Source organism: Burkholderia stabilis, from assembly GCF_001742165.1.
In the GTDB taxonomy this organism is placed as follows: domain Bacteria; phylum Pseudomonadota; class Gammaproteobacteria; order Burkholderiales; family Burkholderiaceae; genus Burkholderia; species Burkholderia stabilis.
The window spans coordinates 675782-1131811 of the sequence record NZ_CP016442.1 but is presented as its reverse complement, the minus strand read 5'-3'; the positions used below and the strand labels follow the sequence as shown (position 1 = coordinate 1131811).

Below are 456030 nucleotides of genomic sequence, written 5' to 3'. Positions count from 1 at the left end.
TGTCGCCGCCCGTCAGCCCGAGATCGGCTTCCTCGTTGCGCACCAGCGCGGTGACGAGGCTCGCGACGCCGTCGCGGATCTCGAAGCCCGCGCGCGGCACGTCGCGCCGGAACGACTGGATCAGCTCCGGCAGCAGGCTCGACGCGAAAGTCGGCAGGCACGCGAGCCGCACCGTGCCGCTCGCGCCTTCGCCGAGCGCGCGCGCATCGCGCAGCACGCGCTCCATGTCGTCGAGCGAACGTTGCAGCAGCGGCAGCAGCTCGCGCCCGGTCTGCGTGAGCGCGACGCTGCGGCTGTTGCGGTCGAACAGCCGCGCGCCGACGATTTCCTCGAGCCGACGGATCTGCACGGTCAGCGCCGGCTGCGACAGGTGCAGCCGCGCGGCCGCACGCGTGAAGTTGCCGGCGTGCGCGACGGTGACGAAAGCGCGGATGTCGCGAAGATTCAGATCCATAATCGTTCGTGATTGTTGCGATCAAATCATTTCAATTGTGCTATTGCTGCGCCGACCTTACGCTCGTCTCCAACAAAAGACAAGGTAGGAGACACGGATGCTGCCGTTACTCGGGCTTGGCACGATCGTCGTGCTGCTGGCCGCGATTCTGTCGAAGCGGATGTCGCCGCTCGTCGCGCTGATCCTCGTGCCGATCGCCGCGTCGCTGATCGGCGGCTTCGGGCTGCACACCAGCAAGTTCGTCGTCGACGGGCTGAAGGGGCTTGCGCCCGTCGTCGGCATGTTCGTGTTCGCGATCCTGTATTTCGGGACGATCACCGACGCCGGCACGCTCGACCCGATCATCGACCGCATCCTGCGCGCGGTCGGCACGCGGCCGACACGCATCGTGATGGGCACGACGCTGCTCGCGCTGCTGATCCACCTCGACGGCTCGGGTGCCGTCTGCTTTCTCGTGACGATTCCCGCCGTGCTGCCGCTGTACGACCGGCTGAAGATGGATCGGCGCGTGCTGGCCGCGGCGGTGTCGATGGCCGCGGGCATCAACTTCCTGCCGTGGACGGGGCCGATGATTCGCGCGTCGGCGTCGCTGCACCTGCCGGTGTCGGCGCTGTTCAATCCGCTGATTCCGGTCCAGGCGATCGGGCTCCTGTTCGTGTTCGGCGTCGCGTACTGGCTCGGGCGGCGCGAGGAGAAGCGGCTCGGCCTGTCGCGCGACGATGCGTCGATCCCGCTGCCGACGCGCGAACTGACGCCCGACGAGCAGGCGCTGCGCCGGCCCCACCTGTTCTGGTTCAACCTCGTGCTGACGCTCGTCGTGCTCGGCACGATGGTCGTGATGGGCGAGAAGATCCCGCCCGCGATCATGTTCATGGTCGGGCTGTGCATCGCGCTGATGGTGAACTATCCGGACGTCGACATGCAGAGGAAGCGGATCGACGCGCATGCGCGCGCCGCGCTGATGATGGCCGGCATCCTGCTCGCGGCCGGCGTGTTCACGGGGATCATGCAGGGCAGCGGGATGCTGAAGGCGATGGCGCAGGCGGCGGTCGGCTTCGTGCCACCGTCGATGGCCGGCCATATCCCGGTGGTGCTCGGCTTCGCGTCGATGCCGCTCAGCATGCTGTTCGATCCCGATTCGTTCTACTTCGGCGTGCTGCCGGTGATCGCGGAAGTAGCCGGCCAGCTCGGCGTGCCGGCCGTGCAGGTCGGCCAGGCAGCATTGCTCGGCCAGATGACGACGGGGTTTCCGGTCAGCCCGCTGACGCCCGCGACGTTCCTCGTCGTCGGACTGTGCGGGATCGAGCTGGCCGAGCATCAGAAGTTCACGTTCCCGCTGCTGTTCGGCGCCTCGATCGTGATGACGATCGCGTGCGTCGTGCTGGGCATCTTTTGATTTTTTCCGGCGGCGACGCCCGCCGGATCACGGTACGAACATGACAGCAAAGCAACCTCGTCAAAGCGTGCGCATCGGCGCGGGCGCCGGCTACTCGGGCGACCGGATCGAGCCGGCGGTCGAACTCGCCGAACACGGGCAGCTCGACTATCTCGTCTTCGAATGCCTGGCCGAACGCACGATCGCGATCGCGCAGCAGGCGCGGCGCACCGACCCGGCGCTCGGCTACGATCCGCTGCTCGACGCGCGGATGCGCGCCGTGCTGCCGGTCGCGGTGCCGAAGGGCGTGCGGATCGTGTCGAACATGGGCGCGGCAAACCCGCGCGCGGCGGCGCGGCGCACCGCGCAGATCGCGCAATCGCTCGGCATCGCGCCGCTGAAGGTTGCGGCGGTCGAAGGCGACGACGTGCTCGACGTCGTGCTGCGCGGCGCGTTCCGCTTCGAGGAGTCGGGCGACGAAGTCGCCGCGTATCGCGAGCGCATCGTGTCGGCGAACGCCTATCTCGGCGCCGCGCCGATCGTCGACGCGCTCGCGGCCGGCGCGGACGTCGTGTTGACCGGGCGCGTCGCCGATCCTTCGCTGTTCGCCGCACCGCTGATCCACGCGTTCGGCTGGCGGATGGACGACTGGGACACACTCGGGCAGGCGACCGTCGTCGGCCATCTGCTCGAATGCGCGGGGCAGGTGACGGGCGGGTATTTCGCCGATCCCGGCTACAAGGACGTGCCGAATCTTGCGCGGCTCGGGTTCCCGATCGGCGAAGTCGCGGCCGACGGCTCGGTCGTGATCACGAAGGTGCCGCACGCGGGCGGCCGCGTGAGCGCGGCGACCTGCAAGGAACAATTGCTCTACGAGATCCACGATCCGGCGCGGTATCTGCAGCCCGACGTCGTCGCGGATTTCACGCGCGTGGCCGTCGCGGAAGAAGCGTCGGACCGCGTGCGCGTGACGGGCGGGCGCGGCACCGCGCGGCCCGACACGCTGAAGGTGTCGGTGGCGTACGTCGACGGCTATATCGGCGAGGGCCAGATTTCATACGGCGGCCCGGGCGCGCTGCAACGCGCGCGCCTTGCGCTCGACATCGTTCGCGAGCGGCTGGCGCTGACCGGCGTCGCCGCGACCGAGTTGCGCTTCGACCTGATCGGCGTCGATTCGCTGTACGGCGACGCGACGCCGGCCGTGCGCGGCGAGCCGGCCGAAGTGCGCGTGCGGGTGGCGGGGCGCGCGGCGAGCGCCGCCGAAGCGGCGCGGATCGGCAACGAAGTCGAGACGCTCTATACGAACGGGCCGGCCGGCGGCGGCGGCGCGTTCAAGTCGACGCGCGAGGTGATCGCCGTGCAGTCGGTGCTGCTGCCGCGCACGGCCGTGACGCCGTCGTTTTCATTCGTGGAGGCATGATGCAACTGCGTGAACTCGCGCATGCGCGCACCGGCGACAAGGGCAATACGCTGAACGTATCGGTCATCTGCCGCGATCCGCGTCATTACGACCATCTGCGCGCGCATCTCGATGCGGAGGCGGTGAAGGCGTGGCTCGCGGGCATCGTGCACGGCGACGTCGCGCGCTACGAATTGCCGGCGCTCGCGGCCTTCAATTTCGTGCTGCGCGATGCGCTCGGCGGCGGCGTGACGCGCTCGCTCGCGCTCGATGCGCACGGCAAGTCGGTCAGCTCGGCGCTGCTGGCGATCGACGTACCCGACCCGGCATGACGGCGCACGCCGCCGCCGGGCCGCGCGCACGCGCTCAGGGAATCAGCAGCTCGCGACGCCCGTCCGCGTGCTCGATGCGCTCGCCGGCGATCTGCAGGCGCTGATCCTTCCGATAGTCGTAGACCGCGCGCGATGCGGCGAGCTGGTCGAAATCGAGTTCGACCGTGTGGCGCGATTCGGTGTTGCCGGCTTCGAAGATCAGGTTGCCGAACGGATCGGCCGCGAGGCTGCCACCCGCGAACACGACGTCGTGCGTGCTGTCGCCGACGCGGTTGGCCACCACCGCGAACACCTGGTTTTCCATCGCGCGGGCCGATACCGACGTGCGGTGGACCGCGCGGTACGGCTCCATGTTGCCGTCGGTCACGAGAATCAATTGCGCGCCGAGCATGGCCAGCGCGCGGCCGGGTTCGGGGAATTCGCTGTCGTAGCAGATCAGCAGGCCGATCCGCACGCCGCGCCATTCGACGGTCGCATAGCGGTCGCCGGGCAGCACGACGCCGTGCTCGCTCACCCACAGATGCGTCTTGCGATAGCGCAGCGCGATGCCGTCCGGCGTCACGAACACGGTCGTGTTGTAGAAGCGGCCGCCGTCGTTCTCGATCAGCCCGACCACGACCCCGACGTCGCGCGCCCGCGCCGCCGCGATCACCGCGCCGACGCTCGGGCCGTCGAGCGGCTCGGCGACTTCGGCGAGATTGGACGGATCGAGGAAGCCGGTGAGCTGCGCTTCCGGGAACATCACGATGTCGGTGCCGGGCGCGCAGGTCGCGATCGCTTCGAGCGTGCGCTGCAGGTTGTAGTGCGTGTCGCCGTCGCGGCCGGCGAGCTGCACGATGTCGAGCTTCAGTTTCATGGGCGATTTCGGTGGCTGTGGCCCGTCGCGGCAGGCGACGGAACGGTTGAAAACAGGCCCCAGTATGCGCCGAAGCCCATGGTTTCCCATCCCGCCGACGCGTTAACCCGTCGGGGGTATTGATCTCTGCGCCCGCCACTGCGCCGGCCGCCGATTTGTGCCTGACAGGCACATAAATTGTGTCAAAACCGGCCGCGATTCGCGCCCGGGCCTTCCGTTAATCTAGCGTCCACCGGTCGCCCCGGCCGGCTTCGATGCCGTTCGCCGGTTCGGCCGGCGCACCGACTTGTTCCCGTCCGGAAAGAGACACGACCCGCAGCGTACGTGGCGCGTCCGGTGCGACAGATAGACAACAAAGGAAAAATCATGGGTGGAGACGATTCCCGACGGGCGTCCGCACGCGCGGCGTTCAGGACCTTTTGCGTATCCGGTCTGGGTACCGCGCTGGAGTTCTACGATTTCGTGATCTACGGGATGGCGGCCGCGCTGGTGTTCCCGCAGGTCTTCTTTCCGTCGCTGGATCGCCTGACCGCGACGCTCGTCGCGTTCGGCGCATTCGGCGCGGGTTTTCTCGCACGCCCGGTCGGCGGCGTGCTGTTCGGCCATTTCGGCGACCGCTTCGGGCGCGAGCGCGTGCTCGTCACGACACTGCTGCTGATGGGCGCGAGTTCGCTGCTGATCGGCTGCCTGCCAGGTTATGCGTCGATCGGCGTCGCCGCGCCGATCCTGCTGATCGCGCTGCGTCTCGTGCAGGGGCTCGCCGCCGGCGGCGAATGGGGCGGCGCCGCGCTGTTCGGGATCGAGGTCGCGCCGCCGGGCCAGCGCGGGCTGTGGGGCAGTTTCACGAGCATGGGGATCGGCGTCGGCGGAATCTTCGGCGACGTCGTGTTCGCGGGCGTGAGCACGGCGTTCAACGACGACCTGTCGGGCATCGCGTGGCGCATCCCGTTCTGGATCGGCGGGCTGCTGGTGCTGGTCGGGCTGTATGCGCGGCTGCAGGCCGGCGCGCACCGGCAGGCGGTGCCCGTCGCGCATGCGCGCATGCCGATCGTCGACGCGCTGCGCCGGCGCCCGCGCGAGCTGCTGCTGTGCGCGGGAATCGCGTTCGGCTACATCACGATCGCGTATATCGGCAGCACATTCTTTCTCGCGTATGCGACCGACATCGGCTACGGCAGCACACAGGCGCTGATGTTCGATCTCGCGCTGTCGGTGTCGATCGTGGTGTCCGCGCCGTTGTTTGCGCACCTGTCCGACCGCATCGGCCGCCGCACCGTGATGATCGCCGGCGCGGCGTTGATGACGGCCGGCCTGTTCGCGTTCTTTCCGCTCGTCGCGACGAAGAGCATGCCGCTCGCGGTGATCGCGTATGCGGTTGCCGGCGGCTGCATGGGCGCGACGCAAGGGCCGATCCCCGCGTTTCTCGGCGAGCAGTTCCCGCGCGAGATGCGTTATTCGGGCATCTCGGCCAGCTACCAGATCGGCGCGGCGCTCGGCGGCGGCACCGCATCGAGCGCGGCGACCGCGATCCTGATCGTGACGCATCACAACGCGTTCGCGGTCGGCCTGTACGGCGCGCTGGCGCTCGCGATCGTCGCGATCTGTTCTTACTTCCTGAAGGAAACGGCCGGGCTGAGCATGGCCGAAATCGATGCAGGGGAACCCGCGGCGACGGGCAGCGCGGTCGCAAAGCGCGCCGGTGCGCGCGGCTAGGTCGAAGCATTCGGCGACGACAAGCACATCAAATCAAATCAAATCGACAGGGGACGGAGATTGAACCGCAGTAAATCATGGGTATGGCTGGGCGTCTTGATGGCCTGGCACACGGCGGCGCATGCGCAGTCCAGCGTGAGCCTGTACGGCATCATCGACGCAGGCGTGACGGCGGTCAGCAATGCGGGCGGCTCGCGGCTCGTGAAGTTCGGCGACGGCGTGTCGTATGCGAACCGCTGGGGGCTGAAGGGCACGGAGGATCTCGGCGGCGGGCTGTCGACGGTGTTCGCGCTCGAAGGCGGGTTCCGCCTCGGCACGGGCGCGATGACGCTCGGCGGCGCCGAGTTCGGGCGGCAGGCGTACGTCGGGCTGAAGGGGCCGTGGGGCACGCTGTCGTTCGGCGACCAGCTCGACATGACCAACGAGATGGTGTCGAACTACAACATCTCCGGCTGGGCGAGCGGCTATGCGATCCACCAGGGCGACTTCGACCGCTTCAACGGCGATCGCCTGCCGAACGCGGTCAAGTTCCTGTCGAACGAGTTCGGCGGGTTCCGTTTCGGCGGGATGGTTTCGTTCGGCAACGTCGCCGGCGATTTCCATCGCAACAGCGCATACAGCGCTGGCGCGCACTTCGCGCGCGGCGCGTTCGAGATCGGCGCGGCGTATACGCAGCTCAACGATCCGTCGGGCATCTACGCGTTCGATCCGTACGCGATGATCGGCGCGCACACGTTCCTCGGCAAGCAGACCGTGAGCGTCGATCCGGCGACCGGCGCCGTGACCGATCCCTACGCGGGCACGCCGTTCGCGGTCGACAAGCAGGGCACGTTCGGCGTCGGCGCGAGCTATGTGATCGGCAAGGTCACGCTGATGGGCAACTACTCGACTACGACGATCAAGGGTTACGGCAACACGTCGCACATGCAGGTCGGCGAGGGCGGCGCGAACTGGCAGGTCACGCCCGCGCTGAGCGCGATCGGCGGCTACCAGTACACGACGTTCGAAGGTCATCACTGGAACCAGGCGTCGGCGGCGCTGCATTACCTGCTGTCGAAGCGCACCGACGTGTATGTATCGGGCGACTGGCTGAAGGCGTCGAGCGGCGTCGATCCGGTGATCGGCTACAGCTTCGCGCCGTCGACGCGGTCGGTGCAGGCCGACGTGCGCGTCGGGATGAAGCATTCGTTTTGACGCGTGGTGGGGAGGTCGCGCTGCCGCGAGACATGACGCAGTAAAAAACGCCGGCCTTTTCGCAAGGCCGGCGTGTGTCGTAAACGGCGCGAGCATGACTGCATTCGGCAGCGACTGCGCGACCGGCGCCGCGTGTGCCCGGACGACGCATCGGCCGCGAGACGGCTAACCGTCGATCAGCGCCCAGTCGAACAACTCGCTGCGCGTGCGCACGCCGAGCTTCGCGAATGCGCGCTTCACGTAGGTCTCGGCGGTCGAGTGACGGATGTCGAGCAGCGTCGCGGCGTCCGGCACCGAGCGGCCGCTCAGCAACAGCTTGCAGATCTCCTGCTCGCGGCGTGACAGCCGCACGCCCTGGCGCGCGATGCGCGCATCGAAGCCGTGGTGCGACGGCGCAGGGCCGGCTGCCGGCGCGATGCGGCGCGCGGCGCACGAGCGCGCATGCATTTCGAGCAGCGGAAACAGCAGGTCGGCCATCTGCCGCAGGTGGAACAGCTCACTGCGGCTGAACGCGGCCTGGTCGGTCGAGCGCGTGACCGACAGCGCGTACTGGATGTTCGCGTTGCCGTGCACGAGCATGCATTCCTGCGTGACGCGCTGTTCGTCGAAGAAGCGCCGGCGGAAATCGCCGTCGGGCAGGCCGCCGACGTGCCGCTGCAGCAGCACCGTGCCGGTCGTGCCGCGCACGGGTTCGACGAGCGGATCGGTCTGCCAGAAATCGCGGTAGTACGCATCCATCAGCGCGCACAGTTCCTGATAGCGGTCGCCCCAGCTTCCGAGCCATTCGATCAGGTAGCCCGACGCGGCGCCCGGGTCGGGCCGCCAGCGCTCGAGGTGGATCGCGTCGGTGACGAGGCTCTCGTTGACGAAGCGGGCGACAGCGTCGGCGAACCCGGTGGTGCCGGCCGCCCGGATCGCATTGCCGAGCGTCTGCGGCCGCACGCCGATGACGGGGCCGCCGTGGCCGGGTGGAGCGGGGGGAGCGAGGTGCATGGAAGGTGCCCGCGAAGCTGAACGATACGCGGACGTTACGCGAGCCGCGCGCGCACGTCAGCCGGGGATTGCCCGTGCCTCGACCGACGCGCGGCGATGGCGTGACGCGTTACGCATCGGTCTGCGCCTTCAGGAACAACGAGAACAGCTCCGACTGCGAATTGATCGCGAGCTTCGCGTAGATGTTGCGCCGGTGCACTTTCACCGTTTCCGCCGAGATCGCCAGCTTGTTCGCGACTTCCTTGTTCGAGCGGCCGCTCAGGATCAGGCGGATCACGTCGAGTTCGCGCGCGGTGAGCGGCGTGCCGAGCCGCGCCATCGCGTGCTCGAAGCCGTCCTGCGCACCGGCCCGGCGCGGCGGCGCGGGGTCGGCGCTCGTGTGCTCGAACGCGAGGCGCTGGCGCATCAGCCCGGCCACCCACGGGCGGATCACGTCGAGCAGCGCCACCTGTTCGGGGCCGAAGCGCCGCTTGCTGCCGAGCGACAGGCACAGCGTGCGCGTGTCGTCGAGCACGACGTTGAACTGCACTTCGTCCTCGACGACGTTGTGCGTGAAATAGAGCGTGTAGTACTCGGTGTCGCGAAAGCATTCGGGCGCGACGTCGGACAGCCGGAACAGGCCGCTTTTCGGCGCTTCGCGGTTCGCGATGTAGAACGGGTCCAGCAGGTACAGGCCCTGCACGTAGTCGCGGAACAGCGGGTCGGGGCCGCCGCCTTCGTACGCGCATTCGGCGAACACCTGCGGCCGGCCGTCGTCGAACATCAGCGCGACCCAGCTGTCGAGCGCGACGTATTCGTCGATCAGCCGCGTCAGCGACAGCCAGAAGCCCGGCTGGTCGAGCGACTCGATGAGCCGCCCGACCGAGCGGTGCCAGGCGACGTCCTGCAAGGTCAGGTTCATGCGTGTATCCGTGGCGAGGGCCGGCCGATGCGCGCTTGCGAGGCCGCGCCGTGCGTATACGCTACGGGCTCGCGGGCGCATTTCCGCATGCATCGAACGGATCCTGGAATGAAGAACGAGATCGTAACGCCGGCCGGCGCGAATGGCGAGGCCGTGTGCCGCCGCCGGTTCGCGGCAATCGCCGGGCGCATCGCGCTGGCGTGCATCGGCGCAGTGGCCGCACTGCCGGCCGCCGCCGCGCCGCCTGCGTCCTGCGACGACCAGTTGACGCAACTGATCGTGCCGGCGCTGCGGCAGACCGTGATGGACCGGCGCGCGATCCGCGCCGACGTGGACGAGCGCGAAGGCGACACCTATCGCATCCGCCTGTTCGTCACGCCGCCTCATTCGGGCACCCCGAATCGCGAAGCGACGATCGGCTGGGTGACGCTCGATACGCATGCGATGCGCGCGCTCGACGTCACGCGCGATCCCGATCGTCCGGACGTGCTGGCGATCGACCGGCGCGCATTGTCGCGTTTCGTGTCGACGTGTGCTGCGCCGGCCGCGTCCACCCGCGACGCCGTCGATTGCGATGCGCTGGACCGCCGCGCGCAGGCGCAGGGCGATTACGTGATGGGCAGTGACGCGGGCCGTGTCGTGACGGGCAAGGGGCGCTTGCCGTTCTATTCCGCGCCGGATGACGCATGCCGGATCGACGGGCTGTTCGTCGTCGAGCATGACCGGGTCGATGCGCGCGCCGAATACGGCCGCTTCACGTCGGTCGTCTATCTGAATCCGCGCACGAAAGGCACTGCCGAAGGGTGGGTGCAAACCGCGCGGCTGAAGCCGGACGGCACCGGCATCGCGCCGCGGCAGCCGTGATCGCGCGTACCCTGCACGGCATACTTCTTCAATCCGATCGAATCGAACCTTCACCATGACCGTCCAGCCCCGGAAAAAACGTCCCAGGCCGTCCGTCGCTTCGCTCGCCGCACTGACCGCGCTCGCGGTGCTCACGGCGCTCTCCGCGCTGTCGCCCGTGTACGCGGCCGATCCTGCGCATCCCGAGCGTCAGTTGAACACGTTCATCCACGACAACTACGGCAAGTGGCGCGCAGACCGCAAGGGCTGGCAGTCGGACGGCGACGATTTCATCTACGCGTCGTGCGGATCGCTGCGCGTCGCGACCGCCGACGGCCCGCGTGTCCTGCTCGCGATGTGCGGCGAGACCGAAGCGGCCGTGCAGAACGGGATGCCGGGCATGGATTCGGACGGCACGGGCGGCACGATCGATCTGTACGTGCTGAAGCCGACCGCGGACGGCAACGCGCTCGAACCGGTCGTGAAGAAGACGGAGATCGCGTCGGGCAAGCGCGGCGAACCGGGCACTGTGCATATCGAGCGGCTGGGGCCGCACCTGTTCGGGTTCGTCATCGGCGACGGAATCACGCTGCAGGGTTATACGCAGGCAAGCCGGTCGATCTGGTTGCCTTACGGCAATGCGATCGTCGAAGCGGCGCCGCGCATCAACGAAGCGCTCGACAACACGGGGTCGCTCGATTGCGGGAACGCGAAATCGCATTGCGAGAGCCGCACGTTCGCGATCGCGCCCGACACGACGGGCGCCGGCGACGTCTATCCACTGACGGTGACGGAAACGGGCACGCGCGGCGACAAGGAGATCCACGCGCGCTACACGGTGAAATTCGACGCGGCGCGTGGCCGCTACGTCGTGCCGAAGGTGCTGCGCGAAGGGTATTGAGCCCGCGCGCAACGGAAACGGGCGGCGTTGCGCCGCCCGCGCGTCATACGTACAGGTAGCGCACGAGGTGGAAGAACACCGGCGCGGCGAAGCAGATCGAATCGACGCGATCGAGCATCCCGCCGTGGCCCGCGATCATCGAGCCCCAGTCCTTCGTGCCGAGCGAGCGCTTGACCGCCGACAGCACGAGGCCACCGACGAAGCCCGCGATCACGATCGCGAGCGAGATCCCGAACGCCGCGCCGAAGCTGAACGGCGTCACGCGATACAGCGAGGCGCCGCACAGCGTCGCGAGCAGGCCGCCGCCGATGAAGCCCTCGACCGTCTTCGACGGCGACAGCTGCGGCGCGATCTTGCGGCGTCCGAACAGCTTGCCGACCACGTACTGCAGCACGTCGCTGATCTGCACGACGAACAGGAAGAAGAACAACAGCAGCGCGTTCTGCCCCGTGTAGTGCGGAATGTCGAGGATCAGCACGGCCGGCGCATGGCTCAGCCCGTACACGCACACCATCAGCGCCCAGTTGATCTTCGCGTTGCGGCTCAGGAACTCGCGCGTGTCCTGCGTGAGCGCCGACACGAGCGACATCGCGAAGAACAGGTGCACCGGCACGAAGATCGAATACATCCCGTACCAGTTGATCGCGAGCAGCAGGTACTGCACGGGAATCGCGATGAAGAACGCGATGAAGAGCGTCGTGTGGTCGCTCGCGGTGGTCGGCGTGAGCGTGATGAATTCGCGCAGCGTCAGGTACGACAGCACCGCGAATACGAGGTAGGTGACGTTGTTGCCGAGGCCGATCGCGATGGCCATGATCGCGATCATCGCCCACCACGCGCGGATGCGCTGGTTCAGGTTGACGATGGTCGCGCTCGTGCCGCCGCTGCGCGCGCCGAGGATCGCGCCGATCACGGTCGCGACGACGAGCACGCCCGTCACGCCCGCGACCAGTTCCCAGAAGAGAGTTCGCATGTGGTTATCCGGAAAAGGGAGAGGAGGGCGCCGCGTTCAGCCTGCGGGCCGCTGCGGCGCGAGCGCGACGACCGCGTCGCGCATGCGGGCGAGGAACGTCGGCTTGTCCTCCTGCGCGCCGAGCGCGTCGTTCGCGCCGAAGTGCACCTTGCAGATCAGCGGCACGGGCCAGATCGCGCCCTTCGGCATGATGCGCTGCAGGTTCTCGAGGTAGACGGGCGCGAGCGCGACGTTCGGAAACTCGGTCGCGAGATGGAACAGCCCGCTCTTGAACGGCTGCGGCAGCACGTCGGCGCCGCGCGTGCCTTCCGGAAAGATGATGATCGAATGGCCTTGCCGCAGCGCGTCGCGCACCGGTTCGAGCGGGTCGCCGCCGGATTCGCGGTGGCGGTCGATCAGCACGACGTTCAGCAGCTTCTGCGCGATGTGGCGCTTCATGTCGCTGCTGTCCCAGTAGTCGCGCGCGGCGACCGGCCGCACGACCGCGCGCACGTCGCGCGGCAGCGCGGCGAGGATCGCGAGCGTGTCGATGTGGCTCGTGTGGTTCGAGAAATAGATTTTCTGCGTCGGCGACGGCGGCGCCTGATGCCAGACCGGATACGCGCCGGCGACGAGCCGCACGATGGACAGCAGGAAATCGCGCTGCCAGACGTTGAAGATGTTCATCGGCGCGGCGCCCCCTGCTTGCATGCCCGGCCTGCCGCGCATGCGCGGCGGGCGGAATCCCGGAATGCCGGCGCGGCAGGACGCGCGCCGGACGGCTCTTGTTTAAATTTTTTCAAATTCGTGGCTGCCTGTCGCAGGTCCGCGATAATCGGACGATTCGCCGTCACACGCTGTGGCGTAGCGGCAAATGCGCCGGTCGGCGGCGTGATAATCGGCTGTTGCACGAGTGCCCGTTTGCAGTTCGAATGGATCTCGCTGCGCTCGGGCCAGCGGATTATCGCGAGTTTCCATGAAAAATGCCAGATTGGCGCCGCGCGCAGGCCGAGGCCGCGTGCTTGACGCATCGGGGCCGCTCGGCGACGATTAGGGCCGTCCATTGAAGGCCGACGAAGCTGTTTAGCCGCCCGGGGCAGTGCGGCGCAAACCGTGTCCGAATGAGCCGAACGAATAAAACGATGAGCCTCTACGCACTCAAACCCAAATTCCAGAATCGTCTGCGCCCGTTCGCGAATTCGCTCGCCGAACGTGGCGTCACTGCCAACCAGGTCACGCTGTTCGCGGCCGGCGGCTCGATCGTCGTCGGCGCGCTCGCCGGGCTCGGCGTGTTCGCCCGCGCGTTGTTCCTGCTGATTCCGCTGTGGCTGTTCGCGCGCATGGCGCTCAACGCGATCGACGGGATGCTCGCGCGCGAGCACGGGCAGAAGAGCACGCTCGGCGCCTACCTGAACGAGCTGGGCGACATCGTGTCCGACGTCGCGCTCGTACTGCCGTTCCTCGCCATTTCCGCGTTCGCTCCGGCGGACGTCTGGCTGTTCGCGCTGACGGCGGTCATCGTCGAATGCGCGGGGCTGATCGGGCCGCTCGTCGGCGCGAGCCGCCGTTACGACGGCCCGTTCGGCAAGAGCGACCGCGCGCTGGCCCTCGGCGCATTCGCGCTGTGGATCGGCCTCGGCCTGCCGGTCGGCAGCCTCGCCGCATGGTTGTGGCGCCTGCTGATCGTGCTGTCGATCGTGACGGTGGTGCGGCGCGTGCAGGCCGGCATCGCCGAAAAGGGCGGTTGACCCCCGCGGCGCCGGAGGGCGGCGCCACAAGATTCGAATAACGAAACGAGAGAGATCGCATGAGCGCACGCATGGCCCGCGAGGCCGACTTCATCACGCACGACGGCGAAACGCTGTTCTATCGTCACTGGCCCGCCACGAGCCCGCGCTGCCGCGGCGCGATCGTGCTGCTGCATCGCGGCCACGAACATTCGGCACGCGTCGCGCACCTCGTCGACGAGCTCGACCTGCCCGATTTCGCGTTCTTCGCATGGGATGCGCGCGGCCACGGCCGTTCGCCCGGCGCGCGCGGCTACAGCCCGAGCGCGGCCGCATCGGTGCGCGATCTGCAGACCTTCGTCGAACACATCCGCGATACGCACGGCATCGCGATCGAGGACATGGCCGTGGTCGGCCAGAGCGTCGGCGCGGTGCTCGCGGCCACCTGGGCGCACGACTACGCGCCGCCGATCCGCTGCCTCGTCGTCGCGTCGCCGGCATTCCACATCAAGCTCTACGTGCCGTTTGCGCGGCCGGGCCTGCGGCTGATGCACAAGCTGCGCGGGCTGTTCTACGTGAACAGCTACGTGAAGCCGAAATTCCTCACGCACGACCCCGAGCGGATCGCGAGTTATGCGTCCGACCCGCTGATCACGCGACCGATCGCGGTCAACATGCTGCTCGACCTGCACGACACCGCGAAGCGGATCGTCGCCGACGCGGCCGCGATCACCGTGCCGACCCAGCTGTTGATCTCGGGCGCCGACTGGGTCGTGCATCGCGGCCCGCAGGACCGCTTCTTCGAACGGCTCGGCTCCGCGCGCAAGGAGCGCATCGTGCTGCCGGGCTTCTATCACGACACGCTCGGCGAGCGCGACCGCGCCCAGGCGCTCGCGCCGCTGCGTGCGTTCGTGCTGCGCGAGTTCGATGCGCCGAGCCCGCGCGTGTCGCTCGCCGACGCCGACCGGCGCGGCGCGTTCCATGACGAATACGCGGCGCTCGGCCGGCCGCCCGCGAACGTGTTCGCGCGCGCGTACTGGGCACTCACGCGCGCCGGCCTGAAAGCCGGCGGTGCGCTGTCGGACGGCATCGCGCTCGGGCTGCGGCTCGGTTTCGATTCGGGCTCGACGCTCGATTACGTGTACCGCAATCGCGCGCAAGGGCGGCTCGGCGTCGGCGCGCTGATCGACCGCACGTATCTCGATTCGCCGGGCTGGATCGGCATCCGCCAGCGCAAGGTGCATCTGCAGGAACTGATCGGCACGGCGATCGGCCGGCTGCGCGGCCACGGCACACCGGTGCGGATCGTCGACATCGCGGCCGGGCACGGGCGCTACGTGCTCGATGCAATCGCGACGGCCGCCGAGCGCGACGGCGCGGCGCCCGACGACATCACGCTGCGCGACTACAGCCCGCCGAACGTCGAGGCCGGGCGCGTGCTGATCGCGCAGCGCGGCCTCGAGCCGATCGCGCGCTTCGAGCGCGGCGACGCGTTCGACGAAGCGTCGCTTGCGACGCTCGAGCCGCGTCCGACGCTCGCAATCGTGTCGGGCCTGTATGAACTGTTCGGCGAGAACGCGCTGATCGAGCGCTCGCTGCGCGGGCTCGCTCAGGCCGTGCCGCCGGGCGGCTATCTCGTCTATACGGGGCAGCCGTGGCATCCGCAGCTCGAATTCATCGCGCGCGCGCTGAACAACCATCGCGGCGAGGCGACCTGGGTGATGCGCCGCCGCTCGCAGGCCGAGATGGACGAGCTCGTCGCGCGCGCGGGTTTCCGCAAGCTCGACCAGCGGATCGACGAAATGGGCATCTTCACGGTCAGCCTCGCGCAGCGGGTCGACGCGTCATGAGCGCGTTCGGCGGCGGCGCGGGCGGTCTCGCCGAGCCGGTGGCCGGCGCGCGCGACGCGTCGTTCGCGCTGCGCTTCGGCTGGCTCGCGGCGATGGGCGCCGTGTTCTTCTCGACCTACGGTTTCGCGAACTGGCTCGCCGCGCGTCGCGCGGCGGTGCCGACGTTCGCGTTCGGCTGGGAGCACGCGATCCCGTTCGTGCCGTGGACGATCGTGCCGTACTGGTCGATCGACCTGCTGTATGCGCTGTCGTTCTTTTTCTGGACACGCCGCGCCGATCTGCTCGATCACGTGAAGCGGCTGCTGACGGTGCAACTGATATCGGTCGCGTGCTTCATCGCGTGGCCGCTGCGCTTCGGTTTCGAACGGCCCGACGCGGGCGGCGTGGCCGGCGCGCTGTTCACGCTGCTGATGGGTTTCGACAAGCCGTTCAACCAGGCGCCGTCGCTGCACATCGGGCTGCTCGTCGTGTTGTGGGCCGTGTATGCGAAGCACCTGCGCGGCACGCTCGCGCGCGCCGTGCTGCATGTGTGGTTCGCGGCGATCGGCATCTCGGTGCTGACGACCTACCAGCATCACGCGATCGACGTGCCGACCGGCGCGGCGGTCGGCTGTCTCGCGTTGTTCCTGTTTCCGCTGCGCGATGCCGCGGGCCGGCTGCCGGGCGCCGACGCATCGCCGGGCGCGGCTAGCCGCGCGCTCGCGCGCCGTTATGCGCTCGGCGCGGCGCTGGTTGCGCTCGTGGCGCTCTGGTGCGTGCCGCGCACGCCGGGCTGGGCGCTCGCGGCCGGGTGGGTCGCATTGGCGCTCGCGTGCGTCGCGTGGATCTATCGGCGCGGCGCGCCCGGTGCGTTCCAGAAGGATGCACACGGGCGATTCCCGGTGTTCATCCGCTGGCTGCTCGCACCGACGATCGCCGGCGCGTTCGTCAATTCACGGTGGTGGACGTTCCGGCAGCCGGCGCCGGTGCGGATCGACGAGCGCGTATCGATCGGCCGCACGCCGACGACGCGCGACGTGCGCCGCCACGGCTTTACCGCGCTGGTCGACCTGACCGCCGAAATGCCGCGCTGGGCGGCTGACGATGCGTCGCTCGCGTATGCGGCCGTGCCGCAGCTCGACCTCGTTGCGCCGACGGCGGTGCAGTTCGCGCAGGCCGTCGCGGCGCTCGAACGGCTGCATGGGGAAGGGCGCGACGTGCTGGTCTGCTGCGCGCTCGGCTACGGGCGCAGCGTGCTGTGCGCGGCCGCATGGCTCGCGGCGCGGCGCGGGTTCGCCGATGCGCGCGACGCGCTGGCCGCGGTGCGCGCGGTGCGGCCGCACGCGGTGTGGTCGGAGGACGGCGTAGCCGTGCTGCAGCACTGGATCGATCGCCGCCGCAGCGCGGGAGGCGCGTGATGCGCGATCCGTCCGCACCGTTCAGGATCGCCGCCGCGCGCGGCGCGCTCGATGCGGGTGCGTGGGCGATCGCGGCCGCGCTGGCCGCGGCCGGCGCAGGCTGGTGGATCGCGTCGGGCTGGGCGCCGGCGACGATCGCGCGTGTACTGCTGGCCGTCGTCAGCACGGGGTCGGGGATTGCGGCGCTGTGGTACGCGGTGCGCATCGAGATCGACCGCCGGCTGTTCGCCGCGCTTGCGCGGGCGGTTTCTGGCGACGCGCCGGTCGACGACGGGCTTGCGGCGCTCGATCGCGCGCTGACCGATCTCGGCTGGATCGACGCAAGCAAGGCCGGCCGCGCGCTCGATGCACGCGTGCGCGGCGCGGTCGGGCTGTGCCGCGCCGGCGTGCTGATCGCGATCGTGCAGTGGGTCGTGGTCGGGCTCGCGCTCGCCGTTCCGCAGATCGGCTAGCGGCCGGTCGGCCGGCGGCCCGGGTTACGCGCGGGCCATGCGCTGCGGGCGCGACCGCTTGGCTTCGTACATCGCCTGGTCCGCATGCTCGATCAGCGCGTTCATGTCGGTGCCGTCGTCGGGCAGCATCGCGATCCCGACGCTGACGCCGAGCTGCAGCGCACGCCCCTCGAATTCGAACGGTTCGCCGACCTGCCGCGCGAGTCGCGTGCTTTGCGCGTGCGCATCGTCGCGATTGCCGATGTTCGGCAGGATCACCGCGAATTCGTCGCCGCCGACGCGCGCGACCGTATCCGAGCGCCGCACCGCGCCCTGCATCCGCGCGGCGATCTCGCGCAGCGCGGCGTCGCCCGCGCGGTGGCCGAACCCGTCGTTGATCGGCTTCAGCCCGTCCATGTCGATGTTGAGAATGCCGAGCCGGCCGTTCGCGCGCAGCGCCGTGTGCATCGACTGACGCAGGCGGTCGTAGAACAGCGCGCGGTTCGGCAGGCCCGTGAGCGCGTCGTGCGTCGCGCGCAGGTACAGCTCGTTGGCCTCGTTGCGCGCCGCATGGAACATCGCGGCGGCGATCAGCTCGGCCGTCAGCCGCAGCGTGCCGGCGTCGGCTTTCGAGAAGCCGTCGACGTCCGGCGACATCACCTTCAGCACGCCGACCGTCGTCTCCGCATGCGTGAGCGGCATCACGAGCATCGAGCGCAGGCCGACCCGGCGGCACGCGTCGCGATCGACGCGCGGATCGGTTTCCGAATCGGTGCAGTGCAGCAACTCGCCGCGCTGCACGCACAGGCCCGAGAGGCTGCCCGAGCGGCGCAGCCGCAGGCCGAGCATCCCGGCGGCGGTGCCCGACGCGGCGCGGTACACCATGTCGTCGCCTTCGGCGAATTCGACTGCGGCGGCGCTCGCGCCGGTGAGCAGCGGCACCTGTTCGGCCACGTAGGCCATCACGCTGCCCAGGTCGAGGCCGAGCTTCGCGATTTCGGTCTGGACCGCGATGATGCGCAGCAGCGTGTCGGGGGATGGGGTCGCAGTGTCGACGATTTGATCCAAGTCAGTTTTCCATCAAGAAAAAGTGAGTCGCGTGTCGTGCGCTTGCGGTAGCATACGCGCCGCCTCCCGGCAGCGCGTCCCGGGCGGTCTGCAACGGACCGCCGCCAGCCGGCCGCACCGCGCCGGCAGTATGCCGTTCGGCAGGTCCGGCGACAACGGCGCAATTCTTACCATTCGTGCCTCTCGCGCAGCATTTCCGACCGGAATGAGGTTTTTTTCGCTTCACCGTCGCGAATCGACGTTAGTTTTGTCCTAATTTTAAGATAGTGTGACGAATGGGCGTGCGCCGGTGCCAGGGGCGCGCAACACGATGACAGGCGATTAAAGAATCCGCCGCGTCGTTTCGATAAATGAATCAGGCCAGTTTGTTTCATATGAGGGGAAGCAGTGGGGATGTTCACTCACGGGCATAGCTGCTTTACGCGCGCCGGTTGCGGCGCGACGGAGGACCGGATGATCCTGACGCAACGGGGTGGCGCATGAAGCCGGCCGCGTCGTTGTTCGTCCTGTCGATCGCCATGGTCGGCGCTTTCCACACGGCCGCGCTGTCGGCCGCACCGATGCCGGCGGTGGCGGTGGTTGCGGCGACGTCCGGTGCTGGTCCTGCGGCGTCGCCCGGCGATGCGCCGGTGGCGGCGGTCGCGCTCGCGGCCACGCCGGCGGCGGCCAGCGCGCCGTCCGCCGGGTTGCCGGCGACGACCGTGCGCCTGCCGTTCTCGTCGCTCGGCGCGTTCGATCCGCTGCGCCTGCGCGGCGCCGACGACGCGCGCACGATCAACGCAGGCGTGCGGCTCGACCGCGTGGTCACGGGCGCGCGGTTGCGCCTGACCTACGCGTATTCGCCGTCGCTCGTGTTCCCGATGTCGCACCTGAAGGTGTCGGTAAACGGCGAGGTCATCGCGACCGTCCCGTTCGACGCCGCACGCGCGGGCCGCACGGTCACGCAGGACATCCCGATCGATCCGCGCTACTTCTCCGATTTCAACCAGATCGGCCTGCGCCTGATCGCGCACTACACGCTCGACCATTGCGAGGACCCGTCGAACTCGGCGTTGTGGGCCGACGTGAGCCCGACGAGCGAGCTGATCCTCGACGAATCGCCGGTGCGCCTGCCGAACGATCTCGCGCTGCTGCCCGCGCCGTTCTTCGACCGGCGCGACAACGGCCGCGTGCGGCTGCCGTTCGTGCTGCCGGCGTCGCCCGATTCGGCGACGCTGCGCAGCGCGGGCGTGCTCGCATCGTGGTTCGGCGCGCTGGCCGATTACCGGCATGCGCGTTTCCCGGTGTCGACCGCGCTGCCGGCCGACGACCAGGCGGTGGTGATCGGCACAGCCGCGACGCTGCCGGCCGGCCTCGCGCTGCCGTCCATCGGCGGCCCGCTGCTCGCGGTCGCCGACAACCCGGCCGCACCCGGGCGCAAGCTGCTCGTCGTCACGGGCCGCACCGCGGCCGAGGTCGACGACGCGGTCGCGACGCTCGTGCTCGGCCGCGCGGCGCTGTCGGGGCCGGCCGCGACGGTCGCGCACGTCGATCTCGGCGCGCCGCGCAAGCCGTACGACGCGCCGCGCTGGCTGCCGGTGAACCGGCCGATCGCGTTCCGCGAGCTCGTGTCCGATCCGCGCGAGCTGGAAGTGCGCGGCACGATGCCGGATGCGATCCGCCTGAACCTGCGCGTGCCGGCCGATCTGCATTCATGGAACGGCGCAGGCGTGCCGATCACGCTGCGTTACCGCTACACGGCGCCGACCGTGCAGGACAACTCGACGCTCGCCGTCGAAATCAACGACCAGCTCGTGAAGTCGTACCGGCTCGGGCCGGCCCACGCCGAGGACGCGCGCGGCCGCATGCAGCTGCCGCTGCTGTCGGTGCCGGAAGGGCGCGTGACGAGCGACGTCGATATCCCGGCGTTCCGCGTCGGCAGCGGCAACCAGCTGCAGTTCCGCTTCACGCTCGACTCGCAGAAGACGGGCCTCTGTTCGAGCACGGCCAGCGAGCCGCAGCGCGCGGCGATCGATCCCGATTCGACGATCGACTTCTCGCACTTCGTCCATTACGCGCAATTGCCGAACCTCGCATATTTCGCGAACAGCGGCTTCCCGTTTACGCGCTTCGCCGACCTGTCGCAGACGGCGGTCGTGATGCCCGACCGGCCGTCGCCGCAGGAGATCGAGGCGTACCTGACGATGCTCGGCCACATGGGCCAGTGGACCGGGTTCCCGGCACTGCGCGTGCAGGTCGCGCGGCCCGGCGACGTTGCCGCGCTGTCGGGCAGCAAGGATCTGCTCGTGATCGACGGCTCGCCCGCTTCGCCGCTGCTTGCGCACTGGCGCTCGGCGCTGCCGCTCGTGCTCGGCCAGCAGGGCGGCACCGGCGGCGAGGGGGCGACGCGCGTCGCGTTCACGGTGAAGGAGCGCTGGCGCAACGGTGTCGGCCTGGCCGACGGGGGCGCGCACATCGAACAGACGGGCTCGCTCGCGGCGCTCGCCGGGTTCGAGCTGCCGGGCAGCCACGGCCGCAGCGTCGTCGCGCTGACGGCGACCGACCAGCCGCGCCTCGGTGATCTGCTGAACGTGTTCGAGAATTCCGGCCTCGTGTCGCAATTGCAGGGCGATCTCGCGCTGGTGCGGCCGGGGCAGGTCGACAGCCTGCGCGTGGGCGAGCCTTACGTGGTCGGGTTCGTACCGTGGTATGCGCGGGTGTGGACGCATGCGGCGCGGCATCCGGTCGTGCTCGGCGCGGTCGGCGTCGTCGCGGGGCTGTTGCTCGCGCTCGGCGTGTTCAGCGTGCTGCAGCGAATCGCCGCGCGTCGACGGGGGATGTAACGGATGGCGCGGGTTATGGCGAAGCGACGGGCAACGCAGCCGGCGCGGCGCGTCGGCGCGGCATTCGCGCTGACGATTGCGCTGGCGTGCGCGGCGGCCGGCATGGCCGCTCGCGCGCAGGCGGCGGGAGCCGACGCGGGCGACGCGGGATGCAGCGCGGCTTGGCCGCGCTGGGATGCGTTCAAGCGCGATTTCATCTCGGCTGACGGCCGCGTGATCGACGTCGGCTCGGCCGATTCACGCACGGTGTCGGAGGGGCAGGCGTATGGGCTTTTCTTCGCGCTGGTCGCGAACGACCGGCGCATGTTCGACACGATCCTCGCATGGACCGAGAACAACCTCGCGCAGGGCGACCTGAGCGCGCATTTGCCGGCATGGCTCTGGGGCCGCGCGCCGGACGGCGCGTGGCGCGTGCTCGACGCCAACGCGGCGTCGGATGCCGATCTATGGATCGCCTATGCACTCGTCGAAGCCGGGCGGCTGTGGCACGAGCGCAGCTATACGGCGCGCGGCGCGCTGCTCGCGAAGCGCGTGCTCGACGAGGAGACGGCGAGCGTGCCGGGCCTCGGCATCACGCTGTTGCCGGGGCCGACCGGATTCAGGCTGCCCGACGGCCAGTGGCGCGTGAACCCGAGCTATTCGCCGCCGCAGGTGATCCGTGCGCTCGGCGCGCGCCTGCCCGACGACCGGCGCTGGGCCGCGCTGGCCTCCAGCACCGGGCGCGTGCTGCTCGACACGGCGCCGAAGGGTTTTTCGCCCGACTGGGCGCTGTATCGCGCGGGCACCGGCTTCGGGCCGGACTTGGAGACGCACGCGGAGAGCGCGTACAACGCGATCCGCGTGTACCTGTGGGCCGGCATGCTCGATCGCGCCGATCCGCTCGCCGCGCCGCTGCTCGCGCGTTTCGCGCCGTTCGCCGAACACATCGCCGCGCATGGCGCGCCGCCGGAGAAGGTCGATACGACGACGGGCGTCGCGGGGCCGAACGACGGCAACGCCGGTTTCTCGGCGGCGGCCGTGCCGTTCCTCGACGCGCGCGGCCAGCGCGCGCTCGCGGATGCGCAAGCCGCCCGCGTCGATACGCTCGCGCGCCAGTCGGCGCCCGGTTATTACACGAGCGTGCTCACGCTGTTCGGTCTCGGCTGGCGCGACGGGCGCTACCGGTTCGGCGCGGACGGCTCGCTCGACGCACGCTGGGGAGGCCGCTCGTGCGCCGCCCGCTGAAGCGCGCCGCGCCGCATGTCGCGGGGTTCGCGTGGCTCGCGTCGTCGGTGTGCGCGGCGGCGCCGGGCGCGGCTTCCGATGCGACGCTGCCGAAAGCCGCCGCGCCGGCGACCTCCGTTTCCGCCGACGCGCAGCGCCAGCTCGACACCGCGCGGATGTGGGGCGTCAAGCATCGCGACGACCTTGCGCGCGATGCGCTGCGCAAGGGGCTGCTGATCGCGCCGGGCGACACCGAACTGCTCGCCGAGCAGGTGCGCGTGCTGCTGCGGCTCGGCGACGCGAAAGGCGCACAGGCCTCACTCGCTCGCCTGCAGGCGCAGTCGCCCGGCGCGCCCGCCACGCGGCAGGTGGCCGACGAATACCGCGTCGCGACGAGCGGTCGCGGCGACATGGCGCAGATCCGCCTGCTCGCGCGCAGCGGCCGTTCCGATGAGGCGGCCCGGCGCATCGTCGCGCTGTTTCCGAACGGCGCGCCGTCGGGCGCGCTCGGCGCCGAGTATTACGAGATCGTCGCGAATGCGCCGGGCGGACGCGAGTCGGCGGTTGCCGCACTGCGCCGCCGGATCGCGGCCGATCCGCAGGACACGAGTGCCGCGATGGCGCTCGCGCGGCTGCTGAACCAGCACAGCGACACGCGTGCGGAGGCGAACCGGATCGCATGGTCGCTCGCGAAACGGGACGACACCGACCATACGGAGGCGATGTCGCTATGGCGGCGCGTGCTGCAGGCGGCCGGCAGCGATCCCGCGTATCTCGATGCGCTGCACGCGTATCTCGCGCTCGTGCCGGACGACACCGAATTCCGCGGCCGCGCGGCCGAACTGGACAGTCAGCGCGATGCCCAGCGCCGGCTCGAACGCGATCCCGATTACATCGCGCAGCAACGCGGCCTGCAGGCGCTCGCGCGCGGCGACCTGGCCGCCGCCGATCCGCTGCTTGCCCGCGCCGCACGCGCGCGGGCCGACGACGCGGACGCGGTCGGCGGGCTCGGCCTGTTGCGCCTGCGCGAAGGCCGGCACGACGAAGCGCGCGCGTTGTTCGCGCGGGCCGCGACGCTCGCGACCGACCAGCGCGGCAAGTGGCAGAGTCTCGCGCGCACCGCGCAGTTCTGGGGCCTGCTCGCGCAAGGCCGCGCGGCCGCCGCAGCAGGCCGGCCGCAGGACGCCGAGCGCATGGCGCGCGCGGCACTCGCGATGCAGCCGAACAGCCCGGACGCGAAGCTGCAGCTCACCGACGCGTTGCTCGCGCAGCGCGACTGGGCACGCGCGGAGCCGTTGCTGCGCGAGTTGCTGGCCGCGCGTTCGCCGAACCTGTCGGCCGTGCGCGGCACGGCGCTGCTGTATGAAAACACCGGCCGCGCGGACCGGGTCGGCCCGCTGCTCGACGCGCTGCAAGGACGCGTGACGGGCCGCGACGATCGCCGCGCGCTCGACGGCCTGCGTGCCGACCTGCTCGCGAACCAGGCGCGCGCACTCGCCGACAAGGGCGAACGCGGGCCCGCCGCGCAACGCTACGAGGCGGCCGTGCGCGCGGCGCCCGACGCGCCGTGGACGCGCTTCGCGCTCGCGCGCCTGTATCGCGACATGGGGCTGCCGCAGCTCGGCCGCACGGTGATGGACGACGGGCTCGCGCAAAGCGACACGCCCGAGATGCGCTATGCGACCGCGCTGTACCGCAACTCGCTCGACGACGTCGCGGGCGCACAGGCCGCGCTCGCGCCGGTCGACGACGCGCACCGCTCGGACGGGATGCGCGCGCTCGCGCGCAAGCTCGACGCCGAAAGCACGCTGGCCGATGCGCGCGTGGCGCTCGGGCGCGGCGACCGCGCGGCATTCGCCGCCTCGCTCGCGCATGCGCAGGCGAGCGCGCCGGACGATCCCGACATGCTCGCCGCGGTCGGTGCGCAGTGGATCGACGCGGGCGAAGCCGAGCGCGGCCTCGCGCCGTTGCGCGACTGGATCGCCGCGCATCCGGGCGAAGCCGATGTCGACGTGCGGCTGCGTTACGGCGACCTGCTCGGCAGTGCGGGGCGCGACGACGCGCTTGCCGCGTGGCTCGACGCGCTGCGCCGCGAACCGTCGCTGACACCCGCGCAGATGGCGCGGCTCGAGGACCAGTCGCTGCGGCTCGTGCTGCGGCAGACGGACGACGCGATCGCGCGGCAGGACTACGCACAGGCGCGCACGCTGCTCGGTCGCGCGAGCCCGGCCGGCCGCGCGGACAAGCGCTACGCGCTCGAGCGGGCCGATCTCGAACGTGCGCAGGGGCATTACGATGCGGCGCGCGACGCGCTCGCACCGGTCGTCGCACGCATGCCGGACGATGCCGATACGCAGCTCGCGCTCGCGCGGATCGACGAGGACAGCGGCAATCGCGCGGCGGCGCTCGCGCGCGTGCAGGCCGTGCTCGCGCACACGCCGGACGACGACGTCGACACGCAACTGTCGGCCGTGCGCCGGTTGAACGCGTTGCGCCGCCCGGACGAGGCCGCGCAGGTGACCGACCGCTTGCACGCCGCGTATCCGGCGCGCGCGGACGTGACGGTCGCGGCCGGGCGCGTGGCCGAAACGCAGGGCCGCTACGACGACGCGGCGTCGCTGTACCGGCTGTCGCAGTCGCAGGAACGCGCGACGGGCGTGAGCCCGGGCCGCGACGGCCTGACGCCCGCGCAAGCCGCGTTCGCGGAGCTGGAGCAGCGGCGCAACCCCGAGATCGAGACCGGCTGGATGCCCGCGTACAAGTCGGGCGACGCGGGCCTGTCGTCGTATCGCGCGCAGCAAGTGCCCGTCTACATGCAGTTGCCGGTGCGCTACGACGGGCACGCGTTCCTGCAGATCGACACCGTGCATCTCGATGCCGGCACGCTCGACACGGCCGACAAGACGGCGTATCCGCTCAACACGTTCGGCTTCTACCCGGCGCTGAGCGCGCCGGCCGCGAACCCGCCGGGCTCGCTGCACCAGTCGGCCACGGGCGTCGCGGTCGGCGCCGGCTACAAGAACGACGCGTGGCGCTTCGACGTCGGCACGTCGCCGCTCGGCTTCCCGGTGCAGTACGTCGTCGGCGGCTTGCGCTACCGGTTCGACGCGGGCCCCGCGAGCTTCACGGTGAACGCGTCGCGGCGGCCGGAAACGAGCAGCGTGTTGTCGTATGCGGGTTTTCGCGATCCGTGGACGGGCGCGGTATGGGGCGGCGTGCGGCGCGACGGCGTGAACCTGCGCGCGTCGGTCGACGTCGGCCGCGCGAATCTGTTCGCGGAACTCGGCGCGGGCGTGCTGTCCGGCCGCAACGTCGAGCGCAACGCGGAAGTCACGCTGCGCACGGGGTTCACGATGCCCGTGTACGAGCGCGCGACGATGCGCGTGAGCACGGGCCTCGTCGGCAGCGCGTGGCATTACGCGCAGAACCTGCGCTACTACACGTACGGGCAGGGCGGCTACTACAGCCCGCAGCGCTACCTGTCGCTCGGCGTGCCGGTCGAGTGGGCCGGCCGCATCGATGCGCTGTCGTGGGACCTGACCGTGACGGGCGGCATTTCGAACAGCTACGAGCGCGATACGCCGTATTTCCCGATCGGCGTGCCGGGTTCGGGGCTGAAGTCGGCCGATGCGCTCGCGGGGCTCGTGTATGGCGGCAGCTCGACGCGCGGCGTGTCGTTCTCGTATGGCGTGAACGGCATCGTCGAGTACCGCGTGAACCCGCACCTGAGCGTCGGCGCACAGTTGCATATCGACCGGTCGCACGACTACGCGCCGAGTTCGGCGCTGGTGTATTTGCGCTATGCGTTCGACGCGCGGGCGCCGCGCAGCTGGCTCGTCACGCCGACGCCGGTGCGGCTTTATTCGGATTATTAGGGGAACGTCGTGAATACGGAAATCGATGCCACCCGCCCCGCGTTCGGCGCCGCCGGCCTGCTGGGCCGCCTGCGCGCGCTGCTGCGCATGGGGCCGGCCGGCGGCCGCATCGGCACGCTGAGCCGGCTCGCGATCGACGGCTTGCCCGATGCCTGGACGCAACTGGAAGCGGGCGGCTTGTACGCGATCTACGCGGCCGGCGGCACGCCGGCGTGCGACACGCTCGTGTGGGAGAGCGTGCGGCAGGCGCGCACGCGCGACGTGACGGTCGTGCTCGCGCGCGATGCCGCACGCATCGCCGAACAGATGCAGGCGCGCGGTTTCGCGGGCGGCGCGCAGCCGGCCGGCTGGCCGCGCAACCTGAACGTGCTGGCCATGCCGACGACGGCCGAGCCGGCGGGCGACGACGGTGCGCCCGGCGCGGTCGGCAATGCGCCGCGCCGCGCCGCGCGGCGCCGGGCCCGTTCGCGCGACTGACGGGCGGCTTGCGCGCGATGAAGCGCTACGGCTTTCGCGCGCGCTCGCTGTATTTCGTCGAAGGTGCGCAGCGCTGGTTCAGCTGGGACGACCCGGTCGCGCTCGCGGAGGAAGCGCACGCGCTTGCCGACTGGTGCCGCACGCGCCGGATCGCGCTCGTGCTGCTGCTCGATCCCGAAGCGGCCCGCGCGGGCGCCGACGCGCTCACCGACGATCCGCCGCTCGTGCGCGATGCGAATCGCACGCCGCGCAGCGGTTTTCATGGCATCTGTTCGGGCGTCGCGCAGTTGCAGCGCACGCACGGCGAACTGCTGTGGATCGTCGATTTCTGGCGCGCGGGCGATACGCTCACGGCCGGCGAGGTGCGTCCGCTGCGCTTTGCGCCGGGCGGCCGGCTGTCGGCGAGCGTCGACGGCGGCGCGACCGAGCCGGCGAACCGGATGAAGCTCGCGAGCGACGAGGATCGCGTCGTCGTCAGCCGCGCGGTGCTCGACGGCACGAACCGCGTACCCGGCGACTGGGAAATCGTCGACGACAACGCGGCCGTCGTCGCAGCCTGCGCGCACGCCCAGGCCGCGACCGCGGTGCTCGCATTCCGCTCGCATGCGCAACTCGAGGCGTTGTGCGCGGACGTACACGCGCTGCGCCGGCAGTGCGGCGGCGCGCTGAAGATCGCGATCGTCGAGCGCGGCGAGGTGCTGCGCCAGCAGTTCGAGATGCTCGTGCTGAGCGTCGGCGCGAACCGCGTGGTCGCGCGCGACCTGCCGGTGTCGCGGATGCAGGCGGCCGTGCATGCGCTGCGCGGCCAGCTCTATGCGCGGCCCGTCGCGCCCGACTATCGCGCGGCGCTCGCGGCCGCGCTCGGCGATTCGGTACTCGGTTATCTGCCGGTCGGCGCCTTCTGCCTGCGGATTCGCGCGGTGCTCGATCGCGGCGCCGTGCTCGCGCTGCCGCACACGCTCGCGAAAATCACGCTGCTGCCGGGCGTGTCGCACGTCGACGCGCTGCGGCATTGCCGGCCGCGCCGCGCGGGCGACGTCGTGACGGCCGATGCCGGGCACCTGTACGTGTTCCTGTTCGCGTGCGAGCCGGTCGACGCCGACGACGCGCTCGGGCGGATTTTCGACGTGCCGGTCGACACGCTGTCCGATCGCGTGGTGTGCCTCGGGCAGGGCAGTATCGACTCGGAGCTCGATGCGCTGAAGGCCGAGAACCGGCGCGCGCCGATCGCCGACTACAGCGACCTGTTCGCGGTCGCGCAGCCGGCCGGTGCGGCACGCACATCGGCTGCGCGCGCCGATTCCGGCGCGGCGCTGCCTGACGCGCGCGAGGTGAGCGACGCGATCGACGCGATCGATACCATCGTCTCGCTCGACGCGATCGGTGCGACGCCGGCGCTCGCGGATCTCGCCGCCGACGCACCGGCCCCGCATCCCGTCATTCCCGCCGCGCGTGCGCGCGGCGCCGTCCGCAGCGCGATGCCGCTGCGCAATCCGGAGGGCGCATGATCGCCGAACTCGTCATCGGTTTCATCGTCGGCATCGCGATCGCGGTGCCGGTGTGGATCGTCGCGCAGCACCTCGGCATCGGCCGCGGCTTCCATGCGCCGCGCGGGATCGACCGGCGCGACGCGGTGCCGTGCGAACTCGTGCCGGTCGCGCTGCGCGGGCGGCTGCTGCCCGGCGTGGAGCTCACCGGTCGCGACGATCGCGACAGTCGTGACGACAAGGCGGCGCGATGAAGACGATCGCCATTACGTCGACGACGGGCGGCGCGGGCCGCACGACGCTCGCCGCCGCGCTCGCGGTGCTGCTCGCGCGCCGCGGCCGGCCGGTCGTCGCCGTCGAATTCGATGCGCAGAACCTGATGGGCGCGACGCTCGGCCTCGACTCGCTGGCCGAACACGGCCTCGCGCAGAGCGTGCTCGGCGGCGCCGAGCCGTGGCACGCGCATACGTGGCGCAATGCCGACGGCGTGCTGTTCGTGCCGTATGGGCAGCTCGACGCGGCCGGCGCGTTCGCGTGCGACGCGCGGCTCGCGAGCGATTCCGCGTGGCTGTCGCGCGCGCTCGACGAGATCGCGCTGCCGGCCGACGGCGTCGTGCTGGTCGACACCGCGCGCTATCCGTCGCCGCAGGCCGAGCAGGCGATTCGCCGCGCGGACCTGACGCTCGTCGTCGTGCCGCCGGAGCCGGCCGCCTGCGCGACGGTGGCCGCGCGGCTCGGTGCGCTCCGGGCCGGCGGCGGCGAGTTGCAGATCGTCGTGAACCGGCTCAACCCGGCGCGCGACATGCAGCGCGACGCGCTCGCGATGCTGCGCGCGGTCGCGGGGCCCGCCTCGATGCTCGAGCAGCGGATTCACGTCGACGCGGCCGTGCCCGAAGCGCTCGCGCGCGGCAGCTGGATCTTCGACGACGCGCCGTATTCGCAGGCATCGCACGACCTGAACGGCATCGCGAACTGGGTCGATGCGTGGCTGGCGGCGGCCGCGGCGGGCCGCACGGGAGCCGCGCGATGAAGGCCGCCTTCGCGCCGCGACTGCGCGCGCTCGGCCGCCGAGCGACCGACTGGGTTGCGCGCGGCATCGGGCTGCCGGCGGAGCGCACGTTGCTCGACTGGCTCGTGCGGCTGTTCTTCCATGCACCGCCGCCCGGCCGGTCCGATCATGCGCGCCGCTGGGCACGCGTCGCGTTCGTGCGGCTCGCGCACGAGTGGGGCGTGCTGCAGCCGCTCAGCGTGCGCGAATGGTTGTGGCGCTCGATCGTGCGCGCGCCGCGCGCGGCCGATGGCCGGCCCGCGCGCGATCCGCTCGCGTGGTTCGACAAGTACGTCGTGCCGGTCTACGTGGCGGGGCGCGCGGTCGGCCGGCGCGTCAATGCGATGCTCGAACGCCTGCCGTGGGTGCGTTGGGGCGGCTGGCTCGACGCGCGCGCGAACGGCGTCGGCCGGCGCCGCTGGCTCGCGCCGCTGCTGCTCGTGGCCGGCGCGGTGCTGTGGGCCGCGGCCGGGATGTCGCCGCTGATGCCCGGCGCGCAGTTCGCGTTCTTCGCAATCGTGGCGGTGCTGGCGCTCGCGCTGCGCCGCTTGCCGGGCCACCTGCCGACGCTCGCGCTCGCATCGCTCGCGCTGCTCGCGACGGTGCGCTACGTGTGGTGGCGCACGACCCAGACGCTCGACTTCCGCGGCCCGGTCGAGGCGGTCGCCGGCTACCTGCTGTACGGCGCCGAAGCCTATACGTGGATGATCCTGCTGCTCGGCTTCGTGCAGACCGCGTGGCCGCTCGACCGGCCGATCGTGCCGCTGCCCGACGATCCCGACACCTGGCCGAGCGTCGACATCTACATCCCGACCTACAACGAGCCGCTGTCGGTCGTGAAGCCGACGGTGTTCGCCGCGCAGAGCATCGACTGGCCGAGCGCGAAGCTGCGCGTCTACCTGCTCGACGACGGCCGGCGCCCCGAGTTCGCGGCGTTCGCGGCCGAAGCGGGCATCGATTACCTGACACGCGACGACAACCGCCACGCGAAGGCCGGCAACATCAACCGCGCGCTGCCGAAGACGCACGGCGAATACATCGCGATCTTCGACTGCGATCACGTGCCGACCCGCTCGTTCCTGCAGACGACGATGGGCGTGTTCCTGCGCGACCCGAAGTGTGCGCTCGTGCAGACGCCGCACCATTTCTTCTCGCCCGATCCGTTCGAGCGCAACCTCGGCACGTTCCGCGAAATCCCGAACGAGGGCAACCTGTTCTACGGGCTCGTGCAGTCGGGCAACGACCTGTGGAACGCGACGTTCTTCTGCGGCTCGTGCGCGGTGCTCAGGCGCAGCGCGCTGGAGGAGGTCGGCGGCGTCGCGGTGGAAACCGTGACCGAGGATGCGCACACGGCGCTCAAGCTGCACCGGCGCGGCTATACGTCCGCGTACCTGCCGACCGTGCAGGCGGCCGGCCTCGCGACCGAAAGCCTCGCGGGCCACGTGAAGCAGCGCACGCGCTGGGCGCGGGGGATGGCGCAGATCTTCCGCATCGACAACCCGTTTCTCGGGCGCGGGCTCGGCCTCATCCAGCGGATCTGCTACGGCAACGCGATGCTGCACTTCTTCTACGGGATTCCGCGGCTGGTGTTCCTGACGATCCCGCTCGCGTACCTGTTCTTCCACCTGTACTTCATCAACGCGTCGGCGCTCGCGCTCGCGAGCTACGTGATTCCGTATCTCGTGCTCGCGAACGTCGCGAACTCGCGGATGCAGGGGCGCTACCGCCATTCGTTCTGGGCTGAGGTCTACGAATCGGTGCTCGCGTGGTACATCGCGTTGCCGACCACCGTCGCGTTCTTCAGCCCGAAGCACGGCAAGTTCAACGTGACCGACAAGGGCGGCAAGATCGACGAAGGCTACGTCGACTGGTCGACGTCGAAGCCGTATCTCGTGCTGTTCGGGCTGAACGTGCTCGCGATCGCGGCCGGCCTGTGGCGGCTCGTGGCCGACCAGGGCGACGAGGCGTCGACGATCCTGATCACGCTCGGCTGGACCGTCTACAACCTCGCGATGCTCGGCGCGGCGCTGGCGGTGGCGCGCGAGACCAAGCAGGTGCGCGTCACGCACCGGATCGCGATGCGCGTGCCGGCCACGCTGCTGCTCGCCGACGGCTCGACGGCCGCGTGCTTCACGAGCGACTACTCGACCGGCGGCCTCGGCCTCGAAGCCGTGCCGGGGCTGCCGCTCGCCGTCGGCGACACGCTGACGGTGTGCGTGACGCGCGGCGATCGGCCGTTCCCGTTCCCGGTGCGCGTGAGCCGCGTGACGCCGACGCACGTCGGCCTGAGTTTCGAGGCGCTGACGCTCGAACAGGAGCGCCAGCTCGTGCAGTGCACGTTCGGCCGTGCGGATGCGTGGCTCGACTGGCACGAAGGCGAGCGGGTCGACACGCCGCTCGGCGGGCTGAAGGAAGTGCTGCGCGTGGGCGTGGAAGGTTATGTGCGGATGTGGAAGGGTGCGGCGCGCGGCTTGCAGTCGATGCTGGCGCCGAAGCTCGATCGGGCGCGCGACTGACGCGGCGCTCATCATGGAGTGGGTTAGATGACGTTCTGGAATCTGTATTTCATCCTGAAGTTCGCGCTGTTCGCGACCGGGCACCTGCAGCCGCTGTGGCTCGCGAACCTCGCGTTCGCGGTGGCGCTCGCGGCGAGCGCGCCGATCCGGCGGCGCGCGTGGCGCATCGTGCGGCAGGTCGCGGCGATCGCGATCGCGGTGCCGCTGCTCGCGCGCGAGATGCATGCGCCGCCGCTCGCGCGCCTCGCCGAGGCCGCGCGCGAAATGAGCACGTTCCGTCTCGACTACTGGATGGAGCTGCTGCCGCGCCTGCTGCCGCCCGTGCTGCTGCTGACGGTGGCCGGCGCGCTGATCGTCTACTTCATCGTCAATCGCCGGCTGCGCGTCGCGACGTTCGTGCTGGCCGTGCTGGTCGTGATGCCGCTGTGGCAGGCCGGCAGCGGCCTGATGGCGCGCGTCGTCGCGCCGGCCACGCAACAGGCGAACGCGCCGGGCACGACGATGGGGCGCGCCGACCAGCCCGAGGACCACAACGCCGCGCTCGCGACGTTCCGCGCGCAGGAGTCGCAGCGGCAGGTTGCATTCGGCCATCTCGGCAACGATCCGGCCGCGCAGTTCGACGTGATCGTGCTGCACGTCTGCTCGCTGTCGTGGGACGATCTCGATGCCGCGAAGGTGCGCAATCACCCGATGCTGAGCCACTTCGACTACCTGTTCACGAACTTCAGCACGGCCGCGAGCTACAGCGGCCCGGCGGCGATCCGCGTGCTGCGCGCGAGCTGCGGACAGGAGGCGCACGCGGACCTGTACAAGCCCGCGCCGCAGCAGTGCCAGCTGTTCGCGCAACTCGCGGGCGCCGGCTACACGGTGCAGTCGCTGCTGAACCACGACGGCCACTTCGACAACTTCCTGCAGGTGATTCACGACAACATCGGCGCGGCCGGCGCGCCGATGATCTCGAACGCGGCCGCGCCCGTCGCGATGCATGCGTTCGACGGCTCCCCGATCAAGGACGACTACGGCACGCTCGCGAACTGGTATGCGCAGCGCGCTTCGGTGCAGGGGCCTGTCGCGCTGTACTACAACACGATCAGCCTGCACGACGGCAACCGCGTGGTCGGCAGTTCGCTGACGAGCATCGACTCGTATCCGCAGCGTGCGACGAAGCTGATGGGCGACTTCGACCGTCTCGCCGACCTGATCGCGCAATCGGGCCGGCGCGCGGTGATCGTGTTCGTGCCCGAGCACGGCGCCGCGCTGCGCGGCGACAAGAACCAGGTTGCGGGCCTGCGCGAGATCCCGACGCCGCGCGTCGTGCACGGGCCGGTCGGCGTGCGGCTCGTCGGCTTCACCGGCAACCACGGCGCGACGACCGTGATCGAGCAGCCGACCAGCTTCCTCGCGCTCGCGCAATTGCTGTCGAACCTCGTGTCGAACAGCCCGTTCAAGCCGGGCACGACGCTTGCGCAATACGCGGCCGACCTGCCGCGCACGCGGATGGTGGGCGAGAACGAGGGCACGGTGACGATGCAGACGGCCGCGGGTTACGCGGTGAAAACTCCGGACGGCGTATGGATCGACGAACAGTAATCCTTCCCGGCGAAAGCGACGACGATCGCCTGTCGCAACCGAACGACGTGCTCGGTCTCGCGCGGCATCTGCCCGCGCTCGACCCTGAACGGTACGTCGACGAGCAGGCGCGCCGCACGTTCATCGAGTCGCTCGACCGCTGGCCGACGCTCGCGAAGCTGATGGGGTTGAAGCGGTAAACGCACGACGGCCGGCATGCGTGCCGGCCGTCCTTTGCTTGTGCGCGAACCTGCTTACTGCGCCTTGCGTTCCGGCTGGCGCGTCCATTCGTTTTCTTCGCCCGGCACCTTGCCGAACGTCTGCGCGGCCCACGCCGCGCGCGCCGCGTCGATCTTCGCACGCTCGCTCGACACGAAATTCCATTCGATGAAACGCTCGCCCGGCAGATGCGCGCCGCCGAGCAGCATCACGCGCGCGCCGTTCGCGCTCGCGAGCGCCACGGTCGCACCGGGTTCGAGCACGGCCATCGTCGCCGCGGCGAGCGGCGTGCTGTCGAGGGTGAGGTCGCCGTCGACGAGATACACGCCGCGTTCGTCGTGCTCCGCATCGAGCGCGAGCGTGCCGCCCGCCGCAAATTCGGCATACGCATAGAGCGTCGGCGAGAATACGTCGACCGGCGACGTGAGCCCGAACGCGCTGCCCGCGATCACGCGCACGCTCGCGCCGTCGCGCGTGAACGACGGCAGCGTGTCGGCTGCATGATGGACGAACGCGGGCGCGGTGTCCTCGTGCTCGACCGGCAGCGCGACCCAGGTCTGGATGCCGTGCACGGGCTGCTCGCGCGGGCGGTCCTCGTCGGGCGAGCGTTCCGAATGCACGATGCCGCGCCCGGCCGTCATCCAGTTCACGTCGCCGGGCACGATCTTCTGCCGGAAGCCGAGGCTGTCGTGATGCATCAGCGAACCGTCGAACAGGTAGGTGACGGTGGCCAGGCCGATGTGCGGATGCGGCAGCACGTCGATGCCGCGGCCGGCCGGCAGCACGGCGGGGCCCATCTCGTCGAAGAAGATGAACGGGCCGACGAGCCGCGCGGCGCGCGCGGGCAACACGCGGCGCACGACGAGGTTGCCGATGTCGCTTTCGCGCGGCGTGAGCAGGGTCTTGATCGAGGCGGACATGGTGGGGATCTCTGGGTCGTGCGGGGTGCGTCAGGCGATTGCAGTATCGATCGTGATCGGGTGCGTGAGGATCTTGTGCACCGGGCACGCGTTCGCGATCTGCAGCAGGCGCTCGCGCTGTTCGCCGGACAGGTCGCCTTCGAGCGTGATGCGGCGCACGATCGTGCTGCCCGCGTTGCCCGATTCGTGCGCGAGCTTCACGTGCACTTCGGCGAGCGGCCAGCCCTTGCGCTGCGCATACATCTTCAGCGTGATCGCGGTGCAGGCGCCGAGGCTCGACAGCAGCAGCGCGACGGGCGTCGGTGCCGCGTCGCCGCCGCCGAGCGGCGCCGGTTCGTCGGCGCGCCATTGGTGGACGCCATCGCTGAAGTGGACGAGGTAATCGACCGAGCCGATGCTCGCTTCGACGGACAGTTCGCTCATTGCAGTTCCATAGGGAAAGGGGGAGGGCCGGCGGCGTGGCCGGACGTTACGGTTCGAGCAGCCGCTGCAGCCGCAGTTCCTCGAAATCGAGCTCCGATTCGATCCGGTGCAGCACGGTGTCGTCGACCTTGCCGTCGCGATGCAGGTCGAGCAGCGCCTGGCGCGACACGCCGACGAGTTCGAGTTCGACGCGCAGCATCCGCGTGCGCATGTCGGCCGGTTCGGCGCCCTGACGGTGCGCGCGTTCGTTGAACGTGACGCGGTTGCGGTATTCGGCGAGCAGGCGGTCGAGCGACGGGCGTTCGAGGGTCGACCCGCGCTGCTCGAGCGCGTCGAGTTCGGCGAGCGCCGCGCCGAACGTATGCGCGCGCACCGCATGCTCGGACATCGTGTGCCGCTCGGCCGGGCGCAGCTTCAGCACGCGGATCAGCGGCGCGAGCGTGCCGCCCTGCACGACGAGCGTCGCGATGATCAGCAGGAAGGTGCTGAACAGGATCAGGTCGCGGCCGGGGAAGTTGCCCGGCAGTGCGATCGCGGCCGCGAGGCTCACGACGCCGCGCATGCCCGACCAGCCGAGCACGATCGCCTCGCGCCACGACCACGGCGCGTGACCCGCGCGCGGCGCGCGCAGGCGGCCCGGCAACCACATCGCGACGAACACCCACACGATGCGCGCGCCGATCGCGGCGGCGGTCGCGGGCAGCGCAACGCGCAGGCCGGCCATCAGCACCGCGCCTTCGTGGTTCACGCGCGCGAGGATCGCGTGCAGCGCGAGGCCGATCAGGATGAACACGAGCGCGTCGAGCACGAACACGATCGCTTCCCACGTCGCCTTCGCCTTGATCCGCATGTCGGCGTCGAACACGCGATGCTGGCGCACGCCGAGCACGAGGCCGCAGGTCACGACCGACAGCACGCCCGAACCGTCGACGGCTTCGGCGATCCCGTAGCTGCCCCACGCCATCGCGAAGGTGACGACGATGCCGAGCATCGGGTCCCGCAGACGCGGCAGCACCCAGCACATCGCGTGACCGCACGCGAGGCCGACCGCGATGCCGATCAGCGTGAGCGAGAAGAACAGGCCGGTGGCGCTCGCGGCCGTGATCGACACGGCGAGTGCGGCTGACACCGCCATCTGGTACAGCAGCAGGCCCGATGCATCGTTGACGAGGCTTTCGCCTTCGAGCACCGCGACGAGCCGCGCGGGCAGCGGGTAGCGCTGCAGGATCGCCTTCGCGGCGACCGCGTCGGGCGGCGACACGATCGCGCCGAGCGTGAAGCACGCGGCCCACGGCAGCGCCGGGTTCGCCGCATGCACGGCGAGCGCGACCGCGACGGTCGTAAACACCACCGCGCCGAGCGCGAGCGATGCGATCGACGCGAGCTCCTGCCGGAACTCCTTCCACGCGGTGTAGAAGCCGCTCGACATCAGCAGCGGCGGCAGCACGGCCGCAAGCAGCAGCGCCGGGTCCATGTCGGGCACGCGCTTGCCGGCGACCGCGACCACGCAGCCGCCGAGCAGCAGCACGACGGCCGGCGGAATCGAGATGCGTTCGGCGAGCCACGTGAGCGCGCCCGCGCCGCAGATCAACAGCAGCAGGTAATGGAACAGCTCGACGTTGGTCATGCGCGGCCGGCGGCGATGATGTGCGTCATGACGGCTTGCGGTCGTTCGGCGCGCCGCCCGGCAGCGCGCCGAACATGTGCTGGCTGCACTGCGCGTCGCGCCACGCGGTGTTCAGCCGGTGGCCCGCGAGCATCCGCCGCGCGAGCGGCAGGATCTGTTCGCCGGCCAGCATGCCGAGCAGGCCGAGGAGCGCGATGATCGGCGGCGCCGGCGAATTCACGCCGATCGCGCCGTAGATGACGCCGGCCAGGATGCCGGCGAGCAGCGACAGGAAATACGGTTTCATGGTGAGCGTCCCGTTGTGGCGGATCGGCAGCCGCAGGCATGCCGTCAAGGTTCCGAAAGCGTATCGGGTTTGCGTGAAGAAAAAAAGGGCGGGTAGCCCCGAACGGGCATCGATTCCGGAATCGGATCGATTCCGTTTCTTGGGTGTTCGCGCCGCGCGTTTGCGGATTAAATATTTCGAGCCGGATGACGATCCGGCGCAACGCATCTCCGGCTCCTCCCGTTCCGACGGTCGAGGCAGGCCCCTCTTTTTTCGTTCAAAGGACGACCCGCGCCATGAGCAATCCGAAGCTTGAAGTACTCACTCCGCAGAACAGCCAGCTGATCTTCATCGACCAGCAGCCGCAGATGGCGTTCGGTGTGCAGTCGATCGATCGACAGGCGCTGAAGAACAACGTCGTCGGGCTCGCGAAGGCCGCGAAGGCGTTCAACGTGCCGACCACGATCACGACGGTCGAGACCGAGAGTTTCTCCGGTCATACCTTCCCCGAGCTGCTCGACGTGTTCCCGAACCAGCCGCTGCTCGAACGCACGTCGATGAACTCGTGGGACGACCAGAAGGTGCGCGACGCGCTTGCCGCGAACGGCCGCAAGAAGGTGATCGTCGCGGGCCTGTGGACCGAGGTCTGCAATACGACCTTCGCGCTGTGCGCGATGCTCGAAGGCAACTACGAGATCTACATGGTGGCCGACGCATCGGGCGGCACGTCGAAGGACGCGCACGACTTCGCGATGCAGCGGATGGTGCAGGCGGGCGTGGTGCCCGTCACGTGGCAGCAGGTCGTGCTCGAGTGGCAGCGCGACTGGGCGCGCCGCGAGACGTACGACGCGGTGATGGAGATCGTGAAGGCGCATTCGGGCGCATACGGGATGGGCGTCGATTACGCGTACACGATGGTCCACAAGGCCGCGCAGCGCACCGCGACGCCGCACGAATCGCTCGCGGCGGTGCCGGCGAAGTAAGGCGCCGGCCGTGATCGCCGCGGCCGGCGTGATGAGCGGCCGCGGCGATCGTCTGCCGCCGGCCGCCGCGCATTCAGGCCGCGGGCAACGCCCACGGCGCGTGCGAGAAGTGCTCGGCGAGAAAGTCGAGCAGCACCGTCACGCGCGCGGCACGCAGCATGCCGGGCGGCGTGACGAGGTTGACGTTGATGTCGGCGATCTTCCAGTCGCTCATCACTTCCTCGAGCTCGCCGCGCTGCATCGCTTCCCACACGAGGAACTCGGGCTGCAGGGCGAGGCCGTGGCCGGCGACGAGCGCGGGGAGGATCACGTCCGCGTTGTTGGTTCGAATGCGACCGTGCACGGACACGCCGAAATCCTCGCCCGATGCCGGGTGGCGGAAGCGCCAGTGTTCGGGCGTCGGCAGGTTCGTGTAGGTGAGGCACACGTGCTGCTCGATGTCGCGCGGATGCGTGGGGCGGCCGCGCCGGTCGAGATACGCGGGCGCGGCGACGAGCGGCCGGCGCACCGCGCACAGCCTGCGCGAGCGCAGCGACGAATCGTTGAGCTCGGCGATGCGGATCGCGACGTCGAAGCCGCCGGACACGATGTCGACGATGTGGTCGGTGAGCACGAGGTCGATGTCGACGCGCGGATAGCGTTCGAGAAACGCGGGCAGCACCGGCGACAGATGGCGCAGCCCGAACGACATCGGCGCGTTCACGCGCACGAGGCCGTGCGGTTCGAGCGCTTGCGCGGACGCTTCGTTCTCGATCAGCTCCGCATCGGCGAGCAGGCGGATCGCGCGGTCGCGCAGCAGTTCGCCGGTCGGCGTGAGCGACAGCTTGCGCGACGTGCGGTACAGCAGCATCGCGCCGAGGCGCTTTTCGAGGCGCGCGATGGCCTTCGATACGGTCGGTTGCGACACGCCGAGGAGATCGGCGGCTTTCGCGAACGAACCGGTCTCCGCGACGCGCGCAAAGATGGCCCAGGCTTCGAGATCAGGAAGGTGTTGCATGGTCGGAACGGGTGGCAGGCAAGCGAACGGATTCGGCGGCAGCGGATCGTGCCGCCGATGCGATGCACCGCGAAGGCGGTGCGTGCGGTACCGGTGATTCTAATCCGGCCGGGAGAAAAAACGTTATGGAATCGTATCTACTTTCATTGGGTGCCGGCGTGCTGATCGGCATCGTGTACAGCGTGATCAAGGTGCGCTCGCCGGCACCGCCGCTGATCGCACTGGTTGGCCTGGCCGGCATGCTGCTCGGCGCCGGGGCCATCGCTCCGGTCCGTCACTGGCTCGGCTTCTGACCGCATCGAGGACACTTCATGAGCGCAACCGATACTCAACCGGATCTCATCCTGCACAACGGACGCATCACGACGCTCGATCGTGCGAACCCCGTCGCCACCGCCGTGGCGATCAAGGACGGCCGCTTCGTCGCGGTGGGCGGCAACGCGGACGTGATGCCGCTCGCCGGCCATGCGACGAAGGTTGTCGACCTCGACGGCCGTACCGTGCTGCCGGGCCTGATCGACAACCATACGCACGTGATTCGCGGCGGCCTGAACTACAACCTCGAGCTGCGCTGGGACGGCGTGCGTTCGCTGGCCGTCGCCATGGAGATGCTCAAACGGCAGGTCGCGATCACGCCCGCGCCGCAATGGGTGCGCGTGGTCGGCGGGTTCACCGAGCACCAGTTCGCCGAGAAGCGCCTGCCGACGATCGAGGAGCTCAACGCGGCCGCGCCCGATACGCCCGTGTTCATCCTGCACCTGTACGACCGCGCGTTGCTGAACGCGGCGGCGCTGCGCGTGGTCGGCTATACGAAGGACACGCCCGAGCCGCCGGGCGGCACGATCCTGCGCGACGCCGCGGGTAACCCGACCGGCCTGCTGCTCGCGAACCCGAACGCGACGATCCTCTATGCGACGCTCGCGAAGGGACCGAAGCTGCCGTTCGAATACCAGTACAACTCGACGCGCCACTTCATGCGCGAGCTGAACCGGCTCGGCGTGACCGGCGTGATCGATGCAGGCGGCGGGTCGCAGAATTATCCCGACGATTACGAAGTGATCCGCAAGCTGCACGACGCGGGCGAGATGACGGTGCGGATCGCGTACAACCTGTTCACGCAGAAACCGAATGCCGAGAAGGAAGATTTCGTGAACTGGACGAAGAGCGTCAAGTATCACGACGGCACCGATTATTTCCGCCACAACGGCGCGGGCGAGATGCTGGTGTTCTCGGCCGCCGATTTCGAGGACTTCCGCGTTGCGCGCCCGGATCTGCCGGCGCAGATGGAGGACGATCTCGAAGGCGTCGTGCGCGTGCTGGCGCAGAACCGCTGGCCGTGGCGCATGCATGCGACCTACGACGAAACGATCAGCCGCGCGCTCGACGTGTTCGAGAAGGTCGACAAGGACATCCCGCTTGCGGGCCTGAACTGGTTCTTCGATCATGCGGAAACCATTTCGGAGCAATCGATGGACCGCATCGCGGCGCTCGGCGGCGGCATTGCGGTGCAGCACCGGATGGCGTACCAGGGCGAATACTTCGTCGAGCGTTACGGCGTGCAGGCGGCCGAGGCGACACCGCCCGTCGCGAAGATGCTCGAGAAGGGGCTCAAGGTGTCGGCCGGCACCGACGCGACGCGTGTTGCGTCGTACAACCCGTGGGTGTCGCTCGCGTGGCTCGTGACGGGCAAGACGATCGGCGGGCTGCGCATGTATCCGCAGCGCAACCTGCTCGATCGCGAAACCGCGCTGCGCATGTGGACCGAGTACGTGACCTGGTTCTCGAACGAGGAAGGCAGGAAAGGGCGGATCGCGGTCGGGCAGCTCGCCGACCTGATGGTCCCGGATCGCGATTTCTTCACCTGTGCGGAGGACGATATCGTCGATACGACCGCGTTGCTGACGGTGGTCGGCGGAAGGATCGTATGGGGCGCGGGACCGTTCGCGCCGCATGACGCGCCGATTCCGCCCGCGATGCCCGACTGGTCGCCGGTGCGCGAATACGGCGGCTACGGCGGCTGGGGCGCGACGCAACGCAACGGCGCACCGCTGCAGCGTGCGGCCGCCGCCGCGATGTGCGGCTGCGCGAGCGCCTGCAACGTGCACGGTCATGCGCATGCGGGCGCGTGGGGGCGCGCGTTGCCGACGTCGGATGCGAAAGGCTTCTGGGGCGCGTTCGGCTGTTCGTGCTGGGCGGTCTGACATGGCGGCCCCGACCCATTCCGGCGGCTTCGGCAATCCGGCATGGATCCGCGCGCTGCTGTCGCAGCCGTGGGTCCTGCCGCTCGTGCGTCTGGCGCTGGTGTCCGCCTATCTGATCGGCGGCGTCGCGAAGGCGCTGGACTTCGACGGCGCGGTTGCCGAGCAGGCGCATTTCGGCCTGCATCCGGCCGCGCTCTGGGCGGCGCTGGCGATCGTGGTCGAGATCGCCGGCTCGCTATGCGTGGTGTTGCGCCGCTTCACGTGGCTCGGCGCCGGCAGCCTCGGCATGCTGACGCTCGTCGCGATGATGGTGGCGAACGATTTCTGGAACCACACGGGCGCCGAACGTTTCATGGCGCTCAACAGCTTTTTCGAGCATCTCGGGCTGATCGCCGCACTCGTGCTCGCGACCGTGCTCGCCGATGCGAAGCATCCGGCCGGCGACAGCCGTGCGTGACCTGCCGCACCATTCGATGAAACAACAAGGAAACCCCGTCATGAAACCCATTCGTTCCGCCTTGCTCGCGCTTGCGCTCGCCACCGGTCTCGTCGCGGCGCCGGCCGCGTTCGCGAAGCCGCCGGTGCCGCTGGCGGCCACGCCGACGCTGGCCGTCGGCCCGCAGTACGACACGACGCACGTGTACGTCGCACCCGAGGATTTCGACCGCTTCACCGACAGCTTTGTCGCAACGTTCGGCGGCAGCAAGTCGAAGCAGGGCGTGTTCCAGGTCACGCCGACGCCGAGCCAGACGATGTCGCAGCTCGTGTTCACGCCGGCCGGCTCGATCTCCGTGTTCGGCTTCAAGACGCCGGTGCCCTGGCCGTTCGGCGCGGAGCGCACCGGTTATCTCGTGACCGACATGGATGCGGCGGTGAAGGCGGCGCGCGAGCACGGCGCGGACGTGATCGTCGACACGTTCCCCGACCCGATCGGCCGCGATGTGGTGATCGCGTGGACGGGCGGCGTGAAGATGCAGCTCTACTGGCACACGCAGGCGCCGAACTACGACGCGCTGCAGACGATTCCCGAGAACCGCGTGTACGTATCGCCGCAGAGCGTGCGCAAGTTCGTGCATGACTTCGTCAAGTTCTCGAACGGCAAGGTGGTGTCCGACAACCTGAAAGCGCCCGGCATCGAGATCGGCCGGCCGAACGACACCTATCGCCGCATTCGCATCACGTCGGGTTTCGGCAAGATGACGGTGCTCGTGACGGACGGCCATCTGCCTTACCCGTACGGGCACGAGATGACCGGCTACGAAGTGCCCGACCTCGCCGCGACGCTGAAGAAGGCGCAGGCCGCGGGCGTGACCGTGCTCGTGCCGCCGTACACGGCGGACGGGCGCGACGCGGCGGTGGTCCAGTTCCCGGGCGGCTATATCGCGGAGATCCACGCGGGCGCCGCGCGATGAAGCACGAAGACACGATCCTCGCCGCGGTGGCCGGCTTCGTCGATACGCTGAGCTTCGTCGCGCTGTTCGGGCTGTTCACCGCGCACGTGACCGGCAACTTCGTGCTGATCGGCGCGGGCGTCGCGGGCTTCGGGCAGGGCATCCTGCTGAAGCTCAGCGTGTTTCCCGCGTTCGTGTGCGGTGTCGTCGCGAGCAGCCTGATCGCGCGCGCGCTGGCCGGGCGGCCCGCATGGCAGGGCACGCGCGCGCTGCACGCGGTGCAGGCCGTGCTGCTGCTCGGCTTCTGCGCGGCCGGTGTGTGGGCGACGCCCGTCACGCAATCGGACAGCCTGCCGGTGCTGGTGGCCGGCATCGTCGGCACGTTCGCGATGGGCGTGCAGAATGCGCATCCGCGCGTGATCGCGCGCGCCGGCGTGCCGAACACGGTGATGACCGGCAACGTCACGCAGGCCATTCTCGACGTCGTTGACCTGCTGTCCGCCGGCACGGCCGACAGTGCGCGTGCGGCTGCGCGGGCACGCTTTAGCAAGATGTGGCCGGCGATCGTCGCGTTCGCGCTGGGCGCGGCGTGCGGCGCGCTGGGTTTTCGCCATGTCGGGTTCTGGGCGCTGCTCGTGCCGGCCGGTGCGCTCGCGGTGCTGGCGGCGTGTGCGGGGATGGCTGCTCGTACCGCTACGCAGGAGCATGCATGATCGTGCGGCATGGAAGGACGGGGCGCATGCGCGTGCGGCAAGCGGGCCGAGTTGACGCAGGCGGTCGCGAGCGGATCGCCGCGATGAGCGGGCAGGGTATCGCGATGACCGCAACAGCAAGGGTTCGCCGCTTCGATCGCGCTGCCCGCGCGTCGGTCGTTGCAGGGTTGTTGCTTGCGGGAAGCGATGCCGTGTTCGCGCAAGCGGCGACGACATCGACATCGACATCGACATCGACATCGGCCGCGGACGGCGCCGCGCCCACATGCACGGTGAAGCGCCCGACCGTGCTGTTCAACCGCTGGCAGGAAGACTGGTCGGTGCTCGCGAATCCGTGCGTGCCGCGTGCGCCGTTCGACGGCTTGAAATACATTCCGCTCGGCAACGATCCGGCATCCTATCTGTCGCTCGGCGTGAACCTGCGCGAGCGCCTGGAGACCAACGATGCGCCGCTGTTCGGGATCGGCTCCGCGCAATCGGATACGTACCTGATCCAGCGCGTCGAAGTGCATGCCGATGCGCATCTCGGCCAGCACTGGCAATTCTTCGTGCAGTTGCAGGACGATCGCGCGTACGGCAAGAACACGATTTCGCCGGTCGACAGGAACCCGCTCGATCTCGAGCAGGCGTTCGCGACCTACACGGGCGCGCTCGGCGGCGGCACGTTCAAGTTCCGCGTCGGTCGCCAGGAGATGGCGTTCGACTTGCAGCGTTTCATTGCGGCGCGCGACGGCCCGAACGTGCGGCAGGCGTTCGATGCGGTATGGGCCGACTATGAATATCAAAAGTGGCGCTTCATCGCTTACGCGACGCAGCCCGTGCAGAACCGCACCATGTCCACGTTCGACGACGTGTCGAACCGCGACCTCACGTTCAGCGGCGTGCGCTTCGAGCGGCAGTCGGTGGGGCCGGGCGACCTGTCCGGTTACTGGTCGCGCTACAACCGCAGCAACGCGCGGTTTCTCGATGCGAGCGGCGCCGAGCGCCGCGACGTGTGGGACCTGCGCTACACGGGTACGCACGGACGCTTCGACTGGGATCTCGAAACGATGCTGCAGACGGGGACGGTCGGCAGCAGCACGATTCGCGCATGGGCGGTCGGCTCGATCGCCGGCTACCGGCTCGACGCGCCGTGGTCGCCGCGTGTCGCGCTGCAGGTGGACGCGACATCGGGTGACCGGCATCCGCACGACGGCCGCGTCGGCACCTTCAACCCGCTGTTCCCGAACGGGTATTACTTCACGCTCGCCGGCTTTACCGGCTACTCGAACCTGATTCACGTGAAGCCGTCGGTGACGCTGAAGCCGGCGCCGAACCTGTCGCTGCTCGGTGCGCTCGGTTTCCAGTGGCGCGAGACGACCGGCGATGCCGTCTACCAGCAGGGCAACGCCGTGGTGCCGGGCACGGCCGGCAAGGGCGGATTGTGGACGGGGATGTACGTGCAGTTGCGGGCGGACTGGACGATCGCCGCGAACCTGATCGGCGCGATCGAGGCCGTGCATTTCCAGGTCGGCGACGCGATCCGGCAGGCGGGCGGGCACAACGCCGATTACGTCGGCGTCGAGTTGAAGTACGGCTGGTGACGAAGCGAGGCGGTCACGCGCAACCATGAAAAAGGGCGGCCGTGAGGCCGCCCTTCGTTCGTCGGAGCCGACAGCAGCCGGCCCCGACGCTGCGATGCCGTTACAGGTTCGGCGACAGTGCGAGCGCGTTCGTCAGGTCGCCCATCGGCTGCGCGCCGTTGGCCTTCAGCGCATCGTCGCGCTGCTGCAGGCCCGTGAGGCGCGGCAGCGAGAAGCGACGCGTGATGAAGCGCAGGATCGACGCCGTGTCGTATTGCGTGTGGTCGACGAAGCCCTTCTTCGAGAACGGCGACACGATGAGTGCCGGAATCCGCGTGCCCGGGCCCCAGCGATCGCCCTTCGGCGGCGACACGTGATCCCAGAAGCCGCCGTTTTCGTCGTACGTGACGACCACGACCATGTTCTTCCACTGCGGGCTGGCCTGCAGGTGCGCGATCAGGTTCGCGATGTGCTGGTCGCCGCTCGACACGTCCGTGTAACCCGCGTGTTCGTTCAGGTTGCCCTGCGGCTTGTAGAACGCGACTTGCGGCAGCGTGCCCGCGTCGATCGCCTTGAGGAACTCGCTGCCGTCGGTGCCGCCGTCGAGCAAGTGCTGCGCGCGGCTCGTGCTGCCCGGTGCCTGGTTCGCGTAGTAGTTGAACGGCTGGTGGTGCGGCTGGAAGTTCGGCGCCGTCATGTTCGGGCCGTAGATCACGTTCGCCGTGCCGCTTTGCGCAGCCTGCAGCGCCTGGTTCCACGCGCCGCCGTACCATGCCCACGACACGCCGGCGTTGGTCAGCAGGTCGCCGATGTTCTGTTGCGTCTGCGGCGGCAGCGTCGATGCGGCGTTCGGATCGGCGAGGTTCGGGTCGCCGCCCGAAGCCGCCTTGTTGCCGCTCGGCTGGTACGGCGGCTGCATCGTGTTGATCGCGTAGAAGTCGGGCGTCAGGTTGCCCGAGTTCACGAACTTCGGAATGCCGTCGAGCGCCGAAGCCGGCGAGTTGCTCGCGAGCTGCAGCGACTTGCCGTCGGCGCCGACGGCCGAGATCGAACCGGCGGCCGGGCTCTTGTCCGCGTTCGCGTAGAACGGCGCGCACGCGCAGATCAGGTACTGGTGGTTCAGGAACGAGCCGCCGAATGCGCCCATGAAGAAGTTGTCGGCCAGCGTGAACTGCTGCGCGATCTTCCACAGCGGCAGCTTCGTCGCGTCCGGCGTGTAGTGGCCCATCACCAGGCCGCCCGAATCGGCCCATGCGGCGAACATGTCGTTCTTGCCGCCGTTGATCTGCATCTGGTTCTCGTAGAAGCGGTGATACAGGTCGCGCGTCGTCACGCTCATCGGCGTGTTGAAGCCGCTCGGATCGTCGATCGCGAACGGCGCGTTCGGCAGGTTGGCCGTCATCGCCTCGGTCACGGCGGGCGTCACGCCCTTCGCGGTCAGGCCGCCCCAGACCTTCGGCAGCGTCGCGAGCGGCTGGCCGTTGCGGTCCTTCTGCTGCGCGCTCGCGGCCGTCACGTTCTGCAGGCCGTTCGCACCCGGGAAGTTGCCGTACAGGTTGTCGAAGCTGCGGTTTTCCGCATAGATCACGACGACGTTCTTCACCGTCGACAGGCCTTGCTGCTGCACGTCGTCGCCGCCGCAGGCGGTGAGGGCGGCGGCCGCGGCGATGGCGATCGGTGTAAAGCGAATCCAGGCGTGGTTTTTCATGCGTTGTACTCTCTATCTCTCTCTTGTCGCGTGGGGAACCGGAGCATCCGTGCGCCGCCGGTTCTCGGAGGTGACCGTGGCATGTCCGGCTGAAAGTATTTTGAGGGTGCGATTTGACAGGCGGGTGTAGGCGTCCTTTCGATTGCCTGTCGGTGGGCCGTCATGGAACGGTCATGCGGCTGACATAAACTCCGGCCGCTCCTGGACCCACTTTCCGACGAATCGATGAAGCCTCGCCAACCGACAGCCGGCGCGTTTGCGCGTTCGTGGCTGCATCTGACCGGCGCGCTCGCGCTGGCCACCACGCTTGCAACCCTTGCCGGCTGCGACGGACAGCCGGGTGCGGGCACGCCGTCCGCACCGGCCGCGAGCGCGGCGAGTGCGCCGCACGCTGCGAAGATGGATGCGTCCGCAACGGTTTCCGCAAGCGTGCCCGTGGTCGAAACGAACCAGCCGCAGACGCGTGCACAAGTTTACGAAGGCGTGCGCCGGATGACGGCGCTCGGCAAGCAACTTTTCTTTGACCCTACGCTGTCAGGTTCCGGCAAGCTGGCGTGCGCGTCGTGTCACAGTCCCGAGCACGCGTTCGGGCCACCCAATGCGCTGGCCGTGCAATTCGGCGGCGACGACATGAAGCGCGCGGGTTTTCGCGCGGTGCCGTCGCTGAAGTATCTGCAGGGCGTGCCGCAGTTCACCGAGCACTTCCACGACTCCGACGACGAAGGCGACGAGAGCGTCGACGCAGGCCCGACGGGCGGCCTCACATGGGACGGCCGCGTCGACACGGGCGCCGAGCAGGCGCGCATCCCGCTCACGTCGCCGTTCGAGATGAACAGCTCGCCCGCGAAGGTTGCGCAGGCGGTGAAGGCCGCGCCGTATGCGGACGAGTTCCTCGCGGTGTTCGGCGTGAAGGTGCTCGACGACGACGCGGCCACGTTCAAGGCCGTGCTGCGCGCGCTCGAGACGTTCGAGCAGACGCCCGAGCTGTTCTCGCCGTACACGAGCAAGTACGACGCGTATCTCGCCGGCCACGCGCAGCTCACGCCGACCGAATTGCGCGGGCTGCAGTTGTTCAACGACGAGAAGAAGGGCAATTGCGCGAGTTGCCACATCAGCCAGCGCGCGCTCGACGGCACGCCGCCGCAGTTCAGCGATTTCGGGCTGATCGCGATCGCGGTGCCGCGCAACCGCGCGCTGCCCGTCAATCGCGATCCGCGCTTTTACGATCTCGGCGCCTGCGGCCCCGAGCGCACCGACCTGAAGGGGCGCGACGAATTCTGCGGGCTGTTCCGCACGCCTTCGCTGCGCAACGTCGCGCTGCGCAAGACTTTCTTCCACAACGGCGTGTATCACTCGCTGGAAGACGTGATGCGCTTCTACGTCGAGCGCGACATTCATCCGGAGAAGTTCTATCCGGTCGTGCACGGCAAGGCGCAGATCTACGACGATTTGCCGAAGCGTTACTGGCCGAACATCAATCGCGAGCCGCCGTTCGACCGCAAGCGCGGCGAGCAGCCGGCGCTGAACGCGGCCGAGATCAAGGACGTGATCGCATTCCTGGGCACGCTGACTGACGGATATCAACCCGGGTCGACGCAGGCGGCCCGCTAAAAGCGCCACATCCGGCACGCATGCTATGCTCGCTCGCTGACGGGCGTGGCGCGTGCCGGTTCGCCGGCATGGGCCACGCCGTTCGACCGAACATCCAAGGAGAACAACATGTCGATGCGTGCATCCCTTTCCATCGTCACGCGTGTGCTGGCCGGCGCCGCGTGCGCAGCCGCGATGCTGCCCGCCCATGCGCAGAACAACCTGAACTTCCTGACCAACACGCCGCTCAGCTATTTCAGCAAGGCCGACACGGCGTCGCTGTCGAAGGCCGCCGAGAAGGTGCGCGACGAAGGCAAGGACGGCGAAACCACCACGTGGCAGAACAGCGGCAGCCGTACGCAGATCGAAGCGAAGCTCACGCCGACCACGACCGAGACGGACGGCAAGACCTGCCGTCAAATCACCACGGACATCACCGCGAAAGGCCAGACGATGACCCTCAAGCCGGTCTACTGCAAGACGGCCGCGGGCAAGTGGCAGCTGCAGAAGCACTGAGCACGCGTGTGATGAAGCGGGGCGGCGCGCCGCGCACGGTGTCGTGCGGCGTCGTGATTCTCGATGCGGCCGGCCGCGTGTTCCTCGCGCATGCGACGGACACCACGCACTGGGACATCCCGAAGGGGCAAGGCGAGCCCGGCGAGACGCCGGCCGACGCGGCGCTGCGGGAGCTGCTCGAGGAAACCGGCATCGAATTCGCGCCGGCCCGGCTGCTCGATCTCGGCCGCTTCGCTTACCGGCACGACAAGGACCTGCACCTGTTCGCGGTGCAGGTGGCGGACGGCGAGATCGATCCCGCGCACTGCACGTGCACGTCGCTGTTCCCGAGCCGTCGCGACGGCTCGATGATCCCCGAGATGGATGCGTACCGCTGGACCGTGCCGGGCGATATCGACGCGTATGCGAGCCGCAGCCTCGCGCGGCTGTTTCGCACGAAGCTGTCGCTGGCGGATCTGCATCGGCGGTTGTCGGGGGTGTGAATGTGAGCGACGGCGTTGCTGCCGCTTCGCATCGCTGCCCCAATCGGCGCACCCATGAAAAAACCGGCCCTCGAGCCGGTTTTTTTGTCGTTGCGCGATGCCGTGCACCGCGCGCGGAGCAGGCCGTCAGGCCGGCTTGCCCCAGCTGTCGCGCAGCCCGACGATCCGGTTGAACACCGGCTTGCCCGGCTTCGAATCGACACGGTCGGCAACGAAGTAACCATGCCGCTCGAACTGCAGACGCGTTTCCGGTGCGATGTCGTCGTTGCCCGGCTCGACGTACGCCTGCACGATCTTCTTCGAATCGGGGTTCAGCGCTTCGAGGAAGTTCGCGCCGCCCGCGTCCGGATGCGGCTCCTTGAACAGGCGGTCGTAGATTCGCACTTCGGCCGGCTGCGCATGCTTCGCGCTGACCCAGTGGATGTTGCCCTTGACCTTGTACGTGTTCGCGCCTTCGGTGCCCGACTTGCTGTCCGGGAAGTAGTTGCAGTGCACGGCCGTCACGTTGCCGTCGGCATCCTTGTCGAAGCCCGTGCACTCGATCACGTAGCCGTAGCGCAGGCGCACCTTGTTGCCCGGGAACAGGCGGAAATAGCCCTTCGGCGGGTTCTCGACGAAATCCTCGCGCTCGATCCACAGCTCGCGCGAGATCGGGAACGTGCGCACGCCGCGCTCCGGGTGATGCGGATGCACCGGCGCCGTACACGCTTCTTCCAGGTCTTCCGGATAGTTGTCGATCACGAGCTTCAGCGGGTCGAGCACCGCGACCGTGCGCGCTGCCTTGTCGTCGAGGTCGTCGCGCAGCGCGCCTTCGAAGATGCTCATGTCGATCCACGAATCGATCTTCGTCACGCCGATCCGCTCGCAGAACAGGTGAATGCTCTCCGGCGTGAAGCCGCGGCGGCGCACGCCGACGATCGTCGGCATCCGCGGGTCGTCCCAGCCGTCGACGTGGCCTTCGGTGACGAGCTGCAGCAGCTTGCGCTTGCTGGTGATCGCGTACGTGAGGTTCAGCCGCGAGAATTCGATCTGTTGCGGCAGCGGGCGCGTGAACATGCCGGCTTCCGCGAGTTCGTTCAGCACCCAGTCGTACAGCGGGCGGTGATCCTCGAATTCGAGCGTGCACAGCGAATGCGTGATGCCTTCGAGCGCATCCGAAATGCAGTGCGTGTAGTCGTACATCGGATACACGCACCATGCGTCGCCGGTGCGGTAGTGGTGCGCATAGCGGATCCGGTAGATCACCGGGTCGCGCATGTTCATGTTCGGCGAAGCCATGTCGATCTTCGCGCGCAGCACGTGCTCGCCTTCCTTGAACTCGCCTGCCTTCATCCGGCGGAACAGGTCGAGGTTCTCTTCGGGCGTGCGCTCGCGGAACGGCGACGGCTTGCCGCCTTCGGTCAGCGAGCCGCGGTTCGCGCGCATTTCATCGGCGCTCTGGCTGTCGACGTAGGCCTTGCCGCGCTTGATCAGCAGCTCGGCGAATTCGTACAGCTTGTCGTAGTAGTCGCTCGCGAAATACTGGTGGTCGACCGCGTCCTTGCGCCAGTCGAAACCGAGCCAGCGCACCGCGTCGACGATCGAGTCGACGTACTCGACGCTTTCCTTTTCCGGGTTCGTGTCGTCGAAGCGCAGGTGGCACACGCCGCCGTAGTCGCGCGCGACGCTGAAGTTCAGGCAGATGCTCTTGGCGTGGCCGATGTGCAGATAACCGTTCGGCTCGGGCGGGAAGCGCGTCTCGACGCGGCCGCCCCATTTGCCGGTGCGGTTGTCGTCGTCGATGATGTTGCGGATGAAATTGGAAGCCGCGGGGGCGTCGTTGCGTTCGGTGCTCATGCGGTTGGCGTCAGGTTGGGTCGGCGCGTCGCGCCGGTTTAATCCTGCAATTCTACCTGACGGAGGTCCGTCCCGCGCGGCTTGCGGGTTGGGGTCGGTACGTCGGAGACGGGGGGCGCAATATCTCGAACGTGTGTCGGCTGTAACACGACGTAAATCGGATTGCCCGAGCCGTTCGGGTTTTCCTATGATGGCTTCACCGATTCAATGCCGCCATTCGTACCGTCGCGTGGCGGGAGGAAGCCAATAATCATGATGAAGAAGACCACTTTTCTCGTTCGTACCGCCGTGATCGTCGCGGCCCTGTCGCAACTCGGCGCATGCGCAATGACGCATACGCAACGCAATGCCGGTATCGGCGCAGCCGCGGGCGGCGCGCTCGGCTACCTGATCACGGGCGGCCCGGTCGGCACCGTCGCCGGTGCGGCGGCAGGCGGCCTGGTCGGCGCCGGCGTGCGCTGATCGAAAGCCGGCGCAACCAGGCGCCGGCCGGTCGTGACGCCGACCCGAACGCGTCACGGCTCTTGCGCACACCCTTCCGGTTTTTGACAGGCAGCATCAGGGAGAGGAGGGTGTGCGACACTTCGTCGACACCACACAACGACTTCATTCGTCGACGAATCCTTTCATGAGCGACCCCCTCGTTTTCGTTCTGCCGGGCTACGCCAATTCGGGCCCGCTTCACTGGCAGAGCCGCTGGGAGCGCGCCGATGCGCGTTTTTCGCGCGTCGCGATGCCCGATTGGGACCGTGCGTTTCGCAACGGCTGGTGTCTCGCGCTCGACCGCGCGATCGAAGCCGCGCGCGGGCCGGTACTGATCGCCGGCCACAGCCTCGGCACGCTGACGACCGCGTGGTGGGCGACGCGCTATGCGCGTCCGGCCGCGCTTGCGAAGGTGCGCGGCGCGCTGCTCGTCGCGTTGCCCGATCCCGCCGGGCCCGTGTTTCCCATCGACGCGCACGGTTTCGGGCCGGTGCCGCGCGAGCGGCTGCCGTTTCCGACTTGCGTGGTCGCGAGCAGCGACGATCCGTACGGCTCGATCGCGTTCGCGCGCGGCTGCGCACGCGCGTGGGGCAGCGCATTTCACGACATCGGCCCGCGCGGCCACATCAACGCGGACAGCGGGCTCGGCGACTGGCCCGCCGCGCGCGGCTGGCTCGACGCGCTCGCGCGGCAGCAGCGATAAGCACCATCACCGCCACCGGCGCCGCCGAACCGGCCGCGCGTCAGATCGCCTGCTTCGCCTTCAGCGCGGCAATCCGTTCATCGTCGTAGCCGAGCATGTCGCGCAGCACGTCGTCGGTCTGCGCGCCGAGCAGCGGCGGGGCCGTGCGCGCGTCGGGCGGCGTCGCGCTCATCCGGATCGGGTTGCGCACGAGCTTCACGTCCGCGCCGCACGGGTGCGGCAGCGACACCTGCATCCCGCGCGCGACGACTTGCTCGTTGTCGAACACTTCGTCGAGATCGTTGATCGGCCCGCACGGCACGCCGGCCGCTTCGAGCGCACCGATCCAGTCGGCCTTGCCGCGCGCCTTCACCATTTCCGCGAGGATCGGCACCAGCGTGTCGCGGTGGCGCACGCGCGACGGATTCGTCGCGAAACGTTCGTCGTCGGCCAGTTCGGGCTGGCCGCCGGCCTCGACGAACTTGCGGAACTGCCCGTCGTTGCCGACGGCGACGATGATCCACCCATCGCTCGTCTGGAATGTCTGGTACGGCACGATGTTCGGATGCGCGTTGCCCCAGCGCACGGGCGGCTTGCCGCTCGCGAGGAAGTTGGTGTTCATGTTCGCGAGCAGCGCGACCTGCACGTCGAGCAGCGCCATGTCGACGTACTGGCCTTCGCCGGTTCGATCGCGGTGCGCGAGCGCCGCGAGCACGGCGATCGTCGAATAGAGGCCGGTCGCGAGATCGGCGATCGCGACGCCGGCCTTCTGCGGGCCGCCGCCCGGCTCGCCGTCGCGCTCGCCGGTGATGCTCATGAAGCCGCCGATCCCCTGGACGATGAAGTCGTAGCCCGCGCGGTGCGCGTACGGGCCCGTCTGGCCGAAGCCCGTGACCGAGCAATAGATCAGGTCGGGCTTCACCGCGCGCAGCGATTCGTAATCGAGCCCGTATTTTTTCAACTGGCCGACCTTGTAGTTCTCGAGCACGACGTCGCTTTGCGCGGCGAGCTCGCGCACGATCTGCTGGCCTTCGGGCGTCGCGATGTCGACCGTCACCGAGCGCTTGTTGCGGTTCGCCGCGAGGTAGTACGCGGCTTCGGCGGTATCGGCGCCGTCCGCGTCCTTCAGGTACGGCGGCCCCCAGTGGCGCGTGTCGTCGCCGGCGCCCGGGCGCTCGACCTTGATCACGTCCGCACCGAAATCGGCAAGCGTCTGCGCGCACCACGGGCCCGCGAGCACGCGGGTGAGGTCCAGCACGCGGATATGGCTCAGGGCACCCATCGTCGAATCGTCTCCTTTATGGCTGGCCTTGGCGGGCAAGGCGGATTGGCATGCCGAGCATCTTAAGGCGAATCGGCCGGACAGGTGGCCCGGCGCGGTCGTCCGCGAGGCCGGGCCGCTGCCGTCTGGGCCGGCAGTCTGTATCGTATAATCGAGCGTTTACGATACTTGCCCGCCGTGCGTCCGCCAGGACCGCCGGCGTTTGAAGCCGTCTTAGCCAGACATTCCCCGCACGCCATGAAAGCTGCCGAAATCCGCGAGAAATTCCTCAAATTCTTCGAATCGAAGGGCCACACGATCGTCCGCTCGTCGAGCCTCGTGCCCGGTAACGACCCCACGCTGATGTTCACGAACTCGGGCATGGTCCAGTTCAAGGACGTGTTCCTCGGCACGGATCCGCGCTCGTATTCGCGCGCCACGACGGCACAGCGCAGCGTGCGCGCGGGCGGCAAGCACAACGACCTCGAGAACGTCGGCTATACGGCGCGTCACCACACGTTCTTCGAGATGCTCGGCAACTTCTCGTTCGGCGACTACTTCAAGCACGACGCGATCAAGTTCGCGTGGGAGCTGCTGACTACGGTCTACCAGTTGCCGAAGGACAAGCTGTGGGTCACCGTCTACCAGGAAGACGACGAGGCGTACGACATCTGGGCGAAGGAAGTCGGCGTGCCGACCGAGCGCATCATCCGCATCGGCGACAACAAGGGTGCGCGCTACGCGTCGGACAACTTCTGGACGATGGGCGATACCGGCCCGTGTGGCCCGTGCACGGAAATCTTCTACGATCACGGCCCGGACGTGTGGGGTGGCCCGCCGGGGTCGCCGGAAGAAGACGGTGACCGCTACATCGAGATCTGGAACCTCGTGTTCATGCAGTTCAACCGTGACGCGCAGGGCAACATGACGCGCCTGCCGAAGCAGTCGGTCGATACCGGCATGGGCCTCGAGCGTCTCGCCGCGGTGCTGCAGCACGTGCACAGCAACTACGAGATCGACCTGTTCCAGAACCTGATCAAGGCCGCCGCGCGCGTGACCGAGATCAGCGATCTCACCAACAACTCGCTGAAGGTGATCGCCGATCACATCCGCGCATGCTCGTTCCTGATCGTCGACGGCGTGATCCCGGGCAACGAAGGCCGCGGCTACGTGCTGCGCCGGATCGTGCGCCGCGCGATCCGCCACGGCTACAAGCTCGGCCGCAAGGGTTCGTTCTTCCACAAGCTGGTGGCCGACCTCGTCGCCGAGATGGGCGTCGCGTATCCGGAGCTGAAGGAAGCCGAACAGCGCGTGACCGACGTGCTGCGCCAGGAAGAAGAGCGCTTCTTCGAAACGATCGAACACGGGATGTCGATCCTCGAAGGCGCGCTGGCCGATGTCGAAGCGAAGGGCGGGAAGGTGCTCGACGGCGAACTCGCGTTCAAGCTGCACGACACCTACGGCTTCCCGCTGGACCTCACGGCCGACGTGTGCCGCGAGCGCGGCATGACGGTCGACGAGCCGGCGTTCGACGACGCAATGGCGCGTCAGCGCGAGCAGGCGCGCGCGGCCGGCAAGTTCAAGGCCACGCAGGGCCTCGAATACACGGGCGCGAAGACCACCTTCCACGGCTACGAAGAAATCGCGTTCGACGATGCGAAGGTCGTCGCGCTGTACGTCGACGGCTCGTCGGTCAACGAAGTGAAGACCGGCCAGGATGCGGTCGTCGTGCTCGATCACACGCCGTTCTACGCGGAATCGGGCGGCCAGGTCGGCGACGAGGGCGTGCTCGCGAACGCCGCGACGCGCTTCGCGGTGGCCGACACGCTGAAGGTGCAGGCCGACGTGATCGGCCACCACGGCACGCTGGAGCAAGGCACGCTGAAGGTGGGCGACGTGCTGCGCGCGGAAATCGACGCGCATCGCCGCGCACGCACGCAGCGCAACCACTCGGCCACCCACCTGATGCACAAGGCGCTGCGCGAAGTGCTCGGCGCGCACGTGCAGCAGAAGGGTTCGCTGGTCGACGCGGAAAAAACCCGTTTCGACTTCGCGCACAACGCACCGATGACGGACGACGAAATCCGTCGTGTCGAGCAGATCGTCAACAACGAAATCCTCGCGAACGCGCCGGGTATCGTGCGCGTGATGCCGTACGACGAAGCGGTGAAGGGCGGCGCGATGGCGCTGTTCGGCGAGAAGTACGGCGATGAAGTGCGCGTGCTCGACCTCGGTTTCTCGCGCGAACTGTGCGGCGGCACGCACGTGCACCGCACCGGCGACATCGGCCTCTTCAAGATCGTCGTCGAAGGCGGCGTCGCGGCCGGCATCCGCCGTGTCGAGGCGATCACCGGCGACAACGCGGTGCGCTTCGTGCAGGATCTCGACGCCCGCATGAACGAAGCCGCGGCCGCGCTGAAGGCGCAGCCGTCGGAGCTCACGCAGCGCATCGCGCAGGTGCAGGAGCAGGTGAAGTCGCTCGAGAAGGAACTGGGCGCGCTGAAGTCGAAGCTCGCATCGAGCCAGGGCGACGAGCTCGCGCAGCAGGCCGTCGAAATCGGCGGCGTGTACGTGCTGGCTGCGACGCTCGACGGCGCCGACGCGAAGACGCTGCGCGAAACGGTCGACAAGCTGAAGGACAAGCTGAAGAGCGCGGCGATCGTGCTGGCGGCCGTCGAAGGCGGCAAGGTCAGCCTGATCGCGGGCGTCACGCCGGACGCGAGCAAGAAGGTCAAGGCCGGCGAGCTCGTGAACTTCGTCGCGCAGCAGGTCGGCGGCAAGGGCGGCGGCCGTCCGGACATGGCGCAGGCAGGCGGCACCGAGCCGGCGAACCTGCCGGGCGCGCTGGCAGGCGTCAAGGGCTGGGTCGAAGAGCGGCTCTGATCGCTGCGACCGATGCGATGCCGTTTCGCTGACGGCATCGCATGAAACGAACAACGACCCGATCGGCATGTGCCGGTCGGGTCGTTTCGTTTGTGCGCCGAAGAAACGCGTCGGCGCGCCGCGAACGCATCAGGCGGGCACCGCCGCCGGCCGCTTCGCTGCATCGTCCGGCTGCCGCGCGGCTTCCGTGAGCGCGTCGCGCAGCGCGGCGAGCGCCGCTGACGCATAGCCTTGCCGCCATGCGAGCAGCGTGTCGATGCCTTCGATTTCGGGAATCGCATGCGCGGCGATGTTGCCGGTCTCGGGCTGCAGGTCGAGCACCGAACGCGGCGCGACCGCGACGCCCGCACCGGCCGCGACGCACGCGACGATCGCGTGATACGAGCCGAGTTCGAGCACGCGCGCGGGTTTGACGCCGTGCGCCGCATACCACTGCTCGACGTACTTGCGATACGTACAGCCGCGCTCGAACGCGATCAGCGTCGGCAGGATCACGTCGCGCGGGGTGCGCACCGGCGGATGGCCGCGCGGCGTGAGCAGCACCAGTTCCTCGCGGAAGACCGGCACCGTCTCGAAGGTGTCGGGCAGCGTGTCCGGTGCGGGCGGGCGCGCGAACAGCGCGGCGTCGATCTCGAAGTCGCGGACCCTGTCGATCAGCCAGCCCGTCGTGCCGGTCAGGAGTTCGAGCGAGACGTCGGGCCACGCGTGGTGATAGCGCGCGAGCACGGTCGGCAGCCGGCTCGCGGCCGTGCTTTCCATCGTGCCGAGCCGCAGCCGCCCGCGCGGCGTGTCCTCGCGCACCGCGTCGCGCGCTTCGTCGGCGAGCGCGAGCAGGCGCTCCGCATACGGCAGCAGCGTGTGCCCGGCCGGCGTCAGCACGAGCCGGCGGCCGTCGCGCACGAACAGCGCCGCGCCGAGTTCCTCCTCGAGCTGCTTGATGCGCGTCGTGACGTTCGATTGCACACGATTGAGCTTCGCCGCCGCGCGCGTCACGCCGTTCTCGCGCACGACGGCCCGGAAAATCGCCAGCGCCGCCAGATCCATGATTCTCTCCGAGCGATGATTGGATTCTCAATTATTCATTTTTCGAGAACATTTGGTCAAGCTACGATCGCAGCATTCCGGTTTCCGATCCGCCGGCGCGCCGAGCGCCGGCCCATGCCGCCATGTCACGTTCCGATACCCCGTCCGCCGTCGCCGGCGTACTTTCGTCAGACCAGATCGATCAGGCCGACCGCCGTGCCCGCACGGCCGCGCTGGCCTGCATGGTCGGCCTTGCCGTCGTGCTCGGCGTCGGCCGTTTCGCGTTCACGCCGCTCTTGCCGTTGATGCTCGCCGACGGCTCGATCAGCCTGAAAGCCGGCGGCTGGCTCGCATCGGCGAACTACGCGGGCTACTTCGCCGGCGCGGTCAGTTGCGCGGCGCTGCGCGTTTCGCCCGCTCGGATGGTCCGCTTCGGGCTCGCGGCCACCGTGCTGCTGACCGCCGCGATGGGCGTCGGCCACCTGCTGCCCGTGTGGCTCGTGGTGCGCTTCGTTGCGGGTGTGGTCAGCGCGTGGACGTTCGTGTTCGTGTCGCAATGGGGGCTGCGGCGGCTGGCCGAGTTGTACGCGCCGGAGTGGAGCGGGGTGATCTACGCGGGGCCCGGCGTCGGCATCGTGCTGACGGGGCTGATCGGCAGTGCGCTGGCCGGCCAGCGCGCCGCGTCAGGCTGGCTCGGCTTCGCGGCGCTGTCGGCCGTGTTGTCGGTCGTAATCTGGCGCACGTTCGGCGGCGCGCCGGCGCAAGCCGCGCCATCGGCCGGTGCGGCGCCGCATACGGCGGCTGCCTCCACAGCGCCGGCCGGCGCGCGACGCCATCGCGCGGAAGCTGCGTGGCTCGTCGTGCTGTACGGGGCGCCGGGCTTCGGCTACATCATCACCGCGACGTTCCTGCCCGTGATCGCGCGCGCCGCACTGCCGGCCGGTTCGCCGTGGCCCGACCTGTTCTGGCCGATGTTCGGCGCGGCGCTGATCGTCGGCGCGATCACCGCTGCGCGCTTGCCCGGGCATTGGGACAACCGCCTGCTGCTGGCGGCCGGTTGCGCGACGCAGGCGCTCGGCATCGCGGCCGGGATCGTGTGGCCGAATGCGCTCGGCTTCTCGGTCGGCAGCATGCTGCTCGGCCTGCCGTTCACCGCGATCACGCTGTTCGCGATGCGCGAGGCACGACGCCTGCACGGCGAGCGTGCAGCTGGGCTGATGGGGTATGCGACCGCGTCGTACGGGGTCGGGCAGATTCTCGGCCCGCTCGTCGCGGCGCCGCTTGCCGCGCGTTTCGGGTCGTTTTCCCCGGCGCTGTGGCTCGCGGTGGGCGCACTGCTCGCGGGCACGGCCGGCTTCGCGGCGAGCGCCGCACACGCGCGCATGCAATCCTGATATCGGCGGGGCCGGATCGTCTGCGGCGCGGGCAAACTCGCTAGAATGAAGCCTTTCCCGCGCCGAGCGGGCGCGCGGGCGGCCGGCAGGCGGCCGCCGGGCGCCCGCCATCTCCCCATCGATGACCACCGCCGACTACCGCTTTTGCCCGCGCTGCGCGAGCCCGCTGACCGAGCGCGCCGATCCCGAACATGAAGGCGGCCGCGTTCGCCAGGCGTGCCCCGACGATACCTGCGGCTATGTCCACTGGAACAACCCGCTACCGGTCGTTGCCGCGATCGTCGAGCTCGACGGCAAGATCCTGCTCGCGCGCAACGCGGCCTGGCCGGAAGGGATGTTCGCGCTGATCACCGGTTTCCTCGAGAACGGCGAGACGCCCGAGGACGGCATCGCGCGCGAGGTGTTCGAGGAAACGGCGCTGAAGGCCGAACACGTGTCGCTCGTCGGCGTCTACGAATTCATCCGCAAGAACGAGCTGATCATCGCGTATCACGTGCGCGCGTCGGGCACGGTCGCGCTGTCGCCGGAACTGCTCGAATACAAACTCGTCGATCCGCCGCTGCTGCGCCCGTGGCGTGCCGGCACGGGCGTCGCGCTCGCCGACTGGATGCGCGCGCGCGGCCTCGATTTCGAGTTCGTCGACCGGCCGGGACAGTGACGGGCCGGCCCGCCAGCAAGGTTTCATCCGCCGCGCCGCGAGCGATCGCGCCGCGGCGCACCGCCGTTTGCCGATGTGCCGTGCCGCACGGCCGCCGCGCTTCCCCTCATCGTCCTGACCGCCATCGCCATGTCCGACAAGCCGCAGCCGCGTTCCCGCGACGCCTACCGCCACTTCCTGCCGATCACGACCCGCTGGATGGACAACGATGTCTACGGGCACGTGAACAACGTCGTCTACTACAGCTACTTCGATACCGTCGTGAACGAGTATCTGATCCGCGCGGGCGTGCTCGACGTCGAGCACGGACAGACGATCGGGCTGGTGGTCGAGACGCAGTGCAACTACTTCGCACCGCTCGTGTTTCCGCAGTCGGTCGACGCGGGGCTGCGCGTCGCGAAGCTCGGCACGTCGAGCGTGCGCTACGAGATCGGGCTGTTCGCGGCCGGCGACGCAGCGCCCGCCGCGCAAGGGCATTTCGTGCACGTGTACGTCGATCGCGGCACGCGCCGCCCGGTGCCGCTGCCCGACGCGCTGCGCGCCGCGCTCGAATCGATCGCCGCCTGACGGTTCGCGGTGCACCCGTTCGCGCTCCAGGCGTTCAACGGCCTCAGTTACGGCTTGCTGCTGTTCATGCTGTCGGCCGGCCTCACGCTGATCTTCAGCGTGCAGGGCGTGCTCAATTTCGCGCATGCGAGCTTCTACATGCTCGGCGCGTATGTCGGCTACAGCATTGCGGCGCGCGCGGGCTTCTGGCCCGCGCTCGTGCTCGCGCCGCTCGCGGTCGGGCTGCTCGGCGCCGGCTGCGAACGCACGCTGTTGCGCCGCGTGCAGGCGCGCGGCCATACGAGCGAGCTGCTGCTGACCTTCGGCCTCGCCTACCTGATCGGCGAGGGCGCGAAACTCCTGTGGGGCCTCGCGCCGCTGCCGGCGCCCGTGCCGCCGCTGTTCGAAGGCGCGCCGGTGAGCGTCTTCGGCCTCGCGCTGCCGCGCTACCGGCTGTTCATGATGGGCATGTCCGCCGCGATGCTGGTCGCGCTCGGCGCGTTGCTGCGCGCGTCGCGCATCGGGCTCGTCGTGCGTGCGGCGCTCACGCATCGTGCGGCCGTCGAAGCGCTCGGCTACGACGTGCCGCGCGTGATGACGGGCCTGTTCGGCGCGGGCACCGCGCTCGCGGCGCTGGCCGGCGTGATCGGCGCGCCGCTCGCGGTGATCGAGCCCGCGCTGGCCGAGACCGTCGGGTCGGTCGTGTTCGCGGTCGTCGTGATCGGCGGGCTCGGCTCGCTCGGCGGCGCGTTCGCCGCCTCGCTCGCGGTCGGGTTCGCGCAAACCTTCGCGGCCTCGAGCGACACGTCGCTGCGCGACCTCGCGCAATGGGCCGGGCTCACGCTGCCCGACAGCGTGGCCGCCGTGTCGATCGCGCAGCTTGCGCCGCTGGTGCCGTATCTGCTGCTCGTCGCCGTGCTGGTCGCGCGGCCGCGCGGGTTGTTCGGCGAGCGTGCCGATGCGTAGCCGCGCGCTCGCCGGCTTCGCGCGCTGGGCGCTGTTCGCCGCATGCGTCGTGCTGCCCGGGTGGCTGTGGCCGCACGGTGCGGTGCTCGGCTATCTCGCGCAGACGGCCGCGCTCGTCGTGCTGGCACTGTCGTACAACCTGCAGCTCGGCACGACCGGGCTGCTGTCGTTCGGGCACGCGGCGTTCGCGGGCCTCGGCGCATTCGCGGCCGCGCACTGGTTCAACCATTTCGGCGGGCCGCTGCCGCTGCTGCCGCTCGTCGGCGGCTTGGCCGGCGCGGGTTTCGGTTTCGTCGCCGGGCTGCTTGCGACGCGGCGCTCGGGCACCGCGTTCGCGATGATCACGCTCGGGCTCGGCGAGTGCGTCGCGGCCGCCGCGTGGAGCGTGCCCGCGTGGTTCGGCGGGCTAGGCGGCGTGCCGATCGACCGCGCGCGCGGCACGCCGTGGGGCAGCTGGCATTTCGGCGCGCCCGCGCAGGCGTACGCGGTGATCGCCGCGTGGTGCATCGCGTCGGCGCTGGCGATGCACGCGCTGACGCGCACGCCGCTCGCGCGGCTCGCGAACGCGGTGCGCGACAACCCCGCGCGAGTCGCCGCGCTCGGCACCGAGCCGCGCCGCGTGAGGCTCGCGATGGTGACGTGCGCGTCGTTTTTCGCCGGTGTCGCCGGCACGCTGACGCTGATCGACGTCGAGATCGCGACACCCGACAGCGTGTCGATGGCGCGCTCGGCCACCGTGCTGATCGCCGCGGTGATCGGCGGCACCGGCGCGTTCTTCGGGCCGGCGGCCGGCGCGGCCGTGCTGACGGCGCTGAGCATCGTCGTCGCGGGGGTGTCACGCGCGTGGGCGCTGTATCTCGGCGTGCTGTTCGTCGTGATCGTCGTGGCCGCGCCGCGCGGGATCGCCGGCATCGCGCAAGCGCTCGCGCATGCGTTGCGGCGCGGCGCGCCGGCGGCCGAGCGGTGGCGCATGCTGTGCGGCGTCGGCGCGTGCGTGTTTTGGGGCGTTGCGATCGTCTGCGCGGCCGAGCTCGGTTACGCGTGGCGCTTCGCGCAGGACGACGGCACGGGCTTCGCGTTCGGCGCATGGGGCATCGACGCCGATACGCCGGCCGGCTGGGCCGTCGCCTGCTCGGCGGCCGGCATCGGCACGCTGCTGTGGGGCTGGCGCGCGCGGCTCTTGCCGGGCGGGCAGGCCGGCGAGCGGGAGGACGGGCGATGAACGGCAATGCGATCGCGCTCCATGGCGTCGTGCAGCGCTTCGGCGCGCAGACGGTGCTCGACGGCGTCGATTTGAGCATCGCGGCCGGTGAGCGCCACGCGCTGATCGGGCCGAACGGCGCGGGCAAGTCGACGCTGTTCGGCGTGATCGCGGGCGCGACGCGGCCGACGCGCGGGCGCGTCGTGCTGCACGGCGTCGAGCTGCGCGGGCGCGGGCCGGTTGTCGCGAGCCGCCTCGGCATCGGCCGCAGTTTTCAGCAGACGAGCGCATTCGCGCGCCTCACCGTATTCGACAACCTGCGTTGCGCGGCGCTGCATGCGCCGGCCGAGCGGCGGCGCTGGTGGAACCGGCTGCGCGAATCGGCGTCGGTCGATCTCGCGGCTACGCGCGTGCTGCACGACGTCGGGCTCGATGCGCGGCGCGACACGCCGGCCGCCGAGCTGAGTTATGCGGAGCAGCGCGCGCTCGATCTCGGGATCGCGCTCGCGAGCGGCGCGCGCACGCTGCTGCTCGACGAACCGACGGCCGGCATGAGCCGCACACAGGCGGCGCGGATGATCGCGCTGATCCGCGCGACGACGCAGGGCCGTACGGTGCTGATGATCGAGCACGACATGGACGCGGTGTTCGGTTTCGCCGAACGCATCACGGTGCTCGTGCGCGGCACGGTGGTCGCGACCGGCGCGCCCGATGCGATCCGCGCCGATCCGGCCGTGCGCGCCGCGTATCTCGGGGAAGGCGGACCATGAACGCGCTGCTCGACATTCGCGACCTGCGCGCGTGGTACGGCCTGCAGCCCGTGCTCGACGGCGTCGATCTGTCGCTCGCGCCGGGCGAGACGCTCGCGCTGCTCGGCCGCAACGGCTCGGGGCGCTCGACGCTCGCGAAGGCCGTGATGGGGCTCGTGCGCACGGCCGGCTCGGTGCGCATCGCCGGCGCCGAATGCGCGGGCGCGCGCACGTTCGAGATCGCGCGGCATGGCGTGGCTTACGTTGCCGAAAGCCGCGACGTGTTCCCGCTGCTGAGCGTGCGCGACAACCTGCGGCTCGGGCTGCGCGGTGCGCGCGGCGCGGCCGAGCGCGCCGCGCTCGAACGCCTGTTCGACCGCTTTCCGCTGCTGGCCGCGCGCGCGGACGTGAAAGCCGGGCGGCTGTCGGGCGGCGAGCAGCAGGTGCTCGCGCTGGTGCGCGCGCTCGCCGGCAGCCCGCGCGTGCTGATCGTCGACGAACCGGCCGAAGGGCTCGCGCCGCTCGCGGTCGACGAAGTCGGCGCGTGCCTTGCCGCGCTGCAGGCCGACGGCGTCGCGATCGTGCTGATCGAGCAGCGGCTGCAGTTCGCGCCGCGGCTCGCGCGGCGCGTCGCGGTGATGGGGCGCGGACGGATCGTCTACGACGGCGCGCTCGACGGCCTGGGCGGCGACGTCGCCAATGCGTGGCTGAGCGCCGGCTGACGGCGCCTGGCCGATTGTTCGGCAAACCCCGCCAGTCAATTCGTGTCGAGCCGCTTTATCGCCGCCGCGCCGCACCTTAAATTGCCACTCATGCCGGGCCGCCGCATCGATGCGGCAAGCGGCGTCATCCATCGAACGTCTTCTGACTGAGGAATGAAATCATGAGCAAGCTGGCAGGCAAGGTAGCGATCGTCACGGGCGGATCGAAGGGCATCGGTGCCGCGATCGCGAAGGCGCTGGGCGCGCAGGGCGCGTCCGTGGTCGTCAACTACGCGAGCAGCAAGGCGGGCGCCGACGCGGTCGTGAGCGCGATCGTCGAAGCCGGCGGCCGGGCGGTCGCGGTCGGCGGCGACGTGTCGAAGGCAGCGGACGCGCAGCGCATCGTCGATACGGCGATCGACACGTACGGCCGGCTCGACGTGCTGGTCAACAATTCCGGCGTCTACGAATTCGGGGCGATCGAAGCGATCACCGAGGAGCATTACCGCCGGCAGTTCGATACGAACGTGTTCGGCGTGCTGCTCGTGACGCAGGCGGCCGTCAAGCATCTCGGCGAAGGCGCGAGCATCATCAACATCAGCTCGGTGGTGACCAGCATCACGCCGCCCGCCAGCGCCGTCTACAGCGGCACCAAGGGCGCGGTCGATGCGATCACCGGCGTGCTCGCGCTCGAACTCGGCCCGCGCAAGATCCGCGTGAACGCGATCAATCCGGGCATGATCGTGACCGAGGGCACGCACAGTGCAGGCGTCATCGGTTCCGGTCTCGACGAGCAGATGCGCAGCCAGACGCCGCTCGGGCGGCTCGGCGAGCCGGACGACATCGCGTCGGTCGCCGTGTTCCTCGCATCGGACGATGCGCGCTGGCTGACCGGCGAACGCCTCGTCGCGAGCGGTGGGTTGCGCTGATCCCGCGACGCGGGGCGTCGGCGCGCATGGACTGATCGCGCCGTTACGCGATCATCGCCAGCGCGTTCGCGCCGACGTGCCAGCGCAGGCTCTCGACGACGAGCGCGTGATTGCGCTCGGAGTCGAGCCCGGCGATCGTCATCGCGCCGACGATGCCGATTCCGGCGATGCGCAGCGGCACGCCGCCGCCGTCGAGCGCATAGTCGGCGCCGGACAATCCCTGCGATTCCAGTGACCAGCCGGCGCGGCGAAAGCACGCGCCGACTTCGAGCGAACTCACTCCGAAGCGCAGCACGGTGTTCTGCCGGCGGCGAATCGCATCGTTGTCGTGCGCGCCGCTGCCGTCGAGCGCGCAGTAAAAGAGCGGGGCCGCTTCGCCGACGATGCCGACCGCGATCGGCAGCCCGCGCCGCGATGCGATGTTGACCGCGATTTCCCCGAGCCGGCGCGCAACGTCGGCATTGAAATGCGGCAGCGCCGTGTCCGGCGCATCTTCGTCGAAGGGCGCGTGATCGATGCGCAGGAAGGTCGTCACCATGGCGGCTCCGTGTGTCGCAAGTGCGGGGGCGCGCGCCGGTGTCGCCGGGTGACGGGCCGCGCGCTCGCCCGTCGTTCGTTCAGCGTGTCGGCGCCGCGTCGAGCATCCACTCGTGCGCGGGATCGTTCTTGAACGCCCACGCGCGGCTCGGGCCGGCCATCACGTTCAGGTAATACAGGTTGTAGCCATGCGGCGCGACGACCGGGTGGTAGCCGCGCGGCACCATCACGACGTCGTGGTTCTCGACCGCGCACGCTTCGTCGAGGCTGCGATCGTCCGTGTACACGCGCTGGAACGCGAAACCCTGCGGCGGGTCGATCCGGTGGTAGTACGTTTCCTCGAGCGAGGTCTCGTCGGGCGCCGCGTCGCGGTCGTGCTTGTGCGGCGGATAGCTGCTCGAATGGCTGGCCGGTGTGACGACTTCGACGACGAGCAGGCGCTCGGCCGCCGGGTTGTCGCCCATCAGGATGTCGCACACGTAGCGCGTGTTGGTGCCTTGCCCGCGCACCGAGCGGCGCATCCGTTCGCCGTCGAGGCGCTGCACGGGCTTGTCGCCGTGCGCGTACGGCGCGGTGCACAGCGCGACTTCCGCGTCGCGCGTCGCGACCAGCGTGACCGTCTTGCCGCCCGGCACGTACAGCGCGTCCGGCGATACTTCTTCGAAGACGCTGTCGCGCTTGCCGAGCGCATCGTAGGTTGCGCCGTCGACGCTCGCGCGCACCGTGCCCGTGAGCACGACGACGCACAGCTCGCGCGCGCCGGTGTCGAGCGTTTCGGTGTCGCCGGCCTTCAGGCGCAGCGCGCGAAAACCGACGTGCTTCCAGCCGGCCGACTCGGGCGTGACGTTGCAGATTTCGCGGTCGGGCGATGCCTTGACCAGCAGGGGAGAAATCGTCATGGGGTGGGGCTCCTCAACAGGGGCTCAAGCGTTCATGCGTACACGCGTTCGATCGTTCAGGCGCTCAACCGGTCGACGATCGCGCGCAGCGAGTCGTAACCCTTCTTCGCATACTGATAGCTCGGCGCGACGGCCGGGTCCTGCTCGGCCTCGACGACGAGCCAGCCTTCGTAGCCGGCGTCCTTCAGCGTGCGCAGCGTCGCTTCGTAGTCGAGCGCGCCGTCGCCCGGCACCGTGAAGGTGCCGTTGATCACGCCGTTCAGGAAACTCCAGCCGCCGTTGCGCGCCTGCGTGACGACCTGCGGCCGCACGTCCTTGCAATGCACGTGGACCACGCGCGACACATGCTTCTTCAGCAGCGTGACCGGGTCGGCCGCGCCGCCGAAATACGCGTGGCCCGTGTCGAACAGCAGGAACACCTTGGCCGGATCGGTCAGCGCCATCAGCCGGTCGACGTCGTCGGGCGACTCGACGTACGCGCCCATGTGGTGATGGTAGGCGAGCTTGATCCCGTAGGTCGCGAGCAGGTGCGCGCCGAACGCGTCGAGGCGCGCAGCGTAGCGCTGCCACGCTGCGTCGTCGACGAAACGCGGCCGCTTCGCGACCGGCGTGTCGATGCTGCCCTGGATCGTGCCCGCGCATTCGCCGTATACGACCACCTTCACGTCGTTGTACTGCAGCTTCGTCATGTGCGCGCGGCAGCGTTCGATTTCCGCGGCCACCGCATCCGCGTCGCTCATGCCCGGCCCGACTTCCGCGAGGAAGCCCGAATACCAGCCCGACACGCACACGAGCCCGAACCCGGCGAGCTTCGCCTTCAGCTCGGGGCCGGTCTTCGGAAACTTGTTGCCGAGCTCGAAGCCCGCATAGCCGATTTCGGCGCCTTCCTTCAGCGCCGTTTCGAGCGGCGTCTCGCCGCCGAGCGACGGCAGGTCGTCGTTCATCCACGACAGGGGATTGATACCGATGCGGACGTTCCAGCTCATGACGTGCTTCCTTGGTTCGTATGGGGTTTTCACGGGGTGGGTGCGGGATCAGCGGCGCTGCCGCGCTTTCGCATCGAGATACGCGCGGTGCGCCGCTTCGACGCCGGCGCGCGCGGATACCTGCGGCACCGCGACTTCCCACCATGCGCCGCCGTCGTCGGTCGTGCGCTGGTGCGTGGTGTCGATCACGAGCACCTGGCTCGTCGTCGCCGCGCGGGCACGCCGCATTTCGCTGCGCAGTTCGCCGACGTCGCGCACGTGCACGGCTTCCGCGCCCATCGCACGCGCGTGCATCGCGAAGTCGATCGTCGAGCGTTCGCCGCCTTCCGGCACGCAGTCGTCGAGCATGTTGTTGAAGCTCGCACCGCCGCAATTCAGCTGCAGCCGCTCGATGCAGCCGTAGCCGCGGTTGTCGAGGATCACGACGATGATCTTGCGACCGAGCATCACGGAGGTCGCGAGTTCCGCGTTGAGCATCATGTACGAACCGTCGCCGACGATCACGATCACTTCGCGATCGGGCCGCGCGAGCTTTGCGCCGAGGCCGCCCGCGACCTCGTAGCCCATGCACGAGTACGCATAGTCCATGTGGTAGTTGCCCGGCACGCCGCTGCGCCACAGCTTGTGCAACTCGGCCGGCAACGTGCCGGCCGCGCAGACGACGAGATCGTCGCGCGCGCTGTCGCGTCCCGCGTCGGCGGCCGAATCGCGCACCGCGCCGATCACTTCCGCGTCGTACGGCAGCGTGTCCTGCGGCACGCGGGTCGTGAGTTCCGTGACGCGCGCGTTCCATGCGGCGGCCTGGTCGCGGTTCGCAGCCGTCCACACCGGATCGGCGCGCCAGCCGGCCAGCGCGGCCGACAGCTGGCCGAGGCCCGTGCGCGCATCGGCGACCAGTTGCCGGCCGCGCTTCTTGCCCGCGTCGAACGGCTGCACGTTCAGGCTCAGCAGCGTCGCGTTGCCGTACAGCGCGTGCGAGCCGGTCGTGAAGTCCTGCAGCCGCGTGCCGACCGCGAACACGACGTCGGCCTGCGCGGCCGCGCGGTTCGCGGCCGGCGAGCCGGTCACGCCGATCGACCCGAGGTTCAGCGGATGGTCCCACGCCAGGCTGCCCTTGCCGGCCTGCGATTCGGCGACCGGCACGCCGTGCGTGTCCGCGAACGTGCGCAGCGTGTCCCACGCCTGGCTGTACAGCACGCCGCCGCCCGCGACGATCAGCGGTTTCTTCGCGGCCTTCAGCACGTCGAGCGCATCGGCGAGTTCGAGCGCGTCGGCCGGCGGCCGGCGCATCCGGATCACCGGCGGCGCGAAGAAATCCTCGGGCCAGTCGTACGCGAAGGTCTGCACGTCCTGCGGCAGCGAGAGACACACGGGGCCGCACTGCGCGGGGTCGGTCATCACCTGGATCGCGCGCGGCAGCGCGACGAGCAGTTGCTCGGGCGACGTGATCCGGTCGAAGTAGCGCGTCACCGGCCGGAAGCAGTCGTTCGCGCTGACGTCGCCCTGTTCGAAGTCCTCGACCTGCTGCAGCACCGGGTCGGGCAGCCGCGACACGAACACGTCGCCGGGCAGCAGCAAGAGCGGCAGCCGGCCGACGTGCGCGAGCGCGGCCGAGGTCAGCATGTTGGTCGCACCGGGGCCGATGCTCGACGTCGCGGCCATCATCCGCTGGCGGAAATTCGCCTTCGCGAACGCGATGGCCGCGTTGGCCATCCCTTGCTCGTTGTGCGCGCGGAAGGTCGGCAGCCGGTCTTTTTCCGCATGCAGCGCTTCGCCGAGCCCGGCCACGTTGCCGTGGCCGAAGATCGCGAACACGCCGCCGCAGTACGGCAGGATCTCGGTGCGGCCGTCGGGCTGGACGACTTCGGCGCGCAGGGCGGCCAGATAGCGCACGAGCGCCTGGCTGACGGTCAGTCTCACGGTGGTGGTCATCGTCGGTCGGTGGTGAGGAATCGGGGCGGTCATGGCGGGAACGGGCATCAGGCCGCGGCTGCGCGCGCGGCGTCGCGGCGGCCGAGCCACGCGTCGACGAGCTGCGCGAAATTGCCGGCGACCTCGTCGACCAGCGCCTGGTCGTCGATCCGGCCGGCGAACCAGTGCGGCGCCGCGTCGGCCCACAGCGTGCGTCCGACCATGAAGCCCTTGACGATCGGGTTGGTCGCCGAGCGGAAGCTGTCGATCAGATATTGCAGCGGCTGGTTCAGCCCGAGGATCACCGCGCCGCGGCAATGAGGATCGCGTTCGGCGACGAGCGCTTCGAGCCGCGACCAGCCGTCGGCGCTCAGCGGCGTGAGCTTCCACCATTCGGGCATCACGCCGAGGTTGTAGAAACGCGCGACCGCGCGCAGCACCGCATCGTCCTCGGTGCCGGCCGGCGTGACCGCGCGCGGCGGAATGACTTCCAGCAGCAGCTCGTTGCCGCTGGCGCGGGTGGCTTCCCACAATTCCAGCACGCGCTGTTCCTGCTCGACGCGCAGGTCGACGTCGTCGTCCGGGTGATAGTGGATGAGGCACTTCACGACCTGTTCGGTCGGCCAGTGCGTGAGCGTCGAGCCGACCGAGCGCGTGTCGTCGAAGCGCAGCGGCCGCGAGCCGGGCAGCTCGACCGGGCGGCCGACCCACCAGCCGCGCCCGGTGGCCGACGCGAGCGCGTCGCTGCCGTATGCGCCGCCGTCGATCAGCACGCCGACGTGGCCTTCGATATGACGATCGCGCTCGACCTGTTCGGCCGCGCGCACGAGCAGGCGCTTGAGCGTCCTGATCCGCGCTTCGTCCGCGCCGGCCTGCACCGCGAGTTCGTAGAACTGGCTGCGATGGTCGAACGCCATCACGCACAGGTCGTCCCATTCGCGGCGCGGCACCGTGACGCGATGCAGGTGCGCGAGCGTGCGGTCGGCGTCGACCACCGGGTTGCGGCTGCCGTCGAACCAGTGCGCGAGCTCGGCCGGCGTCGGCATCGCGGCCGAACATGCGTGGCGCGACACGACGATCGCGCCGCACGCGTTCGCGATGCGCGTCGATTCGGCCCAGTCGAGGCCGCGCAGCAGCCCCGACAGCAGGCCCGACAGGAATGCGTCGCCCGCGCCGAGCACGTTCAGCACTTCGACGCGTTCGCCGAGGAAGGTCGGCGCATCGTCGACGCGCGCGGGGATGTCGCCGTCGATCACGCAGCAGCCGAGCGCGCCGCGCTTGACGACCAGCGTCGCGCCGGTGATGTCGCGCACCGCCTGCAACGACGCGATCAGGTCGTGCGGCACGCCGCCCGCGATCAGGAATTCCTCCTCGGTGCCGACCAGCAGGTCGAACTCGCCGAGCACCTGCTGCAACTGCCGCGTCACCTGCGCGTCCGGCACGTAGCGGTTCTCGCCCGCGCCGCGCGCGGTCAAGCCCCACAGCACGGGCCGGTAGTCGATGTCGAGGATCCGCACGACGCCGTGGCGGCGCGCGTAGCCGAGCGCGGTCAGCGACGCTTCGCGCGTGGCCGGCGTCGACAGATGCGTGCCGGTGATCGCGAGCGCGCGGCAGCCCGCGATGAAGTCCTCGCCGATCTCGTCGGCGCGCACGGCCATGTCCGCGCAGTTCTCGCGCACGAACAGCAGCGGGAAGGTGTCGCGGTCCTTCAGCCCGAGCAGCACCAGCGCGGTGAGGCGCTCGCGGTCGGTCTGCAGCTGGCTCGTGTCGCAGCCTTCGCGCTCGAGCGTCTCGCGCAGGAAGCGGCCCATCTGCTCGTCGCCGACGCGCGAGATCATCGCGGTCTTCAGGCCGAGCCGGGCCACGCCGAACGCGACGTTGCCCGACGAGCCGCCGAGATACATCTGGAAGCTGCGCGCGTCTTCCAGGCGGCTGCCGTACTGCTGCGCATAGAGATCCACGGCGACGCGGCCGAGGCAGGCGAGATCGATGGGGCGGTCACTCGGGAAGTTCAGCAGGCTCATATCACGTGTCACGCTCGCGGCCGGCGTTCGGCGATGCCGGCGGATTAGGGGGCCGGTCCTCGGGCGACTGTCCGCATCTGATGTGCTGCACGACGCGAGACTGCCTGCCACAAGGAATCGGGCTACGGACGCAGTCTAGAATTTTTGGAAATCCAATTCTCTAGGTGAAACCACGTAGAAATAAATTTCCAAATTTTCGAGGAAGTGATCTACAGTTTCATCCGGATGCTTCAGTCCGTATCGGACTCGGCCCGGCGGCGCGCAACGCGCCGTCTTCCGCCCCCGGAGATGAGGAGACAGATTGATCATGAAGACCAAGCTGATGGCCGTCGCGGCCGCCGCGATCCTGGCTGCGCCGCTCGCGCATGCCGAGAAGATCGGCGTGACGATGGCGTCGTTCGACGACACGTTCCTGACCATCCTGCGCAACAGCATCACCGACGCGGCGAAGAAGGACGGCGCGACGGTGCAGATCGAGGACGGCGGCAACGACGTCGGCAAGCAGTTGAGCCAGGTCCAGAACATGATTGCGCAGAAGGTCGACGCGATCATCGTGAACGCGGTCGATACCGACGCGACGCCGAAGATCACCAAGATGGCGACGGCGGCGAAGATCCCGCTCGTCTACGTGAACCGCAAGCCGGTCGATTTCGACAAGCTGCCGGCGGGCGTCGCGGTCGTCGCGTCCGACGAGAAGCAGTCGGGCACGCTGCAGGCGCGCCAGGTGTGCAAGCTGCTCGGCGGCAAGGGCGACCTCCTCGTGCTGATGGGCGAGCTGTCCAACGAATCGGCGCGCGCCCGCACCAAGGACATCGAGGACGTGATCGCGACGAAGGATTGCTCGGGCATGAAGATCGTCGACAAGCGCGAAGGCAAGTGGAGCCGCACGCAGGGCCAGGACATCACGATGAACTGGCTGAGTTCCGGGACGAAGTTCGACGCGATCGTGTCGAACAACGACGAAATGGCGATCGGCGCGATCAACGCGCTGAAAGCCGCGCGCAAGTGGACGCCGAAGACGGTCGTCGCTGGCATCGACGCGACGCCCGACGGCCTGGCTTCGATGAAGAGCGGCGAGCTGAAGGTGTCCGTGTACCAGAACGCGGTCGGACAGGGCGCGCAGTCGGTGGCGGCGGCGCTGAAGCTGGCGAAGAAGCAGCCCGTCGACCGCTACGTGAACGTGCCGTTCGAGCTCGTGACGCCTGAAAACATGAACCAATACGCGAAGCACTGACCGGCTTTTCCGTTGAACTGCGCGAGCCCGGCACGACCGGGTTCGCGCGCGACTGTCGAGGAACGTCCATGTTTACAGCCAGGATCGCGCGCCCGATGGCCGGCGGCGACGCGCCGGCCGCTTCGTCCGGGTCGACCGGATCGTCCGGCCGGGACGGCGCGCCGGCTTCCGCGGCCGACTGTGTGCTCGAGGTGCGCGGGGTCGGCAAGTCCTTTCCCGGCGTCGTCGCGCTCGACGGCGTGCAGTTCCGCGTGCGGCGCGGCACCGTTCATGCGCTGATGGGCGAGAACGGCGCGGGCAAGTCGACGCTGATGAAGATCATCGCGGGCGTCTACACGCCCGACCAGGGCGAAATCCTGATCAACGGCGAACCGGTCGTGCTGACCGGCCCGCTCGATGCGCTCGACCGCGGGATCGCGATGATCCATCAGGAGCTCAACCTGATGCCGTACATGACGGTCGCGGAGAACATCTGGATTCGCCGCGAACCGAAGAACCGCTTCGGCCTGATCGATCACGCGGAGCTGCGCCGCCGCACGGCCGCGCTGTTCGAGCGGCTGTCGATCGACATCGATCCCGAAACCGACGTGCGCACGCTGACGGTGGCGAGCCGGCAGATGGTCGAGATCGCGAAGGCCGTGTCGTTCGACTCGGACGTGCTGATCATGGACGAGCCGACGTCGGCGCTGACCGACAAGGAAGTCACGCACCTGTTCCGGATCATTCGCCAGCTGCGCGAGCAGGGCAAGGGCATCGTCTACATCACGCACAAGATGAACGAGCTGTTCGAGATCGCCGACGAGTTTTCGGTGTTCCGCGACGGCAAGTACATCGGCACGCATGCGTCGAGCGACGTCACGCGCGACGACATCATCCGCATGATGGTCGGGCGCGAGATCACGCAGATGTTCCCGAAAGAGGACGTGCCGATCGGCGAGGTCGTGCTGTCGGTGAAGGACCTCGGCGTCGCGGGCGTGTTTCGCGACGTGAGCTTCGAGCTGCGCGCGGGGGAGATCCTCGGCGTCGCGGGCCTCGTCGGCTCGGGGCGCTCGAACGTCGCGGAGGCGCTGTTCGGCGTCGTGCCGGCCACGTCGGGCGAGATCCGGATCGACGGCAAGCCGGTGCGGATCACGACGCCCGCGCAGGCGATGAAGCACGGGATGGCATTCCTGACCGAAGACCGCAAGGACACCGGCTGCTTCCTGAATCTCGACCTGCTCGCGAACATGGAAGCGGCCGTGCTCAGCAACCGCTACGTGAAGTTCAACTTCGTGCAGCACGCGCAGTTGAAACGCGACTGCGAGGAAATGAGCCGGATGCTGCGCGTGAAGACGCCCGGGCTGCACGAGGAGATCCAGAACCTGTCGGGCGGCAACCAGCAGAAGGTGCTGATCGGCCGCTGGCTGCTCACGCAGCCGCGCATCCTGATCCTCGACGAACCGACGCGCGGCATCGACGTCGGCGCGAAGGCCGAGATTCACCGGCTCGTCAGCGCGCTCGCCGGCAAGGGCGTCGCGGTGCTGATGATCTCGTCGGAGATGCCGGAGGTGCTGGGCATGAGCGACCGCGTGATGGTGATGCACGAAGGGCGCATGACCGGCATCGTCGATCGCAAGGACGCCGACCAGGTCCGCATCATGGATCTCGCGTCGCGCTGAGCCGCAACAAGCATGGAGACAACTGAAATGGGCAACCTGAATCCGGTCGCGGACGCGCAGACCATGACAATCAAGGCGCGGCACACGAAATGGCCGCCCGAGCTGAGCATCTTTCTCGTGCTGGTCGGCATCAGCCTGTTCTTCGAGATCGTCGGGTGGATCGTCGTCGGGCAGAGCTTCCTGTTCAACGCCGAGCGGCTCGAGATCATCGTGCTGCAGATGGCCGTGATCGGCATCATCGCGGTCGGCGTGAACCTCGTGATCATCACCAGCGGGATCGATTTGTCGTCGGGGTCGGTCGTGGCGGCGGCGGCCGTCGTGTCGGCGAGCCTCGCGCAGGTGTCCGATTTCCCGCGCGCGGTGTTTCCGCACCTGACCGATCTGCCGATCATCTGGCCGGTGCTGGCCGGCGTGTGCGTCGGGCTGCTGGTCGGCCTGCTGAACGGTTCGCTGATCGCGATGACGGGCATCCCGCCGTTCATCGCGACGCTCGGCACGATGGTGGCCGCGCGCGGCTTCGCGAAGTGGTTCACCAACGGGATGCCGGTGTCGATGCTGACCGACCAGTTCGCGGCCATCGGCGCAGGCGCCAATCCGGTGGTCATCTTTCTCGTGATCGCCGCGATCTTCCACGTCGTGCTGCGCTATACGCGCTTCGGCAAGTACACATACGCGATCGGCGCGAACCGTCACGCAGCCGTCGTGTCGGGCATCAACGTCACGCGCCACCTGATCTTCGTCTATGCGATCGCGGGCCTGCTGAGCGGGATCGCCGGCACCGTGACGGCCGCGCGCGCGATCTCCGGCCAGTCGGGCATGGGCGTGATGTACGAGCTCGATGCGATCGCGGCGGTCGTGATCGGCGGCACGTCGCTGTCGGGCGGCCTCGGCCGCGTGACGGGCACCGTGATCGGCGTGCTGATCCTCGGCGTGATGACGTCGGGCTTCACGTTCATCCGCATCGACGCGTATTACCAGGAGATGGTGAAGGGCGCGATCATCGTCGCGGCCGTGATCGCCGATCAGTATCGCAACAAGAAGACGCGCCGCTGAGCGCCCGCGTCCGACCGGAACCCGAATGCGTGAAGGAAGCCTGATGAAGATCGCGCTGGACCCCTACATGATTCGCCATCTGCCGCTCGACCGGCTGCCGCACGCGGTGGCCGAGCTCGGCTACGACCAGATCGAGCTGTCGCCGCGCAGCGACTTTCTCGACTGGTGGGTGATGCCGCGCGCGACGCGCGAGCGCATGGCCGCGTTCCGCCAGGCGATGCGCGCGAGCGGCGTCGGCCTCGCGTCGCTGCAGCCGATGTACCGCTGGGCGAGTCCGTTCGAGGACGAGCGGTTATGGGCCGTGCGCTGCTGGAAGAAGGCGATCGAGGTGGCGCTCGAGATGGAGTGCGCGCTGATGGTGTCGGAGTTCGGGCGCGGCGCGTCGCCGGAGCGCTCGGTCGGCGAGCGGCCGGGCGCGAACCCGAAGGAGCTGTGCGAAGCCGCGTGGTTTCGCTCGATGGATGAGCTGCTGCCGATCCTCGAGCGCGAGCGCATTGTGCTGTCGGTCGAGCCGCATCCGGAGGACTGGATCGAGCAGCTGCAGCCGGCGATCGACATCGTGACGAACCTCGGCTCGCCGTCGCTGAAGCTGTCGTATATCGCGCCGCACACGTTCTACTACGGCGACGACATGGCCGCGATGATCGCGCAGGCCGCGCTGATTCTCGCGCACGTGCGCGTGGCCGACACCTTCGACCACCGCAAGAGCAGCCAGCTGCGCTACATCGTGAACCCGCCGGGCTCGAACCAGATCCGCGTGCACCAGCATCTCGACATCGGGCAGGGCGAGATCGACTGGGACGTGTTTTTCCGCGCGCTCGGCACCGCGGGTTTCGACGGCGTGATGTCGTCGTGCGTGTTCGCGTGGGAGGACCGTGCGGAAGCGTCGTCGCGCTACATGCGCGACACGATCCGGCGCTACGTCGATCGCCATTTCGATCGCGCGGCGCGCTGACTGATTGCTGACCGGCGCGGCACGGGCCGCGCCGCTGATGAACGACTGGAGACTTTCAGATGACCTTGCAAATCGGCGTGATCGGCTGCGGCGCGATCGGCCAGGACCACATTCGCAGACTGACCCGCACGCTGTCCGGCGCGCGCGTCGTGGCCGTCAACGACATCGATCCGCAGCAGGCGCGCGACGCGGTGACGAAGGCTGGGCTCGACGCCGAGATTTACGGCGACGGCCACGAAGTGGTCGCGGCCGCCGACGTGCAGGCCGTGCTCGTCACGTCGTGGGGGCCGACACACGAAGCGTTCGTGCTCGACGCGATCGCGCACGGCAAGCCGGTGTTCTGCGAGAAGCCGCTCGCCGTCACGGCCGACGGCTGCATGCGGATCGTCGAGGCGGAAGTCGCGCATGGCCGCCGGCTCGTGCAGGTCGGCTTCATGCGGCCCTACGACGAAGGCTATCGCGCGCTGAAGCGCGTGATCGACAGCGGCGAGATCGGCGCGCCGCTGATGCTGCATTGCGCGCACCGCAACCAGTCGGTCGGCGAGCGCTACACGACCGACATGGCGATCACCGACACGCTGATCCACGAACTCGACGTGCTGCGCTGGCTGCTCGGCGAGGACTACACGAGTGCGCAGGTCGTCTATCCGAAGAAGACGCGCCATGCATCCGCGCATCTCGCCGATCCGCAGATCGTGCTGCTGGAAACCGCGAGCGGCGTGCGCATCGACGTCGAGATCTTCGTCAACTGCCAGTACGGCTACGACATCCAGTGCGAGGTGGTCGGCGAGCAGGGCATCGCGAAGCTGCCCGATCCGCCGGCCGTGGGGCTCAAGCACGCGGCGCGGCAGTCGGTCGAGATCATGACCGACTGGAAGGAGCGTTTCATCGCGTCGTACGACGTCGAGCTGCAGGCGTTCATCGACGGCGTGCGGCAGGGGGCGCTCACCGGGCCGTCCGCGTGGGACGGTTATGCGGCGGCGGTCGCGGCCGACGCGTGCGTGCACGCGCAAAAGAGCGGCGCGGTCGAGCCGATCGCGATGGCCGAGCGCCCCGCGTTCTATCGCGGCTGAACCGTGGCCGCCTTCCTGCCGGACTGACCGACATGACGATGAAGATGGGTTGCGCACCCTGCTGCTGGGGCGTCGACGACGTGAAGAACCCGCACCTGCCGCCGTGGCGGCAGGTGCTCGCCGAAGCGGCGCAGGCCGGGTACTCGGGCATCGAGCTCGGGCCGTACGGCTATATCCCGCTCGAACTCGACGTGGTGAGCGCCGAGCTCGAGCGGCAGCGCCTGAGCATCACCGCCGGCACGATCTTCGACGATCTCGTATCGCCGGAGAACCTGCCGAACCTGCTGCGCCAGACGCGCGAAATCTGCGCGCTGATCACGCGGCTGCCGAAGCTGCCGACGCAGCACGGGCAGCGCTACGCGGCGCCGTACCTGGTCGTGATGGACTGGGGGCACGACGAGCGCGACTATGCGGCCGGCCATGCCGATCGTGCGCCGCGCTTGTCGGACGAACGCTGGGTGCGCATGGTCGACCACATCCGTCAGATCGCGACGATCGCGCGCGACGAATTCGGCGTGCGCGCGGTGATCCATCCGCATGCGGGCGGCTACATCGAGTTTGCCGACGAGATCGACCGGATCGTCGCCGATATCACGGCCGACACGGTCGGCCTGTGCCTCGACACGGGCCACCTGCATTACTCGGGCATGGACCCGGAGACGTGGCTGCGCCGCCATGCGGCGCGTCTCGACTACGTGCATTTCAAGGACATCGACGCGGCCGTGTACGACGCGGTGATGGGCGAGCACATCGCGTTCTTCGCCGCGTGCGCGCGCGGCGTGATGTGCCCGATCGGCAAGGGGGTGCTCGACTACCCGTCGATCCGGCGCGCACTCGACGACATCGGCTACGCCGGCTATATCACGATCGAGCAGGAACGCGATCCGCGCCATGCGGGCACGAGCCTGCGCGATGTCGCCGCGAGCCGCGCGTTTCTCGCGTCGGCCGGCTTCGCTTGACGCTTTGACGACGAACCAGGACCACCACCATCATGATTGACGGACAGATTCTGCTTGGACACTCGATTCGCTGGGGCATGGTCGGCGGCGGGCTCGGCAGCCAGATCGGCTACAGCCACCGCTCGGCCGCATTGCGCGACGGCAGCTTCCAGCTGGTCGCCGGCGCGTTCGACATCGATCCCGAGCGCGGCCGCCAGTTCGGCGTGAAGCTCGGCGTCGCGGCGGATCGCTGCTATCCCGACTACGCGACGATGTTCGACGCCGAGGCGCGCCGCCCGGACGGCATTCGCGCGGTGTCGATCGCGACGCCGAACAACACGCACTTCGAGATCTGCCGCGCCGCGCTGAATGCGGGGCTGCACGTGGTCTGCGAGAAGCCGCTGTGCTTCACGACCGAGGAGGCCGAGGCGTTGCAGCGGCTGTCGGTCGAGAAGAACCGGATCGTCGGCGTCGCGTACGGCTACTCGGGGCACCAGATGATCGAACAGGCGCGCGAGATGATCGCGCGCGGCGATCTCGGCGAGATCCGCATCGTGCAGATGCAGTTCGCGCACGGGTTCCACAGCGAGGGCGTCGAGGCCGCGAGCGCGGCCGCGCGCTGGCGCGTCGATCCGAAGTTCGCGGGCCCGAGCTACGTGCTCGGCGATATCGGTACGCATCCGCTGTACATCTCCGAGGTGATGGCGCCCGAGCTGAAGATTCGCCGGCTGATGTGTTCGCGGCAGAGCTTCGTGAAGAGCCGCGCGCCGCTCGAGGACAACGCGTTCACGATCATGGAATACGACACGGGCGCGGTCGGTTACGTGTGGTCGAGCGCGGTGAACGCGGGCTCGATGCACAGCCAGAAGGTGAGGGTGATCGGCTCGAAGGCGAGCGTCGAATGGTGGGACGAGCATCCGAACCAGTTGCGCTACGAAGTGCAGGGGCAGCCCGCACAGGTGCTCGACCGCGGGATGGGCTATCTGCATCCGCATGCATTGCGCGAAGATCGCATCGGCGCAGGGCATCCGGAAGGGTTGTTCGAGGCGTGGTCGAATCTTTACGCGCGTTTCGCGCTTGCGATGGACGCGGCCGATCGCGGCGACACCGCGGCGCTGAAGAACATCCGCTATCCGGACGTCCACGCGGGCGTCGAGGGCGTTCGGTGGGTCGAGAACTGCGTGCGTTCCGCCGACGCGGGCGGCGTGTGGATCGACTATCGCTGAGTCGGGCGCGACAGGCCGGCTGCGCGCCCGCTGTGCATCGCTGCGCACCGGCCGCCGGCGTCGGCGCACTCGGTAGACACCCTAATCTTTACGACGCCCCGAGAGCGTTGGACAATCGCTTCCAGTCTTGCCGTGGAGCGTGTGCAAGTGATGATCGAGCGCGTGGGAGCGACACGTGCGGCACGGGCCGTGCCGCAAACGTGATTAAATTCGCCCTTCATGCATGTATCCAGGTGAGTCCCGGGCCGCGTCCGTCCGCATCGCGCGCGCATCGGGGCCGTCAACTTCGCGCTATCCGATGAGTTCATCCGAGAAACCTCCCGCCACCGTCGAGCAGTTCCTGCAGCATCTGACGCAGGAATACGAGGGCCTCAGCAATCGCCTGAAGGTCATTGCGCGCCACGTGGAAACGCATCGGGACCAGCTTGGGCTGGAAGGCATCCAGTCGCTCGCGGAGGCCTGCGGCGTGCAACCGTCGGCGGTGGTGCGCTTCGCGAAGCATTTCGGCTTCTCCGGTTTCTCCGAGATGCAGCGGTTGTTCCGCGAAGGGCTCGCGCAGCAGATCGCGCCCGGGCGCGCGTACAACCTGCGGCTGCGCGACGTGATCGAATCGGGCTCGTCGAGCCTGCAGCCCGAACAGATCGCCGACGAATTCATCAAGGGCAGCATTGCCGGGATGCAGCAGCTGCGGCAGACGCTCGACCCGCAGGCGCTCGCGCAGGCCGTGGACCTGCTCGCCCAGACGCAGGCGATCTGGATCGCGGGCTCGCGGCGCGCGTTTCCGATCGCGGTGTATCTCGACTATGCGCTGCAGCACACCGACAAGCGCATCGGGCTGTTCAGCGCGCTCGGCAGCATGCATCTCGGGCAGATCCGGTCGGTGCGCGAGGGCGACGTGATGATCGTCATCTCGTTCATGCCGTATGCGGAAGAAACGGTGCAGGTCGCGCAGCAGGCCGTGCAGCGCGGCGCGCGCCTGATCGCGATCACCGACAGCCGGATGAGCCCGCTCGCGCGGGAGGCCGAGGTGACGCTGATGGTGCAGGACAGCGAGACGTTCGGCTTCCGCGCGCTGACGGCCACGATGGGCCTCGCGCAGAGCCTGTTCGTCGCGCTCGCGTACCGGCTCGAGCTGTCGTACCTGCCGACCGCCGACGGCGCGCACGGTACGAAAGCCGGCTGACGCATTCTGCCGGCGTACCGCCCGCGATACTCGGCGGGCGGTGCGCCGGCCGGCTTACTTCGCGGTCGGCATCGCGAATTCGGCGCCCTTGCCGATGCTCGACGACCAGCGCTGCATCACCGACTTCTGGCGCGTGTAGAAGCGCACGCCTTCCTCGCCGTACGCGTGCATGTCGCCGAAAAGGCTCTTCTTCCAGCCGCCGAAGCCGTGCCATGCCATCGGCACCGGAATCGGCACGTTGATGCCGACCATCCCGACCTGGATGCGCCGCGCGAATTCGCGCGCGATGCCGCCGTCGCTCGTGAAGCACGACACGCCGTTGCCGAACTCGTGCGCGTTGATCAGGTCGACCGCTTCGCCGAAATCCTTCACGCGTACGCAGCCGAGCACGGGCCCGAAGATTTCTTCCTTGTAGATCCGCATCTCGGGCGTCACGTGGTCGAACAGCGTGCCGCCGGTGAAGAAGCCCGCCTCGCGGCCCGGCACGCGCAGGCCGCGGCCGTCGACCACCAGTTGCGCGCCTTCGCTCACGCCTTGCTCGATATAGCCTTCGATGCGCTTCAGCGCTTCGCCGGTGACGATCGGGCCCATCTCGACTTCCGGCGACATGCCGTCGCCGATCACCAGCTTGCGCGCGCGTTCGGCGACCGCCGGCACGATCTTGTCGGCGACGTCGCCGACCAGCACCGCGACGCTGATCGCCATGCAGCGTTCGCCGGCCGAGCCGTACGCCGCGCCGATCAGCGCGTCGACGGCCTGCTCGATGTTCGCATCGGGCATCACGACGAGATGGTTCTTCGCGCCGCCGAGCGCCTGCACGCGCTTGCCCGACTGCACCGCGCGTTGCTGCACGTAGGCCGCGATCGGCGTCGAGCCGACGAAGCTGACGGCCTGCACGTCGGGGTGGTCGAGCAGTGCGTCGACCGCGCCCTTGTCGCCCTGCACGACGTTGAACACACCGGCCGGCAGGCCGGCCTGCGTGAGCAGGTCGGCGATGAACAGCGCCGCCGACGGGTCACGCTCGCTCGGCTTCAGCACGAACGTGTTGCCCGTCGCGATCGCGACCGGGAACATCCAGCACGGCACCATGCACGGGAAGTTGAACGGCGTGATGCCCGCGACGACGCCGAGCGGCTGGCGCATCGTCCAGTTGTCGATGCCGGTGCTGACCTGGTCGGTGAAATCGCCCTTCAGCAGTTGCGGCACGCCGCAGGCGAATTCGATGATGTCGATGCCGCGCGCGACTTCACCTTGCGCATCGGAGAACACCTTGCCGTGCTCGGCCGTAATGATGGCCGCGAGCGTGTCGCGGTGCTCGTTCATCAGTTGCAGGAAGCGGTGCAGCACGCGCGCGCGGCGGATCGGCGGCGTCGCGGCCCAGGCCGGGAATGCGGCGTTGGCGGAGGCGACGGCCTGCTGCACTTCGTCGTGATCGGCGAGCGCGACGCGGCGCACCGCCCGCCCGAGCGCGGGATTGAGGACGTCCTGGAAGCGGCCGCTGCGGCCGGCGACGGGCGCGCCGTCGACATAGTGGCCGACGTCGGCGTCGGACGTGTAAGCGGGAACCGGATTCATCGTGTCTCCTGGGGATGGGGGATGGATGGAAGCTAGTCTAGGGAAACCGGCGGGGCGGGAGAAGGCCGCGAAACTTGATTCACTGTTCAGAATTCTGAATAATCGGTGGATGAATCAGCAAAATGTCCAGGCGCTCTGGCCGCATATCCATTCGCTGACGGTGCTGGCCGCGGCCGGCAGTTTCACGGCCGCCGCGCAGCGGCTCGGCATCAGCAAGGCCGCGATGAGCCAGCGCATCGCCGATCTCGAAAAGGCCGCCGGCGTGCCGCTCGTGCGCCGCACGACGCGCAGCGTGCGGCTCACCGATGCGGGCCAGACGCTCGTCGACAGCACGCGCGACGCGTTCGAGTCGATCGGGCAGCATTTCGCGCGCGTGAAGGATCTGGCCGGCGAGCCGCGCGGGCTGCTGCGCGTGACGGCGCCGGTCGCGCTCGGGCGCCAGCAGGTCGTGCCGCACCTGCCCGATTTCCTGCGGCAGCATCCGGGCGTGCACATCGAGCTCGACCTGTCGGACCGGCTGCACTCGCTGACGCAGGAGGGCTTCGACCTCGCGATCCGGCACACGACCACCGCGCCGCAGACCCACGTCGCGTGGAAGCTGTGCGATACACGCTCGCTGCTGGTTGCGAGCCGTGACTACCTCGACGCGCGCGGCGCGCCGCGGCACCCGAGCGAACTCGTCGATCACAGCTGCCTGTGCTACCTGCGCGACAACGAGCCGGCTGCCTGGAGCTTCGAGCCGGACGGCCGGCGGCGCCAGCGCGTGAGCGTGCCGGTGCGCGGCAGTTTCGCGGCGAACAACAGCGAGGCGATGCGCGAGGCCGCGCTCGGCGGGCTCGGCATCGCGCTGCTGCCCGATTTCAGCGCGCGGCGTGATCTCGACGCCGGCCGGCTCGTCGCGCTGCTCGACGGCTGGCGGCCGTCGGGCGCGTTCGGCGATCACATTTTCGCGATCCGCCCGTACAGCCCGGTCGTGCCGAGCGCGGTGCGCGCGCTGGTGCGGCACCTGCGCGAACGGCTCGCGGGCGGCTTCTCCGGCGCGTGAGGCCGGCGCCCGCGGGCGCCGGGCCGCGGGCCGCCCGGGCGGGGGCGGCGTCGCTGCGGTAAAATCGCGGCTTACCCCCGCGCCTCGTGTGGCGCGTCATTCGAAGGTCGACAGCCGATGCAGATTCACAAGGAAGTGGACGCGCGCGGGCTCAATTGCCCGTTGCCGATCCTGCGTGCCAAGAAAGCGCTTGCCGATATGGAAAGCGGGCAGATTCTCAAGGTGCTCGCGACCGATCCCGGCTCGCAGCGCGATTTCGCCGCGTTCGCGAAGCAAACGGGCAACGAGATCGTCGAATCGACGACGCAGGACAAGACCTTCGTGTTCCTGATGCGCCGCCGCTGACGGCCCGCATCGCGCGCCGGCCCGGGCCGGTTGCGCCTCTGACAATTCTTAAACCTCACTTCGTTACCGGCTGCGTATACTGACCCGGCCGGTCGTCCGCGCTCAGCGGAGGCGCCGGCCACGGTACGTCTACGGCGGGCACGGGGGCCATGCCTGACGCTACCGTCGTACAACGGGGAGAGGACATGTCCTTCAGACCAGGGACGATTCGAAGTCCGTCCGGAGCGGAATGCATTGCGCCGTCGCGCACGTCGGGATTGAGCCGGATCGAGCTCGACCCGCAACAGGACCGCCATGCGCGTGCCGCGCTGGAGGCCTACGCGGATTCTGCCGCGGCCGAGATGCCGTGGCTGGCGGAGTGGCTCGACGAACGGCTGCGCGATGCCGCGCAGGACGACGGCTCGGGCCTGACCTACTGCGGTGCGACGATCGAGCGCGTGTTCGATCTGGCGCAGGCGTGGGCGGCGGGCCAGCCCGACTACGCGGCGACCGCGTGGGAACGCGTGCGCGGCCAGTTGCAGCGGATGCTCGCGCAACCGGCGCTGTCGGCGCGCGTGCCTGCAGACGATTTCGCCGAGCCGGTGGCCGGCATTGCGGGTGCCGACTAGGCGTCCGATTGCGCGACAGGAAGGATTATTCGAAAAAGGACGGTAGTCCGCGCAATTTCTTGGCGAATTTCATACTACTATGATGAAATCGCCGGTTCGTCCGTGCCCCGTTTTTGAGATATTTTGCCGGGGTCGCCGGTTTGCGCAGATGGCGCGAGCGGCGAACGATGGCTCGCCGGCCGGTATCCGGAAGCCGCGTGCATGCTGCGCGGCGGGAGTGGCGCGGGGAGTTGAACTGGACGAATCGATTTCGATTTGCGGGGTGCTATGAGAATTGCTGTACTGGATGACGATCCGGCCCAGACGGATTTCGTCAGTCAAACGCTGACGGCCGTTGGCCATACGTGCTATGCGTTCAAGGAAGGCAAGGCCCTGAAGAAGCGTCTGCAGCGCGAGACGTTCGATCTGCTGGTGCTCGACTGGAACGTGCCCGACATGTCCGGCGAGGAAGTGCTGAAGTGGGTGCGCGCCAATCAGACCGAGCACAGCCTGCCGATCATCTTCATGACGAGCCGCGACGACGAGGCGGGGATCACGCAGATCCTCAACGCCGGCGCCGACGATTACGTGGTCAAGCCCGTGTCGGGCCCGATCCTGCGCGCGCGCATCGGTTCGCTGCTGCGCCGCGCGTATCCGGTCAACGCCGAGGCGAGCGTTCGCGAATTCGACCAGTTCCGTTTCGACGTGAACCTGAAGCAGGCGTACGTCGGCGACAAGGCCGTGAGCCTCACGCAGAAGGAATTCGAGCTCGCGCTGCTGCTGTTCCAGCACCTCGACCGGCCGCTGTCGCGCGCGCACATTCTCGATCTCGTGTGGAAGCAGGCGACCGACATCCCGTCGCGCACGATGGATACGCACATTTCGATGCTGCGTACCAAGCTCGGCCTGCGGCCCGAAAACGGCTATCGCCTCGCGCCGATCTACGGTTACGGCTACCGGCTCGAGCGGGTCGGCCAGGGGGAGCCGGAGTGACCGCGGCAATCACGCAGCGCACGGCGAACCTGCGTACGGCCGCGCTGCGCGCGGCGTGCGCAGTCGCATTTGCGTTCACCGCCCAGCACGCGGTGGCGCAGCCGCCCGCCGCGGCCGGCAAGATGGTCGTCTATCGCACGCAGGCCGGCGACACGCTGTACGACGTCGCCGCGCGCTACCTGCAGGGCGCGGACGACTGGCAACTGCTCCAGCAGATCAACGGCGTGCCCGCGCCGAAGCACCTGCAGCCCGGCGTCGCGCTGAAGCTGCCGGTCGCGCGCCTGCGCAAGGAAAAGCTGACCGCGCGTGTCGTTGCGGTGCAGGGCACGGCCGAACGCGCGTCCGGCGGCGCCTATGCGCCGCTCGCGGACGATGCGACGCTCGCCGAGGGCGACCGCGTGCGCACGGGCGCGAACGGCTTCGTGACGCTCGAGCTCGCCGATGGCACGCACATGAGCCTGCCGCCCGACAGCCAGCTCGACCTGAAGTCGATGCGCCGCACCGTGCTGACCGGCACGCTCGATCGCGAGTTCGAACTCACGCGCGGCTCGGTCGACAGCGAAGTCACCCATCTGAAAAAACGCGACGACCGCTTCCAGATTCGCTCGCCGTCGGTCGTGGCCGGCGTGCGCGGCACGCGCTTTCGCGTGAACTACGATGCGTCCGGCAATGCGTCGACGCGCGTCGAAGTGCTCGACGGCACGGTCGGTGTCGCGGGCGGCCGTCAGCAGGCCAGCCCGACGCTCGTGCATGCGAACTTCGGCAGCGTCTCGACGTCGTCGGGCGCGGTCGGCGCGCCGGTCGAGCTGCTGCCCGCACCGGCGCTCGCGCATCCCGACAAGGTGCAGGACGAGCCCGACGTCGCGTTCGACCTTGCCCCGCTCGCGCAGGCGCATGCGTACCACTTGCAACTCGCGCACGACGCGGGGCTGCTCGACCTGTTCCGCGAAACGCGTACCGATTCGCCGCGCGCGGTGTTCCGCGACGTACCGAACGGGAATTACTTCGTGCGGGTCGCCGCGATCGATGCCAACGGCCTCGAAGGGCTGCCGCGCACCTATGCGTTCGAGCGCCGCGTGATGGGGCTCGACGCGAGCGCGTCGCCGGGCGCGGGCGGTTACGAGTTCCGCTGGTCGCCGAACGGTTCGGGCAAGGGTGCGCGCTACCGGTTCGTGCTGTCGCGCTCGAAGGACCTGAGCGCGCCGGTCGTCGATCAGGTCGGCCTGCACGCGCGCAAGATCACCGTCGCGCATCTGCCGCCGGGCGACTATTTCTGGGCCGTGACCGTCGAGGAGTTCGAAGGCGGCAAGTTCTACGAGAAGACCAGTCCGGTCAGCGCGTTCACGTTGTCGCGCTGACCCGCGGCGCATGAAACCGGATTCCGTTTCCCCCCGGCGGCGCCTCGGCCGCCGCTTCCTGATCGAATGGATCGCGATCGGCTGCCTCGGGATCGCGGTGATCCTGTCGTGTGCGCTCGGCCGCCTGTCGTCGAGCGTCGACGGGCTGATCTACGACCGGCTGCTGATGCTGCGCAGCCTGCCGCTGTCTCCCGACGTGGTCGTCGTCGACATCGACAACCAGAGCGTGTCGGCGCTCGGCCGCTGGCCGTGGCCGCGCGACGTGCATGCGCGGCTGCTCGACACGCTGGCGCGCGCGCAGCCGGCCGCCGTCGTCTATGACGTGCTGTTCACCGAAGCGTCGCCGGAGGATCGCGCGTTCGCGGACGCGATGAGCCACGTACCGACCTTCCTGCCGGTGCTGCTGAGCCCCGAGCAGGCGGACGGCTCGCGTAGCGTCGATCCGCCGGTGGCCGCGTTGGCGGCGCGCGCGACGGGGCTCGGCCACATCAATCTCGAAGTCGATCGCGACGGCATCGTGCGCAGCGTCGCGCTGTTCGAAAGCGACGGACGTGTGCGCTGGCCGCAACTGATGGTGCCCGTCTACCGCGCGATCCAGGCCGGCCGGCTGCATCCGGTCGGCGGCGCGCCGGGCGCGAACGCGCACGACCTGTCGCGCGACGCGGCCGGCGAGGGCCGCTACCTGATCCCGTTCAGCCGCAACACGCCGGCCTATCCGACGCTGTCGTTCGTCGACGTGCTCGAAGGGCGTGTGAAGCCCGACGCGCTGCGCGGCAAGATCGTCGTGGTCGGCGTGACGGCGTCGGGGCTGTACGACCGGTTCGCGACGCCCGTGTCCGGCGAGTTCGGCCCGCTTGCCGGCGTGTATATCCATGCCAACGTGCTCGACATGCTGGCGACCGGCAGCGCGATCTCGCCCGCGTCGCGCGTGGGGCTGTTCGCCGCATCGCTGCTGCCGCTCGCCGCGCTGCTGGGCGGTTTCCTGATGCTGTCGCCGTGGCGCTCGCTGCTGCTGACGCTGAGCCTCGCCGCGCTCGCCGTCGTCGCGAGCCTGGCGCTGCTGTTCGAGGCGCGCATCTGGCTGTCGCCGGCGCCCGCGATCTTCGGGCTGGTCGCCGTCTACCCGATCTGGAACTGGCGGCGCCTGGAAATGACGATGTCGTACCTGCGCCGCGAGCTGCAGCGGCTCGCCGACGAGCCGCACCTGCTGCCCGAGGCGCCGCGCACGCGCAGCGTCGGCGGCGACGTGCTCGAGCGGCAGATGGCGCTGATGGCGCAAGCCGCGCAGCGCGTGCAGGACATGAAGCGCTTCGTGTGGGATAGCCTCGACAGCATGCCCGAGCCGATCTTCGTGACCGACCTGGCCGGCACCGTGCTGATCGCGAACCACGCGGCGAAGCGCTACGGGTCGCGGCTGTCGCTGCCGTTGCCGGAAGGGCGGCCGCTGCGCGCCGCGCTCGGCGAGCTGACGTTCATGAAGACCGTCGACGGCAACGCCGAACACGACGTGGCGATCCGCGAGCACTGGCCGGCCGTGCTGGACCCGACGCTCGAGGCCGAGCACGACGCGATGGCGCGCGGCATCGAGGTGCGCGATCGTGACGGGCTCGACCATCTGTTACGCTACGCGGCTTGTACGAACGCGCAGGGCCGCGTGACGGGCTGGATTGCCGGCCTCGTCGACGTGACCGAGCTGCACGCGGCCGAGCGGCATCGCGAGGAAGCGCTGCATCTGCTGTCGCACGACATGCGCTCGCCGCAGGCTTCGATTCTCGCGCTCGTCGAGATCGAGCGCGACCGCGTCGAGACCGACGCGACGCGCGGGCTGCTCGCGCGGATCGAGCGCTATGCGCATCGCGCGCTGTCGCTTGCCGACGAGTTCGTGCAGTTGGCGCGCGCGGAGTCGCAGGTGTACCAGCTCGAAGCGACGAGCCTCGTCGACGTGCTGATCGATGCGAGCGACGAAGTGTGGCCGCAGGCGCAGGCGAAGCACATCCGCATCGATACCGACGTCGGCACCGACATGTGCTGGGTGCGCGCGGATCGCTCGCTGATCACGCGCGCATTCGTGAACCTGTTGAACAACGCGGTCAAATACAGTCCGTCCGACACCGTGATCGCGTGTACGCTGACGGTCGAGCACGCGTCGAAACGGATGTTCTGTACGATTCGCGATCAGGGGTACGGCATTGCGCCGGAAGATCAGCGGCATCTGTTCGAGCGTTTCAAGCGATTCCATGCCGGCGAGCGGCCCGAGATCTCGGGTTCCGGGCTCGGCATGGCATTCGTGAAGACGGTCGTCACGCGCCATGGGGGCAGCGTGACGGTCGACAGCGAAGTGGGTGTCGGCACCGCGGTGACGGTGTCGCTGCCCGCGATCGACGAGCCGTCCGCCTGACAGGGCCGGGCGCGACGGCAGGCATTTGGGGAAAGCCATGAGAAAGGAATGGGCAGCGGCCGCGCTGGCGGCGTCGCTGTTGACGGGTTGCGCCGGCGTGACGAGCGGCGTGAGTGCGGTCGGGCAGCCGAATGCGTTTGCATCCGGCGCGCACGGCTACGATGTCGTCCGGACGGCCGCGCAGGCCAATGACGCAGACTACCGGCAGATCGAGACCCTCGTGCGCGACGAGCTCGCGCGCCGCGGCTTCGACGCGAAGCCGCTCGCGACCGCGCGTTACCGGCTGTCGATCGCGTATGCGACGCAGCCGGCTTCGGTTGCGGCGAGCGCCGACCAGTGCGGTGCCGCGAGCAGCGCCTGCGTGACGGTCGACGGGCCGGCGCCGTTCGCGCTGCCGTTCATGGGCAAGGTGTATCGCCACGTGCTGACGCTGCGTTTCGTCGATGCGAAATCGGGCGCCGACGTCTACCGCGTGTCGGCCGCGCTGCGCGACCGTGATCCCGGCGCGCAGCAGGCCGCGCCGGCGCTCGTGAAGAGCGCACTCGCGAAGGTGCCGTTCGGCGACGGTGGCGGCTGGCTCGTCAAGACGAAAAAAGACGACGCGGGCGCAATGCCGGGCGTCGTCTCGGTGAAGCCGGCCGCAGCGCGCTGAGCGGTGGCCGGTGAGGTGAGGGCGGGCCCGCCGGGGCGAGCCCTTGCCGCGCTCAGGCGGCCGGATGCGCGCCGTCGCGCGTGCGCAGGTAGGTGTCGAAATCCGCGCCGACTTCCGGGTGACGCAGCGCGAATTCGACCGTCGCCTTCAGGTAGCCGAGCTTGCTGCCGCAATCGTAGCGCGTGCCCTGATACTTGTAGGCCAGCACCTGCTCGTCGGCGAGCAGCGCCTGGATCGCGTCGGTGAGCTGCAGCTCGCCGCCCGCGCCGGGCTTCAGTGCACGCAGGTGCTCGAAGATCCGCGGCTTCAGGATGTAGCGGCCGACCACACCGAGGTTCGACGGCGCGACTTCCGGCGCCGGCTTCTCGACGATCGCCGACATCTTGACGATCGACTCTTCCCACTCCTTGCCGTCGACGATCCCGTACGACTTCGTTTCCGACGGCGGGATCTCTTCGACACCGATCACCGAGCTGTGATAGTGGTCGAACACGTTGACCATCTGCTTCATCACGGGCGGGTTGCCGTCGAGCAGGTCGTCGGCGAGGATCACCGCGAACGGGTTGTCGGCCACGAGCTTTTCCGCGCACAGCACCGCATGGCCGAGGCCGAGCGCTTCCGGCTGGCGCACGTAGAAGCAGTCGACATGGCTCGGCTTGATGCTGCGCACCAGCTCGAGCAGCTTTTCCTTGCCGCGCGCCTCGAGTTCCGCCTCGATCTCGTACGACTTGTCGAAGTGATCCTCGATCGCGCGCTTGCTGCGCCCGGTGACGAAGATCATTTCGGTGATGCCCGCGGCGATCGCTTCCTCGACCGCGTACTGGATCAGCGGCTTGTCGACGACCGGCAGCATTTCCTTCGGGCTCGCCTTCGTTGCCGGCAGGAACCGCGTGCCGAGGCCGGCAACGGGGAATACCGCCTTGGTGACTTTCAACATGATCGAACCTTTATTCCTGTAATCGACTTGTCAGACAGTCTATGTTCACGTCCCCATTATAGTGAACGCAAACGACCTTACCGTTTGTTACGCAGGCAACCGATCGAGCTGCGCGCGCAGTTTCTCGAGCGTGCTCTGGAACTCCACGACGCGTTTTTGCTCCTGTTCGACCACGGCCGGCGGCGCTTTCGCGACGAATGCCTCGTTGCCGAGCTTCGCGTTGCACTTCGCGATCTCGCCCGTCAGGCGCGCGATTTCCTTCGACAGGCGCTCGCGTTCGGCCGCGACGTCGATTTCCACCTTCAGCACCAGCTTGTTCGGGCCGACGATCGCGATCGGCGCGCCGTGCGCTTCCTTGTCGAGCGTGGCTTCGTCCGCGAGGATCTGCACTTCCGACAGGCGCGCGAGGGCCTGGACGTACGGCGCGAACGAGCGCAGGCGCTCGGCATCGCCGGCCGCGAGCAGCGGCACCTTCGTCGCCGGCGACAGGTTCATCTCGCCGCGCAGGTTGCGGCACGCGTCGACGATCGCCTTCAGGTCGGCCGCCCACTGCTCGGACGCCTCGTCGATCTTCTCCAGGTTCGCGACCGGATATGCCTGCGTCATCAGCGACGCTTCGCCTTCCGCCTTGCCTTGCGGATAGCGGCCGGCGAGCGGCGCGACCTTCTGCCAGAGCGCTTCGGTGATGAACGGGATGACCGGGTGCGCGAGGCGCAGCACCGTTTCGAGCACGCGCAGCAGCGTGCGGCGCGTGGCGCGCTGCTGTTCAGGCGTGCCGTTCTGGATCTGCACCTTCGCGAGCTCGAGATACCAGTCGCAGTACTCGTCCCACACGAACTTGTAGATGCTGGTCGCGACGTTGTCGAAGCGGTAATCGGCGAAACCCTTCGCCACGTCGGCCTCGGTGCGCTGCAGCAGCGACACGATCCAGCGGTCGGCCGCGGAGAAATCGAGGTAGCCGCCGGGGCCGCAGTCGCCCGCGCCGCAAACTTCCGGCTTGTCGGTGCCGCAATCGTGGCCTTCGCAGTTCATCAGCACGAAGCGCGTCGCGTTCCACAGCTTGTTGCAGAAGTTGCGATAGCCTTCGCAGCGCGCGAGGTCGAAGTTCACGTTGCGGCCGAGCGTCGCCATCGACGCCATCGTGAAGCGCAGCGCGTCGGTGCCGAACGCGGCGATGCCGTCCGGGAATTCCTTGCGCGTCTTCTTCTCGATCGTCGCGGCCTGCTTCGGATTCATCAGGCCCGTCGTGCGTTTCGCGACCAGCGTTTCGAGGTCGATGCCGTCGACGATGTCGATCGGGTCGAGCGTGTTGCCCTTGCTCTTCGACATCTTCTGGCCTTCCGCGTCGCGCACGAGGCCGTGTACGTAGACGGTATGGAACGGCACCTTGCCCGTGAAGTGCGTGGTCATCATCACCATCCGGGCGACCCAGAAGAAGATGATGTCGAAGCCCGTGACGAGCACCGACGACGGCAGGAAATGCTTCAGTTCAGGCGTTTCGTTCGGCCAGCCGAGCGACGAGAACGGCACGAGCGCCGACGAGAACCACGTGTCGAGCACGTCTTCGTCGCGCTTGAGCGCACCCGCGTAACCCTTCGCGGCGGCTTGCGCGCGCGCCTCTTCCTCGTTGCGCGCGACGAACACTTCGCCGTTCTCGCCGTACCACGCGGGAATCTGGTGGCCCCACCACAGCTGGCGAGAAATACACCAGTCCTGGATGTTCTCGAGCCACTGGTAGTAGGTGGTCGTCCAGTTTTCCGGGACGAACTTGATCTGGCCGTCGCGCACGACGTCGAGCGACACCTCGGTGATCGACTTGCCCGGATGGAACGTGCCTTCCGGTGCCGGCTTGGTCATCGCGACGAACCACTGGTCGGTCAGCATCGGCTCGATCACGACGCCCGTGCGGTCGCCGCGCGGCACCATCAGCTTGTGCGGCTTCACGGAGTCGAGGAACCCTTGCGCGTCGAGGTCGGCGACGATCGCCTTGCGCGCGTCGAAGCGGTCGAGGCCGCGATACTGCTCGGGGCCGTTGTCGTTGATCTTCGCGTCGAGCGTGAGGATCTCGATCGGGGCGAGCTTGTGGCGCAGGCCGACCTGGTAGTCGTTGAAGTCGTGCGCGGGCGTGACCTTCACGACGCCCGTGCCGAACTCGCGGTCGACGTAGTCGTCGGCGATCACCGGGATTTCGCGGCCGGTCAGCGGCAGCGTCACCAGTTTGCCGATCAGGTGCGCGTAGCGTTCGTCTTCCGGATGGACCATCAGCGCGACGTCGCCGAGCATCGTTTCCGGACGTGTCGTCGCGACGGTCAGCGAGCCCGAGCCGTCGACGAGCGGGTAGCGGATGTGCCACAGGTGGCCGTTTTCCTCTTCGCTCGCGACTTCGAGGTCCGACACGGCGGTGAGCAGCACCGGATCCCAGTTGACGAGGCGCTTGCCGCGGTAGATCAGGCCCTGTTCATAGAGGGCGACGAACACGTCGCGCACGGCGGCCGACATCTTGTCGTCCATCGTGAAGTATTCGCGCGACCAGTCGGTCGACGCGCCGAGACGGCGCACCTGGCCCGTGATCGTCGAACCGGACTGCTGCTTCCATTCCCATACGCGCTCGACGAACTTCTCGCGGCCGAGGTCGTGGCGCGACACGCCCTGCGCGTCGAGCTGGCGCTCGACGACGATCTGGGTGGCGATCCCTGCGTGGTCGGTGCCGGGCACCCACAGCGTGTTCTCGCCGAGCATCCGGTGGTAGCGGGCGAGGCCGTCCATGATCGTCTGGTTGAACGCGTGGCCCATGTGCAGCGTGCCCGTCACGTTCGGCGGCGGCAACTGGATCGCGAAATCGGGGCGCGACGGGTCGAACGCCGGGGCGGCATAGCCGCGTTTTTCCCACTCCGGCCCCCATTGGGCTTCGATGGTGTGGGGTTCGAAACTCTTCGCAAGCGTGCTGTCGCTCATGTTGGAAATCTGCCGAAAAATGCGTGAATTGGATGCCGAATCCGTCAATTATAAATGGATGCACATCGACCAGCCATCGCCTTGCCGGCGCGGGCCTGGCGCAAGGCGGCCGCGACGGGCTCGCGGCCTGCGACGGAACGGATCGGGAACGCCATCGCGCGGCCGACTTATAATGTCGGGTCCGCATTTTCCTCGCCCGTCCGCTGCCGCTCCATGCCCGATCTGCTCGCCAATCTGAACCCCGAACAATACGCCGCCGTCACGTTGCCGAACGAACCGGCGCTGATCCTCGCAGGGGCGGGCAGCGGCAAGACCCGCGTGCTGATCACGCGCATCGCGTGGCTGATCCAGCAGGGTTACGCGTCGCCGCCCACCGTGCTCGCCGTCACCTTCACGAACAAGGCCGCGCGCGAAATGATGGCGCGCCTGTCGGCGATGATGCCGATCGACACGCGCGGGATGTGGATCGGCACGTTCCACGGCCTCTGCAACCGGATGCTGCGCACGCACTGGCGCGACGCGGGCCTGCCGCAGACTTTCCAGATCCTCGACACGGCCGACCAGTTGTCCGCGATCAAGCGGCTGATGAAGGCCGCGAACGTCGACGACGAGAAATATCCGCCGAAGAACGTCCAGTACTTCATCAACAACGCGAAGGAGCAGGGGCTGCGCCCCGACAAGGTCGACGCGACCGACAGCTTCAACCGCAAGTTCGTCGAGCTGTACCAGGCGTACGACCAGCAGTGCCAGCGCGAAGGCGTCGTCGATTTCCCCGAGCTGCTGCTGCGCTGCTACGAGCTGCTCGCGTACAACGCGCCGCTGCGCGCGCACTATCAGGCGCGCTTCAAGCACATCCTCGTCGACGAGTTCCAGGACACCAACAAGCTGCAGTACGCGTGGCTCAAGATGCTCGCGGGCGGCCAGAACGCGATCTTCGCGGTCGGCGACGACGATCAGTCGATCTACGCGTTCCGCGGCGCGAACGTCGGCAACATGCGCGACTTCGAAGACGAATTCCGCGTGCGCAACCTGATCAAGCTCGAGCAGAACTACCGGTCGCACGGCAACATCCTCGACGCGGCGAACCAGTTGATCTCGAACAATGCGCACCGCCTCGGCAAGAACCTGCGCACCGACGCCGGCCACGGCGAGCCGGTACGCGTGTACGAGGCCAGCACCGATTCGCAGGAAGCCGGCTGGATCGTCGAGGAGATCCGCTCGCTGATCAACACCGGGATGGCGCGCAGCGAAGTGGCCGTCCTGTACCGCAGCAACGCGCAGTCGCGCTCGATCGAGCACACGCTGATGTCGTCGGGCATTCCGTACCGCGTGTATGGCGGCCTGCGCTTCTTCGAGCGCCAGGAAGTGAAGCACGCGCTCGCATACCTGCGCCTGATCGACAACCCGAGCGACGATACGGCGTTCGTGCGCGTCGTGAACTTCCCGACCCGCGGGATCGGCGCGCGCTCGATCGAACAGCTCGCCGACGCCGCGCGTCTCTACGACTGCTCGATGGCCGCCGCGATTCCGTACGTGACGGGCAAGGCCGGCACGAGCCTCGGCGCGTTCGCGAACCTGATCGCGAAGATGCGCGCCGAGACGCAGCAGATGAGCCTGCCCGAGACGGTCGAATACGTCGTGCGCGCGAGCGGCCTCGCCGATTTCTACCAGGGCGAGCGTGAAGGTCAGGACCGTCTCGAGAACTTGCAGGAACTCGTGAACGCGGCGACCGCGTTCGTCAGCGAGGAAGGGTACGGGCTCGACACGCCGGCCCGCTCGATCCCGCTGCGCGCGGGCGCGATCGCTGCGCCCGAGCTCGGCGCGGCGACGGACGACGCGTCGGTCGAGGTGCTCGATCCCGCGCCGCTCGCCGATCCCGCGCAGAACCCCGACACGATGACGCCGCTCGCCGGTTTCCTGTCGCATGCGTCGCTGGAGGCCGGCGACAACCAGGCGCAGGCCGGGCAGGACGCCGTGCAGCTGATGACGGTGCACGCGGCGAAGGGGCTCGAATTCTCGGCCGTGTTCATCACGGGCCTCGAAGAAGGGCTGTTCCCGCACGAGAACAGCGTGCTCGAATCGGACGGCCTCGAGGAAGAGCGCCGGCTGATGTACGTCGCGATCACGCGCGCGAAGGAGCGGCTCTACCTGTCGTTTGCGCAGAGCCGGATGCTGCATGGCCAGACGCGCTACAACGTGCGCTCGCGCTTCTTCGACGAACTGCCGGAGCACGTGCTGAAGTGGCTGACGCCGAAGGTCGAAGCCGGTTCGCGCTGGGGCGGGCGTTCGGACAATGCGGGCTACGGGCGCGACTGGTTCGCGCGGCCGGGCGGTGGCAGTCGCGAGCAGATCGTCGACGCGGCCGTGTCCGCGCCGCTGCCCGCATTTGCAGACAAGCAGCGCGCGGCCGACGCCGGCTTCCGGGTCGGCCAGCAGGTGTTCCATACGAAGTTCGGCGAAGGCACGGTGACCGCGCTCGAAGGCAACGGCGCCGATGCGAAGGCGCAGGTGAAGTTCAAGCGGCACGGCGAGAAGTGGCTCGCGCTCGCGGTCGCGAAACTGCAGGCGGTGGAATGACGAGTATCGACATGGTTTCCACGCCTTCGGCTCGCCCGCTCGGCATTCTTGCCGCGCTGCCCGAAGAACTCGGCGACCTGATCGCCGCGATGCGCGCCGAGGGCGCGATGAAGACGGTCACGCTTGGCCGCCGCGATTACCACGTCGGCACCGTGCACGGCGCGGCCTGCGTCGTCACGCTCGCGCGGGTCGGCAAGGTTGCGGCCGCCGCGACGGTCAGCGCGCTGATCCACGTGTTCGGCGTGGCGGGCGTCGTGTTTACCGGCGTGGCGGGCGGCGTGTCGCGCACGGTGCGCGTCGGCGATGTCGTCGTGGCCGATACGCTGCTGCAGCACGATCTCGACGCATCGCCGCTCTTTCCGCGCTACGAGGTGCCGCTGCTCGGCATCACGCGTTTTGCGACCGACGCGGCGCTGACCGCGCGCCTCCGGGAAGCGTGCACGCTGTTCGTCGCCGAAGAGGGCGCGCAGTTCGCCGAGCGCTTCGGGCTGGCCGGCGCGACGCTGCACGCGGGGCTCATCATCAGCGGCGACCGGTTCGTGTCGAGCGAGCGCGAGGTCGTCGCGTTGCGCGACGCGCTGCCGGACGCGCTCGCGGTCGAAATGGAAGGCGCCGCGATCGCGCAGGTGTGTGCGGAGCACGACGTGCCGTTCGCGCTGGTGCGCACGATTTCCGATACGGCCGATGACCACGCGACGCAGTCGTTCTCGCATTTCCTGTCGGCGATCGCGAGCAGCTATTCGTCCGGCATCCTCAAGCGTTTCCTGACGCTGCATGCGACGACGGCGGCCTGAAGCCGCCGTCTCGTCGAGCGAAAAACGGCCGCGGCGCCAGCAGGCGCGCCGCGGCCGTTTTTTCATGCCTTCTTGCGCCGGCTGCTTTCGAGGTTCGGCAGGAACACCGTCAGCACGCCGATCAGCGGCAGGAACGAACACACCTTGTAGACGAACGTGATGCTCGTCGCATCGGCGAGCTGGCCGAGCACGGCCGCGCCGACGCCGCCCAGGCCGAACGCGAAGCCGAAGAACAGGCCGGCGACCATCCCGACCTTGCCGGGCATCAGTTCCGTCGCATAGACGAGGATCGCGGCGAATGCCGACGCGAGCACGATGCCGATGATGACGGTCAGCACGCTCGTCCAGAACAGGTTCGCGTACGGCAGCAGCAGCGTGAACGGCGCGACGCCGAGGATCGACACCCAGATCACGTACTTGCGGCCGATCCGGTCGCCGACGGGCCCGCCGATCAGCGTGCCGGCCGCCACCGCCGCGAGAAACACGAACAGGTGGATCTGCGCGGCCTGCACCGACAGGTGGAACTTGTCGATCAGGTAGAACGTGAAATAGCTGTTGATGCTCGCGAGGTAGAAGTACTTCGAGAACACGAGCAGCACCAGCACGCCGATCGCGCCGATCACGCGGCCGCGCGACAGCGTCGGGTGGCCGGCCGATACGGCTTTCTTCTTCATCGAAGGATGCTTCTTGTACCAGTGGCCGATCTGCGTGAGCACGACCATCGCGACGAGCGCGGCCGCGGAGAACCACGCGATGCTGCGCTGGCCGTGCGGAATGATCACGAGCGCGGCGAGCAGCGGCCCGAGCGCGGAACCCGCGTTGCCGCCGACCTGGAACACCGACTGCGCGAGCCCGTGCTGGCCGCCCGACGCCATCCGCGCGACGCGCGACGATTCAGGATGGAACACCGACGAGCCGCAGCCGACCAGCGCGGCGGCCACCAGCAGCACGGGGAAGCTCGGCGCGACCGACATCAGCAGCAGCCCCGCGAGCGTGAAGCCCATGCCGACCGGCAGCGAATACGGTTTCGGCCGCTTGTCGGTATAGAGGCCGACGAGCGGCTGCAGCAGCGACGCGGTGATCTGGTAGGTGAGCGTGATGAGGCCGATCTGCGCGAACGACAGCGCGAACTGGCTCTTGAGCATCGGATAGATCGCGAGGATCAACGACTGGATCATGTCGTTGAGCATGTGCGAGAAGCTGATCGCGCCGAGCACCGGGTAGACGGTGCGCGGAGCGGGGGGCGCGGACGGCTGGGCGGCGGCTGCGCCGGCGGTACCCGTGTCGAGACTGGTTTCCATGTGAGCTGAGCGAGTTGAGGTGGCGGGCGCGCTCTGATGGGGATCGGCGCGTTTTCAATCGTTGTTGCGTCAAAGAAGTGTAATTTGGCGTATCGAGAATGTCCTGCCAAGTTTTATCGCGATTCGGACATTCCTGTGATGAATCGGCCGGTGCCCGTTTTTTTGACCGGGTATAACGCTGGCGGCGCGTTCGCCCGTCAGCGGGGCGCCCTCGGGCCCGATGCGTGTTTTATCGGACTCAAGAAACGGCGGTGGCAGCCGTAGAACGACGTAATGACAACAGGCGCGCCGCGCCCGGCACCGGCTATCCGCCGTGCGGGCGCAGGACGCGCGGCATGGCCAGCCATCGCGGGAATGCCGGGACCGACCTTTCCGGCCGCGTGATCAATACGGGGATATATCGATGAAAGCAGCATCATTGCATCCGCAGCCGGGTGCGGCCGCCGCCGCACCCGACGTTGCCGCCGGCCGCGCCGCACGGCGTGTGCGCGCGGCGCGTCGCGAGCGCCGGCCGTGGACCGTCAAGGCGACGTTGCGCGCCGCGTTCGCGATCCTGCTGGCCGGCACGCTGGCGATCGGCGTGTTTTCGCTGTGGCAGATCAGCCGACTGAACGCGTCGATCGCGTCGGTCTACGAGCAGGGCCACGTCGCGAGCCGCGCGGCGCAGGAGGTGCGGGCCGAGGTGCTGCGCGCGAGCCGTGCGCAGAAGATGCTGCTGACCGCGACCACCGCGAAGGAGCGCGACGAACTGGGCGCAGAGGTCGACGCGGGGCTCGCGTCGATCGGCCAGGCGCTCGGCACGCTGCAGCGCTACGCGGATCCGGTCGACGCCGACGATTCGGCGCGGTTGCACGCGTTCTCGACGGCCGTCGGCGCGTGGAGCGGACATCTGCGCGATTTCGTCTCGCTCGTGCGCGCGCAGCCGCTCGACCTGTCGCAGATGAACTGGCAGGTCGGCACGCAGGACGTGTCGCTGCTGGTCGAAACCGGCAAGCTCGAAAAACTCGTCGCCGAACTCGTTAAGACGCGCGGCGCGAAGTCGAAGGCGACGCTCGATGCGTCCGCCACCATCTTCTCGTCGTCGTTCGCGATGATCGCGGCGATGACGGCCGCGCTGATCGTGCTCGCGATCGTGATCGCCGAACGCGTCGTGCGCCGCCTCGCGTCGCAACTCGGCGGCGAGCCCGCGCATGCGAAGGCGATCGCCGCGGATATCGCGCGCGGTGACCTGACGCGCCCGATCGCGCTCGGCCGGCACGACCGCGACAGCATGGTGCGCGCGCTGGCCGAGATGCAGACGGGGCTCGCGGCGACCGTCGGCGAGATCGCCGTCAGCGCCGAGGCCATCGCGGCTGCATCGGGCGAGATCTCGACCGGCAATCTCGACCTGTCGCGGCGCACCGAGCAGCAGGCCGTCGCGCTCGAGCGCACCGCGGCTAGCATGGAGCAGCTCACGTCGACGGTGCGGCAGAACGCAGAGAATGCGCGGCAGGCGAGTTCGCTCGCGGCCAATGCGTCGTCCGTCGCGGAGGCGGGCGGGGAAGTCGTCGGGCGCGTGGTCGCGACGATGAGCGAGATCGACGATAGCGCGAAGAATATTCGCGACATCATCGGCACGATCGAGGGGATCGCGTTCCAGACCAACATTCTCGCGTTGAATGCGGCGGTCGAGGCTGCGCGCGCCGGCGAACAGGGGCGCGGTTTCTCGGTGGTCGCGGGCGAGGTGCGGCTGCTCGCGCAGCGCGCGGCGACCGCGGCGAAGGAGATCCGCACGCTGATCGGCGCGTCGGTCGAGCGCGTCGCGAACGGCGCGGCGCTCGCGCACGATGCGGGCCGTACGATGGGCGACGTCGTGCGCGCGGTGAAGCGCGTGACGGACATCATCGGCGAGATTTCCGCGGCGTCGGACGAACAGAGCGCGGGCATCGACGAGATCGGCCGCGCGGTCACGCAGATGGACGCCGGCACGCAGCAGAACGCGGCGCTCGTCGAACAGGCGGCCGCCGCGGCGAACGCGCTCGACGAGCAGGCTCAGGCGCTCAAGATGCTGGTCGGGCGTTTCCGCATCGCGGCCTGAGCGCCGCCCGAGCGTCGCGCGATTACGACTTCTTCTGCTTGTCCGGATCGATGATGACCGTGCAGGTCGTGCCCGCTGACAGCACCACGTCGGCCGGCACTTCGTCGATCCTGATGCGCACCGGCACGCGCTGTGCGAGGCGCACCCAGTTGAAGGTCGGGTTCACGTCCGCGACGAGGTCGCGGCTTTGCGGGTTGTCGCGATCGTAGATGCCGCGCGAGATGCTCTCGACGTGGCCCTTCATCACGCCGCCGCTCATCAGCCGCATCTCGGCCGGCGCGCCGATCTTCACGCGCGGCAGCTTGGTTTCCTCGAAGTAGCCGTAGACCCAGAACGAATGGCTGTCGACGATCGCGAGCTTCGCCTGGCCGGCCACCGCGTAGTTGCCCTTGAACGTCTGCAGGTTCGTGATGTAGCCGTCGACCGGCGCGACGACGCGCGTGCGCTCGAGATTGAGCTTCGCGGCGTCGAGCGCGGCGATCGCCTGCTGGTACTGCGCATCGGCGCTCGACGCGCTGTGCGCCGCGTTCTCGCGGTTTTCCTTCGACACGACGAGCGCGTCGAGATCCGCGCGGCGGGCCGCGTCGTCGCGGCGCATCTGCAGTTCCGCGCGGCGGGCGGCGACGGCCGCCTGCGCCTGCTCGACCGCGATCTGGTAGTGCGACGGGTCGATCTGCATGATCAGGTCGCCCTTTTTCACGAGCTGGTTGTCATGCACGGGCAGCTCGACGATCGCGCCCGACACGTCCGGCGCGACGTTGACGATCTCGGCGCGCACGCGCCCGTCGCGCGTCCACGGATCTTCCATGTAGTGCACCCACAGCGAGTGCCCGATCAGGATCGCGACGAGAAGGATGACGGCGGTCGCGACGAAGCCGAAGAGTTTTCTGAGAATCATGATGGTTCGGAATCAACGGTAAACGGCAAGACTCAGTCCGCCGCAAATGCAGACGAGAAGGCAGGCCCGGAACAGCGCCGGGTGCCAGACGAGACGGTAGAGGCCCGTGTAGGCGAGCAGGCGGTCGACGGCCCAGGTCGCGAGCGCGCCCAGGACGAACATCAGCACCACCGTGGGCATGTAGGCATCGAGAATGGCGATTTCACGCGGCATCATGACGAGGCTCCTGGTTGGGGACGCACGGGGCGGTTGCGGTTGAGCGGCTCGAGCGGCGATTCCGGATCGAGCAGCGCCGTGCGCACGAAATGCAGATGGCTGAGAATGCGCTGCAGCCGGTGGCGCTCGTCGCGCGACGGCTCGAACGCGTCGAGCGTCTGCCGGGTCGCGTCGATCGCCGCATTGGTCGCGGCAAGCGTCGCGTCGAAGCGCTCGGCGCTCGGCTTCGTGAACAGCGTCGACAGCGCGGCGCGCATCGTCTCGATCGCGCGACGCCACGGCATCGCCGGCGCATAGCGCGGGTCGGACGGCAGCGCCGCCAGCTCGTGGCGCAGGTCGATCGCGGCGTTGCCTGTTTCCAGCACCGCGAACATCCAGCGCAGCGCGTCGCGCTGTACGTCGGGCTGGTCGGCCGACAGCGTGTGCGCCTGGTACATCAGGTCGCGTGCGCCGCTCTCGAAGCGCGTGCGCAACCCGGCGAGCCGCGCATGGCAGGCCGCGACGGCCTGGTGACGCAGGTCGGCGAACAGCCGCTTCTTGAGCCACGGCGCGGTCGGCGGGAACAGCACCGCGAACGCGATCGCCGATACCAGCATCGACAGCACGAGCGCGAGCGCGTCGTTCATGAAGCTGGTCGGATCGTAGTGCGTGATGCTGTCCGGGCCGGCGAGGAAGCAGAAGAAGATCAGGTAACCCATCCCGTAGCCCGCGAGCTTCGGCTTCAGCGTCATGTAGATGCCGATCGCGAGCAGCGGCGCGAGCGCGACGCACAGCAGCGGGAAGCCGTCGATGTGCGGATAGATGCCGAACGTCAGCAGGAACCCGGTGCAGACGGCGAGCGCCGTTCCCATCCCCATTTGCGCGGACATCGCGGTCGGGCGCGGCGTCGACGACGCGAGCGCGCAGGTGGCCGCCGCCGTCAACGTGAGCGTCACGCCGCTCGGCCACGCGGTCTCGATCCAGAACCAGCCGAGCAGCAGGATCACGGTCGCGGTGCGGATCGCGGCGATCACCATGGCCGTCACGTTGGTGCGCGGCTCGTAGCGTTCGATCCAGCGTTCGCGTTCGTGCGTCGCGGTCGACAGCGACGCGTAGGTCGCCGCGTATTCGTGCAGGTCGGTGATGAAGCGGTACAGCAGTTCGGCGGCCGTATCGAAGTCGAGCAGTGGAAAGTCCGGCTGCGTTTCGAGCGCCGCGCGCGTCGCGCGGATGCGGCGCGGCAGCGCGTCGCGCCACGCGAGCAGTTGCTCGGCCGCCTGGCCCGCGTCGGTCGACGTGCGCACGGGTTCGCCGGCAGGCGTCAGCAGCAGCGGCGCGATCTCGCGGAAGTACGGCTCGATCGCATCGATCGCGGCCTGCGCGCCGGCTGCATGCAGCCGGTTCATCAACTGGTGCAGCGCATGGAAACGGCTCGATGCGCTCATGAACTCGCTGTTCAGCCGCGCGAGGCGGCCGCTGCGCATCCGCGTGTCCGGATCCTCGAACACGGCCATGCTGCGCGCGGCTTCGAACCCGACCACGTCGGCGACGAAGCGCGTATGGATGGATTCGATATGCGCACGATCCAGCTTGCCCGACAGCGCCGATGCGACGTAGTCGACGAAGCTGCCGAAGCGCTTGCGCACCGTCGTGCGCATCTGCTCGCCCGTGGTCTGCGGGAACACGAGCGCGCTGACCACGCCGGCCGACACGATCCCGACCATGATTTCGGCCACGCGCGTCATCGCGCTCATGAACGCGCCGTCCGGGTGTTGCGACGCGGGCAGGCCGATCAGCGCGGTCGTGTAGCCGGCCAGCAGGAAACCGTAGCTGCGGAAGTTGCGGTTGCGCGCGGCGCCGGCCGTGCACAGCGCGACCCACAGCGCGACCGCCAGCAGGAACAGTTGCGGCTGCTGCGGGAACAGCCCGACGAACGTGAGCGTCGCGATGAGCCCGAAGATCGTTCCGGCGACGCGGTAGAAGCTCTTCGCGAGCACCGCGCCGCTTTGCGGCTGCATCACGATGAACACCGTCGTCAGCGCCGTTTTCGGCGCGGGCAGGTCGAGCCGCATCGACACGCCGGTCGCGATGAACGCGGCGAGCAGCGCCTTGAACAGGTAGAGCCACGCGGCGCCGTCGGTGCGGGCCCAGTCGCCGAACGCGGCGTACCAGGCCGCGAGCGGGCCGCCGGCGTGCGTGGAAGCGGATGAGGAGGCTGACATGGCGGGCGCTCCGCGTTACCGTGCGGCCGGCGTGCCGGACGCGCCGGCCGTCGCGACCTGCGCGGGCCGGGCGACGGCCGCCGAGGGTTTGGCAGCCGATGCGCCGGCGGGCGCTTGCGCGCTGCCGGATTTCGGTGCGCTGCCGGTCGACGCTTCGTCGCGGGGCACGTCCTCGCCGGTCTCGACCCCGCCGCCCAGCGCGGCCATCAACTGCGCATGCGCGGCGAGACGTTCGGCATCGATGCGGGCCGCCGTTTCCTGCGCACGCAGCAGTTGCTGCTGCGCGATCAGCACGTTCACGTAATCGGTCAGCCCGCGGCGGAAGCCTTCGCGCGACAGCTGGTAGCTGCGGTCGTTGGCGGCCACCGAGCGTGCGGCGTCCTTCTTCTGCGTATCGAGCGAGCGGATCCGCACGACCTGATCGGCGATGTCCTTGAGTGCGCCGACGATCGTCTGGTTGTAGCGCTCGACCGCCTGGTCGTAACCAGCATTCGCGGCGCCGAGCTGCGCGCGCAGCCGGCCGCCTTCGAAGATCGGCAGCGACAGCGCGGGGCCGGCCGTCCAGCCGCCGTTCATCGCGCGCAGGAAGTCGGTGAACGGCGCGGTCACGCCGAAGCCGCCGACCGTCGCGAGCAGGTCGATGTTCGGGTAGAACGAAGCCTTCGCGACATCGATGCCGCGCGCCTGTGCGTCGACCGTCCAGCGCGCCGCGACGACGTCGGGGCGGCGGCCGAGCAGGTCGGCCGGCATCGCCGACGGCAGGCCGGCCGGCGCATCGAGCGCAAGCTGCGGCCGCTTGATCGCGTCGCCGGCGCCCGGGCCCTTGCCGGCCAGCGCGGCGAGCTGATGGCGCGCGAGCTGGACCGCTTCTTCATAGCTGTCGATCTGGCGCTCGTAGTCGGGCAGCGTCGATTCCGCCTGGCTCACTTCGAGCTGTGTGCCGAGGCCGGCCTGCAGCCGCTTGCGCGCGAGATCGGCGAGCGAGCGCTGGCGCTCGAACGTTTCGTGCGCGAGGTCGAGCAGCGCATAGTTCATCGACATGCCGACATACGCCCGCACGACGTTGACTTCGAGTTCGAGCTTTGCCGCACGCGCGTCGGCGGCTGTTGCATGCGCGGTGTCGAGCGCGCGTTCGGTCGCGTTCTTGTCCTTGCCCCACAGGTCGAGGTGGTACGACAGGCCGAGCGTGCCGGTGTTGTTCCAGGTATCGGCGTTCGCGAGCGGGCCCGGGCCGTAGTACACGTTGTCGGGCCAGTGCTCGCGCATCAACGACAGATTGCCGTTGATCTGCGGCAGTTCGGCCGAGCGGGCGACGCGCGCCATCGCTTGCGCTTCGCGCACGCGCGCCTCGGCGGCCGCGAGCGTCGGGTTGCCGGCCTGGGCCGCGGCAATCCACGTGTCGAGCTGCGGATCGCGGTAGGCGCGCCACCAGTCGGCCGCGGGCCAGCCCGCGTCACGGTCGGCCGCGCGGATCGCGGCACCGGCGTCGAGCGCGTTCGCCTCGATGCGAGCCGACTGCGGTTTGTTGTCGCCCATGCTCGCGCATCCGGCCATTATTAATGAGACTGCAAGAACCGCCAGTGCGAGCGTCCCTTTTGTCGCCGGAGACTGCACGATTTTCTCCCTTTCGGATATAGATGAGCCGGATGGGATTATATTTTTCAGTGATTCCTGAATAAATGGACAACGGTGCAAGTCATTTTTACGAATCCTGAGACAATATTTGTTCGCTCCTGTGCAACAATCCCTCCGGATTCAAACGGGTAATGGGATGGATACGTTACAAAACATGCGGGTATTCGTCCGCGTGGTCGACGCGGGAAGCTTTACCGCGGCCGCCCAGCAGATGAATTCGACTACCGCCTATGCATCGCGCGCGGTCTCGGATCTCGAGGCCCACCTGCGCACGCGCCTCTTGAACCGCACGACGCGGCGGATCGCGCTCACCGAAGCCGGCGAGCGCTACCTGCAGCGCTGCGAGCAGATCCTCGCGTATGTCGACCAGGCCGAAGCCGAGGCCGGCGACGCGCACGCGCGCCCGTCGGGCAAGCTGAAGGTTCATTGCTTCACGAGCCTCGGCCAGCACTATCTGGTGCCGGCCATCGCGCGCTATCGCGAGCGCTACCCGGACGTGCACGTCGAGCTGACGCTCGCGCAACGGATGCCCGACCTGCTCGATGAGGGGTACGACGTCGCGATCGTCGTCGGCCGTGACCTGCCCGATTCGGGGCTCGTGTCGCAGCGGCTCGGCGAGAGCTACAGCGTCGTGTGCGCATCGCCCGGCTACGTCGAGGCGCATGGCGTGCCGCAGCAGCCGGCGGATCTCACGCAGCACGTGTGTCTCGGGATGGTCACGCCGGGGTTTCACTTCGACGAATGGACACTGTCGGGGCCGGATGGCGACGAGGTGTTCCCGGTCACGGCGCCGCCGTTCCGCGTGAATGTCGCCGAAGCGCTCGCGGTGGCCGTACGGGAGGGGATGGGGGTCGGCGGATTGCCGCTCTATTCGGCGATCGGCTGGCTGCGCAGCGGGCACATCGTGCGCGTGATGCCCGAGTACAGGTCGCACGTGATGAACATTTACGCGCTGTATCCGTCGCGCCAGTACCTCGACGCGAAAATCCGCACATGGGTCGATTTCCTGCGCGACGAGTTGCCGGCCACGCTCGCGGCAGACGAAGCCGCGCTCCAGCAGTACACGCGTGCGACATGACCGCGCGGTTCGCCGCAATCTGACGAGATTTGTCCTTCACGCAACATTTTTTTACGAACGCGTGTCAGACAGTTTGATACTGTTGAAGTTATCGAGATACACCACCCCGGAGTAGCAATGGATACGCACCTGATGATCGGCCTTGGAGTCCTGCTTGGCGTGGCCGCCGCTGCTGCGGCGACGCGCGACCTGCTGCGCGCGATGAAGGCGAAGGCGCAGATGAAGCCGGTGCCGGTGCGCGTGACCCAGCACGGATCGCGCCGTACCGATCGCTGATCGGGGCCGTATCAGCCCGGGGCACGGAAGGCCGCGCAACGCGGCCGGTCAGTGTGGCCGCGCAGCGCGGCGTTCAGCCGAGCTCGACGACCTTGTCCCACGCGAACGCGGCATTTTCCAGCTCGCCGGTACGCCGGTGAATATAGCCGCGCGGGTTGCACACCACGCGTGTGCCGCCTTCCGCAACGTAGTCGAATGACGTATGTGTGTGGCCGTGGAGCCACAGATCCACCGGCGGCCGCACGAGTTCCGCCATGTCCGTGACGAATCCCGCTGACGCAAGGTCTTCCGCATAGCGCTCCGCCAGCGAGCGCCGGTGCGGCGCATGATGGGTGACGACGATCGTCTTGCCCGCGAACGGCGCCGCGAGCTGCGCTTCCAGCCACGCGCGGCTTTGCCGATGCAGCGCGATTGCGTCCGCCGGCGAGAAATCCCGTTCCGGCGCACCCGATGCCGGATGCAGCGCCGCGTCGTGCGGCCAGGTCACCTGAATCAGTCCCTTGAAATCGAGCATCACGCGCAGCCCGGCCTCGATTGCGCCGGCGACGCTGGCTTCGTCGTTGCCGAATAGCGAAAAATCGGCCCAGAGCGTCGTGCCGAGCACGCGAAAGCGCTGCTCCGGATCGACGTAGACGCCGTTGTTCAGGTAATGCACGTTGTCGAGCGCATGTGCTGCGTCGCGCATCGCCGTCTCCAGCGCGCCGAATTCCCCGTCGTAGTACTCGTGGTTGCCCGGCACGTAGACCACCGGCACGGCCGGATCGAACGTTTCGGCGGCCCAGCGCAGGCCTTCCGCGTGGTTGTGGATGTCGCCGGCCAGCACGACGAGATCCGCATCGGCATGCGCGATCGCGTCGGGCTGGTTGCTTTCGAGATGCAGGTCGGACAGGACGCGGATTTTCACGGGCTTCGCTCCGGAATGGGCGGCTTCAGCGCAGGACCTTGCCGGGATTCATCAGGCCGCGCGGGTCGAGCGCGGTCTTCAGCGTGCGCATCAGCGTCGTTTCGACCGGCGACTTGTAGCGCTGCGCGTCGTCGATCTTCAACTGGCCGATGCCGTGCTCCGCGCTGATCGTGCCGTGGTGGCGATGCACGTTGTCGTAGACGATCCGGTTGATCGGCGCCTGGAATTGCGCAAGGAACGCCTTCGGATCGCCGCCTTCGGGCATCTGCACGTTGTAGTGGAGATTGCCGTCGCCAAGGTGGCCGAACGTGACCATCCGCGCGCCCGGCGCGGCCTGCTGGATCGCCGCGTCGGTCTCGTCGATGAAGCGTGCGACCGACGAGATCGGCACCGCGATGTCGTGCTTGATGTTGAGCCCTTCGTCGGCTTGCGCGAGCGGGATGTGCTCGCGCAGATCCCAGAACGCGCGCGACTGCGCGAGATTCTCCGCGACCACCGCGTCGACCACGAGCCCGGCCTCGAACGCTTCTTCCATCAGCTTTTCGAACAGCGCACGCGCGTGCGCCTCGCTTTCGTTGTCGGACAGCTCGAGCAGCACGGTTTGCGAATGCGTCTGCGCGAACGGGTAGCGCAGCTGCGGATAGTGCTTGCCGACCAGCTGCATGCAGAAATCCGACATCAGCTCGAAGCCGGTCAGGAGCGGCCCGGCCGCGCGCTGCGCGAGCGCGAGGAAATCGAGCGCCGCGTGCGGCGATTCGAGCGCGGCCAGCGCCGTGACTTGCGCGGCCGGCAGCGGATGCAGTTTCATCACGGCGGCCGTGATGATGCCGAGCGTGCCTTCCGCGCCGATGAACAGGTCGCGCAGGTCGTAGCCCGTGTTGTCCTTGCGCAGCCCGCGCAGACCGTCCCAGATCTCGCCTTGCGGTGTCACGACCTCGAGCCCGAGGCATAGCTCGCGCGCGTTGCCGTAGCGCAGTACCGCGGTGCCGCCGGCATTGGTCGACAGGTTGCCGCCGATCGTGCAGCTGCCTTCCGCCGCGAGGCTCAGCGCGAACAGCCGGCCGCCTTCACGGGCGCGCGCCTGCACGTCGGCGAGGATCACGCCGGCTTCGACGGTGATCGTGTTGTTGTGCGGATCGAGCGCACGCACGCGATTCAGGCGCGCGACGCTCAGGACGGCCTGGCTGCCGCTCGCATCGGGCGTCGCACCGCCGGCGAGGCCGGTGTTGCCGCCCTGCGGCACGAGCGCGATGCCGTGCGCGTTGGCGAGCTTGACCAGCGCAGCGACTTCGGCCGTGTTCGCGGGCTTCAGCACCGCACACGCGGCACCTTTGTAGCGGCGGCGCCAGTCGGTCAGGAACGGTTCGGTATCGTGTGCGTCGGTCAGCACGTAGTCGGCGCCGATCGCGTCGCGGCACGCGGAAACGAAAGCTTCGGAGGACATCATCACCTTGTCGCGTAAGGGTCAGGACGCGGCGCGCGGTTTTTTCGCCGCGCGCTTGAACGGCGCGACGTACGCCAGCGCCGCCACGAAGAAACCGACGGCGAGCGCGGTCTCGCACCAGCCGAGCGTCGCGGACAGCCCGCGGTCGGACATGCCGCGCACGATGCCTTCGGCGAAATAGACCAGAATCAGCATGCTCGCCCACTGCATCGTATAGATGTTACGCCGCCAGACGCCGGGCAGCGCAAGCGCGAGTGGCACGGCCTTGAGCATCAGCGCGGAGCCGCCCGGGCGCAGCGGCGCGAGCCACAGTTCCCACGCGAGCGACAGTGCGATCAGCGCGACGAGGCACGCGGCGGCGGCCAGCGCATAGCGCGGCCGGGCCGCGACGGCGGGGCGGGCGGGGGCGTTCATGCGGCCTCGGCCGCGGCGAGGGCGGCCGCCGCGCGCGCGAGCCGCACGCCGAGCGCGGCCGCGAGCGCCTTTTCGTCTGCCGACAGCCCCGCGGGTGCGGTGCGATCGTGCTGCGAGACGTGCGATGCGCCATACGGCGTGCCGCCGGTGCGCGTCGTGCTGAGTGCGGATTCGGTGTACGGGATGCCGACGATCATCATCCCGTGATGCAGCAGCGGCAGCATCATCGACAGCAACGTCGATTCCTGGCCGCCGTGCAGGCTGCCCGTCGACGTGAAGACGCTCGCCGGCTTGCCGGTCAGTGCGCCCGACAGCCATTGCGGCGTCGTGCCGTCGAGGAAATACTTGAGCGAGGCGGCCATGTTGCCGAAGCGGGTCGGCGAGCCGAGCGCGAGGCCCGCGCATTCCTCGAGGTCGCGCAGCTCCGCATAGGGCGGGCCGTCGGCGGGGATGTCGGAGGCGGTGGCTTCGCAGACCGCCGACACGGGCGGCACGGTGCGGATGCGTGCCTGCATGCCCGGCACGCTGTCGATGCCGTTCGCGATCGCGAGCGCGAGATCGCGCGTGGCGCCGTGACGGCTGTAATAGAGAACGAGGATGTCTTTCATGGGCTACGGAGCCGCGTGCGGCCGCGCGCGTGCCCGGTGCAGTCGGCCCCTGCTGGATCGAGCGGCTATTATAGGGGCTGAAGCCGTCGCGCAGCGCGGCGGCGGCGCGCCGTCGGGCGCGCGGCATCAAGAAGGAGAAGCCGTTTGCCGAAGTTGAGCGTCGATCTCGACACCATCAAGCGCCTCGCGCAGTTCGCGGCCCGGCGCAGCGCCGAGGATCGCATCCCGCAAGTGGCGGGCAGCCTGACCTTCACGACGATGCTGGCGCTCGTGCCGCTCGTGACGGTCGCGTTCGCGCTGTTCACCGCGTTCCCGATGTTCGCGTCGTTCCAGATCTCGCTGCAGGGGTTCCTCGCGGATCACCTGATGCCCGCGCAGTTCAACACCCAGATCTTCAAGTACCTGAACCAGTTCGCGTCGAAGGCCAAGGGGCTGACGACCGCCGGCCTGATCGTGCTCGTCGTCACGTCGGTGATGACGATGATGACCATCGAATCGGCGTTCAACCTGATCTGGCGGGTGCGCAAGCCGCGGCCGTTCGCGCAGCGCGTGCTCGCGTACTGGGCGCTGATCACGCTGGGCCCGTTGCTGTTCGGCGTGAGCCTGTCGATCTCGTCGTACCTGTTCACGCAGTCGCTCGCGTTCACCGGCGCGGGGCCGTCCACGTCGATCGTCGAGTGGCTGCTCGCGCTCGCGTCGTTGCCGCTGACGGTGCTTGCGTTCACGCTGCTGTACGTCTACCTGCCGAACTGCACGGTTGCATGGCGCGACGCGGTGATCGGCGGGCTGTTCGCGGCCGTGGCGTTCGAGCTTGCGAAGCGCGGCTTCGGCTACTACGTGCGGCGGATTCCGACCTATACGGCCGTCTACGGCGCATTTGCGGCGCTACCCGTGTTCCTGCTGTGGGTGTACCTGAGCTGGTTCATCGCGCTGCTCGGCGCGATGGTGGCCTCGGCGCTGCCGGCGATCCGCGTCGGCCAGTTCCATCGCATCCACTATCCGGGCAGCGACCTGCTCGACGCGCTCGAGCTGCTCGCGCGGCTTGCCGAGGCGCGCGCGGCCGGCAAGCGCGGCTACACGGCGATGCGGCTCGCGACCATGTTGCGGTGCGACATGGAAACCGCGCAGCGGTTGCTGACGACGATGGAAGAGCGGGAATGGATCGCGCGGCTGGATGCCGGCAGCGGTGCTACGCCGCGCTATATCCTGCTGGCGAACCCGGAGCAACTGACGCTCGCGCAGCTGTTCGACGTGCTGGTGATCGATCGCACGGAGCTGACCTACCAGTTGCAGCGCCGCCGCAGCCATGTCGACGGTGCGGCGCTGCTCGCGGTGCTGTCGAGCGACCGCTTCGACGTGTCGCTCGCGTCGCTGATCGCCGCGCACCGGCTTGCAGGCGCACAGCCGGCGGGCAACCCCGGGCAGGCGCCGGACGCCGTGCCCGATCCGCACGCACGGCCGCCGCGGCCCGCGTGAAGCGGCGCGCGGTGCCTACAGCGGGATCTTGCCGGTACAGATGTCCTTGAACATCACCCAGTCGCCCATCAGGCTGTAGATCGGATGCCGGAACGTGGCGGGGCGGTTCTTCTCGAAGAAGAAGTGCCCGACCCACGCGAACCCGTAGCCGCAGACGACAGCCGCCGGCAGCCACAGCCAGTTGCCCGTCGCGATCGCCATCGCGACGCAGCCGATCACGCCGAGCGAGCCGACGAAATGCAGCCGCCGCGACGTCAGGTTCTGGTGTTCGTTCAGGTAATACGGGTAGAAATCAGCGAAGCTGGCGAATTGCTCCGAATGGGTATGCGCCATGGCGTTTCCTCGGGCCGCTGTTCATGGGGCCATTGTGCGGCGGGCGGCCGGCATTCGCAAGCGGGGCGCGGCCGCCCGCGCCGGGCCGCGCTTTCCTTTTGACAGGCTTTCCGATAGGATCGAAAGAGGTTTTGCATTCAAGCATTCAAGCATGAGGGGACTACGATGCGCGTCAGCGATATTCTGAAAGTGAAGGGCAACACGCTGTTTACGGTGACGCCCGATAAGCCGCTGCGCGAAGCGGTCGATACGATGGCCGAGCACGACATCGGCTCGCTCGTCGTGATGGAGTACGGCGATCTCGTCGGGATGCTGACGTTCCGCGAGATCATCCTGCGTCTGCACGTGAACGGCGGCGCGATCGGCGACGTGCAGGTGCGCAAGGTGATGGACGAGCCGCTCACGTGCACGCCGGAAACGGACGTCAACGAAGTGCGCCGGATGATGCTGGAGCGCCACGCGCGTTACATGCCGGTGCTCGACAAGAAGGTGTTGATGGGCGTCATCTCGTTCTACGACGTCGCGAAGACGGTCGTCGAGGCGCAGAGCTTCGAGAACCGGATGTTGAAGGCCTACATCCGCGACTGGCCGGAATCGGAAGCCGAAGCGCACAAGCCGTGAACCATGCCGCGCCCGGCGCCATCACGCGCGGGCGCCGCCACCCGGCACGCGGCGGCGCAGGTTTGTCCTGCGCCGCCGTTTTTTCAACGACAACTCAACAAGGCCCGCGCAGCTTCGCCGAGACGACGCGCGCGTATTCCGCATGAGCGATCAAACGCAAGCCACACCGGGGCAGCGCGACGAACGGCGCGCCCACGCGTCGCAGTTCGACCTGCTGCGCGAGCGCCGTTTCGCGCCGTTCTTCATGACCCAATTCCTGGGCGCGCTGAACGACAACGTCTTCAAGATCGGCTTCACGTCGCTCGTCACCTATCACACCGCGCGGTTCTCCGGCGTCGACGCGAAGACCGCCGCGTTCCTGATATCCGCGATCTTCATCCTGCCGTTCGTGCTGTTCTCGGCCACCTCCGGCCAGATTGCCGACAAGTACGACAAGGCGACCCTCACGCGCTTCGTGAAGACCTTCGAGATCGCGCTGATGCTGGTCGGCGCGGCCGGCTTCGTCACGCATAGCGCGACGCTGCTGTACCTGTGCACGTTCATGATGGGGATGCACTCGACGCTGTTCGGCCCCGTCAAGTATTCGTACCTGCCGCAGCATCTCGGCGAGCACGAACTGGTCGGTGGCAACGGTCTCGTCGAGATGGGCACGTTCATCGCGATCCTGATCGGCACGATCATCGGCGGTGCGGCCGCGGGCATCGAAGGCAGCGGCGAGCGCGTGCTCGCGGTGAGCGTCGTCGTCATCGCGCTCGCGGGGCGGCTCGTCGCGCAGCGCGTGCCGTCGACGCCGGCGCCGCAGCCCGATCTCGTGATCAACTGGAATCCGGTCAGCGAGACCTGGCGCAACCTCGGGCTCGCGCGACAGAACCGCACCGTGTTCCTGAGCCTGCTCGGCATCTCGTGGCTGTGGTTCGTCGGCGCGACGTTCCTCACGTCGTTCTTCAATTTCGCGAAGGACGTGCTGTCCGCGAGCCCCGACGTCGTCACGATCCTGCTCGCGACGTTCTCGGTCGGCATCGGTCTCGGCTCGCTGCTGTGCGAACGGCTGTCGCAGCGGCGCGTCGAGATCGGCCTCGTGCCGCTCGGCTCGATCGGCATCAGCGTGTTCGCGATCGAGCTGTATTTCGCGAGCCACGCGCTGCCGTCGCCCGGCCACCTGCTGTCGGTCGGCGAATTCCTGGCCGGCGCGCGCCATTGGCGCATCCTCGCCGACCTGTTCCTGCTCGCGATGTTCGGCGGCTTCTACAGCGTGCCGCTGTATGCGCTGATCCAGAGCCGCAGCGCACCGACGCACCGTGCGCGGATCATCGCCGCGAACAACATCCTGAATGCGCTGTTCATGATCCTGTCGGCCGTGATGGCGATGGGGCTGACCAAGGCCGGCGTCGATATCCCTGGCCTGTTCCTCGTCACCGCGCTGCTGAACGTCATCGTCGCCGCGTATATCTACCTGCTGGTGCCGGAGTTCCTGCTGCGTTTCGTCGCGTGGGTGCTCGTGCATACCTTCTACCGGATCCGCCTCGTGCACGCGGAGCGGATCCCGGCGGAAGGGGCGGCCGTGCTCGTATGCAACCACGTCAGCTATGTCGATGCGCTCGTGCTGGCCGCCGCGAGCCCGCGCCCGATCCGTTTCGTGATGGATCACCGAATTTTCAAGACGCGCTTCGCGAGCTGGGTGTTCCGGCATGCGAAGGCGATTCCGATCGCGCCGCGCCACGAGGATCCCGACATGCTCGTGCGCGCGTACGACGCGTGCGAGGCCGCGCTGAAGGATGGCGAGCTCGTGTGCATCTTCCCCGAAGGCAAGCTGACGAAGACGGGTGACATCAACACGTTCCACCACGGGATCACCGAGATCCTGGGCCGCACGCCGTCGCCGGTGATTCCGATGGCGTTGCGCGGGTTGTGGGGCAGCTATTTTTCACGGCACGCCGATGCGCGGATGCCGCGCCCGATCAAGCGCGGCGTGATGAGCCGGCTGACGCTGGCGGTCGGTGAGCCGATCCCGGCGTCGGTCGCGACGCCGGAGGCGCTGCAGGCCGCGGTGACCGAACTGCGCGGCGCGCGGAAGTAAGCGGCGCGGCGGTGTGGCCCCGGTCTCGGTGCGGGCCATGCAATCGAGATGCGCCGGCCGTCTTCAGCATGACGGTCGGCCGCGTGTGCCGCAGCGCGTCCTGCGGGCGGCTATCGCGCACGTCCCGCGCTGGCGGGACGACTGGCATAATGTAGGCTTGTCTATATTCCACGACTTGCAAGATATCGGTCCGTCTATATTTCGACGGATCCGTACTGGCTTGTCCATTTCTCTTTGGGCGGTTCCATCATGTCCGGCAATACCCTCGGCACGCTTTTCACTGTCACGACCTTCGGCGAATCGCACGGCCCCGCGATCGGTTGCGTGATCGACGGCTGCCCGCCGGGGATGGGGCTGACCGAAGCCGACATCCAGGTCGAGCTCGATCGCCGCAAGCCCGGCACGTCGCGGCACGTGACGCAACGGCAGGAGGCCGACGAGGTCGAGATCCTGTCCGGCGTGTTCGAGGGCGTGACGACCGGCACGCCGATCGCGCTGCTGATCCGCAACACCGACCAGCGCAGCAAGGACTACGGCAACATCGTCGAGACGTTCCGTCCCGGCCACGCTGACTACACCTACTGGCAGAAGTACGGCATCCGCGACTACCGCGGCGGCGGCCGTTCGTCCGCGCGCCTGACCGCGCCGATCGTCGGCGCGGGCGCGGTCGCGAAGAAATGGCTGCGCGAGCGCTTCGGTGTCGAGGTGCGCGGTTACATGAGCGGCCTGGGTGAGATCGACGTGCCGTTCGTCGACTGGTCGCACGTTCACGAGAATCCGTTCTTCTCGCCGAACGCGGCGGTTGTTCCAGAGCTCGAGGCGTACATGGATGCGCTGCGCAAGGACGGCGATTCGATCGGCGCGCGCATCGACGTCGTCGCGTCGGGCGTGCCGGTCGGCTGGGGTGAGCCCGTGTTCGACCGCCTCGACGCGGACATCGCGAAGGCGATGATGAGCATCAACGCGGTGAAGGGCGTCGAGATCGGTGCAGGCTTCGACAGCGTCGCGCAGCGCGGTTCGGTGCATGGCGACGAGCTGACGCCGGCCGGTTTCGTCGGCAACCATGCCGGCGGCGTGCTGGGCGGGATTTCGACGGGGCAGGACATCACCGTGTCGATCGCGATCAAGCCGACGTCGAGCATCCGCACGCCGCGTCGTTCGATCACGAAGGGCGGCGAACAGGCGACCGTGGAAACCTTCGGCCGCCACGATCCGTGTGTCGGCATTCGTGCGACGCCGATCGCCGAGTCGATGCTCGCGCTGGTGCTGATCGATCATGCGTTGCGCCACCGCGCGCAGTGCGGCGACGTCGAGACGCCGACGCCGAAGATCGCCGGCAGCGCGACCTGATCGAGCGGGCGGGGCGCGGCCCCGCCATGACCGTCGAGCGACGAATGCAAACGGGGCGCTGCGTGATGCAGCGCCCCGTTTCGTTTGCGTCGGCCTCAAAATAAACGCGCCGCTCGTGGCGGCGCGCTCCAGCGGGTTACATGTTCGGGTAATTCGGCCCGCCGCCGCCTTCCGGCGTGACCCACACGATGTTCTGCGTCGGGTCCTTGATATCGCAGGTCTTGCAGTGCACGCAGTTCTGCGCGTTGATCACCAGCCGGTCGCTGCCGTCGTCGTTCTTCACGAATTCGTACACCGCCGCCGGGCAGAAGCGGCCCTCCGGCCCCGCGTACGTGTGCAGGTTCACGTTCACCGGCACGTTCGCATCTTTCAGTGTCAAATGCGCCGGTTGGTTCTCTTCATGGTTCGTGTTCGAGATGAACACCGACGACAGCCGGTCGAACGTCAGCTTGCCGTCCGGCTTCGGATACTCGATCGGCTCGCACTGCGACGCCGGCTTCAGCATCTCGTGGTCCGCATGTTTGTGGCGCAGCGTCCACGGCACGTTGCCGCCCATCACCTTCTGCTCGAGCCCGACCATCAGCGTGCCGAGATACAGGCCCTTCGCCATCCACTGCTTGAAGTTGCGCGCGCGGTACAGCTCCGTGTACAGCCACGATTGCTTGAAAGCGTCCGGGTATGCGTTGAGCTCGTCCGACTGGCGGCCGGCCTGCACCGCGTCGAACGCGGCGTCCGCCGCCAGCATGCCGGTCTTGATCGCCGCGTGGCTGCCCTTGATTCGCGATGCGTTCAGGAAGCCCGCGTCGTCGCCGATCAGCGCGCCGCCCGGAAACACCGTCTTCGGCAGCGACAGCAGCCCGCCCGCGGTGATCGCACGCGCGCCGTACGACACGCGCTTGCCGCCTTCGAGGAATGCGCGGATCGACGGATGCGTCTTGTAGCGCTGGAATTCCTCGAACGGCGACAGGTACGGGTTCGTGTAGCCGAGGCCCACCACGAAACCGACGACGACCTGGTTGTTGTCCATGTGATACAGGAACGAGCCGCCGTAGGTATCGGACTTCAGCGGCCAGCCGGCCGTGTGGATCACGAGGCCCGGCTTGTGCTTGGCCGGATCGATTTCCCACAGTTCCTTGATGCCGATCCCGTACGCTTGCGGGTCGGCGTTCGCGTCGAGCTTGAACTTCGAGATCAGTTGACGGCCCAGGTGGCCGCGGCAGCCTTCGGCGAACAGCGTGTACTTCGCGTGCAGCTCCATGCCGAGCTGGAAGCTCTCGGTCGGCTCGCCGTCCTTGCCCACGCCCATGTTGCCGGTCGCGACGCCTTTTACCGAGCCGTCGTCGTTGTAGAGAATCTCGGCGGCCGGGAAGCCCGGGAAGATCTCGACGCCCAGCGCTTCGGCCTGTGTCCCAAGCCAGCGCGTCACGTTGCCCAGCGAAATGACGTAGTTGCCGTGGTTCTGGAAGTTGGCAGGCAGCGCCCAGTTCGGCGTCGTGACCGCGCTCTTTTCGGACAGGAACAGGAAGCGGTCTTCCGTCACCTCGACGTCGAGCGGCGCGCCGCGTTCCTTCCAGTCGGGGAACAGTTCGTTGATCGCACGCGGGTCCATCACCGCGCCCGACAGGATATGCGCGCCGATCTCGGAACCCTTCTCGAGCACGCACACGCCGATCTCGGTGCCTTTCTCGGCGGCCAGCTGCTTGAGCCGGATCGCCGCCGACAGCCCGGCGGGGCCGCCGCCGACGATCACGACGTCGTATTCCATCGATTCGCGCGGGCCGTATTGCTCGATGAGGCTTGCGGGGGTCATTGGCGTTCCTCTAACCGTTAGAATGCTTTTATTCGGGAGCGTATTGTCTGCGAAACGAAACGCTTGCCGCAACAGCAGGCGGCTAGATTAGCACGATCGTTCTATTTTTATGCTAGGGTTATGCCGCACGGGCTGAGCTGTCCGGGGCGGCGAAATGACATCGAAAGGGGTGTGCAATGGGTCGGTCGATCAATCTGGAAGGCAAGGTTGCGCTGGTCACGGGCGCGTCGAGCGGTCTCGGGCAGCGCTTTGCGCAGGTGTTGTCGCAGGCCGGCGCGAAGGTCGTGCTCGCAAGCCGCCGCGTCGAGCGCCTGAAGGAGCTGCGTGCGGAGATCGAGGCGGCAGGCGGCGCCGCGCACGTCGTGTCGCTCGACGTCACCGATGTCCAGAGCATCAAGGCGGCGGTCGCGCATGCGGAGACGGAAGCCGGCACGATCGACATCCTCGTGAACAATTCGGGCGTCTCGACGATGCAGAAGCTCGTCGACGTGACGCCGGCCGATTTCGAGTTCGTGTTCGATACCAACACGCGCGGCGCATTTTTCGTCGCGCAGGAAGTCGCGAAGCGGATGATCATGCGCGCGAACGGCAGCGGTAACGGCAAGCCGCCGTGCCGGATCATCAACATCGCGTCGGTGGCCGGCCTGCGCGTGTTTCCGCAGATCGGGCTGTACGCGATGAGCAAAGCCGCGGTCGTGCAGATGACGCGCGCGATGGCGCTCGAATGGGGCCGCCACGGGATCAACGTCAACGCGATCTGTCCGGGCTATATCGATACCGAAATCAATAACTACCTGTGGGAAACCGAGCAGGGCCAGAAGCTGCAGTCGATGCTGCCGCGTCGGCGCGTCGGCAAGCCGCAGGATCTCGACGGGCTGTTGTTGCTGCTCGCGGCCGACGAGTCGCAGTTCATCAACGGTTCGATCATCTCCGCTGACGACGGTTTCGGCCTCGCCTGAGCGGATGACATTCAGCAACAAAGAAGACTGCAATGAGCGCAACAAGCGATTACTCACCCGTATTTGAGATGTCGATGCCGATCCGCTGGGGCGACATGGACGCGTTCGGCCACGTGAACAACACGGTCTATTTCCGCTATATGGAGCAGGCGCGGATTTCGTGGTTCGAGGAGCTCGGCATTGCCGGCGGTAACGGCGAGGGGCAGGGGCCCGTCATCGTCACGGCGTCGATGGAGTTCCTCAAGCAACTGCACTATCCGGGCGACGTGATCGCGAAGATGTCGGCCGCGAAGCCGGGCCGAAGCAGCTTCGACACCGGTTTCGAACTCACGCGCGCGGACGATCCGCTGCACGTCTATGCGCGCGGCAACGCGCGTTGCGTGTGGGTCGACTACGCGCTCGGCAAGTCGGCGCCGCTGCCGCAACTGCTGCGTGACACGATCGAGCGCGCGCTCGCGGCGAAGATCGGCTGAGTGTGCTGATAGGCGAGGCCGGCGCCGTGGCGCCGGTGATTCGCCGTGCCCCGTTGTGTCCCGTTGTTTCCCGAATCGGCCGCCACGCGCGGCCGATTGTCATTCGGGAGCCGGCACTCAGTGGCCGAGCAGGCGCTGCAGCAACTCAGGCGTGTTGTTCGTCCCGTATTTGCGCATCAGCCGCGAGCGGTAGATGTCGACCGTGCGCGAGCTGATGTCGAGCACGCGCCCGATCTGCTTGCTGGTCTTGCCGGTCGCGAGCTGCGCGGCGATCTCGCGCTCGCGCGGGGTCAGTTCGACCGCGACGCGGCGCGTCGCGCTCAAATCCTCGAAGGTCCAGACGCCGGCTGCGAGCGGCGCCGTTCGGTCGAGCGCGCGGCCCGTCACGTGGCACCAGAACAGATCGCCATCCGCCCGCTTCATGATTCTGTCATCGGAGTAGATGCCGTTCGCGGCCATCACGCGCGAAATGCGCTCGCCGATTCGCTGGAATTCGTCCGTCGACGGGTAGAGCACCTCGTACGATTTCCCGATCAGGTCCGCTCGCGCGCAGCGGAAGATCGACGCGAGCGCGTCGTTGCAATCCTCGATCACGCGGTCGCGCGACATCACGAGGCCGAGCGGCGCGAGGTGGAAGGCAGTCTGGTAGTCGAGAGGGGGCATGGCGCAGGCAAGCGGAGGCAAACGCTTATGTATTTTTGCGTATTGTGCCGTATCGGCACCGCATCGTACCCTTTCAGGCATCTCGCGGCGGTTTGTCGCGACATAAAAACAGCGCGCCTCGACGCAGGCATCGCCGCGCATGCATAGAATGATGCGGCGGGCTTGCGGGCCACGTGGGCGCGTGAACCGGTTTTTGCTGGTTTCCATAGAGGAAGGGACAACAGATGAACAAAGTCTATCCAAGCGCGGCTGCCGCGCTGGAAGGGATCGTCCGCGACGGGCAGACCTTCGCGGTGGGCGGCTTCGGCCTGTGCGGGATTCCGGAGGCACTGATCGCGGCGTTGCGCGACTCGGCCGTCAAGGGCATCACCTGCATCAGCAACAACGCGGGCGTCGACGGTTTCGGCCTCGGCCTGCTGCTGGAAACGCGCCAGATCAAGAAGATGATCTCGTCGTACGTCGGCGAGAACAAGGAGTTCGAACGCCAGTACCTGGCCGGCGAACTCGAGCTCGAATTCACGCCGCAGGGCACGCTCGCCGAAAAGCTGCGCGCGGGCGGCGCGGGCATCCCCGCATTCTTCACGAACACCGGTTACGGCACCGTGATCGCGGAAGGCAAGGAAACGCGCCAGTTCGGCGATCGCCACTACGTGCTCGAGCCGTCGCTGACGGCCGACGTCGCGCTCGTGAAGGCCTGGAAGGCCGACAAGTCCGGCAACCTGATCTATCGCCGTACCGCGCGCAACTTCAACCCGATGTGCGCGATGGCCGGCAAGATCACCGTGGTGGAGGTCGAGGAGATCGTCGAGAACGGCACGTTCGATCCGGACCACGTCCATACGCCTGGGATTTTCGTGCAGCGCATCGTGCTGAACGCGACGCCCGAAAAACGCATCGAACAACGCGTCGTACGCGCGAAAGGAGACTGACATGGCCTGGAATCGTGACCAGATGGCCGCGCGCGCGGCGAAGGAACTGCAGGACGGCTTCTACGTGAACCTCGGTATCGGCCTGCCGACGCTCGTCGCGAACCACGTGCCGGAAGGCGTCGAGGTGTGGCTGCAGTCGGAGAACGGCCTGCTCGGCATCGGCCCGTCGCCGACCGAGGACGAAGTCGACGCCGATCTCATCAACGCCGGCAAGCAGACCGTCACGACGCTGCCGGGCTCGTCGATCTTCTCGTCGGCCGATTCGTTCGCGATGATCCGCGGCGGCCACATCAACCTCGCGATCCTCGGCGCGATGCAGGTCAGCAAGCAGGGCGACCTCGCGAACTGGATGATCCCCGGCAAGATGATCAAGGGGATGGGCGGCGCGATGGACCTCGTCGCCGGCGTGAAGCGCGTCGTCGTGCTGATGGAGCATGTCGCGAAGGGCGATCAGCACAAGATCCTCGAGGAATGCAACCTGCCGTTGACGGGCGTCGGCGTGGTCGACCTGATCATCACCGACCTCGGCGTGATCGAAGTGACGCCGGCCGGCCTGAAGGTTCTCGAACTCGCCGACGGCGTGAGCGCCGACGAGATCCAGTCGAAGACGGGCGCACCGCTCGACGTCAGCGCGGTCGCATAAGTTTGCCGCGCGCTGGCGCGGCTTCGACGCCCCGCATGCCGGACGACGGCATGCGGGGCGTTTGTCATTGCGTGGGGGCAGGCCGCATAGTCGGTGCCCGATGAGCCGACCCGCTCCGCGGAAGCGGTTTACAATCGTTTGCATCGGGCGTCGCAAGCGTTGCCCCGCGCGTCGCCCCCGTTCGACAGGATGCCAACGATGCCAACGACCCCAGTGAATCCCGAGGTTCCTCGCCAGCGGCGCGTGCAGTGTGCGAGCGCGGCCGGCCTTCACCATGTCGCCTATACCGAGTGGGGCGATCCCGCCAACCCGCGCGTGCTCGTCTGCGTGCATGGCCTGACCCGTTCCGGCCGCGATTTCGACCGGCTCGCCGCCGCGTTGTCCGATACGTATCGCGTCGTGTGTCCCGATGTCGTCGGGCGCGGCCGGTCGGACTGGCTGGCCGATCCGAGGCTTTACGCGATTCCGCAATACGTGGCCGACATGGTGACGCTGATCGCGCGGCTCGACGTCGAATCGGTCGACTGGTTCGGCACGTCGATGGGCGGCCTGATCGGCATGGCGCTCGCGGGGCTGCCCGGTTCGCCGCTGCGCCGGATGATCGTCAACGACGTCGGCCCGCGCATCGAACCCGATTCGCTGACGCGTATCGGCGAATATCTCGGCGTGCAGCCGCATTTTGCGACCGAGCAGGAGGGCATCGACTACCTGACGTCGCTGTCGCTGCCGTTCGGCGCGCTGACCGGCGACGAGTGGCGCGAGATCAACGGGCCGCTGCTGCGCGCGCTGCCCGAAGGCAGCTGGACGATGCGCTACGATCCGCGCATCGCCGAGCCGTTCAAGGCGACGACGCCCGAGCTGGCCGCGCTCGGCGAAGCCGCGCTGTGGCGGGCCGTCGAGACGACGGACGCGTCGCTGCTCGTCGTGCGCGGCGAGATGTCCGACCTGCTGTCGCGCGAGACGGTCGCCGACATGATGCGTCGCGGCAAGCACGTGACGCAGGCCGAGATTCCGGGGACGGGCCACGCGCCGGCGTTCATCTGCGCTGACCAGATTGCGCTCGCACGGCGGTTTTTCGTCGAAGGCGACGCATAAACGCGTCATAATATGCGGTTCGGCGGCACGCCGGCTGTGCCGCCGCCCGATTTTCCACCTACTCACGACCGGAACATTCCATGGCAGTCATTCGTCACCACGTCGGGGCCCGTCTCTCCGAAACCGCGATCCACAACGGTACCGTGTATCTGGCCGGCCAGATCGCTGAAGACACCACGCAGGACATCAAGGGCCAGACGCGCGAGGTGCTCGGCCATATCGACCGCCTGCTCGCCGAAGCGAACAGCGACAAGGCGCATCTGCTGTCGGTGCAGATCTACATCTCGGATCTGGCGAACTTCGAAGGCATGAACGCGGAGTGGGACGCATGGGTCGCGCAGGGCAACACGCCGCCGCGCGCCACGGTCGAGGCGAAGCTCGCCGATCCGGCGCTGCTCGTCGAAATCGTCGTCGTTGCCGCACAGCGGAGCTGAGCGCCGCTTCGCGATGATCGTATTCCGCCAGGCCGTGCAATGACCGAGTCCGTTTCCGCTTCCACCGTCGCCGCGCCGTCGTTCGACGACGTGCTCGCGTTCGTGCGCGAGCGGGCCGGCGACGTGCGACTGTCGTCCGGCGAACTGCTCGCCGATCACTCGGCGGGCACGGCGGCGATCATGCGCACGCTGAACGTCGATCCGTCCGCGATGCAGGCCGCCGCGCTGTTCGTGCTGACGCCGCATCTGAGCGACCCCGAGCGCGAGCTGACCGAGCGTTTCGGCGAAGAGGTGGCGCGGCTCGTGTCCGACGTGCGCAAGCTGTTGCGGCTCGGCACCGTCAGCCTGCGCGCCGCGCAGAATGCGGTGCCCGACGTGGGGCGCGACGCGGCGGAAGAGCGGCGCACGCAGATCGAGGCGCTGCGCAAGATGCTGCTCGCGTTCGCGCAGGACATCCGCGTGGTGCTGATCCGGCTTGCGTCGCGGTTGCAATCGCTGCGTTACTACGCGGCCGCGAAGATCGACCCGCCGCCCGATGTCGCGCGCGAGACGCTCGAGATCTACGCGCCGCTCGCGAACCGTCTCGGTATCTGGCAACTGAAGTGGGAGCTCGAGGATCTCGCGTTCCGCTTCGAGGATCCCGTCACCTACAAGCGAATCGCGAAGCTGCTCGACGAGAAGCGCATCGAGCGCGAAGCGTATGTCAAGCAGGCGATCGAGCGGCTGCAGCACGAGCTGGCGGAAGTGAACATCCAGGCCGACGTGAGCGGCCGGCCGAAACATATCTACAGCATCTGGCGCAAGATGCGCGGCAAGGAGCTCGACTTCTCCGAGCTGTACGACGTGCGCGCGTTCCGCGTGATCGTGCCCGACATCAAGGATTGCTACGCGGTGCTCGGCATCGTGCATCACCTGTGGCAGCCGGTCCCGAAGGAGTTCGACGACTACATCTCGCGGCCGAAGCCGAACGGCTACAAGTCGCTGCATACGGTCGTGATCGGCGACGATGGTCGCGCGTTCGAAGTGCAGATCCGCACGCAGGAGATGCACCGTTTCGCAGAGTACGGCGTTGCCGCGCACTGGCGTTACAAGGAAGCCGGCGCGCGCGGCTATGGCGGCCAGTTCTCGGCGAGCGACAAGTACGACGAGAAGATCGCGTGGCTGCGCCAGTTGCTGGCGTGGAAGGACGACGTCGAGGACGGCACCGAGGTGTCGGGCGACCAGGCGTGGGCGCAATTGCGCGAGACGTCGCTCGACGACGATCACATCTATGTGCTGACGCCGCAGGCGCGCGTGATCGCCTTGCCCCAGGGCGCGACGCCGGTCGATTTCGCGTACCACCTGCACAGCGAGCTTGGCCACCGCTGCCGCGGCGCGCGCGTCGACGGCGTGATGGTGCCGTTGAACACGTCGCTCGCGAACGGCCAGACGGTCGAGATCGTCGCGGTGAAGGAGGGCGGGCCGTCGCGCGACTGGCTGAACGTGCAGCTCGGTTACCTGAAGAGCCCGCGCGCGCGTCAGAAGGTGCGCGCGTGGTTCAACTCGATCGAACAGGAAGAAAACGTCGCGTATGGCCGGGCGCTCGTCGAAAAGACGCTGCAGCGCGAAGGCAAGACGTCGGTCAATCTCGACAACCTCGCCGCGAAGCTCGGCTTCAAGTCGCCCGAGGAATTGTTCTCGGTTGTCGGCAAGGAAGAATTCAGCCTGCGCAACGTCGAGCACGCGCTGTCCGATGCGCCGCCGCCCGAGCCGGCGCCGGAAGCGCCTGCCGATTTCGAGAAGCGCAGCAGCGGCGCGAGCGTCGCGCACGGCGCGTCGACCGGCGTGCTGGTGGTGGGGGTCGATGCGCTGCTGACGCAGCTCGCGCGCTGCTGCCGTCCGGCGCCGCCCGATCCGATCAGCGGCTTCGTTACGCGCGGCAAGGGCATGTCGATTCACCGCAGCGATTGCCCGACGTTCCGCCGGATGGTCGAGCGTGCGCCGGAACGCGTGCTGCAGACGACCTGGTCGGCCGACGTGCTGGGCGGGCGCGGCGTGTCCGTCTATCCGGTCGACCTGATGATCGAGGCAAGCGACCGGCAAGGGCTGCTGCGCGACATCTCCGAAGTGTTCGCACGCGAAAAGCTGAACGTGGTGGGCGTGAAGACGCAGAGCCGCCGCAACGCGGCATTCATGCAGTTCACGGTCGAGGTGTCGAATTCGGCACAGGTGCAGCGCGCCTGTACGCTGCTCGGCGAGGTACAGGGCGTCGTGCGGGCCGGCCGGAAAGCGTGATGGGGTTGGAACGCCGTTATTTTGCTGCGACCGCATAAAAACGCTTGCCAAACGAGTAACAGCTCCATATAATTTCAGCTTCTTTAGGCTCGTAGCTCAGCTGGTTAGAGCACCACCTTGACATGGTGGGGGTCGTTGGTTCGAGTCCAATCGAGCCTACCAACGAATTGAGAATGCCTGGTCCCCGGGTGTTCGATGCAGTAAATAACTCAACGCAAACAAGGCGAATACGGTTATGGCACCGCGAACGTTGACCGAAACCTTTTCGGAGCGACGCTAGTCGAGGAACGTTTTCGCCCTTTCTGTTTGAGTGAAGTATCGAATGCGGCCCCTCGAAAGCGGGGCCGCATTTTTTTTGTCGCGAAATTTTCGCGCGTGACTTTTATATCGCGTGCTTGGTCTGCCGCCCACTGTCGGCATCACGGAGATTGCTATGGTTTCGATACGCTTGCCTGACGGCTCAGTTCGACAATACGAGCATCCGGTGACAGTTGCCGAGGTTGCAGCCTCGATCGGTCCCGGCCTTGCGAAGGCTGCGCTTGGTGGCAAGCTCGACGGCGAGCTCGTCGATACGTCCACGGTGATCGACCGCGACGCGTCGCTCGCCATCGTCACGGACAAGGACGCCGACGGCCTCGACATCATCCGTCACTCGACTGCGCACTTGCTTGCGTACGCCGTGAAGGAGCTGTATCCGGACGCGCAGGTGACGATCGGCCCGGTGATCGACAACGGTTTCTATTACGACTTCTCGTATAACCGCCCGTTTACGCCGGAAGATCTGGAGAAGATCGAAAAGCGCATGCAGGAGCTCGTGAAGAAAGACGAGCCCGTGACGCGCCGTGTCGTGTCGCGTGATGAGGCTGCAGGCTACTTCCGCAGCATCGGCGAGAAGTACAAGGCCGAGATCATCGAGTCGATTCCGCAAAGCGACGAGATCAAGCTCTATTCGCACGGCGGTTTCACGGATCTGTGTCGCGGCCCGCACGTGCCGTCGACGGGCAAGCTGAAGGTCTTCAAGCTGATGAAGGTCGCGGGCGCGTACTGGCGCGGCGACTCGAAGAACGAACAGCTGCAGCGCATCTACGGTACGGCCTGGACGAAGAAGGAAGACCAGGATCAGTACCTGCACATGCTGGAGGAAGCGGAAAAGCGCGACCACCGCAAGCTCGGCAAGCAGCTCGACCTGTTCCACATGCAGGAAGAGTCGCCGGGCATGGTGTTCTGGCATCCGAAGGGCTGGGCGCTGTGGCAGCAGGTCGAGCAGTACATGCGCCGCCGCGTGAACGAGGCCGGCTATCAAGAGATCAAGACGCCGATGATCATGGACCGCTCGCTGTGGGAGGCGTCGGGCCATTGGCAGAACTACCGCGAGAACATGTTCACGACGGAGTCGGAGAAGCGTGATTACGCGATCAAGCCGATGAACTGCCCGGGGCACGTCCAGGTGTTCAAGCACGGCCTGCGCTCGTACCGCGACCTGCCGCTGCGTTATGCGGAATTCGGCTCGTGCCACCGCAATGAAGCATCGGGTGCGCTGCACGGCCTGATGCGCGTGCGTGGCTTCGTGCAGGACGATGCGCACATCTTCTGTACGGAAGACCAGATCATTGCCGAGTCGATCGCGTTCAACAAGCTCGCGATGAGCGTGTACAAGGATTTCGGCTTCGACCACATCGACATCAAGCTGTCGCTGCGTCCGGAGCAGCGCATGGGTTCCGACGAAACGTGGGATCGTGCCGAGCAGGGGCTGCGTGAAGCGCTGACGGCGTGCGGCCTCCAGTGGGAGGAGCTGCCGGGCGAGGGTGCGTTCTACGGTCCGAAGATCGAGTACCACATCAAGGATGCGCTCGGCCGTTCGTGGCAGTGCGGCACGCTGCAGCTCGACATGATGCTGCCGGAGCGCCTCGGCGCCGAGTACGTGGCGGAAGACAACAGCCGCCGCCGGCCCGTGATGCTGCACCGTGCGATCGTCGGTTCGATGGAGCGATTCCTCGGTATTCTGATCGAGCACCATGCTGGTGCGATGCCGGTTTGGCTCGCACCGTTCCAGGCAATTGTGCTGAATATCGCCGAAAGTCAGGCCGAATATGCGCAGTCTCTGGCCCAATCGTTGCAAAAACAAGGGGTTAGAGTGTCGGCCGATTTGCGCAACGAGAAGATTAGCTATAAAATACGCGAGCACACGCTGGAAAAGGTGCCTTATCTCCTCGTCGTGGGCGATAAGGAGCGTGATGCGCAAACGGTAGCCGTGCGTGCCCGTGGCGGCGTCGATCTTGGCGTTATGCCGGTCGAAGCCTTCGTTGAGCGTCTGCAGGAAGACCTGCGCTCGTTCAAGTAACCGCCCTGGCAGCGCGGCTCGTTTTTTTAATTTTTAGAGGAAACGTAACATCGCTACTGATAAGTCGTCGCATCGCATCAACGGTGAAATCACTGCGCCGGAAGTGCGTCTGGTCGGGCTCGAGAACGAACCGCTCGGTATCGTAAAACTCGCTGATGCTTTCCGTAAATCGGAAGAACTGGATGTAGACCTGGTGGAAATCGCCCCGCAGGCGGTTCCCCCGGTGTGCCGCCTGATGGACTACGGCAAGTTCAAGTATCAGGAGTCCAAGAAGCAGCACGAAGCCAAGCTGAAGCAGAAGGTCATCCAGGTCAAGGAAGTCAAGTTCCGCCCGGGTACCGATGACGGGGATTACAACGTCAAGCTTCGCAACCTCGTGCGCTTCCTCGAAGAGGGCGACAAGACGAAGATCACGTTGCGTTTCCGCGGCCGTGAAATGGCTCACCAGGAGATCGGCATGCGGATGCTTGAGCGTCTGCGCACGGATCTCGAGGAAGTCGGTCAGGTCGAGCAGATGCCGAAGATGGAAGGGCGCCAGATGATCATGGTGCTCTCGCCGAAGAAAAAGAAGTAACGGGCCCGCGCGCTGGTCGCGCAGGTTCGACAGTGGTTCGGCGCGTTGCCCGGTCAGGGCGGCGTGCCAACAATGACGGCGGCTGCGCAAGCGGTTCGCCGTACACAAGTGGACTGGGTTTCGAAGGGCGGGTCAAGGGCGCAAGCCAACCGCACACCCATCGCCATCTAATAAACTGGAGTTGTTCGTCATGCCTAAGATGAAGACCAAGAAGAGCGCTGCAAAGCGCTTCGTGGTGCGTCCGGGCGGTACCGTCAAGCGCGGTCAAGCCTTCAAGCGCCACATCCTGACCAAGAAAACCACGAAGAACAAGCGTCACCTGCGCGGCGCAACGGCAGTTCATGATTCCGATCTGAACTCCGTCCGCGCGATGCTGCCGTTCGCGTAACCCCTCAATCGATACTCAAAGGAGAGAAACATGCCTCGAGTCAAACGTGGGGTAACCGCACGGGCCCGTCACAAGAAGATCATCAACCTGGCCAAGGGTTATCGCGGTCGCCGCAATAACGTCTACCGCATCGCCAAGCAGGCGGTGATGCGCGCTGGTCAGTACGCTTATCGCGATCGTCGCAACAAGAAGCGTGTGTTCCGCGCACTGTGGATCACGCGTATCAACGCGGCGGTTCGTCAGCACGACATGACCTACAGCGTGTTCATCAACGGCCTGAAGAAGGCGTCGATCGAACTCGACCGTAAGGTGCTGGCTGACATGGCGGTGTTCGACAAGGCTGCTTTTGCTGCGATCGTCAAGCAGGTGAAAGCCGCCGTTGCAGCCTAATTGCGAAATTAGCACTGCGTGGTTAGTTGCAGCGATGTCCCGGTAGTCTCGGCCGCTGCAACGAAAACGGGGCTCTTCCGAGCCCCTTTTTTGTTTGGTGGAGCGATTTCGCTCGCCAAGACCGAATGACGTTGGAAATGATGGGATCTATGGATCTGGACCAGATTGTCGCCGACGCGCAGCAGTCCTTCGAACAGGCTGCCGACATCACCACGCTCGAAAACGAGAAAGCACGATTTCTCGGCAAGTCGGGTGCGCTGACCGAGTTGCTGAAGGGCCTCGGCAAGCTCGATCCCGAAACACGCAAGACCGAAGGCGCACGCATCAACGTCGTGAAGCAGCAGGTTGAGGCCGCGCTGACCGCCCGTCGCCAGGCACTGGCCGACGCGCTGCTGAATCAGCGCCTCACTGCCGAAGCGATCGACGTGACGCTGCCGGGTCGCGGCGCCGGTGCAGGCAGCCTGCACCCCGTGATGCGCACCTGGGAGCGGGTCGAGCAGATTTTCGGCTCGATCGGTTTCGATGTGGCTGACGGCCCCGAAATCGAGACCGACTGGTACAACTTCACGTCGCTGAACAGCCCGGAGAACCATCCGGCGCGTTCGATGCAGGACACCTTCTACGTCGAAGGCAAGGATGCCGACGGCCGCCAGCTGCTGCTGCGCACGCATACGAGCCCGATGCAGGTGCGTTACGCGCGCATGAACCGTCCGCCGATCAAGGTGATCGCGCCGGGCCGCACGTATCGCGTCGACAGCGATGCGACCCACTCGCCGATGTTCAATCAGGTCGAGGGGCTGTGGATCGACGAAAACATCAGCTTTGCCGATCTGAAGGGCGTCTACACCGATTTCCTGAAGAAATTCTTCGAGCGCGACGACATCCTCGTGCGCTTCCGTCCGTCGTATTTCCCGTTCACGGAACCGTCGGCCGAGATCGACATGATGTTCGAGCAAGGCAAGAATGCCGGCAAATGGCTCGAGATCTCCGGCTCGGGGCAAGTGCATCCGACCGTGATTCGCAACATGGGCCTCGATCCCGAGCGCTACATCGGCTTCGCGTTCGGCAGCGGCCTCGAGCGCCTGACGATGCTGCGCTACGGTGTCCAGGATCTCCGGCTGTTCTTCGAGAACGACCTGCGTTTCCTGCGCCAGTTCGCATAACGCCGCTCGCCGCGCCGACATGTGCCCGCGCACGCCCCGACGGACGATCCGACGGGGCCCGGGCGTCGATCTAACCTGTTTCGAACGTAGACATCCATGCAATTCCCTGAATCCTGGTTGAGAACCTTTGTCGACCCGCAGCTGACGACCGACGAACTGTCGCACGCGCTGACGATGGCGGGGCTCGAAGTCGAATCGCTGAGCAAGGCTGCGCCGCCGACGTCGAAGATCGTCGTCGGCCGCGTGCTCGAAGTCGTCAAGCATCCGGATGCGGACAAGCTCAATGTCTGCCAGGTCGACGCCGGCACCGGCGCGACGCTGAATATCGTCTGCGGCGCACCGAACGTGGCGCCCGGCATCAAGGTGCCGGTCGCGCTGGTCGGCGCGGAACTGCCGCCGGCGGAAGAGGGCGGCAAGCCGTTCGCGATCAAGCTGTCGAAGCTGCGCGGCGTGGAGAGCCAGGGGATGCTGTGCTCGGCGCGCGAGCTGAAGCTGTCCGAAGATCACAGCGGTTTGCTGGTCCTGCCGGAAGACACGCCGGTCGGTCAGGACATCCGCGAGACGCTCAATCTCGACGACACGATCTTCGAAATCAAGCTGACGCCGAACAAGGCCGACTGCCTGTCGGTGTTCGGTATCGCGCGCGAGACGGCCGCGATCACCGGCGCACCGCTGACGCCGGTCGATATCCGCCCGGTGCGCGTCGAACTCGACGAGACGCTGCCGGTGCGCATTGCCGCGCCCGATCTGTGCGGCCGCTTCTCGGGTCGCGTGATCCGCGGCGTGAACGCGCATGCAAAGACGCCGCAATGGATGGTCGAGCGCCTCGAGCGTTCGGGCCAGCGCAGCGTGTCGGCGCTCGTCGACATCTCGAACTACGTGATGTTCGAGCTCGGCCGCCCGTCGCACGTGTTCGATCTCGACAAGATCCACGGCGGTATCGAGGTGCGTTGGGGCAAGCGCGGCGAATCGCTGAAGCTGCTCAACGGCAACACGGTCGAACTCGATGAAACGGTCGGCGTGATTTCGGACGACCAGCAGGTTGAGAGCCTGGCCGGCATCATGGGCGGCGACAGCACGGCCGTCACGCTCGACACGACCAACATCTATCTGGAAGCCGCGTTCTGGTGGCCGGACAGCATCCGCGGCCGCGCGCGCAAGTACAACTTCTCGACCGATGCGGCGCATCGTTTCGAGCGCGGCGTCGATTACGCGACGACCGTCGAGCACGTCGAGCGCATCACACAGCTGATCCTCGAGATCTGCGGTGGCAAGGCCGGCCCGGTCGACGACCAGTCCGTGAACCTGCCGCAGCGCGCGCCGGTGAAGATGCGCGTGTCGCGCGCGAACCGCATCATCGGCGTGAAGATCGGCGCCGACGAGATCGCGAGCATCTTCACGCGCCTCGCCCTGCCGTTCGAGCGCGAAGAGGATGCGTTCCTCGTCACGCCGCCGTCGCACCGCTTCGACATCGAGATCGAGGAAGACCTGATCGAGGAAGTGGCGCGCATTTACGGTTTCGAGAAGATCCCGGCGCGTCCGCCGGTCGCGACGAGCGAAATGCGCGCGACCAACGAGACGCGGCGCTCGATCCACGACATCCGTCACGCGCTTGCCGCGCGCGACTACGCGGAAACCGTCAACTTCAGCTTCGTCGATGTGGAGTGGGAGCACGATTTCGCCGGCAACGACAACCCGATCCGGTTGCTGAATCCGATCGCGAGCCAGCTGTCGGTGATGCGCACGACGCTGTTCGGCAGCCTGATCGCCGTGCTGCGCCACAACCTGAACCGCCGCGCCGATCGCGTGCGCGTGTTCGAGTCGGGCCGCGTGTTCCTCGCCGATCCGTCGGTGAAGGCCGGCGAGCTGGCGGTCGAAGGTCATGCGCAGCCGAAGCGTGTCGGCGCGCTCGCCTACGGTCCGGCGCTCGACGAGCAGTGGGGCGTGGCGACCCGTGCGGTCGATTTCTTCGACGTGAAGGGCGATCTCGAGGCGCTGCTCGCCCCCGCGGCCGCGCGCTTCGTGAAGGCGGAGCATCCGGCCCTCCATCCGGGCCGCAGCGCGCGTATCGAGGTCGATGGCCGCGCGGTTGGCTGGATCGGCGAACTGCACCCGCGCCTGATGCAGAAGTACGAGCTGCCGCACGCGCCGGTGATGTTCGAAATCGATGCGGATGCGCTGATCGCACGCGCGCTGCCGGCGCCGACCGACGTGTCGAAATTCCCGCCGGTCCGCCGCGATATCGCCGTTGTCGTCGATCAGGCGGTCGAGGTTCAGGCACTTTTCGACGAAATGAAGAAGGCGCTCGCCGAAGAGGCCTGCCGATTCGTTCAGAAGGTTGTACTCTTCGACGAATTTCGTGCAAAATCAAATACTTCCGGTGGTCTTGCCGCACACGAGAAGAGCCTTGCCTTCCGCGTGACGCTGCAGGACGCGGCTGGCACGCTACAGGACGAGGTCGTCGATCAGGCGATCCAGACGCTTGTCGAGCGGATGGCTCGTACTGGAGCGCGCCTGCGCGGCTAAGGAGAGGGTCCGCCCGTTCGCGGGCGGCTTTTTCCCATCGTAAGTTTTGATTTAACGCGCTGTATGGCAGATATGAACGACATGACCTCGAGTGAATTCGAAGCCCTCCTGACGGCGCAACGCAGCGCCATGAACCGCGACGCTTCGGCGCCGGCGTCCACCGAGACGCCCACGCTGACGAAGGCGGAGCTGGCGGAGCTGCTGTTCGACAGCGTCGGGCTGAACAAGCGTGAAGCGAAGGACATGGTCGAGGCGTTTTTCGAAGTGATCCGCGACGCGCTCGAAAACGGCGAAAGCGTCAAGCTGTCGGGGTTCGGCAACTTCCAGTTGCGCGACAAGCCTCAGCGTCCCGGCCGCAATCCGAAGACGGGCGAGGCGATTCCGATCGCGGCCCGTCGGGTGGTAACCTTCCACGCGAGTCAGAAGCTGAAGGCGCTGGTCGAAAACGGCGCGGAGTAAGCTCCGCGCGCTGACGTCTCCGCGCGGCCGCCGCGCACCCTTTACCGACGGTTAACCGACGATGACCACTACGGTTGAGAAAGTCGTCTTGCCTCCGATTCCCGCGAAGCGCTACTTCACGATCGGTGAAGTCAGCGAACTGTGCGGGGTCAAGCCGCATGTGCTGCGTTATTGGGAACAGGAATTCACTCAGCTGCGACCGGTGAAGCGGCGCGGCAATCGTCGGTATTACCAGCATCACGAGGTGCTGCTGATCCGGCGGATTCGCGAGTTGCTGTACGAGCAGGGGTTCACGATCAACGGTGCGCGCAACCGGCTCGATTCGCCGGGCGGCGCGCGCGCCGCGGCGGCGCCCGACGAACACGAGGTGCAGGCCGCCGACGCGCGCGCGGCCGGCAAGCCTGGCGCAACCGTCGATGTCGTTGCGTTGCGGCAGGCGCTGCTCGACGTGCTCGACGGACTGAAGCACGACTGAGCTCGAAGCGCGAATCATCCATTGAAAAGCCCGGTTGGCGAAGCGCCACCGGGCTTTTTTCATGCGCGTCGCACACGCGTGTCAGCGCGACGCAAGCGGATTCTTCTGTCCCATGTCGACGACCAGCGTGCCGTCCGGCAGCATCCGCACCGAGCCCTGGGCCACCTGGCTGCGGTAACCGTACAGGTCGAAACGCATCGGGCCGGTTTCGGCCGAATTCCGGATCAGCGCACGCACGTTCAGTTCGAGCACGTTGAACATCTTCATGTCGCCGCCTTCCATCCACATGTAGCTCGGCGCATCGATCTGCGGCCGCTTCGGGGCCGGCGCACCCGCCGCGCGTCGGAACGTCAGGCGCAGCCCGTCGCGCTCGACGGTCGCCTGCCCGAGCTTGCCGTTCAGCACCGGCGGCGGGAACACGGTGTACTGGTCGAGCACGAGCGTGTCGCCGCGCAGTTCCGCGCCGCGCCGCTGCAGCGGCGTCAACGAAGCGAGCTCGATGCCGAGCGAGCGCAGCAGCTTCGCCTGCGGAATGCCGAGCACCGACACCTGGGCCGGCTTGAACGCGAGGTGCCGGTCGTCGAGCACCGTGAGCGAGCCCTTCATGTCGGTCGGCAGCCAGACGCCCGGCACGTGATTCCACAGCTTGATGCCGCCCTGCACGCGCAGGTCCTGGCCGTCCGCGCTCAGTTGCAGGTCGTTCAGCGAACGCGGCGAGTAATCGAGCAGGTAGTTGTTGAAGAGCGCGGACATCGACTTCCACGACTCCACGACCGTGCCGCCGAGAATGCGGATGTCGTACTGGTTCGGATCGTCGAGATCGACGGGCTCGACGGGCCGCTTCGACACGAGTTCCACGTCGAGATCCTCGACGTGGAAGCCGATGTCGCCGGACAGGTTGAAGTCGACGTTGCGCAGATGGATCGTCGGGTTGCGGTTCGACACGTGCCGTTCGTTGAACGGCGTGGTCGACGAGCGCCGCATCGCGACCTTCTGCATGCCCGGCCGCACGGCGTCCGCTGCGAGCGCATAGGCCTCCCAGTGCTGGCGCACGTCGCGCAGCGCATTCTGCTGCGCCGACAGGAAGCTGTCGTTCAGGCGCGCGGCCGCGTTGCCGAGCAGCGCACCGCTGGCCGGGCCCGTGTACGAAGGCATCCGGATGGCCATCGCACCGCTTTCGTCGAAATTGAAATAGCCGGCCGACACCTGGTCGCGATAGTGATACAGGTCGAACACGAAATTCTGGTCGCGCTTCGTCGGATCGACCGGGCCGATCAGGATGTCCGCGTTCATCGGCATCGAGCGCATGAACTTCACGTCGCCGCCGCGAATGTACATCGCCTGCTGCGGGGCGTTCGCGGGCATCGCGAAGCCCGCATGCGTGCCGTCGTCGAGCGCGAGGTCGAGGCCGGCCGGCGTCACGCGCAGCGCGGTGATCGTGAGCTTCAGGCGCGGCGGCGGCATCAGCTTGTCGACCGACATCACGAGATCGTCGCCGGCGAGCCGGGCGATCGGGGTTTGCACTTTCAGCAGGTCGGCCATCTTCACGTTGGCCGCGCGCATTACCGGCTGCGCGTTGATGCCCGATACGCGCACGCCGGTCGGATGGAACACGAGCTGGTTGCCGTCGCGGATCGCGAGCGTGCCGGTCAGCGAGAACGGCACCCAGCCGTCGCGCTGCATCTCGCCCTGCAGGTGAATCACGCCGTCGCCGGCCGACACGGCCAGCTTGCGCAGCGGTGCGTCGCGGTAACCGAAGATGTAGGTGTTGAAGAGGGCGGTCAGCTTCGCGTTGTCGAGCGTGACCGTGCCTTCGTGCACGTCGATCTGGAAGCTCGTCGGATCGTCGAACACGATCGGTGCGCCCGGCTGCGTCGGCACGAGCGTCGCCGACAGCTGATGGATGAAGAAGCCGAGGTTGTTGACGATCCGGAAATCGACGTCGCGCAGGAACGTCATCGCGCCGTTCTGGCCCGAGTCGCGCAGCGTGAACGGGCGCGGTTGCGTGAGGCTGATCGACGCGAGCGACGGCACGGTGCGCGCGATCTGCTGTTCGCGGGCGAGGCGTTCGGCCTTTGTGCGTTCGAGCTTCGTCGACGCGACCGGCGTGTTGCCGTCGCGTTGCGCGACCGATTCCGCGCAACCGGCGCAGAGCAACGCGAGCGCAAGCGCGCCGCAACCGAATACGCGGGATGTCTTGTGCGAGACCGGGGCGGCCGCGCGTCGCGGGCCGGAAAACCAGCCGAGAATTGCCAAAGGCGAGCGATGGCCGCGCCGGACCGTATTCCGCATCGTCTGTCTCCATGTCTTGTCATGATCGACGGCGGCGCGCCAACGCACGGCGCGAGCGTCGATGCCGTGCAGTGTGTCATAGCGCGCTAGAGCGGCGTCACCAAACAACGGGCGGGCGGGCGGGGTGGGCTGGCGGGCTGCGGGACAATGGATTCGCGGTGGCCGGACGGCAGGTTCAAACGGTCGTTTGGTTTGTGCGGACGCTCGGTCGGCGTCTTTTACAGCGGCCGGGGAAACCCGCCGTCAGCCTTGGCCGGCGCGGGTTTCGCGCCGGGGTTGCGATGCGGCGGCCGAAGCGATCGAAGCCGGCGTACGATCCGGCCCCGTCGCGACTGCCGGTGGCGCCGGTCAGACCAGCATGTGCTGCCGGATCGCGTTCAGCGTGGCCTGGTCGAGTTGCAGGCCGTTGGCGATGTACGACGTCATCGAACCGTACGACGCCGTGGCCTGGTCGAATGCAGCCTGCAGATAGTCGGTGTGCGCACCCTGCAGCGCGGTCATCATGTCTGCGGCATCTTGCCCCCCGGCCTTTTGAGCCTGGGCGACAGAGGCCGCGATTGCCGATGCGCTGTAGACGTTGGTCAGCAGGTAGTCGGCGAGGATCGTTTGCTGGGAGATGCCGAGGATCGTGTGCAGAATGGCGGTCGCCCAGCCGGTGCGATCCTTCCCCGCGGTGCAGTGAAAGACCAGGGTGTCGCCCGAATCGGCGAAGCTGGTGAATAGCGCGTGATAGCTTGCGTGCGCGGTGTCGGACGTCACGAACGTGCGGTACATGCTCAGCATGAATGCGGTCGCGGTGGCGCCGGTGGTCGGAATCGGCTCGATACTGGCGGCCCCGAGCACGTTGAGGTTTTGCCAGGTGGCGCCGGCCAGCGGCACATCCGGTTGCGTCTTGATCTCGGCGGGCGTGCGCAGATCGTAGACCTGCCGGATGCCCAGCGTGCCGACCGTGGCGACGTCGGCGGCAGACAACGCGAGCGCGTTTGACCGATAGATCACGCCTTTCTTCATCGTCGCGCCGCTCGTCGTCACATAGCCGGTGCCGTCGGGGCCGGCCGTGTCGCGAAAGTTCGATGCCGAACTCAGCCGTGGCGTCGTGACCGGCGCGACCGAAATCGAATCACCTCCGCATGCCGACAGAAACGATGCGCTCCCCAGTGCCACGCCGATTGTGCCGGCGCCCAGCCGGAGAAAATGTCGACGGGAAATTTCGTTTTTCTGATGCATTCAATGCCCTTTGTCGGAGACTGTTACAAGAAGTCGCGACCGCGGTGGTGACCGAAGCCGCTTCCTGTCTTGCGCGCGACGCGGCAAAGCCGGGGCGGGCCGGATCGATCGGCGTGCAGTCGGACGGTTCGCCGTGCGCGTCGAATTCGCGCCGGGTAACCGCACGGTAGCGATCCGCGGCGTAGCGGCCATCGTCCTTTTCGACTAGGGATGAATGCGGGTTGCCCGTGAAAACCATGCATCGTTGACGGGTGCGATCGACAGTGGCGGCGAGTAAGATCGGCATCAATGGCTGTATCGATCAAAACACGTTGGCCATCACGGGGAATCGCCATGGATCTGAAGGAAGTCGACGTATTGGGTGCGGGTGCGGGCGATCACTGGTACTACGCGTCGAAGGCGAGCGCGATCCGTCGGTTCCTGGGCGCGTCGGACGCGAACCGGATACTCGATGTCGGCGCGGGCTCGGGCTTTTTCTCGAAGCATTTGCTGGAGCGCACGCGGGCAACCGAGGCGTGGTGTGTCGATACGAGCTACGCCGACGATACCGACGGGGAGACCGCCGGCAAGCCCATTCATTTTCGGCGGTCCGTCGAACGATTCGATGCCGATCTCGTTTTGCTGATGGATGTGCTCGAGCATGTCGACGACGATGTCGGGCTGCTGGCCCAGTACGTCGCGGGAGCGCCGCCGGGCAGCCGGTTCCTGATCACGGTTCCCGCGTTCCAGTTCCTCTGGAGCGGCCACGACGATTTTCTCGAGCACAAGCGCCGCTATACGCTCGCCGGCCTCGAGGAGGTGGTGCGTCGTGCGGGGCTCGACGTCGAGCGCGGCGCCTATTACTTCGGCTTCACGTTTCCGCTCGCGGCGGCGTTGCGGCTGGGCGAGCGGGCGCGCCGGCATCCGCGCGAGCCGGCGTCGCAATTGCGTCGGCACCATCCACTCGTCAACGGCGCGCTCAAGATGATCTGTCGTGCCGAGCTGCCGATGTTCCGGTTCAACCGCGTCGCCGGCCTGACGGTCATCTGCGTGGCACGCAATCGGTGAGCACGATGCGGATGCCGTGCGGTCGGCCCGCAGGCCGTGCCGGCATGTGCGTCGACACGCGAACCCGCACCGCCACGCCAAAAAATTTCACAAGAACATTCACAAAATGCATGCGACCCGATTCTAAATAGGGAAAGTGTCTGTTATACTTTTCTTCTTTCGGGGCGTAGCGCAGCCTGGTAGCGTACCTGCATGGGGTGCAGGTGGTCGGAGGTTCAAATCCTCTCGCCCCGACCAGACAAGAACCCGCGTCAGTTCAAGCTGACGCGGGTTTTTTCTTGCCGGTCGCTTTTTTGCACATCGCGGCGCGGCCCCGGTAAAATGCAAGGTTGATCCACGGAAAGCGCCGTGATTTAGCGGAAGAGGATTCCCCGAACATGACTGATCTTCGTCTTACCATGCGGTTCGCTGCAGTGCTCGCCACTGGCGCGCTCGTCGCCGGTTGCGGTACGTCGTCGCCCACGAAAGTGGACTACAAGAGCGATTCGAAATCGAAAGAAGCGTCGCTCGCAGTGCCGCCCAACATGCTCGACGAGACGGCCGATCAGCGTTCGCTGCCGCCCCAGGGCGGCGCGACTTCCCTGTCTGCGCTTCAGCAGGTCCAGCAGGCCGCGCCTGCGCTGGACACCGTCGCTCCGGCCGTGGCCGGCATGCATATCCAGCGCGACGGCACCGAGAGCTGGCTCGTGATCGACGGCAAGCAGCCTGCCGACATCTGGCCGCAGGTCCGCCGTTTCTGGCAGGAGCAGGGCTTCCTGCTCGTCGTCGACCAGCGCGACAAGGGCGTGATGGAAACCGACTGGAACGAAACCCATCCGCAGATCAACGATGGCCTGATCCGCAGCGTGATCTCGAAGGCGATGGGCAACTCGTACGTGACGGCCGAGCGCAACAAGTACCGTACGCGTCTCGATACGGCACCGAACGGCGGCACCTACGTGTTCATCAGCCAGAAGGGCATGCGCGAGGCGATCACCGGCGCGAACAACGATTCGAGCAAGTGGGAGCCGAAGCCGAACGATCCGGCGCTCGAGGCCGAATACCTGAAGCGGCTGATGGCCGTGCTTGCGCAGAACGAGCAGCGCGCGAAGAACGGCGAGCCGCCGATCGCGAACATCAAGGACAACACGCTGCCGAAGGACAAGAAGGCCGACGCCGACGCATCGTCGAAGGCTGCCGCCGCGATCGCCGCGCAGAACGTCACGCGCACGTCGGCGCAAGGCAACGATGCGGCCGACGCGGCTTCGGTGCCGTCCGAAGTCACGCTCGGCGAGCCGTACGACCGGTCGTGGCTGCACGTCGGTCTCGCGCTCGATCGCGCGAACTTCACGGTCGACGATCGCGATCGCACGAAGGGTCTGTATTTCGTGCGCTATGTCGACCCGAAGGATCTGAGCTCGGCCGAGCAGGGCTTCTGGAGCCAGCTGTTCCACGGCAAGAAGGAAAAGCAGGCGAAGCAGTACCGCGTCAACGTGAAGGCGCTTACGTCGGACCAGACGCGCATCGCGGTCGTCGACGATTCGGGTGCGATCGATACGTCGTCAGCGGCTCGCCAGATCATGGGGCTGCTCGTGAATCAGCTGCGCTGATCACACGCGTCTTCGCATCAATGAAAAGCCCGCCATTCGGCGGGCTTTTTTCATGGCCGCTCGCCGGCGCGTATGTGTGCGAAGGGTTCGGTCCCTCCTCGTGACGTTACGTAACATCCGCGCGTTACGGCGGCAGAACACGTGTCACATTGCCGTCGACGAAAAAATTGTCCTTTTAAATCAATGGCGTGATCTGTTTTCGATGCCTGGCACACAACCTGCTTTATATGTTGGAATTGTTAGAGCAGGGAGGATGACGTCAGATACCGGGTGCGCGCCGTGAGCGCCGAATCAACGGTATCGGCGTCTTCAAATGCCGGCGCGAAAAGCGCTGGCGCAACTGATGACGATCCGCGCCAGCGTGCGGATCTCGATGGCCCCGTCGCCTATCCTCGTAGGGCGACGGTTTCGCCCGCGCTTCTCTGAAGCGCGGGCTATTTTTTTGGGGCCGTCGTGTGGTGATGCATCGGCGTGGCCGATGCATGATGCGTGATGCGTGATGCGTGATGCGTGATTCGCGTATTCTCGGACTTTTCTGGATGAAGGAGTCGGGAATGGCGGAAATTGCAGTCGTGGCGTTGATCGTGGCAAAGCCGGGCACCGAGGAAAAGCTGCGTGCGGCGCTGGAAGGAATCGTCGAGCCGACCCGCAACGAAGCCGGCGCATTGCAATACGACCTGCATCGGGATCTGAAGGAGCCTGCGCGTTTCGTATTCGTCGAGCGCTGGGAGAGCGAGGAGGCGCTTGCCGCCCATGCGCGTTCCGCACACATTCTCGCTTATCGCGAAGCGGCCGCGGACTGGATCGAGCGTTCCGAAATCCGCGTGCTGTCGAAGCTCGTCTGAGCGGGGGGCGGGGGCGACCGGACGTGTCCGGTCGCGGCGGCGCGTCAGTGCGACGTGCCGGGTACGTCGAGGATCAGGATGATCGTCCAGTCGGCGTCGCCGTCGTGATGATACTGGCGCTCGGCAACGATGAACGGTTGCTGCTTGCCTTGCGGGCCGAGGAAGAGCACGTCGCCCTCCATCGGCAGGCACTCGATCGGCGGCAGTGCGAGAAACGCGTCGGCCGAGCCACGGGGCATCAGTTGCTTGATCTGGCGAGTGGCGGCTTCGGTCCACTCGATGTCGAGTTGAATGTTGCTCATGCTGTCCTCCGCACCGGGGTGCGCACGGGTGGAAAATTTCGGTGCGCGACTTTAGCACAGCGCGCAGGCGCCGCAACCAAAAAAGCCGAACCCGGTTGCCCGGATTCGGCTTTTTGCTTGTGCGGTGCCGCCGAACTTACTGGCTGGCAGCGTCTGCGGCCTTGGCAGCCTTCTTGCCGGCCTTCTTCGCAGCAGCCTTGTGGTGAGCAGCCTTCTTGCCGTGGTGATGCTCTTCCTGCATCGCCGGCTGTGCGGCTTCGGCCGCTTGCTGCTGCTGCAGGGCTTGCGCGCGCTGCTCGATCTCGGAGATCTTGGCCGGATCGGTAATCGTCTTGATTTCCGTGCTCTCTTGCGCATACGCTGCGCCAGTCAGCGCCGACATCGCTACCAGGATAGCCAGGGACGTCTTCTTCATTGCTTTACCTCCGCTAAGTGGTGATGAACCCGAGTGTTGCCGTTTTGTCTGGCGACTGCAATCGAGTGCGTGTCGAGTGTAACAAAAGTGACGGATCAATGTGCACCGGATCGCGGCGCAGCGCAAGGTCTCGTTGAAGTCGCGCAACACTTTGCGCACGTCGTCACGTGCTTGCCATCCTGGGCGGCACGGTCATTTCCGCTCCTGTTTCCGTGCAGCCGTCAGAACCACCCGAGCCATCGGTAAACGTGGAATTGCGCGATACCGACCAGTTCGTGCAGCGCTCGTTCGGCGTTGGCTACATTGCGCCAGCGTGGCAGCCAGCCCGTTTGTGCACGCCGGACGTTCGCATAAACAGGCTGCGGATCGATGCCGAAACGGTGGAAATCGAGCAATGCGCGGCGCATCTGGTAAGACGACGTGACGAGAATGCGCGCGTCGTCATACTGTGGGCGTAGTATAGACGCAGTGAATTTCGCATTTTCGTAGGTTGTGCGGCTGTTCGGTTCGAGTACGAGGTCGGCGGGCGCGACGCCTTCCGCGACGAGTCGGCGCCCGTACACGGCCGCCTCGGTTTCGCCGTGATGCTGCGGGTCGCCGCCCGACATCACCACGGTGCAGCGGTCGGCCTGCAGCCGGCACATGCGATAGAGCGCCGCAACCTTGTGGATGCGTGCGGCTCCGTCGGCGGGCGGTTGCAGCCCGGTGTCGGTGCGGCGCGTTCCCGCGCCGATGAGAATCAGCGTGGTGCGCCCGTGCATGTCGGGGCGTTCGACCGGCATAACGCCGGCCTCGCTCCAGGCAATGAGCGGCGCGGCGAGCCAGCCCGTCGCGAGCAGCCAGAACAGCGCAACGGCGGCGATCGAGATGAATCGTCGCCGCTTGCGGCAGAGCATGAAACAGATGAAGAGAAGTACAAATGAATCGAACAGAATCAATTTGATTGGGGTATGGTGTCTTTTTATGGACGGCTGATGATCCGGCCCTGACGCGACGCCGAACGTCGGCCCCCAGAATCGGTGGCGGAATCGGCGGGCGGAGACCCCGCCCGGCGCGCCGCTTCGCATTGTCGCTGCACTTTAAGAAAGAATCGAGATGGCCACGTATTCCAACGAAGCGGTGCTCGACGCATTGAGGCGAGTGCAGTACCGCCAGGTACCGTGGGCACGCCGCCCGGGCGTGTTCGAGTATCTCCGGTCGCTCGGGCTGATGGACACGGTCAGGCAGAAGACCGTTGCCCCCGCGCCGGGTTTTCACGCACCGGTCGATATCGCCGTGCTGACCGACAGCGGCCGAGCCGAATTTTCGCGTCTCGAGCGCGACGAAAAACTACTCTCCTGGACCGATCGCCGCATGGACGACTACGCATTGAGCGAAGCAAGCGCCGTGGCGATTCTCGAAAGCCGCCTGTAGCGGCGGACCCTCCCGCTCATGCGTTGCCGCGCGGGCCGGCGATGCCAAAAAAAAGCCCGTATCGCGAGGATACGGGCGTACCGGATACTTTTGCTGTTGCCACGCTGTGCTCATGGCAACGATGTGACTCGCCGCATGCGGCGCAGTTCCCGAAAGCGGGTATTTTCTTTGATGAAATCCTGAAATTCGCAGGACTACGGATGACGTGGCAGGTCGGACGGCTGCGAGCCGATGCGCGCCCGTGCGTTGCTGGCGATGTCGCCGCGCAAGTCGCCCCGCGGTACGGTCTGCCGGCTGGATTGCGCGGCGGACGGCGGCTGGCGGAGGTTATTCCGGTGATCCTGCTGGCGATGGGGCGGCTTCGTGCGATCGTCGGCGTGAGCTGGGGCGGTCAGCGCCAGGGAAATGACAATGCCGCATGCGACGAGCAGTGACATTGTTTTCATGGCGGGGGCTCCCTTCAAGCCGTCGACGCGGCCTGTTGATATATCGCTAAGGTAAGCGTGGGAGTGCAGGCTTGCTGTAAATAATGGTAAATAGATGTATCGCGGCACGACATTGGTAATCGACGGCAATGCGGGCGTCGGGATCGGGTCGCGACGCAGAAGCAAACCGGGCGGCCGAAGCCGCCCGATCGAGCATTCGTTACGCCATCTTGACGGGCGCGCGCCAGGATTCCGGATTGGTCCAGAAGGCGCCGCGCAGCCGGTCGCGGCTCGGCGGTGCCGGCGGCTTCGCAGCGCTTGCGCCGATGCGCCCGCGCAACGAAATCTGCCGGCCGCTCGTGCCGAGTCGCTTCACGATTTCGGCGAGCGTGCCGTCCGCCTGCCATTCGTCGAAACGACGGCGGCAGGTCGGCGGCGACGGATAGCGGCCCGGCAGCTTCGACCAGCCTTCACCCGTCGACAACACCCACAGCACGGCGTTCACCACCGAGCGGGCTTCCACGCGGGGACGGCCGCGCCGCTCACTCCGTGCTGGTTCCGAGCAAAACAGACCCTCGACCAGCGCCCACTCGTTATCTCTCAAATCGTCGAACAGCATCATGTCCTCACCTCAGCGAAGCTAACTCCGGTGCGCTGCCCTGCGCCGCGCACTCTTCAAGCACTCGATCGTCGAGTGCCGGGTGGGGGCGTCCGGTTGGCCGGCAGCGGCGTTTTTGCCTTTCCATCCGACGAAACCTGCGCCCTGTGCGCCAGGTAATGCACGAAGCGTGCCATGTCGGAGGCGAATCCCTCGAGAGCCGCTTGGCAGCGAGCTAACGGCTAAGTCAGCTAGGGGCGTATAAGACGCCAAAATAACCCGCCAGCAAATCGGGACAATCACCAATCTTGTGCAGTTCGCCCGCGCTACGTGCGTTTGCGTGTGTATTGCACCGCAGCGAAACATGTGCGGCAGGTGCGGGATTCGCACATCGAAGCCGGATTCGCGCATTAAAATCGCGCATTGATATCGACGATTAATGAGGTCAGGAGATGAACGTCACGCTTCGCCAGCTTCGCGTATTCATCGAGGTAGCGCGGCTCAAGAGCTTCAGTCGCGCGGGCGACGAGATCGGGCTCACGCAGTCCGCGGTCAGTCGCTGCGTGCGCGAGCTCGAGGCCGAGCTCGGGTTGAAGCTGATCGACCGGACGACGCGCGACGTGCAGTTGACCGACGTCGGCGCGAACCTGATCGCGAGCGTGTCGCGCCTGATCGACGATCTCGACGACACGCTGCGCGAGATTCGCGAGATCGGCGAGCAGCGCCGCGGGCGCGTGATCGTCGCGGCGAGCCCGACGATTGCATGCAGGCTGATGCCGCGCGTGGTGGCATCGTGCGAGCGCCAGTTCCCGTTCGTGACGCTCGGCCTGCGCGACGACGTGCAGAGCGACGTGCTGCGCAAGGTGAAGTCGAGCGAGGTCGATTTCGGTGTCGTGATCGGGCCGCTCGCGGTTGCCGATCTCGTCTGCGAGCCGCTGATGACCGACTCGTTCTGTCTTGTTGCGCGGGCCGACCATCCGCTCGCGGCGCGTACCGAGGTGCCGTGGACGGCGCTGGACGGCGAGCGCCTCGTGCTCCTCGATCACGCGTCGGGAAGCCGGCCGCTGATCGATGCCGCGCTGGCTGCCCATCAGGTCAACGCGACGGTCATGCAGGAGCTCGGGCATTCGGCGACCGTGTTCGGGCTCGTCGAGGCCGGCGTGGGCGTGAGCGTGCAGCCGTGGCTGTCGTTGCCGCTGCCGGCCGGCTCGACGCTCGTCGCGCGGCCGCTCACGCCGCGCACCGAGCGCACCGTCGAGCTGGTGCGCCGTCGCGACAGGTCGTTGTCGCCCGCTGCGCAGGCGATCTGGGAGCTCGTGCGGCAGATGCCGGCGAGGGCCGAGGATCTCGACTGACACGCGTCGACGTATGCCGGTCCAGCTTGCGGGTCGGTACACTACGCGGATCGTGTTCCTCGGCGGTGGCTCTCGATGACGCATTCCGCAGATTCTTTTTCGATGACCGGTGAGCCGGCGGCCCGCACCGTGGTGCATGCGCTGCGGCCGTCGCTGATCCGGGACGTGGCGAACGCCGGCTTCGGCGTGCCGGACATGCTGCCGTTCTGGTTCGGCGAATCCGATCGCGTGACGCCGGACTTCATCCGCGACGCCGCTGCGGCGGCGCTGCGCGACGGAGCGACCTTCTACACGCACAACCTCGGCACTGCGCCGCTGCGCGACGCGATCGCGGCTTACGTCAGCGCGCGTCACGGTGCGACGGCGGCCGACATGGTGGCCGTGACGAGTTCGGGCGTGAGCGCGCTGATGCTGGCCGCGCAGATGCTGGTCGGCCCGGGCGAGCGCGTCGTCGCGGTCACGCCGCTCTGGCCGAATCTCGTCGAAATTCCGAAGATCCTCGGTGCGCACGTCGAATGCGTGCCGCTCGGCTATGGCGGCGCGGGCTGGCAGCTCGATGTCGAACGGTTGCTCGCGGCGCTGACGCCCGGGACGCGGATGTTGCTGATCAACTCGCCGAACAATCCGACCGGCTGGACCATGTCGCGCGACGATCAGCGGGCCGTGCTCGCGCATTGCCGTCGTCACGGTATTTGGCTGGTTGCCGACGAGGTGTACGAGCGACTCGCGTTCGACGACGACGGCGCGCCGTCGTTTCTCGATATCGCGTCGCGCGACGAGCGGGTCGTTGTCGTGAACTCGTTCTCGAAGGCATGGGCGATGACGGGCTGGCGGCTGGGGTGGCTCGTTGCGCCGGCATCGGTGATGGGCGACCTGTCGAAACTCGTCGAATACAATACGTCGTGCGCGCCGGGTTTCGTGCAGGCCGCAGGCGAGGTTGCGCTGCGGGACGGCGAGCCGTTCGTGCGATCGTTCGTCGCGGCGCTGCGCGAAGCGCGCGATCACCTGGTCACCGCGCTGCGGACGCTGCGGACGCTGCCGGACGTCGAGGTCCAGCCTCCGCCGGGCGCGATGTACCTGTTCCTGCGTGTGCCGGGTGCGGCCGACAGCCTCACGTTCTGCAAGACGCTGGTGCGTGACGCGGGGCTGGGCCTTGCGCCCGGGCGCGCATTCGGCCCCGAGGGCGAAGGGTTCGTGCGCTGGTGCTACGCGTGCGATCCGGCCCGACTCGACGCGGGCGTCGAGCATCTGCGCCGGTTCCTTGCGCGCGGCGCGGCCGCCCGCTGAAGCAGGGCCGGAGCGGGTGCGGCGTCCTGGCGGCGGTCTGTTCGGCTCATCTTTACGCACCGGGCAATTTTGCGTAAGATGGCGTTCAGTCACGCGGCTCCGTCGTGAGTCGTGCTGTTCCGTCCGGTCTGGGCCTGGCCTGAAGTTGTTCGCCGCCCCCGGTTCGTGCTCCCATCAATATGACCGATCAGAATCGGGCGAGCGCGTCTTCCGTTCCTTTCGTCTGTTTGTTGATCCGGTTCGTTTGACCACAGGGTCTGGCCTAGCTGCATGAATACCCAAGAGGCGAAGATCGTCCTCGAGACTGCTTTGATCTGTGCGCAGGAACCGCTGAAGCTCGGCGATTTGCGCAAGCTCTTTGCCGACGGCGTGTCGGCTGACACGGTCCGCACGTTGCTCGAAGATCTGAAACAGGATTGGTCCGGCCGCGGGGTCGAACTGGTGGCGCTGGCGACCGGATGGCGCTTTCAGAGCAAGCCGGCGATGCGTCATTATCTGGATCGCCTGCATCCCGAGAAGCCGCCGAAATATTCGCGTGCGGTGCTCGAAACGCTCGCGATCATCGCGTACCGGCAGCCCGTCACGCGCGGCGACATCGAAGAGATTCGCGGCGTCACGGTCAATACGCAGGTGGTCAAGCAACTCGAGGATCGCAGCTGGATCGAGGTGATCGGTCATCGTGACGTGCCGGGGCGTCCGGCGCTGTATGCGACGACCAAGCAGTTTCTCGACGATCTCGGCCTGAAGGCGCTCGACGATCTGCCCGCGCTCGAAGAACCGGCCGCGAACATCGAGGCCGCGCTGCTTGCGCAGCAGGCCATGGACTTCGACGGCGACGTGCCGGTTGCCGACGACGCAGCGGGCGACGTGCCGGAAGCGGGTGAAGTGTCCGCTGGCCAGTCGGGTGAATTGCCGGGCGATGCCGTGGCCGATACCGCGTCGACGCAGGAAATCATGCATCGCGATACGCTCGAGGCTGATCGCGTGCAAGCGGAACAAATGGAACAGGTTGGCGCCGAAGCAGCGCTGACCGGTGCGCAGCCCGAGTTGCTGCGCGCGGATTGGAACGAGGAAGATCGCAAGCCGGTTGCCGAAGAGGGTGCCGGAGACGGAGCGGAAGCGGCCGGTGGCATGCCCGGCGAGGCTGGCCAGGCCGATGCCCCCCGTTCACGTCCAGCGGACGACGAGATGCTGGACGACACGTCCGACAGTCTCGCGGATGCCGTGCGAAGCGCCAGTGCGCCCATCGGTGCTGACGCGCTGCCGGACGACGAAGCAGAACCCGAACAGCGTCGCGCCTGACCGCGGCCAACTTCTTGCCGCGCCCGCGCCGGGCGCGAGACCTGACATTTTGAGGTTGTTTTGACAGATATCCACGATATTGAATCGTCCGCGCCTGCCGCGCAGGCAGCGCGTGCCGACGATGCACCGGAGCAGGACGCTTCGGCCGCGGGTGGCGACGAGCGTCCCCGCCGCGGTTTGCGGCGAGGCCCGCGCAGCCTGATCGCGCGGCGTCGCGCGGCGGCCAAGTCGAAGGGCGCCGAAGGCGAGCCGCAGGGTGGCGAAGGCGCGGATGCGCCGCCGGCCGAGGCCGCCGAAGCGCAGCCCGCACGCGCGCCGCGCAAGGAAGGTGCAGCCAAGGGCGGCCGCAAGCCGGCCGGCAAGCGCGAAGGCGCGCCCAAGGGTGGCCAGGGTGCGCAGGGCGGCCAGGGCCGCCGTGGTGGTGCGCCGAAGGTTGAGGGCGGTCCGGCGAAGACGGAAGGCGATGCGTCCCAGGACGAGCTGTTCGCCTATGTGACGTCGCCCGCATTCGACGCGGACAACTCCGCGGGCGGTAGCGGCGTACGTGCGCCGATGCTGCGCCGCGGTCGCAGCCAGCCGGCGAACAAGCGCGTGCTGTCGCCGGACGACGACGCGCCGAAGCTGCACAAGGTGCTGGCGGAAGCGGGCATGGGCTCGCGCCGCGAAATGGAAGAGTTGATCGTCGCCGGCCGCGTGTCGGTGAACGGTGAGCCTGCGCACATCGGCCAGCGCATCATGCCGACCGACCAGGTGCGGATCAACGGCAAGCCGGTCAAGCGCAAGCTGCCGAACAAGCCACCGCGCGTGCTGCTGTACCACAAGCCGACCGGCGAAATCGTCAGCCATGCGGATCCGGAAGGCCGTCCGTCGGTGTTCGACCGCCTGCCGCCGATGAAGACGGCGAAATGGCTCGCGGTGGGCCGTCTCGACTTCAACACCGAAGGTCTGTTGATGCTGACGACGTCGGGCGACCTTGCGAACCGCTTCATGCATCCGCGTTACAGCGTCGAGCGCGAGTACGCGGTGCGGGTGGTCGGCGAGCTTACCGAAGGTAACCGGCAGAAGCTGCTGCACGGCGTCGAGCTGGACGACGGCCCCGCCAATTTCCTGCGCATCCGCGATGGCGGTGGCGAAGGCACGAATCACTGGTATCACGTTGCACTGGCCGAAGGCCGCAACCGTGAAGTGCGCCGGATGTTCGAGGCGGCCGGCTTGATGGTGAGCCGGCTGATCCGTACGCGTCACGGCCCGATCCCGCTGCCGCGCGGCCTGAAGCGCGGCCGCTGGGAGGAGCTCGATGACGCGCAGGTGCGCAAGCTGATGGCGACCGTCGGCCTGAAGGCGCCGTCCGAGGAGAAGGGCAAGCGCGGTGGTGCTGTCGGCCAGGCCGAGCGCCGTCAGCCCGATCCGATGCAGACGTCGATGGGTTTCATCAACCGTGAGCCGGTGTTGACGACGCACGGGCAGCTCGACCAGCCGCGTCGCGGCGGTGGTCGGCGCGGCGGGCCGGGTATGCCGGGCCTGAGCGGTTACGGCAGCCTGCCGGTTGCGCCGTCGGGCTACGGCAACCGCACTGGCGGCGGTCGCGACGGCAACCGTTCGGGCGGCGGCCGCGATGTCGACGGCAACCGCGCATCGTACGGCGCAGGCCCCAAGCGCGATGGCGCGGGGCCCAAGCGCGGCGGCAGCAAGGGCGGCGGTGGCAATCGCAATCCGAACGGCAATCGCGCCGAGGGTGCCGGTAACGGCGGTGGCCCGCGCGGCGGGCAGCGTCCGCAGCGCAGCCGTACGCGCAGTCGCTAAGCATATCGGCATGCGGCGGCGCAAAGCCGCCGGCGCGCCGGCAGGATCGGCATCCGTCCGGTTTTGTCGGCGCGGCGCGTTGTGTTTTTCGATTTCGACTGTATATATGCCGTGCCGCGTGCCGCTGGATGGCCGTTGGCATGACCGATTTCCGGTGCGGCAGGATTGGCCCGGTTGATCGGGTAGCCCGATTTCGCATTTTCGGTCCGTAAAAGCAGTCGATACGCTGCTTTTACCGGCTGGCTTGGCGTTTGCGCCAAAAATCGCTATAATCGCGGAGTCGCTGGGCGTACGGATTCAATGTGCGGCTCAGGTGCGACCACCAGTAAGAAGATGGGCGTTCCGCCCATTTTTTTTTGCTGAAACGGTTAGGCATCTCGGGTAGCGCTTCCTGCGCCGGCTAAGGCGCGCGCCCGCGGGTGAATCGCGAGCGGCGGGCGCGAACACCTGAGAGGACACAGTGCAACTGACGGAACTGATAGAAACCACGGTCACCGGGCTCGGCTACGAGCTGGTGGATCTCGAGCGCACCGGGCGCGGCATGCTTTGCATCTATATCGATCAGCCTGCCGGCATCTCGCTCGAAGATTGCGAAAAGGTCACGCGTCAGCTCCAGCACGTCTTGACGGTCGAAAACATCGATTACGAACGGCTCGAAGTCTCGTCCCCGGGGCTCGACCGCCCGTTGAAGAAGCTTGCCGACTTCGAGCGCTTCGCCGGCAGTGAAGTCTCCGTGACCTTGAAAAAGCCGCTGGACGGGCGCAAGACGTACCGGGGCATTCTGCACGCGCCGAATGGCGAAACGATCGGTTTGGAATTTGAGAGGAAGAAGGGCGAGGCGGCCATGCTGGATTTCACGCTGGCCGATATCGACAAAGCCCGCCTGATTCCGCAAGTTGACTTTAGGAGCCGCAAATAATGAGTCGCGAAGTGTTGATGCTGGTGGATGCGCTGGCGCGCGAGAAAAACGTCGACAAGGATGTGGTGCTGGGCGCCCTCGAGGCTGCGCTCGCGTCCGCTTCCAAGAAGCTGTTCGACGAAGGCGCCGAAATCCGCGTCCATATCGATCGCGAAAGCGGCGAGCACGAAACCTTCCGTCGCTGGCTCGTCGTACCCGACGAGGCAGGCTTGCAGGAGCCGGATCGCGAGATCCTGCTGTTCGAAGCACGTGAGCAGAATCCCGACGTCGAAGTCGGTGAATATGTCGAGGAACCCGTACCGTCGATCGAGTTCGGCCGTATCGGCGCGCAGGCTGCGAAGCAGGTGATCCTGCAGAAGGTGCGCGACGCAGAGCGCGAGCAGATCCTGAACGACTACCTCGAACGCGGCGAAAAGATCATGACGGGTACGGTGAAGCGCCTCGACAAGGGCAACTTCATCGTCGAGTCGGGTCGTGTCGAGGCGCTGCTGCGCCGCGATCAGCTGATCCCGATGGAAAACCTGCGCGTGGGCGACCGCGTGCGCGCATACATCGCGAAGGTCGACCGCACCGCGCGCGGCCCGCAGATCGAACTGTCGCGCACGGCGCCCGAGTTCCTGATGAAGCTGTTCGAGATGGAAGTGCCGGAAATCGAGCAGGGTCTGCTCGAAATCAAGGCAGCCGCTCGCGATCCGGGCGTGCGCGCGAAGATCGGCGTCATTGCATACGACAAGCGGATCGATCCGATCGGCACCTGCGTCGGCATCCGCGGCTCCCGCGTGCAGGCCGTGCGCAACGAGCTTGGTGGCGAAAACATCGACATCGTGCTATGGTCGGAGGATCCCGCCCAGTTCGTGATCGGCGCGCTCGCGCCGGCAGCTGTCCAGTCGATCGTCGTCGATGAAGAAAAGCACTCGATGGACGTCGTCGTCGACGAGAACGAGCTGGCTGTCGCGATTGGCCGCAGCGGTCAGAACGTTCGCCTCGCTGGCGAACTGACCGGCTGGCAGATCAACATCATGACGCCGGATGAATCCGCCCTGAAGCAGGGTGAAGAGCGCGACCGGCTGCGTGCGCTGTTCATGGCGCGTCTCGACGTCGACGAAGAAGTTGCCGACATCCTGATCGACGAAGGCTTCACGAGCCTCGAAGAGATCGCCTATGTGCCGCTCAACGAAATGCTCGAAATCGAGGCGTTCGACGAGGACACCGTGCACGAATTGCGCAACCGCGCACGCGACGCGCTGTTGACGATGGCCATCGCGAACGAAGAAAAGGTCGAGAACGCAGCGCTGGATCTCAAGAGCCTTGACGGCCTCACGCCGGAGTTGCTCGCGAAGCTGGCCGAACATGGCATGCAGACGCGCGACGATCTCGCCGAGCTGGCCGTGGATGAACTGGTCGACATGACCGGGATGGAAGAGGATGCCGCTAAGGCGTTGATCATGAAAGCACGTGAACACTGGTTCCAGTGAGAAATGACCATGGCGCACTGATTTGATGGCGGCCGTATGGCCTGACCCGATGCTAACAGCAAGGAATCGGTCCTTGCACTAAGAGGAATGAATGGCGAGTAACAACGTAGCCCAATTTGCCGCGGAACTGAAAATGCCTGCTGGTGTGCTGCTCGAACAGCTGCAGGCAGCGGGCGTCCAGAAAGCGAGTGAAGACGATGCGCTGTCCGAAGCGGACAAGGCGCGTCTGCTCGATCATTTGCGCAAGTCGCACGGCGCAACCGACGGCGACAAGCGCAAGATCACGCTGACCCGCAAGCATACGTCGGAGATCAAGCAATCTGACGCGACGGGCAAGGCTCGCACCATTCAGGTCGAGGTCCGCAAGAAGCGCACGTTCGTCAAGCGTGACGAAGTGAGCGATGGTGCGGAACAGGGTCAGGCGCAGGTCGCCGAAGCGGATGACGATGCAGAACTGAAGCGTCGCGAGGAAGAAGCGCGCCGCGAGGCCGAGCTGCTCGAGAAGCAGGCGCAGGAACTGCGCGAGCGCCAGGAGCGCCTCGAGCGCGAGGAAGCCGAGCGTCGTGCCCGCGAGGAAGCGGCTGAGGCCGAGCGTCGTCGTGCAGAGGAAGAAGCTGCGGCGAAGCGTGCCGCGGTCGAAGCCGCTGCGGCACAGCAGCAGGCAGCAGCCCAGCAGGCCGCCGCGGCCGAGCAGGTCGCGCCGAATGCTCAGACCGAACAGGACGAAGCACGCGCCGCCGCAGAAGCACGCGCAGCTGCCGAACGTGCGGCGCAGCGCGAAGCGGCGAAGAAGGCCGAGGACGCAGCCCGCGAGGCGGCGGACAAGGCGCGCGCCGAGCAGGAAGAGATCAGCAAGCGCCGTGCGGCCGCCGAGGCCGAAGCGCGCGCGATCCGCGAAATGATGAACACGCCGCGCAAGGCCGTGGTCAAGGCAGTCGAGCCGCCGAAGCCGGTCGAACCGCCGAAGCCGGCCGAAGCGAAGGGCACGCTGCACAAGCCGGCGAAGCCGGAAGGCGCACAGGCACGTCCGGCGGTGAAGAAGCCGGCAGGCGCTGCAACGCCGGCAACGACGCAGGCGCCGGCAGGCGCGGGCGACCGCAACAAGAAGCCGGGCGCAGGCAAGGGCGGCTGGCAGGACGACGCGGCGAAGCGTCGCGGCATCAAGACGCGCGGCGACTCGAGCGGCGGCGTCGACCGCGGCTGGCGCGGCGGCCCGAAGGGTCGCGGCCGTCACCAGGACAGCGCATCGTCGTTCCAGGCGCCGACCGAACCGATCGTCCGTGAAGTGCACGTGCCGGAAACCGTGTCGGTTGCCGATCTCGCGCACAAGATGTCGATCAAGGCCTCCGAAGTCATCAAGGTGATGATGAAGATGGGCCAGATGGTCACGATCAACCAGGTGCTGGACCAGGAAACGGCGATGATCGTCGTCGAAGAACTGGGCCACCGCGCGGTTGCGGCGAAGCTGGACGATCCGGAAGCGCTGCTCGTCGAAGGCGAAACGAGCACCGATGCGGAGCAACTGCCGCGTCCGCCGGTCGTCACGGTGATGGGTCACGTCGACCACGGCAAGACCTCGCTGCTCGACCACATCCGCCGCGCGAAGGTTGCCGCAGGCGAAGCGGGCGGCATTACGCAGCACATCGGCGCATATCACGTCGAAACGCCGCGCGGCGTCATCACGTTCCTCGATACGCCGGGTCACGAGGCGTTCACGGCAATGCGTGCACGCGGCGCGAAGGCGACCGACATCGTGGTGCTGGTGGTGGCGGCCGACGATGGCGTGATGCCGCAGACGAAGGAAGCTATCGCTCACGCAAAGGCGGGTGGCGTGCCGATCGTCGTGGCGATCAACAAGATCGACAAGCCGGAAGCGAACCCCGATCGCGTCAAGCAGGAGCTGGTCGCGGAAGGCGTCGTGCCGGAAGAATACGGTGGCGATTCGCCGTTCGTGCCGGTGTCGGCGAAGACGGGTGCGGGCATCGACGATCTGCTCGAGAACGTGCTGCTGCAGGCCGAAGTGCTGGAGCTGAAGGCACCGGTCGAAGCACCCGCCAAGGGCATCGTGATCGAAGCGAAGCTCGACAAGGGCAAGGGCCCGGTTGCGACGATCCTCGTGCAGTCCGGTACGCTGAATCGTGGCGATATCGTGCTCGCGGGCTCGGCCTATGGCCGCGTGCGTGCGATGCTCGACGAGAACGGCAAGCCGACGAAGGAAGCCGGCCCGTCGATCCCGGTCGAAATCCAGGGTCTGTCGGAAGTGCCGGGTGCGGGCGAGGAAGTGATCGTGCTGCCGGACGAGCGCAAGGCGCGTGAAATCGCACTGTTCCGTCAGGGCAAGTTCCGTGACGTGAAGCTCGCGAAGCAGCAGGCCGCGAAGCTGGAAAGCATGCTCGAGCAGATGGGCGAAGGCGAAGTGCAGAACCTGCCGCTTATCGTCAAGGCCGACGTGCAGGGTTCGCAGGAAGCGCTCGTGCAGTCGCTGCTCAAGCTGTCGACCGACGAAGTGCGCGTGCAGATCGTGCACGGCGCGGTGGGCGGCATCAGCGAAAACGACGTCAACCTTGCAACGGCGTCGAAGGCAGTCATCATCGGCTTCAACACGCGTGCGGATGCGCAGGCGCGCAAGCTCGCGGAAGCCAATGGCGTCGACATCCGCTACTACAACATCATCTATGACGCAGTGGATGAGGTGAAGGCGGCGATGTCGGGCATGCTGGCACCGGAGAAGCGAGAAGTCATCACCGGTACGGTCGAGGTGCGCCAGGTGTTCAAGGTGCCGAAGATCGGCGCGGTCGCAGGCTGTATGGTCACGGACGGTATCGTCAAGCGCTCGTCGTCGGTTCGCGTGCTGCGCAACAACGTCGTGATCTTCACGGGCGAACTCGAATCGCTGAAGCGCTTCAAGGACGACGTGAAGGAAGTCAAGCAAGGCTTCGAGTGCGGTATGTCGGTGAAGAACTTCAACGACATCGTGGAAGGCGACCAGTTCGAAGTCTTCGAAGTGACCGAAGTCGCGCGTACGCTGTAATCGTCGCGTATCGGCTCATGGGCGGGGCAGGCTTGGGCTTGTCCCGCCCATTTTTCATGGCGGCCCGCCAAAAGGCGGCCGCATTATCCTGATAAACGAATCAGGGATCGATCATGTCCAGGAAACGTACTTCCCCCAATCGCAACGTTCAGATCGCCGACCAGATTCAGCGCGACCTGTCCGAGCTCATCATGCGCGAGGTCAAAGACCCGCGCATCGGCATCGTGACCATCCAGAGCGTGGAGCTCACGCCGGATTACGCGCACGCGAAGGTCTACTTCACGGCGCTGACCGGCGATCCGGAAAAGACGCAGGAGGCGCTGAATCATGCGTCGGGTCACTTGCACAACCTGCTGTTCAAGCGTCTGCACATTCATACGGTGCCGACGCTGCATTTCCACTACGACCAGACGATCGAGAAGGCCGTCGAAATGTCGCGCCTGATCAAGGAAGCGAACTCGACGCGCGCGAAGGACGACGACGAGGCCGACGCGCCCGCCAAGGACGACTGAGCTCGACCGGCCTATGACGAATGCAGCACCTCAACGTCCGCGCGTGCCCCGGCGTGTGTTGGACGGCGTCCTCCTGCTCGACAAGCCGGTCGGCCTGTCGAGCAACGATGCGCTGATTCGCGCGAAGCGCCTGCTTCTCGCGAAGAAAGCCGGTCACACCGGCACGCTCGATCCGTTGGCCTCGGGCCTGCTGCCGCTGTGCTTCGGCGAGGCGACGAAGTTCTCGCAGGACTTGCTCGAGGCCGACAAGACCTACGAAGCGACGATGCGGCTCGGCCAGCGCACGGCCACCGGCGACGCTGAAGGCGAAGTGATCGACACGCGGCCGGTCGAGTGCGACCGCGCAGCCGTTGAAGCCGCACTCGTGCGCTTCACCGGCGAGATCGTGCAGGTGCCGCCGATGTATTCGGCGCTCAAGCGCGACGGCAAGCCGCTGTACGAATATGCGCGCGCGGGCCAGACGGTCGAGCGCGAAGGCCGCAACGTGACGATTCATGTACTCGATCTGCTCGCCTGCGAGTTGCCCGACGTGACGTTTCGTGTGACCTGCAGCAAGGGCACCTACGTGCGCACGCTGGCGGAGGATATCGGCGAGGCCCTGGGATGCGGTGCGCATCTGACGATGTTGCGTCGCACGGGCGTCGGCGCGCTGACGCTCGAGCATGCGGTGACGCTCGATGCGTTGTCGGACGCCGCGGAATCGGCGCGCGATGCGTGGCTTCAGCCGGTCGATGCGTTGCTGTCGACGTTTCCGGCCGTCCGGCTCGACGACACGTGTGCAAAGCGGTTCCTGCACGGTCAGCGCCTGCCGCTGTCGGAGCTCGGTCCGATCGATGCGGCCGACGGCGAGCGTGTGCGCGTCTACGATGCGACGCGACTGCTCGGTGTCGCCCGCAAGGCGAACGGCGTGCTCGCACCGGAACGTCTCGTCGTGACGGCTGCGTGACGCCAGCGGCGCGAGCGCGCCATCGGAGCAATAAAAAAACCCGGTCGATATCGACCGGGTTTTTTGTTTGGCGCACTCGGGTGCGTTGCCGCGTAACGCTCAGTGCGCGGCCGATGCTGCCGCACCTGCATCGCCGCCGCCCGCGCGTTCTGGTTTGGTGATCCAGATCAGCGCGATCAGCAGCACGAAGATCGCCGCCGAGACGTAGAACAGATCGTTCACACCGAGCTGCGCGGCCTGCTGCGTGGCCAGGTTGTTGATGAGGCCATGCGCCTGGTCCTGCGTCAGCCCGAGATTGCCCATCTGCGTCACGGCCTGGTTGAACGTCGGGTTGTACACGTTCGTCTGCTCGACGAGCTGCGCGTGGTGGAAGTTGTTGCGATGATCCCACGCAGTCTGGAAGATCGACGTGCCGATGCCGCCGCACATGATCCGCACGAAGTTCGACAGGCCGGACGCCGCCGGGATGCGGTGGCCGGGGAGCCCGGACAACGTGATCGACACGAGCGGAATGAAGAAGCCGGCCATCGCGACGCCCTGCACGAGCGTCGGCAGCGTGAGCGACCACTCGTCGACGCCCGTCGTGTAGCCCGATCGCATCCAGAAGCACAGCGCGAAGATGAGAAACGCGGCGGTCGCGATGTAGCGCGGGTCGGTGCGCGGCAGGAACTTGCCGGTCAGCGGCGACAGCAGGATCGCGAACAGCCCGACCGGCGCCATCACGAGGCCGGCGTCGGTTGCCGTGTAGCCGATCTGCGTCTGCAGCCACAGCGGCAGCAGCACGAGGTTGCCGAAGTAGAGCCCGTAACCGACCGCAAGCGCAATCGTGCCGCCCGTGAAGTTGCGCCGGCGGAACAGCGACAGGTCGACGACGGGGTGCTCGGCGGTCAGTTCCCAGATCACGAAGAACGCGAACGAGATGATCGCGATCAACGCGAGCGCGACGATCGTGGTCGATGCGAACCAGTCCAGATCCTTGCCCTTGTCGAGCATGATCTGCAGCGATCCGACCCACAGCACGAGCAGCGCAAGGCCGACGCCGTCGATCGGCGCGCGGCGCACCGTCGATTCACGCGTGCGATAGATCGACCACGTGGCGAGCGCGGCGGCGATGCCGACCGGGATGTTCACGTAGAAGATCCACGGCCACGAGTAGTTGTCCGATATCCAGCCGCCGAGGATCGGGCCCGCGACCGGCGCGATCAGCGTCGTCATCGACCATAGCGCGAGCGCCATCGGCGCCTTCGCACGCGGATAGCTCGACAGCAGCAGCGATTGAGACAGCGGAATCATCGGCCCCGCGACCGCACCCTGGAGGACCCGCGATGCAAGCAGGAACGGCAGGCTCGGTGCGAGCCCGCACATCCACGACGAGATGACGAACAGGATGATCGATGCGAGGAACAGGCGGACCTGTCCGAAGCGGTCGGTCAGCCAGCCCGTCAGCGGCACCGAGATTGCGTTCGCGACCGCGAACGACGTGATGACCCATGTGCCCTGGTCGGACGATACGCCGAGGTCGCCCGAGATAGTCGGGATCGCGACGTTCGCGATGGACGTGTCGAGCACGTTCATGAACACCGCGAGCGATACCGCGATTGTCCCGAGAATGAGTTGCCCGCCCTGCAAGGGCGGGTAGGAGGCAGGAGCCTGTGCCATGTCGGTGGTTTTCCGAAGTCGGAACGGTTACATCATTTTCGCGGCGCTGTTCTGCTTGGCCGCAGCCGGCGCCGACGCGTTGCCGCCGGCGTTCTCGGCGATGACGCGTGCGATTTCTGCGTCGGCTTCGTCGCCGTACTTCGCGAACACGTTGGTCTCGTAGACGGTGTTCGGCGCGTTGACGAGCTGGTCGCCGCGTTCGTCCTTGATGTCCACGTCGACCTGCATCGACAGACCGATGCGCAGCGGATGCTTGTCGAGATCCTTCGGGTCGAGCTCGATACGCACCGGCAGGCGCTGGACGACCTTGATCCAGTTGCCGGTCGCGTTCTGCGCCGGCAGCAGCGAGAACGCCGAGCCCGTACCGGCCGAGAAGCCGACGACCTTGCCGTGGTAGACGGCCGACGAGCCGTAGATGTCGGCCGTCAGCTCGACCGGCTGGCCGATGCGCATGTGCTTGAGCTGGACTTCCTTGAAGTTCGCATCGACCCACACGGCATTGAGCGGCACCACCGACATCAGCGGCGTGCCGGGCGACACGCGCTGGCCGACCTGCACCGAGCGCTTCGCGACGTAGCCCGTCACCGGCGCCGGCAGCACGTTACGTGCATTCGCGAGGTAAGCGTCGCGAACCTTCGCGGCGGCGGCCATCACGTTCGGATGCGACGCGATCGTCGTGTTCGCGGTCAGCGCGCGGTTCGACGCGAGCTGCTGCTGCGACGCGTCGAGCGACGCCTGTGCGGCGCGCACGGCGTCACGTGCGTGCGAGATTTCTTCCTGCGACACGGCGCCCGTCTGTGCGACGGCCACGCGGCGGCGTAGGTCGTCTTCGGCCTTCGACAGGTCGGACTGGCGCAGCGCGACCTGCGCGCGGTACTGGTCGTCGTTGACGAACAGGCCGCGGACCTGGCGCACGGTCTGCGCGAGGTTGGCTTCGGCCTGCTGCAGCGCGACCTGCGAATCGGCCGGGTCGAGCACGACCAGCGGATCGCCGGCCTTGACCGTTTGCGTATCGTCCGCCTTCACGGCGATCACGGTGCCCGTGACCTGCGGCGTGATCTGCACGACGTTGCCGTTCACGTATGCGTCGTCGGTCCCTTCATGGAAGCGGGCGACGAGGAAGTAGTACAGGCCGTACGCGATGGCCGCGATCACGATGACCGCGACGAGCAGCGTCATCATCCGTTTGCGCTTCCCGTTGTTCTGCGACTGTGCGCTGGCGGCGTTTTGTTGAGGGTCGCTCATGGCGATTTTCTCCGTCCGTTATTTCGAGTGTCTGCGTAGTGGTGGCGCCGGATCAGTTGGCGGCCTGTTTTGTCGGCTTGTCGGCATCGGGCGCGGCGAGCGGCGTACCGGTCGCATCGAACCCGCCGCCCAGCGCCTTGATCAGTGCGAGCTGCATGTCGCGCCGGCGCATCTTCAGGTTGGTCACCGTCTGCTCCGATGCGAGGCGGTTGCTGTCCGCGGTCAGCACCTGCAGTTGCGGCGACAGGCCGGCCTTGTAGCGAATCACGGCGAGGTCGTACGCGCGCGTCGACGCGTCGAGCGCGCGTTGCGCATCGCCCATCTGGCGATCGACCGCGCGGATCGACGCGACTTGCGTCGCGACGTCGTTCAGCGCGCTGATCAGCGTCTGGTTGTAGTTCGCGACCGACAGGTCGAAGTCCGCATAGCGACCCTTGAGCTGCGCGCGCAGCGCGCCGGCGTCGAAGATCGGCAGGTGGATCGCCGGGCCGAACTGCGCCTGGCGGCTCGCGAAGTTCAGGAATTTGCCCCAGCCGAACGCATCGAAGCCGAAGCCGGCCGCGAGGTTCACGTCGGGGTAGAACTCGGCCTTTGCTTCCTTCACGTCGTGCATCGCGGCCTCGACCTGCCAGCGCGCGGCAACGATGTCGGGGCGGCGCGCGACGAGATCGGCCGGCAGGTTGCCGGGCAGGGCGACTTCGCCGCTCGGGTTCAGCACGGGCGCGGCGATCTGCAACCCGCGATCCGGACCCTTGCCGAGCAATGCGGCGAGCTGGTAGCGCACCGTCGTGATCTGGCCGTCGAGGTCCGACAGCGACGCCTGGGTCGTCGCGATATTGCCGCGGGCCGTCTGGCGTTCGACGTTGGTGTCGAGGCCGGCCGATACGCGGCCGTCGGTGATCTTGCCGACCGTCTCGCGGTTGGCGATCTCGCGTTGCGCGATGTCGCGCAGCGCATAGAGCTGCGCGAGCGAGTTATAAGTGCGCGCGACCGACGACGCGAGCGTGATGCGCGCCTGCTGCATGTCGGCTTCGGCGGCCTTTTCCTGCGATACGGCGGTATGCAGGCGTTCGCGGTTCTTGCCCCACAGGTCGAGTTCCCACGACGCGCTCGCGAGCGCGTTGTTCTCGCTGTACCACTGGCCGCCGTATGGGGGCGGGAACAGCGCGTTCCCCGAATACAGCTCGCGCGTCCACGAATAGCTGGCCTCGGCCTTCGGCAGCAGGTTCGAACGCGACGATTCGATGTAGGACGATGCCTTCGCGATGCGCGCCTGCGCCTGCGCGATCGACGGATTGCCCTGGAGGGCTTCGTCGATCAGCTTCGGCAACTGCGGATCGCCGAACTGGCTTGCCCAGTCGAGCGCCGGCCATTGGCCGCCCTGGGCCGGCAGGCTCTGGGCGGATTCGAATTGCGACGCAGGGGCGATCTGCTTGTCGCTTTTGATGCCGATGTAGTTCGCGCAGCCCGCCAGCGCCAGTGCGGCGACCGCGGCGGCAACGGCGACGCGGCACGACCCGGCGCGCACGGACAACGGGGAGGATTTCATCGCGCTGACCCCTGACTCGGAATGAATGATGGACACTGCAAGGATTTCCTTACATTAATCTGTCAAAAGTAATTGTTATGGCAACTATTACGTGATGCTGCCGCCGGCCGTCTCGCAATAGTTGCTGAGAATGCGGCGCAGCATGCTCTTCAGGAACCCGACTTCTTCCGGCGTAAACCCGTCCAGCACCTGGTCGAGCACGCTGCGGAAAATGGGCGGCAGCCGTTCGGCGAGCGCACGCCCTTCGTCGGTCAGCTCGAGGCGCACGACGCGCCGGTCCTCGATGCTGCGGACGCGGGACAGGAGCCCGCGTTTCTCGACCCGATCGAGCAGGCGCGTGACCGCGCTCGCGTCGATCCCGTATTCGCGCGCAAGCTCGGCGGCCGTCGAGCACTTGCCGACCGCGATCATGAACAGCATGCTCGCCTGCGTGCCCGTGATGCCGAGCTCTTCCTGCGTGCGTTGCGTGACGAGGTTGGTCATCACCGACTTCACGCGCGACATCAGATAACCGACGCTGTCGTTCATCTGGTACGTGGACAGCGACGAAACGGGCGATTGGGTAGAAGAATCCGGCATAAAACCCTGAAACTGCAATAGTTGACTAGGCAGCAGTATAGGCACAATTGCTTGCCGCGGCAAATGTTAATCGAACGGCAAAGGGCGCGCTTCGTGCTGCAAAAATCCCTTATCTCGATAAGGTTTTTTGGCTTGCCGGCGGCGCCGCCTTGGGGCGAATTGTTCACCCGAGGGGAGGGCGAAGCCGTCCTGGTTTGCTGCGTTGCAACGCGCCGGTCAGCTTTCGACACGCGTACGTGCTATAATTTGAGGCTTTCCAAGCTGCAACGCGCGCGCCCGTGAAAAACGAGCGCGCGCGTTTGCGCGTTCAAACGATTTCCAGGTTTCTATGACCCGCGCCCTTCGCAATATCGCCATCATCGCCCACGTCGACCACGGCAAGACTACGCTCGTCGACCAACTGCTTCGCCAGTCCGGCACCTTCCGCGAGAACCAGCAGATTGCGGAGCGGGTGATGGACTCGAACGACATCGAAAAAGAGCGCGGGATCACGATTCTCGCGAAGAACTGCGCGGTCGAGTATGAAGGCACGCACATCAACATCGTCGACACCCCGGGGCACGCGGACTTCGGCGGCGAGGTCGAGCGCGTGCTGTCGATGGTCGACTCGGTGCTGCTGCTCGTCGACGCGGTCGAAGGCCCGATGCCGCAGACGCGCTTCGTCACGAAGAAGGCGCTTGCGCTCGGCCTGAAGCCGATCGTCGTGGTCAACAAGATCGACCGTCCGGGCGCGCGGATCGACTGGGTCATCAACCAGACCTTCGATCTGTTCGACAAGCTCGGCGCGACCGAAGAGCAGCTCGACTTCCCGATCGTCTACGCGTCGGGCCTGAACGGCTACGCGTCGCTCGACCCGGCCGCGCGCGAAGGCGACATGCGCCCGCTGTTCGAGGCGATCCTCGCGCACGTGCCGGTTCGCCCGGCCGACCCGGAAGCGCCGCTGCAGCTCCAGATCACGTCGCTCGACTATTCGACGTACGTCGGCCGGATCGGCGTCGGCCGTATCACGCGCGGTCGCATCAAGCCGGGCCAGCCGGTCGTAATGCGCTTCGGCCCGGAAGGCGACGTGCTGAACCGCAAGATCAACCAGGTGCTGTCGTTCAAGGGTCTCGAGCGCGTGCAGGTCGAGTCGGCCGAAGCGGGCGACATCGTGCTGATCAACGGTATTGAAGATGTCGGCATCGGTGCGACGATCTGCGCGGTGGATACGCCGGAAGCGCTGCCGATGATCACCGTCGACGAGCCGACGCTGACGATGAACTTCCTCGTCAACTCGTCGCCGCTCGCAGGCCGTGAAGGCAAGTTCGTGACGAGCCGCCAGATCCGCGACCGCCTGATGAAGGAGCTGAACCACAACGTCGCGCTGCGCGTGAAGGACACGGGCGACGAAACGGTGTTCGAAGTGTCGGGCCGCGGCGAACTGCACCTGACGATTCTCGTCGAGAACATGCGTCGTGAAGGCTATGAACTGGCCGTGTCGCGTCCGCGCGTCGTGATGCAGGAAATCGACGGCGCGAAGCACGAGCCGTACGAACTGCTGACGGTCGACCTCGAGGACGAGCACCAGGGCGGCGTGATGGAAGAGCTGGGCCGCCGCAAGGGCGAAATGCTCGACATGGCGTCGGACGGCCGCGGCCGCACGCGTCTGGAATACAAGATCTCGGCACGCGGCCTGATCGGCTTCCAGAGCGAATTCCTGACGCTCACGCGCGGCACGGGCCTGATGAGCCACATCTTCGACTCGTACGCACCGGTCAAGGACGGCTCGGTCGGCGAGCGCCGCAACGGCGTGCTGATCTCGCAGGACGACGGCGCAGCCGTGGCATACGCACTGTGGAAGCTGCAGGATCGCGGCCGCATGTTCGTGAAGCCGGGCGACGCGCTCTATGAGGGCATGATCATCGGCATCCACAGCCGCGACAACGACCTCGTCGTGAACCCGATCAAGGGCAAGCAGCTGACCAACGTGCGCGCGTCGGGCACCGACGAAGCCGTGCGTCTCGTGCCGCCGGTCCAGATGTCGCTGGAATACGCGGTCGAGTTCATCGACGACGACGAACTCGTCGAAGTGACGCCGCAGTCGATCCGCCTGCGCAAGCGCTTCCTGAAGGAGCACGAGCGTCGTCGCGCGAGCCGCGAAGGCGCGGTCGACTAAGCGTTTCGACCGTTCCCGTGCACGACGAAAAGGCTGCCTCGTGGCAGCCTTTTTCGCATCCGCGCGACGCGCAACCGGGTTGCCTGCAAAACACTGTTCCTGCCGGTCGCGGCAATCCGGCAAAACCCCGTCGCGCGGTGCTTTCGGGCACATTTCACCGTGAACTTCGGTATCGGTTCTGTGATATGCTGCGCGCACGCAAGTTTTAGGTCCTTCCAAGCAAGACTTGATTCGCAATCCGCTAAACGGTCAGGCCGTGTCGCGGAAGGTTGAGTAACCCGCTATTTCTCGAGAAGCTCGAAGAAAGGTGAGCGTAAAATGTCAGATGTAATGAAGCAGTTTCAGCTGAACTCCTATCTGTTCGGCGGCAATGCTTCGTACGTTGAAGAACTGTACGATGCATATCTCAACAATCCGGCGTCGGTGCCGGAGAACTGGCGAGAGTATTTCGACGCGCTGCAGAATGTGCCTGCAACGGACGGTTCGAATGCCAATGACGTCGCTCATTTCCCGATCGTCGAATCGTTTGCCGAGCGTGCGAAGGCCAATGCCTTCATCCCGCGCGAAAGCAGCACCAATCTGGCTGCGGCACGCAAGCAAGTGCACGTGCAGTCGCTCATCAGCGCCTACCGCTTCCTCGGCTCGCAATGGGCCAATCTCGATCCCCTGAAGCGTCGCGAACGTCCCGCCATTCCCGAACTCGAACCCGCGTTCTACGACTTCTCCGAAGGCGATCTCGACCAGACGTACAGCGCGAGCAACCTGTATTTCGGTTTCGACCAGGCTTCGCTGCGCGACATCGTCAAGGGTCTGCGCGACACGTATTGCGGCACGATCGGCGCCGAATACATGTACATCAGCGACCCGGAGCAGAAGCGCTGGTGGCAGGAGCGCCTAGAGTCGACCCGTGCGACGCCGAACTTCTCGGCAGACGAGAAGAAGCACATCCTGAATCGCCTGACGGCCGCTGAAGGCCTCGAGCGTTACCTGCATACCAAGTACGTCGGCCAGAAGCGCTTCTCGCTCGAAGGCGGCGAAAGCTTCATCGCGGCGATGGACGAAGTCGTCCAGCACGCGGGCAAGCGCGGCGTGCAGGAAATCATCATCGGCATGGCCCACCGCGGCCGTCTGAACGTGCTGGTCAACACGCTGGGCAAGATGCCGGCCGACCTGTTCGCCGAATTCGAAGGCAAGCACGTCGACGACCTGCCGGCCGGCGACGTGAAGTACCACAAGGGCTTCTCGTCGGACGTGTCGACGGAAGGCGGCCCGGTCCACCTGTCGCTCGCGTTCAACCCGTCGCACCTCGAAATCGTGAACCCGGTGGTCGAAGGTTCCGCGAAGGCGCGGATGGACCGTCGCGGCGACGAAGACGGCCTGCAAGTGCTGCCGGTGCAGATCCACGGCGATGCGGCCTTCGCGGGCCAGGGCGTCGTGATGGAAACGCTGAACCTCGCGCAGACGCGCGGTTACGGCACGCACGGCACGCTGCACATCGTCATCAACAACCAGATCGGCTTCACGACGTCCGACCCGCGCGATGCGCGTTCGACGCTGTACTGTACCGACGTCGTCAAGATGATCGAGGCGCCGGTGCTGCACGTGAACGGCGACGATCCTGAAGCGGTGATCCTCGCGACGCAGATCGCGATCGACTACCGGATGCAGTTCCACAAGGATGTCGTGATCGACATCGTCTGCTTCCGCAAGCTGGGTCACAACGAGCAGGACACGCCGGCCGTCACGCAGCCGCTGATGTACAAGAAGATCGCGCAGCACCCGGGCACCCGTGCGCTGTACGCCGAGAAGCTCGTGCAGCAGGGCGTGATCACCGCGGAAGATGCCGACAACTACGTGAAGGCGTACCGCAAGGCAATGGACGACGGTCACCACACGGTCGACCCGGTCCTGTCGAACTACAAGAGCAAGTACGCGGTCGACTGGGTTCCGTTCCTGAACCGCAAGTGGACGGATGCAGCCGACACGGCCGTGCCGCTCGCAGAACTGAAGCGCCTCGGCGAACGCATCACGACGGTCCCGGAAAACTTCAAGGTCCACCCGCTCGTCGAGCGCGTGATCAACGACCGCCGCAACATGGCGCGCGGCGACCAGCCGCTCGACTGGGGCATGGGCGAGCACCTCGCGTTCGCGTCGCTCGTCGCATCGGGCTACTCGGTGCGCCTGACGGGCCAGGACTCGGGCCGCGGCACGTTCACGCACCGTCACGCGGTGCTGCACGACCAGAACCGCGAACGCTGGAACGACGGCACGTACGTGCCGCTGCAGAACATCGCCGAAGGTCAGGCGAAGTTCACGGTGATCGACTCGGTGCTGTCGGAAGAAGCGGTGCTGGGCTTCGAATACGGTTACTCGACCGCCGAGCCGAACACGCTCGTGCTGTGGGAAGCGCAGTTCGGCGACTTCGTCAACGGCGCACAGGTCGTGATCGACCAGTTCATCTCGTCGGGCGAAGTGAAGTGGGGCCGCGTGTCGGGTCTCACGATGCTGCTGCCGCACGGCTATGAAGGCCAGGGCCCGGAACACTCGTCGACCCGTATCGAGCGTTTCCTGCAACTGTGCGCGGATCACAACATGCAGGTTGTCCAGCCGACGACGCCGGCGCAGATTTTCCACCTGCTGCGCCGCCAGATGATCCGCCTGTTCCGCAAGCCGCTGATCGTCGCGACGCCGAAGTCGCTGCTGCGCCACAAGGAAGCGGTGTCGGACCTGTCGGAACTGGCGAAGGGTTCGTTCCAGCCGGTGCTGGGCGAAACCGACGGCGGCATCGACGCGAAGAAGGTCAAGCGCGTGCTGGCATGCTCGGGCCGCGTGTATTACGACCTCGTCGCCCATCGCCGTGAAGCGAAGGCGAACGACGTCGCGATCATCCGTATCGAGCAGCTTTACCCGTTCGCGCACAAGCAGTTCGAAGCCGAAATGAAGAAGTACGAGAACGCGACTGAAGTGGTCTGGGTGCAGGACGAGCCGCAGAACCAGGGTCCCTGGTTCTACGTCGAGCACCATCTGAAGGAAGGCATGAAGGAAGGGCAGAAGCTGGCATACAGCGGCCGTCCGGCTTCGGCCTCGCCGGCGGTTGGCTACTACGCGAAGCACTACGAGCAGCAGAAGGCCCTGATCGAAGGTGCTTTCGGCCGCCTGAAGAGCGCATCGATCGCGAAATAACCGACGGAAGCGAAACGGGAAGGCGCACAGTGCTTTCCCGTCTCTTTTGGCCCGCCGGGCGCGTGGCGCGCCGCATCGGCCGAAGGAATCGCACGAACCTCGTCACACCCCAGATTAAGCATCCAGGAAAATCACATGGCTATCGTAGAAGTCAAAGTCCCCCAGCTTTCGGAGTCGGTTTCGGAAGCCACCATGCTGCAATGGAAGAAGAAGCCGGGCGAAGCAGTCGCGCAGGACGAAATCCTGATCGAACTCGAGACCGACAAGGTCGTGCTCGAAGTGCCGGCACCGGCCGCGGGCGTGCTCGCGCAAGTGCTGCAGAACGACGGTGACACGGTGGTTGCCGATCAGCTGATCGCAACGATCGACACCGAAGCGAAGGCAGGTGCCGCCGAAGCCGCAGCGGGCGCCGCCGAAGTCAAGCCGGCAGCCGCGCCTGCCGCAGCCGCACCGGCCGCACAGCCGGTCGCCGCAACGGCATCGAGCTCGGCCGCCGCATCGCCGGCCGCATCGAAGCTGCTGGCCGAGAAGGGCCTGTCGGCAGGCGACGTCGCAGGTTCGGGCCGCGACGGCCGCGTCACGAAGGGCGACGCGCTGGCCGCTGGCAGCGCACCGAAGGCTGCTCCGGCTGCCGCACCGGCCAAGGCCGCTGCGAAGCCGTCGCTGCCGGAAGTGAAGGTGCCGGCGTCGGCCACGGCCTGGCTGAACGACCGTCCGGAACAACGCGTGCCGATGTCGCGCCTGCGTGCGCGTATCGCCGAGCGTCTGCTCGAATCGCAGCAGACCAACGCGATCCTGACGACGTTCAACGAAGTCAACATGGCTCCGGTCATGGAACTGCGCAACAAGTACAAGGACAAGTTCGAGAAGGAACATGGCGTGAAGCTCGGCTTCATGTCGTTCTTCGTGAAGGCGGCCGTACATGCGCTGAAGAAGTTCCCGCTCGTGAACGCGTCGATCGACGGTAACGACATCGTCTATCACGGCTACTTCGACATCGGTATCGCCGTCGGCTCGCCGCGCGGTCTCGTGGTGCCGATCCTGCGCAACGCGGATCAGCTGAGCCTCGCCGACATCGAAAAGAAGATCGCCGAATTCGGCCAGAAGGCGAAGGACGGCAAGCTGTCGATCGAGGAAATGACGGGCGGTACGTTCTCGATCTCGAACGGCGGCGTGTTCGGCTCGATGCTGTCGACCCCGATCATCAACCCGCCGCAGTCGGCCATCCTCGGCGTGCACGCGACGAAGGAGCGCCCGGTCGTCGAAAACGGCCAGATCGTGATTCGTCCGATCAACTACCTCGCGCTCTCGTACGACCACCGGATCATCGACGGCCGCGAAGCCGTGCTGTCGCTCGTCGCGATGAAGGATGCGCTCGAGGATCCGGCACGCCTGCTGCTCGACCTGTAAGCCGAGTTTCACCGCATTGACCCGCTCCGCACGGGCGCGCGACACGCGCTGCCCGTGCGGGCGCACAAGTAGAAAGGATTGCCATGTCCAAGGAATTTGACGTCGTCGTGATCGGCGCCGGCCCCGGCGGTTACATCGCCGCGATCCGCGCCGCGCAGCTGGGCAAGACCGTTGCCTGTATCGAGAAGTGGAAGAACCCGGCCGGCGCGCTGAAGCTCGGCGGCACCTGCCTGAACGTCGGCTGCATCCCGTCGAAGGCGCTGCTCGCATCGTCGGAAGAGTTCGAGAACACGTCGCACCATCTGGCCGACCACGGCATCACGGTTGACGGCGTGAAGATCGACGTCGCGAAGATGCTCGGCCGCAAGGACGCGATCGTCGAGAAGATGACGAGCGGGATCGAGTTCCTGTTCAAGAAGAACAAGATCACCTGGCTGAAGGGCCACGGCAAGTTCACCGGCAAGACCGACGCCGGCGTGCAGATCGAAGTGAGCGGCGAGGGTGAAACCGAAGTCGTCACCGCGAAGAACGTGATCATCGCGACGGGTTCGAAGGCGCGTCACCTGCCGGGCATTCCGGTCGACAACAAGATCGTGTCGGACAACGAAGGCGCGCTGACGTTCGACTCGGTGCCGAAGAAGCTCGCCGTGATCGGCGCGGGCGTGATCGGCCTCGAGCTCGGCTCGGTGTGGCGCCGCCTGGGTGCCGAAGTGACGGTGCTCGAAGCGCTGCCGGCGTTCCTCGGCGCAGCCGACGAAGCGCTCGCGAAGGAAGCCGCGAAGCTGTTCAAGAAGCAGGGCCTCGAGATCAATCTCGGCGTGAAGATCGGCGAAGTGAAGACGACCGCGAACGGCGTGTCGATCGCTTACACCGACAAGGACGGCAACGCGCAGACGCTCGACGCCGACCGCCTGATCGTGTCGGTCGGCCGCGTGCCGAACACCGACAACCTCGGCCTCGAGGCGATCGGCCTGAAGGCGAACGAGCGCGGCTTCATCGACGTCGACGACCATTGCCGCACGGCGGTGCCGAATGTGTACGCGATCGGCGACGTGGTGCGCGGCCCGATGCTGGCGCACAAGGCGGAAGACGAAGGCGTGCTGGTCGCGGAAGTGATCGACGGCCAGAAGCCGCACATCGACTACAACTGCATTCCGTGGGTGATCTACACGTACCCGGAAATCGCATGGGTCGGCAAGACGGAGCAGCAGCTGAAAGCCGAAGGCCGCGAGATCAAGACGGGCAAGTTCCCGTTCTCGATCAACGGCCGCGCGCTCGGCATGAACGCGCCGGACGGCTTCGTGAAGATGATCGCGGACGCCAAGACCGACGAACTGCTCGGCGTGCACGTGATCGCGGCGAACGCGTCGGACTTGATCGCGGAAGCCGTGGTGGCGATGGAATTCAAGGCGGCGTCGGAAGACATCGCCCGCATCTGCCATCCGCACCCGTCGATGTCGGAAGTGATGCGCGAAGCGGCACTCGCCGTCGACAAGCGCTCGCTGAACAGCTAAGCGCGGTATAGCGCCGGCCTGTATCTGGCCGGCGCCGCCGTTTGATGACGAAGGCGAGCGGGATGCCCCGTTCGCCTTCGTTTTTTCCGGTTTGCCCGATGAACGTCACCGAATACTACACGCGCGAATTGACCACGCGCGGTTATCAGTCCGATCCCGCGCAGCGCGCGGCCGTCGATCGCCTGCAGCGCTGTTTCGACGAGTGGGTCGAGTACAAGGCGCGTCGCTCGAATGCGTTCAAGAAGCTCATCAATCACCCGGATCTCCCGCGCGGCGTCTACATGTGGGGCGGTGTCGGTCGCGGCAAGAGCTTCCTGATGGACAGTTTTTACGCGGTCGTGCCCGTGCAGCGCAAGACGCGCCTGCACTTCCACGAATTCATGCGCGAAGTGCACCGCGAGCTCGAGGAACTGAAAGGGCAGGCCGATCCGCTCGACGAACTCGCTCGACGCATCGCGAAGCGCTACCGGCTGATCTGCTTCGACGAGTTCCATGTGTCGGACATTGCCGACGCGATGATCCTGTACCGTCTGCTCGATCGCCTGTTCAACAACGGCGTGCAGTTCGTGATGACGTCCAACTACGATCCCGACGACCTGTATCCGGACGGCCTGCATCGCGACCGCATGCTGCCGGCGATCGCGCTGATCAAGGAAAAACTCGACGTGCTCAACGTCGACGCGGGCGTCGATTACCGGCAGCGCACGCTCGCGCAGGTGAAGATGTATCACACGCCGCTCGGTGCGGACGCCGATCGCGAACTGCGTCACGCATTCGCGAAGCTCGCTGCGGTACCCGACGAGAGCCCGATCCTGCATATCGAGAAGCGCGAGCTGAAGGCGCTGCGCAGGGCGGACGGCGTCGTATGGTTCGATTTCGCGACGCTGTGCGGCGGCCCGCGATCGCAGAACGACTATCTGGAACTCGCGAGCCGCTTCCACGCGATCGTGCTGTCGGAGGTGCCGCAGATGTCGCCGCGGATGGCGTCCGAGGCGCGCCGCTTCACGTGGCTCATCGACGTGCTCTACGACCACAAGGTCAAGCTGCTGATGTCCGCGGCGGTGCCGGCGGAGCAGTTGTACGTCGAAGGCCCGATGGCAAACGAATTTGCGCGCACGGTCTCGCGTATCGTCGAGATGCAGTCGAAGGAATATATCGAAACGCCGCGCCGCATCGTCGATACGTCGCTGACCTGACGGCGATTTCCGGTAATTGACGTGATTCAAACGTCAATTCCGGTCAAATTTAATCCATCTCAGGGTATTTTCGGATTTGTCTTATATTCACCGTTAAGGTGAGCCGATATCGTTGCGTCATGGTTCCTAAGGCTGGAGATGTCCATGACACCGTATCGCGATCTGACCGACCACGAGTGGCGCTGCGTTGCGTCGCTTCTGCCCGAAATGCAGCCGCGCACCGAGTTGCGCGGCCGGCCGTTAGCCAACACGCGTGCCGTATTGAACGGCGTGCTTTGGGTGATCTACAGCGGCGCAACGTGGTCTGCCATGCCGCGCCGCTACCCGTCGTATCAGACGTGCCATCGCCGCTTCAAGGTCTGGCACGAGACGGGCACGTTGATGAACGTGATGCGTGAGCTCTATGGCGACGCCGGCATGAATCTGTGCAATGAATTGTCCGCGCGGATGCGCAAGCATACGCAATCGAAGGCGGCAGAGGCGCGCAGCAGTGCGGCGCCCGCGTATCGCGCACCGGGTGGCTATACGCCGAACACGCTGAAGCATGCGGCGTAATACCCGCTGATTTTCGTTGCGTGCGCACCAAAAGAAAATCGGCCTGACGACTGTGTCGCAGGCCGATTTTTCATTGAGTCGCGCGTTTCGACGCGCGCTGCGTTATTGCTGGCGAACCCAGGTCTGCGACCGGCCGAGCAGCGACACGCCGATATAACCGCGCACGACGAGTTTCTGGCCGCCGTCTTCAAGCGTCATCTTGCACTTGTAGACCTTGCCGTTCTCCGGGTCGAGAATGTTGCCGCCGTCCCAGTGGTCACCGTCCTTCTTCATCGCCTTGATGATCGTCATGCCCTTGATGAGCTGATCCTTGCGCTCGTCCGTGCACGCGGTGCAGCGGCGATCGGGCGTATCGTTTGCGCCGAGGCCCTTGACGACCTTGCCCGACAGCGCACCGTCGCCGTCATCGGCGATCTGCACGAGTGCCTTCGGTTTGCCCGTGCTGTCGTCGATCGTTTGCCACATGCCGGCCGGGCTGTCTGCTTGTGCGAATGCGTGGGCAGTGCAGGCGAGCAGCGCGCCGGCGAGAGCCATCGCACGCAACGGCCGAGTCAGTTGAATCATTGTCATCCTCCTTGTTTTGCATGTCGTGTTCGATGCGCTCGCACGACCGTCTGCATGGGGCGGGTCATGTTGCGAGCTTCGCCAGAATACGTGAAACCGTGCGCCACGTTTGATAGAGGGGACTCTAATCGAAACAGCCCGCGTGACGCGGGCTGTTTGGTGACCGATCAGTTGAGCTGATACGAGAATGCGGCGTTGATCCGCGGGCTGCGCGACGCGCTTTCGACGGGTGCGTCGCCAACCGGTTTCGCGACGTTCAGGTCGAGACTGTAGAAACGGCTGTCGGTGAACCGCACGCCGATGCCGACCGATGACATGCGGCTCGGCGACGGCGTGCCCGCGTGCAGATACACGCGCGCCATGTCGTACGCGATGTACGGCGTGACGGATTTCATATACGTCCAGCCCGGCGTGAAGCCGCGGTTGACCTCCAGCGACATCCCCCATCCCGAGTCGCCCGACGCTTCGCCAGGTTGATAGCCGAGTGCGTAGCGCGTCGAGCCGAACGAGATCTGTTCGGACGTCGGCAGCGAATCGGGGCTGTATTGCCCGGTCAGCGAGACCGACGTGCCGACCCGGAACGGCCATTCATTCGTTTGCGTGAAGGTCGCGCCGGTACGGACGAAGGTCAGCGAAATCGGGTTGTCGATCGAGGTCGTCGTCGTGCCGACGGTGACGTCCTGCGCTTTCGACGCGCCGAGGATGTTGAACCCCTTCGCAACGTTGACGCTCAGCTTGCGCACCTGTTTCGGCGCCACGCTCGTGTAGTCGAGCTGCATCTGCAGGACGCGGACCTGCGAGCGCGTGTCGAGGGTCGCGCCGTTGATCTGGTTCTGGTAGCGGTCCTCGTTGTGCGACGCATAGCCCGACACGGTACCGAGCAGGCTGCGCTGGTTGTTCAGCAGCAATGGATAGGAAGCCGAAAGACCGAGCTTCTCGTTCTTGACGGTGCGCTGGACGTAGGACGGCAGGCCCGGGTTGTCGGTCGGCTTGCCGCGATACGTGCTTGCGTCGAGACGCGTGATCAGGCCGCTGCTGCCGACCGGCACCGCGCCGCTGAACGCGAAGTAGGTCTGCTTGTCGCGGCCCGGCGGCGCCAGCGCGGAGATGCTCAGTTGCTCGCCGAATTTCGTGAGGCCGTTCTCGGTCGCGGTGATGAGGCCCTGGACGCCCGGGTGGTTGAAGTCGATGCCGGTGCTGACGTTGAACGGCTTGCGATCGACCGCGAGTTCGAGCGTCGTTGCGCCGTCGGTGGTCTGCGGCGGCGGCACGTTCGCCTTCACCGTGAGGCCGGGCAGCAGGCCGAACGTGTTCACGTAGCGCTCGAACGTCGCGCGGCGCAGCGGACGATCGGCCGTGATGTGCGCGGCGATCGCGCGAATCTTCGATTCCATCGCACCGGGCTTGCCGGTGACCTTGACGTCCGACACGTAGCCTTCGACGACCGTCACGCGCACGACGCCGTTCTCGAACGTCTGTGCGGGAATGAACGCGAACGACAGCGCGTAGCCTCGATCCTGGTACAGCTTCGTCACGCCGTTGGCGGTTTCGATCAGGTCGCCGATCGTGATGTCCTTGCCGACGAGGGGCGTGAAGCGACGCGAGATTTCTTCGAACGGCACCGACTTCACGCCTTCGACCTGGAACGTCGTCGGCGTCAGGTGCCGCGACAGCAGTTCCTGCAGTTGCGGCGCCTGGGGGGCGACCTGCACGGTGACGTTCGGGCCGGTTTTCGGCGCGTTGATCTGGGGCAGGGAGTCGAGCGGGTTACCGCCGACGCGCGTTTGTGCTTGTGCCGTACCTGCCGCCGCGATGGCGAGCAGCATCATCCATCTGTCGAGTCTGGATTTCATTGTTCTTCCTCGTAGGCCTTGCTTTTCATCTTCTTTCTAATGCAGGCGCGCGACACCAAGGTGCCGCGCGCCGCGTGCCGCCATGCCGGTTGTATTTGTACGGTCGCGCCCTCTGCTCCGGCTGCGAAGGTGCGACCGTCCTCCTTACTTGCCAACGCTACCCAGCGTGCCCAGCAACCCCGTTACCGGTGCCAGCAGGCCCGTCGAGCCGCCCGACGATGCCGTACCCGTCACGCTGCCCACCAGCGATGTGACCGGCGCGAGCGGGCTCGAACCTCCGGACCCTGCCGCACCGCCAACTGCTCCGGTGACAGTATTCAGCAAACCGGTGACGGGCGCGAGAGGGTTTGCACTGCCCGCGCCACCCGTTGCGCCGCCGAGCGTGCCCGTCACCGTCGACACGAGATTCGTGACGGGGGCGAGCGGGCCGCCGCTGCCGCCTGCCGCGCCACCGAGCGCGCCGGTGACCGTGGAGACGAGGCCCGTGACCGGTGCGAGCGGGCTGCTGCCCGAGCCGCCCGTTGCGCCGCCGAGTGCGCCCGTGAGCGAACCGAGCGGCGTCGAGCCGAGACCCGACAGCAGGCCGCCGAGCGGGTTCGTCGAGCCGGAACCCGACGACGTGCCGTTCTGGACGGTGGCCGTCGAACCGCCGACGAGGCTCGTGATCAGGCCGGGGATCGGTGCTGCGCCGTTCGGGCCGTTCGGATTCACGAGGCCGCCCGCGTTGGTCACGGTGTTGCCGACCGCGGTGACGAGCTGACCGACGTCGCCGACGAGCGGCTGGTTCGATGTGCTACCGACCTGCTTGCCTGCCGAGCTGATCGCGCCGCCGACCTTGCCGAGCAGGCCCGAGACGGGTTGGCCGAGACCGGTCGTCGTGCCGACCTGTTGCGTGACCTGGCCGGCCGTGATCACGAGCGGCGTGACCGCCGAGCTGATCGGCTGCGTGACCTGCTGCACGGCGCCCGACGACAGCGTCGAACCGATCGTCGTGCCGGCGGCCGTCAGGCCGTTGGCGACCGTGTCGAGCACGGTGCCCACCGGGGTCGTGACAGGCGCGAGCGGTGCGAGCGGGCCCGTGCCGAGCGCCTTGACCGTCGAGCTCAGGCCGGCCACCGTGTTGCTCGTCGCACCGACGACGTTGCCGAGACCGGCCACCGTCGTGCCGACTGGATCCTTCGTCGAGCCGATCTGTCCGAGCCCGTTGCTCACGGCATCGGCTGCCGCGCCGACGATCGTGCCCGTGCTCGAGAGCGTGCTGCCGACCCCCTTCGTCACGCCGTCGCCGAGACCCGGCAGGCTGATGTTGCCGACCGTGCTGCCGAGGTCGCTGGCCGTCTGGCCGACCGTGCTGACCACACCCTTGGTGCCGGTGGTGGACGTGCCGCTGGTGCCGCTCGTGCTGGGCGTGCCGCTGGTGCTGCTGGGGCCGTTGTTGCTGCTGGTCGGCGGCGAGCTGACACCGCCGCCGCCGCAGGCGGCCAGCAGGCAGGCTGCGGCAAAGGCGGTGAGGGGCACGCGCCACTGGCGCAGGGCGGCCGTCGTAAGAGAACGTTGCTGGGACATGATTGACTCCTCGCTGTCTTGTCGATGAATGGATATCGGTTTATTTGCCGTGCGTGCCGCCGAGCAGGCCGCCGATCAGCGACGTGACGGGCGCGAGCGGATTCGACGACGAGCCCGAATTCGTGACGGCACCCGTGCCGCCGCTCAGTGCCGGTACGCCGACCGTGCTGGTGACCGTCGACACCGCGTTCGTCACCGGGGCAAGCGGGCTGCTGCCGCCTGCGCCGCCCACCACGCCGCCAAGTGCGCCCGTGACTGCGCCGAGGAGGCCCGTGACCGGCGCGAGCGGGCCGCCGCTCGTGCCGCCCGTTGCGCCGCCGAGCGCACCGGTGACCGTGGAGACGAGGCCCGTGACCGGGGCGAGCGGGCCGCCGCTGCCGCCTGCCGCACCGCCGAGTGCGCCGGTGACCGTGGAGGCGAGACCCGTGACCGGGGCGAGCGGGCCGCTGCCGCCGCCTGCTACGCCGCCGAGTGCGCCGGTGACCGTGGAGACGAGACCCGTGACCGGGGCGAGCGGGCCGCTGCCGCCGCCTGCTACGCCGCCGAGCGCGCCGGTGACCGTGCCGAGCAGGCCCGTGACCGGAGCGAGCGGGCCGCTGCCGCCGCCTGCTGCACCGCCGAGTGCACCGGTAACCGTGCCGAGGAGGCCCGTGACCGGAGCGAGCGGGCCGCTGCCGCCGCCTGCTGCGCCGCCAAGTGCGCCGGTGACCGTACCGAGCAGGCCCGTGACCGGGGCGAGCGGGCCGCTGCCGCCGCCGAGCGTACCGGTGACCGTGGTGAGGAGGCCTGTGAGCGGAGCGAGCGGGTTGGTCGTGCCGCCGGTGCCGCCCGTGAGCAGGCCGCCAACGGCCTTCACGGTATTGCCCGTCGCCGAGACGGTGTTGCCGAGGCCCGTCGTGACGGGATTGCCGCCTGCGGATGCGAGCAGTGCGCCGGCCTGGTTCAGGCCGTTGCCGACCGTGCCGAGCAGCGTGTTGACCGGAGCGCCGAGGCCGGTCGCCGAGCCGATCGTCTGGGTCGTCTGGCCGACCATCGTCGTGATCGGCGTGATGGCCGAGCTGACCGTCTGCGTGACTTGCTGGATCGGGCCGGTCGACAGTACGTTGGTGAGCGTGTTGCCGCCGTTCGACACGGCGCCGCCGAGCGTCGACACGAGGCCGCCGACGGCGCCCGTGACCGGTGCGAGCGGCGACAGCGGACCGCTGCCGAGGCTCGTGACCAGGTTGCCCGTCTGCGTGACTGCGCCGCCGAGTTGATTGACCACGCCGCCTGCGCTGGCGACCGTGGTGCCGATCGGGTCCTTCGTTGCACCCAGTTGGCCAAGACCGTTGCCGAGGCCGTTACCGAGCGCGGTGACGGCGCCGCCCACGCTTTGCACGACGCCGCCTGCGGCTTGCGTGGTGGCCGGATTGACGCCCGGCAGCGACTGGTTGGCGATGACGGTGCCGAGGCCCGAGACGGTGCCGCCGACACCCGTCACGATGTTGCTGCCGCTTGCGAGGACAGTTCCCACTGGATTCGACGACACACCCGAGGTGCCGGACGTGCCGCTCGTTCCCGACGTACCGCTGGTGCCGGAGGTGCCGGAGGTGCCGCTCGTGCCCGACGTACCACTGGTGCCGGAGGTACCGCTCGTGCCCGAGGTGCCGCTGGTGCCGGAGGTACCGCTCGTACCCGACGAGCCGCCCGAGGTGCCGCCACCCGACGTGGAGATCGAATCGCCGCCGCCCGAGCTCGAACCGCCGCCAAGGCCTTGGCTGATGGAACCGGAACCACCGCACGCGGAGAGGGAAAGCATGGCTGCAACGGTGGCCGCGATCAGAGTCGTCCGGAACACGCCATGAGGGATAACCTTAATGTCCATTTTGTCCTCGCATTAAAAATGTGTTGTGTGCTGCGTTGTGTTGAGTGGTGCGAGGACTACTCTGCAACTGTCGTGCCATTTCAATGCCCGACGGTTCGACAACAGGCTTTAAACGAGGCAATTCCTTGTCGGAAAAGGGAGTTATGGAAATTGAAAGATTGTTGATTCTGTTTAAGAGCAGACGAATGAGAACGGTTTCGGCCGTTTCGTAACGTAACGTCACAACATTGGCGTTACGCGTGCGACGTAACGCGGGACACACGCAGGCTTGGTGGACGAGGCAATTGTTTTACTGGTGGAATAGGTGTGCACATCTAACCTATCGTAAATCCTATGTGTAAGTCGTACCGAAACACCGTACAAATACGTTGTGCTTCAGGTCATTTTTTTCGATCCGTGCCGTTAAAAGAGGTTGGAAGTTAAATGGGATCGGATATAGAATCCGGAGCAGATGTAAGCAAATGTACGGTTCGGTACACAACGTTCGAGGAGGGTCACTATCGCGAATGTTAACTTGCATCAAATTGTGAGCCATGCCCTTCGGGGCGACCTATAAAGAAAGCGCACCCGGTTGACGTTACGGCAGATGTGACGAACGACGCGGGGCAACGGCCAGATATGCGGGGACGTATACGTATAAAAGGCCAAAGAACGTAAATACAGGCACGAGGAATAAAATGAAAGCAATGATGATTCGCTTCCTTCGGGAAGAAGACGGGGTTACCGCGATCGAATATGGTCTGATTGCGGGTCTGATTGCAGCGTTGATCATCGGTAGCGTGACGACTATCGGTACGAAGATCTCGGCTCTGTTCTCCACGATTGCCTCTTCGCTACCGGCGGGCTGATCCCCCGTAGTTCGGTGGGTGGCGGGCGGGCTGCGATTGCAGCTCGCCCGTCGTTACGTCGACTAGCGCGGTCGGTCGCGATATGGCACATCTTCTCAGCACCAGCATTTTTTTTGCCTGGGCGACGCTCGTTGCCGCCGGTGATATTCGAATTCGGCTTGTCCGGAATTCGCTTGTCGTCGTCGGACTCGTTGCGGCGCTTGCCAGTGCATGGGTTCATGCAAATCCATTTGGTATATCCGTCGAACAGGCATTGATCGGGATGCTGGTCGGCTTCGTTGTTTTTTTTTCCGCTTTTTGCATTTCGCGTCATGGGCGCGGCAGACGTGAAAGTATTCGCGGTACTCGGCGCGTGGTGCGGTTTGTCGATATTGCCCTGGCTTTGGGTTGTCGCCAGCCTTGCAGCCGGTGTGCATGTCCTCGCACTGATGATGCTGACGCATACGCCGGTGGGCGCACTGTGGTCGCACGGTTCGCCGACGCTTGCGCTCGGCACGCGACGGGCGACGCCTTATGCCGCCTGTCTCGTCGTACCGGCAGCGGTGTGGCTGGCCTATCTCGTGGTGACCGGGGGGATGGCATGAAGCGACAGTCCCGGCCCCGGTCGCGGCGGCGTCAACTGGGCGCGACGGCTGTCGAGTTCGCGCTGGTGTTTCCGCTGTTCTTCCTGATCCTGTATGCGATCGTGACGTTCGGGCTGATCTTCGCGGTTCAGCAAGGGCTGACGCTCGCGGCGACCGAAGGGGCGCGCACGGCGCTGAATTATGTCTACGAGGCCAACGGGTCGGGGGCGCAGGCGCTGACGGACAGGGCAGCCGCGGCGAAGGCGACGGCGACCGGACTGACGTCCTGGTTGAGCAACGTTCAGATTCCGACACCGGTGTCGGGGGCATGCAGTTACGACGCGACGATGTATTGCGTGACGGTCACGGTGACGTATCCGTACAAGAACTATCCGCTGGTTCCGTCGCTGCCGCTCATCGGACTCGTTACGCCGACGCAGTTGACGGGCACGGCAACCGTGCAGATCAACCCGGCGACCATTTTATGAAACGGACGTCGGCCGGGCGTGGCGGCAGGGTTGAAACGACGTTTGCATTTCGACATAACAACATTTACGGCACTCAACATTCACAATGGCCAACAACTTGACGAAGATCATCGCCGGGCTGCTGATCGCGATCGCGGTGCTGCTGGGGATCTACGCGTGGATGCTCGGTCGCGCCCCGGCCCAGCCGCCCGCCGTGGCACCTGCCGTCGCGACGGCGCAGACGGTGCCGGTCGTCGTGGCGACGCGCTTGTTGCCGGCCGGTCAACCGATCCCGGCCGATGCGTTGAAGCTTGCGTCGGCGCCCATGATGCCCAACGGCGGGTTCAGCGATCCGTCGATTCTGGTCGGCCGCGTGCCGGCGAACGACATTCTTGCCGCCGCGCCGATCGTCGAAGGGGGGCTGACGTCGGGGCTGGCGAACCAGGTGGCGCCCGGAGAGCGGGCAGTGGCCGTCAAGGTCGACGAGACGAATGCAGTCGGAAGCCGGTTGCGGCCCGGCAACTTCGTCGACGTGTTCCTGAATCTGCGGCGCGATGGCTCGGGCATGGGGCAAACCGGTTCGGAGATTCCCAATTCGCAGTCGCGGCTGCTGATGTCGAAGCTGCGGGTTCTGTCGTTCGGCGACGCGACCGCCGAGCGTGACGGCAGCGGCGGGCCGGGCGGCGGCGTGAGGACCGCGGTGCTCGCGGTGCCGACGGCGCAGGTCGATGCGCTGACGCTGGCCGAAGCAAGCGGCCGTCTGACGCTCGCGCTGCGTAATCCGCGCGACGACGAGGTCGCGACGCAGACGGTCGCGATCCGCACGGCCGGCGACTTGACGCCTTCGGGACAGGCTGCCGCCGGCGTGTGGCTCGATGAACTGTCGGGCGGGCGCGCGCGCAATGTGCCCCGCGTACAGGCGGCGCCGCGTGCGCCGGTCGTCGCCCGCGGGGGCGGGAGCAGCATCGAAGTGATTCGGGGTGGGCGGGCCGAAACGGTCGCCTATTGACAACCTAGATACGGTCATCGAAAGCAGCAACGGAAGGGAGAAGGCCGTACGACGGTCTCCGACACAATGACAAAAAAACTGATTGCATACGCAATTACCATCTGGGCCATGACTTTCGCCGTGTTGGCCGGGGCAGCCGGCGCAAACGGGTCGATCGATCTTGCCGTCGGCTCGCAGCGGCAGGTCGCTGCCGGCCGCGCTTTGCAGCGGATCGCGGTGGGCGATCCGTCGGTCGTCGACGTGCTGGTGATGAAGGGTGGGCGTGCCGGGTCCGTGCTGCTGGTGGCGAAGGCGCCGGGTTCGACGAACGTGATGCTGTGGGAGCGTGGTCGCGACGAGCCGACGGTGTGGAACGTCAATGTCGTCGATGCGGCCGCGCAGGAAGCGCTGGGCGGCTCGGGCGCGAACGTGAAGGCGTACGGCGGCGCCGCCGTCGTGTCGGGCGCGGCGGCGTCGCTCGACGCGCACGAACGGGCGGTGGCCATCGGCAAGCGGATGGGCGGCAAGGAAGGTGCGCTGATCGATACGTCGACGATCGGCAACCGTAATGTCGTGCAGGTCGATGTGCGGGTCGTCGAATTCAGCCGGTCGGTGCTGAAGGAGGCGGGGCTGAATTTCTTCAAGCAGAGCAACGGGTTCGCGTTCGGTGCGTTTTCGCCGGGCGGTCTTCAGTCGGCGACGGGCGGCGCGACGTCGAACTTCCAGGTAACGACCGGTATTCCGCTCGCATCCGCGTTCAATCTGGTGGTGAATTCGGCGGGCCGCGGCATCTTCGGCAATATTTCGATTCTCGAGGCGAACAACCTCGCCCGCGTGCTGGCGCAGCCGACCCTCGTGGCGTTGTCCGGACAAAGCGCGAGTTTTCTCGCGGGCGGTGAAATTCCCGTGCCGGTGCCGCAGGCGCTCGGCTCGACGGCGATCGACTGGAAACAATACGGCGTCGGTCTGACGTTGACGCCGACCGTCCTGAGCCAGCGCCGCATCGCGCTCAAGGTGGCGCCGGAATCGAGCCAGCTCGATTTCCAGCATGGGGTCACGATCAACAGCGTGTCGGTGCCGGCCATCACGACCCGCCGCGCGGATACGACGGTCGAGCTCGGCGACGGCGAAAGCTTCGTGATCGGCGGCCTGATCGACCGTGAAACGATGTCGAACATCAGCAAGGTGCCGGTCCTGGGTGATCTGCCGATCATCGGCGCCTTCTTCAAGTCGCTGAACTACCAGCAAAACGACAAGGAACTGGTGATTATCGTGACGCCGCATCTTGTCGCGCCGATTGCGAAGGGCGCACCGTTGCCGACCACCCCGGGCGAACTGTCCGAGCAGCGCGATGGCCCGGTGTGGCGCTCGTATCTTGGCGGCATCGCATCACCCGATGCAGCGCCTGGATTTTCGAAATGAACGCGGGGCACGATGTCGCGCGATACGTAACCGGGGGTGTTCAACATGAACGCGAGAACCCTTTCGTTGGCTGAACCCGCCGTGACCGACTATTTCGTGTGCGCATCGCAGCAGGACGAGCATGTCCGCTGGCTGGGCGAGACGCTCGTGTCGGCCGGCACGGTGGAAGCCTTGTCGCTCGAGCCGGGCGCGCTGAGCCAGCGCATCGCGGGGCTCAATCCCGCGATCGTCTTCATCGATTTTTCCCGTGCGCAACCGGCGGCAAGCGCTGCCGCGGCCGCCGTGCGTCTCGCTCACCCGGGCCTGCCGGTCGTCGCGCTCGGTACGCTGTCGGAGCCGGAAAGCGCGCTTGCCGCACTGCGGGCTGGCGTGCGCGATTTCATCGACGTATCCGGTAGCGCCGAAGACGCGTTGCGGATCACCCGGGGTTTGCTGGAGCACAGCGGCACGGAGCCGGCCAACCGGCACGGCAAGGTCGTCGCGTTGCTCGGCGCGCGTGCGGGGATGGGCGTCAGCACGCTCGCCGCGAATCTGTCGGTGTGGGTGCACAAGCGGGGCGGGTCGGGCGATGCCGAAGGCGGCACGCCCGCGTTCGGCGTTGCCGCGCCCCACGCGCGGCAGACGGCGCTCGTCGATCTCGGGCTCCCCGCGGGCGATAGCGCGCTGTTCCTCAATACGCGCTGCGAATTCCATTTCGTCGAGGCCGTCCGCAATCTGCGGCGCATCGACCGGACGTTCGTCAACACGGCGCTGACGCGCCACGCGAGCGGCGTCGCGCTGACCACGTTGCCCCCGAATCTCGCCGACCTGCGCGACGTGTCGTATGCCGCGTGCGTCGGCCTGCTGAATCGGCTGCGCGCGTTCTTCGATCAGCAGATCGTCGATCTCGGCGGATTCACGAACCATGAATTCGTTGCGCAGATCACCGCGGTCGCCGATGAAGCCTGGCTCGTGTGCGACCAGGGCGTCGCCTCGATCGTCTCGGCGGTCGACCTGCTGGAAGGACTGCGCGATGCGGGTGTCGATATCGGCAAGATTCGTCTCGTCGTCAACCAGTACGACGCGACACTGAGCCTCACGCCCGCGCAGATCGCGGACCGGCTCGGCATTTCGTTGCTGGCGACGCTGCCAGCGCGCCGCGTGCCGATTGGCCAGGCGGCCAACCAGGGGCGGCTGATCGTCGACACGGCCGAGCGCGATCCGTACGTGCGCGCGCTCGAGCCGCTTGCAGACCGGCTGGCCGGCCCGACCGTCGCCGGGCAGCGCGTTGCATCGGGCTTGTCCGCGCTCAAGCGTTTCATTCAACCTTCGTCCAGGCGATCGTAAGCGATGGCACACGACATCCAATTTGCCGACGGCGCCGCGCCGTTCTCCCAGTCGCAGCAGTTTCACGACATCAAGAATGCCGCGCACGAGCATCTGCTGACGCGTATCGAGGAGCTCGGCGCCGAGTTCGGCCGCTGGTCGCGTCAGGCGATCAACCAGTTCGTCGATCTGGAGATCGACAGCTTCGTGCGGTTGCGGCGCATTCCGCTCAACGAGAACGAGGTCAGGGCGATCGCCGAGGCGCTGACGAAAGAGCTCGCCGGGTTCGGGCCGATCGAGGATCTGCTTGCCGATCCGCACGTCGAGGACATCCTGATCAACGGCTACAACGACGTCTACGTGTCGCGCCACGGCATCCTGGCGAAGCTGCCGATCCGGTTCACCGATAACGCGCACCTGCTGCGCATCGTGCGCCGGATCCTCGCGCCGATCGGCCGGCGTCTCGACGAATCGAATCCGATGGTCGACGCGCGGCTGCCCGACGGCGGGCGCGTCAACGTCGTGATCGAACCGCTGTCGATCGACGGGCCGGTGGTATCGATCCGGAAATTCCGCAAGGACCCGCTGAAACCGGCTGACCTGCTCGCCAACGGCACGTTCAATGCGGAAATCGGCACGTTGCTGGAAGCGGCGGTCGAAGCGCGCTGCAACATCCTGGTGTCGGGCGGCACGAGTTCCGGCAAGACTTCGCTGCTCAATGCGCTGGCGTTCCATATTCCCGAGCACGAGCGGGTCGTGACGATCGAGGATACGGCCGAACTGTCGCTGAATCACCCCCACGTCGTGCGTCTCGAAAGCCGGCCGGGCGGTTTCGACGGCAACGGCGTCGTCTCGATCCGCGACCTGCTGCGCAATACGTTGCGGATGCGGCCGGACCGCATCATCGTCGGCGAAGTGCGTGGCGGCGAAGTGCTCGAAATGCTGCAGGCGATGAATACGGGGCACGACGGATCGATGGGGACCGTCCACGCGAGTTCGCCACGCGAGTGTCTGTATCGACTCGAGATGCTGGCCGGCTTCGCGGGCTTCCAGGGGACGGAGTCGAGCCTGCGCCGGCAGATCGCAAACGCAATCGACTTCATCGTGCAGATTGGCCGTCTGTCGAATGGCCGCCGCCGGATTCTTTCGATCACCGAAGTGACCGGGCTGTCGGACAACATCATCGCGACGCAGGAACTGTATCGCTACGAAGCGCGCGTGACGCCCGAGGGCGAGGAAATCGACAACTGGGAGTCGCTCGGCATCCATCCGCATTCGCCGAAGCTCGCGCGCTTCCGCCAGACGCTCCAGAACAGCGGTTTTGGCGGCGGTGGCGGCGGCAGCGGTTTCGGTGGGGGATTCGGCCGTGGTGGCGGAGGGTTCAATGTATAGCCTGATGGCGGGCGTGCTGGCGGTGGCGATGCTTTGCATCGCCGGCGCGCTGATGCTGTGGCGGCACGGCGAGGTGAAGCGCGGCCAAGCGGACGTGCAGCGCTTCATCGACAGCCGCATCGAACCGGCCGCGCGGGCGGCCGGTGCGATTCAGCGCGAGCCGCGGCCGGCCGCGAGCGCCGCGTCGGCGCCCGGGGCGGCACGCGCGCCCGCCGCGCCTGCTTCGCGCTGGGCACACTGGCGCGAGATCGGTGCGGAGTACCTCGGCAACGTGGCGAGCCGTGCGGGAATCGAGGATGCGCGCGGCAAGGCGCTCCTCGCGCTCCTGGGGCTGGTCGCGGTCGGGCTCGTCGCCGGGAGCCGGGGCGGCTGGCTCGGCTGCATCGCCGCACTCGTGTGCGGTGCGTCGCTGCTCGTGTTCTGGCTCGTGTCCCGCATTCAGCGGCGGCGCCTGACGATCGTTCGCCAGTTGCCGTCGTTCCTCGACGGCATCGTGCGTCTCGTCACGCTCGGCAACAGCGTGCCGGCCGCGTTCCAGGCGGCGCTGCTGACGACGGAGGCGCCGTTGCGCGGTTGTCTGGACCACGTCTCGCGGATGTTGCGCACGGGCGTCGAGATCGACCGTGCGATGGGACATATCGCGACCGTCTATCACACGAAGGAGTTCGAACTGGTCGGTTCGGTGCTGCGGCTTTCCGTTCGATACGGCGGCCGCGCCGACGTCATGCTCGACCGGATGTCGACGTTCATGCGCGACCTCGAGCAGGCCGAGCGGGAGCTGGCGGCGATGTCGTCGGAGACGCGCTTGTCCGCGTGGGTGCTGGTCATGTTGCCGATCGCGATCGGCAGCTTCGTGATCGCGACGAATCCGCTCTATCTCCAGTCGATGTGGAACGACTACACGGGGCGCCAGCTGTTGTTCATCGCCTTCATGCTGCAGGTTGCGGGCGGGATCTGGTTGTATCACATGGCCAAACTCAGGTGACGGCATGACAGCCAATCAAATCGGTTCGTTTGCACTCGCACTCGGGGCGCTCGGCGTCGTGCTGCTGGCGCTGCTCGCGGTGCGCCGCGCGAGTGCGGAGTCGCGCAGCGATCGCGCGCTGGCCAACGCGCTCGAACGACGCTCCGCGACGCTCGAGGCAACGGGCGCCCGGGCCGCGCCGGAAGTCGATGAATCCCGGCTGAATGCGGGCGGGCGGGATGCGGGCGCCCGGCCGTCGCGTGTCGCGTACGTGCTCGACCGCCTGTCGATGGTCGGCACGCGCCTGCTTGACACCCGCATCGGCCGGTATCTGGTCGCCGACGAGGATCGGCTCCTGCTGGAGCAGTGCGGCTACGTCGATACGCGCACCCGCGGACTGTTCCTGAGCGCGCGGCTTGCATGCTCGATCGCCGCGCCGTTGCTCTTCATCGTGCTGATCGGCTCGCAACTGACCGGCGCGCAATGGCGGGCCGGCGCCGGCATCGCCCTCGTCACCGGCTTCATGTTGCCGAAGCTCTACCTGCGGCGTCGTGCTGCGCAGCGCCGGCAGGCGGTGATCGACGAATTGCCGCTGCTGGTCGACATGCTGCGTTTGCTGCAAGGCGTCGGGCTGTCGCTCGACCAGAGCATCCAGGTCGTGACGAACGACTTCAGGGGGATGATGCCGGTGCTGTCGCTGGAAATGGAAATTGCCCAGCGGCAATTCGCTGCCGGCCGGACCCGCGAACAGTCGCTGCAGCGGCTGTCATCCGGCTTCGAGAACGAGGATCTGCGCGCGATCGTGCGGCTGCTGATCCAGGTGGACAAGCACGGCGGCGCGGTACAGGAGCCGCTCAAGCAGTTCGGCGACCGGTTGCGCGAGGCGCGCCGCGCGATGCTGCGCGAACGGATCGGCCGGCTGACGGTGAAGATGACGGGCGTCATGATCGTGACGTTGCTGCCCGCGCTGCTGATCGTGACGGCCGGACCGGGGATGATCTCGGTGTTGCGCGCGCTGAGCCAGGCGCAACGCTGATGCCGGGACGGAAAGGAAGCAAGATGAGACGCATCGATGAAATCGTGAAAGTGGCCGGCGTGCTCGTGATGGCGGGCCTGCTCGGCGCGTGTTCGGCGTTCAAGGAAAGCGGGTACGGCGTCGGCCCGCAGGCCGAGCGCGCGGCGCTGATGGATGCGGCCGCCCAGAAGCAGTCGGCGCCCGATACGCCGGGCATGTATCTCGGCCTGATCGAGCGGATGCAGTCGCAAGGGTTGTATTACGCGTCGCTGGCGCATATCGACGCCTACGAAAAACAGTACGGCGCATCGCCGCAAACGATCCTGCTGCGTGCCGATGCGTTGCGCATGACCGACCAGCCGGCCGCCAGCTCGGCGGTCTACACGCAGTTGCTCAACACGACGCTTGCCGCGCGCGGATATCGCGGGCTCGGGCTGATTGCCGGCGGCGCGGGCGATTTTTCGCGCGCCGCGCAGGCGTTGTCGCAGGCAACGGTGCTGGCGCCGACCGATGCATCGACGCTTTCGGATCTCGCTTACGCCAAGCTGCGTTGCGGCGATATCGAGGGGGCGCGCATTCCGCTGATGAAGGCTGCGGAGCTCGACCAGAGCAATCCGAAGATCATCAGCAATCTGGTGCTGTACCTGCTCGCATCCGGCCGCACGCACGATGCGCAGAAGCTGATGACGCAGCAGAAACTGTCGGCCGACATCCGCAACGATATTCGCGGCGATGCGGCGAAGATCGCCGCGGCGGCGCGCACGTGGCGCCGTGGGTCCCCGGCGTCGGCTTCGGTCGCGACGCCGATCGGCTCGGGGAGCGTGGTCAACGTGTCGGGCTCGGATGTCGCGAAGCGTCCGTCGCCGGTGGCGAATATCCAGGGATTCGATCCTACTGCGCCGCTGCTGCAGCGGTTCGCACAATGAAAAAGGCATTCGGGGGGAACTGACATGACGAACAACAAGAATCCCGGTCGCGTCGCACGCGTGCGCCAAGGTGTCGCGCTGCTCGCGCTCATGGGGGCTGCAACCGCGGCGTATTGCGATCAGCCGGCGCAGGACCCGTCGGAAGTCGGTCATGCGACCAGCGCGCTGCTGGCGTTTCAGCGGGACGGCCGCGCGGCCGCGCCGGGACTGCCGGTGCTGGGCGACACCGCGTCGCTCAGCTATCAACGGTATCTCGAATCGTTCAAGCACAAGATTCCGGAATCGATGGGCTCGCCGGTGAACGCGAACGGCAGCGGGTCGTCCGGCGGGCAGGGTTCGTCGCAATCGTATTGACGAGGCCGCGATGAGCATGGCTCGACATGCATCGAACCGGGTGACCGGACAAGGTCGCGCGTCACCGCGCCGGCAGCGGGGCTCGGTCGTCGTCATGGCGTCCGTGTGGATCCTGCTGTCGATGGTGATTCTCGGTTCGCTCGACATCGGCAACGTCTTTTTCACGCGCCGCGACATGCAGCGCGTGGCCGATCTTGCCGCGCTCGCCGCAGTGCAGAAACTGGACGATACCTGTGCGAACGTGACCTCGGTGGCCACGAGCAACGCGTCGACGAACGGCTTCACGGCGGACGGCAGCATCACGAAGCTGACGGCCGACTGCGGCTATTGGGCGCCGTCGGCGAGCGGGACGTCGAGCACCTTCTATGCGTCGAAGACGACGGTACCGCTGGCGACGCAGTTGAACGCGGTGCGCGTGACGGTCTCCAAAACGCTGCCGTACTTCTTCTTCGGGCCGACGCGCACGGTAACTGCCACGTCGACCGCGAAGGCAACCAACATCGATACCTTTTCGATCGGCGCGACGCTGGCCGCGGTGGGCGGCGTCGGCTGCTCGGGCGTGCCGAGCGGAAACCCCGGCCTCGTGAATGCGCTGCTGGGCTCGCTGCTGCAGGGGCAGGGCGGCACGCCGCTGAACCTCAATCTCGCGTCCTACCAGGGGCTCGCCTGTGCGAACGTCAAGCTCGGCGACATCGCCGTCGCGCTGCAGTCGCTGTCGGTCGGCAACGGGACGATGGGCGGGCTGGTCAATGCCAATGCCACGGTCGGCAACATGCTCAATGCGATGATTGCGGCGGTCGGCAAGACGACCGGGCTGAGTACGACCCTGCAGACCAGCGCAACCGGAGCACTGAACACGCTCGTCAACCTGAACGCGGTCAGCAACACGGCGATCAAGGTCGCGAGCCTGACTGGACAGGGCGCCACGTCGCTGCTGACGCTCGGCCTCGCGAACGCGCAGGCGGCGGCCGATGCGACCGTCAACGTGCTAGATCTCGTCATGGCGATGGCGCAGATCTCGCAGGCCGGCAAGCCGGGCGTGGTGATCGGCGCCAATGTGCCGCTGACGCTGCCGAACGGCAATTCGGTGTCGATCGTCCAGCTGCAGGCGCAGGTCATCAGCCCGCCGACCATTGCGGTCGGCGAAGGCGGGAAGGACGCGAACGGCGCATGGCGGACGGTCGCGACGAACGCGCAGATCGGCCTGTACCTCGTCGTCAACCTGGGCGTGAATCCGCTGCCGGTCGTGGTTTCCGCGAACGTGTACCTGCCGCTTTACGTGCAACTGGGTGCCGGCAATGCCACGCTGCTGTCGACCAACTGCCTGACGTCGCCGAATTCCGCGACGATCAGCGCGCAACCGAGCGTCGCCAATCTCTGCATCGGCCAGCCGCCGCTCACGGCCGGTAATCTGCTGAACCTGCCGGCGACCTACAGCTGCACGACGCCGGCCAAGGTGCTCGACGTCCTGGTTCTGCTGGGCGCCGTCGAGGTGAGCGCGACCGTCTCCAACGTTTCGGTGAGTCTGGCCGGCAATGCGGCTAACAATACGTTCTACGGGCGCGGCGGAAGCGATCCATCGTATTACTGGACGACGAATACGAATGCGCTGGGTTCGGCCGTCAACAACGCGCTGGCAGGCCTGAAAAACGCCCAGATCTCGGCAAACGTGAGCGTCCTGTCCGGACTCATCTCGGTCACGATCACACCGGATTTCCTTACGTCGGTGCTGTCGGTCCTGACCACCATTTTGAGCCCGCTCTTGACCGCGCTCGACGGTATCATCGATCCGTTGCTGGACCTGCTCGGGGTCCAGCTCGGTGCCGCCACGGTGCATCAGATGTCGCTGACCTGCGGCGTCGCGCAAACAGTCAGCAATTAGAGAAGCAAAACCACCCGATGAGAACCACGCCAGCAATCGAAGAGCTCGACCTGTACGTCTGGGAAGGCAAAGCGGACATCGTCGACCGCGTTGCCCGGTGCATGGCGAGCTTCGACGTCGAAGTGATCCGCGCCGACAACGCGGAGATCTCGCCCGAGCGCGCCGCTTTGCGGCCGTCGCTGGCGATCATCAGCGTGTCGATGATCGAAACCGGCTCGGCGTTCCTGCGCGACTGGCAGGCCAATATCGGCATGCCGGTCGTCTGGGTCGGCGCGGCGCGCGACCACGACGCGTCGCAGTATCCGCCCGAGTACTCGCATATCCTGCCGCTCGATTTCACCTGTGCCGAACTGCGCGGCATGATCGGCAAGCTCGTCACGCAACTGCGTGCGCATTCGGCCGAAACGTCGCAGCCGTCCGAACTCGTCGCACACTCGGAATCGATGCAGGCGCTGCTGCACGAAGTCGATACGTTCGCCGACTGCGATACCAACGTGTTGCTGCACGGAGAAACCGGCGTCGGCAAGGAGCGCATCGCGCAACTGCTGCACGACAAGCATTCGCGCTACCGTCATGGCGAATTCGTGCCGGTGAACTGCGGTGCGATTCCCGACGGCCTGTTCGAATCGCTGTTCTTCGGCCATGCGAAAGGATCGTTCACTGGCGCGGTTGTTGCGCATAAAGGCTATTTCGAACAGGCGGGCGGCGGCACGCTGTTCCTCGACGAAGTCGGCGATCTGCCGTTGTACCAGCAGGTCAAGCTGCTGCGCGTGCTCGAGGACGGCGCAGTGCTGCGCGTCGGCGCGACGTCGCCGGTCAAGGTCGATTTCCGCCTGGTCGCGGCGAGCAACAAGAAGCTGCCGCAGCTCGTGAAGGACGGCCTGTTCCGCGCGGATCTCTATTACCGGCTCGCGGTGATCGAGCTGAGCATCCCGTCGCTGGAAGAGCGCGGCGCGGTCGACAAGATCGCGCTGTTCAAGTCGTTCGTCGCGCAGGTCGTCGGCGAGGACCGGCTTGCCGAGTTGTCCGATCTGCCGTACTGGCTGACGGATTCGGTCGCGGACAGCTATTTCCCCGGCAACGTGCGCGAACTGCGCAACCTCGCCGAGCGCGTCGGCGTGACGGTGCGGCAGACGGGCGGGTGGGATGCCGCACGGCTGCAGCGGCTGATTGCGCATGCGCGCAACTCGGCGCAGCCGGTGCCGGCGGAGAGCGCGGCGGAGGTCTTCGTCGATCGAAGCAAGTGGGACATGAACGAGCGCAACCGCGTGATCGCGGCGCTCGACGCAAATGGTTGGCGGCGCCAGGACACGGCGCAGCAACTCGGTATCAGCCGCAAGGTGTTGTGGGAAAAAATGCGCAAATATCAGATCTTCGACGAAGAGCCCGAGACACGCGAAAGCGAGTAATTAATGAGATAAAATCGCGCTGAATTACAACGACTCGGGCGGGAATAAAACTTCATGAGCCATATGACGGGGTTGGGGCGGGCGTGTGCGTTGCTCGCCGTGGTGGGAGGCATGCAGGGCGCGTACGCGCAGGGATTGGCAGACAGCACTTCGCCGGCAGTGCAGCAGGCATCGGCGCCGGTGGCCGCGATTCCGGTGATCGATTCGCAGGGCCCGGCGTCGCTGCAGCCGCAGGCGGGCGAGACGACAGGGCCGAGCACGGTCGACGACCTGCAGCGCCAGATCCAGGCGCACACGCTGACCGAAATGCGCACGAGCTACAACGGCAGCTACGGTGCAAGCCTGCTGTTCAACGTGAAGGACGGCGCGTATTTCGTCGCGCTGTTCCAGCAGAAGGCGTTCTGGCGCGTGATCAAGACTTTCGACGAAACGCGCGCGGAAGCGATCTATCGCGACTTCTCGCGTCAGGCGGAGCGGCTGGCCGTCAACGAACTGCGTGCGGCGAAGCTGGAATCGCAGAAGGCGCAGATGGACAAGCAGATCGAGGTCACGCAGGACCGGGCGCGGCGCCTGCAGGCCGATATCTCGATCGCACGCCAGCAGCAGGCGGCAGTATCGGATCGCCAGAAGAGCGTGCGTAACGAGACCGCGGCGTTGCAGGCGCAACAGGCCGAGCTCCAGTCGCAACTGCGCGCGTTGCAGCAGCAGGTGCGTTCGCTGCAGCGCGAGGCTGACGCGGGCCTGCCGACGACGGCACGTTGAGTTCAGCGGCGGCGGTGCGGCGACATGCCGCGCCGGCCGCACAAGAAAAAAGGGCAAGCCCGTTGGCTTGCCCTTTTTGTTTCGTCGGCGTTTTACTGGCCGTCCGGCACGATGCGCCGGCGGCGCGTGACGATCACCGGCCCGTTGCCGCCGCGTGCATCCGACGGCGACGAATTGCCGGGCGTATCACCGGTGTCGCGCGGCGCGCTGTAGCTTTCGCGCGGTTCACGCGGCGCGCCGTAGCCTTCGCGCGGCTCACGCGAGCCGTAACCTTCGCGCGGTTCGCGGGAGCCATAACCCTCACGCGGTTCACGGGAACCGTAGCCGCCGTCGCCACGCGATTCGCGCGGGCCGCCGTGCGAGCCGTACGGGCTGTGACCGCCGCCTTCACGGCCGCCGGGGCGCCCGCCGGTGCGCGGGCCGCGGGGGCCGCCGCCGCCCGGGCGCGAGCCGCCGGTGTCGAGCTGGATCGTGGAAATCGCGCGCTTGTAGATGCCTTGCAGACCCACGGGGGTGCGCAGCATCACCAGGTACTGGTCGAACGACTCGATACACCCCGTCAGACGAATGCCGTTGACGAGATAGATTTCAACGCGCTTACGTTCCTTGCGCGCCGAATTGATGAAGTCGTTTTGCGGATGGGATTCTGCGGGATTGGCCATTGAGGTGCGGCAGGAGCCTGCGTCAGAGATATGTTGTGCGTGTGTGTGGCGTATGCGTCCACAAGGTGTTTGGCGGGATTCTACCCTGTTCGTTCCGTATGCGCGCAGTCGTGATTGTGTCGAACCGTAACCCACTATAGACGTTCCAGCGCATTTTCGCGATTCGGCCGAACGGCCAAACCGGTTTCGTTACGTCGCGTTACGACTCTCGCAGCGCCGTATCACCTTGGCGTGCGTGCGGCGCTTACATTAGGCTCGCGAGCCGGGCGGGCCGGTATATCAGGGATCCAGAACATGAACAAGAGGCGATGGGCAGGGTGGGTCGGGGGCGTGGCGTTGCTGGCTTCCGGCAGTGCGATGGCGGGGCACGTCGACCTGTCGGTCGGCATCGGCGTACCGGTCGCACCGGTCTATGTCGAGCCGGCGCCGGTCTATGTGGCGCCGCAGCCGGCCGTGGTCGCCTATCCGGGTTACGGATACGGCTACTACGGCGATGACGACGACGATCGCTACCGGAAGTGGCGCAAGCACTATTACAAGCACTGGCACCGGCACCACGGCGACGACGATGACGATTGAGCACGAGGCCGGCCCCGCCGGCGCGCATCAGAACGCGTAGTCGGGGTTCTTCGGATCGAATGCGGTGTCGTCGAGCGTCGCCGGCGCGATTTTCTCGATGACGATCCGCTCGAAGATCTTGCCGTCGTTGTCATAGGACTCGACGGTCCGGAAATAGGGCGCGTGCAGGTCGAGCCCGAGGATTTCCTTCTTTGCATAGAACTGCGGCCGGCCGGTCGGCGTTTCGTAGGTGAGCGCGACGACGCGCACGCCGCCGATCGTCCTGACTTCCACCTGGGTCGGCCGCTGCACGCCGGCTTCCAGGTATTTCTTCCCTTCGGTCAGGTACAGGTTCGTGATGAACTCGGTGCCGAGATCCTTCACCTGGTGATTCGACTGCGCGCGCGCGAGCGCGCCGTCAAGTGACGTCCACAGCGGAATCTTGCCGAGCAGGCCGCCGAGGTGGCCGTACATCTCGTCCTTGCGCTGCGTCGTGTCGTAGATGATTTCCTGTCCCGCGTGCGCGCCGCCCGACTGCCATTTCGCGTAGACCCGCAGCGGCTCGCGGGTCGTTTTCACCAGCATCCGGTCGGGCGTGTCGGACCATTTCCCGCTGATGCGCTCCTGGCGCACCATCGTGAACTGGTACGACGGATAGCCGTTCGGCCCGTTGTGGATGTAGGCCGGCACGGCGAGCGGATCGAGCGCCTTGAAGAGCGCGGTGAGCGTCGCGTCGTCGAGTTGCGCGAGCGTGCCGCGCTGTGCGGCCGTACGCAGCCAGCGCGCCTGCTGCGCGACCGGCTCGCGGGTGACCTTCGCCAGGTCCGCCGGCAGCGCGACGCCCTGTGCAGCGCTCGCGGCGTCCGTCGTTTCCTGCGCGTGCAGGCCGGCCTGCGCGAGCGACAGTATGCAGGCGACCACCGCGGCGGCGGCATGCCGCGCGCGGGTTTTCTTTCCTTCGTTCATCGACAGCGTCTCCCGGAGCGATGGGGCGTTCAGCCTTGCTTCGTGGCCTTGATCTTGGCGAGTTCCTCGTCGCGCAGCGCGCGGCGCAGGATCTTGCCGACGTTCGTCTGCGGCAGTGCGTCGCGGAACTCGACGAATTTCGGCATCTTGTAGCCGGTCAGGTTCTTGCGGCAGTGCGCGAGCACGTCGTCGACCGTGAGCGACGGGTCGCGGCGCACGACGAACACCTTGATCCGCTCGCCCTGTATTTCGTCGGGAATGCCGATCGCCGCGGCTTCGCTGATGCCCGGGTGCATCACGAGTACTTCCTCGATCTCGTTCGGATACACGTTGAAGCCCGACACGAGGATCATGTCCTTCTTGCGGTCGATGAGGCGGATGAAGCCGCGTTCGTCCATCACGCCGATGTCGCCGGTGCCGAGCCAGCCATCGGCATCGATCACCTTGGCCGTCTCGTCGGGGCGCTGCCAGTAGCCGCGCATCACCTGCGGACCGTGCACGCACAGCTCGCCCGGCTCGCCGATCGCGGCCCAGGTGCCGTCCTCGCGGCGAAAGCGCACGGTGGTGGAGGGCGCGGGCAGGCCGATCGAGCCGCTGAATGCGGCCATGTCGTTCAGGTCGACCGGGTTCATCGTGACGATCGGCGAGCATTCGGTGAGGCCGTAGCCTTCGACGACCGGCCGGCCCGTCACCTGCTGGAAACGCTCCGCGACCGCGCGCTGCATCGCCATCCCGCCTGCCATCGCCAGCTTGAGCTTCGAGAAGTCGCGCTTGCGGAACTCCTCGTTGTCGAGGAACGCGTTGTACAGCGTGTTGATGCCGGTGATCCCCGTGAACGTTTCGTTGCGGATGATCTTCATCACCATCTTCATGTCGCGCGGGTTCGCGATCAGGATGTTGCGCCCGCCGAGTCCCATGAAGATGAACGCGTTCACCGTCAGCGAATAGATGTGATAGAGCGGCAGCGGCGTGAGCACGGTTTCGACGTCGCCCGACACCTGGTCGGCGATCCAGGCCTTCGCCTGCAGCAGGTTCGCGATCAGGTTGCCGTGCGTGAGCATCGCGCCCTTCGCGACGCCGGTCGTGCCGCCCGTGTATTGCAGGAACGCGAGATCGTCGCGGGTCGTCTGCACGGGTTGCGGTTTGCCGCGCGCGCCGAGCGCAAGCGCGGAGCGCAGCCGGATCGCCTGCGGCAGGTGGTAGGCCGGCACGAGCTTCTTCACGTGCTTCAGCACGAAGTTGATCAGGCGTCCTTTCGCATTGAAGCCGTCGGCGAGCAGGTCGCCGAGCGCGGTGACGACGATGTTCTTCACCTGCGTTTCAGGCAGCGCGTCCTGCAGCGTGCGCGCGAAGTTCTCGAACACGACGATCGTCTGCGCGCCGCTGTCCTTCAACTGGTGCGCGAGCTCGCGCACGGTGTAGAGCGGGTTGACGTTGACGACGATCGCGCCGGCCTTCAGCGTGCCGAACAGCGCAACCGGGTACTGGAACGTGTTCGGCAGCATGATCGCGACACGGTCGCCCGGCTTCACGCCGAGGCTCTGCAGATAGGACGCGAACGCGTCGACTTTCTGCGCGAGCGTGCGATAGGTCATCGATGCGCCCGCGCTCACGTAGGCGACGCGCTCGGCGAAGCGTGTCGTGCATTCGTCGAAGAACTGCACGAGCGACGCGTATTGCGCGACGTCGATTTCGTGCGGTACGCCGGGCGGGTAAGACGCGTACCAGATGCCGTCGGTGTTCGGCGGAACCTGGGTCGCTGCGGTTGCTGCGGAAGATGACATGACGTGTCTCCGGTCTTTGCTTTTGGTACGGGCAGGCGTCTAGTCGCCGGTCCGTGCCCCGTGTCTGGCGGTCGATCGACGCGGGCGCCTCGACGCTCCGCACGACCCCGCGCATCAATCAAATCGTGAACAGGAAGCCGCGCGTGGCCTCGCGCGCTCAGCTCGCGGAATGCAGCGTCGCCGTATCGGCGGTCGCGGCACCCGGCGGCAGCCCGAATGCTTCGCTCGCTCCCGCGTCGTCGAGCACCGCCGCGAAGATCGACAGTTGCGCGCTGTCGGGCATCGGCGCCTTCAGCGCGGCGACGATCAGCGACGACAGCCGCGCGATCATCTGCACGTCGTTCATCGTGCGGCCCTGCGAGAACTCGTCGATCAGGCTTTCCGTTTCGGCGCCCGCGAGCGCGCCGGACAGCGCACCGATCGCGAAGTGCAGCCGCCAGCCGAGCTCGGTGCGCGGCAGATGCGGCAACGCGCGCTGGAATGCGTCGAAGAAGCGGCCGGCGACGCTCGCGTAGTGCGCGGTCAGGAAGTTGCGCACGAACGGCGACGGATCGGTGTACGCGCGGCCGATCAGCCGGAGAAACCCGGGGCCGCCGCGTTCGGGATTGCGCGAGGCCTTCAGCGCGGGAATGAACATCGCGCCGAGCACGTGCTCGCAGGTGATGTGCATGCCGAGCTGCGCATCGAAGCGGTCGAGGATGGCGAGACGCTCCTGGTTGAGCTGGTCGAGCCGTCGCGACAGCATCGCGTGGATCAACGCTTCCTTGCTGCCGAAGTGGTAGTTGACCGCGGCAAGGTTGACCGCCGCGCGTGAAGTGATCTGCCGCATCGACATCGCTTCGAAGCCGTGCTCGATGAACAGGTCCTCGGCCGCATCGAGAATGCGCGCCTTCGTCCCCCCGGTCTGCCGAGTGCCGGATGACCGTGCCCCGGACGGCCGTCCCGCGGGCGGCCGCCCCTCCTGACTTACTGCCATGTTCCGCCTCCCATGCCGGTCGCCCGGCCGCGAACAGGTGATTCGATTATGTGATTCAAACGATCGTTTTTATTAAGAGTAAAAAAACGCGGGCACAGCGGGCAAGCGGGGAATCTGGACCAATTCCTCTAGTTCGATGTGCGGATGCGGAAAGTGTGAGGCGCGGCCCCGGCGGAGCGGGGCGCGCGCGATGGTGCGATGCGGCAATGCGGGGGATCAGCCGACGGTGCTACGCGTATTGACCGATTGCGTCATGTCGATGCCGCGCCGCTCGCGGCTGAACAGGATCAGCACGGCGATCGCGACGGCCACGGTGCCCGCCACGAGCGCGAGCGCCATGCCGTAATTGTTGTCGTGCGACACGGCGAGCGATGCCTGCATCGTCGCGTTGCCCGACGCGAGCAGGTTGCCGAGCTGATAGACGACACCGGGGAAGGTCGCGCGGATCTCGTCGGGCGAAATCTCGTTCAGGTGAACGGGAATCACGCCCCACGCACCCTGTACCGAAATCTGCATCAGGAATGCGCCGGCGGCGAGGGCGAGCGGGCCGCTCGAGAACGCCCACAGCGGCAGCACGGGCAGCGCGATCAGCGCGGCGATGAAGATCGCGCGGCGCCGGCCGATCCGCTCCGAGATCGTGCCGAACGACAGACCGCCGACGATCGCGCCGATGTTCAGCACGATCGTGATCCACGACACGGTATGCGGATCGAAATGATGCTGTTCGCGCAGGAACGTCGGATAGAGATCCTGCGTACCATGCGAGAAGAAGTTGAACGCGGTCATCAGCACGATCGCGTAGATCGTGAGCTTCCAGTTCTGCTTCAACGTGGCGCCGAGGCTCGGGCGCGGGCGTTTCTCCATCTGTTTCCACGCCGGCGATTCGGGCACGTGCGCGCGCACGTACAGCACGAGCAGCGCGGGCAGCACGCCGACCATGAACATCCCGCGCCAGCCGATGTACTGGTAGAACAGGCCGAACACGACGGACGCGAGCAGGTATCCGCTCGGATAGCCGGCCTGCAGCAGCCCCGACACGAAGCCGCGCGCATGGGTCGGCACGGTTTCCATCGTCAGCGCGGAGCCGACGCCCCATTCGCCGCCCATCGCGATGCCGAACAGCGCGCGCAGCACGAGCAGTGCGGTCAGGCTCGGCGCGAAACCCGACGCGAGTTCGAGCAGCGAGTAGCACGCGATGTTCACCATCAACGTCGGGCGGCGGCCGAAGCGATCGGCGAGCCGGCCGAAGATCAGCGCGCCGAGCGGGCGCATCGCCAGCGTCAGCGTGAGCGCGAACGCGACGGCGGGAATCGTCGACGAGAATTCGGCGGCGATGTCCTTCAGCACGAAAACCATCAGGAAAAAATCGAACGCATCGAGCGTCCAGCCCAGGTAGGCGGCGATCGTGACGTTGCGTTGCTCGCGGGTCCAGCTCATGTCCGAGGTCTCCTCGTTGCCGTGCGCGCTCACGATGTGCATGCGGGTGCCGGCCCGGCTTGCGCGCGGTGCGGGGGCACTGATCGAGTGTAGGCCGCCGCGCTGCGCGATGTGGGGCGCGATAACGTTGAATCGGGAATAATCCCTACGAAATGAACTGTTTCGAAAACGGAAACGGCGCCGCGCGAGGCAGGTGACAGGCATCTGTATCATTCCGGAAGGCTTTTTGTATCAGTTCTGTAATGCGCCCGATGCGCATCGTCACCGAATCAGGAGTCCCGATGACCGACCATTTTGCCGCTGCGTTGCCCGTGCTCGAAACCGAAAGACTGTGGCTGCGTCCGCGCGTGCTGGCCGATCTCGATGCGTGCATCGCGATGGATCGCGATCCCGAGGTCACGCGGCACATCGCGGGCCCGTGGCACGATCCCGTCGAGCATCGGCGCTTCGTCACGCACCGGATCACGCGCGACTATCCGCCGGGTCTCGGCTACTGGTCGATCTTCGAGAAAGCCGCGCCCGATGCGTTCATCGGCTGGGTCCTGTTGATTCCCGACTATGCGGATGGCGCGCGCGACGTCGAGATCGGCTGGCGGCTGATGCGCGCGACGTGGGGGCGCGGCATCGCGAGCGAGGCCGCGCAAGCCGTCGTGCGTCACGCATTCGACACGGTGCGCCTGCCGCGCGTGATCGCCGACATCGCCGAGGCCAACGGCGGTTCGCTGAACGTCGCGCGCAAGCTCGGGATGCGCCGCGTGGGCGTCGTGCACGACGGCATCCCTTACGTGCGTCACCGGCTCGAACGCGACGACCTGCGCGCGTAGCAGGCACGCGTGCACGACCGGTTGTCAGAGATCGTCAACCGGATGCGTATCGAGGTCATGACGTATTAACGGCTCGCGCGATCAGGAGTATCGTTGCCGGAATTTCGCAACATGGGGTACGACCATGGCACTCGGCAACGACGTTCATCTCATTCCCGTCCGGCTCGACGCATTGCGTCCGACCCAGATGACGGTCGGCTATCGCGAAGTGAAAGCGAAGCGCAAGCACTGGAAGGCGCTCGACAAGCGCGCGCGCAAGGCCGCGATCGAATCGCACTGGTTCCCGGCCGTGCTCGGCCCGGACGGGCTGCACTACATCACCGATCACCACCATCTCGGCCTCGCGCTGATCGAGGAAGGCGAGTCGCGCGTGAACGCGATGCTGCTGAAGGACCTGTCGTGGCTCGACGACACGATCTTCTGGCGGATGATGGAGCACAACCAGTGGGTGCACCCGTTCGGCCCGGACGGGACGCGTCGCGACTATGCGCATTTGCCCAAGGTGCTGACGGGGCTCGAGGACGATCCGTACCGCAGCCTTGCCGGCGAGCTGCGCACGGCGGGCGGTTATGCGAAGGATGCGACGCCGTTCAGCGAATTCCTGTGGGCCGACTACCTGCGCCAGCACGTGTCGCTCGATCAGATCCGCAAGAACTTCGCGAAGGCGCTCGACGTCGCATTGCACCGCGCGCACGATCAGGATGCGCGCTATCTGCCCGGCTGGTCGGGCGTCATCGCCGTCAAACCCTGACCGACCCACGCCGGCGAGCGCCCCATGACGACTGCCCCGATTCGCCCCGACGCCGGCCCGCAGCATGCCGACCATTTCACCGCGCTCGACGCGGCGCCGCCGCCGCGCACGCAGCGCATCGGCCTCGATGCGCTGGCCGGCCTGTCGATCGCCGGCCTGCTGATTCCCGAGGCGGTCGCCTATGCGGGGCTGGCCAACCTGCCGCCGCAGGCCGGCCTCATCGCGCTGCTGTCGGGGCTCGTCGTCTATGCGCTGACGGGCAGCAGCCGCTTCGCGATCGTGTCGTCGACGTCGTCGTCGGCCGCCGTGCTGGCGGCGACCGTACTGGCGGAGTCGGGGATGGCGCCCGCCGCGCAGCTCGCGCTCGCGGCGGCGCTCGTCGCGATGACGGGCGTGTTGTTCATCCTGGCCGGCGTCGCGCGGCTCGGTGGCATGTCGGATTTCATCGCACGGCCCGTGCTGCGCGGTTTCACGTTCGGGCTCGCGCTGACGATCGTCATCAAGCAGTTGCCGAAGATTCTCGCGATTTCCATGCAGCACAGCGATGCACCGCATGTCGCGCTCGACCTGATCGCCGGCGCGCCGCATGCGAACCTCGCGAGCGTCGTGCTCGGCGCGACCGCGCTTGCGCTGCTGTTCGTGCTCGGCCGCCGCTCGCGCGTGCCCGCCACGCTCGTCGTGATCGTGCTGTCGATCGCGATCGGCTATGCGATCGACTGGCAGCGGTACGGGATCGCGATCGTCGGTCATATCGACTTCAAGCACCTCGAATTCGGCCTGCCGCAGCTCGACCGCAACGCGTGGATGCAGACGGTCGAGCTCGGCTTCGCGCTGATGCTGATCCTGTACGCGGAGTCGTACGGATCGATCCGCAACTTCGCGCTGAAGCATGGCGACACCGTGTCGCCGAATCGGGATCTCGTCGCGCTCGGATGTTCGAATCTCGTGTCGGGCCTGTTGCACGGGATGCCGGTCGGCGCCGGCTATTCGGCGACGTCGGCGAACGAGGCGGCCGGCGCGCAGTCGCGTTTTGCCGGCCTGTGGGCGGCGGGCGTGGTCGCGCTGATCGTATGGTTGCTGCTGCCGCAGCTGGCGCGCACGCCGGAGCCCGTGCTCGCGGCGATCGTGATCTTCGCGGTCAGCCACTCGCTGCATCCGTCCGTATTCCGGCCGTACTGGGTCTGGCATCGCGACCGGCTCGTCGTGATCGCCGCGCTGCTCGCGGTGCTCGTGCTCGGCGTGCTGCACGGGCTGCTCGCGGCCATCGGCGTGAGCCTGCTGCTGACGCTGCGCAAGCTGTCGGAGCCGAACGTCAGCGTGCTGGGCCGGCTGCGCGACAGCCACGACTTCGTCGACGTCGCGAGCCATGCCGAGGCGAAGCCGGTGCCCGGCGTGCTGATCGTGCGGCCCGAGGCGCAGCTGTTCTTCGCGAATGCGGACCGGATGCTCAATCGCGTGCGCGCGCTGATGAAGGCCGCGCCGGACACGCATACGGTGATGCTGAGCCTCGAGGAGACACCCGATGTCGACGGCACGACGATCGAATCGTTGCGCACGTTCGCGGCCGAATGCGCGGCGCGCGGGCTGCGGCTCGCGATCGTGCGGCTCAAGGTGCATGCGCTGCATGCGTTGCGCCGCGCGGCGGACGACACGCTGCGCGACGACGAGATGTCCGAACTGAGCGTCGACGAGAGCCTGCAACTGCTGCAGGCCGGCATGCAGCCGGGTGGCGACGACGGGGCGACCGCCACGTGATGACGGGCGCGCACGCGTTACCTGTCGCTAAAGCACCGCGAAGGTAGCGCGGCCGGCCATCTCGGCCACTTCAGCGGCCGTTGGCGCATACGCGCCTGCGTGCTCGCAGGCGACTGCCGCGCACGCGGCCGCATAGCGCAGATGCTCGGCCGCCGGTGCATCGGGCCGTGCAAGCTGGCTCGCGAGCCAGCCGCCGATGCTGGCATCGCCGCAGCCGACCGTATCGGCCACGTCGGTCGGGAACGCGGGCTGGAACAGCGCGGTATCGCGATGCAGCAGCTGCATGCCGGCTGCGCCGCGCGTGACGAGCATCGTCGCGTCGGGTGCCCACGCGCGCAGTTGCGCCAGCGCGGCCGTTTCGTCGAGTTCGGGAAACAACCCGTGCAGATCTTCGTCGGATACCTTGATCCAGTCGGCGAGCCCGGCCAGCCGGCGCAGCGTGTCGCGATACGACGGCACGGCCATCGGCGCACGGAAGTTCGGGTCGAACGAGATCCGCTTGCCGGCCGCGCGTGCCGCTTGCGCTACCTCGATCAGGCGCGCCGCGAGCGGTTCGCGCACGACGCCGAGCGAGCCGACGTGCACGATTTCGGCCGCGTCGAACGCGCCGGCGGGCAGGTCGGCCGGATCGAACGCGAGATCGGCGCTGTTTTCGCCGATGAAGAAATAGTGGGGCGGCTGCTTCGACACGACCATCGCGAGCAGCGGTGCGCGGTCGACCTGCCGGATGAAGCGCATGTCGAGCCCCGCGTCGGCGCTCTTGTGCATCAGCTCGTCGCCGAAGATGTCGCGGCTGACCGTGCCGGCGAATGCCGTCGGCACGCCGAGCCGCGCGCCGACGCGCGCGACGTTCCAGCATGAACCGCCTGCGATGCTGTGCCAGTGCTGCGTGTCGTCGCGGATGAAATCGGTCAGCGCTTCGCCGAATACGATCAGGCGGGGGAACGTCGTCGTCATGTCGAAACCTTGTGCCGTGGCGTTGTGCACGGCCGTACGGCGGTTGATCCGAAAAGGCGGGCAGTGCGGGCCGTCGCGCCTGGCGACACGGCCCGCACTGCCCGGTTGGGCGGGTGGACAGGCGGCGCGATCAGCGCGGCGTGCTCCAGCCCTTGTACGTCTTCACGTTGTCGCGCGTGATGAGCGTCGGCTCGATCAGGATCATCGGATTGGCCGGCTTCTGGCCGTTCATGATGCCGTAGCCGACGTTGACGGCCTGCTGCGCCATCGCCCACGGGTCCTGGCTCGACGATGCCTGCACGAGCGTGTTGGACTTGAGCGCGACCTCGATGTCGGGTGCGCCGTCGACCGACGTGATCACGATGTTCGGGCGATTCAGCTGTTTCGCGGCGAGATCGCTGCCGATCGCCTGCGGGTCGTTGATCGTGAACACCGCATCGAGCTTCGGAAAGCGCGTCAGGTAGCCCTGCATCGTGTTCATCCCGCCTTCGCGCGAGCCCTTGCCGTCCTGGTCGCTCGACAGCACCTTGATGCCCGTGTTTTTCGCGAGCACGGCCTTGCAGCCGTTGACGCGATCGATCACCGCCGACACCTGCGGGCCGTTTTCGATGATCACGTTGCCCTTGCCGTTCAGCTTCTTCGCGATGTAGTCGCACGCGAGTTCGCCGGCCTTCACGTTGTTGGTCTGCACCGTCGCATTCGCGCCGGCCGCCGCGACGTCGACCGCGACGACCGTGATGCCGGCTGCCTGCGCCTTCTTCACCGCCGGCTCGATCGCCTTCGGATCGGTCGCGTTGAGCAGGATCATGTCGACGTGCGCGGAGATGAAGTTGTCGATCTGCGTGAACTGCTTGTTCAGGTCATAGTCGGCCGACACGGCCGTGACCTTTGCGTTCGGGTTGATCTGCCTGGCGCGCGCCTCGGCGCCCTTGACGATCGTGACGAAGTACGGATTGCCGAGCGACCCGACCGTGACGCCGATCGATTTGAGCGGCTTGTCGGCCGCGTGTGCGGCGGAGGCGCCGAAGGCGAGCGCGCAGGCGACGGCGGTCAGGGCGGCTTTGTGCTTGAACATGTCGTTGTGTCTCCGTGAGGTTTGTTGGCGGACGGGCGCAGGAGGGTCTGCCTGCGCCGCAAGGTTGAATGAACGGGAGAGGATCAGGTGCGCGCCGAGTCGCGCTGGCGATAGCGGTCGAGTGCGACGGCGCCGATGATCACGAGCCCCTTGATGATGTATTGCCAGATGTCGGACACGCCGAGCAGCACGAGGCCGTTCGTCAGTACCGCGATGATCAGCGCGCCGATCAGCGTGCCGACGATCGAGCCGACGCCGCCGACGAAGCTCGTGCCACCGAGGATCACCGCGGCGATCGCGTCGAGTTCGTAGGACTGGCCGAGCTGCAGGCCGTTGGCCGCATAGAGGCGCGCGGCCGACATCACTGCGCCGAGCCCGGCGAGCAGCCCCGACGCCGCGTACACGAACATCTGGATCGCCCGCACGTTGATGCCCGACAGGCGCGCGGCTTCCGGATTGCCGCCGACCGAATAGATCCGCATCCCGAGCACCGTGCGGCGCAGGATGAACCACGAGATCGCGATCACCGCACACGCGATCACGACGAGCCACGGCACGCCGAGGATCGTGCCGTTGCCGATGAACGCGAACGGCAGTTGCGGGTTGAACACGGTCGTGTCGTTGCCGATCAGGCGCGCAACGCCGCGCACGGCCGTCATCGCTCCGAGCGTGACGATGAATGGCGGCAGGCGCAGGAAAGAGATCAGCCCGCCGTTGATCGCGCCGAATGCGAGCCCGACGACGAGCGCGAACGGCACACCGAGCCAGCCCCAGCCGGGGATCGTCGATGCGAGCAGCGCCGCGACGGCCGCGGCGGCGAGCACCGAGCCGACCGACAGGTCGATGCCGCCGGTCAGGATCACGAAGGTCATGCCGGCGGCGAGCACGATGTTGATCGACGCCTGCTGCGTGACGATCGACAGGTTCTGCAGCGTGAAGAAGCCGTCGGTCAGGAAGCCGAAGCCGATGCACAGCACCAGCAGCACCGGCAGCATGCCGGCGGTGCGGATCAGCGACTGCATGCGTGCGCGATGGTCGGCGACGCGTAACGGGGAAGGACGATCGCCCACCGGATGGGCCGTCGCGGAAGCGAGGTTCCGCTGCTTGGTCGGGTTGATCATTTCGGTAACCTGAATGTAAGTGGGAAATGAAAGAGCGCGCTCAGTGCGCATCGGTGAGCTCGGCCGGCGAGCCGGTGGCGAGCGCGATGATCGCTTCCTGCGTGATGGGCGTGTGCGTGTGGCCGCCGAGTTCGCCCGCGATCTCGCCTTCGCGCATCACGAGCACGCGATCCGCGACGCCGATGATTTCCGGCAGCTCGCTCGAGATCACGATCACGCCCACCCCGGCGCGGGCCAGTTCGTTGATGATCCGGTAGATCTCCGATTTCGCGCCGATGTCGACGCCGCGCGTCGGTTCGTCGAGGATCAGCACGCGCGGCTTCGTTTCGAGCAGGCGCGACAGCAGCACTTTCTGCTGGTTGCCGCCCGACAGCGCGCCGACGTTGACGTTCGCGTGGGGCACGCGGATCGACAACGACGAAATCGCGTCCCGCGCGCGTTCGGCGCCGCGCGCGAGATCGAGCGCGCCGAGCCGCGCATCGCGGTTGCAGACCGAGATGTTGATGTTGTCGCGCACGCTCATGTCGAGGAACAGGCCCTGTCGCTTGCGGTCCTCGGTCAGGTAGACGAGGCCCGCATCGATCGCGTCGCTTGGTGAATGTGCGCCGAACGTGCGGTCGCCCAGCTTCACGTCGCCGCGCGCGCGCGGCTCGGCGCCGAAGATCAGCCGCGCGAGTTCGGTGCGGCCCGCGCCGACGAGCCCCGCGATGCCGAGCACCTCGCCGGCGTGCAGGTCGAGGCTGCAGCCGCGCACGCGCGCGCCGTCGGCGATGTCGCGTACCGACAGCAGCAGGTGGCCGGGGTCGTACGGCGCGTGTTCCTTCTTGTAGAAGCCGGAGATGTCGCGCCCGACCATCATCGCGACGAGACGCTCGGCCGACAGCGATTCGCGTTCGAGCGTGCCGACGTACGCGCCGTCGCGCAGCACCGATACGCGGTCGGATAGTTCGTAGATCTCCGCCATCCGGTGGCTGATGTAGATGATCGCGAGACCTTCCTCGCGCAGCTGGCGGATCAGGCGGAACAGGTGCTCGGTTTCGCGCGACGACAGCGGCGTGGTGGGTTCGTCCATCACGAGGATGCGGGCGCGGGTGTGCACGGCGCGTGCGATTTCGACGAGCTGCTGTTCGGCGATCGACAGCGTGTCGACGAGCGTGTCGGGCCCGAACGACGCGCCCAGGCGCGCGAGCACATCCTGGCAGCCGCGCGCCATCGCCGCGCGGTCGATCGTGCCCCAGCGCCGGTTGCCGCGCCGCAGTTCGCGGCCGATGTAGATGTTTTCCGCGACGCTCAGGTTCGGCGACAGGCACAGCTCCTGGTAGATCACCGCGACGCCCGCATCGCGCGCGGCGAGCGGGCCGTCGATCTCGATGCGTTCGCCGTCGATCAGGATCTCGCCGCCGGCGTCGGCACGATACGCGCCCGACAGGATCTTCATCAGCGTCGATTTGCCGGCGCCGTTTTCGCCCATCAGCGAATGGATCTCGCCCGGATAGACGGTCAGGCTGACATTGTCGAGCGCACGCACGGCCGGGAACGTCTTGCTGATCCTGCGCATTTCGAGCAACGGGCGGGGCGCCTCAGAACGCGGCATGGTGGACCTCCTGCGAGTCGGTGCGGGCGCCCTTGAGGATGCCGGCCCGCGGGGAGAAGTTGAAGAACATCGGCAGCGTGGCGGCGCCGATCGCGCCGGCGTCGGCGCCGAACGTGCCGCGCACGAGCATCGGCGTGCCGCGCGCTTCGGGCGCGGTGGCCACGAGCGCCGCGCGCAGGCGTGTCGTGACTGCGTCGAGCAGGCCCGCGTCGGTGTCGGCGTCGAGCACGACCACCGGCGCATCGATCACGCACAGCACCGCGCGCAATGCCGGCGCGAGTGCATCGACGCAGTCGTCGATCCATTCGTCGACGGCCGGCAGGCCGCGGGCGATGCATGCTTCGAGATCGGCGCGGTTCTCGACCGCCTCGCCGTGATGGCGCAGATGGCGCACGAGCGCATGCAGCGACGCGCGCGCGAGCAGGATGTCCCACGGGCCGCGCGGCGGCGGCGCGGAGGCGAGCCGGCTCGGCGGCACCGGAATCACGGCGATGTCGCCCGCGTTGCCGGTCACGCCGCGCAGGCAGTCGCCGTCGACCGCGATGCCGCCGCCGATCGCCGGCCCGATGAACAGGTAGACGAAGTCGTCGCACTGCCGGCCGTAGCCGTAGAACAGCTCGGCGATCGCGGCCGCGTTGCCGTCGTTTTCGCCGAACACGGGCAGCGACAGCGTGCGACCGAGGTCGCTCGCGAAATCGACGTCTTCCCATGCGCGGAACGTGTCGGGCGCGAGGCCGAGTTCGCGCATCCATGCGCCGAGGTTGTATGGCTGCGCGACGCCGACGCCGGTCAGGCGGGCGCGTTCATGGTCCGGGAGCAGGGCCTGCATTGCGTCGATGTCGTGCCGCACGATCTCGAGCACGTCGGCGGGCGGCGGCAGCAGTGTGTCGTGCGAGCGGCGGCCGAGCACGTCGCCCGCGAAGTTGACGAGCGCCGTCTCGATGCGCATCCGGTCGAGATGGACGCCGATACCGAACGCGCCGCGCGGGTCGAGGCGGATCAGCGATGCCGGCTGGCCGCGCTGGCCTTCGGTACGACCCGCGAATTCGATCAGCTTGGCGTCGGCGAGCGACGTGATGATGCTGCCGACCGCCGTGCCCGTCATGTTCGCGAGGCGGGCGAGATCGGCTTTCGACGCGCTGCCTGCACGGCGCAGCGTCTTCAGCAGCAGCCGTTCGTTGTAACGGCGCACGTTGGCCGAATTGCTTCCCTGGCCGATGTGCGGGCTTCTCATGGCGTCTCCTTCCATGCTGCGCCGCGTGTCGGCGCATTAAATAAATCACGTTGATTTATTTAACCGCGGGAGCACCGGCATGTCAGCCTAGGGAAATCCCGGTTTTGCCGAAGAGGAAGGGTGGCGGTGCGTGTGTCGGGAAAACGGGGATGGGTTGTGAGGCCGTGCGGCAGAAGCTTCGAGGCGCGTCTGGAGGCGCGTGAGGTCACAGCGGAGGCGATTTGTCCGGCCGGGAGATGGCAAGGGGGGATTCGTCACACCGTGCGACGTGAGTGATGCGAGGCCGGAAATGAAAAAAGGCCGGCTGGAAGCGGACCTTTTCAAAAACAGAGGGTGCTCGGGAGAGGGCTCGGCCACGCAGGCGCTTTGCTTTTTGTGCCGGAAAAAGAAAAAGGCCGGCTAGAAGCCGACCTTTTCAAATAAGTGGTGCCCAGGAGAGGACTCGAACCTCCACGATGTTGCCACCGCTAGGACCTGAACCTAGTGCGTCTACCAATTCCGCCACCTGGGCACGTTTCGCATTGCTGCATCGCGAAAGACCGCAATTATAGCGTGCCTGAACGGCTTGTCAATAGCTTTTGTGCGCCATCGTGTGGGGAGGGGCGCGGGATTCACCGTATCCGAAGAATGGCGATGCCGGGGCGATCCCGAGGCGAAGGATTGCCGCCGGAGAGGAATGAGCGAATTTCCTGAACGCCTATTCAAGTCCATCGCCGAAGAAATTATTGTCGGGGTGTGTCGGAGGTGCCGCGCTGGCCGCGCGCGCCGCGATTGTCGGCTCGCTTGTCCGCATCATGTGCATCGCGCAGCCATCAACGGTAATGGAGCGCGCGGCACGGGCAAGCAGAGGCGCTTGCATTGCAATTATTTCTGTTACTATCGCGGTAACGTTTTTTTGCGGAATAGTCCGCGACAAGGAGCTTTTCATGTCTGAAATCGCAGTGGTGTTTCATAGTGGCTACGGCCATGCGGCCGTCATCGCAGATGCGGTCGCGCGTGGTGTCGAGAAAGTCGACGGCGTGTCGGTCAAGCTGATCCCTGTCGATGCGATCGACGAGCATTGGGAGTATCTGGAGCGCGATGCCAAGGCGATCGTCTTTGGTTCGCCGACCTACATGGGCAGCGCGTCCGCCCAGTTCAAGGGCTTCATGGACGCATCGTCGAAGTACTGGGGCAAGTGGCGAGACAAGCTGGCGGCAGGCTTCACGGTATCGGCTTCGCAAAGCGGCGACAAACTCGCGACGCTGCAGCAACTGGCTGTCTTCGCGGCCCAGCATCAGATGCTGTGGGTCAGCCTCGGCCTGATGCCCGGCAACAACAACAGCAAGGGCTCGGTCAACGATCTGAATCGGCTTGGATCGTTCCTCGGCGCGATGGCGCAGGCGAACGCGGACGAGGGTGGCGATGCGATTCTCGAAAGCGATCGAAAGACGGCCGAAGTGCTGGGCGAGCGCGTCGCGATTGCCGCGAAACGCTGGAACGGCGCTTGAGGTTGGCGGCCGGAGGCCATGTCTGGATGGTCGTCCGGCCGAGTGGGGCTGATGCGGGATCGGAGTGTTTCGTGCGTGCCAGCTGTGCTCGTTGAGCGTCTCGAATTCGCGGCCCCGATCCCGCTTTGTATCCGGGGCCGTCAATGAAAAAGGCCGGCTAAAAGCCGGCCTTTTTCATTGAGTCGTCCCTGGGGAGGGCTCGGTCGCATAAGTGCGGCCTTTCGAGTTCCCCGCAATGCACGCAGGTGTTTCACTTCCCGGGCCGGAAAAAGAAAAAGGCCGGCTAGAAGCCGACCTTTTCAAATAAGTGGTGCCCAGGAGAGGACTCGAACCTCCACGATGTTGCCACCGCTAGGACCTGAACCTAGTGCGTCTACCAATTCCGCCACCTGGGCACGTTTCGCTTGCTGCGATGCGAAGACCGCTATTCTAGCGTGTTCGGAAGGGCTGTCAACATAATTTCATCGAAAGCGACGAAAAATATGGCCCCTCGCCAAACGGCCTCTTACGCGCCGACCGGATCTGCGCGTTTCGCCGTGAAATTCCAGCGCAGCGCCTGTTTCGTATCGACGCGGGCCGGCAGCAGTCCGGCTGCCAGGAACGTGTCGGCGATCTTCTGCTGTTCGCCGAAGTTTTGCGCGTCCACGGAGCGGACGAGGTAGCTGCGTCGCGCGTTCGCGCGTGCGATCGTTCCCGCGTCGAGCCCCCAGATTGGCGCGAGCGTGTTCGCGGCCTCCTGCGGGTGTTCGCGCAACCACGCGCCAGCCTGCGACAACTGGTCGAACAGGATTTGGATGACGTCAGGGCGCGCGGCGGCGAAACCGCTCGAGGCGAGGTAGTAGCGCTGGTACGAAGCGAGTCCGTTGCCGTCGGCCAGGATTCGCACGTCGGGATTCCGGTCGACCGACGCGACATAGGGATCCCACGTGATCCATGCGTCGACGCTGCCGCGCTCGAACGCCGCGCGGCCGTCCGCGGGCGTCAGGTAGTGGATCGCCGCGTCGGCCGGCGCGAGCTTTGCGCGTGCGAGCGCGGCCAGCAGCAGGTAATGGCTGCCGGCCGCTTTCGTGACCGCGATGCGCTTGCCCTTGAGATCGGCGAGCGTGCGCAACGCGCTGTCCTGCTTGACCACGATCGCTTGTGCCTTCGGCGAAGGCGCTTCCTGTGCGACGTACACGAAACGCGCATGCGCGGCCTGCGCGAAGACCGGGACCGTGTCGGCCACATCGGCGCTGAAATCGACAGCGCCGACGTTGAGCGCTTCGGTCAGCGGCAATCCGCTCGCGAACTCATGCCACGACACCCGCAGGCCGAGCGGCGCAAGCGTCTGCTCGAGCGTGCTGCGCGTCTTGAGCAGCGTGATGAGCGTCGACGATTTCTGGTAGCCGATGCGCAGCGCACCAGGCGCGTTCTCGGCGCGCGTCCGGACGCCCGCGACAGTGAGGCCTGCGGCCAGCATCGCGCGCGCGAACGCGCGGCGGTTCATCGACGTCATGAATCGTGCTCCTCGTTGGGGTCGTTGCATTGAAGCGAGCCGGCTAACGTACCAACGGGGCTGGCGGACGATAACCGATAAATTCTGCTATCGATCCGACTGGCGGGCATAAGGCGCGGGGGTACCCGTCTGCGGGCAGGCGATCGATCGGGGCGCGTCGCCTTCAGCTTGCATTTGATTGCATAGTCAAATATATTCTTTGCAGAAAACTCAGAGTCAGCGATTGGCGTTGACGCGGGCAAGACCCGCGGGCCGCGTTGATCGCTTTTTTCCATTATTTATCTGACTTGTCAGTTAATTTTTGCTCGACGCCGCGGCAGCGATCCGTGCGGCGCCTGACCAGAAGGGCATCCTATGAAACCGTCTGAAAGTTCGGGTGCGCCGGCGCCGCTGACCGGCGCAAGTTTCGCGCTGGGTACGCTCGCGGTGGCGCTTGCCACGTTCATGAACGTCCTCGATTCGTCGATCGCCAATGTCGCGATCCCGACCATTTCGGGCAATCTCGGCGTATCGATCGACGAGGGGACATGGGTCATCACGCTGTTCTCGGCGGCCAACGCGGTGTCGATCCCGCTGACCGGCTGGCTGACGCAGCGGGTCGGGCAGGTGAAGCTGTTCGTATGGGCCATCCTGCTGTTCGTGCTGTCGTCGGCCGCGTGCGGCCTCGCTCCGAACCTGACCGTGCTCCTCGCCGCGCGGATCGTCCAGGGCGCCGTGGCCGGGCCGCTCGTGCCGCTGTCCCAGGCGTTGCTGCTGGCTTCGTTCCCGAAGGAGAAGAGTTCGAGCGCGCTGTCGCTGTGGGGGATGACGGCGACCGTCGGGCCGATCGCCGGCCCCGCGCTCGGCGGTTGGATCACGGACAACTACAGCTGGTCGTGGATCTTCTACATCAACGTGCCTGTCGGATTGTTTGCCGCCGCAGTGATCTGGGCGCTCTATCGCAACCGCGAAACGCCGGTCCGCAAGCTGCCGATCGACAAGGTGGGGCTGATCGCGCTCGTCGTGTGGGTCGCCGCGCTGCAGGTGATGCTCGACAAGGGCAAGGATCTCGACTGGTTCAATTCATCGACGATCTGGATCCTGACGATCGTCGCGGTGGTCGGCTTCGTGTTCTTCCTGATCTGGGAGTTGACCGAAGCACGGCCGATCGTCGATCTCAGGTTGTTTGCACAGCGAAATTTCCTCGGCGGAACGGTGGCGATTTCGATTGCGTTCGCAGTATTTTTCGCCAACCTCGTGATCCTGCCGCAATGGATACAGGGCTCGCTCGGTTATCCGGTCGTCAATGCCGGCCTCGTGACCGCACCGCTCGGCATCTTTGCGGTGATGCTCGCGCCGGTGGTCGGCAAGGTGATGCCGAAATCGGACATGCGCGTGCTCGTCACCCTCGCGTTTCTCGGGTTTGCAGGCGTGTTCTTCATGCGCTCGCGCTATACGACGGGCGTCGATACGTGGTCGCTCGTGGTGCCCACGCTGCTGCAGGGCATCCCGACGGCGTTCTTCATGACGCCGCTCACGTCGATCATCCTGTCGGGGCTGCCGCCCGAGCGCATTCCGGCGGCCGCGGGCCTGTCCAATTTCGCACGCGTGTTCATGGGCGCGGTCGGCACGTCGCTCGCGAGCACCGGCTGGAACGACCGCACGATCCTGCATCACGCGCAACTGGCCGAGCAGGGCAGCGTGAACAACCCGATCTTCGCGAGTGCGGTCGCCAGCGTGCAAGGCGCGCTCGATGCCGGTACGCCGAAGGCGCTCACGTTTATCGAGGCGACGCTGAATGCGCAGGCGACGATGCTGGGGCTGAACGACATTTTCTGGCTGTCGGCGGTGATCTTCGTGCTGATCATCCCGCTGGTCTGGGTGACGCGGCCGGGCAAGGGCGTGGCAGCCGGCGCGGCGGCCGCCGGCGGACATTGAGTCGATGCGGGCCGGTGGTTGCGGGCTTGCGCGCCTTGAAAAATCCTGATGTCGCAATTATTGTGTGGGTCAACAATATGCGACGCGGGCAGCACGATGGAACACTACACGCCGAAGAATTTCCTGCACACCGAAAGCGTGGGTTTTGCGCTCGCGAAGGCGCGTAACCTGGTCGCTTCCGAGATGGATGCGGCGTTGAAGGATCTCGACATCACGACGCAGCAGATGGGTGTCTTGCTGTCGCTGCGGGTCGGCAGTGCGGCGACGCCTTTCGAGCTGTCGAAGTTGCTCGGCGTCGACACGGGGCTGATGACGCGCCTGCTCGACAAACTGGAGAGCAAGGGGCTCGTCGAGCGTTCGCGCAGCGTGAGCGATCGGCGGGTCGTGAATCTCGCGCTGACGGAAACGGGGCAGGCGGTTGCTGCGCAGATTCCGGAGATCGCGCCGAAGGTGCTCAATGCCCGCCTGCGGAAATTCACGAAGGGCGAATTCGACGAGTTGTGCCGGTTGCTGCGCAAGTTCATCGGCGAGTGATTGGTCGCGTTGTTTCCCGGGCCGGAAAAAGAAAAAGGCCGGCTAGAAGCCGACCTTTTCAAATAAGTGGTGCCCAGGAGAGGACTCGAACCTCCACGATGTTGCCACCGCTAGGACCTGAACCTAGTGCGTCTACCAATTCCGCCACCTGGGCACGTTTTGCAGTAGCTGCTTGCTGCAAAGAAGCGAAATTATAGCGCCCCAATTATTCGTGTCAACACTTTTTTGCGACGCATCGCAAACCGGCCGCTGCCGCGCCTGCCCGCGGCATTCGCGTCATTTGGCGACACAGGCGGGTGATAGAATGAGCCGCCGCCGTCAATATAGAACTGTCTGACGGACACCTCTATGTTGATGCCGTGCACCATCAGTCAACGCAACGAGAACAATCATCGACAAACCCTTGAGCAAATATCCGTACCCCATTCCGAGCCGTGAAGAAATTCTCGGCGTGCTGCGTACGAGCGACGCGCCGCTGGCTGCCAACGACATCGCCGAAGCGCTGTCGATCAAGCGTCAGGAGCGCGAGGGGTTCTTCCGGCGTGTCGCCGCGATGGAACGCGACGGCCAGATCCGCCTCGACAAGCGCGGCCACTACCAGTTGACCCATCCGTCGAACTTCGTCGCCGGGCGCGTGCAGGGGCATCGCGACGGCTACGGGTTCGTGATCCGCGACGACGGCCAGGACGACCTGTTTTTGCCGAACGGCGAAATGCAGAAGGTGATGCACAACGATCGCGTGCTCGCGCGGATCGTCGGCTACGACCGCCGCGGTCGTCCCGAAGGGCATGTCGTCGAAGTCACCGAGCGTGCGAACAAGCGCGTGATCGGCCGCCTGCTCAACGAGAACGGCGCGCTGATCGTCGCACCGGAAGACAAGCGCATCGGCCACGACATCCTGATCACGCAGAACGTGAAGAAGGCGAAGGTCGGGCAGGTCGTCGTCGTCGAGCTCACCGATTTCCCGAGCCGTCATTCGCAGCCGCTCGGCCGTGTCGTCGAAGTGCTCGGCGATATCGACGATCCGGGCATGGAAATCGAAATCGCGGTGCGCAAGTATGGCGTGCCGCATGAGTTCAGCCAGCCGGCGCTCGACGAAGCCGCCGCGCTGCCCGACAAGGTGCGGCCGGCCGACCTGCGCTTCCGCGTCGACCTGCGCGACGTGCCGCTCGTGACGATCGACGGCGAGGATGCACGCGACTTCGACGACGCCGTCTACTGCGAGCCGGTCAAGGTCGGTCGCGGCGACGGCTTCCGGCTGATCGTCGCGATCGCCGACGTGTCGCACTACGTACAGCCGGGCAGCGGCCTCGACACCGATGCGCTCGAACGCAGCACGTCGGTCTATTTCCCGCGCCGCGTGATCCCGATGCTGCCGGAGAAGCTGTCGAACGGCCTGTGTTCGCTGAATCCGCAGGTCGATCGCTGCGTGCTCGCGTGCGACATGATCATCACCGCGCGCGGCGAGATCAAGGCGTACCAGTTCTACCCGGCCGTGATCCATTCGGCTGCGCGCCTCACGTACACCGAAGTCGCGGCCGTGCTGTCGAACACGAAGGGGCCGGAGGCCGCGCGTCGCGCCGACCTGCTGCCGCACCTGCAGGATCTGTATGGCGTCTACAAGGCGTTGTTCGCCGCGCGGCAGAAGCGTGGCGCAATCGACTTCGACACGACCGAGACCTACATCGTCTGCAACTCGCAGGGCAAGATCGAGCAGATCGTGCCGCGTCAGCGCAACGACGCGCACAAGCTGATCGAGGAATGCATGCTGGCCGCGAACGTCTGCGCGGCCGATTTCCTGAAGCGCAACAAGCACCCGGGCCTGTACCGCGTGCACGCGGGCCCGACGCCGGAGAAGCTCGAGAACCTGCGCGCGTTCCTGCGCGGCATGGGCTTGTCGCTCGGTGGCGGCGACAAGCCGCATGCAAGCGATTACGCGGCGCTGATGGCGCAGATCCGCGACCGGCCCGATGCACAGATGCTGCAGCCGATGCTGCTGCGCTCGATGCAGCAGGCCGTCTACAGCCCGGACAACATCGGCCACTTCGGTCTCGCGTATGAGGCGTACGCGCACTTCACGAGCCCGATTCGCCGTTATCCCGACCTGCTGACGCACCGTGCGATCTACGCGATCCTGTCGGGCAAGAAGTACGTGCCGAAGGCGCCGGACGGCTTCGAGCTGAACACCGCGCTGTCGCCGCGCGCCCGCGCGATGCAGCAGGCCGACGACGAAGCGCGCAACCGCTCGCGCACGAACACCGCGATCTGGGAAGAGCTCGGCCTGCATTGTTCGGCGAACGAGCGGCGTGCGGACGAGGCATCGCGCGACGTCGAGGCATGGCTCAAGTGCTACTTCATGCGCGACAAGCTCGGCGAGGAGTACGGCGGGATGGTGAACGGCGTCACGTCGTTCGGCATCTTCGTGCAGCTCGACACGCTCTTCATCGAAGGGCTCGTGCACGTCACGGAACTCGGCTCGGACTACTTCCAGTACGACGAAGTCAAGAACGAGCTGCGCGGCGAACGGACCGGCATCCGCTATCGCCTGTCGGACCGCGTGCGCGTACAGGTGAGCCGCGTCGATCTCGACGCGCGCAAGATCGATTTCCGCCTCGTGCGCGATACGCCGGTGAAGGCGCCGCGTCCTGCGCCCGCGCCCGCGCCGGCTGCCGCAGGCGCCGATCGCAACGGCCCGCGCTTGCGCGCGCTGCCGCAGGCGGAGGAGGTTGCGCCGCGTCACAAGAAGGCCGCGAGCGCGCCGAGCGTCGCCGTGAAGGAGGCGCGCGCCGCACGGGCCGCCGCGAAGAAGAAGAGCGGTGGCGGCGGTGGTGGCGGTGGGGCGACGGCGAAGCCGACCGCGAAGAAGGTACGCGCCCGCAAGAAGTATTGAGCGTTCGGGGGCGGCGCAAGCGCACGCCCTGCAGTATCGAGAGACGCCGCGTCACCGGCCACCGGCCGGCAACGCGGCGCTTTCCTTTTCCATGGATCGCGGCTGCGCGCGTTGTGCGGCCGCACGTTTGATCGAAGGTTGTTCCAGTCATGTCACGTCTGAAGGTTCTTTACGGTTTTCATGCGGTGACCGCACGTTTGCGGCACGATGCATCGACGGTTGCGGAGGTGCTGTACGACCAGACGCGCCGCGACCGCCGCATGCAGGACTTCCTGCACACCGCGAAGGAAGCGGGCGTGCGGCTGATCGCGGCCGACGAAACGCGCCTGTGGGGTCTCGCGCATACCGAGCGCCACCAGGGGGTCGTCGCGCGCGTCGAGGACATGCCGCTCGCGCAGAACCTGTCCGAGCTGCTCGATGGCATCCACGGCCCGGCGCTGCTGCTCGTGCTCGACGGCGTCACCGATCCGCACAACCTTGGCGCTTGCCTGCGGGTGGCCGATTCGGCTGGCGCGCACGCGGTGATCGCGCCGCGTGACCGGGCGGTCGGCCTGAACGCCACGGCCGCCAAGGTCGCGAGCGGCGCGGCCGATACGGTGCCGTACATCACCGTGACGAACCTCGCCCGCGCGCTGCGCGAGCTGAAGGAAGCCGGCGTGTGGATCATCGGCACGTCGGACGAAGCGCCGGCCACGCTCTACGAGACGAAGCTCGACGGTCCCGTCGCGCTCGTGATGGGTGCGGAAGGCGAAGGCATGCGCCGGCTCACGCGCGACACCTGCGACGAAGTGATGAGCATCCCGATGGCCGGCAGCGTGGAAAGCCTGAACGTATCGGTCGCAAGCGGCGTCTGCCTGTACGAAGCCGTACGGCAGCGGCGCGTGAAGGGCTGACGCAGCCCGTCTCGCGCGGCATCCTGCGCAAGCTTGAATGACCCGAACGACGCGTGCCGCGATTCAGCGCGGCACGCGGTTCCCTGGAACTCGCGACCGATGATCCCGTTTCGCCTCGGCGCAGCGTGCGCCGCGCTATGCGTGCTGGCGGCCTGCACGTCGCCGTCACTCATCGAACGCGGCAGCTACTATGCCGACACGAGCCTGCACGCGCGCGGCGCCGATTCGCGGGTCCGCTTTCTCGTGATGCATTACACCGAGAGCGATGAAGCGAAATCGCTGCGCACGCTGACGGGCGATTCGGTCAGCGTGCATTACGTCGTGCCGCCGCAGCCGCGCATCGAGCGCGGGATGCCCGTCGTCTACCAGCTCGTTCCGGAGTCCGAACGCGCATGGCATGCGGGCGTCAGCGAGTGGCAGGGCACGACCGAGCTGAACGCGGCGTCGATCGGTATCGAGAACGTGAACCGCGGCCCGCTCGACCCGCGGAATCGCACCTGGCAGCCGTATACGCCCGGGCAGGTCGATGCGCTGATCCGTCTGTCGAAGGACATCGTCGCGCGCTACGGGATTCCGCCGACGCGTGTGGTCGGGCACAGCGATATCGCGCCGCAACGCAAGATCGATCCGGGGCCGCTGTTTCCGTGGCGTGCGCTGGCACGGGTCGGTGTCGGCGCGTGGCCGGACGATGCGACCGTTGCCACGCGGCTAGGCGGCCGCGATCCGCACGCGCCGGTCGACGTGCGCGAGTTGCAGCTCAAGCTCGCGCGCTACGGCTACGATGTGCCGACCGACGGTGTGCTCGACGCCCGCACGCGACGCGTGTTCGCGGCGTTCCAGATGCATTTCCGGCCGTCCGACTACGCGGGCAATCCGGACGCCGAAAGCGACGCGATCGCGCAGGCGTTGCTCGACAAGTACTTCCCCGGCGCACAGCCGGCAGACAGCGCGCCCGCGGCGGCCGCACCCTGAACGCACGGCGCACGCGCGCCGAAAAAAGCGGGCCGTCATCCGAGTCCGGTAAACTGGCGGTTTTCCGCAATCCCGCAGCATTCCCATTCCATGACTCAAGACGAACTCAAACGCCTCGTCGGCCAGGCCGCCGCCGACTACGTGATCCAGAACGTGCCGGAAGGCGCCGTGATCGGCGTCGGCACCGGCTCGACTGCCAACTGCTTCATCGACGCGCTCGCCGTCGTCAAGTCGCGCTATCGCGGCGCCGTGTCGAGCTCCGTCGCCACGACCGAACGACTGAAATCGCACGGCATCAAGGTGTTCGACCTGAACGAGGTCGACTCGCTGCAGGTGTACGTCGACGGCGCCGACGAGATCGACGCGAGCGGCGCGATGATCAAGGGCGGCGGTGGTGCGCTGACGCGCGAGAAGATCGTCTCGTCGGTGGCCGACACGTTCGTCTGCATCGCGGACGGCAGCAAGCGCGTGCCGGTGCTCGGCGCGTTCCCGCTGCCGATCGAGGTCGTGCCGATGGCGCGCACGGCGATCGGCCGGCGCGTGACCGCGCTCGGCGGCGTGCCCGTGCTGCGCGTGACGAAGGACGGCGCACCGTACATCACCGACAACGGCAACGAGATCCTCGACGTGAAAGGGCTGCAGATCGCCGATCCGCGCGGCTTCGAAGCGCAGGTCAACGCGTGGCCGGGCGTCGTGACGGTCGGCTTGTTCGCCGAGCGCGGTGCGAATCTGTGCTTGCTCGGCACGGAAAACGGCGTTGAAACGATCGTTTATTCGGCTAATTGAAAGAAATGAACAGCAGTCCGTAACGGTATGTTACTTATCGTAATGGATTGAATGTTTAAATCTTGTGGAAATCGGGGTCCGGCAGGCGCAGAGCGCTTCCCGGGCCTTTTTTTTAGCCGTATAAATCACCCCGTCAAAAAGAGGGATAACCCTGTCAGGTGTTTACCAGATAGCGAAATATCCCCGAACTCATCAACTTATAGATCATAAGAACAGTAGTAACCAGGGCCGGCGGAACTGCGGAGCAGGTGTTCGCAAATCGACGCACGGGGAGGTGTCATGGAGCAGGGCAAAGACCGGTCACTGGTCGCCAAAGTGATGGATGGGCTTGTCTCGGGTATCGTCGAAGACAAGTACGGCGGCATCCTGCCGCCACAGGACGTGCTGTCGAAAGAGTTCGATGTAAGTCGCACCGTGATGCGGGAAGCGTTGTCGATGTTGCTTGCGCGCGACATGCTCGACGTGCGGCCGAAGGTCGGCACGCGCGTGCGGCCGATGCGCGACTGGCGGATGATCGATGAAGACGTCGTGAGCTGGCGGTTCAGGGCAAAACCCGATCCGCAGTTCATGCGCGACGTCATCGAATTCCGCATGTTGATCGAACCGCGTGCAACCGCGCAGGCCGCGGTGCGCGCGACGGCGACCGACATTGCGGGCATTCGCGAGGCGTTCGATGCGTTCAAGGTGTTGCTACCCGGCGATCCCGGTTACGACACGGCGGACGAGTTGCTGCACACGCGGATCGTGCAGGCGAGTGGCAATCAGTTTTTCCAGCAGATGGCGGCGATCGTGCGCGGTGCAGTGCGTCTCGTGAATCCGCGTGTCGTACAGAAGGAGGGCGCACACGACATTGCGGTGAAGGCGCATGCGCGTGTCGTCGATGCAATCGAGCGGCGCGATCCGCGCGAGGCCGAAGCGGCTTCGCTCGCGCTGATCGATTTCAGTGCCGACGAGATCTCGCGAGACTTCTCGGTCGACGTGCCCGTGCGCGCCTGACGCTGTTCGCGTCGCTCATCCGTGTGCCGGCGAGCCGTTTATCATGACGGTCGGCCGGCGGCGTGCCGGCCATCGTCATATGACCGACACGGAAGATCTGGATGAACGACAACGACCAGCGCCCGGTGCGCTTCGGCATCGTCGGCGCGGGCAGCATTGCGCGCCGCTTCGCGCAAAGCCTCGCGCACGTGCCGGGCGCCACGCTAGCCGGCGCCTGGGCCCGCCGCACCGACGCAGCGGCAGCCTTTTGCGAGGCGTATGGCGGCACACCCGCCGCGAGCCTCGAAACACTCCTTGCGAGCGATATCGACGCCGTCTACATCGCGACGCTCCATGACAGTCACGCGCAGTACACGCTGGCCGCGCTTGCCGCCGGCAAGGCCGTGCTGTGCGAAAAACCCGCGACGCTCAACGCGGCGCAACTCGACACCGTGCTGCGCGCGGCACGTGATGCCGGGCGGCTTTTCATGGAAGCGATGAAGCCGCCGTTCTTTCCGCTGTACCGTCAACTGCGTGCCCACCTGCATGACGATCCGATCGGCGAGATCCGGCTCGTGCGCGCGGGGTGCGCATCGTCGTCCGTACCCGACGACCATCCCGTCTATCGGCTGGATCGCGCGGGCGGCGCGCTGCTCGACATCGGGATCTACGAGGCGTTTCTCGCGGTCGACTGGCTCGGCGCGGCGCTCGACGTCCAGACGCTCGGCCGAGTCGGCGCGACGGGTGTCGACATGTTTGCGAGCCTGAACAGCCTGCATGCGAACGGCGGGATCGCGCAGCTCTTTTGCGGGCTCGACGTGATGGGGCGCGGCGACGCGCTGATCGCCGCGGCCGGCGGGCACGTGACGATTCACGAGAAGTGGTGGAACCCCGCGCGCGCGACGATCCGCTATGCGGACGGGCGCACGATCGAACTCGACGCGCCGGCCGACGGCGGCGGGCTGAACTACGAGACCGCGCATTTTTGCGACCTGCTGCGCGCGGGCAAAACCGAAAGCCCGATCATGACGCACGACCACTCGCGGCAGATGATCGCGATGACCGATGCGGCGCGCGCCGCGCTCGGCGTGCGCTATTCGGGCGAATAGGCAAAAAGGCGGGGGCGCCGGGCACGCGTGCCCGGCGGACGGCCTGCGCTCAGTGCCGCGACGGCAGCGACAGGCGCTTTTCGTACCAGCGCTGCACCCATTCGAGGATCTGGCACAGGATCCAGTACACGGCCGCGGCGGCGAGGTAGAGCGGCAGCGGCTGGTAGGTCGCTGCGATCACTTCCTGCGCGCTGCGCAGCAGTTCGGTCACGGTGATCACCGACACGAGCGACGTGTCCTTGATCAGGCTGATCAGGCTGTTCGACAGGCTCGGCACGGCGATGCGCAGCGCCTGCGGGCCGATCACGTAGCGCAGTGTTTGCCCCCACGACAGCCCGAGGCTGTAGGCGGCGAGCCATTGGCCGCGCGCGATCCCGTTGATCGCGCCGCGCATGCTTTCGGACATGTAAGCCGCGACGTTCGCGGACAGCGCGATGACGCCGGCGGGCGTCGGGTCGAGCGAGATGCCGAGGCTCGGCAGCCCGTAGTAGATGACGAAGATCTGCACGAGCAGCGGCGTGCCGCGCATCAGGCTCACGTACGCGCGTGCCAGCCACGCGAGCGCATTGACCCAGATGCGCTCGAAGCCGTCGAGCGCTTCGCTTTGCCGGATGCCCATCATCGCGAGCACGACGGCGCCGAGCAGGCCGAACACCATCGACAGCACGGCGAACTTGACGGTCAGTACGGCGCCCTGGGCGAGCACCGGCAGCGATTGGACGAGCAGGGACGTTGTCGACATGGAATACGAATCGAATGCTTGCGCGAAAGCGCAATCATAAACCGGACGAATAAAACAAAGGGCGGCATCGTTGAGGATGCCGCCCTTTCCGGCCCGCCGTCAGGCGGGAAATGCAGGCGTGCTTACTTGATCGGCTTCGTCACGTCGATGCCGAACCACTTGTCCGAGATCTTTGTGAACGTGCCGTCGGCTTCGAGTTGCGCCATCGCGTCGTCGATCGCCTTCTGGAACTGCGGATTGCCCTTCTTGAACGGGATGCCCGACGGATTCGCCGAACCGACGTTCGCGCCCGGGCGCAGCGGCAGTTGCGAGTTCTTCGTCAGGTACGCGAGCATCAGGCGATCGTTGAGCGCCGCGTCGAGACGGCCGGCCGCGAGATCGCGCAGGTACTCGGGCGCGCCCGGGTACGTCTTCACGTCGATGCCGGGCACCGACTTCGCCATGTCCATGTAGTTCGTGCCGAGCGCGACGCCGAGCTTCTTGCCCTTCAGGTCTTCAAGCGACTTGAACTGGCGCGTGTCGTCCTTGCGCTGGATCAGTTGTGCGGACGAGTACGTGTACGCCGGCGAGAAGTCGAGCGTTTCCTTGCGCTTGTCGGTGATGCCGACCTGGTTGGCGATCACGTCGAACTTGCCGGCCTGCAGGCCGGCGATGATGCCGCTCCATTCGGTCGTCACGAACTCGGCCTTCACGCCGAGCTTCGCGGCGACAGCCTTCGCGATGTCGACGTCGAAGCCGACGAGCTCGCCTTGCGGGTTCTTCGAGTTGAACGGCGGGAACGTGCCTTCGAGGCCGATCCGCAGCGTGCCGCGTTGCTTCACCTGGTCGAGGAGGTCGGCCGCGTGCGCGGTGGCGGCGGCGAACGACGTGCCGATCAGGCCGGCAACCAGCAGCTTCTTCAGCAGCGAAAATTTCATCGTGTGAGCTTCCTTGCCCCGTCGGGGGCTCCTGTTCTGATAGTGCGACCGATGATAGCAAAAATGCAATCGATCGATAAATATCGTTTGTTTATGCCTATATTACGCAGTGCGCTCGCGGGCGATCGCCTTCACGCATTCCGAGACGAGCGCGGGGCCGCGGTAGATGAAGCCCGTGTAGAGCTGCACCAGCGCTGCACCGGCCGCGAGCTTCGCGCGGGCGTCCTCGCCCGAGAAAATGCCGCCGACGCCGATGATCGGCACAGCGCTGCCGACTTCGGCGTGCAGCTTGCGGATCACTTCGTTCGACGCGTCGAACACCGGGCGTCCCGACAGGCCGCCGGCTTCGTCCGCATGCGGCAGGCCCTGGACGGCCGCGCGCGACAGCGTCGTGTTGGTGGCGATGACCGCTTCGATCTTGTGACGCAGCAGCGTGTCGCCGATTTCCTTGACCTGTTCGTCGTCGAGATCGGGCGCGATCTTCAGCGCGAGCGGCACGAGTTTGCCGTGCAGGTCGGCGAGACGCTGCTGCTTGTCCTTCAGCGCCGCGAGCAGCGCGTCGAGCTCGCCCGCGCCCTGCAGCTGGCGAAGGTTCTTCGTGTTTGGCGACGAGATGTTGATCGTCACGTAGCTCGCGAACGGGTACACGCGCTCGAGGCAGTAAAGGTAGTCTTCGGCGGCGCGCTCGATCGGCGTATCGGCGTTCTTGCCGATGTTCAGGCCGAGGATGCCGCGATAGCGGGCGGCCTGGACGTTCTTCACGAACTGGTCGACGCCGTGGTTGTTGAAGCCCATCCGGTTGATCAGCGCGTCGGCCTGCGGCAGGCGGAACATCCGCGGGCGCGGGTTGCCGGGCTGCGCGCGCGGCGTGACCGTGCCGACCTCGATGAAGCCGAAGCCGAGCGCGGCGAGCCCGTCGATGGCTGCACCGTCCTTGTCGAGGCCGGCCGCCAGGCCGACCGGGTTGCGGAACGTGAGCCCCATCACGGTGCGCGGCGCGTCGGGCACGCGGGCCGACAGCGCACAGGCGAGGCCCGTGCGGCCGGCCGCGCCGAGCGCGCGCAGCGTGAGATGGTGAGCGTCTTCCGCATCCATTTTGAACAGGGATGCGCGGGCCAGCGGATAGAGGGAACTGAACACGGGAATTGGGCGGACAGCCGGAATGAATGACAACCCGCTATTTTACCGGGAGTTCTGCGGCAGGGGCGCGCTTCGCGTCGCGAGCCCGGTGGCGCGCGCTCAACCCGAGCCGGAATGCCCGCCCGGCAACGGCGCGCGGTTCATCGCCGCATCGACGGGCGGCAGGTCGACCCGTTCCGGATCGAGGGTCTTCCAGCGGCCGTCGATCAGCCCTTCGAGCTGGTGGAAGTTCGCCTTGTAGGCCATCTTCGGGCTTTCGCGGATCCAGTAGCCGAGGTACACGTACGGCAGGCCGAGGCTCTTCGCCTGCTCGATCTGCCACAGGATGTTGTACGTGCCGTAGCTCGTATGCCGATCGTCGGGCTCGAAGAACGTGTAGACGGACGACAGACCGTCGCCGAGGATGTCGATCATGCTGACCATGCGCAGCTTGCCGGGCTCGCCGCCCGGTGCGTCGAGATCGCGGAATTCGACGAGGCGCGAGTTGATCCGGCTCTGCAGCAGGAACTGCTCGTACTGGTCGCGGCTGTCGCGATCCATGCCGCCGCCCGCGTGGCGCGCGGACTGGTAGCGCATGTAGAGCGCGTAGTGCTCTTCGTCGTAGTGCAGCGGCGAAACCGTCGCGACGAGCGTGCGGTGCCGCTTCCACATCCGGCGCTGCGTACGCGACGGCACGAAGGCGCCGACGGACACGCGCACCGGCACGCAGGCGCGGCAGCCGTCGCAGTAGGGGCGATACGTGAAGACGCCCGAACGGCGGAAACCGGCCTTCACGAGCTCGGTATAGATGTCGGAATTGATCAGGTGGCTCGGCGTCGCGACTTGCGAGCGCGCGATGCGGCCGTCCAGATAGCTGCACGGATAGGGCGCCGTTGCATAGAATTGCAACGCCGAAAGCGGTGAAAGCGGCAGCTCAGTCGGGTGAGTCATGGGCAGCTCTCGATGCAGGGGAGGAGTGCCGCGCTAGCGTTCGATTCCGGAGGGTGCCGCCGGTTCGGTGCGGGCCGTCAGCGCGGCGAGCACGCGCTTGTCGAATTCCCACGGAATCGGCGGTTCAGCTACCGCGCTGCGCACGTGAGCGACAAAGGCCTTGCGTGCGATCTCGCGGCCGCCGAGCGACGCTAGATGCGACGTATTCTGCTGGCAGTCTATCATCTCCAGCCCCTGCCCGCGAAGGTGGGCGATGAGCGTGGCCAGCGCGATCTTCGATGCGTCGGTCACGTCCGCATACATCGATTCACCGAAAAACATCCGCCCGAACGATACGCCGTACAGGCCGCCGACCCGGCGCCCGTCGTGCCACGTTTCGATGCTGTGCGCGTTGCCGGAGCGGTAGAGCGATGTATATGCGTCGATGATCTCGGCCGTGATCCACGTACCGCGCTGCCCGCGGCGCGGCGCCTGTGCGCAGGCGCGCATCACGCCCGGGAAGTCATGATCGACGCGCACTTCCCATTCGGGCTCGCGCAACACGCGCTTCAGCGTCTTGCGCAGCGACGGCGACACCTTGAATTCGGCCGGCACGAGGATCATGCGCGGTTCGGGGCTCCACCACAGCACGGGCTGGCCGTCCGAGTACCACGGGAAGATGCCGCGCTGGTACGCGTCGATGAGACGCGACGGCAGCAGGTCGGCGCTCGCGGCGAGCAGCCCCGGCGCGCCGGTCGCGGGGCCGAGCGCGCGTTCGATGGGCGGAAACGGATCGTCCGGGCCGAGCCAGGGGACCATGGGTCGCGGGCTCAGCCGTTGCGCAGCGAGCGGAAGATATCGCCGGTGTGCACGCCGTAGTCGCCGGCGGCGCGATCGGCGAAGAAGAAGCGCAGGGTCTGGCTGACGGTCGGGAACGCGATTTCGTCCCACGGGATGTCGGCTTCGTCGAACAGCTTGACCTCGAGGCTTTCCTCGCCGGCTTCGAAAGCCGGATCGGTGAGCCGTGCGAGGTAGAACAGGTGAACCTGGTGCACGTGCGGCACGTTGAGCAGCGTGAACAGGTTCTGCACCTCGACGCGTGCGCCGGCTTCCTCGAGCGTTTCGCGTGCGGCGGCTTCGGCCGTCGTCTCGCCCATTTCCATGAAGCCCGCGGGCAGCGTCCAGAACCCGTAGCGCGGTTCGATCGCGCGGCGGCACAGCAGGATCTGGTCACCCCAGACCGGGACCGTGCCGACGACGTTGCGCGGATTCTGATAGTGGATCGTGCCGCAGTGATCGCAGACGAAGCGCTCGCGGTTGTCGCCCGGAGGAATGCGCGCGATGACTTCGTGACCGCAGACGGAGCAGAATTTCATGTCGAGTGGAAGGGACGAGGTGAATGCGAGTGTATCACCGGGGCGCGGCATTCTAGAACGCCTGCGCATGCGGGCGGCGCGTCGCGCGAAGCGGAGGGGGCGCATGCGCGAAGAGGGTGCCGGATTGGCGCGGAAAAACAAAAAGCCCGGCACTGGGCCGGGCTTTTTGCACGAATCTGGACGTTGGTTGCGGGGGTAGGATTTGAACCTACGACCTTCGGGTTATGAGCCCGACGAGCTGCCAGACTGCTCCACCCCGCGTCCGTCGAAGAAATGAATTATAAGGAGTTACCCGAGTGCGTGCAAGCACTTTCTGACAATCGCGTGTCGCGTCTTGTGGGGACGGTACGGTGGGCGCGTGCGCTAGAATCGAGCGGTTTGTTTCGTCTCTTCGGCAGCGGCATCTTGCGCGAGCGCATCGGCGCTGCCGCGACTCTCTTTACTGCATCGACGGATTCATGGACATCGCTCACGATCTTCAATCGATCGGCGCGCAGGAACAGGCGCTCGTGTTTCCCCATTTCGACCCGGCCCGCGCGTGGGCGCTTGGCAACCGGATGCATGCGCTCGCGACGTCGCGCGGCCATGCCATCGCGATCGACATCGTCACGTTCGGTCAGCCGCTGTTCTACGCGGCGCTCGCCGGTGCGACACCCGACAACGCCGACTGGGTGCGCCGCAAGCGCAACGTCGTCGCCCATTTCCGGCGCAGCTCGTATGCGATCGGCCTGCGCATGCAGCAGGCCGGCGCCACGCTCGCGGACAAGCACGGGCTGCCGATCGCCGAATATTCGCCGCACGGCGGTTCGTTTCCGCTGACGGTCGCGGGTGCGGGCGTGATCGGCTCGATCACCGCGTCGGGGCTGCCGCAGCGTGCGGACCACGAGTTCGTCGTCGAGGCGCTCTGCGCCGAGCTCGGCCAGGATTACGCCGTGCTGGCCCTCGCAAGGAGCTGAGCGATGCAGCTTCCCGGATACGCATGGCTCGCGATCGCGATCGTCGCGGAAGTGATCGGCACGTCCGCGCTGCGCGCGGCGGACGGCTTCACACGCTTCTGGCCGTCGGTGCTCGTCGTCGCCGGTTACGGCGTCGCGTTCTACTGCCTGTCGCTGACACTGCGCACGATGCCCGTCGGCATCATCTATGCAGTCTGGTCGGGCGCCGGCATCGTGCTGATCACGCTCGTCGCGATGCTGCTCTATCGCCAGGTGCCGGACTTGCCGGCGGTGATCGGCCTCGGGCTGATCATCGCGGGCGTCGTGGTGCTGAACCTGTTCTCGAAGATGCAGGCGCACTGAACGTGCGGCTGCCATTTGCCGGATTCCCCTCATGACCGATTCCACTTCCGCTGCCGTTTCTGCCGAACCTGCCCAGCCCGATGTCCGCGCCTATGTCGCGAACCGCATCGGTTTCCTCGAACTGAACCGGCCGAAGGCGCTGAACGCGCTGTCGGTCGGCATGATCCGGCTGATGCAGCAGGCGCTCGACGCGTGGCGCGACGATCCCGAGGTCGTTGCGATCGTCGTGCACAGCCCGCATCCGCGCGCGTTCTGCGCGGGCGGCGATGTGCGCTTCTTCCACGACGCGTGGCAGCGCGGCGACCGCGATGCGGTCGATACGTTCTTCATCGAGGAATACACGCTGAACCATGCGATCTTCACCTATCCGAAGCCGTACATCGCGCTGATGCACGGTGTCGTGATGGGCGGCGGCATGGGCATTTCGCAGGCGGCGCGGCATACGGGCGGCCTGCGCGTCGTGACCGACTCGACGAAGATGGCGATGCCCGAAACGCGTATCGGCCTGTTCCCGGATGTCGGGATGAGCTGGTTTCTCGCACGCACGCCCGGCGCGATCGGCCGCTATCTCGCCGTGACCGGCGCGACGCTCGACGCGGCCGGCGCGCTGTACGCACAGCTCGCCGACGTCTATCTGCCCGATGCCGCGCTACCGGCGCTGCTCGACACGCTGCGCAGCGCGCGCATCGACAGCGGCGCGCAGGCCGTCGCCTGCGTGGCCGATGCGGCTGCCGCGCACAAGGTCGTGCCGACGCCCGACACGTCGGCGCTGGCCGATGCGCGCGCGGGGATCGACCGGCATTTCGCGCATCCCGACCTCGGTGCGATCCTCGCGTCGCTCGACGCCGAGCAGGATTGCGCGGCCGTCGATGGATGGGTCGAGAAGGCGACTCACGCGATGCGCGAGCAACTGTCGCCGCTGTCGATGGCCGTGTCGCTCGAAGTCGTCGAACGCGCACGCGGCGCGACGATGGCCGAATGCCTGCGGCGCGATCTCGATCTCACGCGCTCGACGTTCGCGCGCGGCGACGTGATCGAAGGCGTGCGCGCGCTGATCGTCGACAAGGATCACCAGCCGGTCTGGCGTTTCAAGTCGGCCGCCGACATCGATCGCGCCGACGTGCTCGCGATGTTCGACAGCCCGTGGACGCCCGATACGCATCCGCTGCGCGACCTGAAAGACTGACGCGCGCAATATCGAAACGAAAAACGAAAAGGCCGCCTGCACATGCAGGCGGCCTTTTCGTTGACGGGTACCAGTTCGCTCGTGGTCGAACGACGCGCGGTGCGGGCAGGGGCTATTCGTCGCCTGCGTCGTCCGACATGAACGCGCGCATGAACACGAGCGCGCCGAAGCCCCATACCGCGTTCGCCGCGAAGCCGGCCGCGAGCACCGGCATCATGTTGCCCGACGGCCAGATGCCGCGCAGCGGATCGATCGCGAACACGCGGGCGGCCGTCAGCACGATGCCGCCGAACATGAGCGCACCGATCCACGACGCCTCGCGCTCCGGCGAGACGCGCAACAGCCACGCCATCGGCACCGCGCAGCATGCGCTGATCAGCGCGTTCGCGACAAATTCAGGAATGCCGAGCGGCGCGAACGGCTGCGTGGAGAAGCCGGCCGCGGCGATCAGGTCCGCTGTATGGAGGAGTGCGAGCGTGGCTTCGCGGAAGAACAGGGCGGCAAGGAAGCCGGACAGGAACGGCAGGATGACTTTCTGCATCGATGAGTGCACCGCAGGCGCGCCCGGCCGGGGCCGAACGCGCGGAGTTATTCGGATAGGTGCGTCATTATAGGGCCCGCCCGCCGCGATATTCGCTGCAGCGTCGTGCTAATCACGAAAGCGGAAAACCTAAGCTCAAAAAAATCGTTCCAAAGCCCTGCACCGATCCCTAGGGAAACGCTGATTTATTCGGCTCGGCGGTCATCGCAGACGTAGCCGAGGACGTTTAGAAGACAGCTCACGGAACGGACCCACGACGATGAAGAGGCAGATCGGCTTCGCGGAAGCGGAAATTGCAGGCAAGAAGCGAGTGACGAGGCGCCAACGCTTCCTGGAAGAGATGGAGAAGGTCGTTCCGTGGCAGCGCTTGCTGTCGGCCATCGAACCGCACTATCCGAAGGGCACGCGAGGTCGCCCGCCGATTGGCCTTGAGCGGATGCTGCGAATCTACTTCGTGCAACAGTGGTACGGACTGTCGGACGAAGGACTGGAAGACGCGCTGTATGACAGCATCACGCTGCGAGCCTTCGCCGGCATCGATCTGGCGATCGAGAACGTGCCTGATGCAACCACGCTGTTGAAGTTCCGGCGCCTGCTGATCGAACACGAACTGACACGGAAGTTGTTCGACGAGATTGGCATCTCGCTGTGCGAGCGTGGGCTGATGATGAAGGAAGGCACGCTGGTTGACGCGACGATCATTGAAGCGCCGCCGTCGACCAAGAATGCCGGGAAGAGCCGTGACCCGGAAATGCATCAAACGAAGAAGGGCAACGAATGGCACTTTGGCATGAAAGCCCACATTGGCGTCGACGCCGACTCGGGCCTGATTCACAGTGTGGTTGGCACGGCGGCCAACGTGTCGGATGTATCGCAAGCTCATGCCCTGCTGCACGGGCATGAAGAGCAGGTGTTCGCCGACGCGGGCTACATTGGCGTCGACAAGCGCGAGGAAATGGCGGGCAAGGCCGTGAAGTGGCACGTCGCTGCCAGGCGGGGAAAGATCAAGGCGATGCAAGAAGGAGCGCTGAAGGACCTGGTGATCGCGCTCGAGCGAACCAAGGCGCAGATCCGTTCGCGGGTTGAGCATCCGTTTCATATCGTCAAGAATCTGTTTCAGCATCGCAAGACCCGATACAAGGGCTTGGCCAAGAACACCGCGCAACTGTTCAGCCTGTTCGCTCTGGCGAATCTGGTGATTGCGCGAAATCTGTTGCGATCGGTCCATGGGAGCAGTCCGTCATGCGTATGAAAAATGCGAGCAGGGGAGGCTCGCTTACGCGCCAAATTCACTGAATTGAGCGCCGATTCGCTTCGTCATCCAGAAAATTTGAAGCCATCTCGCCTGCAACTTCGGAAGTTGGTCCATTGATCAGCGTTTCCCTAGACTGATTTCCCAGAAACAGCCGTGCAATCGCGTACTCGCCCGCCGCACGGCCTGACCGGCGAACCATCCCGATTCGAACGCACACCATGCATGCGTCGCTCATCCGCGACGCGAGCAGGGTGGTGTTTTTCCCAAATTCCGGCAAGGACAGTCCAGCAGGAGCAGCAGATGAATGTGTTCTGGTTTATCCCCACGCATGGCGACAGCCGCTATCTCGGCACGGCAGAAGGCGCGCGCGCCGCGGATTACGACTATTTCAAGCAGATCGCCGTCGCGGCCGACACGCTCGGCTACGAGGGCGTGCTGCTGCCGACCGGTCGTTCCTGCGAGGATGCGTGGGTCGTTGCGTCGAGCCTCATTCCGGCGACGCAGCGCCTGAAGTTCCTGGTCGCCATCCGTCCGGGCATCGCGTCGCCGGGGCTGTCGGCACGCATGGCCGCAACGTTCGACCGCCTGTCGGGCGGACGCCTGCTGATCAACGTCGTGACGGGCGGTGACGCGGCCGAACTCGAAGGCGACGGCCTGTTCGCGGATCACGATACGCGCTACGAGATCACCGACGATTTCCTGAACATCTGGCGCGGGCTGCTGTCCGCATCGCACGACAACGGCGGCTTCGACTACATCGGCAAGCATCTGCAATCGAAGGGCGGCAAGGCGCTTTATCCGCCGGTGCAGCGCCCGCATCCGCCGCTGTGGTTCGGCGGTTCGTCGCCGGCTGCGCACGAGATCGCTGCCGATCACATCGATACCTATCTGACCTGGGGCGAGCCGCCCGAGGCCGTCGCGAAGAAGATCGCCGACATTCGGGCCCGTGCGGAGGCGCGCGGCCGCAAGATCAAGTTCGGCATTCGCCTGCACGTGATCGTGCGCGAGACCGAGGACGAAGCATGGCGCGATGCCGAGCGCCTGATCAGCCGCCTCGACGATGAGACGATCGCACGCGCGCAGAAGGCGTTCGCGAACATGGATTCGGAAGGCCAGCGCCGGATGGCGGCGCTGCACGGCGGCAAGCGCGGTGGCCGCGACGTGCTCGAGGTGTATCCGAACCTGTGGGCCGGTGTCGGCCTCGTGCGCGGCGGCGCAGGCACCGCGCTCGTTGGCAATCCCGAGCAGGTCGCGGAGCGCATGCGCGAATACGCGGATCTCGGCATCGAGACGTTCATCCTGTCCGGCTATCCGCACCTCGAGGAGTCGTATCGCTTCGCCGAACTCGTGTTCCCGCTGATCAAGGGCAAGGACGCGCAGCGGCCGGCCGGCCCGCTGTCGGGGCCGTTCGGCGAGATCGTCGGCAACAGCTACTTGCCGAAGGCGAGCCAGAGCTGAACGAAGAGAGGCTTGCGATGACAACGAAAACATCGACGACCGCCGCCGTAGCCGCCCGCGCATGGCGCGGCATCGCGCCGTGGCTCGTGCCGCTCGCGCTGCTGGTTGCGTGGGAAGTCGGTGCGCGCGTCGGCTGGCTGTCGACCCGCGTGCTGCCCGAGCCGGTTGCGGTCGTCCGCTCGGCCTGGTCGCTCGTGGCGTCGGGCGAAATGTGGGCGAACGTGAAGGTCAGCACGTGGCGCGCGCTGTTCGGCTTCGTGATCGGCGGCGGCGTCGGCCTTGCGCTGGGGCTTGCGACCGGCCTGTCGAAGGCTGCCGAGGTCGCGCTCGATTCGACGATCCAGATGATCCGCAACATCCCGGCGCTCGCGATGATTCCGCTCGTGATCCTGTGGTTCGGGATCGACGAGAAGGCGAAGCTGTTCCTGGTCGCGCTCGGCGTGTTCTTTCCGGTCTACATCAACACGTATCACGGCATCCGCTCGGTCGACGCGAACCTGATCGAGATGGCGAAGAGTTACGGCGTGCGCGGCTTCGCGCTGTACCGCGACGTGATTCTTCCTGGTGCTTTGCCGTCGATCCTCGTCGGCGTGCGCTTCGCGCTCGGGCTGATGTGGGTGATGCTGATCGTCGCGGAAACGATCTCCGCGCAGTCGGGCATCGGCTACATGACGATGAACGCGCGCGAATTCCTGCAAACCGATGTGGTGGTGGTCGGCATCCTGCTGTACGCGGTGCTCGGCAAGCTGGCCGACGTGCTGGCGAAATGGCTCGAACGCGTGACGCTGCGCTGGCACCCCGCTTACCAATCTGGAGCAAAGGCATGAATGCGACGACTTCGGCGGCCGCCTATGGCCCGCTCGCCGGCGCAGACCTCGAGGCCGAACTTGCGCAGGCACGTGTTGCGGACGGCGATGCGCGCGACGCGGCGATCCTCGATCGAGACGGCGGCGCTTCGGTGGTGCCGCTCGCGCGGCGGCGGGCAGGCAGTCCCGCTCCCGACGACGCGGTGACGCTGTCGGGCGTCAGCAAGCGCTTCGGCGCGCGAACGGTGCTCGACAACGTCGAACTCGGCATTGCGCGCGGCAGCTTCGTCGCGATCGTCGGGCGCAGCGGTTGCGGTAAGTCGACGCTGCTGCGCCTCGTCGCGGGCCTCGAGCAGGCGAGCAGCGGTGCGCTCGTGACGCGCGGCGAAGGCGGCGGCGTGCTCGATACGCGGATCATGTACCAGGACGCACGCTTGCTGCCGTGGAAGACCGTGCTGCAGAACGTGATGCTGGGCCTCGGGCGCGGCGCGCGCGACGAAGCGCGCGCGGTGCTCGACGAAGTCGGCCTGCTGGAACGTGCGAACGACTGGCCCGCGCAACTGTCGGGCGGCCAGCGGCAGCGCGTCGCGCTGGCTCGCGCGCTCGTGCACCGGCCGCAACTGCTGTTGCTCGACGAGCCGCTCGGCGCGCTCGACGCGCTGACCCGCATCGAGATGCATGCGCTGATCGAGCGCTTGTGGCGCGAACATCGGTTCACCGCGCTGCTGGTCACGCACGACGTGCAGGAGGCCGTCGCGCTCGGCGACCGCATCCTGCTGATCGAGCAGGGGCGCGTGGCGCTCGACCAGCCCGTGCCGCTCGACCGGCCGCGCGCCCGCGCATCGGCGGCGTTCGCGGCGCTGGAGGATCGCGTGCTGAAACGCGTGCTCGCCGGCGGCCCTGGCGCAGCCGATCATGGCGCGGTGCATGAAGCAGATAACGTACGACCGGTCGGGCAGATCCGCTGGGCCGTTTAAATCCGGGCGGCAACGGCCGCCCGTTCTGAGACTTTTTTATTCGGAGCGATCAACCCGATGAGCATCACTGCAATCAACGTGCGTAACCAGTTCAAGGGCAAGGTAAAGGAGATCATCCGCGGGCCGGTGGTGTCCGAGGTCGACGTCGAGACGCCGTTCGGCATCGTCACGTCGGTGATCACGACCCGCTCGGTCGACGAGCTCGAACTGAAGGTCGGCGCGGAAGTCGTCGCGCTCGTGAAGTCGACTGAAGTATCGATCGCGCGTCTCTGAACGCGTTTCCCGCGCCGGCGGGCAAGCCTGCCCGCCGACGTCGCCCGGCATCCCCGCCGCGCGTTTGCCTTGGTATTCGGCGTCCGGACGAAGTGCTAGGATGGAGCGACACCGATGCCGGAGGGCAACGCATGACCCCCATCCTTTCCCCCGAAGCCATCGAGGCGCTGAAGTGGATCGACCAGTTCGGCGAAAGCCGGCCGGTTCCTGCTGCGTTCGACGACGTCGTCTATGCGTTGCTGAACGAGGGGTTGATCTACCAGGCGACGGCCGACAGGGTCGACCTGACCGCGGATGGCAAATCCTTTTTGTCCAACGAATACGACTGAGCGCAACGCGCCCGGCTGCAAGGGCGGCTGGCGCCGTATCGCCACGGAGCGTGCGATGGAACCGAGAGGCAGCGACCTCGGCGATTTCAGCGAGCCGTACCGCGGCTTCGAGATCGAGGTGAAGACCGAGCAGGTCTGGGACGGCGAGCATGCGCACTACCGCGTGCTGCAGGGCGATGTCGTGCGGATCGACTGGCGGCTCGTCAAAGTCGACGGGCTGTTGCTGACCGAACGGCGCGTGATCGAGCGCGTGCTCGACGAGGCGCGGCGGGCGGTCGACGCGGAACTGGCCGAAGGCGGGCGCGGCTAGCGCACGCGCCGGGCAGGCCTGGGCCGTGTTGCGGTAAAATAGGCGGTTGTTCCCGCGCCGTCTGGCCTGTTGCCCGAATTCCATGTCCGTACCGTCCTCGCTTCCTCCCCGCCGCGTATCCGTCGCGCCCATGCTCGACTGGACCGACCGCCATTGCCGGTCGTTCCACCGTACGCTGACGCGCGACACGTGGCTGTATACGGAGATGATCACGACGGGCGCGCTGTTGTTCGGCGATGCCCAGCGGCATCTCGCGTTCACGCCGAACGAATCGCCGGTCGCGCTGCAACTGGGCGGCAGCGAACGCGACGACCTCGCGCGCGCTGCGAAGCTTGGCGAGCAGTGGTGCTACGACGAAATCAACCTGAATTGCGGATGCCCGTCCGAGCGCGTGCAGCGCGGTGCGTTCGGCGCGTGCCTGATGAACGAGCCGCAGCTCGTCGCCGACTGCGTGAAGGCGATGCGCGATGCGGTGTCGGTGCCGGTCACGGTGAAGCACCGGATCGGCGTCGACGCGGTCGAGGACTACGCATTCGTGCGCGACTTCGTCGGCACGGTGGCTGAGGCCGGCTGCGAAACGTTCGTCGTGCATGCCCGCAACGCGATCCTGAAGGGACTGTCGCCGAAGGAGAATCGCGAGATCCCGCCGCTCAAGTACGACTATGCGTATCAACTGAAGCGCGATTTTCCGTCGTTGGAGATCGTCATCAACGGCGGCATCAAGACGCTCGACGAGGTCGCGCAGCATCTGGAGCATGTCGATGGCGTGATGCTCGGCCGCGAGGCGTATCACAACCCGTACGTGCTGGCGGGTGTCGATGCGCGCTTCTACGGATCGACCGATGCGGTGCCGACGCGCGAAGAAGCCGAGGCGCAACTGATCGAATACTGCGCGGCCGAACTGAAGCGCGGGACCTACCTCGGCGCGATCGTGCGGCACGCACTCGGGCTGTATCGCGGCATGCCCGGCGCACGCGGCTGGCGTCGCGTGCTGTCCGACAACAAGAAGCTCGCGCGCGGCGATCTGGCCGTGTTCGACGAGGCGCGCGCGCATCTGAACGAAGCCGAAGAAATTTTTGAAAAAAAGGCTTTGCAAGATTCAAAAGACTTCGTATAATCTTGCTTCTTCGCTGCTGAAACAAAAACAGCGAAGAGCAGAAAGCAGTATCAGTGGTGGCTGTAGCTCAGTTGGTAGAGTCCAGGATTGTGATTCCTGTCGTCGTGGGTTCGAGTCCCATCAGCCACCCCAAAATTCTCAAACAAAACAGGCGCCTAGGCGCCTGTTTTGCTTTCCACGGTATGAATTTCGGAACGGAAATCGCAGTTTCGGAATTCACTCCGTCGCGTCGGCGGCTTTCACCTTCCTTCGATCGTAGTACTGATGCGTCGTGTTCGGATTCACGCGTGCTGCGAAATCGTATGCGTTGGCATCCCGATTCGCGAGTTTCGTCGTAATCGCTGCCGGACGAGTGTCCTGTAACGAGAAGCCGGCGGGATGTTTTGTTGGCTTAGACTCCATTCCGCTCTCGACAGGACGATTGATTCGATTCGCGACGCGCTGAGCGGCTTCCCGCATCTTCTTCACGTCAAACACCTTCGCGATCCCGGCATCGTGCGGCCCGATGTCGCCATGCATCGCGTCTTGTCACACGGACGCCCGTCCACTCTTCGAATACATCTGCCTCGGAGTGAGTGGCGTTCCACACCCGGTTCCGTTTTCATTCGCGTCGAAGTCTTCACCGTGCAACGCGTGCGAGATCTACAGTCCGGTATACCCGAACGGCACCGGCCAGCACATGTTGTCGATGATCGCCGTGAACAGCGATGCGCATTCAATCTTTTTCCGGATGCATCGGCCGAACGACGAGAAGCGGGCCGTCGCGAGCTTGAATCCCAATGGCTGGGAGGAGCGGCTGGCGACATTGAACGTCGAGGCTGCGCAAGCGATGCTGCAGGGTTGCTTTGCTTTGCTGACAAGACAGCGACAGGCCGAAGTGAGGCAGCCGATTAATCGAGTCGATCGTGGAAACGTCAATTCCTGAATTCGGTATAACTTTATCGATGGCCAGTACTCCTTTAGCGGTAATACATGATGCCCAGATGGGAATGTCTGCTTTCAGGGGTGATTGCAATCAAAATCACAAATAATCGAACTTGCACCTGATAAAAAATGTAATCAATTGATTGTTTTCGACGAAGCTCTGCAGGTTTTCGTATAAATAAGTGAATTTTGGTCGCCATCAACCTAATGGCTGTGTAATTGCATGTAATTGATTCGGTAAAGTGCTGGGCCCATTCTTGAATCGTTATACACGGGTTTGAGTGGCTTTGAGATCGATGGCTTGTGTACAACGAGATGTACCTGACCAACGCAATCACTGATGAGGCTAAAAATGACTGAACCGGTACGCGAAGTGGTAATTGTATATGCGGGCTACGGCTACCTTAACCAGACGATCGATGTCACGAAAGGTATTCGAACTGAATACCAGGAAGGGGCACGTACCTTTCTGGCGACCAATCGATTCGGCGATCCTGCTTCCGGCAAGAACAAGGCACTGTACGTCGTCTGGGAGTACGTGCCACCCATTACCCCGGGCGCACGCTACTCTGGGGTGTCTTACGAGCATGAGAAGGTGGGATTCAAGATTGACTAACAGGAAATCTCGATAATGTAGCGATTGAGATGCTGTTATTGATCTCGTGCTGATGGTTTGGTGGTGCATCTCGCCTGCCAAACCATTTTTATGGAAATTTTATGAATATAAAATTCGTATAGAGATTGCGGCTCGTGTCATGGTTGGTTCGATTCCTGCCAGCCGCCTCAAAAAATCAAGTAAGAGGCCTGATTCATCGAGCTGGACTTTTTGATTTGCTGCAACCGTATAGCCACCGTGTAACTGGCTTCGTCAAAAAATCTTCGAAAAGAGGTTGCATAATGCCTGCCCAAGGCGCCAAGTGTCGCGCGATTTCAGTATCGATCCTCAAGCAAGGATGCTTTGTAAAGCCGTTGCTTTGTCAATGCTGTCAAACGAATGCGTCGGGGCGTCATATACACAAGAGAATCGAACGCCATATCGATGAACTCGACGGCTACGCAATCATCGTTGAATCCGTGCAGCCGGCGCTTGGTATAGCTGGATGGCGAACGTTCGGGTTTGCAAAGACGGAGTCCGGTCTCCGAGGCGATATGACGTCGACAGTGCGTATGACACGTCGGACGGGGCGAAGTGTGCAGATGTCGAGATTGGACGAGCCATCGTGCGCGGTATCAAACGATAGCGCGGTTTCTTGTTTTTTTGTCATGGCCACGACGTCACTGGTGCTGACCGCAAAGCCTTCAGTGAGACCAAGGCAAGATGTGCCTCGGGCATCATCAGCGCTTCGCTGACGATCCGCGCACCCATTCGCAAGCCGCGCGTCCTTCTTCGCTAAGGTTTGCCCATCGCGTGCCGTTATCTTCTCAGGACAGCCCTCGTGCCTCGAATGCTGATCCGTTTTCTTGCCTGCTCGTGTTCCACATGAGCAGGCTTTTTTCGTTTGCGGCAGTCCATAACCGGCCAAGTGGCGGAATAGGGCAGGGGCTTGGCGTGAGTCGACAAAGCGCAACTGCCCTGCATTGGGGTAAGGTGTCGGCTTCCTCGTGCCCTCATGCTTTGCAGGGCCGTTCGATCCCGACGACCAATGAAGGTGTCGGGATTTTTTTTGCCCCGATGTTCTGGCGACGAACCGTCCCGGTGCGCAAGTCTGGTGTCGAGCCGGGCCGGTACACAAGGATGCTATGGCATCAAACGTGAAGAATACGTGTGCCTGCAAAAACCACGAGCCGGTGTGCGACGGCGACGCAGACAAGGGAAGCGTCGCATCGCCTGATTTCTCCAAGGCCCGTTGGTCTCGCATATCGGGGCAAGTCGGCACAAAGCATGAGGAGCCGGCCGACGTTGAACTCCGAGTCCCGCAAGGAACGGTATATTTTGCGACGAGACATTCCGATCAAGAGAACAAGCAGAAGGAGTTACCACCCATGCCGGAAACCCGGACCACGCTCCGAGCCGCGACTGCGCAAGACGCGAACCTCATCGCTCGCCTGCACACACTGAGTTGGCAGACCGCATACAGCCACATCCTGCCGGCAGCCTATCTGTCCGACGACGTGCCGACGGAACACGCAGTCCGGTGGCAGAAATATCTCGATCGCGACGAAAAGGAGTGGGGCCTCGTGCTGATCGCCGAAGCGGCTGGCGAACCTGTCGGCTTCGTCAGCGCCGAGCGTCCGGTCGATCCGGCGCGCGGCGTGCTGCTTGACTGCCTGCACGTCCATCCTTCGCATCACGGAGGCGGTACAGGCAAGCGCATGATCGAAGCCGTTCGCGCGTGGGCCCGGACGCTTGGCGTGGACAAGGTTCACCTGTCGGTGCTGGATGGCAACGTGCGTGCGATCGGCTTCTATGAGCACAACGGGTGGCAATTGGCGGGTATCGAGACGAGCTGCATCGGCCAGACGGAAGTCACCGATCGGATCTACGCGATACAGGCCTAGAGGCCTGCCGTCATCCGGGCGAACGGTTGCGCGACATGTGTGATGCGCAATCACGCCCGGCCGCCGCGAAGCCACGCCGCGCGAAAGCCTGGCTTGCTCGCCTGTTACTCGCCGCAATATCGCGCGAGCAAATCGGCTTCGGTCTCGTGCACCTCGACGGGCAACATCGTCGCGCCTGCATGGGCAAGATAGCGCGCGCGATGCTGGCCGTTGCGGAACGACGCGACGCCGACTTTCGACAGGCCGGGGATACCGAGCAGCGTTCGCGTTCTCGTCTCGCGAAACGTGATGAACGGCATGTCCGGAATCCTGTCCTGGTCCGGATCGAGGAATTCGCGAATGCCCGCGGCTTTTCCGGGCGCCCAGTACTGCACTGACGGCAGCACGTAATCCGTGGTGTCGCGGTCGGCGCAGGTCAGCAGTTTCTTCAGGTCGATTGTCACGACCCGATGTCGCGAGTCGTCGGACGAGAATACCCGCTTGAGATGCGTATAGGCATACGGGGTGTGCCCGGGAAGCTGGATAATCCAGACCTCTACGCCGTTGAGTTGTGCGCGGGCGAGTGTCATGATTTCCTTTGGTGGCGCAAGCGGTCGTTGTGGCGGGAGTTTAGCAGTGCCATTAACGCGGTGGAGCAGATCGATACCCGGAATAGAAAAACACAGCGACTCATGGCGAGACGGGAGCCGCGTGCGAAAGCGCGGAAAGCATGGCCGGCAGCGCGGATGCGGTCATGCGTCGGTGGCCGATCGCGACAGGTCGCGAGAATACGCGATACTGCCAGCGTGAATGGCGCGCTGCACGACATTCACGCAAGATTCATACAGTGTCGCGAAGCCGGCAGGCATCAGAACGGAGAGGGCGGATTGACCGGAGAAAACCATGTCGCCGAAACTTGAAATCGAGTATCTCGATTACTGTTTCACTGCGGCGCTCGAAATCAGGGCGTCCGGCCGGACCGGCGTTGTCGACTGGCGGCTCGAATCCGATTCGCGAAGCAGGACGCTCGCCTGGATCGTGTTCGACCGCTTTCTCGAACGGCATGACTTCGCGGACGAAGAAGACGCGCGTGCAAATATCGTCGACTGGCTGGAGCGGCTTGCCGACCCGAGGTCCGGCGCGTCTGCCGAAATCGCGAAGGCGGGTGCGATCGCTTCCGTGCCGGTGGTTGCGGATACATCGACTGCCGAAATCGTCGGCGAAACCGTCATTGAAATCGTCAGCGATCTCGACTGGGTCGATATGGTCGTCGACTGGTTTTCGAGCGGCTCGCTTTAATGGCGAGAGCCAGATGTCATGACGCAGTTTATTGCGTTCGTGAAACGCGGTTTCAAAAAACGACGTAAGAAAATGAAGTCGCGAAAATCGGGGAAATAGAATAATCCTGCTTTGACAATTCCCGTGACTTACCGGAAACTGCGCCCGGGTCTGAAAAAATTCGCTTGAACTAAAACAAAATCGAATTCCGAACATGAAAAGAAGAACGCTGCTGACGGCTGGCGCGATCGCTACCGCTACCGCTGCCGGCCTGACAGGCTGCACGGCAATGCTGTTCGAAGACGGCCACTACAAAGAGACCGTCGACCGATTCCTCGTCAGCGAAGACGGCAAGAAATTCGTCGTGCTCGGCAAGAAATATCACTACATCTTCGACATGCCCGAGCATCTCGGTGCCGTACTGGCATCGTCCTACCGGAAGTCGATCAAGGCGTCGCTTTACGATTTCGTCGCCCAGGGCGACAAGATCTCCGGCAAATTCGAGCTCGAACTCCATCGCTCGGATATGGCCGACGACGATTGGGATCGCGCGCTGGCGGACGGTTTCACGAGCGACGGACGCAACGACCTGAAGATGAAGGGCGCGCTGGACGGTACGCGTTATCTGGCCGACGGTTTCGCGCAGGGCAAGACATGGTCGTCGTTCGCGCATTCGTACACGATTCAGGTGACCGACCGCATCACGACGGCGGGCAAGGCCGTTCGCGTGCTCGCGACGCCTGTCACGCTCGCGGCCGACGGCGTGATGATGATCGGGGCGGTGGTGCTGTCGCCCGTCATCGTCGTGATGCTCTTGCCGGCCGCAGGCCTTGCGCTGGGACCATGACGCTGCCCGCACGGCGCGCGAACCTTCGGGTTGCGGCGGCATTGTCACCAAATGGTGAGTTGCCGCACAGAACGTTGCGCGACCCGCGCTCACAATTTGGCGGGTTGACCGATCTACCCCGGCCCGGTCAACGGTTTCCCCGCTCGCTCGCGTAGGAGCGGGGGCTTTTTGCCCGTCCGACGCCGGAAGGCTGCGTCGGAGGAACCGGACAGGCGTTCGGCAGGCTGCGCAATTGCACCCGGCGCACCTCGGCATGCGTTCGCCTGATCCGCACGAATCGCTTTCCTCGTGCCTGAGCGAACCCTCAGGCCCATCGTCGGCTTCGGCCGGTGATGCCTTGGTCCCGGCGGCGCGCAGTCACGCTGCCGGGATGCTTTTTCACCGAACGCGTTGCGTCACGTCGTGCGCGGCGGGCACGTCAACCTGCTCCGCCTGCCTGTTCGACGCTGGTCTCCCATCCGTCGTATTCACCGCCGAGCGAACGTACCTCGCGATTGATCGCGATCGTATGGCGCGTGATGTCGGCCAGTGCCATGGTTCCCTCGTGCGCGAACCGAACGGCCGACTTGCCGTCTTCGGTCGGTGCGACCGATTCGACCGGATAGCCTTTCGCTTCGGCCCAATCCGCGAACTGGTGTGCGTCGCTCGGGTCGGGGAAGTACGCCCAGTGCATCACGCGCCGGCTCACGTCGCTGGCGTCGCCCTGCTTTTGCAGCGCATCCAGCACACGCATGTCGCGCATGATCTGCCAGTCGTCGTCGGTCGGGTAAAGGGTCTGCCAGTACGCTTCCTTGTCGGGGTCGTCCTGGTGTGCGTACTGAAGCGCATAGGGCGTCTGGTCGGCCAGCGCGTCGACGATCTCCGCCGCCGCCTCTTCGTCGAACGACACGTAGAACAGGAAATCCCGATTGCCGTCGACGGTGATGCGGCCGACCTGCACGCCGCCTTTCGCAGCGATCGTCGCGTCCAGCAGATCCTCGATTTTCGCGAGGTCGGCGAATTCGTCGCCGGCCGGCAGGCCTTCGGGCGTCGGATGCGCAAAGGGCACGCGCACGGTGAGCCGCGACGTGCGCGGATCGCCTTCCGCGATCTCCGCATAGCTGTGGTTGAAGCTGATGAAAGCCTGATGGTCGCCCATTCGGGCAGGGAAGGTTCCCCAGGCGTCGGTCATGTGTTTCTCCCGTACACGATTGTCTGTTGACGGTTGCAAAGCGCCCCAATGTATCATCGAAAATCGCGTTGACCGAAGAGGCGCACATGATCGCGAGTCTGGGCATCCTGGTGCCGGTCGAATACGGCCAGTATCGGGCCGTCGTCGATTTTTATCGCGTGGTGCTCGCGCTTCCGATGCATTCCGACGGTGTGTCGGCCGCGGGGAATCCGTGGCATCGCTTTGTCGTGCAGGGCGCGACGCTGACTGTTCACACGGGCAGGGGCGGCGAGTTTCCGTATCCGGAGTTTCGTCCGACCGGCCATGGAATCGCGTTGGCCATCGAAGTGGCCCACGTCTCCAAAGCCGTTGCGCGACTTGAGTCGCACCGCGTCGGCATCCTGAACGACTGGGATTACGGCGACGGCACCGTGGCGATTTCCGTGGCGGACCCGGCGGGTAACGTATGCGAGATCTGGGGCTGCCCGTGACCGGCGCATGAGCGCGGCGGGCCGCAAAAAAATTCGAAGGAGGTTCCGATGTCGACGTTTGCGGTGAATGGTGTTCGAATCGATCCGCTCAGCGCGCGCGTGACGCACGTGCGCTGGGCGGCCGTGAATCCGGCCGACCGGTCGTGGGCGGCGACGCCGAGCGAGGCGCCGGTGGCGGAAGTGGCGCGTGCGCTCGCGTCCGGCAACGATGTCCGTGCGATTTTCTCGGAATCGGATGAAACGGCGGTCGGGCCGAGGCTGAAACGCGTGCTGTATCGCGATGCGTCGGAAGGCATCGAGCTCGACATCGATGCCACGAGCGAGTCGCGTACGTTGCGGGATCTTCCGCAAATCTGACCCGAGCGGCCCGCGCTGGCAGTGGCGGGGGCTGCCGCATCGGTTGCCGCACCTGGCGCGAACGGCCGTTCGCGCAACATCGGACGCGAGGAGTAGTATCGGGCAACCGCCATGCTGCGTTGCAGGTTGCGCCGGCGGATCGGCGGGCTGCGCGTCGTTCTGCGAGCCGATATCAGAAGCGAATAGCGCAAACGCGCACGAGACCATGTCCAGACTGCTCATCGCTCCGTTGGCATTCGCATTGTGCCTGGCGCTCCCGGCCTGCCAGAGCATGTCCGAACCACCGCCTCCGCCGCCATCGCCCGAAACCGCGTCGGCCGCTGTTCCGGTATCGTCGCCGGCCGCGCCGATCAGTGGCGTCGGTCTGGCGCCTCATCTGGCAGGGCAGAGTCACTGGGCCGTCGGTCAATGCACGACCAACGGCACCGTCAAGGTCTGCAATTGACTGGCGTTGACGGAATGGCGCCGGCTTTACACGAACGAAAGACTGTTGCTGCGCATGGGCGCGCCATTTTCCCAGCCGTTTTGCGACGACAAGCGGCTCGTCGCTCATCATCGCCTTCCGGCGGTTCTCGCCCGGCGTGTCGAAAGGGTATCCGGCCTTAAAGGGCCGAATACCGTCGACGCGATCCGTTTTCGTCGCGACGCATTTCGACAAGCAAAAAAATGTCCGGCGGCGTGTCGATTTTCGCCGGCTTCGTCCGTCGTAGCATCGGAGGCGTGCGCATCGCGCGTCCGTCCCGTTTTCCGATACGACAACCGACCGAAGGAGCGACACTCATGTCCACGTCCGTCAAACCGATCCCCGAAGGGATGCGCACGCTGACGCCGCACCTGATCTGCGCCGGGGCCACCGCCGCCATCGACTTCTACAAGCGCGCATTCAATGCGAACGAACTGTTTCGCCTGGCGATGCCTGATGGCAGGCTCGCGCACGCGTGCCTCGCGATTGGCGATTCGACACTGATGCTGGTGGATGAAATGCCCGAGCACGGCGCGTTGGGTCCGAAGGCGCTGAAAGGCACGCCGGTATGCCTGCACCTGTACGTGCCGGACACCGATGCGGCGATCGCGAAGGCTGTCGAAGCCGGCGCGACGGTCACGATCCCGGCCGCCGACATGTTCTGGGGCGATCGTTACGGGCAAGTCGAGGATCCGTTCGGGCATCGCTGGTCGCTCGCGACGCATCAGCGCGACCTGACGCCCGAACAGATCGCGGAGGCGATGGCCAGCGCGCCGCCGTGCGGAAGCTGACGAAGCCGCGCCATCACGATTGAACGGCGGCGCGGCGGCATGCGAAAGCGGCCGGGTCGCCTGCGCTCACGCGCCGGTTGTCTTGCCGCGTTGCTTGTTCTCGTACATCCGGTGATCGGCCGAGGCGAGCAGGTCGGCCACGGCATGATGGTGGGCAGGATCGTAGTCGACGTGGCCGACGCTGAAGCGGATCGCGTAGCCGCGCGCGTCGGCTGCGTTGCGCAGCGCGAGCGCCTGCGTCACGCGTTCGACCGGCTCGGCGACATCGGCCGGATCGGTCGCGCTCAGCAGCACGACGAACTCGTCGCCGCCGAGCCGTGCGATCACGTCGCTGTCGCGCAGCGCGCCCGTCAGCGTATCGGCGAACGCCTTGAGTGCGCGGTCGCCTTCGGCATGGCCGAAGCGGTCGTTGATCGCCTTGAATTCGTTCAGGTCGAAAAACAGCAGCACGGCGTGACGGCCCAGCCGATCGCACAGGCTCAGCACGTGGCGGGCAAGGATCTCGAAGCCGCGCCGGTTGGTCAGTTGCGTGAGCTCGTCGGTCGTCGCGAAATGCAGCGCGGCGATCTCGCGCTCGGTCATGTGGGCGAGATCGCCGAGCAGTGCGAGTTCATCGGGTTCGAGCGAGCGCGGCCGCGTGTCGATCAGGCACAGCGTGCCGACGGGCGCGCCGTTCGGCGCCGCAAGCGGTTGGCCGGCGTAGAAGCGGATGCCGGGCGCGCCGGTGACGAGCGGGTTGTCGTGGAAGCGGTTGTCGTTCAGCGCATCCTGGATCACCATCGTGTCGCCCGCGAGCAGCGCGTGGGCACAGAACGACACGTCGCGCGACGTCTGCGTGGCGTCGAGGCCCGCATGGCTCTTGAACCACTGGCGATTCTCGTCGACGAGGCTGACGAGTGCGATCGGGACGTCGAACAGCCGCCGCGCGAGACGCGTCAGGCGGTCGAAACGCTCTTCGGGTGGCGTGTCGAGGATCGAGAGCGAATGAAGGGTATCGAGCCGGGCCGCCTCGTTGGCCGGTTTCGGTGCGATTTGCATGGGCCTTGTCTCTTGTCCCGGCGGCAACGCCGGTCATCGGATCGTATGCCGGACAGTATCGCGCATTATTCGGCGCATCGCCAAGCCGCAAGTCCGCAGGTTCGGCGGCGGGCGTTTTCGGTGCTGTCCGGATCGGTGAAGATGCAGTGAGAAGCAGGTGGCATGGGCCTGTGTTGCGTCCCGATACGGAATCGTTTGCGCGACGCCTCAAGGTGCCCGTCGCGGTGCCGTAAATAGGACGAGTCCAATCGTTCATCGCATCCCATTCCATCGCACCATGGTTCGAATCCTGTACGCGGGGTATCTCGCGTTTGCGCTGTATCTGCTTTACCCGATCGTTCAGAACACGCTGGCATTCGGCACGGATTGCGTGAGCAACGCACTGTCGATCGGCGGCCACGGCTTGTCGACCTCTTCGGCAAGCGGCGTGGACGGGCACACGAACCGTTGTGTGCCGACCGCGCGGGTCGGTGCCGCAACCGGGCGGATGCCTGAAATCCATTGAGCGCGGCGGGCCGCCGCGAATGTCGTTCGCGCGAGGCGAGGTGGCATGCCGGCCATTCGGCCGAATTGATGCTCGCGTCACGCTCGGCGATCATCTGCAACGCGGCGGATCGAATGCGATGTGTCGAGTGCCGGTGCGAAAGCGCGCGGCGTGCGTCAGTAGCTGGAGCGGTACGGCGTGCCCTGGTCGAAACGGCTTTGCCAGTGCGTGAGATAACGCGACGCGAGTTGCGGATTGTTCCAGACCACGACGACGTTCTCGGAGTTGCGGCTGGCCGCCGACGCGCTGTAATTGAACGAACCCGTTTCGACGTGCTCGGCATCGATCACGAGGTACTTGTCGTGATGGATCGCATAAGCGTCGATCGTGCGCGTCGGAATGCCGGCGTTGACGAGCAGGTTCAGTGCCTGCTTGCTGCTTTTTGCGCGGTTGCCCTTGTCGTCGACGACGACGGCGACATTGACGCCGCGTCGCTTGGCGGCCAGCAGCGCGCGCGTGACGGGCGGCGAGGTGAACGAATAGGCGGCAACGCGGATCGAGCTGCGCGCGGCGCCGATCGCTTTCAGCACGAGTGCCTCGGCACCGCCGTCGGGCGAGAACGCCGATTCGACAACCTGTGTCGCGGGTGCTTCGTGGGTCGGTGCCGGCAGCCATCGCGATACGAGGTCGATCGCCTGCTGGAACAGCGATTCCGTTTGCGTCTTGCCGAACGCGGCGAACGGTGTGGCGAGCAGGGAGGCGGCGAGACAGGCGGCGGCGAGGCGATTGCGCGACAACATCTTGGACAGCGAATAATTTCGAGACAGCGGGCCGTGAGTGTAACGCAGACGCGGCGGCTCGGTCACGCGAGGATGCGAACGGTTGGCCCGTGCGTTGAGCGGCGGCGGTAGAGGCGAGGGTGTCAGGGCGCATCGCCTTGCATCGGCATGGGCGATCGACCCGGCTGACGGATGTCGCTGACGAAGGCGGCCAGCTGCGCGTGTGATTCCGGGATATCGGCGCGAAGCGATGCGCGCGAGCGGGCTCGGTGCGGCCCGTGACGGAAGCGCGAGTACCGGGAGCGGTTCGTGCGCGTCAGGCAGCCATGCACGCGCTACGCGTCATTCGTCGGCCGCTGGCGCTCCGGCTTCATCGACCGAAATCCACCCGGGGCCACGCTCTGGCTGCACGTCGTGCGCGTCGAGCGGTTCACCGCAGGCCGAGCATACGGTCACCGCGTGCATCAGATGGCCGCAGGTACGGTGTCGCAATTGCAGCGGCGGCCCCTGACCGTTGTCCTTCCAGCGGTCGCCCCACGTCATCAGCGCGAGCAGGGCCGGGTACAGGTCGAAGCCCTTTTCCGTCAGCCGGTACTCGAAGCGTGGCGGGCGCTCCTGATACGCGCGCTTGATCAGCACACCCTCGTCGACGAGCCGCGCGAGCCGCTCGGCCAGCACATGGCGCGTGAGGCCAAGCTGTGTCTGGAACGCGTCGAAGCGGCGGCAGCCGAGGAAGGCGTTGCGCAGGATCAGCATGGTCCAGCGGTCGCCAAGCACGGCGAGCGTGCGCGCGACCGAACAGTTCAGCGTGCCGATGTCATCCCATTTCATCGTCGAGTCTCTTGCGGCGGTTCAGCGAAATAGCGAGCGGGTTCGATTATAGAACCCGCCTTCGGTTTCAACGGGTGCGGCTACGTTGACAACGGACGGCATCGTTGTCAATAATGAGTTCCAATTTAGAACTTACTCGCGCGGAGACGCGCTTTCAACCCGGAGACAACCCGATGAATCCGCTTTCCCTGTCCGGTCTCGATCTGCTGCGCGCCGCGGTGGCGGGCGATGCGCCGCTCGCATCGATTTCCGAAACGATCCCGATGCGTCGGCTGGACGTCGAGCTGGGTTATGTGAAGTTTTCCGCGCGTGCGGACGGCCGGCATTTGAATCCGCTTGGCGGCGTGCACGGCGGGTTCGCCGCGACGGTGCTCGATTCGGTCACGGGTTGCGCGGTGCATTCGATGCTCGATGCCGGTGTCGGCTACGGCACGGTCGATCTGCACGTGAAGATGCTGCGGCCCGTGCCGCGCGACGCCGACCTGATCGCGGAAGGGCGCGTGATTCACCTGTCGCGTTCGCTGGGCGTCGCGGAGGGTACGCTGAAGACGGCGGACGACAAGATCGTTGCGCATGCATCGGCAACCTGCTTCATTCAGCGGCCTCAGTAGCGGAAGGCGGCAAGCGGCGAGGCGTGTCATTCGCGCAGGCACGTGGACCTCGACGCCGACGCCGAAGGCCGTCTGTAAGCGTGCGTGGCGCGCGTCTGAAGCAGCCGCTTCAATGTGATAGCGTTCCTGCTTTCCACCGACGCGACAGGAACAGCATGGAATACCGCACACTCGGCGATTCGGGCATCGAGGTCAGCCTGATCGGTCTCGGTACGATGACGTGGGGCGAGCAGAATTCGGAGCGTGACGCGCACGAGCAGATCGACTACGCGATCGGGCAGGGCGTGACGCTGATCGATGCCGCCGAAATGTATCCGGTGCCGCCGAAGCCCGACACGCAGGGGCGCACCGAGCAATACATCGGCACCTGGCTCGCGCAGCATCGCGCGCAGCGCGACAAGATCGTGCTCGCGACGAAGATCGCCGGCCCGGCGCGGCAGCCGCACAATCCGCGCCATATTCGCGGCGAAGGCAACCAGTTCGACCGCAAGAACCTGACCGAGGCGCTCGACGGCAGCCTCAAGCGCCTGCAGACCGATTACGTCGATCTCTACCAGCTGCACTGGCCCGATCGCAGCACGACGACGTTCGGCCGCCCGGCCTATCCGTGGGTCGACGACGCGTATACGGTGCCGATCGAGGAAACCCTCGGCGTGCTCGCGGAATTCGTGAAAGCCGGCAAGGTGCGCGCGATCGGCGTATCGAACGAAACGCCGTGGGGCGTCGCGCAGTTCCTGCATGCGGCCGAGAAGCTCGGGCTGCCGCGCATCGCGAGCATCCAGAATCCGTACAGCCTGCTGAACCGCACGTTCGAGAACGGGCTGTCGGAATTCACGCATCGCGACGGCGTCGGCCTGCTTGCGTATTCGCCGCTCGCGTTCGGCTGGCTGTCGGGCAAGTACGAGAACGGCGCGCGTCCGGCCGGCGCGCGCATCACGTTGTTCGAGCGCTTCCAGCGCTACAGCAAGCCGCAGGCCGTCGAGGCGACGTCGCGCTACGTTGCGCTTGCGAAGCGTCACAGGCTGTCGCCCGCGCAACTCGCGCTCGCGTTCGTCAACAGCCGGCCGTTCGTGCGCAGCAATCTGGTCGGCGCGACCTCGCTCGAGCAGTTGAAGGAGAACATCGGCAGCATCGACGTGACGCTGTCCGACGAGATCCTCGCCGAGATCGACGCGCTGCACGAACTGCAGCCGAACCCGGCGCCGTAAACGGCGCGCGGCCCGCACGGCAGCGATGCCGCAGCGGGCCGGATCGGCGGCGCATCGCCGCGCCGTCGCTGGTTTCCTACCGCATCTTGAGCCGCGTGCGCGCGACGAACAGCGCGACGAGGCTCAGCAGCGCACAGCCCATCAGGTAGAGCGCGGGCGACAACCGGTTGCCGGTCGTGCTGATCAGCCAGGTGATGACGAACGGCGCGAAGCCGCCGAACAGCGTGACGCCCGTGTTGTAGCTGACCGCGAGACCCGTTGCGCGCGTCTGCGACGGGAACAGCTCGGCCATCAGCGCCGGCAGCGCACCGCAGTACATCGCCTTCAGCGCGCCGATCCAGACCAGTGCCGCGAGCATCGTCGCGAATGATGCGTGACGCGTCAGCCACGCGAACGTCGGCCACACGGTGACGAGCATCAGCAGCGCCGCAATCGCCATCATGCGGATCCGCCCGGTGCTGTCGGACAGATGGCCGACGATCGGCGTGACGAGCGTCAGCACGAAGCCGGTCGCGAGCGTCGCCGCGAACCCCGTCGATGCCGGCAGCCCGAGCTGCTTGATCGCGTAAGTCGGCATGTACAGGATCATGTAGTTGATCGCGGTCGAGATCACGAGCGCGCCGATCGACAGCAGCACCCGCACCTTTTGTTCCGCGAACAGCTCGCGCACGGGCGCTTCGGAGCGCGCCTGCGTCTTGAACTCGACGCCTTCGTCGACGTAGCGCCGAATGTACAGCCCGACCGGGCCGATCGCGAGGCCGAACAGGAACGGCACGCGCCAGCCCCAGCTTTCGAGTTGCACGGGCGTCAGCGTGGACGTCAGCAGCGCACCGAAGCCCGAAGCGAGCAGCGTGGCCAGGCCCTGGCTCGCGAATTGCCAGCTCGACATGAAGCCGCGCCGCTGCGGCGCATGCTCGACGAGGAACGCGGTCGAGCTCGCGAATTCGCCGCCCGCGGAAAAGCCCTGCATCAACCGCGACAGCATGATCCCGAGCGGCGCGAGAATGCCGATCGATGCGTAGGTCGGCATCAGCGCGATCAGCAGCGTGCCGGCCATCATCATCGCGATCGACAGCAGCAGCGACGCCTTGCGGCCCGCGCGGTCCGCGTATGCGCCGAGCACGAAGCCGCCGATCGGCCGGATCAGGTAGGACAGCCCGAACGTGCCGAGCGTGAGCATCAGCGACGTCGCTTCGCTCGTCGCGGGAAAGAACAGCTTGGCGATCGTCACCGCGAAGAAGCCGTAGACGATCAGGTCGAACCATTCGAGCGCATTGCCGATCGACGCCGCGAAGATGATGCGCCGGATTTTCGCGGCGCTGGGGCGGGCGGCTTCCTGCGAGGTCAGGGTGGTCGTATTCATCGTGTGTGCAGGTCCCGTGAAAGGGGCGAAGCGTGTTACAGGGCGGCGCCGGCCGCGGCGGGCGCCGCGCGGCGTACGGGCGGCGCATCGTCGCCGAGATCCCAGAAGAGGCCGGCCATCATCTGCAGCCCCTCGCTGACGACGCTCGCGAGCAGATGCTCGTCGGGCGCGTGCTGCGAGCACGCCGGGTACGAGTGCGGTACCCACAGCGTGGGCAGCCCGAGCGTGTCGGCAAACACTTCGTTGGGCAGCGTGCCGCCGAGATTCGGCAGGATGGCGGGCTTCTTGCCGGTGGTGCGGGCAAGCGACGCGACGGCCCAGCGGACCCACGGATCGTCCGGCGGCAGGCGTGTGGCCGGTGCGCCGCGTTCGACGTCGATCTCGATGTCGGCGAAACCGTGCGCATCGAGGTGTGCGCGCAGGTGCGCATGCAGCGCTTCCCAGTCGGTGCCGACGACGAAACGCAACTGGCAGTGCGCATACGCGACGGGCGGGATTGCATTGACCGGGTATTCGGGGTTGCCGGCCTTGAACGCGAGGATCTCGAACGTGTTCCAGCCGAACACGCGCTCGGCCGCGGAGAGGCCCGGTTCGCCCCAGTTCGCGTCGAGCGCCGGATCGCCGGGGCCGCCGCCGACGGACAAATCGGCGAGCGCGTCGCGCACGGCGTCCGTGATCGGCGGCGGGCGCAGCCCGTCGACGCGAATCGCGCCGCGCGCATCGACGAGGCTCGCGAGCGCATGCGCGAGCACGATCGCCGGGTTGCGCAGCAGCCCGCCCCAGTTGCCGGAGTGGTGCGCGCCGTCTCGTGCGCGCAGGCTCAGCCTGAAGTTGACCGAGCCGCGCGAGCCGAGAAACACGGTCGGGCGCGCGGCGGCGATGCGCGGGCCGTCGGACGCGATCAAGACATCGGCCGCCAGGGCGTCGCGTTCCTGGCGGCACAGTGCGTCGAGTCCCGGCGAGCCGGTTTCCTCGCCCATCTCGATCAGCAGCTTCGCGTTGAAGCCGAGCCAGCCGCCGCGCGCGTCGAGCACGCTCGCGAGCGCAGCCAGGTTGATCGTGTGCTGGCCCTTGTTGTCGGCGCTGCCGCGGCCGTACCAGCGATCGCCGTCGGCCGTCAGCGTCCACGGCGACAGCGGCGCGCGCCACTGCGCGTCGTAGCCGCGCACGACGTCGCCGTGGCCGTAGATCAGCACGGTCGGCAGCGCGTCGTCTTCGTGGCGCGACGCGAGCAGGAATGGGCCGCCGCCGTCGACGGGATTGTCGACGATCCGCGACGTGAAGCCGAGGCGGGCGGCCTCGGGGGCGATCTCGTCGGTCAGGTACGCGCGCAGCGCGTCACCGGTGCCGCTTTCCTGGCTTTCGGTGCGCAGGCCGACGCGGCGGCTCAGGGTCGTGAAGAACGCGCCGGATTCGAACTGGTTCAACGCGTGCTGGATGGCGGCGGTACGGCTCAAGTGGTGTCTCCTCTGTCGGGTTCGCGGCGCACACGGATCGTGCAGGCAGCGTGAAGTGCGATCGATTCTAGAAAGCCGTTTTTTTTGTCACAATGATCGAATTTCGAACCTTTCTTTGCCGAAAAGGCAAAGCAGCACGGCCGCGAGCCGTGCGGAGACAGAACGATGGCGGCTTTCCTGCATGGCCTGGCGCTGCGCTATTTCGTCGAAGTGGCGCGCACCGGCTCGATCAGCGATGCATCCGCGCGGCTGCATGTGGCGGTGTCGGCGATCAGCCGCCAGATCACGAAGCTCGAGAGCGAACTCGGCGCGCCGTTGTTCGAGCGCCGGCCGCGCGGGATGGCGCTGTCGGAGGCCGGCGAGCGGCTGCTGGCGTTCGCGCAGCGCAGCCTGCTGGAAGCCGAGCACGTGATGAAGGACATCGGCGGGCTCGACGCGCTGCACGGCAGCCTGCTGAAGATCGCGTGCTCCGAAGGGTTCGCGATCGATTTCCTGCCCGGCGCGCTCGCGAGCTTCAAGGCGCGCCATCCGGGCGTCGATTTCTCCGTGTGGGTCGTGTCGCCGGCGGATGCGACGCGGCGCGTGCGCGACGGCGATGCGGACATCGCGCTGACCTTCAGCCTCGCGCCGGAGAAGGGCGTGCGCGTCGAGCACACCGAGCGCGCGCCGATTTTCGCGCTGGTGCGGCACGACCATCCGCTCGCGATGCGCGGCGAGGTGTCGCTCGCCGATGTCGCGCGTCACCCGCACGTGTTGCCCGAGGCCGGCACGACGGTGCGCCAGCTGATCGACATCGCGTGCGCGCTCGACGGGCTGTTGCTCGAGCCCGAACTGACGAGCAACAACACGGCGGCGATGTACGGCTACGCGCGGCGCACGGGTGCGGTGATGTTCACGGGGCTGCTGTCGGTGCGCGACCGTTGCGACGCGGACGGCTTCGTCGTCGTGCCCGTGACGAATCCGCAGCTTCGCGAGCGCAGCATCCAGGTGCAGACGATGGCGGGGCGCGATCTGCCCGCGTCGGTACGGGCGTTTCGCGATCATCTGATCGACACGATGCAGGCCACGTCGAAGCCGTCGGTCGCCGCGCGCGGCCCGAGACGCCGGCCCGTGAGATAATCGCCAATCCGCCTTCCGCGCCCATGCGGCTCACCGAGCCGCATCGCCCCTGTTCGACGCCAAATTGAAGAACCTGATTGTCACCCTCGATCGCGCCGGCGAGTTCGACGAGATCATCGACGTGCGCACGCCGCTCGAATTCGCCGAGGATCATATCCCCGGCGCACTGAACGCGCCCGTGCTCAGCAACGAGGAGCGCGTGCTCGTCGGGACGATGTACCGGCAGGTGTCGCCTTACGAGGCGACCCGCGTCGGCGCGGCGATCGTCGCGCGCAACATCGCGCGCCATCTCGACACGACGTTCGCCGACCGTCCGCGCAACTGGCGGCCGCTGATCTACTGCTGGCGCGGCGGCAAGCGTTCAGGCTCGATGACGACCTGGTTCAACCTGATCGGCTGGCAGGCGCGCCAGCTCGACGGCGGGTACAAGTCGTACCGTCGTTCGGTGTGCGAGACGCTCGACACGCTGCCGACGCGCTTTCGCTACATCGCGCTGGTCGGCCATACCGGCTGCGGCAAGACGCGCCTGCTGAACGCGTTGCACGACGCGGGCGCACAGACGCTCGATCTCGAAGCGCTCGCATGCCATCGGGGCTCGCTGCTCGGCGCACTGCCGGGCACGCCGCAACCGTCGCAGAAGGGGTTCGATTCGGGGCTCGTCGAAACGCTCGGGCGTTTCGACCCCGAATGGCCGGTGTTCGTCGAATCGGAAAGCCGCAAGATCGGGCTCGTGCAGTTGCCGATCGCATTGCTCGACGCGTTTCACGCGGGGCCGTGGGTGCAGGTCGATGCGGCGCACGACGAGCGCATTGCATTCCTGCTCGACGATTACGGCCACCTGTTCGACGAACCGGCCGCGTTCAAGGGGCAACTGCATCGGCTGATCGGCTTGCACAGCCGCGAAGAGGTGGCGCACTGGAATGCGCTGATCGATGCGAACGCGCGGGCCGAATTGTTCGCCGCGCTGATCGACAAGCATTACGATCCCGCTTATGCGCGCACCCACCGTGCGGCATACGACAAGCCGAACCGGGCGCTGACGTTCGCTTTCCGGCCCAACGCGGCCGATGTGCGCGATCAGGCGCGCGCGTTGCTGAGCCAGCTTGCGCAGGCAGGGCTGCCCGCGTCGGCCGCGATTGCGGCAGGCGGGGCATCCGGAACCGATAAAAACCAATCGACGACCACACGATGACGACCACACGCACCCAACCCAGTCCGGCCCTCGGCTGGATGACCTTCCTGCTGATCGCAGTCGCGGGACTGTTCTATGTGAAATGGTTCCCGTACTACAACAAGGCGTTCGTTGCCGCCGAGCATCATTCGATCGGCCAGTCGATCCTGATGGGCACGTCGGCAACCGCCCCCGAGCCGTCGCTGAAGGCCGCGCTCGACTACGCGTGGGCGTACGGCAAGGCGATCTGGCAGGCAATGGTGCTCGGTCTGCTGCTCGGTTCGGCCGTGCAGGCGCTGCTGCCCGCGCACTGGGTCGCGCGCGTGCTCGGTCGCACGGGCTTCGGCAGCGTTGCCGCGGGCGGCCTGCTGTCGTTGCCCGGGATGATGTGCACGTGCTGCGCGGCGCCGGTCGTCGCGGGCTTGCGTGCGCGCCATGCGTCGCCCGGCGGCGCGGTCGCGTTCTGGCTCGGCAACACGGTGCTGAATCCGGCGGCGCTGGTCTTCATGGGCTTCGTGCTCGGCTGGCACTGGAGCGCGCTGCGCCTCGTGCTCGGCATCGCGATGGTGTTCGGGATCGGGTATCTGCTGAACCGCATTGCCCGTCCGGAAGACCGCAGCATCGACGACGCGCAACTCGCTGCACTGGCCGCCGAGCAGGCCGCGGCCGGCAATCCGTTCGTCCGCTGGATGAAGCTGCTGGCCCGCATGGCCGTGCGGCTCGTGCCCGAATACATCGTGCTCGTGCTGCTGCTCGGCGCCGCGCGCGCATGGCTGTTCCCGCACATCGGCCCGGACATCGGCAACCATCTCGGCTGGATCGTCGCGTTCGCGGTCGCGGGCATGCTGTTCGTGATCCCGACGGCGGGCGAGGTGCCGATCATCCAGGCGATGCTGTCGCTCGGCATGGGCGTCGGCCCGGCCGCCGCGCTGCTGATGACGCTGCCGCCGATCAGCGTGCCGTCGCTCGCGATGCTCGCGCGTTCGTTCAAGCCGTACATGCTGGCGATCGTCGCGATCCTCGTGGTCGTGTTCGGGATCGCGAGCGGATTGCTCGCGATCGCGCTCGGGTTCTGACGCGCGCGAGCGGCGCGCCAGGCGGGCGCGATCGTCGAATTTACCCGGCGCCGGCGCTTCGCGCGTGCGGCGCCCTTTACAAGAAGCAAACAGGAAAACGCATGACCCAACCGAAGATTCATCCTCGACTCGAAAAGGCGCTGACGCGCGGCGATCTCGCGATCCGCCAGGCCAATTCCGCGCGGGCAACGGCCGTGCTGAACGCGCTCGGCACGATGATCATCGAGGCCTCCGCAACGATCGGCGTCGATGCAAGCATCGACATTCCGCAGGGCGACCGCATTTACGACCCCGTCAACGGCCTGTGGCCGCAGAAGATGCTGGTGTCGTTCGACGGCCCGGTCGACGAAGCCGACAAGGAAGAGCTGCGCTCGGTCTATCTGGTCGCCGACGATCCGGGCACGCAATTCCGGGTCGAATGGCATCGCGCGGACGGCAAGCTCGGCCGTCAGGAAGGCGGCCCGCTCGCGACCGTCGCGTTCCTGACCGACGTCGAGATCCCGTGGAGCGACGACGACGAGTGACGTCGTCGCATGAAGCCGGCGCCGCGTGCGCCGGCCGTCAGCGCATCATCCGCCGCCGGAACAGCCATGCGGACAGCAGGAACCCGCCGATCGCGTAGCCGGCGAGCACCGCGATATGCAGGGCGACGTCGGTCGCCGGCCGGCCGAGCATCGCAGGCCGGATCAGTTCGACCGCGTTCGCGAGCGGCAGCGCATGCGCCGCATGCTGTGCGACCGGCGGCAACTGCGTGATCGGGAAGAACACGCCCGACAGCAGCAGCATCGGCGTCAGCACGAGCGTCTGATAGAACATGAAGAAATCGTAGGACGGCGCGAGCGCCGTGACGATCATCGCGATGCTTGCAAACGCGAGGCCCGCGAGCGCGATCACGGGCAGCGCCGCGAGCATCGACGGAAACCGCGCATAGCCGAGCGCGCCCGCGACGAGCATGATCGCGACCCCCGACAGCATGGCCTTGCTGGCTCCCCAGACGATCTCGCCGAGCACGATGTCGCCGAGCGCGAGCGGCGTGTGCATGATCGCCTCCCAGGTGCGCTGCACGTGCATGCGCGAGAACCCCGAATACATCGATTCGAAGCTCGCGGACATCATCACGCTCGACCCGACCGTGCCGGCAGCGAGGAACGCGATATACGACACGCCGTCGACATGCCCGAGCATCAGGCCGAGCCCGAAACCCAGCCCGAACAGATAGATCATCGGATCGGCCAGATTGCCGAACATCGACGCGAGCGCGAGCTTGCGCCAGACGAGATAGTTGCGCCGCCATACGGCGATCCAGTTGGTTGCGTTCGCGGGCATCGCGATCGCGAAGCGTGACGCGCGCGGCGAGGCGGACGGTGTGGCGGCGGAATAATTGCGGACGTCCATGGTCGATCAGTCCTGCATTTCGCGGCCCGTGAGCCGCAGGAACACATCCTCCAGATTGGCCGGGCGATGCAGATAGCGCAACCCCGGACGACCCTTGAGTCGCGCACTGAGCGGCTCGGGGTCGCTCACGTAGCAGAACAGCGTCTCGCCGCTGATCTCGGTGTGCTTTGCGAACGCCGCGAGCTCGTCGCGCAGGGCGGCTGGATCGGGCCCGTAGATTTCGATCACGTCGCAGCCGATTTCCGATTCGATCAATGCATGCGGCGCGCCTTCCGCGATCTTGCGGCCTTCCTCGATCACGCACAGCCGGTCGCACAGGCGTTCGGCTTCTTCCATGAAGTGCGTGGTGATGAGGATCGTCTTGCCGCGCGCGAGCAGCGAGCGCAGCCGCTCCCACATCAGGTGTCGCGCCTGCGGATCGAGGCCCGTCGTCGGCTCGTCGAGCACCAGCACATCGGGATCGTTGACGAGCGCGCGGGCGAGCGTGAGGCGGCGCTTCATGCCGCCCGACAACTCGCCGACCTTCGCGTCGGCCTTGTTCTCGAGCTTCGCGAATTCGAGCAGCGGTTGCACGAGCGTGCGGGCAGCCTGCGCGGACATCCCGAAATAGCGGCTGAACACGAGCAGGTTCTCGCGCACGGTGAAATCGGGGTCGAGATTGTCGAACTGGGGGACGACACCGACACGCTGGCGCGCATGCCGCGCACGCGATGGAACCGGTTCGCCGCATAGCGAAATGGTGCCTGCATCGGGTTGCGCGAGGCCGAGCAGCATCTTCAGCGTCGTGGTCTTGCCGGCGCCGTTCGGCCCGAGCAGGCCGTAGCATTCGCCGGCCTGCACGTGGAAGGACAGGCCGTTGACGACGAGTTTGTCGCCATAGCGCTTTTCGACGTTACGGAAATCGATCGGTGCGACGGACATGGGCATGTTGTCGTTGTAAGCGGGCGCGGAAGCGTTCTGCTGGCGGATGCGTGGCCGGCTTGCGAACGGATCGGGCGAACATGTGTCACACGGGCATGACCGAAGCGCGACGCCGGCGCGTGATGGCCCGCTGGAGTACGAACGGGCCATTCTAGTGCATCGGCTGCGTCTCTTCAGGGCATGCCTGCACGGTGCGATGCATGCGCGCACCGATCGTGCACCGCATCATCGCGCACGCGCCGAGCGGGGCGAATCAGCGTTTTCCATCCCTTGCGTCCTGAATTGCGGCGCACCATGATGAATGCGTAGGCTCGTAGTCGCGACAGGGAGGTTTCATGGCTAGCTACAACAAGATTTTGCTGTGTTACGACGGTTCGCTCGAAGGGCGCAAGGCGCTGCGTTGCGGCGCCAATCTCGCACTCGACCTGAAGGCTGAAACGCATTTGCTGTCGGTGGTCGACATGCGATCGAGCATTGCGCAGAGTGCCGGCCTGCTGACCGATGTTGCGTGCGGCCGCTTCGAGGAAACCGCACGCGAGATTCTGCAGGAAGGCGTGAACTGGTTGCGCGAGCGCGGCGTGCAGGCCGAAGGTCATTTCGCGTTCGGCTATCCGATCGACGAAATCGCGAATCTCGCGTCGGAACTGAAGGTCGACCTCGTCGTCGTCGGCCACCGGTGCCGCAGCGGGTTGTCGAGATGGTGGATGGGGTCGGGCAATACGCAACTCCTCGATCGCGTGAACTGCAGCATTCTGGTGGCGTGTTCGTCGGCCGAAGAGCAGAAGGCTGAAATCGCGCGCGAGCGTGAAGCGGCCACCGCAAGCGGCAAATGACGCAATGAAGGACTGACGACCGGCGGTTCGCGCCGGTCAGGCGCTGCGCCGCATGTGCGGCGCGGGCGCCGACCGTAGCCGGCTACGCATGCAGGTTGATCGCGGACAACTTCCACGAAAACAGGCCGAAGCGGTGGAATATCGCCGCATAGCGCGTGCCGTCGGCGCTGCGCTGGTAGGTCACGACGAATTCGTCGATGTTCCGGTAGCCGGCGCTTGTTTGCTGCTGATGCGGCGGATGTGCTGCATCGCTCGGGCTGGCTGGTGCGGGAGTGGCCGGTGCCGGCGATGATGCGGCCACGGAAGCCGTGTCGCTGCCGGGAGCGGTTGCGCTTGCAGGCACCGGGCCGGCCTGCGTTGAGGCCGACGCATTGCCCGATGAAGTGCCTTGCGGCAGGTTCGACCATTCGGGCGGACGCTCGCCCGGATTGCCGCGCGGCGGCAATCCGCTCATCAGCGCGGCCACGCCCTCCGGGGTGGCGTACGCGTCGACCAGCGGGCCGATCAGCGCGGACCCGATCAGCGCACCGATCATCGCGAGCGGATTGTTTTTCTTCACCGCGTCGATCCGGCGCATCAACTCTTCCGTGACCTGCTGCTTCAGGCTGATGCGCAGCGACGGAAAATCGACATACTCACTGATGGCCTGCGCATCGCGCGCATCGATCGCCGATTTCAGGCGACCGAGCGCGACGTACGGTGACGCGTATGCGTAGCCGATCGCCGCCACGACGGCGATGGCCAGCACGACGATCAGCAAGGGCTTGAGCCGCCATGCGCGGCCCGACGATCCAGTCACGTTGCCTCCGGTGCGGACATGTTCCGCAATCAGAGACCGCCTTGCGCGGCCGATCGTTCCTCCGCGATGCAGCGATCGATCATCCGGCACACGGCATCGATCGTGCCGACCATGATCAGGCGCGAACGACCGTGATAGACGCGTACCGGCGCGCGGCGCGCGGGTTCCGCGTGATTCAGGCCGGCGTTCAGCGATACCCGCGCGAAAGCGGGCAGCGCCGATGGCAGCAGCGACGCCTGCCGTTCGACTGCGACTTCTTCTTCCACAGGCGCTGCCGCGGACAGCGGTGCGCAGGGTGTGCGGCCGCGCAGGTGACGCAGGCGACCGAATTGACGGAAAGGCAGCAGGCGGGCAAGGCGTTCCATGATGTTCTCCTCAGCGAGACGGAATGCGGAATGTCAGAGTTCGCCCGAGCGGATCAGCCCGACGGCGATGCCTTCCAGCGCGAATTCCGCGCTGCCGGCCTTGACGAAGATGTTTTCGTAATCCGGGTTCTCCGCGATCAGCTCGAGACCGCCCGGACGGCGCATCAGGCGCTTGACCGTGACGTCGTCGCCGAGACGCGCGACGATGATCTGGCCGTCCTTCGCTTCCGTGCGCTTCTGCACGGCGAGGAGGTCGCCGTCGAGAATGCCGGCGTCGCGCATCGACAGGCCGCGCACCTTCAGCAGGTAGTCGGGCTTGCTGGAGAACAGCGCGGGATCGCACGCGTAATGGTGCGAGATGTGCTCCTGCGCGAGGATCGGGCTACCTGCCGCGACGCGGCCGACGAGCGGCAGCGACAGCTGCATCAGGCCGGCGTGCGGCAGCGTGAACTGGTGCGGGGAATCTTCGAGGCCGAGCAGGCGGATGCCGCGCGACGCGCCGGCGGCCAGCTCGATCACGCCCTTGCGTGCCAGCGCACGCAGGTGCTCCTCGGCCGCATTCGGCGAGCTGAAGCCCAGTTCGGCCGCGATCTCGGCGCGGGTGGGAGGGAATCCGGAGCGCTCGATCGCGCGACGGATCAAGTCGAACACTTGCTGCTGACGGGCGGTGAGTTTGGTCATGGCTCAACTGTATGGATAGACAGTGAGCTGTATTTTTATACAGTACTTCGCGAATTTCAAGTGTTACTTGAGGTTCGACGCGATCACGCCGGTTCCGGCGTGATTTCGCGACGTCCGGACGCCGGTTCATCTGCCGCAACCGTCCATCCAGTATGCGTTAGCACTTTTGAGTATTAAAAAATGAGGAACGATTATTTTTAATCATGTAACCCGTTCGTTAGACTGGCCCGACATCGCAATACCGACAACACTGGAGAACCAAGGATGGCGAAGCGCAATACGGGGCTGGTGGGCGGAGTGGGCCGCCTGATCGCAACACTCGCGCTGGGCGCGGCGGCGGCGCTGGGCGTCGCGACGCACGCGCAGGCCGATACGACTTTCCTGAACGTGTCGTACGACCCGACGCGCGAGCTGTATCAGGATTTCAACCAGGCGTTCGGCAAGGAGTGGAAGGCGAAGACGGGCGAGACGGTCAACTTCAAGCAGTCGCACGGTGGCTCGGGCGCGCAGGCGCGTTCGGTGCTCGACGGCCTGCAGGCCGACGTCGTCACGCTGGCGCTCGCGTACGACATCGACGCGCTCGCGAACAAGGGGCTCGTGAACAAGGACTGGCAGAAGCGCCTGCCCGACAACGCGTCGCCGTACACGTCGACGATCGTGTTCCTCGTGCGCAAGGGCAATCCGAAGGGGATCAAGGACTGGGAAGACCTGACCAAGCCGGGCATCTCGATCGTCACGCCGAACCCGAAGACGTCGGGCGGCGCGCGCTGGAACTACCTGGCCGCGTGGGCGTATGCGCAGCACAAGCCGGGCGGCAACGAGCAGACGGCGAAGGAATTCGTCACGAAGCTCTACAAGAACGCAGGCGTGCTCGATTCGGGCGCACGGGGCGCGACGACGAGCTTCGTGCAGCGCGGGATCGGCGACGTGCTGATCGCGTGGGAAAACGAGGCGTTCCTGTCGGTGAAGGAGTTCGGCACCGACAAGTTCGAAATCGTCGTGCCGTCGGTGAGCATCCTGGCCGAGCCGCCCGTCGCGGTGGTCGACAAGGTGGTCGACAAGAAGGGCACGCGCAAGCTGGCCGAAGCGTACCTGAACTTCCTGTACAGCCCGCAGGGCCAGGAGATCGCGGCGCGCAACTACTACCGGCCGCGCTCGAAGAACGTGCCGGCGGAGCTGACGAAGCAGTTCCCGAAGCTGAAGCTGTACACGGTCGACGATACCTTCGGCGGCTGGACGAATGCGCAGAAGACGCATTTCGCGGACGGCGGCGTGTTCGATTCGATCTACAAGCCGCAGTAACGCCATAACGACAGCGGCGCGCCACGACAGCGCGCCGCCCCCCGACGGGCCGCCGGCGCAATTCATCGCGCCGGCGTTTGCGTCGGGCCCATGAGAAGCATCGACCCAGCAAGAGCATCCGATGACGACGTACACCTTTCGCAAGCCGAGCGCGCTGCCCGGTTTCGGCGTGACGCTCGGCATCACGGTGGCTTATTTGAGCCTCGTGGTGCTGATTCCGCTCGCCGCCACGTTCCTGAAGACCGCGACGCTGTCGTGGGACCAGTTCGTCACCGCCGTCACGTCGCCGCGCGTGCTCGCGTCGTACCGGCTGACGTTCTCGGCCGCGCTCGGCGGCGCCCTGATCAACGCCGTGTTCGGCTTCCTCGTCGCGTGGGTGCTCGTGCGCTACACGTTTCCGTTCAAGCGGCTCGTCGATGCAATCGTCGACCTGCCGTTCGCGCTGCCGACGTCGGTCGCGGGCATCTCGCTCGCGGCCGTCTACGCGACCAACGGCTGGGTCGGCCAGTATCTGGCGCCGCTCGGCATCAAGATCGCGTTCACGCCGGCCGGCGTGCTGGTCGCGCTGACCTTCATCGGGCTGCCGTTCGTCGTGCGCACCGTACAGCCGGTGCTCGAGGATTTCGAGCGCGAGCAGGAAGAGGCCGCAGCGTGCCTCGGCGCATCGCGCTGGCTGACGTTCCGCCGTGTCGTGCTGCCGGCCGTGCTGCCGGCGCTTCTCACCGGTTTCGCGCTCGCGTTCGCGCGTGCGCTCGGCGAATACGGCTCGGTGATCTTCATCGCCGGCAACGTGCCGATGAAATCCGAGATCACGTCGCTGCTGATCATCACGAAACTCGAGCAGTACGACTACGCGGGCGCGACCGCGCTCGCGGTCGTGATGCTGGTCGTGTCGTTCCTGATGCTGCTGCTGATCAACACGCTGCAGTGGTATCTGCAGCGCCGCACGAGCAAGGGCGCAAGCGGCCCCGCGCCGGCAACCGTCACCGCAACTGCCGCAGGAGGCCAGCAATGAGCCAGGAGGCCACCGTCGTGCTGAAAACCCCGCCATCGGCCGAGCGCGGGCGCGCCGCGAACCGGCTCGATCCCGTCAGCGAATCGCGCGTGGTGCGCTGGCTGCTCACGGGCATCGCGCTGGCGTTTCTCGCGTTCTTCCTCGTCGTGCCGCTCGCGGCGGTGTTCGTCGAGGCGCTGCGCAAGGGCGTCGGCTTCTATCTCGAGTCGCTGGCCGATCCCGACGCGTGGGCGGCGATCAAGCTGACGCTGACCGTCGCCGCGATCGCCGTGCCGCTGAACCTCGTGTTCGGCGTGTGCGCGTCGTGGGCGATCGCGAAATTCGAATTCCGCGGCAAGGCGCTGCTGACGACGCTGATCGACCTGCCGTTCTCCGTGTCGCCGGTGATCTCGGGTCTCGTCTACGTGCTGCTGTTCGGCGCGCAGGGCTGGCTGGGACCGTGGCTGCAGGATCACGACGTGCAGATCATCTTCGCGGTGCCGGGCATCGTGCTCGCGACGATCTTCGTGACGTTCCCGTTCGTCGCGCGCGAGCTAATTCCGCTGATGCAGGCGCAAGGCACCGACGAGGAAGAAGCCGCGCGCGTGCTCGGCGCGTCGGGCTGGCAGATCTTCCGCCGCGTCACGCTGCCGAACGTGAAGTGGGGCCTGCTGTACGGCGTGATCCTCTGCAATGCGCGCGCGATGGGCGAGTTCGGCGCGGTATCGGTCGTGTCGGGCCACATCCGCGGCGTGACCGACACGATGCCGCTGCACGTCGAGATCCTGTACAACGAATACAACTTCGCGGCGGCGTTCGCGGTGGCGTCGGTGCTGGCGTTGCTCGCACTCGTCACGCTCGCGCTGAAGCTGCTCGCCGAGCGTCATCTTGCCGCCGAACTGGCCGGCTCGCGCGACGCCGTTCCCGCACATGCCGGCCCCGTCGCCGCCGTTTCGTCGAAATCGTAAAGAGGCAACCAGAATGGGTATCACCGTCCGTAACCTTCAGAAGCGCTTCGGCGATTTCACGGCGCTCGACAACGTCTCGCTCGACTTCCCGCCCGGCGAGCTGGTCGCGCTGCTCGGGCCGTCCGGCTGCGGCAAGACCACGCTGCTGCGCGTGATCGCGGGCCTCGAGCACGCGGATGCGGGCCAGGTCGTGCTGCAAGGGCTCGACGTCGCGTCGGTCGGCGCGCGCGATCGCCAGGTCGGTTTCGTGTTCCAGCACTACGCGCTGTTCCGCCACATGACGGTATTCGAGAACGTCGCGTTCGGGCTGCGCGTAAAGCCGCGCCGCGAGCGGCCGTCGGAAGCCGTGATTCGCGACAAGGTGCACGAGCTGCTGAAGCTGGTGCAGCTCGACTGGCTCGCGCAGCGCTATCCGTCCGAGCTGTCGGGCGGCCAGCGCCAGCGCATCGCGCTCGCCCGCGCGCTCGCGGTCGAGCCGAAGGTGCTGCTGCTCGACGAGCCGTTCGGCGCGCTCGACGCGAAGGTCCGCAAGGAGCTGCGCGGCTGGCTGCGTCGTCTGCACGACGACCTGCACATCTCGACGATCTTCGTCACGCATGACCAGGAGGAGGCGCTCGAGGTGGCGGATCGCATCGTCGTGCTGAATCGCGGCCACGTCGAGCAGGTCGGCAGCCCGCAGGACGTCTATGATCATCCGCAGAGCGCGTTCGTGTACGAGTTCCTCGGCGCGGCGAACCGGCTGCCGGGCACGGTCGCCGGGCGCGGTTTCGTCGCCGAGGGCGCGGCTGCGCCGATCGAGGTCGACGCCGATTTCGCGGGCCCCGCGAACGCATACGTGCGGCCGCACGACCTGCAGCTCTGGCCGGCGGGCGAAGGGCACCGCGACGGCATCGCGGTGGACGTGCGCCGCGTGATTCCGCTCGGCGGGTCGGTGCGCGTGGAGCTCGAGGCGCGTGCGGGCGGCGCGCTCGAGGCGGAACTCGATCGCGACGCATGGCGTGCGCTGTCGCTGCAGGTCGGCGATGGCGCGACGGCCGTGCCGCGCGCGGTGCGCGTGTTTCCCGCGCGTTGACGACAGAATGCAGGGCAGGGGGCGGAACGCGCGCCAATCAAATAATCAAACAACGACAGCCTAAGAGGCATACCCATGAATTTTCAGCAATTGCGGTTCGTGCGCGAAGCGGTGCGCCAGAACATGAACCTGACGGAAGTCGCGAACGTGCTGTACACGTCGCAGTCGGGCGTGTCGAAGCAGATCAAGGATCTCGAGGATGAGCTGGGCGTCGACATCTTCATCCGGCGCGGCAAGCGGCTGACGGGGCTCACGGAGCCCGGCAAGGCCGTGCACCAGCTGATCGAGCGGATGCTGCTCGACGCCGAGAACCTGCGCCGCGTCGCGCGCCAGTTCGCTGACCAGGACAGCGGCCACCTCGTCGTCGCGACGACGCACACGCAGGCGCGCTACGCGCTGCCGAAGGTGATCCGGCAGTTCACCGACGTGTTCCCGAAGGTGCATCTCGCGCTGCGCCAGGGCAGCCCGCAGCAGATCGCGCAGATGATCCTGAACGGCGAGGCCGATCTCGGCATCTCGACCGAGGCGCTCGATCGCTATCCGGACATCGTCACGTTCCCGTGCTATTCGTGGCACCACACGGTCGTCGTGCCGAAGGGCCATCCGCTCGTCGGCCGCGAGAACCTCACGCTCGAGGAAATCGCCGAGTACCCGATCATCACGTACGACCAGGACTTCACGGGCCGCTCGCACATCGACCAGGCGTTCACGCAGGCGGGGGCCGTGCCTGACGTCGTGCTGACCGCGATCGACGCGGACGTGATCAAGACCTATGTCGAGCTCGGGATGGGGATCGGCGTCGTCGCGGCGATGGCCTACGACCCGCAACGCGACACGGGGCTCGTCGCGCTCGATACGCAGCACCTGTTCGAGGCGAGCACGACGCGGGTCGGGCTGCGCAAGGGCGCGTTCCTGCGCGCGTATGCGTACCGGCTGATCGAAATGTTCGCGCCGCACCTGAACGAAGCGGAAATCGCGGGGCTGTTGCGCGAAGCCGTCTGACGGCGACGCGACGCGGCGCGGCGCTTCGCGTCGCGTATGCGCAAGGCCATGCGCAGGGCGGCGGCAATGGATTTGCCGTCGTCGTATCCGGCCGACTCGCCGCGCATCGACCGCAGCCGTGGTGCCCATTCCCGATTCGCCACAAGCAGGCGATCGACCCGCGTTCGCCCGCCGACAGAAAAACAAGACGGCAGGTTCGAACGGTTCGCTTTGGCGCATATCGCGCAGGCCATTCTTCGGTAGATATGCTTCAATGCGCGTAAATGCAGAAGGTCGGGCATTCGCACCGCACCACGGCTGAACCGTCCCGACCGGCGCCTGCAACGCGCAACGCCGGCACGACGCGCCAAAGGCAAAACCGGCGGACCATTCCCGATCGGAAAACCCGCGACGGATTGCCGGCTTCGGCGCATTCGCGGACCTATCGCGCAACACGCACGCCGACGAGGTATTCAATGAATCTGAAGTGGTTTCTCTTTTCCTTCGAAGGCCGGACCGGACGCCTGCCGTGGTGGATCTACGCGCTGGTTTCCGCGTTGGTCAGCGCGTTCTTCGATGCGGGTTCCCGCGGTTCGTCGAACGACGACCTGCCGCTGCTGGCGATGCTCGTGCTGTTCGCGATCGCGGTCGTCGCGGTATGGTCGTCGATCGCCGTCGGCGTGAAGCGGCTGCACGACATCGACAAGTCGGGGTGGTGGATGCTGCTGATCTTCGTGCCGATCGTCGGCGCGATCGCGCTGTTCGTGATGAATGGCTTCATCGCCGGCACGCCGCACGCGAACCGCTTCGGCGAGCCGCCGTCGTCCGGTGAAGACGAACCGGCGTCGCAGGACCCGGCCTGATACGCGCTCCGAATAAACCCTTAAATATTGATCAGACAGGTTGCACGTCGTCGCGAATCGGTACAGCATAGCCGTCACGCCGCCGGCGTCCAGCCGGCGGCGGCGCGTAACGACAACACGCGCCAGGCAGTCGGCCGTCTGCCTCGCTTCCATTCCGTGGTACCGACAGCAGCATTGATGGCCATTGCCCGGGTAGTGTGGCGCAAACGTTTGCTCACATTAAAACAACACTCAAACAACCGTCCGGCCCATCGGGCCAGTCGCCAGGAGATGTGTATGAATGTCCTCTTTCGTCGTCGCTTCCTGACCGCCGCGCTTGCCGCCGTCGCGGTCGCCGCCGCTCCGGCCGTCCACGCACAACCGGCCGGCAAACCGAAGGTTGCGCTCGTGATGAAGTCGCTCGCCAACGAGTTCTTCCTGACGATGGAAACGGGCGCGAAGGAATACCAGAAACACAACGCGGGCCAGTTCGACCTGATCACCAACGGCATCAAGGACGAGACCGATACCGCGAACCAGATCCGCATCGTCGAGCAGATGATCGTATCGAAGGTCGACGCGATCGTGCTCGCACCGGCCGATTCGAAGGCGCTCGTGCCGGTCGTGAAGAAGGCGGTCGACGCGGGCATCATCGTCGTGAACATCGACAACCGGCTCGATCCCGACGTGCTGAAGGCGAAGAACCTGAACGTGCCGTTCGTCGGCCCCGACAACCGCAAGGGCGCGCGCAAGATCGGCGACTATCTCGCGAAGAAGCTGAAGGCGGGCGACCAGGTCGGCATCGTCGAAGGCGTGTCGACGACGACCAACGCGCAGCAGCGCACGGCCGGCTTCCAGGACGCGATGAAGGCGGGCGGGATGAAGGTCGTGTCGGTGCAGTCCGGCGAATGGGAAATCGACAAGGGCAATGCGGTGGCTGCCGCGATGCTCAACGAATACCCGAACCTGAAGGCGCTGCTGTGCGGCAACGACAACATGGCGATCGGCGCCGTGTCGGCAGTGCGCGCGGCCGGCAAGCAGGGCAAGGTGTACGTGGTCGGCTACGACAACATCAACGCGATCAAGCCGATGCTGAAGGACGGCCGCGTGCTCGCGACCGCCGATCAATACGCGGCGAAGCAGGCCGTGTTCGGCATCGACACGGCGCTCAAGGCGATCGCCGAGCATCGCAAGCAGGCCGACATGTCCGGCGTGGTCGAGACGCCGGTGGATCTCGTGACGAAGTAACGCCGCGCCGGAGCGGCCGCCGCCCTCAAGAATCCGGCGCGGCGGCCGTTATCCCGGGGTGAGCGCGATCACGGCCACTGCATGCACATGCACTTGTGAGCGTCACACCCGCGCGCCGCGTGCGCGCGGCCGCAACCAGGATCGCGATGGAACCGACCTTCCAACCCTCCCGTTCAGCCTCCCCCGTGCTGTCCGTATCCGGCATCGGCAAGACCTATGCCGAGCCCGTGCTCGCCGACGTCACGCTGACGCTCGCGGCGGGCCAGGCGCTCGCGCTGACGGGCGAGAACGGGGCCGGCAAGAGCACGCTGTCGAAGATCATCGGCGGGCTCGTCGAACCGACGGCCGGCACGATGCAGCTCGGCGGCCACGCGTATGCGCCGGCGAGCCGCAAGCAGGCCGAGGCGCTCGGCGTGCGCATGGTGATGCAGGAGCTGAACCTGCTGCCGACGCTGACGGTCGCCGAAAACCTGTTCCTGAACCGCCTGCCGCGGCGCTTCGGGATCATCGACCGCGCGCGGCTGCGCGAGGACGCGCGTGCCGCGATGGCGCAGGTCGGGCTCGACGCGGTCGATCCCGACACGCCCGTTGGCGCGCTCGGCATCGGCCACCAGCAGATGGTCGAGATCGCGCGCAACCTGATCGGCGATTGCCGCGTGCTGATTCTCGACGAGCCGACCGCGATGCTGACCGCGCGCGAAGTCGAGCTGCTGTTCGAGCAGATCGACCGGCTGAAGGCGCGCGGCGTCGCCATCGTCTACATCTCGCACCGGCTCGAGGAACTCGCGCGCGTCGCCGAGCGCGTCGCGGTGCTGCGCGACGGCCGGCTCGTTCATGCGGGCGACATGGCGGCGACGACGTCCGACGGGCTCGTCACGCTGATGGTCGGGCGCGAGATCGGCGAGCACATCGATCTGGGCGAGCGCCGTATCGGCGCGCCGCGGCTCGTGGTATCGGGCCTCACGCGCGGGGCCGCGGTGCGGGACGTATCGCTCGAAGTGCGCGCGGGCGAGATCTTCGGCATCTCGGGGCTGATCGGCGCGGGGCGCACCGAGCTGCTGCGGCTGATCTACGGCGCCGATTTGCCGGATGCGGGAATGATCGCGGTCGGCCAGCCGCTGAAGCCGGCGCGGATCGGTTCGCCCGTCGATGCGGTGAAGCACGGCATCGCGCTGATTACCGAGGATCGCAAGGGCGAAGGGTTGCTGCTGTCGCAGTCGGTGACCGCGAACGTGTCGCTTGGCCAGCTCGACCAGCTCGCGCGCGGCGGCATCGTCGACACCGCGCGCGAAACGGCGCTCGCCGAGCGGCAGATCGATGCGTTGCGGATCCGCACGCACGGCGCGACGCAGGCGGTCGGCGAATTGTCGGGCGGGAACCAGCAGAAGGTCGTGATCGGCCGCTGGCTGGCGCGCGACATGGGCGTGTTGCTGTTCGACGAACCGACGCGCGGAATCGACGTCGGCGCAAAATTCGAGATCTACACTCTGATGGGCGCGCTCGCGCGCGAAGGCCGCGCACTCGTCGTCGTGTCGAGCGACCTGCGCGAGCTGATGCTGATCTGCGACCGGATCGGCGTGATGTCGGCCGGCCGCATGACCGCCGTGTTCGAGCGTGGCAACTGGACCCAGGATGCGCTGCTGGCCGCGGCGTTCGCCGGCTTCGGCCGCGAGACGCCGCCGGGCGGCGCACAGCATCCGGACGCGGGGCAGGCGCAGGGCGCCGCGCCCGGCACTTCGACGACAGGACGACAGCAATGACCCAGCCTCCCGTATCCCCGACCGACGCAGGCGCCCGGCAGACCGAGACGGGGCGCCGTGCGCGCATGCTGTCCGGCACGCGGCTGGGCCTGTCGAACTATCTCGGGCTCGCCGGTGCGCTCGCCGCGATGATCGCGCTGTTCTCCGCGCTGAGCTCGCATTTCCTGACCTACGACACGTTCAGCACGATCGCGAACCAGATTCCCGATCTCGTCGTGATGTCGGTCGGGATGACCTTCGTGCTGATCATCGCCGGGATCGACCTGTCGGTCGGCTCGGTGCTCGCGCTCGCCGCGTCGATGGTCAGCGTCGCCGCGCTGAAATGGCAGTGGGGGCCGCTGCCGGCCGCGCTGATCGGGATCGCGGTCGCGACCGTCACGGGCGCGCTGACCGGCGCGATCACGGTCGGCTGGCGGATTCCGTCGTTCATCGTGTCGCTCGGCGTGCTGGAGGCCGCGCGCGGCCTCGCGTACCAGCTGACGAATTCGCGTACGGCCTATATCGGCGACGCGTTCGATTTCCTGTCGAACCCGATCGCGCTCGGCATCTCGCCGGCGTTCCTGATCGCGGTCGCGGTGATGATCGCCGCACAGTTCGTGCTGACGCGCACCGTGTTCGGGCGCTATCTCGTCGGGATCGGCACGAACGAGGAGGCCGTCCGACTTGCAGGGGTTAACCCGCGGCCGTATAAAATCCTCGTATTCGCATTGATGGGCGCGCTCGCGGGGCTCGCGTCGCTGTTCCAGATTTCGCGGCTCGAGGCGGCCGACCCGAACGCGGGCGCGGGCCTCGAACTGCAGGTGATCGCCGCGGTCGTGATCGGCGGCACGAGCCTGATGGGCGGGCGCGGGTCGGTGATCAGCACGTTTTTCGGCGTGTTGATCATCTCCGTGCTGGCCGCGGGGCTGGCGCAGATCGGCGCGAACGAGCCGACCAAACGGATCATCACCGGCGCGGTGATCGTGGTGGCGGTCGTGCTCGATACGTATCGCAGCCGGCGCACGCGCGCGCGGTAGAAAGACAGACAGAACAGACCAGAGAGAAACGGGAAATGGCGACGATCAAGGATGTGGCGGCCATGGCGGGCGTGTCGTTTACGACCGTCTCGCACGTGGTGAACAATTCGCGGCCGGTGTCCGCGGATGTGCGTGCGAAGGTCGAGGGCGCAATCCGCGAGCTGAATTACGTGCCGTCGGCCGTGGCGCGCTCGCTGAAGGCGCGTGCGACGTTGACCATCGGCCTCGTCGTGCCGAACAGCACGAATCCGTATTTCGCGGAGCTTGCGCGCGGCATCGAGGATCAATGCGCGGCCAACGGCTATTGCGTGTTCTTCTGCAATTCGGACGACGATCCCGTGAAGCAGCGCAACTACCTGCGCGTGCTGCAGGAAAAGCGCATCGACGGGCTGATCGTCGCATCGGCGGGCGAGGATGCGGTACTGGCGCAGACGCTGGCCGATTCGCACGCGCCGCTCGTCGTGGTCGACCGCAACATCGAGGGGCTCGCGGCCGATCTCGTGCAGATCGACCACGAGCGCGGCGCGTACCTGGCGACGCGCCACCTGCTCGAACTCGGGCACGCGAAGATCGGCTGCATCACGGGGCCGACCGACACGGCCGTGAGCGCGATGCGCGTGCACGGTTTCATCCGCGCGATGGCCGAGCGCGGGATCGACATCATGCCGGGCGCGATCGCGGAAAGCGACTTCTCGTGCCTCGGCGGCTATCACGCCGCGTCGCGGCTGTTCGAATCGGTGCGGCCGAGCGCGATCTTCGCGGGCAACGACCTGATGGGGGTCGGCGCGCTGCGCGCAGCGGCCGAGCGCGGCATGCGCGTGCCCGACGACTGCTCGATCATCGGCTTCGACGACATCGAATTTTCCCGCTACACGTATCCGGCGCTGTCGACGGTCGGCCAGTCGGTGCGCGCGCTCGGCGAAATGGCCGCGCAGACGCTGATCGAGCGGATCGGCGGCGGCTCGACGGCCGCGCCGAGCCGCCGCCGCGTCGTGTCGCCGCGCCTCGTGCTGCGCGAATCGACCGCGATCTACCGCGAGCCGGCTGCAACCGGCGGCCGCGCATGACGGCGCCCGGGGCAGGCGCCGGCCGCGTGACGGTGGTCGGCAGCCTCAACATGGATCTCGTCGTGCGTGCGCCGCGCCTGCCGCTGCCCGGCGAAACGCTCGCCGGCCACGCGTTCGCGCAGGCGGCGGGCGGCAAGGGCGGCAACCAGGCCGTCGCCGCCGCGCGGCTCGGCGCGCAGGTGGCGATGATCGGCTGCGTCGGTGCGGACGCGCACGGCGCTGCGCTGCGCGCGGGCCTCGAAGCCGAGGGCATCGACTGCGCGGGGCTCGCGGCGAGCGCGTCGGCGTCGACCGGTGTCGCGCTGATCGTCGTCGACGACGGGAGCCAGAACGCGATCGTGATCGTCGCGGGCGGCAACGGCGAGGTCACGGCCGCAACGGTTGCGCGCCACGAGGCTGCGCTCGCGTCGTCCGACGTGCTGATCTGCCAGCTCGAGACGCCGCCGGATGCGGTGTTCGCGGCGCTGTCGGCCGGGCGGCGGCTCGGTCGCACGGTGGTGCTCAATCCGGCCCCGGCCGTCGCACCGCTGCCGGCCGGCTGGCTGCCGCTCGTCGATTACCTGATCCCGAACGAAGTCGAGGCCGCTGCGTTGACTGCGCTGCCGGTGCGCGATCCGGTCGAAGCGGAAGCCGCCGCGCGCGCGCTCCAGGCCGGCGGCGCGCGCAACGTGCTGGTCACGCTCGGCGCGCGCGGCGTGCTCGCGCTGACGGCCGACGGCGCTGCGCGGCACTATCTGGCCCCGGTCGTCCAGGCCGTCGATACCACGGCGGCCGGCGATACCTTCATTGGCGGCTTTTCCGCGCGGCTCGCGGCCGGCGCGGACGTCGACACGGCGATCCGCTTCGCGCAACGCGCGGCGGCGCTGTCGGTCACGCGGGCGGGCGCGCAGCCGTCGATCCCGACGCTCGCCGAACTCGCTGAATAGGGCTCGATCCCCGTTTCCGCATCCCGGCCGGCCGTCACGCACGACGCGCCGGCCGCGCCTTCTTCCCTCCCGTTCGCCGAACTGCCGGATTTCACGTCATTTATTCAGCCATTTGTAATAAACAGACAAATAATTCTAAAAAATAGCTTGAAAACCATCAAGTTATGCGGTCTGCGGTCGTAAATGCACCAGATGAAGCAATGCTTCGAGCCAACGGGCCTGGCCCGTTCATGACGACGCAACACAGGATGGATGATGGTCTTCAGGAACCTGACGATTCGCGCGCGCATCGGTTTGACGATGGCGTTTCTGGCGGTGCTGCTGGGTGTAACAGGCGTGCTCGGGCTGTACGGGATGGCACGTTCGAACGATTCGACGCGCGAGATTTTCACGAACCAGATGCCGAGCGCGGTCGACGTGGGGGTCTCGGAGATTTTCGCGGCGCGCGAGCGCCTCGCGCTCGATCGCGCGGCGTTGCTGTCCGGCACGCCCGACGCGGCGGCGGCCATCCAGCGCAGCCGCGAGATGCGCGCGCAGTCGGACGCGTGGTGGCAGAAGTACCTCGCGCTGCCGCGCGGGCCGGAGGAGGATCGGCTCGCGCAGGACGTCGCGACGAAGCGGCAGGCGCTGCAACGCAGCTGTGACGCGTTCGCGAGCATCCTTGCGGCGGATCAGCGCGATCGCATCGGCGACGGCGCCAAACAGCTTCAGGCGCTGTACAACGATCTCTCGGTGTCGAGCGAAGCGCTGCGCAACTTCCAGTTCACCGACGGGCAGGCCGGTTTCGATCGTTCGGAATCGGTGTACGACATGCTGCGGGTGCTGTCGATCGTCGTGCTCGCGGCCGGCTTCGGCGCCGCGCTGCTGTCGTGGCTGACGCTGAGCCGCGCGATCGGCCGCCCGATCGCGGACGCGCTCGCGCATTTCGACGCGATCGCCGCAGGCGACCTGCGCCGCCCGATCGTCGTGCAGCGGCGCGACGAGATGGGCCAGCTTCTCGACGGTCTCGCGAAGATGCAGCGCGGGCTCGTCGACACGGTGCGCACCGTGCGCGGCGGCAGCGAGTCGATCGCGACGGCGGCCCGCCAGATCGCGGCCGGCAACATCGACCTGTCGTCGCGTACCGAGGAACAGGCCGCGGCGTTGCAGGAAACCGCGTCGAGCATGGAGCAGCTGACCGGCACCGTGAAACAGAACGCGGACAATGCGCGCCAGGCAAGCTCGCTGGCCGCGAACGCGTCGGAGATTGCAAACAAGGGCAATACGGTGGTCGGCCAGGTCGTCGGTACGATGGGCGAGATCAACGATAGCTCGGCGAAGATCGCGGACATCATTGCGATCATCGAAGGAATCGCGTTCCAGACCAACATTCTTGCGCTGAATGCGGCGGTCGAAGCCGCGCGCGCGGGTGAGGAGGGCCGCGGCTTCGCGGTCGTCGCGGGCGAGGTGCGCAGCCTCGCGCAGCGTTCGTCGACTGCGGCCAAGGAGATCAAGGCGCTGATCGATGCGTCGGTGGAGCGCATCCGGTCGGGCTCCACGCTGGTCGACGAAGCAGGGCGCACGATGAGCGACGTGATCGGTGCGGTGCAGCGCGTGACGGACATCATGGGCGAGATCGCGGCGGCGTCCGAGGAGCAGAGCGGCGGGATCGACCAGGTGGCGCGTGCCGTCGCGCAGATGGACGAGGTCACGCAGCAGAATGCGGCGCTCGTCGAAGAGGCCGCTGCCGCCGCGCAGTCGCTTGACGAACAGGCCGCGCGCCTGCGTGAAACCGCGGCAGTATTCCAGCTCGACGAGGACGCCGCGCGCGCGGGTGCCGTGACGCCGGTTTCAGCGCGTCATGCGCCGCGTGCACCGTCCGCTGCAGTTGCCGTGCCCGTGCAGGCCGCCGCGCGCGACGATCGCGATGCACCGCCGAAGCGCACGGCCGCGGCGATGCCGGCGCGCAAGCCCGTCGCTGCATCGGCCGCACCGGCGCCAGCGCCGGCTGCCGCGACTGCCGGCGCCGACGACTGGGAGACCTTCTGATTCGCGCGTACCGCGCATCTATCCCCATTTGGTGACGAACGACGCCCGCGACATGCGGGCGTCGTCGTTTCTGCGGCAGCCAGAATGTGACAGCACACATGACCGGTCGTGCATCGTTGCATGCATCGCGCGACGTGCATCGACACAGACGCCGAGCGATGCGCGTCATGTTCCCGTATCGGTCGTACGGGTATCTCCGTAAGGGCGTTGCGAAAAAAAATTGTAACGGCGCACGAAGCGTGTCGTCGTAAACGCACGCTCGAACGTATAGGGATGAAGGGGAGAAGTGACGACGTCGGATGTGTCCAACGCACAAGACGTTCCGTCGTTCGACGAGACGCGGCAGATGCAGTTTCTGCGGCTCGGGAGGTCGATTGTAAAACGACGAAATGCGTTGTCCAAGCGGTGTTGTCGAGAATGACGAACTTCATACGAAGAGTTCGTGAAAAAAAATAAGAAAGGGTTTAGGATGAATTCGAACGCGCTTGCTTCTGCGCAGTCGTACGAAGGCAGGCACGTCTTCAGACTCAGGCGAGGGAGGTAGCATGGATATTTACAGCAGCTTCGCGAACCGCTTCGAAAAAACGCGAGAGGAAGAGCTCTCGCTGGAGGAGTATCTCGCGCTCTGCAAGAACGATCCATCCGCGTATGCGACGGCGGGTGAACGCATGCTGGCAGCAATCGGGGAACCTGAACACATCGATACCCGCAACGAGCCGCGCCTGTCGCGGATCTTCGCGAACAAGGTCATCAAGGTCTATCCCGCATTCCGTGAGTTCTACGGAATGGAGGAAGTGATCGAGCAGGTGGTCGCGTATTTCCGCCACGCTGCGCAAGGGCTCGAAGAGAAGAAGCAGATCCTCTATCTGCTTGGCCCGGTGGGCGGCGGCAAGTCGTCGATCGCCGAGCGTCTGAAGCAACTGATGGAGCGCGTGCCGTTCTATTCGCTGAAGGGCTCGCCCGTCAACGAATCGCCGCTCGGGCTGTTCGACTACGACGAAGACGGCCCGATCCTCGAGGAACAGTACGGCATTCCGCGCCGTTACCTGAAGAGCATCCTCAGTCCGTGGGCCGTCAAGCGCCTGCATGAATACAACGGCGACATCCGCCAGTTCCGCGTCGTGCGCCGCTATCCGTCGATCCTGCGGCAGATCGGCATCGCGAAGACGGAGCCGGGCGACGAGAACAATCAGGACATCTCGTCGCTGGTCGGCAAGGTCGACATCCGCAAGCTCGAACAGTATGCGCAGGACGATGCCGATGCATACAGCTACTCGGGCGGTTTGTGCCTCGCGAACCAGGGCCTGCTCGAGTTCGTCGAAATGTTCAAGGCGCCGATCAAGGTGCTGCACCCGCTGCTCACCGCCACGCAGGAAGGCAACTTCAAGGGCACCGAGGGCTTCGGCGCGATTCCGTTCGACGGGGTCATCCTCGCGCACTCGAACGAGTCGGAGTGGAAGGCGTTCCGCAACAACCGCAACAACGAGGCACTGCTCGATCGTATCTTCGTCGTGAAGGTGCCGTACTGCCTGCGCGTGTCGGAAGAAACCAAGATCTACGAGAAGCTGATCCGCAACTCGTCGCTCGCCGAAGCCGTCTGCGCGCCGGGTACGCTGAAGATGATGTCGCAGTTCTCGGTGCTGTCGCGCCTGCGCGAGCCGGAGAATTCGAGCCTGTTCTCGAAGATGCAGGTGTACGACGGCGAAAACCTGAAGGACACCGATCCGAAGGCGAAGTCGTACCAGGAGTACCGCGATTACGCGGGCGTGGACGAAGGGATGACGGGCGTGTCGACACGCTTCGCGTTCAAGATCCTGTCGCGCGTGTTCAACTTCGATTCGAGTGAGGTCGCGGCCAACCCCGTGCACCTGATGTACGTGCTCGAACAGCAGATCGAACGCGAGCAGTTCCCGCCGGAAATCGAGCAGAAGTACCTGTCCTTCGTGAAGGACGTGCTCGCGTCGCGTTACGCGGAGTTCATCGGCAAGGAGATTCAGACGGCCTACCTCGAGTCGTATTCGGAGTATGGCCAGAACATCTTCGACCGCTACGTCACGTATGCCGACTTCTGGATCCAGGACCAGGAATTCCGCGATCACGACACGGGCGAGAGCTTCGACCGCGCCGCGCTGAACGCGGAGCTGGAGAAGATCGAGAAGCCTGCGGGCATCAGCAATCCGAAGGATTACCGCAACGAGATCGTGAACTTCGTGTTGCGTGCCCGAGCGGCAAACGCCGGCAAGAACCCCGTGTGGACGAGCTACGAGAAGTTGCGCGTCGTGATCGAGAAGAAGATGTTCTCGAACACCGAGGAACTGCTGCCGGTGATTTCGTTCAACGCAAAGGGTTCGGCGGAGGAGCAGCGCAAGCATGAGGACTTTGTGAACCGGATGGTCGCGAAGGGCTATACGCCGAAGCAGGTGAGGCTGCTTTGCGACTGGTATCTGCGCGTGCGCAAGTCGTCATGACGCGCGCGGTACCGCGCCCGTGCGGCGAGTCCGCACGGGCGCCTTCAGAGACGCCGCCCGCATGACGGGATACGGCATGTGCGGCGAGCGTCCCGGCATATCGACTTACGAGCGGGAGACCGGGCGTGCTTCATCAAATCATCGACCGCAGGCTAGCCGGCAAGAACAAGAGCATTGCCAATCGCGAACGCTTTCTGCGTCGCGTCAAGAACTACATTCGTCGTGCCGTTTCCGACGCGGTGCGCGACCGTAGCATCAAGGATATCCAGAGCACGCAGAGCATCACGATCCCGCGCAAGGACATCGCGGAGCCGAATTTCCGGCACGCGCCGGGCGGGCGTCGTGAGTACGTGCACCCCGGCAACGAGGACTACGTGCGCGGCGACAAGATTCCGCGCCCGCAGGGCGGCTCGGGCGGCGGCGGCAGCCAGGCCAGCAACGAGGGCGAAGGGCAGGACGACTTCGTGTTCGAGCTGTCGCGCGACGAGTTCATGCAGTACTTCTTCGACGATCTCGAACTGCCGCGCCTCGTGAAGACGCACCTGCTGACGGTGCCGAGCTGGAAGAACGTGCGCGCGGGCTGGTCGGCGGAAGGCACGCCGAACAACATCGACGTCGTGCGTTCGTTGCGCAGCGCGCTCGGCCGGCGCATCGCGCTCGGCTCGCCGCTCGTCAACGAGTTGCGCGAACTCGAGGCCCAGCTCGAAGCGATGAAGAACGATCCGGAAGACCGCCGCGCGGAAATCGCGACGCTCGAGGCCGAGATCCATCACCTGAAAGGGCGTATCTGGCGGATTCCGTTCATCGATCCGTTCGACCTGCGCTACATCAACCGCGTGAAGCAGCCGCAGCCGTCGAGCCAGGCCGTGATGTTCTGCCTGATGGACGTGTCGGGCTCGATGGACGAGCAGCGCAAGGATCTCGCGAAGCGCTTCTTCATCCTGCTGTACCTGTTCCTCAAGCGCAACTACGAGCGCATCGAAGTCGTGTTCATCCGTCACCATACGCGCGCCGAGGAAGTCGACGAGGATACCTTCTTCCATTCGACCGAAAGCGGCGGCACGGTCGTGTCGAGCGCGCTCGAACTGATGCGCAAGGTGCAGAGCGAGCGCTACTCGCCGACCGAGTGGAACATCTACGGCGCGCAGGCGTCCGACGGCGACAACTGGACCGACGATTCGCCCAAGTGTCGCAAAATCCTGGAAGAGGATATCCTCACGAAGACGCGTTACTTCGCGTATATCCAGGTCGCGCCGGAAGAGCAGAATCTGTGGCTGGAATACGCGCAACTGGCACTGTCGCAACCGCATCTCGCGATGAAAAAAGTGGAATCGGCTGCCGACATTTACCCGGTGTTTCGCGAATTGTTCGAAAAGCAGGTGGAAATGTCATGACGACCCGCCATCTGCACAACGAGTCGCGCGGCTACGAGCCGCGCCCTTCCGGCGACGACACGGCCGGTCCTGCCGCAGCGCAGCAACGCGCGCAGGCCGAACCGCCGGCGCCGGCCGCCGACTTGCCCGGCGCCGGGCAAAAGGAAGCGCGTATGAACGTTGCCGAACGCAAGCCGCTGCCGTGTCCGTCCGACTGGACGTTCGAACTGCTCGAGGAATACGACACGCACATCTCGCAGGTCGCCGAACAATACGAGCTCGATATCTACCCGATCCAGCTCGAACTGATCAGCGCCGAACAGATGATGGACGCGTATGCGTCGGTCGGGATGCCCGTCAACTACCGTCACTGGTCGTTCGGCAAGCACTTCCTCGCGACCGAGAAGAGCTACCGCCGCGGCCAGATGGGCCTCGCGTACGAAATCGTCATCAACTCGAACCCGTGCATCGCGTATCTGATGGAAGAGAACACGATGACGATGCAGGCGCTCGTCATCGCGCACGCGGCGTACGGGCACAACTCGTTCTTCAAGGGCAACTACCTGTTCCGGCTGTGGACCGACGCGCACGCGATCATCGACTATCTCGTGTACGCGAAGAACTACGTCGCCGAATGCGAGGAGCGCTACGGCCTCGATCGCGTCGAGGAGCTGCTCGATTCGTGCCATGCGCTGATGAACTACGGCGTCGACCGCTACAAGCGGCCGCAAAAGCCGTCGCTGTCGAAGGAAGCGGCGTTGCGGCGCGAGCGCGAGGCGTACCTGCAGTCGCAGGTGAACGAACTGTGGCGCACGCTGCCGGGCAAGAAGCCCGAGCTGATGGAAGAGCAGGATGATCGTTATCCGCCCGAGCCGCAGGAGAACCTGCTGTATTTCGCGGAGAAGAACGCGCCGCTGCTCGAGCCGTGGGAGCGGGAAGTGATCCGCATCGTGCGCAAGATCGGCCAGTATTTCTACCCGCAGCGGCAGACGCAGGTGATGAACGAAGGCTGGGCGACATTCTGGCACTACACGCTGCTGAACACGCTGTACAACCAGGGCAAGCTGGAAGACGGCTTCATGATGGAGTTCCTGCATTCGCACAGCAACGTGGTCTACCAGCCGCCCGTCACGAAGCCGTACTACAGCGGGATCAACCCGTATGCGCTCGGGTTCTCGATGATGAGCGACATCCGGCGGATCTGCGAAGCGCCGACGGAAGAGGACTACAAGTGGTTTCCGGAGATCGCGGGCACCCCGTGGCTGCCGGCGATGCACTACGCGATGCGCAACTTCAAGGATGAAAGCTTCATCGCGCAGTACCTGTCGCCGAACCTGATCCGCGAGATGCGGCTCTTCTCGGTGCTCGACGACGACATGCGCGATTCGCTCGAGGTGTCGGCGATTCACGACGATTCCGGCTACCAGTACGTGCGGCAGGCGCTGTCGCGGCAGTACGACATCCATCACCGCGAGCCGAACATCCAGGTGTGGGCCGTCAACACGCGCGGCGACCGCAGCCTCACGCTGCGCCACTTCATGACCGACAACCGCCACCTGTCGAACGACAGCGACGAGGTGCTCAAGCACATGGCGCGGCTCTGGCAGTTCGACGTGTACCTGGAAAGCGTCGACGAGGCCGGCACCGTGCGCAAGCGCTACGAGTGCCGTTACGTGCCGCCGGAGGTGCGCGTGTGAGCGACGCTTCCGGATAGTTTGCATCGGACGCCAGCCCGCGGGCTGGCGTTTTCATATGACGAACGCGTGGCAAGAGAAAATTTTTCTACATCCGGACGAACCCGGAGAGCCTGTTACTTTACATTTCGCTAAAATCCCGTAGCGCCGTGCACCGGAACCGGTGCCACGTGCGACCGCATGCGACGGCTGCGGCCGTCTCACCCAGAAGGCACTAAAAGGAACAGACCAATCCATGGACGTCCAGACCGACCAAGCTGCGCTGTCCGCGCATGACACCCGGCGGCGCGTGTTCGCCATCGTCGGCGCCTCATCGGGCAACCTCGTCGAGTGGTTCGACTTCTACATCTACTCGTTCTGCGCGCTGTACTTCGCGCCGGCGTTCTTCCCGAGCGGCAACACGACGACGCAGCTGCTGAACACGGCCGGCGTGTTCGCGGCCGGCTTCCTGATGCGCCCGATCGGCGGCTGGCTGTTCGGCCGCATCGCCGACCGTCACGGCCGGCGTGCCGCGATGATGATCTCGGTGCTGATGATGTGCGGCGGCTCGCTCGTGATCGCGGTGCTGCCGACCTACGCGCAGATCGGCGCGCTCGCGCCGGCGCTGCTGCTGGTCGCGCGCCTGTTCCAGGGGCTGTCGGTGGGCGGCGAGTACGGCACGAGCGCCACCTACATGAGCGAGGTCGCGCTGAAGGGCCGGCGCGGCTTCTTCGCGTCGTTCCAGTACGTGACGCTGATCGGCGGCCAGCTGTGCGCGCTGCTCGTGCTCGTGATCCTGCAGCAGACGCTGTCGGCTGGTGAACTCAAAGCGTGGGGCTGGCGCATTCCGTTCGTCGTCGGTGCGGCGGCCGCGCTGATCTCGCTGTACCTGCGGAAGTCGCTCGACGAGACGTCGACCAGCGCATCGCGCGACAAGAAGGACGCCGGCACGATCCGCGGCGTGTGGCAGCACAAGGGGGCGTTCTTCACGGTGGTCGGCTTCACGGCCGGCGGCTCGCTGATCTTCTACACGTTCACGACGTACATGCAGAAGTACCTCGTGAACACGGCCGGCATGCACGCGAAGACGGCCAGCAACGTGATGACCGTCGCGCTGCTCGTCTACATGCTGATGCAGCCGGTGTTCGGCGCGCTGTCCGACAGGATCGGCCGCCGCACGTCGATGATCCTGTTCGGCTCGTTCGCGGTGATCGGCACGGTGCCGCTGATGCATGCGCTGAAGGACGTGACGAGCCCCGTGGCCGCATTCGTGCTGATCACGGTCGCGCTGGCGATCGTCAGCTTCTACACGTCGATCAGCGGCCTCATCAAGGCCGAGATGTTCCCGCCGGAAGTGCGCGCGATGGGCGTCGGCCTGTCGTATGCGGTCGCGAACGCGATCTTCGGCGGTTCGGCGGAGTACGTCGCGCTGTGGTTCAAGTCGGTCGGCAGCGAGGAAACCTTCTATTGGTACGTCACCGTGCTGTGCGCGATCTCGCTGATCGTGTCGTGGCGGATGCGCGACCCGAGCAAGGAAGGGTATCTGCGTCACGAGCCGTGATCGGCTGCGCATCGCGCGCTTCCAGCATGACCAACGTCCCGCCTGATGGCGGGACGTTTTTTTTGCGGCCCGCGATCATGCGGGCGGCAGCGGCAAGCGGTCGGGCGCCGGGCCGGACGCGCTCGACCAGCTGCCTTGTTCGACGAGCCAGTCGAACATCTGCTCGACGATCGGCGAGCGCGACGGGCCGTCCATGCGCGACAGCCACCACGTGGTGCCGGGCAGGCGCGGATAGTCGGCGAGCACGGTCAGTGCGCGCTGATCGATGGCGGCCTGCGCGACGAGGCGCGGCAGGCATGCGATGCCGCGGCCGCGCAGCACGGTATCCAGCACGAGCCGCTGATCGTCGTAGATCGCGTGCATCCGGAACGCCGACAGCTGCTCACGATACACCGTCGCCATGCGCTCGTCGGTCAGGCTCGCTTCGAGGCAGATGAGCCCCGCGTGCCGCGGGTGTGCGTCGCGCGGCACGCGTTCGAGCTGCTCCGCCAGCGGCGTCGCGCAAACCGTCACCCATTCGTCCCGCATGAACGGGATATCGATCAGGCCGGGCTGCAGCAACGGCCGCGTGCCGATGGTCATGTCGACGTCGATCTCGTCGACATAACGCGCGGTTTCGTCGGTCGACAGCAGCGGGCACAGGTCCGGCAGGATCTGCTGCAATTGCTCGAGGCGCGGCTGCAGCCAGCCGTGCAGCAGCGGCGCGGGACACACCAGCACGACGAGCCCCGGGTTCAGATAGGTCGCGATGCGGTCGAGGCCGCCGCGCAACGTCTCCATCGCGCGCTGCACGCTGCGCTGCAGGACTTCGCCGGCGATCGTCAGTTCGACGCCGCGGCCGCGCCGGCGGAACAGCGGCTGCCCGAGTTGCGCTTCGAGCTGCTGGATCTGATGGCTGATCGCCGATTGCGACAGGTGCAGTTCGTCGGCCGCGCGCGAGAAATTGCCCAGACGGGCCGCCGCTTCGAAGCCGCTCAGTAATTTAAGGGATGGAACGCGTTGCATCGAGATATGAGGTGAATTGATTGATTCGACCAAAAAATATCAATATTCATCAAGTCTAACCTGTCGCAGAATCAGCCATCAATCACAACGGAGGCTGATCGATGGGTCGCTTTGATGCTCGCCAGCGCGGTTACCGGATGCCCGCCGAATGGGAATCCATGGAGGCCACGTGGCTCGGATGGCCGGTTCTCGAAGATCGCGAGGATCTGTGGGGAGGTCATTACGCGCAGGTCTGCCGCGAGTTCGCGCTGGTTGCGCGGACGATCGCGCGCTACCAGCGCTGCGTGGTGGCCGTGCACCACAGCCAGGCCGACGCGGCGCGCGAGCTGGTGGGCGCGAGCGTCGAGGTGCTGCCGGTCGCGGCCGAGGACAACTGGTTGCGCGATTGCGGGCCGATCTTCCTCGTGAGCGAGGCGCGCGGGCTGGGCGCGGCCGTGTTCCGCTTCAACTGCTGGGGCGAGAAGTACCAGCCGTACGACGGCTGCCAGCAAGCCGGGCAGGACATCGCGCGTGCAGCCGGCGCCGAGATCTTCAATTCGCACATGGTGCTGGAGGGCGGCTCGTTCTACGTCGACGGGCAGGGCACGCTGGTCACCACCGAGAGCTGCCTGCTGCATCCCAATCGCAATCCGCACCTGAGCCGCGCGGAGATCGAGGCGGAGCTGCGGCGCATGCTGGGCGTCGAGAAGATCGTCTGGCTGCCGGGCAATCCCGACGAAGTCGAGACGAACGGCCACGTGGACGGCATCGCATCCTTCATCGCGCCCGGTCGGATGCTGTGCCAGGCCGCATCGCCGGAGCAGGGCGACTATTACCGCGTGATGCGCGAAAACCGCCGCGCGCTGGAGCTCGCGACCGATGCGGCCGGGCGCCGTTTCGAGCTGCTCGAGCTGCCGTCGCCGATCGTCAGCGAGCGTTTCGGCTCCGAGCGCTACTGCGATTGCTATGCGAACTACATCCTGGTCAACGGTGCGGTGATCGTGTCGGCGTTCGGCGTCGAGCAGGATCAGGCCGCGCGCGAGGTGTTCAGTCGCGCGTTCCCCGGGCGTAACGTGGAGATGTTGCCGATCCCGACGCTGTCGATCGGCGGCGGCAGCATCCACTGTTCGACGCAACAGCAGCCTTCCGTCGCGATCTGAGCGACGTTCGACACACGGTTTCCGGTCCCGCCGAGGAGCAATCGCAATGCCGTCCAAACACATCACCGTCGCCGCCGTCCAGATGGCGTCGGGCAGCTGGAATCTCGAAGACAACATGGCCACCGCGGAACGCCTGATCCGCGAAGCCGCCGCGCAGGGCGCGAATCTCGTGCTGTGCCCGGAGCTGTTCGCGATGCCGTATTTCTGCCTCGACCAGAACGTGCGCCATCTCGAGCTCGCGCAGCCGTTCGAGGGCAACGCGCAGATCGCCCGGTTCGCGGCGCTGGCCGGCGAGCTCGGCATCGTGCTGCCGATCGGCTTCTTCGAGCGCGCGGGCAATGCCGCGTACAACTCGATCGCCGTCGCGGACGCCGACGGGCGCGTGCTCGGCGTCTATCGCAAGACGCATATTCCGGACGGGCCGGGCTATACGGAGAAGTTCTATTTCACGCCCGGCGACACCGGATTCAAGGTGTGGGACACGCGTTTCGGCCGGATCGGCATCGGCATCTGCTGGGACCAGTGGTATCCGGAAACGGCGCGCAGCCTCGCGCTGATGGGCGCGGAGATCCTGTGCTTTCCGACCATCATCGGCTCGGAGCCGTTCAGCAGCGAGTTCGATTCGGCCGGCCACTGGCAGCGCACGATGCAGGGCCACGCGGCCGCGAACATGGTGCCGGTGGTGGCGGCCAACCGGATCGGCCGCGAGGTCGGCTTCGGCAACGGCAATCCGCAGCAGCAGGCGCTCACGGGCGTGTTCTACGGCTCGAGCTTCATCGCGGATCACACCGGCGAGAAGCGCGCCGAGGCGAACCGCACCGACGAAGCGGTGCTCGTGCACACGTTCGACCTCGATGCGATCCGCGCCGACCGGCAATCGTGGGGCTTCTTCCGCGATCGCCGCCCGGAGATGTACCGTACGTTGCTCACCAGCGACGGCGTGTCGTCCTGTTACCGATGAGAGGTTCGCGATGAAACGGAAAGGATGGTTGCGTTTCGCGGTGCCGGGCCTCGCGCTGTGCGTGCTGGCCGCAACGGCACGCGCCGACGACGAGAAAGTGCTGAACCTGTACAACTGGAGCAATTACTTTGCGCCGGATACGGTATCCGCGTTCGAGAAGGAAACCGGCATCAAGGTGCGCTACGACGCGTACGACAGCGACGAGACGCTGCAGTCGAAGCTGCTGACCGGCAACAGCGGTTACGACCTCGTGTGGCCGACCAACGACTTCATGGCCAAGCAGATCCAGGCCGGCGTGTTTCGCAAGCTCGACAAGAGCCGGCTGCCGAACCTGAAGAATCTCGATGGGTCGCTGCTGAAGCAGATGGCGCAATCCGATCCCGGCAACCAGTACGGCGTGCCGTACATGTGGGGCACCGTGGGCGTCGGCTACGACCGCGCCCGGGTGCGCGCGATCCTCGGCAAGGACATGCCGGCCGACAGCCTCGACCTGCTGTTCAACCCGGCGATCGCGGCGCGCGTTTCCGCGCAATGCGGGCTGGGATTGCAGGATTCCGCGAGCACGGTGCTGCCGCTGGCGCTGCGCTACATCGGCCGCGATCCGATGCATCCGTCCGCGCAGGATTACGCGGCCGCGCAGGCGATGCTGATGAAGGTCCGGCCGTTCATCCGCCAGTTCGTCGGGTCGTCCGACGCCAACGAGCTGGTCGACGGCGAGCTGTGCGTGACGATCGGCTTCTCCGGCGCGATCAACCTGGCCGCGCAGAAAGCGAAGTCGCGCGAGCCGAAGCGCGACATCGTGTACGACATCCCGCGCATCGGCACGCTGATGTGGTTCGACGCGATGGTGATCCCGGCATCCGCGAAGCATCCGGACAATGCGCATGCCTTCATCAACTACATCCTGCGTCCGGACGTGATCGCGAAGATCTCGAACGCGACGCGCTACGCGAATGCGAACCAGGGCGCGCTGAAACTGATGGACCCGGCGCTGGTTCGCGATCCGGGCATCTATCCGGACGAGGCGACGCGGCGCACACTGTTTACGCCGATCGCCGAATCGCCGGCCGCGATGCGCCTCGAAGGCCGGACCTGGCTCGGCTTCAAGACGGCGCGGCCGTGACCGTACACCATGAAACAATCGAAGCAACTGAAGCAACCGGCAAGCGAATGAGGAATGCCATGACAACGAGACGTCAACTGTTGAAACGCGGCCTGTCCGTATCGGGTGCGGCGCTGGCCGCCAGCACGCTGGGCGGCCTGCTGGGCCGTGCCGCGCATGCGCAGCAGGGCGCAACCTGGCACATGCCGGACGAAGGCGCGCCGCACACGGCGACCTGGATGGCGTTCGGCCCGAGCGAGGACATCTGGGGGGCGCGGCTGCTGCCTGTGGTGCGCGAGAACCTGGCCGCGGTCGCGAAGGCGATCGCCGCGCACGAGCCGCTCAAGATGCTGGTGCGGGAAGCGGACTACGCGAGTGCGTCGCGCCTGTGCGGCGCATCGGTCGAGCTCGTCCAGCATCCGGTCGACGATCTGTGGATGCGCGACACGGGCCCCGTGTTCGTGAAGAATGCGTCGGGCCAGCTCGGCGGCGTGAGCTTCAATTTCAACGGCTGGGGCAACAAGCAGGAACACGATCAGGATGCCGAAGTCGCGCCGTTCGTGGCCGAGCGCGCCGGTGCGCGGCTGATCGACACGAAGCTGGTGCTGGAAGGCGGCGGCATCGAAGTGGACGGCGAGGGAACGGCGATCATCACGCGCAGCTGCGTGCTGAACCCGAACCGCAACCCGGGCGTGAGCCAGGCACAGTGCGAGGCGGAACTGAGCCGTCTGCTCGGGTTGAAGAAGATCATCTGGCTGCCGGGCATCGCCGGCAAGGACATCACCGACGGTCATACCGATTTCTACGCGCGCTTCACGAGCCCGGGCGTCGTGGTGGCCGGGCTCGACACGGACCCGTCCTCGTACGACCACGCGGTGACGCGGCAGCATCTGGAGATCCTGCGGAAATCCACCGACGCGAAGGGCCGCCCGTTGAAGGTCGTCGTGCTGCCGGGCCCGAAAACCGTCCGGCCCAAATACGAGAACGCGGAGTTCGCGGCCGGCTACATCAACTTCTACGTGTGCAACCGCGCGGTGATTGCGCCGCAATTCGGCGACAGCCGGGCCGACCGCAATACGCGCGATACGCTCGTCGACCTGTTCCCCGGCCGCGATGTCATTCAATTGAACATCGACGGCATTGCGGCGGGCGGCGGCGGCATCCACTGCACCACGCAACAGCAGCCTGCCTGAGCGCAGCGGCGGGCCGGTCGGCATGACCGGTCCGCACCACCGCCGGCATTCGCCGGTCGTTCCGGATAACTGACTAACGACGCGGAATCCGTCCCGATGGACGGAAGCCGGTGCGTGCGCACGCGCGCGCCGGACGCGCAATGGAGTGAATACATGACGAAAAAAGGCGCCAACGCCCTGACCGACGCAGGCGCGAGCAACCGCGCGCGTCCCGCACCGAATACCGGCCGGCGCGCGTTCATCCGGCATTCGGCCGCGTGGCTCGGCATGCCGCTGCTGGGCAGTCTGGCCGCATGCGGCGGCGGTGACGGCGGGAGCGATACGGCTTCTACGCCGCGCGCGCTGCCGTCGGCAAAGCAGGCCGTGTACCGTCTGCCGGCCGAGGATGCGCCGCACGCATCGACCTACATGGCCTTTGCGTCCGGCACGGACGGCATCTGGATGCCCGTCGGGCCGCAGAGCACGGATGCGGGCATCAAGCGGGTCCGGGCCGACCTGATGGATGTCGCGAAGGCGATCGGCGCAACCGAACCGGTCGACATGCTGGTGCTGCCGGCCGACCTGGACGCGGCCCGCGCGCTGCTTTCGACCGCGAGCGTTGCGAATCCCGACCTGCATGCGCGTTATGCAGCCCGTCCCGCGGGCACGGGCGGGATCAATCTGGTGCCGGTCGCCGACGGTTTCAACGATTTCTGGGTACGCGACACGGGTTGCCTGTTCGTCAGGGACACGGCGAACGGCAATGCGCTGAATGCGGTCGGTTTCAATTTCAACGGCTGGGGCAATGCGAATACCGACGGCGTGGGGGCGGTGGCCGTGCCGTCGCAGATCATGGCCGCGAGCAACCGGTCGAAGGCCGGCAAGTTCTTCCAGCCGTTCAGCCGCGACAACGCGGTGGCGGGCTGGATGGCGCAGACGAAAGGCGTGAGCCTGACCCGAAGCACGCTGACGCTCGAAGGCGGCGCGATCGAATTCGACGGCGACGGGACGGCGATCCTCACCGAATCGTCCGTATTGCACGTGAACCGGAATCCGCAACTGTTCAACATGCCGAACGGTTCGATTGCGGGGGCGACGCTGCTGCCGACGGCCCGGGATACCGTGCTGGCCGAGCTGCAGCGCACGCTCGGCGTGCGCAAGATCATCTGGCTGCCGGGCACGGCGACCTATCCGGGCGGTACCGGCACGGGCGGCGCCGGCGGCGCGGCGACGGCGGCCGCGGAGAGCGACATCACGAACGGCCACGTCGATTTCTATGCGCGGTTTCTCGCGCCCGGCGTGGTCGCGTGCTGTTACGACGCGTCGAATTCGACCGGCGAACGCGCGTTGACGGATGCGAACCGGCAACGCCTGGCCGGTCAGACCGACGCGAACGGCCGGCCGCTGCAGATCGTCGAGCTCGTGCCGCCGGCCAACTTCGGCACGTCGGCGGGCACGAGCCTGAGCGAGCGGCAGATGTCGCACTTCGCGGCCGGCTACATCAACTTCTACACGTGCAACGGCGCGATCGTCATGCCGAAGTTCAACGACGCCGCGGCCGACGCGGCAGCGGTCGCCGCGATCCGGCCGTATGCGGGGAACCGCGTGATCGTGCAGGTCGACATCCTCGGGATCGCGTCGGGCGGCGGCGGCATCCACTGCTCGACCCGCGAGGTACCGGCGTGAGCATGTCCCGTCATATCGATATTGAAATCGATTCGTTGTCCGTTGCGGCCGATTTCCTTAATCTGAGCCCGTAGTTCGTGTGACACCTCCTTGACTGGGATTCGCGCCCGCTGCCTGCAGCGGGCGTCTTTTTTTGTGCGCTGCATGCCACGCCGGCCGCAAGAGGGTTGGTGCGGCCGCGCGGCTCGCCTATGCTGAGTGCTGCATGTCCGTTCGCCGGTCCGGATTGGCCGGGCCCGCGCGGCCCGCTGCGCCTGCGTGTCGGCCGGCCGGGCCGATGACGATGCGATGACACGTGATACCCGATCAAGGAGAAACACGATGAGCAAACCCGCGATCGTGCTCGTGCACGGCTTCTGGGGTGGCGCCGCGCACTGGGCGAAAGTGATTGTCGAACTGGCGCGCAAGGGACATGCGTCCTTGCACGCGGTCGAGGTGCCGCTGACGTCGCTCGCCGACGACGCCGAGCGCACGCGCAAGATGGTCAGGCAGGTGGACGGCCCCGTGCTGCTGGTCGGCCATTCGTACGGCGGCGCGGTGATCAGCGAGGCCGGCAACCTGCCGAACGTCGCGGGCCTCGTGTTCATCGCCGCATTCGCACCCGACGCCGGCGAAAGCCCCGGCGGGATCACGCAGGAGCACCTGCCGGCGGCCGCGCCGAATCTCGCCCCCGACAGCGACGGCTATCTGTGGATCAAGCCCGACAAGTTCCACGAGAGCTTCTGCCAGGACCTTTCGTCTGACGAAGCGCTCGTGATGGCCGTCACGCAGAAGGCGCCGCTGGCGAGCACGTTCGCGGACACGATCACCGCACCCGCGTGGCGCACGAAGCCGTCGTGGTATCAGATCTCGAGCCAGGACCGGATGATCGCGCCTGAGAACCAGCAGCGGATGTCGGCGCGGATGAACGCGCGCAAGATCATCACGCTCGATGCGGGCCACGCGTCGCTGGCATCGAAACCGGCGGAAGTCGCCGCGTTCATCGACGAGGCGGCCGCGTCGCTCGCCGGATAAAACGGCGAGCGGCCGGCGGGGCGCAGCGCGATGCTGCGCCCGCGGCCGGCCTGGCTCATCACGAAACCCGCAGAGCAAAGCACCATTTGTTGGTTCGAATTCGCCGCACGCGCTGATACGTTAGCGGCTTCGCGATCACACACACCGTCGCGATGTTCCTCGAACCGGCCGCCGCGCGATCCGCGGCGGCCTTCATAACAAATCAGGTCGTGCTCATGAAATTCCACACTCTCGCTACGTGGCTCATCGGGGCTGCACTCGTCACGGCCGGCACCGTTGCGCACGCTGACCGTCTCGACGACATCAGGAAAGCCGGCGTGCTGCGCGTCGCGACGTTCGACAGCAATCCGCCGTTCGGTTATGTCGATGGCAAAAGCAATCACGTCGTCGGCCTCGACGTCGACTACGCGAAGGCGCTCGCCGACAAGCTCGGCGTGAAGCTGCAACTCCAGCCGACCAACCCCGCGAACCGCATTCCGTTCCTGACTTCCGGCAAGGTCGACCTCGTGCTCGCGAACTTCACGATCACCGACGAGCGCGCGAAGCAGGTTGACTTCAGCATTCCGTATTTCTCGTCGGGCCAGCAGTTTCTCGCGAAGAAGGGCGTGCTGAAATCGGCCGACCAGCTCAATGGCCTGCGCGTCGGTGCGGATAAGGGCACGACGAACGAGATCGCGCTGCGCGAGAAATTCCCGAAGGCGACGATCGTCGCGTATGACGACACGCCGTTCGCGTTCGCCGCGCTGCGCGCCGGCAACGTGCAGGCGATCACGCAGGACGGCCCGAAACTGATCGGCCTGCTCGCGAACGTGCCCGACAAGCAGAACTACGAGATCCCGGCGTTCACGATCACGAACGACTACATGGGCGTCGGCGTGCCGAAGGGCGAGACGCGCCTGCTCGGCTTCGTCAACGACACGCTGAAGGGGCTCGAGGCGAACGGCCGCGCCGGGCAGATCTACGACGCATGGTTCGGCCCGACGACGAAGACGCCGCTCACGCGGATCTTCCGCATCGGCGACAAGACCTGATCCAGGCTCGAGCCGCACGCGCGCCGCGTTTGCGCCGGAACATCGGCGTCGCGGCGCTTCCCGTTTTCTTCTTCCGATCGCGCGCTTCGCGCCCGTAACACAGCATGCTCGGGTTGGCTCCCAAATATCTGTCCTGGCTCTGGCAGGGTTTCCTGCTGACGCTCGGCCTCGCGGCCGCGTCGGCGGTCGCGGCGACCGCCGGCGGGCTGCTGCTCGCGGTCGTGCGTCATGCGCGCGGCACCGCGCCGCGTACGGCGGCGGCCGCCTACGTCGTCGCGTTTCGCAACACGCCGTTGCTCGTGCAACTGCTGTTCTGGTATTTCGGCGTTGCGTCGCTGCTGCCCGACACGTGGATCGCGTGGCTGAACGCGCGCCACGCAGTGAGCGCGGGCCCGTTCACGCTCGCGTGGCCGTCGTTCGAATTCGTCGCGGGCTGGGTCGGGCTGAGCGCCTATACGGCCGCGTTCGTCGCCGAGGAATGCGAAGCCGGCCTGCGCGGCGTGCGGCGCGCCCAGCATGACGCGGCTGCCGCGCTCGGCCTCACGCCGATGCAGGCGCTGCGTTACGTGGTGCTGCCGCAGGCCGTGCGCATCGCGCTGCCGCCGCTGTTCGGCCAATACATGAATCTCGTGAAGAACTCTTCGCTCGCGATGGCGATCGGCGTGGCCGAGCTGTCGTATGCATCGCGGCAGGTCGAGACCGAAACCTTCAAGACCTTCGCCGCGTTCGGCGTCGCGACGGTGCTGTACGTCGCAGCGGTGGCCGCGATCGAGGCCGGCGCCTACGCGGCCACACAATGGCGCGACCGGCTCGGGGCGGGGCGCTGACGATGGACATTTCGCTGCTGCTAGCCAACCTGCCGTACCTGCTCGTCGGCGCGTTTCCGGAAGGGCCGCTCGGCGGCGCCGCGCTGTCGCTGGTGCTCGCGATCGCGTCGGCGCTTGCGTCGGCGGTGCTCGGCATCGCGCTCGGCGTCGCGATGGCGCTCGCGCGCGGCCCCGCGCGCGTGCTGCTGCTCGCGTTCATCGGCTTCTTCCGCGCGATTCCCGTGCTGATGCTGATCTTCTGGACGTACTTCCTGATGCCGATGCTGCTGCACATGGATGTGCCGGGGCTCGCGACGGTCGTGTGCGCGCTCGCGCTGGTCGGCGGTGCGTATCTCGCGCATGCGGTGCATGCGGGCATCGTCGCCGCGGGCGACGGGCAGTGGCAGGCCGGACTGTCGCTCGGGCTCACGCGCTGGCAGACGGTGCGTTACGTGCTGCTGCCGCAGGCGATCCGGATCATGACGCCGTCGTTCGTCAACCAGTGGGTCGCACTCGTGAAGGACACGTCGCTCGCGTATATCGTCGGCGTGCCGGAACTGTCGTTCGTCGCGACGCAGGTGAACAACCGGCTGATGGTGTATCCGGCGCCGATCTTCCTGTTCGTCGCGGTGATCTATCTCGTGCTGTGCACGTCGCTCGACGGCGCGGCGCGCTGGTTGCTGTCGCGCCGCCCGCGTGCGGAACGCGTCGCGCAGGCAGCGGCCGAGCGCGTGGAACCGGCGCGGTGACGGTGCGCCGCGTGCCGCCGCGCATGCTCCGCCACTGATTCAGCGCGTATCCGCGGCGCGCGGCACGTGCGTCACGATGCCGAGTAGTGCGTGTTGAAAACCGCGCGCAGCGTCGACTTGTCGGTGGCGAAGTCACCCCACAGCGGGCCATCGTTCTGCGCGAACGCGAACGGCGCCGTGCTGATCGACGCGAGGCGGAAGCGCCAGTCTGCGGCCTCCTGACGGAACGCGGTGAGCTGCATGTCGGACAGTGCGGTTTGCGCGCTGGCCAGCGTGACGAGCGGGTCGACCGGATCATTTGCGATGCGCACTTCGAAATGCAGGTGCGGGCCGGTTGCGGCGCCCGTCATCCCGACCGAGCCGAGCCGCTGGCCCTGCTTCACGGTGTCGCCCACCTTGAGCCCGTGCGCGAATGCGGACAGGTGAGCGTAGTAGGTCGAGTAGCCGTCCGCGTGATCGACGATCACGTAGCGGCCGTAGCCGCCCGGATCGAAACCGGCGAACGACACGACGCCATCGGCCGCCGCGTCGACGGGCGTGCCGCTCGGCGCGGCGAGATCGACGCCCGTATGGAACGCCATCGCCTGCGACAGCGGATGGATGCGCTCGCCGAAGAACGAGCTGATGCGCGTCCACTTGACCGGCATCGTGAACGCGGCTGCTTCGAGCGGCGTGCCGTCGAGCGTGTAGTACGCGCCGTGTTCGGCGCCCGGTGCACGGAACCAGATCGCGCCGAACGTGCGGCCGGCGACGCGCAGCTCGAGCGCGGTGAGGCGCGGCGTGCCGGCGTTCGTATCGAACGCGATGCGGTAATAGTCGCCGCGCTGCGCACTGGCGCGCATCGCGACCTTGCCGCTGACGAGATCGCCGAGCTGGATACGCACTTCGGGCGGCACGTCGAGACGGTTCAGCGCATCGGACAGCGTGAGCTCGATGTTGCCCGCGCGCATCTCTTGCCGGTTTTCGGGCGGCGCGAACTGGAACAGGCTCGTATAACCGAGCATGTCGTTGCGGTGCGCGCTGAGCGGCGCGAACAGGCCCGGTTGCACGTTGCGGTCGTTGGGTGCGTTGTGCTCGCCGATCGTGCGGGCGAGCTCGCTCGTCACGAAATGCTGCGCGGTGGGAAACGGCGTGTCGGACAGCACGCGCTGCGGCAGCACGGCCGTGCCCGAGTCGACGGCGCCCGGCAGTTGCGAGACTGCCGGCAGCGCGGCGGCCAGGCCGAGGGCGGCGAGGGCGCCGAGCACGGCGGCCGGCACGAGCGCGCGCACGACGCGCTGCGCGCGGCCGGGCGCGAAAGCATCAGGAGTTGCGGCTTGCTTGACCAAGGTGTCCACATCCAGGAAAACGGTTCAAAGGGGTGTGGGCAGGAGCCACCGGCGGCACATCCGTCGAGCGGCGACGGGGCGGGCGGCGGGCGTGCAACAAAACAGGCCCCGCCAGGGGCCTGTGTCGTTTCCGTTCGACCCAACGCGCGGGGCGGGCCCGCTTCGAACGGCGGCGTGCATAGCGGGTCGAACCCGGTTATCACGAAGACGCTAAAGAAAGATGACAGCGTCAGTCTACCGATGTTCCGCGAAACGTTAAAAATTTTAAAGGGGGTCAGCTCATTCGTTTCGCAGTGCGGTAAATCGGGTTAAATCAGCATTTATTACGATGAATTTCGTCAGTCAGGCAATTTTTGCGCGCGGACACGCAGCGCGACGGAGGTGCGGACGGCGTCGAAGCCGGCATCGAGCATCGCTTCGGCGTCGTTCCACAGATTGCCGCGCAGCCGGTTGGTCCAGATCATCGATGCGAACACGCCTTCGAGCAGCGACACGAGGTAGACGGCCGCCAGGTGCACGTCGAGATCGGCGGCGATATCGCCGGCCGCGATCGCGCGGCGCAGCAGCGCCTTCGTGATCCGCAGCATCTGCAGCTCGAGCAGCATGCGGCGCCGCTGCAGCGCGCCGTTTTCCTCGCTCTGCTCGCACTTCGTATAGAGGATCACGAGCACGCGCTGCATCGGGCCCGGCTCGCCGCATTCCTGCAGGTAGTGCGACGCGGCGCGCCGCAGCGTGTCGAGCGGCGGCAGGCTCTCGTCCGCGTCGAAGCCTTCCGACGTACGCGCGAAGGCGCGGTCGCACATCGCGAGACACACTTCCATCTTGTTGCGGTAGTGGCCGTAGACGGCGCCCCGCGACATCCCGGCGGCTTCGGCGAGGTCCGCCATCGTGGTTTGCGCGACGCCGCGTTCGAGCAGCACGAGCTCGGCGGCGTCCAGGATCCGGTGCTTGATGGCGAGCGATTCTTCCCGGGTCTTGCGGGCCATGTCGTGAGTTTCCTTACAAATCGCTGTCGTTTTATTGAGACAGTGTGGCAGTCAGATTAAAACAGCATTTATTTAATCAGTCGTGACTGATTATAATCGGCCACCCTGAGCCGCCGCATTTTATCGGCGGCGAACGATCCGAGGTCACACATGAATAACAATCGCTCCCTGTTGCGCCATGGGCTGGCGCCGTTCGCGTTGGCGGCCGTGCTGGCCGTCGCCGGATGCGGAAAGGGCGACAAGGACGCAGCGCCGGAGACCGCGAAGCAGGCAACCGTCGTGACGGTGCGCCCGACGGCCGTGCCGATGACGGTGGAACTGCCGGGCCGGCTCGACGCGTACCGGCAGGCGGAAGTGCGCGCGCGGGTCGCGGGCATCGTCACCGCGCGTACCTACGAGGAAGGCCAGGAAGTGAAGCAGGGCGCGGTGCTGTTCCGCATCGATCCCGCGCCGCTGAAGGCCGCACGCGATGCCGCGCAGGGTGCGCTCGCGAAGGCGCAGGCCGCCGCGCTCGCGGCGAGCGACAAGCGCCGCCGTTACGACGATCTCGTGCGTGATCGCGCGGTCAGCGAGCGCGATCATACCGAGGCCGTCGCCGACGACACGCAGGCGAAGGCCGAAGTCGCATCCGCGAAGGCCGAGCTCGCGCGTGCGCAGCTGCAGCTCGACTATGCGACCGTCACCGCGCCGATCTCGGGCCGCGCGCGGCGCGCGCTCGTGACCGAAGGCGCGCTCGTCGGCCAGGACCAGGCAACGCCGCTCACGACCGTCGAGCAGCTCGATCCGATCTACGTGAACTTCTCTCAACCGGCCGCCGACGTCGACGCGTTGCGCCGCGCGGTGAAGAGCGGGCGCGCGACCGGCATCGCGCAGCACGACATCGCGGTGACGCTGCTGCGCGCCGACGGCACCGCGTACCCGCTGAAGGGCAAGCTGCTGTTCAGCGATCTCGCGGTCGATCCGACCACCGATACCGTCGCGATGCGCGCGCTGTTCCCGAATCCGGAGCGCGAGCTGCTGCCCGGCGCGTATGTGCGGATCGCGCTCGACACGGCGGTCGACCAGCGGGCGATCCTCGTGCCGCGCGACGCGCTGCTGCGCACGACCGACCGCACGTCGGTGCGCGTCGTCGGCGCGAACGGCAAGGTCAAGGACGTCGAGGTCCTGGCCGACCAGATGAGCGGCCGCGACTGGCGTATCACGCGCGGCCTCGCGGGCGGAGAGCGCGTGATCGTCGACAACGCGGCGCAGTTCGCGCCCGATACGGCCGTCAAGCCCGTCGAGAAGGCGCAGGCGCCGAAGGCGGCGCCGGCAGCGGCCGCTTCGCAGGCGGCTGCCCGTCAAACCTGACCGGTTCAAACCACCATGGCACGTTTCTTCATCGATCGCCCCGTCTTCGCGTGGGTGATCGCAATCTTCATCATGCTGGGCGGCCTGTTCGCGATCCGCGCGCTGCCCGTTGCGCAGTACCCGGACATCGCGCCACCCGTCGTCAGCATTTATGCGACGTACCCGGGTGCGTCCGCGCAGGTCGTCGAGGAATCGGTGACGGCGCTGATCGAGCGCGAAATGAACGGCGCGCCCGGGCTGATGTACACGTCCGCAACGAGCAGCGCGGGGATGGCATCGCTGTACCTGACGTTCAAGCAGGGCGTGAACGCCGATCTCGCGGCCGTCGAAGTGCAGAACCGCCTGAAGACGGTCGAGGCGCGCTTGCCCGAGCCCGTGCGTCGCGACGGCATCCAGGTCGAGAAGGCCGCCGACAACATCCAGCTCGTCGTGTCGCTCACGTCCGAAGACGGCCGGATGACCGACGTGCAGCTCGGCGAATATGCGTCGGCGAACGTCGTGCAGGCGCTGCGCCGCGTCGAGGGTGTCGGCAAGGTGCAGTTCTGGGGCGCTGAATATGCGATGCGGATCTGGCCCGACCCGGTGAAGATGGCCGGGCACGGCCTCACCGCGTCGGACATCGCATCGGCCGTGCGCGCGCACAACGCGCGCGTGACGATCGGCGACATCGGCCGCAGCGCGGTGCCGGACAGCGCGCCGATCGCCGCGACCGTGTTCGCCGACGCGCCGCTGAAGACGCCGGCCGATTACGGCGCGATCGCGCTGCGCACGCAGGCCGACGGCTCCGCGCTGTACCTGCGCGATGTCGCGCGCATCGAGTTCGGCGGCAACGACTACAACTATCCGTCCTACGTGAACGGCAAGGTCGCCACCGGCATGGGCATCAAGCTCGCGCCGGGCTCGAACGCGGTCTCCACCGAGAAGCGCGTGCGCGCGACGATGGACGAGCTGTCCGCGTTCTTCCCGCCGGGCGTGAAGTACCAGATCCCGTACGAGACGTCGTCGTTCGTGCGCGTGTCGATGAACAAGGTCGTCACGACGCTGATCGAAGCGGGCGTGCTGGTGTTCCTCGTGATGTTCCTGTTCATGCAGAACCTGCGCGCGACGCTGATCCCGACACTCGTCGTGCCGGTCGCGCTCGCGGGCACGTTCGGCGTGATGTATGCGGCCGGCTTCTCGATCAACGTGCTGACGATGTTCGGGATGGTGCTCGCGATCGGCATCCTCGTCGACGACGCGATCGTCGTCGTCGAGAACGTCGAGCGGCTGATGGTCGAGGAAGGGCTCGCGCCCTACGACGCGACCGTCAAGGCGATGAAGCAGATCAGCGGCGCGATCATTGGGATCACGGTCGTGCTGACGTCGGTGTTCGTGCCGATGGCGTTCTTCGGCGGAGCGGTCGGCAACATCTACCGGCAGTTCGCGCTGTCGCTCGCGGTGTCGATCGGCTTCTCGGCCTTCCTTGCGCTGTCGCTGACGCCCGCGCTGTGCGCGACGCTGCTCAAGCCCGTGTCCGGCGACCATCACGAGAAGCGCGGCTTCTTCGGCTGGTTCAATCGCTTCGTCGCGCGTGCGACGCAGCGCTATGCGACGCGCGTCGGCACGATGCTGAAGAAGCCCGTGCGCTGGCTCGTCGTGTACGGCGCGCTGACCGGCGCCGCCGCGCTGATGCTCACGCAACTGCCGACCGCGTTCCTGCCCGACGAGGACCAGGGCAACTTCATGGTGATGGTGATCCGCCCGCAAGGCACGCCGCTCGCGGAAACGATGCAGAGCGTGCGCGAGGTCGAGTCGTACATCCGCAACGACGAGCCGGCCGCGTATACGTTCGCGCTCGGCGGCTTCAACCTGTACGGCGAAGGGCCGAACGGCGGGATGATCTTCGTCACGCTGAAGAACTGGAAGGAGCGCAAGGCCACGCGCGATCACGTGCAGGCGATCGTCGCGCGCATCAACGAGCGCTTCTCGGACACGCCGAACACGACGGTGTTCGCGATGAACTCGCCGGCGCTGCCCGATCTCGGCTCGACGAGCGGCTTCGACTTCCGGCTGCAGAACCGCGGCGGGCTCGACTACGCGACGTTCAGCGCCGCGCGCGAGCAGTTGCTCGCGGCGGGCGGCAAGGAACCGGCGCTCACCGACCTGATGTTCGCCGGCACGCAGGACGCGCCGCAACTGAAGCTCGACATCGATCGCGCGAAGGCGTCCGCGCTCGGCGTGTCGATGGACGAGATCAACACGACGCTCGCGGTGATGTTCGGCTCGGACTATATCGGCGACTTCATGCACGGCACGCAGGTGCGGCGCGTGGTCGTGCAGGCCGACGGGCTGCACCGGCTCGATCCGGACGACGTGAAGAAGCTGCGCGTGCGCAACGCGCGCGGCGAGATGGTGCCGCTCGCGGCGTTCACGACGCTGCACTGGACGCTCGGGCCGCCGCAGCTCACGCGCTACAACGGCTTCCCGTCGTTCACGATCAACGGCTCGGCCGCGGCGGGCCACAGCAGCGGCGAGGCGATGACCGCGATCGAGCGGATCGCCGCGAAGCTGCCGGCCGGCATCGGCTACTCGTGGTCGGGGCAGTCGTTCGAGGAGCGGTTGTCGGGTGCGCAGGCGCCGATGCTGTTCGCGCTGTCGGTGCTCGTCGTGTTCCTCGCGCTCGCGGCGCTGTACGAGAGCTGGTCGATTCCGTTCGCGGTGATGCTGGTCGTCCCGCTCGGCGTGATCGGCGCGGTGCTCGGCGTCACGCTGCGGATGATGCCGAACGACATCTATTTCAAGGTGGGGCTGATCGCGACGATCGGTTTGTCTGCGAAGAACGCGATCCTGATCGTCGAAGTCGCGAAGGACCTGGTCGCGCAGCGCATGTCGCTCGTCGACGCTGCGCTGGAGGCCGCGCGCCTGCGGCTGCGGCCGATCGTGATGACGTCGCTCGCGTTCGGCGTCGGCGTGCTGCCGCTCGCGTTCGCATCGGGCGCGGCGTCCGGCGCGCAGATGGCGATCGGCACCGGCGTGCTCGGCGGCGTGATCACGGCGACCGTGCTCGCGGTGTTCCTCGTCCCGCTGTTTTTCGTGATCGTCGGCCGCCTGTTCGACGTCGGCCCGCGCCGGCGCGGTGGTGCGCAGCCGGCGACGTTGGAGGGATCGCAATGATGTTTGCGCTGAATGCACGCGCTGCGCTGCGGGCTCAGCTCGCGCTGGCCGCCGCGCTCGCGCTCGCCGGCTGCTCGCTCGCGCCGCGCTACGAGCGGCCGGCGGCGCCCGTGCCGTCCACCTATGCGCCGGCCGACGGCAGCACCGCGCAGGCCGCCGCGCCTGCCGATGCCGCGCTGCTCGACGACTGGCATGCGTATTTCACCGACCCGGCGCTGCAGGCGTGGATCGACGCGGCGCTCGCGAACAACCGCGACCTGCGGATCGCGACCGGCCGGGTCGAGGAAGCGCGTGCGCTGTACGGCGTGCAGCGCGCGGACCTGATGCCGTCGGTCGATGCGAATCTCGGCTATGAGCGCGCGCGCCAGTACGACCCGGTCGTGCGCGAAAGCGCGATCAGCGGGCTGTATCGCGCGGGCGTCGGTATCAGCGCGTACGAGCTCGACCTGTTCGGCCGCGTGCGCAACCTGTCCGACGCGGCGCTCGCCGAGTATTTCGCGACGGCCGACGCGCAGCGCACGGTCCGCATCGGCGTGATCGCCGAAGTGGCCGGTGCGTATGTGTCGGAGCGTTCGCTGCACGAGCAGCTCGCGTTGGCGCAGCGCACGCTCGATGCGCGCGAACGCATGGCCGCGCTCACGCAACGCCGCTACGGGGCCGGCACGAGCGACGCGATCGAACTGCGTTCGGCCGAGATGCTGGTCGCGTCCGCGCGCGCATCGCAGGCCGCGCTGCAGCGCGAGCATGCGCAGGCCGTGCGGGCGCTGCAGTTGCTCGCGGGTGATTTCGCGCGCAACGCGCCCGACGACGGGGCCGCACTCGACACGCTCGCGATCGCACCGGTGGCGCCCGGCGCGCCGAGCGCGCTGCTCGAACGGCGGCCGGATATCCGGCAGGCCGAGGCGCGGCTCAAGGCCGCGAACGCGCAGATCGGCGCCGCGCGCGCGGCGTTTTTCCCGCGCATCGCGCTGACCACCGATTACGGCTCGGTCAGCGACGCGTTCTCGAGCCTGTTCGCGGCCGGCACGAGCGTGTGGACATTCGCGCCGCGCATCACGCTGCCGATCTTCGCGGGCGGACGCAATCGCGCGAATCTCGACGTCGCGAACGCGCGCAAGCACATCGCGGTCGCCGAATACGAGAAGACGATACAGACCGCATTCCGCGAGGTGGCCGACGCGTTCGCCGCGCGCGACTGGATCGATCGCCAGCTTGCCGCGCAGCAGGATGTCTACGCGGCAGACGGCGCGCGGTTGAAGCTCGCGGAGCGTCGTTATGCGGGCGGCGTCTCGACGTATCTCGAGCTGCTCGACGCACAGCGCAGCACGTACGAGTCGGGGCAGGAGCTGATCCGGCTCAAGCAGCTCAGGCTCGCGAACGCGATCACGCTGTATCGCGCGCTCGGCGGCGGCTGGGCGCCGGCATCGGCGGAGGCCGCGGCTTCCGCATGATGGCGCGCACGACGCGCAACGCCTGACGCCGCAGCGCGCCGGGTGACGACACGACAGCGGCCCGATTCGTCGGGCCGCTGTCGTTTTGACCGGCATCGCGGCCTGCGGCGGTGCCCGGTACGCTCGGCGACGGCACGTCTTCGGCAAGCGCACCGAACGCTTTCCATCCGGCGGCAGGGCGGAAGCACACCGCCCGATGCAACCCGCATCCGGCGACCGAACGCGTCGCCGTCCGGCGCAAACGTATGCGCCGAGATTGTCCCTTCTGATCTCGAGTAACCGGCCCGCTTATCGCGGTCCGACGGCACGCGCATGTGTGCGGTTTCAGATCGGCAATTGACTGAGTGATTAATCAATGTATTGGAATTAATGATGGCGGCAAAGTGTCGCAGCAAAACGTTTGTATTCTTTTCGCAATCGTTTGCGCACTGAATCAGGATTGCCTGATTCGCCGGTTAATTTCCTGTCAGTTGAAAATCATTCGATATTGGCGTTGTCATCGGGCAACGATGGCGGTATCTGACAATGTTTTGTCTTTTTCAGGACGGGTTCGACGGAAGCCAATGCCAGCAAGGATGTGGCCGATGAAGATGTCTGTCGACGGAAAATCTCTTTAATCTTCAATTGGTTCCGAAAAATAAAAAAGGACTGCGGACAAAAATGCCGGAATTGAAAATTGACGGGAAGGAATGAAATTCTCGAAAGATGAATTGAACATTGTCAGAAGCATTTGACAATGATTTACAAAAATCTTTCATGATTATCTCGATAATGCCGCCTCGTGACGGACGGGAGCCACCACACGCTGCCGTTTGTGTCCGCCACGTCGTCCATTCTCTTTGCAATTCTCATGGAAAACGTCATGAAAAAATCCCTCCTGACCGCTGTCGCACTCGCAGCCCTGTCCACCTCGGCCTTCGCAGCGGGCACCGGCACGATCAACTTCACGGGTGAAATCGTCGCGGGCGCATGCGGCATCGATTCGAACTCGGTCAACCAGACTGTGCAGCTCGGCAAGGTGCCGACCAACAAGTTCAAGCAAGCCGGCGACAAGTCGGACGCGATCCCGTTCGACATCAAGCTGACCGACTGCGACACGAGCATCGCGCAGAACGCGTACTTCACGTTCACGGGCACGTCGAGCGCAGGCCAGCCGAAGCTGCTCGCCACGATCGGCTCGGCCACCAACGTCGGCATCCGCCTGCAGGCCGCGTCGGGTGAATACCTCGACAACGGCGCCGAGCAAAAGGCGCCGACCCTGCTGCAAAACGGCACGAACGTCGCACGCTTCGCCGCCATGTACGAAGCGACGGCAGCCGGCGTGACGCCGGGTACCGCAGACGGCGTCGCGAACTTCACGGTTCGCTACCAGTAAGCCGCCGTACCGGGGAAGGGTGCGCGCACCTTTCCTCGTTCGTTTTTCCTCCCGTTTCCCTCTTCCTCGGACTTCCGGTAGCGCCGCGTGCGAATCAGACATTCCTTCCTTTGCGTCTCCGTGCTGGTCGTCGGCAGCCAGAGCCATGCGACGGAATTCAATTCGTCGTTTCTGAACATCGACGGCGCGAACAATGTCGATCTGTCGCAGTTCTCGCAGGCCGACTTCACGCTGCCGGGCGAGTACATGCTCGACGTGCAGGTCAACGACCTGTTCTACGGGCTGCAGTCCATCGAGTTCATCGCGGTAGACGCGTCCGGGGCAGGCAAGCCGTGCCTGCCGCCGGAGCTCGTCGCGCAGTTCGGGCTGAAACCGTCGCTCGTGAAGGACCTGCCGCGCTTCCAGGGCGGGCGCTGCGTCGATCTCGGCGCGATCGAGGGGGCGACCGTGCGTTACCTGAAGACCGACGGACGGCTCAAGATCACGATTCCGCAGGCCGCGCTCGAGTTCAGCGATTCGACCTACCTGCCGCCGGCGCGCTGGTCCGAAGGGATTCCCGGCGCGATGCTGGACTATCGCGTGATCGCGAACACGAACCGCAACTTCGGTGCGGGCGGCGGGCAGACGAATTCGATCCAGGCCTACGGGACGGTGGGCGCGAACTGGGATGCATGGCGCTTTCGCGGCGACTACCAGGCGCAATCGAACGTGGGCAATACCGCGTATGCGGACCGCACGTTCCGCTTCAGCCGGCTTTACGCATTTCGCGCGCTGCCGTCGATCCAGTCGACGGTGACGTTCGGCGACGACTACCTGACCTCCGACATTTTCGACACGTTCGCGCTGACGGGCGCGTCGATCCGCAGCGACGACCGCATGCTGCCGCCTTCACTGCGCGGCTATGCGCCGCTGATCGCGGGCGTCGCGCGCACCAACGCGACCGTGACCGTGTCGCAGGCCGGCCGCGTGCTGTACGTCACGCGCGTGTCGCCGGGTGCGTTCGCGTTACAGAACATCAACACGAGCGTGCAGGGCACGCTCGACGTGGCCGTCGAGGAAGAAGACGGCAGCGTGCAGCGCTTCCAGGTGACGACCGCCGCCGTGCCGTTCCTCGCGCGCACCGGGCAGCTGCGCTACAAGGCGGCCGTCGGCAAGCCGCGCCTGTTCGGCAGCGCCGGCATCACGCCGTTCTTCGGCTTCGGTGAAATCGCGTACGGCCTGCCGTTCGACGTCACGCTGTACGGCGGTTTCATCGCCGCGTCGGGTTATACGTCGATCGCGCTCGGCGTCGGCCGCGATTTCGGCACCTTCGGCGCGGTGTCCGCCGACGTCACGCATGCGCGGGCGCGCCTGTGGTGGAACGGCGCGACGCGCAACGGCAACTCGTATCGCATCAACTATTCGAAGCACTTCGACGTGCTCGATGCCGACGTGCGCTTCTTCGGCTACCGCTTCTCCGAACGCGAATACACGAACTTCGCGCAATTCTCGGGCGACCCGACCGCGTACGGCCTCGCCAACAGCAAGCAGCGCTATTCGGCGACGATGTCGAAGCGCTTCGGCGACACGTCGACCTATTTCTCGTACGACCAGACCACCTACTGGGCGCGCTCGTCCGAGCAGCGCGTCGGCCTCACGCTGACGCGCGCGTTCTCGATCGGCACGCTGCGCAACCTGAACGTCAGCGTGTCGGCGTTCCGCACGCAGAGTTCGGGCGCGAGCGGCAATCAGTTCTCGGTGACCGCGACGCTGCCGATCGGCGGCCGCCACACCGTCACGTCGAACCTGACCACGGGCAGCGGCAGCACGAGCGTGAACGCGGGCTACATCTACGACGATCCGGATGGCCGCACCTACCAGGTCAACGCGGGCGCGACCGACGGCCGCGCATCGGCGAACGCAAGCTACCGCCAGCGCACGTCGGCGTACCAGCTGACCGCGCAGGCGTCGACGCTCGCCAATGCGTACGCGGCCGCGTCGCTCGAAGTCGACGGCTCGTTCGTCGCGACGCAGTACGGCGTCTCCGCGCACGCGAACGGCAACGCGGGCGATACGCGGCTGCTGGTGTCGACCGACGGCGTGGCCGACGTGCCGCTGTCCGGCACGCTCGCGCATACCGATTCGCGCGGCTACGCGGTGCTCGACGGCATCTCGCCGTACAACGTGTACGACGCGACCGTCAACGTCGAGAAGCTGCCGCTCGAAGTGCAGGTGACGAACCCGATCCAGCGCATGGTGCTGACCGACGGCGCGATCGGCTTCGTGAAATTCTCCGCCGCGCGCGGCAGCAACCTGTACCTGACGCTGACCGACGCGGCCGGCAAGCCGCTGCCGTTCGGCGCATCGGTGCAGGACGCGGCGAACGGCAAGGAGCTCGGCATCGTCGGCGAGGGCGGCGCGGCGTTCCTGACGCAAGTGCAGCCGAAGTCGTCGCTTGCGGTGCGCGCGGGCGAACGCACGCTCTGCACGATCGACACGCTGCCGAACCAGCTCCAACTCGAAGGCACGCCGATCCCGGTGACGTGCCAGACGCCCGGCGAGTCGCATGCAGCGGCCGCGCGGGTCGAACGATGAATCCACGGATCCTGTGATGAAAAATTCCTTCTCTCTTTCTTTTCCGCGGCGCGCGCTGGGCGTGCTCGCGACTGCCGGCGCACTGTTCGCGGGCGCCGCCCATGCAGCGATCGTCCCCGACCGCACGCGCGTGATCTTCAACGAAGGCGAACAGGCCGCGATCGTCACGATCACCAACAAGAGCACGACGTATCCGTATCTCGTGCAATCGTGGCTCGAGGACACGAAGGGCAACAAGATCACGTCGCCGCTGATGGTCGTGCCGCCGCTGCAGCGTGTCGAGGCGAACGAGCGCAACGTGCTGCGGATCGCGAAACTGCCGGGCGTCGAGCTGCCGGCCGATCGCGAATCGGTGTTCTACCTGAACATCCGCGAGGTGCCGCCGAAGACCGATACGCCGAACACGCTGCAGATCGCGCTGCATACGCAGATGAAGCTGTTCTATCGGCCGAAGGCCGTGCAGCCGGCGCGCGACGAGGACTGGACGCTGCCGATGACGTTGCGGGTCGATTCGGCCGCGCACACGCTCGTATTCGACAATCCGACGCCGTATCACATCACGATCGTCGACGTCGCATCGGGCGCGCAGAAGACGCACGTGCCGCTGGAACCGGTGATGGTCAGCCCGATGAGCACGGCCGACGTGCCGTTCAAGGCCGCGACGCCGGCGACGCTGTTCGTCACGCATATCGACGATTACGGCGGCCAGGTGGCGGTCGAGTATGCGTGTGAGGCCGGTGCCTGCAAGAGCGTGAAGAAATGAGCGGCGCGCGGCGAAACGGGATCGCGGCGCGGATGCCTGCGTGGCTCAGGTGGTGCGTGCTCGCGCTGTTCGTTGCGCTGGCGCAGCCGGCGTGGGCCGTGCGCTGCGTCGCGAACGGCGGCGGTGTATCGCTGACGGAAGCGATCGGCAATGTTGCGTCGTATCCGACCGATGCGCCGGACGGTTACGTCATCTGGGTGTCGCCGCCGCGCACGACGACGGGATACTGCTACAAGGATCTCGGCGGCAGGGAGAAAACCTACGGCGAGTGGATTTATTTCTACGCGAACCCTGAAAAGCAGACCCCGGCCGCGTGGGGGCTCGAGATCGGCATTCGCTATCTTGGGGAGGATTACTTCGGCCGCAGCAGCCAGCCGGGTGACGGCGTGCAGACGAAAACGTATGTGGAGGCATGCACGCTGAGCGACAACGACGTCAAGGCCGGGCGATGCGAGAAATTTCCGCTGAGCATCACGTACCAGGTCGTCGTACGCAAGCGCGGCAACTTTGTACGGCCGCCGTCGGACATCTACGCGGTGTTCCAGTTCGACGGCAGGGGCGGTCTGAACTTCATCAACCCGAGTTTCCGCTACAAGCTGAGCGGTCTGCAGAACCTGAAACCGACGCCGTGCATCGTCGACGTGAAAGTCACGCCGGAACCGGGCATCGTGAAGTTCGGGCAGGTTCAGGCGACCGGCAACGGTTTCTCGCCCTCGGTGCCGCGCAAGTCGTTCAGCCTCGCGCTGACCAAGCAATGCAGCATTCCGGTGCGCGTGGACGGTTACTTCGAGACATCGCAGACAGTCCAGAACGGGCTGCTCGTGCCGGACCCGAAGAGCAATTTCGGCATCGGCATCGAGGACCGGGACGGCAAGGCGATTCCGTTCAACCAGCAGTTCATGCTCGCGCAGATGCCGGGAAGCGTGAACTACCAGAGCGTGACGCTCGATGCGGTGCTGAAGGCGTTCGGCCCGCCGAAGATCGGGCCATTCAACGGCACGGCGACGATCCGGCTGTTTATCTACTGACGCATGCGGGCCGTGCGTTGCCCGTTCGGTGCAGGATGTCGTCGCGCCAACGGTATCGAACGAGCGCGACGACGCACCGCAATGATCGGCCGGAACGGGCGAATGCCTGCGATCCCCCGGTCGGGAAACAAAAAAGCGCCGGCTTGCCGGCGCTTTTTCCTGTCTGCTGCGCGATACTCAACGCACCCAGCGACACACCTTGTGATGGTGATGATCGAAGCGGCACTCGCGGTGCTGATGCGCTTCGGCGATGGCCGGCACGAGCACGGCGGCGGCCAGGGCCGCGACGGTCAGCGTTTTCAGTAGCGTTTTCATGTTGAAGTCCTTGTCGTTGAAGAGCGGATCACGGGAAGGGAAAGGGGGTTACCACTGCGGCCGCTGGTCGTCGCGTCGGTCGTCCCGATGATCGTCCCGGCGGTCGTCATACCCACGGGAATGCTGCGCTTCCCAGTCGCGGCGTTCCCAGTAGCGATTTCCGTCCCAGTAACGATCGCCATGCCAGCCGATCGTGACTTGAGCCGGGCCGGGGTAGGCCACGCACCCGGTCAGCATCACGCTCGACAGCGCGCCAACCATGACAGCGGATAACACGATGGATTTCATGGTTTTCTCCCTTGGAAACGGCAACCCGATCGTACGAGCCCCCAAAATTTCACGTGGTAAGAAGTTGCTACCGCAAATGACAGGTGCAGGCGCTTTGTCAGATACGTGAAAGATCGTGTGGGCGTCGCGCAAGCGGGCCTCGTCGATCGGGATCGCCGACAACCGCGCGCCGCGCCCGATGATGGGCGTCCCATCTGCCCGGACAACAATTCCGCCAATTGTTCAGACAAATCCCGACAATCGAAAGGGTCATCTGGTAATCGGATTGAGAATGATTTGCGTTTACGTTAAATTGCGCTATCTCGGAATTTGACGGAGCAGATCGATGGCAATGGCGGAAGTGCTCGAACGACCGGCAGCGGCAACGGCGAACCCGTTCCTCGGCAGTTATCCGGACCTGCCGTCACGCGCCGCGCCGCGTGCGCGTCGTACCGCGGAGCCACGCGCAGAGGGCGCGCTGCTCGACGTGCTGATTTCCCATCGCGCGATGCTCGTCAACGTCGCGCGCGGCTTCGTCGGCTGCGCGAGCCGTGCCGAGGACGTCGTGCACGACGTGTTCGTGAAGCTCGTCGAATTCCCTAACCAGGACGCGGTGCGCCAGCCGGTCGCGTACGTGACGCGGATGGTGCGCAATGCGTCGATCGACGCGTGCCGCCGGCAAAGCCTCGAGAACGTCTATCACACGGAAGAGGACGACGGCTTCGACGTGCCGTCGCCGGAACCGACGCCCGAAGCCGCGCTGATGACGCGCGATACGCTGCGGCGCGTATGGGCCGCGCTCGAGGACCTGCCGGCGCGCAGCCGCGCGGCATTCGAGATGGTGCGGTTGCGCGAGGAGACGCTGCAGACCGCGGCGCGCGCGCTGAACGTGTCGCAGACGCTCGTGCATTTCATGGTGCGCGACGCGGAGCGCCACTGCGCCGAATGCCTCGATGCGTGCCATCGCGGCGTCGCGTGCCCGGTGTTCCTCGGCGGCCGTGCGCGGCGGCGGTAAAAAAACGCGCCGGCCAATCGTCTATCAGACAGGAGCGGCGCAATCCGCCGCTTCGCCTCCTTCAACCGCCTCCTGCTTTTTTCCGATCATGACGCAAGCCACGACGCCTTCCGCCGACACCGACGATCTCGTCTACACGGTCGTCATCAACGACGAAGAACAGTATTCGATCTGACCGACGTTCCGGCCCGTGCCGGCCGGCTGGCGCGAGACCGGCGTGAGCGGCCCGAAGGCCGACTGCCTCGCGCACATCGAAACCGTCTGGACCGACATGCGCCCCGCGAGCCTGCGCCGCGCGATGGACGGCGAGCGCGCATCGCGCGCGTCGTGACCTGCTGCGCCGCGACCCGGCGCGCTACCTGAAGAGGACGTTGCATGACCTTGCTTTCGTTGCCGACGCTCGACGACCTGCGTATCGAGCCGGGGCTGCCCACCGTCGTGTCGCCGCGCGGCAGCGACGGCATGTCGATCGACGAAGTCGCGCCGCTGGCGCGCCAGATTGCGGCCGACACGCTCGAACGGGCGGGCGGCGTGCTGTTCACGGGCTTTCACGTGCCGTCGATCGATGCGTTCCAGCAGTTTGCGGCATCGTTCGGCGATCCGCTGATCGGCTATGAATACGCGTCGACGCCGCGCAGCCAGGTCGAGGGCGCCGTCTACACGTCGACCGAATACCCGCCGCACCGCGCGATTCCGCTGCACAACGAGCAGTCGTATACGCGCGAATGGCCGCTGCGGATCTGGTTCCACTGCGCACTCGCCGCGCCGAAGGGCGGTGCGACGCCGATCGCGGACAGCCGCGCCGTCTACCGTGCGCTCGATCCGGCGCTCATCGCGCGCTTCGAGCAGCGCGAGCTGCTGTACGTGCGCAATTTCGGGCAAGGGCTCGACCTGCCGTGGCAGCAGTCGTTCGGCACCGACGAGCCGGCCGAAGTCGAGCGGATGTGCGCGGCGCGCGGCATCGAATGCGCTTGGCGCACCGATGACGACGGCGAGCTGCTGCTGCGCACGCGCGAGCGCTGCCAGGCGGTCGCGCGCCATCCGCGCACGGGCGAGCGCGTGTGGTTCAACCAGGCCAACCTGTTTCACCTGTCCGCGCTCGACGACGACATGCAGGAAGCGCTCGTCGATGCGGTCGGGCTCGAGAACGTGCCGCGCAACGTGTACTACGGCGACGGCGAGCCGCTCGAGGCCGACGCGCTCGCGGAGATCCGCGGCGTGCTCGATCGCCAGCGCATCGTGTTCCCGTGGCAGACGGGCGACGTGCTGATGCTCGACAACATGCTGACCGCGCATGCGCGCGACCCGTTCGAGGGGCCGCGCAAGGTCGTCGTCGCGATGGCGCAGAGTTACACGGTCCCGCGCGCGACCGAACGGAGGACCGATGACGCGTAGTACCGCCGCGCTTGCCGCGCGGGGGCTGACGGTAGGTTATCGCGACCATGTCGTGATCGACGGTTTGGACCTGTCGATCGCGGCCGGTCGCGTAACTGCGCTGTGCGGCCCGAACGGCTGCGGCAAGAGCACGCTGCTGCGCACGCTCGCGGGCCTGCAGCCCGCGCGTGCCGGCCATGTCGAAGTGAACGGCAAGCCGCTCGCGTCGTTTCGCCGCCGCGCGCTCGCGCGCGAGCTGACGATGCTCGCGCAGTTCAACCAGATTCCGTCGGGGCTCACCGTGCGCGAGCTCGTCGCTTACGGGCGCTACGCCTACGGCGGTTTCCTGCGCGGCCTGTCGCGCGCCGATCATCTGGCGATCGACGAGGCGCTCGAAACGAGCGGCCTCGCCGACGATGCGGGCCGCGACGTCGGCGCGCTGTCGGGCGGCGAGCGCCAGCGCGCGTGGATCGCGATGGCGCTCGCGCAGCAGGCGCCGATCGTGCTGCTCGACGAACCCACGACCTATCTCGACATCCATCACCAGCTCGACATCCTCGATGCGCTGCGCACGCTGAACCGCGCGCGCGGGTTGACGATCGTGTGGGTGCTGCACGACCTGAACCAGGCGGCCGCGTACAGCGACGAGATCGTGCTGATGCGCGCGGGCCGCCTCGTCGCGCAGGGCACGCCCGACGCGATGCTCGATCCGGCGCGGCTGCGCGCGGCCTTCGGCGTCGAGATGCTGAAACTCGCGCACCCGCAGACGGGTGCGCCGATGTGCGTGCCGGCCTACGGGCCGTCGAGCGACGGCGTGCCGCATGCAGCCAGCGTCTTCGACCGGGATCTCGCCGTATGACGACGTTCGCGATGCGCAAGCGCCTCGCGGCGGCGGGGAAGGGCACGGCCTCGGGCCGGGCCGGCGCGATTGCGTTCGGCCTCGTCGCACTGATCGCGCTGCTCGCGGCGCTGCGCGTCGCCCCCGATTTGCGCGTGTGGTGGAGCGCGGTGCCCGGCAGCGACGCCGCGGCGCTCGCACACGTGTTCCTGTTCGACCTCAACCTGCCGCGTGTCGCGGCCGCACTCGTTGCGGGCGGCTGCCTCGGCATCGCGGGCGCGCTGTTCCAGTCGCTCACGCGCAATCCGCTCGCGTCGCCCGACCTGCTCGGCGTGACGGGCGGCGCGCAGCTCGGCTTGCTCGCGGCGATGCTCGTGCCGGCACTGGCCGGCGTCGCGTCGGTGCCGCTGCTGTTCGTGTGCGGGCTGGCCGCCGCCGCGTGCGCGATCGTCGCGGCCGGCGGCTGGCGCGCGACGCCGCTGCGCCTCGTGCTCGCGGGCAGCGTATGCATGCTGCTGTTCGCCGCGCTGTCGACGCTCCTGCTCGCGTTCTTCGAGCAGAACATCGCGGGCGCCGCGCTGTGGGCCAACGGCAGCCTTTACCAGCCGGGCGCGACGGGCCTCGCGCTCGCCGCGCGCTGGCTCGTCGTGCCACTGGTCGCGCTGCCGTTCGTGATCCGGCCGCTGAATCCGCTGACGCTCGGCGATGATGCGGCGGCGGCGGCCGGCGTGTGCGTCGATGCGACACGGCTCGCCGCGACGATCGTCGCGGTCGCCTTCACGAGCGTGGCCGTCAGCATCGCGGGCCCGCTGTCGTATGTCGGCCTGGTCGCGCCGAACCTGCTGCGCCAGGTGCGCGGCGCGCGCGCGGCCCGGCTCGGCGTGCTGGTGCCGCTGTCGGCGCTCGCGGGCGGTGCGCTCGTGCTCGTCACCGACAGCGCGGTGCTCGCGTCGGGCCTCGACGCGACGCTGTCGACCGGCGTCGCGATCGCACTCGTCGGCACGCCGCTGATGCTCGCGATGATCCGGCGCGGCGCGGCGTGGTCCGGCGTGCTGCATGCGGATGCCGAGCGCACGACGGGCGGCGGGTCGACCCGGCTGGTCGGCTGGCTCGAACGGCTCGGCTGGCCGCTGCGCACGACGCTGTTCGTCGTGATCGGCGCGCTCGCGATTTTCGTCGGCGTATCGGCCGGCCCGGAATGGCTGTCGCCCGCGCGCTGGGCCGCCGCGCTGTCCGGCCAGGATGCGCTCGCGCGGATGCTGATCGACCTGCGCATGCCGCGTCTGTTGTGCGCGCTCCTCGCGGGCGCGCTACTTGCCGTGAGCGGCGTCGCGATGCAAAGCGTCGTGCGCAACCCGCTCGCCGGCCCCGAAGTGCTCGGCGTCACGCAGGGCGCGGGGCTCGTCACGTTGTTCGCATTGTCGACGTGGCCGCTGATGGGGCATGTGACGCTCGCGGCGGCCGCGCTGATCGGTGGCGGGCTGTCGCTCGCGGTCACGCTCGCGCTGAATCACCGGCATCGTTATGCGCCGCTCGCGGTCGCGTTGACGGGTATCGTGATCGGCGCGCTGTGGACAACGCTCGCGCAATGGCTGATCACGCAGCAAAGCGTGCAGCCCGCGCGCTTCGTCGTGTGGCTCGTCGGCGGCACCTATGGCCGGAGCTGGGGCGAGGTGTCGATGCTGCTGCCGTGGTGCGTGCTCGCGGTGCCCGTGTTCGCGTGGCTCGCGCGACCGCTCGACATGCTTGCGCTCGGCGACGACCAGGCGGCCGCGCTCGGCCTGCCGGTTGCCGCACTGCGGCCGCTCGCGCTGACGATCGCGACGCTCGCCGCATGCGCGGCCGTCGCGGCGGTCGGGCCGGTCGGTTTCATCGGGTTGATGGCGCCGCACGTCGCGACGATGCTCGGCGCGCGTCGGCATCGCACGCGGCTGTGGCTTGCCGCTTTCTGCGGTGCATTGATTCTCGGCGTCGCGGATCTCGCGGCCCGCACGGTCGTCGCGCCGCGCGAAGTGCCGGCCGGCGTGCTGACCGCGCTGATCGGCGCGCCTTACCTGCTCGGGCTGCTGATTCTCGAGGGGCGCCGCGCACGGCGCGCGGGGCGATGACGCCGTTGCCCGACGGCGCGCGCGCCACGCGCTTCTCGGCGTTCGCGCCGGAGCCGTTCGCCGACCATCTCGACGTCGTCTGGCTCGGCCTGCCCGACGATGCGCATGCGCCGGGCCGGATCGTCGTACCCGTCAGCGCGTTGCCCGAGCATCGCGACGCGGTGCTCGACGCGATGGTCCGCCACTACGGCGGCGACCCGGCGCGGCATGCGCGCGCGCTGATGTCGCAATGGAGCAAATACTATTTCGGCCGCGCGGCGCCGGCCGGCGTCGTCGCCGCGCTGACGCTCGGCCGGCCGCTCGACATGACGCCCGAGCGCACGTTCGTCGCGCTCGACGACGGGATGCCCGTCGCGCTGTATTTCGCGCCGGACGCGCTCGGCGCGCCGTGCGACGATCCCGAGCCCCGCTATGCGGGGCTCGTCGCGCATCTCGGCGCGGTGATCGACCTGCTCGCGGCGATGGGCCGCGTCACCCCGCGCGTGCTATGGAGCAACGCGGGCAACCTGCTCGACTATCTGCTCGACACGTGCCGGTCGCTGCCGTGTGCGGCCGATCCCGTGCGCGACGCGGGCTGGCTGTTCGGCTCGACGTGCCTTGGCTGCGAGCCGAATCCGCTGCGCACGCCGGTGCGCGACGCCGTGCCGCGCTCGCCGCTGCTGCCGACGCCGTTTCGCGCGCGCCGCGTGTGCTGCCTGCGCTACGAAATTCCTGGAGAAACGCAACTGTGTGGAAGCTGCCCCCTGCTACTGACGATGGACGACGCGGCGCTGGCCGAGCAGGACGCGATCCGGTGACGCACGACGCGGGCCGTCGCCATGCGCTGGGTGCGCTCGCCGCGCTCGGGGCCGCGTGCTGCGGCGCATTTCCTGCGTCGGCCGTCGCCATCGAAGGCAACGCACGCGGCGCGCCGGGCGCCGTATCGCTGGCCGGCAACCCGGTCGTATCGCAGGCGAGCGCGAAGATGCCGGTGCGGCCGCAACGCGTGGTCGCGCTCGATTTCATGTTCGCGGAAAGCGTGGTCGCGCTCGACCTCGTGCCGGTCGGGATGGCCGATACCGCGTTCTATCCGGGCTGGCTCGGCTACCAGAGCGACCGGCTCGCGCACGTGACCGACATCGGCTCGCGGCAGGAGCCCGGGCTCGAGGCGATCGCGGCGGTCAAGCCCGATCTGATCATCGGCGTTGGTTTCCGGCATGCGCCGATCTTCGACGCGCTCGACCGGATTGCGCCGACGATCCTGTTCCAGTTCAGCCCGAACGTGTCGGAGGACGGCGTGCCCGTCACGCAGCTCGACTGGATGCGGCAGATCTTCCGCACGATCGGCACGGTCACGGGGCGCGACGCACGCGCACAGGCGGTCGATGCGCAACTCGACGCGGGAATCGCGCGCAATGCGGCGCGGCTCGCGGCAGCGGGGCGAAAGGGCGAGCGCATCGCGCTGCTGCAGGATCTCGGCTTGCCGGACCGTTACTGGGCCTATACGGGCAACAGCACGTCGGCGGGCCTCGCGCGCGCTCTCGGCCTCGATCCGTGGCCGAAGAAGCCGACGCGGGAAGGCACGCTGTACGTGACGTCGGCCGATCTGCTCACGCAGCGCGACCTGGCCGTGATGTTCGTGACTGCATCGGGGATGGACGTGCCGCTGTCGGCCAAACTCGATTCGCCGGTGTGGCGCTTCGTGCCCGCGCTGCGCGATCACCGGATCGCGCTCATCGAACGCAATATCTGGGGATTCGGCGGGCCGATGTCGGCGCTGAAGCTGGCCGACGTGATGACCGATACGATGCTGAAGCTGCCGGCCGCGCGTTGAGCGTGTTGCTCGTGTTTTCCGGCGCGGCTTCGATGGGCAGGGCGTTGTCGCCAGGTTGACGGTGGGCGGCTTCGACCATCCGCCGGCAACCCGACATTATTTCCTTCTGAACCAAACACCATCGCCGGCGCGCCGCAATCGCAGCGCGCCGGCGATGTGTTATCGACGGCTTACGCGCTCAGCGCATCGACGCCATCCTGCGCGCGCGAACGCGCGGGCGTCGTGTCGCTGACGATGCGCCCGTTGTCGAGCTTCAACAGCCGGTCGGCGAGATCGAAATAGCGGTCGTCGTGCGTGATCACGATCACGGCCTTGCCGCGCGCGCGCAACTCGGGCAGCAGTTGTTCGTAGAACACGGCCTTGAACGACGGGTCCTGGTCGGCCGCCCATTCGTCGAACAGGTAGAACGGCCGGTCTTCCAGATACGCGACGACGAGCGCGAGCCGCTTGCGCTGCCCGGTCGACAGCGCGCGGGTCGAGAACGCGCCGTCGACGACCTTCACCTTGTGGTCGAGCGCGAGCTTCGCGACGAGCGCGTTCGCGCGCGCATCGGCCTGCGCGCGGGAAGGATCGTCGGGATCGACGATGCCGAGCAGCGCGTCGAACAGGTGGAAATCGTTGAACACCGCGCTGAAGCGCTGCCGGTAGGCGGCACGCTCGCGCCAGCCGATCGTCCGGCCGTCGACTTCGATCGCGCCTTGCTCGGGCTCGTAGAGGCCGGTCAGCACCTTCGCGAGCGTGGTCTTGCCGCTGCCATTGCCGCCGACGATGAACACGAGCTCGCCCGGCTTGATCGTCAGGTCGATCGGCCCGATGCTGAACATCCGCTCGTCGCGTTCGTGGAAATACGCGTGCGTGACGCCGCGCAGCGTGACGGCGCCGGCCGGCGGCACGTCGGGTGCATCGGCTGCGGGCGGCACCGTGCGCAGCGCGCCGAATTCGGCCATCACGCCTTCGATCCGCGTGAGCGACACGCGTGCCGCGTTGACGGTCGGCAGGTTGTTCAGCAGCCCGTCGAGCGGCACGAGCATGAACAGGAACACGACGACGTAGCCGGCCGCCGTGCCCGTATCGGCATGCACGCCGAGCTGCGGCCAGAACGACGCGACGCCGAGAAACACGTAGAACAGGAAGATGATCCAGCCGACGCCGACCGCATACGCGCTGAACGCGCGGCGGCGGTGGTCGCGCACTTCGCCGATCGCGGCGCCGAGCTGGCCGTCGACGAACTGGCGCGCACGCGCATCGTGCAGCTTCAGTTCCTTCGCTCCGGAAAACAGCGAGCCGAGATAACCGAACAGGCGGTCCTGCGCCTGGCCGGCTGCTTCGAGCGACGCGATCGCGCGGCGGTCGCCGGTGTGATAACCGAGCGAGCCCGCGATGATCGCGGCGAGCGCGAGCAGGCACACGGGCCACGACAGCCACGCGAGATAACCGAGGCAGCCGAACACGATCGAACCGTGCATCACGAGGTTCGGCAGCGCGAAGAACAGCATCGATACGTTGGTCGCGTCGTCGGTCAGCACCGACTGCACGGGCGCCGCGCCGATCCGCTCGATGTCGCGCAGCTCGGCCGCGCCGACGCGCCGCGCGAGATGCACGCGCAACCGCGCCATCGTGTCCTGCGACAGGCGCGCGAACAGCGTGCCCGACACGATCCGCGTGACGAGCGCGATCACCGCGCACAGCGCGAAGCGCCACGCGAGTGACGTATCGGCCGCGCCCGGTTGCGACAGCGCGCGGTTCAGCGTCGCGACGAGCAACACGCTCGCGACGCCGTTCAGCACGCATGCGGTGAGTGCAAGCGCGAGCGACGCGCGGCTTTCGCGCAACAGCGCGAGGATCAGGCGCGCCGCGGGGCGGGCGGGGGAAGCGTCGAGGGACGGCGGGGAAGAAGGCTCGTGGGCGGCTGTCATCGGCAACGTCGGTAAAGGGAAGGCAGGCAAAAACGCGGAAACGGCAAAACGGACGCGAAAGCGGCGGGGCAAGCCCCGTTCCGGCTTTCCTCCCTGATAGACGAACGGGGCGCGCAAATATTTAGCGGCCGGTTCAAAAAAAGCGTCCGCGGGCGCTTTGAACGCAAAACGGTAAAAAATCGGCCGCGCCGTTCGTCACACCAGTGAAGCCGCCCCAAGCGGCCCCGAGACTTGGCCGAAGCGGCCGGACCGAAGGACTTCACGCACATGACGAGTTTCCCGACTGCGTTGCATCACCGAATCCGCGAACTGGCGCGCATCGCGCCCGACGCCCCCGCCATCGCGGTGCCTTTCCAGAATGACTTGCGCCTGTCGCGCGGCGCGCTCGATGCGCGTGCGTCGCGGCTCGCCCGGCAACTGCGCGCGGCCGGCGTCGGCGCGGAAGTGCGGGTCGGCGTCTGCGTCGAGCGTTCGTGCGAACTGTTCGTCGCGCTGCTGGCCGTGCTGAAGGCGGGCGGCGTGTTCGTGCCGCTCGACCCGCGCCATCCGGCCGCGCGCCTCGACTGGATCGTCCAGGATGCGCAACTGCGGCACGGTATCGTCGACGATGCGGGCCGCGCGGCGCTCGGCGCGCCGTTCGAGCATGCGTTCGACGCGGCTGCCGAAGTGGCGGGCAAGCCTGAGCTTGCCGTCGATGACGAAGATCTGACGGTACATCCGCGTTCGGCGGCCTACATGATCTATACGTCGGGCTCGACCGGCACGCCGAAGGCGGTCGTCGTCGAGCACGGGCCGCTCGCCGCGCATTGCGATGCGCTCGCGGCCGCGCTGCCGATCGAGGCCGGCGATCGCCTGCTGCATTTCGCGTCGGTCAATTTCGACGCCGCGCACGAATGCTGGCTCGCGCCGCTCGCGGTCGGCGCCAGTATCGTCGTGGCGCCGCCGCAGCCGTTTGCGCCGGACGCCGCGCATGCGCTGCTGGTGCGCGAATCGGTCAACGTTGCAGCATTTCCGCCTGCGTACTTGCGTGAATTTGCGGCCGTCGCCGCGCGCGACGGCGTACCGCCGGCCCTGCGCGTGCTCGCGTTCGGCGGCGAAGCGCTGCCGCAGCAGGCGTTCGAATTCGTGCGCGGCACGTTCCCGGCGGTGCGTCTCATCAACGGTTACGGGCCGACCGAGGCCGTGATCTCGCCGATGCTGTGGCCGGTCGAACCGGGCGAAACGCCGGTGCTGGCCGCCGACGACGCATATGCATCGTTGCCGATCGGTCGCGTGATCGGCCCGCGCGTCGCGCGCATCGACGGCGGCGACGCGCAAGACGGCGGCGAGCTGCTGCTCGGCGGCGTCTGCATCGCGCGCGGTTATCACGGCCGCCCGGCGCTGACGGCCGAACGCTTCATTCCCGATCCGGAAGGCGAACCCGGTGCGCGCGTCTATCGCACCGGCGATCTCGCGCGCCTGCGCGACGACGGCGCATTCGACTATCTCGGCCGTCTCGACGATCAGGTTCAAGTGCGCGGCGTGCGCGTGGAGCCCGCGGAAATCGCCGCGTGCCTGCGCTCGCACCCGGCCGTGGCCGACGCGGCGGTGGTCGCCGAAACCGGCAACGGGCCGACGCGGCTGATCGCGTGCGTCGCGCTGCGTGCGGCAGCCGACGATGCGGCACTGAAGACGCACGTGGCCGCGCAACTGCCGGCCGCATGGCAGCCGCACCGGTTCGTGCGCTGCGATGCGCTGCCTTATACGCTGAACGGCAAGATCGACCGTGCCGCGCTGCGCGAGCGGATCGCCGCTGCGCGCGACACGGCGCAGGGCGCGGGCGACGCGCCGCGCACGCCGACCGAGCAACAGCTCGCCGGCCTCTGGCAGACGCTGCTCGGCCTCGACGCCGTGCCGTCGCGCGATGACCGTTTCTTCGCACTGGGCGCCGATTCGCTCGCCGCGATGCAGTTGCAGGCAGCGATCCGCGCCACGGTGCGCGTGAACCTGCGGCTCGATACGCTGTTCGCCGATCCGGCGCTGGCCGAACTAGCCGAGACGGTCGATCGTTCGGCGCGCGAAACCGGCGAACCGCTGGCTACGATTTCCGCGCGCCGCGTGACGGCTGATTCGACCGCGCCTGGCACTTCGTATGTCGACCGCGCGGCATCGCTCGCGCAGCAACGTTTCTGGGTGCTCGCGCAAACCCGCGACGCGAGCGCCGCGTATCACATCGCCGCGCACTGGACGATCGACGGCACGCTCGATCGCGACGCGCTGCAACGCGCGCTCGATCACGTGATCGGCCGGCACGAAGCGTGGCGCACGACGCTCGTCGACAACGACGACGGCGTCGTGATGCAGCGGATTCATGCGCACCTGCCGGTGTCGATCGCCGCGATCGATCTGCGCGACCAGCCGCCGGCCGCACGCGACGCGCAAGCTGCGCGTCTCGCCGAGCGCGACGCTGCCGAGCCGTTCGATCTCGCACGCGGCCCGCTGCTGCGCGCGACGCTCGTGGCGCTCGCCGACGATCGCCACCGCCTGCTGCTGACCGCGCACCACGCGATCACCGACGGCTGGAGCTCGCGCTGCGCGTTCGACGAACTGTCGGCCGCCTATCGCGCGTATGCGGAAGGCCGCGAGCCGTCGTTGCCCGACTTGCCGATCCAGTACGCCGACTACGCGGACTGGCAGCGCGACATGCTGGCCGGCGGCGAAGGCGATCGCCAGCTCGACTACTGGCGCGGCGCATTGCGCGACGTGCCGGGCCCGATCGCGCTGCCGGTCGATCGTCAACCGGGCACCGCGCGCACGCTGCAGGGCGCGCGCGTATCGCTGCGCCTGCCCGACGCGGTCGCGGCCGACGTGCGACAACTCGCACGCGACGCGCAGGCCACCGTCTTCACGGTGCTGCTGGCTGCCCTCGACGCGTGGCTGTCGCGTCTGACCGGCGAGACGGACGTCGTCGTCGCGGTGCCGGTCGCGCATCGCCAACACCCTGAAACGCGCGCGCTGCTCGGCCTGTTCCTGAATACGGTCGCGCTGCGCGTGCAGGTGGCGCCGACGCTGCCGTTCCGCACGCTCGTCGATGCGGCGCGCACGGCGGCGCTCGACGCGGTCGCGCACCAGGACGTGCCGTTCGAGCGCGTCGTCGACGCGGTCAAGCCGCCGGTCAAGCGCGGCGACGAGTGGTTGCGCGTGAAATTCGCGCAGCAATTCGACGCGCGGCACGACAGCGTGCTGCCGGGCGCGACGGCAGTCGCGACGCCGGGGCCCGATCTCGCCGCACGCTTCGACTTCGCGCTGGATTTCACCGACGACGCGAGCGGGATCGAGCTGGTCGCCGCCTATGCGACCGACTGCATTGATACCGACACCGCGCGCGCGTGGCTCGACAGCTACGCGACGCTCGTCGGCGCGGCTGCGCACGATTCGCAACGCACGACGGCCGCGCTGCCGTGCGACGCATCGGCCGCATCGCGCCAGCCGCGCGATGGCCGTGCGCTGAAGGTCGAACATGCCGACATCGTCGCCGCGTTCGCGCGGCAGGCAGCCGCGTATCCGCATCGCATCGCGCTCGCCGATGCGTCGGCGCAGTTGACGTTCGCCGAACTCGACGACGCATCGAACCGTATCGCGCGCGCACTGACGCTGCGCGGCGCGGCCGCCGAAGCGCCGGTCGTCGTCTGCATCGAGCGTTCCGCGCGCTTCGTCGTCGGCCTGCTCGGCGTGTTGAAGGCCGGGGCACTCGCCGTGCTGCTCGATCCCGCGCAGCCTGCCGCGCGACTGGCGGCGGCGGCCGCCGACTGCGGCGCGCGCTGGGCGCTCGTCGCGGATACGGCCGCGTGGCCGGCCGGCATCGACGCGCAGCCGCTCGACGTCGATACGCTCACGCAGGACGCATCGCTCGCGCATGCGGCCGGCGTGCGCGTCGCGCCGCATCCGGAGCAGGGCGCGTACCTGATCTACACGTCGGGCTCGACCGGCACGCCGAAAGGTGTCGTCGTGTCGCACGGCGCGCTGGCCGACTACGTGCAGGGGATGCTCGACGAACTCGCGTTCGCACCGGATGCGTCGTTCGCGATGGTGTCGACGGTCGCGGCCGACCTCGGCCACACGACGCTGTTCGGCGCATTGTGCGCGGGCCGCACGCTGCATCTGCTGCCGGCCGCGTGCGCGTTCGACCCGGACGCGTTCGCGGACGAGATGCGCCGCCGCGACGTCGGCGTGCTGAAAATCGTACCGAGCCATCTGCAGGCGCTGCTCGATGCGCGCGTGCCGGCCGACGTACTGCCGCGCCACGCGCTCGTGACGGGCGGCGAAACGCTCACGTGGGCGCTCGTCGCGCGCCTGGCCGCGCTCGCGCCGGCCTGCCGCGTGATCAACCATTACGGGCCGACCGAAGCGACGGTCGGCGCGATCGCGTGCGACACGGCGTCGATTGCTGCCGATGTGCGCGATCCCGCGAGCGGCGTGCCGCTCGGCCAGCCGCTGCCGAATGCGCGCGCGCTCGTGCTCGACGCGTTCGGTGCGTGCGTGCCGGCCGGCGCGACGGGCGAGCTGTATCTGGGCGGGCCGGGCGTCGCGCGCGGCTACCTGGGGCGCGCCGCGCAGACCGCCGAACGTTTCGTGCCCGATCCGTTCACGCCCGGCGCGCGGCTGTATCGCACCGGCGACCGCGTGCGCTTGCGCGCGGACGGCCGGATCGCATTCCTCGGCCGTATCGATGACCAGGTGAAGATTCGTGGCTACCGCGTCGAACCGGGTGAGGTGAGTGCGGCCGTGCGCGCGGCCGGCCCGATCGCGCAGGCCGAAACGCTCGCGATCGAGCACGACGGCCGCCTGCGGCTCGCGACGTTCGTCGTGATGCGCGACGGCACGGCGTTCGACGAAGCCGCCGTGCGCGCAGCGCTCGCCGCGACGCTGCCCGATTACATGGTGCCCGCGCAGTTCGTCGCGCTCGCACGCCTACCGGTGACCGCGAACGGCAAGATCGATCGCGCCGCGCTGCGCGAACTGGCCGCCGCGCCGGTCGCGATTGCATCCGGCGACGCGCCGCAGGGCGCGGTCGAAACGGTGCTCGCCGAAGTCTGGCAGGCCGTGCTGAAGGCGCCGCAAGTTGGCCGTGACGACAACTTCTTCGAACTCGGCGGCGATTCGATCCTCGTGCTGCAGGTGATCGCCCGTGCGCGCAAGCGCGGCGTGCGCTTTACGCCGAAGCAACTGTTCGACGGCCCGACGGTTGCCGAACTCGCGCGCATCGCGAAAACGGACGACACGGCCGCCGCTGCTGTGCAACCTGCATCCTCGGCGCCGGTCGCGACGCCGGCTGCCGCGCAGATCTTGACGCCCGCGCAACAACGCTTTTTCGCGCTCGACATCCCGCATCGCGGCCACTGGAACCAGTCGGTTGCGTTCGACGTGCGCGGGCCGTTCGACGCAGACGCATTCGCGCGCGCATTCGATGCGTTGCTGACGCATCACGACGCATTCCACCAGCGCTTCGCGCGCGGTGCGGACGGCACGTGGCAGGCGAGCGACGCCGCGAAGCCATTCGATGCGCTGCCGTTCGTCGAAGTCGCCGCACGCGACGAAGGCGACGCGCTCGCGCGCTTCGACGCGTTGCAGCGCCGCCTCGATCTCGACCGCGGGCCGCTCGCCTGCGCATGCGCGGCACGACTGCCGGACGGCTCGACGCAGCTTTATCTGGCGATTCACCATGCGATCGTCGACGGCGTGTCGTGGCGCATCCTGCTCGACGATCTCGATACAGCCTACCGCGCCGCATGCGAACGCACGCCGGTGCGGCTGTCGCAGCCGGGCCTGCGCGCGGACGCATGGGCCGCGCGTCTCGCACGCGCAGCAACGGAACCGGCTTCGCCGTTCGCGGCCGAAGCCGCGTACTGGGCCGGCATGGCGCAGGGCGACGATCTCGTTGCCGATCATCCCGATACACCGGCGACGAACGTCGATGCGGCCGTCGTCGTGCAGACGATCGACGCCGCATTGACGCGCGCGGCGCTGACCGACGCGCACGCGGCCTATCGCACGCAGACGATCGAATTGCTTGGCGCGGCGCTCGCGCTGACGCTGGCCGGTGCGCGCGGTTCGGCATCGTGCCGGATCGAACTGGAAGGACATGGCCGCGAGGCGCTGTTCGACGATGCGGACGCGAGCCGCACGATCGGCTGGCTGACGAGCCATTACCCGGTGACGTTGCCGGTCGAAGCGACTGCGGGCGACACGCTGTGCGCCGTGAAGGACACGCTGCGCGCGGTGCCGCACAAGGGGCTCGGCTTCGGCGTGCTCGCGCACTACGGTGACGCGGCGACGCGCGCGGCGCTGGCCGCCGTGCCGCGCCCGCGCGTCACCTTCAACTATCTCGGCCAGTTCGACGCGCCGCGCGATGCGACGCTCGTGCCGCGTTTCGGCGGCACCGGCGTCGAGCGCGATCCCCAAGGCCCGCTCGGCAATACGCTCGCGATCCACGCGTACCTCGATACCGATCGCGACGGCGCACGCACGCTGAAGGTGCACTGGGTGTACGGCGCGCCGCAGTTCGAGCGCGCGACGATCGACGCGTTCGCCGAGCGTTTTGCGGCTGCACTGCGCGAACTCGTCGACGCTTGCGCGTCGCGTGTCGCGCATCGCGGCGGCGGCGCCACGCCGGGCGATTTTCCGCTTGCGCAGGCGGCTGGTCTCACGCAGGCCGCGATCGAACGCACGCCGCTCGACTGGCGCTCGATCGACGACGTGTATCCGCTGTCGCCGATGCAGCAGGGCATCCTGTTCCATGCGCTGTTCGCGCCCGGCCATGCCAGCTACGTGAACCAGCTCGTTGCGACCGCGACCGGGCTCGATGCCGGCCGTCTCGCCGATGCGTTCGCCGCATCCGTCGCGCGTCACGACATCCTGCGCACGAGCGTGATGCCCGACGAAGCCGCGCCGCTGCAGTGCGTGCATCGCCACGCGCAGATGCCGGTCGAGCAGCTCGACTGGCGCACGCGCGGCGACACGCTCGACGCCGATTTCGACGCATGGCTCGCGGCCGACCGCGCACGCGGTTTCGACTGGCGCGAGCCGCCGCTGATGCGGCTCACGCTGATCCGCGTGACGGACGACGCATGGCGCGTCGTGTGGACGCGCCACCACGTGCTGCTCGACGGCTGGAGCACCGCACGCCTGCTGGCAGACGTGCTGCGCGACTATCGCGACCCGGATGCCGTGTCGCCGTTCGCGAGCCGTCCGGCGCTGCGCTATCGCGACTTCATCGCATGGCTCGGCACACGCGACCGCGATGCCGACGAACGCTTCTGGAGCGACCGCCTCGCGCGCCTCGACGCACCGACGCTGATCGCGGAACGCGTGGCCGACCGTGCGGACGCCGAGATGGTCACGTGGCGCGCGACGATCGATGCGGATGCGATGACGCGCATCGCACAGACGGCACGCGCCTTGAAGCTGACCGTCAACACGCTGGTGCAGGGCGCGTGGGCGCTCGCATTGCAACGGATGACGCACCAGCCGGCCGTCGCGTTCGGCGCGACCGTCGCGGGCCGTCCCGATGCGCTCGCGGACGTCGACTCGGTGCTCGGCCTGTTCATCAACACGCTGCCGGTGATCACCGCGCCCGCGCCGCAGCAGCGCGCGGCCGACTGGCTGCAGGCGCTGCAGCGCGACAACGCGGCCGCCGCCGAGCACGCGCACACGCCGCTCGCCGACATCCAGCGCTGGGCGCGCGGCGCGGGCGGCGCACTGTTCGACACGCTGGTCGTGTTCGAGAACTACCCGGTCGACGATACGGCGCGCGACGCCGATCCGCGCGCGCTCGCACTGAGCGGCGTGCGCAGTATCGAAGCCACCGATTTCGCGCTGACGCTCGTGATCGAAAGCGGTGTGGAACTGACGATCGATTACGGCTACGACACCGCGCGCATCGACGCGCACCAGGTCGAAACCTGGCACCGCGCATTCGCGTGTGCGCTCGACGCACTGGCCCGCACGCCGGACGCGCTGCTCGGCACGCTGTCGATCGCCGACGGCACGACACGCGACGCGCTGGCGCGTGCGCAGGACACGCTGCGCACGTGGCCCGAACCGCAACGGCAGCCGCTGCACCTGCAATTCGCCGAGGCGGCCAACGCAACGCCCGATGCGGTCGCGCTCGAATATGCGGATGTTCACGGCGGCGTGCATCGCGCGACCTATCGCGAACTCGACCTGAGCACGTCGCGCATCGCCGCTGCGCTGCGCCGGCGCGGCGTACAACCCGACACGCCGGTCGCGCTGTGCGTCGAGCGTTCGTTCGACATGGTGATGGCGCTCGTCGGCGTGCTGAAGGCCGGCGCAGCTTACCTGCCGGTCGATCCTGACTATCCGGCCGAGCGCATCGCGTATCTGCTGCGCGATGCGCGGCCGGCCGTCGCGATCACGCAGGCTCACCTGCGCGAGCAGGTCGAAGCCGCGCTCGGCGACGATGCCACGACGCAGTTGCTGACGGTCGCGGATCTGCTCGCCGATGAAGCGGGCAATACGCCCGCCGGCGCGGCCGACGAAATCGACGACGCCCGGCTGGCCTACCTGATCTACACGTCGGGTTCGACCGGCAAGCCGAAGGGCGCCGGCAACACGCACGGCGCGCTCGCGAACCGGATCGCGTGGATGCAGGACGCATACCAGATGACGCGCGACGACGTGGTGCTGCATAAGACGCCGTTCGGCTTCGACGTGTCGGTATGGGAATTCGTGTGGCCGCTCGCGATCGGCGCGAAGCTCGCGATCGCCGCGCCCGGCGACCATCGCGATCCGGCGCGTCTCGCGGCCGCGATCCATGCGCACGGCGTGACGGTGCTGCATTTCGTGCCGTCGATGCTCGCCGCATTCGCCGCGTATCTCGACGATTTCTCGGCCGCCGCGCAATGCGACAGCGTGCGCCTGATCGTCGCGAGCGGCGAGGCGCTTGCGCCCGAACTCGTCGCGAAGATGGCGCGGCTGCTGCCGAACGCGACGCTCGTGAACCTGTACGGGCCGACCGAAGCCGCGATCGACGTGTCGCACTGGACCTGCGGGCCTGACGACGCAAACGCGGTCGCAGTGCCGATCGGTCATCCGATCGCGAACCTGCAACTGCACGTGCTCGACGCCGCATGGCAGCCGGTGCCGGCCGGCGCGACCGGCGAACTGTATCTCGCGGGCGCGGGCCTGGCGCGCGGTTATCTGGGCCGCCCGGCGCTGACCGCGGAGCGCTTCGTGCCCGATCCGTTCGTGCCGGGCGCGCGCATGTACCGCACGGGCGACCTCGCGCGACGCCGCGCCGACGGCGCGCTCGACTATCTCGGCCGCGTCGACACGCAGGTGAAGCTGCGCGGCCAGCGGATCGAGCCCGGCGAGATCGAGGCGCTGCTGCGCGCAGCGCCCGGCGTGAACGACGCGGTCGTGATCGTGCGCGACGAGCAACTGATCGGTTACGTCGCACGCGGCGATGCGGGCCCGCTCGACCGCGCGGCGCTGCTCGACACGTTGCGTGCGCAACTGCCGGCCTACATGGTGCCGTCGCAACTGATCGAACTCGACGCGTTGCCCGTCACGCCGAACGGCAAATGCGACCGCCATGCGCTGCCCGCGCCGGTGCGTGAAACGGCTGAAGCCGTCGAGCTTTCGACCGATACCGAACGCGCGCTCGCGGCCATCTGGCAACGCGTGCTGCACGTGGATGCGATTGGCCGCGACGGCGATTTCTTCCTGCTCGGCGGCCATTCGCTGCTCGCGACGCAGGCCCACGCGCAGGCGAACCTGCACTGGGGGCTCGCGCTGCCGCTGCGCACGCTGTTCGACACGCGCACGCTCGCGAGTTGCGCGGAGGCGATCGACGCAGCCTGCGCGGCGCGCGGCGAGACCGACGCGGCGAGCGCGATCGATGCGCTGCTCGGCGAACTGGAAACCCAATAAGGACGACGGATGACGAAGGTTCAACCCGACTGGCTCGCGCTCGCGACGCGTTTCGCGCAACTGCCCGACGCGCAGCGCGCGGTCTTCATCGACAAGCTTGGCGCGGCCGGCATCGACTTCCGCGTGCTGCCGATCCCGCCGATCCCGCCGCGCAGCGACCGCGTGCCGGCGTCGTTCGCGCAGACGCGGCTGTGGCTGCATGCACGGCTGATCGACGCGCCCGACGCGTATCACATCACCGAGCGCCTCGCGCTGACCGGCACGCTCGACGCGCATGCGCTGCGTCTTGCATGCGACGCGCTGATCGCCCGCCACGAAGCACTGCGCACGACCTTCGACGAAGCGCAGGACGGCGTCGCGCAAACGATCCACGCGCCGCTGCGTTGCCCGTGGCGCGAAACCGATCTCGAGGCGTTGCCGGATGCACAACGTGCCGCGCGCGCCGGGGCTGTCGCGACCGCCGACGAAGCCGGGCCGTTCGATCTCGGCACGCCACCGCTCGTGCGCGCACACCTGATCCGCTTCGACGCGACGCATCACTGGCTCGCGCTGACCGTTCATCACATCGTGTCGGATGGCTGGTCGTCGGGCGTGATGCTCGAAGAACTCGCGGCGTTCTATCGCGCGTATGCGTCCGACAAGCCGGTGCCGCTCGCACCGCTGCCGATCCAGTACGCTGACTACGCACTGTGGCAACGCCGCTGGCTCGACGCCGGCGAACGCGATCGCCAGCTTGCGTTCTGGCGCGAACGGCTCGATCCGCAGCGCGGCGTGCTGACGCTGCCAGGCGCGACCGCGCGGCCCGCCCGCCGCAGTGCGCGCGGCGCGCGCCATGTGTTCTCGCTCGACGCGCGCGTCGGTGCGCAACTGCGCGCGTTCGCGGCGGCATCGGGTGCGACGCCGTTCGCGGTGCTGCTCGCCGCGCTCGATGCGCTGCTGGCGCGCGCGACCGGCGACGCGCGGATCTGCGTCGGCGTGCCGGCCGCGAACCGCGAACGCGCGGAAGTCGCCGGCCTGATCGGGTTCTTCGTCAATACGCTGGCGATCGATGTCGACGTGCCCGCGCGCGGCGATTTCTCGTCGCTGGTCGCGCGCACGCAGCGCGCGCTCGTCGACGCGCAGATGCACCAGGACGTGCCGTTCGAGCAGGTGGTCGACGCGCTCGGCGTGCCGCGCAGCGCGAGCCACCATCCGTTGTTCCAGGTGATGGCCGCCTATGGCGAGCGCCGCGCGCTGCCGGCGCTCGGCGCGGCAGCGGCCGCGTTGCTGCCGTCCGGTACGCCGTCCGCGAAGTTCGATCTCACGCTGTCCGTCGAAGCGACGCCCGACGGCACGTTCGACGCCGCGTTCATCTACGCGCTCGACCTGTTCGACGCCGACGCGATCGCACGGCTGGCCGCGCGCTTCGTCACGCTGCTCGGCGATGCGCTCGCGCGCCCCGACATGCCGGTCGGCGATCTCGACTGGCTGCCCGCCGACGAGCGGGCGCAGCTTTTTGCGTGGAACTCGCCGGCCGGCGCGACCGACGCCGAACCGTTCGTGCCGGTGCATGCGCGCATCGCCGCGCATGCGCACGCGCGGCCCGACGCACGCGGCGTCGCCGATATCGATCGTGCGCTGACACGCGGCGAAGTCGATGCGCGCGCCGCGCGCCTGGCGCGCCATCTGGTCGCGGCCGGCGTGCGGCCGGAGATGCGCGTCGGCGTGGCGCTGCAGCGCTCGGTGGATCTGCTCGTCGCGCTGATCGCGGTGCTGAAGTCGGGCGCCGCGTTCGTGCCGCTCGATCCGGCTCACCCGCGCGAACGGCTCGCGCAGATCGTCGGCGATGCGAACATCGCGCACGTGCTGACCGACGGCGCAAGCGCCGCGTCGCTGCCCGAGCTGCCGTCGCTGCGCGTCTGGCGCGCCGATGAAATCGACGCGCTCGACGAAGCGGCCGATATCGCGCTGCCCGACGTGCTGCCGGGCCATGCGGCGTACGCGATCTACACGTCGGGTTCGACCGGCAAGCCGAAGGGCGTGATCGTCGACCATGCGTCGTTCGCGCTGCATTGCGCGGCGATCGCCGAGCGCTATGGCGCAGGCGAGAACGACGTGTTCCTGCTGTTCCAGTCGGTCAACTTCGACGGCGCGCACGAAGGCTGGTTTTCGCAATACATGTCGGGCGCCGCCGTCTCGGTGACGGCCGACGTGCTGTGGCCGCCCGCGCAGACCTGCGCGATGATGGTCCGCGACGGCGTGACGATGACCTACGTGCCGCCCGGTTGCGCCGCGCAGCTCGCCGAATGGGCGCTCGCGCACGGCGCGCCGCCGACGCTGCGTTCGCTGACCGTCGGCGGCGAGGCGACCTCGCGCGAGGCGTTCGCGATGCTGCGCCGCGCGCTGCCGAACGTGCGCGTGGTCAACGGCTACGGCCCGACCGAGACGGTCATCACGCCGACGTTGTGGATGTTCCGGCCCGGCGACGATCTCGCGAAGCTCGGCGATGCCGCGTATTTGCCGATCGGCACGCTGGTCGGCGCGCGCACCGCGCACGTGCTCGACGAGCGGCTGCATCCGCTGCCGGTCGGCGTGATCGGCGAGTTGTACCTGGGCGGCGAGGGGATCGGCGTCGCGCGCGGTTATCTCGACCGCCCGGCGCTGACGGCCGAGCGTTTCGTGCCCGATCCGTACGGCGCGCCGGGTGCGCGCCTGTACCGCACGGGCGACCTCGTGCGCCGCCGCGCAGACGGCGTGTTCGACTTCATCGGCCGCGTCGACCATCAGGTGAAGCTGCGCGGGCTGCGCATCGAACTCGGTGAAATCGAGGCGCAGCTTGCCGCGCACGACGCGGTGCGCGAAGCGTGCGCGGTCGTGCACGGGCAGGGCGCACTTGCACAGCTCGTCGCGTACGTCGAGCTGACTGCCGACGCGCAGGCGGCCGCTCAACCCGTCGAAGCCGCGACGCTCGACGCGCACCTGCGCCGCACGCTGCCCGACTACATGGTGCCCGCGCAACTGATCGTGCTCGACGCGCTGCCGCGCAACGCGAACAGCAAGGTCGATCGTGCGCGGCTGCCGGCGCCCGTGCGTGTCGAGCGCGCGTACGAAGCGCCGCACGACGGCGACGAAGCCGCGCTCGCGGCGATCTGGTGCGACGTGCTGAATCTCGAGCGTGTCGGGCGCGGCGATCACTTCTTCGATCTCGGCGGCCATTCGCTCGCCGCCGTGCGCGTCGCGACGCGCGTGGCCGAGCGACTCGGCCGTGACGTGCCGGTGCGCGCGCTGTTCGAGGCACCCGTGCTCGCGCAGTACGCGCTGCAGGTGGCCGATGCGCCGCGCGCCGAGCATGCGGGCGCCGCGGCGCCGGGCGTCGCGCTCGCCAAACCCGACGTGCACGGCGTGTGGCCGCTGTCGCCCGCGCAGCTCGGCCTGTGGTTCCTGTGGCGCGCGCAGCCGGACAGCGCCGCCTACAACATTCCGGTCGCGCTGCGCGTGCGCGGCCCGCTCGACATCGATGCGCTGCGCGGCGCTTTCTCGGATGCGGCCGCCGTGCATCCGGCGCTGCGCGCGCGGCTCGTCGTCCGCGACGGTGCGCTGCCGGGGCAGCGGATCGATGACGTTGCGTCGGTCACGCTGCCGGTCATCGACCTGTCGGCACAGCCCGATGCGCTCGCCCGCGCGACGGCGCTGACCGACGCAGACGCGCTGACGCCGTTCGATCTCGCTGCCGGCACGCCGCTGTGGCGCGCGCGCGTGCTGCGTCTCGGCGCGGACGATCATGTGCTGTCGGTGACGATCCATCACATCGTGTCGGATGGCGATTCGATCGAGCTGTGGCTCGACGCGGTGCGTGCGCGTTATGTCGCTCGCGTGCGCGGCGGCGCATCTGCAGAAGCCGCCATCCAACCGGCCGTACCGCTCGTGCTGCCCGCACCGTGCCATCCGGCCCGCGTCGCGTATTGGCGCGATGCGCTGGCCGACCTACCGTCGCGCGTGCTGCCGCAGCGTGAAGATGCGCCGGCCGTGCCGCAATGGCGCGCGGCGCGCATCGCGTTCGAATTCGACGCATCGCTGATCCGTGCCGCACGCGATGCCGCATCGGCCGCGCATGCGACGCTGCCGATGCTGCTGCACGCGGCGCTCAACACCGCGCTGTTCCGTGCGACGGGCGCGGCCGACCAGCCGGTCGGCGTGCTCGCGTCGACGCGCGAGCTGACCGGCGACGCAGCGCGCGCCGCGCTCGGCCTGTTCATCAATTCGGTCGTCGTGCGCACGCGCATCGACCCGGCCGCCCGCCGTGCGGACGTGCTCGCACAGGTGCGCGACACGGCGCTCGCCGCATACGCGCATGCCGACGTGCCGTTTGCCGACGTCGTCGCCGCGCTGCGCGCGCCGCGCGCCGCGCAGGCCAATCCGCTGTTCCAGGTGATGTTCAACTACCTGCGCCCGACGGGTGCTGCCGCACGCGACTGGGCCGGACTGTCGCTGGAGGATTTCGACGACGTGCGCCATCGCGTCGTGTTCACGCTGGAGCTCGACGTCGTCGAACATCCGGACGGCCGCGTGAGCGCCGCGTTCTCGTATGCGGACGAACTGCTCGACCGCGGCCTCGTCGATGCGCTCGTCGACGTCTATCACGACGAAGTCGCGCGCTTTGCCGGCGCATCGGAAGCGGCGCTCGGCGCGCCCGATACGCACGCCGTCTCGCCGGCGTCCGGCCGCGATCAACACGCCGCTGCAGTGTCGCAAGCGTCGCATGCGGCTGCCGTGCTCGCGGCACTGTGGTCGGACACGTTCTCGACGGCTGCGCCCGAACCCGACGCCGACCTGTTCGAAGCCGGCGCGACGTCGTTCGACATCGTGCGCTTCGTCGACGCGGCCGGCCGCGCCGGTCACGCGCTGACGGTCGCCGACGTGTTCGCGCGGCCGACGCTCGCGGCGCTCGGCGCGCGGCTCGATGCACAAGCGGAAACGGGACAGGAGGAACGCCATGCTGGCTGAAGTGCGTCCGGACGGATTCACGATGCTCGATACCTACCGACTCGCGTTCGCGGACGGCCTGGTCGCCGCACGCGACGGTACGGAGATCCGCGTCGCGCAGGGCGACGGCATCTCCGCGCAATTGCTGCGCGCGCAACTCGCCGACGACGGCACGCTGCGTCTCGTTGCGTACAACCACCGCGCGGCGGCTGCCGACCAGCGGCGCGCGCTGCTGGCCGCGCTCGCCGCCGCGTTTTCGGACGGCGCGCACCACGCGGTGATCCGGCTCGACCCGGCCGCGTGGCCGGCAGTGGCGCTCGATGCGCTGCGCGCGAGCGGCGTGCTCGCCGACGGCGGCCGCTGCATGCGCGATGGCTGGGCGCAGCAGGCCGACATGTGGCTCGTCGGCACGCACCTGCCGTGCGCGACGCTGCCGATGCTGACCGACGGCCGGCGTCATCCGCGCCGGCCGCCCGCGCCGCGCGGCGACGTCTATGCGCGCGACCTGCCGGCGCTCGGCGTGCGCTTCACGTTGCGCGGCTGGCAGCCGGGCGATGACGCCGAGCGCGTCGCGCGCTGGTTCGACGCGCCGCGCGTGCGCGACGGCTGGCCGGGCGCGCAGCCCGGCGCTGACGGCGCAGCACCCGACGCCGATCCTCACGTCACGCCGCTCGTCGGCTGCTTCGACGGCGAGCCGTTCGCGTATTTCGAGGCGTTCTGGCTGAAGGAAGACGCACTCGCGCCGCACGTCGCGGCGCGCGACTACGACCGCGGCCTGCGGATGCTGGTCGGCGAGTCGCGCTGGCGCGGCCCGCATTGCGTCGCGGGCTGGCTGCCGTGCGTCGTTCATTACCTGTTTCTCGACGACCCGCGTACCGAAGCGGTCGGCTGTGCCGTTCCGGCCGGCCACACGCGGGTTGCCGACCATCTCGCGCGGCATGGCTTCGCGCGGCAGCGCCGTCTCGCGCTGGCCGACGCGCAGCCGCTGTGGATGCGCACGTTGCGCGAGACGTTCTTCTCCGGCCGTCACGTCTGACGGGCCGGATTCACCGACAAGGGAGCTGAGACATGCAGAGAGAAACCGTATTCGACCTGATCGGCGTCGGCTTCGGGCCGTCGAATCTGGCGTTGGCCGTGCGCCTCGCCGAACGCAGCGGCGCGCGCACGCTCGCCCATTGCTTCGTCGAGCGTCAGCCTGAATTCGGCTGGCATCGCGGGATGCTGCTCGACGACTGCCGGATGCAGATCTCGTTTCTGAAGGATCTCGTCACGATGCGCGATCCGAAAAGCCGCTACACGTTCATCAACTACCTGTTCGAACGCGGCCGCCTGAACGAATTCGTCAACCTGAAGAACTTCTATCCGACGCGCGTCGAATTCCACGATTACCTGAGCTGGGTCGCCGATGCGTTCGACGATCGCGTCCATTACAGCGAAACCGTGCTGGCGATCGAACCCGTGCGCGGCGACGGCGCGCGGATCGACGCGCTGCGCGTGCTGTCGCGCGACGCGACCGGCCACGAGCGCCAACGCGTCACGCGCGCGCTGTCGGTCGGCGTCGGCGGCACGCCGGCGATCCCCGACGCCTTCGCCGCGCTCGGCCGCGACCGCGTGATCCATTCGTCGTCGTATCTCACCGATATCGACCGGCTCGTCGCGTCGCCGGACGGCGAGCGCCGCCGCGTCGCAGTGATCGGCGCGGGTCAGAGTGCGGCCGAGGTGTTCATCGATCTCGCGCGCCGTTTCCCGCACGTCGACGCGAGCCTCGTGATGCGCGCGGGCGCACTGAAGCCGGCCGACGACAGCCCGTTCGTCAACGAGATCTTCAGCCCGGAATTCACCGACGTCGTCTATGCGCAACCGCACGACGCGCGCCGCGCGCTGCTCGAACGCTATCGCGATACGAACTACGCGGTGGTCGACCGGCCGCTGATCGAGCAGATCTACGAAATGCTGTACCTGCAGCGCATCGACGGCACGCCGCGTCACGCGCTGCTCGCGAACAGCGCGATCGAGGCCGCGGTGCGTACCGCCGACGGCCGCATCGAGCTGACGCTGCGCGACCGGATGAGCGGCGACACGCGCGTCGAGCGTTTCGACGCGCTCGTGCTCGCGACCGGCTACCGCCGCGACACGCATTCGGCGCTGCTCGAAGGGCTCGCGCCGCACCTGGGCGACGCACTCACGCGCGGCGACGTCACGCGCGACTACCTGCTCGCGACGCCGGAGCATTTCGCACCGCGCATCTACCTGCAAGGCTGCTGCGAAGACAGCCACGGATTGTCCGACACGCTGCTGTCGGTACTGGCGCGCCGCGCGGACGAAATCTGCGCGTCGCTCGAAGACGGGATCGCGCCCGCCCATGACGAAGGCGCGGCCCGGGCAAGACAAGAAAACGGGGTGAGCGCGGGCCGCATGGCTTTCGCTCTTTGACAAAGGCGCGGTCGGAGACCGCATGAAAAAAGTGGAGCAGAGAAAGATGGAGTGGGCAACAGGCACGCGTTTGCGTGCGATCGCAGCCGCGGCAAGCGTGGCGTTCGGTGCGGCGGCGGGGCAGGCATACGCCCAGACGGCGCCCGCCGTGAACGCAGGCGCCGCGGCGTCGGCCAGCAGTGCGCAGAACGGCGCGGCGGCGAATGCGTCGGCCAGCGCGCAAAATGGCACGCTGCCGGCGATCAACGTCAACGCGGCCTCGGCAGGAGACGGCACGGTCGGGCTCGTCGCGAAGCGCAGCCGCACCGGCACCAAGACCGACACGCCGATCAACGAGATCCCGCAGACGATCAACATCGTCACCGCGCAGCAGATCGAGATGACCGGCGCAACCGACGTGAACGCGGCACTGCGCTACGTGCCGGGCTTCTCGTCGTACGGTTCGGACAACCGTTCCGACTGGTACGCGGCGCTGCGCGGCTTCACGCCGACCGCCTACGTGAACGGGCTGCAGGTGCCGAACACGATCAACCTCGCGAGCTGGCGCGTCGATCCGTACATGATCGACAGCATCTCCGTGCTGCGCGGGCCGACCTCGGTGCTGTACGGCGCGGGCGACCCGGGCGCGATCATCGACGTGCAGACCAAGCTTGCCGACGGCGAACGCGTGCGCGAGGCCGGCGTGCAGATCGGCAACTACGCGCGCAAGCAGTTCATGATCGACGTCGGCGACAAGCTCGACCCGGACGGCAAGTATGCGTACCGGTTCGTCGGCGTCGCGCGCGACGGCAATGCGCTGACCGGCCCGAACAACGACCAGCGCGTCGCGCTCGCGCCGTCGTTCCGCTGGCGCCCGAACGCGGATACGTCGCTGACGCTGTCCGCGACGTACCTGCAGGACTGGGGCGACATCTCGTCGAACTTCTTGCCGGCGGTGGGCACGGTGCTGCCGAACCCGAACGGGCAGATCAACAAGGACGTGTACGAAGGCGACCCGAACTTCAACTACTACCGCAAGAAGCAGTGGTCGGTCGGTTACCAGTTCGAGCGGAACCTGACGCAGGCGTGGACGTTCCGGCAGAACGTGCGCCTGATGCACCTGTCGCTCGACAACGGGTCGGTGTTCGGCAACGGCTTCGTCGATGGCAGCACGACCGACGTGTCGCGTTGGGCCGGCGTGTTCCAGATGAACTACAGCCGCTTCGACATCGACAACAACGTGGAAGGCCGCTTCGCGACCGGCCCGCTCCAGCACACGTTGCTGCTCGGCTTCCAGTACAACCGCCAGACCGCGACCGACAGCGAATGGCTCGCCGCCGCGCCGCCGCTGAACATCTACAACCCGGTTTACCTGCCGGTCACGACGGCCGTCTTCGATCCAGCCTCGACGTTCCGCACCAACACGTACACGGCGATGAACACGTTCGGCCTGTACGCGCAGGACCAGATCAAGTGGAACCGCTGGACGCTGACGCTCGGCGGCCGCGAGGACTGGGTCAACATGCGGCAGGACGACCGAGCGGGAGGCACGTCGACGAAGGCGAACGTGACGGCGTTCACCGGTCGCGTCGGCCTGACGTACCAGGGCGACTACGGGCTGTCGCCGTACATCAGCTACGCGACGTCGTTCAATCCGCTGATCGGCGTGAACCTGCTCGGCGGCGGGCTGCCGCAGCCGACGCGCGGCAAGCAGATCGAGGCCGGCCTGCGCTGGCAGCCGCCCGGCAAGAACCTGATGCTGAACGCGGCGATCTACCAGATCAACCAGACCAACGGGATCACGCCGGCGCTGCCGAGCCAGGACGATACCGGCACGAAGTCGGTGCAGACCGGTGAAATCCGTTCGCGCGGCATCGAGCTGAGTGCGACCGGCAAGGTCACGCCGAACCTGTCGCTGATCGCGTCTTACGTCTATCAGGACGTGAAGAACGTGAAGGCGAACGACGTGTCGCTGAACAACTGGCCGGTCGACATTCCGCGTCCGCGCCAGATGGCGTCGATGTGGGCCGACTGGACGTGGCACACGGGGCCGCTCGCGGGCTTTGGCCTCGGCGGCGGCGTTCGGTACCAGAGCGCGTCGGCCGGTGCGGCCGACAACTCGCTGACGGTATCGAGCGTCACGCTGTTCGACGCGGGCGTGCATTACGACACGCGTAACTGGCGCTTCGCCGTGAACGGGACGAACCTGGCCAACCGCCACTACATCAGCGGTTGCCAGTCGTACAACGTCTGCGTGTTCGGCACCGACCGCACGGTGATCGCGACCGCGAAATACAACTGGTGACGTCGCGCGCCGCGGCTCGCCGGCCGGCCTTCGTGGCCGGCGCGGGCCGGCCGCGGCGCCTTCGTCCGCTTTTCCACGACGCATCCATGCCGAAGAAAAATCTCGTCTACATCCAGTCGCTGCGCAACGGCGCGGCCGATCGCGCCGGCCAGCCGGTCGCTTATCAGGGCGGTACGCGCTACATGAAGGCCCCGCTCGAATTCCTCGTCGAGCGGCTGAACGACTCGCCGCTCGGCGAGCGCTACACGCTCAAGGGCGTGATCGTCGACGACGACGAGGGCTCGCCGGCCGACCGTGCAAAAGTTGCCGATTACGGGTTCGCGCGCACGCCGGGCCGCCCGTGGATCCTGCCGGACGGGTTGACGGTGCAGGGCCGGCCGGTCGACGAGTTGTTCTGCTCGATTCCGTCGACGTACCGGCGGCTGCCGCGCGACGCGCGCGAGCGCGTGGCCGGCAAACAGGCATTCGAGCGCCGCCTGCTCGAGCGCCTGCTCGAACTCGATGCGGAGATCGTCGTGCTCGACGGGCTGCTCGTGATCCTCGACGAACTCGTGCGGCCCGGTGCACGCTTTCACCGGCGCATCGCGAACATTCACCCGGGCATCACCGCCGACGATTCGCCGTACCAGCGGCGCGGCGCGTGGGCGACGCTCGACGCGCTGCACGGCGCGCGCGGCGAACGCGTCGACTGGGCGAGCGGCGCGACGTCGTCCGTCGAACCCGTGACGATGACGGGCGCATCGTTCCACTACGTCGACAACGGCATCGATTCCGGCGAGGTGATCTGCGACGTGCTCGACACGCCGATCGCACCGGACGACACGATTCTCGAGCTGCGCTGGAACAACTTCCAGCGCAGCCTGTTTCCGGCGCTCGAGCAGGGGCTGCACGTCCTCGCCGATCGCCACGACGCGGGAGCACTGTAATGGAAGACACGCTGACGAAACCGGCCGGCGCCGCTGACGCCGTCGAAGGCGAAGTGGCCGCCGCACTCGACGGCGCCGCGCACGGGCAGGCGGCGCCGGTCGCCGAGCACACGCTCGACGCATGGCGGCCCGACGATTCGACGGACGCGCTGCTCGCGGCGTTCGTCGCACTGTTCAACACCGACACGCGGCACGATGCGGCGACGGTCTCGGTGCCGCTCGCCGGCGCCGATCCGGCGGCCGTTGCATCGTATGTTGCGCGCGCGGTGCGCGAGGGCGTGATCGACGGCGCGCAGGCGGCCGGGGACATGCTGCGCCTCACCGTGTCGCGCACGACGTTCTGGCAGAACCCGCGGCCGTGGCTGAAGGCGCCCGCGTCGGGCGGGATGCCGCTGCGCTACGCGATCACGAACGGCCACCGGCACCCGGTGCGGCCGCCGTCGCCGGCCGGCGAGATCTACGCGCGCTACATGCCGCAGGTCGGGATGACGTTCAGCCTGCGCACCGTCGACGTCGACGCGCACGCGGACCTGTTCAGCGGCTGGATGAACCTCGATCGCGTCGCGCATTTCTGGGACCAGCGCGGCACGCGCGACGAACATGCGGCATATCTCACCGAACGGCTCGCCGATCCGCACATGCACCCGATGATCGGCTATTTCGACGACAAGCCGTTCGGTTATTTCGAGTTCTACTGGGCGAAGGAAGACCGTCTCGCGCCGTTCTACGATGCGCACGACTACGATCGCGGGCTGCACCTGCTGATCGGCGACTCGCGCTTCCAGAGCGCCGGCAAGCTGCATGCGTGGTGGAGCGGGGTGCTGCACTACATGTTCGTCGACGAATCGCGCACGCAGCGGCTGGTCGGCGAGCCGCGCGTCGATCACGTGCGGCACATCGCGTACATGCACCGGCTCGGGTTCTACACGCTCAAGGAATTCGATTTTCCGCACAAGCGCGCGGCGCTGACCGTGATCGAGCGCGATACATTCTTCGACACTTTCCGGTTGCCGTGACGGGGCGGGCGCGGCGCCACGAACGGCTGGCATCGGCCGTTCGGGATATGGTCGGCGCGGCCTGCCTGGTGAAGAATGGATCACGTTCTTCATCGACGGCAGGCACGACGACATGGCAAAAACACCCGTAACGACATGGGATGCGACACCCGATTCGCGCACCCCAATATTGACATATGCCGGCATATGCCTAGAATGGGCGCATCGTACTCCCGTGGAGTGGTTCATGCGCACCGTTTCGATTTTCAAGAACGCCCGTAACCAGGCAATCCGCATCCCGAAGGACATGGAGTTCGAGGGTGTGACGGAACTCGAGATTCGCCGCGAGGGCGACACGCTGCTGCTGCGCCCGGTGCGCCCCACGTGGCTCTCGTTCGCGAGCGAACCGCTGGCCGACACCGACTTCCTCGCCGAACGCCCGGCCGTCATCGAGTCCGGCCGCTTCGACCTGTCCGGCGGCGACGCCGCGCCGACGGAGTCCGGCCAGTGACGACGCTCTACATGCTCGATACGAACATCTGTTCGTTCATCATGCGCGAACGGCCGCCTGTGGTGCTGTCTCAATTGCAATCGTGCGTCAATGCGCAGCACCGGATCGTCGTATCGGCGATCACCTATGCCGAGATGCGGTTCGGCGCGGTCGGCAGGAAGGCGTCGCCGAAGCATGCGGAACTGGTGACGGCCTTTGTCTCGCGGCTGGATGGCGTGTTGTCGTGGGATACGGCGGCCGTCGATGCAACGGCCGTGATTCGCTCCGATCTCGCCGCGCGCGGCACACCAATCGGTGCGAACGATGCGTCGATCGCCGGGCATGCGATCGCGGCCGGCGCGGTGCTCGTCACGAACAACGGTCGCGAATTCGGCCGTGTCGCCGGGTTGCTGCTCGAAGACTGGGCAGCCTGAACGTCACGCGGCGAAAACCCGAGGGCGCTGCCGTGCGACAGCGGCGCGTCATGCGCGCGGGGCAGGCGGATCAACGAGGAAAGCGTTGCGGAACGCGTCGAGATACCGGTCGGCGTCGTCGCTGAACTCGCCCGGCAGCAGTGCGAACGCGCGTGCCAGCAGATCCTGGCCGAGCGCCGCGTAAGTCGCTTCGTCCGATAGCAGCGCGCGTACGGCGTCGCGCGTGTGCGGCGAAGCAATCCGTTTCGCGTCTCGCGCGAGCAGCGCGGCGGCGGCGAGGCCCGGCTGGAACGCATGTGCCTCGAGCAGGTCGGGCGCGACTTCCCAGACGCGTTCGCGATTTCCCGCGTCGTGAAAATTCCGCAGTAAAAACAGCAGGTCGTACGCGTCGCTGTTCTGGCGCGCGCGCCGGTCCTTCCAGGCGAGCAACTTCAGCAGCGCGAGCGCCGGCAGGCTGGCCACCGGCACCACGGTGCGCGCATCGACCGACACCGGCTGTGCCGTGTCCACCGCCTCCTGGAACCCCAACACGTTCAGCACGAATTCGCCGGCCGGCGGCCACGCAATTTCGCCCGGCGGGGTTTCGAGTGGCCCGAACGGCACGAGGTCGAGCTCCGTGCGAAAACCACGCGTTCCGCTATCGAACAGCAGTTTCTGCTGCTGCTTCGGCGCGCGCGTGAATTGCCCGGTCGCGACGAGCGCATCGACGAGCCGTTCGTGGAACGGCCAGCTCACCGCGCACACCGCGACGTCGACGTCCCGCGTCGCGCGCATCGGCCGGATGCCGTGCACATGCCACATCAGGATGTCGCGCGCGGTTGCGCCGGCGACGACGAAGGCCGCGTCGAGGCGCGCGCAGGCCGTGCCGACCGCTTGCAGCAGTGCGACCGCCGCCGGCTCGAGCGGCCGGCGCTCATCGACTTCAAGCGGGAGGATGGGCAAGGTATCGGTCATGAATCTGTTCGGCGGCGGCAAGATTGCGGCTGTCCCCGGACGAGACGAGATCCGCATAGATCAGGAGCGGCGGCACGAGCGGCACATCCTGCTCGCGCCAGTCGAGCGCAGGCGTGTGCGGCCAGAACGCTTCGAGGATTTCGACGTCGCCGCGCGCGTCCGGACGCAGGCGGGCCTGCAGCAGCAGGCGGTTCGACACCGCGCCGTGCGTATAGACGGTGATCGCGGCCGGCTTCAGGTCGTGGGTCAGCAGGTCGGCCGCCGGCTCGCCACCGAGCCGCGCATCGAAGGATGCGAAATCGAAACCGCGCCACCAGCCGGGCGCGAGGCTGGCAAACCGGCGGCTCGGCAGTTTCGCGCGCAAGCGGCTCGGGTACAGCGCGACCCATTCCTGCACGAAACGCGGCCAGTCGGGAATCAGGCGCTCGCCGTTGCGCCGCTGCCCGACGAGGCCGCGCTCGATCAGATCGTCCATCGCGAGATTGACCGTGCCGAGCGCGACGCCCGACGCGGCGGCAATCGCCCGGTACGGCTGTGCGACGAGGCCCGGCTGCGTGGCGAGCGCGAACATCACTGCGAGCCCCTTCGGCGTCGTCGCGCGCGACGCCTGCCGGCGCGGCATGCGTGCGGGCCTGGGCCGACCCGCAATCATCACGGTGGCCTCCGGTTGAATCAGGCATGCGTTGCCGGCGGTGTCGAGAAACGGAATAGCCTGGTCGGTCAGGCCAGCGGCCAGTTCGGTCGAAAGATACGGCGCGACCAGCATCAGCGGCCGCTCGCCCGGCATCGCGGTGCCGCCGCCGCGGCGGCGCAATGCCGCAAGCGCGTCCTGCAGCGAGTCGACGCGCAGGCTCACGGCGGCCGGCATCTCGAATGCCTGCCCGGCAACGTCGAAGCGGATCATCGCGTCGGCATGCGCGTTGTAAGCGGCCGGCACGCGCACGGGCCGCGCGCGGAAGCGACGGGTCGCGCGTGCGAACGCGGCGCAGGCTTCGTCGAGCACCTGCTGTTCCGACATCGGGAGGGTGGCGTTCTCGGGCATCGGAGAAGATCGCTTGTTCACTTGATTCTTAGCGTACACAAAAAATGTACATGAGTCAAAAAGTGAACAAATTCCTCCAACCCATTGAGGTTTATAAATTATTTAAGCAACCTGGACGCTCATCATCGGGCCCTTATGCACGGAAAATCGAGACGATCCGCACAGTTTCCCGGGTTCGAATCATGTGCGGCAGTCGTCCGGATGGCCAGGTTGCGCTTCCCGCGCACCGAACCTGATATGGCAACCATGAGTTGCTACCGTAACGACTTTCCGTCTGCCCGGTTGCCGTCCAACCGACTATCCTTGCCTGCACATCCCCCATAGAACCACAGGAGACGACACCGTGACGCACAGCGTGATCCCCCAGGCCTCGCCGACGAAATGATCGAGATCCGGCACCGCATCCACGCCCATCCCGAACTGGGCTTCGAGGAATTCGCGACGAGCGACCTCGTCGCAGAGCAGTTGCAGTCGTGGGGCTACACGGTGCATCGCGGGCTCGGCGGCACGGGCGTCGTCGCCCAGTTGAAGGTGGGCAACGGCACGCAGCGCCTCGGCCTGCGCGCCGACATGGACGCGCTGCCGATCCACGAGTCGACGGGCTTGCCGTACCAGAGCACGATCGCCGGCAAGATGCACGCGTGCGGCCACGACGGCCATACGGCGATGCTGCTCGCGGCCGCCAAGCATCTCGCACGCGAGCGCCGCTTCTCCGGCACGCTGAACCTGATTTTCCAGCCGGCCGAAGAAGGGCTCGGGGGCGCGAAGAAGATGCTCGACGAAGGGTTGTTCGAGCTGTTCCCGTGCGATGCGATCTTCGCGATGCACAACATGCCGGGCTTCCCGACCGGCAAGTTCGGCTTCCTGCCGGGGTCGTTCATGGCGTCGTCGGATACCGTCGTCATCGACGTGCAGGGCCGCGGCGGCCACGGCGCGGTGCCGCACAAGGCGATCGATCCCGTCGTCGTGTGCGCGCAGATCGTGCTGGCCTTGCAGACGATCGTGTCGCGCAACGTGTCGCCGCTCGACATGGCGATCGTCACGGTCGGCGCGATCCACGCGGGCGAGGCGCCGAACGTGATTCCCGATCGCGCGCAGATGCGCCTGTCCGTGCGCGCACTGAAACCCGAGGTGCGCGACCTGCTGGAGACGCGCATCAAGGAAGTCGTTCATGCGCAGGCGGCCGTGTTCGGCGCGACCGCGACGATCGACTACCAGCGCCGCTACCCGGTGCTCGTCAACGATGCGGAGATGACCGCGTTCGCGCGCAACGTCGCGCGCGAGTGGGTGGGCGACGCGAACCTGATCGACGACATGGTGCCACTCACCGGCAGCGAGGATTTCGCGTTCCTGCTCGAGAAGCGGCCGGGTTGCTACCTGATCATCGGCAACGGCGACGGGGAGGGCGGCTGCATGGTGCACAACCCGGGCTACGACTTCAACGATGCTGCGCTGCCGACGGGCGCGTCTTACTGGGTCAAGCTGGCCGAGGCGTTTCTGGTGTGACGCAGGGTCACGGCGGCGTGGCGACCGCCGCCCGGCGTGTGTGCGCGTCCCCGCGAAATCGGACGCGCGCGAACCGCACACGTTGATTTGACGCTCCTTGACATCGGCGGGACAGGCCGCGTGCTACGCTGCGCGCGACGCCGGATCGGCTCGATGAATACAGGTGTGGACGACATGCGAAAACAGCTTCTGACCGTGCTGATGGCCTGTGCGATCAGCGTTCTGGCGGCCGGGTGTGACGACCAGAAGGTGGCCGATGCGGTCAATGCGATCAAGCCTGATCCGATGGCATTCGGCAACCTGCAGCCGGGCGTCTCGACGGTCGAGGATGTACTCCGCCAGGCCGGCAAGCCCGAGATGGTCAGGCAGGGAGAAGACGGCTCGCAGCGGTTCGAGTATCCGCGCGGCCCATACGGCACGAGCACCTACATGCTCGATTTCGGGCCCGACGGCCGACTCGTGTCGATCACGCAGGCGCTGACCGCGGCGAACATCGCGAAGGTCATGCCCGGGATGTCGAAGGACGACGTGCGGCAACTGCTGGGCAAGCCGACCGAGGTCGCGCAATACGCATTGAGCCATGAAGAGGTGTGGAGCTGGCACTGGGCCGAAGGCGGCGTATCGGGCGACGGGATGTTCAACGCGCATTTCTCGCCCGACGGTACCGTGATCCGGACTTCGCGTTCGGAAGCGCCGGGCCGCGAAAAACCCTGACATCGCGGAGGCGGCGCTTTACCGGTCCTTTCCGTCAGAACGCCGTGCCGCCGAATAGCGCGGCCGCCATCGCCGGATTCGACGGCCAGTACATGTGCATGTACGTCGCGACGATCGCGCCGCTGCGGTAGACAGCTTCGCCGCTGCCCGGCGCGCCGTCGGGGCGCGCGGCGCGCGCGACCGGTTCCAGCGTCGTCGCGAGCCGCGAATAGTGGAACGTATGACCGCGCATCGGTCCGGTGCGCGTATCGAGCTGCTGCATGCCGAGCGCCGCGAACCGGCGCTGCATCGTCGCCTGGCCCGGCAGCAGGCCCAGCATCGCCGTCGTGGCGCCGTCCGCGTCGATCAGCGACTCGCACAGATACACCATCCCCCCGCATTCCGCGACGATCGGCCGGCCGGCGGCCGCATGCGCGCGAATCGTCCGCGCGGTCGCGGCATTCGCCGCGAGCCTTGCCGCATGCAGTTCCGGATAACCGCCCGGCAGGAACAGCGCGTCGCAATCGTCGGGCACCGGCTCGTCGGCGAGCGGCGAGAAGAACGTCGACTCCGCGCCGAGCGCGTCGAGCAGCGCGAGATTCGCCGGATAGATGAACGAGAACGCCGCATCGCGCGCGATCGCGATCCGCTTGCCGGCGAGCATGCGCGTCAGCGGTGTCGTAACGTCGGGTTCCGCGAACGCGACGGCCGGCGGCAATGCCGCGAGCGCCGTCTGCGCGAGCGCGTCGGCCGCGCGTTCGAGCCGCGCATCGAGATCGTCGATGTCGGCCGGCTGGTGCAGGCCGAGATGCCGCTCCGGCAGCGCGATGCCCGCATCGGCCGGCACGTGCCCGAGCCAGCGCAGGTCATCGGGCAGCGCCTGTTGCAGCAGCTCCGCATGGCGGGCCGACCCTACGCGGTTCGCCAGCACGCCGTGAAACGGCAGCCCCGGGCGGAACCGCGCGAGCCCGAACGCGATCGCTGCGAACGTCTGCGCCATCGACTTCGCGGAAATCACCGCGACGACCGGCACGCCGAACGCGGACGCGAGGTCCGCGCTGCTCGGCGTACCGTCGAACAGCCCCATCACGCCTTCGATCAGGATCAGGTCCGCATCGCGCGCGGCCTCGGCAAGCAGCGCGCGGCAGCCGGCCTCGCCGACCATCCCGAGGTCGAGCGCATGCACGGGCGCGCCGCTCGCGCGTTCGAGCAGCATCGGATCGAGGAAGTCGGGCCCGGTCTTGAACACGCGCACGCGGCGGCCGAGCCGTCGATGCAGCCGCGCGAGGCCGGCCGTCACCGACGTCTTGCCCTGGCCGGACGCGGGCGCACTGACGAACAGCGCGGGGCAGGCCGGCACGCTCAGAACTCCACGCCGCGCTGCGCCTTCACGCCTTGCTCCTTGTACGGATGCTTGACGAGCCGCATTTCGGTGACGAGATCGGCCGCGTCGATCAGCGCATCGGGCGCGTGCCGCCCGGTGACGACGACGTGCACCGAATCCGGGCGAACGGCAAGCGTCGCGAGCACTTCGTCGAGCGGCAGGTATTCGTACTTCAGCACGGTGTTCAGCTCGTCGAGGATCACCATCCGGTAGTCGCCGCTTTCGATCATCCGGCGCGCCTCGTCCCAGCCCTTGCGGGCGGTCGCGATGTCGGCGTCGCGGTTCTGCGTGTTCCACGTGTAGCCGTCGCCCATCGTCACGAAATCGCATTCCGCGACCGCGCCGAGGAAGTCGCGCTCGGACGTGTGCAGCGCGCCCTTGATGAACTGCACGACGCCGAGCCGCATGCCGTGGCCGAGCACGCGCACGGCCATGCCGAATGCAGCCGTGCTCTTGCCCTTGCCGTTGCCGGTGTTGACGATCAGCAGGCCCTTTTCGTGGGTGGCGGCGGCCTGCTTCTTCTCATGGCCGGCGCGGCGGCGTTCGGCCATCCGCTGATGGGATTCGGAATCGGTCTTCATCGGGAATCGTCCTGTCGAAAGCGAAACAAAGGGTTCAGAGCGGGCCGGCGAGCGCGACCGTCACGCCGTCCCGGATGGATTTGGGGCCCAGCAGCCGGCCATGCGGCGCCGCGAGCTGCGCGCACGGCTCGGCCACGCCCGCGACGCCGAAGCGCGCGAGCGCGGCATCCGACGGGCCGCTTACGGCCAGCTCGGGGCGGTTTGCGAGCTGCGCCGCATCGAACGCGACGAGCGGCCAGCCGCGTCGCGCACACAGCGTGCGCAGCGCACGGGTGCGCGCCTTGTCGGCGAGCGTCGCGACGAGCGCCGGTTCGGCGCCCGGGTAGAGCGCGAGCGCGGCGCGGATCGCGGCATCGAGTTGGGCGGCCGTCACGCCCGCGCGGAAGCCGACGCCGAGCGCGACGCGCGTCATGCGCCGCCGCCGAGCGCCGCGCGCACCGCCGGATCATCGGCGAGCGCGGCGACGCGGCCGATCACGACGATCGCCGGCGAACCGATGCCGGTTGCGCCGACGCGTTCGACGAGATTGTCGAGCGTCGCGAGCACGTGCCGCTGATCGGGACGTGTCGCATTCTCGATCGCCGCGCACGGCGTATCGCCGGGCAGGCCGCCGTCATGCAGCGCTGCCACAATCGCGTCGAGCCGGCGAATGCCCATATAGATCACGATCGTCATGCGGGTGGCGGCGAGCGCGCGCCAGTCGGGCTCGTCGGCGCCCGCGCCGTGGCCCGTGACGAAGATCACCCCCTGCGCGTCGCCGCGATGCGTGACCGGAATGCCGAGCGCGGCCGGCGCTGCAATGCCTGCGGTGATGCCGTTCACGATTTCCACCGGAAAACCCGCGGCGCCGAGCGCGGCCAGTTCCTCGCCGCCGCGGCCGAACACGAACGGATCGCCGCCCTTGAGGCGGGCGACGCTGCGGCCCGCGCGCAGATGGTCGAGCATCGCGGCGACGATCGTTTCCTGCGGCGTCGACGCATGGCCGCCGCGCTTGCCGACGTGCTCAATCAGCGCGTCGGCGCGCGCATGGCGCAGCACGTCGGGGTTCACGAGATCGTCGACGAGCAGTACGTCGGCCGCGCCGATCGCGCGCACGGCCCTGAGCGTCAGCAGGTCGGCGTCGCCGGGGCCAGCGCCGATGAGCCACGCGCGGCTCATCGCGCGCGGCACGGCGCGCACCGTGTCGTTACGGTGAAAAGGGAAAGGCGGGCGGCACATGGGCGGCCGGCAGACAGGCAAGGCATGACGGATCGGACGAAGCCCACGCGGACGCAGGCGGAATGCGCACCCCATCCGTCCCCCGCGGATCGGGCGTTCGGCGAGCGTCGGGCTCGCCCCTTGCGTCGGCCGGTATCCGGGCTGGCCGCTTGCCAGGCCGCAGCCTTCCCGCCCGGCTGAAGGGCAGTGGCATCGTGGGCGGCATGGGCGCGTCGCGCGGGGAAGCGCGTCGCGCGGGCGGCGTACCGTTGCGGGGACAGCACAGGCCGGGCGGACATCCGCCTCCTGTTTCCCGTTTAACTGCATGCGGGAATGCGCATGCGAGCACCGAACGCGGCGCTACGATAGCACAGCGGTCCGCCCGCGCGAACCCGCCGCGCCGGTGCCCGAAGCGGCTTCAGGCGTCGCGCGCCGGCCGTGCGAAACACGGCCCGGCGGCCCGTGCCGCCTTGACGCTCCCCGCACCGCCGCCTACACTCGCACGCGTTTTGGTGCTCGCGCGCGCCGCTCCGGCGCACGCAGTTAAACGGGAAACAGGGAGCCTGCCTGCGCCGCAGTCGAGCCAACCTGTGCTGCCCCCGCAACGGTAAGCGAACGCGTCGCGCGCAGCGCGATGCAACGCCGCTTCGCCGCATGCCGCACGCATGCGGACGACCGCCACTGGATGCCGCGCGCATCCGGGAAGGCGAAGCGGCGTGTTCGTCAGCCCGGATACCGGCCTAAACATTGGGGTTCAGCGCCGCGGGGAGGCGGCGCATCGTCCACGGCCGCAGCAGGCCCGACGCCCGCGCATTTCCCGCTTTCTCCGCCCATCGGCCCCGCGCGCACGCGCCCGGCCGGCACGGCGAACGGCAGGCGGCGCGGGCAGGGCCGGCGGCAGCCGTGTTGGCATTCACGATGTCGACCGTTCGCAAGGAAGCACCATGTCCGATTCGTCGTTCCGTCCGTCCTGCGTCCGTCCGTCCGGGCTGCGCGGCGACCTGCCCGCGATCCGCCAGATGAATTGCCGCGCCGCCTTCGACGCGACGATCCCGGCCTGATTCCACTTTCGACACAGGACCTACCATGACCCTACGCAAGCTTCCCGTCACGATCGTCACGGGCTTTCTCGGCAGCGGCAAGACGACGCTGATGCGCCACATCCTGCAGCACGCCGAAGGCCGCCGCATCGCGGTGATCGTCAACGAATTCGGCGAGCTCGGCATCGACGGCGAAATCCTCAAGGGCTGCGGCATCGGCTGCGAGGATGCCGAGGGCGCGCAGAACGAAGCATCGGGCCAGCTCTACGAGCTCGCGAACGGCTGCCTGTGCTGCACCGTGCAGGAAGAGTTCTATCCGGTGATGGAAGCGCTTGTCGAACGGCGCGCGGATATCGACCACGTGCTGATCGAAACGTCGGGGCTCGCGCTGCCGAAGCCGCTCGTGCAGGCGTTCAACTGGCCGACGATCCGCAACAGCTTCACGGTCGATGCGGTCGTGACCGTCGTCGACGGGCCGGCCGCCGCGAGCGGCCAGTTCGCGGAAAACCCGCAGGCCGTCGATGCGCAGCGCCGCGCCGATCCGAACCTCGACCACGAATCGCCGCTGCACGAGCTGTTCGCCGATCAACTGTCGTCCGCCGATCTCGTGATCGTGAACAAGGCCGATCTCGTCGGCGATGCGGAATTCGCGCAGATCGAAACCGCGATCCGCGACGAGATCCCGCCGCAGGTGAAGATCGTGCGCGCGACGCGCGGCGAACTCGATCTCGCGATGCTGCTCGGCCTCGAATCGGCGTCGGAAGAAACGATCCACCTGCGTCACGACCATCACGGCTCGGCCGACGACGGCGACCACGACCACCATCACGACGATTTCGACTCGGTGGTCGTGTCGGGCGATGCGGGTACGCGCGAAGCGACGATCGCCGCGCTGCAGCGGGTCGTCGAGACGCACACGATCTACCGCGCGAAGGGTTTCGCCGCGCTGCCCGGTGCACCGATGCGGCTCGTGATCCAGGGCGTCGGCCGCCGTTTCGACAGCTATTTCGACCGCCGCTGGCAAGACGGCGAAACGCGCGCGAGCCGCTTCGTGCTGATCGGCGAGGATCTCGACGCGGCCGCGCTGCAGCGCGCGTTCGACGCCGCGTGCGCGGCCGAGCCGCAACAGGCGTAACGCACGATGCATCTGCTGCGCACCACGCCGGGCGGTTTCGTCGACGATACGCAGGGTGTCGTCCGGATCGACCAGCAACCGGCCGACATCGTGATCCTGAGTTCGGCCGACACGACGCTGTCGCTGCTCGCGAGCGTCGTGCCGCACCTGCCGGCCGGGTTCCCGAGCGTGCGGCTCGCGAACGTCACGTTCCTGCGGCAGCCGGCGTCCGTCGATTTCTACGTCGACGACGTGCTGCGTCATGCGAAGACGGTCGTGATCGATCATCTCGGCGGCGAAGCGTACTGGCCGTACGGGATCGAGCAGGCCGTGTCGCTCGCGTCGAAGCGTGCGCAGCAGCTCGCGATGTTTTCGGGCGACCTGCAGGAGGACCCGAATCTCGTCGCGAAAAGCACGGTCGCGCCCGAGCTGTGCCGGCTGTGGTGGCGCTATCTGCGCGAAGGCGGCGTGCACAACGCCGAGGCGCTGCTGCGCAGCATCGCGTTCCATACGCTCGGCTTCGGCGACGAACCCGAGCCGCCGCGCCCGCTGCCGGCCGCCGCGCTGTATCACCCGGCGCGCGACCGCGCGAGCGTCGACGACTGGCGGCCGCGCTGGACGCCCGGCGCGCCCGTCGTCGCGATCCTGTTCTACCGCGCGCACTGGCAGGCCGCGAACACGGCCGTGTTCGACGCGCTGGCCGACGCGCTCGTGCAGGAAGGGCTGAATCCGCTGCCGATCGCGGTGACGTCGCTGAAGGACGCGGTGAGCCGCGAAGTCATCACGCAGCTCTGCGACACGCACGACGTCGCGCTCGTGCTGAACACGACCGCGTTCGCGGCCGGCGCGATCGATGCCGCCGAGCCGGAAGTGCTCGCCGGCGATGCGCCGGTGCTGCAGGTGATCCTGTCCGGCGGCAATCGCGACGCATGGGTGGCCGACAACCAGGGCCTGCACGCGCGCGACATCGCGATGCACATCGCGCTGCCCGAGGTCGACGGGCGCATCGTCACGCGTGCGGTGAGTTTCAAGGGGCTCGCGTATCGCTGTCCGCACACCGAGGTCGACGTGGTGCGCTACCAGCCGGACGCCGAGCGGATCGCGTTCGTCGCGGCGCTCGCGCGCGGCTGGTGCCGGCTGCGCACGCTCGACAACGCGAGCAAGCGCGTCGCGCTGATTCTCGCGAACTATCCGCAAAGCGAAGGGCGGATCGGCAACGGCGTCGGGCTCGACACGCCGGCGTCCGCGCTGCGCGTGCTCGCGGCGCTGCGCGATGCGGGCTACGTGGTGGCCGATTTGCCGCCCGACGGCAACGCGCTGATCGCGCGGCTCACCGAAGGCGTGACCAACGACGCGGCCGTGCATGCGCTGCGCCCGGCGTTCCAGAGTTTCGCGCTGGCCGATTACCTCGCGCATTTCGCGCAATTGCCGGCGGCCGTGCGCGACGCGCTGAACGAACGCTGGGGCGCGCCGGAAGCCGACCCGACGCTGCGGCAAGGGCGCTTCACGATCGCGGGCTGGCGCGTGGGCAACGTGTTCGTCGGCATCCAGCCGTCGCGCTCGCGCGGCGAGAACGACTACGCGAGCTACCACGACGCGGATCTGGTGCCGCCGCATGCGTATCTCGCGTTCTATTTCTGGCTGCGCGATGCGTATCGCATCGACGCGGTCATCCATCTCGGCAAGCACGGCAACCTCGAATGGCTGCCGGGCAAGAGCGTCGCGCTGTCCGACGCATGCTGGCCCGACCTGACGCTCGGGCCGCTGCCGCACCTGTATCCGTTCATCGTCAACGATCCGGGCGAGGGCAGCCAAGCGAAGCGCCGCGCGCAGGCCGTGATCGTCGATCACCTGATGCCGCCGCTCACGCGCGCGGAAAACTACGGCCCGCTGCAGGATCTCGAGCGGCAGGTCGACGAATACTACGAAGCGCTGATGGTCGATGCGCGGCGCGCGAAGCTGCTGCGCAAGACGATTCTCGCGACGATCGCCGAGCACCGGCTGCACGACGAACTGAGCGTGTCGCCGCCGCGCGACACGGGCGACGAGGATGCGCTGCTGACGCGCGTCGACGCGTGGCTGTGCGAACTGAAGGAAGCGCAGATTCGCGACGGGCTGCACGTGTTCGGCCTGTCGCCGGCCGATCGTCAGCGGCGCGATACGCTGCTCGCGCTTGCGCGCTTTCCGGTCGGCGACGGCAAGGGTGAGCGCGCGGGGCTGATCGGCGCGCTCGCGCGCGATCTCGTGCTCGGCGACGACTTCGACCCGCTTGCCGCCGACTGGGCCGCGCCGTGGGCCGGCCCGCGTCCGGCGATCCTGCAGGCGCTCGACGCATCGCCGTGGCGGCATGCGGGCGATACGCGCGAGCGGCTCGAACGGCTCGCGCAGCACTGGCTCGACGGACTGTGTGCGGCCGGACCGGGCAACGCGGCGGCCGATATCGACACGACCCCGCCCGGCGAATGGCCGCATACGCTCGCGGTGATCGCGCGCGTGCGCTCGGCGCTGATGCCCGCGCTCGACGCGTGCGGCGGCGAGGAAATGCGTCAATTGCTGCGCGGGCTCGACGGCCGCTTCGTGCCGCCGGGACCGAGCGGCTCACCATCGCGCGGCCGTCCCGACGTGCTGCCGACCGGGCGCAACTTCTACTCGGTCGACACGCGCGCGGTGCCGACGCAGGCCGCATGGTCGCTCGGCCTGAAATCCGCGCAGCAGTTGATCGAGCGCCACCTGCAGGATCACGGTGATTACCCGCGCGCGATCGGCCTGTCCGTCTGGGGCACGGCGACGATGCGCACCGGCGGCGACGACATCGCGCAGGCGTTCGCGCTGCTCGGCGTGCGGCCGAAATGGGCGCACGGCAGCCATCGCGTGACCGACTTCGAGATCCTGCCGATCGAGATTTTCGACCGGCCGCGCATCGACGTGACGCTGCGCGTGTCGGGTTTCTTCCGCGACGCGTTCCCGAACCTGATGCACCTGTTCGACGCGGCCATGCAGGCCGTCGCCGCGCTCGACGAGCCCGAGGAACTGAACCCGATCCGCGCGCGCATCGAGCGCGAGCGTGCGAAATGGATCGCGCAGGGCGTGCCGCCCGACGAAGCGCGGCGCCGCGCCGGCTGGCGCGTGTTCGGCGCGCGGCCGGGCAGCTACGGCGCGGGCCTGCAGGATCTGATCGACCAGCGCCGCTGGCAGAGCGACGCCGATCTTGCGGATGCGTACCGCCAGTGGGGCGGCCACGCGTACGCGCAGAACAGCGCGGGCGACGCCGCGCCCGACGTGTTCGGCGAGCGGCTGGCCACGATCGACGTCGTCGTGCAGAACCAGGACAGCCGCGAGCACGACATCCTCGATTCGAACGACTACTACCAGTTCCAGGGCGGGATGACGGCGGCCGTGCGGCATTTGTCCGGGCAGCAGCCGAGCATCTACCACGGCGATCACGCGAACCCTGTCGCGCCGAAGATGCGCACGCTGCGCGAGGAGATCGCGCGCGTGATCCGCTCGCGCGTCGTCAACCCGAAATGGCTCGACGGCGTGAAGCGCCACGGCTACAAGGGCGCGGCCGAAATGGCCGCAACCGTCGACTACCTGTACGGCTATGACGCGACCGCGCGCGTGCTGTCCGACCACCAGTACGCGCTCGTCGCCGACGCGTACCTGTTCGACGACGACACGCGCGCGTTCCTCGAACGGCACAATCCGAAGGCGCTGCACGGCATCTGCGAACGCTTCGTCGAGGCGATGCAGCGCGGCTTGTGGCAGCAGCCGGGCGACTATCGCGAGCGGATCGAGGCGGTCTGGCTCGCCAGCGAACAACTTGAGGAAGGGGGACGGCGATGACCGATCCGACGACGCACCGCGCACGCGCGGTTTTTCCGTTTGCGGCGCTCGTTGCGCAGGATGCGTTGCAGCAGGCGCTGCTGCTTGCCGCGATCGATCCGTCGCTCGGCGGCGTGCTCGTGAGCGGGCCGCGCGGCACCGCGAAATCGACCGCCGCGCGCGGCCTCGCGGAGCTGTTGCCCGAAGGGCAGTTCGTTACGCTGCCGCTGTCGGCGAGCGACGAGCAGGTGACGGGCACGCTCGATCTCGCGCATGCGCTCGCCGAGAACGGCGTGCGCTTCCGGCCCGGCCTGCTGGCGCGCGCGCATCTCGGCGTGCTGTACGTCGATGAAGTCAACCTGCTCGCCGACGGGCTCGTCGATACGCTGCTCGACGTCGCCGCGAGCGGCGTGAACATCGTCGAGCGCGATGGCGTGTCGCACGCGCACGATGCGCGCTTCGTGCTGGTCGGCACGATGAATCCCGAGGAGGGCGAATTGCGTCCGCAATTGCTCGACCGCTTCGGGCTGATGGTCGAGCTGGAGAATTGCTTCGACGCCGCACAGCGCGAGCGGATCGTGAAGGCACGACTCGCGTTCGATCTCGATCCGGACGCGTTCCGCGCGCGTCATGCACCCGCGCAGCGCGAACTCGGCGACCGGATTCATGCGGCGCGGGCACGGCTGCCGATGCTGGATTTCGACGATGCGGTTCATGCGCGCGTCAGCGCGCTGTGTATCGACGCGGCCGTCGACGGGTTGCGCGCCGATCTCGTGATGCTGCGCGCGGCGCGTGCGCTCGCCGCGCTGGAGCAGGCCGATGCGGTGACGGTTTCGCATGTGGCGCGCGTGGCGGAAGCCGTGCTGCGGCACCGTCGCCATGCCGGTACGCCGCCGTCGTCGGGCGCGTCGCAGCCGGAACGCGAACGCGACGAACGTTCGCCGCCGGATGCGCGCGAGCGGCCGGACGACCCGGCCGGCGCGAACACGAGTGCCGCCATCGAATCGCAGGGCGACTGGGGCTATCTGCGGCCGGAGCCGACCGGGCTGCGCGACGTGAAAAGCGTCGTGCCGCTGCCGCTAAAAAAACACTGAGCCATCGAGCGGGCGCCGCCGCGAACGCCGTTCGCGGTCCTCGATGGCAGCAAGGCGAATCCGCGCGCGCACCGGGGACGGCACACGCCGGCACGGCGGTCGCATGGCCGGCGACGTTCGCCGCGAAGCGCGGCGGCCCGCTGCAACGCGACCATCTGCGCTTTCGCAAGCGGGCCGGCACGCCGCACGCGCTGCATTGCTTCGTGCTCGACTGTTCCGCTTCGATGCTGCCGCACGACCGGCTCGCGCTGGCGAAGGGGCTGATCGTCGCGTATTTCGATCGCGCCGCGCGCGAGCGCGTCGAAACCGCGCTGATCTGCTTCGGCGGCAACGGCGCCGCCCGACGCTTCGGCCCGGCCGTGCCGCGCTGGTGGAATGCGCGCTGGCTCGAACCGGTCGACGGCGGCGGCGGCACGCCGCTCGCGGACGGCATCGCGGCGGCCGCGAACTTGCTCGCGCGCGATGCGCGACGCGCGCCCGACAAGCAGCGCTGGCTGTGGGTGCTGTCCGACGGGCGCACGCGCGAGACGCCGGCGAAACCTGCCGCAGCCGATCACGTCGTGTTCGTCGACTTCGACGATGGGGCCGTGCGGATCGGGCGAGGCGCACGCCTCGCCGATGCGTGGGGCGCGCAATGGGTGAGCGCCGATGCGCTTTGCACGGACCTCGCCGGCTGATTGCTCGCTGATTGTTCGCGCAAGACAACGGCGGGCGGTGCGCTATGATCGCCGCTTCTGCCCACTGGAAAACCCGCCATGCAAGTATTGGTCGATGCCGACGCGTGTCCCGCCGTCATCAAGGACATGCTGTTTCGCGCCGCGCGTCGTGCCGAAATCTGCGTGACGCTGGTCGCGAACCAGTTTCTGCGCACGCCGCCGTCGCCGTTCATCAAGGCCGTGCAGGTGCCGGCCGGCTTCGACGTGGCCGACGCGCGCATCGTCGAGATGGCCGAGGCCGGCGATCTCGTGATTACCGCCGATATCCCGCTGGCCGCCGCCGTGCTCGACAAGGGCGCGCATGCGCTCGACCCGCGCGGAAACTGGTTCAGCCGCGAGAACATCGAGGAGCGTCTGTCGACGCGCGCGATGATGGATCAGTTGCGCAGCGCGGGCATCGACACGGGCGGGCCGGCGCCGTTCAGCGCGCGCGACGGCAAGACGTTCGCGTCGCAGCTCGACCGGTTCCTGGCGCGGCAAGGCAAGCCCTGACGCGGCGTTGCGGTGGTCAGGCGGTATTGATCGTTCCGCATGCGTAAACGCGCAAACGTGCACACGCGGCAATGCGCCTTCGGTTTCACAGCGGTTCGCGTGCATCGGCCGGCTCGGGATGCAGTTTTTCGCCGACGCTGATAAGGTGGCGCGAATAACCATCAAGGAGCGCACGCGTGTCACCGACCCAACTTCTCGTTCCGACCTTCACCCACATGCTGCGCGCACAAACCGCGTGGCTCGACAAGGCGGCCGCGCACCGGCAGGCCGCGGGCGACGCGCCCGATGCGGCGATGACGCTGAAACTGGCGGCCGACATGTATCCGCTCGCCGCACAGGTGCGCTTCTCGTGCTTCCAGGCGATGGAGCCCGTGTACCGGCTGCGCGGCGAACCGCTGCCCGCTGCGTTGCTCGCGTTGCGTGAAGCCGGATGGAATGGGAACGCGCAGCCCGGCACGCTGGGCGATGCGCAGGCGATCATCGCCGGCACGCTGTCGTTTCTCGGCGAACTCGCGCCGGATGCGCTCGACGGCGGCGTCGCGCGGCCGATCGCGCTCGAATTGCCGAACGGGATCGCGTTCGACATGACCGGAGAGCAATACGCGCGCGACTGGGCGCTGCCGCAGTTCTACTTCCACGCGATCGCTGCCTACGCGATCCTGCGCCATCACGGCGTCGAACTCGGCAAGGCCGACTACGTGCCGCACATGCTCGCCTACGTGCGACCGGGCACGATTCCGCAAGGGTGAACGAGGCGGGGCATAGCGACATGACGCGGGCGCTGTTCATCTGCAGCCGCAACCGGCTGCGCAGCCCGACGGCCGAAGCGGTGTTCGCCGCGTGGCCGGGTGTCGAAACCGACTCCGCGGGCCTCGCGCCCGATGCCGATACGCGGCTGAGCGCCGAACAGATCGAGTGGGCCGAGATCGTCTTCGTGATGGAACGCGCACACAAGGCGAGGTTGTCCGCGCAATTCGGCCCGCGTCTGAAGCACAAGAAGATCGTCTGCCTCGACATCCCCGATCGGTACGCGTTCATGCAACCCGAACTCGTCACACTGCTCGAACGCAAGGCCGGCCCGTTCCTGCGCGCGTGACCGGCGCGGCCTGCGTCAACGAAGCGGGCCGTTCGCGATCGCCGAAAAACAGTCGAGGCGCAGCAGCTCGATGATCTTGCGCGTCGGCACGCTCGCGCGGAGCGTGTCGAGCCGATCGACCGTAAACCACTTGCAGCGGGCGATCTCGTTGCTCGCGCGCGGCGTCAGGTGCGCGGGCACGTCGGCGACGAACACGTGATGCAGCTTCGTCAGCCCGCCGAACTGCACCGCATAGTCGAGCAACAGCCCCTCCAGCCGCGTTTCCTCCGCAAGCTCCCGCTGCGCAGCCTCGAGCGGCGTCTCGCCACGCCGGATCGTGCCGCCCGGCAGCGACCAGCGCGATGCCGAGCGCGCGACCAGCAACACGCTGCTGCGCTGGCGGCAAACGATCGTGGCGCGTTCCTTGATGACGGCGAGGGTGTCCGGCCCGGTACTCATGTTCGGCGAAACAGGTGCTGAATCGTGGAGAAAATGCGCGTCGACGGCGCGGTAACCGGTAGCGGGCCGCGACGGCATGCAGGCAGCCGCAGCGATCTTACCGGCCGTTCATGACAGTTCCGTGCACGGCGTTGCGCCGCGCATGCCGGGTCACGAATGCGTGTAGATCCCGTTGCGCGTCGGCTTCACGTGGCGCGGATGGCGGCGCTTGTGAACGGCGCGCCGGTGATGACGCGACGGCGCTGTCGCGCGCCGGGCGGTCGACGCGGCGGGCTGGGGCGCCGCCGACGGCGCTGCGCCGGGCACGCCGGTCTGCCCTTCGCCGAAGTGGAAGGTCTGGGTTTGCGCGTGCGCGACGCCCAGCGTCGACGCCAGCAGGAAGGCCGCCAGCCACATCCGTTTCATGAATTTTCCGCCTCGTTGTTTCGGGTTGAACGTTTTCCGTCAGCTTAGCGAAGGGCGGGGCAACGCCGCAACCGGCCCGGGTTCGGTGTCGTCCCCACTTGCGCGCGGCGGCGTTATCCGCGCGTCGGCCGGGTCCACCCGGGCTTGACAATGAAATTCCTGAGTGTGAATATAAATTCACGCACAAGAATTATTCATCGAGTCCGAAAGGCCAGGCGCGCACGCGCCGGCTGGACGGCGGCGGCAGTCCGATCAACCGGAAGCAGGAGCGAGACGCATGGCGGAACACGAGCAGCAGGGCGCGCTGGCGGGATTGCGCATCATCGATCTGTCGCGGGTGCTGGGCGGCCCGTACGCGACGCAGATCCTCGCCGACCACGGCGCGGAGGTGGTCAAGGTCGAGCCGCCGTCGGGCGACGAGACGCGCACGTGGGGCCCGCCGTTCGACGGCGATACCGCGTCGTACTTCCTCGGCGTGAACCGCAACAAGCTCGGCGTCACGCTCGATCTGACGCAACCGGACGATCGTGAGCGGCTGCTCGGTCTGCTCGAACACGCCGACGCCGTCGTCGAGAACTTCAAGATCGGCACGATGGAGCGCTGGGGGCTCGGTTTCGACGCGCTGCATGCGCGGTTTCCGCGCCTCGTTTATTGCCGCGTGTCGGGTTTCGGCGCGGACGGCCCGCTCGGCGGGCTGCCCGGCTACGACGCGGCCGTGCAGGCGCTCGCGGGGCTGATGAGCGTGAACGGCGAAGCGGGCGGTGCGCCGCTGCGCGTCGGCGTGCCGATCGTCGATCTCGTCACGGGGCTGAACGCGGCGCTCGGCGTGCTGATGGCGCTGCGCGAGCGCGACGCGAGCGGGCGCGGCCAGTTCGTCGAATCGACGCTGTTCGACTGCGCGCTGTCGATCCTGCATCCGCATACGCCGAACTTCTTTCATTCGGGCAACGCGCCCGTGCGTACCGGCAACGCGCATCCGAACATCACGCCGTACGACAGCTTTCCGACGGCCACCGTCGACATCTTTCTCGCGGTCGGCAACAACGGGCAGTTCGCGGCGCTGTGCGACGTGCTCGGCACGCGCGACTGGCCCGACGATCCGCGCTTCGCCGACAACCGCGCACGCAGCGCGAACCGCGCCGCGCTGCGCGCGCTGCTCGAAACGGCGCTGGCCGGACATGACGGCGCGGCGCTCGCCGAGCGGCTGATGCGCCGCGGCGTGCCGTGCGCGCCCGTGCTCGGGCTCGATGCGGCGCTCGATCATCCGCATGTCGCGCATCGGCAGATGAAGGTCGAGCTGGGCCGGCATCGCGGCATCGCGTCGCCGATCAAGCTCGGCCGCACGCCGGCTACGTACCGCCGCCCGCCGCCTGCGCTGAACGAGCACGCGGCGCAGGTTTTCGACAGCGGCGACAACGACGACCGCGACCGCCGCGACTGACCGGCATCGCAACCGCCGGCCGCGTGCCGCAACCCCCGATTGAGACACCACGCCGGCCCGCGCACGAACGCGCGCCGGCTGAAGAGGAGACGCATCATGCTCGCATGGATCGGCGCGATCGCCATCGTCGCGCTGTTCGGCCTGATCATCACGAAGCGGCTGTCGCCGCTCGTCGCGCTGATCGTCGTGCCGGTGGCTGCTTCGCTCGCGGCCGGGTTCGGGCTGACGACCGGCAAGTTCATCGTTCACGGCGTACAGAACATCGGCCCGATCGCCGGAATGTTCGTTTTTGCGATTCTTTTTTTCGGCATCCTCACCGATGCGGGGATGCTCGACCCGATCATCGCGGGCGTGCTGCGCGTGATCGGCTGCCATCCGCCGCGCATCGTGATGGGCTCGGCGCTGCTCGCGCTGCTGATCCATCTGGACGGCTCGGGCGCCGTCACGTTTCTCGTCACGCTGCCCGCGATGATGCCGCTCTATACGCGGCTCGGGATGGATCGCCGCATCCTCGCGTGCGTCGCGTCGATGGCGGCCGGCGTCAACTTCCTGCCGTGGGTCGGGCCGATGCTGCGCGCATCGGCGGCGCTGCACATCCCGGGCTCGGCGATCTTCATGCCGATGATTCCGGTGCAGATCGTCGGGCTCGTATTCGTGTTCGGCACCGCGTACGTGCTCGGCGTGCGCGAAGCGAAGCGGCTCGGGCTCGATCGCGCCGGCGCGGCGGCGCTCGCGATCGCACCGCGCGAGCTGACCGACGCCGAACGCGCACTGCGCCGGCCCGGCCGCTTCAGGATCAACGTCGCGCTGACGCTCGTCGTGCTCGTCACGCTGGTGTCGGGCATCGTCGATCCGATGGTGATGTTCATGCTCGGCACGGTCGCCGCGCTCGTGATCAACTATCCGGACGTGCAGGCGCAGCGCGAGCGGATCGATGCGCACGCGAAAGCCGCGCTGATGATGGCGAGCGTACTGCTCGCGGCCGGCGCGTTCACCGGCATCATGTCCGGCACGGGCATGCTGAAGGCGATGGCGGAAGTCGTCGTCGCACACGTGCCGGTCGAGCATGCGCGCCACATGCCGTTCGTGCTCGGGCTGCTGTCGATGCCGCTCAGCCTGCTGTTCGACCCCGATTCGTTCTACTTCGGCGTACTGCCGGTGCTCGCGGAAAGCGCGAAGCTGCTCGGCGTGCCGCCGATCCAGATGGCGCAGGCCGCGCTGCTCGGCCAGATGACGACCGGCTTCCCGGTGAGCCCGCTCACGCCTGCGACGTTCCTGATCGTCGGCCTGACCGGCGTCGAGCTGGCCGAGCACCAGAAATTCACGATTCCGTTCCTGTTCGCCGCCACCGTGCTGATGGTCTTCGCCGCGGTCGTGACGGGCGTATTTCCATTGTGAGCGCCTCCAGACCTGTCGCTCCGCGCCAGTCCCCGACGGGTCGAAAACCCCGGGCGGCTCGGCGTTTTCTTGAGAACGGCGCGTCCGTTCACTTTTTCCGGGAGAGCAGTCCATGCAGTTCGACCTGACCGACGACCAGCGCGCGATCGAAAGCGCGATCGAGAAAATCTGCGCACGCTTCGGCGACGACTACTGGCTCGAACGCGATCGCGCGGGCGGGTTTCCGGCCGACTTCCACGCGGCGCTCGCCGAGGCCGGCTGGCTCGGCATCGCGATGGACCCGGCGCACGGCGGCGCCGGGCTCGGGATGACCGAGGCCGCGCTGATGATGCGCACGATCAGCGCGTCGGGCGCGGGCCTGTCCGGCGCATCGGCTGTCCACATGAACATCTTCGGGCTGAACCCGGTGCAGGTGTTCGGCAACGACACGCAGAAGGCGCGCTTCCTGCCGCCGCTGATCGCGGGGCGCGACAAGGCGTGCTTCGCGGTGACCGAACCCGACGCGGGCCTCGACACCACGCACCTGAGCACGCAGGCGCGCCGCGAAGGCGATCACTACGTGCTGAGCGGGCGCAAGATCTGGATCTCGACCGCGCAGGTCGCGAACAAGATGCTGATCATCGCGCGCACGACGCCGCTCGACCAGGTCGCGAAACCGACCGACGGGCTGAGCCTGTTCTACACCGATCTCGACCGCTCGCGCGTCGAGGTGCGCGAGATCGAGAAGATGGGCCGCAAGGCCGTCGATTCGAACATGCTGTTCATCGACAACCTGCGCGTCTCGCGCGACGACCTGATCGGCAACGAGGGCGAAGGCTTCCGCTATCTGTTGCACGGGCTGAACCCCGAGCGCATCCTGATCGCCGCCGAGGCGATCGGGCTCGGGCAGGCCGCGCTGCGCCGCGCGACGCAGTATGCGTGCGAGCGCGTCGTGTTCGGCCGGCCGATCGGGCAGAACCAGTCGATCCAGCATCCGCTCGCGCAGGCGTGGATGCAGCTCGAAGCCGCGTGGCTGATGGTGATGAAGGCCGCGACGCGCTACGACGCGGGGCAATCGTGCGGCGCGGAAGCGAACGCGGCGAAGTACCTCGGCGCGGAAGCCGCGTTCCAGGCATGCCAGACGGCGGTCGCGACGCTCGGCGGAATGGGGTACGCGAAGGAATACCATGTCGAGCGCTACCTGCGCGAGTGTATGATTCCGAGGCTCGCGCCCGTGAGTCCGCAACTGATCCTGTGCTACATCGCGGAGAAGGTGCTCGGGCTGCCGAAGTCCTATTGACGCGCGGCGGCCGGCCCGGCGCGCGATTTCCCGTTCCGATTCAAGCGCTCGTCATGGACGTCAAACTCGTTGCCCGCACGCTCGACCTGTTCGAGCTGTTCGCCGCCGAACGGCGGCCGCTGCCGCTCACCGAACTCGCGCGCCTGCTCAATGTGCCGGCGTCGAGTTGCCTCGCGATGGCGCGTACGCTCGTGAACCGCGGCTACCTGTACGAAGTGCGCAAGCGCGGCGGCTACTATCCGACGCGGCGCCTGCAGACGATCGCCGCCGCGATCGACGCGACCGATCCCGTCGTCGACATCGTGCATCCGCATCTCGTCGCGCTGCGCGACGCGAGCCGCGAGACGGCCGTGCTCGGCAAGATCCAGGGGGGTGCGGTCACGTACCTCGACGTCGTCGAATCGGAGCAGGCAATCCGCTATACGCGCCAGCCGGGCGAGTTGCGTCCGCTGCATGCGAACTCGATCGGCAAGGCGATCTTCGCGGAACTCGACGGCGACGCGCAGCAGGCGCTCGGCGCGCAGTTGCCGTTCGAGCGTTTCACCGCCGCGACCGTCGCGGACTTGCCGGCGCTCGCCGCGCAAGCCGCGCGGTTTCGCGAACTCGGCTGGGCCGAGAACTTCGGCGAGAGCGCGCCCGAACTGTCGGCGATCGCGGTCGCGCTGACGCTCGACGGCGACTGGTACGGGTTGTCGGTCGTCGGGCCGACCGAGCGGATTCGCCAGCATCGCGACATGCATGCGGCGCTGCTCGTCGACGCGAAAGCGCGGCTGCTGGCCGAGCACGCGCGCGGGTAGGGCGCTCGTCCCGACTGCCGGCAGCGGGCCCGCAAGGCGGGCCGTCCGCCGGCGTGCGATCCTGCCGCGCCGGAAACGGCCCGCCGCGCATCACGCGCCGGTGCGCGTCGACGTCACGACTTCACCCACACGCCGCCCGCGCTCGGGTTGTCGCCCTGCGTCCACCATTTCGCGCAGTATTTCGCGCCCTGGTACATCACGCACGTGCCGCCCGGGTAGGCGGTCGTGGCCGACCACACGGGCGAGCCGCCGCCGACCGGTTTCCACACGGCGGCCTGGCCGGGCACGTCGCCCTGCGTCCACCATTGAGCCTGATACGTGGTGCCCTGATAGGTCACCGTCGCGCCGGCCGTATAGACCTGGCCGGCCGACCAGGGCGCGCCCGGCTGCGGCGTGCCGCCGTTCGAACCACCGCCGTAGTTCGGGTCCTGCGTGACGCCCGTGCCCCATTTGCCGTCGAGCTTGCGGAAGATCGACGCGAATGCGTACGGCTGTTGCGCGACGCCCGAGCAGGTCGGCGACGCATACGCGCCGTTGTTCGGGCACGGCTGGTCGCGGCCGACCGACCAGTTGCCGAAGAACCCGTAGCCGTTGGCGACTGCCGCGTTCAGCACGCTTTGCGCGTTCGCGAGCGTGAAGGTCTCGCCCTGCACGTCGTTCGCACCGATCATCGGCGTGACGCCGACCATCTGCCAGAGCTGCGCGCCGGTCTTCGGCTGGCCCGCCGACTTGAACGCCGTGTCGAGCTGCGAATACAGCGCCTGCGCGGCGCTGATCGCGGCCGCGCCCATGTCGATGTTCGCGGGGCCATAGTCCATCGTCATCAGGTTCACCGCGTCGAAGGTCGTCTTGTTCGCGATCGCCGCGTTCACGACGTTCACGCCGTCCTGCGTGAGCCCGGTCGGCATCGTCGGCAGCGTCAGCGTGACGTGCAGCGGCTTGCCCTTCGCCGCGTAGTCGGACTGCAACTGCGCGACGGCCTGGAAGTTGCGCGCGACCGCGGCCGTGTCCTGCTGCGACGCGCCTTCGATGTCGAAGTCGACGTGCGTGATCCCGTACGTATCGATCACGGTCTGGTACGCCGCTTTCAGCGCGGGAACCGTCGAGCACGCCTGCATCAGCGGCGTGCCGTTCGCGCCGCCGAACGACACGGCCACGTCGCCGCCTTTCGCACGGTAGCTCGCGATCGACGTCGACAGCGCGGTGAGCAGGCCGCCGCTCGCGCCGTTGCCGATCGGCTGCACGCCGCCCCACGATGGCGCACAGCCGGTGCCCGCGACCACGAACGCGAGCGTGAACTGCTGGATGCCTTGCGTCACGCCGATCTGGTCGACGAGCGGCGTCGGATAGAGCGTCACGTCGACATAGGGCGCGTAGACGCCGGCGCCCTGGGACACGCTCGCGGCAGCGAGCAGACAACCCGCGGCGAGCGCACGCGGGATGAAACGCGGCAACACATTGTTGTTCATTCTGTGTTCTCCAAGTGGAAGAGGGATACGCTGGCCCGCGTATCGCCGCCGGGCGGGCGACCGGGCATGCCCGGCCGGCGGCGTGCCCATCTTGGAGGATTCGCGTCGAATAGTGAATAGTCAGGAGTTCTTTTTGTTATTTGATTCCCGATACGTAACGATCTTGCCGATTCGACAGCGTTGCGCAACGCATCGCGCGGGCGATTTTTCCGGCTACGCCTGATTGGGCGCTTGAAGCCCGACGTGCGTCGCTTATTCCGATGCAGGCTGCACAAGCGAGCGCGCCAACGCGACGAAGCGTTCGACGCATGCCGACGAAAACGGCTCGCTCCACGACACGATCTGCTCGACCGCGCGCGCACCGGCGAGCGGCACGTAGACGACGCCCGCGCGTTGCAGCGTCGCGGTGAACCCCGGCACGATCGCGATGCCGCGCTCGGCGGCCACCAGCGACACGAGCGTCGTGATCTGCGATGCGGTCGCCCCGATGCACGGCGCGAAACCGGCTTGCGCGCACAGATCGTCCAGCGCGGCGGTCAGCGCCGAACCGTAACCGGGCGGAAAGGTGACGAAGGTCTCGTTGGCGAGTTCGGCGACGTCGATGCGCGCGCGGCCCGCGAGCGGATTCCCGGCCGGCACGGCCGCGACGAGCGGTTCGCGCGACACGACGAGCGACGCGACCGGCACGCCGGGCGCGCCGTCCCACGCCCAGCCGAAGCCGATGTCCATCGTGCCGTCCGCGATCTGCTGGCGCTGGCTGGCGGTCGCCGCTTCACGGAATGCGAGCTCGACGTCGGGCATCGTGCGGCTCGCGACGCGGATGACGTCCGGAAACGTGTCGGACATCGGGATCGCGCTCGCATAACCGATCACGATGCGCCCGGCGATGCCTTGCGCGATCTTGCGCGCGCTCGCCTCGGCCTCGGCGGCCGCGCTGACGACGTTGCGCGCATGCTCGAGGAACAGCGCGCCTTCCGTCGTCAGCCGCACCGCGCGCGTCGAGCGCTCGAACAGCCGCACGCCGAGTTCGGTTTCCAGCGCGGCGATATGGCGCGTCAGCGGCGGCTGCGCGACGCGCAGGCGCAAGGCTGCATGGCCGAAGTGCAGTTCGTCGGCGACGACCACGAAATAGCGGAGGCGGCGCAGGTCGAGCATTGTTGTCGTTCCGGTATCAATGAAGGCGAAAACGGTATTGGCGTGCGCGTGGCGCGCTCGTCAGACTGTCGGCATCGACGACAAGGCATCTCCGATGAACGACAGGACCACGCGCATTGCATTCTTTCTTTGCGGTTTCGCCGCGTTTCTCAATCTCTATTCGACGCAGGGCATCCTGCACGAACTTGCCGCGGCCTTCGGCGTCAGCGCGGAACGCGCCGGGCAGGGCGTGAGCGCAACCACGACGGCCGTCGCCATTATCGCGCCGTTCGTCGGCATGCTGGCCGCACGCATCGAGCGGCGCACCGCGATCTCGCTCGCGGCGATAGCGGTCGCGCTGCCGGTCGTATGGTCCGCGCATGCGGCGAGTTTCGCGTCGTTTCTCGGCGCGCGCTTTGCCGCCGGGCTGGTGATGCCGTTCGTCTTCGCGCTGTCGATCGCCTATGTCGGCGAACGCTTCGATCGCGGCACGTCGGCGGAGATAAGCGCGCTGTTCGTCGCCGGCACGACGCTCGGCGGTTTCGCAGGCCGCTTCGCGACCAACCTGATGACGGCGATGTGGGGCTGGCGGCACGCGTTCGACGTCATCGCGGCGCTGTGCCTCGTCACCGGCGCGGCGATTTATGCGAGCCTGCCGGCGTCCGGCGCGATCGCGCGGCATGCCGGCGACGATGCGGATGCAGGGCCGTCGTGGCGAATCGTCACGCGAGGCCCGCTGCTGGCGTCGTTCGCGATCGGCGCGTGCGTACTCGCGTCGCAGGTCGCAACGTTCACGTTCGTCGGCCTGCGGCTCGCGCGCGCGCCGTTCGCGTTCGGCACGGTCGAGATCGGCGCGATCTACGCGGTGTTTCTGGTGGCGGTCGTCGTCACGCCGCTCGCGGGGCGCATCGCGCGGCATCGCGGCCCGCGCATGCCGGGGCTCGTCGCGGCCGCGTTCGCGATCGGCGGCGCACTGCTGACGCTGTCCGACAGCGTGCCGGTGATCCTGGCCGGCCTCGCGCTCAGCTCGACCGCCGTGTTCGTCGAACAGGCGTCGGCGAACACGTTCATCTCGCAGGCCGCCTCGACCGCGCGCTCGACCGCGATCGGCATCTACCTGTCCTGCTATTACTTCGGCGGCAGCCTCGGCTCGATCCTGCCGGTGCCGGGCTGGCACCGCTGGGGATGGGCCGGCTGCGTCGCGTTCGTGATCGTTGCACAGGCCATCGTCGGCGTGCTCGTGTTTCGGTTCTGGCGAACCGGCAGCGCGGCCGGCGCGGGCCACGCCGACGCGCGCGGCGTTAGGGCCTGTTCACGCTAATAACGGACCAGCCCCACGAATGGTTTTTTTCCAAACAGGGGAGCGTGCGTTGCCCGTCACATTGCGGCGTCGCGCGTCGCTTGTTTGGCTCGATCAAGCGACGCTCCTTGCTTCTTGCGCTGCAGCCGGCAAAGCGCGTTCGCGAGCCAGTGATTAGCCAGAGGCCCTATCCGCGTTCAGCGATACCAGCGCGGCGTATAGACCCACTCGCGCCCGCTGCCGATCGCGAAACGGCGCGTCGTCGACGAACCGACGATCACCATCGTGCGCATGTCCACCTGATCGCTGCGCAGCGCGCCGAGCGTCGTCGTCGCAAGCGTCGCGCCCGGCCGGCCGATGTCGCGGCCGAGCACGACGACCGTATCGGCTGCGCGGTGCGCGCGCACGACGTCGAGCGCGCGGTCGAGCTGCCACGGCCGTGCACGCGAAATCGGGTTGTAGAACGCCATCACGAGATCGGCCTGCGCCGCATGCCGCAGGCGCGTCTCGATCACGTCCCACGGTTTCAGATTGTCCGACAGCGAGATCGCGCAGAAATCGTGGCCGAGCGGCGCGCCGGCCTGCGCGGCAGTTGCTAGCGACGCCGATACGCCGGGTTCCACGCGCAGGTCGACCGCGGCCCATTGCGGGTCGCGCGCCTCGTCGAGCGCTTCGAGCACGGCGGCGGCCATCGCGAACACGCCGGGGTCGCCCGACGAGACGACCGCGACGCGCCGGCCTTCGGCCGCGAGTTCGAACGCATGGCGCGCGCGCTGCATCTCCTCGCGGTTGTCGGTGCCGTGTATGCGCTGGTCGTCGCGGAACGGGCCGGCCATGTTCACGTAGGTCGTATAACCGAGGATGTCGGTCGCCTCCGCGAGCGCGGCGCGCGCGGCCGGCGTGAGCCACGCGGCGCCGCCCGGGCCGAGGCCGAGCACCGTCAGGCGGCCGCGCGCGCGGCCGAGCGCGGCAGGGTCGACCGGATGCGATGCGACTGCGCATGCAAGGCCATTCGACGTCGTGCGCAATGTATGTGCGACACGCAACGCTCGGCCGAGCAGCGTCGCCGCATCGGCTTTCGCGTCGCTGTCGACATCGACGAAACGCAGCGGCACGCCGAGCGTGTGCGCCGCTTCCTCCAGCGCCGCAGCACCGATCATCGACGCCGGCGCGACGATGGCCGCGAGCGCCAGTTGTGCGAGGCCGTGCGCGTCGAGCGCTGCTTCGATGCGTGCGGCGAGCGCTTCGTCGGCCTGCGCGGCATGCGCATCGACGCCGATCACCACGCTGCGCGGATGGATCACGAGTTCGTCACGCGTGCCGCGCCATGCGTCGGGTGTCACGCGGATCGCATGCGCTGCCGCGTCGTCGCGCGGCAGCGCGACGTCGTCGAGCCACGGTGCGGCGCCATCGATGCGCGTCGGCGCGCCGGCGAGCAGGTCGGACACAAAGCGCTTGCCCTGCGCGAGATCGGCAAGCGCATACCCTTCGGGCGGATTGAGCACGCACGCGCCGAAGCGCAGTTCGCCGCTCGTCGTGATCGCCGGCGCGACGCCGACGCATTCGGCAATTTCGCGCGCGATCACGTTGACGCCCGTGAGCCCGCCGAGCAGCGGCACGACGGCCGAACCGTCCTCCGCGACCGCGAGCACGGGCGGCTCGACGCCCTTGTCGGCGAGTGCGGGCGCGATGCAGCGGATCACGATGCCGGCCGCGCACAGCGCGACGATCGGCAAGCCGCGCGCATAGAGCTCGCGCAGGTGCGCGCCGAGTTCGTCGAACGGCACGTCGGCCTCGACGCGCGACGCGAGCCCGTGCACGCGGGCGCCCGGATACCGCGCCTGGATGCGCCGCGCGGTGTTGAGCGCGCCCGCGCCGAGAATCACGATCGCGGGCGGGGTCGTCATCCTTGCCATTTTTCCCCCGGCACGACGAGCAGCGAGAAATACGGCGACGCCATCGGATCGACTTCGTCGAGCGGCACGATGCGCTGGCTCGCCATCGTCGCGCGCTCGACGTACAGCGCGCGCTTTGCGAGGCCGAGTTCGTCGAGCACGCGCCGCACCTTGTCGAAATTGCGTCCGAGCTTCATCACGACGGCCGCGTCGGCCTGCGCGAGCCGCGCGCGCAGTTCGTGCTCGGGCAGCACGCCCGACAGCACCGACAGGCTCTGGTTGCGATAGACGAGCGGCTGGCCGAGCACGGCCGTGCCGCCGAGCATCGCGCACACGCCCGGCACGACCTCGGTGTCGTAGCGCGGCGCGAGGCGGTCGTGCAGGTACATGTACGAGCCGTAGAAGAACGGGTCGCCTTCGCAGATCACCGCGACGTCGCGGCCCGCGTCGAGGTGCGCCGCGACGATGTCGGCGGCCGTGTCGTAGAAGTCGGCGATCACCGTCTCATAGCACAGCGGCGGCGGCAGCGCCTCGGTCGTCACCGGATAGACGAGCGGCAGTTGCGTTTGCGTGTCGAGCAGGTGCGCTTCGACGATGCCGTACGCATTTCCTTTCTTGCCTTTCGCGACGAAATACGCGACCACGGGCGCCGCCTGCAGCACGCGCAGCGCCTTGATCGTCATCAGTTCAGGGTCGCCGGGGCCGACGCCGACCCCGAACAGGCGTCCGCGCGCGGTCGTCATTCGACCTCCGTCGCGAGCGCGTTGACCGCGGCGGCGGCCATCGCGCTGCCGCCGCGCCGGCCGAGCAGCGCGACGTACGGCACGCCGCGGCTGTCGGCGTCGAGCATCGCCTTCGATTCGGCCGCGCCGATGAAGCCGACCGGGAACCCGAGGATCAGCGCGGGGCGCGGCGCGCCGGCGTCGATCATGTCGAGCAGATGGAACAGCGCGGTCGGCGCATTGCCGATCACGACGACGCTGCCCGCGAGATGCGGGCGCCACAGTTCGAGTGCGGCGGCCGAGCGCGTGTTGCCGAGATGGCGCGCGAGGTCGGGCACCTCCGGCTCACCGAGCGTGCAGATCACGCGGTTGTCTGCCGGCAGCCGCGCGCGCGTGATGCCTTCGGCGACCATCCTCGCATCGCACAGGATCGGCGCGCCGGCTGCGAGCGCCGCGCGGCCCGCCGCGCCGGCGCCGGCCGAGAAACGCAGGTCGTAGACGACGTCGACCATCCCGCACGCGTGGATCACGCGCACCGCGAGTTTCTCGAGATCGGGCGGAACCTGCGACAGGTCGGCCTCGGCGCGGATCGTCGCGAACGACTGGCGGTAGATCTCCTGCCCGTCGCGAATGTAGTCAAGCATCGGTGGTGTCCTGGCTGTGCCGCGGGTCCGTCAATCGGACTGCGGCCTGGTCAATCGTCAGATGGCGCGCGAGCGGGGCGCCGAGGCCCGCGTCGGTGTCGCGCCGGTAAAGGTCGTAGTGTGCGGGCGCCACCGCGACGAGCGTGTGCGTCGCGGGATGCGGCAGCGCGCAATGGCGCTCGCAGCCGGTCAGGTGCACGTCGACCGGATGGCCGATGCGCGCGGCCAGCGCGAGCGCGTCGTGTTTCGTGTCGGCGCGCGCTTTCGCGCAGCCCGCGCTGCCGGTGCATGCGACGAGCGTGGCGAGCGGATCGGACGACGCGCAAACGAGGCCGAGCGACGCGAGCGCATCGAGCACGACCGGTGCGCGATGGTGCGGCACGCCGTGCACGAACACGCCTTGCCACGGCGTCATCGACAGCGTGCCGTTTCCTTCGGTGTCGGCCAGGTTGGCGAGCCGTTCCAGTTGCGCTGCGTCGAGCCGGCCGAGCGCGAATTGCGCACCGACGCTGCAACGGCTCGCGTCGAGCGACGGGCGCGTGCCGAAGCGCAGCGCCGGATCACTGCGCATGCGCCGCCAACCGGCGAGCGCCGGATCGGCCGCGAGCGGAAAGGGCAGGTAATGCTGCGCACGGTCGAGCAACGCGCGTTCGCCGCAAGTCGTGAGCAGTGCACGCATCCGCGTGACATCGGCCGGCGCCAGATCGAGGAACGCGAGCAGCAGCGCGCGAACGAGCGCGACGCTCTGATCGGGCGATACGTCGACCGAAGCCGGCGTGTCGCCGGGCGCGACCGGCGGGCAGCCGGCCAGCCCGGCCGCGATGCGTACCGCACCGTCGCCGCGGCGCCACGCGGCCAGCCAGATGTCGTGCGGATGATCGAGCGCGGCGACCGATTCGCCGCCGTCGAGCTGGATCGAGAATTTCGGCGACAGCTCGCCACGGCGCGGCTCGCGCGCCAGCATGTCGAGCAGCGGCATCGCGAGCGCGCGGCTGTCGACGAGTGCGGCGGGGTCGTGCCCGGCGAGCGGGCTGAGCATCACGTTACGGACGTCGTCGCTCGCGGCGAGCGCGACTGCATCGGCAGTTGCGTCGACGCGCGGGCCAAGATCCGCATCGAGCAACGCGCGCGTCAGCGCGTCGGTCGCGTCTTCCCGAATGCCGCGCAGCTGAAGATTCGCGCGATTGGTCGCGTCGATCGCACCGGAGCCGTACGCGCGCGCGGCGGCGGCGATCGCGCGCGCCTGGCGCGCATCGAGCCGGCCGCCCGGCAGCTTGATCCGGCACAGCCCGCCATCGGCGGCCGCGACCACGCGCACGAGCCCCGGGCAGGCCGACGGGCGTGCGACGGGCGATGCAGGAATCGAAACGGGGGCGGAACTCAACGGGGTACCGGGGCAGTGTCGCGCCGCGGCCAACGCATCGGTACACCCCGCCCGACGCCGACTGGCACGCACGCACTTTCAGGCCGGCAGGTCTCCTGGCTGACAGGTCGGCGCCGGCTCCCGGCCTTCCCGGTCGAACCAGTGGCATGAGGGGGAGATCGGCTCGCTGTCTACAGTTGCGGGGGCAGCCACAGCGGCGCGCGGTGCGCCCTGTGTTCCCTCTTCGGCCCCGAAGGGCACCGGCGAACGAACGGCCGTAGGATACCCGATTTCGACGGCGCTTCGCGACCGGAAAACGGGTCGGCGCGGGCCACGCGAAACGCGCGGAATGTGCCTCGACGCCGGCGGGCCGGCAGATGAAACGCGGGATGGAACACGGTACCATGCCGTCTTTCGCAATGCGGACGACTGCGCGGGCGTTTTCACGGCCGCACGGCGACACGATGGAACCGAACGATGGGGAAGGATGCATGACGGCGTGGCTGACGGTGGTAGGCATCGGCGACGACGGTTACGCGGGGCTCGGACGCAGCGCGCGCCGCGCGCTGCTCGACGCGACGCTCGTGATCGGCGCGAAGCGGCATCTCGACATGCTGCCCGCGCGGCTGCCGGCCGCGCGCGAAGCGTGGCCGTCGCCGTTCGATCTGGCGGGTGTGCTGGCGCGTCGCCCGTCGCCCGTGTGCGTGCTCGCGAGCGGCGACCCGATGCTGTTCGGCGTCGGCGCGACGCTCGCGCGCGCGCTTTCTCCCGACGAATGGCGCGTGCTGCCCGCGCCGTCGTCGCTGTCGCTCGCGGCCGCGCGGCTCGGCTGGGCGCTGCAGGAGATCGGCGCGGTATCGCTCGTCGGGCGTCCGCTCGCGACACTCGCGCGACACCTGCTGCCGGGCCGGCGGCTGTTCGTTTTGAGCGCCGATGGCCGCACGCCGGCCGTGGTCGCCGCCGAACTCGCCGCGCGCGGCTTCGGGCCGACGCGCATCAGCGTGTTCGAGCATCTCGGCGGCCCGCTCGAGCGGCGTATCGACGGCCTTGCGCAGGACTGGAACGTCGGCGAAACGGCCGCGCTCAACCTGATCGCGCTCGACTGCCAGGCCGGCCCCGACGCGCCGCGCCGCGCACTCACGCCCGGCCTGCCCGACGATGCATACCGTCACGACGGCCAGCTCACCAAGCGCGACCTGCGCGCGATGACGCTCGGGCGTCTCGCGCCCGTGCCCGGCGAGTTGTTGTGGGACGTCGGCGCCGGCAGCGGCTCGATCGGTATCGAGTGGATGCGCGCGCATCCGTCATGCCAGGCAATCGCGATCGAATCGCACGCGGAGCGGCAGCGCTTTATCGAGCACAATCGTGACGCGCTCGGCGTGCCGGGCCTGCAACTCGTTGCGGGCCGTGCGCCCGATGCGCTGGCGGGGCTCGCCGCGCCGGACGCGATCTTCATCGGCGGCGGTGCGACGGCGGCCGGCGTGCTCGACGCCTGCTGGGCGTCGTTGAAGCCCGGCGGCCGGCTCGTCGCGAACGCGGTCACGCTGCAGGGCGAGATGGCGCTCGCCGCGTGGCGCGATGCGCACGGCGGCACGCTCACGCGCGTGTCGCTCGCGCATGCCGAGCCGCTCGGCCGCTTCGACACGTGGCGGCAGCCGTTGCCGGTCACGCTGTACGACGTGCGCAAGCCCGACGCGGCCGGGCCGGCGAACGTGGCGAACGCGGTGAACATGACGGACGCGTGATGCGCGACGAAACCCCCGAACAGCCCGCGCCGCTGCGCTTCGGCTACACGACCGGCAGCTGCGCGACCGCGACGTCGCTCGCGGCCGCGCGCCTGCTGCTCGCGGGCCGCGCGGACGACGCGGTCGAAATCGTGTTGCCGAAGGGGCAGCACGTGATGATGCGCCTCGAGTTCTGCCGCACCACGGCCGGCGGCGCCGAAGCCGGCACGATCAAGGATGCCGGCGACGATCCGGACGTCACGCACGGCGCGCTGGTCTTCGCGCGCGTCGCGCTCGCGGCGGCGCCCGGCGTGCGCTTTCATGCGGGGCCGGGCGTCGGCACGGTCACGCGCGCGGGACTGACGCTGCCGGTCGGCGAACCAGCGATCAACCCGGTGCCGCGCCAGATGATGACGATGCATCTCGACGCGCTCGCAGCGGAGCAGGGTTACGCGGGCGGCTTCGACGTGACGATCGGCGTCGAAGGCGGCGAAGCGCTCGCGCTGAAGACGATGAACCCGCGCCTGGGCATCGTCGGCGGGTTGTCGATCCTCGGCACGACCGGCATCGTGCGGCCGTTCTCGTGCTCGGCCTATATCGCGTCGATCCATCAGGGCATCGACGTCGCGCGCGCCAACGGCGTCTCCCATATCGCCGCGTGCACGGGCAACGCGAGCGAGGACGCGATGCGCGCGCACTACCGCCTGCCTGACATGGCGCTGATCGAGATGGGCGATTTCGCGGGCGCGGTGCTCAAGCACCTGCGCCGCGCGCCTGTCGCGCGCCTGTCGATGTGCGGCGGCTTCGGCAAGCTCAGCAAGCTCGCGGCCGGCCATCTCGACCTGCACAGCCGTCATTCGAGCATCGACCTGCCGCTGCTCGCGCAATGGGGCGCCGAAGCGGGCGCGAGCGACGCGCTGCAGGCCGCGATGCGCGCCGCGAACACGAGCCAGGAAGCGCTGAAGCTCGCGCACGCCGACGGCGTGCCGCTCGGCGATCTCGTCTGCGCGCACGCGCTGCGCGTCGCGCGCGACATCGTGCCGTCGTCGGTCGCCGTCGAGATGTTCGCGATCGACCGGCAGGGCCGCTTCGTCGGGGAAGCGCGATGAGCGCGCGCATCCTGCTGCTCGGCGGCACCGGCGACGCGCTGAAAATCGCGCGCGCGCTCGGCCCGCATCACGTCTACAGCCTGGCCGGCCTCGGCAAGGTGCCCGACGACCTGCGCTGCGACGTGCGCGTCGGCGGGTTCGGCGGCGCCGCCGGATTGGCCGCGTATCTGCGCGATGCGGGCATCGGCCTCGTGATCGATGCGACGCATCCGTATGCCGCGCAAATCAGCGCGAACGCGGCCGCCGCAGCGCGCGACGCCGGCGTGCCGCTGTGGGCGCTGCGCCGCGCGCCGTGGCAACCGCAACCCGGCGACGACTGGCGGATGGTCGACGAATGGGCCGGCATCGAGGCCGCGCTTGCGCCGTTCAGCCGGCCGCTTTTTACGCTGGGCCGCGAGCCGCTCGCGCATCTCGACGCGATCCCGCCGCACCAGTTCTGGCTCGTGCGCTGCCTCGACGCGCATCCCGGCAATGCGCGCGCGCAGATCCTCGCCGCGCGCGGGCCGTTCACGCTCGACGGCGAGCGCGCGCTGTTCGCGCTGACGGGCATCGACGTCGTCGTCAGCAAGAACAGCGGCGGTGCGGCCACCGAGGCCAAGCTCGACGTCGCGCGCGAACGCCGGCTGCCGGTCGTGATGCTGCGCCGGCCGCCGCTGCCCGAGCCCGACCGCGCGTTCGACTCGGCCGCAGCGCTGCTCGACGCGCTCGATCCGGCCGCGCGCGCATGACGCTGCGCGGCCGGTCATCCAATGAATTGACGGAGATTTTTCGATGACGGTGTATTTCATCGGCGCGGGCCCCGGCGACCCCGAGCTGATCACGGTGAAGGGCCAGCGCCTCGTGCGCACGTGCCCGGTAATCCTGTACGCGGGCTCGCTGGTGCCGGCGGCCGTGCTCGACGGCCATCGCGCAGAGCAGGTCGTCAATACGGCAGAACTCGACCTCGACGCGATCGTCGCGTTGCTCGCCGGCGCGCATGCGAAAGGGCAGGACGTCGCGCGCGTGCATTCGGGCGACCCGTCGCTGTACGGCGCGATCGGCGAACAGATCCGCCGGCTGAAGACGCTCGGGATTCCATACGAAATCGTGCCGGGCGTAACGGCCACCGCCGCATGCGCGGCGACGCTCGGCGTCGAGCTGACGCTGCCCGGCGTCGCGCAGACGGTGATCCTCACGCGCTTCGCGGGCAAGACGACGATGCCCGAAGGCGAAGCGCTTGGCTCGCTCGCCGCGCATCGCGCGACGCTCGCGATCCATCTCGGCGTGCGTCATCTCGCGCGCATCGTCGACGAGGTGCTGCCGCATTACGGCGCCGATTGTCCGGTCGCGGTGATCTATCGCGCGAGCTGGCCTGACGAAGAACGCGTGACCGGCACGCTCGCCGACATCGTCGGCAAGGTACAGGGCACGCAGATCGAACGCACCGCGCTGATCCTGATCGGGCGCGTGCTCGATGCCGAAGGATTCGCGGATTCGACGCTGTACGCGAGCGCAGGCTGATCACGCGCGCGGATCGGCGATCGCGGACATCACGTGCACGGTGACGGTCGAACCGTGTTCGCAACCCATGCCTCATGCCGATCTGCGGGCAGCTGATCGGCGCATTGGCCGACGACGTGCAGAACGCGATCCGCGTGTGCCTGCTGTGCGACGAAGATGCTTGCGACTTGCGGTGCTGCCCGTCCGAGCGTGCTTACCGGCGGTTTCTCGCGGAGCGCGACGCGGCGGACTGACGCCGGCGCGCGGCCAACCGTCTAGGCACTCGCAACCCGCCGCGCGAGCTTCGGCGCGAAACCCGCCGCCAACATGAACAGCACGACGCACAGGCACGCCATCGCCACCCACGCGGGCGTCAGATCCGCGAGATGCTGGCGCACGACGCCGGCCGCGAACGGAAACAGCCCCGCGATCAGGTAACCGACACCCTGCACGAACCCCGTCAGCGATGCGGCATCGGCCGGCGTCGCCGCATGGTCGACCGTGACGATCAGCGACAGCGGAAACAGCGCGCCGATCCCCGCGCCCATCAACAGCGCGGCCGGCAAGGAGAGCGCTTCGGGCGCGGCCAGCATCACCAGCAACCCGATCAGGAGCGACGCGATCGCCGCATGCAGCGCGGGCCGGCGATCGGGCAGGCGATCGATCGTCGCCGAGATCGTCAGCCCGGCAACCACTTCCGCGAGCGTCACGCCGCCGAGCAGGCTGCCGGCCGCCGTCGGCGACCAGCCGAGCCGCATGTAGTACGGCGGCAGCCAAGCGAGCACGAGCGTGTATGCGCCCGTCGCGATCCCGAAGAACATCGCGAGCCGCCAAGCGCGCGGCGAGCGCGACGGCTGCGCGTTCGACGCGGAAGCCGGCCCGGCGGCGAGCGCATCGCCGCCGCGGCTCGCCAGCGGCCATGCGAGCGCGGCAACCGCGGCCGGCAGCGCCCAGCCGGCGAGCGCGGCGAGCCAGCCCCACTGTGCTGCCGCGAACGGCGCGACGACGCTCGCGAGTACCGCACCGCCCATGATCGACGTCGAATAGACGCCCATCGCGCCGCCGATCCGCGTCGCAAAATGCGCCTTCACGAAGCCGGGCAGCAGCGCCTGCACCATCGCGATCCCGATGCCCGCACAGCACGCGCTCGCAAGCAGCAGCCACGCGTGCTGCGCGCCGATGCGCGACACGCACGCGAGCCCGATCAGCGCGACGCCGAGCCATACGCCGCCCGTGATGCCGGTCACGCGCTGCAGGCGCCGCGCACTCAGCGCGCCGAGCCCCATCAGCAGGATCGGGATCGTCGTCAGCAGGCTGGCCGCGCCGTCGCCGATGCCGGTCGCGCGCTGGATCATGTCGAGCAGCGGGCCGACCGCGGCGAGCGCCGGCCGCAGGTTCAGCCCGACGAGCACGATGGCGGCGAGCCGCCATCCGGGGGAGGTGAAGCGATTCATCGATGGGCCCTCGGTTTGGTGCACGGCGTCCGTCCGGGGGCCGTGCGTTTTCATGTAAAGTGTCTCGACATCAAGATAAATGCCAATTTATCTCGACGTCAAGATAACTGGTGAGCCGAGGAGGGTTAATGGATCGAGCTGCGCATGCGCTTGCGCAATGGCAGGCCGAGCGTCCGGATCTGGACGCGACGTCGATGGTCGTGATGGGGCGGCTGCAGGAAGCCGCACTGGTGATCGCGCGCGACCGTCTCAATCCGCTGTTTGCGCGCTACGGGATGCAGCCCGGCGAATTCGACGTGCTCGCGACGCTGCGGTGCGCCGTTCGCGCTGACGCCGACGGCGCTGTACGACGCGCTGATGATGTCGTCGGGCGGGATGACCGCGCGCATCGACCGGCTGCAGAAGGCCGGCTGGGTCGAGCGCCGGCCGAACCCGGCCGACGGGCGCGGCATGCTCGTCGCGCTGACGGAAACCGGCCGTGCGCTGATCGACGAGGCCGTGGTCGCGCATATCGACAATCAGTGCGAGACGCTGGCTGCATTGTCGGACGCGGAACAGGCGCAGTTGTCGCGGTTGCTGGAAAAGCTGCTGGCGGGGCTGGCCGGCAGTGCGCAGGAACGTCCGGACGGAAAGTAACGCCGCCGGACGGTTGGCGCGAACGCGCCGGTTGGAGGGCAGCGACGCCCGCCGTGCAATGCGGCGGGCTGCTCGAATCGCGGGCCGCACACGGTGCGCCCGCGCCGCAGGTCAGTTACGCGCCGGGATGTTGAGCCCGCGCGCGACGGCCGGACGCGCGACGAACGCGTCGAGCGCCCGCGCGACGTGCCGGAATTCGCTGAAGCCGACGAGATCGCCCGCTTCGTAGAAGCCGACGAGGTTGCGCACCCACGGGAAAATCGCGATGTCGGCGATCGTGTACGTGTCGCCCATCACCCACTGGCGGTTCGCGAGATGCGCATCGAGCACGGCAAGCAGGCGCTTCGATTCGGCGACGTAACGGTCGCGCGGGCGCTTGTCCTCGTAGTCGCGGCCGGCGAATTTGTGGAAGAACCCGACCTGGCCGAACATCGGGCCGATGCCGCCCATCTGGAACATCACCCACTGGATCGTCTCGTAGCGGCCCGCGAGATCCTTCGGGATCAGCTGGCCCGTCTTGTCGGCGAGATAGATCAGGATCGCGCCCGATTCGAACAGCGGCAGCGGTTTGCCGTCGGGGCCGTTCGGATCGATGATCGCCGGGATCTTGTTGTTCGGGTTCAGCGACAGGAACGCGGGCGACAACTGGTCGTCCGTGTCGAAACGCACGAGATGCGGCTCGTACGGCAGGCCGGTTTCCTCGAGCATGATCGACACCTTGACGCCGTTCGGCGTCGGCAGCGAGTAAAGCTGGAGGCGGTCGGGATGCTGGGCCGGCCACTTTTTCGTGATCGGGAAGGCGGACAGGTCGGACATGGAGGGTTCGCTCGTCGACGAGGTGGGGAAACCGCGCTCCGCCGTGCCGCCTGTGCGCCGCGGACGGTCCGCGGCGCGATCGGCGGAAACGGAGCGCGCCGAAAAACGCCCACTGTAGCCGATCCGGGCAATCGATGCTGGCGGCGGCCGGGCATCGCGCCCGGGCGCCGCGTCACGCACTGCGCATCGATCAGAAGTTGTGTCGCAGCCCGACCATCGCGGCCGTCGTACCGACGCCGGGCGCGACCGGCTGCCCGTACACGAGCATCTGGTCCATCGTGCCGCGGTTGTTCACGTGGCCGACCTGCGCGTAGACCATCGTCCGCTTCGAGAGGCTGTAGTCGGCCGCGAGCACGACCGACGTTGACTTGTTCGCCGAATTGTTGCGGTCCTTCAGGTAGTACACGGCCGAGGCCACCTGCAGCGCGGGCGTGAAGCGATAGCCGATGCCGGCCGACAGCATGTCGAGGTTGACCAGGCCCGAATGCGACGGATTCCTGCCGTTGCCGTACGACGCCGACACCGAGAAATCGCGGATCGTGTATTTCGCACCGACGTAGACGAAGCGGTTGTTGTCGACGCCGGTCGGCGCGACGCCCGGCGCCGGGTTCGTGTCGTGGCCGTTGTAGTAGACGGCCGACGCGTTCAACCCGTAGTTCGAATACTTGAGCACGACGGATTCGCGCGTGCCGCCCTGGAACTGCCCGGCGACGCCGCCCGGCGCGTATTCGAGCGCGATCGATGCGCCCGCGAACGTCGGCGACTGGTAGACGAGCGCATTGCTGTCGTACAGCGCGCCGATCGCGCCGTTGGTGCTGGTGCCCGGCCAGCCGGCCGCGGTGTTCAGGCCGAGCCACGCGGTCAGCACGCTGCCGAAGAACTGCGCGTTGCGCACGTCGGTGTCGGCCATCGCGTAGATCATCGGCACGATCTGGCGGCCGGCCGTGACCGAGCCGAACGGGCCCGACACGCCGAGCGACGCGATCTGGTTGAAGATCGCGACGGCGCCCGGCGTGTCGCTCAGCTGCAGCTTGCCGGTGCCGCTGTCGAACGAGCCCTGCAGCTTGAAGTTGACCTTGTAGCCGCCACCGATGTCCTCGCTGCCCTTGATGCCCCAGAAGCTCGAATAGATGCCGCCGTCCTTCATGCGGAACACCTTGCCGGTATTCGGCGCGCTCGGGCTGAACGACGCGGCCGACGTGCTCTGGTACAGCAGGCCCGAGTCGATCACACCGTAGAGCGTGACGGAGGATTGCGCGTGTGCGAGCGCCGAACAGCCGGCAAACGCCGCGAGCGCGGCCAGTTTCGTCTTCATCGAAGTCTCCAGTAGTTGTCTTGAACCGGGCGAGGTCGAGCCCGTCCGGGTAAAGCGGGGAAGCATCGACGCAGGCGGGAACGCGTGACAGGCGACGCCGCTGCGAGCCGTGCGGAAAGACTACGCAATGGCAGGCGGCCGCTCCCCCCACGCGCGGGGGCAGGGTTACGGAGAATCGAAGGGGGGCGTCAAGGCGACGATGCGTGACGAGAGACTGATGCAGACCGGCTCGAACCGGCGTCAGGGCGCGCTTTCGAGCAGGCCGAGCACCAGCGCGCGGCGCACCGCATGCTTGCGCGAACTGGCGTCGAGCTTGCCGAACAGGTTCTTCAGGTGCCACTTCACGGTTTCCTCGCCGACGGCGAGCGCGACCGCAATTTCCTTGTTCGACAGGTTGCGCGCGAGCAGCTCGAGAATCGCGCGCTCCTTGGGCGTCAGCACGACGCTCGGCACCGCGCGCGGGCTGGCCGCAACGCGCGGCGCGGGCGGCACAATGCGCGGCTGCGGCAGCGCGTGCCGCGCGGGGCCGTCGCCGGCGGCTGCCTCGTCGCCGATGCGGCGCGCCCAGTCGGCGACGGCCGGATGCGCGTCGGCGATCGTGCGCGTCAGCCCGAACATGTCCGCGAGGTTCATCGCCTCGTCGAGCAGCGCGCGGCCGCCGCGTCCCGACTGTTCGAGCGCGAACGCGCTGAGCGCCATGATCTCGATGCGCTCGCGCCCCATGCTCATTTCGCGGGCCAGCACGGCCGCTTCGTCGAGCGCCGCGCATGCGTCGTCCCAGCGGCGTGCGGCGAGCGCCGCGCCCGCATGCGCGGTCGCCTGCAGCAGCACGACGGGGCGCCGCCACAGCGGCCCGTGCGACGGAAACTCGGCCGCGGCGATCGCATCGATCCGCTCGACGAGCGCATGGCAGGTCGCCTCGCGATAACGCGCCGCGTGAATGCGCACCTGTTCGGCGAGACTCGCGACCGACAGGCGCGGCAGCCGGCGTGCGACGCCCATCGCGTCGAGCGCCTCGAGCAGGTCGATCGCACGGTGCTCGACGCCGCGCAGCAGCGCGATGCGCGCGGCGGTGCGATAGCCGAGCAGCACGGTGTCGGGCGTGCCCGCGTGTTCGAGCACGTCGAGCCGGTTCGCGAGCAGCGCGGCAGCCTGATCGACGCGATCGGCCTCGTACGCGATCGCCGCGCACATCGCTGCGAGCATGCAGGTCAGCGGATGGCGGCGCCCGAGATCGGCCTCGGCGCGCGCCAGCGCCGGCGACAGCGCATCGTCCGCGAGCCGGATCTGGCCTTCGCGCAAGTAGCTCAGGCCCGTGATCAGCTCGCCCCAGCGCGCGACGTAACCGAAACCGGCCGCCGTCTCGCCGCGCGGGGCGGCCTGCTGGAACCGGCGCGCCTGCGCCGGTTCGCCGACGATGATCGCGCGCGCCGACAACCGGTTCGCGTGCATCTGCGCGAGCCACGTCGCCGCCGGCGGCGTGAAGTCGGCCCACGGTTCGAACAGTTCGACGAAGCGGTCGATTTCGTCGGCGTAATACGCGGCCGCGCTGAGGATCAGCGCGCATTCGTAGCGCATCGCGGCGGGCGTGCCGGGGTCCGCGAGGATGCCCGCGATCTGGCGCTGTGCCTCGACATGGCGCTCGCCGAGCGCCAGCGCCCATGCAACCGCGACGCGCAGCGTCGGGCGCTTGTCGAGTTCCGCATCGGGCAACAGCGCGAGCCAGTCGAGCACGTCATTGATGCGGCCCTGCTTGATCGCATCCTCGAGGCAGCGCTGCGCGAGCGCGTAGGCGGTCTCGACCTGGCCGGCCGCATACGCGTGGCGCGCGGCTTCCTCGGTCATTCCATGCGCGTCGAGCCACGCGGCCGCGCGCGCATGCAGCGCGCTGCGCTCGGCGTCGGGCCCGGCGGCCAGGCGGTCGCGCAGCGTGTCGCGCACGAGCGGATGCAGTCGGCACCAGTCGGAATCGTCCGACGCGATGAACAGCGGCGTGTCGCGTGCGAGGCGTGCGAGACGGCCGGGCGCGAGCGCATCGTCGAGCAGCGCCGCGCACAGCGACGGATGCAGGCGATCGGCGACGCTCGTGCGGGTCAGGAACGCGGTGTCGTCGGCCGACAGGTTCGCGAGCAGCAGCTCGACGAGCCGGTCGCGCGTGCCGTCCACGCGCGCGGCGAGCGCGTCGACCACCTGGCGCGGGTCGGCCGCGCGCGCCATCGCGGCCATCGCGAGCTGCAGCCCGAGCGGCCAGCCGTCGACGCGCTCGAACAACCGCGCGCACGCATCGGCGTCGACACGCTGCGCGAAGCGCGCGCCGACCAGCGCGATCGTTTCGTCGAGCGTGAAGCGCAGCCAGTCGGGTCCGGCGAGCGTGCATTGCCCGCCGGCGAGCAGGTCGCCGGCCGTGTGGTCGAGCCCGCGCCGCGCCGCGACGACGACGTGCAGGTTTTGCGGCGCGTTGTGCAGCACGTAGGTCAGCGCATCGAGGCCGGCGGGCGGCAGCCGCTCCGCGTCGTCGACGATCAGGAGCGCGTCGATCGACAGTTGCGCGACCTCGGCCAGCCACGCGGTCAGGCCGTCCAGCGCGCGTGCTGCGCCGCCGGGGATCAAGCGCCCGAAGCCGGGCCGCGCGCAGCCGGTCCGCACCGCCTGCACGAGCCCTTGCAGCAGCCGCGGCGCGTCGTCACGCTCGTCGGCCGACAGCCACACGACCGCGCCACCGAGCGCGAGGGACTCGCGGCGCCATTGCGCGAGCAGCGACGTCTTGCCGTAGCCGGCCGGCGCCTGCACGAGCGTGACCGGGCGGCCGTCGAACGCCGGCGCGGCGAGGCTCAACCGGGCGCGCGCGAGCAACTGCGCCGGCACGCGCGGCGCGGTCGTCTTCAGGACCAGTTCGGTGGGGGGCGCGTCGGCGCGATCGGGTGGGTGGGCCATCGGGGAAGCGGTTGGAATCCGGCGGTGCCGTGCGGGCCAGCATCCGGGGTGGGCGTGGGGGGAAGGATCGGTCGAACCACGTTCGCGCGTCAATCCCCCCGCGACGAGTGGGGCCGCACCGGCGCCGCGCCGATAGCATGGGTTCCACGACATGACGAAAGCAACGAGGAGGGCACCCATGAAGATCGTATCGACCGGCGCGCGGCGCAGCGCGCCGACCGCCGGATAAGCGGAGCGGCACGATGTACCGCCATCTGCTCGTGACGGTCGACGGCGCGCCCGGCGGCATCGACGCGATCGGCCATGCGCTCGAACTGGCGCGTGCGGTCGGCGCGCGGGTCACGTTCGCGTTGCCCGGCGCCACGCAGGACTCACGTTTATCCGGAGCGCGGCTGCCGGAACACGGTGCGAAAGTGGAAGCCGCCGCGCGGGCGCAGGGTTTGTCGCATGCGATCGCGACGGCCGGCGACACGTCGCCCGGCACGCTCGCCGGCGAACTCGGCTGCGACCTGATCGGCGTCGCGGCGCTGCCGCACGATGCCGATGCCGCGACCTGTGCGCGGCGGCAGCACCTGCTTGCGACGAGCAGCGTGCCGGTGCTCGTGTGCACGTTGCGGCGAACGCCTGCCGAGGCGCGTGTGATGGCCCGCTGCCTGGATGCGCATCGCGCGGTCGACGTGCTGCTGCAAGCGCTGATGGCGCTCGGCGAAGCCGCAAACGGAACGCAGCCGCAACCGGCCGCAATGCACGACGCGCTGGCATCGCTCGCCGCGCTGCAGCACGCACGGTTCGACACGGCCGCCGAAGCGCGGCTCTTCGAGGCGTTGCGCGTCAGGGCGGAGTGCGTGGCGGCCGAACTGGACGAACTCGACCGCCAGCGGCAGCGCGATGCGCAGGCGCTCGACGCGCTCGCACGATTCGCCTCGGACGGGCTGCCGTCGGCCGCGTTCGACACGGCGCTCGCCCGCTATGCGCACGGCGCGTTCGAGCAGATGGGGCGGATGGAAGGCGTGATTTTCCCGGCCGCGCGGCGCTACCTGGGCGACGCGGACTGGGCCGAACTGGACGAATTGCTGGCGGGCGGCGCAGTTGCGACGCCGCCGGTCGCGAACGAACCCGACGATGCGCGACGCGCATCCGACTGACACCCTACGGAGAACAAGATGGCACATGCAGTGCGATTCCACGAAACCGGCGGCCCCGACGTGCTGCGCTGGGAAGCAGTCGACGTCGGCGATCCGGGCCCCGGCCAGGTGCGCCTGCGGCACGAGGCGGTCGGCCTGAATTTCGCCGATACGTATTTCCGCAGCGGCCTGTATCCGGTTCCGCTGCCGTCCGGCATCGGCGTCGAGGCGGCCGGCGTGGTCGAGGCCGTCGGCCCCGGCGTGACGAACGTCGCCGTCGGCGATCGCGTGACCTATACCGGCTTCCTGAACACGCTCGGCGCATACAGCACCGAACGGCTGATCGCAGCCGCGCCGCTCGTGCGCCTGCCGGCCGGCATCGCGTGCGACACCGCCGCGGCGATGACGATGCGCGGGCTGACCTCGGCCTACCTGCTGCGCCGCATCCACGCGTTCGCGCCGGGCGACACGCTGCTGCTGCATGCGGCCGCCGGCGGTGTCGGGCTGATCGTGTCGCAGTGGGCGAAGTTGCTCGGGCTCACGGTGATCGGCACCGTATCCAGCGAGCGCAAGGCCGAGATCGCCCGCGCGCACGGCTGCGACCATACGATCGACTACAGCCGGGAGGACGTCGCGAAACGCGTGCGCGAACTGACCGACGGCGCGGGCGTCGACGTCGTGTTCGACAGCGTCGGCAAGGACACCTTCGAAGGCTCGCTCGATTCGCTGAAGCGGCGCGGGCTGATGGTGTGCGTCGGCACCGCGTCGGGCCCGATCCCGCCGTTCGATCCGCAGCGCCTCGCGATGAAGGGCTCGCTGTACCTGACGCGCCCGGCGCTGGCCGACTACATCGCCGATCCCGCCGAGAAGAACGACCTGGCCGGCGAGCTGTTCGCGCACGTCGCCGCCGGCCGCATCCGGATCGAGATCAACCAGCGTTATGCGCTGCAGGACGCCGCGCAGGCACACCGCGATCTCGAATCGCGCAAGACGACCGGTTCGTCGGTGTTCATCGTCTGAGGAGACGCGCATGCGAGTCGAACCCCTGACCTGCGCGATCGGCGCGGAACTGCTGGATGTGAGCCTCGCCGACGCCGTGCACGACGACGGCCTGTTCGCCGAGATCCGCGCGCAGTTGCTCCGGCATCGCGTGCTGTTCCTGCGCGACCAGGACATCACGCGCGCCGAGCATGTCGCGTTCGCGCGGCGCTTCGGCGAACTCGAGGATCATCCGGTCGTCGGCAGCGATCCCGAGCACCCGGGGCTCGTGCGGATCTACAAGTCGCCCGACCAGCCGAACGACCGCTACGAGAATGCGTGGCACAGCGATGCGAGCTGGCGCGTGGCGCCGCCGTTCGGCTGTGTACTGCGCTGCATCGAGGGTCCGCCGGTTGGGGGCGACACGATGTGGGCGAACATGGTGCTCGCATACGAGAACCTGCCGGAACACGTGAAGCAGCAGATCGACGACCTGCGCGCGCGCCACAGCATCGAGGCGAGCTTCGGCGCGGCGATGCCGATCGACAAGCGCCTCGCGCTGAAGGCGCAGTTTCCGGACGCCGAGCATCCGGTCGTGCGCACGCATCCGGAAACGGGCGAGAAGGTGCTGTACGTGAATGCGTTCGCGACGCATTTCACGAACTTCCACACGCCCGGGCGCGTGCGCTTCGGGCAGGACGCGAACCCCGGCGCCGGCCAGTTGCTGCAGTACCTGATCAGCCAGGCCACCATCCCCGAATACCAGGTGCGCTGGCGCTGGAAGAAGAACAGCGTCGCGATCTGGGACAACCGCAGCACCCAGCATTACGCGGTGATGGACTATCCGCCGTGCGTGCGCAAGATGGAGCGCGCGGGCATCGTCGGCGACGTGCCGTTCTGAGCGCCGCCACACCGTAACCGATCCGCAACCCAAGCACCACGCGCCGGGCCCGCCGCCCGGCACGAAGGGATACGCACGCCCGTACGCCCGAATACAACGATTCCCACTGGAGGACGACATGCAATTTCTCGACGATTCGCTGCACCCGGAAAACCAGGACAAGGTGGTCATCACGGTCGCGCCGTACGGCCCCGAATGGATGCCCGCCGATTTTCCGGAAGACATTCCGGTGACGATGGACGAGCACGTGCAGAAGGCCGTCGACTGCTACAACGCGGGCGCGACGGTGCTGCACCTGCATGTGCGCGAGCTCGACGGCAAGGGCAGCAAGCGGCTGTCGAAATTCAACGAACTGCTCGGCCGGCTGCGGGAAGCCGTGCCCGACATGATCCTGCAGGTCGGCGGCTCGATCTCGTTCGCGCCGGAAGGCGACGGCGCGGAAGCGAAGTGGCTGTCGGACGACACGCGCCACATGCTCGCCGAGCTGACGCCGAAGCCCGACCAGGTGACGGTCGCGATCAACACCGTGCAGATGAACATCACCGAGCTGATGAACCGCAAGGACATCGCCGGCACGTCGCTGAACGAAACCGCGCTGTGGGACGCATACCGCGAGATGACCGTGCCGGCCGGCCCCGGCTGGGTCGACGAGCACCTGCGCCGGCTGCAGGCGGCCGGCATCCAGCCGCATTTCCAGCTCACCGGCATGCACGCGCTCGAAACGCTCGAACGGATCATCCGCCGCGGCGTCTATCGCGGCCCGCTGAACGTCACGTGGGTCGGTATCGGCGGCGGCTTCGACGGCCCGAATCCGTACAACTTCATGGAATTCGTGCGGCGCTGCCCGGACGGCGCGTGCATCACGCTCGAATCGCTGATGAAGAACGTGCTGCCGATCAACACGGTCGCGATGGCGCTGGGCCTGCATCCGCGCTGCGGGATCGAGGACACGATCATCGACCAGAAGGGCAACCGGATGACGTCGGTGCAGCAGGTCGAGCAGTGCGCACGGATCGCACGCGAACTCGGCCGCGACATCGCGACCGGCAAGGAGGCGAAGGCGATCTACCGGATCGGCGTGCAGTACGACGGCGTCGACGAAACGCTCGCGCAGCTCGGGATGGCGCCGAACCGCCGGCAGGGCCAGGTGAGCGTGCCGCTGCGCGCGGCCTGACGCGTCGCGCAGCCGGGCGGCCCGCCATCGCGGCCGCCGCCCGCCGATCGTTGTGGCGCGGCACCCCCCCTGCGCGTGACGCAGGGCGGACTCCGGTCGACGGAGCGGGGCCGCGCAAGCCGCGCCGGCGCGTTGCCGCCCCGGTGCCGGAGGAGACACGCATGTTGATTCATCATGTCGAGCCGTCGCTGCAGGATCGGGCGGCCACCGAGCGGCGCGCGCCCGCGTATGCGTGGCTCGTGTTCGGGCTGACCGTCGGGCTATTGCTGTCGGACTACATGTCGCGGCAGGTGCTCAACGCCGTGTTTCCGCTGCTCAAGCACGCGTGGGGGCTGTCGGACACGCAGCTCGGTTCGTTGAGCGGGGTCGTCGCGCTGCTGGTCGGGCTGCTGACGTTTCCGCTGTCGGTGCTCGCCGACCGCTTCGGACGCGTGCGCAGCATCGTACTGATGGCCGCGTTGTGGAGCGTCGCGACGCTCGGCTGCGCGCTGTCGACCAACTCCGCCGAAATGCTCGTGTCGCGCGGCCTCGTCGGGCTCGGCGAAGCCGCGTACGGCAGCGTCGGCGTCGCGCTGATCCTCAGCATCTTTCCGGCGCGGCTGCGCGCGACGCTGACCGGCGCGTTCATGGCCGGCGGCGCCTTCGGCTCCGTGTTCGGGATGGCGCTCGGCGGCTTGGTCGGCGCGCATCTCGGCTGGCGCTGGTCGTTCGGCGTGATGGCCGCGCTCGGCATCGTGCTGCTCGTCGCGTATCGCTGCGTGGTCACCGAACGGCGACTCGAGGCATGCCGCGTCGAACCGTGCCGGCGCGCCGCCGGTGCGCCGCGCGACCTGCGCGGCAGCGTGCGCGCGCTGATGTCGGGACTGTTCGCGTCGCGCTCGGTGGTATGCGCCTATATCGGCAGCGGGCTGCACCTGTTCGTGCCCGGCGCACTGTTCGCGTGGCTGCCGAGCTACCTGAACCGCTACTACGCGATGGCGCCCGACCGCGCCGCCGTGCTTGCCGCCGGCTTCGTGCTGCTGTCGGGCGTCGGGATGGTCGGCTGCGGTGTCTTGACCGACCGCGTCGGCCGGGCCGACGGCTCGCGCAAATGGCTGACCGCGATCGCGTATTGCGTGGTCACGGGCGTCTGCCTCGCGGTCGCGTTCCGGCTGCCGCCCGGGCCGCTGCAGCTCGCGTTGATCTGCGCGGGCATGCTGGTCGGCGCGGGCGCATCCGGCGCATCGGGCGCGATGGTCGCGAACCTGACGCCGGCCGCGATCCACGCGTCGGCGTTCGCGACGCTCACGCTCGCCAACAACCTGCTCGGCATGGCGCCAGGCCCGCTGCTGACGGGGTGGGTCGCCGATCGCGCCGGGCTCGTCGGCGCACTGCAATGGATTCCCGTCGTGCCGCTCGCGGCCGCCGTGCTGCTCGCGATCGGACGCGCAAGCTATGCGGCCGATCTCGCGCGCGTCGAACGCGAACGGCGCGCGACACACTTTTCCTGAACCCTCCCGGAGGCTGCATGACCCTGGCGACCACGCCCACCATCCTGATCGTGCCCGGCTTGCGCGATCACGTCGAAGACCACTGGCAGACGCACCTCGAACGACGCCTGCCGAATGCGCGCTCCGTCGCACCGCTCGAAGCCGACAAACTGAGCCGCGCCGCGCGCGTCGCGGCACTCGACGCGGCGCTGGCCGCGATCGACGGCCCGGTGATCCTCGTGGCGCACAGCGCGGGCGTGATGATCGCCGTGCATTGGGCGCGGCAGGCCACGCGCGCGATCCACGGCGCGCTGCTCGCGGCGCCCGCCGATCTCGATGCGCCGATGCCCGACGGCTATCCGACGCCCGATGCGATCGACGCGCACGGCTGGACGCCCGTGCCGACCGAGCGGCTGCCGTTCCCGAGCATCGTCGCCGCGAGCCGCAACGATCCGCTCGCGCGCTTCGAGCGTGCCGAGGCGCTGGCGGTGGGGTGGGGCAGCAAACTCGTCGATCTCGGCGAGGTCGGGCACCTGAACCCGGCGTCCGGGTATGGCGAATGGCATGACGCGGAACGGCTGATCGGGGAAGTGGCGGCGCTCGGAGAAAGTCATTCCGGCTTGACGGATTGACACTCCGACATCTTGGCCGGCCTCGGAACTCCTTCGGCAATCTGTCGAGTGCTATGATTATCGACAACGTGGCCGCGTCGCGGGAATGCGCGATAAACGGCTGATTTTCATAGTTTTTTTAGCGGAAGGCTGCCATGGCTCCCAAAAGAAAGGTGCTGTACGGGGTCGAGTTGAAACCCCGCACGATCATTCGTCCCACGACGGAGGTCAAGGCTTCGACAGAAACCGAGAAAGGCGACGTACTTCGCGCAGCACGAAAAGTCATTTCCGAGCATCGGGACGTACTGATCGCGTTGAAGGATCGCTGATTTGCTGGATCTCGACTATGTCATCACGATCCACGACGAGATCATCCGGGATCTCGGCGGTCTCGGTGGATTCGCGCATGCTGGTCGGGGCGGTGTCGAAGCCGCCCTGCACCGAGTCGAAAATCATGCCCATTACGCAGGTCTCGATGACGTGTTCGGCATCGCCGCGACTTATGCCACCGCGATCGCGCGCGGGCATGTGTTCAATGATGCAAACAAGCGCACCGGCCTTACTTGCGCATTAACGTATATGGAACGGCAGGGTATCTCGATTCCTCGCCTCGCCGATCTCGAAGACCTCATGGTCGACGTTGCGGATGGCAGCGTAACGAGTGAAGAACTGGCCGAGTATTTCAGTGCGATCTGGGAATTGTCGCTATCCCGCTGAAAGCCCGCTCCACCGGATCAATTCCCTGCCTCCTCGGCAACTGCCCATCGATCACTCGGCTGGCGTTGAATTCATCCTGCGAAATACGCGGGGTGCAACTGCTCGGCACACCGACTTCATTGTGCGCCCATCGACATACGATGTCTTAGCACACGTCACTTCTCGTGCTGCAACAATCCCCGAAATTCGTTTCGCTTTTTGAATCACGCCATCACGTGAAGGGTTTTTGTCAGGGAAAGTCCCGCCCCACGCGCCATGGTTTTTTGTTGACCGACATCGTATAACGCCGTCATGATTTCCTGAAAAGAAAGGTCCCATCCACCGACCGAAGTGAGGAGACATGAACACAACCACGATCGCGCGCCGGGTCCGCCGAACCGCACTCGCGCTGGGCGTCACGCTGTCCGCCGCAGCGGCCGTTGCCGCGCCGGTGTCGCTGAACATCGTCGACGTCGCGGGCAACCTGCAGCTCACGCAGAAGGCCATCGAAGCGTTCAAGGAAAAGAATCCGAACCTCGTGTCGAACGTCACGTTCACGAATGCGCCCGCGCCGCAGTTGCCGGGCAAGATCAAGGCGATGCAGGCGGCAGGCCGCTCGGATATCGACCTCGTACTGACCGGCACCGACGCGCTGGCCGCCGGCATCGAACAGAACCTGTGGCAGAAACTCCTGCCCGACAACGCGGCCGCGCTCCCCGGCGTGCTCGACAAGTACGCGCCCGGCCCGCGCAAGATGCAGGATCTCGCACAGGGCTTCGGCCTCGAAGTCGCGTACATGCCGGCCGGACCGCTGCTCGAATACAACCCGGCGAAGGTCGCCGATCCGCCGAAGACGCCCGACCAGCTGCTCGCGTGGTGCAAGGCGCACCCGAACAAGCTGATCTATGCGCGCCCGGCGAACTCGGGCCCCGGCCGCACGTTCCTGATGGGGCTGCCGTACGTGCTCGGCGACAAGAACCCGCAGGACCCGATCAACGGCTGGGATAAAACCTGGGCGTTCCTGAAGGCGTTGAACGACTGCGTGCCGTACTACCCGGGCGGCACGTCGGCGGTGATGAAGGAGCTCGGCGAAGGCACGCGCGACATGACCGTGACCGTCACCGGCTGGGATCTCAACCCGCGCGCGCTCGGCATCGTGCCGGCCGAGTTCAAGGTCCAGGCGTTCGACAACATGACGTGGGTCAACGACGCGCACTACATGGTGATCCCGAAAGGCGTGCCGAAGGACAAGCTCGACGTGCTGTTCAAGCTGATGAACTTCCTGCTCGAACCGGCTCAGCAGGCGATGACCTACGACGACGGTTACTTCTATCCGGGCCCGGCGGTGAAGGGCGTGACGCTCGAGATGGCGCCCGCGCACAGCCAGGAGGTGATCCGCAAGTTCGGCCGCCCCGAATACGCGAAGCTGCTCGCGGATCGCCCGCACGTGCAGCCGCTCAACGCGCAGGCGATGGTCGCCGCGTTCCAGAAGTGGGATCGCGAGATCGGTTCGCAGAAGTCGAAGTGACGCCTGGACCGGCGGGCGCCGCGGCGCCCGCGTCGATGGAGTTCGCGTAATGAAGCACAGTTTCGATCGCTTGCGGCTCGACGGCGTGTGCCGCAGCTTCACCAATGCGCAAGGCGCGCAGGTCGCCGCGCTCGACGGGCTCGACCTCGAGATCCGGCGCGGCGAATTCATCGCACTGCTCGGCCCGTCGGGCTGCGGCAAGTCGACCGCGCTGAACTGCATCGCGGGGCTGCAGCCGCTCACGCGCGGCGGCATCTGGCTCGACGACACGCGCATCGACGTGCTGCCGCCCGAGCGCCGCGGCTTCGGGATGGTGTTCCAGAACTACGCGCTGTTTCCGCACATGTCGGTGCTCGACAACGTCGGCTTCGGCCTCAAGATGCGCGGCGTGCCGAAGCAGGAAACGCGGCGGCGCGCGCAGCAGGCTCTCGAACTCGTGCAGCTCGTCGGCCACGAAGGCAAGCTGCCGGGGCAACTGTCGGGCGGGCAGCAGCAGCGCGTCGCGATCGCGCGCGCGATCGTCATCGAGCCGCCGCTCGTGCTGATGGACGAGCCGCTGTCCAACCTCGACACGAAGCTGCGCATCGAGATGCGCGCGGAGATCCGCCGCATCCACACGCAGCTCGAGCGCGCGACGATCTACGTGACGCACGATCAGGACGAGGCGCTGTCGATGGCCGACCGCATCGTCGTGATGAAGGAGGGCGTCGTGCAGCAGGTCGCGTCGCCGAAGGATGTCTATACGCGCCCTCACAACCTGCACGTCGCGCGCTTCATGGGCTATCGCAACGTGCTGCCGTTCACGCTCGAAGGGATGGCCGGCGACGACGTGCGCGTCGCGGCCGGCGGCGTGCGGCTCACGGGCGTGCCGATGGCCGGCTTCGACGCGAAGGACGTCATGCTCGCGCTGCGCCCCGACGACATCGAACGCGCGAGCGAGGCCGGCGACAACACGTTCGACGCGACGGTCGAAACGGTCGAGTACGGCGGCCGCGATTCGCTGATCCGCGCGGTCACGCCGTTCGGCCCGATCTGGGCGCGCGTGGCCGGCGAATTCGCGGAAGGCGAGCGGCTGCGGCTGCGCGTCGCGCCGTCGCGCACGCTCGTCTACCCGGGAGACGCGGCATGAGCGGCCCGGGCGCAGCGGCATCACGCCGGGAGGCCGCATGAGCACGCTCGCGGCCGGCACGCCGCGCGACGCGAAGGCATGGCTCGTCACGCCCGCGCTCGCGTTCATCGTCGCGCTGTTCATCTATCCGTTCGCGTACGGCCTCGTGCTGTCGTTCCAGCCGATGAACGGCGGCGGCGCGCTCGCGAACTACGTGCAGTTCTTCACCGACACCGCGATGTGGCCGACCGTGCTCGTCACGCTGAAGCTCGCGGTGCCGGCGACGCTGATCAACGTCGGCATCTCGGTGCCCGTCGCGTTCGCGCTGCGCCGCCACTCGCCGTACCAGAAGTTCGTCACGACGCTGCTCGTGATTCCGGTCACGCTCGGCACGGTGCTCGTCGCCGACGGGATGCTCACGTACTTCGGGCCGAACGGCTGGTTCCCGCAGGCGCTGCAGGGGCTGCACCTGTACACGGACGAAGTGCGCCTCACGCACAACTACTGGGGCGTGCTGCTGTCGCTGATCGTGTCGGGCTTTCCGTTCGCGTTTCTGCTGATGCTGTCGTACATCAGCGGCATCGACCCGACGCTCGCGCGCGCGGCGGCCACGCTCGGCGCGAACCCTTGGCAGCAGTTCCGGCAGATCTACCTGCCGTTGCTCGTGCCGGGGCTCACGATGGCCGCGTGCCTGTCGTTCGTGCAGGCGTTCTCGGTGTTTCCGTCGGCCGTGCTGCTCGGCGCGCCGGCCGGGCCGACGCGCGTGATCTCGATCGCGGCGGCCGAAGCCGCGTTCGAAAGCTACGACTATTCGCTCGCGTCGGCGATCGCGATCGTGATGGGCTTCGTGCAGCTGCTGGTGGTCGCGTCGATGCTCGGCGCGCGCCGCTTCTTCTATACGGGCGCGGTCACGGGAGGCAAGGGCTGATGGCGACCGACGATCATGCTGCCCGAACCTGGCCGCCGAAGCACGACTCGCCCGATGCGCGCCCCGTCAACGCGATGAGGCCGCAGAAGATGCGCACCCATGTGGCCGGCCGCGTGTGGAAGGCACTCGTGTGGGGGCTGATGGCGTTCTTCCTGCTGAACGTGATGCTGCTGATCGCGACCGTCGCGGTGAACTCGGTGGCGACGCGCTGGTTCGGCACGCCGCTGCCGCAGGGTTTCACGCTGCGCTGGTATGCGAAGGCATGGGAGGACTTCCAGCTCGCGAGCGTGCTGTGGGTGACCGTCGAGGTTGTCGGCGCGGTCGTGCTGCTGTCGATCGCGCTCGGCGTGCCGGCCGCCTATGCGCTCGCGCGCGTGCAGTTTCGCGGCAAGCGCTTCGCGCTGCTGGTGTTCCTGCTGCCGCTGATGGTGCCGCCGGTCACGTACGGGATTCCGATGGCGACCGTGATGTACAAGGTCGGGCTCGCCGGCACGCTGCCGGGCGTGATCCTCGCGAACCTCGTGCCGGCGCTGCCGTTCGTGATTCTCGTGATGACGCCGTTCATCGAGCAGATCGATCCGAATCTCGAAGCCGCCGCGCGCATCTTCGGCGCGAACACGTGGCGCTATTTCCGTTACGTGCTGCTGCCGCTGCTCGTGCCCGGCATGCTCGCGGCGGGGCTGCTCGTGCTGGTGCGCACGATCGGGATGTTCGAGCTGACGTTCTTCACCGCAGGCCCGAGCACGCAGACGCTCGTCGTCGCGCTGTATTACGCGGTGTTCTCGACCGGCGTGCGCGCGCCGCAGTCGATCGACGCGATGGCGATGATCTACATGGCCATCACGCTCGTGTGGGTCGTGATCGCGCTGCAGTTCGTGAGCCCGACGCAGCTCGTCAGCCGCGTGAAGCAGGAGCGGCAGTAGGCGCGGGCGTACCGTGCCACCGTGCGTGCAATTGGTTACAAATGGATACCGCGAACGGCGCGCGGACGTTGCAGACTACGCGGCGTACCGGCCCGGCGATCGCACGCATGCGCGTCGCCGCGCGCCACCTGACGTTCACCCGATCGACGGATATCCATGAAGTTTCAAACACTGCTGACACTCGGCTGTGCATCCACGCTGCTGGCTGCCTGCAACCTGCTCCACGACGGCCCCGGATCGAGCGACGTCGACGCCGCGGTGCGCCGCGCGCTCGAAGCGGAAAACCACGGCGGCCTGAACGCGCTGTTCGGCCAGCCGCTGCCGGTATCGGCCGATGTCGTGTCGGCGAAGCCCGACGGCGATTGCAAGAAGATCGGCGATCGCACGTACTCGTGCGACGTCGTCGTCACGTGGCGCAATGCCGATTACTCGCCGTCGCGCGCGAACCTGACCTTCGTGAAGGCCGCCGACGGCTCGTGGCAGACGTCGGGCGTCGATGCGGCGATCGCGACCGGCACCGCGAAGTCGCTGATCGACCAGATCGGCAAGGCGTGGCCGGGTAATGCGGCCAGCGCTGCGTCGGCGCCGCAGTGATGTGCGCGCCGCGCGCCTTTTGCTTCCTTCGGTTTCGGTGCACGTTCCGTCGTTGCTGAAGGCCGCACCGTTGCGTTCCTCCTGCTGACGGCGCGCTGTCGGCGACGATTGCCTGCGCGCGTCGCCGCACGAACATGCGTGGGTCAGCGCCCGCGACCGGCCGCGCCAGGCGCGGTTGCCGACAGCGCCGGACGACCCGACCCGGTCGACGCACCGACATCCGGATCGACACCCGACGCTTGCGCGACGCGCGCTTCGGCAGCCTGGATATCGTCCGGGTACTGGCCCTTCAGCGGCTTGTAACCGGCCTGTTCGAGCTGGCGCAACTGCGCGACGACTTCGGCGTGCGTAACAGGTGCGTTGGCCGTCTGCGCAAACGAGACGGCCGGCGTCGCGATTGCGGCGGCGAGGACGAGCAGGGAAAGGGCGGTTTTCATCGTCAGGATCTCCGAAAAGGACAGGGCTACCGGCGCGGCATGGGTGCCGCAACCGGTCGAACCATCTTGTCCGACCGCCGCTTAAGCGCGGATTAACGGGAAAAAGGGCGCGAGCACGCGGCCGACCACGGGTCGAAGGCATCCTCGGTATGCGAGCCCGGTTATAGGGAAAACCCTTATTTCGAGATATAATCAAGGGCTAAGGAAACGCTGATTTATTCGGCTCGGCGGTCATCGCAGACGTAGCCGAGGACGTTTAGAAGACAGCTCACGGAACGGACCCACGACGATGAAGAGGCAGATCGGCTTCGCGGAAGCGGAAATTGCAGGCAAGAAGCGAGTGACGAGGCGCCAACGCTTCCTGGAAGAGATGGAGAAGGTCGTTCCGTGGCAGCGCTTGCTGTCGGCCATCGAACCGCACTATCCGAAGGGCACGCGAGGTCGCCCGCCGATTGGCCTTGAGCGGATGCTGCGAATCTACTTCGTGCAACAGTGGTACGGACTGTCGGACGAAGGACTGGAAGACGCGCTGTATGACAGCATCACGCTGCGAGCCTTCGCCGGCATCGATCTGGCGATCGAGAACGTGCCTGATGCAACCACGCTGTTGAAGTTCCGGCGCCTGCTGATCGAACACGAACTGACACGGAAGTTGTTCGACGAGATTGGCATCTCGCTGTGCGAGCGTGGGCTGATGATGAAGGAAGGCACGCTGGTTGACGCGACGATCATTGAAGCGCCGCCGTCGACCAAGAATGCCGGGAAGAGCCGTGACCCGGAAATGCATCAAACGAAGAAGGGCAACGAATGGCACTTTGGCATGAAAGCCCACATTGGCGTCGACGCCGACTCGGGCCTGATTCACAGTGTGGTTGGCACGGCGGCCAACGTGTCGGATGTATCGCAAGCTCATGCCCTGCTGCACGGGCATGAAGAGCAGGTGTTCGCCGACGCGGGCTACATTGGCGTCGACAAGCGCGAGGAAATGGCGGGCAAGGCCGTGAAGTGGCACGTCGCTGCCAGGCGGGGAAAGATCAAGGCGATGCAAGAAGGAGCGCTGAAGGACCTGGTGATCGCGCTCGAGCGAACCAAGGCGCAGATCCGTTCGCGGGTTGAGCATCCGTTTCATATCGTCAAGAATCTGTTTCAGCATCGCAAGACCCGATACAAGGGCTTGGCCAAGAACACCGCGCAACTGTTCAGCCTGTTCGCTCTGGCGAATCTGGTGATTGCGCGAAATCTGTTGCGATCGGTCCATGGGAGCAGTCCGTCATGCGTATGAAAAATGCGAGCAGGGGAGGCTCGCTTACGCGCCAAATTCACTGAATTGAGCGCCGATTCGCTTCGTCATCCAGAAAATTTGAAGCCATCTCGCCTGCAACTTCGGAAGTTGGTCCATTGATCAGCGTTTCCCTAAGAGAAAGGTCGAACCATGCCTGAACGTTTCCAAACCCTTGAGAAATTTGTGTTTTCCCTCGTCGTGATGTCCGCCGTCGTGTGCTCGGCATTCCTCGCGTACGAGCGTCACCCCGAGATCAAGATCGCGCTGCACGAAGGCGAAGCGCTGATGCGCGAGAGCGCCAAGTATTCGGTCATCTGCTCGCCGTCCAAGGTCGATCCTTGCGTCGAGATGTCCGCTTACTGACATTCGCACCGGGTCGGCGCACCGCACGGTGCGCGGCCGGCGAAACGGCCGTTTTCAGGATTCGTCCCGTTCGGTTTCAGACTGGCCCTACAGCATCGGCGGCCTGAATTCCTTAAAGTAGCGTTCATCAGGAATTCAGAAACCGGTCGCAAGAAAGAGCGGATGCACGAACCCGTCACGTGCCGAGTCGCTGGCGTAAGCAGCCCCTCATTCGAAAAGCCCCGCTTCGAGCAATCGAGCGGGGCTTTTCTCATCGTGCGGTTGAAACGATCCTCGCTGCGGCGCGAGTCACACCACATGCCGCGGTTCGCCAGCGACAAACGCGGCGACGTTGTCGACGAGCTGATCTGCCAGCGCCTGCATCGCTTCGTCGCTCGCCCATGCGACATGCGGCGTCAGAATGAACGCCGGATGCGACAGGATCGCGTGAAACGGATGCGCGTCCGGCAGCGGCTCCTGCGTGACCACGTCGAACCCCGCGCCCGCGATCTGCCCCGACTGCAATGCGTCGACCAGCGCGCTTTCGTCGACGAGCCCGCCGCGCGCGGTATTGATCAGCAGCGGCCGGCGCGCCATCCGCGCGAATGCGCTCGCGTCGATCAAGTGCCGCGTCGCAGGCGTGAACGGGCAGTGCAGCGTGATCACGTCGCTGTCGCGCAGCAGCGTGTCGAGCGGCACGTAGCCGTCGCCGGCCGCATCGCCGTGCGCCGCGAACAGCACGCGCATGTCGAGCGCGCGCGCCATGCCGGCCACCGCGCGCCCGAGCACGCCGTCGCCGACGATTCCGAGCGTCGAGCCGGCCAGGTCGCGGATCGGATGATCGAAGAAGCAGAATTGCCCGCTGTCGAGCCAGCGTCCCGCACGCACCGCGTCGCGGTACGCGACGAGGCTGCGGCGCAGCGCGAAGATCAGCGCGAAGGTGTGCTCCGGCACCGTGCGGACCGCATACCCGCGAATGTTGCTCACGACGATTCCGCGTGACGCGCATGCATTGATATCGACGATGTCGGTGCCCGTCGCGGCGATCGCGATCATCCGCACGCGCGGCGCGTCGGCGAGTGCCGCCGCGTCGAGCCGCACCTTGTTGGTCACGACGATGTCCGCATCGGCAATGCGCGCGGCGACTTCGTGCGCGGCCGTCCGTTCGAACGCATGCAATTCGTGCGGAAACGGGAACGGCTTCAGCGTGGTCTGCGGCGACAACGTCGCGCGGTCGAGAAACACGATCTTCGCGGGAGAGGAAACGGAAAACATGGCGGGTCTCGCTGACGGTGACGGGCGCCCGGCGGGCGCGGAACGGGGTCGATTCTGCCGGCTGCGGCGCGCGGTGTCGCTTGACCGTTGCGCGAGCGCGCTTTCCTGTTCGGAAAGGCTAACCCGCTGCGCATGACGGCATGCGTGGTCGTCACATCGGCATGCACCTTTCCGTTTCGGAAAGGCTGGTTGAGCATCGATCGATTTTCGCCGCACACGAACGCGGTCATGATCGCCGTCATCGACAACACGATTTCATCGGAGACAGCCATGACGCGACCCCTGGACGGCATCCGCGTGCTGGAACTCGGCCAACTGATCGCCGGGCCGTTCGCGGGCCGGATGCTCGCCGAATTCGGCGCGGACGTGATCAAGGTCGAGCCGCCCGGCCTCGGCGACCCGTTGCGCAAATGGCGGCTGCTGCACGACGGCACGTCGGTGTGGTGGGCCGCGCAATCGCGCAACAAGACCTCGCTCACGCTCGACCTGCGCACGCCTGAAGGGCAGGACGTCGTGCGCCGCCTCGTCGCGGAAACCGACGTGCTGATCGAGAACTTCCGGCCCGGCACGCTCGAAGGCTGGGGGCTCGGCTGGGACGCGCTGTCCGCAATCAACCCGGGGCTCGTGATGCTGCGCGTGTCGGGCTTCGGGCAGACGGGCCCGTATCGCGATCGTCCCGGCTTCGGCGTGATCGCCGAGGCGATGGGCGGCCTGCGTCACCTGACCGGCGAACCGGGCCGCACGCCCGTGCGCGTCGGCATTTCGCTCGGCGATTCGTTGTCGGCGCTGCACGGCGTGATTGGCGTGCTGCTGGCGCTGCGGCATCGCGAACAGCAGGGCGGCAAGGGGCAGGTCGTCGACGTCGCACTGTACGAATCCGTGTTCAACATGATGGAAAGCCTGCTGCCCGAATACGCGGCGTTCGGCGCGGTGCGCGAGCCGGCCGGCAGCAGCCTGCCCGGCATCGCGCCGACCAACGCGTACCGCTGCCGCGACGGCAAGTACGCGCTGATCGCCGGCAACGGCGACAGCATTTTCCGGCGTTTGATGGAGTTGATCGGCCGGCCCGATCTCGGCAACGATCCCGCGCTCGCGCACAACGACGGGCGCGTCGCGCAGGTCGAGCGCATCGACGCGGCAATCGGCGCGTGGAGCGCGCATCACGACCTCGACGACGTGCTGGCGGCGCTGAACGACGCGCGCATTCCGTCCGGGCGCATCTACGACATCGCGGACATCGCGGCCGATCCGCATTACCGCGCCCGCGACATGATCGTCGACGCCGCGCTGCCCGACGGCACGCCCGTGCTGGTGCCGGGCATCGTGCCGAAACTCGGCGCGACGCCCGGGCGCATCGAGCGCGCGGCGCCCGCGCTCGGCGCGGATACCGACGCGGTGCTCGAATCGATCGGCATCGATGCCGAGACGCGCGGCGACTGGCGCTCGCGCGGCGTGATCTGAACGCGATACGGGAGACGATGAAATGAGCACGCAACACCCACGGCTTTACATCCACGAAGTCGCGACGCGCGACGGTTTCCAGAACGAAGCGGCGTTCGTCGACACCGACGACAAGATCGCGCTCGTCGACGCGCTGAGCGCGTGCGGCTACGCGAAGATCGAGGTCACGTCGTTCACGTCGCCGAAGGCGATTCCCGCGCTGCGCGACGCCGAAGCCGTGATGCACGGCATCGCGCGCGCGCCGGGCGTCGTCTATACGGTGCTCGTGCCGAACGTGCGCGGCGCGGAGCGCGCGCTGTCGTGCGGCGTCGACGAGGTGAACCTCGTGATGTCGATGAGCGAGAGCCACAACCGCACGAACCTGCGGATGACGCGCGAGCAGTCGTTCGCGCAGCTGCGCGACGTGATCGATGCGGTGCGCGGAACGGGCGTCGCGATCAACGTGTCGTTGTCGACCGCGATGGGCTGCCCGATGGAAGGCGACGTACCGGCCGAAACGGTGCTCGCGTGGATGCAGCGGTTCGCGGATCTCGGCGTGCACAGCTTCACGCTGTGCGACACGACCGGCATGGCCTTTCCGTCGCAGGTGCGCGCGCTGTGCGAACGCGCGCGCGAACGTTTCGGCGCGCTGCAACTCACGCTGCACTTTCACAACACGCGCGGGATGGCGCTCGCCAATACGCTCGCGGCGCTCGACGCCGGCATCGACCGCTTCGACGCGTCACTCGGCGGCCTCGGCGGATGCCCGTATGCGCCGGGTGCGACCGGCAACGCGTGCACCGAAGAACTCGTGCACATGCTCGCGCTCGACGGCTACGATACGGGCATCGATCTCGCAGCCGTGCTCGCCGCGGCCGCGCGGCTGCCCGCGCTGATCGGGCACGACGTGCCGAGCCAGATCCTGAAGGCCGGGCGCCGCTCGGACCTCCATCCGCCACCGCGCGCCGATGCCGGCGACATGCCCGCGCAACGCGCTTTCTCATGAACAGGAGCGAATCTCATGGCGTTGATTGACCACCTCGACCATCTCGTACTGACCTGCGTCGATCCGGACCGGACCAGGCATTTCTATACCGAGGTGCTGCAGATGCAGCTCGAAACCTTCGGCGCCGGCCGGCTCGCGTTCCGCTTCGGCAACCAGAAGATCAACCTGCACGTGCGCGGCGCGGAGTTCGAGCCGAAAGCGCATGTGCCGGTGCCCGGCGCGCTCGACCTGTGCTTCATCGCGGCGGTGCCGCTCGACGACGTCATCGCGCACCTGAAGCGCGTCGAATGGCCGATCGTCGAAGGGCCCGTCGAACGCACGGGCGCGACGCAGAAGATCCGCTCGGTGTACGTGCGCGATCCCGACCTGAACCTGATCGAGATCTCCGAGCTGATCTGACGGGCGATGGCCAGCGCCATGCGCCGGCCGTGCCGCAGTCGTTCGCCGAAAGCGGACAGATGGAAGCCGCGCCCGCCGTTTCCGGATAGCCGGACCCGGCCGCGCTGCGGATAATGGGGCAACAGCGGCGGCATGGCCACCGCTTTCGCAGCAGGCGCGGTGAACGCGCCGCTGCGTATCCGCAACCCGAACGAGGTGCTCCCAGAATGACGATTCTCTATCGCGGCATGGACCGCGCGGCACTCGATGCCGCTTACCTGAACACGAAGGCCGTTCCCGATTTCCCCGCCTTGCTCGCATCGTGCCAGTCGCGCAGCGCGGCGCTTTACGACGCGATCGCCGGCCGGCGCGAACTGCGTTACGGCGCGCTTCCCGCGCAGCGCTACGACTGGCTGCCGTGCGGTCAACCCGGCGCGCCGCTGTTCGTGTTCATTCACGGCGGCTACTGGCAACACTGCGCGAAAGAGGATTTCGCGTATGCGGCAAGCGGGCCGCTCGCACGCGGCTACGACGTCGTGCTCGCCGAATACACGCTTGCGCCCACCGCGTCGATGACCGACATCGTCGCCGAGATCGGCGCGCTGCTCGACCATCTCGCGGCGGATCGCGACGGGCTCGGCATCGCAGGTCGGCCGATTCACCTGAGCGGCCATTCGGCCGGCGGCCACCTGACGGCCATGTATCGCGCGCATCCGGCCGTCGCAGCGGCGCTCTCGATCAGCCCGCTCGTCGATCTCGAACCGATCTCGCTGTGCTGCCTGAACGACAAGCTGCAGCTCACTGCGCAGGAAATCGAGGCATGCAGCCCGCTGCGCCACATCGGGCCGGGCGCGCCGACGGTCGTCGCGGTCGGCGATGCGGAGTTGCCCGAACTCATCCGTCAGGCACATGACTACGCAGCTGCGTGCGACGCTGCCGGAGAACGGATCGCGCACGTGCAACTGCCCGGCATGAAGCACTTCGCGGTGCTCGACGATCTGGCGAACCCGGATGGCAAGATGCTCGCCGCATTGCGGGCGATCGCACCGCGCTAGTTGCGCGCTGGCGCACCATATCGCGCGTGCACGGCGGAGCGTATGATCGGCGTCTGGCCGGTGCAATGACGACACGCGCTCGCGCCGCTCCGTCTTCCCTGGACCCACGATATGGTGAATCCGCTTCATTTCGATCTGCAGTCGCTGCGCGTGTTCGCGCTCGTCGCCGAGCACGGCAGCCTCACGAAAGCGGCCGAGCACGGCCAGCTCACGCTGTCCGCGGTCAGCAAGCGGATCGCCGAACTCGAAAGCGTGACCGGTAGCGCGCTGTTCGTGCGGCATGCGCGCGGCGTCGAGCTGACGCCCGCCGGCCGCGCACTGCTCGATCATGCGGCGAAGGTGATCGAGCAGGTCAACCGGATGGCGCACGAGATGAGCGATTACGTTGCCGGTGTGCGCGGCCACATCCACGTGTGGACCAACACGTCCGCGATCGTCCAGTTCCTGCCCGCCGATCTCGCGGCGTTCCTCACCGGCAACCCGGGTATCAAGGTCAGTCTCGAGGAGCGGCTGAGCCACGAGATCGTCGATGCGCTCGCGTCGGGCAAGGCCGATCTCGGCGTGTTCGCCGACAACGTGCCGGCGCCCGGCATCGAACGCCGGCTGTACCGGCGCGACGAACTCGTGCTGCTCGTGCCGCGCACGCATCGCTTTGCCACGCGCGACAGCATCCGTTTCGCGGACACGCTCGACGAGGATTACGTCGGCCTCAGCGACGGCAGCTCGCTGCTCGCGCGGATGACCGACGCGGCGTTCGCGGCCGAGCGCTCGCTGAAGCTGCGGATTCAGGTTTCGAATTTCGACGGCGTGAGCCGGATGATCGAAGCCGGGCTCGGGATCGGCGTGCTGCCGCGCGATGCGGTGACCGACGAGCGCGCATCGCGGCTCGGTGTCGTGAAACTCGACGACGCGTGGGCAACGCGCACGCTGTGGGTCGGCGTCAAGGCCGGCACTGTACTGACGACCGACATCGCGAAGCTGTTCGATTTCATGTCGGCGCGCTGAGGCCAGCCCGCAAGCGGTAGCAGTTGGCGCGATGCGGCTTCGAGGAAGTGCGATCATCGGTGCGCGTTGAACCCACCGCTGCAGGAAGCCGATTCGACACATCCGCACCAGACCGACCGGCAGACGACCGCGAACTTCCGTCGCGTCGTACGGTTCAATTGCAGCCGACAATCGCGAGCACGGCACGCGCTTGCCTATCTCCCCCCGGGAAGACCGATGCCGGGGCACGCGCCTGCCGCCCGCACGTTTCGCTACCGCGAAGCGCATTTTCCGCGTTGTCGTCGCGGGTTTATCTTTACACCGTTCCCGGCTGTGTCGGCGATGACCTCCGGGCCGGACAAGCGGGTCTTCCCGTGGCTTGGCGGCGTCCCGGTAAAGCCGACGCGTTCGGCAGTCATTTTTCGCACTCGACACAATATTCGCGCGCCTGAAACGTCTTCAGGCACATGGAATCGCCACCCACTTCACGCACGATGACCGACCCAGACCGCGACATCACCGCGATAGTGACGCGTGAGCGAACGAGACTCGTGAGCTTTATCCGGCGTCGGATCCGCGATCCGGACGATGCCGAGGACATTCTGCAGGATGTGTTTCACGAATTCGTTCAGGCTTACCGGCTTCCCGCGCCCATTGAACAGGTGAGCGCGTGGCTGTTCCGTGCCGCGCGCAACCGTATCGTCGACCGTTTTCGCAAGAAGAAGGAGCAGCCGCTGACAGACCTGTTCGAGGCCGACGACGAAGCGAACAGCGAGCATCGCCTGGACCTCGCGCTACCGGCACACGATGCCGGCCCCGAAGCGCTCTACGCTCGCACGCTCTTGCTCAAGGCCTTGCAGGATGCGCTCGACGAGTTGCCGGCGAATCAGCGCGAGGTATTTGTCGCGCACGAACTGGGCGGCCAGTCCTTCAAGGAGATGGCCGCGCAAAGCGGTGTCGCGATCAATACGCTGCTCGCTCGCAAACGCTATGCAGTCTTGCATCTGCGTGCCCGGCTGCAGCTCATTTATGACGAATTGGACAATACCTAGAGGAGTCGACAGATGAAATTTCGAATCAGATGTGCGGGCAAGGCGCTGTTCGTCGTGGTCGCCATAGGCGTGCTCGGATGGGTCGTCATGATGTTATGGAACTGGGTGATTCCGGCGCTGTTCGTCGGCGCCCGTACGATCGACTTCGCCCATGCGCTGGGCCTGCTCGTGTTGAGCCGCATCCTGTTCGGCGGATTCCGCGGACACCACGGCTGGCGCGGCCGGCGCCACTGGCGCAAGTGGGAATCCATGACACCCGAGGAACGCGAGCATTTCCGGACCGCGTGGCAATCCGGCAGCAACCGGCCCACGGGAGAGTGAACGTGCGCGAAACATCAACGGGCGACTGCAAGCAGAAACCGGGCGTGATCGCGCCGGTCGTCGATCTGAAGCGTTGCGAAGGCAAAGGGGATTGCGTCGCGGTGTGCCCTGAGAACGTGTTCGAGGTCCGGCGCATCGACAACGCCGATTACGTCGACCTTGGTCTGATGTATCGCTTGAAGTTGCGTGTGCATGGCATGAAAGTCGCCTACACGCCGAACGCGGATGCGTGCCGGTCATGCGGACTGTGTGTGACGGCGTGCCCCGAGCGCGCCATCACGCTCGCCCGAACGGCATAGCCCCCCATGTATCGCCGCGATCGAGCGACCGCGCGGCAACCCTGACGGGACGCGCAGTCGCCGGATACCGCGTCGACGTGATCAATCTCGCCCAGGAACGCACATGGATTCACCCACCGCCGTCCTTCTGCGACGGCTCCACGAAGAGAGCCGGACCGAAGTCATCGCCCGCGCCCGCACGCAGTTCCAGGGATCGAACGAGGATTTCCTGTCGTTAGTCGAGGAATACGAAGCGATCGCCCCCCGTCTGCGCGGGCGGTTTCTCGAAACGCTCGGGCTGTCCACCGACGACCTCGAGTTGTCGCAAGGCAGTGCGTTATCGTTAGCCGTGTCGCCGGAAACGGGAGGATTCTTGCGCAACATTGTGCTCTCGCAACGGCCGGCCAGAATCCTCGAACTCGGCAGTTCATGCGGCGTGTCCACGCTGTATTTCGCGCAGGCGCTGAGCACGTTGGGCCGTGGCGTGGTCGTCGCGACCGAACGCGATGCACTCAAGTGCGCTCGATTGCGCGATCACGTCAGAACGGCGGGCCTGGACGCTCATGTCGACCTGCGGGAGGGCGATGTATTCGAGACCGTTGCCAAACTGGACGGTCGCTTCGACATGGTCTTCATCGACGTATGGGCCGACGCCTATCTGAAGTTGTTCAAGGGGATCGAGCGCCTGCTGCGTCCGGGATCGATCGTCCTCGCCGACAACATGTACACGGCCGAGGACGCCGTTCGACCGTACAAGCACTACCTCGATGACGATCCGCGGTTCTCGACCATGACATTGAATTTTGAATCGGGGATCGAATTCACGGTCGTCGTTGCTCAAGCGGGAATGTCGTCGATGGATCCTTGCCGCGCAGGCGTGGACTGAAGGACGCAGCCATCGATCGACACGCATCTCGCGTCGGACTGCGCCCGCCATCGGTGGGCACACGCTCAAACCGGATTGATCTCATCCTGACTGCGCCGCGTGGTCAGCGGCCCGAGCACGCGCAACGTGATGGCCACGATGCCGAGCGCGACCGAGATCACGCCGAACATCGCACCCGCACCGTAGCCGACGAGCACCGGCAGCAACACGAACGGCAGCGCGCCACTGACGATGCGCGACAACGCATACGTGCTGCCGATCGCCGTCGAGCGCACGCGCGCCGGGAAAATCTCGGCCTGGTACACGTGATACGCGTTGCTGAACACGTTCGACGCACAGGTCGTCAGCAACCCGAAGCAGACGATCAGCACGGTATTGCCCGAATACGCGAAGCAGAGCCCGAATGAGGCGATCGACAGGATCGATGCGATCACGAGCGTGCGGCGCTCGATCCAGTTGAGCAACGGAATCGACAGCAGCGAGCCGATCGGATACCCGACGAACGACAGCGCGATGAACAGCGTGCTGTCCGTCACGTCGAAACCGCGGCTCTTCACGACCGTGCCGGCCAGCGTGCCGAAGCCGTAATAGCCGAAGCCCTGGAACAGGTGAAAGACGGCGAGCATCAGGTAGCGCGCGCCATAGGGTTCGCGGCGCAGCAGCGCGATGCGCTCGCCGAGGCCGAGCGGCCGCTGCGGTTCGGCCGATTCCGCGAACTGGTCGGGCATGCGCACGCCGGCGCTGTCCGCGAAGCGCCGCAGCGCCGCGTGCGCTTCCGCGGTGCGCCCTTGCGCGAGCAGCCAGCGCGGGCTTTCCGGCAGACGGTGCTGGATGCACAGCACATACACGGCGCCGAGGCTGCCGATCGCGAGGATGATGCGCCAGCCGGCCACGCCGGCGACATGCAGCGGGTTCAGCCACAGTGCGAGAAAGCCCACGAGCGGCACCGCGACATACGAGGTCGTATAGGCCCACGCGGCGAGCCGTCCGCGCTTTTCCTTCGGCAGGATTTCGGACAGGAAGCTGTCGGCGACCGGATAGATCGCGCCGACGCCGATGCCCGTCAGGAACCGGCATGCCACGAGCATGTCGGCGTTCACCGAGAACGCGCCGACCAGCGAGAATGCGCTGTACCACATGAGCGTCAGCAGGAACGCCTTGCGCCGGCCGATGCGGTCGGCGAGGCTGCCGAGGCAAAGCGCACCGACGAACATCCCGATGAAGGCCGACGCGAGCAGCAGCTTGAAATCGGCGCTCTGGCGGCTCAACCCGTATTCGTTCTGCAACGCGGAGCCGATCGTGCTGACGAGGAAAATCTCGTACATGTCGAAGAACAGCCCGATGCCGATCACCCACACGACGAAGCGGTGCAACGCACCGACCGGCAGGTCGTCCATGAAATCGCCGAGCGTGACGCGGCGGGCGGGGAGGGGCGCCGCATCGGCGCCGACGCCGGCGGAAGCGGCCGGCGGCCGCGCGGAGGCGGGACCGCCCGCGTTGCCGCCAAGATCGAGGGATTGGCTGTTCATCGTGTCTCCTGATTATCGATTTGCCGCGGCGCGGGGCCGGGCCATTCGCGGCCGGAAGCAGGGGCCGCGCGAACCGGAAAGGGCCGGATGCGCGGGCTGCGCCGATCGTCCGACACATGGTGGGTGAATTTGCCGCGCGCGATAATTGCGGATGCTTCAAGCATCCTTTCCCGGACAGAAAGGCTACGGAACGCAGGCGCGGCGGGCATTCAGGCGGAAGGCCGGTGTGGCTTCCCGCGGCGCGCAGACGCGCGCGGGAAGCAGTTGCCCCCGCACGAGCGGGGGCAGGGAAAACGATACGCCGTGATGCCTGGCCACCGGCACGACAACCGCCGGCGGCCAGGCCGCACGCTCAATCGGCAGGCAAGAACGCAGCACCTTGAAACACCCGCACGGGATTCCCGCGCTCCAGCTCGAAATGCTGCATCCGCCGCTGCCGGCGCGCGTCCGATGCGTGCCGGTCGGCTTCCTGCTGCAATCGCACCTGCAGCAACTGCAACGCCAGCCGCTTGTTCGCATGCTGGCTGCGCTCGCTTTCGACACGCACCGACAGGCCCGTCGCAACATGCGTCGCACGGATCGCCGAGCTCGTCTTGTTCACGTGCTGGCCGCCCGGGCCGCGTGCGCGCATCGCTTCGAACCGCACGTCGCCGTCCGGCAGCGGCTGCGCGTCGGCACAGCGCGTGACGCCGATGAACCAGTTCTTGCGCGGATGGCGCGGCCGGAACGGGCTCGCGCAAATCCATTGCAGTGTGCCGGTCCACCGGTCTGCAAGCGCCTGCGCGCCGTCGCCGTCGAGATCGAGCAGCACCGAGCGCAGCGTGCCGGGCCGCTCGCCCGGCTGCGCATCGAGCACCGTCACGACGACGCGCCGCGCATCGGCTTCCGCCTGCAGGCGCCGCAGCGCATTGGCCGCGGCCAGCTGACACTCCAGCGGGCCGTGCGCCGACGAAATCTGCATCAGCATCGGTTGCCCTCCCCGGAGGTCTTGTAGGTCAGCACCGGCGCGAGCCGCGCGAGCTTGCGCAGCAGGCCGGCCGCTTCGAGCGCGTCGACGACGCTGTCGATCGGCTTGTATGCCTGCGGCGCTTCCTCGTACAGCAGTTCGCGGTCTTCGCAGACCACGTGGCTGCCGAGCGGCGTGCGCGTGAGCTGCGACGGCGTGAAGCGCCGCTCGAGGCGGCCCTTGCAATCGCCGCGCGCCCACTTGCGGCCCGCGCCGTGTGCGAGCGACGCGAGGCTCGCCGCATCGCCGGGCCGCGCCGGCGCCACGAGATAGCTGTAATCGCCGCGCGACCCGGGAATGACGACGGGCCCCGCATCGGCCGGCGTCGCGCCTTTGCGATGCAACCAGCCCGGCTCGCCGTCGACGGTCGCGCGGCTCACCAGGTTGTGGTTCACATCCAGCACGCACCGGCCGTCGCTGCGCCAGCGCGCCAGCATGCGCCGCGCGATCAGGTCGCGATTCGCCACTGCATAGCGCAACGCCGCATCGTGACGCGCGAGGTACGCCGCGCACGCGGCATCCGTGTCGTCGAGGCCGTCGTAGCCATGCTCGCGCATGTGCTGCTCGAGGATCGACTGACCGAAGCCGCGCGACCCGCTGTGCACGAGCAGCAGCAGGCGGTCGCGATCGAGACCGAGCGCGTCGACGGCGTGTGCGTCATACACGGCGTCGATCCGTTGCGCCTCCGCGAAATGATTGCCGCTGCCGATCGTGCCGAGCGACGCCGCGAATGCATGATCCGCGAACCCGGCAGCCGCAACGAGCGGCTGCCAGCCGGCATCGGGCGCGGCATCGATCGAGCCCAGCCGGCTCGCGAGCTTCGACGCGCTGACGCGCCGCGCATCGAGCGCGGTTTGCCAGAGCGCCATCCCGCAGCCGATATCGCCGCCGATCAGCGCCGGATACAGCCGGCCCGTCGAGAAGAACGCAGCGCCGACCGGGTAGCCGCGTCCGGGATGAAGATCGGGCATGCCGGCGACGCGCCGCATGCCGGGGAGGGTGGCAGCGTGTTCGAGCTGCCGGATCGCCTCACCTTCGATCCAGGTGGTGGCGCAAGCGCACAGCGTGATGCGCTCCGCCAGGTATTGCATGGAATTGCCCATGGAGGTTTCCGTTCGATGAAAAAGGAAGAACGGCGGGCCATGGCACGGCCAGCGCATGCGAATGCGCTGCTCGACATCGGAAGTCGGGAGGACGGCAGCACGACAGGATCGGAACGACCCGGCTCATCGCCTGGATGGCGATGCGCGGTGCTGCGTGGCGTGAACGATGAAACGGACGGACGCGAAAAACCCGAACTACGACCCGCGACGGGAGGAGCGTTGGCGTGACGTCATGATGTTCTTCTCCTTGCGAGTGAGGGGTTGATCGGAATGGCGGCGACTCTAGCATGCGCACAGCGGGCGCAGCAACACGCGGTATTGCATGACCGATCGAATCCGGTTCGATGTGGCGTAAAACACACACAAAGGATTCCGGAGCATTTCCTCAGAAATCGTACGTGCGCCGTGCGGCAACGGGTGTTCGGCGGATGCCGGCCGCTGCGACCACGGCGCCCGGTCGCGCTTGACAGCACAAAATCCGTTTCGTAGCATCCGCCTGCTTCATCCCTGAACCCTCATCGAATCGGTGATCCAAGTGCCCGCAATCAATCGTCCCTTCGCCTGATACGCCGACGACCTGCCGTCCCGGCCGCGTGTCGTCCTGCCCGTTCCCGTTCGCCTTGCGACGCCGGAACATCGATCGCAGGACCGCGCCCGGACTCGCACTGACACCGCAACGCACTTCATACCGTTCGTTCACGTCGTCGGCTTTTTCCCTGTTACCGGAGAAAGACCATGACGCTGGATTTTCGCGCCTACGCGCAATCGCTCGACCTCGCCCGCTATCCGCGCACGCCGCACCTTGAAGGTTCGCGCCTGCAGGACGGTGACGAAGGTCACAACCACATTCCTTATCGCACCCTTGCGGGCGCACGCCTCGTCGTCGAGGAAAAACTCGACGGCGCGAACACGGGCATCAGCTTCAGCCCGGCAGGCGAACTGCTGCTGCAGTCGCGCGGCCACTATCTGGCCGGCGGTGGCCGCGAACGGCAGTTCGGTTTCGTGAAGACGTGGGCCGCCGCGCACACGGGCTGGCTGCTCGAGCGCCTCCAGGATCGCTACGTGATGTACGGCGAGACGATGAGCAAGAAGCACGCGGTGTTCTACGACGCCTTGCCGCATCACTTCTTCGAGTTCGACGTGTTCGACCGTGCGACGAACCGCTTCCTGTCGACGCCCGCGCGCCGCGCGCTGCTCGCCGACGGGCCCGTTCTGTCGGTGCCCGTGCTGTACGAGGGCATCGCGCCGGCGCGGCTGGCCGACCTGAAGGCGCTGCTCGGCCCGTCGCTCGCGAAGACGCCGGACTGGCGCCGCGCATTCGAGGAAACCGTCCGGCGGCAAGGGCTCGACCTCGTGCGCGCCTGGCAGCAATGCGACAAGTCGGAGCGCTCGGAAGGGCTCTATGTGAAAGTCGAAACGGACGACGCGACGACCGCGCGCCTGAAGTGGGTGCGCCACGATTTCGTGCAGGCCATTCTCGATTCGGCGCGCCATCACTCGGAGCAGCCGTTCATCCCGAACCTGCTCGCGCCGGGTGTCGACCTGTATGCATCGCGCCCGACCGTCACGTGGGCATCGATCCCGGCCGCGCCCGCGGAAAAATGAATTCGAAACGGCCGCAGGCCGTTTCGACAGGAGTCTCGATCATGAAATACGAACATCTGCAGGCGCTCGTGCCTGCACCCGGCAAGCAGCCGGATTATCACGCGTGTCTCGCGGCGTTTCCCGCGCTCGAACATGCGAAAACGACGCCGCAGGAGCCAGCACATCACGGCGAAGGGGACGTGTGGACGCATACGATGATGGTGATCGATGCGCTGCTCGCGTTGCCCGACTATCGGGCCGCATCGCGCGCCGACCAGGAAATCGTGTTCCTGGCCGCGCTGCTCCACGACATCGCGAAATACAGCACGACCGTCGTCGATCCCGTCACCGGCGCGATCGGCCATCCCGGCCACTCGCGCAAAGGCTCAATCGATGCGCGCATCGCGCTATGGGACGCGGGCGTTCCGTTCGCGGTGCGCGAGGCGGTCTGCCGGATGATCGGCGTGCATCAGGTGCCGTTCTTCGCGATGAGCGGGTCGCGCCGCGGTACGCCGGAATTCATCGCGCGTGAGCTGTCGTGGCAGGTCAGCATTCCGCTGCTATGCCTGCTCGCCGAAGCCGACATCCGCGGACGCATCTGCGACGACACGCAGCGCGTGCTCGACAACATCGAGCTGTTGCGCGAACTGGCGCGGGAAGAGGGCTGTTACGGCCAACCGCGCGCGTTTGCCGATGCCCACACGGCGCTCAGCTACTTCCGCGGCGCGGACGTGCATCCCGACTATCCGCTGTTCCGCACGCCGGGCTCGCAGGTCGTCGTGATGTCGGGCCTGCCGGCGTCGGGCAAGAACACGTGGGTCGCACGGCATCATCCGGATCTGCCGGTCGTGTCGTTCGACGATGCGCGCGAGGCGCTCGGGCTGCGTCACGGGCAGAACGAGGGCGCCGTCGCGCACCATGCGGTGGACGCCGCGAAGGCGCTGTTGCGCGACCGGCGGCCGTTCGTGTGGAACGCGACGAACCTGTCGCCGCTGATGCGCAAGAAGACGCTCGACTTGCTGTATGCGTACGACGCCGACGTGACGCTCGTCTACCTCGAACAGCCGCGCGCGGAGCTGTTGCGCCGCAATGCGCGGCGCGACACGTCACTAACGAATCGCGCGCTCGAAGCGATGCTGCTGCGCTGGGATCTGCCGCTGCCCACCGAGGCGCATGCGGTGCGGTACGAGGTCTGATGCGCCTGCGCAAAAAGCGCGAGCCGATACGCCCGATGTCATTGCAGGCATCGTGGCGTACCGGCGACGCGCATCACTTCAGCTTCGCGGCCCCGCGCCGACGGCGGTGGCAGCGCGAGCTTCGTGCCGCGGAAGTCGCCGGCATCGAGCACATGGCCGACTCGGTGTTCTGCGTGACGAGTGCGCTGCCGGCGGCCCGCGCGGTGCTCGCGCACCGGGCGCGCAGCCGTTGGCGGCCGGCCCTCGAAACGGGTGCCGTCCACCGCCGATTTGAAATGTTCTGTATCTGCACGGCCAGCGGATACAGCGCGATACAACGCAGCTTGGAGCGTCCGCTATAAAGCAGGCATGACCTCTTCAGGAGCACGACATGTCTGCAACCTGGTTCAACGGGTCCTGCCATTGCGGGGCCGTCAAATTCGAAGTCAGGACGGCTGTTGCGCCGGCAGTCCGCTGCAACTGCAGTCTGTGCCGCCGGCGCGGCGCGCTGATGAGCCCGATGTTCGCCGCCGCCGACCTGAAGATCGTCGAAGGCGAGGGCGCGCTGACGTGCTACCGCTTCAACACACGCACGGCCCGTCACTATTTCTGCAACCGCTGCGGCGTCTATCCGTTTCATCAGACGCGCAAGGACCCCGCATGCTGGCGCGTCAATCTCGGCTGCCTCGACGGCATCGATCCGTATGCGCTCGACGCGACGGTCGCCAACGGCGCGAGCCTCTCCGTCGTGGAGGACGCATGAAACGCTGGCTCATGATCGTGCTGTTTGCCGCGGGCGGGCTCGCGGCCGAAATCGCCCACCCGGTGCAATGCACGCTGCTGACGGCAAGCCGGCCGCAAACCGGCAAACGGCGCGGGCCGCGCACGGACCGGCAAGACTGACGGCGGCGATCCTGGCGCTTCGCAGCGCTCCGCCGGTTCGTCGAGAACGATTATCATGCTTCCGATAAGATCGTACGCGATATATAATGCGTCTATCTGCGGCCGTCCGCGTCGCTGGAGGAAGTTCATGAAACCGACCGAAGCACCATCGACCGCCGCGCCGAAGCTGTCCGAGTTCCTGTGTTTTGCGATCTACTCGACGAACCTCGCGTTCGGCAAGGCGTACAAGCCGATCCTCGAAGAGCTCGGCCTCACATATACGCAATACATCACGATCATCGCGCTGTGGGAGCAGGACAACCAGACGGTCGGCCAGCTCGGCGAGAAGCTGTTCCTCGAATCCAATACGCTGACGCCGATCCTGAAGAAGCTCGAGGCGATGGGCTACCTGGAGCGGCACCGCGATCCGTCGGACGAGCGCCAGGTGCTCGTCAGCCTGACGAAAAGCGGCCGCCGCGTGCGCGAGAAGGGGCTCGACATGAATCTGGTCGAAGCCACCGGGTTGAAGCCGGACGAATTCGCGAAGATGCAGAAGGCGATCGTCACGCTGCGCGCCAACCTGATTCACTCCACCGAAGAATAAACGCAGGGCGGCGGCGCCCTGCGTCGTCACGCCTGCGCGTCGCCCAGCACCAGCAGGTTCATCTCGCGGCGCACGATGAAACCGAGTGCGAGGTAGCGCTCGATCGCGACCTGGTTCGTCGTGAGGACGTGCAGGAACGGGGTTTCCGCGCGTGCGCCGATCGCTGTAATCAATGACCGGATCAGTCGCGCCGCCAACCCTTGCCGCCGAAACGCGGCATCCACGCAGACGGCACTGATCTCGGTATGCCCGTCCACCCGCATCCGCTCGCCGGCCATCGCGGCCAGCCGGCCTTCGCTGCGCACGCCGATATAGTCGCCCAGCTCGATCGTGCGCGGCCCGAACGGGCCGGGCTGCGCGGCCGTGGTCAGTGCGAGCATGTCCGGCACGTCGGCTTCGGCGAGCCGGACATGCTCCGTTTCATACGCCGGATCGAGCGTGCCTTGCCAGATCATTTGCAGCAGCGGCGCGCGCCGGATCGCCGATAGCCCCGACGGCGTTTCGATCCCGCCCGGCGTGACCAGCGCCACCGGCCCATGCGTGACGATCAGCTCGCGCAGTGCGTCGAGCGATGCCGCGCTCGTGTCGGCGATCGCGCCGAACGGGGCAACGGCCGCCGGAAACCGCATCGCACGGTCGTTGCCCAGCGCGAAGCGGCGCTGCCTGCCGGTGAGCGCGTTCCAGACCACATGGTCGAGTGGGTGCGCACCGCCTGTTGTACTTCCGGTCGTTGCGTCCTGCATCGTCTGCTCCTCGCTTGAAGATTTCGTGTCGCACAGGATAGACCGGATCGGCCGGGCAGGTCGCGCCGGGTGCGCGGGTGCGTTGCCGAGTGCTTCACGCCAGACGATCGATTCATGGACGGGAAACGTCGTGACAGACCACGGTGCCGCAAGTATAAAAAGCGTATGCGATTACATCGCATACGCTTTGTTTGACGAATGTGGACGGCCGATTCCGTCGTCCAGCACTCAATGACCGAAATAGATCGAGCGCTCGGCGGGGCGAACCGCGCTTCGGCTGCCGGACTGCGCCGCGCCGTCCGCGTCGTTGCCGTAACCGGACGCCATCGTATCGGCCGCACCGGCGCTGTTGCCGTGAATCCGGCTCAGTGCTGCCTGGAGATTGTCCGGATAGTTCGGATCGTTGGGGCGGTTCGGCAGGTAGCCGGCCTGTTGGAGCGCGGCCAGCTCCGCACGCACCTGCGCGCGCGTCACGGTGGTTTCGCTGGCGAATGCCGGTGCGGCAACGGAGGCCGATACGGCGACAAGAAGTGCGGCGATCAGTTGGGTCTTCATCATTTACCTCGACAAGAAAAAGGGAATTCAGGGATTGCGTACCGCACGCCGGCAATCGGCGCCGTTCACGGTTTCGCTCAATGGCCGAAGTAGATCGAGCGCTCGGCGATGCGCGTCGCGGGCCGGCTGCCCGACTGCGTAGCCGCGCCGGCATCGCTGCCATAACCGGATACCGATGCTTCGGCCGCCACGGCGTCGTTCGCGTGGATGCGCGTCAGCGCAGCCTGCAGGTCGTCCGGGTAGTGCGGATCGTTCGCGCGGCCCGGCCGGTAGCCGGCTTGTTCGAGCTGAACCAGTTCGGCGCGCACTTGCGCACGGGACACGCCGGCTTCATCGGCAAACGCCGGAGCGGCAACGGAAGCGGAAACGGCAACGAGAAGGGCAGCGATCAGTTGGGTTTTCATCATTCACCTCGACATATCAGGAATAGAAAGGATTCAGGGCTCACGTATCGGCACGCGGCGCTCAATGACCGAAATACACCGAGCGGTCAGCCACACTGACGGCATGCCAGCGGCCCGATTGCGTTGCCACATCGCCGTTACCGCCGTAGCCGGAAGCCTGCTCGTTGGCCGCGACGGCGTCGGCCGCATGGATCTGCGTCAGCGCGGCCTGCAGATCGTTCGGATAGGTCGCGTCGGTGGCGCGATTCAGCGGGTATCCGGCCGTTTGAAGCTGGACCAGTTCGGCGCGCACCTGCGCACGCGTCACGGTGGTTTCGTTGGCGAACGCCGGTGCGGCAACGGAAGCCGAAACAGCGACGAAAAGGGCGGCGATCAGTCGGGTATTCATCATTCACCTCAGTTGGAAAGGAATCGGGAATTCGGCGGGCGGCGCATCGGCCGCCCGGTGCAACGTTCATGCAAGTCGGATGTCGACGTCGATGTTGCCGCGCGTCGCCTTCGAATACGGGCAGGTCTGGTGCGCGGCATCGACGATGCGCTGCGCGACGTCGCGATCAAGCCCCGGCACGCTCACGTTCAGGCGGGCCTGCAGGAAATACGCGTCGCCGCCCGTGCCGAGATCCACTTCCGCGTCGACAGCGAGATCGGCCGGCAGCGTCACTTTCGCGGCACGCGCCGCAAGCTGCATCGCACCGATGAAACAGGCCGACCAACCGGCCGCGAACAGCTGCTCCGGGTTGGTGCCATTACCGGCGCTGCCCGGCGACGACAACTGGATGTCGAGGCGGCCGTCGGAACTGCGGGCCGAGCCATCACGGCCACCCGAAGTCGTATGCGTCTTGCCCGTGTACAGCACTTTTTCGATCTTGCTCATCATTTGCTCCGTCAGTTGGCTGGTTTTCTTCAGATGCGATTCAATCGCGTACGACGAAGTTTCGTCGCAGCGACCATTCATGTCAAGCGCGTTCGATTAAATCGCGTACGATATTTTGTATATCAATGTATCTGGAATGCGTCGGGCCTTGCTGGGCAAAGCTTCCAGACGATCGACTCCTGATATTCGATGTGCCGGGGACACACAATGCATGCCGGGTGGGGCGGGCGACAACCCCGGCGGTCCGTGATTGCCGCCCCCAGGATGGTCGACAGGTCACACCGGTTCGATCTCGGCAATCACGACGAGGATCACAGCCGCATCGGCCGGCAACTGTCGCTGGGAGAACGCCGAACGCGCGTGTCCCGCCTTGCTGCCCAGCACGGCAGCGAACAGGTCCGACGCGCCATCGATCACGGTCGGCTGTCCGAAAAAGCCGTCAGCCGAGCTCACATGTCCCTCGACGCGTACGATCTTGCGCAGGCGGTCGAACCCGCCCAGATGCCGGCGAATCTGCGCGAGCACATTCAGCGCCGCGAGGCGGGCGGCATCGCGACCTTCATCGATGCTCAGTTGCTCGCCGACACGGCCGGTATAGGCGACCCTGCCGTCGGCGAGCGGCAGTTGCCCCGACACGAACAACAGGTTGCCGGCTTCGCTGACGGCCGTATAGCTGCCGAGCGGGTTCGGCGGTTCGGGTAACGCGAGGCCGAGTTCGGCCAGGTTTCGTTCGACGGTCATATCGTTCTCCTTGGAGAAAATGGATAAGGCGATCGGTGTTGCCTGTCAGTGACTCTAGTCATGCGGGCGACACCGGTAAATGTCGTCGGCGCAATTGATCCGGGACGCGATGTAACGAATCGCGCCGCACGTGCCGGCTGGTTTCGCGCACGATATTCGTGCACACTCGTTGCTTCACCGCGTGCCCCACCGGAGACGGCAGGAACGGCCTCATGCAACGAAAATTCGACGACCTGCTGCTGGGCAGCATCGAGCTGTTCTGTCTTGCCGCCGAACTCGGCAGCTTCACGCTTGCAGCAACCGCGGCGAGCGTCACGCCGGCCGCGGTCAGCCGGTCGGTAGCGCGGCTCGAGGAGCGTCTCGGCGTGCGGCTGTTCGTGCGCACGACGCGGCAGATCCGCCTGACCGATTCCGGTCGGCGCTATTTCGAGCAATGCCGCGATGCGCTGTCGCAGCTCGTCGACGCGGAACGCGAAGCGACCGGCCAGCAAGCCACGCCCGCCGGCGTGCTCCGGATCAGCATGCCGACGCCGTACGGGCACTATCGCGTGCTGCCGCTGCTGCCCGCGTTTCGTGAGCGCTACCCGGACGTGCATGTCGAATCCCACCTGAGCAACCGCAACATCGACTTCGCAGAGGAAGGCTTCGATCTCGCGATCCGTGGCCGCGCGCCGGCCGATTCGAACCTGGTCGCGCGCAAGCTGGAGGACGCGGAACTCGTGATCGTCGCAACGCCCGGCTACCTGAAGCGCGCCGGCACGCCGACCGCCATCGACGAACTCCATGCGCACGAATGCATCCAGTTCGAGCTGCCGAGCAGCGGGCGGCCGGTTCTCTGGCTATTCGACGATGGATCGGACGAGATCGATGTCGCAACGACCGGCCACTACGGCACGTCGGGCGATGTCCTCGCCGGCGTGACGCTCGCTCGCAGTGGTGCGGGCCTGTTCCAGACTTATCGCTTCATCGTCGAGCAGGATCTTCGCGTCGGTACGCTCGTGGAGATCCTGCCCGGCCTTGGGGGTCGGTCGCGGCCGTTCATGCTGCTGTACCCGCATGCGCGCTTTCTGTCCTCGCGCGTGCGCGTGTTCGTGGATTTTCTCGTCGAGCATCTGGAGCGCGCGCCCGTCAAGCAGGCGAAGCCTGCGCGTACCAGACGAGCCGGCGCACAGCGCTAGGCGCGCCGGCCCATTCTCTCGACGCCGCGGCTCAATGCCCGGCGCTCTGGCCGCCGTCGACGTGCAGGATCTCGCCCGTGACGAACGGCGCCGAGTCCAGATACAGGATCGCGTCGACGATGTCGCTCATCTCGCCCATGCGGCCGACCGGATGCAGCGACGCCAGCGCCGCATGCGTTTCAGGTGCATGCATCGGCGACTTGATGATGCCCGGCGACACCGCATTGACGCGGATGCCGGCTTTCGCATATTCGATCGCGAGCGACTTCGTCGCCGCATTCAATCCGCCTTTCGTCAGCGATGCGAGCACCGACGGCACGTTGCTGTTCGCGTGATCGACCAGGCTTGTCGTGATGCTGACCACGTGTCCGCCGCCATGCTGCTGCATCGCGACGATCGCGCGCTGCGTGATGTGGAAGAAGCCGCTCAGGTTGACGCTCGTGACTTGCGCGTAGTCGTCCTCGGTGTACTGCGTGAACGGCTTCGCGACGAACACGCCGGCGTTGTTGACGAGCGTGTCGACACGGCCGAAGCGTTCGATCGCGGTGTCGACGACGCGGCGCGCGACGGCCGGATCGCCGATGTCGCCGGCGACGGTGACGAGGTCGGGGTCGCTCGACGGACCGATCGAACGGGACGTGGCGACAACGCGATGGCCGCGTGCCCGAAATGCGTTGACCGTTTGCGCGCCGATGCCTTGCGATGCGCCGGTAACGATGATGACTCTGGATGTGCTCATGACGTGCCTCGACAGGTGAATGGTGTTCGGCCTGGTGCCGACCGGATCGATGAATCCGATGGGCAAACTGTAGGCGCGACGATCACGATTTCGAACACCCACCGTGGAGCAACAGTCTTGCGTCGCAGGAACAAATGACGGCGAGGCCGGTGGCGGGCCGCCGGATCGGCTAGCGATGCGCGGTAGTAGCACAGCCACGCCGGGCGCGATCGCAGGAAGCCAAGCCACACCAGCGTCATGACCGCGTCTCGTAGATTCATTTCCATTGCCATCTGGCGAGTCAGTTTCTTCTTCGATGCACGTACGTTTCGATAACTTTTCTTATCACAACATGCTGATTGAGAATCAAAACTCACGATTTCGAAAACGCGCCTGACGTCACCATCCTGCGCATCCCATGTAATGGCTGCATCGATTCGAGGGCAGGGAAGCGCTCGTTAAAACGAGGCAGCTCCCGCCGGCGTCAACCCGAAGCGACCGCGCTCCGTTTCCCGCACTTTCACCGCATTCAACCAACTGAAGAGTTTCGCCCGTTCAGCCGATCATCACTGCATGGCGCATGCCGTCAGTATCGCGAACGATCGCGGCGCTCGAACGGCGGATGGGGTGTCGGCTATCGCTCCCGAGCAACTTTTCGGGCGGCGTCGTGCGGCTGCGACAACCACGAGTACGCCGGTTGCGTCGAAATATCGCGCCCCGAAGACTGGCGCAACATGGAGCGGGCGTGGCAGGGCCCCCCAATGGATTGCGGGAGCAAAGAATCGCGATCGGTTCTTGATCGAGCAGTGAGTGGGGGTGACGGTTGAGCCCTATGCCGTCACCGCCGCATGATGGAAATTATCGGGCGATGTGCCGTGAACGAACCGTCTTGGCTTACTGGCGCGCGCACACGCGAGAGGTTGGAAGCCGACGGGGCGGCCTCTGACGCATCTTGTACGGGAGGGGTTCGAAGCGTTTGCCTTCGACTTAATCGTCGATGGGCGCACGCCCTCGTGATCGCCTGGATGCAACGTGTCGGCAAGGATCTCGACCGCGTCTCAGTATTCACTCGAGATCCACGGCAGTTGCCTCTGTTTTAATAGCGACGCAGTTCGATTCAGTCTGACGCGCACCTCCAACTCGAGGTATGCGTATCCGAAAGCGCGTACTGAATAGTCGAACCTGGTTCGAGAACAGGCGCAACGCTCCCGCCGGCCCCCGATCCGTCCATCTGTTACGCGTCTTTCAGCCAGGGCATTTCCACGGGTGACACGACCAGTTGCCGGAATTCACGTTTCAGATCGAAGATGAACCCGACCAGGATCATCGAGTCGGCGTAAGGAATCGGAAAGACTTGCGGATTCTCCGGCGTTCGCAAGGGGCGCTCGGGGGTGTCCGCTGTTGCCGCGGCGTTTTCGCGAACACTTTCCAGGTCGTCGGCCATGGCCGGGCCTCCGACATTCAGCACACGGCTACGCAGGTCGCTGAAGGGTTCGATGCGCGCAGCATCTTCGTGGTATTCGGGCACTTCATAAACGAACCAGGACATTGTCGTCTCCCATGAGAAGGGGCGCTATTCTAACGCTGCGCGAAGATCTACCGAAATCGGCCACGTTGAGCGACGGCCGATGTCGCTGTGTCGCAGGCTAACAGGGCAATTTCAGACCAGGCGGGCCACCGCCGCGGCACCGGAAGCGTTACCTTGCACAAAACCGTGAGGCCGTTGCCGCCGCGATTGATCGCGATGGAATCGCCGACGTTCTACGCGATGCTGCATGCGATCGAGCGGGTGGGGATGAAGGCGATCGAGGTCGCGACGCACCCGGAATACGGGATCGACATCGCCGCGTGCATGGTGATGCCGAACTTCCAGATACCCGACGAGCGCAAGCGCGAACTGGTCGAGTTCGCAATGAAGGCCCGCATGCCGATCATCGAGAACGTCAAGGCCGACAATGGCAGTGAATTCATTTCGAAGGCGCTCGACAAATCCGCCCCGAAGCCATTGGAAACAGCTTCAGCGCATTGCGACCAAGCTGCGACAATTGCCTGGAATCCAGACCCGACGACAGGCGCAACGTGCGCATGTTGCTCTCCATAGTGTCGAAGCATGTGCAAGGCACCCCGCAGTCTGAGCCGTAGACGATATGATCAATTCCTGTCATTGCGACAGCGGGTGCGATCGTGTGAACGGAGCCAGTCATGGCCGTATCGACGTACAGTCGTGCAAGCTGATTGCGCATTTCCGATTCGGTGAGCATAGAAGGGTTCCTGACCCACGGCTGGGTTCCGATGAGTACTAGCCTTTCCGACAAAGCGGGGAGGGCCGCCCCACAGTGCGCCAGGATCAATCTAACATCTGGATAGCGCCGAAAGATGCCTGCATACAGCATGTCGACTACGGTTCGCGTGGTTTCGAACGCGACCTCGAGTAGTGCGCTTGCACGCCCGAACATTCCGGGGCCATAGGCATTGGGATGTACAAACACTACGGCCTTCCTCCGGTTCAGTTCTGCCCAGACTGGTTCGAGGCGTGTATCGCTCAGGTACACACCGTTGTAACAGCATGTCATTGCAAAACCGTCGGCCTGAAGCATCGTTGCGGCGCGTTCAATCTCGGCCAATGCTGCGTCCGGGTCGTCGGTAGGCAAGGCGGCGAGAAGACCGAATCGTGACGGATAACGCTCGACGATTGACGCGCCATATTCATTTGATTTTCTGAGCATATCTGGCGCAAACGGGATATTGCTTAGCATCTGCATACGAATGCCCAGCCTGTCCATTACATCCAGCGCGCTTTCTACGGACCAGTCAGGCGGCTTCGCCCCAATCCAATCGTAATTCTGCATGGCATTCCAGCGCGCGTCGCTTTCAGCGGTTGTCATAGGCGGCGTAAAATGTGCGTGGACATCTATCCAATTTCTCGGCTGCATGTGAACTTCTCCAGAAGTAACTCGCAAATGGTAGAAAACGACGATCGACAGCGCAATCGCGAGAATCAGCCAGAAAATGTCGGTACGCTGCCATGTTCGCAACAACCCGTCCTGATCGGCCCGACGCCAAACCCTATCTCGGTGCGGATCGTGAGCTTTCCAGCCGGAACTGTTTTCGCGCCACAAGCAGCCCCTTGGGGCAAGCTTCTGTTTTCGGTGAGCGGCGTCGTTGAATTTGGTATTGAAGGACGGCGATATCTCTCGCCACCTGCTTACGCGCTCTGGATTCCTCCGTTCGTCGAGCACGAGTCGAGGACACGCCAAGCAACCCGATACGCAGCGGTGTATATCGCGGAAGCACGATGCGATTCATTGCCTAGAAAAGTGACCGCATTGCAGTGCACCGATATTCTGCTTGCGATTGTTCAGAATTTGGCGGCCCGCTCAATCGAGGTTCCAGTTTCGATGGAGGACTTGCGCCTCGCGAATGTTCTAGTTGATCAAGTACGCATCGCTCCTCCATTTGATGGCTATCTCCCGTTCGTCAATGAACCAGCTATTGCGCGCATCATGACTGCTATTGTTCAAACGCCGGGAGACAGACGAAGTCTGGCGCAGTGGGCTGAGGAGGAGGGGCTAAGCGAACGGAGCCTGTCGCGGCACTGGCGGGAACTTGCTGGCGTGTCGTTCCATGAATGGCGCCAGCGGGCCAAACTCGTTGCGGCACTAGCGATGCTAGAAGAAGACTATTCGAGTGATGAAATTGCTCGACGGCTGGGTTACAACAGTTCCTCAGCGTTCATCGCGATGGTCAGGCAAATGACAGGCACTAGCCCGGAACGCTTGAGGTCGACGAAACGGCATCGTGGCCCATAGTCGTCGGGATCAAGTTCGCGTGATTCCGTTCTTTGCGTTCGCGCCGGGCGTGCGCAAAGTGGTCTACGCGAGTTCCTCGAACCACCGATGGTCGCTGCCGTCGATCTGGATCAGTTCGCCCAGGCAGGCCCGACGCGCTCGTGGCTGATAAACCTTCGGTGGCCGCTGTCGACGTGGAATCCACAAGCCAGCGTCCGTCATCAGTCTCCTGACCGTTTCCTTGGCCAACCGAATGCCGTGGCATTCCCAGAGCTTCTCGCAGGCCAATGTCGGTCCGAAATCGGTGTAGCGATCGCGGATGATCGACAGCGCCCGGTCGGCGTCTCCTGGGTCCAGACGGCGGTTGCCGGGCTTCGCGCGGTGTCCCGACACCAAACCCGCCGGACCGTGCTCACGCAGCCGGGCGACCAGCCGGCGAATCTGCCGTGTCGTCAATTCCAGCCGTTCCGCTGCACGCCATGGCTTGAGCTTGCCGTCCGCCACGTCTTGAATGACCTTGAACCTGTCCAGCTCGCGCATCGTCATCGTGATCCGCTCCGTTGCAGCCATCGCAGCCTCCGGCGCCGGACACCCGGCGGCCGGACAGCTTACGTGGCACGAAAGCGGACATTTCTATGTAGCCAAAAGCGGACATTTCAATCTAGCCACTACAATCAAATTTCTCGATAATTATGATTATGTCAAATATAAAATTTGCCCGAAAACACGACTGAAATCTCCGTCAGGCGCCGCCCGATTCACGCCTCACCGGCCGCCCGTCACCGTACTTTTCCCGCTCGAACGCCCGAACCGCCTCTCGAAATCGAAGACACACGCCGACCGACGACGGCCCTCCAGGCCGCCGTCATCTCCAACGAGCCACAGCAACCACTCGCATCAGGACAGCATCATCCCTTGCATTTTGTGCGAGAAATGCGCGCGCTCGGCCGTCTCCATCAGCATCAGGAATTCGTCCTGCATCATGTGGATCAGCGCTTCGTGGTCGCCGGCCTCGAAATAGACTTCCGGCTGCTCCGCGAGGCGTTCCTCGAGGAAAGTCTTCATCCCGTACGCCATGCAGACCGGCGGCAACGCGCCCATGTCGCAATCCTTGAAGAGTTCGCGCAACTCGACTTCCCGGGCGAGCACGAGATGACGCCCCGTCTTCACCCAGAGGTCCGACAGGCGCACGGCGTGCGTCGTCGGCAACACGGCGGCGACGTAGCCTTCGTCGTCCTCGAGGAGCACGGTTTTTGCGAGGCGATCGCCGGGGATATGCGCGGCGGCGGCCGTCTCCATGCTCGTATGGCTATAGGGGTGGTACACGACTTCGTACCGCGATGACTTCTGGCGCAGGCAATCCTGCAGGGTGGCAGATACAGGCATGGCACACCTCGTCTGGGCGAATCGGGCGAACGAAGTTCGCTCCGGATTCGTTCAGCATAGGTCGCATTTCGGCCAATGGAAACGCCCTCGCGCAGCGCCCGTCCGGACGGCCCGAAGCACGATTTCGGTCCCTTTTCGCCCGGTCCGGCCGCCCTCGCCGGCATGTGAAATCCGGACCCGGAATACGCTTGGCAGACCCTCTGTTCCTGCAGACAAATCAAGGCAGTGTGCATATCGGCGCGTAGGCACACATCAATGGGCTGGCGCTTGAATGCTAGACCGTTAGTTGCAATTTAAGGAAAAGGGCAAACAGAAATCGACCGTGCATTTCCAATCCGCGGAGCCCGTCGGCGCACCGGCAAACCGTGCCACCAAAGGCCGCACGGTGTCCTATACTGGGCCGGCCGACTGCCATCCGGCGGCGGCCGATTCCTGGAGCGACCATGCATTACCAGTTGATCTACGATCTCGTCGACGATTACCTGTCGCGGCGCGAACCGTTCCGCGCGCAGCACCTCGCGCTCGCGCAGGCCGCGACCGAACGCGGCGAACTCGTGCTTGCGGGCGCGCTGGCGGACCCGGCCGACCAGGCCGTGCTCGTGTTCGAAGGCGATTCGCCGGAAGCGGCCGAGTCGTTCGCTCGCGCCGATCCGTACGTCCAGAACGGTCTCGTGAAATCCTGGCGCGTGCGCCCGTGGCGCGTCGTGATCGGCAAGCACGCGCCGCGCTAGACGCGCGAGGCTACAGCCACCCTGCCCGCTTGAAACGCCACCACAACGCGAGATCGGCCCCGAGCATCACCGCGATGCAGCCATAGAAGCCGTATTTCAGGTGCAACTCGGGCATGTTCGCGAAGTTCATCCCGTAGATGCCGGCGATCATCGTCGGAATCGCGAACAGCGCGGCGAACGATCCGAGCCGCTTGGTCACTTCGTTCTCGGCGAGCGAGATCATCCCGAGGTTGACCTGGATCGCCGTCACGACCATCTCTCGCCGCCCTTCGATCGTCTTCACGATCCGCTGCAGATGGTCGTACACGTCGCGGAAGTAATGTTCCATCCCGCTGCATACCTGCGGGATGCGCCCGCCCGTGAGCTTCGCGAGCGGTTCGATCAGCGGCGCCGTGTGCTGGTACAGCATCACGAGGCGGCGCTTCAGCGAATAGAGATCCTCGATGATCGCGCGCGACGACGCGGGCGTGGCCTTCGTGAAGATGCGGTCCTCGAGTTCCTCGAGCTCGGCGCCGAGCGTTTCGAGGATCGGGAAATAGCGGTCGACGACCTGGTCCATCAGCGCATAGAACACGAACGCCGAGCCTTCCTGCAGCAAATGCGGCTCGCGCTCGCAGCGCTTGCGCACGTCGCGGAAGTCCTGCTCGGTATGGTTGCGGATCGACAGCACGTAGTTCGGGCCGACGAACACGTTCAGCTCGCCGACCTTGAGTTCATCCTCGTCGTCGAGCTCGACCATATGCAGCACCGCGAACAGCGAATCGCCGTACTCCTCGATCTTCGGGCGCTGATGCCCCTTGCGGGCATCCTCGAGTGCGAGCTCGTGCAACCCGAACTCCTCGCCCATCAGGTCGATTTCATCGGGCGTCGGGTCCTTCAGCGCCACCCACACGAAACATTCGGGCTTCGACACGTAGTCGCTGATGGCGTCGATGTCGATATCGGCCAGCTTGCGGCCGTCCTGGTATGCAGCACAGTTGATCAGCATGTTGTCCGTGATGTTGCGGTTTGCGCATCAGTTTACCGTTTTGCTGCGCGGGCGGCCCGGCTTGCGCGGCGCGCCGATATTGGTCATGATCGTGCTGCGTGCGCCGCAGCACGCGCAAGGAGGCACTTCGCAAGCCCGCGGCATGGCCGTGCGGCCCAACCGTCAAGGAGACAGACCCATGTGGTATTTCTCGTGGATTCTCGGCATCGGCGTGGCGCTCGGCTTCGGGATCATCAATGCGATGTGGCTGGAAGCGGAAGTGTTCTCGCGCGGCGACAAGCGCAATGACGCGTCGGCCAAGGGCTCGGGGAGCAAGTATTCGTGACGCACCTGGTGTTCTTCTGCGGTCATGCCGGCACCGGCAAGACCACGCTCGCGAAGCGGCTCATCGGGCCGCTGATGCGCGCGACCGGCGAAGCCTTCTGCCTGCTCGACAAGGATACGCTGTACGGCCGCTACAGCTCGGCCGCGATGGGCGCGCTGACCGAGGATCCGAACGACCGCGACAGCCCGCTCTACCTGAAACATCTGCGAGATCCCGAATACCATGGCCTGCTCGACACCGCGCGTGAAAATCTCGCGCTCGGCATCGGCGCGATCGTCGTCGGCCCGCTGTCGCGCGAAGTGCGCGACCGGCGCATCCTCGATCGTACCTGGCTCGGCATCGCGCCCGACGTCACGCTCACGGTCATCTGGGTCCACACGTCGGAAGACGTCGCGCACGAACGAATCGTCGCCCGCGGCAACCCGAACGATGCGTACAAGCTCGCGCACTGGGACGAATACCGGCAGCGCCGCTTCGTGCCGACCGGCAACGAATGCGACGGCATCGTGATGTTCGACAACACCGCACCGTCCGATACCGACGTCGACGCATTGCTGTACCGCATCGTCCCGCCCGCGCCCGCTGTGACGCTCGTCCCGCCGCTGCCGGCCTGACCGGCGCCCTTCCCTTTTCTTCCCCAAAAAACAACGCCGGAAGCGCTGCTGCGCTCCCGGCGTCGTACGGCCCTCGTGCCTGGGTCTTGCGTGATCAGGCCACTGCGTGCACGCGCTCCATCGTGCCGCCTTCGTACAGCTTGCCGAAGCGGTTCGACAGGAACGCCTTCAGCGACACCTTCTCTTGCGGGATGAAACCGCTCTGCGGCAGCTTCTTCTCGCGGAACAGATCCAGCACCGCGCACATCGCGCCGGCCGTCGTGATCTGGATCGCGCTCATGTGCATCCCGCACACGTCCTTCGCGAAGATCTTGCGCGTGAACACGTCCTGCACGAGTTGGCCGTCCTTCACGCCCGTCACCGTGACGAACACGAGCACGACGTCCTGCTTCGTCGACGGCACCGCGCGGCGCATAATCGACTTCAGCGTGTCACGGTCGGTCGACAGGCGCAGGTCTTCGAGCAGGAACTGGACCAGCTCGCGGTGGCCCGGGTAGCGCACCGACTTGTAGTCGAGCGTCTCGACCTTGCCCGACAGCGTCTCGCACAGCGTGCCGAGACCGCCCGACGTGTTGAACGCTTCGTATTCGGTACCGTCGAGCGAGAAGTGCTCGAGGCCTTCGAGCGGCTGCACCCACTGCTTGCGGCCGTCGCGGATCGCTTCGCACGGCTGGCAGTATTCGTTGATGAGGCCGTCGACGCTCCACGTCAGGTTGTACTTCAGCGCGTTGGTCGGATACTCGGGCAGCGCGCCGACACGCATCTTCACGTCGCGCACTTCGCTGAAGCCGTTCACCAGTTCGTGCGCGGCGATGCCGATGAAGCCCGGCGCAAGGCCGCACTGCGGCATGAACGCACGGTCCGAACCGTCGGCCAGTTCGCGGATCGCGTGGGTTGCACGCACGTCTTCGGTCAGATCGAAGTAATGGACGCCGGCAGCCTTCGCGGCGGCGGCGACGTTGACCGCGAGGTAATAAGGCAGCGCGTTGACGAGCGCATCGAAGCCCTTCACTGCTTCGCGAATCGCGTTCGCGTCGGCCGAATCGACCCGTTGCGTCGCAATGCCTTCGCGCGACAGCTTGGCGAGCGCATCCGCATCGCGGTCGAACGCGACGACTTCGTAGTCGCCCGTTTCACGCAGCATGTGAGCAATGGTGTGGCCGATCAGACCTGCGCCGACGATGGCGATTTTCATGCGCTTATCTCCTGATGATGGGTTTGGTGTTGTGGACGGCGTCGAGCCATGAACACAGTTTAGAGACGCGCAAAATCAGTTCCAAGACGAAGAATGATGCGAAACGACCGATAATTTCGACGCAATGACGATCAATTTCGTCTGAATGACGAAATCATCTAAAAATCGCGTATATGCCGTGCCGCAAGCAGGCCGTTGCAGGCTGCGTTCAGGAGAGCGGAAGGATGGTGGAATGGCGCGCAAACCGCGCGCGGGTTACGCGCAGCACGCAAGCCGCGCGGATGTGGAAGGGAATACGGCAAACATGCGCCGGTGACGCACAGGCGCCGCGCTCGATCATCGGGCGCGGCAGCGGCGAATACGTGAAGCCCGAGCGCGCTGCACGCACGCGCTCGCGAATGAAGAAGCGACCTGTGTAGAGAAGAGAACCCGATTGCGACATCAAACGCGACATCGCGTGCCGCGCTTCACCCGCCGACCGTCCCGCGATCGATCTTGCGCGAAAGAATGATCGACGTCGTCGTGCGCTCGACGCCTTCGAGCGTGCCGATCTGGTCGAGCAGATCGTTGAGCCGTTCGGGCGAATCGGCGCGCAGCCAAGCGACGTAGTCGTATTCGCCGCTCACCGCGCACAGCAGTTGCACTTCGGGCATCCGGTCGAGCTTGCGCAACACGTCCTTGCCGAACTTCGGCGTGAGGATGATGCCCACATACGCGTAAATGCTCGCGTCGAGCACGTCCTGCCCGAGCCGCACGCTGTACCCCGCGATCACGTTGGTGCGTTCGAGCCGCGCGATGCGGGCGACGACCGTCGTGCGCGCGACGTCGAGCTGGCGCGCGAGATCCGCGACGCTTGCGCGCGCATCGGCTTGGAGCAGCGCGACGAGTTGCCGGTCGAGATCGTCGAGTTGATCGAGGCGGGGTGGACGCATGAGGCAGATCCGGCGCATGGCGCGCCGGCAAAATGGAAGGTGACGCGATGATAGCGCCGAACGCCGGCATGCCCAAACGGGCGTTGCTCCGATCCGTTGCGAACCTTTCAATTTCTATTCGTATCGGATGTAAGCAAGTGTCGCATTCACTGTCGCGCCGTACGCAACGTGCTACTAATAGCGGGCGACGCGAGATGCGCACTTGCGGCAGTTGCCGCCGCGCCCGCTCGCCAGACACCACCCCGGAGAGCCAACCATGAAGAAAATTTCGCTCACCCTCGCTACGCTCGCCGTTGCAGCCAGCGCATTCGCGCAAACCCCGGCGCAGCCGCAGGCGGCCGCTCCGGCCGCGGCCGCCGCATCGGCACCGAGCGCCGAGCAGCGCGCGGCACGCCACGAAGCGCGCATCGAGCAGCGCATCAAGTATTTGCACGACCAGTTGAAGATCACGTCGGCGCAGGAACCGCAGTGGAAGACCTTCGCCGACACGATGCGCGACAACGGCGACACGATGGGCCGCCTCTATCGCGACCGGATGGCCAAGCACGACGTCTCCGCGCTCGACGACATGAAGCAGTATGCGGAACTGTCGCAGGCGAACGCCGACGGCGCGAAGAAGCTCGCCGACGCGTTCTCGCCGCTCTACGAGAGCTTCCCGGCCGAGCAGAAGGCGCTGGCCGACACGACGTTCCGCAGCTGGCTGCACCACGGCGGCGAGCACCGCGGCAAGGGCAAGACGAAGGGCAAGGAAGGCAAGGCGGCAGCCGCGCCGGCCGCGAGCGCACCCGCTCAGCCCTGACGCCCTCCCCGCCGGCGCCGGGTTGCCCGTCCGGGCTGAACGGCGCCGCGCGTCCCGTCGGCGATCGGCGCGTCACACGGCGCGCCGAATTCGGGATAAGCTCCCGGCTTTTCCCGCACCTCCTCGCCATGCTCGAACTCAAGCACATCGATCTGCGTACCGACCCGCAGGCCCGTCGCGTCGTCAAGGACGAAACCGTTTCCGTTGCATTTGCGGACGCCGACGGCGAACTGATGAGCCTCGAAGGCCCGAACCGCTATGTCGCGGGCGACGCGCTGATCACCGGCTCGACCGGCGACCGCTGGGTCGTGTCGCGCGAACGCTTCGACGCCAAGTACCTGCCCGCCGATCCGGCGCTCGCGCACGGCGCACCCGGCGCATACCGGAACCGGCCGGCCATCGTGCTCGCCCGCCGGATGGACGAGCCGTTTACGATCGCGCGCTCGGAAAACGGCGACACGCTGCGCGGCGTCGCCGGCGACTGGGTGATGCAGTACGCGCCCGGCGACTATGGCGTCGTGCAGGCGCAGCGCTTCGCGCAGGTCTACCGCGACGCGTAATCCCGCCATCCATCGCGCCGGCGCCATCGTCAACCGCGCAGGCGCGAACCCTCACGCAAAGTCTTCGTCGAGTTCGAGTTCCGCATCGCGCTCGACGGCCTCGCCGGCCGCGTGCCGCTCCTCGAGCGACCCGAGCATCGCTTCCGTGTACGCATGCAGCACCGCATGGCTGCGCGCGCGCTGCATCGGCTTGAGCGCCAGATAACGCGCGAGCGCGGCCGGAACGACGCGGATATCGAGCGTCATGCGCTTCGGCGTCGCGCCGAAACGCATCGCGAGCCAGTGCACGGACAGGAACCGCCCGCGCTCGTCGCTGCTTTCGGTGAAGCGCGTCTGCTCCGGAAAGAGATCGCAGATCACGCGCGCGAGCGCGTCGAATTCGGCGCTCTGGCATTCGATCAGATAGTCGTCCATCCCTTCTCTCCCGTCAGGCTGCCGTACGCGACGGCCGGCACGCCTTCACCAGTACGACGACCAGGAGCGCAGCCAGCACGAAATAGGCGGCCTCGACCCAAGCGGCCGGCAACACGCGCACCTGATACAGCAGCGTCGGCGCGACTGCCAGCGCATGCAGCACGATCGCGAGCGGCAACACGCCGGCGCGGCCGGCGCGCACGCCGCGCCATACCAGCACCGACAACGCGAGCTGCAGCACGAAAGCCGAGCAGCGTTCGAGCAGCAACAACAGGATCGACTGCGACGACAGCGTCGCGAGCATCACGTGCAGCCGCACGACGGTATCGCCCGGCAGGTCGGCCAGTTGCGTCTCGAGCTGGCCGCGGCTCGCCAGCCACGCGAGATACGACCACTGGCCCCACACGAGCACGCCGACGAACCACGCTTCGGCGCCGCCGTGACCGATTCCGTAGCCGATCGCGCGGCCGTCGCCGGCCGACGCGCCGTAGCGGCGGTTCAGGAAACGCATCCCGAGATAGCGGCCGACCTCCTCGAACACGGCGGTCGCGAGCGCGCTGTACGCGACGAACGCGAGCGGCTGCGTCAGCCAGCCATCCTCGGGCGTCCGGCTCAGCACGAGGCCGTGGAACGCGCGCTCCAGGATCATCGCAAACAGCGTGAAGACGGCGACGCCGACGATCGTGTCGCGGCGGTTGAGCGCAAGCGGCTTGCGCAGGATTCGGAAGAGAACGAGCGGCAGCAGCGCAATGATCAGCGTGGCGGCGATCAGCACCGCCAGCGTGACGGGAGCGACAGTCATGTAATTCCTTGTTCGGGGCAGCGCACCTGACGCGCTGCGTGCCCCGCATGATACTCAGCTTGCGGTCGACGCGCGCGCAATCAGCTCGCCCGGCAACATCGCGACGCGCACGTCGCCTGCTGCGCCGTCGATCCGCTCGTGCACGAATTCGACGGCCTTGTAGCCGATTTCGTAGGTCGGCTGACGGATCGTCGTGATGCCGATCAGCTCGGCCCATTCCGGATCGTCGATCGACAGCAGCGCCGCCTTCTGCTGCCACGCGGCGCCGAAACGCGCGCGCAGGTGCCGCGCGATCGCGAGCGCGACCGGCGCGTTCGCCGCGAACAGCGCCGCGCGCACACCGCGCCTCGCCGCGTCGTCGACGCGGCTGTCGAGGTCGGCGAGCGCTGCCGCGGTCGCGTCGGGGTCGTTCAGGTCGAGCACGAGCGTCGGCGGCACCGGCAACCCGCGTGCGCCCAGCGCCGCGCGGAACGCGGCCTCGCGCATGCGCCGCGAACTGACGTGCTCGAACGGCTGCACGACGAAATGGATTGCGTCGAAACCGTGTTCGATCAGGTGCGCGAGCGCCGTCTCGATCGCATCGGCGTTGTCGAGGCCGATCAGGTCGGCCTCGAAACCCTCGACCGTCCGGTCGACCAGCACGGCCGGGATGCCGCCGCCGCGCAGCGGGCGCAGCACGTCTTCCTCGGCGCCGAGCGCGTTGACGATCAGCCCTTCGACGCGGTAGGTCGTGAGCAGCTGCAGGAAGCGGCGCTCCATCTCGACCTCGTTCGCCGCGTGGCAGATGAGCGGCATGTAGCCGAGCGCGTGACACGCGGCCTCGACGCCCTGCAGCACTTCAACGGTGTAAGGATTGGTCAGGTCGGCCGCCAGCATGCCGAGCAGCCGGTTGCGGCCGCGCTTGAGCCCGCGCGCCATCTGGTTCGGCCGGTAATTGAGCCGCGCGATCGCCGCCTCGATCCGCTGACGCAGATCGACGGACAGCACATGCGTCTCGCCGTTCAGGAAGCGCGAAACGCTGGTCTTGCCCGTGCCGGCCTCACGCGCGACGTCGCTGATCGTCGCCGGACGCGTCGTGGAAGGTTGCGAATCGGTCACTGTCGTGCCTCGCGACGTACGATCCGCGCCGCTTTGTGAGCGGACGGACCTTTGTTGTTGGAAACGTAAGCCACCCGGCGGACTCCTCTGTCGATCAGCGTTAGCGCTTCAGCGCTTACGCTGATCCCATGCTTCGCGGTCGATCAGCGTTGGCGCTTTAGCACCTACGCCGACCCCATGCTTCGCGGTCGATGCGTTGGCGCTTCAGCACTCACGATGGTCTCATGCTTTCGCGGTCGATCGGCGCTGGCGTATCCGCGCCCGCCCCGGTCACATGCACAAGCAGTCGGCCGCACCGGATCTGGCGCGGATGCCCGTCGCCGGACGCCACCGGCAGTGTAGCCGGGCAGTCGATGCGACGAGCGGGCGATCATAACGCAGCCAGCCCTCCGGCACCAAGATCATCGACTCTAACGGCCCCGCTCCCCCGCCGGCCGGGTGCCCGCCGCCCGCTCAGGCCCGCGCGAGCGCATCCGGATTGACGAGATTCGTGCGCAGCGTGCCGGCCAGCGCGCCGACCAGATTTTCCGCGGCGCAGCGCGCCATTGCGTGGCGCGTCTCGTGCGTCGCCGAGCCGATGTGCGGCAGCGCAACGACATTCTTCATCTGCAGCAACGGCGAATGCGTCGGCAGCGGCTCCTTCTCGAACACATCGAGCCCCGCGCCGCGGATCGTGCCCGCGCGCAGCGCGTCGACCAGCGCGGCTTCGTCGACGACGGGCCCGCGCGACGCGTTGATCAGGATCGCGCCGCGCTTCATCTTCGCGAATTCGGGCGCGCCGATCAGATGGTGCGTCTGCGGCGACAGCGGTACCTGCAGACACACGAAATCCGACTGCGCGAGCAGTTCGTCGAGCGACACGCGCCGCGCGCCGTACTGCGTCTCGGCTTCGGCATGCGCGGACCGGTTCGCGTACAGCACCTGCATCCGGAAGCCGAGCGCCGCGCGGCGCGCGACTGCGCCGCCGATCCGCCCGAGCCCGACGATGCCGAGCGTCTTGCCCTGCACGTCGGTGCCGTACAGGTCGGGGCCGATGCTGCGATGCCAGTGGCCGGCCTTCACCCATTCGGCCAGCTCGACCACGCGCCGCGCGGATGCGAGGATCAGCGAAAACACCGTATCGGCGGTCGACTCGGTCAGCACGTCCGGCGTATGCGCGAGCACGATCCCGCGCCGCGTGAGATCCGCGACGTCGAAGTTGTCGTAGCCGACCGAGATCGTCGACCAGGCCTTCAGCCGCGGCGCGCGGTCGAGCATCTGCGGCGTGACCTTCAGGCTCGCGCCGATCGCGCCGTCCGCGTTGCCGAGCGCATCGGCGAGCGCTTCGGCGCCGTCGGCCTGCACGACGTCCGCATGCTCGCGCAGGTATGCGAGAACGTCATCGGGCAACGGCTTGTACGCGACGATACGGGGCTTCATCGTTTCATTTTCCTTGCAGCGGCGCGGCGAGCGGATGCGCATCGCGCGCCTGGGGTTTGACGGACAGCGTGAGGATCACCGCGGCGACGAGCGCGGCGCTCATGAATGCGTACGACGCGACGGGCGACCCGGTCGCACCGTTCAGGTAGCCGACGAAGTACGAGCCGACGAACGAGCCGAGCGCGCCCATGCTGTTGATCAGCGCCATCGCGCCGCCGGCGACGTTCTTCGGCAGCAGTTCCGGCACGATCGCGAAGAACGGCCCGTACGGCGCGTACATCGCGGCGCCCGCGACGACCAGCAGCGCATACGAGATCCAGAAATGCGACGAGCCGAGCGCGTACGACGCGGCGAACGCGGCCGCGCCGATCAGCAGGAACGGCCACACGAAGCCGCGGCGCGAGCCGACCTTGTCCGATGCCCACGATGCGGCGAGCATCGCGATCGTCGCCGCGAGATACGGCAGCGCGGACAACCAGCCGGTCGCGACCATCCCGAGGTCGGAGCCGTTCTTGACGATCGACGGCAGCCACAGCACGAAGCCGTATACGCCGATGCTCCAGCAGAAATACTGCGCGCACAGCTTGATGACGGCCGGCGAGCGGAACGCCTCGCCATAGTTGCGCACGGGCTTGATCGTCGCCTGCTCGGCCGCGAGCGCTGCGTCGAGGTCGCGTTTTTCCTGCGCGGTGAGCCATGGCGAATCGGCCGGCTTGTCCTGCACGAGGAACCACCAGCACACGGCCCAGATAACGGCCGGCACGCCTTCGGCGATGAACATGTGGCGCCAGCCGAATTCGTGCACGAGATAACCCGACACGATCGACATCCACAGTACGGTGACCGGGTTGCCGAGGATCAGGAACGTATTCGCGCGCGAGCGTTCGTTCTTCGTGAACCAGTTGCTGATGTAGATCAGCATCGCCGGCATCACGGCCGCCTCGACGACGCCGAGCACGAAGCGGATCGCCATCAGCGACGGGATGTTGCTGACCACGCCCGTGAGCGCCGCGCAGCCGCCCCACAGGATGAGGCTCACGAACACGAGCTTCTTCACGCTGCGGCGTTCCGCGTAGATCGCACCGGGGATCTGGAAGAAGAAGTAGCCGAGGAAGAACAGCGCGCCGATCAGCGACGACAGGCCCTTGCTGATCCCGAGATCCTGGTTGATGCCGGCCGCCGCTGCGAACCCGTAGTTCGCGCGGTCGAGGTAGGCGAGGCTGTAGGTGATGAAGACGATCGGCATGATCGTCCACCAGCGTCGGGCTGCGAGATTGGTTGCCATGAATGTGTCTCCTAGGTCGACGGGAGTTGGCGCTTCAGCGCCTACTCCCGTCCCATGCCTCGGTTGGAAAGAGTTAGCGCTTCAGCGCTTACTCTTGCCCCGTGGCGGTCGACGAGAGTTGGCGCTTCAGCGCCTACTCCCGTCCCATCCTTCAAGGAATCGACCGGGCGGGCGCTACCGCGACCGCCACGGTCTCCAGCAAAACTTGAATCCGCGGATTGTGCCGTGTTCGGCCTCTCATTGCGCGGTGACGGTTTCCTCTAAGCGATCGGCGCGATTGCTGACATTTTCGAGCCGGTCAAGTGCTTCGCGCGTCGGCAAGCCTTCCGAATCGCCGATCACCTGGATCGCGAGCGCGCCGATCCGGTTGCCGCGCGCGACGGCCTGTTCGACGCTCCGGCCTTCCAGCAGCGCGCTGACCACGCCGACCGCGAAGCCGTCGCCGGCGCCGACCGTGTCGACCACCTTTGCGACGCGCTCGCCCACGACCGTGCCCTCGCGGCCGTCGGCCGTCCGGAAGTACGCGCCTTCCGCGCCGAGCTTGATCACGACGCCACGCGCGCCCTGCGCGAGATAGAAGCCCGCGATGTCGGCCGGCGTGTCGCGCCCGGTGAGCTGGCGCCCTTCGGCGAGGCCCGGCAGCACCCAGTCGGCGAGCGCCGCGAGCGCGTTCAGCGTCTTGGCCATCACGTCGGCGGACGGCCACAGCGTCGGGCGCAGGTTCGGGTCGAACGAAATCGTCCTGCCGGCCGCACGCATCTCGCGCGCCAGATGGAACGCAAGTTCGCACGACGTCGCAGAGATCGCCGGCGCGACGCCCGTCAGGTGCAGGTGACGCGCACCGAGCACGTAGTCGGCCACGTAGTCGTCGCACGACAGGTGGCTTGCGGCCGAGCCCTTGCGGAAATATTCGACGGTCGGGTCGCTGCCGTCGTCGTTGCGCGACTTCAGCTGGAAACCGGTCGGGTAACGCGGGTCGACGGTCACGCGCGACGCATCGATGCCTTCCCGCGCGAGCGTGTCGAGCACGTAGCCGCCGAACGAATCGCGGCCGACACGGCTCATCCAGGCGACCCGGAAACCGAGCCGCGACAGGCCGATCGCGACGTTCAGGTCGGCGCCCGCGATCCGCTTCGCGAACTGCGCCGCATGCGCGAGATGGCCCGGCTCGGTGGCGACGAACATCGCCATCGCCTCGCCGTAGGTAACGACATCGAGTGCTGCTTTCATGACTGAACTCTCCAGGGTCCTTCCGCCGTCACGCGGCTGCGAGCCACGCGACGCGCCGGCTCGCATCGCCCGCGAGGTCGGCCGCATCGAACGGAAACTCGATGCCGCGCGGCGCATGCGACGGCAACGCCGCGAGCACGCCGGTCACGAGCGGGTCGTTCGGCGCAGGCGCCGCCGCAAAACGGCGCGCGCCCTCGCCTTCGACGGCCTTGCAATGAATGTATTCCACGTGCGGCGCCAGCACCTGCGCACAGTCGAGCGGCGCTTCGCCCGGCCATTGCCAGTTGCCGATGTCGAACGTCATCCCGAGCGCATCGGGCATGCCCGCCACGGCCAGCGCGTCGAACAGCCCGCGGAACTGCGCAAGCGCGCCGCCGACCGGAAGCTGGCCGTTCTCGACCACCACGCGGGCGCGGGCGCCGCGCGACAACGCGACGATGTCGGCCACGTGCGCGTTTCCTGCAAAACCGCCGAGCTGGAATTTCACGAACCGCGCGCCGAGCGCGTCGGCTTCAGCGAGCGCGTCGCGCAGCGCGTCGGTGTCGAGCGCGCCCGTTTCCGTATACAACGTGGCCGGTGTCGAGTAGACCGACCACAGCCCGTGGCCGGCCAGTTGCGCGCCGAGCGCGGCCAGCGCGTCGGGTGCGGCGTCATCGTCCGACGCGAACAGTTCGCGCCGCACCTCGAAACCGGTCGCACCGGATGCCGCCACGGTCGCGACGAATGCGCTGTGGCCCTCCTGACGCACGCGGTCCATCCCGAATGCGCTCGCCACGATCACGATGTCTGCCATTTTGCCCTTTTTCATCGGAATGGAACCGGTTCCATTTGCTTGAGACGGATGGTGCGCTTCGCTTCAGGCACACACCATAGAGGAAATCCCTAAGATCGGGCGCCGAGCCAACGCGCGACGACGGATGCCGCATCGCGCGTTCCCGCGCCGGTTCCGGATGCCTATCCGGCGGCCTGTGCGGCGAGGCTCATGTCGAGGAATTGCGCGGCGGCCCGCGACGGCGCGCCGCCGTGCGGCACGAGGATCGAGAAATGCCGCGTGAGCGGCGCCGGCGCGAGCGAGCGCAGCACGAGCGACGCATCGTCGTGGCGCAGCGACATCGCGGACACGAACCCGACGCCCATCCCCGCGCGCACGGCCTCCTTCACGGCCTCGACACCGGCGATCTCGAACGCGACGCGCATCGGCGCCGCCCCCTGCGCGAACGCGCGCTCGACGAGCTGCCGCACGGCGGAGCCCGCCTCGCGCAGCACGAGCGGATGCGCGGCGAGCGCCGCGAGCGTGACGCCCGCCTCGTATTCGGGCGCCGCAAGCGGATGCCCGGCCGGCACGATCGCGACGATCTCGTCCTCGTGCCACGCATGCACGGCCGTCCCGGGCGGCAGCGTCTCGCCGGGCGGGCCTTCGATCATCGCGATGTCGAGCGACGCCAGCGCGGCGACCACGTCGGCCGTATTGCCGCTCATCGTATGGATCGCCACGCGCGGCGCGAGCGGCTGGAACGCCGCGATCAGGTACGGCAGCAGGTAGCTCGCGGGGGTCGTGCTCGCGCCGATGCGCAGCGTGCCGGCCTCGAGGCCGCGCACGGCATCCCGAAATGCGCGCGCCTGCGCGAACGTGTCGCGCTGCGCCTTCGCGTACTGCGCGAGCTGTTCGCCGACCGGTGTCAGGCGGATGCCGCGGCCGTCGCGCTGATACAGCGGCTCGCCGAATTCGTCCTGCAGCAGCCGCAGCTGGCCCGACACGGCCGGTTGCGACAGGTGCAGCGCCACGGCGGCGTGGCTGATGTTCAGGTGTTCCGCGACGGCGGCGAACGTTATCAGTTGATCCGGGGTCATGGGGATAAATTATCGGCTTTCCGGATAGTTTATGTCACAAATCACAATTTTTCATATCGATATATCAAAATTAGGATTGCAGCATCGTAACGACGCTCCACACGGTGCTTCCATGTCCACTGCCCCGACTCCCCATCTCAGCCACGCCGCGCCGTCGATGCGCGGCCAGTTGAACGGCGTATTGTTCGTCGCGCTGTTCGCCGCCGCCGTCACGAGCCTGTCCCAGCTTCCCGCGATCGCGGGGCTCGGCCTGTCGCCGCTGATCGTCGGCATCGTCGCCGGCGCACTGTACGGCAACGCATTGCGCGACGGCATGCCGGCGAGCTGGGCGGCCGGCGTCAATTTCTCCGCGCGCAAGTTGCTGCGCATCGCGGTCGCGTTCTTCGGGCTGCGCGTGAGCCTGCAGGAAATCGCGCAGGTCGGGCTGCCGGGCCTGACGGTCTCGGTGCTGGTCGTCGTCAGCACGCTCGTGATCGGCACCTGGGCCGGCATGAAGCTGATGAAGCTCGACCGCGACGCAGCGCTCTTGACCGCCGCCGGCAGCGCGATCTGCGGCGCGGCCGCCGTGCTCGCATTCGAATCGACGCTGCAATCCAAGCCGCACCAGAGCGCGATGGCCGTGGGCAGCGTCGTGTTGTTCGGCACGCTGTCGATGTTCCTGTACCCGATCGCGTATCACGCCGGGCTGCTGAACCTCGATCCGGCCGGCCTCGGCCTGTTCTTCGGCGGCACGATCCACGAGGTCGCGCAGGTGGTCGGCGCGGCGAGCGACATCAGCCCGCAGGTCGCGCACATCGCGACGATCGTCAAGATGACGCGCGTGATGCTGCTGGTCCCGGTGCTGCTCGTGCTCGGCTGGTGGCTGGCCCGCTCGGCCCGCGCCACGGCCGACGGCGCGCAAGGCAAGCGCAAGGTGGCGGTGCCCTGGTTCGCGCTCGGCTTCCTCGGCTTCGTGATCGTCAATTCGCTGAACGTGCTGCCGGGTCAGGTCACCCACACGCTGAACGTGCTCGACACCTTCGCGCTGACGATGGCGATGACCGCGCTCGGCATCGAAACGCGCGTGGCGCAGATCCGCGCAGCCGGCCCGCGCGCGCTGATGACCGGCCTGATCCTGTACGTGTGGCTGATCGCCGGCGGCTACGGGATCACCTGGGCGGTGCAGCACTGGCTTGGCTGAGCCGCATGTCCGCAACACTTCGCGCGCCGCGCCCGACGGGATGGTCCCGCGGGCGCGGCGCAGTGCTATGCTTCGCGTCGTTTTCCATCGCCCTCTTTCAGCCGTGCTCTCGTTCCTGCTGAAGCTGCGCACTCGCGCCCAAACGCTGTTCCGCCTGTCGGACGCCCATACGATGCTGATCTGGTCGGCCATCGTCGGCGTCGGCGGCGCCTTTGCCACGATGGCGTTTCGCGAAGGCATCGACCTGATGCAGCACCTGATCTCCGGGCACAGCGGCAGCTTCGTCCAGATGGCGAAAAGCCTGCCGTGGTACGTCCGGTTCTGGATGCCGGCCGCGGGCGGCTTCCTCGCCGGCTGCGTGCTGCTGCTCGCGACGCGCGGCGACAAGCAAGCCGGCAAGACCGACTACATGGAATCCGTCGCGCTCGGCAACGGCATCGTGCCGGTGCGGCAGAGCCTGTGGCGCAGCGTGTCGTCGCTGCTGACGATCGGCAGCGGCGGCTCGATCGGCCGCGAAGGCCCGATGGTGCAGCTCGCGGCGCTGGCCGCGTCGCTCGTCGGCCGCTTCGTGCATTTCGACCCGCCGCGCCTGCGCCTGCTCGTCGCGTGCGGCGCGGCGGCCGGCATCACGTCCGCGTACAACGCGCCGATCGCCGGCGCATTCTTCGTGTCGGAGATCGTGCTCGGCACGATCGCGATGGAGAGCTTCGGGCCGATGGTCGTCGCATCGGTCGTCGCGAACATCGTGATGCGCGAATTCGCCGGCTACCGGCCGCCGTACGAGATGCCGGTGTTTCCGGCCGTCACGGGCCCCGAGGTGCTGCTGTTCGTCGTGCTCGGCGCGCTGTGCGGCGTGCTCGCGCCGCAGTTCCTGCACCTGCTCGACGCGTCGAAGAACCACTTCAAGCGGCTGCCCCTGCCGCTGCCCGTTCGGCTCGCGCTCGGCGGCCTCGTCGTCGGCGTGATCTCGGTGTGGATTCCGGACGTGTGGGGCAACGGCTACAGCGTCGTGAACCACATTCTCCATTCGCCGTGGACCTGGCAGGCGCTGGTCGCGGTGCTCGTGTTCAAGGTGATCGCGACCTCCGCGACGGTCGGCTCGGGCGCGATCGGCGGCGTCTTCACACCGACGCTGTTCGTCGGCGCGGTGTTCGGTTCGTTGTTCGGGCTCGCGATGGAAGCAGTGTGGCCTGGCCATACGTCGGCCTATTTCGCATATGCGATCGTGGGGATGGGCGCGTTCATGGCGGGCGCGACGCAGGCGCCGCTGATGGCGATCCTGATGATCTTCGAGATGACGCTGAGCTACCAGGTCGTGCTGCCGCTGATGGTGTCGTGCGTGTTCGCGTATTTCGTCGCCCGCGCGACGGGTACGACGTCGATGTACGAGATCACGCTGCACCACTACCAGGACGCGCAGGAACGGCTGCGGCTGCGCACCACGCAGATGCGCGAGCTGATCCAGCCGGCGCAGACGGTCGTGCCGCTCACGGCGAGCGTCGCCGACATGACGCGCGTGTTTCTCGAATATCCGGTGAAGTACCTGTACGTGACCGACGACGCCGGGCGCTTCCGCGGCGCGGTCGCGTTGAAGGACATCACGTCGGACCTGCTCGACAAGCGCGACACGACCGACAAGACGGCCGCGCACTATGCGCATACGCCGTTTCCGCTCCTCACGCCCGACATGCCGCTCGCGACCGCGCTCGAACGCTTCATGGCGTTCCAGGGCGAACGGCTGCCGGTGATCGAAAGCGAAGCCGAGCCGACGCTCGCGGGTGTGGTCTACAAGACGTCGCTGCTCGACGCCTACCGGCGGATGACCGGCGAGCGCTGACCGGCACTTGCCGCACCGGCCCTTCTCACGCCGCCGGCCGCGCCCGCGAACCGTCCTGCGCGCTCAGTCCGGCGCGCGTCCCAATACGACCCGAGCGAAGAACCCCGCGAGCACCGACTCGGCCACGTCGGCCGGCACGTGCTGCGGGTCGGCCGTGTAATACGACTGCACGCCGTCGCACAGGCACATCAGCCCGAACGCGAGCGTCTCGGCCGGCAGCAGCAGCGGCGTGCCCGAGCGCTCGGCGAACCGCTGGATGAATTCGGCCATCTGCAGGCGCTTGCCGTGCAGGAACTGGTTGAAGAGGACGCGGAATTTCGCGTCGCGCGCCGCCTGCAGCTTCGCCTCGCCCCACAGCAGCGCGAATTCGTCGTCGCGAAACAGCGTCCGGTAATGCGCGAGCGTCATCGATTCCATCTGCTCGCGCGACCCGCCCTCGTCGAAAATCGCCTGGAAATCGGCCTGCACCGACGCATGGTCGCGCTCCAGCAACACCAGCAGCAGTTCCGACTTGCTGCGGAAATTCGAATAGAACGCGCCGCGCGTATAGCCGGCCGCCGCCGCGATGTCCTCGACGCTCGCGGCGACATATCCTTTCTTCAGAAAAATACGGTGTGCGGCATTCAGCAGACGTTCACGCGTCTGGTCCCTGCTCTGCTCGCGGGTTAAGCGCTGAGGTTTCATGGCGCGCAGTCTAGCACCATTCCCCTTTCGGATTCATCTTTGCATTCAGATACAGGTGTGTATTAGAATCCGCCACAGTTTCCGAAAGATGTTGTCCGCGCGCCCGTGCCGGCGCCGCTCGGGGCAAGCGCCCGCCGCGCTTGCCGGCTTCGTTCCGCTCCACCTCACCTGGGGGTTTCGTGAATCGCTCCGGTTCCCGCGCCGCGCTGCTGATCGGCGCCGCGCTTGTCCTTGCCGCCTGTCACCCGAAAGAATCCGCGCCGCCCGCGCCGCGCCCGGTCGTCGCGCTGCCCGCGCATGCCGACGACGCCGCGTCCGCGCGCACGCTCCCCGGCGAGATCCAGCCGCGTTACGCGACGCCGCTGTCGTTCCGCATCGCCGGCAAGATCATCGAGCGCAAGGTGCGCCTCGGCGATACGGTCAAGGTCGGCCAGGTCGTCGCGTTGCTCGATCCGTCCGACGTCGAGAAGAACGCCGCGAGCGCGCAGGCGCAGCTCGATGCGGCGACCCACAGCCTCGCGTTCGCGAAGCAGCAGCTCGACCGCGATCGCGCGCAGGCGCGTGAAAACCTGATCGCGACCGCGCAGCTCGAGCAGACCCAGAACAGCTACACGTCGGCGCTCGCGCAGCGCGACCAGGCGCAGCAGCAGCTCGCGCTCGCGAAGAACCAGCTCCGCTATGCGACGCTCGTCGCCGATCATGCGGGTTACATCACCGCCGAACAGGCCGATACCGGCCAGAACGTGTCGGCCGGCCAGGCCGTCTACCAGCTCGCGTGGTCCGGCGACATCGACGTCGTCAGCGACGTGCCGGAAGCCGCGCTCGCATCGCTTGCGCCCGGCCACACGGCGAACGTCACGCTGCCGTCGCTGCCGGGCCGCCAGTTCGCCGCGAAGGTGCGCGAAATCGCGCCGGCCGCCGATCCGCAAAGCCGCACGTACCGCGTGAAGCTCACGCTCGCCACGCCCGATCCGGCGATCCGCCTCGGGATGACCGCGAACGTCGCGTTCGACGGCACGCCGGCCGCCGGCGACGCGCAGCCGATCACGCTGCCCGCGACCGCGCTGTTCCACGACGGTGCGCAACCGGCCGTATGGGTCGTACGGACGAAGGACGACACGCTCGAATTGCGCCGCGTCGACGTCGCGCGCTTCAACGAGCGTACGGTCACCGTGTCGCACGGGCTGCAGCCGGGCGAACGCGTCGTGCTGCAGGGCGTGCATACGGTCAGCGCGGGCGAGAAAGTGCGTCCGATCGCGCCGCTGCACCCGGAGGACTTCGCATCGTGAGCGTCTCCCACGAAGAAGGCCGCTTCAACCTGTCCGCATGGGCGCTGCGCCACCAGGCGCTGGTCGTCTACCTGATCGCGCTTGCGACGCTCGCGGGCATCCTCGCGTACACGCGGCTCGCGCAATCCGAAGACCCGCCGTTCACGTTCCGCGTGATGGTGATCCGCACGTTCTGGCCCGGCGCGAGCGCGCGGCAGGTGCAGGAACAGGTGACGGACCGGATCGGCCGCAAGCTGCAGGAAACGCCGGCCATCGACTTCCTGCGCAGCTATTCGCGCCCCGGCGAATCGCTGATCTTCTTCACGATGAAGGATTCGGCGCCCGTGAAGGACGTGCCCGAAACCTGGTACCAGATCCGCAAGAAGGTCGGCGACATCGGCTACACGCTGCCGCCCGGCGTGCAGGGCCCGTTCTTCAACGACGAGTTCGGTGACGTCTACACCAATATCTGGACGCTCGAAGGCGACGGCTTCACGCCCGCTCAACTGCACGACTACGCGGATCAGTTGCGCACCGTGCTGCTGCGTGTGCCGGGCGTCGGCAAGGTCGATTATTTCGGCGACCCCGACCAGCGGATCTTCATCGAGGTCAACAACGCGCAGCTCACGCGTCTCGGCATCTCGCCGCAGCAGCTCGGGCAGGCGATCAACGCGCAGAACGACATCTCGTCGGCCGGCGTGCTGACGACCGCCGACGACCGCGTGTTCGTGCGGCCGAGCGGCCAGTTCGACAACGTCGACGCGATCGCCGATACGCTGATCCGCATCAACGGCCGCACGTTCCGGCTCGGCGATCTCGCGACCGTCAAGCGCGGCTACGACGACCCGGTCGTCACGCAGATGCGCGCGAACGGCAAAGCCGTGCTCGGCATCGGCGTGACGATGCAGCCGGGCGGCGACGTGATCCGGCTCGGCAAGGCGCTCGACGCCGAATCGAAGGACCTGCAGGCGCAGCTGCCGGCCGGCCTCAAGCTGACCGAGGTGTCGAGCATGCCGCACGCAGTCGCGCACTCGGTCGACGACTTCCTCGAAGCCGTCGCCGAAGCGGTCGCGATCGTGCTGGTCGTGAGCCTCGTGTCGCTCGGCCTGCGCACCGGGATGGTCGTCGTGATCTCGATTCCGGTCGTGCTCGCGGTGACGGCCCTCTTCATGTACATGTTCGACATCGGGCTGCACAAGGTGTCGCTCGGCACGCTCGTGCTCGCGCTCGGGCTGCTCGTCGACGACGCGATCATCGCGGTCGAGATGATGGCCGTGAAGCTCGAACAGGGCTACACCCGCGCGCGCGCCGCCGCGTTCGCCTATACGAGCACCGCGTTCCCGATGCTGACCGGCACGCTCGTCACGGTGTCGGGCTTCCTGCCGATCGCGCTCGCGAAATCGAGCACCGGCGAATACACGCGCTCGATCTTCGAGGTGTCGGCGATCGCACTGATCGCGTCGTGGTTCGCGGCCGTCGTGCTGATCCCGCTGCTGGGCTATCACATGCTGCCCGAGCGCAAGCGCGCCGCGCACGAGGCGCACCTGCCCGACGACCACGAGCACGACATCTACGACACGCGCTTCTACCGGCGGCTGCGCGGCTGGATCGACTGGTGCATCGAGCGGCGCTTCGTCGTGCTGCTGATCACGGGCGCGCTGTTCGTCGTGTCGCTGATGGGCTTCTCGCTGGTGCCGCAGCAGTTCTTCCCGAGCTCCGACCGGCCCGAGCTGCTGGTCGACCTGCGGCTGCCCGAAGGCGCGTCGTTCGCGGCGACGCTGCGCGAAACCGAGCGCCTCGAGAAAGTGATCGACAAGCGCCCCGAGATCGACCATTCGGTGAACTTCGTCGGCAGCGGCGCGCCACGCTTCTACCTGCCGCTCGACCAGCAATTGCAACTGCCGAACTTCGCGCAGTTCGTCATCACCGCGAAATCGGTCGAGGATCGCGAGAAGCTCGCGACCTGGCTCGAAACGACGCTGCGCGATCAGTTCCCGGCCGTGCGCTGGCGGCTGTCGCGGCTCGAGAACGGCCCGCCGGTCGGCTATCCGGTGCAGTTCCGCGTGAGCGGCGACAGCATCGCGACGGTCCGCTCGATCGCCGAGAAGGTCGCGGCGACGATGCGCGGCGACGCGCGCACGGTGAACGTGCAGTACGACTGGGACGAGCCGGCCGAGCGCTCGGTACGCTTCGAGATCGACCAGAAGAAGGCGCGCGAGCTGAACGTCACGTCGCAGGACGTGTCGAGCTTCCTCGCGATGACGCTGTCCGGCACGACCGTCACGCAGTACCGCGAACGCGACAAGCTGATCGCGGTCGACCTGCGCGCGCCGAAGGCCGATCGCGTCGACCCGGCGAAGCTGGCGGGGCTCGCGCTGCCGACGCCGAACGGCCCGGTGCCGCTCGGCTCGCTCGGCCGCTTCAAGCCGACGCTCGAATACGGCGTCGTGTGGGAGCGTGACCGTCAGCCGACGATCACCGTGCAGTCGGACGTGCGCGCCGGCGCGCAGGGCATCGACGTCACGCACGCGGTGGACGCGAAGCTGAACGCGCTGCGCGCGCAGTTGCCGGTCGGCTATCAGATCAACATCGGCGGCTCGGTCGAGGAAAGCGCGAAGGCGCAGAAGTCGATCAACGCGCAGATGCCGCTGATGGCGATCGCCGTGTTCACGCTGCTGATGATCCAGCTGCAGAGCTTCTCGCGCGTGCTGATGGTCGTGCTGACCGCGCCGCTCGGGCTGATCGGCGTGGTCGCCACGCTGCTGCTGTTCGGGCAGCCGTTCGGCTTCGTCGCGATGCTCGGCGTGATCGCGATGTTCGGGATCATCATGCGCAACTCGGTGATCCTCGTCGACCAGATCGAGCAGGACATCGCGGTCGGCCATGGCCGTGTCGACGCGATCATCGGCGCGACCGTGCGGCGTTTCCGCCCGATCACGCTGACGGCCGCGGCCGCCGTGCTCGCGCTGATTCCGCTGCTGCGCTCGAATTTCTTCGGGCCGATGGCGACCGCGCTGATGGGCGGCATCACGAGCGCGACCGTGCTGACGCTGTTCTACCTGCCCGCGCTGTATGCGACGTGGTTCCGCGTGAAGCGCGACGAGCGTGATCCGCAGGATGGCCCGCCGCAGGGCGGCAGCACGCCGGCCGCGCCGTCGGGAGCCTGACCATGGATGTATCGATGAACCTGAAAACGAAAACCGTGCGCGCGCTCGCGGCTGCGAGCCTCGCCGGCCCGCTCGCCGGCTGTGCGTGGTTCGCGCCGAGCGGCGAGCCGCCCGCGATGCCGTCGCCCGCGCATTACGGCACCGCGCCGCAAGTCCAGCAGACCGTCGCCGCGCAAGGCGTCACGCAGCAATTCGAAGTCGGCGCGCAACCCGTGCCCGACTGGTGGAAGCAGTACCGCTCCGATGCGCTGAACGCACTCGTCGACGAAGGGCTGCGCAACAGTCCGACGCTCAGTGCAGCATCGCATTCGCTGGATGCCGCGCGCGAGCAGTTGCGCGCCCAGGTCGGCAGCTCGATGCTGCCGTCGATCGACGCCGGCGGCCAGGCCACGCGCCAGCGCGCGCTCGGCGTACCGATCCCCGCGCTCGGCGCGCCGACGCTGCTGTACGACACGTTCGTCGGGCAACTGCAGGCGAGCTACACGATCGATCTGTTCGGCGCGTCGCGCTTCGCGAACCGCGCGCTCGCGAAACGCGTCGACGTCAGCGCGTTCCAGCTCGAATCCGCGCGGCGCGCGCTGGCCGCGAACATCGTCACCGCATCGATCACGGTGTCGGTGCTCAATGCGCAGATCAACACGACCGAGCGGCTCGTCGCGCTCGCGAACGACCAGGCGCACGACGCCGAGCGCCGCTACGCGCTCGGCTCGGCGTCGCGCAGCGACGCGCTGAACGCGCGGCAAAGCGCCGACACGTTCGCGGCCAGCCTGCCCGCGCTGCGCCAGCAGCGCGACTCGGCGCGCCATGCGCTCGCGGTGCTGGTCGGCCGCACGCCCGACCAGCCGCCGGCCGATCTCACGCTCGCCGATCTGCATCTGCCCGAGCAGGTGCCCGTCGTCGTGCCGTCGGACCTGCTGCAAAGCCGCCCGGACATCCAGGCGGCCGACGCGGGGCTGAAGGCGGCCGCGGCCGAAGTCGGCCTTGCGACCGCGCAGATGTTCCCGCAGCTGTCGCTGTCGGCGGCGATGGGCAAAGGCGGCTTCAGCTGGCCGGCGATGCTGTCGGGCGCCGGCGCGATCTGGAACGTCGGCGCGTCGCTGAGCCAGCCGATCTTCCACGGCGGCGCGCTGCTCGCGCAGCGCCGCGCGGCGAAGGCCACCTACGAGGCCGCGGTCGACCAGTACAAGCAGGCCGTGCTCGGCGCGTTCCAGAACGTCGCCGATTCGCTCGCGGCGCTCGAGCACGATGCCGAAGCGCTCGATGCGTCGTCCCGCGCCGCGCTGTCCGCGCGCGGCGCGTACGACGACGCGGCCGCCCGCGTGCGGCTCGGCGCGCTGCCGCCGTCGGCCGCGCGCGCGAGCGAACTGCAGTACCGCAATGCGCGGCTCGACGAGATCCGCGCGACCGGCGCGCGGTTCGCGGATACCGCACGGCTTTACCAGGCGATGGGCACGCCGCCGGCCGACAAGACCGACAAAGCCGGTCAGACCGCCAATACCAACACGGCGGCCAGTGCCGGCGCGCCCGGCAACGAAGCGCGCGCCGCCACGCCCGACACCTCGCCTTCGCCGCAATAAGCCGGCGCATCCATCGGGCGCGCAGGACACCACTGCGCGCCCGATTTCAGATCTTCCGCTTGACCCTCACGTAGCGTAACGTTCGAGACTCCAGTGTGCGTACCGAACGGAGGAACGAATGCGGCTGAAAGTGGGAGAACTGGCGAAACGCAGCGGGCTGACCGTCCGCACGCTTCATCACTATCACGCGATTGGCCTGCTGACGCCTTCGGCGCGCGCCGACAACGGCTACCGGCTGTACGACCGCCACGACATCGCCCGGCTCCACCAGATCCAGGCACTGCGTCGCTTCGGACTGTCGCTCACCGAAATCGGTGACTACCTGAACCAGCCCGGCACCCCGCTCGTCGATCTCGTCGCGAAGCAGATCGCGCTGCTCGACCGTCAGCTCGCGCAGACCGCGCAGCTGCGCACGCGGCTCGTGAGCCTGCACGCGCAGCTCGCCGCGGGCACGGAGCCGGAACTGGCCGATTGGCTCACCACACTGGAGTTGATGACCGTGTACGACAAATATTTCTCGGAAGAAGAACTCGCGCGCATGCCGATGTACCGCAAGAGCCAGAACGGCGACGCGGAATGGATCGCGCTCGTCGGCGACGTGCGCACGCTGCATGACGCGGGCGTGCCGGCGGAGGACGAGCGCGTCCGTGCGCTCGCCGGCCGCTGGATGTCGCTGCTCGTGCGCGACACGAACAACGACCCGCGGTTGCTGGCGAAGCTGAACCTGATGCACGAACACGAACCGGCGATGCAGTCGAAGATCGGCATTTCGACCGCGCTGCGCGACTACGTGCTGCGCGCGTCCGCCGAAACGAAGATGCGGATCTTCGAGAAATATCTCGCGCCGGACGAGATCCGCTTCATGCGCGCGCACTACGGCGAACGCGCGATGGATTGGCCGCAGTTGATGGCCGACGTGCGCGACGCGATCGATGCAGGCGCGAAGCCCGATTCGCCGGAGGGCCGCGCGCTCGCGCAACGCTGGCTCGAGCTGTTCTGCAGCTATGCAGGCACCGACCCGGCCACGCATGCGAAATTCCGTCACGCGATGATGAACGAGCCGGCGCTGACGAAAGACGCGTGGGTCGACGAAACGCTGCTCGGTTTCATCCGCGAGGCGATGGCGCAGCTTGCGCCTGCGCGCTGACCGGCGACATGGCGGACATGGCGGGTTGCCCGCCATGCCCGCGATCCTGGCCGCCCCGCTTCACCACCTGCAGCCGGTATCGCGAACCGCATCGAGGGCCGGCATCTGCAACGCAAGAAGGCCGCCACCCGAATACGCGTTCCGGCAATCGGCGCGACGCGCGCCCGACAGCCCTTTCGTCAATCTGGTTTCGACCTTATTCGACCGTATCCGCGATGCCGCGCCCCGTGATTGGACGACATGCCGCCGCATCGGCCGTGCGCCCACGCGATGCGTCAATCCGGCTCGCCATCGCCGTCGTCGCTGAACGCGAGCAGATCGCCGGGCTGGCAATCCAGATAACGGCAGATGGCCTCGAGCGTCGCAAAGCGGATGCCCTTGACCTTCCCTTGCTTGAGCAGCGACAGATTCTGTTCGGTGATGCCGACAGCGGCTGCCAGATCCTTCGAGCGGACCTTGCGGGTCGCGAGCATCACGTCGAGTTTGACTACGATCGACATGGGCGCCTCAGACGAACTGCCGATGTTCGGCGTCGAGTTCGCTCGCCTGCCGGAGGATGTGCGCGATGACCGCGATACAGGCCGCGGTAAACAGCGCGACGACATACGGCATGCTGAAGCCGATGCTGACCACGCGATGGCCGACCGGCTCGCGCATCGTCGCCCACACGCTCAGGAGCGGCTCGCACAGCAGGCTCAGCAGCACCCACAGGCCGATCGCGCGGCCCGTCTTGCCGAGATGGCCGGCCGCCTGCGCGGAGAAATAGTCGCGGCGCGCGTAAGTCCGGAACAGCGCGCGCAGATGGCGCAGGCCGTTCGCGAGCGCGATGAGCGGCACGCTCGACAGCACGATGCCGACCGCCTTTTGCCACCACGGGAATGCAGCGACATCCACATGCAGGTTCGACAGCACCGAATCCGTCAGGCCGAACACGAAACCCGGCCCGGAGTCGGCCGCGGCCAGCGACGGAAACGCCCAGCAAGCGGCGTTGAGCACCAGCATCGCGACGATGAACCACAACGTGACGGCGGCCATGCGCTGGCTGATACGGGCAATGCGATCGGAATCCATGCGAGTGTCCTCGACGGAGAATGAGCGTGTGCCGATTCTACGCCGATAATTATCGTAAAACGATAATTAATTGTCGTTTTGATGTAATTTTTTATCGGACAGCGTTCGCCTGCCGCTTCGGTGAACGCAACGCACGCGCGCGGCAAAGGCCGCGCGAGCGCCTACTCGTAGTCGCGCATGCTGATGCCGTGCCAGTGCTTCGTCATGTAGCGAAGAAACGCGGGATGGGCCTTCAGCTCAGCGTTCGGCACCGGCGGCGCGCCGCCGTCCATGAACCTGCCCTTGACTGTCACGGTCTCCTCGCCGCGCAGCACGTACTTCGTGCCCTGGTCGACCAGGAAGTACTTGACCTGGTCGGCGCTGACGTCGCCGCGGCAGCCGATCTTGTACGCGAACAGGAACTGCTTGTGGCCGTCGCCGAGCAGGTCGCGCATTTCGATCGAAGCGGGCACGACGTCGAGGATCACGTCGACCGGGCATTCCTTCACGTAGTCGCGCACCGTCCAGTCGGGGCGGCCGTCGAGCGTCGCGGAGACCCTGAGCTGAACATCGTCGCCAGATGTGGTCCGCGCGAACGTCACCGCATGCGCGCCGGCCGCATCGGTCCACGTGTATTCGGCAGCCTGTGCAAGGTGGGTCAGCGCGGCGGCGGCGAGAAAGAGGCCATGCGCAAGGAGGTGTGTCTGCTTCATCGGCAATGCGTTCCGGACCGTAAAGCGCGCCATTATCGGCAAAGCCGACCGCCACCGCCAGTCGCGCCCGGCACGCCCGGCACGCACACCGCTCACCGTTAGCGCGACCCGAGCCCGAGCGCCTTCATCCGCCGGTACAACGTCCGCTCGCTCATCCCGACCTGTTCGGCGAGCGCCTTGCGCGTGCCGTCGAACGTGCGCGCGATCCGCACGAGTTCCGTGTCCGACACGCCGCGCGCATCCGCCGCGCGATCCGGCGGGGCCGCCGCCGCGGCAACCAGCTCGGCCGGCAGATGCTCGACCCGGATCGTCCCGTCGTCCGCGAACAGGCATGCGCGTTCGAGCACGTTGCGCAGTTCGCGAATGTTGCCGGGCCACGCATACGCATCGAGACACGCGCGCGCGCGCTCGGTCAGCACGAACGGCCGGGCCGCGAACGGCCGCGCGTTTGCGTCGCCCGCGCCGGCGCGCGCGTTCGCGATCCGCCGCAGGATCGATTCGGCCAGCAGCGCGACGTCGCCTTGCCGTTCGCGCAGCGCCGGCAACGGAATCGGAAACGCGTTGATCCGGTAGTAGAGATCCTGCCGGAACCGGCCGTCGTCGATCATCTCGCGCAGCGGCTTGTGCGTGGCCGCGACGAGCCGGAAATCCGCGCGCAGCGCCTCGACGCCGCCGACGCGCCGGAACGTGCCCGACTCGATCAGCCGCAGCAGCTTCACCTGCATCGGCAGCGGTACGTCGCCGATCTCGTCGAGAAACAGCGTGCCGCCCTGCGCGGTCTCGACGAGGCCCGGCTTGCGCTGGTTCGCGCCGGTGAACGCGCCCTTCTCGTAGCCGAACAGTTCGCTCTCGAACAGCGACTCGGCGATCCCCGAGCAATCGACGACGACGAACGGCCCCATCGCGCGATCGCTCGCCTCGTGCAGCGCGCGCGCGAACAGCTCCTTGCCGGTGCCCGATTCACCGAGCAGCAGCACGGGCAGCGTCGACGGCGCGACGCGCTGCAGCGCGCCGAGCGCCGCGTTGAACGCGTCGGCGCCGCCGACGAGCCCTTCCGCGCTCGGCTGCGCGGACGCACTGCGCACGGTCGTGAGCCGCTCGACGTAGGCGATCACGTTGCCGTGTGCATCGAAGATCGGCCGCAGTTCGACGTCGACGTGCTCGGGGCCGCGCGGCGTGTGGTGGATGTGCAGCACGCGGTTCAGCCCGCGCGATTCGAGCGCCTGCTTCATCGGGCAGTGCTCGCCGGCCTGGTCGCACGGCACGTCGTAGTGATGCGACACCTGGAAACAGTGGCGGCCGACGTGCTCGACGCCCGCCACGCCGAACTGGCGCCGGTACGCATCGTTCGCCGCGAGGATGCGGTAGTCGGGATCGACGACGATCATCGGCTGCGGGTCCTGCTCCAGATACGCGACGAGCGCGCGCACGTCGGGCATGACGTCGCGGCGCGGCGCGGGAACGATCGGGATGGTGTCGTGCGGATGCATGCGGAAGGCTCGGTGGCGATTGTGCCGGACGGACTGCCAGGCTGACTGCCAATTCTGCCACGACACTGCCAGATATGGCAGTCCGCGTGCGCGACCGGATGCCACCGACGTCGGCGCATCGCGTCGGTCGCACCGAAAACCCGAGCCGAATCAAGTCTCTGGCGCATCGGCCGGGGGCGAGGCGCAGGCTGGCATGCTTCTTGAGATAAAGATCCCGATTGCAGATGCAGAACCCGATCGAGGACACCCCGTGAGCAACGCCCCCACGCTGTCGGTCGAAGGCTTTTTCGACCCGGCGACCCACACCGTCAGCTATCTCCTGCTCGACATGTCGAGCCGTGCATGCGCACTGATCGACAGCGTGCTCGACTACGACCCGAAATCCGGTCGCACGCGCACCGCCAGCGCCGACCGGCTGATCGAGCGCGTCGCCGAACTCGGCGCGACCGTGCACTGGCTGCTGGAGACGCACGTGCACGCCGACCACCTGTCGGCCGCGCCGTACCTGAAGGCGCGGGTCGGCGGCCGGATCGCGATCGGTTCGCACGTGCGCCGCGTGCAGCACGTATTCGGCACGCTGTTCAACGCCGGCCCCGGTTTCGCGGAGGACGGCCGCCAGTTCGACCAACTCGTCGACGACGGCGACACGCTCGCGCTCGGCGCGCTGACGATCCGCGCGCTGCATACGCCGGGCCACACGCCCGCGTGCATGACCTACTGCGTCGACGACGCGACGCAGCGAGCGGCCTTCGTCGGCGACACGCTGTTCATGCCCGACTACGGCACGGCCCGCTGCGATTTCCCGGGCGGCGACGCGCGCACGCTGTACCGCTCGATCGCGCGCGTGCTTAGCCTGCCGCCCGACACGCGCCTGTACCTGTGCCACGACTACCAGCCGGGCGGCCGCGACGTGCAGTTCGTGACGACCGTGGCCGAACAGCGCCGCGCGAACGTGCACGTGAAGGACGGCGTGACCGAGGACGATTTCGTCGCGATGCGCACCGCGCGCGATGCAACGCTCGACATGCCGGTGCTGATGCTGCCGTCCGTGCAGGTCAACATGCGCGCCGGCCACCTGCCCGAGCCCGAAAACAATGGCGTGCGCTACCTGAAGATCCCGCTCGACGCGATCTGAGCGCCAGCGCCCACATACACCGAGAACCCCGACATGACCTCCATTCGCAAGCTGACCGACGCGCTGTCGGTCTCGCCGCAGATCGCGGCGGCCGACCTGCCCGCGCTGCACGCGGCGGGCATCCGCGCGATCGTCTGCAACCGTCCCGACGGCGAAGGCCCCGACCAGCCGACCGTCACCGAGATCCGCGCGGCCGCCGCGCCGCTCGGCATCGACGTGCACTACCTGCCGGTCGACACGGGCAAGGTGACCGACGACCAGGCCGCGCAGTTCGGCGCGCTCGTCGCGTCGCTCGACGGCCCGGTGCTCGCGTACTGCCGCAGCGGCACGCGCTCGGCCACGCTGTGGGCGCTGTCGCAGGCGGGCTTGCGCCCGCTGAACGACATCGTCGCGACGGCCGGCGCGGCCGGCTACGACCTGCGCGCGCTCGCCTCGCGCGTCGCGCAAGGCGGCCGGCAGGCGGCGGCGCCAACCGTCGACGCGCGGCACGACATCGTGATCGTCGGCGCGGGCGCGGCGGGTATCGCGGTCGCGTCGAGCCTGCTCGCGCGCGACGCGTCGCTCGACATCGCGGTGATCGATCCGGCCGACGTGCACTACTACCAGCCGGGCTGGACGATGGTCGGCGCGGGCGTGTTCCGGCCCGAGACCACCGCGCGCCGAATGACCGACGTGCTGCCGCGCGGCGTGCAGCGGATCCAGGCCGCCGTCGCGGGCTTCGAGCCCGACGCGCATACGGTCGTGCTCGACGGCTGCCGGCGCATCGGCTACCGCAAGCTCGTCGTGTGCCCGGGGCTCAAGCTCGACTGGGATGCGATCGACGGCCTTGCCGACACGCTCGGCCGCAACGGCGTCACGTCGAACTACCGCTACGATCTCGCGCCGTACACGTGGGAGCTCGTCCGCGCGTTGCGCGGTGGCAATGCGCTCTTCACGCAGCCGCCGATGCCGATCAAGTGCGCGGGCGCGCCGCAGAAAGCGATGTACCTGTCGTGCGACCACTGGCGCCGCTCGGGCATCTCGACGCCGTGAACGTCGAGTTCCTGAATGCGGGCGGCGCGCTGTTCGGCGTCGCCGATTACGTGCCCGCGCTGATGGAGTACGTGAAAAGCTACGACATCGCACTGTCGTTCGGCCACAACCTCGTCGCGATCGACGGGCCCGCGCGCCGCGCGACGTTCGTGCGTACGCTGCCGGATGGCGGCAAGGAAACCGTCGTGCGCGCGTTCGACATGATCCACGTCGTACCGCCGCAGAAAGCGCCCGACTTCGTGCGCGCGAGCCCGCTCGCGGACGCGGCCGGCTGGATCGACGTCGACCCGGCGACGCTGCGGCACAAGCATTTTCCGGACATCTTCGCGCTCGGCGATGCGACCAACACGACCAATGCAAAAACGGCCGCCGCCGCCCGCAAGCAGGCGCCGGTCGTCGCGCACAACGTGCTCGCATCGCTCGGCCGTGCGCACGGCGACGCCGCGTACGATGGCTACGGCTCGTGCCCGCTCACCGTCGAGCGCGGCAAGATCGTGCTCGCCGAATTCCTGTACGGCGGCAAGGTCGCGCCGACCTTCCCCGCGTGGCTGATCGACGGCAAGCGGCCGTCGCGGCTCGCGTGGCTGCTCAAGGAACGCGTGCTGCCGCCGCTCTACTGGAAGGCAATGCTCAAGGGCCGCGAATGGCTCGCGAAACCCGCGATCGCACGTTGACCGGAGCCCGATGACGTCATGCTGATTTCTCTCGTACTGGGCGGCTTCGTCGGCGCCGTGCTCGGCCTGACCGGCGCGGGCGGCGGCATCCTCGCGGTGCCCGCGCTCGTCGTCGGCATGGGCTGGCCGATGCAGCAGGCCACGCCGGTCGCGCTCGTCGCGGTGGCGGGCAGCGCCGCGCTCGGCGCGCTCGAAGGCTTCCGCCGCGGGCTCGTGCGCTATCGCGCGGCGCTGCTGATGGCCGTGGCCGGCGTGCCGTTGACCACACTCGGCGTGCGGCTCGCGCACGTGCTGCCGCAACGCCTGCTGGTCGCGCTGTTCGCGCTGACGATGCTGGTCGTCGCCGGCCGCCTGCTGCGGCAGGCGCTGCGCAACGCCCCCGTCGACGCGGACGCGTCGCCGCTGTGCGTCGGTCGCGTGAATCCCGATACGGGCCGGCTCGTGTGGTCCTGGCCCGTCGGCCTGACGCTCGCGTCGACCGGCGCGGTGACCGGCCTGATGACGGGGCTGCTCGGCGTCGGCGGCGGTTTCGTGATCGTGCCGATGCTGCGCAAGTTCACGAACGTGTCGATGCACGGCGTCGTCGCGACGTCGCTGATGGTGATCGCGCTCGTCGGCACCGGCGGCGTGTTCGCGACGCTCGTGTCGGGCACGCGCGCGCCGCTCGACGTGACGCTGTGGTTCGCCGTCGCGACCGCGTTCGGGATGGCCGCGGGCCGCGGCGCATCGCGGTATCTCGCCGCGCGGCACGTGCAGGCGGGTTTCGCGGCCGTGCTCGTGTGCGTCGCGCTCGGGTTGCTGGCGAAGGCCGTGTTCGGCGCGTGAGCCACCGGCCAGCGCACGCCCCTTTTCCAAAACAAAACGCCCGGCCCGACTGATCGTCGGCACCGGGCGTTTTTCATTGCGGCCGCAACCCGTGCGTCAGGCCGCAACCCCCGCCATCCGCTTGCGCTCCTGGCGCAGCATCACGAAGTTCGCGATCACGACGCCGGCCGTCACCGCGACGATGAACAGCGTCGCGAGCGCGTTCATTTCCGGGTTCAGCCCGAGGCGCACGCGCGAGAACACGACGAGCGGCAGCGTCGTCGAGCCGGGGCCCGACAGGAACGCCGACAGCACGAGGTCGTCGATCGACAGCGTGAACGACAGCAGCCAGCCGGCGATCAGCGCCTGCGAGATCAGCGGCAGCGTGATCGTGAAGAACACCTTCAACGGCGTCGCGCCGAGATCGAGCGCGGCTTCCTCCAGCGACGGGTTCAGCTCGCGCACGCGCGACTGCACGATGATCGCGACGTACGAGATGCACAGCATCACGTGGCCGAGCCAGATCGTGAACACGCCGCGCTCGGCCGGCCAGCCGATCCACTTCGCCAGCTCGATGAACAGCAGCAGCAGCGAGATCCCCTGGATCACCTCGGGAATCACGAGCGGCGCGTTGATCATCCCGCTGAACAGCGCGAAGCCGCGAAAGCGCCCCATCCGCGCGAGCACGAAACCGGCCCACGTGCCGATGAACACCGACGCGAACGCGGTCAGCACGCCGATCTTCAGCGACAGCCACGCGGCCGTCAGCAGCTCGTCGTCCTCGACGAGCGCCGAGTACCAGCGGAACGAGAAACCCGACCACACGGTGACGAGCTTCGACTCGTTGAACGAATAGACGATCAGGCTGATGATCGGGATGTACAGGAACGCGAAGCCGGCAAACAGCGCCGCGAACTGCAGGTAACGATTCGGCTTCATCGACGGCGGCCCTCCTGCTCCTTCGCCTGGAAGTGCTGGAACATCGCCATCGGCACGAGCAGCAGCAGCACCATCGCGCAGGTCACGGCCGACGCCATCGGCCAGTCTGCGTTGTTGAAGAACTCGTTCCACATCACGCGGCCGATCATCAGCGTGTTCGCGCCGCCGAGCAGTTCCGGAATCACGTACTCGCCCACCGCCGGGATGAACACGAGCAGGCAGCCCGCGATGATCCCGTTCTTCGACAGCGGCAGCGTGATCTGCACGAACGCCTTCCACGGCTTCGCGCCGAGGTCGTACGCGGCTTCGAGCAGGCGCAGGTCCATCTTCACGAGGTGCGCGTACAGCGGCATCACGAGGAACGGCAGGTACGAATACACCATCCCGATGTACACCGCGTAGTTCGTGCGGTACAGCTCGATCGGCGTATGCGTCAGGCCAATCCACATCAGGAAGTTGTTCAACAGGCCGTTGTTCTTCAGGATGCCGATCCATGCGTACACGCGGATCAGGAACGACGTCCAGAACGGCAGCATCACGCCCATCATCAGCAGGTTGCGGGTCGCCGGGTTCGAGCGCGCGATGTAGTAAGCCATCGGATAACCGACCAGCAGACACAGCAGCGTCGTGACCGCGGCCACCCACACCGAGTTCACGTAGGTCGCGAAATACAGGCTGTCCGTCAACAGGAACGCGTAGTGCGACAGGTTCAGCGCGATGTGCACGACGCCGTCGGTGTACGACGCGAGCTCCGTGTACGGCGGAATGCCGAGCTGCAGCTCCGCGAAGCTGATCTTGACGACCAGCACGAACGGCACGAGGAAGAACAGCACGAGCCACGTGTACGGGCCCGCGACGACCGCCGTGGCGCCCGTCAGGTTGAAGCGCCGCACCGGCCACTCGAGCAGGGACTTGAACGCGTTCATGACGTCAGCACCACGCCTGCGGTCGCGCTCCAGCGCACGTAGATCTCGTCGCCGAGCGCCGGCGTGTCGAGTTCGGTGATCGCGAGGCTCGACACGTTCGCGATCACCGTCTTGCCCGCGTCGAGCTTCACGTGATACAGCGAATAGCCGCCCATGTACGCGACGTTGCTGATCCTGCCGCGCGCCCAGTTGAACGCGCCTTCGGGCGGCTTGCGCGTGAGCGCGATCCGCTCGGGGCGCACCGACACCGTGACCGGCATCCCGAGCGGGCCCGAGATCCCGTGGCTCACGTACAGCCGGCTCGGCAGCTCCGGCGATTCGATGTACACGTGATCGGGTTCATCTTCGACGGTCACGCCGTCGAACAGGTTCGTCGAGCCGATGAACTCGGCCGAGAAGCGGCTGTTCGGATATTCGTAGACTTCGTTCGGCGAGCCGATCTGCACGATCTGGCCTTCGCTCATCACCGCGAGGCGGTTGGCCATCGTCATCGCCTCTTCCTGGTCGTGCGTGACCATGATGCAGGTGACGCCGACCTTGTTCAGGATGTTGACGAGCTCGATCTGCGTGCGCTGGCGGATCTGCTTGTCGAGTGCGGACATCGGCTCGTCGAGCAGCAGCAGCTTCGGGCGCTTGACCAGCGAACGCGCGAGCGCGACGCGCTGCTGCTGGCCGCCGGACAGCTGATGCGGCTTGCGCTTCGCGTACTTGCTCATCTGCACGAGTTCGAGCGCCGACGCCACGCGCTCCTTCAGCTCGCCCTTCGGCGTGCCTTCCTGCTTGAGGCCGAACGCGACGTTCGACTCGACCGACATGTGCGGGAACAGCGCATACGACTGGAACATCATGTTCACGGGCCGCTTGTACGGCGGCATCTGCGCGAGATCCTCGCCGTCGATCAGGATCTTGCCCGACGTGACCGTCTCGAGGCCCGCGAGCATCCGCAGCAACGTCGACTTGCCGCAGCCCGAGCTGCCAAGCAGCGCGAACAGCTCGCCCTGGCGCACGTTCAGGTTGACGCTGCGCACGGCTTCGGTGTCGCCGAATTTCTTGACGACGTCGACGATCTGGACAAAGTTCTCGGCGCGCACATCGGCGCCGGACGTGGAAACGGAGGACGGCGCGCCCGCGACCGGCGCACTCGACTGACTATTCATGATGTGCTGCTTCTCTCCTGCGTTAGACGAACAAAGCCCCCGGGGGCACCAGGGGCTTCATGACTGCTGGTTCACTTCGGCTCGCGTCAGCGGCCCGACTTCAGCTCGGTCCACAGACGCGTCTGCAGACGCTGGATTTCAGGCGGCAGCGGCTTGAGCAGGAACAGCGTCTTCACGACGTCGGCCGGCGGGTAGACGGCCGGGTCGTTCGCGACGTCGGGCCGCACGTACTTGCGTGCCTCGGCGTTTGCGCTCGGGTAGTACACCGCGTTCGTGATCGCCGCGTGCACCTTCGGATCCTCGATGTAGTTGATCCACTGCAGCGCGGCATCCTTGTTCTTCGCATCCTTCGGGATCGCCATCACGTCGAACCACACCGGCGCGCCGCCCTTCGGAATGTAGTACTCGACCTTGTACGACTTCTTCGCTTCCATCGCGCGATGCTTCGCGATCACGACGTCGCCCGACCAG

At 67.2% G+C, this 456030-nt stretch carries 407 protein-coding genes, 7 tRNA genes, 9 pseudogenes and 3 riboswitches (2 of these 426 only partly in view); of the genes and pseudogenes, 274 read left to right on the top strand and 149 right to left on the bottom strand.

Features of this window, described 5'->3' with window-relative positions:
* Window positions 1-454, bottom strand: partial view of a LysR family transcriptional regulator gene (locus tag BBJ41_RS05280; RefSeq protein WP_069745618.1) — the 5' portion only. 443 nt of this gene lie to the left of the window's left edge; only the first 454 of its 897 coding nucleotides appear in the window; it begins with the start codon at window positions 452-454; its stop codon lies beyond the left edge, outside the window.
* Between the two features lie 97 nt (window positions 455-551).
* On the opposite strand from BBJ41_RS05280, the gene BBJ41_RS05275 reads away from it, so the two are divergent.
* From BBJ41_RS05275 to BBJ41_RS05265, 3 genes are read left to right on the top strand one after another with little or no spacing between them, the layout of a single operon-like run.
* On the top strand, window positions 552-1850 hold the full coding sequence (locus BBJ41_RS05275; RefSeq protein ID WP_069745617.1) for a CitMHS family transporter: 1299 nt from the start codon (window positions 552-554) through the stop codon (window positions 1848-1850).
* 40 nt (window positions 1851-1890) lie between these two features.
* Window positions 1891-3249: an acyclic terpene utilization AtuA family protein gene (locus tag BBJ41_RS05270; RefSeq protein WP_069745616.1), complete on the top strand. Its 1359-nt coding sequence runs from the start codon at window positions 1891-1893 to the stop codon at window positions 3247-3249.
* Complete coding sequence (locus BBJ41_RS05265; RefSeq protein WP_069747594.1) at window positions 3249-3560, top strand: AtuA-related protein; 312 nt, start codon at window positions 3249-3251, stop codon at window positions 3558-3560. Before BBJ41_RS05270 ends, BBJ41_RS05265 begins: the two co-directional genes overlap by 1 nt.
* 34 nt (window positions 3561-3594) lie before the next feature.
* Here BBJ41_RS05265 and BBJ41_RS05260 read toward each other — a convergent pair whose 3' ends face one another.
* A complete protein-coding gene (locus BBJ41_RS05260; protein WP_069745615.1) occupies window positions 3595-4416 on the bottom strand; it encodes a carbon-nitrogen hydrolase family protein in 822 nt (273 codons plus the stop codon).
* 366 nt (window positions 4417-4782) lie between these two features.
* Between BBJ41_RS05260 and BBJ41_RS05255 the strand changes: the two genes are divergently transcribed.
* Both BBJ41_RS05255 and BBJ41_RS05250 read left to right on the top strand, forming a co-directional pair.
* The gene (locus BBJ41_RS05255; protein ID WP_069745614.1) at window positions 4783-6129 is read left to right on the top strand and encodes an MFS transporter; all 1347 of its coding nucleotides are present in this window, start codon (window positions 4783-4785) and stop codon (window positions 6127-6129) included.
* Between the two features lie 99 nt (window positions 6130-6228).
* A complete protein-coding gene (locus BBJ41_RS05250) occupies window positions 6229-7323 on the top strand; it encodes a porin (RefSeq protein ID WP_069745613.1) in 1095 nt (364 codons plus the stop codon).
* 165 nt (window positions 7324-7488) lie between these two features.
* Here BBJ41_RS05250 and BBJ41_RS05245 read toward each other — a convergent pair whose 3' ends face one another.
* Both BBJ41_RS05245 and BBJ41_RS05240 read right to left on the bottom strand, forming a co-directional pair.
* On the bottom strand, window positions 7489-8316 hold the full coding sequence (locus tag BBJ41_RS05245; RefSeq protein ID WP_069745612.1) for a helix-turn-helix transcriptional regulator: 828 nt from the start codon (window positions 8314-8316) through the stop codon (window positions 7489-7491).
* A 109-nt stretch (window positions 8317-8425) separates the two neighbouring features.
* Window positions 8426-9217, bottom strand: a complete 792-nt coding sequence (locus BBJ41_RS05240; RefSeq protein WP_069745611.1) for a helix-turn-helix transcriptional regulator — start codon at window positions 9215-9217, stop codon at window positions 8426-8428.
* 108 nt (window positions 9218-9325) lie between these two features.
* On the opposite strand from BBJ41_RS05240, the gene BBJ41_RS05235 reads away from it, so the two are divergent.
* Together BBJ41_RS05235 and BBJ41_RS05230 are read left to right on the top strand one after the other, a co-directional pair.
* The gene (locus BBJ41_RS05235) at window positions 9326-10081 is read left to right on the top strand and encodes a hypothetical protein (protein ID WP_236872053.1); all 756 of its coding nucleotides are present in this window, start codon (window positions 9326-9328) and stop codon (window positions 10079-10081) included.
* Between the two features lie 55 nt (window positions 10082-10136).
* On the top strand, window positions 10137-10961 hold the full coding sequence (locus BBJ41_RS05230) for a topoisomerase IV (protein ID WP_069745610.1): 825 nt from the start codon (window positions 10137-10139) through the stop codon (window positions 10959-10961).
* A gap of 43 nt (window positions 10962-11004) precedes the next feature.
* Here BBJ41_RS05230 and BBJ41_RS05225 read toward each other — a convergent pair whose 3' ends face one another.
* The 3 genes from BBJ41_RS05225 to BBJ41_RS38550 are packed head-to-tail and all read right to left on the bottom strand — an operon-like array spanning window position 11005 to window position 12944.
* Window positions 11005-11934, bottom strand: a complete 930-nt coding sequence (locus BBJ41_RS05225) for a phosphatidate cytidylyltransferase (protein ID WP_069745609.1) — start codon at window positions 11932-11934, stop codon at window positions 11005-11007.
* 36 nt (window positions 11935-11970) lie between these two features.
* On the bottom strand, window positions 11971-12600 hold the full coding sequence (locus BBJ41_RS05220; RefSeq protein ID WP_069747592.1) for a lysophospholipid acyltransferase family protein: 630 nt from the start codon (window positions 12598-12600) through the stop codon (window positions 11971-11973).
* Complete coding sequence (locus tag BBJ41_RS38550) at window positions 12597-12944, bottom strand: hypothetical protein (protein ID WP_236872052.1); 348 nt, start codon at window positions 12942-12944, stop codon at window positions 12597-12599. The genes BBJ41_RS05220 and BBJ41_RS38550 overlap by 4 nt, the downstream gene beginning before the upstream one ends.
* Before the next feature lie 111 nt (window positions 12945-13055).
* Here BBJ41_RS38550 and BBJ41_RS05215 point away from each other — a divergent pair, with 111 nt between their 5' ends.
* The 4 genes from BBJ41_RS05215 to BBJ41_RS05200 are packed head-to-tail and all read left to right on the top strand — an operon-like array spanning window position 13056 to window position 17339.
* Entirely contained in the window at window positions 13056-13661 is a 606-nt protein-coding gene (locus tag BBJ41_RS05215; protein ID WP_069745608.1) for a CDP-alcohol phosphatidyltransferase family protein, read from the top strand.
* 59 nt (window positions 13662-13720) lie between these two features.
* A complete protein-coding gene (locus tag BBJ41_RS05210; RefSeq protein WP_069745607.1) occupies window positions 13721-15490 on the top strand; it encodes a bifunctional alpha/beta hydrolase/class I SAM-dependent methyltransferase in 1770 nt (589 codons plus the stop codon).
* Window positions 15487-16887 (top strand): phosphatase PAP2 family protein, encoded by a 1401-nt coding sequence (locus BBJ41_RS05205; protein ID WP_069745606.1) that lies wholly within the window; start codon window positions 15487-15489, stop codon window positions 16885-16887. Before BBJ41_RS05210 ends, BBJ41_RS05205 begins: the two co-directional genes overlap by 4 nt.
* Window positions 16887-17339, top strand: a complete 453-nt coding sequence (locus tag BBJ41_RS05200; RefSeq protein WP_069745605.1) for a hypothetical protein — start codon at window positions 16887-16889, stop codon at window positions 17337-17339. Before BBJ41_RS05205 ends, BBJ41_RS05200 begins: the two co-directional genes overlap by 1 nt.
* 24 nt (window positions 17340-17363) lie before the next feature.
* Here BBJ41_RS05200 and BBJ41_RS05195 read toward each other — a convergent pair whose 3' ends face one another.
* Window positions 17364-18386, bottom strand: coding sequence for a sensor domain-containing diguanylate cyclase (locus BBJ41_RS05195; protein ID WP_069745604.1), 1023 nt, complete (start codon window positions 18384-18386; stop codon window positions 17364-17366).
* A gap of 479 nt (window positions 18387-18865) precedes the next feature.
* Here BBJ41_RS05195 and bcsB point away from each other — a divergent pair, with 479 nt between their 5' ends.
* From bcsB to BBJ41_RS05150, 9 genes and pseudogenes are all read left to right on the top strand, one after another.
* A complete protein-coding gene (gene bcsB, locus BBJ41_RS05190) occupies window positions 18866-21208 on the top strand; it encodes a cellulose biosynthesis cyclic di-GMP-binding regulatory protein BcsB (protein ID WP_069745603.1) in 2343 nt (780 codons plus the stop codon).
* A gap of 3 nt (window positions 21209-21211) precedes the next feature.
* The gene (gene bcsZ, locus BBJ41_RS05185) at window positions 21212-22432 is read left to right on the top strand and encodes a cellulose synthase complex periplasmic endoglucanase BcsZ (RefSeq protein ID WP_069745602.1); all 1221 of its coding nucleotides are present in this window, start codon (window positions 21212-21214) and stop codon (window positions 22430-22432) included.
* Window positions 22417-26286 (top strand): cellulose synthase subunit BcsC-related outer membrane protein, encoded by a 3870-nt coding sequence (locus BBJ41_RS05180; protein ID WP_069745601.1) that lies wholly within the window; start codon window positions 22417-22419, stop codon window positions 26284-26286. Before bcsZ ends, BBJ41_RS05180 begins: the two co-directional genes overlap by 16 nt.
* A gap of 9 nt (window positions 26287-26295) precedes the next feature.
* Window positions 26296-28271 (top strand): annotated as a pseudogene (gene bcsE, locus BBJ41_RS05175) (cellulose biosynthesis protein BcsE).
* Window positions 28268-28504 carry a hypothetical protein gene (locus tag BBJ41_RS05170; RefSeq protein ID WP_069745600.1) on the top strand — a complete coding sequence of 79 codons (237 nt, stop codon included), beginning with the start codon at window positions 28268-28270 and terminating at the stop codon, window positions 28502-28504. Before bcsE ends, BBJ41_RS05170 begins: the two are co-directional and overlap by 4 nt.
* A complete protein-coding gene (gene bcsQ / locus BBJ41_RS05165; protein WP_069745599.1) occupies window positions 28501-29280 on the top strand; it encodes a cellulose biosynthesis protein BcsQ in 780 nt (259 codons plus the stop codon). Before BBJ41_RS05170 ends, bcsQ begins: the two co-directional genes overlap by 4 nt.
* Window positions 29277-31814 carry a UDP-forming cellulose synthase catalytic subunit gene (gene bcsA / locus BBJ41_RS05160; protein ID WP_069747591.1) on the top strand — a complete coding sequence of 846 codons (2538 nt, stop codon included), beginning with the start codon at window positions 29277-29279 and terminating at the stop codon, window positions 31812-31814. The genes bcsQ and bcsA overlap by 4 nt, the downstream gene beginning before the upstream one ends.
* A gap of 27 nt (window positions 31815-31841) precedes the next feature.
* The gene (gene bcsG, locus BBJ41_RS05155) at window positions 31842-33404 is read left to right on the top strand and encodes a cellulose biosynthesis protein BcsG (protein ID WP_069745598.1); all 1563 of its coding nucleotides are present in this window, start codon (window positions 31842-31844) and stop codon (window positions 33402-33404) included.
* Window positions 33386-33583, top strand: coding sequence for a hypothetical protein (locus BBJ41_RS05150; RefSeq protein WP_069745597.1), 198 nt, complete (start codon window positions 33386-33388; stop codon window positions 33581-33583). Before bcsG ends, BBJ41_RS05150 begins: the two co-directional genes overlap by 19 nt.
* A 54-nt stretch (window positions 33584-33637) precedes the next feature.
* Here BBJ41_RS05150 and BBJ41_RS05145 read toward each other — a convergent pair whose 3' ends face one another.
* From BBJ41_RS05145 to BBJ41_RS05130, 4 genes are read right to left on the bottom strand one after another with little or no spacing between them, the layout of a single operon-like run.
* Window positions 33638-34522: a pirin family protein gene (locus BBJ41_RS05145; RefSeq protein WP_069745596.1), complete on the bottom strand. Its 885-nt coding sequence runs from the start codon at window positions 34520-34522 to the stop codon at window positions 33638-33640.
* Window positions 34523-34552: 30 nt separating this feature from the next.
* Window positions 34553-34945, bottom strand: a complete 393-nt coding sequence (locus BBJ41_RS05140; RefSeq protein WP_069745595.1) for an OsmC family protein — start codon at window positions 34943-34945, stop codon at window positions 34553-34555.
* A gap of 46 nt (window positions 34946-34991) precedes the next feature.
* Window positions 34992-36572, bottom strand: coding sequence for a cation:proton antiporter (locus BBJ41_RS05135; protein ID WP_069745594.1), 1581 nt, complete (start codon window positions 36570-36572; stop codon window positions 34992-34994).
* 25 nt (window positions 36573-36597) lie between these two features.
* A complete protein-coding gene (locus BBJ41_RS05130; RefSeq protein WP_069747590.1) occupies window positions 36598-36858 on the bottom strand; it encodes a DUF1427 family protein in 261 nt (86 codons plus the stop codon).
* On the opposite strand from BBJ41_RS05130, the gene BBJ41_RS40215 reads away from it, so the two are divergent.
* Both BBJ41_RS40215 and BBJ41_RS05125 read left to right on the top strand, forming a co-directional pair.
* Window positions 36857-37153, top strand: coding sequence for a hypothetical protein (locus tag BBJ41_RS40215; RefSeq protein ID WP_156814743.1), 297 nt, complete (start codon window positions 36857-36859; stop codon window positions 37151-37153). The two genes, BBJ41_RS05130 and BBJ41_RS40215, sit on opposite strands and share 2 nt — an antisense overlap.
* Window positions 37134-37820: a hydrolase gene (locus BBJ41_RS05125; protein WP_069745593.1), complete on the top strand. Its 687-nt coding sequence runs from the start codon at window positions 37134-37136 to the stop codon at window positions 37818-37820. Before BBJ41_RS40215 ends, BBJ41_RS05125 begins: the two co-directional genes overlap by 20 nt.
* 73 nt (window positions 37821-37893) lie before the next feature.
* Here BBJ41_RS05125 and BBJ41_RS05120 read toward each other — a convergent pair whose 3' ends face one another.
* The gene (locus tag BBJ41_RS05120; RefSeq protein WP_069745592.1) at window positions 37894-38817 is read right to left on the bottom strand and encodes a LysR family transcriptional regulator; all 924 of its coding nucleotides are present in this window, start codon (window positions 38815-38817) and stop codon (window positions 37894-37896) included.
* Window positions 38818-38942: 125 nt separating this feature from the next.
* Between BBJ41_RS05120 and BBJ41_RS05115 the strand changes: the two genes are divergently transcribed.
* From BBJ41_RS05115 to BBJ41_RS05090, 6 genes are all read left to right on the top strand, one after another.
* The gene (locus BBJ41_RS05115; RefSeq protein ID WP_069745591.1) at window positions 38943-39110 is read left to right on the top strand and encodes a DUF1427 family protein; all 168 of its coding nucleotides are present in this window, start codon (window positions 38943-38945) and stop codon (window positions 39108-39110) included.
* An 18-nt stretch (window positions 39111-39128) separates the two neighbouring features.
* The gene (locus BBJ41_RS05110) at window positions 39129-41018 is read left to right on the top strand and encodes an amidohydrolase (protein WP_069745590.1); all 1890 of its coding nucleotides are present in this window, start codon (window positions 39129-39131) and stop codon (window positions 41016-41018) included.
* Window position 41019: 1 nt separating this feature from the next.
* Window positions 41020-41475, top strand: a complete 456-nt coding sequence (locus tag BBJ41_RS05105) for a DoxX family protein (protein WP_069745589.1) — start codon at window positions 41020-41022, stop codon at window positions 41473-41475.
* Window positions 41476-41515: 40 nt separating this feature from the next.
* Window positions 41516-42430 (top strand): VOC family protein, encoded by a 915-nt coding sequence (locus BBJ41_RS05100; RefSeq protein WP_069745588.1) that lies wholly within the window; start codon window positions 41516-41518, stop codon window positions 42428-42430.
* Entirely contained in the window at window positions 42427-43122 is a 696-nt protein-coding gene (locus BBJ41_RS05095) for a YoaK family protein (RefSeq protein ID WP_069745587.1), read from the top strand. Before BBJ41_RS05100 ends, BBJ41_RS05095 begins: the two co-directional genes overlap by 4 nt.
* Before the next feature lie 104 nt (window positions 43123-43226).
* On the top strand, window positions 43227-44705 hold the full coding sequence (locus BBJ41_RS05090; protein ID WP_156814742.1) for an alginate export family protein: 1479 nt from the start codon (window positions 43227-43229) through the stop codon (window positions 44703-44705).
* Between the two features lie 100 nt (window positions 44706-44805).
* Here the strand turns inward: BBJ41_RS05090 and BBJ41_RS05085 are convergent, their stop codons facing one another.
* Complete coding sequence (locus BBJ41_RS05085; protein WP_069745586.1) at window positions 44806-46392, bottom strand: acid phosphatase; 1587 nt, start codon at window positions 46390-46392, stop codon at window positions 44806-44808.
* Between the two features lie 225 nt (window positions 46393-46617).
* On the opposite strand from BBJ41_RS05085, the gene BBJ41_RS05080 reads away from it, so the two are divergent.
* The 3 genes from BBJ41_RS05080 (at window position 46618) to BBJ41_RS05070 (ending at window position 48980) form a co-directional block, all read left to right on the top strand.
* Window positions 46618-48003, top strand: coding sequence for a cytochrome-c peroxidase (locus BBJ41_RS05080; RefSeq protein WP_069745585.1), 1386 nt, complete (start codon window positions 46618-46620; stop codon window positions 48001-48003).
* A gap of 108 nt (window positions 48004-48111) precedes the next feature.
* Window positions 48112-48498, top strand: a complete 387-nt coding sequence (locus BBJ41_RS05075) for an RT0821/Lpp0805 family surface protein (protein ID WP_069745584.1) — start codon at window positions 48112-48114, stop codon at window positions 48496-48498.
* A gap of 11 nt (window positions 48499-48509) precedes the next feature.
* Window positions 48510-48980 (top strand): NUDIX hydrolase, encoded by a 471-nt coding sequence (locus BBJ41_RS05070; protein WP_069745583.1) that lies wholly within the window; start codon window positions 48510-48512, stop codon window positions 48978-48980.
* Between the two features lie 126 nt (window positions 48981-49106).
* Here the strand turns inward: BBJ41_RS05070 and BBJ41_RS05065 are convergent, their stop codons facing one another.
* Window positions 49107-50816: a glutamine--tRNA ligase/YqeY domain fusion protein gene (locus BBJ41_RS05065; protein ID WP_069745582.1), complete on the bottom strand. Its 1710-nt coding sequence runs from the start codon at window positions 50814-50816 to the stop codon at window positions 49107-49109.
* Window positions 50817-51068: 252 nt separating this feature from the next.
* Between BBJ41_RS05065 and BBJ41_RS05060 the strand changes: the two genes are divergently transcribed.
* Together BBJ41_RS05060 and BBJ41_RS05055 are read left to right on the top strand one after the other, a co-directional pair.
* Window positions 51069-51278 (top strand): ornithine acetyltransferase, encoded by a 210-nt coding sequence (locus BBJ41_RS05060; RefSeq protein WP_006497729.1) that lies wholly within the window; start codon window positions 51069-51071, stop codon window positions 51276-51278.
* Between the two features lie 166 nt (window positions 51279-51444).
* Window positions 51445-52002: an RBBP9/YdeN family alpha/beta hydrolase gene (locus tag BBJ41_RS05055; protein WP_069745581.1), complete on the top strand. Its 558-nt coding sequence runs from the start codon at window positions 51445-51447 to the stop codon at window positions 52000-52002.
* 40 nt (window positions 52003-52042) lie between these two features.
* Here BBJ41_RS05055 and BBJ41_RS05050 read toward each other — a convergent pair whose 3' ends face one another.
* Window positions 52043-53263, bottom strand: coding sequence for a CaiB/BaiF CoA transferase family protein (locus BBJ41_RS05050; RefSeq protein WP_069745580.1), 1221 nt, complete (start codon window positions 53261-53263; stop codon window positions 52043-52045).
* A gap of 237 nt (window positions 53264-53500) precedes the next feature.
* Between BBJ41_RS05050 and alaS the strand changes: the two genes are divergently transcribed.
* Complete coding sequence (gene alaS / locus BBJ41_RS05045; RefSeq protein ID WP_069745579.1) at window positions 53501-56125, top strand: alanine--tRNA ligase; 2625 nt, start codon at window positions 53501-53503, stop codon at window positions 56123-56125.
* Between the two features lie 129 nt (window positions 56126-56254).
* On the opposite strand, the gene BBJ41_RS05040 is transcribed toward alaS, so the two are convergent.
* Window positions 56255-57169 (bottom strand): LysR family transcriptional regulator, encoded by a 915-nt coding sequence (locus BBJ41_RS05040; RefSeq protein ID WP_069745578.1) that lies wholly within the window; start codon window positions 57167-57169, stop codon window positions 56255-56257.
* Between the two features lie 122 nt (window positions 57170-57291).
* Here BBJ41_RS05040 and BBJ41_RS05035 point away from each other — a divergent pair, with 122 nt between their 5' ends.
* From BBJ41_RS05035 to BBJ41_RS05000, 8 genes are all read left to right on the top strand, one after another.
* Window positions 57292-58542 (top strand): YbfB/YjiJ family MFS transporter, encoded by a 1251-nt coding sequence (locus BBJ41_RS05035; protein WP_069745577.1) that lies wholly within the window; start codon window positions 57292-57294, stop codon window positions 58540-58542.
* A gap of 121 nt (window positions 58543-58663) precedes the next feature.
* Window positions 58664-59200: an NUDIX domain-containing protein gene (locus BBJ41_RS05030; RefSeq protein ID WP_069745576.1), complete on the top strand. Its 537-nt coding sequence runs from the start codon at window positions 58664-58666 to the stop codon at window positions 59198-59200.
* Window positions 59201-59329: 129 nt separating this feature from the next.
* A complete protein-coding gene (locus BBJ41_RS05025) occupies window positions 59330-59767 on the top strand; it encodes an acyl-CoA thioesterase (RefSeq protein ID WP_069747588.1) in 438 nt (145 codons plus the stop codon).
* Between the two features lie 9 nt (window positions 59768-59776).
* Window positions 59777-60712, top strand: coding sequence for a branched-chain amino acid ABC transporter permease (locus tag BBJ41_RS05020; protein ID WP_069745575.1), 936 nt, complete (start codon window positions 59777-59779; stop codon window positions 60710-60712).
* A complete protein-coding gene (locus BBJ41_RS05015) occupies window positions 60705-61934 on the top strand; it encodes a branched-chain amino acid ABC transporter permease (RefSeq protein WP_069745574.1) in 1230 nt (409 codons plus the stop codon). The genes BBJ41_RS05020 and BBJ41_RS05015 overlap by 8 nt, the downstream gene beginning before the upstream one ends.
* The gene (locus BBJ41_RS05010) at window positions 61931-62683 is read left to right on the top strand and encodes an ABC transporter ATP-binding protein (RefSeq protein ID WP_069745573.1); all 753 of its coding nucleotides are present in this window, start codon (window positions 61931-61933) and stop codon (window positions 62681-62683) included. The genes BBJ41_RS05015 and BBJ41_RS05010 overlap by 4 nt, the downstream gene beginning before the upstream one ends.
* Window positions 62680-63384 carry an ABC transporter ATP-binding protein gene (locus BBJ41_RS05005; RefSeq protein ID WP_069745572.1) on the top strand — a complete coding sequence of 235 codons (705 nt, stop codon included), beginning with the start codon at window positions 62680-62682 and terminating at the stop codon, window positions 63382-63384. The genes BBJ41_RS05010 and BBJ41_RS05005 overlap by 4 nt, the downstream gene beginning before the upstream one ends.
* Window positions 63385-63545: 161 nt before the next feature.
* Window positions 63546-64292 carry a glucose 1-dehydrogenase gene (locus BBJ41_RS05000; RefSeq protein WP_069745571.1) on the top strand — a complete coding sequence of 249 codons (747 nt, stop codon included), beginning with the start codon at window positions 63546-63548 and terminating at the stop codon, window positions 64290-64292.
* Window positions 64293-64335: 43 nt separating this feature from the next.
* Here the strand turns inward: BBJ41_RS05000 and BBJ41_RS04995 are convergent, their stop codons facing one another.
* From BBJ41_RS04995 to BBJ41_RS04975, 5 genes are all read right to left on the bottom strand, one after another.
* Window positions 64336-64830 carry a heme-degrading domain-containing protein gene (locus BBJ41_RS04995; RefSeq protein ID WP_069745570.1) on the bottom strand — a complete coding sequence of 165 codons (495 nt, stop codon included), beginning with the start codon at window positions 64828-64830 and terminating at the stop codon, window positions 64336-64338.
* A gap of 79 nt (window positions 64831-64909) precedes the next feature.
* The gene (gene iolB / locus BBJ41_RS04990; RefSeq protein ID WP_069745569.1) at window positions 64910-65728 is read right to left on the bottom strand and encodes a 5-deoxy-glucuronate isomerase; all 819 of its coding nucleotides are present in this window, start codon (window positions 65726-65728) and stop codon (window positions 64910-64912) included.
* Window positions 65729-65784: 56 nt separating this feature from the next.
* Window positions 65785-66714, bottom strand: a complete 930-nt coding sequence (iolE, locus tag BBJ41_RS04985; protein WP_069745568.1) for a myo-inosose-2 dehydratase — start codon at window positions 66712-66714, stop codon at window positions 65785-65787.
* A gap of 48 nt (window positions 66715-66762) precedes the next feature.
* The gene (iolD, locus tag BBJ41_RS04980; protein WP_069745567.1) at window positions 66763-68646 is read right to left on the bottom strand and encodes a 3D-(3,5/4)-trihydroxycyclohexane-1,2-dione acylhydrolase (decyclizing); all 1884 of its coding nucleotides are present in this window, start codon (window positions 68644-68646) and stop codon (window positions 66763-66765) included.
* Window positions 68647-68693: 47 nt separating this feature from the next.
* Window positions 68694-70649, bottom strand: a complete 1956-nt coding sequence (locus tag BBJ41_RS04975; protein WP_069745566.1) for a bifunctional 5-dehydro-2-deoxygluconokinase/5-dehydro-2-deoxyphosphogluconate aldolase — start codon at window positions 70647-70649, stop codon at window positions 68694-68696.
* 307 nt (window positions 70650-70956) lie between these two features.
* Here BBJ41_RS04975 and BBJ41_RS04970 point away from each other — a divergent pair, with 307 nt between their 5' ends.
* From BBJ41_RS04970 to BBJ41_RS04935, 8 genes are all read left to right on the top strand, one after another.
* Entirely contained in the window at window positions 70957-71883 is a 927-nt protein-coding gene (locus BBJ41_RS04970) for a sugar ABC transporter substrate-binding protein (protein WP_069745565.1), read from the top strand.
* A 68-nt stretch (window positions 71884-71951) separates the two neighbouring features.
* Window positions 71952-73541: a sugar ABC transporter ATP-binding protein gene (locus tag BBJ41_RS04965; protein WP_069745564.1), complete on the top strand. Its 1590-nt coding sequence runs from the start codon at window positions 71952-71954 to the stop codon at window positions 73539-73541.
* A 27-nt stretch (window positions 73542-73568) separates the two neighbouring features.
* Window positions 73569-74594, top strand: a complete 1026-nt coding sequence (locus BBJ41_RS04960) for an ABC transporter permease (RefSeq protein WP_069745563.1) — start codon at window positions 73569-73571, stop codon at window positions 74592-74594.
* A gap of 43 nt (window positions 74595-74637) precedes the next feature.
* Window positions 74638-75549 (top strand): sugar phosphate isomerase/epimerase family protein, encoded by a 912-nt coding sequence (locus BBJ41_RS04955; protein ID WP_069745562.1) that lies wholly within the window; start codon window positions 74638-74640, stop codon window positions 75547-75549.
* 59 nt (window positions 75550-75608) lie between these two features.
* Entirely contained in the window at window positions 75609-76622 is a 1014-nt protein-coding gene (iolG, locus tag BBJ41_RS04950) for a bifunctional inositol 2-dehydrogenase/D-chiro-inositol 1-dehydrogenase (RefSeq protein WP_069745561.1), read from the top strand.
* A 32-nt stretch (window positions 76623-76654) separates the two neighbouring features.
* A complete protein-coding gene (locus BBJ41_RS04945) occupies window positions 76655-77581 on the top strand; it encodes a TIM barrel protein (protein WP_069745560.1) in 927 nt (308 codons plus the stop codon).
* Between the two features lie 32 nt (window positions 77582-77613).
* A complete protein-coding gene (locus tag BBJ41_RS04940; protein ID WP_069745559.1) occupies window positions 77614-78786 on the top strand; it encodes a Gfo/Idh/MocA family protein in 1173 nt (390 codons plus the stop codon).
* A gap of 298 nt (window positions 78787-79084) precedes the next feature.
* On the top strand, window positions 79085-79969 hold the full coding sequence (locus BBJ41_RS04935) for a MurR/RpiR family transcriptional regulator (protein ID WP_069745558.1): 885 nt from the start codon (window positions 79085-79087) through the stop codon (window positions 79967-79969).
* Window positions 79970-80023: 54 nt separating this feature from the next.
* Here BBJ41_RS04935 and BBJ41_RS04930 read toward each other — a convergent pair whose 3' ends face one another.
* Window positions 80024-81544 (bottom strand): CoA-acylating methylmalonate-semialdehyde dehydrogenase, encoded by a 1521-nt coding sequence (locus tag BBJ41_RS04930; RefSeq protein WP_069745557.1) that lies wholly within the window; start codon window positions 81542-81544, stop codon window positions 80024-80026.
* A 109-nt stretch (window positions 81545-81653) separates the two neighbouring features.
* Between BBJ41_RS04930 and BBJ41_RS04925 the strand changes: the two genes are divergently transcribed.
* From BBJ41_RS04925 to BBJ41_RS04895, 7 genes are all read left to right on the top strand, one after another.
* Complete coding sequence (locus tag BBJ41_RS04925; RefSeq protein ID WP_065500209.1) at window positions 81654-82589, top strand: LysR family transcriptional regulator; 936 nt, start codon at window positions 81654-81656, stop codon at window positions 82587-82589.
* Between the two features lie 117 nt (window positions 82590-82706).
* Window positions 82707-82934 (top strand): sulfurtransferase TusA family protein, encoded by a 228-nt coding sequence (locus BBJ41_RS04920; RefSeq protein ID WP_006402122.1) that lies wholly within the window; start codon window positions 82707-82709, stop codon window positions 82932-82934.
* Window positions 82935-83119: 185 nt separating this feature from the next.
* Window positions 83120-83542: a peptidase gene (locus tag BBJ41_RS04915; protein ID WP_069745556.1), complete on the top strand. Its 423-nt coding sequence runs from the start codon at window positions 83120-83122 to the stop codon at window positions 83540-83542.
* 267 nt (window positions 83543-83809) lie between these two features.
* On the top strand, window positions 83810-84514 hold the full coding sequence (locus tag BBJ41_RS04910) for a response regulator transcription factor (protein WP_069745555.1): 705 nt from the start codon (window positions 83810-83812) through the stop codon (window positions 84512-84514).
* A complete protein-coding gene (locus BBJ41_RS04905; RefSeq protein WP_069745554.1) occupies window positions 84511-85872 on the top strand; it encodes a FecR family protein in 1362 nt (453 codons plus the stop codon). Before BBJ41_RS04910 ends, BBJ41_RS04905 begins: the two co-directional genes overlap by 4 nt.
* 10 nt (window positions 85873-85882) lie before the next feature.
* A complete protein-coding gene (locus BBJ41_RS04900) occupies window positions 85883-88270 on the top strand; it encodes a CHASE2 domain-containing protein (protein ID WP_069745553.1) in 2388 nt (795 codons plus the stop codon).
* 37 nt (window positions 88271-88307) lie between these two features.
* The gene (locus BBJ41_RS04895) at window positions 88308-88922 is read left to right on the top strand and encodes a DUF4136 domain-containing protein (RefSeq protein ID WP_069745552.1); all 615 of its coding nucleotides are present in this window, start codon (window positions 88308-88310) and stop codon (window positions 88920-88922) included.
* 52 nt (window positions 88923-88974) lie between these two features.
* Here the strand turns inward: BBJ41_RS04895 and galU are convergent, their stop codons facing one another.
* Together galU and BBJ41_RS04885 are read right to left on the bottom strand one after the other, a co-directional pair.
* Window positions 88975-89859 carry a UTP--glucose-1-phosphate uridylyltransferase GalU gene (galU, locus tag BBJ41_RS04890; RefSeq protein ID WP_069745551.1) on the bottom strand — a complete coding sequence of 295 codons (885 nt, stop codon included), beginning with the start codon at window positions 89857-89859 and terminating at the stop codon, window positions 88975-88977.
* Between the two features lie 87 nt (window positions 89860-89946).
* On the bottom strand, window positions 89947-92814 hold the full coding sequence (locus BBJ41_RS04885) for a valine--tRNA ligase (protein ID WP_069745550.1): 2868 nt from the start codon (window positions 92812-92814) through the stop codon (window positions 89947-89949).
* Window positions 92815-93027: 213 nt separating this feature from the next.
* Here BBJ41_RS04885 and BBJ41_RS04880 point away from each other — a divergent pair, with 213 nt between their 5' ends.
* Window positions 93028-95391, top strand: a complete 2364-nt coding sequence (locus BBJ41_RS04880) for a UvrD-helicase domain-containing protein (RefSeq protein ID WP_069745549.1) — start codon at window positions 93028-93030, stop codon at window positions 95389-95391.
* Window positions 95388-96185 carry a 5'-methylthioadenosine/adenosylhomocysteine nucleosidase gene (locus BBJ41_RS04875; RefSeq protein ID WP_069745548.1) on the top strand — a complete coding sequence of 266 codons (798 nt, stop codon included), beginning with the start codon at window positions 95388-95390 and terminating at the stop codon, window positions 96183-96185. The genes BBJ41_RS04880 and BBJ41_RS04875 overlap by 4 nt, the downstream gene beginning before the upstream one ends.
* A 62-nt stretch (window positions 96186-96247) precedes the next feature.
* On the opposite strand, the gene BBJ41_RS04870 is transcribed toward BBJ41_RS04875, so the two are convergent.
* A complete protein-coding gene (locus BBJ41_RS04870; protein ID WP_069745547.1) occupies window positions 96248-97486 on the bottom strand; it encodes an MFS transporter in 1239 nt (412 codons plus the stop codon).
* 403 nt (window positions 97487-97889) lie between these two features.
* On the opposite strand from BBJ41_RS04870, the gene BBJ41_RS04865 reads away from it, so the two are divergent.
* The gene (locus tag BBJ41_RS04865; RefSeq protein ID WP_069745546.1) at window positions 97890-99563 is read left to right on the top strand and encodes a methyl-accepting chemotaxis protein; all 1674 of its coding nucleotides are present in this window, start codon (window positions 97890-97892) and stop codon (window positions 99561-99563) included.
* A 22-nt stretch (window positions 99564-99585) separates the two neighbouring features.
* Here BBJ41_RS04865 and BBJ41_RS04860 read toward each other — a convergent pair whose 3' ends face one another.
* The 4 genes from BBJ41_RS04860 to BBJ41_RS04845 are packed head-to-tail and all read right to left on the bottom strand — an operon-like array spanning window position 99586 to window position 104492.
* Window positions 99586-100461: an efflux RND transporter periplasmic adaptor subunit gene (locus BBJ41_RS04860; protein WP_069745545.1), complete on the bottom strand. Its 876-nt coding sequence runs from the start codon at window positions 100459-100461 to the stop codon at window positions 99586-99588.
* Window positions 100462-100473: 12 nt separating this feature from the next.
* Complete coding sequence (locus BBJ41_RS04855; RefSeq protein ID WP_069745544.1) at window positions 100474-100677, bottom strand: DUF1656 domain-containing protein; 204 nt, start codon at window positions 100675-100677, stop codon at window positions 100474-100476.
* A complete protein-coding gene (locus BBJ41_RS04850) occupies window positions 100674-102878 on the bottom strand; it encodes an FUSC family protein (RefSeq protein ID WP_069745543.1) in 2205 nt (734 codons plus the stop codon). Before BBJ41_RS04850 ends, BBJ41_RS04855 begins: the two co-directional genes overlap by 4 nt.
* A 15-nt stretch (window positions 102879-102893) precedes the next feature.
* Window positions 102894-104492 carry an efflux transporter outer membrane subunit gene (locus BBJ41_RS04845; protein WP_083281803.1) on the bottom strand — a complete coding sequence of 533 codons (1599 nt, stop codon included), beginning with the start codon at window positions 104490-104492 and terminating at the stop codon, window positions 102894-102896.
* 157 nt (window positions 104493-104649) lie between these two features.
* Here BBJ41_RS04845 and BBJ41_RS04840 point away from each other — a divergent pair, with 157 nt between their 5' ends.
* Window positions 104650-105591, top strand: coding sequence for a LysR family transcriptional regulator (locus BBJ41_RS04840; protein WP_069745541.1), 942 nt, complete (start codon window positions 104650-104652; stop codon window positions 105589-105591).
* A gap of 117 nt (window positions 105592-105708) precedes the next feature.
* On the top strand, window positions 105709-105867 hold the full coding sequence (locus tag BBJ41_RS41085) for a hypothetical protein (protein WP_163012812.1): 159 nt from the start codon (window positions 105709-105711) through the stop codon (window positions 105865-105867).
* 73 nt (window positions 105868-105940) lie between these two features.
* Here the strand turns inward: BBJ41_RS41085 and BBJ41_RS04835 are convergent, their stop codons facing one another.
* From BBJ41_RS04835 to wrbA, 4 genes are read right to left on the bottom strand one after another with little or no spacing between them, the layout of a single operon-like run.
* Window positions 105941-106771 (bottom strand): metallophosphoesterase, encoded by an 831-nt coding sequence (locus BBJ41_RS04835; RefSeq protein ID WP_069745540.1) that lies wholly within the window; start codon window positions 106769-106771, stop codon window positions 105941-105943.
* A 25-nt stretch (window positions 106772-106796) separates the two neighbouring features.
* Entirely contained in the window at window positions 106797-108218 is a 1422-nt protein-coding gene (locus BBJ41_RS04830) for an FAD-binding oxidoreductase (RefSeq protein WP_069745539.1), read from the bottom strand.
* 18 nt (window positions 108219-108236) lie between these two features.
* On the bottom strand, window positions 108237-108629 hold the full coding sequence (locus BBJ41_RS04825) for a DUF2069 domain-containing protein (RefSeq protein WP_069745538.1): 393 nt from the start codon (window positions 108627-108629) through the stop codon (window positions 108237-108239).
* Window positions 108626-109237 carry an NAD(P)H:quinone oxidoreductase gene (wrbA, locus tag BBJ41_RS04820; protein ID WP_069745537.1) on the bottom strand — a complete coding sequence of 204 codons (612 nt, stop codon included), beginning with the start codon at window positions 109235-109237 and terminating at the stop codon, window positions 108626-108628. The genes BBJ41_RS04825 and wrbA overlap by 4 nt, the downstream gene beginning before the upstream one ends.
* A gap of 144 nt (window positions 109238-109381) precedes the next feature.
* Between wrbA and BBJ41_RS04815 the strand changes: the two genes are divergently transcribed.
* The gene (locus tag BBJ41_RS04815; protein WP_069745536.1) at window positions 109382-110713 is read left to right on the top strand and encodes a YihY family inner membrane protein; all 1332 of its coding nucleotides are present in this window, start codon (window positions 109382-109384) and stop codon (window positions 110711-110713) included.
* Between the two features lie 15 nt (window positions 110714-110728).
* On the opposite strand, the gene BBJ41_RS04810 is transcribed toward BBJ41_RS04815, so the two are convergent.
* The gene (locus BBJ41_RS04810) at window positions 110729-111046 is read right to left on the bottom strand and encodes an Mpo1-like protein (RefSeq protein WP_069745535.1); all 318 of its coding nucleotides are present in this window, start codon (window positions 111044-111046) and stop codon (window positions 110729-110731) included.
* Between the two features lie 165 nt (window positions 111047-111211).
* On the opposite strand from BBJ41_RS04810, the gene BBJ41_RS04805 reads away from it, so the two are divergent.
* The 3 genes from BBJ41_RS04805 (at window position 111212) to aroC (ending at window position 115094) form a co-directional block, all read left to right on the top strand.
* Complete coding sequence (locus tag BBJ41_RS04805; RefSeq protein WP_006488504.1) at window positions 111212-111667, top strand: CBS domain-containing protein; 456 nt, start codon at window positions 111212-111214, stop codon at window positions 111665-111667.
* 142 nt (window positions 111668-111809) lie between these two features.
* Entirely contained in the window at window positions 111810-113744 is a 1935-nt protein-coding gene (locus BBJ41_RS04800; protein ID WP_069745534.1) for an MFS transporter, read from the top strand.
* A 249-nt stretch (window positions 113745-113993) separates the two neighbouring features.
* Window positions 113994-115094 carry a chorismate synthase gene (aroC, locus tag BBJ41_RS04795; RefSeq protein WP_069745533.1) on the top strand — a complete coding sequence of 367 codons (1101 nt, stop codon included), beginning with the start codon at window positions 113994-113996 and terminating at the stop codon, window positions 115092-115094.
* Between the two features lie 136 nt (window positions 115095-115230).
* On the opposite strand, the gene BBJ41_RS04790 is transcribed toward aroC, so the two are convergent.
* Window positions 115231-116904, bottom strand: coding sequence for an electron transfer flavoprotein-ubiquinone oxidoreductase (locus BBJ41_RS04790; RefSeq protein ID WP_069745532.1), 1674 nt, complete (start codon window positions 116902-116904; stop codon window positions 115231-115233).
* A 176-nt stretch (window positions 116905-117080) separates the two neighbouring features.
* Between BBJ41_RS04790 and BBJ41_RS04785 the strand changes: the two genes are divergently transcribed.
* Complete coding sequence (locus tag BBJ41_RS04785; protein WP_069745531.1) at window positions 117081-117863, top strand: SDR family oxidoreductase; 783 nt, start codon at window positions 117081-117083, stop codon at window positions 117861-117863.
* 32 nt (window positions 117864-117895) lie between these two features.
* A complete protein-coding gene (locus BBJ41_RS04780; protein ID WP_069745530.1) occupies window positions 117896-118336 on the top strand; it encodes an acyl-CoA thioesterase in 441 nt (146 codons plus the stop codon).
* Window positions 118337-118453: 117 nt separating this feature from the next.
* Here the strand turns inward: BBJ41_RS04780 and BBJ41_RS04775 are convergent, their stop codons facing one another.
* Window positions 118454-118999 carry a LuxR C-terminal-related transcriptional regulator gene (locus tag BBJ41_RS04775; protein WP_069745529.1) on the bottom strand — a complete coding sequence of 182 codons (546 nt, stop codon included), beginning with the start codon at window positions 118997-118999 and terminating at the stop codon, window positions 118454-118456.
* A gap of 224 nt (window positions 119000-119223) precedes the next feature.
* On the opposite strand from BBJ41_RS04775, the gene BBJ41_RS04770 reads away from it, so the two are divergent.
* The 14 genes from BBJ41_RS04770 to BBJ41_RS04705 all read left to right on the top strand — a co-directional run bounded on the left by BBJ41_RS04770 (window position 119224) and on the right by BBJ41_RS04705 (window position 132690).
* Window positions 119224-119928: a CoA transferase subunit A gene (locus tag BBJ41_RS04770; RefSeq protein WP_069745528.1), complete on the top strand. Its 705-nt coding sequence runs from the start codon at window positions 119224-119226 to the stop codon at window positions 119926-119928.
* A 1-nt stretch (window position 119929) separates the two neighbouring features.
* Window positions 119930-120571 carry a CoA transferase subunit B gene (locus BBJ41_RS04765; protein WP_069745527.1) on the top strand — a complete coding sequence of 214 codons (642 nt, stop codon included), beginning with the start codon at window positions 119930-119932 and terminating at the stop codon, window positions 120569-120571.
* Window positions 120572-120769: 198 nt separating this feature from the next.
* Entirely contained in the window at window positions 120770-121666 is an 897-nt protein-coding gene (locus BBJ41_RS04760) for an alpha/beta fold hydrolase (RefSeq protein ID WP_069745526.1), read from the top strand.
* Window positions 121667-121746: 80 nt separating this feature from the next.
* The gene (locus tag BBJ41_RS04755) at window positions 121747-122100 is read left to right on the top strand and encodes a RidA family protein (protein ID WP_014897238.1); all 354 of its coding nucleotides are present in this window, start codon (window positions 121747-121749) and stop codon (window positions 122098-122100) included.
* A 39-nt stretch (window positions 122101-122139) separates the two neighbouring features.
* Window positions 122140-124374: a RelA/SpoT family protein gene (locus tag BBJ41_RS04750; protein WP_069745525.1), complete on the top strand. Its 2235-nt coding sequence runs from the start codon at window positions 122140-122142 to the stop codon at window positions 124372-124374.
* 85 nt (window positions 124375-124459) lie between these two features.
* Window positions 124460-124536 (top strand) — tRNA-Val (locus BBJ41_RS04745).
* A gap of 271 nt (window positions 124537-124807) precedes the next feature.
* Complete coding sequence (gene thrS / locus BBJ41_RS04740) at window positions 124808-126715, top strand: threonine--tRNA ligase (protein ID WP_069745524.1); 1908 nt, start codon at window positions 124808-124810, stop codon at window positions 126713-126715.
* Window positions 126716-126764: 49 nt separating this feature from the next.
* Complete coding sequence (gene infC, locus BBJ41_RS04735) at window positions 126765-127289, top strand: translation initiation factor IF-3 (RefSeq protein WP_080599380.1); 525 nt, start codon at window positions 126765-126767, stop codon at window positions 127287-127289.
* A 190-nt stretch (window positions 127290-127479) separates the two neighbouring features.
* Window positions 127480-127677 carry a 50S ribosomal protein L35 gene (gene rpmI / locus BBJ41_RS04730; protein ID WP_004191477.1) on the top strand — a complete coding sequence of 66 codons (198 nt, stop codon included), beginning with the start codon at window positions 127480-127482 and terminating at the stop codon, window positions 127675-127677.
* A gap of 30 nt (window positions 127678-127707) precedes the next feature.
* A complete protein-coding gene (gene rplT / locus BBJ41_RS04725; RefSeq protein WP_004192938.1) occupies window positions 127708-128067 on the top strand; it encodes a 50S ribosomal protein L20 in 360 nt (119 codons plus the stop codon).
* Window positions 128068-128216: 149 nt separating this feature from the next.
* Window positions 128217-129230 carry a phenylalanine--tRNA ligase subunit alpha gene (gene pheS / locus BBJ41_RS04720; RefSeq protein ID WP_059234715.1) on the top strand — a complete coding sequence of 338 codons (1014 nt, stop codon included), beginning with the start codon at window positions 128217-128219 and terminating at the stop codon, window positions 129228-129230.
* 96 nt (window positions 129231-129326) lie between these two features.
* Window positions 129327-131756: a phenylalanine--tRNA ligase subunit beta gene (pheT, locus tag BBJ41_RS04715; protein WP_069745523.1), complete on the top strand. Its 2430-nt coding sequence runs from the start codon at window positions 129327-129329 to the stop codon at window positions 131754-131756.
* A 72-nt stretch (window positions 131757-131828) separates the two neighbouring features.
* On the top strand, window positions 131829-132215 hold the full coding sequence (locus BBJ41_RS04710; protein WP_006486093.1) for an integration host factor subunit alpha: 387 nt from the start codon (window positions 131829-131831) through the stop codon (window positions 132213-132215).
* A 61-nt stretch (window positions 132216-132276) separates the two neighbouring features.
* Window positions 132277-132690, top strand: coding sequence for a MerR family transcriptional regulator (locus BBJ41_RS04705; RefSeq protein ID WP_069745522.1), 414 nt, complete (start codon window positions 132277-132279; stop codon window positions 132688-132690).
* 81 nt (window positions 132691-132771) lie between these two features.
* Here the strand turns inward: BBJ41_RS04705 and BBJ41_RS04700 are convergent, their stop codons facing one another.
* Window positions 132772-134982, bottom strand: a complete 2211-nt coding sequence (locus tag BBJ41_RS04700; RefSeq protein ID WP_069747587.1) for a hypothetical protein — start codon at window positions 134980-134982, stop codon at window positions 132772-132774.
* Window positions 134983-135330: 348 nt separating this feature from the next.
* Window positions 135331-136209: a tyrosine-protein phosphatase gene (locus tag BBJ41_RS04695; protein ID WP_069745521.1), complete on the bottom strand. Its 879-nt coding sequence runs from the start codon at window positions 136207-136209 to the stop codon at window positions 135331-135333.
* Window positions 136210-136542: 333 nt separating this feature from the next.
* Between BBJ41_RS04695 and BBJ41_RS04690 the strand changes: the two genes are divergently transcribed.
* The 4 genes from BBJ41_RS04690 to BBJ41_RS04675 all read left to right on the top strand — a co-directional run bounded on the left by BBJ41_RS04690 (window position 136543) and on the right by BBJ41_RS04675 (window position 139690).
* Complete coding sequence (locus BBJ41_RS04690) at window positions 136543-137256, top strand: class I SAM-dependent methyltransferase (RefSeq protein WP_069745520.1); 714 nt, start codon at window positions 136543-136545, stop codon at window positions 137254-137256.
* Between the two features lie 160 nt (window positions 137257-137416).
* Window positions 137417-137493: transfer RNA gene (locus BBJ41_RS04685), tRNA-Pro, on the top strand.
* 140 nt (window positions 137494-137633) lie between these two features.
* Window positions 137634-138845 (top strand): outer membrane protein assembly factor BamC, encoded by a 1212-nt coding sequence (gene bamC / locus BBJ41_RS04680; protein WP_069745519.1) that lies wholly within the window; start codon window positions 137634-137636, stop codon window positions 138843-138845.
* 554 nt (window positions 138846-139399) lie between these two features.
* Window positions 139400-139690: a putative quinol monooxygenase gene (locus tag BBJ41_RS04675; protein WP_069745518.1), complete on the top strand. Its 291-nt coding sequence runs from the start codon at window positions 139400-139402 to the stop codon at window positions 139688-139690.
* Window positions 139691-139734: 44 nt separating this feature from the next.
* Here BBJ41_RS04675 and BBJ41_RS04670 read toward each other — a convergent pair whose 3' ends face one another.
* The 3 genes from BBJ41_RS04670 to BBJ41_RS04660 form a co-directional block, all read right to left on the bottom strand.
* Complete coding sequence (locus BBJ41_RS04670; protein WP_034184019.1) at window positions 139735-139992, bottom strand: hypothetical protein; 258 nt, start codon at window positions 139990-139992, stop codon at window positions 139735-139737.
* 136 nt (window positions 139993-140128) lie between these two features.
* Window positions 140129-140407, bottom strand: coding sequence for a hypothetical protein (locus BBJ41_RS04665; protein ID WP_011351789.1), 279 nt, complete (start codon window positions 140405-140407; stop codon window positions 140129-140131).
* Window positions 140408-140628: 221 nt separating this feature from the next.
* A complete protein-coding gene (locus tag BBJ41_RS04660) occupies window positions 140629-141345 on the bottom strand; it encodes a YdcF family protein (RefSeq protein ID WP_069745517.1) in 717 nt (238 codons plus the stop codon).
* A gap of 157 nt (window positions 141346-141502) precedes the next feature.
* Here BBJ41_RS04660 and BBJ41_RS04655 point away from each other — a divergent pair, with 157 nt between their 5' ends.
* Window positions 141503-141820: a hypothetical protein gene (locus tag BBJ41_RS04655; RefSeq protein ID WP_006495354.1), complete on the top strand. Its 318-nt coding sequence runs from the start codon at window positions 141503-141505 to the stop codon at window positions 141818-141820.
* Between the two features lie 194 nt (window positions 141821-142014).
* Here the strand turns inward: BBJ41_RS04655 and BBJ41_RS41500 are convergent, their stop codons facing one another.
* Window positions 142015-142266 (bottom strand): hypothetical protein, encoded by a 252-nt coding sequence (locus BBJ41_RS41500; RefSeq protein ID WP_083281802.1) that lies wholly within the window; start codon window positions 142264-142266, stop codon window positions 142015-142017.
* 202 nt (window positions 142267-142468) lie between these two features.
* Window positions 142469-142864: pseudogene (locus BBJ41_RS04645) on the bottom strand (transposase); the annotation flags it as partial.
* A gap of 431 nt (window positions 142865-143295) precedes the next feature.
* On the opposite strand from BBJ41_RS04645, the gene BBJ41_RS04640 reads away from it, so the two are divergent.
* From BBJ41_RS04640 to truB, 9 genes are all read left to right on the top strand, one after another.
* Window positions 143296-144198 (top strand): LysR family transcriptional regulator, encoded by a 903-nt coding sequence (locus tag BBJ41_RS04640; protein ID WP_069745515.1) that lies wholly within the window; start codon window positions 143296-143298, stop codon window positions 144196-144198.
* Window positions 144199-144273: 75 nt separating this feature from the next.
* Window positions 144274-145485 carry a pyridoxal phosphate-dependent aminotransferase gene (locus BBJ41_RS04635; RefSeq protein WP_069745514.1) on the top strand — a complete coding sequence of 404 codons (1212 nt, stop codon included), beginning with the start codon at window positions 144274-144276 and terminating at the stop codon, window positions 145483-145485.
* Between the two features lie 270 nt (window positions 145486-145755).
* Window positions 145756-146787: an SMC-Scp complex subunit ScpB gene (gene scpB / locus BBJ41_RS04630; protein ID WP_069745513.1), complete on the top strand. Its 1032-nt coding sequence runs from the start codon at window positions 145756-145758 to the stop codon at window positions 146785-146787.
* 60 nt (window positions 146788-146847) lie between these two features.
* Complete coding sequence (rluB, locus tag BBJ41_RS04625) at window positions 146848-148590, top strand: 23S rRNA pseudouridine(2605) synthase RluB (RefSeq protein ID WP_069745512.1); 1743 nt, start codon at window positions 146848-146850, stop codon at window positions 148588-148590.
* Between the two features lie 460 nt (window positions 148591-149050).
* Window positions 149051-149509: a ribosome maturation factor RimP gene (gene rimP, locus BBJ41_RS04620; protein ID WP_014897219.1), complete on the top strand. Its 459-nt coding sequence runs from the start codon at window positions 149051-149053 to the stop codon at window positions 149507-149509.
* Entirely contained in the window at window positions 149509-150984 is a 1476-nt protein-coding gene (gene nusA, locus BBJ41_RS04615; RefSeq protein ID WP_069745511.1) for a transcription termination factor NusA, read from the top strand. Before rimP ends, nusA begins: the two co-directional genes overlap by 1 nt.
* Before the next feature lie 91 nt (window positions 150985-151075).
* Window positions 151076-154015, top strand: a complete 2940-nt coding sequence (gene infB / locus BBJ41_RS04610; RefSeq protein ID WP_069745510.1) for a translation initiation factor IF-2 — start codon at window positions 151076-151078, stop codon at window positions 154013-154015.
* Between the two features lie 113 nt (window positions 154016-154128).
* Window positions 154129-154527, top strand: coding sequence for a 30S ribosome-binding factor RbfA (rbfA, locus tag BBJ41_RS04605; RefSeq protein ID WP_034190142.1), 399 nt, complete (start codon window positions 154129-154131; stop codon window positions 154525-154527).
* 13 nt (window positions 154528-154540) lie between these two features.
* On the top strand, window positions 154541-155473 hold the full coding sequence (gene truB / locus BBJ41_RS04600; RefSeq protein WP_069745509.1) for a tRNA pseudouridine(55) synthase TruB: 933 nt from the start codon (window positions 154541-154543) through the stop codon (window positions 155471-155473).
* A 99-nt stretch (window positions 155474-155572) separates the two neighbouring features.
* On the opposite strand, the gene BBJ41_RS04595 is transcribed toward truB, so the two are convergent.
* From BBJ41_RS04595 to BBJ41_RS04580, 4 genes are all read right to left on the bottom strand, one after another.
* A complete protein-coding gene (locus tag BBJ41_RS04595) occupies window positions 155573-157132 on the bottom strand; it encodes a DHA2 family efflux MFS transporter permease subunit (RefSeq protein ID WP_069745508.1) in 1560 nt (519 codons plus the stop codon).
* 27 nt (window positions 157133-157159) lie between these two features.
* Window positions 157160-158377, bottom strand: a complete 1218-nt coding sequence (locus BBJ41_RS04590) for an HlyD/EmrA/EmrK family protein (RefSeq protein WP_069745507.1) — start codon at window positions 158375-158377, stop codon at window positions 157160-157162.
* Between the two features lie 52 nt (window positions 158378-158429).
* Window positions 158430-159926: an efflux transporter outer membrane subunit gene (locus BBJ41_RS04585; RefSeq protein ID WP_069745506.1), complete on the bottom strand. Its 1497-nt coding sequence runs from the start codon at window positions 159924-159926 to the stop codon at window positions 158430-158432.
* An 87-nt stretch (window positions 159927-160013) separates the two neighbouring features.
* Window positions 160014-160505 (bottom strand): MarR family winged helix-turn-helix transcriptional regulator, encoded by a 492-nt coding sequence (locus tag BBJ41_RS04580; protein WP_069745505.1) that lies wholly within the window; start codon window positions 160503-160505, stop codon window positions 160014-160016.
* 328 nt (window positions 160506-160833) lie between these two features.
* Between BBJ41_RS04580 and typA the strand changes: the two genes are divergently transcribed.
* The 6 genes from typA to BBJ41_RS04550 all read left to right on the top strand — a co-directional run bounded on the left by typA (window position 160834) and on the right by BBJ41_RS04550 (window position 170518).
* On the top strand, window positions 160834-162660 hold the full coding sequence (gene typA / locus BBJ41_RS04575) for a translational GTPase TypA (protein WP_069745504.1): 1827 nt from the start codon (window positions 160834-160836) through the stop codon (window positions 162658-162660).
* A gap of 318 nt (window positions 162661-162978) precedes the next feature.
* Window positions 162979-165843, top strand: coding sequence for a 2-oxoglutarate dehydrogenase E1 component (locus BBJ41_RS04570; RefSeq protein WP_069745503.1), 2865 nt, complete (start codon window positions 162979-162981; stop codon window positions 165841-165843).
* Window positions 165844-165978: 135 nt separating this feature from the next.
* Window positions 165979-167253 (top strand): 2-oxoglutarate dehydrogenase complex dihydrolipoyllysine-residue succinyltransferase, encoded by a 1275-nt coding sequence (gene odhB / locus BBJ41_RS04565; RefSeq protein WP_069745502.1) that lies wholly within the window; start codon window positions 165979-165981, stop codon window positions 167251-167253.
* An 83-nt stretch (window positions 167254-167336) separates the two neighbouring features.
* Window positions 167337-168767 carry a dihydrolipoyl dehydrogenase gene (gene lpdA, locus BBJ41_RS04560; protein WP_069745501.1) on the top strand — a complete coding sequence of 477 codons (1431 nt, stop codon included), beginning with the start codon at window positions 167337-167339 and terminating at the stop codon, window positions 168765-168767.
* Window positions 168768-168865: 98 nt separating this feature from the next.
* A complete protein-coding gene (gene zapE / locus BBJ41_RS04555; RefSeq protein ID WP_069745500.1) occupies window positions 168866-169963 on the top strand; it encodes a cell division protein ZapE in 1098 nt (365 codons plus the stop codon).
* 144 nt (window positions 169964-170107) lie between these two features.
* Complete coding sequence (locus tag BBJ41_RS04550; RefSeq protein ID WP_069745499.1) at window positions 170108-170518, top strand: transposase; 411 nt, start codon at window positions 170108-170110, stop codon at window positions 170516-170518.
* Window positions 170519-170620: 102 nt separating this feature from the next.
* Here the strand turns inward: BBJ41_RS04550 and BBJ41_RS04545 are convergent, their stop codons facing one another.
* The 4 genes from BBJ41_RS04545 to BBJ41_RS04530 all read right to left on the bottom strand — a co-directional run bounded on the left by BBJ41_RS04545 (window position 170621) and on the right by BBJ41_RS04530 (window position 176365).
* Window positions 170621-171082 carry a DUF2147 domain-containing protein gene (locus BBJ41_RS04545; RefSeq protein ID WP_069745498.1) on the bottom strand — a complete coding sequence of 154 codons (462 nt, stop codon included), beginning with the start codon at window positions 171080-171082 and terminating at the stop codon, window positions 170621-170623.
* A 167-nt stretch (window positions 171083-171249) separates the two neighbouring features.
* A complete protein-coding gene (locus tag BBJ41_RS04540) occupies window positions 171250-172935 on the bottom strand; it encodes a ShlB/FhaC/HecB family hemolysin secretion/activation protein (protein ID WP_069745497.1) in 1686 nt (561 codons plus the stop codon).
* Between the two features lie 144 nt (window positions 172936-173079).
* Window positions 173080-174501, bottom strand: coding sequence for a collagen-like triple helix repeat-containing protein (locus tag BBJ41_RS04535; protein ID WP_069745496.1), 1422 nt, complete (start codon window positions 174499-174501; stop codon window positions 173080-173082).
* A 40-nt stretch (window positions 174502-174541) separates the two neighbouring features.
* Window positions 174542-176365 (bottom strand): collagen-like triple helix repeat-containing protein, encoded by a 1824-nt coding sequence (locus BBJ41_RS04530; protein WP_069745495.1) that lies wholly within the window; start codon window positions 176363-176365, stop codon window positions 174542-174544.
* Window positions 176366-177042: 677 nt separating this feature from the next.
* Here BBJ41_RS04530 and BBJ41_RS04525 point away from each other — a divergent pair.
* The 14 genes and pseudogenes from BBJ41_RS04525 to BBJ41_RS04460 all read left to right on the top strand — a co-directional run bounded on the left by BBJ41_RS04525 (window position 177043) and on the right by BBJ41_RS04460 (window position 190662).
* The gene (locus tag BBJ41_RS04525) at window positions 177043-177213 is read left to right on the top strand and encodes a Flp family type IVb pilin (protein ID WP_069745494.1); all 171 of its coding nucleotides are present in this window, start codon (window positions 177043-177045) and stop codon (window positions 177211-177213) included.
* 82 nt (window positions 177214-177295) lie between these two features.
* Window positions 177296-177797, top strand: a pseudogene (locus BBJ41_RS04520) (A24 family peptidase).
* Complete coding sequence (locus BBJ41_RS04515) at window positions 177794-178264, top strand: TadE family protein (RefSeq protein WP_069745493.1); 471 nt, start codon at window positions 177794-177796, stop codon at window positions 178262-178264. Before BBJ41_RS04520 ends, BBJ41_RS04515 begins: the two are co-directional and overlap by 4 nt.
* A gap of 85 nt (window positions 178265-178349) precedes the next feature.
* Window positions 178350-179252, top strand: a complete 903-nt coding sequence (gene cpaB / locus BBJ41_RS04510) for a Flp pilus assembly protein CpaB (RefSeq protein ID WP_069745492.1) — start codon at window positions 178350-178352, stop codon at window positions 179250-179252.
* A 66-nt stretch (window positions 179253-179318) separates the two neighbouring features.
* Window positions 179319-180653: a type II and III secretion system protein family protein gene (locus BBJ41_RS04505; protein WP_069745491.1), complete on the top strand. Its 1335-nt coding sequence runs from the start codon at window positions 179319-179321 to the stop codon at window positions 180651-180653.
* Window positions 180654-180698: 45 nt separating this feature from the next.
* On the top strand, window positions 180699-181979 hold the full coding sequence (locus BBJ41_RS04500; RefSeq protein WP_069745490.1) for a fimbrial protein: 1281 nt from the start codon (window positions 180699-180701) through the stop codon (window positions 181977-181979).
* 3 nt (window positions 181980-181982) lie between these two features.
* On the top strand, window positions 181983-183350 hold the full coding sequence (locus BBJ41_RS04495; protein WP_069745489.1) for a CpaF family protein: 1368 nt from the start codon (window positions 181983-181985) through the stop codon (window positions 183348-183350).
* A complete protein-coding gene (locus tag BBJ41_RS04490) occupies window positions 183343-184335 on the top strand; it encodes a type II secretion system F family protein (protein ID WP_069745488.1) in 993 nt (330 codons plus the stop codon). Before BBJ41_RS04495 ends, BBJ41_RS04490 begins: the two co-directional genes overlap by 8 nt.
* Window positions 184336-184339: 4 nt before the next feature.
* A complete protein-coding gene (locus BBJ41_RS04485) occupies window positions 184340-185350 on the top strand; it encodes a type II secretion system F family protein (RefSeq protein WP_069745487.1) in 1011 nt (336 codons plus the stop codon).
* 23 nt (window positions 185351-185373) lie between these two features.
* Window positions 185374-186255, top strand: a complete 882-nt coding sequence (locus BBJ41_RS04480; protein WP_069745486.1) for a tetratricopeptide repeat protein — start codon at window positions 185374-185376, stop codon at window positions 186253-186255.
* A 24-nt stretch (window positions 186256-186279) separates the two neighbouring features.
* The gene (locus BBJ41_RS04475) at window positions 186280-186609 is read left to right on the top strand and encodes a DUF3613 domain-containing protein (RefSeq protein WP_069745485.1); all 330 of its coding nucleotides are present in this window, start codon (window positions 186280-186282) and stop codon (window positions 186607-186609) included.
* Between the two features lie 10 nt (window positions 186610-186619).
* Window positions 186620-188491, top strand: coding sequence for a TadG family pilus assembly protein (locus BBJ41_RS04470; protein WP_069745484.1), 1872 nt, complete (start codon window positions 186620-186622; stop codon window positions 188489-188491).
* Between the two features lie 17 nt (window positions 188492-188508).
* Window positions 188509-189900 carry a sigma 54-interacting transcriptional regulator gene (locus BBJ41_RS04465; RefSeq protein ID WP_069745483.1) on the top strand — a complete coding sequence of 464 codons (1392 nt, stop codon included), beginning with the start codon at window positions 188509-188511 and terminating at the stop codon, window positions 189898-189900.
* A gap of 54 nt (window positions 189901-189954) precedes the next feature.
* Window positions 189955-190662, top strand: coding sequence for a DUF2968 domain-containing protein (locus tag BBJ41_RS04460; RefSeq protein WP_069745482.1), 708 nt, complete (start codon window positions 189955-189957; stop codon window positions 190660-190662).
* Window positions 190663-190754: 92 nt separating this feature from the next.
* Here BBJ41_RS04460 and hfq read toward each other — a convergent pair whose 3' ends face one another.
* Entirely contained in the window at window positions 190755-191324 is a 570-nt protein-coding gene (gene hfq, locus BBJ41_RS04455) for an RNA chaperone Hfq (protein WP_069745481.1), read from the bottom strand.
* A gap of 294 nt (window positions 191325-191618) precedes the next feature.
* On the opposite strand from hfq, the gene BBJ41_RS04450 reads away from it, so the two are divergent.
* Window positions 191619-191903 (top strand): hypothetical protein, encoded by a 285-nt coding sequence (locus BBJ41_RS04450; protein ID WP_069745480.1) that lies wholly within the window; start codon window positions 191619-191621, stop codon window positions 191901-191903.
* A 27-nt stretch (window positions 191904-191930) separates the two neighbouring features.
* Here BBJ41_RS04450 and BBJ41_RS04445 read toward each other — a convergent pair whose 3' ends face one another.
* From BBJ41_RS04445 to BBJ41_RS04430, 4 genes are all read right to left on the bottom strand, one after another.
* Complete coding sequence (locus tag BBJ41_RS04445; protein ID WP_069745479.1) at window positions 191931-192848, bottom strand: DUF1571 domain-containing protein; 918 nt, start codon at window positions 192846-192848, stop codon at window positions 191931-191933.
* Window positions 192849-192877: 29 nt separating this feature from the next.
* Window positions 192878-194632 carry an AMP-binding protein gene (locus BBJ41_RS04440; RefSeq protein WP_069745478.1) on the bottom strand — a complete coding sequence of 585 codons (1755 nt, stop codon included), beginning with the start codon at window positions 194630-194632 and terminating at the stop codon, window positions 192878-192880.
* A gap of 157 nt (window positions 194633-194789) precedes the next feature.
* The gene (locus BBJ41_RS04435) at window positions 194790-195608 is read right to left on the bottom strand and encodes a TetR/AcrR family transcriptional regulator (protein WP_069745477.1); all 819 of its coding nucleotides are present in this window, start codon (window positions 195606-195608) and stop codon (window positions 194790-194792) included.
* Between the two features lie 216 nt (window positions 195609-195824).
* Window positions 195825-197045: an MFS transporter gene (locus BBJ41_RS04430; RefSeq protein ID WP_069747586.1), complete on the bottom strand. Its 1221-nt coding sequence runs from the start codon at window positions 197043-197045 to the stop codon at window positions 195825-195827.
* Window positions 197046-197326: 281 nt separating this feature from the next.
* Here BBJ41_RS04430 and BBJ41_RS04425 point away from each other — a divergent pair, with 281 nt between their 5' ends.
* The 3 genes from BBJ41_RS04425 to BBJ41_RS04415 all read left to right on the top strand — a co-directional run bounded on the left by BBJ41_RS04425 (window position 197327) and on the right by BBJ41_RS04415 (window position 200375).
* Entirely contained in the window at window positions 197327-197869 is a 543-nt protein-coding gene (locus BBJ41_RS04425; protein WP_069747585.1) for a GNAT family N-acetyltransferase, read from the top strand.
* A gap of 124 nt (window positions 197870-197993) precedes the next feature.
* Window positions 197994-198620, top strand: coding sequence for a ParB-like protein (locus BBJ41_RS04420; RefSeq protein WP_069745476.1), 627 nt, complete (start codon window positions 197994-197996; stop codon window positions 198618-198620).
* 24 nt (window positions 198621-198644) lie between these two features.
* Window positions 198645-200375, top strand: coding sequence for a SulP family inorganic anion transporter (locus tag BBJ41_RS04415; RefSeq protein ID WP_069745475.1), 1731 nt, complete (start codon window positions 198645-198647; stop codon window positions 200373-200375).
* 27 nt (window positions 200376-200402) lie between these two features.
* Here BBJ41_RS04415 and BBJ41_RS04410 read toward each other — a convergent pair whose 3' ends face one another.
* The 7 genes from BBJ41_RS04410 to BBJ41_RS40210 all read right to left on the bottom strand — a co-directional run bounded on the left by BBJ41_RS04410 (window position 200403) and on the right by BBJ41_RS40210 (window position 207284).
* A complete protein-coding gene (locus BBJ41_RS04410) occupies window positions 200403-201332 on the bottom strand; it encodes a carbohydrate kinase family protein (RefSeq protein WP_069747584.1) in 930 nt (309 codons plus the stop codon).
* Window positions 201333-201462: 130 nt separating this feature from the next.
* Window positions 201463-202407 carry an ABC transporter substrate-binding protein gene (locus tag BBJ41_RS04405; protein WP_069745474.1) on the bottom strand — a complete coding sequence of 315 codons (945 nt, stop codon included), beginning with the start codon at window positions 202405-202407 and terminating at the stop codon, window positions 201463-201465.
* Window positions 202408-202490: 83 nt separating this feature from the next.
* Window positions 202491-203528 (bottom strand): ABC transporter permease subunit, encoded by a 1038-nt coding sequence (locus BBJ41_RS04400; RefSeq protein ID WP_069745473.1) that lies wholly within the window; start codon window positions 203526-203528, stop codon window positions 202491-202493.
* Window positions 203529-203568: 40 nt separating this feature from the next.
* Window positions 203569-205122 carry a sugar ABC transporter ATP-binding protein gene (locus BBJ41_RS04395; protein WP_069745472.1) on the bottom strand — a complete coding sequence of 518 codons (1554 nt, stop codon included), beginning with the start codon at window positions 205120-205122 and terminating at the stop codon, window positions 203569-203571.
* Window positions 205109-206356 carry an ROK family protein gene (locus BBJ41_RS04390; RefSeq protein WP_069747583.1) on the bottom strand — a complete coding sequence of 416 codons (1248 nt, stop codon included), beginning with the start codon at window positions 206354-206356 and terminating at the stop codon, window positions 205109-205111. Before BBJ41_RS04390 ends, BBJ41_RS04395 begins: the two co-directional genes overlap by 14 nt.
* Before the next feature lie 424 nt (window positions 206357-206780).
* Window positions 206781-206867 (bottom strand) — tRNA-Leu (locus BBJ41_RS04385).
* A 186-nt stretch (window positions 206868-207053) separates the two neighbouring features.
* Window positions 207054-207284: a hypothetical protein gene (locus BBJ41_RS40210; RefSeq protein WP_156814741.1), complete on the bottom strand. Its 231-nt coding sequence runs from the start codon at window positions 207282-207284 to the stop codon at window positions 207054-207056.
* Here BBJ41_RS40210 and BBJ41_RS04380 point away from each other — a divergent pair.
* On the top strand, window positions 207283-207846 hold the full coding sequence (locus BBJ41_RS04380; RefSeq protein ID WP_069745471.1) for a flavodoxin family protein: 564 nt from the start codon (window positions 207283-207285) through the stop codon (window positions 207844-207846). The two genes, BBJ41_RS40210 and BBJ41_RS04380, sit on opposite strands and share 2 nt — an antisense overlap.
* Window positions 207847-208154: 308 nt before the next feature.
* On the opposite strand, the gene BBJ41_RS04375 is transcribed toward BBJ41_RS04380, so the two are convergent.
* Together BBJ41_RS04375 and BBJ41_RS04370 are read right to left on the bottom strand one after the other, a co-directional pair.
* Window positions 208155-208241, bottom strand: a tRNA-Leu gene (locus BBJ41_RS04375).
* 110 nt (window positions 208242-208351) lie between these two features.
* Entirely contained in the window at window positions 208352-209341 is a 990-nt protein-coding gene (locus tag BBJ41_RS04370) for an aliphatic sulfonate ABC transporter substrate-binding protein (RefSeq protein WP_069745470.1), read from the bottom strand.
* Window positions 209342-209695: 354 nt separating this feature from the next.
* Here BBJ41_RS04370 and BBJ41_RS04365 point away from each other — a divergent pair, with 354 nt between their 5' ends.
* Both BBJ41_RS04365 and BBJ41_RS04360 read left to right on the top strand, forming a co-directional pair.
* Complete coding sequence (locus tag BBJ41_RS04365) at window positions 209696-211258, top strand: DHA2 family efflux MFS transporter permease subunit (protein ID WP_069745469.1); 1563 nt, start codon at window positions 209696-209698, stop codon at window positions 211256-211258.
* A gap of 96 nt (window positions 211259-211354) precedes the next feature.
* Window positions 211355-211792: a MarR family winged helix-turn-helix transcriptional regulator gene (locus BBJ41_RS04360; RefSeq protein WP_069745468.1), complete on the top strand. Its 438-nt coding sequence runs from the start codon at window positions 211355-211357 to the stop codon at window positions 211790-211792.
* A gap of 67 nt (window positions 211793-211859) precedes the next feature.
* Here the strand turns inward: BBJ41_RS04360 and BBJ41_RS04355 are convergent.
* Window positions 211860-211946: transfer RNA gene (locus BBJ41_RS04355), tRNA-Leu, on the bottom strand.
* A gap of 249 nt (window positions 211947-212195) precedes the next feature.
* Here BBJ41_RS04355 and rnr point away from each other — a divergent pair.
* From rnr to BBJ41_RS04325, 6 genes are all read left to right on the top strand, one after another.
* Complete coding sequence (rnr, locus tag BBJ41_RS04350; protein WP_069745467.1) at window positions 212196-214682, top strand: ribonuclease R; 2487 nt, start codon at window positions 212196-212198, stop codon at window positions 214680-214682.
* Between the two features lie 149 nt (window positions 214683-214831).
* On the top strand, window positions 214832-215575 hold the full coding sequence (rlmB, locus tag BBJ41_RS04345; RefSeq protein ID WP_069745466.1) for a 23S rRNA (guanosine(2251)-2'-O)-methyltransferase RlmB: 744 nt from the start codon (window positions 214832-214834) through the stop codon (window positions 215573-215575).
* Window positions 215576-215674: 99 nt separating this feature from the next.
* Window positions 215675-216547: an N-acetylmuramoyl-L-alanine amidase gene (locus tag BBJ41_RS04340; protein ID WP_069745465.1), complete on the top strand. Its 873-nt coding sequence runs from the start codon at window positions 215675-215677 to the stop codon at window positions 216545-216547.
* A 90-nt stretch (window positions 216548-216637) separates the two neighbouring features.
* Complete coding sequence (gene rpiA, locus BBJ41_RS04335) at window positions 216638-217333, top strand: ribose-5-phosphate isomerase RpiA (RefSeq protein WP_069745464.1); 696 nt, start codon at window positions 216638-216640, stop codon at window positions 217331-217333.
* Window positions 217334-217612: 279 nt separating this feature from the next.
* Entirely contained in the window at window positions 217613-218329 is a 717-nt protein-coding gene (locus tag BBJ41_RS04330; protein WP_069745463.1) for a FadR/GntR family transcriptional regulator, read from the top strand.
* Window positions 218330-218430: 101 nt separating this feature from the next.
* Complete coding sequence (locus tag BBJ41_RS04325; protein ID WP_069745462.1) at window positions 218431-219417, top strand: Gfo/Idh/MocA family protein; 987 nt, start codon at window positions 218431-218433, stop codon at window positions 219415-219417.
* Window positions 219418-219466: 49 nt separating this feature from the next.
* On the opposite strand, the gene BBJ41_RS04320 is transcribed toward BBJ41_RS04325, so the two are convergent.
* From BBJ41_RS04320 to BBJ41_RS04290, 7 genes are all read right to left on the bottom strand, one after another.
* Complete coding sequence (locus BBJ41_RS04320; RefSeq protein WP_006484207.1) at window positions 219467-220159, bottom strand: amino acid ABC transporter permease; 693 nt, start codon at window positions 220157-220159, stop codon at window positions 219467-219469.
* A 122-nt stretch (window positions 220160-220281) separates the two neighbouring features.
* The gene (locus BBJ41_RS04315; protein ID WP_069745461.1) at window positions 220282-221076 is read right to left on the bottom strand and encodes a cystine ABC transporter substrate-binding protein; all 795 of its coding nucleotides are present in this window, start codon (window positions 221074-221076) and stop codon (window positions 220282-220284) included.
* Between the two features lie 102 nt (window positions 221077-221178).
* Window positions 221179-222216 (bottom strand): quinone-dependent dihydroorotate dehydrogenase, encoded by a 1038-nt coding sequence (locus tag BBJ41_RS04310; protein WP_069745460.1) that lies wholly within the window; start codon window positions 222214-222216, stop codon window positions 221179-221181.
* 99 nt (window positions 222217-222315) lie between these two features.
* Window positions 222316-223146 (bottom strand): arginyltransferase, encoded by an 831-nt coding sequence (locus tag BBJ41_RS04305; protein WP_069745459.1) that lies wholly within the window; start codon window positions 223144-223146, stop codon window positions 222316-222318.
* Between the two features lie 33 nt (window positions 223147-223179).
* Window positions 223180-223944, bottom strand: a complete 765-nt coding sequence (gene aat, locus BBJ41_RS04300; RefSeq protein ID WP_069745458.1) for a leucyl/phenylalanyl-tRNA--protein transferase — start codon at window positions 223942-223944, stop codon at window positions 223180-223182.
* Between the two features lie 11 nt (window positions 223945-223955).
* Window positions 223956-224501: an NUDIX hydrolase gene (locus tag BBJ41_RS04295; protein ID WP_011351855.1), complete on the bottom strand. Its 546-nt coding sequence runs from the start codon at window positions 224499-224501 to the stop codon at window positions 223956-223958.
* 184 nt (window positions 224502-224685) lie between these two features.
* A tRNA-Met gene (locus BBJ41_RS04290) sits at window positions 224686-224762 on the bottom strand.
* Window positions 224763-224959: 197 nt separating this feature from the next.
* On the opposite strand from BBJ41_RS04290, the gene BBJ41_RS04285 reads away from it, so the two are divergent.
* From BBJ41_RS04285 to BBJ41_RS04275, 3 genes are read left to right on the top strand one after another with little or no spacing between them, the layout of a single operon-like run.
* Window positions 224960-225457 carry a heme-degrading domain-containing protein gene (locus BBJ41_RS04285; RefSeq protein ID WP_034184078.1) on the top strand — a complete coding sequence of 166 codons (498 nt, stop codon included), beginning with the start codon at window positions 224960-224962 and terminating at the stop codon, window positions 225455-225457.
* Window positions 225458-225460: 3 nt separating this feature from the next.
* The gene (locus BBJ41_RS04280; RefSeq protein ID WP_069745457.1) at window positions 225461-225799 is read left to right on the top strand and encodes a DMT family transporter; all 339 of its coding nucleotides are present in this window, start codon (window positions 225461-225463) and stop codon (window positions 225797-225799) included.
* 31 nt (window positions 225800-225830) lie between these two features.
* On the top strand, window positions 225831-226985 hold the full coding sequence (locus BBJ41_RS04275) for an enoyl-CoA hydratase/isomerase family protein (RefSeq protein ID WP_069745456.1): 1155 nt from the start codon (window positions 225831-225833) through the stop codon (window positions 226983-226985).
* Between the two features lie 112 nt (window positions 226986-227097).
* Here BBJ41_RS04275 and BBJ41_RS04270 read toward each other — a convergent pair whose 3' ends face one another.
* On the bottom strand, window positions 227098-227526 hold the full coding sequence (locus BBJ41_RS04270) for a hypothetical protein (protein ID WP_069745455.1): 429 nt from the start codon (window positions 227524-227526) through the stop codon (window positions 227098-227100).
* Window positions 227527-227785: 259 nt separating this feature from the next.
* On the opposite strand from BBJ41_RS04270, the gene BBJ41_RS04265 reads away from it, so the two are divergent.
* The 9 genes from BBJ41_RS04265 (at window position 227786) to BBJ41_RS04225 (ending at window position 234183) form a co-directional block, all read left to right on the top strand.
* The gene (locus BBJ41_RS04265; RefSeq protein WP_006412423.1) at window positions 227786-228778 is read left to right on the top strand and encodes an IS5-like element ISBmu2 family transposase; all 993 of its coding nucleotides are present in this window, start codon (window positions 227786-227788) and stop codon (window positions 228776-228778) included.
* 303 nt (window positions 228779-229081) lie between these two features.
* Window positions 229082-230239 (top strand): FMNH2-dependent alkanesulfonate monooxygenase, encoded by a 1158-nt coding sequence (gene ssuD, locus BBJ41_RS04260; protein WP_069745454.1) that lies wholly within the window; start codon window positions 229082-229084, stop codon window positions 230237-230239.
* A gap of 17 nt (window positions 230240-230256) precedes the next feature.
* Window positions 230257-231066: an aliphatic sulfonate ABC transporter permease SsuC gene (ssuC, locus tag BBJ41_RS04255; protein WP_069745453.1), complete on the top strand. Its 810-nt coding sequence runs from the start codon at window positions 230257-230259 to the stop codon at window positions 231064-231066.
* Window positions 231063-232022 carry an ATP-binding cassette domain-containing protein gene (locus tag BBJ41_RS04250; RefSeq protein ID WP_069745452.1) on the top strand — a complete coding sequence of 320 codons (960 nt, stop codon included), beginning with the start codon at window positions 231063-231065 and terminating at the stop codon, window positions 232020-232022. Before ssuC ends, BBJ41_RS04250 begins: the two co-directional genes overlap by 4 nt.
* A gap of 57 nt (window positions 232023-232079) precedes the next feature.
* Window positions 232080-232295, top strand: a complete 216-nt coding sequence (locus tag BBJ41_RS04245; protein WP_006400187.1) for a TOBE domain-containing protein — start codon at window positions 232080-232082, stop codon at window positions 232293-232295.
* 131 nt (window positions 232296-232426) lie between these two features.
* The gene (locus BBJ41_RS04240) at window positions 232427-232624 is read left to right on the top strand and encodes a hypothetical protein (RefSeq protein ID WP_059234572.1); all 198 of its coding nucleotides are present in this window, start codon (window positions 232427-232429) and stop codon (window positions 232622-232624) included.
* 55 nt (window positions 232625-232679) lie between these two features.
* Window positions 232680-232934 carry a hypothetical protein gene (locus tag BBJ41_RS04235; RefSeq protein WP_069745451.1) on the top strand — a complete coding sequence of 85 codons (255 nt, stop codon included), beginning with the start codon at window positions 232680-232682 and terminating at the stop codon, window positions 232932-232934.
* Between the two features lie 130 nt (window positions 232935-233064).
* Window positions 233065-234051 (top strand): tRNA dihydrouridine(20/20a) synthase DusA, encoded by a 987-nt coding sequence (dusA, locus tag BBJ41_RS04230; RefSeq protein WP_069745450.1) that lies wholly within the window; start codon window positions 233065-233067, stop codon window positions 234049-234051.
* Between the two features lie 56 nt (window positions 234052-234107).
* Window positions 234108-234183 (top strand) — tRNA-His (locus tag BBJ41_RS04225).
* Window positions 234184-234267: 84 nt separating this feature from the next.
* Here the strand turns inward: BBJ41_RS04225 and BBJ41_RS04220 are convergent.
* The gene (locus BBJ41_RS04220) at window positions 234268-234570 is read right to left on the bottom strand and encodes a hypothetical protein (protein WP_069745449.1); all 303 of its coding nucleotides are present in this window, start codon (window positions 234568-234570) and stop codon (window positions 234268-234270) included.
* A 160-nt stretch (window positions 234571-234730) separates the two neighbouring features.
* Between BBJ41_RS04220 and BBJ41_RS41365 the strand changes: the two genes are divergently transcribed.
* The 3 genes from BBJ41_RS41365 (at window position 234731) to BBJ41_RS04210 (ending at window position 237474) form a co-directional block, all read left to right on the top strand.
* Window positions 234731-234976 (top strand): hypothetical protein, encoded by a 246-nt coding sequence (locus BBJ41_RS41365; RefSeq protein ID WP_175972690.1) that lies wholly within the window; start codon window positions 234731-234733, stop codon window positions 234974-234976.
* Between the two features lie 351 nt (window positions 234977-235327).
* Entirely contained in the window at window positions 235328-235591 is a 264-nt protein-coding gene (locus BBJ41_RS04215) for a hypothetical protein (protein WP_156814740.1), read from the top strand.
* A gap of 1367 nt (window positions 235592-236958) precedes the next feature.
* The gene (locus tag BBJ41_RS04210; RefSeq protein ID WP_069745447.1) at window positions 236959-237474 is read left to right on the top strand and encodes a GNAT family N-acetyltransferase; all 516 of its coding nucleotides are present in this window, start codon (window positions 236959-236961) and stop codon (window positions 237472-237474) included.
* 104 nt (window positions 237475-237578) lie between these two features.
* Here BBJ41_RS04210 and BBJ41_RS04205 read toward each other — a convergent pair whose 3' ends face one another.
* Complete coding sequence (locus BBJ41_RS04205) at window positions 237579-238043, bottom strand: plasmid fertility inhibition factor family protein (RefSeq protein ID WP_069745446.1); 465 nt, start codon at window positions 238041-238043, stop codon at window positions 237579-237581.
* Between the two features lie 313 nt (window positions 238044-238356).
* Here BBJ41_RS04205 and BBJ41_RS04200 point away from each other — a divergent pair, with 313 nt between their 5' ends.
* Window positions 238357-238752 (top strand): hypothetical protein, encoded by a 396-nt coding sequence (locus tag BBJ41_RS04200; protein WP_069745445.1) that lies wholly within the window; start codon window positions 238357-238359, stop codon window positions 238750-238752.
* A 193-nt stretch (window positions 238753-238945) separates the two neighbouring features.
* The gene (locus BBJ41_RS04195; protein ID WP_069745444.1) at window positions 238946-239578 is read left to right on the top strand and encodes a hypothetical protein; all 633 of its coding nucleotides are present in this window, start codon (window positions 238946-238948) and stop codon (window positions 239576-239578) included.
* Window positions 239579-239996: 418 nt separating this feature from the next.
* On the opposite strand, the gene BBJ41_RS04190 is transcribed toward BBJ41_RS04195, so the two are convergent.
* Window positions 239997-240749, bottom strand: a complete 753-nt coding sequence (locus tag BBJ41_RS04190) for a DUF695 domain-containing protein (RefSeq protein WP_069745443.1) — start codon at window positions 240747-240749, stop codon at window positions 239997-239999.
* A 26-nt stretch (window positions 240750-240775) separates the two neighbouring features.
* On the opposite strand from BBJ41_RS04190, the gene BBJ41_RS04185 reads away from it, so the two are divergent.
* The 4 genes from BBJ41_RS04185 to BBJ41_RS04175 all read left to right on the top strand — a co-directional run bounded on the left by BBJ41_RS04185 (window position 240776) and on the right by BBJ41_RS04175 (window position 242830).
* The gene (locus BBJ41_RS04185) at window positions 240776-241219 is read left to right on the top strand and encodes a VOC family protein (RefSeq protein WP_156814739.1); all 444 of its coding nucleotides are present in this window, start codon (window positions 240776-240778) and stop codon (window positions 241217-241219) included.
* Window positions 241220-241267: 48 nt separating this feature from the next.
* A complete protein-coding gene (locus tag BBJ41_RS04180) occupies window positions 241268-241576 on the top strand; it encodes a phosphatidylserine/phosphatidylglycerophosphate/cardiolipin synthase (protein ID WP_069745441.1) in 309 nt (102 codons plus the stop codon).
* A gap of 205 nt (window positions 241577-241781) precedes the next feature.
* Window positions 241782-242021 (top strand): hypothetical protein, encoded by a 240-nt coding sequence (locus BBJ41_RS41990; RefSeq protein WP_083281797.1) that lies wholly within the window; start codon window positions 241782-241784, stop codon window positions 242019-242021.
* 335 nt (window positions 242022-242356) lie between these two features.
* Window positions 242357-242830 (top strand): VOC family protein, encoded by a 474-nt coding sequence (locus tag BBJ41_RS04175; RefSeq protein ID WP_069747582.1) that lies wholly within the window; start codon window positions 242357-242359, stop codon window positions 242828-242830.
* A 66-nt stretch (window positions 242831-242896) separates the two neighbouring features.
* Here BBJ41_RS04175 and BBJ41_RS04170 read toward each other — a convergent pair whose 3' ends face one another.
* Entirely contained in the window at window positions 242897-243868 is a 972-nt protein-coding gene (locus tag BBJ41_RS04170; protein WP_069745440.1) for a sensor domain-containing diguanylate cyclase, read from the bottom strand.
* 277 nt (window positions 243869-244145) lie between these two features.
* On the opposite strand from BBJ41_RS04170, the gene BBJ41_RS04165 reads away from it, so the two are divergent.
* Window positions 244146-244373, top strand: a complete 228-nt coding sequence (locus BBJ41_RS04165) for a hypothetical protein (protein WP_069745439.1) — start codon at window positions 244146-244148, stop codon at window positions 244371-244373.
* Window positions 244374-244528: 155 nt separating this feature from the next.
* Here the strand turns inward: BBJ41_RS04165 and BBJ41_RS04160 are convergent, their stop codons facing one another.
* Together BBJ41_RS04160 and BBJ41_RS04155 are read right to left on the bottom strand one after the other, a co-directional pair.
* The gene (locus BBJ41_RS04160; protein WP_069745438.1) at window positions 244529-245152 is read right to left on the bottom strand and encodes a phospholipase D family nuclease; all 624 of its coding nucleotides are present in this window, start codon (window positions 245150-245152) and stop codon (window positions 244529-244531) included.
* A 321-nt stretch (window positions 245153-245473) separates the two neighbouring features.
* On the bottom strand, window positions 245474-245962 hold the full coding sequence (locus BBJ41_RS04155) for a winged helix-turn-helix transcriptional regulator (RefSeq protein WP_069745437.1): 489 nt from the start codon (window positions 245960-245962) through the stop codon (window positions 245474-245476).
* Window positions 245963-246135: 173 nt separating this feature from the next.
* On the opposite strand from BBJ41_RS04155, the gene BBJ41_RS04150 reads away from it, so the two are divergent.
* Window positions 246136-246573: a PaaI family thioesterase gene (locus BBJ41_RS04150; protein ID WP_069745436.1), complete on the top strand. Its 438-nt coding sequence runs from the start codon at window positions 246136-246138 to the stop codon at window positions 246571-246573.
* 155 nt (window positions 246574-246728) lie between these two features.
* Window positions 246729-247781: an NADP(H)-dependent aldo-keto reductase gene (locus BBJ41_RS04145; protein ID WP_069745435.1), complete on the top strand. Its 1053-nt coding sequence runs from the start codon at window positions 246729-246731 to the stop codon at window positions 247779-247781.
* A gap of 76 nt (window positions 247782-247857) precedes the next feature.
* Here the strand turns inward: BBJ41_RS04145 and BBJ41_RS04140 are convergent, their stop codons facing one another.
* Window positions 247858-249144 (bottom strand): MFS transporter, encoded by a 1287-nt coding sequence (locus BBJ41_RS04140; RefSeq protein ID WP_069745434.1) that lies wholly within the window; start codon window positions 249142-249144, stop codon window positions 247858-247860.
* 35 nt (window positions 249145-249179) lie between these two features.
* On the bottom strand, window positions 249180-250601 hold the full coding sequence (locus BBJ41_RS04135) for a M20 family metallopeptidase (RefSeq protein ID WP_069745433.1): 1422 nt from the start codon (window positions 250599-250601) through the stop codon (window positions 249180-249182).
* 165 nt (window positions 250602-250766) lie between these two features.
* On the opposite strand from BBJ41_RS04135, the gene BBJ41_RS04130 reads away from it, so the two are divergent.
* The 4 genes from BBJ41_RS04130 (at window position 250767) to BBJ41_RS04115 (ending at window position 254491) form a co-directional block, all read left to right on the top strand.
* The gene (locus BBJ41_RS04130; protein WP_069745432.1) at window positions 250767-251720 is read left to right on the top strand and encodes a LysR family transcriptional regulator; all 954 of its coding nucleotides are present in this window, start codon (window positions 250767-250769) and stop codon (window positions 251718-251720) included.
* A gap of 64 nt (window positions 251721-251784) precedes the next feature.
* On the top strand, window positions 251785-252912 hold the full coding sequence (gene mnmH, locus BBJ41_RS04125; RefSeq protein WP_069745431.1) for a tRNA 2-selenouridine(34) synthase MnmH: 1128 nt from the start codon (window positions 251785-251787) through the stop codon (window positions 252910-252912).
* Window positions 252909-253967: a permease gene (locus BBJ41_RS04120; RefSeq protein ID WP_069745430.1), complete on the top strand. Its 1059-nt coding sequence runs from the start codon at window positions 252909-252911 to the stop codon at window positions 253965-253967. Before mnmH ends, BBJ41_RS04120 begins: the two co-directional genes overlap by 4 nt.
* A 101-nt stretch (window positions 253968-254068) precedes the next feature.
* Window positions 254069-254491, top strand: a complete 423-nt coding sequence (locus BBJ41_RS04115; protein ID WP_011351887.1) for a hypothetical protein — start codon at window positions 254069-254071, stop codon at window positions 254489-254491.
* Window positions 254492-254528: 37 nt separating this feature from the next.
* On the opposite strand, the gene BBJ41_RS04110 is transcribed toward BBJ41_RS04115, so the two are convergent.
* Entirely contained in the window at window positions 254529-255362 is an 834-nt protein-coding gene (locus tag BBJ41_RS04110) for an ABC transporter permease (protein ID WP_069745429.1), read from the bottom strand.
* A 6-nt stretch (window positions 255363-255368) separates the two neighbouring features.
* Complete coding sequence (nodI, locus tag BBJ41_RS04105; RefSeq protein WP_069745428.1) at window positions 255369-256283, bottom strand: nodulation factor ABC transporter ATP-binding protein NodI; 915 nt, start codon at window positions 256281-256283, stop codon at window positions 255369-255371.
* 335 nt (window positions 256284-256618) lie between these two features.
* Between nodI and BBJ41_RS04100 the strand changes: the two genes are divergently transcribed.
* Window positions 256619-257116 (top strand): universal stress protein, encoded by a 498-nt coding sequence (locus tag BBJ41_RS04100; protein WP_069745427.1) that lies wholly within the window; start codon window positions 256619-256621, stop codon window positions 257114-257116.
* A gap of 82 nt (window positions 257117-257198) precedes the next feature.
* Here BBJ41_RS04100 and BBJ41_RS04095 read toward each other — a convergent pair whose 3' ends face one another.
* Genes BBJ41_RS04095 through lexA form a run of 3 tightly spaced genes read right to left on the bottom strand, consistent with a single transcriptional unit; the run spans window position 257199 to window position 258961 of the window.
* A complete protein-coding gene (locus BBJ41_RS04095) occupies window positions 257199-257915 on the bottom strand; it encodes a DUF2939 domain-containing protein (protein WP_069745426.1) in 717 nt (238 codons plus the stop codon).
* 29 nt (window positions 257916-257944) lie between these two features.
* Window positions 257945-258280, bottom strand: a complete 336-nt coding sequence (locus BBJ41_RS04090) for a hypothetical protein (protein WP_069745425.1) — start codon at window positions 258278-258280, stop codon at window positions 257945-257947.
* 33 nt (window positions 258281-258313) lie between these two features.
* Window positions 258314-258961, bottom strand: a complete 648-nt coding sequence (gene lexA, locus BBJ41_RS04085) for a transcriptional repressor LexA (protein WP_069745424.1) — start codon at window positions 258959-258961, stop codon at window positions 258314-258316.
* A gap of 264 nt (window positions 258962-259225) precedes the next feature.
* On the opposite strand from lexA, the gene BBJ41_RS04080 reads away from it, so the two are divergent.
* The 16 genes from BBJ41_RS04080 to BBJ41_RS04005 all read left to right on the top strand — a co-directional run bounded on the left by BBJ41_RS04080 (window position 259226) and on the right by BBJ41_RS04005 (window position 280240).
* Window positions 259226-260263: a sulfate ABC transporter substrate-binding protein gene (locus BBJ41_RS04080; protein WP_069745423.1), complete on the top strand. Its 1038-nt coding sequence runs from the start codon at window positions 259226-259228 to the stop codon at window positions 260261-260263.
* Between the two features lie 121 nt (window positions 260264-260384).
* Window positions 260385-261278 carry a sulfate ABC transporter permease subunit CysT gene (gene cysT, locus BBJ41_RS04075; protein WP_047900602.1) on the top strand — a complete coding sequence of 298 codons (894 nt, stop codon included), beginning with the start codon at window positions 260385-260387 and terminating at the stop codon, window positions 261276-261278.
* Window positions 261275-262225 carry a sulfate ABC transporter permease subunit CysW gene (cysW, locus tag BBJ41_RS04070; protein ID WP_069745422.1) on the top strand — a complete coding sequence of 317 codons (951 nt, stop codon included), beginning with the start codon at window positions 261275-261277 and terminating at the stop codon, window positions 262223-262225. Before cysT ends, cysW begins: the two co-directional genes overlap by 4 nt.
* Window positions 262226-262238: 13 nt before the next feature.
* Window positions 262239-263297, top strand: coding sequence for a sulfate/molybdate ABC transporter ATP-binding protein (locus BBJ41_RS04065; protein WP_069745421.1), 1059 nt, complete (start codon window positions 262239-262241; stop codon window positions 263295-263297).
* A gap of 75 nt (window positions 263298-263372) precedes the next feature.
* Window positions 263373-264299 (top strand): CysB family HTH-type transcriptional regulator, encoded by a 927-nt coding sequence (locus tag BBJ41_RS04060; RefSeq protein WP_006484201.1) that lies wholly within the window; start codon window positions 263373-263375, stop codon window positions 264297-264299.
* A gap of 455 nt (window positions 264300-264754) precedes the next feature.
* Window positions 264755-265141: a DUF805 domain-containing protein gene (locus BBJ41_RS04055; protein ID WP_069745420.1), complete on the top strand. Its 387-nt coding sequence runs from the start codon at window positions 264755-264757 to the stop codon at window positions 265139-265141.
* A gap of 276 nt (window positions 265142-265417) precedes the next feature.
* Entirely contained in the window at window positions 265418-266368 is a 951-nt protein-coding gene (locus BBJ41_RS04050; protein WP_069745419.1) for a sugar ABC transporter substrate-binding protein, read from the top strand.
* A gap of 146 nt (window positions 266369-266514) precedes the next feature.
* On the top strand, window positions 266515-268128 hold the full coding sequence (locus BBJ41_RS04045; RefSeq protein WP_069745418.1) for a sugar ABC transporter ATP-binding protein: 1614 nt from the start codon (window positions 266515-266517) through the stop codon (window positions 268126-268128).
* Window positions 268125-269144, top strand: a complete 1020-nt coding sequence (locus tag BBJ41_RS04040) for an ABC transporter permease (protein ID WP_069745417.1) — start codon at window positions 268125-268127, stop codon at window positions 269142-269144. The genes BBJ41_RS04045 and BBJ41_RS04040 overlap by 4 nt, the downstream gene beginning before the upstream one ends.
* 35 nt (window positions 269145-269179) lie before the next feature.
* A complete protein-coding gene (locus BBJ41_RS04035; protein ID WP_069745416.1) occupies window positions 269180-270211 on the top strand; it encodes a LacI family DNA-binding transcriptional regulator in 1032 nt (343 codons plus the stop codon).
* Entirely contained in the window at window positions 270208-271137 is a 930-nt protein-coding gene (rbsK, locus tag BBJ41_RS04030) for a ribokinase (RefSeq protein WP_069745415.1), read from the top strand. The genes BBJ41_RS04035 and rbsK overlap by 4 nt, the downstream gene beginning before the upstream one ends.
* 255 nt (window positions 271138-271392) lie before the next feature.
* A complete protein-coding gene (locus BBJ41_RS04025; protein WP_069747581.1) occupies window positions 271393-273165 on the top strand; it encodes a methyl-accepting chemotaxis protein in 1773 nt (590 codons plus the stop codon).
* A gap of 545 nt (window positions 273166-273710) precedes the next feature.
* The gene (locus tag BBJ41_RS04020; protein ID WP_069745414.1) at window positions 273711-275633 is read left to right on the top strand and encodes a PrkA family serine protein kinase; all 1923 of its coding nucleotides are present in this window, start codon (window positions 273711-273713) and stop codon (window positions 275631-275633) included.
* A 125-nt stretch (window positions 275634-275758) separates the two neighbouring features.
* The gene (locus BBJ41_RS04015; RefSeq protein WP_069745413.1) at window positions 275759-277027 is read left to right on the top strand and encodes a YeaH/YhbH family protein; all 1269 of its coding nucleotides are present in this window, start codon (window positions 275759-275761) and stop codon (window positions 277025-277027) included.
* Complete coding sequence (locus tag BBJ41_RS04010) at window positions 277024-278703, top strand: SpoVR family protein (protein ID WP_069745412.1); 1680 nt, start codon at window positions 277024-277026, stop codon at window positions 278701-278703. Before BBJ41_RS04015 ends, BBJ41_RS04010 begins: the two co-directional genes overlap by 4 nt.
* Window positions 278704-278935: 232 nt before the next feature.
* Window positions 278936-280240, top strand: a complete 1305-nt coding sequence (locus BBJ41_RS04005) for an MFS family transporter (protein ID WP_069745411.1) — start codon at window positions 278936-278938, stop codon at window positions 280238-280240.
* 75 nt (window positions 280241-280315) lie between these two features.
* On the opposite strand, the gene BBJ41_RS04000 is transcribed toward BBJ41_RS04005, so the two are convergent.
* On the bottom strand, window positions 280316-281245 hold the full coding sequence (locus BBJ41_RS04000) for a LysR family transcriptional regulator (RefSeq protein WP_069745410.1): 930 nt from the start codon (window positions 281243-281245) through the stop codon (window positions 280316-280318).
* A gap of 101 nt (window positions 281246-281346) precedes the next feature.
* Here BBJ41_RS04000 and BBJ41_RS03995 point away from each other — a divergent pair, with 101 nt between their 5' ends.
* The 9 genes from BBJ41_RS03995 (at window position 281347) to BBJ41_RS03955 (ending at window position 290905) form a co-directional block, all read left to right on the top strand.
* Window positions 281347-282384 (top strand): agmatine deiminase family protein, encoded by a 1038-nt coding sequence (locus BBJ41_RS03995; protein ID WP_069745409.1) that lies wholly within the window; start codon window positions 281347-281349, stop codon window positions 282382-282384.
* A 46-nt stretch (window positions 282385-282430) separates the two neighbouring features.
* Window positions 282431-283345, top strand: a complete 915-nt coding sequence (gene aguB, locus BBJ41_RS03990) for an N-carbamoylputrescine amidase (RefSeq protein WP_069745408.1) — start codon at window positions 282431-282433, stop codon at window positions 283343-283345.
* Between the two features lie 10 nt (window positions 283346-283355).
* Window positions 283356-284468 carry a polyamine ABC transporter substrate-binding protein gene (locus BBJ41_RS03985; protein ID WP_069745407.1) on the top strand — a complete coding sequence of 371 codons (1113 nt, stop codon included), beginning with the start codon at window positions 283356-283358 and terminating at the stop codon, window positions 284466-284468.
* A 59-nt stretch (window positions 284469-284527) separates the two neighbouring features.
* Window positions 284528-285640, top strand: a complete 1113-nt coding sequence (locus BBJ41_RS03980) for an agmatine deiminase family protein (protein ID WP_069745406.1) — start codon at window positions 284528-284530, stop codon at window positions 285638-285640.
* Between the two features lie 153 nt (window positions 285641-285793).
* On the top strand, window positions 285794-287305 hold the full coding sequence (locus BBJ41_RS03975) for an agmatine deiminase family protein (RefSeq protein ID WP_069747580.1): 1512 nt from the start codon (window positions 285794-285796) through the stop codon (window positions 287303-287305).
* Between the two features lie 321 nt (window positions 287306-287626).
* Entirely contained in the window at window positions 287627-288319 is a 693-nt protein-coding gene (locus tag BBJ41_RS03970) for an alpha/beta hydrolase (protein ID WP_069745405.1), read from the top strand.
* A 215-nt stretch (window positions 288320-288534) separates the two neighbouring features.
* Entirely contained in the window at window positions 288535-289350 is an 816-nt protein-coding gene (locus BBJ41_RS03965; protein WP_069747578.1) for an ABC transporter substrate-binding protein, read from the top strand.
* A 104-nt stretch (window positions 289351-289454) separates the two neighbouring features.
* Entirely contained in the window at window positions 289455-290177 is a 723-nt protein-coding gene (locus BBJ41_RS03960; RefSeq protein ID WP_069745404.1) for an amino acid ABC transporter permease, read from the top strand.
* A gap of 2 nt (window positions 290178-290179) precedes the next feature.
* Window positions 290180-290905, top strand: coding sequence for an amino acid ABC transporter permease (locus BBJ41_RS03955; RefSeq protein WP_069747579.1), 726 nt, complete (start codon window positions 290180-290182; stop codon window positions 290903-290905).
* Window positions 290906-290976: 71 nt separating this feature from the next.
* Here the strand turns inward: BBJ41_RS03955 and BBJ41_RS03950 are convergent, their stop codons facing one another.
* The gene (locus BBJ41_RS03950; protein ID WP_069745403.1) at window positions 290977-292233 is read right to left on the bottom strand and encodes a M23 family metallopeptidase; all 1257 of its coding nucleotides are present in this window, start codon (window positions 292231-292233) and stop codon (window positions 290977-290979) included.
* A 338-nt stretch (window positions 292234-292571) separates the two neighbouring features.
* On the bottom strand, window positions 292572-293219 hold the full coding sequence (locus BBJ41_RS03945) for a TetR family transcriptional regulator (RefSeq protein WP_069745402.1): 648 nt from the start codon (window positions 293217-293219) through the stop codon (window positions 292572-292574).
* A gap of 150 nt (window positions 293220-293369) precedes the next feature.
* Between BBJ41_RS03945 and BBJ41_RS03940 the strand changes: the two genes are divergently transcribed.
* The 7 genes from BBJ41_RS03940 to BBJ41_RS03910 all read left to right on the top strand — a co-directional run bounded on the left by BBJ41_RS03940 (window position 293370) and on the right by BBJ41_RS03910 (window position 304913).
* A complete protein-coding gene (locus BBJ41_RS03940; protein WP_069745401.1) occupies window positions 293370-294569 on the top strand; it encodes a MexX/AxyX family multidrug efflux RND transporter periplasmic adaptor subunit in 1200 nt (399 codons plus the stop codon).
* 15 nt (window positions 294570-294584) lie between these two features.
* Complete coding sequence (locus BBJ41_RS03935) at window positions 294585-297722, top strand: multidrug efflux RND transporter permease subunit (protein WP_069745400.1); 3138 nt, start codon at window positions 294585-294587, stop codon at window positions 297720-297722.
* Window positions 297722-299173, top strand: coding sequence for an efflux transporter outer membrane subunit (locus BBJ41_RS03930; RefSeq protein ID WP_069747577.1), 1452 nt, complete (start codon window positions 297722-297724; stop codon window positions 299171-299173). The genes BBJ41_RS03935 and BBJ41_RS03930 overlap by 1 nt, the downstream gene beginning before the upstream one ends.
* A gap of 862 nt (window positions 299174-300035) precedes the next feature.
* On the top strand, window positions 300036-300548 hold the full coding sequence (locus BBJ41_RS03925) for a fimbrial protein (protein ID WP_069747576.1): 513 nt from the start codon (window positions 300036-300038) through the stop codon (window positions 300546-300548).
* A gap of 87 nt (window positions 300549-300635) precedes the next feature.
* Window positions 300636-303122 (top strand): fimbria/pilus outer membrane usher protein, encoded by a 2487-nt coding sequence (locus BBJ41_RS03920; protein WP_455726608.1) that lies wholly within the window; start codon window positions 300636-300638, stop codon window positions 303120-303122.
* 16 nt (window positions 303123-303138) lie between these two features.
* Complete coding sequence (locus BBJ41_RS03915) at window positions 303139-303885, top strand: fimbrial biogenesis chaperone (protein WP_069747575.1); 747 nt, start codon at window positions 303139-303141, stop codon at window positions 303883-303885.
* Window positions 303882-304913, top strand: a complete 1032-nt coding sequence (locus BBJ41_RS03910) for a fimbrial protein (RefSeq protein ID WP_069745398.1) — start codon at window positions 303882-303884, stop codon at window positions 304911-304913. Before BBJ41_RS03915 ends, BBJ41_RS03910 begins: the two co-directional genes overlap by 4 nt.
* Window positions 304914-305090: 177 nt before the next feature.
* On the opposite strand, the gene BBJ41_RS41075 is transcribed toward BBJ41_RS03910, so the two are convergent.
* Both BBJ41_RS41075 and BBJ41_RS03905 read right to left on the bottom strand, forming a co-directional pair.
* The gene (locus BBJ41_RS41075; RefSeq protein ID WP_163012795.1) at window positions 305091-305228 is read right to left on the bottom strand and encodes an HHHH-motif protein; all 138 of its coding nucleotides are present in this window, start codon (window positions 305226-305228) and stop codon (window positions 305091-305093) included.
* Window positions 305229-305276: 48 nt separating this feature from the next.
* A complete protein-coding gene (locus BBJ41_RS03905; RefSeq protein WP_069747574.1) occupies window positions 305277-305516 on the bottom strand; it encodes a hypothetical protein in 240 nt (79 codons plus the stop codon).
* A 325-nt stretch (window positions 305517-305841) separates the two neighbouring features.
* On the opposite strand from BBJ41_RS03905, the gene BBJ41_RS03900 reads away from it, so the two are divergent.
* The 7 genes and pseudogenes from BBJ41_RS03900 to BBJ41_RS03870 all read left to right on the top strand — a co-directional run bounded on the left by BBJ41_RS03900 (window position 305842) and on the right by BBJ41_RS03870 (window position 312643).
* Entirely contained in the window at window positions 305842-306510 is a 669-nt protein-coding gene (locus BBJ41_RS03900; RefSeq protein ID WP_069745397.1) for an RNA polymerase factor sigma-70, read from the top strand.
* Window positions 306511-306598: 88 nt separating this feature from the next.
* Window positions 306599-306841: pseudogene (locus BBJ41_RS03895) on the top strand (MbtH family protein).
* A 44-nt stretch (window positions 306842-306885) separates the two neighbouring features.
* Complete coding sequence (locus BBJ41_RS03890; protein ID WP_069745396.1) at window positions 306886-307905, top strand: TauD/TfdA family dioxygenase; 1020 nt, start codon at window positions 306886-306888, stop codon at window positions 307903-307905.
* On the top strand, window positions 307895-308743 hold the full coding sequence (locus tag BBJ41_RS03885) for an ABC transporter ATP-binding protein (RefSeq protein ID WP_069745395.1): 849 nt from the start codon (window positions 307895-307897) through the stop codon (window positions 308741-308743). The genes BBJ41_RS03890 and BBJ41_RS03885 overlap by 11 nt, the downstream gene beginning before the upstream one ends.
* The gene (gene fhuB, locus BBJ41_RS03880) at window positions 308740-310830 is read left to right on the top strand and encodes a Fe(3+)-hydroxamate ABC transporter permease FhuB (RefSeq protein WP_069745394.1); all 2091 of its coding nucleotides are present in this window, start codon (window positions 308740-308742) and stop codon (window positions 310828-310830) included. Before BBJ41_RS03885 ends, fhuB begins: the two co-directional genes overlap by 4 nt.
* Window positions 310827-311627: a siderophore-iron reductase FhuF gene (gene fhuF / locus BBJ41_RS03875; RefSeq protein WP_069745393.1), complete on the top strand. Its 801-nt coding sequence runs from the start codon at window positions 310827-310829 to the stop codon at window positions 311625-311627. Before fhuB ends, fhuF begins: the two co-directional genes overlap by 4 nt.
* A complete protein-coding gene (locus BBJ41_RS03870) occupies window positions 311624-312643 on the top strand; it encodes an ABC transporter substrate-binding protein (protein WP_069745392.1) in 1020 nt (339 codons plus the stop codon). Before fhuF ends, BBJ41_RS03870 begins: the two co-directional genes overlap by 4 nt.
* A gap of 170 nt (window positions 312644-312813) precedes the next feature.
* Here BBJ41_RS03870 and BBJ41_RS03865 read toward each other — a convergent pair whose 3' ends face one another.
* Window positions 312814-314559 carry a cyclic peptide export ABC transporter gene (locus tag BBJ41_RS03865; protein ID WP_069745391.1) on the bottom strand — a complete coding sequence of 582 codons (1746 nt, stop codon included), beginning with the start codon at window positions 314557-314559 and terminating at the stop codon, window positions 312814-312816.
* A gap of 267 nt (window positions 314560-314826) precedes the next feature.
* On the opposite strand from BBJ41_RS03865, the gene BBJ41_RS03860 reads away from it, so the two are divergent.
* The 9 genes from BBJ41_RS03860 (at window position 314827) to BBJ41_RS03820 (ending at window position 337013) form a co-directional block, all read left to right on the top strand.
* Window positions 314827-324489 carry a non-ribosomal peptide synthetase gene (locus BBJ41_RS03860; protein WP_069747573.1) on the top strand — a complete coding sequence of 3221 codons (9663 nt, stop codon included), beginning with the start codon at window positions 314827-314829 and terminating at the stop codon, window positions 324487-324489.
* A 9-nt stretch (window positions 324490-324498) separates the two neighbouring features.
* On the top strand, window positions 324499-329472 hold the full coding sequence (locus BBJ41_RS03855; protein WP_069745390.1) for a non-ribosomal peptide synthetase: 4974 nt from the start codon (window positions 324499-324501) through the stop codon (window positions 329470-329472).
* Entirely contained in the window at window positions 329462-330487 is a 1026-nt protein-coding gene (locus BBJ41_RS03850) for a GNAT family N-acetyltransferase (RefSeq protein WP_069745389.1), read from the top strand. Before BBJ41_RS03855 ends, BBJ41_RS03850 begins: the two co-directional genes overlap by 11 nt.
* 32 nt (window positions 330488-330519) lie before the next feature.
* Window positions 330520-331884 (top strand): lysine N(6)-hydroxylase/L-ornithine N(5)-oxygenase family protein, encoded by a 1365-nt coding sequence (locus BBJ41_RS03845; RefSeq protein WP_069745388.1) that lies wholly within the window; start codon window positions 330520-330522, stop codon window positions 331882-331884.
* Window positions 331885-331930: 46 nt separating this feature from the next.
* A complete protein-coding gene (locus BBJ41_RS03840; protein ID WP_456298397.1) occupies window positions 331931-334168 on the top strand; it encodes a TonB-dependent siderophore receptor in 2238 nt (745 codons plus the stop codon).
* Between the two features lie 86 nt (window positions 334169-334254).
* Window positions 334255-335094 carry a formyl transferase gene (locus tag BBJ41_RS03835; protein ID WP_069747572.1) on the top strand — a complete coding sequence of 280 codons (840 nt, stop codon included), beginning with the start codon at window positions 334255-334257 and terminating at the stop codon, window positions 335092-335094.
* Entirely contained in the window at window positions 335094-336110 is a 1017-nt protein-coding gene (locus BBJ41_RS03830; protein ID WP_069745386.1) for a GNAT family N-acetyltransferase, read from the top strand. Before BBJ41_RS03835 ends, BBJ41_RS03830 begins: the two co-directional genes overlap by 1 nt.
* Before the next feature lie 226 nt (window positions 336111-336336).
* On the top strand, window positions 336337-336600 hold the full coding sequence (vapB, locus tag BBJ41_RS03825) for a type II toxin-antitoxin system VapB family antitoxin (RefSeq protein WP_069745385.1): 264 nt from the start codon (window positions 336337-336339) through the stop codon (window positions 336598-336600).
* The gene (locus tag BBJ41_RS03820; RefSeq protein ID WP_069745384.1) at window positions 336597-337013 is read left to right on the top strand and encodes a type II toxin-antitoxin system VapC family toxin; all 417 of its coding nucleotides are present in this window, start codon (window positions 336597-336599) and stop codon (window positions 337011-337013) included. Before vapB ends, BBJ41_RS03820 begins: the two co-directional genes overlap by 4 nt.
* 48 nt (window positions 337014-337061) lie before the next feature.
* Here the strand turns inward: BBJ41_RS03820 and BBJ41_RS03815 are convergent, their stop codons facing one another.
* A complete protein-coding gene (locus BBJ41_RS03815; protein ID WP_069745383.1) occupies window positions 337062-337967 on the bottom strand; it encodes a nucleotidyl transferase AbiEii/AbiGii toxin family protein in 906 nt (301 codons plus the stop codon).
* Window positions 337936-339009, bottom strand: coding sequence for a type IV toxin-antitoxin system AbiEi family antitoxin (locus tag BBJ41_RS03810; RefSeq protein ID WP_069745382.1), 1074 nt, complete (start codon window positions 339007-339009; stop codon window positions 337936-337938). The genes BBJ41_RS03815 and BBJ41_RS03810 overlap by 32 nt, the downstream gene beginning before the upstream one ends.
* Before the next feature lie 343 nt (window positions 339010-339352).
* On the opposite strand from BBJ41_RS03810, the pseudogene BBJ41_RS03805 reads away from it, so the two are divergent.
* Together BBJ41_RS03805 and bamE are read left to right on the top strand one after the other, a co-directional pair.
* A pseudogene (locus BBJ41_RS03805) lies at window positions 339353-340515 on the top strand (M20 aminoacylase family protein).
* Between the two features lie 174 nt (window positions 340516-340689).
* Window positions 340690-341229 carry an outer membrane protein assembly factor BamE domain-containing protein gene (gene bamE, locus BBJ41_RS03800; protein WP_069747571.1) on the top strand — a complete coding sequence of 180 codons (540 nt, stop codon included), beginning with the start codon at window positions 340690-340692 and terminating at the stop codon, window positions 341227-341229.
* Between the two features lie 34 nt (window positions 341230-341263).
* Here bamE and BBJ41_RS03795 read toward each other — a convergent pair whose 3' ends face one another.
* From BBJ41_RS03795 to cobA, 4 genes are read right to left on the bottom strand one after another with little or no spacing between them, the layout of a single operon-like run.
* Window positions 341264-342568: a cobyrinate a,c-diamide synthase gene (locus BBJ41_RS03795; RefSeq protein ID WP_069745380.1), complete on the bottom strand. Its 1305-nt coding sequence runs from the start codon at window positions 342566-342568 to the stop codon at window positions 341264-341266.
* A 2-nt stretch (window positions 342569-342570) separates the two neighbouring features.
* The gene (cobO, locus tag BBJ41_RS03790) at window positions 342571-343173 is read right to left on the bottom strand and encodes a cob(I)yrinic acid a,c-diamide adenosyltransferase (protein ID WP_069745379.1); all 603 of its coding nucleotides are present in this window, start codon (window positions 343171-343173) and stop codon (window positions 342571-342573) included.
* A gap of 34 nt (window positions 343174-343207) precedes the next feature.
* The gene (locus tag BBJ41_RS03785; protein WP_069745378.1) at window positions 343208-343585 is read right to left on the bottom strand and encodes a cobalamin biosynthesis protein; all 378 of its coding nucleotides are present in this window, start codon (window positions 343583-343585) and stop codon (window positions 343208-343210) included.
* The gene (gene cobA, locus BBJ41_RS03780; RefSeq protein WP_175972693.1) at window positions 343582-344391 is read right to left on the bottom strand and encodes a uroporphyrinogen-III C-methyltransferase; all 810 of its coding nucleotides are present in this window, start codon (window positions 344389-344391) and stop codon (window positions 343582-343584) included. The genes BBJ41_RS03785 and cobA overlap by 4 nt, the downstream gene beginning before the upstream one ends.
* Window positions 344392-344501: 110 nt before the next feature.
* Window positions 344502-344739: riboswitch (cobalamin riboswitch) on the bottom strand.
* Between the two features lie 124 nt (window positions 344740-344863).
* Window positions 344864-345128, top strand: a riboswitch (cobalamin riboswitch).
* Between the two features lie 328 nt (window positions 345129-345456).
* On the opposite strand from cobA, the gene cobW reads away from it, so the two are divergent.
* From cobW to BBJ41_RS03745, 7 genes are all read left to right on the top strand, one after another.
* Window positions 345457-346545, top strand: coding sequence for a cobalamin biosynthesis protein CobW (cobW, locus tag BBJ41_RS03775; protein WP_069745377.1), 1089 nt, complete (start codon window positions 345457-345459; stop codon window positions 346543-346545).
* A gap of 6 nt (window positions 346546-346551) precedes the next feature.
* Window positions 346552-350367, top strand: coding sequence for a cobaltochelatase subunit CobN (gene cobN, locus BBJ41_RS03770; protein ID WP_069745376.1), 3816 nt, complete (start codon window positions 346552-346554; stop codon window positions 350365-350367).
* Complete coding sequence (locus BBJ41_RS03765; RefSeq protein ID WP_069745375.1) at window positions 350364-351440, top strand: magnesium chelatase ATPase subunit I; 1077 nt, start codon at window positions 350364-350366, stop codon at window positions 351438-351440. Before cobN ends, BBJ41_RS03765 begins: the two co-directional genes overlap by 4 nt.
* A gap of 140 nt (window positions 351441-351580) precedes the next feature.
* On the top strand, window positions 351581-352117 hold the full coding sequence (locus BBJ41_RS03760; protein ID WP_069747569.1) for a vWA domain-containing protein: 537 nt from the start codon (window positions 351581-351583) through the stop codon (window positions 352115-352117).
* A gap of 78 nt (window positions 352118-352195) precedes the next feature.
* Window positions 352196-352648, top strand: coding sequence for a YaiI/YqxD family protein (locus BBJ41_RS03755; protein WP_069745374.1), 453 nt, complete (start codon window positions 352196-352198; stop codon window positions 352646-352648).
* Window positions 352649-352824: 176 nt separating this feature from the next.
* Window positions 352825-353397 carry a DUF1993 domain-containing protein gene (locus BBJ41_RS03750; protein WP_069745373.1) on the top strand — a complete coding sequence of 191 codons (573 nt, stop codon included), beginning with the start codon at window positions 352825-352827 and terminating at the stop codon, window positions 353395-353397.
* A 20-nt stretch (window positions 353398-353417) separates the two neighbouring features.
* Window positions 353418-353744: a low molecular weight protein tyrosine phosphatase family protein gene (locus tag BBJ41_RS03745; RefSeq protein WP_069745372.1), complete on the top strand. Its 327-nt coding sequence runs from the start codon at window positions 353418-353420 to the stop codon at window positions 353742-353744.
* Window positions 353745-353759: 15 nt separating this feature from the next.
* Here the strand turns inward: BBJ41_RS03745 and BBJ41_RS03740 are convergent, their stop codons facing one another.
* Window positions 353760-354182, bottom strand: coding sequence for an NUDIX hydrolase (locus BBJ41_RS03740; protein WP_069747568.1), 423 nt, complete (start codon window positions 354180-354182; stop codon window positions 353760-353762).
* Window positions 354183-354332: 150 nt separating this feature from the next.
* The gene (locus BBJ41_RS03735) at window positions 354333-354587 is read right to left on the bottom strand and encodes a hypothetical protein (RefSeq protein ID WP_069745371.1); all 255 of its coding nucleotides are present in this window, start codon (window positions 354585-354587) and stop codon (window positions 354333-354335) included.
* Window positions 354588-354864: 277 nt separating this feature from the next.
* Here BBJ41_RS03735 and BBJ41_RS03730 point away from each other — a divergent pair, with 277 nt between their 5' ends.
* The 4 genes from BBJ41_RS03730 to BBJ41_RS03715 all read left to right on the top strand — a co-directional run bounded on the left by BBJ41_RS03730 (window position 354865) and on the right by BBJ41_RS03715 (window position 359502).
* Window positions 354865-356028 (top strand): CaiB/BaiF CoA transferase family protein, encoded by a 1164-nt coding sequence (locus BBJ41_RS03730; RefSeq protein ID WP_069745370.1) that lies wholly within the window; start codon window positions 354865-354867, stop codon window positions 356026-356028.
* A 96-nt stretch (window positions 356029-356124) separates the two neighbouring features.
* Window positions 356125-357426, top strand: coding sequence for a CitMHS family transporter (locus BBJ41_RS03725; RefSeq protein ID WP_069745369.1), 1302 nt, complete (start codon window positions 356125-356127; stop codon window positions 357424-357426).
* 112 nt (window positions 357427-357538) lie between these two features.
* Window positions 357539-358705, top strand: coding sequence for an acyl-CoA dehydrogenase family protein (locus tag BBJ41_RS03720; RefSeq protein WP_069745368.1), 1167 nt, complete (start codon window positions 357539-357541; stop codon window positions 358703-358705).
* Window positions 358706-358758: 53 nt separating this feature from the next.
* A complete protein-coding gene (locus BBJ41_RS03715; RefSeq protein ID WP_069747567.1) occupies window positions 358759-359502 on the top strand; it encodes an IclR family transcriptional regulator in 744 nt (247 codons plus the stop codon).
* Window positions 359503-359615: 113 nt separating this feature from the next.
* Here BBJ41_RS03715 and BBJ41_RS03710 read toward each other — a convergent pair whose 3' ends face one another.
* Together BBJ41_RS03710 and BBJ41_RS03705 are read right to left on the bottom strand one after the other, a co-directional pair.
* Window positions 359616-360971 carry a chitinase gene (locus BBJ41_RS03710; RefSeq protein ID WP_069745367.1) on the bottom strand — a complete coding sequence of 452 codons (1356 nt, stop codon included), beginning with the start codon at window positions 360969-360971 and terminating at the stop codon, window positions 359616-359618.
* 252 nt (window positions 360972-361223) lie between these two features.
* A complete protein-coding gene (locus tag BBJ41_RS03705) occupies window positions 361224-362126 on the bottom strand; it encodes a LysR substrate-binding domain-containing protein (protein WP_069745366.1) in 903 nt (300 codons plus the stop codon).
* A gap of 94 nt (window positions 362127-362220) precedes the next feature.
* Between BBJ41_RS03705 and BBJ41_RS03700 the strand changes: the two genes are divergently transcribed.
* The gene (locus BBJ41_RS03700) at window positions 362221-363426 is read left to right on the top strand and encodes an MFS transporter (protein WP_069747566.1); all 1206 of its coding nucleotides are present in this window, start codon (window positions 362221-362223) and stop codon (window positions 363424-363426) included.
* A gap of 176 nt (window positions 363427-363602) precedes the next feature.
* Here the strand turns inward: BBJ41_RS03700 and cobJ are convergent, their stop codons facing one another.
* From cobJ to cobG, 4 genes are read right to left on the bottom strand one after another with little or no spacing between them, the layout of a single operon-like run.
* Complete coding sequence (gene cobJ, locus BBJ41_RS03695; protein WP_069745365.1) at window positions 363603-365312, bottom strand: precorrin-3B C(17)-methyltransferase; 1710 nt, start codon at window positions 365310-365312, stop codon at window positions 363603-363605.
* Window positions 365309-366043: a precorrin-2 C(20)-methyltransferase gene (locus BBJ41_RS03690; protein WP_069745364.1), complete on the bottom strand. Its 735-nt coding sequence runs from the start codon at window positions 366041-366043 to the stop codon at window positions 365309-365311. Before BBJ41_RS03690 ends, cobJ begins: the two co-directional genes overlap by 4 nt.
* Entirely contained in the window at window positions 366040-366666 is a 627-nt protein-coding gene (locus BBJ41_RS03685) for a precorrin-8X methylmutase (protein WP_069745363.1), read from the bottom strand. Before BBJ41_RS03685 ends, BBJ41_RS03690 begins: the two co-directional genes overlap by 4 nt.
* Entirely contained in the window at window positions 366659-368050 is a 1392-nt protein-coding gene (gene cobG / locus BBJ41_RS03680; RefSeq protein WP_069745362.1) for a precorrin-3B synthase, read from the bottom strand. The genes BBJ41_RS03685 and cobG overlap by 8 nt, the downstream gene beginning before the upstream one ends.
* A 68-nt stretch (window positions 368051-368118) precedes the next feature.
* Window positions 368119-368309, bottom strand: a riboswitch (cobalamin riboswitch).
* Between the two features lie 211 nt (window positions 368310-368520).
* Here cobG and BBJ41_RS03675 point away from each other — a divergent pair.
* The 5 genes from BBJ41_RS03675 to BBJ41_RS40205 all read left to right on the top strand — a co-directional run bounded on the left by BBJ41_RS03675 (window position 368521) and on the right by BBJ41_RS40205 (window position 372595).
* Window positions 368521-369774: a bifunctional cobalt-precorrin-7 (C(5))-methyltransferase/cobalt-precorrin-6B (C(15))-methyltransferase gene (locus tag BBJ41_RS03675; RefSeq protein WP_069747565.1), complete on the top strand. Its 1254-nt coding sequence runs from the start codon at window positions 368521-368523 to the stop codon at window positions 369772-369774.
* The gene (locus BBJ41_RS03670; RefSeq protein WP_069745361.1) at window positions 369774-370862 is read left to right on the top strand and encodes a cobalt-precorrin-5B (C(1))-methyltransferase; all 1089 of its coding nucleotides are present in this window, start codon (window positions 369774-369776) and stop codon (window positions 370860-370862) included. The genes BBJ41_RS03675 and BBJ41_RS03670 overlap by 1 nt, the downstream gene beginning before the upstream one ends.
* A complete protein-coding gene (locus BBJ41_RS03665) occupies window positions 370859-371590 on the top strand; it encodes a cobalt-precorrin-6A reductase (RefSeq protein ID WP_069745360.1) in 732 nt (243 codons plus the stop codon). Before BBJ41_RS03670 ends, BBJ41_RS03665 begins: the two co-directional genes overlap by 4 nt.
* 43 nt (window positions 371591-371633) lie before the next feature.
* Complete coding sequence (gene cobM, locus BBJ41_RS03660; protein WP_069745359.1) at window positions 371634-372362, top strand: precorrin-4 C(11)-methyltransferase; 729 nt, start codon at window positions 371634-371636, stop codon at window positions 372360-372362.
* A gap of 74 nt (window positions 372363-372436) precedes the next feature.
* Window positions 372437-372595, top strand: coding sequence for a hypothetical protein (locus tag BBJ41_RS40205; RefSeq protein ID WP_156814738.1), 159 nt, complete (start codon window positions 372437-372439; stop codon window positions 372593-372595).
* Window positions 372596-372616: 21 nt separating this feature from the next.
* Here the strand turns inward: BBJ41_RS40205 and BBJ41_RS03655 are convergent, their stop codons facing one another.
* A complete protein-coding gene (locus tag BBJ41_RS03655) occupies window positions 372617-373795 on the bottom strand; it encodes an MFS transporter (protein WP_069747564.1) in 1179 nt (392 codons plus the stop codon).
* 128 nt (window positions 373796-373923) lie between these two features.
* Here BBJ41_RS03655 and BBJ41_RS03650 point away from each other — a divergent pair.
* Window positions 373924-374431 (top strand): annotated as a pseudogene (locus BBJ41_RS03650) (MarR family winged helix-turn-helix transcriptional regulator).
* Window positions 374432-374542: 111 nt separating this feature from the next.
* On the opposite strand, the gene BBJ41_RS03645 reads toward BBJ41_RS03650, so the two are convergent.
* The 3 genes from BBJ41_RS03645 to BBJ41_RS03635 form a co-directional block, all read right to left on the bottom strand.
* Window positions 374543-375247 (bottom strand): glutathione S-transferase N-terminal domain-containing protein, encoded by a 705-nt coding sequence (locus BBJ41_RS03645; protein WP_069745358.1) that lies wholly within the window; start codon window positions 375245-375247, stop codon window positions 374543-374545.
* 190 nt (window positions 375248-375437) lie between these two features.
* Window positions 375438-376562 (bottom strand): porin, encoded by a 1125-nt coding sequence (locus tag BBJ41_RS03640; protein ID WP_069745357.1) that lies wholly within the window; start codon window positions 376560-376562, stop codon window positions 375438-375440.
* Window positions 376563-376802: 240 nt separating this feature from the next.
* Window positions 376803-379496: a winged helix-turn-helix domain-containing protein gene (locus BBJ41_RS03635; RefSeq protein WP_069745356.1), complete on the bottom strand. Its 2694-nt coding sequence runs from the start codon at window positions 379494-379496 to the stop codon at window positions 376803-376805.
* A gap of 242 nt (window positions 379497-379738) precedes the next feature.
* On the opposite strand from BBJ41_RS03635, the gene BBJ41_RS03630 reads away from it, so the two are divergent.
* The 13 genes from BBJ41_RS03630 (at window position 379739) to BBJ41_RS03575 (ending at window position 391530) form a co-directional block, all read left to right on the top strand.
* Window positions 379739-380641, top strand: coding sequence for a hemerythrin domain-containing protein (locus BBJ41_RS03630; protein WP_069745355.1), 903 nt, complete (start codon window positions 379739-379741; stop codon window positions 380639-380641).
* Between the two features lie 18 nt (window positions 380642-380659).
* Complete coding sequence (locus BBJ41_RS03625) at window positions 380660-381640, top strand: quinone oxidoreductase family protein (RefSeq protein ID WP_069745354.1); 981 nt, start codon at window positions 380660-380662, stop codon at window positions 381638-381640.
* Between the two features lie 10 nt (window positions 381641-381650).
* Window positions 381651-382499, top strand: a complete 849-nt coding sequence (locus BBJ41_RS03620) for a TauD/TfdA dioxygenase family protein (RefSeq protein ID WP_069745353.1) — start codon at window positions 381651-381653, stop codon at window positions 382497-382499.
* 118 nt (window positions 382500-382617) lie between these two features.
* The gene (locus tag BBJ41_RS03615) at window positions 382618-383673 is read left to right on the top strand and encodes a beta-keto acid cleavage family enzyme (protein WP_069745352.1); all 1056 of its coding nucleotides are present in this window, start codon (window positions 382618-382620) and stop codon (window positions 383671-383673) included.
* A gap of 161 nt (window positions 383674-383834) precedes the next feature.
* Window positions 383835-385163: an MFS transporter gene (locus BBJ41_RS03610; protein ID WP_069745351.1), complete on the top strand. Its 1329-nt coding sequence runs from the start codon at window positions 383835-383837 to the stop codon at window positions 385161-385163.
* A 17-nt stretch (window positions 385164-385180) separates the two neighbouring features.
* Window positions 385181-385774, top strand: a complete 594-nt coding sequence (locus BBJ41_RS03605) for an RBBP9/YdeN family alpha/beta hydrolase (RefSeq protein WP_069745350.1) — start codon at window positions 385181-385183, stop codon at window positions 385772-385774.
* A 134-nt stretch (window positions 385775-385908) separates the two neighbouring features.
* The gene (locus BBJ41_RS41070; protein WP_164992015.1) at window positions 385909-386082 is read left to right on the top strand and encodes a hypothetical protein; all 174 of its coding nucleotides are present in this window, start codon (window positions 385909-385911) and stop codon (window positions 386080-386082) included.
* A gap of 1 nt (window position 386083) precedes the next feature.
* The gene (locus BBJ41_RS03600) at window positions 386084-386470 is read left to right on the top strand and encodes a type II toxin-antitoxin system death-on-curing family toxin (protein ID WP_069745349.1); all 387 of its coding nucleotides are present in this window, start codon (window positions 386084-386086) and stop codon (window positions 386468-386470) included.
* A gap of 340 nt (window positions 386471-386810) precedes the next feature.
* Window positions 386811-387977 carry an ABC transporter substrate-binding protein gene (locus BBJ41_RS03595; RefSeq protein ID WP_069745348.1) on the top strand — a complete coding sequence of 389 codons (1167 nt, stop codon included), beginning with the start codon at window positions 386811-386813 and terminating at the stop codon, window positions 387975-387977.
* Window positions 387978-388026: 49 nt separating this feature from the next.
* Window positions 388027-389106, top strand: a complete 1080-nt coding sequence (locus BBJ41_RS03590) for an ABC transporter ATP-binding protein (RefSeq protein WP_069745347.1) — start codon at window positions 388027-388029, stop codon at window positions 389104-389106.
* Window positions 389107-389143: 37 nt separating this feature from the next.
* Window positions 389144-390013, top strand: coding sequence for an ABC transporter permease (locus BBJ41_RS03585; protein WP_069745346.1), 870 nt, complete (start codon window positions 389144-389146; stop codon window positions 390011-390013).
* A complete protein-coding gene (locus tag BBJ41_RS03580) occupies window positions 390013-390936 on the top strand; it encodes an ABC transporter permease (RefSeq protein WP_069745345.1) in 924 nt (307 codons plus the stop codon). The genes BBJ41_RS03585 and BBJ41_RS03580 overlap by 1 nt, the downstream gene beginning before the upstream one ends.
* 156 nt (window positions 390937-391092) lie before the next feature.
* Entirely contained in the window at window positions 391093-391530 is a 438-nt protein-coding gene (locus BBJ41_RS03575; RefSeq protein ID WP_069745344.1) for a hypothetical protein, read from the top strand.
* 143 nt (window positions 391531-391673) lie between these two features.
* Here BBJ41_RS03575 and BBJ41_RS03570 read toward each other — a convergent pair whose 3' ends face one another.
* On the bottom strand, window positions 391674-391967 hold the full coding sequence (locus BBJ41_RS03570) for a DUF4148 domain-containing protein (RefSeq protein WP_069745343.1): 294 nt from the start codon (window positions 391965-391967) through the stop codon (window positions 391674-391676).
* A 289-nt stretch (window positions 391968-392256) separates the two neighbouring features.
* On the opposite strand from BBJ41_RS03570, the gene BBJ41_RS03565 reads away from it, so the two are divergent.
* On the top strand, window positions 392257-393249 hold the full coding sequence (locus BBJ41_RS03565) for an IS5-like element ISBmu2 family transposase (protein ID WP_006412423.1): 993 nt from the start codon (window positions 392257-392259) through the stop codon (window positions 393247-393249).
* Window positions 393250-393399: 150 nt separating this feature from the next.
* Window positions 393400-393612, top strand: a complete 213-nt coding sequence (locus BBJ41_RS03560) for a hypothetical protein (protein ID WP_006497261.1) — start codon at window positions 393400-393402, stop codon at window positions 393610-393612.
* 288 nt (window positions 393613-393900) lie between these two features.
* On the opposite strand, the gene BBJ41_RS03555 is transcribed toward BBJ41_RS03560, so the two are convergent.
* Window positions 393901-394866: a D-2-hydroxyacid dehydrogenase gene (locus tag BBJ41_RS03555; RefSeq protein ID WP_069745342.1), complete on the bottom strand. Its 966-nt coding sequence runs from the start codon at window positions 394864-394866 to the stop codon at window positions 393901-393903.
* Window positions 394867-395136: 270 nt separating this feature from the next.
* On the opposite strand from BBJ41_RS03555, the gene BBJ41_RS03550 reads away from it, so the two are divergent.
* The 9 genes from BBJ41_RS03550 to BBJ41_RS03510 all read left to right on the top strand — a co-directional run bounded on the left by BBJ41_RS03550 (window position 395137) and on the right by BBJ41_RS03510 (window position 402266).
* Entirely contained in the window at window positions 395137-396327 is a 1191-nt protein-coding gene (locus BBJ41_RS03550; protein ID WP_069747563.1) for a CaiB/BaiF CoA transferase family protein, read from the top strand.
* Window positions 396328-396349: 22 nt separating this feature from the next.
* A complete protein-coding gene (locus tag BBJ41_RS03545; protein WP_069745341.1) occupies window positions 396350-397312 on the top strand; it encodes a hydroxymethylglutaryl-CoA lyase in 963 nt (320 codons plus the stop codon).
* 15 nt (window positions 397313-397327) lie between these two features.
* A complete protein-coding gene (locus tag BBJ41_RS03540) occupies window positions 397328-397711 on the top strand; it encodes a VOC family protein (protein WP_069745340.1) in 384 nt (127 codons plus the stop codon).
* A 206-nt stretch (window positions 397712-397917) separates the two neighbouring features.
* On the top strand, window positions 397918-398745 hold the full coding sequence (locus tag BBJ41_RS03535) for an alpha/beta hydrolase (protein ID WP_069745339.1): 828 nt from the start codon (window positions 397918-397920) through the stop codon (window positions 398743-398745).
* Between the two features lie 111 nt (window positions 398746-398856).
* A complete protein-coding gene (locus BBJ41_RS03530; protein ID WP_069745338.1) occupies window positions 398857-399750 on the top strand; it encodes a LysR family transcriptional regulator in 894 nt (297 codons plus the stop codon).
* 446 nt (window positions 399751-400196) lie between these two features.
* Window positions 400197-400781 (top strand): RNA polymerase sigma factor, encoded by a 585-nt coding sequence (locus tag BBJ41_RS03525; RefSeq protein ID WP_175972661.1) that lies wholly within the window; start codon window positions 400197-400199, stop codon window positions 400779-400781.
* Between the two features lie 12 nt (window positions 400782-400793).
* Window positions 400794-401102, top strand: a complete 309-nt coding sequence (locus tag BBJ41_RS03520; protein WP_069745336.1) for a hypothetical protein — start codon at window positions 400794-400796, stop codon at window positions 401100-401102.
* Between the two features lie 2 nt (window positions 401103-401104).
* Window positions 401105-401401: a 4Fe-4S dicluster domain-containing protein gene (locus BBJ41_RS03515; protein ID WP_069747562.1), complete on the top strand. Its 297-nt coding sequence runs from the start codon at window positions 401105-401107 to the stop codon at window positions 401399-401401.
* A gap of 103 nt (window positions 401402-401504) precedes the next feature.
* Window positions 401505-402266 carry an O-methyltransferase gene (locus BBJ41_RS03510; protein WP_069745335.1) on the top strand — a complete coding sequence of 254 codons (762 nt, stop codon included), beginning with the start codon at window positions 401505-401507 and terminating at the stop codon, window positions 402264-402266.
* A 65-nt stretch (window positions 402267-402331) separates the two neighbouring features.
* On the opposite strand, the gene BBJ41_RS03505 is transcribed toward BBJ41_RS03510, so the two are convergent.
* The 3 genes from BBJ41_RS03505 to BBJ41_RS03495 all read right to left on the bottom strand — a co-directional run bounded on the left by BBJ41_RS03505 (window position 402332) and on the right by BBJ41_RS03495 (window position 405904).
* Complete coding sequence (locus BBJ41_RS03505; RefSeq protein WP_069745334.1) at window positions 402332-403795, bottom strand: MFS transporter; 1464 nt, start codon at window positions 403793-403795, stop codon at window positions 402332-402334.
* Window positions 403796-404147: 352 nt separating this feature from the next.
* Entirely contained in the window at window positions 404148-404762 is a 615-nt protein-coding gene (prfH, locus tag BBJ41_RS03500) for a peptide chain release factor H (protein WP_069745333.1), read from the bottom strand.
* Entirely contained in the window at window positions 404756-405904 is a 1149-nt protein-coding gene (locus tag BBJ41_RS03495; protein ID WP_069745332.1) for an RNA ligase RtcB family protein, read from the bottom strand. The genes prfH and BBJ41_RS03495 overlap by 7 nt, the downstream gene beginning before the upstream one ends.
* 735 nt (window positions 405905-406639) lie before the next feature.
* On the opposite strand from BBJ41_RS03495, the gene BBJ41_RS03490 reads away from it, so the two are divergent.
* The 6 genes from BBJ41_RS03490 to BBJ41_RS03470 all read left to right on the top strand — a co-directional run bounded on the left by BBJ41_RS03490 (window position 406640) and on the right by BBJ41_RS03470 (window position 410149).
* Window positions 406640-407509: an RNA ligase family protein gene (locus BBJ41_RS03490; RefSeq protein WP_069745331.1), complete on the top strand. Its 870-nt coding sequence runs from the start codon at window positions 406640-406642 to the stop codon at window positions 407507-407509.
* Window positions 407510-407550: 41 nt separating this feature from the next.
* The gene (locus BBJ41_RS03485; protein WP_069747561.1) at window positions 407551-408684 is read left to right on the top strand and encodes an AAA family ATPase; all 1134 of its coding nucleotides are present in this window, start codon (window positions 407551-407553) and stop codon (window positions 408682-408684) included.
* Window positions 408684-409025 (top strand): hypothetical protein, encoded by a 342-nt coding sequence (locus BBJ41_RS03480; RefSeq protein ID WP_069745330.1) that lies wholly within the window; start codon window positions 408684-408686, stop codon window positions 409023-409025. Before BBJ41_RS03485 ends, BBJ41_RS03480 begins: the two co-directional genes overlap by 1 nt.
* A 29-nt stretch (window positions 409026-409054) precedes the next feature.
* The gene (locus BBJ41_RS03475) at window positions 409055-409426 is read left to right on the top strand and encodes a GFA family protein (RefSeq protein WP_069745329.1); all 372 of its coding nucleotides are present in this window, start codon (window positions 409055-409057) and stop codon (window positions 409424-409426) included.
* The gene (locus BBJ41_RS41065; protein ID WP_167362192.1) at window positions 409423-409566 is read left to right on the top strand and encodes a hypothetical protein; all 144 of its coding nucleotides are present in this window, start codon (window positions 409423-409425) and stop codon (window positions 409564-409566) included. The genes BBJ41_RS03475 and BBJ41_RS41065 overlap by 4 nt, the downstream gene beginning before the upstream one ends.
* A 127-nt stretch (window positions 409567-409693) precedes the next feature.
* Window positions 409694-410149 (top strand): MarR family winged helix-turn-helix transcriptional regulator, encoded by a 456-nt coding sequence (locus tag BBJ41_RS03470; RefSeq protein ID WP_069745328.1) that lies wholly within the window; start codon window positions 409694-409696, stop codon window positions 410147-410149.
* A 26-nt stretch (window positions 410150-410175) separates the two neighbouring features.
* Here the strand turns inward: BBJ41_RS03470 and BBJ41_RS03465 are convergent, their stop codons facing one another.
* From BBJ41_RS03465 to BBJ41_RS03440, 6 genes are all read right to left on the bottom strand, one after another.
* Entirely contained in the window at window positions 410176-410892 is a 717-nt protein-coding gene (locus BBJ41_RS03465; protein WP_069745327.1) for a GNAT family N-acetyltransferase, read from the bottom strand.
* Window positions 410893-411120: 228 nt separating this feature from the next.
* Window positions 411121-411450, bottom strand: a complete 330-nt coding sequence (locus tag BBJ41_RS03460; RefSeq protein ID WP_069745326.1) for a DUF4148 domain-containing protein — start codon at window positions 411448-411450, stop codon at window positions 411121-411123.
* Between the two features lie 74 nt (window positions 411451-411524).
* Complete coding sequence (locus BBJ41_RS03455) at window positions 411525-411851, bottom strand: DUF4148 domain-containing protein (protein WP_069747560.1); 327 nt, start codon at window positions 411849-411851, stop codon at window positions 411525-411527.
* Between the two features lie 61 nt (window positions 411852-411912).
* The gene (locus BBJ41_RS03450; protein WP_083281898.1) at window positions 411913-412239 is read right to left on the bottom strand and encodes a DUF4148 domain-containing protein; all 327 of its coding nucleotides are present in this window, start codon (window positions 412237-412239) and stop codon (window positions 411913-411915) included.
* Between the two features lie 66 nt (window positions 412240-412305).
* Window positions 412306-412725: an organic hydroperoxide resistance protein gene (locus tag BBJ41_RS03445; protein WP_069747559.1), complete on the bottom strand. Its 420-nt coding sequence runs from the start codon at window positions 412723-412725 to the stop codon at window positions 412306-412308.
* A gap of 276 nt (window positions 412726-413001) precedes the next feature.
* Window positions 413002-413466, bottom strand: coding sequence for a RidA family protein (locus tag BBJ41_RS03440; RefSeq protein WP_069745324.1), 465 nt, complete (start codon window positions 413464-413466; stop codon window positions 413002-413004).
* Between the two features lie 212 nt (window positions 413467-413678).
* On the opposite strand from BBJ41_RS03440, the gene BBJ41_RS03435 reads away from it, so the two are divergent.
* Window positions 413679-414644 (top strand): LysR family transcriptional regulator, encoded by a 966-nt coding sequence (locus tag BBJ41_RS03435; RefSeq protein ID WP_069745323.1) that lies wholly within the window; start codon window positions 413679-413681, stop codon window positions 414642-414644.
* A 31-nt stretch (window positions 414645-414675) separates the two neighbouring features.
* Here BBJ41_RS03435 and BBJ41_RS03430 read toward each other — a convergent pair whose 3' ends face one another.
* Window positions 414676-415383, bottom strand: a complete 708-nt coding sequence (locus BBJ41_RS03430) for an SDR family NAD(P)-dependent oxidoreductase (protein WP_069745322.1) — start codon at window positions 415381-415383, stop codon at window positions 414676-414678.
* 552 nt (window positions 415384-415935) lie between these two features.
* On the opposite strand from BBJ41_RS03430, the gene BBJ41_RS38475 reads away from it, so the two are divergent.
* On the top strand, window positions 415936-416172 hold the full coding sequence (locus tag BBJ41_RS38475; RefSeq protein WP_083281794.1) for an H-NS family nucleoid-associated regulatory protein: 237 nt from the start codon (window positions 415936-415938) through the stop codon (window positions 416170-416172).
* Between the two features lie 424 nt (window positions 416173-416596).
* Here the strand turns inward: BBJ41_RS38475 and BBJ41_RS03425 are convergent, their stop codons facing one another.
* Window positions 416597-416911, bottom strand: coding sequence for a helicase (locus BBJ41_RS03425; protein WP_069745321.1), 315 nt, complete (start codon window positions 416909-416911; stop codon window positions 416597-416599).
* A 177-nt stretch (window positions 416912-417088) separates the two neighbouring features.
* On the opposite strand from BBJ41_RS03425, the pseudogene BBJ41_RS41495 reads away from it, so the two are divergent.
* Window positions 417089-417304: pseudogene (locus tag BBJ41_RS41495) on the top strand (aminotransferase-like domain-containing protein); the annotation flags it as partial.
* 25 nt (window positions 417305-417329) lie between these two features.
* Here the strand turns inward: BBJ41_RS41495 and BBJ41_RS03415 are convergent.
* Window positions 417330-418247 (bottom strand): amidohydrolase family protein, encoded by a 918-nt coding sequence (locus BBJ41_RS03415; RefSeq protein WP_236872057.1) that lies wholly within the window; start codon window positions 418245-418247, stop codon window positions 417330-417332.
* 18 nt (window positions 418248-418265) lie between these two features.
* Here BBJ41_RS03415 and BBJ41_RS38460 point away from each other — a divergent pair, with 18 nt between their 5' ends.
* Window positions 418266-419171 carry an AraC family transcriptional regulator gene (locus BBJ41_RS38460; RefSeq protein ID WP_167362191.1) on the top strand — a complete coding sequence of 302 codons (906 nt, stop codon included), beginning with the start codon at window positions 418266-418268 and terminating at the stop codon, window positions 419169-419171.
* Between the two features lie 66 nt (window positions 419172-419237).
* Here the strand turns inward: BBJ41_RS38460 and BBJ41_RS03410 are convergent.
* Window positions 419238-419720 (bottom strand): annotated as a pseudogene (locus BBJ41_RS03410) (helix-turn-helix domain-containing protein); the annotation flags it as partial.
* Window positions 419721-420047: 327 nt separating this feature from the next.
* Complete coding sequence (locus BBJ41_RS03405; RefSeq protein WP_069745318.1) at window positions 420048-420536, bottom strand: aminoacyl-tRNA deacylase; 489 nt, start codon at window positions 420534-420536, stop codon at window positions 420048-420050.
* Between the two features lie 443 nt (window positions 420537-420979).
* Between BBJ41_RS03405 and BBJ41_RS03400 the strand changes: the two genes are divergently transcribed.
* Entirely contained in the window at window positions 420980-421267 is a 288-nt protein-coding gene (locus tag BBJ41_RS03400) for a YciI-like protein (RefSeq protein WP_069745317.1), read from the top strand.
* Between the two features lie 10 nt (window positions 421268-421277).
* Here BBJ41_RS03400 and corA read toward each other — a convergent pair whose 3' ends face one another.
* On the bottom strand, window positions 421278-422255 hold the full coding sequence (gene corA, locus BBJ41_RS03395; RefSeq protein ID WP_069745316.1) for a magnesium/cobalt transporter CorA: 978 nt from the start codon (window positions 422253-422255) through the stop codon (window positions 421278-421280).
* A gap of 178 nt (window positions 422256-422433) precedes the next feature.
* On the opposite strand from corA, the gene cydX reads away from it, so the two are divergent.
* Window positions 422434-422580: a cytochrome bd-I oxidase subunit CydX gene (gene cydX, locus BBJ41_RS03390; protein ID WP_069747558.1), complete on the top strand. Its 147-nt coding sequence runs from the start codon at window positions 422434-422436 to the stop codon at window positions 422578-422580.
* Window positions 422577-423194 (top strand): P-loop nucleotide/nucleoside kinase family protein, encoded by a 618-nt coding sequence (locus tag BBJ41_RS03385; RefSeq protein WP_069745315.1) that lies wholly within the window; start codon window positions 422577-422579, stop codon window positions 423192-423194. Before cydX ends, BBJ41_RS03385 begins: the two co-directional genes overlap by 4 nt.
* A gap of 94 nt (window positions 423195-423288) precedes the next feature.
* On the opposite strand, the gene BBJ41_RS03380 is transcribed toward BBJ41_RS03385, so the two are convergent.
* From BBJ41_RS03380 to BBJ41_RS03375, 3 genes are all read right to left on the bottom strand, one after another.
* Complete coding sequence (locus BBJ41_RS03380; protein WP_034181371.1) at window positions 423289-424389, bottom strand: saccharopine dehydrogenase family protein; 1101 nt, start codon at window positions 424387-424389, stop codon at window positions 423289-423291.
* Between the two features lie 208 nt (window positions 424390-424597).
* Entirely contained in the window at window positions 424598-424843 is a 246-nt protein-coding gene (locus BBJ41_RS40195; protein WP_156814736.1) for a hypothetical protein, read from the bottom strand.
* A 13-nt stretch (window positions 424844-424856) separates the two neighbouring features.
* Entirely contained in the window at window positions 424857-425321 is a 465-nt protein-coding gene (locus tag BBJ41_RS03375; RefSeq protein ID WP_047900755.1) for an Lrp/AsnC family transcriptional regulator, read from the bottom strand.
* A gap of 256 nt (window positions 425322-425577) precedes the next feature.
* On the opposite strand from BBJ41_RS03375, the gene BBJ41_RS03370 reads away from it, so the two are divergent.
* Both BBJ41_RS03370 and BBJ41_RS03365 read left to right on the top strand, forming a co-directional pair.
* Window positions 425578-426120 (top strand): Spy/CpxP family protein refolding chaperone, encoded by a 543-nt coding sequence (locus tag BBJ41_RS03370; protein WP_069745314.1) that lies wholly within the window; start codon window positions 425578-425580, stop codon window positions 426118-426120.
* A gap of 128 nt (window positions 426121-426248) precedes the next feature.
* The gene (locus BBJ41_RS03365) at window positions 426249-426680 is read left to right on the top strand and encodes a PGDYG domain-containing protein (protein WP_069745313.1); all 432 of its coding nucleotides are present in this window, start codon (window positions 426249-426251) and stop codon (window positions 426678-426680) included.
* Window positions 426681-426731: 51 nt separating this feature from the next.
* On the opposite strand, the gene BBJ41_RS03360 is transcribed toward BBJ41_RS03365, so the two are convergent.
* From BBJ41_RS03360 to BBJ41_RS03325, 8 genes are all read right to left on the bottom strand, one after another.
* A complete protein-coding gene (locus tag BBJ41_RS03360) occupies window positions 426732-427094 on the bottom strand; it encodes a DUF3022 domain-containing protein (protein ID WP_069745312.1) in 363 nt (120 codons plus the stop codon).
* A 13-nt stretch (window positions 427095-427107) separates the two neighbouring features.
* Window positions 427108-427896 carry a YhfC family intramembrane metalloprotease gene (locus BBJ41_RS03355; RefSeq protein WP_069745311.1) on the bottom strand — a complete coding sequence of 263 codons (789 nt, stop codon included), beginning with the start codon at window positions 427894-427896 and terminating at the stop codon, window positions 427108-427110.
* Between the two features lie 54 nt (window positions 427897-427950).
* Entirely contained in the window at window positions 427951-428994 is a 1044-nt protein-coding gene (locus tag BBJ41_RS03350; RefSeq protein WP_069745310.1) for a LacI family DNA-binding transcriptional regulator, read from the bottom strand.
* 453 nt (window positions 428995-429447) lie between these two features.
* On the bottom strand, window positions 429448-430413 hold the full coding sequence (locus BBJ41_RS03345; RefSeq protein WP_069747557.1) for a 2-hydroxyacid dehydrogenase: 966 nt from the start codon (window positions 430411-430413) through the stop codon (window positions 429448-429450).
* Between the two features lie 4 nt (window positions 430414-430417).
* Window positions 430418-431698, bottom strand: coding sequence for an MFS transporter (locus BBJ41_RS03340; RefSeq protein WP_069745309.1), 1281 nt, complete (start codon window positions 431696-431698; stop codon window positions 430418-430420).
* A 237-nt stretch (window positions 431699-431935) separates the two neighbouring features.
* Window positions 431936-432928, bottom strand: a complete 993-nt coding sequence (locus tag BBJ41_RS03335) for a sugar kinase (protein ID WP_069745308.1) — start codon at window positions 432926-432928, stop codon at window positions 431936-431938.
* 28 nt (window positions 432929-432956) lie between these two features.
* Complete coding sequence (locus BBJ41_RS03330) at window positions 432957-433721, bottom strand: xylose isomerase (RefSeq protein ID WP_069747556.1); 765 nt, start codon at window positions 433719-433721, stop codon at window positions 432957-432959.
* Window positions 433722-433882: 161 nt separating this feature from the next.
* The gene (locus BBJ41_RS03325; RefSeq protein ID WP_069745307.1) at window positions 433883-434779 is read right to left on the bottom strand and encodes a LysR family transcriptional regulator; all 897 of its coding nucleotides are present in this window, start codon (window positions 434777-434779) and stop codon (window positions 433883-433885) included.
* 112 nt (window positions 434780-434891) lie between these two features.
* Here BBJ41_RS03325 and BBJ41_RS03320 point away from each other — a divergent pair, with 112 nt between their 5' ends.
* Both BBJ41_RS03320 and BBJ41_RS03315 read left to right on the top strand, forming a co-directional pair.
* The gene (locus tag BBJ41_RS03320) at window positions 434892-435959 is read left to right on the top strand and encodes a YeiH family protein (RefSeq protein ID WP_083281792.1); all 1068 of its coding nucleotides are present in this window, start codon (window positions 434892-434894) and stop codon (window positions 435957-435959) included.
* A gap of 103 nt (window positions 435960-436062) precedes the next feature.
* The gene (locus tag BBJ41_RS03315; RefSeq protein ID WP_197680895.1) at window positions 436063-437796 is read left to right on the top strand and encodes a ClcB-like voltage-gated chloride channel protein; all 1734 of its coding nucleotides are present in this window, start codon (window positions 436063-436065) and stop codon (window positions 437794-437796) included.
* Between the two features lie 63 nt (window positions 437797-437859).
* On the opposite strand, the gene BBJ41_RS03310 is transcribed toward BBJ41_RS03315, so the two are convergent.
* The gene (locus tag BBJ41_RS03310; RefSeq protein ID WP_069745304.1) at window positions 437860-438480 is read right to left on the bottom strand and encodes a TetR/AcrR family transcriptional regulator; all 621 of its coding nucleotides are present in this window, start codon (window positions 438478-438480) and stop codon (window positions 437860-437862) included.
* A 179-nt stretch (window positions 438481-438659) separates the two neighbouring features.
* Between BBJ41_RS03310 and BBJ41_RS03305 the strand changes: the two genes are divergently transcribed.
* The 4 genes from BBJ41_RS03305 to BBJ41_RS03290 all read left to right on the top strand — a co-directional run bounded on the left by BBJ41_RS03305 (window position 438660) and on the right by BBJ41_RS03290 (window position 445639).
* Window positions 438660-439769 carry an efflux RND transporter periplasmic adaptor subunit gene (locus BBJ41_RS03305; RefSeq protein ID WP_069745303.1) on the top strand — a complete coding sequence of 370 codons (1110 nt, stop codon included), beginning with the start codon at window positions 438660-438662 and terminating at the stop codon, window positions 439767-439769.
* Window positions 439766-442915, top strand: a complete 3150-nt coding sequence (locus BBJ41_RS03300) for an efflux RND transporter permease subunit (RefSeq protein ID WP_069745302.1) — start codon at window positions 439766-439768, stop codon at window positions 442913-442915. Before BBJ41_RS03305 ends, BBJ41_RS03300 begins: the two co-directional genes overlap by 4 nt.
* A gap of 2 nt (window positions 442916-442917) precedes the next feature.
* A complete protein-coding gene (locus BBJ41_RS03295; protein ID WP_069745301.1) occupies window positions 442918-444492 on the top strand; it encodes an efflux transporter outer membrane subunit in 1575 nt (524 codons plus the stop codon).
* 118 nt (window positions 444493-444610) lie between these two features.
* Window positions 444611-445639 (top strand): MerR family transcriptional regulator, encoded by a 1029-nt coding sequence (locus BBJ41_RS03290; RefSeq protein ID WP_069745300.1) that lies wholly within the window; start codon window positions 444611-444613, stop codon window positions 445637-445639.
* Between the two features lie 275 nt (window positions 445640-445914).
* Here the strand turns inward: BBJ41_RS03290 and BBJ41_RS03285 are convergent, their stop codons facing one another.
* The 4 genes from BBJ41_RS03285 to BBJ41_RS03270 form a co-directional block, all read right to left on the bottom strand.
* Window positions 445915-446139: a helix-turn-helix domain-containing protein gene (locus BBJ41_RS03285; protein WP_069745299.1), complete on the bottom strand. Its 225-nt coding sequence runs from the start codon at window positions 446137-446139 to the stop codon at window positions 445915-445917.
* 7 nt (window positions 446140-446146) lie between these two features.
* A complete protein-coding gene (locus BBJ41_RS03280) occupies window positions 446147-446710 on the bottom strand; it encodes a DUF2975 domain-containing protein (RefSeq protein WP_069745298.1) in 564 nt (187 codons plus the stop codon).
* A gap of 161 nt (window positions 446711-446871) precedes the next feature.
* Window positions 446872-447402 carry a M949_RS01915 family surface polysaccharide biosynthesis protein gene (locus BBJ41_RS03275; RefSeq protein WP_069747555.1) on the bottom strand — a complete coding sequence of 177 codons (531 nt, stop codon included), beginning with the start codon at window positions 447400-447402 and terminating at the stop codon, window positions 446872-446874.
* A 98-nt stretch (window positions 447403-447500) separates the two neighbouring features.
* Window positions 447501-448892 carry a sigma-54 interaction domain-containing protein gene (locus BBJ41_RS03270; protein WP_069745297.1) on the bottom strand — a complete coding sequence of 464 codons (1392 nt, stop codon included), beginning with the start codon at window positions 448890-448892 and terminating at the stop codon, window positions 447501-447503.
* 250 nt (window positions 448893-449142) lie between these two features.
* Here BBJ41_RS03270 and BBJ41_RS03265 point away from each other — a divergent pair, with 250 nt between their 5' ends.
* From BBJ41_RS03265 to BBJ41_RS03255, 3 genes and pseudogenes are all read left to right on the top strand, one after another.
* Window positions 449143-450027 (top strand): MBL fold metallo-hydrolase, encoded by an 885-nt coding sequence (locus BBJ41_RS03265; RefSeq protein WP_069745296.1) that lies wholly within the window; start codon window positions 449143-449145, stop codon window positions 450025-450027.
* Between the two features lie 33 nt (window positions 450028-450060).
* Window positions 450061-451733 (top strand): annotated as a pseudogene (locus tag BBJ41_RS03260) (bifunctional protein tyrosine phosphatase family protein/NAD(P)/FAD-dependent oxidoreductase).
* 18 nt (window positions 451734-451751) lie between these two features.
* Window positions 451752-452558 (top strand): sulfite exporter TauE/SafE family protein, encoded by an 807-nt coding sequence (locus BBJ41_RS03255; protein WP_069745295.1) that lies wholly within the window; start codon window positions 451752-451754, stop codon window positions 452556-452558.
* Between the two features lie 96 nt (window positions 452559-452654).
* On the opposite strand, the gene BBJ41_RS03250 is transcribed toward BBJ41_RS03255, so the two are convergent.
* From BBJ41_RS03250 to BBJ41_RS03235, 4 genes are all read right to left on the bottom strand, one after another.
* Entirely contained in the window at window positions 452655-453476 is an 822-nt protein-coding gene (locus tag BBJ41_RS03250) for an ABC transporter permease subunit (protein ID WP_069745294.1), read from the bottom strand.
* Window positions 453473-454402, bottom strand: coding sequence for an ABC transporter permease subunit (locus BBJ41_RS03245; protein ID WP_069745293.1), 930 nt, complete (start codon window positions 454400-454402; stop codon window positions 453473-453475). Before BBJ41_RS03245 ends, BBJ41_RS03250 begins: the two co-directional genes overlap by 4 nt.
* Complete coding sequence (locus BBJ41_RS03240) at window positions 454399-455559, bottom strand: ABC transporter ATP-binding protein (protein ID WP_069745292.1); 1161 nt, start codon at window positions 455557-455559, stop codon at window positions 454399-454401. The genes BBJ41_RS03245 and BBJ41_RS03240 overlap by 4 nt, the downstream gene beginning before the upstream one ends.
* 86 nt (window positions 455560-455645) lie before the next feature.
* Window positions 455646-456030, bottom strand: partial view of a polyamine ABC transporter substrate-binding protein gene (locus BBJ41_RS03235; RefSeq protein WP_069745291.1) — the final stretch only. The gene runs 710 nt beyond the window's last position; the window shows 385 of its 1095 coding nt (coding positions 711-1095); the start codon falls outside the window, past its right edge; it ends in the stop codon at window positions 455646-455648.

Coding starts and splice junctions, on each gene's coding strand:
- BBJ41_RS05275 (WP_069745617.1), top strand. CDS start 552: ATGCTGCCGTTACTCGGGCTTGGCACGATCGTCGTGCTGCTGGCCGCG.
- BBJ41_RS05270 (WP_069745616.1), top strand. CDS start 1,891: ATGACAGCAAAGCAACCTCGTCAAAGCGTGCGCATCGGCGCGGGCGCC.
- BBJ41_RS05265 (WP_069747594.1), top strand. CDS start 3,249: ATGCAACTGCGTGAACTCGCGCATGCGCGCACCGGCGACAAGGGCAAT.
- BBJ41_RS05260 (WP_069745615.1), bottom strand. CDS start 4,416: ATGAAACTGAAGCTCGACATCGTGCAGCTCGCCGGCCGCGACGGCGAC.
- BBJ41_RS05255 (WP_069745614.1), top strand. CDS start 4,783: ATGGGTGGAGACGATTCCCGACGGGCGTCCGCACGCGCGGCGTTCAGG.
- BBJ41_RS05250 (WP_069745613.1), top strand. CDS start 6,229: ATGGCCTGGCACACGGCGGCGCATGCGCAGTCCAGCGTGAGCCTGTAC.
- BBJ41_RS05245 (WP_069745612.1), bottom strand. CDS start 8,316: ATGCACCTCGCTCCCCCCGCTCCACCCGGCCACGGCGGCCCCGTCATC.
- BBJ41_RS05240 (WP_069745611.1), bottom strand. CDS start 9,217: ATGAACCTGACCTTGCAGGACGTCGCCTGGCACCGCTCGGTCGGGCGG.
- BBJ41_RS05235 (WP_236872053.1), top strand. CDS start 9,326: ATGAAGAACGAGATCGTAACGCCGGCCGGCGCGAATGGCGAGGCCGTG.
- BBJ41_RS05230 (WP_069745610.1), top strand. CDS start 10,137: ATGACCGTCCAGCCCCGGAAAAAACGTCCCAGGCCGTCCGTCGCTTCG.
- BBJ41_RS05225 (WP_069745609.1), bottom strand. CDS start 11,934: ATGCGAACTCTCTTCTGGGAACTGGTCGCGGGCGTGACGGGCGTGCTC.
- BBJ41_RS05220 (WP_069747592.1), bottom strand. CDS start 12,600: ATGAACATCTTCAACGTCTGGCAGCGCGATTTCCTGCTGTCCATCGTG.
- BBJ41_RS38550 (WP_236872052.1), bottom strand. CDS start 12,944: ATGCGTCAAGCACGCGGCCTCGGCCTGCGCGCGGCGCCAATCTGGCAT.
- BBJ41_RS05215 (WP_069745608.1), top strand. CDS start 13,056: ATGAGCCTCTACGCACTCAAACCCAAATTCCAGAATCGTCTGCGCCCG.
- BBJ41_RS05210 (WP_069745607.1), top strand. CDS start 13,721: ATGAGCGCACGCATGGCCCGCGAGGCCGACTTCATCACGCACGACGGC.
- BBJ41_RS05205 (WP_069745606.1), top strand. CDS start 15,487: ATGAGCGCGTTCGGCGGCGGCGCGGGCGGTCTCGCCGAGCCGGTGGCC.
- BBJ41_RS05200 (WP_069745605.1), top strand. CDS start 16,887: ATGCGCGATCCGTCCGCACCGTTCAGGATCGCCGCCGCGCGCGGCGCG.
- bcsB (WP_069745603.1), top strand. CDS start 18,866: ATGAAGCCGGCCGCGTCGTTGTTCGTCCTGTCGATCGCCATGGTCGGC.
- bcsZ (WP_069745602.1), top strand. CDS start 21,212: ATGGCGCGGGTTATGGCGAAGCGACGGGCAACGCAGCCGGCGCGGCGC.
- BBJ41_RS05170 (WP_069745600.1), top strand. CDS start 28,268: ATGATCGCCGAACTCGTCATCGGTTTCATCGTCGGCATCGCGATCGCG.
- bcsQ (WP_069745599.1), top strand. CDS start 28,501: ATGAAGACGATCGCCATTACGTCGACGACGGGCGGCGCGGGCCGCACG.
- bcsA (WP_069747591.1), top strand. CDS start 29,277: ATGAAGGCCGCCTTCGCGCCGCGACTGCGCGCGCTCGGCCGCCGAGCG.
- bcsG (WP_069745598.1), top strand. CDS start 31,842: ATGACGTTCTGGAATCTGTATTTCATCCTGAAGTTCGCGCTGTTCGCG.
- BBJ41_RS05150 (WP_069745597.1), top strand. CDS start 33,386: ATGGATCGACGAACAGTAATCCTTCCCGGCGAAAGCGACGACGATCGC.
- BBJ41_RS05145 (WP_069745596.1), bottom strand. CDS start 34,522: ATGTCCGCCTCGATCAAGACCCTGCTCACGCCGCGCGAAAGCGACATC.
- BBJ41_RS05140 (WP_069745595.1), bottom strand. CDS start 34,945: ATGAGCGAACTGTCCGTCGAAGCGAGCATCGGCTCGGTCGATTACCTC.
- BBJ41_RS05135 (WP_069745594.1), bottom strand. CDS start 36,572: ATGACCAACGTCGAGCTGTTCCATTACCTGCTGCTGTTGATCTGCGGC.
- BBJ41_RS40215 (WP_156814743.1), top strand. CDS start 36,857: ATGGTGAGCGTCCCGTTGTGGCGGATCGGCAGCCGCAGGCATGCCGTC.
- BBJ41_RS05130 (WP_069747590.1), bottom strand. CDS start 36,858: ATGAAACCGTATTTCCTGTCGCTGCTCGCCGGCATCCTGGCCGGCGTC.
- BBJ41_RS05125 (WP_069745593.1), top strand. CDS start 37,134: ATGAGCAATCCGAAGCTTGAAGTACTCACTCCGCAGAACAGCCAGCTG.
- BBJ41_RS05120 (WP_069745592.1), bottom strand. CDS start 38,817: ATGCAACACCTTCCTGATCTCGAAGCCTGGGCCATCTTTGCGCGCGTC.
- BBJ41_RS05115 (WP_069745591.1), top strand. CDS start 38,943: ATGGAATCGTATCTACTTTCATTGGGTGCCGGCGTGCTGATCGGCATC.
- BBJ41_RS05110 (WP_069745590.1), top strand. CDS start 39,129: ATGAGCGCAACCGATACTCAACCGGATCTCATCCTGCACAACGGACGC.
- BBJ41_RS05105 (WP_069745589.1), top strand. CDS start 41,020: ATGGCGGCCCCGACCCATTCCGGCGGCTTCGGCAATCCGGCATGGATC.
- BBJ41_RS05100 (WP_069745588.1), top strand. CDS start 41,516: ATGAAACCCATTCGTTCCGCCTTGCTCGCGCTTGCGCTCGCCACCGGT.
- BBJ41_RS05095 (WP_069745587.1), top strand. CDS start 42,427: ATGAAGCACGAAGACACGATCCTCGCCGCGGTGGCCGGCTTCGTCGAT.
- BBJ41_RS05090 (WP_156814742.1), top strand. CDS start 43,227: ATGACCGCAACAGCAAGGGTTCGCCGCTTCGATCGCGCTGCCCGCGCG.
- BBJ41_RS05085 (WP_069745586.1), bottom strand. CDS start 46,392: ATGAAAAACCACGCCTGGATTCGCTTTACACCGATCGCCATCGCCGCG.
- BBJ41_RS05080 (WP_069745585.1), top strand. CDS start 46,618: ATGAAGCCTCGCCAACCGACAGCCGGCGCGTTTGCGCGTTCGTGGCTG.
- BBJ41_RS05075 (WP_069745584.1), top strand. CDS start 48,112: ATGTCGATGCGTGCATCCCTTTCCATCGTCACGCGTGTGCTGGCCGGC.
- BBJ41_RS05070 (WP_069745583.1), top strand. CDS start 48,510: ATGAAGCGGGGCGGCGCGCCGCGCACGGTGTCGTGCGGCGTCGTGATT.
- BBJ41_RS05065 (WP_069745582.1), bottom strand. CDS start 50,816: ATGAGCACCGAACGCAACGACGCCCCCGCGGCTTCCAATTTCATCCGC.
- BBJ41_RS05060 (WP_006497729.1), top strand. CDS start 51,069: ATGATGAAGAAGACCACTTTTCTCGTTCGTACCGCCGTGATCGTCGCG.
- BBJ41_RS05055 (WP_069745581.1), top strand. CDS start 51,445: ATGAGCGACCCCCTCGTTTTCGTTCTGCCGGGCTACGCCAATTCGGGC.
- BBJ41_RS05050 (WP_069745580.1), bottom strand. CDS start 53,263: ATGGGTGCCCTGAGCCATATCCGCGTGCTGGACCTCACCCGCGTGCTC.
- alaS (WP_069745579.1), top strand. CDS start 53,501: ATGAAAGCTGCCGAAATCCGCGAGAAATTCCTCAAATTCTTCGAATCG.
- BBJ41_RS05040 (WP_069745578.1), bottom strand. CDS start 57,169: ATGGATCTGGCGGCGCTGGCGATTTTCCGGGCCGTCGTGCGCGAGAAC.
- BBJ41_RS05035 (WP_069745577.1), top strand. CDS start 57,292: ATGTCACGTTCCGATACCCCGTCCGCCGTCGCCGGCGTACTTTCGTCA.
- BBJ41_RS05030 (WP_069745576.1), top strand. CDS start 58,664: ATGACCACCGCCGACTACCGCTTTTGCCCGCGCTGCGCGAGCCCGCTG.
- BBJ41_RS05025 (WP_069747588.1), top strand. CDS start 59,330: ATGTCCGACAAGCCGCAGCCGCGTTCCCGCGACGCCTACCGCCACTTC.
- BBJ41_RS05015 (WP_069745574.1), top strand. CDS start 60,705: ATGCGTAGCCGCGCGCTCGCCGGCTTCGCGCGCTGGGCGCTGTTCGCC.
- BBJ41_RS05010 (WP_069745573.1), top strand. CDS start 61,931: ATGAACGGCAATGCGATCGCGCTCCATGGCGTCGTGCAGCGCTTCGGC.
- BBJ41_RS05005 (WP_069745572.1), top strand. CDS start 62,680: ATGAACGCGCTGCTCGACATTCGCGACCTGCGCGCGTGGTACGGCCTG.
- BBJ41_RS05000 (WP_069745571.1), top strand. CDS start 63,546: ATGAGCAAGCTGGCAGGCAAGGTAGCGATCGTCACGGGCGGATCGAAG.
- BBJ41_RS04995 (WP_069745570.1), bottom strand. CDS start 64,830: ATGGTGACGACCTTCCTGCGCATCGATCACGCGCCCTTCGACGAAGAT.
- iolB (WP_069745569.1), bottom strand. CDS start 65,728: ATGACGATTTCTCCCCTGCTGGTCAAGGCATCGCCCGACCGCGAAATC.
- iolE (WP_069745568.1), bottom strand. CDS start 66,714: ATGAGCTGGAACGTCCGCATCGGTATCAATCCCCTGTCGTGGATGAAC.
- iolD (WP_069745567.1), bottom strand. CDS start 68,646: ATGACCACCACCGTGAGACTGACCGTCAGCCAGGCGCTCGTGCGCTAT.
- BBJ41_RS04975 (WP_069745566.1), bottom strand. CDS start 70,649: ATGAGCCTGCTGAACTTCCCGAGTGACCGCCCCATCGATCTCGCCTGC.
- BBJ41_RS04970 (WP_069745565.1), top strand. CDS start 70,957: ATGAAGACCAAGCTGATGGCCGTCGCGGCCGCCGCGATCCTGGCTGCG.
- BBJ41_RS04965 (WP_069745564.1), top strand. CDS start 71,952: ATGTTTACAGCCAGGATCGCGCGCCCGATGGCCGGCGGCGACGCGCCG.
- BBJ41_RS04960 (WP_069745563.1), top strand. CDS start 73,569: ATGGGCAACCTGAATCCGGTCGCGGACGCGCAGACCATGACAATCAAG.
- BBJ41_RS04955 (WP_069745562.1), top strand. CDS start 74,638: ATGAAGATCGCGCTGGACCCCTACATGATTCGCCATCTGCCGCTCGAC.
- iolG (WP_069745561.1), top strand. CDS start 75,609: ATGACCTTGCAAATCGGCGTGATCGGCTGCGGCGCGATCGGCCAGGAC.
- BBJ41_RS04945 (WP_069745560.1), top strand. CDS start 76,655: ATGACGATGAAGATGGGTTGCGCACCCTGCTGCTGGGGCGTCGACGAC.
- BBJ41_RS04940 (WP_069745559.1), top strand. CDS start 77,614: ATGATTGACGGACAGATTCTGCTTGGACACTCGATTCGCTGGGGCATG.
- BBJ41_RS04935 (WP_069745558.1), top strand. CDS start 79,085: ATGAGTTCATCCGAGAAACCTCCCGCCACCGTCGAGCAGTTCCTGCAG.
- BBJ41_RS04930 (WP_069745557.1), bottom strand. CDS start 81,544: ATGAATCCGGTTCCCGCTTACACGTCCGACGCCGACGTCGGCCACTAT.
- BBJ41_RS04925 (WP_065500209.1), top strand. CDS start 81,654: ATGAATCAGCAAAATGTCCAGGCGCTCTGGCCGCATATCCATTCGCTG.
- BBJ41_RS04920 (WP_006402122.1), top strand. CDS start 82,707: ATGCAGATTCACAAGGAAGTGGACGCGCGCGGGCTCAATTGCCCGTTG.
- BBJ41_RS04915 (WP_069745556.1), top strand. CDS start 83,120: ATGTCCTTCAGACCAGGGACGATTCGAAGTCCGTCCGGAGCGGAATGC.
- BBJ41_RS04910 (WP_069745555.1), top strand. CDS start 83,810: ATGAGAATTGCTGTACTGGATGACGATCCGGCCCAGACGGATTTCGTC.
- BBJ41_RS04900 (WP_069745553.1), top strand. CDS start 85,883: ATGAAACCGGATTCCGTTTCCCCCCGGCGGCGCCTCGGCCGCCGCTTC.
- BBJ41_RS04895 (WP_069745552.1), top strand. CDS start 88,308: ATGAGAAAGGAATGGGCAGCGGCCGCGCTGGCGGCGTCGCTGTTGACG.
- galU (WP_069745551.1), bottom strand. CDS start 89,859: ATGTTGAAAGTCACCAAGGCGGTATTCCCCGTTGCCGGCCTCGGCACG.
- BBJ41_RS04885 (WP_069745550.1), bottom strand. CDS start 92,814: ATGAGCGACAGCACGCTTGCGAAGAGTTTCGAACCCCACACCATCGAA.
- BBJ41_RS04880 (WP_069745549.1), top strand. CDS start 93,028: ATGCCCGATCTGCTCGCCAATCTGAACCCCGAACAATACGCCGCCGTC.
- BBJ41_RS04875 (WP_069745548.1), top strand. CDS start 95,388: ATGACGAGTATCGACATGGTTTCCACGCCTTCGGCTCGCCCGCTCGGC.
- BBJ41_RS04870 (WP_069745547.1), bottom strand. CDS start 97,486: ATGGAAACCAGTCTCGACACGGGTACCGCCGGCGCAGCCGCCGCCCAG.
- BBJ41_RS04865 (WP_069745546.1), top strand. CDS start 97,890: ATGAAAGCAGCATCATTGCATCCGCAGCCGGGTGCGGCCGCCGCCGCA.
- BBJ41_RS04860 (WP_069745545.1), bottom strand. CDS start 100,461: ATGATTCTCAGAAAACTCTTCGGCTTCGTCGCGACCGCCGTCATCCTT.
- BBJ41_RS04855 (WP_069745544.1), bottom strand. CDS start 100,677: ATGATGCCGCGTGAAATCGCCATTCTCGATGCCTACATGCCCACGGTG.
- BBJ41_RS04850 (WP_069745543.1), bottom strand. CDS start 102,878: ATGTCAGCCTCCTCATCCGCTTCCACGCACGCCGGCGGCCCGCTCGCG.
- BBJ41_RS04840 (WP_069745541.1), top strand. CDS start 104,650: ATGGATACGTTACAAAACATGCGGGTATTCGTCCGCGTGGTCGACGCG.
- BBJ41_RS41085 (WP_163012812.1), top strand. CDS start 105,709: ATGGATACGCACCTGATGATCGGCCTTGGAGTCCTGCTTGGCGTGGCC.
- BBJ41_RS04830 (WP_069745539.1), bottom strand. CDS start 108,218: ATGATGTCCTCCGAAGCTTTCGTTTCCGCGTGCCGCGACGCGATCGGC.
- BBJ41_RS04825 (WP_069745538.1), bottom strand. CDS start 108,629: ATGAACGCCCCCGCCCGCCCCGCCGTCGCGGCCCGGCCGCGCTATGCG.
- wrbA (WP_069745537.1), bottom strand. CDS start 109,237: ATGAAAGACATCCTCGTTCTCTATTACAGCCGTCACGGCGCCACGCGC.
- BBJ41_RS04810 (WP_069745535.1), bottom strand. CDS start 111,046: ATGGCGCATACCCATTCGGAGCAATTCGCCAGCTTCGCTGATTTCTAC.
- BBJ41_RS04805 (WP_006488504.1), top strand. CDS start 111,212: ATGCGCGTCAGCGATATTCTGAAAGTGAAGGGCAACACGCTGTTTACG.
- BBJ41_RS04800 (WP_069745534.1), top strand. CDS start 111,810: ATGAGCGATCAAACGCAAGCCACACCGGGGCAGCGCGACGAACGGCGC.
- aroC (WP_069745533.1), top strand. CDS start 113,994: ATGTCCGGCAATACCCTCGGCACGCTTTTCACTGTCACGACCTTCGGC.
- BBJ41_RS04790 (WP_069745532.1), bottom strand. CDS start 116,904: ATGACCCCCGCAAGCCTCATCGAGCAATACGGCCCGCGCGAATCGATG.
- BBJ41_RS04785 (WP_069745531.1), top strand. CDS start 117,081: ATGGGTCGGTCGATCAATCTGGAAGGCAAGGTTGCGCTGGTCACGGGC.
- BBJ41_RS04780 (WP_069745530.1), top strand. CDS start 117,896: ATGAGCGCAACAAGCGATTACTCACCCGTATTTGAGATGTCGATGCCG.
- BBJ41_RS04775 (WP_069745529.1), bottom strand. CDS start 118,999: ATGCCCCCTCTCGACTACCAGACTGCCTTCCACCTCGCGCCGCTCGGC.
- BBJ41_RS04770 (WP_069745528.1), top strand. CDS start 119,224: ATGAACAAAGTCTATCCAAGCGCGGCTGCCGCGCTGGAAGGGATCGTC.
- BBJ41_RS04765 (WP_069745527.1), top strand. CDS start 119,930: ATGGCCTGGAATCGTGACCAGATGGCCGCGCGCGCGGCGAAGGAACTG.
- BBJ41_RS04760 (WP_069745526.1), top strand. CDS start 120,770: ATGCCAACGACCCCAGTGAATCCCGAGGTTCCTCGCCAGCGGCGCGTG.
- BBJ41_RS04755 (WP_014897238.1), top strand. CDS start 121,747: ATGGCAGTCATTCGTCACCACGTCGGGGCCCGTCTCTCCGAAACCGCG.
- BBJ41_RS04750 (WP_069745525.1), top strand. CDS start 122,140: ATGACCGAGTCCGTTTCCGCTTCCACCGTCGCCGCGCCGTCGTTCGAC.
- thrS (WP_069745524.1), top strand. CDS start 124,808: ATGGTTTCGATACGCTTGCCTGACGGCTCAGTTCGACAATACGAGCAT.
- rpmI (WP_004191477.1), top strand. CDS start 127,480: ATGCCTAAGATGAAGACCAAGAAGAGCGCTGCAAAGCGCTTCGTGGTG.
- rplT (WP_004192938.1), top strand. CDS start 127,708: ATGCCTCGAGTCAAACGTGGGGTAACCGCACGGGCCCGTCACAAGAAG.
- pheS (WP_059234715.1), top strand. CDS start 128,217: ATGGATCTGGACCAGATTGTCGCCGACGCGCAGCAGTCCTTCGAACAG.
- pheT (WP_069745523.1), top strand. CDS start 129,327: ATGCAATTCCCTGAATCCTGGTTGAGAACCTTTGTCGACCCGCAGCTG.
- BBJ41_RS04710 (WP_006486093.1), top strand. CDS start 131,829: ATGAACGACATGACCTCGAGTGAATTCGAAGCCCTCCTGACGGCGCAA.
- BBJ41_RS04705 (WP_069745522.1), top strand. CDS start 132,277: ATGACCACTACGGTTGAGAAAGTCGTCTTGCCTCCGATTCCCGCGAAG.
- BBJ41_RS04700 (WP_069747587.1), bottom strand. CDS start 134,982: ATGCGGAATACGGTCCGGCGCGGCCATCGCTCGCCTTTGGCAATTCTC.
- BBJ41_RS04695 (WP_069745521.1), bottom strand. CDS start 136,209: ATGCATCAGAAAAACGAAATTTCCCGTCGACATTTTCTCCGGCTGGGC.
- BBJ41_RS04690 (WP_069745520.1), top strand. CDS start 136,543: ATGGATCTGAAGGAAGTCGACGTATTGGGTGCGGGTGCGGGCGATCAC.
- bamC (WP_069745519.1), top strand. CDS start 137,634: ATGACTGATCTTCGTCTTACCATGCGGTTCGCTGCAGTGCTCGCCACT.
- BBJ41_RS04675 (WP_069745518.1), top strand. CDS start 139,400: ATGGCGGAAATTGCAGTCGTGGCGTTGATCGTGGCAAAGCCGGGCACC.
- BBJ41_RS04670 (WP_034184019.1), bottom strand. CDS start 139,992: ATGAGCAACATTCAACTCGACATCGAGTGGACCGAAGCCGCCACTCGC.
- BBJ41_RS04665 (WP_011351789.1), bottom strand. CDS start 140,407: ATGAAGAAGACGTCCCTGGCTATCCTGGTAGCGATGTCGGCGCTGACT.
- BBJ41_RS04655 (WP_006495354.1), top strand. CDS start 141,503: ATGGCCACGTATTCCAACGAAGCGGTGCTCGACGCATTGAGGCGAGTG.
- BBJ41_RS41500 (WP_083281802.1), bottom strand. CDS start 142,266: ATGAAAACAATGTCACTGCTCGTCGCATGCGGCATTGTCATTTCCCTG.
- BBJ41_RS04640 (WP_069745515.1), top strand. CDS start 143,296: ATGAACGTCACGCTTCGCCAGCTTCGCGTATTCATCGAGGTAGCGCGG.
- BBJ41_RS04635 (WP_069745514.1), top strand. CDS start 144,274: ATGACGCATTCCGCAGATTCTTTTTCGATGACCGGTGAGCCGGCGGCC.
- scpB (WP_069745513.1), top strand. CDS start 145,756: ATGAATACCCAAGAGGCGAAGATCGTCCTCGAGACTGCTTTGATCTGT.
- nusA (WP_069745511.1), top strand. CDS start 149,509: ATGAGTCGCGAAGTGTTGATGCTGGTGGATGCGCTGGCGCGCGAGAAA.
- infB (WP_069745510.1), top strand. CDS start 151,076: ATGGCGAGTAACAACGTAGCCCAATTTGCCGCGGAACTGAAAATGCCT.
- rbfA (WP_034190142.1), top strand. CDS start 154,129: ATGTCCAGGAAACGTACTTCCCCCAATCGCAACGTTCAGATCGCCGAC.
- truB (WP_069745509.1), top strand. CDS start 154,541: ATGACGAATGCAGCACCTCAACGTCCGCGCGTGCCCCGGCGTGTGTTG.
- BBJ41_RS04595 (WP_069745508.1), bottom strand. CDS start 157,132: ATGGCACAGGCTCCTGCCTCCTACCCGCCCTTGCAGGGCGGGCAACTC.
- BBJ41_RS04590 (WP_069745507.1), bottom strand. CDS start 158,377: ATGAGCGACCCTCAACAAAACGCCGCCAGCGCACAGTCGCAGAACAAC.
- BBJ41_RS04585 (WP_069745506.1), bottom strand. CDS start 159,926: ATGAAATCCTCCCCGTTGTCCGTGCGCGCCGGGTCGTGCCGCGTCGCC.
- BBJ41_RS04580 (WP_069745505.1), bottom strand. CDS start 160,505: ATGCCGGATTCTTCTACCCAATCGCCCGTTTCGTCGCTGTCCACGTAC.
- typA (WP_069745504.1), top strand. CDS start 160,834: ATGACCCGCGCCCTTCGCAATATCGCCATCATCGCCCACGTCGACCAC.
- BBJ41_RS04570 (WP_069745503.1), top strand. CDS start 162,979: ATGTCAGATGTAATGAAGCAGTTTCAGCTGAACTCCTATCTGTTCGGC.
- odhB (WP_069745502.1), top strand. CDS start 165,979: ATGGCTATCGTAGAAGTCAAAGTCCCCCAGCTTTCGGAGTCGGTTTCG.
- lpdA (WP_069745501.1), top strand. CDS start 167,337: ATGTCCAAGGAATTTGACGTCGTCGTGATCGGCGCCGGCCCCGGCGGT.
- zapE (WP_069745500.1), top strand. CDS start 168,866: ATGAACGTCACCGAATACTACACGCGCGAATTGACCACGCGCGGTTAT.
- BBJ41_RS04550 (WP_069745499.1), top strand. CDS start 170,108: ATGACACCGTATCGCGATCTGACCGACCACGAGTGGCGCTGCGTTGCG.
- BBJ41_RS04545 (WP_069745498.1), bottom strand. CDS start 171,082: ATGATTCAACTGACTCGGCCGTTGCGTGCGATGGCTCTCGCCGGCGCG.
- BBJ41_RS04540 (WP_069745497.1), bottom strand. CDS start 172,935: ATGAAATCCAGACTCGACAGATGGATGATGCTGCTCGCCATCGCGGCG.
- BBJ41_RS04535 (WP_069745496.1), bottom strand. CDS start 174,501: ATGTCCCAGCAACGTTCTCTTACGACGGCCGCCCTGCGCCAGTGGCGC.
- BBJ41_RS04530 (WP_069745495.1), bottom strand. CDS start 176,365: ATGGACATTAAGGTTATCCCTCATGGCGTGTTCCGGACGACTCTGATC.
- BBJ41_RS04525 (WP_069745494.1), top strand. CDS start 177,043: ATGAAAGCAATGATGATTCGCTTCCTTCGGGAAGAAGACGGGGTTACC.
- BBJ41_RS04515 (WP_069745493.1), top strand. CDS start 177,794: ATGAAGCGACAGTCCCGGCCCCGGTCGCGGCGGCGTCAACTGGGCGCG.
- cpaB (WP_069745492.1), top strand. CDS start 178,350: ATGGCCAACAACTTGACGAAGATCATCGCCGGGCTGCTGATCGCGATC.
- BBJ41_RS04505 (WP_069745491.1), top strand. CDS start 179,319: ATGACAAAAAAACTGATTGCATACGCAATTACCATCTGGGCCATGACT.
- BBJ41_RS04500 (WP_069745490.1), top strand. CDS start 180,699: ATGAACGCGAGAACCCTTTCGTTGGCTGAACCCGCCGTGACCGACTAT.
- BBJ41_RS04495 (WP_069745489.1), top strand. CDS start 181,983: ATGGCACACGACATCCAATTTGCCGACGGCGCCGCGCCGTTCTCCCAG.
- BBJ41_RS04490 (WP_069745488.1), top strand. CDS start 183,343: ATGTATAGCCTGATGGCGGGCGTGCTGGCGGTGGCGATGCTTTGCATC.
- BBJ41_RS04485 (WP_069745487.1), top strand. CDS start 184,340: ATGACAGCCAATCAAATCGGTTCGTTTGCACTCGCACTCGGGGCGCTC.
- BBJ41_RS04480 (WP_069745486.1), top strand. CDS start 185,374: ATGAGACGCATCGATGAAATCGTGAAAGTGGCCGGCGTGCTCGTGATG.
- BBJ41_RS04475 (WP_069745485.1), top strand. CDS start 186,280: ATGACGAACAACAAGAATCCCGGTCGCGTCGCACGCGTGCGCCAAGGT.
- BBJ41_RS04470 (WP_069745484.1), top strand. CDS start 186,620: ATGAGCATGGCTCGACATGCATCGAACCGGGTGACCGGACAAGGTCGC.
- BBJ41_RS04465 (WP_069745483.1), top strand. CDS start 188,509: ATGAGAACCACGCCAGCAATCGAAGAGCTCGACCTGTACGTCTGGGAA.
- BBJ41_RS04460 (WP_069745482.1), top strand. CDS start 189,955: ATGAGCCATATGACGGGGTTGGGGCGGGCGTGTGCGTTGCTCGCCGTG.
- hfq (WP_069745481.1), bottom strand. CDS start 191,324: ATGGCCAATCCCGCAGAATCCCATCCGCAAAACGACTTCATCAATTCG.
- BBJ41_RS04450 (WP_069745480.1), top strand. CDS start 191,619: ATGAACAAGAGGCGATGGGCAGGGTGGGTCGGGGGCGTGGCGTTGCTG.
- BBJ41_RS04445 (WP_069745479.1), bottom strand. CDS start 192,848: ATGAACGAAGGAAAGAAAACCCGCGCGCGGCATGCCGCCGCCGCGGTG.
- BBJ41_RS04440 (WP_069745478.1), bottom strand. CDS start 194,632: ATGTCATCTTCCGCAGCAACCGCAGCGACCCAGGTTCCGCCGAACACC.
- BBJ41_RS04435 (WP_069745477.1), bottom strand. CDS start 195,608: ATGGCAGTAAGTCAGGAGGGGCGGCCGCCCGCGGGACGGCCGTCCGGG.
- BBJ41_RS04430 (WP_069747586.1), bottom strand. CDS start 197,045: ATGAGCTGGACCCGCGAGCAACGCAACGTCACGATCGCCGCCTACCTG.
- BBJ41_RS04425 (WP_069747585.1), top strand. CDS start 197,327: ATGACCGACCATTTTGCCGCTGCGTTGCCCGTGCTCGAAACCGAAAGA.
- BBJ41_RS04420 (WP_069745476.1), top strand. CDS start 197,994: ATGGCACTCGGCAACGACGTTCATCTCATTCCCGTCCGGCTCGACGCA.
- BBJ41_RS04415 (WP_069745475.1), top strand. CDS start 198,645: ATGACGACTGCCCCGATTCGCCCCGACGCCGGCCCGCAGCATGCCGAC.
- BBJ41_RS04410 (WP_069747584.1), bottom strand. CDS start 201,332: ATGACGACGACGTTCCCCCGCCTGATCGTATTCGGCGAAGCGCTGACC.
- BBJ41_RS04405 (WP_069745474.1), bottom strand. CDS start 202,407: ATGTTCAAGCACAAAGCCGCCCTGACCGCCGTCGCCTGCGCGCTCGCC.
- BBJ41_RS04400 (WP_069745473.1), bottom strand. CDS start 203,528: ATGATCAACCCGACCAAGCAGCGGAACCTCGCTTCCGCGACGGCCCAT.
- BBJ41_RS04395 (WP_069745472.1), bottom strand. CDS start 205,122: ATGCCGCGTTCTGAGGCGCCCCGCCCGTTGCTCGAAATGCGCAGGATC.
- BBJ41_RS04390 (WP_069747583.1), bottom strand. CDS start 206,356: ATGAGAAGCCCGCACATCGGCCAGGGAAGCAATTCGGCCAACGTGCGC.
- BBJ41_RS04380 (WP_069745471.1), top strand. CDS start 207,283: ATGTCTGAAATCGCAGTGGTGTTTCATAGTGGCTACGGCCATGCGGCC.
- BBJ41_RS40210 (WP_156814741.1), bottom strand. CDS start 207,284: ATGAAAAGCTCCTTGTCGCGGACTATTCCGCAAAAAAACGTTACCGCG.
- BBJ41_RS04370 (WP_069745470.1), bottom strand. CDS start 209,341: ATGACGTCGATGAACCGCCGCGCGTTCGCGCGCGCGATGCTGGCCGCA.
- BBJ41_RS04365 (WP_069745469.1), top strand. CDS start 209,696: ATGAAACCGTCTGAAAGTTCGGGTGCGCCGGCGCCGCTGACCGGCGCA.
- BBJ41_RS04360 (WP_069745468.1), top strand. CDS start 211,355: ATGGAACACTACACGCCGAAGAATTTCCTGCACACCGAAAGCGTGGGT.
- rlmB (WP_069745466.1), top strand. CDS start 214,832: ATGTCACGTCTGAAGGTTCTTTACGGTTTTCATGCGGTGACCGCACGT.
- BBJ41_RS04340 (WP_069745465.1), top strand. CDS start 215,675: ATGATCCCGTTTCGCCTCGGCGCAGCGTGCGCCGCGCTATGCGTGCTG.
- rpiA (WP_069745464.1), top strand. CDS start 216,638: ATGACTCAAGACGAACTCAAACGCCTCGTCGGCCAGGCCGCCGCCGAC.
- BBJ41_RS04330 (WP_069745463.1), top strand. CDS start 217,613: ATGGAGCAGGGCAAAGACCGGTCACTGGTCGCCAAAGTGATGGATGGG.
- BBJ41_RS04325 (WP_069745462.1), top strand. CDS start 218,431: ATGAACGACAACGACCAGCGCCCGGTGCGCTTCGGCATCGTCGGCGCG.
- BBJ41_RS04320 (WP_006484207.1), bottom strand. CDS start 220,159: ATGTCGACAACGTCCCTGCTCGTCCAATCGCTGCCGGTGCTCGCCCAG.
- BBJ41_RS04315 (WP_069745461.1), bottom strand. CDS start 221,076: ATGAAATTTTCGCTGCTGAAGAAGCTGCTGGTTGCCGGCCTGATCGGC.
- BBJ41_RS04305 (WP_069745459.1), bottom strand. CDS start 223,146: ATGACTCACCCGACTGAGCTGCCGCTTTCACCGCTTTCGGCGTTGCAA.
- aat (WP_069745458.1), bottom strand. CDS start 223,944: ATGGTCCCCTGGCTCGGCCCGGACGATCCGTTTCCGCCCATCGAACGC.
- BBJ41_RS04295 (WP_011351855.1), bottom strand. CDS start 224,501: ATGAAATTCTGCTCCGTCTGCGGTCACGAAGTCATCGCGCGCATTCCT.
- BBJ41_RS04285 (WP_034184078.1), top strand. CDS start 224,960: ATGGACATCGCTCACGATCTTCAATCGATCGGCGCGCAGGAACAGGCG.
- BBJ41_RS04280 (WP_069745457.1), top strand. CDS start 225,461: ATGCAGCTTCCCGGATACGCATGGCTCGCGATCGCGATCGTCGCGGAA.
- BBJ41_RS04275 (WP_069745456.1), top strand. CDS start 225,831: ATGACCGATTCCACTTCCGCTGCCGTTTCTGCCGAACCTGCCCAGCCC.
- BBJ41_RS04270 (WP_069745455.1), bottom strand. CDS start 227,526: ATGCAGAAAGTCATCCTGCCGTTCCTGTCCGGCTTCCTTGCCGCCCTG.
- BBJ41_RS04265 (WP_006412423.1), top strand. CDS start 227,786: ATGAAGAGGCAGATCGGCTTCGCGGAAGCGGAAATTGCAGGCAAGAAG.
- ssuD (WP_069745454.1), top strand. CDS start 229,082: ATGAATGTGTTCTGGTTTATCCCCACGCATGGCGACAGCCGCTATCTC.
- ssuC (WP_069745453.1), top strand. CDS start 230,257: ATGACAACGAAAACATCGACGACCGCCGCCGTAGCCGCCCGCGCATGG.
- BBJ41_RS04250 (WP_069745452.1), top strand. CDS start 231,063: ATGAATGCGACGACTTCGGCGGCCGCCTATGGCCCGCTCGCCGGCGCA.
- BBJ41_RS04245 (WP_006400187.1), top strand. CDS start 232,080: ATGAGCATCACTGCAATCAACGTGCGTAACCAGTTCAAGGGCAAGGTA.
- BBJ41_RS04240 (WP_059234572.1), top strand. CDS start 232,427: ATGACCCCCATCCTTTCCCCCGAAGCCATCGAGGCGCTGAAGTGGATC.
- BBJ41_RS04235 (WP_069745451.1), top strand. CDS start 232,680: ATGGAACCGAGAGGCAGCGACCTCGGCGATTTCAGCGAGCCGTACCGC.
- dusA (WP_069745450.1), top strand. CDS start 233,065: ATGCTCGACTGGACCGACCGCCATTGCCGGTCGTTCCACCGTACGCTG.
- BBJ41_RS04220 (WP_069745449.1), bottom strand. CDS start 234,570: ATGCATGGCGACATCGGGCCGCACGATGCCGGGATCGCGAAGGTGTTT.
- BBJ41_RS41365 (WP_175972690.1), top strand. CDS start 234,731: ATGTTGTCGATGATCGCCGTGAACAGCGATGCGCATTCAATCTTTTTC.
- BBJ41_RS04215 (WP_156814740.1), top strand. CDS start 235,328: ATGACTGAACCGGTACGCGAAGTGGTAATTGTATATGCGGGCTACGGC.
- BBJ41_RS04210 (WP_069745447.1), top strand. CDS start 236,959: ATGCCGGAAACCCGGACCACGCTCCGAGCCGCGACTGCGCAAGACGCG.
- BBJ41_RS04205 (WP_069745446.1), bottom strand. CDS start 238,043: ATGACACTCGCCCGCGCACAACTCAACGGCGTAGAGGTCTGGATTATC.
- BBJ41_RS04200 (WP_069745445.1), top strand. CDS start 238,357: ATGTCGCCGAAACTTGAAATCGAGTATCTCGATTACTGTTTCACTGCG.
- BBJ41_RS04195 (WP_069745444.1), top strand. CDS start 238,946: ATGAAAAGAAGAACGCTGCTGACGGCTGGCGCGATCGCTACCGCTACC.
- BBJ41_RS04190 (WP_069745443.1), bottom strand. CDS start 240,749: ATGACCGACGCCTGGGGAACCTTCCCTGCCCGAATGGGCGACCATCAG.
- BBJ41_RS04180 (WP_069745441.1), top strand. CDS start 241,268: ATGTCGACGTTTGCGGTGAATGGTGTTCGAATCGATCCGCTCAGCGCG.
- BBJ41_RS41990 (WP_083281797.1), top strand. CDS start 241,782: ATGTCCAGACTGCTCATCGCTCCGTTGGCATTCGCATTGTGCCTGGCG.
- BBJ41_RS04175 (WP_069747582.1), top strand. CDS start 242,357: ATGTCCACGTCCGTCAAACCGATCCCCGAAGGGATGCGCACGCTGACG.
- BBJ41_RS04170 (WP_069745440.1), bottom strand. CDS start 243,868: ATGCAAATCGCACCGAAACCGGCCAACGAGGCGGCCCGGCTCGATACC.
- BBJ41_RS04165 (WP_069745439.1), top strand. CDS start 244,146: ATGGTTCGAATCCTGTACGCGGGGTATCTCGCGTTTGCGCTGTATCTG.
- BBJ41_RS04160 (WP_069745438.1), bottom strand. CDS start 245,152: ATGTTGTCGCGCAATCGCCTCGCCGCCGCCTGTCTCGCCGCCTCCCTG.
- BBJ41_RS04155 (WP_069745437.1), bottom strand. CDS start 245,962: ATGAAATGGGATGACATCGGCACGCTGAACTGTTCGGTCGCGCGCACG.
- BBJ41_RS04150 (WP_069745436.1), top strand. CDS start 246,136: ATGAATCCGCTTTCCCTGTCCGGTCTCGATCTGCTGCGCGCCGCGGTG.
- BBJ41_RS04145 (WP_069745435.1), top strand. CDS start 246,729: ATGGAATACCGCACACTCGGCGATTCGGGCATCGAGGTCAGCCTGATC.
- BBJ41_RS04140 (WP_069745434.1), bottom strand. CDS start 249,144: ATGAATACGACCACCCTGACCTCGCAGGAAGCCGCCCGCCCCAGCGCC.
- BBJ41_RS04130 (WP_069745432.1), top strand. CDS start 250,767: ATGGCGGCTTTCCTGCATGGCCTGGCGCTGCGCTATTTCGTCGAAGTG.
- BBJ41_RS04120 (WP_069745430.1), top strand. CDS start 252,909: ATGACGACCACACGCACCCAACCCAGTCCGGCCCTCGGCTGGATGACC.
- BBJ41_RS04115 (WP_011351887.1), top strand. CDS start 254,069: ATGACCCAACCGAAGATTCATCCTCGACTCGAAAAGGCGCTGACGCGC.
- BBJ41_RS04110 (WP_069745429.1), bottom strand. CDS start 255,362: ATGGACGTCCGCAATTATTCCGCCGCCACACCGTCCGCCTCGCCGCGC.
- nodI (WP_069745428.1), bottom strand. CDS start 256,283: ATGTCCGTCGCACCGATCGATTTCCGTAACGTCGAAAAGCGCTATGGC.
- BBJ41_RS04100 (WP_069745427.1), top strand. CDS start 256,619: ATGGCTAGCTACAACAAGATTTTGCTGTGTTACGACGGTTCGCTCGAA.
- BBJ41_RS04090 (WP_069745425.1), bottom strand. CDS start 258,280: ATGGAACGCCTTGCCCGCCTGCTGCCTTTCCGTCAATTCGGTCGCCTG.
- lexA (WP_069745424.1), bottom strand. CDS start 258,961: ATGACCAAACTCACCGCCCGTCAGCAGCAAGTGTTCGACTTGATCCGT.
- BBJ41_RS04080 (WP_069745423.1), top strand. CDS start 259,226: ATGGCGAAGCGCAATACGGGGCTGGTGGGCGGAGTGGGCCGCCTGATC.
- cysT (WP_047900602.1), top strand. CDS start 260,385: ATGACGACGTACACCTTTCGCAAGCCGAGCGCGCTGCCCGGTTTCGGC.
- cysW (WP_069745422.1), top strand. CDS start 261,275: ATGAGCCAGGAGGCCACCGTCGTGCTGAAAACCCCGCCATCGGCCGAG.
- BBJ41_RS04065 (WP_069745421.1), top strand. CDS start 262,239: ATGGGTATCACCGTCCGTAACCTTCAGAAGCGCTTCGGCGATTTCACG.
- BBJ41_RS04060 (WP_006484201.1), top strand. CDS start 263,373: ATGAATTTTCAGCAATTGCGGTTCGTGCGCGAAGCGGTGCGCCAGAAC.
- BBJ41_RS04055 (WP_069745420.1), top strand. CDS start 264,755: ATGAATCTGAAGTGGTTTCTCTTTTCCTTCGAAGGCCGGACCGGACGC.
- BBJ41_RS04050 (WP_069745419.1), top strand. CDS start 265,418: ATGAATGTCCTCTTTCGTCGTCGCTTCCTGACCGCCGCGCTTGCCGCC.
- BBJ41_RS04045 (WP_069745418.1), top strand. CDS start 266,515: ATGGAACCGACCTTCCAACCCTCCCGTTCAGCCTCCCCCGTGCTGTCC.
- BBJ41_RS04040 (WP_069745417.1), top strand. CDS start 268,125: ATGACCCAGCCTCCCGTATCCCCGACCGACGCAGGCGCCCGGCAGACC.
- BBJ41_RS04035 (WP_069745416.1), top strand. CDS start 269,180: ATGGCGACGATCAAGGATGTGGCGGCCATGGCGGGCGTGTCGTTTACG.
- rbsK (WP_069745415.1), top strand. CDS start 270,208: ATGACGGCGCCCGGGGCAGGCGCCGGCCGCGTGACGGTGGTCGGCAGC.
- BBJ41_RS04025 (WP_069747581.1), top strand. CDS start 271,393: ATGGTCTTCAGGAACCTGACGATTCGCGCGCGCATCGGTTTGACGATG.
- BBJ41_RS04020 (WP_069745414.1), top strand. CDS start 273,711: ATGGATATTTACAGCAGCTTCGCGAACCGCTTCGAAAAAACGCGAGAG.
- BBJ41_RS04010 (WP_069745412.1), top strand. CDS start 277,024: ATGACGACCCGCCATCTGCACAACGAGTCGCGCGGCTACGAGCCGCGC.
- BBJ41_RS04005 (WP_069745411.1), top strand. CDS start 278,936: ATGGACGTCCAGACCGACCAAGCTGCGCTGTCCGCGCATGACACCCGG.
- BBJ41_RS04000 (WP_069745410.1), bottom strand. CDS start 281,245: ATGCAACGCGTTCCATCCCTTAAATTACTGAGCGGCTTCGAAGCGGCG.
- BBJ41_RS03995 (WP_069745409.1), top strand. CDS start 281,347: ATGGGTCGCTTTGATGCTCGCCAGCGCGGTTACCGGATGCCCGCCGAA.
- aguB (WP_069745408.1), top strand. CDS start 282,431: ATGCCGTCCAAACACATCACCGTCGCCGCCGTCCAGATGGCGTCGGGC.
- BBJ41_RS03985 (WP_069745407.1), top strand. CDS start 283,356: ATGAAACGGAAAGGATGGTTGCGTTTCGCGGTGCCGGGCCTCGCGCTG.
- BBJ41_RS03980 (WP_069745406.1), top strand. CDS start 284,528: ATGACAACGAGACGTCAACTGTTGAAACGCGGCCTGTCCGTATCGGGT.
- BBJ41_RS03975 (WP_069747580.1), top strand. CDS start 285,794: ATGACGAAAAAAGGCGCCAACGCCCTGACCGACGCAGGCGCGAGCAAC.
- BBJ41_RS03970 (WP_069745405.1), top strand. CDS start 287,627: ATGAGCAAACCCGCGATCGTGCTCGTGCACGGCTTCTGGGGTGGCGCC.
- BBJ41_RS03965 (WP_069747578.1), top strand. CDS start 288,535: ATGAAATTCCACACTCTCGCTACGTGGCTCATCGGGGCTGCACTCGTC.
- BBJ41_RS03960 (WP_069745404.1), top strand. CDS start 289,455: ATGCTCGGGTTGGCTCCCAAATATCTGTCCTGGCTCTGGCAGGGTTTC.
- BBJ41_RS03955 (WP_069747579.1), top strand. CDS start 290,180: ATGGACATTTCGCTGCTGCTAGCCAACCTGCCGTACCTGCTCGTCGGC.
- BBJ41_RS03945 (WP_069745402.1), bottom strand. CDS start 293,219: ATGGCCCGCAAGACCCGGGAAGAATCGCTCGCCATCAAGCACCGGATC.
- BBJ41_RS03940 (WP_069745401.1), top strand. CDS start 293,370: ATGAATAACAATCGCTCCCTGTTGCGCCATGGGCTGGCGCCGTTCGCG.
- BBJ41_RS03935 (WP_069745400.1), top strand. CDS start 294,585: ATGGCACGTTTCTTCATCGATCGCCCCGTCTTCGCGTGGGTGATCGCA.
- BBJ41_RS03930 (WP_069747577.1), top strand. CDS start 297,722: ATGTTTGCGCTGAATGCACGCGCTGCGCTGCGGGCTCAGCTCGCGCTG.
- BBJ41_RS03925 (WP_069747576.1), top strand. CDS start 300,036: ATGAAAAAATCCCTCCTGACCGCTGTCGCACTCGCAGCCCTGTCCACC.
- BBJ41_RS03915 (WP_069747575.1), top strand. CDS start 303,139: ATGAAAAATTCCTTCTCTCTTTCTTTTCCGCGGCGCGCGCTGGGCGTG.
- BBJ41_RS03910 (WP_069745398.1), top strand. CDS start 303,882: ATGAGCGGCGCGCGGCGAAACGGGATCGCGGCGCGGATGCCTGCGTGG.
- BBJ41_RS41075 (WP_163012795.1), bottom strand. CDS start 305,228: ATGAAAACGCTACTGAAAACGCTGACCGTCGCGGCCCTGGCCGCCGCC.
- BBJ41_RS03905 (WP_069747574.1), bottom strand. CDS start 305,516: ATGAAATCCATCGTGTTATCCGCTGTCATGGTTGGCGCGCTGTCGAGC.
- BBJ41_RS03900 (WP_069745397.1), top strand. CDS start 305,842: ATGGCAATGGCGGAAGTGCTCGAACGACCGGCAGCGGCAACGGCGAAC.
- BBJ41_RS03890 (WP_069745396.1), top strand. CDS start 306,886: ATGACCTTGCTTTCGTTGCCGACGCTCGACGACCTGCGTATCGAGCCG.
- BBJ41_RS03885 (WP_069745395.1), top strand. CDS start 307,895: ATGACGCGTAGTACCGCCGCGCTTGCCGCGCGGGGGCTGACGGTAGGT.
- fhuB (WP_069745394.1), top strand. CDS start 308,740: ATGACGACGTTCGCGATGCGCAAGCGCCTCGCGGCGGCGGGGAAGGGC.
- fhuF (WP_069745393.1), top strand. CDS start 310,827: ATGACGCCGTTGCCCGACGGCGCGCGCGCCACGCGCTTCTCGGCGTTC.
- BBJ41_RS03865 (WP_069745391.1), bottom strand. CDS start 314,559: ATGACAGCCGCCCACGAGCCTTCTTCCCCGCCGTCCCTCGACGCTTCC.
- BBJ41_RS03860 (WP_069747573.1), top strand. CDS start 314,827: ATGACGAGTTTCCCGACTGCGTTGCATCACCGAATCCGCGAACTGGCG.
- BBJ41_RS03855 (WP_069745390.1), top strand. CDS start 324,499: ATGACGAAGGTTCAACCCGACTGGCTCGCGCTCGCGACGCGTTTCGCG.
- BBJ41_RS03850 (WP_069745389.1), top strand. CDS start 329,462: ATGCTGGCTGAAGTGCGTCCGGACGGATTCACGATGCTCGATACCTAC.
- BBJ41_RS03845 (WP_069745388.1), top strand. CDS start 330,520: ATGCAGAGAGAAACCGTATTCGACCTGATCGGCGTCGGCTTCGGGCCG.
- BBJ41_RS03840 (WP_456298397.1), top strand. CDS start 331,931: ATGGAGTGGGCAACAGGCACGCGTTTGCGTGCGATCGCAGCCGCGGCA.
- BBJ41_RS03835 (WP_069747572.1), top strand. CDS start 334,255: ATGCCGAAGAAAAATCTCGTCTACATCCAGTCGCTGCGCAACGGCGCG.
- BBJ41_RS03830 (WP_069745386.1), top strand. CDS start 335,094: ATGGAAGACACGCTGACGAAACCGGCCGGCGCCGCTGACGCCGTCGAA.
- vapB (WP_069745385.1), top strand. CDS start 336,337: ATGCGCACCGTTTCGATTTTCAAGAACGCCCGTAACCAGGCAATCCGC.
- BBJ41_RS03815 (WP_069745383.1), bottom strand. CDS start 337,967: ATGACCGATACCTTGCCCATCCTCCCGCTTGAAGTCGATGAGCGCCGG.
- BBJ41_RS03810 (WP_069745382.1), bottom strand. CDS start 339,009: ATGCCCGAGAACGCCACCCTCCCGATGTCGGAACAGCAGGTGCTCGAC.
- bamE (WP_069747571.1), top strand. CDS start 340,690: ATGCGAAAACAGCTTCTGACCGTGCTGATGGCCTGTGCGATCAGCGTT.
- cobO (WP_069745379.1), bottom strand. CDS start 343,173: ATGAAGACCGATTCCGAATCCCATCAGCGGATGGCCGAACGCCGCCGC.
- BBJ41_RS03785 (WP_069745378.1), bottom strand. CDS start 343,585: ATGACGCGCGTCGCGCTCGGCGTCGGCTTCCGCGCGGGCGTGACGGCC.
- cobA (WP_175972693.1), bottom strand. CDS start 344,391: ATGTGCCGCCCGCCTTTCCCTTTTCACCGTAACGACACGGTGCGCGCC.
- cobW (WP_069745377.1), top strand. CDS start 345,457: ATGACCCTACGCAAGCTTCCCGTCACGATCGTCACGGGCTTTCTCGGC.
- cobN (WP_069745376.1), top strand. CDS start 346,552: ATGCATCTGCTGCGCACCACGCCGGGCGGTTTCGTCGACGATACGCAG.
- BBJ41_RS03765 (WP_069745375.1), top strand. CDS start 350,364: ATGACCGATCCGACGACGCACCGCGCACGCGCGGTTTTTCCGTTTGCG.
- BBJ41_RS03755 (WP_069745374.1), top strand. CDS start 352,196: ATGCAAGTATTGGTCGATGCCGACGCGTGTCCCGCCGTCATCAAGGAC.
- BBJ41_RS03745 (WP_069745372.1), top strand. CDS start 353,418: ATGACGCGGGCGCTGTTCATCTGCAGCCGCAACCGGCTGCGCAGCCCG.
- BBJ41_RS03740 (WP_069747568.1), bottom strand. CDS start 354,182: ATGAGTACCGGGCCGGACACCCTCGCCGTCATCAAGGAACGCGCCACG.
- BBJ41_RS03735 (WP_069745371.1), bottom strand. CDS start 354,587: ATGAAACGGATGTGGCTGGCGGCCTTCCTGCTGGCGTCGACGCTGGGC.
- BBJ41_RS03730 (WP_069745370.1), top strand. CDS start 354,865: ATGGCGGAACACGAGCAGCAGGGCGCGCTGGCGGGATTGCGCATCATC.
- BBJ41_RS03725 (WP_069745369.1), top strand. CDS start 356,125: ATGCTCGCATGGATCGGCGCGATCGCCATCGTCGCGCTGTTCGGCCTG.
- BBJ41_RS03720 (WP_069745368.1), top strand. CDS start 357,539: ATGCAGTTCGACCTGACCGACGACCAGCGCGCGATCGAAAGCGCGATC.
- BBJ41_RS03715 (WP_069747567.1), top strand. CDS start 358,759: ATGGACGTCAAACTCGTTGCCCGCACGCTCGACCTGTTCGAGCTGTTC.
- BBJ41_RS03710 (WP_069745367.1), bottom strand. CDS start 360,971: ATGAACAACAATGTGTTGCCGCGTTTCATCCCGCGTGCGCTCGCCGCG.
- BBJ41_RS03705 (WP_069745366.1), bottom strand. CDS start 362,126: ATGCTCGACCTGCGCCGCCTCCGCTATTTCGTGGTCGTCGCCGACGAA.
- BBJ41_RS03700 (WP_069747566.1), top strand. CDS start 362,221: ATGAACGACAGGACCACGCGCATTGCATTCTTTCTTTGCGGTTTCGCC.
- cobJ (WP_069745365.1), bottom strand. CDS start 365,312: ATGACGACCCCGCCCGCGATCGTGATTCTCGGCGCGGGCGCGCTCAAC.
- BBJ41_RS03690 (WP_069745364.1), bottom strand. CDS start 366,043: ATGACGACCGCGCGCGGACGCCTGTTCGGGGTCGGCGTCGGCCCCGGC.
- BBJ41_RS03685 (WP_069745363.1), bottom strand. CDS start 366,666: ATGCTTGACTACATTCGCGACGGGCAGGAGATCTACCGCCAGTCGTTC.
- BBJ41_RS03675 (WP_069747565.1), top strand. CDS start 368,521: ATGACGGCGTGGCTGACGGTGGTAGGCATCGGCGACGACGGTTACGCG.
- BBJ41_RS03670 (WP_069745361.1), top strand. CDS start 369,774: ATGCGCGACGAAACCCCCGAACAGCCCGCGCCGCTGCGCTTCGGCTAC.
- BBJ41_RS03665 (WP_069745360.1), top strand. CDS start 370,859: ATGAGCGCGCGCATCCTGCTGCTCGGCGGCACCGGCGACGCGCTGAAA.
- cobM (WP_069745359.1), top strand. CDS start 371,634: ATGACGGTGTATTTCATCGGCGCGGGCCCCGGCGACCCCGAGCTGATC.
- BBJ41_RS40205 (WP_156814738.1), top strand. CDS start 372,437: ATGCCGATCTGCGGGCAGCTGATCGGCGCATTGGCCGACGACGTGCAG.
- BBJ41_RS03655 (WP_069747564.1), bottom strand. CDS start 373,795: ATGAATCGCTTCACCTCCCCCGGATGGCGGCTCGCCGCCATCGTGCTC.
- BBJ41_RS03645 (WP_069745358.1), bottom strand. CDS start 375,247: ATGTCCGACCTGTCCGCCTTCCCGATCACGAAAAAGTGGCCGGCCCAG.
- BBJ41_RS03640 (WP_069745357.1), bottom strand. CDS start 376,562: ATGAAGACGAAACTGGCCGCGCTCGCGGCGTTTGCCGGCTGTTCGGCG.
- BBJ41_RS03635 (WP_069745356.1), bottom strand. CDS start 379,496: ATGGCCCACCCACCCGATCGCGCCGACGCGCCCCCCACCGAACTGGTC.
- BBJ41_RS03630 (WP_069745355.1), top strand. CDS start 379,739: ATGTACCGCCATCTGCTCGTGACGGTCGACGGCGCGCCCGGCGGCATC.
- BBJ41_RS03625 (WP_069745354.1), top strand. CDS start 380,660: ATGGCACATGCAGTGCGATTCCACGAAACCGGCGGCCCCGACGTGCTG.
- BBJ41_RS03620 (WP_069745353.1), top strand. CDS start 381,651: ATGCGAGTCGAACCCCTGACCTGCGCGATCGGCGCGGAACTGCTGGAT.
- BBJ41_RS03615 (WP_069745352.1), top strand. CDS start 382,618: ATGCAATTTCTCGACGATTCGCTGCACCCGGAAAACCAGGACAAGGTG.
- BBJ41_RS03610 (WP_069745351.1), top strand. CDS start 383,835: ATGTTGATTCATCATGTCGAGCCGTCGCTGCAGGATCGGGCGGCCACC.
- BBJ41_RS03605 (WP_069745350.1), top strand. CDS start 385,181: ATGACCCTGGCGACCACGCCCACCATCCTGATCGTGCCCGGCTTGCGC.
- BBJ41_RS41070 (WP_164992015.1), top strand. CDS start 385,909: ATGGCTCCCAAAAGAAAGGTGCTGTACGGGGTCGAGTTGAAACCCCGC.
- BBJ41_RS03595 (WP_069745348.1), top strand. CDS start 386,811: ATGAACACAACCACGATCGCGCGCCGGGTCCGCCGAACCGCACTCGCG.
- BBJ41_RS03590 (WP_069745347.1), top strand. CDS start 388,027: ATGAAGCACAGTTTCGATCGCTTGCGGCTCGACGGCGTGTGCCGCAGC.
- BBJ41_RS03585 (WP_069745346.1), top strand. CDS start 389,144: ATGAGCACGCTCGCGGCCGGCACGCCGCGCGACGCGAAGGCATGGCTC.
- BBJ41_RS03580 (WP_069745345.1), top strand. CDS start 390,013: ATGGCGACCGACGATCATGCTGCCCGAACCTGGCCGCCGAAGCACGAC.
- BBJ41_RS03575 (WP_069745344.1), top strand. CDS start 391,093: ATGAAGTTTCAAACACTGCTGACACTCGGCTGTGCATCCACGCTGCTG.
- BBJ41_RS03570 (WP_069745343.1), bottom strand. CDS start 391,967: ATGAAAACCGCCCTTTCCCTGCTCGTCCTCGCCGCCGCAATCGCGACG.
- BBJ41_RS03565 (WP_006412423.1), top strand. CDS start 392,257: ATGAAGAGGCAGATCGGCTTCGCGGAAGCGGAAATTGCAGGCAAGAAG.
- BBJ41_RS03560 (WP_006497261.1), top strand. CDS start 393,400: ATGCCTGAACGTTTCCAAACCCTTGAGAAATTTGTGTTTTCCCTCGTC.
- BBJ41_RS03555 (WP_069745342.1), bottom strand. CDS start 394,866: ATGTTTTCCGTTTCCTCTCCCGCGAAGATCGTGTTTCTCGACCGCGCG.
- BBJ41_RS03550 (WP_069747563.1), top strand. CDS start 395,137: ATGACGCGACCCCTGGACGGCATCCGCGTGCTGGAACTCGGCCAACTG.
- BBJ41_RS03545 (WP_069745341.1), top strand. CDS start 396,350: ATGAGCACGCAACACCCACGGCTTTACATCCACGAAGTCGCGACGCGC.
- BBJ41_RS03540 (WP_069745340.1), top strand. CDS start 397,328: ATGGCGTTGATTGACCACCTCGACCATCTCGTACTGACCTGCGTCGAT.
- BBJ41_RS03535 (WP_069745339.1), top strand. CDS start 397,918: ATGACGATTCTCTATCGCGGCATGGACCGCGCGGCACTCGATGCCGCT.
- BBJ41_RS03530 (WP_069745338.1), top strand. CDS start 398,857: ATGGTGAATCCGCTTCATTTCGATCTGCAGTCGCTGCGCGTGTTCGCG.
- BBJ41_RS03525 (WP_175972661.1), top strand. CDS start 400,197: ATGGAATCGCCACCCACTTCACGCACGATGACCGACCCAGACCGCGAC.
- BBJ41_RS03520 (WP_069745336.1), top strand. CDS start 400,794: ATGAAATTTCGAATCAGATGTGCGGGCAAGGCGCTGTTCGTCGTGGTC.
- BBJ41_RS03510 (WP_069745335.1), top strand. CDS start 401,505: ATGGATTCACCCACCGCCGTCCTTCTGCGACGGCTCCACGAAGAGAGC.
- BBJ41_RS03505 (WP_069745334.1), bottom strand. CDS start 403,795: ATGAACAGCCAATCCCTCGATCTTGGCGGCAACGCGGGCGGTCCCGCC.
- prfH (WP_069745333.1), bottom strand. CDS start 404,762: ATGCTGATGCAGATTTCGTCGGCGCACGGCCCGCTGGAGTGTCAGCTG.
- BBJ41_RS03495 (WP_069745332.1), bottom strand. CDS start 405,904: ATGGGCAATTCCATGCAATACCTGGCGGAGCGCATCACGCTGTGCGCT.
- BBJ41_RS03490 (WP_069745331.1), top strand. CDS start 406,640: ATGACGCTGGATTTTCGCGCCTACGCGCAATCGCTCGACCTCGCCCGC.
- BBJ41_RS03485 (WP_069747561.1), top strand. CDS start 407,551: ATGAAATACGAACATCTGCAGGCGCTCGTGCCTGCACCCGGCAAGCAG.
- BBJ41_RS03480 (WP_069745330.1), top strand. CDS start 408,684: ATGCGCCTGCGCAAAAAGCGCGAGCCGATACGCCCGATGTCATTGCAG.
- BBJ41_RS03475 (WP_069745329.1), top strand. CDS start 409,055: ATGTCTGCAACCTGGTTCAACGGGTCCTGCCATTGCGGGGCCGTCAAA.
- BBJ41_RS41065 (WP_167362192.1), top strand. CDS start 409,423: ATGAAACGCTGGCTCATGATCGTGCTGTTTGCCGCGGGCGGGCTCGCG.
- BBJ41_RS03470 (WP_069745328.1), top strand. CDS start 409,694: ATGAAACCGACCGAAGCACCATCGACCGCCGCGCCGAAGCTGTCCGAG.
- BBJ41_RS03465 (WP_069745327.1), bottom strand. CDS start 410,892: ATGCAGGACGCAACGACCGGAAGTACAACAGGCGGTGCGCACCCACTC.
- BBJ41_RS03460 (WP_069745326.1), bottom strand. CDS start 411,450: ATGATGAAGACCCAACTGATCGCCGCACTTCTTGTCGCCGTATCGGCC.
- BBJ41_RS03455 (WP_069747560.1), bottom strand. CDS start 411,851: ATGAAAACCCAACTGATCGCTGCCCTTCTCGTTGCCGTTTCCGCTTCC.
- BBJ41_RS03450 (WP_083281898.1), bottom strand. CDS start 412,239: ATGAATACCCGACTGATCGCCGCCCTTTTCGTCGCTGTTTCGGCTTCC.
- BBJ41_RS03445 (WP_069747559.1), bottom strand. CDS start 412,725: ATGAGCAAGATCGAAAAAGTGCTGTACACGGGCAAGACGCATACGACT.
- BBJ41_RS03440 (WP_069745324.1), bottom strand. CDS start 413,466: ATGACCGTCGAACGAAACCTGGCCGAACTCGGCCTCGCGTTACCCGAA.
- BBJ41_RS03435 (WP_069745323.1), top strand. CDS start 413,679: ATGCAACGAAAATTCGACGACCTGCTGCTGGGCAGCATCGAGCTGTTC.
- BBJ41_RS03430 (WP_069745322.1), bottom strand. CDS start 415,383: ATGAGCACATCCAGAGTCATCATCGTTACCGGCGCATCGCAAGGCATC.
- BBJ41_RS38475 (WP_083281794.1), top strand. CDS start 415,936: ATGGCGCATGCCGTCAGTATCGCGAACGATCGCGGCGCTCGAACGGCG.
- BBJ41_RS03425 (WP_069745321.1), bottom strand. CDS start 416,911: ATGTCCTGGTTCGTTTATGAAGTGCCCGAATACCACGAAGATGCTGCG.
- BBJ41_RS03415 (WP_236872057.1), bottom strand. CDS start 418,247: ATGACAACCGCTGAAAGCGACGCGCGCTGGAATGCCATGCAGAATTAC.
- BBJ41_RS03405 (WP_069745318.1), bottom strand. CDS start 420,536: ATGCCTGTATCTGCCACCCTGCAGGATTGCCTGCGCCAGAAGTCATCG.
- BBJ41_RS03400 (WP_069745317.1), top strand. CDS start 420,980: ATGCATTACCAGTTGATCTACGATCTCGTCGACGATTACCTGTCGCGG.
- corA (WP_069745316.1), bottom strand. CDS start 422,255: ATGCTGATCAACTGTGCTGCATACCAGGACGGCCGCAAGCTGGCCGAT.
- cydX (WP_069747558.1), top strand. CDS start 422,434: ATGTGGTATTTCTCGTGGATTCTCGGCATCGGCGTGGCGCTCGGCTTC.
- BBJ41_RS03380 (WP_034181371.1), bottom strand. CDS start 424,389: ATGAAAATCGCCATCGTCGGCGCAGGTCTGATCGGCCACACCATTGCT.
- BBJ41_RS40195 (WP_156814736.1), bottom strand. CDS start 424,843: ATGTCGCGTTTGATGTCGCAATCGGGTTCTCTTCTCTACACAGGTCGC.
- BBJ41_RS03375 (WP_047900755.1), bottom strand. CDS start 425,321: ATGCGTCCACCCCGCCTCGATCAACTCGACGATCTCGACCGGCAACTC.
- BBJ41_RS03370 (WP_069745314.1), top strand. CDS start 425,578: ATGAAGAAAATTTCGCTCACCCTCGCTACGCTCGCCGTTGCAGCCAGC.
- BBJ41_RS03365 (WP_069745313.1), top strand. CDS start 426,249: ATGCTCGAACTCAAGCACATCGATCTGCGTACCGACCCGCAGGCCCGT.
- BBJ41_RS03360 (WP_069745312.1), bottom strand. CDS start 427,094: ATGGACGACTATCTGATCGAATGCCAGAGCGCCGAATTCGACGCGCTC.
- BBJ41_RS03355 (WP_069745311.1), bottom strand. CDS start 427,896: ATGACTGTCGCTCCCGTCACGCTGGCGGTGCTGATCGCCGCCACGCTG.
- BBJ41_RS03345 (WP_069747557.1), bottom strand. CDS start 430,413: ATGAAGCCCCGTATCGTCGCGTACAAGCCGTTGCCCGATGACGTTCTC.
- BBJ41_RS03340 (WP_069745309.1), bottom strand. CDS start 431,698: ATGGCAACCAATCTCGCAGCCCGACGCTGGTGGACGATCATGCCGATC.
- BBJ41_RS03335 (WP_069745308.1), bottom strand. CDS start 432,928: ATGAAAGCAGCACTCGATGTCGTTACCTACGGCGAGGCGATGGCGATG.
- BBJ41_RS03330 (WP_069747556.1), bottom strand. CDS start 433,721: ATGGCAGACATCGTGATCGTGGCGAGCGCATTCGGGATGGACCGCGTG.
- BBJ41_RS03325 (WP_069745307.1), bottom strand. CDS start 434,779: ATGACCCCGGATCAACTGATAACGTTCGCCGCCGTCGCGGAACACCTG.
- BBJ41_RS03320 (WP_083281792.1), top strand. CDS start 434,892: ATGTCCACTGCCCCGACTCCCCATCTCAGCCACGCCGCGCCGTCGATG.
- BBJ41_RS03310 (WP_069745304.1), bottom strand. CDS start 438,480: ATGAAACCTCAGCGCTTAACCCGCGAGCAGAGCAGGGACCAGACGCGT.
- BBJ41_RS03295 (WP_069745301.1), top strand. CDS start 442,918: ATGGATGTATCGATGAACCTGAAAACGAAAACCGTGCGCGCGCTCGCG.
- BBJ41_RS03290 (WP_069745300.1), top strand. CDS start 444,611: ATGCGGCTGAAAGTGGGAGAACTGGCGAAACGCAGCGGGCTGACCGTC.
- BBJ41_RS03285 (WP_069745299.1), bottom strand. CDS start 446,139: ATGTCGATCGTAGTCAAACTCGACGTGATGCTCGCGACCCGCAAGGTC.
- BBJ41_RS03280 (WP_069745298.1), bottom strand. CDS start 446,710: ATGGATTCCGATCGCATTGCCCGTATCAGCCAGCGCATGGCCGCCGTC.
- BBJ41_RS03275 (WP_069747555.1), bottom strand. CDS start 447,402: ATGAAGCAGACACACCTCCTTGCGCATGGCCTCTTTCTCGCCGCCGCC.
- BBJ41_RS03270 (WP_069745297.1), bottom strand. CDS start 448,892: ATGCATCCGCACGACACCATCCCGATCGTTCCCGCGCCGCGCCGCGAC.
- BBJ41_RS03255 (WP_069745295.1), top strand. CDS start 451,752: ATGCTGATTTCTCTCGTACTGGGCGGCTTCGTCGGCGCCGTGCTCGGC.
- BBJ41_RS03250 (WP_069745294.1), bottom strand. CDS start 453,476: ATGAAGCCGAATCGTTACCTGCAGTTCGCGGCGCTGTTTGCCGGCTTC.
- BBJ41_RS03245 (WP_069745293.1), bottom strand. CDS start 454,402: ATGAACGCGTTCAAGTCCCTGCTCGAGTGGCCGGTGCGGCGCTTCAAC.
- BBJ41_RS03240 (WP_069745292.1), bottom strand. CDS start 455,559: ATGAATAGTCAGTCGAGTGCGCCGGTCGCGGGCGCGCCGTCCTCCGTT.